Source organism: Tsukamurella sputi (assembly GCF_007858445.1).
Taxonomy (GTDB): Bacteria; Actinomycetota; Actinomycetes; order Mycobacteriales; family Mycobacteriaceae; genus Tsukamurella; species Tsukamurella sputi.
In genome coordinates this window covers 1-455,691 of record NZ_VIGV01000001.1, presented here as the reverse complement: position 1 = coordinate 455,691, position 455,691 = coordinate 1, and the positions used below count along the sequence as shown (strand labels likewise).

432 protein-coding genes, 6 tRNA genes, 1 other RNA gene, 3 pseudogenes and 2 riboswitches (1 of these 444 only partly in view) are annotated in these 455,691 nt (G+C 70.5%); of the genes and pseudogenes, 284 read left to right on the top strand and 158 right to left on the bottom strand.

What is annotated here, in order from left to right; translation table 11 throughout:
• The 8 genes from iolD to FK268_RS02175 form a co-directional block, all read left to right on the top strand.
• Positions 1–1,832, top strand: partial view of a 3D-(3,5/4)-trihydroxycyclohexane-1,2-dione acylhydrolase (decyclizing) gene (gene iolD / locus FK268_RS02210; RefSeq protein ID WP_146430665.1) — the 3' portion only. 118 nt of this gene lie to the left of the window's left edge; 1,832 of the gene's 1,950 nt are visible here — the last part of the coding sequence; its start codon lies beyond the left edge, outside the window; the stop codon is at positions 1,830–1,832.
• 46 nt (positions 1,833–1,878) lie between these two features.
• A complete protein-coding gene (locus tag FK268_RS02205; RefSeq protein WP_146430663.1) occupies positions 1,879–2,823 on the top strand; it encodes a sugar phosphate isomerase/epimerase family protein in 945 nt (314 codons plus the stop codon).
• A gap of 26 nt (positions 2,824–2,849) precedes the next feature.
• Positions 2,850–3,872, top strand: a complete 1,023-nt coding sequence (locus FK268_RS02200; RefSeq protein ID WP_146430661.1) for a Gfo/Idh/MocA family protein — start codon at positions 2,850–2,852, stop codon at positions 3,870–3,872.
• 8 nt (positions 3,873–3,880) lie between these two features.
• Positions 3,881–4,756: a sugar phosphate isomerase/epimerase family protein gene (locus tag FK268_RS02195; protein ID WP_146430659.1), complete on the top strand. Its 876-nt coding sequence runs from the start codon at positions 3,881–3,883 to the stop codon at positions 4,754–4,756.
• A 132-nt stretch (positions 4,757–4,888) separates the two neighbouring features.
• Positions 4,889–6,319 (top strand): glutamate--tRNA ligase, encoded by a 1,431-nt coding sequence (gene gltX / locus FK268_RS02190; RefSeq protein ID WP_231706926.1) that lies wholly within the window; start codon positions 4,889–4,891, stop codon positions 6,317–6,319.
• Positions 6,320–6,411: 92 nt separating this feature from the next.
• A tRNA-Gln gene (locus FK268_RS02185) sits at positions 6,412–6,483 on the top strand.
• Positions 6,484–6,521: 38 nt separating this feature from the next.
• Positions 6,522–6,594 (top strand) — tRNA-Glu (locus FK268_RS02180).
• A gap of 68 nt (positions 6,595–6,662) precedes the next feature.
• Positions 6,663–6,735 (top strand) — tRNA-Glu (locus FK268_RS02175).
• A 48-nt stretch (positions 6,736–6,783) separates the two neighbouring features.
• Here FK268_RS02175 and FK268_RS02170 read toward each other — a convergent pair.
• The gene (locus tag FK268_RS02170; RefSeq protein WP_146430656.1) at positions 6,784–7,830 is read right to left on the bottom strand and encodes a substrate-binding domain-containing protein; all 1,047 of its coding nucleotides are present in this window, start codon (positions 7,828–7,830) and stop codon (positions 6,784–6,786) included.
• A gap of 109 nt (positions 7,831–7,939) precedes the next feature.
• Here FK268_RS02170 and FK268_RS02165 point away from each other — a divergent pair, with 109 nt between their 5' ends.
• The 4 genes from FK268_RS02165 to FK268_RS02150 all read left to right on the top strand — a co-directional run bounded on the left by FK268_RS02165 (position 7,940) and on the right by FK268_RS02150 (position 11,252).
• Positions 7,940–8,320 carry a MarR family transcriptional regulator gene (locus FK268_RS02165; protein ID WP_146430655.1) on the top strand — a complete coding sequence of 127 codons (381 nt, stop codon included), beginning with the start codon at positions 7,940–7,942 and terminating at the stop codon, positions 8,318–8,320.
• A 104-nt stretch (positions 8,321–8,424) separates the two neighbouring features.
• Positions 8,425–9,039 (top strand): AmiS/UreI family transporter, encoded by a 615-nt coding sequence (locus FK268_RS02160; RefSeq protein ID WP_146430653.1) that lies wholly within the window; start codon positions 8,425–8,427, stop codon positions 9,037–9,039.
• A 36-nt stretch (positions 9,040–9,075) separates the two neighbouring features.
• Entirely contained in the window at positions 9,076–10,113 is a 1,038-nt protein-coding gene (locus FK268_RS02155) for an aliphatic amidase (RefSeq protein ID WP_146430651.1), read from the top strand.
• A gap of 2 nt (positions 10,114–10,115) precedes the next feature.
• Positions 10,116–11,252, top strand: a complete 1,137-nt coding sequence (locus tag FK268_RS02150) for an AAA family ATPase (RefSeq protein ID WP_158636016.1) — start codon at positions 10,116–10,118, stop codon at positions 11,250–11,252.
• Between the two features lie 4 nt (positions 11,253–11,256).
• Here FK268_RS02150 and FK268_RS02145 read toward each other — a convergent pair whose 3' ends face one another.
• Positions 11,257–11,979 carry an IclR family transcriptional regulator gene (locus FK268_RS02145; protein ID WP_146430648.1) on the bottom strand — a complete coding sequence of 241 codons (723 nt, stop codon included), beginning with the start codon at positions 11,977–11,979 and terminating at the stop codon, positions 11,257–11,259.
• An 87-nt stretch (positions 11,980–12,066) separates the two neighbouring features.
• Between FK268_RS02145 and leuC the strand changes: the two genes are divergently transcribed.
• The 3 genes from leuC to FK268_RS02130 all read left to right on the top strand — a co-directional run bounded on the left by leuC (position 12,067) and on the right by FK268_RS02130 (position 14,996).
• The gene (gene leuC / locus FK268_RS02140; RefSeq protein WP_146431831.1) at positions 12,067–13,500 is read left to right on the top strand and encodes a 3-isopropylmalate dehydratase large subunit; all 1,434 of its coding nucleotides are present in this window, start codon (positions 12,067–12,069) and stop codon (positions 13,498–13,500) included.
• A 28-nt stretch (positions 13,501–13,528) separates the two neighbouring features.
• The gene (gene leuD / locus FK268_RS02135; RefSeq protein WP_146430646.1) at positions 13,529–14,116 is read left to right on the top strand and encodes a 3-isopropylmalate dehydratase small subunit; all 588 of its coding nucleotides are present in this window, start codon (positions 13,529–13,531) and stop codon (positions 14,114–14,116) included.
• Between the two features lie 169 nt (positions 14,117–14,285).
• Positions 14,286–14,996 (top strand): HU family DNA-binding protein, encoded by a 711-nt coding sequence (locus tag FK268_RS02130; RefSeq protein WP_146430644.1) that lies wholly within the window; start codon positions 14,286–14,288, stop codon positions 14,994–14,996.
• A gap of 37 nt (positions 14,997–15,033) precedes the next feature.
• On the opposite strand, the gene FK268_RS02125 is transcribed toward FK268_RS02130, so the two are convergent.
• Genes FK268_RS02125 through cofC form a run of 3 tightly spaced genes read right to left on the bottom strand, consistent with a single transcriptional unit; the run spans position 15,034 to position 18,868 of the window.
• Positions 15,034–15,981 (bottom strand): NUDIX hydrolase, encoded by a 948-nt coding sequence (locus FK268_RS02125; RefSeq protein ID WP_146430642.1) that lies wholly within the window; start codon positions 15,979–15,981, stop codon positions 15,034–15,036.
• On the bottom strand, positions 15,978–18,170 hold the full coding sequence (locus tag FK268_RS02120; RefSeq protein ID WP_146430641.1) for an RNA degradosome polyphosphate kinase: 2,193 nt from the start codon (positions 18,168–18,170) through the stop codon (positions 15,978–15,980). The genes FK268_RS02125 and FK268_RS02120 overlap by 4 nt, the downstream gene beginning before the upstream one ends.
• A 14-nt stretch (positions 18,171–18,184) precedes the next feature.
• Entirely contained in the window at positions 18,185–18,868 is a 684-nt protein-coding gene (gene cofC / locus FK268_RS02115; protein ID WP_438695955.1) for a 2-phospho-L-lactate guanylyltransferase, read from the bottom strand.
• Between the two features lie 110 nt (positions 18,869–18,978).
• Here cofC and FK268_RS02110 point away from each other — a divergent pair, with 110 nt between their 5' ends.
• Together FK268_RS02110 and FK268_RS02105 are read left to right on the top strand one after the other, a co-directional pair.
• Entirely contained in the window at positions 18,979–20,010 is a 1,032-nt protein-coding gene (locus FK268_RS02110; RefSeq protein ID WP_146430637.1) for an NAD(P)H-dependent glycerol-3-phosphate dehydrogenase, read from the top strand.
• Between the two features lie 53 nt (positions 20,011–20,063).
• Positions 20,064–21,149 carry a D-alanine--D-alanine ligase family protein gene (locus tag FK268_RS02105; RefSeq protein WP_146430636.1) on the top strand — a complete coding sequence of 362 codons (1,086 nt, stop codon included), beginning with the start codon at positions 20,064–20,066 and terminating at the stop codon, positions 21,147–21,149.
• An 11-nt stretch (positions 21,150–21,160) separates the two neighbouring features.
• On the opposite strand, the gene FK268_RS02100 is transcribed toward FK268_RS02105, so the two are convergent.
• Positions 21,161–21,754, bottom strand: coding sequence for a DUF3515 domain-containing protein (locus FK268_RS02100; RefSeq protein WP_158636015.1), 594 nt, complete (start codon positions 21,752–21,754; stop codon positions 21,161–21,163).
• 19 nt (positions 21,755–21,773) lie between these two features.
• Between FK268_RS02100 and FK268_RS02095 the strand changes: the two genes are divergently transcribed.
• Positions 21,774–22,793 (top strand): thiamine-phosphate kinase, encoded by a 1,020-nt coding sequence (locus FK268_RS02095; RefSeq protein ID WP_146430632.1) that lies wholly within the window; start codon positions 21,774–21,776, stop codon positions 22,791–22,793.
• On the top strand, positions 22,790–23,485 hold the full coding sequence (locus FK268_RS02090; RefSeq protein ID WP_146430631.1) for a uracil-DNA glycosylase: 696 nt from the start codon (positions 22,790–22,792) through the stop codon (positions 23,483–23,485). The genes FK268_RS02095 and FK268_RS02090 overlap by 4 nt, the downstream gene beginning before the upstream one ends.
• A gap of 104 nt (positions 23,486–23,589) precedes the next feature.
• Here FK268_RS02090 and rpmB read toward each other — a convergent pair whose 3' ends face one another.
• Positions 23,590–23,781: a 50S ribosomal protein L28 gene (rpmB, locus tag FK268_RS02085; RefSeq protein ID WP_146430629.1), complete on the bottom strand. Its 192-nt coding sequence runs from the start codon at positions 23,779–23,781 to the stop codon at positions 23,590–23,592.
• Between the two features lie 170 nt (positions 23,782–23,951).
• Between rpmB and FK268_RS02080 the strand changes: the two genes are divergently transcribed.
• Both FK268_RS02080 and FK268_RS02075 read left to right on the top strand, forming a co-directional pair.
• Entirely contained in the window at positions 23,952–25,619 is a 1,668-nt protein-coding gene (locus tag FK268_RS02080) for a DAK2 domain-containing protein (protein ID WP_158636014.1), read from the top strand.
• Positions 25,616–27,979, top strand: coding sequence for an ATP-dependent DNA helicase RecG (locus FK268_RS02075; protein WP_146430625.1), 2,364 nt, complete (start codon positions 25,616–25,618; stop codon positions 27,977–27,979). The genes FK268_RS02080 and FK268_RS02075 overlap by 4 nt, the downstream gene beginning before the upstream one ends.
• A gap of 51 nt (positions 27,980–28,030) precedes the next feature.
• Here the strand turns inward: FK268_RS02075 and FK268_RS02070 are convergent, their stop codons facing one another.
• From FK268_RS02070 to FK268_RS02045, 6 genes are read right to left on the bottom strand one after another with little or no spacing between them, the layout of a single operon-like run.
• Positions 28,031–28,420, bottom strand: a complete 390-nt coding sequence (locus FK268_RS02070; protein ID WP_146430624.1) for an acyl-CoA thioesterase — start codon at positions 28,418–28,420, stop codon at positions 28,031–28,033.
• Positions 28,417–29,625: an MFS transporter gene (locus tag FK268_RS02065; protein ID WP_231706880.1), complete on the bottom strand. Its 1,209-nt coding sequence runs from the start codon at positions 29,623–29,625 to the stop codon at positions 28,417–28,419. Before FK268_RS02065 ends, FK268_RS02070 begins: the two co-directional genes overlap by 4 nt.
• Complete coding sequence (locus tag FK268_RS02060; protein ID WP_146430622.1) at positions 29,622–30,866, bottom strand: alpha/beta hydrolase; 1,245 nt, start codon at positions 30,864–30,866, stop codon at positions 29,622–29,624. Before FK268_RS02060 ends, FK268_RS02065 begins: the two co-directional genes overlap by 4 nt.
• On the bottom strand, positions 30,863–31,108 hold the full coding sequence (locus FK268_RS02055) for a hypothetical protein (protein ID WP_146430620.1): 246 nt from the start codon (positions 31,106–31,108) through the stop codon (positions 30,863–30,865). Before FK268_RS02055 ends, FK268_RS02060 begins: the two co-directional genes overlap by 4 nt.
• The gene (locus tag FK268_RS02050; RefSeq protein WP_146430618.1) at positions 31,105–31,770 is read right to left on the bottom strand and encodes a VOC family protein; all 666 of its coding nucleotides are present in this window, start codon (positions 31,768–31,770) and stop codon (positions 31,105–31,107) included. Before FK268_RS02050 ends, FK268_RS02055 begins: the two co-directional genes overlap by 4 nt.
• A 22-nt stretch (positions 31,771–31,792) precedes the next feature.
• Positions 31,793–32,545 carry a maleate cis-trans isomerase family protein gene (locus FK268_RS02045; RefSeq protein WP_146430616.1) on the bottom strand — a complete coding sequence of 251 codons (753 nt, stop codon included), beginning with the start codon at positions 32,543–32,545 and terminating at the stop codon, positions 31,793–31,795.
• A 204-nt stretch (positions 32,546–32,749) separates the two neighbouring features.
• Here FK268_RS02045 and FK268_RS02040 point away from each other — a divergent pair, with 204 nt between their 5' ends.
• The 5 genes and pseudogenes from FK268_RS02040 (at position 32,750) to FK268_RS02020 (ending at position 41,256) form a co-directional block, all read left to right on the top strand.
• Entirely contained in the window at positions 32,750–34,909 is a 2,160-nt protein-coding gene (locus tag FK268_RS02040) for a hydantoinase/oxoprolinase family protein (RefSeq protein WP_146430614.1), read from the top strand.
• Positions 34,910–34,926: 17 nt separating this feature from the next.
• A pseudogene (locus tag FK268_RS02035) lies at positions 34,927–37,247 on the top strand (hydantoinase B/oxoprolinase family protein).
• Between the two features lie 29 nt (positions 37,248–37,276).
• The gene (locus FK268_RS02030; RefSeq protein WP_146430612.1) at positions 37,277–38,962 is read left to right on the top strand and encodes a (2,3-dihydroxybenzoyl)adenylate synthase; all 1,686 of its coding nucleotides are present in this window, start codon (positions 37,277–37,279) and stop codon (positions 38,960–38,962) included.
• Complete coding sequence (locus FK268_RS02025; RefSeq protein ID WP_146430610.1) at positions 38,959–40,485, top strand: FAD-dependent monooxygenase; 1,527 nt, start codon at positions 38,959–38,961, stop codon at positions 40,483–40,485. Before FK268_RS02030 ends, FK268_RS02025 begins: the two co-directional genes overlap by 4 nt.
• Positions 40,486–40,503: 18 nt before the next feature.
• Entirely contained in the window at positions 40,504–41,256 is a 753-nt protein-coding gene (locus tag FK268_RS02020) for a TetR-type transcription factor C-terminal domain-containing protein (RefSeq protein ID WP_146430608.1), read from the top strand.
• 16 nt (positions 41,257–41,272) lie between these two features.
• Here the strand turns inward: FK268_RS02020 and FK268_RS02015 are convergent, their stop codons facing one another.
• The 9 genes from FK268_RS02015 to FK268_RS01975 form a co-directional block, all read right to left on the bottom strand.
• Positions 41,273–41,884 carry a TetR/AcrR family transcriptional regulator gene (locus tag FK268_RS02015; RefSeq protein WP_193560229.1) on the bottom strand — a complete coding sequence of 204 codons (612 nt, stop codon included), beginning with the start codon at positions 41,882–41,884 and terminating at the stop codon, positions 41,273–41,275.
• Positions 41,885–41,894: 10 nt separating this feature from the next.
• Entirely contained in the window at positions 41,895–42,680 is a 786-nt protein-coding gene (locus FK268_RS02010; protein ID WP_146430606.1) for an enoyl-CoA hydratase family protein, read from the bottom strand.
• Between the two features lie 8 nt (positions 42,681–42,688).
• Positions 42,689–43,858 carry an acyl-CoA dehydrogenase family protein gene (locus FK268_RS02005; protein WP_146430605.1) on the bottom strand — a complete coding sequence of 390 codons (1,170 nt, stop codon included), beginning with the start codon at positions 43,856–43,858 and terminating at the stop codon, positions 42,689–42,691.
• 7 nt (positions 43,859–43,865) lie between these two features.
• Entirely contained in the window at positions 43,866–45,821 is a 1,956-nt protein-coding gene (locus tag FK268_RS02000) for an ATP-binding protein (protein WP_146430603.1), read from the bottom strand.
• 7 nt (positions 45,822–45,828) lie between these two features.
• Entirely contained in the window at positions 45,829–47,418 is a 1,590-nt protein-coding gene (locus tag FK268_RS01995; protein WP_146430601.1) for an acyl-CoA carboxylase subunit beta, read from the bottom strand.
• 19 nt (positions 47,419–47,437) lie between these two features.
• A complete protein-coding gene (locus FK268_RS01990; protein ID WP_146430600.1) occupies positions 47,438–48,610 on the bottom strand; it encodes an acyl-CoA dehydrogenase family protein in 1,173 nt (390 codons plus the stop codon).
• A complete protein-coding gene (locus FK268_RS01985) occupies positions 48,607–50,343 on the bottom strand; it encodes an acyclic terpene utilization AtuA family protein (protein WP_146430598.1) in 1,737 nt (578 codons plus the stop codon). The genes FK268_RS01990 and FK268_RS01985 overlap by 4 nt, the downstream gene beginning before the upstream one ends.
• A 12-nt stretch (positions 50,344–50,355) precedes the next feature.
• On the bottom strand, positions 50,356–51,132 hold the full coding sequence (locus tag FK268_RS01980; protein WP_146430597.1) for a TIGR03084 family metal-binding protein: 777 nt from the start codon (positions 51,130–51,132) through the stop codon (positions 50,356–50,358).
• A 96-nt stretch (positions 51,133–51,228) separates the two neighbouring features.
• Positions 51,229–51,933: an HNH endonuclease family protein gene (locus FK268_RS01975; RefSeq protein ID WP_146431823.1), complete on the bottom strand. Its 705-nt coding sequence runs from the start codon at positions 51,931–51,933 to the stop codon at positions 51,229–51,231.
• An 82-nt stretch (positions 51,934–52,015) separates the two neighbouring features.
• Between FK268_RS01975 and FK268_RS01970 the strand changes: the two genes are divergently transcribed.
• The 13 genes from FK268_RS01970 (at position 52,016) to holA (ending at position 63,625) form a co-directional block, all read left to right on the top strand.
• Positions 52,016–53,290 carry a glutamate-5-semialdehyde dehydrogenase gene (locus FK268_RS01970; protein ID WP_146430595.1) on the top strand — a complete coding sequence of 425 codons (1,275 nt, stop codon included), beginning with the start codon at positions 52,016–52,018 and terminating at the stop codon, positions 53,288–53,290.
• Between the two features lie 46 nt (positions 53,291–53,336).
• Positions 53,337–53,783, top strand: a complete 447-nt coding sequence (locus tag FK268_RS01965; protein ID WP_146430594.1) for an SRPBCC family protein — start codon at positions 53,337–53,339, stop codon at positions 53,781–53,783.
• Positions 53,784–53,838: 55 nt separating this feature from the next.
• The gene (locus FK268_RS01960) at positions 53,839–54,291 is read left to right on the top strand and encodes an SRPBCC family protein (RefSeq protein ID WP_146430592.1); all 453 of its coding nucleotides are present in this window, start codon (positions 53,839–53,841) and stop codon (positions 54,289–54,291) included.
• A complete protein-coding gene (locus FK268_RS01955; protein WP_146431820.1) occupies positions 54,288–55,199 on the top strand; it encodes an AAA family ATPase in 912 nt (303 codons plus the stop codon). The genes FK268_RS01960 and FK268_RS01955 overlap by 4 nt, the downstream gene beginning before the upstream one ends.
• Positions 55,200–56,690, top strand: coding sequence for a vWA domain-containing protein (locus FK268_RS01950; protein WP_146430591.1), 1,491 nt, complete (start codon positions 55,200–55,202; stop codon positions 56,688–56,690).
• A gap of 31 nt (positions 56,691–56,721) precedes the next feature.
• A complete protein-coding gene (gene nadD, locus FK268_RS01945) occupies positions 56,722–57,369 on the top strand; it encodes a nicotinate-nucleotide adenylyltransferase (protein ID WP_146430589.1) in 648 nt (215 codons plus the stop codon).
• Entirely contained in the window at positions 57,366–57,782 is a 417-nt protein-coding gene (gene rsfS, locus FK268_RS01940; RefSeq protein WP_146430588.1) for a ribosome silencing factor, read from the top strand. Before nadD ends, rsfS begins: the two co-directional genes overlap by 4 nt.
• Positions 57,782–58,471: a histidine phosphatase family protein gene (locus FK268_RS01935; protein ID WP_146430586.1), complete on the top strand. Its 690-nt coding sequence runs from the start codon at positions 57,782–57,784 to the stop codon at positions 58,469–58,471. Before rsfS ends, FK268_RS01935 begins: the two co-directional genes overlap by 1 nt.
• Entirely contained in the window at positions 58,468–59,196 is a 729-nt protein-coding gene (gene octT / locus FK268_RS01930) for a diglucosylglycerate octanoyltransferase (RefSeq protein WP_146430584.1), read from the top strand. The genes FK268_RS01935 and octT overlap by 4 nt, the downstream gene beginning before the upstream one ends.
• Entirely contained in the window at positions 59,193–60,047 is an 855-nt protein-coding gene (locus FK268_RS01925) for a DegV family protein (protein ID WP_146430582.1), read from the top strand. The genes octT and FK268_RS01925 overlap by 4 nt, the downstream gene beginning before the upstream one ends.
• Positions 60,048–60,173: 126 nt before the next feature.
• Complete coding sequence (locus tag FK268_RS01920; protein WP_146430579.1) at positions 60,174–61,154, top strand: ComEA family DNA-binding protein; 981 nt, start codon at positions 60,174–60,176, stop codon at positions 61,152–61,154.
• 1 nt (position 61,155) lies between these two features.
• Positions 61,156–62,769, top strand: coding sequence for a ComEC/Rec2 family competence protein (locus FK268_RS24905; RefSeq protein ID WP_146430577.1), 1,614 nt, complete (start codon positions 61,156–61,158; stop codon positions 62,767–62,769).
• Positions 62,684–63,625 carry a DNA polymerase III subunit delta gene (holA, locus tag FK268_RS01910; RefSeq protein ID WP_231706879.1) on the top strand — a complete coding sequence of 314 codons (942 nt, stop codon included), beginning with the start codon at positions 62,684–62,686 and terminating at the stop codon, positions 63,623–63,625. Before FK268_RS24905 ends, holA begins: the two co-directional genes overlap by 86 nt.
• A gap of 131 nt (positions 63,626–63,756) precedes the next feature.
• On the opposite strand, the gene rpsT is transcribed toward holA, so the two are convergent.
• Positions 63,757–64,017, bottom strand: a complete 261-nt coding sequence (gene rpsT / locus FK268_RS01905) for a 30S ribosomal protein S20 (protein ID WP_146430574.1) — start codon at positions 64,015–64,017, stop codon at positions 63,757–63,759.
• Between the two features lie 236 nt (positions 64,018–64,253).
• On the opposite strand from rpsT, the gene FK268_RS01900 reads away from it, so the two are divergent.
• The 4 genes from FK268_RS01900 to FK268_RS01885 are packed head-to-tail and all read left to right on the top strand — an operon-like array spanning position 64,254 to position 70,197.
• Positions 64,254–65,858: a circularly permuted type 2 ATP-grasp protein gene (locus FK268_RS01900; RefSeq protein WP_231706924.1), complete on the top strand. Its 1,605-nt coding sequence runs from the start codon at positions 64,254–64,256 to the stop codon at positions 65,856–65,858.
• Positions 65,845–66,828: an alpha-E domain-containing protein gene (locus FK268_RS01895; protein ID WP_146430568.1), complete on the top strand. Its 984-nt coding sequence runs from the start codon at positions 65,845–65,847 to the stop codon at positions 66,826–66,828. The genes FK268_RS01900 and FK268_RS01895 overlap by 14 nt, the downstream gene beginning before the upstream one ends.
• Entirely contained in the window at positions 66,825–67,667 is an 843-nt protein-coding gene (locus FK268_RS01890) for a transglutaminase family protein (protein WP_146430566.1), read from the top strand. Before FK268_RS01895 ends, FK268_RS01890 begins: the two co-directional genes overlap by 4 nt.
• Positions 67,668–67,680: 13 nt before the next feature.
• Positions 67,681–70,197: an excinuclease ABC subunit UvrA gene (locus FK268_RS01885; RefSeq protein WP_146430563.1), complete on the top strand. Its 2,517-nt coding sequence runs from the start codon at positions 67,681–67,683 to the stop codon at positions 70,195–70,197.
• On the opposite strand, the gene FK268_RS01880 is transcribed toward FK268_RS01885, so the two are convergent.
• Positions 70,190–71,503, bottom strand: coding sequence for an MFS transporter (locus FK268_RS01880; RefSeq protein WP_146430561.1), 1,314 nt, complete (start codon positions 71,501–71,503; stop codon positions 70,190–70,192). The genes FK268_RS01885 and FK268_RS01880 overlap by 8 nt on opposite strands.
• The gene (locus FK268_RS01875; protein ID WP_146430560.1) at positions 71,500–73,101 is read right to left on the bottom strand and encodes a class I adenylate-forming enzyme family protein; all 1,602 of its coding nucleotides are present in this window, start codon (positions 73,099–73,101) and stop codon (positions 71,500–71,502) included. Before FK268_RS01875 ends, FK268_RS01880 begins: the two co-directional genes overlap by 4 nt.
• Positions 73,102–73,253: 152 nt before the next feature.
• Between FK268_RS01875 and FK268_RS01870 the strand changes: the two genes are divergently transcribed.
• The gene (locus FK268_RS01870) at positions 73,254–73,865 is read left to right on the top strand and encodes a TetR/AcrR family transcriptional regulator (protein WP_146430558.1); all 612 of its coding nucleotides are present in this window, start codon (positions 73,254–73,256) and stop codon (positions 73,863–73,865) included.
• Between the two features lie 16 nt (positions 73,866–73,881).
• Here the strand turns inward: FK268_RS01870 and FK268_RS01865 are convergent, their stop codons facing one another.
• Both FK268_RS01865 and FK268_RS01860 read right to left on the bottom strand, forming a co-directional pair.
• Positions 73,882–74,988, bottom strand: coding sequence for a saccharopine dehydrogenase family protein (locus FK268_RS01865; protein ID WP_146430557.1), 1,107 nt, complete (start codon positions 74,986–74,988; stop codon positions 73,882–73,884).
• Positions 74,989–75,010: 22 nt separating this feature from the next.
• Positions 75,011–76,591, bottom strand: coding sequence for a succinic semialdehyde dehydrogenase (locus tag FK268_RS01860; protein ID WP_146430555.1), 1,581 nt, complete (start codon positions 76,589–76,591; stop codon positions 75,011–75,013).
• Between the two features lie 200 nt (positions 76,592–76,791).
• On the opposite strand from FK268_RS01860, the gene FK268_RS01855 reads away from it, so the two are divergent.
• Together FK268_RS01855 and FK268_RS01850 are read left to right on the top strand one after the other, a co-directional pair.
• Positions 76,792–77,478, top strand: a complete 687-nt coding sequence (locus FK268_RS01855) for a type 1 glutamine amidotransferase domain-containing protein (protein ID WP_146430553.1) — start codon at positions 76,792–76,794, stop codon at positions 77,476–77,478.
• Positions 77,475–78,242 (top strand): oxygenase MpaB family protein, encoded by a 768-nt coding sequence (locus FK268_RS01850; RefSeq protein WP_146430551.1) that lies wholly within the window; start codon positions 77,475–77,477, stop codon positions 78,240–78,242. Before FK268_RS01855 ends, FK268_RS01850 begins: the two co-directional genes overlap by 4 nt.
• 13 nt (positions 78,243–78,255) lie before the next feature.
• Here the strand turns inward: FK268_RS01850 and FK268_RS01845 are convergent, their stop codons facing one another.
• Positions 78,256–78,870: a type II toxin-antitoxin system PemK/MazF family toxin gene (locus tag FK268_RS01845; protein ID WP_146430550.1), complete on the bottom strand. Its 615-nt coding sequence runs from the start codon at positions 78,868–78,870 to the stop codon at positions 78,256–78,258.
• Positions 78,871–78,974: 104 nt separating this feature from the next.
• On the opposite strand from FK268_RS01845, the gene FK268_RS01840 reads away from it, so the two are divergent.
• Positions 78,975–79,586 (top strand): maleylpyruvate isomerase family mycothiol-dependent enzyme, encoded by a 612-nt coding sequence (locus FK268_RS01840; RefSeq protein ID WP_146430548.1) that lies wholly within the window; start codon positions 78,975–78,977, stop codon positions 79,584–79,586.
• A gap of 13 nt (positions 79,587–79,599) precedes the next feature.
• Positions 79,600–80,541: an RNA polymerase subunit sigma-70 gene (locus tag FK268_RS01835; protein WP_205124446.1), complete on the top strand. Its 942-nt coding sequence runs from the start codon at positions 79,600–79,602 to the stop codon at positions 80,539–80,541.
• Between the two features lie 15 nt (positions 80,542–80,556).
• On the opposite strand, the gene FK268_RS01830 is transcribed toward FK268_RS01835, so the two are convergent.
• From FK268_RS01830 to betT, 3 genes are read right to left on the bottom strand one after another with little or no spacing between them, the layout of a single operon-like run.
• Entirely contained in the window at positions 80,557–82,152 is a 1,596-nt protein-coding gene (locus FK268_RS01830) for a GMC family oxidoreductase (RefSeq protein WP_146430545.1), read from the bottom strand.
• Positions 82,122–83,639 (bottom strand): aldehyde dehydrogenase family protein, encoded by a 1,518-nt coding sequence (locus tag FK268_RS01825; RefSeq protein WP_146430543.1) that lies wholly within the window; start codon positions 83,637–83,639, stop codon positions 82,122–82,124. The genes FK268_RS01830 and FK268_RS01825 overlap by 31 nt, the downstream gene beginning before the upstream one ends.
• Entirely contained in the window at positions 83,636–85,795 is a 2,160-nt protein-coding gene (betT, locus tag FK268_RS01820; protein WP_146430541.1) for a choline BCCT transporter BetT, read from the bottom strand. The genes FK268_RS01825 and betT overlap by 4 nt, the downstream gene beginning before the upstream one ends.
• A 135-nt stretch (positions 85,796–85,930) precedes the next feature.
• On the opposite strand from betT, the gene lepA reads away from it, so the two are divergent.
• Together lepA and FK268_RS01810 are read left to right on the top strand one after the other, a co-directional pair.
• Entirely contained in the window at positions 85,931–87,784 is a 1,854-nt protein-coding gene (gene lepA, locus FK268_RS01815) for a translation elongation factor 4 (RefSeq protein ID WP_166443437.1), read from the top strand.
• 10 nt (positions 87,785–87,794) lie between these two features.
• Positions 87,795–88,721, top strand: a complete 927-nt coding sequence (locus tag FK268_RS01810) for a cation diffusion facilitator family transporter (RefSeq protein WP_146430538.1) — start codon at positions 87,795–87,797, stop codon at positions 88,719–88,721.
• A gap of 4 nt (positions 88,722–88,725) precedes the next feature.
• Here the strand turns inward: FK268_RS01810 and FK268_RS01805 are convergent, their stop codons facing one another.
• The gene (locus FK268_RS01805; protein WP_146430536.1) at positions 88,726–89,844 is read right to left on the bottom strand and encodes a winged helix DNA-binding domain-containing protein; all 1,119 of its coding nucleotides are present in this window, start codon (positions 89,842–89,844) and stop codon (positions 88,726–88,728) included.
• Here FK268_RS01805 and FK268_RS01800 point away from each other — a divergent pair.
• Together FK268_RS01800 and FK268_RS01795 are read left to right on the top strand one after the other, a co-directional pair.
• Positions 89,843–90,847 (top strand): NAD(P)H-dependent flavin oxidoreductase, encoded by a 1,005-nt coding sequence (locus tag FK268_RS01800; protein WP_193560227.1) that lies wholly within the window; start codon positions 89,843–89,845, stop codon positions 90,845–90,847. The genes FK268_RS01805 and FK268_RS01800 overlap by 2 nt on opposite strands.
• Positions 90,847–91,500, top strand: a complete 654-nt coding sequence (locus FK268_RS01795) for a pentapeptide repeat-containing protein (RefSeq protein WP_146430533.1) — start codon at positions 90,847–90,849, stop codon at positions 91,498–91,500. The genes FK268_RS01800 and FK268_RS01795 overlap by 1 nt, the downstream gene beginning before the upstream one ends.
• 4 nt (positions 91,501–91,504) lie before the next feature.
• Here FK268_RS01795 and FK268_RS01790 read toward each other — a convergent pair whose 3' ends face one another.
• Positions 91,505–91,867 (bottom strand): hypothetical protein, encoded by a 363-nt coding sequence (locus FK268_RS01790; RefSeq protein ID WP_146430532.1) that lies wholly within the window; start codon positions 91,865–91,867, stop codon positions 91,505–91,507.
• 117 nt (positions 91,868–91,984) lie between these two features.
• Between FK268_RS01790 and FK268_RS01785 the strand changes: the two genes are divergently transcribed.
• Together FK268_RS01785 and FK268_RS01780 are read left to right on the top strand one after the other, a co-directional pair.
• Positions 91,985–94,018, top strand: coding sequence for a M3 family metallopeptidase (locus tag FK268_RS01785; protein ID WP_146430530.1), 2,034 nt, complete (start codon positions 91,985–91,987; stop codon positions 94,016–94,018).
• A 2-nt stretch (positions 94,019–94,020) separates the two neighbouring features.
• Entirely contained in the window at positions 94,021–94,407 is a 387-nt protein-coding gene (locus tag FK268_RS01780; RefSeq protein WP_146430528.1) for an inorganic pyrophosphatase, read from the top strand.
• Between the two features lie 15 nt (positions 94,408–94,422).
• On the opposite strand, the gene FK268_RS01775 is transcribed toward FK268_RS01780, so the two are convergent.
• The 3 genes from FK268_RS01775 to FK268_RS01765 form a co-directional block, all read right to left on the bottom strand.
• A complete protein-coding gene (locus tag FK268_RS01775; protein WP_146430527.1) occupies positions 94,423–94,602 on the bottom strand; it encodes a hypothetical protein in 180 nt (59 codons plus the stop codon).
• Positions 94,603–94,668: 66 nt separating this feature from the next.
• Entirely contained in the window at positions 94,669–97,716 is a 3,048-nt protein-coding gene (locus tag FK268_RS01770) for an alpha-mannosidase (protein ID WP_146430525.1), read from the bottom strand.
• Positions 97,717–97,733: 17 nt separating this feature from the next.
• The gene (locus FK268_RS01765) at positions 97,734–99,722 is read right to left on the bottom strand and encodes a glycoside hydrolase family 15 protein (RefSeq protein ID WP_438695954.1); all 1,989 of its coding nucleotides are present in this window, start codon (positions 99,720–99,722) and stop codon (positions 97,734–97,736) included.
• Between the two features lie 49 nt (positions 99,723–99,771).
• Between FK268_RS01765 and FK268_RS01760 the strand changes: the two genes are divergently transcribed.
• From FK268_RS01760 to FK268_RS01730, 7 genes are all read left to right on the top strand, one after another.
• Positions 99,772–100,008, top strand: coding sequence for a hypothetical protein (locus FK268_RS01760; RefSeq protein ID WP_146430523.1), 237 nt, complete (start codon positions 99,772–99,774; stop codon positions 100,006–100,008).
• Positions 100,009–100,194: 186 nt separating this feature from the next.
• On the top strand, positions 100,195–101,259 hold the full coding sequence (locus tag FK268_RS01755; RefSeq protein ID WP_231706878.1) for a sulfate ABC transporter substrate-binding protein: 1,065 nt from the start codon (positions 100,195–100,197) through the stop codon (positions 101,257–101,259).
• The gene (gene cysT / locus FK268_RS01750) at positions 101,259–102,053 is read left to right on the top strand and encodes a sulfate ABC transporter permease subunit CysT (RefSeq protein ID WP_146430520.1); all 795 of its coding nucleotides are present in this window, start codon (positions 101,259–101,261) and stop codon (positions 102,051–102,053) included. The genes FK268_RS01755 and cysT overlap by 1 nt, the downstream gene beginning before the upstream one ends.
• Positions 102,050–102,868 (top strand): sulfate ABC transporter permease subunit CysW, encoded by an 819-nt coding sequence (gene cysW / locus FK268_RS01745; RefSeq protein ID WP_146430519.1) that lies wholly within the window; start codon positions 102,050–102,052, stop codon positions 102,866–102,868. The genes cysT and cysW overlap by 4 nt, the downstream gene beginning before the upstream one ends.
• A complete protein-coding gene (locus FK268_RS01740; RefSeq protein ID WP_146430517.1) occupies positions 102,858–103,856 on the top strand; it encodes a sulfate/molybdate ABC transporter ATP-binding protein in 999 nt (332 codons plus the stop codon). The genes cysW and FK268_RS01740 overlap by 11 nt, the downstream gene beginning before the upstream one ends.
• Positions 103,857–103,892: 36 nt before the next feature.
• Entirely contained in the window at positions 103,893–104,738 is an 846-nt protein-coding gene (locus FK268_RS01735) for a DUF1707 SHOCT-like domain-containing protein (protein WP_146430515.1), read from the top strand.
• Positions 104,739–104,771: 33 nt separating this feature from the next.
• Entirely contained in the window at positions 104,772–106,010 is a 1,239-nt protein-coding gene (locus FK268_RS01730; RefSeq protein WP_146430513.1) for a GNAT family N-acetyltransferase, read from the top strand.
• Positions 106,011–106,075: 65 nt separating this feature from the next.
• Here FK268_RS01730 and FK268_RS01725 read toward each other — a convergent pair whose 3' ends face one another.
• From FK268_RS01725 to FK268_RS01710, 4 genes are read right to left on the bottom strand one after another with little or no spacing between them, the layout of a single operon-like run.
• Positions 106,076–107,353: a sulfate adenylyltransferase subunit 1 gene (locus tag FK268_RS01725; protein WP_146430512.1), complete on the bottom strand. Its 1,278-nt coding sequence runs from the start codon at positions 107,351–107,353 to the stop codon at positions 106,076–106,078.
• On the bottom strand, positions 107,353–108,297 hold the full coding sequence (gene cysD, locus FK268_RS01720) for a sulfate adenylyltransferase subunit CysD (RefSeq protein WP_438695953.1): 945 nt from the start codon (positions 108,295–108,297) through the stop codon (positions 107,353–107,355). The genes FK268_RS01725 and cysD overlap by 1 nt, the downstream gene beginning before the upstream one ends.
• Entirely contained in the window at positions 108,276–108,998 is a 723-nt protein-coding gene (locus FK268_RS01715) for a phosphoadenylyl-sulfate reductase (RefSeq protein WP_146430508.1), read from the bottom strand. Before FK268_RS01715 ends, cysD begins: the two co-directional genes overlap by 22 nt.
• Positions 108,995–110,716, bottom strand: a complete 1,722-nt coding sequence (locus tag FK268_RS01710) for a nitrite/sulfite reductase (RefSeq protein ID WP_146430506.1) — start codon at positions 110,714–110,716, stop codon at positions 108,995–108,997. The genes FK268_RS01715 and FK268_RS01710 overlap by 4 nt, the downstream gene beginning before the upstream one ends.
• A gap of 285 nt (positions 110,717–111,001) precedes the next feature.
• On the opposite strand from FK268_RS01710, the gene hemW reads away from it, so the two are divergent.
• Positions 111,002–112,186: a radical SAM family heme chaperone HemW gene (gene hemW, locus FK268_RS01705; protein WP_231706877.1), complete on the top strand. Its 1,185-nt coding sequence runs from the start codon at positions 111,002–111,004 to the stop codon at positions 112,184–112,186.
• A 15-nt stretch (positions 112,187–112,201) separates the two neighbouring features.
• Here hemW and FK268_RS01700 read toward each other — a convergent pair whose 3' ends face one another.
• The 3 genes from FK268_RS01700 to FK268_RS01690 form a co-directional block, all read right to left on the bottom strand.
• A complete protein-coding gene (locus FK268_RS01700) occupies positions 112,202–112,945 on the bottom strand; it encodes an SIMPL domain-containing protein (protein ID WP_146430503.1) in 744 nt (247 codons plus the stop codon).
• Between the two features lie 66 nt (positions 112,946–113,011).
• Complete coding sequence (locus FK268_RS01695; RefSeq protein WP_146430502.1) at positions 113,012–113,644, bottom strand: SIMPL domain-containing protein; 633 nt, start codon at positions 113,642–113,644, stop codon at positions 113,012–113,014.
• Positions 113,645–113,656: 12 nt separating this feature from the next.
• Positions 113,657–114,010 (bottom strand): type II toxin-antitoxin system VapB family antitoxin, encoded by a 354-nt coding sequence (locus tag FK268_RS01690; protein ID WP_146430500.1) that lies wholly within the window; start codon positions 114,008–114,010, stop codon positions 113,657–113,659.
• Between the two features lie 59 nt (positions 114,011–114,069).
• Between FK268_RS01690 and hrcA the strand changes: the two genes are divergently transcribed.
• The 9 genes from hrcA (at position 114,070) to era (ending at position 122,255) form a co-directional block, all read left to right on the top strand.
• Positions 114,070–115,104, top strand: a complete 1,035-nt coding sequence (gene hrcA, locus FK268_RS01685) for a heat-inducible transcriptional repressor HrcA (protein ID WP_146430498.1) — start codon at positions 114,070–114,072, stop codon at positions 115,102–115,104.
• 134 nt (positions 115,105–115,238) lie between these two features.
• Positions 115,239–116,405, top strand: a complete 1,167-nt coding sequence (gene dnaJ, locus FK268_RS01680; protein WP_146430497.1) for a molecular chaperone DnaJ — start codon at positions 115,239–115,241, stop codon at positions 116,403–116,405.
• A 6-nt stretch (positions 116,406–116,411) separates the two neighbouring features.
• Positions 116,412–117,170, top strand: a complete 759-nt coding sequence (locus FK268_RS01675) for a 16S rRNA (uracil(1498)-N(3))-methyltransferase (RefSeq protein WP_146430495.1) — start codon at positions 116,412–116,414, stop codon at positions 117,168–117,170.
• Positions 117,146–117,946, top strand: a complete 801-nt coding sequence (locus FK268_RS01670) for an alpha/beta hydrolase family protein (RefSeq protein WP_146430493.1) — start codon at positions 117,146–117,148, stop codon at positions 117,944–117,946. The genes FK268_RS01675 and FK268_RS01670 overlap by 25 nt, the downstream gene beginning before the upstream one ends.
• Before the next feature lie 112 nt (positions 117,947–118,058).
• On the top strand, positions 118,059–119,117 hold the full coding sequence (locus FK268_RS01665) for a PhoH family protein (RefSeq protein WP_438695952.1): 1,059 nt from the start codon (positions 118,059–118,061) through the stop codon (positions 119,115–119,117).
• On the top strand, positions 119,114–119,653 hold the full coding sequence (ybeY, locus tag FK268_RS01660; RefSeq protein WP_146430490.1) for an rRNA maturation RNase YbeY: 540 nt from the start codon (positions 119,114–119,116) through the stop codon (positions 119,651–119,653). Before FK268_RS01665 ends, ybeY begins: the two co-directional genes overlap by 4 nt.
• A 3-nt stretch (positions 119,654–119,656) precedes the next feature.
• Positions 119,657–120,982 carry a hemolysin family protein gene (locus tag FK268_RS01655; protein ID WP_146430488.1) on the top strand — a complete coding sequence of 442 codons (1,326 nt, stop codon included), beginning with the start codon at positions 119,657–119,659 and terminating at the stop codon, positions 120,980–120,982.
• Positions 120,979–121,302 (top strand): cytidine deaminase-like protein, encoded by a 324-nt coding sequence (locus FK268_RS01650; RefSeq protein ID WP_146430487.1) that lies wholly within the window; start codon positions 120,979–120,981, stop codon positions 121,300–121,302. The genes FK268_RS01655 and FK268_RS01650 overlap by 4 nt, the downstream gene beginning before the upstream one ends.
• Entirely contained in the window at positions 121,299–122,255 is a 957-nt protein-coding gene (gene era, locus FK268_RS01645; protein WP_146430486.1) for a GTPase Era, read from the top strand. Before FK268_RS01650 ends, era begins: the two co-directional genes overlap by 4 nt.
• 10 nt (positions 122,256–122,265) lie before the next feature.
• Here era and FK268_RS01640 read toward each other — a convergent pair whose 3' ends face one another.
• Positions 122,266–122,493, bottom strand: a complete 228-nt coding sequence (locus tag FK268_RS01640) for a hypothetical protein (protein WP_146430484.1) — start codon at positions 122,491–122,493, stop codon at positions 122,266–122,268.
• 50 nt (positions 122,494–122,543) lie between these two features.
• Between FK268_RS01640 and FK268_RS01635 the strand changes: the two genes are divergently transcribed.
• The gene (locus FK268_RS01635) at positions 122,544–122,825 is read left to right on the top strand and encodes a hypothetical protein (RefSeq protein ID WP_146430482.1); all 282 of its coding nucleotides are present in this window, start codon (positions 122,544–122,546) and stop codon (positions 122,823–122,825) included.
• Positions 122,826–122,852: 27 nt separating this feature from the next.
• Here the strand turns inward: FK268_RS01635 and FK268_RS01630 are convergent, their stop codons facing one another.
• The gene (locus tag FK268_RS01630; RefSeq protein ID WP_146430481.1) at positions 122,853–124,430 is read right to left on the bottom strand and encodes a hypothetical protein; all 1,578 of its coding nucleotides are present in this window, start codon (positions 124,428–124,430) and stop codon (positions 122,853–122,855) included.
• A 137-nt stretch (positions 124,431–124,567) separates the two neighbouring features.
• On the opposite strand from FK268_RS01630, the gene recO reads away from it, so the two are divergent.
• From recO to FK268_RS01615, 3 genes are read left to right on the top strand one after another with little or no spacing between them, the layout of a single operon-like run.
• Positions 124,568–125,365: a DNA repair protein RecO gene (gene recO / locus FK268_RS01625; RefSeq protein ID WP_146430479.1), complete on the top strand. Its 798-nt coding sequence runs from the start codon at positions 124,568–124,570 to the stop codon at positions 125,363–125,365.
• Positions 125,343–126,149, top strand: coding sequence for an isoprenyl transferase (locus FK268_RS01620; RefSeq protein ID WP_146430477.1), 807 nt, complete (start codon positions 125,343–125,345; stop codon positions 126,147–126,149). The genes recO and FK268_RS01620 overlap by 23 nt, the downstream gene beginning before the upstream one ends.
• A complete protein-coding gene (locus tag FK268_RS01615; RefSeq protein WP_146430476.1) occupies positions 126,146–126,556 on the top strand; it encodes a hypothetical protein in 411 nt (136 codons plus the stop codon). The genes FK268_RS01620 and FK268_RS01615 overlap by 4 nt, the downstream gene beginning before the upstream one ends.
• 7 nt (positions 126,557–126,563) lie before the next feature.
• Here FK268_RS01615 and FK268_RS01610 read toward each other — a convergent pair whose 3' ends face one another.
• The 3 genes from FK268_RS01610 to FK268_RS01600 are packed head-to-tail and all read right to left on the bottom strand — an operon-like array spanning position 126,564 to position 128,470.
• Positions 126,564–127,559 (bottom strand): zinc-binding dehydrogenase, encoded by a 996-nt coding sequence (locus FK268_RS01610; protein WP_146430474.1) that lies wholly within the window; start codon positions 127,557–127,559, stop codon positions 126,564–126,566.
• 34 nt (positions 127,560–127,593) lie between these two features.
• Complete coding sequence (locus tag FK268_RS01605; RefSeq protein ID WP_146430472.1) at positions 127,594–128,016, bottom strand: organic hydroperoxide resistance protein; 423 nt, start codon at positions 128,014–128,016, stop codon at positions 127,594–127,596.
• A 28-nt stretch (positions 128,017–128,044) separates the two neighbouring features.
• Complete coding sequence (locus FK268_RS01600) at positions 128,045–128,470, bottom strand: MarR family winged helix-turn-helix transcriptional regulator (protein WP_146430471.1); 426 nt, start codon at positions 128,468–128,470, stop codon at positions 128,045–128,047.
• Positions 128,471–128,629: 159 nt separating this feature from the next.
• Between FK268_RS01600 and FK268_RS01595 the strand changes: the two genes are divergently transcribed.
• From FK268_RS01595 to FK268_RS01575, 5 genes are read left to right on the top strand one after another with little or no spacing between them, the layout of a single operon-like run.
• A complete protein-coding gene (locus FK268_RS01595; protein WP_438695951.1) occupies positions 128,630–129,943 on the top strand; it encodes an alkane 1-monooxygenase in 1,314 nt (437 codons plus the stop codon).
• Complete coding sequence (locus tag FK268_RS01590) at positions 129,940–130,101, top strand: rubredoxin (protein WP_146430467.1); 162 nt, start codon at positions 129,940–129,942, stop codon at positions 130,099–130,101. The genes FK268_RS01595 and FK268_RS01590 overlap by 4 nt, the downstream gene beginning before the upstream one ends.
• 33 nt (positions 130,102–130,134) lie before the next feature.
• Entirely contained in the window at positions 130,135–130,323 is a 189-nt protein-coding gene (locus tag FK268_RS01585) for a rubredoxin (RefSeq protein ID WP_068521261.1), read from the top strand.
• Positions 130,320–131,501: an NAD(P)/FAD-dependent oxidoreductase gene (locus FK268_RS01580; RefSeq protein ID WP_146430466.1), complete on the top strand. Its 1,182-nt coding sequence runs from the start codon at positions 130,320–130,322 to the stop codon at positions 131,499–131,501. Before FK268_RS01585 ends, FK268_RS01580 begins: the two co-directional genes overlap by 4 nt.
• The gene (locus tag FK268_RS01575) at positions 131,498–132,103 is read left to right on the top strand and encodes a TetR/AcrR family transcriptional regulator (RefSeq protein WP_146430464.1); all 606 of its coding nucleotides are present in this window, start codon (positions 131,498–131,500) and stop codon (positions 132,101–132,103) included. The genes FK268_RS01580 and FK268_RS01575 overlap by 4 nt, the downstream gene beginning before the upstream one ends.
• Before the next feature lie 27 nt (positions 132,104–132,130).
• Here FK268_RS01575 and FK268_RS01570 read toward each other — a convergent pair whose 3' ends face one another.
• Both FK268_RS01570 and FK268_RS01565 read right to left on the bottom strand, forming a co-directional pair.
• On the bottom strand, positions 132,131–132,541 hold the full coding sequence (locus tag FK268_RS01570) for a Fur family transcriptional regulator (protein ID WP_438695950.1): 411 nt from the start codon (positions 132,539–132,541) through the stop codon (positions 132,131–132,133).
• A 2-nt stretch (positions 132,542–132,543) separates the two neighbouring features.
• Complete coding sequence (locus tag FK268_RS01565) at positions 132,544–132,930, bottom strand: ArsR/SmtB family transcription factor (protein ID WP_146430462.1); 387 nt, start codon at positions 132,928–132,930, stop codon at positions 132,544–132,546.
• 127 nt (positions 132,931–133,057) lie between these two features.
• Between FK268_RS01565 and FK268_RS01560 the strand changes: the two genes are divergently transcribed.
• Entirely contained in the window at positions 133,058–134,461 is a 1,404-nt protein-coding gene (locus tag FK268_RS01560) for a glycine--tRNA ligase (RefSeq protein ID WP_166443436.1), read from the top strand.
• Between the two features lie 57 nt (positions 134,462–134,518).
• On the opposite strand, the gene FK268_RS01555 is transcribed toward FK268_RS01560, so the two are convergent.
• Positions 134,519–134,929 carry a lipoprotein LpqH gene (locus tag FK268_RS01555; protein WP_146430459.1) on the bottom strand — a complete coding sequence of 137 codons (411 nt, stop codon included), beginning with the start codon at positions 134,927–134,929 and terminating at the stop codon, positions 134,519–134,521.
• An 82-nt stretch (positions 134,930–135,011) separates the two neighbouring features.
• Between FK268_RS01555 and FK268_RS01550 the strand changes: the two genes are divergently transcribed.
• From FK268_RS01550 to dnaG, 3 genes are all read left to right on the top strand, one after another.
• On the top strand, positions 135,012–135,488 hold the full coding sequence (locus FK268_RS01550) for a cold-shock protein (protein WP_146430457.1): 477 nt from the start codon (positions 135,012–135,014) through the stop codon (positions 135,486–135,488).
• Positions 135,489–136,811: a deoxyguanosinetriphosphate triphosphohydrolase gene (locus FK268_RS01545; protein ID WP_146430455.1), complete on the top strand. Its 1,323-nt coding sequence runs from the start codon at positions 135,489–135,491 to the stop codon at positions 136,809–136,811.
• Positions 136,812–136,878: 67 nt separating this feature from the next.
• The gene (gene dnaG / locus FK268_RS01540; protein ID WP_146430454.1) at positions 136,879–138,810 is read left to right on the top strand and encodes a DNA primase; all 1,932 of its coding nucleotides are present in this window, start codon (positions 136,879–136,881) and stop codon (positions 138,808–138,810) included.
• 30 nt (positions 138,811–138,840) lie between these two features.
• Here dnaG and FK268_RS01535 read toward each other — a convergent pair whose 3' ends face one another.
• On the bottom strand, positions 138,841–139,083 hold the full coding sequence (locus tag FK268_RS01535; RefSeq protein ID WP_068572888.1) for a hypothetical protein: 243 nt from the start codon (positions 139,081–139,083) through the stop codon (positions 138,841–138,843).
• Positions 139,084–139,146: 63 nt separating this feature from the next.
• On the opposite strand from FK268_RS01535, the gene FK268_RS01530 reads away from it, so the two are divergent.
• Complete coding sequence (locus FK268_RS01530; RefSeq protein WP_146430452.1) at positions 139,147–139,890, top strand: YggS family pyridoxal phosphate-dependent enzyme; 744 nt, start codon at positions 139,147–139,149, stop codon at positions 139,888–139,890.
• A 10-nt stretch (positions 139,891–139,900) separates the two neighbouring features.
• Positions 139,901–140,446 (top strand): Imm51 family immunity protein, encoded by a 546-nt coding sequence (locus FK268_RS24790; RefSeq protein WP_205124442.1) that lies wholly within the window; start codon positions 139,901–139,903, stop codon positions 140,444–140,446.
• Positions 140,447–140,527: 81 nt separating this feature from the next.
• On the opposite strand, the gene FK268_RS01520 is transcribed toward FK268_RS24790, so the two are convergent.
• The 3 genes from FK268_RS01520 to FK268_RS01510 all read right to left on the bottom strand — a co-directional run bounded on the left by FK268_RS01520 (position 140,528) and on the right by FK268_RS01510 (position 143,381).
• On the bottom strand, positions 140,528–142,030 hold the full coding sequence (locus FK268_RS01520) for a glyceraldehyde-3-phosphate dehydrogenase (protein ID WP_269434208.1): 1,503 nt from the start codon (positions 142,028–142,030) through the stop codon (positions 140,528–140,530).
• Positions 142,031–142,157: 127 nt separating this feature from the next.
• Entirely contained in the window at positions 142,158–143,255 is a 1,098-nt protein-coding gene (locus FK268_RS01515) for an AAA family ATPase (RefSeq protein WP_146430449.1), read from the bottom strand.
• 52 nt (positions 143,256–143,307) lie between these two features.
• Positions 143,308–143,381, bottom strand: a tRNA-Ile gene (locus FK268_RS01510).
• A 246-nt stretch (positions 143,382–143,627) separates the two neighbouring features.
• Between FK268_RS01510 and FK268_RS01505 the strand changes: the two genes are divergently transcribed.
• From FK268_RS01505 to FK268_RS01485, 5 genes are all read left to right on the top strand, one after another.
• The gene (locus tag FK268_RS01505) at positions 143,628–145,538 is read left to right on the top strand and encodes a carbohydrate-binding domain-containing protein (protein WP_158636013.1); all 1,911 of its coding nucleotides are present in this window, start codon (positions 143,628–143,630) and stop codon (positions 145,536–145,538) included.
• A gap of 96 nt (positions 145,539–145,634) precedes the next feature.
• A complete protein-coding gene (locus tag FK268_RS01500) occupies positions 145,635–145,832 on the top strand; it encodes a hypothetical protein (RefSeq protein WP_146430446.1) in 198 nt (65 codons plus the stop codon).
• Between the two features lie 30 nt (positions 145,833–145,862).
• Positions 145,863–146,690, top strand: a complete 828-nt coding sequence (locus tag FK268_RS01495) for an adenylate/guanylate cyclase domain-containing protein (protein ID WP_146430444.1) — start codon at positions 145,863–145,865, stop codon at positions 146,688–146,690.
• Positions 146,691–146,836: 146 nt separating this feature from the next.
• Positions 146,837–148,381, top strand: coding sequence for a hypothetical protein (locus FK268_RS24095; protein WP_158636012.1), 1,545 nt, complete (start codon positions 146,837–146,839; stop codon positions 148,379–148,381).
• Positions 148,382–148,565: 184 nt separating this feature from the next.
• A tRNA-Asn gene (locus tag FK268_RS01485) sits at positions 148,566–148,638 on the top strand.
• 48 nt (positions 148,639–148,686) lie between these two features.
• On the opposite strand, the gene FK268_RS01480 is transcribed toward FK268_RS01485, so the two are convergent.
• Positions 148,687–149,103, bottom strand: a complete 417-nt coding sequence (locus tag FK268_RS01480; RefSeq protein WP_146430442.1) for a phosphopantetheine adenylyltransferase — start codon at positions 149,101–149,103, stop codon at positions 148,687–148,689.
• Between the two features lie 48 nt (positions 149,104–149,151).
• Between FK268_RS01480 and FK268_RS01475 the strand changes: the two genes are divergently transcribed.
• Positions 149,152–149,937, top strand: a complete 786-nt coding sequence (locus tag FK268_RS01475; protein WP_146430441.1) for a helix-turn-helix domain-containing protein — start codon at positions 149,152–149,154, stop codon at positions 149,935–149,937.
• Positions 149,938–149,979: 42 nt separating this feature from the next.
• Entirely contained in the window at positions 149,980–150,525 is a 546-nt protein-coding gene (locus FK268_RS01470; RefSeq protein ID WP_146430439.1) for a pyridoxamine 5'-phosphate oxidase family protein, read from the top strand.
• Positions 150,526–150,577: 52 nt separating this feature from the next.
• On the opposite strand, the gene FK268_RS01465 is transcribed toward FK268_RS01470, so the two are convergent.
• Positions 150,578–152,617 (bottom strand): hypothetical protein, encoded by a 2,040-nt coding sequence (locus FK268_RS01465; RefSeq protein ID WP_146430438.1) that lies wholly within the window; start codon positions 152,615–152,617, stop codon positions 150,578–150,580.
• Between the two features lie 204 nt (positions 152,618–152,821).
• Here FK268_RS01465 and FK268_RS01460 point away from each other — a divergent pair, with 204 nt between their 5' ends.
• The 3 genes from FK268_RS01460 (at position 152,822) to FK268_RS01450 (ending at position 154,850) form a co-directional block, all read left to right on the top strand.
• On the top strand, positions 152,822–153,643 hold the full coding sequence (locus FK268_RS01460; RefSeq protein ID WP_146430436.1) for a serine hydrolase domain-containing protein: 822 nt from the start codon (positions 152,822–152,824) through the stop codon (positions 153,641–153,643).
• Between the two features lie 138 nt (positions 153,644–153,781).
• Positions 153,782–154,297 (top strand): DUF3145 domain-containing protein, encoded by a 516-nt coding sequence (locus tag FK268_RS01455; protein WP_146430435.1) that lies wholly within the window; start codon positions 153,782–153,784, stop codon positions 154,295–154,297.
• A gap of 133 nt (positions 154,298–154,430) precedes the next feature.
• Positions 154,431–154,850, top strand: coding sequence for a pyridoxamine 5'-phosphate oxidase family protein (locus FK268_RS01450; protein WP_146430433.1), 420 nt, complete (start codon positions 154,431–154,433; stop codon positions 154,848–154,850).
• 63 nt (positions 154,851–154,913) lie between these two features.
• Here the strand turns inward: FK268_RS01450 and FK268_RS01445 are convergent, their stop codons facing one another.
• The 5 genes from FK268_RS01445 to aceE all read right to left on the bottom strand — a co-directional run bounded on the left by FK268_RS01445 (position 154,914) and on the right by aceE (position 161,797).
• Positions 154,914–156,221, bottom strand: coding sequence for a KasA/KasB family beta-ketoacyl-ACP synthase (locus FK268_RS01445; protein WP_146430431.1), 1,308 nt, complete (start codon positions 156,219–156,221; stop codon positions 154,914–154,916).
• 4 nt (positions 156,222–156,225) lie between these two features.
• A complete protein-coding gene (acpM, locus tag FK268_RS01440; protein WP_068521207.1) occupies positions 156,226–156,531 on the bottom strand; it encodes a meromycolate extension acyl carrier protein AcpM in 306 nt (101 codons plus the stop codon).
• Positions 156,532–156,650: 119 nt separating this feature from the next.
• Positions 156,651–157,553 carry an ACP S-malonyltransferase gene (locus FK268_RS01435; protein ID WP_146430430.1) on the bottom strand — a complete coding sequence of 301 codons (903 nt, stop codon included), beginning with the start codon at positions 157,551–157,553 and terminating at the stop codon, positions 156,651–156,653.
• A gap of 137 nt (positions 157,554–157,690) precedes the next feature.
• Positions 157,691–158,980 carry a PucR family transcriptional regulator gene (locus FK268_RS01430; RefSeq protein WP_146430428.1) on the bottom strand — a complete coding sequence of 430 codons (1,290 nt, stop codon included), beginning with the start codon at positions 158,978–158,980 and terminating at the stop codon, positions 157,691–157,693.
• Between the two features lie 6 nt (positions 158,981–158,986).
• The gene (gene aceE, locus FK268_RS01425; RefSeq protein WP_146430426.1) at positions 158,987–161,797 is read right to left on the bottom strand and encodes a pyruvate dehydrogenase (acetyl-transferring), homodimeric type; all 2,811 of its coding nucleotides are present in this window, start codon (positions 161,795–161,797) and stop codon (positions 158,987–158,989) included.
• Between the two features lie 277 nt (positions 161,798–162,074).
• Here aceE and FK268_RS01420 point away from each other — a divergent pair, with 277 nt between their 5' ends.
• The 7 genes from FK268_RS01420 (at position 162,075) to FK268_RS01390 (ending at position 164,836) form a co-directional block, all read left to right on the top strand.
• Complete coding sequence (locus FK268_RS01420) at positions 162,075–162,461, top strand: DUF3052 domain-containing protein (RefSeq protein ID WP_146431806.1); 387 nt, start codon at positions 162,075–162,077, stop codon at positions 162,459–162,461.
• On the top strand, positions 162,458–162,958 hold the full coding sequence (locus FK268_RS01415) for a peroxiredoxin (protein ID WP_146430425.1): 501 nt from the start codon (positions 162,458–162,460) through the stop codon (positions 162,956–162,958). Before FK268_RS01420 ends, FK268_RS01415 begins: the two co-directional genes overlap by 4 nt.
• Positions 162,949–163,025, top strand: a tRNA-Val gene (locus tag FK268_RS01410). Before FK268_RS01415 ends, FK268_RS01410 begins: the two co-directional genes overlap by 10 nt.
• Before the next feature lie 52 nt (positions 163,026–163,077).
• The gene (locus FK268_RS01405) at positions 163,078–163,272 is read left to right on the top strand and encodes a hypothetical protein (protein WP_146430423.1); all 195 of its coding nucleotides are present in this window, start codon (positions 163,078–163,080) and stop codon (positions 163,270–163,272) included.
• Positions 163,273–163,474: 202 nt separating this feature from the next.
• The gene (locus FK268_RS01400; protein WP_146430421.1) at positions 163,475–163,933 is read left to right on the top strand and encodes a hypothetical protein; all 459 of its coding nucleotides are present in this window, start codon (positions 163,475–163,477) and stop codon (positions 163,931–163,933) included.
• A complete protein-coding gene (gene infA / locus FK268_RS01395; protein WP_146430420.1) occupies positions 163,930–164,154 on the top strand; it encodes a translation initiation factor IF-1 in 225 nt (74 codons plus the stop codon). Before FK268_RS01400 ends, infA begins: the two co-directional genes overlap by 4 nt.
• Positions 164,155–164,218: 64 nt before the next feature.
• Positions 164,219–164,836, top strand: a complete 618-nt coding sequence (locus FK268_RS01390) for a VOC family protein (RefSeq protein ID WP_146430418.1) — start codon at positions 164,219–164,221, stop codon at positions 164,834–164,836.
• Between the two features lie 19 nt (positions 164,837–164,855).
• Here FK268_RS01390 and FK268_RS01385 read toward each other — a convergent pair whose 3' ends face one another.
• Positions 164,856–165,245 (bottom strand): hypothetical protein, encoded by a 390-nt coding sequence (locus FK268_RS01385; RefSeq protein WP_146430417.1) that lies wholly within the window; start codon positions 165,243–165,245, stop codon positions 164,856–164,858.
• A gap of 84 nt (positions 165,246–165,329) precedes the next feature.
• Here FK268_RS01385 and FK268_RS01380 point away from each other — a divergent pair, with 84 nt between their 5' ends.
• Complete coding sequence (locus tag FK268_RS01380; RefSeq protein WP_146430415.1) at positions 165,330–166,262, top strand: cobalamin biosynthesis protein; 933 nt, start codon at positions 165,330–165,332, stop codon at positions 166,260–166,262.
• Here FK268_RS01380 and FK268_RS01375 read toward each other — a convergent pair.
• The 3 genes from FK268_RS01375 to FK268_RS24900 form a co-directional block, all read right to left on the bottom strand.
• Positions 166,201–167,070: an SURF1 family cytochrome oxidase biogenesis protein gene (locus FK268_RS01375; RefSeq protein ID WP_146430414.1), complete on the bottom strand. Its 870-nt coding sequence runs from the start codon at positions 167,068–167,070 to the stop codon at positions 166,201–166,203. The two genes, FK268_RS01380 and FK268_RS01375, sit on opposite strands and share 62 nt — an antisense overlap.
• A complete protein-coding gene (locus FK268_RS01370) occupies positions 167,063–167,533 on the bottom strand; it encodes a low molecular weight protein-tyrosine-phosphatase (RefSeq protein WP_146430412.1) in 471 nt (156 codons plus the stop codon). Before FK268_RS01370 ends, FK268_RS01375 begins: the two co-directional genes overlap by 8 nt.
• Before the next feature lie 147 nt (positions 167,534–167,680).
• Complete coding sequence (locus FK268_RS24900; protein ID WP_231706876.1) at positions 167,681–168,199, bottom strand: hypothetical protein; 519 nt, start codon at positions 168,197–168,199, stop codon at positions 167,681–167,683.
• A gap of 45 nt (positions 168,200–168,244) precedes the next feature.
• Here FK268_RS24900 and FK268_RS01360 point away from each other — a divergent pair, with 45 nt between their 5' ends.
• The 11 genes and pseudogenes from FK268_RS01360 to FK268_RS01310 all read left to right on the top strand — a co-directional run bounded on the left by FK268_RS01360 (position 168,245) and on the right by FK268_RS01310 (position 177,324).
• Entirely contained in the window at positions 168,245–169,360 is a 1,116-nt protein-coding gene (locus FK268_RS01360; protein WP_146430410.1) for a Nif3-like dinuclear metal center hexameric protein, read from the top strand.
• A 10-nt stretch (positions 169,361–169,370) separates the two neighbouring features.
• A complete protein-coding gene (locus FK268_RS01355; RefSeq protein ID WP_146430407.1) occupies positions 169,371–170,129 on the top strand; it encodes a zinc ribbon domain-containing protein in 759 nt (252 codons plus the stop codon).
• A gap of 32 nt (positions 170,130–170,161) precedes the next feature.
• Positions 170,162–170,788 (top strand): annotated as a pseudogene (locus tag FK268_RS01350) (histidine phosphatase family protein); the annotation flags it as partial.
• 34 nt (positions 170,789–170,822) lie between these two features.
• An RNA gene (gene rnpB / locus FK268_RS01345) (RNase P RNA component class A) lies at positions 170,823–171,236 on the top strand.
• 59 nt (positions 171,237–171,295) lie between these two features.
• A complete protein-coding gene (locus tag FK268_RS01340; RefSeq protein ID WP_146430403.1) occupies positions 171,296–172,033 on the top strand; it encodes a DUF2127 domain-containing protein in 738 nt (245 codons plus the stop codon).
• A 9-nt stretch (positions 172,034–172,042) separates the two neighbouring features.
• Complete coding sequence (locus FK268_RS01335; protein WP_205124441.1) at positions 172,043–172,516, top strand: DUF6194 family protein; 474 nt, start codon at positions 172,043–172,045, stop codon at positions 172,514–172,516.
• 32 nt (positions 172,517–172,548) lie between these two features.
• Positions 172,549–173,535, top strand: a complete 987-nt coding sequence (locus FK268_RS01330; protein WP_146430401.1) for an ATP-binding cassette domain-containing protein — start codon at positions 172,549–172,551, stop codon at positions 173,533–173,535.
• Complete coding sequence (locus tag FK268_RS01325; protein ID WP_146430399.1) at positions 173,532–174,371, top strand: ABC transporter permease; 840 nt, start codon at positions 173,532–173,534, stop codon at positions 174,369–174,371. Before FK268_RS01330 ends, FK268_RS01325 begins: the two co-directional genes overlap by 4 nt.
• Before the next feature lie 10 nt (positions 174,372–174,381).
• Complete coding sequence (locus tag FK268_RS01320; RefSeq protein WP_231706875.1) at positions 174,382–175,164, top strand: acyl-[acyl-carrier-protein] thioesterase; 783 nt, start codon at positions 174,382–174,384, stop codon at positions 175,162–175,164.
• 17 nt (positions 175,165–175,181) lie between these two features.
• Positions 175,182–176,588 carry an RNB domain-containing ribonuclease gene (locus FK268_RS01315; RefSeq protein WP_146431799.1) on the top strand — a complete coding sequence of 469 codons (1,407 nt, stop codon included), beginning with the start codon at positions 175,182–175,184 and terminating at the stop codon, positions 176,586–176,588.
• 4 nt (positions 176,589–176,592) lie between these two features.
• Positions 176,593–177,324 carry a cutinase family protein gene (locus FK268_RS01310; protein ID WP_146430396.1) on the top strand — a complete coding sequence of 244 codons (732 nt, stop codon included), beginning with the start codon at positions 176,593–176,595 and terminating at the stop codon, positions 177,322–177,324.
• 36 nt (positions 177,325–177,360) lie between these two features.
• On the opposite strand, the gene FK268_RS01305 is transcribed toward FK268_RS01310, so the two are convergent.
• From FK268_RS01305 to FK268_RS01290, 4 genes are all read right to left on the bottom strand, one after another.
• A complete protein-coding gene (locus FK268_RS01305; protein WP_146430393.1) occupies positions 177,361–178,857 on the bottom strand; it encodes a CYTH and CHAD domain-containing protein in 1,497 nt (498 codons plus the stop codon).
• A gap of 3 nt (positions 178,858–178,860) precedes the next feature.
• On the bottom strand, positions 178,861–179,853 hold the full coding sequence (pip, locus tag FK268_RS01300) for a prolyl aminopeptidase (protein WP_146430391.1): 993 nt from the start codon (positions 179,851–179,853) through the stop codon (positions 178,861–178,863).
• Positions 179,853–180,710, bottom strand: coding sequence for a 3-methyl-2-oxobutanoate hydroxymethyltransferase (panB, locus tag FK268_RS01295; RefSeq protein ID WP_146430388.1), 858 nt, complete (start codon positions 180,708–180,710; stop codon positions 179,853–179,855). Before panB ends, pip begins: the two co-directional genes overlap by 1 nt.
• Positions 180,711–180,788: 78 nt before the next feature.
• Positions 180,789–182,519: an NAD+ synthase gene (locus tag FK268_RS01290; protein WP_146430385.1), complete on the bottom strand. Its 1,731-nt coding sequence runs from the start codon at positions 182,517–182,519 to the stop codon at positions 180,789–180,791.
• A gap of 54 nt (positions 182,520–182,573) precedes the next feature.
• On the opposite strand from FK268_RS01290, the gene FK268_RS01285 reads away from it, so the two are divergent.
• Positions 182,574–184,181, top strand: a complete 1,608-nt coding sequence (locus FK268_RS01285) for an alpha/beta hydrolase (protein WP_231706874.1) — start codon at positions 182,574–182,576, stop codon at positions 184,179–184,181.
• Here the strand turns inward: FK268_RS01285 and FK268_RS01280 are convergent, their stop codons facing one another.
• On the bottom strand, positions 184,182–184,754 hold the full coding sequence (locus tag FK268_RS01280) for an FKBP-type peptidyl-prolyl cis-trans isomerase (protein ID WP_231706873.1): 573 nt from the start codon (positions 184,752–184,754) through the stop codon (positions 184,182–184,184). It abuts the gene before it with no gap.
• A gap of 128 nt (positions 184,755–184,882) precedes the next feature.
• On the opposite strand from FK268_RS01280, the gene FK268_RS01275 reads away from it, so the two are divergent.
• The 3 genes from FK268_RS01275 to FK268_RS01265 are packed head-to-tail and all read left to right on the top strand — an operon-like array spanning position 184,883 to position 190,227.
• On the top strand, positions 184,883–186,223 hold the full coding sequence (locus FK268_RS01275; RefSeq protein ID WP_146430383.1) for a glutamine synthetase family protein: 1,341 nt from the start codon (positions 184,883–184,885) through the stop codon (positions 186,221–186,223).
• Positions 186,224–186,234: 11 nt separating this feature from the next.
• Entirely contained in the window at positions 186,235–189,264 is a 3,030-nt protein-coding gene (locus FK268_RS01270) for a bifunctional [glutamine synthetase] adenylyltransferase/[glutamine synthetase]-adenylyl-L-tyrosine phosphorylase (protein WP_146430382.1), read from the top strand.
• 24 nt (positions 189,265–189,288) lie between these two features.
• Complete coding sequence (locus tag FK268_RS01265; protein ID WP_146430380.1) at positions 189,289–190,227, top strand: endonuclease/exonuclease/phosphatase family protein; 939 nt, start codon at positions 189,289–189,291, stop codon at positions 190,225–190,227.
• 15 nt (positions 190,228–190,242) lie between these two features.
• Here the strand turns inward: FK268_RS01265 and FK268_RS01260 are convergent, their stop codons facing one another.
• Both FK268_RS01260 and FK268_RS01255 read right to left on the bottom strand, forming a co-directional pair.
• Positions 190,243–190,719, bottom strand: a complete 477-nt coding sequence (locus FK268_RS01260; protein ID WP_146430379.1) for a nitroreductase family deazaflavin-dependent oxidoreductase — start codon at positions 190,717–190,719, stop codon at positions 190,243–190,245.
• Between the two features lie 135 nt (positions 190,720–190,854).
• The gene (locus FK268_RS01255; RefSeq protein ID WP_193560226.1) at positions 190,855–191,403 is read right to left on the bottom strand and encodes an FKBP-type peptidyl-prolyl cis-trans isomerase; all 549 of its coding nucleotides are present in this window, start codon (positions 191,401–191,403) and stop codon (positions 190,855–190,857) included.
• An 82-nt stretch (positions 191,404–191,485) separates the two neighbouring features.
• Between FK268_RS01255 and FK268_RS01250 the strand changes: the two genes are divergently transcribed.
• The gene (locus tag FK268_RS01250) at positions 191,486–192,004 is read left to right on the top strand and encodes a P-loop nucleotide/nucleoside kinase family protein (RefSeq protein ID WP_146430377.1); all 519 of its coding nucleotides are present in this window, start codon (positions 191,486–191,488) and stop codon (positions 192,002–192,004) included.
• A gap of 59 nt (positions 192,005–192,063) precedes the next feature.
• Here the strand turns inward: FK268_RS01250 and glnA are convergent, their stop codons facing one another.
• Positions 192,064–193,497 (bottom strand): type I glutamate--ammonia ligase, encoded by a 1,434-nt coding sequence (gene glnA / locus FK268_RS01245; RefSeq protein WP_146430375.1) that lies wholly within the window; start codon positions 193,495–193,497, stop codon positions 192,064–192,066.
• 188 nt (positions 193,498–193,685) lie between these two features.
• Here glnA and FK268_RS01240 point away from each other — a divergent pair, with 188 nt between their 5' ends.
• Positions 193,686–194,168: an RDD family protein gene (locus FK268_RS01240; protein ID WP_146430373.1), complete on the top strand. Its 483-nt coding sequence runs from the start codon at positions 193,686–193,688 to the stop codon at positions 194,166–194,168.
• Between the two features lie 79 nt (positions 194,169–194,247).
• Here the strand turns inward: FK268_RS01240 and FK268_RS01235 are convergent, their stop codons facing one another.
• Positions 194,248–195,012, bottom strand: a complete 765-nt coding sequence (locus tag FK268_RS01235) for a DUF4191 domain-containing protein (RefSeq protein WP_146430372.1) — start codon at positions 195,010–195,012, stop codon at positions 194,248–194,250.
• A gap of 18 nt (positions 195,013–195,030) precedes the next feature.
• Positions 195,031–196,059, bottom strand: a complete 1,029-nt coding sequence (gene lipA / locus FK268_RS01230) for a lipoyl synthase (RefSeq protein ID WP_146430370.1) — start codon at positions 196,057–196,059, stop codon at positions 195,031–195,033.
• Between the two features lie 97 nt (positions 196,060–196,156).
• Here lipA and FK268_RS01225 point away from each other — a divergent pair, with 97 nt between their 5' ends.
• Entirely contained in the window at positions 196,157–197,353 is a 1,197-nt protein-coding gene (locus FK268_RS01225; protein WP_146430368.1) for an MFS transporter, read from the top strand.
• 3 nt (positions 197,354–197,356) lie between these two features.
• Here FK268_RS01225 and FK268_RS01220 read toward each other — a convergent pair whose 3' ends face one another.
• Positions 197,357–200,407: an MMPL family transporter gene (locus FK268_RS01220; RefSeq protein WP_146430366.1), complete on the bottom strand. Its 3,051-nt coding sequence runs from the start codon at positions 200,405–200,407 to the stop codon at positions 197,357–197,359.
• Between the two features lie 184 nt (positions 200,408–200,591).
• Here FK268_RS01220 and FK268_RS01215 point away from each other — a divergent pair, with 184 nt between their 5' ends.
• Positions 200,592–200,978, top strand: coding sequence for a winged helix-turn-helix transcriptional regulator (locus tag FK268_RS01215; protein ID WP_231706872.1), 387 nt, complete (start codon positions 200,592–200,594; stop codon positions 200,976–200,978).
• Between the two features lie 3 nt (positions 200,979–200,981).
• Here the strand turns inward: FK268_RS01215 and lipB are convergent, their stop codons facing one another.
• The 4 genes from lipB to FK268_RS01195 form a co-directional block, all read right to left on the bottom strand.
• Positions 200,982–201,683: a lipoyl(octanoyl) transferase LipB gene (gene lipB / locus FK268_RS01210; RefSeq protein ID WP_146430364.1), complete on the bottom strand. Its 702-nt coding sequence runs from the start codon at positions 201,681–201,683 to the stop codon at positions 200,982–200,984.
• 10 nt (positions 201,684–201,693) lie between these two features.
• On the bottom strand, positions 201,694–202,602 hold the full coding sequence (locus tag FK268_RS01205) for a TIGR01777 family oxidoreductase (protein ID WP_146430362.1): 909 nt from the start codon (positions 202,600–202,602) through the stop codon (positions 201,694–201,696).
• A 13-nt stretch (positions 202,603–202,615) separates the two neighbouring features.
• Positions 202,616–204,466: a 2-oxoglutarate dehydrogenase, E2 component, dihydrolipoamide succinyltransferase gene (sucB, locus tag FK268_RS01200; protein ID WP_146430360.1), complete on the bottom strand. Its 1,851-nt coding sequence runs from the start codon at positions 204,464–204,466 to the stop codon at positions 202,616–202,618.
• A 155-nt stretch (positions 204,467–204,621) separates the two neighbouring features.
• A complete protein-coding gene (locus tag FK268_RS01195; protein WP_146430358.1) occupies positions 204,622–206,154 on the bottom strand; it encodes a leucyl aminopeptidase in 1,533 nt (510 codons plus the stop codon).
• Positions 206,155–206,198: 44 nt separating this feature from the next.
• Here FK268_RS01195 and FK268_RS01190 point away from each other — a divergent pair, with 44 nt between their 5' ends.
• From FK268_RS01190 to FK268_RS01165, 6 genes are all read left to right on the top strand, one after another.
• A complete protein-coding gene (locus tag FK268_RS01190; protein WP_158636011.1) occupies positions 206,199–207,305 on the top strand; it encodes an AraC family transcriptional regulator in 1,107 nt (368 codons plus the stop codon).
• 31 nt (positions 207,306–207,336) lie between these two features.
• Positions 207,337–208,653, top strand: a complete 1,317-nt coding sequence (locus tag FK268_RS01185) for an alanine racemase (protein WP_146430354.1) — start codon at positions 207,337–207,339, stop codon at positions 208,651–208,653.
• Complete coding sequence (locus tag FK268_RS01180; protein ID WP_146430353.1) at positions 208,650–209,987, top strand: D-arabinono-1,4-lactone oxidase; 1,338 nt, start codon at positions 208,650–208,652, stop codon at positions 209,985–209,987. The genes FK268_RS01185 and FK268_RS01180 overlap by 4 nt, the downstream gene beginning before the upstream one ends.
• 36 nt (positions 209,988–210,023) lie before the next feature.
• The gene (locus FK268_RS01175) at positions 210,024–211,280 is read left to right on the top strand and encodes a uracil-xanthine permease family protein (protein ID WP_438695949.1); all 1,257 of its coding nucleotides are present in this window, start codon (positions 210,024–210,026) and stop codon (positions 211,278–211,280) included.
• Positions 211,281–211,290: 10 nt separating this feature from the next.
• Positions 211,291–212,400, top strand: coding sequence for a glycine cleavage system aminomethyltransferase GcvT (gene gcvT, locus FK268_RS01170; RefSeq protein ID WP_146430351.1), 1,110 nt, complete (start codon positions 211,291–211,293; stop codon positions 212,398–212,400).
• An 87-nt stretch (positions 212,401–212,487) separates the two neighbouring features.
• Positions 212,488–213,591, top strand: a complete 1,104-nt coding sequence (locus tag FK268_RS01165; RefSeq protein WP_146430349.1) for a branched-chain amino acid aminotransferase — start codon at positions 212,488–212,490, stop codon at positions 213,589–213,591.
• Positions 213,592–213,749: 158 nt separating this feature from the next.
• Here FK268_RS01165 and FK268_RS01160 read toward each other — a convergent pair whose 3' ends face one another.
• From FK268_RS01160 to FK268_RS01140, 5 genes are all read right to left on the bottom strand, one after another.
• A complete protein-coding gene (locus FK268_RS01160; protein ID WP_231706871.1) occupies positions 213,750–214,964 on the bottom strand; it encodes an oxygenase MpaB family protein in 1,215 nt (404 codons plus the stop codon).
• Between the two features lie 59 nt (positions 214,965–215,023).
• Entirely contained in the window at positions 215,024–215,458 is a 435-nt protein-coding gene (locus FK268_RS01155) for a DUF7832 domain-containing protein (RefSeq protein WP_146430347.1), read from the bottom strand.
• Positions 215,459–215,529: 71 nt separating this feature from the next.
• The gene (locus FK268_RS01150) at positions 215,530–216,285 is read right to left on the bottom strand and encodes an adenosylcobinamide-GDP ribazoletransferase (RefSeq protein ID WP_231706870.1); all 756 of its coding nucleotides are present in this window, start codon (positions 216,283–216,285) and stop codon (positions 215,530–215,532) included.
• On the bottom strand, positions 216,282–217,952 hold the full coding sequence (cobT, locus tag FK268_RS01145) for a nicotinate-nucleotide--dimethylbenzimidazole phosphoribosyltransferase (RefSeq protein ID WP_146430345.1): 1,671 nt from the start codon (positions 217,950–217,952) through the stop codon (positions 216,282–216,284). Before cobT ends, FK268_RS01150 begins: the two co-directional genes overlap by 4 nt.
• A 3-nt stretch (positions 217,953–217,955) precedes the next feature.
• Positions 217,956–218,642 carry a DUF3043 domain-containing protein gene (locus FK268_RS01140; protein ID WP_146430343.1) on the bottom strand — a complete coding sequence of 229 codons (687 nt, stop codon included), beginning with the start codon at positions 218,640–218,642 and terminating at the stop codon, positions 217,956–217,958.
• A gap of 122 nt (positions 218,643–218,764) precedes the next feature.
• Between FK268_RS01140 and FK268_RS01135 the strand changes: the two genes are divergently transcribed.
• The 3 genes from FK268_RS01135 to trhA all read left to right on the top strand — a co-directional run bounded on the left by FK268_RS01135 (position 218,765) and on the right by trhA (position 220,880).
• Positions 218,765–219,112, top strand: a complete 348-nt coding sequence (locus tag FK268_RS01135) for a HesB/IscA family protein (protein WP_146430341.1) — start codon at positions 218,765–218,767, stop codon at positions 219,110–219,112.
• A 77-nt stretch (positions 219,113–219,189) separates the two neighbouring features.
• Positions 219,190–220,176, top strand: coding sequence for a carbohydrate kinase family protein (locus FK268_RS01130; protein ID WP_146430339.1), 987 nt, complete (start codon positions 219,190–219,192; stop codon positions 220,174–220,176).
• Between the two features lie 47 nt (positions 220,177–220,223).
• Positions 220,224–220,880 carry a PAQR family membrane homeostasis protein TrhA gene (gene trhA, locus FK268_RS01125; RefSeq protein WP_146430337.1) on the top strand — a complete coding sequence of 219 codons (657 nt, stop codon included), beginning with the start codon at positions 220,224–220,226 and terminating at the stop codon, positions 220,878–220,880.
• Between the two features lies 1 nt (position 220,881).
• Here trhA and asnB read toward each other — a convergent pair whose 3' ends face one another.
• A complete protein-coding gene (asnB, locus tag FK268_RS01120; protein WP_146430335.1) occupies positions 220,882–222,846 on the bottom strand; it encodes an asparagine synthase (glutamine-hydrolyzing) in 1,965 nt (654 codons plus the stop codon).
• Positions 222,847–223,077: 231 nt separating this feature from the next.
• Between asnB and ctaC the strand changes: the two genes are divergently transcribed.
• The 3 genes from ctaC to FK268_RS01105 all read left to right on the top strand — a co-directional run bounded on the left by ctaC (position 223,078) and on the right by FK268_RS01105 (position 225,493).
• A complete protein-coding gene (gene ctaC, locus FK268_RS01115; RefSeq protein ID WP_231706869.1) occupies positions 223,078–224,208 on the top strand; it encodes an aa3-type cytochrome oxidase subunit II in 1,131 nt (376 codons plus the stop codon).
• 4 nt (positions 224,209–224,212) lie between these two features.
• On the top strand, positions 224,213–224,644 hold the full coding sequence (locus FK268_RS01110) for a cytochrome c oxidase subunit 4 (RefSeq protein ID WP_146430333.1): 432 nt from the start codon (positions 224,213–224,215) through the stop codon (positions 224,642–224,644).
• A gap of 126 nt (positions 224,645–224,770) precedes the next feature.
• Positions 224,771–225,493: a hypothetical protein gene (locus FK268_RS01105; protein ID WP_146430331.1), complete on the top strand. Its 723-nt coding sequence runs from the start codon at positions 224,771–224,773 to the stop codon at positions 225,491–225,493.
• 326 nt (positions 225,494–225,819) lie between these two features.
• On the opposite strand, the gene qcrB is transcribed toward FK268_RS01105, so the two are convergent.
• The 4 genes from qcrB to ctaE are packed head-to-tail and all read right to left on the bottom strand — an operon-like array spanning position 225,820 to position 230,196.
• Complete coding sequence (qcrB, locus tag FK268_RS01100; RefSeq protein WP_146430330.1) at positions 225,820–227,445, bottom strand: cytochrome bc1 complex cytochrome b subunit; 1,626 nt, start codon at positions 227,443–227,445, stop codon at positions 225,820–225,822.
• Positions 227,445–228,626, bottom strand: a complete 1,182-nt coding sequence (gene qcrA, locus FK268_RS01095) for a cytochrome bc1 complex Rieske iron-sulfur subunit (protein WP_231706868.1) — start codon at positions 228,624–228,626, stop codon at positions 227,445–227,447. Before qcrA ends, qcrB begins: the two co-directional genes overlap by 1 nt.
• Entirely contained in the window at positions 228,623–229,543 is a 921-nt protein-coding gene (gene qcrC / locus FK268_RS01090; protein ID WP_146430328.1) for a cytochrome bc1 complex diheme cytochrome c subunit, read from the bottom strand. The genes qcrA and qcrC overlap by 4 nt, the downstream gene beginning before the upstream one ends.
• 38 nt (positions 229,544–229,581) lie before the next feature.
• Positions 229,582–230,196 (bottom strand): aa3-type cytochrome oxidase subunit III, encoded by a 615-nt coding sequence (gene ctaE / locus FK268_RS01085; protein ID WP_146430326.1) that lies wholly within the window; start codon positions 230,194–230,196, stop codon positions 229,582–229,584.
• A 149-nt stretch (positions 230,197–230,345) separates the two neighbouring features.
• Between ctaE and FK268_RS01080 the strand changes: the two genes are divergently transcribed.
• The 5 genes from FK268_RS01080 (at position 230,346) to FK268_RS01060 (ending at position 234,199) form a co-directional block, all read left to right on the top strand.
• On the top strand, positions 230,346–230,804 hold the full coding sequence (locus FK268_RS01080) for a hypothetical protein (protein WP_231706867.1): 459 nt from the start codon (positions 230,346–230,348) through the stop codon (positions 230,802–230,804).
• A 23-nt stretch (positions 230,805–230,827) separates the two neighbouring features.
• Complete coding sequence (gene trpD, locus FK268_RS01075; protein ID WP_146430324.1) at positions 230,828–231,874, top strand: anthranilate phosphoribosyltransferase; 1,047 nt, start codon at positions 230,828–230,830, stop codon at positions 231,872–231,874.
• Positions 231,871–232,338 carry an aminoacyl-tRNA deacylase gene (locus tag FK268_RS01070; RefSeq protein WP_231706866.1) on the top strand — a complete coding sequence of 156 codons (468 nt, stop codon included), beginning with the start codon at positions 231,871–231,873 and terminating at the stop codon, positions 232,336–232,338. The genes trpD and FK268_RS01070 overlap by 4 nt, the downstream gene beginning before the upstream one ends.
• Before the next feature lie 71 nt (positions 232,339–232,409).
• Positions 232,410–233,261 carry an HpcH/HpaI aldolase/citrate lyase family protein gene (locus FK268_RS01065; protein ID WP_146430322.1) on the top strand — a complete coding sequence of 284 codons (852 nt, stop codon included), beginning with the start codon at positions 232,410–232,412 and terminating at the stop codon, positions 233,259–233,261.
• 23 nt (positions 233,262–233,284) lie between these two features.
• Entirely contained in the window at positions 233,285–234,199 is a 915-nt protein-coding gene (locus FK268_RS01060) for a hypothetical protein (RefSeq protein WP_146430320.1), read from the top strand.
• Positions 234,200–234,203: 4 nt separating this feature from the next.
• On the opposite strand, the gene FK268_RS01055 is transcribed toward FK268_RS01060, so the two are convergent.
• Both FK268_RS01055 and FK268_RS01050 read right to left on the bottom strand, forming a co-directional pair.
• Positions 234,204–234,479, bottom strand: a complete 276-nt coding sequence (locus FK268_RS01055) for an Lrp/AsnC family transcriptional regulator (protein ID WP_146430318.1) — start codon at positions 234,477–234,479, stop codon at positions 234,204–234,206.
• Positions 234,480–234,506: 27 nt separating this feature from the next.
• Positions 234,507–236,336: a DEDD exonuclease domain-containing protein gene (locus tag FK268_RS01050; RefSeq protein ID WP_146430316.1), complete on the bottom strand. Its 1,830-nt coding sequence runs from the start codon at positions 236,334–236,336 to the stop codon at positions 234,507–234,509.
• 118 nt (positions 236,337–236,454) lie between these two features.
• Between FK268_RS01050 and FK268_RS01045 the strand changes: the two genes are divergently transcribed.
• The 5 genes from FK268_RS01045 to FK268_RS01025 all read left to right on the top strand — a co-directional run bounded on the left by FK268_RS01045 (position 236,455) and on the right by FK268_RS01025 (position 240,500).
• The gene (locus FK268_RS01045) at positions 236,455–236,709 is read left to right on the top strand and encodes a hypothetical protein (protein WP_146430314.1); all 255 of its coding nucleotides are present in this window, start codon (positions 236,455–236,457) and stop codon (positions 236,707–236,709) included.
• 120 nt (positions 236,710–236,829) lie between these two features.
• Positions 236,830–236,979, top strand: a riboswitch (cyclic di-AMP (ydaO/yuaA leader).
• Between the two features lie 14 nt (positions 236,980–236,993).
• A complete protein-coding gene (locus FK268_RS01040) occupies positions 236,994–237,662 on the top strand; it encodes a C40 family peptidase (protein ID WP_146430312.1) in 669 nt (222 codons plus the stop codon).
• A gap of 61 nt (positions 237,663–237,723) precedes the next feature.
• Positions 237,724–238,767 (top strand): NlpC/P60 family protein, encoded by a 1,044-nt coding sequence (locus FK268_RS01035; protein WP_146430310.1) that lies wholly within the window; start codon positions 237,724–237,726, stop codon positions 238,765–238,767.
• Between the two features lie 15 nt (positions 238,768–238,782).
• Positions 238,783–239,913: a glycosyltransferase family 4 protein gene (locus FK268_RS01030; RefSeq protein WP_146430308.1), complete on the top strand. Its 1,131-nt coding sequence runs from the start codon at positions 238,783–238,785 to the stop codon at positions 239,911–239,913.
• Between the two features lie 77 nt (positions 239,914–239,990).
• The gene (locus tag FK268_RS01025; protein ID WP_146430306.1) at positions 239,991–240,500 is read left to right on the top strand and encodes a hypothetical protein; all 510 of its coding nucleotides are present in this window, start codon (positions 239,991–239,993) and stop codon (positions 240,498–240,500) included.
• 81 nt (positions 240,501–240,581) lie between these two features.
• On the opposite strand, the gene FK268_RS01020 is transcribed toward FK268_RS01025, so the two are convergent.
• Positions 240,582–242,384 (bottom strand): AMP-dependent synthetase/ligase, encoded by a 1,803-nt coding sequence (locus FK268_RS01020; protein ID WP_146430304.1) that lies wholly within the window; start codon positions 242,382–242,384, stop codon positions 240,582–240,584.
• A 121-nt stretch (positions 242,385–242,505) separates the two neighbouring features.
• On the opposite strand from FK268_RS01020, the gene FK268_RS01015 reads away from it, so the two are divergent.
• The 10 genes from FK268_RS01015 to FK268_RS00970 all read left to right on the top strand — a co-directional run bounded on the left by FK268_RS01015 (position 242,506) and on the right by FK268_RS00970 (position 251,383).
• Complete coding sequence (locus tag FK268_RS01015) at positions 242,506–242,898, top strand: hypothetical protein (protein WP_146430302.1); 393 nt, start codon at positions 242,506–242,508, stop codon at positions 242,896–242,898.
• Positions 242,891–243,355: an SRPBCC family protein gene (locus tag FK268_RS01010; RefSeq protein WP_146430300.1), complete on the top strand. Its 465-nt coding sequence runs from the start codon at positions 242,891–242,893 to the stop codon at positions 243,353–243,355. Before FK268_RS01015 ends, FK268_RS01010 begins: the two co-directional genes overlap by 8 nt.
• Positions 243,355–244,581 (top strand): ArsA family ATPase, encoded by a 1,227-nt coding sequence (locus tag FK268_RS01005; RefSeq protein WP_146430298.1) that lies wholly within the window; start codon positions 243,355–243,357, stop codon positions 244,579–244,581. The genes FK268_RS01010 and FK268_RS01005 overlap by 1 nt, the downstream gene beginning before the upstream one ends.
• Positions 244,574–245,062 (top strand): hypothetical protein, encoded by a 489-nt coding sequence (locus FK268_RS01000; RefSeq protein WP_146430296.1) that lies wholly within the window; start codon positions 244,574–244,576, stop codon positions 245,060–245,062. Before FK268_RS01005 ends, FK268_RS01000 begins: the two co-directional genes overlap by 8 nt.
• Positions 245,059–246,009, top strand: coding sequence for an ROK family protein (locus tag FK268_RS00995; RefSeq protein WP_146430294.1), 951 nt, complete (start codon positions 245,059–245,061; stop codon positions 246,007–246,009). The genes FK268_RS01000 and FK268_RS00995 overlap by 4 nt, the downstream gene beginning before the upstream one ends.
• Positions 246,010–246,172: 163 nt before the next feature.
• Positions 246,173–247,879, top strand: a complete 1,707-nt coding sequence (locus FK268_RS00990; RefSeq protein WP_146431779.1) for an ABC transporter substrate-binding protein/permease — start codon at positions 246,173–246,175, stop codon at positions 247,877–247,879.
• A 72-nt stretch (positions 247,880–247,951) separates the two neighbouring features.
• Positions 247,952–248,698 carry an amino acid ABC transporter ATP-binding protein gene (locus FK268_RS00985; protein ID WP_146431777.1) on the top strand — a complete coding sequence of 249 codons (747 nt, stop codon included), beginning with the start codon at positions 247,952–247,954 and terminating at the stop codon, positions 248,696–248,698.
• A gap of 72 nt (positions 248,699–248,770) precedes the next feature.
• Positions 248,771–249,481, top strand: a complete 711-nt coding sequence (locus FK268_RS00980) for a lysophospholipid acyltransferase family protein (protein WP_146430292.1) — start codon at positions 248,771–248,773, stop codon at positions 249,479–249,481.
• 11 nt (positions 249,482–249,492) lie between these two features.
• Positions 249,493–249,969: a polyadenylate-specific 3'-exoribonuclease AS gene (locus FK268_RS00975; protein WP_146430290.1), complete on the top strand. Its 477-nt coding sequence runs from the start codon at positions 249,493–249,495 to the stop codon at positions 249,967–249,969.
• A gap of 16 nt (positions 249,970–249,985) precedes the next feature.
• Entirely contained in the window at positions 249,986–251,383 is a 1,398-nt protein-coding gene (locus FK268_RS00970; RefSeq protein WP_146431775.1) for a class II 3-deoxy-7-phosphoheptulonate synthase, read from the top strand.
• A gap of 15 nt (positions 251,384–251,398) precedes the next feature.
• Here the strand turns inward: FK268_RS00970 and FK268_RS00965 are convergent, their stop codons facing one another.
• Positions 251,399–252,379: a DUF998 domain-containing protein gene (locus FK268_RS00965; protein ID WP_146430288.1), complete on the bottom strand. Its 981-nt coding sequence runs from the start codon at positions 252,377–252,379 to the stop codon at positions 251,399–251,401.
• 135 nt (positions 252,380–252,514) lie between these two features.
• On the opposite strand from FK268_RS00965, the gene FK268_RS00960 reads away from it, so the two are divergent.
• The gene (locus tag FK268_RS00960) at positions 252,515–254,389 is read left to right on the top strand and encodes an acetate--CoA ligase (protein ID WP_146430286.1); all 1,875 of its coding nucleotides are present in this window, start codon (positions 252,515–252,517) and stop codon (positions 254,387–254,389) included.
• A 1-nt stretch (position 254,390) separates the two neighbouring features.
• On the opposite strand, the gene FK268_RS00955 is transcribed toward FK268_RS00960, so the two are convergent.
• Positions 254,391–255,503 carry an ElyC/SanA/YdcF family protein gene (locus FK268_RS00955; RefSeq protein WP_146430284.1) on the bottom strand — a complete coding sequence of 371 codons (1,113 nt, stop codon included), beginning with the start codon at positions 255,501–255,503 and terminating at the stop codon, positions 254,391–254,393.
• Between the two features lie 67 nt (positions 255,504–255,570).
• Positions 255,571–257,760: a Stk1 family PASTA domain-containing Ser/Thr kinase gene (gene pknB, locus FK268_RS00950; RefSeq protein ID WP_146430282.1), complete on the bottom strand. Its 2,190-nt coding sequence runs from the start codon at positions 257,758–257,760 to the stop codon at positions 255,571–255,573.
• Between the two features lie 97 nt (positions 257,761–257,857).
• Between pknB and FK268_RS00945 the strand changes: the two genes are divergently transcribed.
• Positions 257,858–258,238 (top strand): Rv2175c family DNA-binding protein, encoded by a 381-nt coding sequence (locus FK268_RS00945; RefSeq protein WP_146430280.1) that lies wholly within the window; start codon positions 257,858–257,860, stop codon positions 258,236–258,238.
• Positions 258,239–258,244: 6 nt separating this feature from the next.
• Here FK268_RS00945 and FK268_RS00940 read toward each other — a convergent pair whose 3' ends face one another.
• The 7 genes from FK268_RS00940 to FK268_RS00910 form a co-directional block, all read right to left on the bottom strand.
• Entirely contained in the window at positions 258,245–259,756 is a 1,512-nt protein-coding gene (locus tag FK268_RS00940) for an alpha-(1->6)-mannopyranosyltransferase A (RefSeq protein WP_146430278.1), read from the bottom strand.
• A 28-nt stretch (positions 259,757–259,784) separates the two neighbouring features.
• Positions 259,785–260,732 carry a TIGR03564 family F420-dependent LLM class oxidoreductase gene (locus FK268_RS00935; RefSeq protein WP_146430276.1) on the bottom strand — a complete coding sequence of 316 codons (948 nt, stop codon included), beginning with the start codon at positions 260,730–260,732 and terminating at the stop codon, positions 259,785–259,787.
• A gap of 61 nt (positions 260,733–260,793) precedes the next feature.
• Positions 260,794–261,603, bottom strand: a complete 810-nt coding sequence (locus tag FK268_RS00930; RefSeq protein WP_269434203.1) for an iron ABC transporter ATP-binding protein — start codon at positions 261,601–261,603, stop codon at positions 260,794–260,796.
• Positions 261,600–262,628 (bottom strand): iron chelate uptake ABC transporter family permease subunit, encoded by a 1,029-nt coding sequence (locus tag FK268_RS00925; protein WP_193560225.1) that lies wholly within the window; start codon positions 262,626–262,628, stop codon positions 261,600–261,602. Before FK268_RS00925 ends, FK268_RS00930 begins: the two co-directional genes overlap by 4 nt.
• Positions 262,615–263,565 carry an ABC transporter permease gene (locus FK268_RS00920; protein ID WP_438695963.1) on the bottom strand — a complete coding sequence of 317 codons (951 nt, stop codon included), beginning with the start codon at positions 263,563–263,565 and terminating at the stop codon, positions 262,615–262,617. Before FK268_RS00920 ends, FK268_RS00925 begins: the two co-directional genes overlap by 14 nt.
• 68 nt (positions 263,566–263,633) lie before the next feature.
• Positions 263,634–264,641: an ABC transporter substrate-binding protein gene (locus FK268_RS00915; RefSeq protein WP_231706865.1), complete on the bottom strand. Its 1,008-nt coding sequence runs from the start codon at positions 264,639–264,641 to the stop codon at positions 263,634–263,636.
• A 107-nt stretch (positions 264,642–264,748) separates the two neighbouring features.
• Positions 264,749–265,837 (bottom strand): polyprenyl synthetase family protein, encoded by a 1,089-nt coding sequence (locus FK268_RS00910; protein WP_146430274.1) that lies wholly within the window; start codon positions 265,835–265,837, stop codon positions 264,749–264,751.
• 23 nt (positions 265,838–265,860) lie between these two features.
• Between FK268_RS00910 and metF the strand changes: the two genes are divergently transcribed.
• Complete coding sequence (gene metF / locus FK268_RS00905) at positions 265,861–266,793, top strand: methylenetetrahydrofolate reductase [NAD(P)H] (RefSeq protein ID WP_146430272.1); 933 nt, start codon at positions 265,861–265,863, stop codon at positions 266,791–266,793.
• Here metF and FK268_RS00900 read toward each other — a convergent pair.
• From FK268_RS00900 to FK268_RS00885, 4 genes are read right to left on the bottom strand one after another with little or no spacing between them, the layout of a single operon-like run.
• Positions 266,790–267,734, bottom strand: a complete 945-nt coding sequence (locus FK268_RS00900; RefSeq protein ID WP_146430270.1) for an alpha/beta hydrolase — start codon at positions 267,732–267,734, stop codon at positions 266,790–266,792. The genes metF and FK268_RS00900 overlap by 4 nt on opposite strands.
• Before the next feature lie 11 nt (positions 267,735–267,745).
• Positions 267,746–268,456, bottom strand: coding sequence for an LppM family (lipo)protein (locus tag FK268_RS00895; protein WP_146430268.1), 711 nt, complete (start codon positions 268,454–268,456; stop codon positions 267,746–267,748).
• On the bottom strand, positions 268,453–270,030 hold the full coding sequence (locus tag FK268_RS00890; protein ID WP_146430267.1) for a phytoene desaturase family protein: 1,578 nt from the start codon (positions 270,028–270,030) through the stop codon (positions 268,453–268,455). Before FK268_RS00890 ends, FK268_RS00895 begins: the two co-directional genes overlap by 4 nt.
• A gap of 13 nt (positions 270,031–270,043) precedes the next feature.
• Positions 270,044–270,658 (bottom strand): GNAT family N-acetyltransferase, encoded by a 615-nt coding sequence (locus FK268_RS00885; protein WP_146430265.1) that lies wholly within the window; start codon positions 270,656–270,658, stop codon positions 270,044–270,046.
• A gap of 232 nt (positions 270,659–270,890) precedes the next feature.
• On the opposite strand from FK268_RS00885, the gene FK268_RS00880 reads away from it, so the two are divergent.
• The 22 genes from FK268_RS00880 (at position 270,891) to FK268_RS00775 (ending at position 297,217) form a co-directional block, all read left to right on the top strand.
• Entirely contained in the window at positions 270,891–271,304 is a 414-nt protein-coding gene (locus tag FK268_RS00880; protein ID WP_146430263.1) for an SAV_6107 family HEPN domain-containing protein, read from the top strand.
• Positions 271,305–271,410: 106 nt separating this feature from the next.
• Positions 271,411–271,830: an SCO2097 family morphological protein gene (locus FK268_RS00875; protein WP_146430261.1), complete on the top strand. Its 420-nt coding sequence runs from the start codon at positions 271,411–271,413 to the stop codon at positions 271,828–271,830.
• Between the two features lie 587 nt (positions 271,831–272,417).
• Positions 272,418–272,849 carry a division/cell wall cluster transcriptional repressor MraZ gene (gene mraZ / locus FK268_RS00870; protein WP_126197196.1) on the top strand — a complete coding sequence of 144 codons (432 nt, stop codon included), beginning with the start codon at positions 272,418–272,420 and terminating at the stop codon, positions 272,847–272,849.
• A 153-nt stretch (positions 272,850–273,002) separates the two neighbouring features.
• Positions 273,003–274,010 carry a 16S rRNA (cytosine(1402)-N(4))-methyltransferase RsmH gene (gene rsmH / locus FK268_RS00865; RefSeq protein ID WP_146430259.1) on the top strand — a complete coding sequence of 336 codons (1,008 nt, stop codon included), beginning with the start codon at positions 273,003–273,005 and terminating at the stop codon, positions 274,008–274,010.
• Positions 274,007–274,873 carry a cell division protein FtsL gene (gene ftsL, locus FK268_RS00860; RefSeq protein ID WP_146430257.1) on the top strand — a complete coding sequence of 289 codons (867 nt, stop codon included), beginning with the start codon at positions 274,007–274,009 and terminating at the stop codon, positions 274,871–274,873. The genes rsmH and ftsL overlap by 4 nt, the downstream gene beginning before the upstream one ends.
• A gap of 116 nt (positions 274,874–274,989) precedes the next feature.
• Positions 274,990–276,825, top strand: a complete 1,836-nt coding sequence (locus tag FK268_RS00855; protein ID WP_438695962.1) for a peptidoglycan D,D-transpeptidase FtsI family protein — start codon at positions 274,990–274,992, stop codon at positions 276,823–276,825.
• A 24-nt stretch (positions 276,826–276,849) separates the two neighbouring features.
• Positions 276,850–278,406 carry a UDP-N-acetylmuramoyl-L-alanyl-D-glutamate--2,6-diaminopimelate ligase gene (locus FK268_RS00850; protein ID WP_146430254.1) on the top strand — a complete coding sequence of 519 codons (1,557 nt, stop codon included), beginning with the start codon at positions 276,850–276,852 and terminating at the stop codon, positions 278,404–278,406.
• On the top strand, positions 278,403–279,974 hold the full coding sequence (locus FK268_RS00845) for a UDP-N-acetylmuramoyl-tripeptide--D-alanyl-D-alanine ligase (protein ID WP_146430252.1): 1,572 nt from the start codon (positions 278,403–278,405) through the stop codon (positions 279,972–279,974). Before FK268_RS00850 ends, FK268_RS00845 begins: the two co-directional genes overlap by 4 nt.
• Positions 279,971–281,050 (top strand): phospho-N-acetylmuramoyl-pentapeptide-transferase, encoded by a 1,080-nt coding sequence (gene mraY, locus FK268_RS00840; protein WP_146430250.1) that lies wholly within the window; start codon positions 279,971–279,973, stop codon positions 281,048–281,050. Before FK268_RS00845 ends, mraY begins: the two co-directional genes overlap by 4 nt.
• Positions 281,051–282,541, top strand: a complete 1,491-nt coding sequence (murD, locus tag FK268_RS00835) for a UDP-N-acetylmuramoyl-L-alanine--D-glutamate ligase (RefSeq protein ID WP_146430248.1) — start codon at positions 281,051–281,053, stop codon at positions 282,539–282,541.
• Complete coding sequence (gene ftsW, locus FK268_RS00830) at positions 282,538–284,235, top strand: putative lipid II flippase FtsW (protein ID WP_146430246.1); 1,698 nt, start codon at positions 282,538–282,540, stop codon at positions 284,233–284,235. Before murD ends, ftsW begins: the two co-directional genes overlap by 4 nt.
• On the top strand, positions 284,229–285,326 hold the full coding sequence (murG, locus tag FK268_RS00825; RefSeq protein WP_146430244.1) for an undecaprenyldiphospho-muramoylpentapeptide beta-N-acetylglucosaminyltransferase: 1,098 nt from the start codon (positions 284,229–284,231) through the stop codon (positions 285,324–285,326). Before ftsW ends, murG begins: the two co-directional genes overlap by 7 nt.
• A 44-nt stretch (positions 285,327–285,370) precedes the next feature.
• On the top strand, positions 285,371–286,813 hold the full coding sequence (gene murC, locus FK268_RS00820; RefSeq protein WP_231706914.1) for a UDP-N-acetylmuramate--L-alanine ligase: 1,443 nt from the start codon (positions 285,371–285,373) through the stop codon (positions 286,811–286,813).
• Positions 286,810–287,514 (top strand): cell division protein FtsQ/DivIB, encoded by a 705-nt coding sequence (locus tag FK268_RS00815; protein ID WP_146430240.1) that lies wholly within the window; start codon positions 286,810–286,812, stop codon positions 287,512–287,514. Before murC ends, FK268_RS00815 begins: the two co-directional genes overlap by 4 nt.
• A 179-nt stretch (positions 287,515–287,693) precedes the next feature.
• Complete coding sequence (ftsZ, locus tag FK268_RS00810; RefSeq protein WP_146431763.1) at positions 287,694–288,860, top strand: cell division protein FtsZ; 1,167 nt, start codon at positions 287,694–287,696, stop codon at positions 288,858–288,860.
• 60 nt (positions 288,861–288,920) lie between these two features.
• Positions 288,921–289,664, top strand: coding sequence for a peptidoglycan editing factor PgeF (gene pgeF / locus FK268_RS00805; RefSeq protein WP_146430238.1), 744 nt, complete (start codon positions 288,921–288,923; stop codon positions 289,662–289,664).
• A gap of 122 nt (positions 289,665–289,786) precedes the next feature.
• On the top strand, positions 289,787–290,461 hold the full coding sequence (locus tag FK268_RS00800) for a cell division protein SepF (RefSeq protein ID WP_146430236.1): 675 nt from the start codon (positions 289,787–289,789) through the stop codon (positions 290,459–290,461).
• 22 nt (positions 290,462–290,483) lie between these two features.
• Positions 290,484–290,774, top strand: coding sequence for a YggT family protein (locus tag FK268_RS00795; RefSeq protein WP_146430234.1), 291 nt, complete (start codon positions 290,484–290,486; stop codon positions 290,772–290,774).
• A gap of 163 nt (positions 290,775–290,937) precedes the next feature.
• Positions 290,938–291,765, top strand: coding sequence for a DivIVA-like cell division protein Wag31 (gene wag31 / locus FK268_RS00790; RefSeq protein WP_146430233.1), 828 nt, complete (start codon positions 290,938–290,940; stop codon positions 291,763–291,765).
• A 35-nt stretch (positions 291,766–291,800) separates the two neighbouring features.
• A complete protein-coding gene (locus FK268_RS00785; protein WP_146430231.1) occupies positions 291,801–292,412 on the top strand; it encodes a hypothetical protein in 612 nt (203 codons plus the stop codon).
• Between the two features lie 274 nt (positions 292,413–292,686).
• Entirely contained in the window at positions 292,687–295,803 is a 3,117-nt protein-coding gene (gene ileS, locus FK268_RS00780; protein ID WP_231706913.1) for an isoleucine--tRNA ligase, read from the top strand.
• 13 nt (positions 295,804–295,816) lie between these two features.
• The gene (locus FK268_RS00775; RefSeq protein WP_146430228.1) at positions 295,817–297,217 is read left to right on the top strand and encodes a DNA polymerase IV; all 1,401 of its coding nucleotides are present in this window, start codon (positions 295,817–295,819) and stop codon (positions 297,215–297,217) included.
• 5 nt (positions 297,218–297,222) lie between these two features.
• Here FK268_RS00775 and FK268_RS00770 read toward each other — a convergent pair whose 3' ends face one another.
• Positions 297,223–298,440 (bottom strand): DICT sensory domain-containing protein, encoded by a 1,218-nt coding sequence (locus FK268_RS00770; protein WP_231706864.1) that lies wholly within the window; start codon positions 298,438–298,440, stop codon positions 297,223–297,225.
• A gap of 319 nt (positions 298,441–298,759) precedes the next feature.
• On the opposite strand from FK268_RS00770, the gene FK268_RS00765 reads away from it, so the two are divergent.
• Positions 298,760–298,960, top strand: coding sequence for a hypothetical protein (locus tag FK268_RS00765; RefSeq protein WP_146430226.1), 201 nt, complete (start codon positions 298,760–298,762; stop codon positions 298,958–298,960).
• 35 nt (positions 298,961–298,995) lie between these two features.
• Here the strand turns inward: FK268_RS00765 and FK268_RS00760 are convergent, their stop codons facing one another.
• From FK268_RS00760 to FK268_RS00750, 3 genes and pseudogenes are all read right to left on the bottom strand, one after another.
• The gene (locus tag FK268_RS00760) at positions 298,996–300,612 is read right to left on the bottom strand and encodes an HNH endonuclease signature motif containing protein (RefSeq protein WP_146430224.1); all 1,617 of its coding nucleotides are present in this window, start codon (positions 300,610–300,612) and stop codon (positions 298,996–298,998) included.
• Between the two features lie 112 nt (positions 300,613–300,724).
• A pseudogene (locus FK268_RS00755) lies at positions 300,725–301,126 on the bottom strand (SRPBCC family protein).
• Between the two features lie 9 nt (positions 301,127–301,135).
• Positions 301,136–301,771, bottom strand: coding sequence for a hypothetical protein (locus FK268_RS00750; RefSeq protein WP_146430223.1), 636 nt, complete (start codon positions 301,769–301,771; stop codon positions 301,136–301,138).
• A gap of 273 nt (positions 301,772–302,044) precedes the next feature.
• Between FK268_RS00750 and FK268_RS00745 the strand changes: the two genes are divergently transcribed.
• A complete protein-coding gene (locus FK268_RS00745; RefSeq protein ID WP_231706863.1) occupies positions 302,045–303,220 on the top strand; it encodes a CaiB/BaiF CoA transferase family protein in 1,176 nt (391 codons plus the stop codon).
• A 3-nt stretch (positions 303,221–303,223) separates the two neighbouring features.
• On the opposite strand, the gene FK268_RS00740 is transcribed toward FK268_RS00745, so the two are convergent.
• The gene (locus FK268_RS00740; RefSeq protein ID WP_146430221.1) at positions 303,224–304,168 is read right to left on the bottom strand and encodes an asparaginase; all 945 of its coding nucleotides are present in this window, start codon (positions 304,166–304,168) and stop codon (positions 303,224–303,226) included.
• 103 nt (positions 304,169–304,271) lie between these two features.
• On the opposite strand from FK268_RS00740, the gene FK268_RS00735 reads away from it, so the two are divergent.
• Entirely contained in the window at positions 304,272–304,769 is a 498-nt protein-coding gene (locus FK268_RS00735; RefSeq protein WP_146430219.1) for a WKL family lipoprotein, read from the top strand.
• A gap of 12 nt (positions 304,770–304,781) precedes the next feature.
• Here FK268_RS00735 and FK268_RS00730 read toward each other — a convergent pair whose 3' ends face one another.
• Positions 304,782–305,762, bottom strand: a complete 981-nt coding sequence (locus FK268_RS00730) for a hypothetical protein (protein WP_146430217.1) — start codon at positions 305,760–305,762, stop codon at positions 304,782–304,784.
• Positions 305,763–305,789: 27 nt separating this feature from the next.
• Here FK268_RS00730 and lspA point away from each other — a divergent pair, with 27 nt between their 5' ends.
• The 9 genes from lspA (at position 305,790) to dnaE (ending at position 318,752) form a co-directional block, all read left to right on the top strand.
• The gene (gene lspA, locus FK268_RS00725) at positions 305,790–306,380 is read left to right on the top strand and encodes a signal peptidase II (protein ID WP_146430215.1); all 591 of its coding nucleotides are present in this window, start codon (positions 305,790–305,792) and stop codon (positions 306,378–306,380) included.
• Positions 306,373–307,299, top strand: coding sequence for an RluA family pseudouridine synthase (locus FK268_RS00720; protein ID WP_146430213.1), 927 nt, complete (start codon positions 306,373–306,375; stop codon positions 307,297–307,299). Before lspA ends, FK268_RS00720 begins: the two co-directional genes overlap by 8 nt.
• Complete coding sequence (locus FK268_RS00715) at positions 307,296–307,967, top strand: hypothetical protein (protein WP_146430211.1); 672 nt, start codon at positions 307,296–307,298, stop codon at positions 307,965–307,967. The genes FK268_RS00720 and FK268_RS00715 overlap by 4 nt, the downstream gene beginning before the upstream one ends.
• A gap of 91 nt (positions 307,968–308,058) precedes the next feature.
• On the top strand, positions 308,059–309,426 hold the full coding sequence (locus tag FK268_RS00710) for a DUF1731 domain-containing protein (protein WP_146430209.1): 1,368 nt from the start codon (positions 308,059–308,061) through the stop codon (positions 309,424–309,426).
• An 88-nt stretch (positions 309,427–309,514) separates the two neighbouring features.
• Positions 309,515–310,180, top strand: a complete 666-nt coding sequence (locus tag FK268_RS00705; RefSeq protein WP_158636010.1) for a TetR/AcrR family transcriptional regulator — start codon at positions 309,515–309,517, stop codon at positions 310,178–310,180.
• Positions 310,177–311,910: an ABC transporter ATP-binding protein gene (locus tag FK268_RS00700; RefSeq protein WP_231706862.1), complete on the top strand. Its 1,734-nt coding sequence runs from the start codon at positions 310,177–310,179 to the stop codon at positions 311,908–311,910. Before FK268_RS00705 ends, FK268_RS00700 begins: the two co-directional genes overlap by 4 nt.
• Entirely contained in the window at positions 311,907–313,736 is a 1,830-nt protein-coding gene (locus FK268_RS00695; RefSeq protein ID WP_146430204.1) for an ABC transporter ATP-binding protein, read from the top strand. Before FK268_RS00700 ends, FK268_RS00695 begins: the two co-directional genes overlap by 4 nt.
• 94 nt (positions 313,737–313,830) lie before the next feature.
• Positions 313,831–315,126: a serine/threonine-protein kinase gene (locus tag FK268_RS00690; protein WP_146430201.1), complete on the top strand. Its 1,296-nt coding sequence runs from the start codon at positions 313,831–313,833 to the stop codon at positions 315,124–315,126.
• Between the two features lie 80 nt (positions 315,127–315,206).
• Complete coding sequence (gene dnaE / locus FK268_RS00685) at positions 315,207–318,752, top strand: DNA polymerase III subunit alpha (protein ID WP_146430199.1); 3,546 nt, start codon at positions 315,207–315,209, stop codon at positions 318,750–318,752.
• Positions 318,753–318,827: 75 nt separating this feature from the next.
• On the opposite strand, the gene FK268_RS00680 is transcribed toward dnaE, so the two are convergent.
• Entirely contained in the window at positions 318,828–319,079 is a 252-nt protein-coding gene (locus FK268_RS00680; protein WP_146430198.1) for a hypothetical protein, read from the bottom strand.
• 80 nt (positions 319,080–319,159) lie between these two features.
• Between FK268_RS00680 and aroC the strand changes: the two genes are divergently transcribed.
• Genes aroC through aroB form a run of 3 tightly spaced genes read left to right on the top strand, consistent with a single transcriptional unit; the run spans position 319,160 to position 322,089 of the window.
• Complete coding sequence (gene aroC / locus FK268_RS00675) at positions 319,160–320,365, top strand: chorismate synthase (RefSeq protein WP_146430197.1); 1,206 nt, start codon at positions 319,160–319,162, stop codon at positions 320,363–320,365.
• Entirely contained in the window at positions 320,365–320,973 is a 609-nt protein-coding gene (locus FK268_RS00670) for a shikimate kinase (protein ID WP_146430194.1), read from the top strand. The genes aroC and FK268_RS00670 overlap by 1 nt, the downstream gene beginning before the upstream one ends.
• A 3-nt stretch (positions 320,974–320,976) precedes the next feature.
• On the top strand, positions 320,977–322,089 hold the full coding sequence (gene aroB / locus FK268_RS00665) for a 3-dehydroquinate synthase (RefSeq protein ID WP_146430192.1): 1,113 nt from the start codon (positions 320,977–320,979) through the stop codon (positions 322,087–322,089).
• 2 nt (positions 322,090–322,091) lie between these two features.
• On the opposite strand, the gene FK268_RS00660 is transcribed toward aroB, so the two are convergent.
• Entirely contained in the window at positions 322,092–322,757 is a 666-nt protein-coding gene (locus FK268_RS00660) for a TetR/AcrR family transcriptional regulator (protein WP_146430190.1), read from the bottom strand.
• Between the two features lie 109 nt (positions 322,758–322,866).
• On the opposite strand from FK268_RS00660, the gene FK268_RS00655 reads away from it, so the two are divergent.
• The 16 genes from FK268_RS00655 (at position 322,867) to FK268_RS00585 (ending at position 338,799) form a co-directional block, all read left to right on the top strand.
• Positions 322,867–323,322, top strand: a complete 456-nt coding sequence (locus FK268_RS00655) for a nitroreductase/quinone reductase family protein (protein WP_146430188.1) — start codon at positions 322,867–322,869, stop codon at positions 323,320–323,322.
• A gap of 886 nt (positions 323,323–324,208) precedes the next feature.
• The gene (locus FK268_RS00650; protein WP_231706861.1) at positions 324,209–325,573 is read left to right on the top strand and encodes a sugar transferase; all 1,365 of its coding nucleotides are present in this window, start codon (positions 324,209–324,211) and stop codon (positions 325,571–325,573) included.
• A gap of 47 nt (positions 325,574–325,620) precedes the next feature.
• A complete protein-coding gene (gene gmd, locus FK268_RS00645) occupies positions 325,621–326,649 on the top strand; it encodes a GDP-mannose 4,6-dehydratase (RefSeq protein ID WP_146430184.1) in 1,029 nt (342 codons plus the stop codon).
• Positions 326,646–327,614: a GDP-L-fucose synthase family protein gene (locus tag FK268_RS00640; protein ID WP_146430183.1), complete on the top strand. Its 969-nt coding sequence runs from the start codon at positions 326,646–326,648 to the stop codon at positions 327,612–327,614. Before gmd ends, FK268_RS00640 begins: the two co-directional genes overlap by 4 nt.
• Positions 327,615–327,616: 2 nt before the next feature.
• A complete protein-coding gene (locus FK268_RS00635) occupies positions 327,617–328,840 on the top strand; it encodes a glycosyltransferase (protein WP_146430181.1) in 1,224 nt (407 codons plus the stop codon).
• Entirely contained in the window at positions 328,833–330,035 is a 1,203-nt protein-coding gene (locus FK268_RS00630) for a hypothetical protein (RefSeq protein ID WP_146430179.1), read from the top strand. Before FK268_RS00635 ends, FK268_RS00630 begins: the two co-directional genes overlap by 8 nt.
• Positions 330,032–331,162, top strand: coding sequence for a glycosyltransferase (locus FK268_RS00625; RefSeq protein WP_146430177.1), 1,131 nt, complete (start codon positions 330,032–330,034; stop codon positions 331,160–331,162). Before FK268_RS00630 ends, FK268_RS00625 begins: the two co-directional genes overlap by 4 nt.
• Positions 331,159–331,758: a YveK family protein gene (locus tag FK268_RS00620; RefSeq protein ID WP_146430175.1), complete on the top strand. Its 600-nt coding sequence runs from the start codon at positions 331,159–331,161 to the stop codon at positions 331,756–331,758. Before FK268_RS00625 ends, FK268_RS00620 begins: the two co-directional genes overlap by 4 nt.
• Entirely contained in the window at positions 331,739–332,473 is a 735-nt protein-coding gene (locus FK268_RS00615; protein WP_146430173.1) for an LbetaH domain-containing protein, read from the top strand. Before FK268_RS00620 ends, FK268_RS00615 begins: the two co-directional genes overlap by 20 nt.
• 2 nt (positions 332,474–332,475) lie before the next feature.
• The gene (locus tag FK268_RS00610) at positions 332,476–333,807 is read left to right on the top strand and encodes an O-antigen ligase family protein (RefSeq protein WP_146430171.1); all 1,332 of its coding nucleotides are present in this window, start codon (positions 332,476–332,478) and stop codon (positions 333,805–333,807) included.
• Positions 333,804–334,412 (top strand): Wzz/FepE/Etk N-terminal domain-containing protein, encoded by a 609-nt coding sequence (locus tag FK268_RS00605; protein ID WP_158636009.1) that lies wholly within the window; start codon positions 333,804–333,806, stop codon positions 334,410–334,412. Before FK268_RS00610 ends, FK268_RS00605 begins: the two co-directional genes overlap by 4 nt.
• On the top strand, positions 334,409–334,981 hold the full coding sequence (locus tag FK268_RS00600; RefSeq protein ID WP_146430167.1) for an LbetaH domain-containing protein: 573 nt from the start codon (positions 334,409–334,411) through the stop codon (positions 334,979–334,981). Before FK268_RS00605 ends, FK268_RS00600 begins: the two co-directional genes overlap by 4 nt.
• Positions 334,971–335,801 (top strand): glycosyltransferase, encoded by an 831-nt coding sequence (locus FK268_RS00595; RefSeq protein ID WP_146430165.1) that lies wholly within the window; start codon positions 334,971–334,973, stop codon positions 335,799–335,801. The genes FK268_RS00600 and FK268_RS00595 overlap by 11 nt, the downstream gene beginning before the upstream one ends.
• Before the next feature lie 58 nt (positions 335,802–335,859).
• Positions 335,860–337,182, top strand: a complete 1,323-nt coding sequence (locus FK268_RS24090) for a lipopolysaccharide biosynthesis protein (protein ID WP_158636008.1) — start codon at positions 335,860–335,862, stop codon at positions 337,180–337,182.
• Entirely contained in the window at positions 337,175–337,744 is a 570-nt protein-coding gene (locus FK268_RS00590) for an SGNH/GDSL hydrolase family protein (protein ID WP_158636007.1), read from the top strand. The genes FK268_RS24090 and FK268_RS00590 overlap by 8 nt, the downstream gene beginning before the upstream one ends.
• Positions 337,744–338,799: a cellulase family glycosylhydrolase gene (locus FK268_RS00585; protein ID WP_231706860.1), complete on the top strand. Its 1,056-nt coding sequence runs from the start codon at positions 337,744–337,746 to the stop codon at positions 338,797–338,799. The genes FK268_RS00590 and FK268_RS00585 overlap by 1 nt, the downstream gene beginning before the upstream one ends.
• Positions 338,800–338,841: 42 nt before the next feature.
• Here FK268_RS00585 and FK268_RS00580 read toward each other — a convergent pair whose 3' ends face one another.
• The gene (locus FK268_RS00580) at positions 338,842–340,068 is read right to left on the bottom strand and encodes a lipase family protein (protein WP_146430162.1); all 1,227 of its coding nucleotides are present in this window, start codon (positions 340,066–340,068) and stop codon (positions 338,842–338,844) included.
• A 40-nt stretch (positions 340,069–340,108) separates the two neighbouring features.
• On the opposite strand from FK268_RS00580, the gene FK268_RS00575 reads away from it, so the two are divergent.
• From FK268_RS00575 to nusB, 4 genes are read left to right on the top strand one after another with little or no spacing between them, the layout of a single operon-like run.
• Positions 340,109–340,645 (top strand): YceI family protein, encoded by a 537-nt coding sequence (locus tag FK268_RS00575; RefSeq protein ID WP_231706859.1) that lies wholly within the window; start codon positions 340,109–340,111, stop codon positions 340,643–340,645.
• A gap of 5 nt (positions 340,646–340,650) precedes the next feature.
• Complete coding sequence (locus FK268_RS00570) at positions 340,651–341,748, top strand: M24 family metallopeptidase (RefSeq protein ID WP_146430160.1); 1,098 nt, start codon at positions 340,651–340,653, stop codon at positions 341,746–341,748.
• Between the two features lie 15 nt (positions 341,749–341,763).
• Positions 341,764–342,327, top strand: coding sequence for an elongation factor P (gene efp, locus FK268_RS00565; protein ID WP_146430158.1), 564 nt, complete (start codon positions 341,764–341,766; stop codon positions 342,325–342,327).
• On the top strand, positions 342,328–342,825 hold the full coding sequence (gene nusB / locus FK268_RS00560) for a transcription antitermination factor NusB (RefSeq protein ID WP_146430156.1): 498 nt from the start codon (positions 342,328–342,330) through the stop codon (positions 342,823–342,825).
• 4 nt (positions 342,826–342,829) lie between these two features.
• Here the strand turns inward: nusB and FK268_RS00555 are convergent, their stop codons facing one another.
• A complete protein-coding gene (locus FK268_RS00555; RefSeq protein WP_158636006.1) occupies positions 342,830–344,827 on the bottom strand; it encodes an FAD-dependent oxidoreductase in 1,998 nt (665 codons plus the stop codon).
• 69 nt (positions 344,828–344,896) lie between these two features.
• Between FK268_RS00555 and pyrR the strand changes: the two genes are divergently transcribed.
• From pyrR to FK268_RS00480, 15 genes are all read left to right on the top strand, one after another.
• Positions 344,897–345,496, top strand: a complete 600-nt coding sequence (gene pyrR, locus FK268_RS00550; RefSeq protein WP_269434200.1) for a bifunctional pyr operon transcriptional regulator/uracil phosphoribosyltransferase PyrR — start codon at positions 344,897–344,899, stop codon at positions 345,494–345,496.
• Entirely contained in the window at positions 345,493–346,449 is a 957-nt protein-coding gene (locus tag FK268_RS00545) for an aspartate carbamoyltransferase catalytic subunit (RefSeq protein ID WP_146430152.1), read from the top strand. Before pyrR ends, FK268_RS00545 begins: the two co-directional genes overlap by 4 nt.
• The gene (locus FK268_RS00540; RefSeq protein ID WP_146430150.1) at positions 346,446–347,759 is read left to right on the top strand and encodes a dihydroorotase; all 1,314 of its coding nucleotides are present in this window, start codon (positions 346,446–346,448) and stop codon (positions 347,757–347,759) included. Before FK268_RS00545 ends, FK268_RS00540 begins: the two co-directional genes overlap by 4 nt.
• Positions 347,756–348,247 carry a PH-like domain-containing protein gene (locus FK268_RS00535; protein ID WP_146430148.1) on the top strand — a complete coding sequence of 164 codons (492 nt, stop codon included), beginning with the start codon at positions 347,756–347,758 and terminating at the stop codon, positions 348,245–348,247. Before FK268_RS00540 ends, FK268_RS00535 begins: the two co-directional genes overlap by 4 nt.
• Positions 348,248–349,372 (top strand): glutamine-hydrolyzing carbamoyl-phosphate synthase small subunit, encoded by a 1,125-nt coding sequence (gene carA, locus FK268_RS00530; RefSeq protein ID WP_146430146.1) that lies wholly within the window; start codon positions 348,248–348,250, stop codon positions 349,370–349,372.
• Entirely contained in the window at positions 349,372–352,701 is a 3,330-nt protein-coding gene (gene carB / locus FK268_RS00525; protein ID WP_146430144.1) for a carbamoyl-phosphate synthase large subunit, read from the top strand. Before carA ends, carB begins: the two co-directional genes overlap by 1 nt.
• Positions 352,698–353,504: an orotidine-5'-phosphate decarboxylase gene (gene pyrF, locus FK268_RS00520; RefSeq protein WP_146430142.1), complete on the top strand. Its 807-nt coding sequence runs from the start codon at positions 352,698–352,700 to the stop codon at positions 353,502–353,504. Before carB ends, pyrF begins: the two co-directional genes overlap by 4 nt.
• Before the next feature lie 55 nt (positions 353,505–353,559).
• Positions 353,560–354,042 (top strand): cation:proton antiporter regulatory subunit, encoded by a 483-nt coding sequence (locus FK268_RS00515; RefSeq protein ID WP_146430140.1) that lies wholly within the window; start codon positions 353,560–353,562, stop codon positions 354,040–354,042.
• On the top strand, positions 354,039–355,250 hold the full coding sequence (locus FK268_RS00510; RefSeq protein ID WP_146430138.1) for a cation:proton antiporter: 1,212 nt from the start codon (positions 354,039–354,041) through the stop codon (positions 355,248–355,250). The genes FK268_RS00515 and FK268_RS00510 overlap by 4 nt, the downstream gene beginning before the upstream one ends.
• A 319-nt stretch (positions 355,251–355,569) precedes the next feature.
• Positions 355,570–355,884 carry an integration host factor, actinobacterial type gene (mihF, locus tag FK268_RS00505; protein WP_166443435.1) on the top strand — a complete coding sequence of 105 codons (315 nt, stop codon included), beginning with the start codon at positions 355,570–355,572 and terminating at the stop codon, positions 355,882–355,884.
• A 6-nt stretch (positions 355,885–355,890) separates the two neighbouring features.
• Positions 355,891–356,487 carry a guanylate kinase gene (gmk, locus tag FK268_RS00500; protein WP_146430136.1) on the top strand — a complete coding sequence of 199 codons (597 nt, stop codon included), beginning with the start codon at positions 355,891–355,893 and terminating at the stop codon, positions 356,485–356,487.
• Positions 356,488–356,557: 70 nt separating this feature from the next.
• Complete coding sequence (rpoZ, locus tag FK268_RS00495; protein WP_068520856.1) at positions 356,558–356,830, top strand: DNA-directed RNA polymerase subunit omega; 273 nt, start codon at positions 356,558–356,560, stop codon at positions 356,828–356,830.
• A gap of 12 nt (positions 356,831–356,842) precedes the next feature.
• A complete protein-coding gene (gene coaBC, locus FK268_RS00490; RefSeq protein ID WP_146430134.1) occupies positions 356,843–358,081 on the top strand; it encodes a bifunctional phosphopantothenoylcysteine decarboxylase/phosphopantothenate--cysteine ligase CoaBC in 1,239 nt (412 codons plus the stop codon).
• Positions 358,082–358,122: 41 nt separating this feature from the next.
• Positions 358,123–359,346, top strand: coding sequence for a methionine adenosyltransferase (gene metK / locus FK268_RS00485; protein WP_146430132.1), 1,224 nt, complete (start codon positions 358,123–358,125; stop codon positions 359,344–359,346).
• A gap of 17 nt (positions 359,347–359,363) precedes the next feature.
• Entirely contained in the window at positions 359,364–361,355 is a 1,992-nt protein-coding gene (locus tag FK268_RS00480) for a primosomal protein N' (protein WP_231706858.1), read from the top strand.
• 10 nt (positions 361,356–361,365) lie between these two features.
• On the opposite strand, the gene FK268_RS00475 is transcribed toward FK268_RS00480, so the two are convergent.
• Entirely contained in the window at positions 361,366–362,040 is a 675-nt protein-coding gene (locus FK268_RS00475; RefSeq protein WP_231706857.1) for a TetR/AcrR family transcriptional regulator, read from the bottom strand.
• 63 nt (positions 362,041–362,103) lie between these two features.
• Here FK268_RS00475 and FK268_RS00470 point away from each other — a divergent pair, with 63 nt between their 5' ends.
• Positions 362,104–362,673, top strand: a complete 570-nt coding sequence (locus tag FK268_RS00470; protein WP_193560221.1) for an ester cyclase — start codon at positions 362,104–362,106, stop codon at positions 362,671–362,673.
• 46 nt (positions 362,674–362,719) lie between these two features.
• Complete coding sequence (locus FK268_RS00465; RefSeq protein ID WP_146430129.1) at positions 362,720–364,531, top strand: neutral/alkaline non-lysosomal ceramidase N-terminal domain-containing protein; 1,812 nt, start codon at positions 362,720–362,722, stop codon at positions 364,529–364,531.
• 7 nt (positions 364,532–364,538) lie between these two features.
• Here the strand turns inward: FK268_RS00465 and gdhA are convergent, their stop codons facing one another.
• Positions 364,539–365,882, bottom strand: coding sequence for an NADP-specific glutamate dehydrogenase (gdhA, locus tag FK268_RS00460; protein ID WP_146430127.1), 1,344 nt, complete (start codon positions 365,880–365,882; stop codon positions 364,539–364,541).
• Positions 365,883–365,935: 53 nt separating this feature from the next.
• Entirely contained in the window at positions 365,936–366,994 is a 1,059-nt protein-coding gene (locus tag FK268_RS00455; RefSeq protein ID WP_158636005.1) for an alpha/beta hydrolase family protein, read from the bottom strand.
• 144 nt (positions 366,995–367,138) lie between these two features.
• Here FK268_RS00455 and def point away from each other — a divergent pair, with 144 nt between their 5' ends.
• Genes def through FK268_RS00440 form a run of 3 tightly spaced genes read left to right on the top strand, consistent with a single transcriptional unit; the run spans position 367,139 to position 369,968 of the window.
• A complete protein-coding gene (gene def, locus FK268_RS00450; protein ID WP_146430123.1) occupies positions 367,139–367,678 on the top strand; it encodes a peptide deformylase in 540 nt (179 codons plus the stop codon).
• Complete coding sequence (locus tag FK268_RS00445; RefSeq protein ID WP_146430121.1) at positions 367,678–368,613, top strand: methionyl-tRNA formyltransferase; 936 nt, start codon at positions 367,678–367,680, stop codon at positions 368,611–368,613. Before def ends, FK268_RS00445 begins: the two co-directional genes overlap by 1 nt.
• Complete coding sequence (locus tag FK268_RS00440; RefSeq protein ID WP_193560220.1) at positions 368,610–369,968, top strand: RsmB/NOP family class I SAM-dependent RNA methyltransferase; 1,359 nt, start codon at positions 368,610–368,612, stop codon at positions 369,966–369,968. Before FK268_RS00445 ends, FK268_RS00440 begins: the two co-directional genes overlap by 4 nt.
• A gap of 65 nt (positions 369,969–370,033) precedes the next feature.
• Here FK268_RS00440 and FK268_RS00435 read toward each other — a convergent pair whose 3' ends face one another.
• A complete protein-coding gene (locus FK268_RS00435; RefSeq protein ID WP_158636004.1) occupies positions 370,034–370,990 on the bottom strand; it encodes an LGFP repeat-containing protein in 957 nt (318 codons plus the stop codon).
• A 192-nt stretch (positions 370,991–371,182) separates the two neighbouring features.
• Here FK268_RS00435 and rpe point away from each other — a divergent pair, with 192 nt between their 5' ends.
• The 7 genes from rpe (at position 371,183) to FK268_RS00395 (ending at position 376,451) form a co-directional block, all read left to right on the top strand.
• Complete coding sequence (rpe, locus tag FK268_RS00425) at positions 371,183–371,860, top strand: ribulose-phosphate 3-epimerase (protein ID WP_146430117.1); 678 nt, start codon at positions 371,183–371,185, stop codon at positions 371,858–371,860.
• Positions 371,857–372,855, top strand: coding sequence for a bifunctional diaminohydroxyphosphoribosylaminopyrimidine deaminase/5-amino-6-(5-phosphoribosylamino)uracil reductase RibD (gene ribD / locus FK268_RS00420; RefSeq protein ID WP_231706856.1), 999 nt, complete (start codon positions 371,857–371,859; stop codon positions 372,853–372,855). Before rpe ends, ribD begins: the two co-directional genes overlap by 4 nt.
• Positions 372,856–372,930: 75 nt before the next feature.
• Positions 372,931–373,089: riboswitch (FMN riboswitch) on the top strand.
• 55 nt (positions 373,090–373,144) lie between these two features.
• On the top strand, positions 373,145–373,777 hold the full coding sequence (locus tag FK268_RS00415; RefSeq protein ID WP_146430115.1) for a riboflavin synthase: 633 nt from the start codon (positions 373,145–373,147) through the stop codon (positions 373,775–373,777).
• Between the two features lie 2 nt (positions 373,778–373,779).
• Complete coding sequence (locus FK268_RS00410) at positions 373,780–375,027, top strand: bifunctional 3,4-dihydroxy-2-butanone-4-phosphate synthase/GTP cyclohydrolase II (RefSeq protein WP_146430113.1); 1,248 nt, start codon at positions 373,780–373,782, stop codon at positions 375,025–375,027.
• The gene (ribH, locus tag FK268_RS00405) at positions 375,024–375,503 is read left to right on the top strand and encodes a 6,7-dimethyl-8-ribityllumazine synthase (RefSeq protein ID WP_146430112.1); all 480 of its coding nucleotides are present in this window, start codon (positions 375,024–375,026) and stop codon (positions 375,501–375,503) included. Before FK268_RS00410 ends, ribH begins: the two co-directional genes overlap by 4 nt.
• Positions 375,500–375,946: a 6,7-dimethyl-8-ribityllumazine synthase gene (locus FK268_RS00400; protein WP_146430110.1), complete on the top strand. Its 447-nt coding sequence runs from the start codon at positions 375,500–375,502 to the stop codon at positions 375,944–375,946. The genes ribH and FK268_RS00400 overlap by 4 nt, the downstream gene beginning before the upstream one ends.
• A 52-nt stretch (positions 375,947–375,998) precedes the next feature.
• Entirely contained in the window at positions 375,999–376,451 is a 453-nt protein-coding gene (locus tag FK268_RS00395) for a PH domain-containing protein (protein WP_146431741.1), read from the top strand.
• 3 nt (positions 376,452–376,454) lie between these two features.
• Here the strand turns inward: FK268_RS00395 and FK268_RS00390 are convergent, their stop codons facing one another.
• The 4 genes from FK268_RS00390 to FK268_RS00375 form a co-directional block, all read right to left on the bottom strand.
• Complete coding sequence (locus tag FK268_RS00390) at positions 376,455–377,942, bottom strand: aldehyde dehydrogenase family protein (protein ID WP_146430108.1); 1,488 nt, start codon at positions 377,940–377,942, stop codon at positions 376,455–376,457.
• Positions 377,939–379,519, bottom strand: a complete 1,581-nt coding sequence (locus FK268_RS00385) for a GMC family oxidoreductase (RefSeq protein WP_146430107.1) — start codon at positions 379,517–379,519, stop codon at positions 377,939–377,941. The genes FK268_RS00390 and FK268_RS00385 overlap by 4 nt, the downstream gene beginning before the upstream one ends.
• A gap of 100 nt (positions 379,520–379,619) precedes the next feature.
• Complete coding sequence (locus FK268_RS00380) at positions 379,620–381,074, bottom strand: peptide MFS transporter (protein ID WP_146430105.1); 1,455 nt, start codon at positions 381,072–381,074, stop codon at positions 379,620–379,622.
• 40 nt (positions 381,075–381,114) lie between these two features.
• Entirely contained in the window at positions 381,115–382,113 is a 999-nt protein-coding gene (locus FK268_RS00375) for a hypothetical protein (protein WP_146430103.1), read from the bottom strand.
• A gap of 296 nt (positions 382,114–382,409) precedes the next feature.
• Between FK268_RS00375 and FK268_RS00370 the strand changes: the two genes are divergently transcribed.
• Genes FK268_RS00370 through FK268_RS00350 form a run of 5 tightly spaced genes read left to right on the top strand, consistent with a single transcriptional unit; the run spans position 382,410 to position 388,801 of the window.
• Complete coding sequence (locus FK268_RS00370; protein WP_231706855.1) at positions 382,410–384,068, top strand: long-chain fatty acid--CoA ligase; 1,659 nt, start codon at positions 382,410–382,412, stop codon at positions 384,066–384,068.
• A gap of 59 nt (positions 384,069–384,127) precedes the next feature.
• The gene (locus FK268_RS00365; RefSeq protein WP_146430100.1) at positions 384,128–385,357 is read left to right on the top strand and encodes a MucR family transcriptional regulator; all 1,230 of its coding nucleotides are present in this window, start codon (positions 384,128–384,130) and stop codon (positions 385,355–385,357) included.
• Positions 385,354–385,668 carry a hypothetical protein gene (locus FK268_RS00360; RefSeq protein WP_146430098.1) on the top strand — a complete coding sequence of 105 codons (315 nt, stop codon included), beginning with the start codon at positions 385,354–385,356 and terminating at the stop codon, positions 385,666–385,668. Before FK268_RS00365 ends, FK268_RS00360 begins: the two co-directional genes overlap by 4 nt.
• Before the next feature lie 53 nt (positions 385,669–385,721).
• Complete coding sequence (uvrC, locus tag FK268_RS00355; protein WP_146430097.1) at positions 385,722–387,737, top strand: excinuclease ABC subunit UvrC; 2,016 nt, start codon at positions 385,722–385,724, stop codon at positions 387,735–387,737.
• On the top strand, positions 387,734–388,801 hold the full coding sequence (locus FK268_RS00350; RefSeq protein WP_146430095.1) for an SLC13 family permease: 1,068 nt from the start codon (positions 387,734–387,736) through the stop codon (positions 388,799–388,801). The genes uvrC and FK268_RS00350 overlap by 4 nt, the downstream gene beginning before the upstream one ends.
• A gap of 1 nt (position 388,802) precedes the next feature.
• On the opposite strand, the gene FK268_RS00345 is transcribed toward FK268_RS00350, so the two are convergent.
• The 3 genes from FK268_RS00345 to FK268_RS00335 form a co-directional block, all read right to left on the bottom strand.
• Positions 388,803–389,387 (bottom strand): DUF6928 family protein, encoded by a 585-nt coding sequence (locus FK268_RS00345; protein WP_231706854.1) that lies wholly within the window; start codon positions 389,385–389,387, stop codon positions 388,803–388,805.
• Between the two features lie 68 nt (positions 389,388–389,455).
• The gene (locus FK268_RS00340; RefSeq protein WP_146430092.1) at positions 389,456–391,420 is read right to left on the bottom strand and encodes a gamma-glutamyltransferase family protein; all 1,965 of its coding nucleotides are present in this window, start codon (positions 391,418–391,420) and stop codon (positions 389,456–389,458) included.
• A gap of 73 nt (positions 391,421–391,493) precedes the next feature.
• A complete protein-coding gene (locus tag FK268_RS00335; RefSeq protein ID WP_438695948.1) occupies positions 391,494–391,967 on the bottom strand; it encodes a M15 family metallopeptidase in 474 nt (157 codons plus the stop codon).
• Positions 391,968–392,153: 186 nt separating this feature from the next.
• On the opposite strand from FK268_RS00335, the gene rapZ reads away from it, so the two are divergent.
• From rapZ to FK268_RS00290, 9 genes are all read left to right on the top strand, one after another.
• Positions 392,154–393,011: an RNase adapter RapZ gene (gene rapZ / locus FK268_RS00330; protein ID WP_166443444.1), complete on the top strand. Its 858-nt coding sequence runs from the start codon at positions 392,154–392,156 to the stop codon at positions 393,009–393,011.
• On the top strand, positions 393,008–393,970 hold the full coding sequence (locus tag FK268_RS00325) for a gluconeogenesis factor YvcK family protein (protein ID WP_146430089.1): 963 nt from the start codon (positions 393,008–393,010) through the stop codon (positions 393,968–393,970). Before rapZ ends, FK268_RS00325 begins: the two co-directional genes overlap by 4 nt.
• A 63-nt stretch (positions 393,971–394,033) precedes the next feature.
• The gene (whiA, locus tag FK268_RS00320; protein ID WP_193560238.1) at positions 394,034–395,011 is read left to right on the top strand and encodes a DNA-binding protein WhiA; all 978 of its coding nucleotides are present in this window, start codon (positions 394,034–394,036) and stop codon (positions 395,009–395,011) included.
• Positions 395,012–395,150: 139 nt separating this feature from the next.
• Positions 395,151–396,167: a type I glyceraldehyde-3-phosphate dehydrogenase gene (gene gap / locus FK268_RS00315; RefSeq protein ID WP_146430085.1), complete on the top strand. Its 1,017-nt coding sequence runs from the start codon at positions 395,151–395,153 to the stop codon at positions 396,165–396,167.
• Positions 396,167–397,405 (top strand): phosphoglycerate kinase, encoded by a 1,239-nt coding sequence (locus FK268_RS00310; RefSeq protein WP_146430084.1) that lies wholly within the window; start codon positions 396,167–396,169, stop codon positions 397,403–397,405. The genes gap and FK268_RS00310 overlap by 1 nt, the downstream gene beginning before the upstream one ends.
• On the top strand, positions 397,402–398,184 hold the full coding sequence (gene tpiA, locus FK268_RS00305) for a triose-phosphate isomerase (RefSeq protein ID WP_146430082.1): 783 nt from the start codon (positions 397,402–397,404) through the stop codon (positions 398,182–398,184). Before FK268_RS00310 ends, tpiA begins: the two co-directional genes overlap by 4 nt.
• Positions 398,185–398,312: 128 nt before the next feature.
• Complete coding sequence (gene secG, locus FK268_RS00300) at positions 398,313–398,549, top strand: preprotein translocase subunit SecG (protein WP_146431737.1); 237 nt, start codon at positions 398,313–398,315, stop codon at positions 398,547–398,549.
• A gap of 139 nt (positions 398,550–398,688) precedes the next feature.
• The gene (gene ppc / locus FK268_RS00295) at positions 398,689–401,442 is read left to right on the top strand and encodes a phosphoenolpyruvate carboxylase (protein ID WP_146430080.1); all 2,754 of its coding nucleotides are present in this window, start codon (positions 398,689–398,691) and stop codon (positions 401,440–401,442) included.
• Between the two features lie 53 nt (positions 401,443–401,495).
• Positions 401,496–401,939: a limonene-1,2-epoxide hydrolase family protein gene (locus FK268_RS00290; protein ID WP_146430078.1), complete on the top strand. Its 444-nt coding sequence runs from the start codon at positions 401,496–401,498 to the stop codon at positions 401,937–401,939.
• Between the two features lies 1 nt (position 401,940).
• Here FK268_RS00290 and FK268_RS00285 read toward each other — a convergent pair whose 3' ends face one another.
• Positions 401,941–403,605, bottom strand: a complete 1,665-nt coding sequence (locus FK268_RS00285) for a serine/threonine-protein kinase (protein ID WP_158636003.1) — start codon at positions 403,603–403,605, stop codon at positions 401,941–401,943.
• Positions 403,606–403,746: 141 nt separating this feature from the next.
• Complete coding sequence (locus FK268_RS00280; protein ID WP_146430073.1) at positions 403,747–404,895, bottom strand: acyl-CoA dehydrogenase family protein; 1,149 nt, start codon at positions 404,893–404,895, stop codon at positions 403,747–403,749.
• Positions 404,896–405,056: 161 nt separating this feature from the next.
• On the opposite strand from FK268_RS00280, the gene FK268_RS00275 reads away from it, so the two are divergent.
• The 6 genes from FK268_RS00275 (at position 405,057) to FK268_RS00250 (ending at position 408,646) form a co-directional block, all read left to right on the top strand.
• Complete coding sequence (locus tag FK268_RS00275) at positions 405,057–405,833, top strand: hypothetical protein (RefSeq protein ID WP_146430071.1); 777 nt, start codon at positions 405,057–405,059, stop codon at positions 405,831–405,833.
• A gap of 82 nt (positions 405,834–405,915) precedes the next feature.
• Entirely contained in the window at positions 405,916–406,251 is a 336-nt protein-coding gene (locus FK268_RS00270) for a YbaB/EbfC family nucleoid-associated protein (RefSeq protein ID WP_158636002.1), read from the top strand.
• The gene (locus FK268_RS00265; protein ID WP_146430067.1) at positions 406,248–406,556 is read left to right on the top strand and encodes a type VII secretion target; all 309 of its coding nucleotides are present in this window, start codon (positions 406,248–406,250) and stop codon (positions 406,554–406,556) included. Before FK268_RS00270 ends, FK268_RS00265 begins: the two co-directional genes overlap by 4 nt.
• Before the next feature lie 136 nt (positions 406,557–406,692).
• A complete protein-coding gene (locus FK268_RS00260) occupies positions 406,693–407,481 on the top strand; it encodes a WXG100-like domain-containing protein (protein ID WP_146430065.1) in 789 nt (262 codons plus the stop codon).
• Positions 407,482–407,498: 17 nt separating this feature from the next.
• Entirely contained in the window at positions 407,499–408,191 is a 693-nt protein-coding gene (locus FK268_RS00255) for a VOC family protein (RefSeq protein ID WP_146430063.1), read from the top strand.
• Positions 408,188–408,646, top strand: coding sequence for a GNAT family N-acetyltransferase (locus FK268_RS00250; protein ID WP_231706853.1), 459 nt, complete (start codon positions 408,188–408,190; stop codon positions 408,644–408,646). The genes FK268_RS00255 and FK268_RS00250 overlap by 4 nt, the downstream gene beginning before the upstream one ends.
• Positions 408,647–408,657: 11 nt before the next feature.
• On the opposite strand, the gene pgl is transcribed toward FK268_RS00250, so the two are convergent.
• The 5 genes from pgl to tkt are packed head-to-tail and all read right to left on the bottom strand — an operon-like array spanning position 408,658 to position 415,073.
• Positions 408,658–409,422, bottom strand: a complete 765-nt coding sequence (pgl, locus tag FK268_RS00245) for a 6-phosphogluconolactonase (RefSeq protein WP_146430061.1) — start codon at positions 409,420–409,422, stop codon at positions 408,658–408,660.
• A complete protein-coding gene (locus FK268_RS00240; RefSeq protein ID WP_146430060.1) occupies positions 409,422–410,336 on the bottom strand; it encodes a glucose-6-phosphate dehydrogenase assembly protein OpcA in 915 nt (304 codons plus the stop codon). The genes pgl and FK268_RS00240 overlap by 1 nt, the downstream gene beginning before the upstream one ends.
• The gene (gene zwf, locus FK268_RS00235; protein WP_146430058.1) at positions 410,333–411,853 is read right to left on the bottom strand and encodes a glucose-6-phosphate dehydrogenase; all 1,521 of its coding nucleotides are present in this window, start codon (positions 411,851–411,853) and stop codon (positions 410,333–410,335) included. The genes FK268_RS00240 and zwf overlap by 4 nt, the downstream gene beginning before the upstream one ends.
• A 6-nt stretch (positions 411,854–411,859) precedes the next feature.
• Positions 411,860–412,966: a transaldolase gene (gene tal / locus FK268_RS00230; RefSeq protein WP_146430056.1), complete on the bottom strand. Its 1,107-nt coding sequence runs from the start codon at positions 412,964–412,966 to the stop codon at positions 411,860–411,862.
• 7 nt (positions 412,967–412,973) lie between these two features.
• Positions 412,974–415,073, bottom strand: a complete 2,100-nt coding sequence (gene tkt, locus FK268_RS00225; RefSeq protein WP_146430054.1) for a transketolase — start codon at positions 415,071–415,073, stop codon at positions 412,974–412,976.
• 305 nt (positions 415,074–415,378) lie between these two features.
• On the opposite strand from tkt, the gene FK268_RS00220 reads away from it, so the two are divergent.
• A complete protein-coding gene (locus FK268_RS00220; RefSeq protein WP_146430053.1) occupies positions 415,379–416,359 on the top strand; it encodes a heme o synthase in 981 nt (326 codons plus the stop codon).
• 10 nt (positions 416,360–416,369) lie between these two features.
• The gene (locus FK268_RS00215; RefSeq protein WP_146430051.1) at positions 416,370–416,990 is read left to right on the top strand and encodes a maleylpyruvate isomerase family mycothiol-dependent enzyme; all 621 of its coding nucleotides are present in this window, start codon (positions 416,370–416,372) and stop codon (positions 416,988–416,990) included.
• A gap of 13 nt (positions 416,991–417,003) precedes the next feature.
• Here the strand turns inward: FK268_RS00215 and FK268_RS00210 are convergent, their stop codons facing one another.
• Positions 417,004–417,570, bottom strand: coding sequence for a TetR/AcrR family transcriptional regulator (locus FK268_RS00210; protein WP_146430049.1), 567 nt, complete (start codon positions 417,568–417,570; stop codon positions 417,004–417,006).
• Between the two features lie 108 nt (positions 417,571–417,678).
• Between FK268_RS00210 and FK268_RS00205 the strand changes: the two genes are divergently transcribed.
• The gene (locus tag FK268_RS00205; protein WP_146430047.1) at positions 417,679–419,010 is read left to right on the top strand and encodes an NADH:flavin oxidoreductase/NADH oxidase family protein; all 1,332 of its coding nucleotides are present in this window, start codon (positions 417,679–417,681) and stop codon (positions 419,008–419,010) included.
• On the opposite strand, the gene FK268_RS00200 is transcribed toward FK268_RS00205, so the two are convergent.
• Positions 418,999–419,964, bottom strand: coding sequence for a quinone oxidoreductase family protein (locus tag FK268_RS00200; protein WP_146430045.1), 966 nt, complete (start codon positions 419,962–419,964; stop codon positions 418,999–419,001). The two genes, FK268_RS00205 and FK268_RS00200, sit on opposite strands and share 12 nt — an antisense overlap.
• Before the next feature lie 87 nt (positions 419,965–420,051).
• On the opposite strand from FK268_RS00200, the gene FK268_RS00195 reads away from it, so the two are divergent.
• Positions 420,052–420,621, top strand: coding sequence for a dihydrofolate reductase family protein (locus FK268_RS00195; protein ID WP_146430042.1), 570 nt, complete (start codon positions 420,052–420,054; stop codon positions 420,619–420,621).
• A 33-nt stretch (positions 420,622–420,654) separates the two neighbouring features.
• On the opposite strand, the gene FK268_RS00190 is transcribed toward FK268_RS00195, so the two are convergent.
• From FK268_RS00190 to FK268_RS00160, 7 genes are read right to left on the bottom strand one after another with little or no spacing between them, the layout of a single operon-like run.
• Positions 420,655–420,948, bottom strand: a complete 294-nt coding sequence (locus FK268_RS00190) for a hypothetical protein (RefSeq protein WP_231706852.1) — start codon at positions 420,946–420,948, stop codon at positions 420,655–420,657.
• Positions 420,945–421,925 (bottom strand): COX15/CtaA family protein, encoded by a 981-nt coding sequence (locus FK268_RS00185; protein ID WP_146430040.1) that lies wholly within the window; start codon positions 421,923–421,925, stop codon positions 420,945–420,947. The genes FK268_RS00190 and FK268_RS00185 overlap by 4 nt, the downstream gene beginning before the upstream one ends.
• A gap of 39 nt (positions 421,926–421,964) precedes the next feature.
• On the bottom strand, positions 421,965–422,750 hold the full coding sequence (locus FK268_RS00180) for an ABC transporter permease (protein ID WP_231706851.1): 786 nt from the start codon (positions 422,748–422,750) through the stop codon (positions 421,965–421,967).
• 1 nt (position 422,751) lies between these two features.
• Complete coding sequence (locus FK268_RS00175) at positions 422,752–423,669, bottom strand: ABC transporter ATP-binding protein (protein WP_146430039.1); 918 nt, start codon at positions 423,667–423,669, stop codon at positions 422,752–422,754.
• 6 nt (positions 423,670–423,675) lie between these two features.
• On the bottom strand, positions 423,676–425,472 hold the full coding sequence (gene mptB, locus FK268_RS00170) for a polyprenol phosphomannose-dependent alpha 1,6 mannosyltransferase MptB (RefSeq protein WP_146430036.1): 1,797 nt from the start codon (positions 425,470–425,472) through the stop codon (positions 423,676–423,678).
• Positions 425,473–425,527: 55 nt separating this feature from the next.
• A complete protein-coding gene (locus FK268_RS00165; RefSeq protein WP_146430035.1) occupies positions 425,528–426,751 on the bottom strand; it encodes an amidohydrolase in 1,224 nt (407 codons plus the stop codon).
• Between the two features lie 29 nt (positions 426,752–426,780).
• Positions 426,781–428,130, bottom strand: a complete 1,350-nt coding sequence (locus tag FK268_RS00160; RefSeq protein ID WP_166443434.1) for a DUF3100 domain-containing protein — start codon at positions 428,128–428,130, stop codon at positions 426,781–426,783.
• 114 nt (positions 428,131–428,244) lie between these two features.
• Here FK268_RS00160 and FK268_RS00155 point away from each other — a divergent pair, with 114 nt between their 5' ends.
• From FK268_RS00155 to FK268_RS00120, 8 genes are read left to right on the top strand one after another with little or no spacing between them, the layout of a single operon-like run.
• Positions 428,245–429,282 carry an Lrp/AsnC family transcriptional regulator gene (locus FK268_RS00155; RefSeq protein WP_158636001.1) on the top strand — a complete coding sequence of 346 codons (1,038 nt, stop codon included), beginning with the start codon at positions 428,245–428,247 and terminating at the stop codon, positions 429,280–429,282.
• A gap of 46 nt (positions 429,283–429,328) precedes the next feature.
• The gene (locus FK268_RS00150) at positions 429,329–430,018 is read left to right on the top strand and encodes a helix-turn-helix transcriptional regulator (protein WP_146430033.1); all 690 of its coding nucleotides are present in this window, start codon (positions 429,329–429,331) and stop codon (positions 430,016–430,018) included.
• A complete protein-coding gene (gene sufB, locus FK268_RS00145; RefSeq protein ID WP_146430032.1) occupies positions 430,015–431,445 on the top strand; it encodes a Fe-S cluster assembly protein SufB in 1,431 nt (476 codons plus the stop codon). The genes FK268_RS00150 and sufB overlap by 4 nt, the downstream gene beginning before the upstream one ends.
• Positions 431,445–432,620 carry a Fe-S cluster assembly protein SufD gene (gene sufD / locus FK268_RS00140; RefSeq protein WP_146430030.1) on the top strand — a complete coding sequence of 392 codons (1,176 nt, stop codon included), beginning with the start codon at positions 431,445–431,447 and terminating at the stop codon, positions 432,618–432,620. Before sufB ends, sufD begins: the two co-directional genes overlap by 1 nt.
• Before the next feature lie 21 nt (positions 432,621–432,641).
• Positions 432,642–433,412 carry a Fe-S cluster assembly ATPase SufC gene (gene sufC, locus FK268_RS00135; protein ID WP_146430028.1) on the top strand — a complete coding sequence of 257 codons (771 nt, stop codon included), beginning with the start codon at positions 432,642–432,644 and terminating at the stop codon, positions 433,410–433,412.
• Positions 433,409–434,680, top strand: a complete 1,272-nt coding sequence (locus tag FK268_RS00130) for a cysteine desulfurase (protein ID WP_146430025.1) — start codon at positions 433,409–433,411, stop codon at positions 434,678–434,680. The genes sufC and FK268_RS00130 overlap by 4 nt, the downstream gene beginning before the upstream one ends.
• Positions 434,680–435,138, top strand: coding sequence for a Fe-S cluster assembly sulfur transfer protein SufU (gene sufU / locus FK268_RS00125; protein WP_068533895.1), 459 nt, complete (start codon positions 434,680–434,682; stop codon positions 435,136–435,138). The genes FK268_RS00130 and sufU overlap by 1 nt, the downstream gene beginning before the upstream one ends.
• Positions 435,135–435,521, top strand: a complete 387-nt coding sequence (locus FK268_RS00120; RefSeq protein ID WP_146430024.1) for a metal-sulfur cluster assembly factor — start codon at positions 435,135–435,137, stop codon at positions 435,519–435,521. Before sufU ends, FK268_RS00120 begins: the two co-directional genes overlap by 4 nt.
• Positions 435,522–435,636: 115 nt before the next feature.
• Here FK268_RS00120 and FK268_RS00115 read toward each other — a convergent pair whose 3' ends face one another.
• A complete protein-coding gene (locus tag FK268_RS00115) occupies positions 435,637–436,545 on the bottom strand; it encodes a helix-turn-helix transcriptional regulator (protein ID WP_146430022.1) in 909 nt (302 codons plus the stop codon).
• A 186-nt stretch (positions 436,546–436,731) separates the two neighbouring features.
• Between FK268_RS00115 and FK268_RS00110 the strand changes: the two genes are divergently transcribed.
• The 4 genes from FK268_RS00110 to FK268_RS00095 all read left to right on the top strand — a co-directional run bounded on the left by FK268_RS00110 (position 436,732) and on the right by FK268_RS00095 (position 440,488).
• Positions 436,732–437,751: a zinc-dependent alcohol dehydrogenase family protein gene (locus FK268_RS00110; RefSeq protein ID WP_146430020.1), complete on the top strand. Its 1,020-nt coding sequence runs from the start codon at positions 436,732–436,734 to the stop codon at positions 437,749–437,751.
• Positions 437,752–437,819: 68 nt separating this feature from the next.
• The gene (locus FK268_RS00105) at positions 437,820–439,073 is read left to right on the top strand and encodes a multidrug effflux MFS transporter (protein ID WP_146430018.1); all 1,254 of its coding nucleotides are present in this window, start codon (positions 437,820–437,822) and stop codon (positions 439,071–439,073) included.
• 102 nt (positions 439,074–439,175) lie between these two features.
• Positions 439,176–439,712: a DinB family protein gene (locus FK268_RS00100; protein WP_146430016.1), complete on the top strand. Its 537-nt coding sequence runs from the start codon at positions 439,176–439,178 to the stop codon at positions 439,710–439,712.
• Between the two features lie 320 nt (positions 439,713–440,032).
• Positions 440,033–440,488: a hypothetical protein gene (locus tag FK268_RS00095; protein WP_146430013.1), complete on the top strand. Its 456-nt coding sequence runs from the start codon at positions 440,033–440,035 to the stop codon at positions 440,486–440,488.
• 24 nt (positions 440,489–440,512) lie between these two features.
• On the opposite strand, the gene FK268_RS00090 is transcribed toward FK268_RS00095, so the two are convergent.
• From FK268_RS00090 to FK268_RS00060, 7 genes are all read right to left on the bottom strand, one after another.
• A complete protein-coding gene (locus FK268_RS00090; protein WP_146430010.1) occupies positions 440,513–441,532 on the bottom strand; it encodes a hypothetical protein in 1,020 nt (339 codons plus the stop codon).
• Complete coding sequence (locus FK268_RS00085) at positions 441,529–442,155, bottom strand: TetR/AcrR family transcriptional regulator (RefSeq protein ID WP_146430007.1); 627 nt, start codon at positions 442,153–442,155, stop codon at positions 441,529–441,531. Before FK268_RS00085 ends, FK268_RS00090 begins: the two co-directional genes overlap by 4 nt.
• Positions 442,156–442,233: 78 nt before the next feature.
• Positions 442,234–442,929, bottom strand: a complete 696-nt coding sequence (locus tag FK268_RS00080; protein WP_146430004.1) for an MgtC/SapB family protein — start codon at positions 442,927–442,929, stop codon at positions 442,234–442,236.
• Entirely contained in the window at positions 442,926–443,837 is a 912-nt protein-coding gene (locus FK268_RS00075; protein ID WP_146430001.1) for a bifunctional helix-turn-helix transcriptional regulator/GNAT family N-acetyltransferase, read from the bottom strand. The genes FK268_RS00080 and FK268_RS00075 overlap by 4 nt, the downstream gene beginning before the upstream one ends.
• A 38-nt stretch (positions 443,838–443,875) precedes the next feature.
• Entirely contained in the window at positions 443,876–444,730 is an 855-nt protein-coding gene (locus tag FK268_RS00070) for a class I SAM-dependent methyltransferase (protein ID WP_438695947.1), read from the bottom strand.
• Positions 444,700–445,020 (bottom strand): VOC family protein, encoded by a 321-nt coding sequence (locus FK268_RS00065; RefSeq protein ID WP_146429995.1) that lies wholly within the window; start codon positions 445,018–445,020, stop codon positions 444,700–444,702. The genes FK268_RS00070 and FK268_RS00065 overlap by 31 nt, the downstream gene beginning before the upstream one ends.
• A gap of 4 nt (positions 445,021–445,024) precedes the next feature.
• Positions 445,025–445,189, bottom strand: a complete 165-nt coding sequence (locus FK268_RS00060; protein ID WP_146429992.1) for a ribbon-helix-helix domain-containing protein — start codon at positions 445,187–445,189, stop codon at positions 445,025–445,027.
• 93 nt (positions 445,190–445,282) lie between these two features.
• Here FK268_RS00060 and FK268_RS00055 point away from each other — a divergent pair, with 93 nt between their 5' ends.
• Positions 445,283–446,803 carry an AMP-binding protein gene (locus tag FK268_RS00055; RefSeq protein ID WP_146429988.1) on the top strand — a complete coding sequence of 507 codons (1,521 nt, stop codon included), beginning with the start codon at positions 445,283–445,285 and terminating at the stop codon, positions 446,801–446,803.
• A 1-nt stretch (position 446,804) separates the two neighbouring features.
• On the opposite strand, the gene FK268_RS00050 is transcribed toward FK268_RS00055, so the two are convergent.
• Positions 446,805–447,254 (bottom strand): MarR family winged helix-turn-helix transcriptional regulator, encoded by a 450-nt coding sequence (locus tag FK268_RS00050; RefSeq protein WP_146429986.1) that lies wholly within the window; start codon positions 447,252–447,254, stop codon positions 446,805–446,807.
• A gap of 130 nt (positions 447,255–447,384) precedes the next feature.
• Here FK268_RS00050 and FK268_RS00045 point away from each other — a divergent pair, with 130 nt between their 5' ends.
• Complete coding sequence (locus FK268_RS00045; RefSeq protein WP_146429984.1) at positions 447,385–448,608, top strand: acyl-CoA dehydrogenase family protein; 1,224 nt, start codon at positions 447,385–447,387, stop codon at positions 448,606–448,608.
• Between the two features lie 78 nt (positions 448,609–448,686).
• Here FK268_RS00045 and FK268_RS00040 read toward each other — a convergent pair whose 3' ends face one another.
• Positions 448,687–449,250: a LysM peptidoglycan-binding domain-containing protein gene (locus tag FK268_RS00040; RefSeq protein ID WP_146429982.1), complete on the bottom strand. Its 564-nt coding sequence runs from the start codon at positions 449,248–449,250 to the stop codon at positions 448,687–448,689.
• A 130-nt stretch (positions 449,251–449,380) separates the two neighbouring features.
• Between FK268_RS00040 and trxA the strand changes: the two genes are divergently transcribed.
• Positions 449,381–449,749, top strand: coding sequence for a thioredoxin (trxA, locus tag FK268_RS00035; protein WP_146429980.1), 369 nt, complete (start codon positions 449,381–449,383; stop codon positions 449,747–449,749).
• Here the strand turns inward: trxA and FK268_RS00030 are convergent.
• From FK268_RS00030 to FK268_RS00020, 3 genes are read right to left on the bottom strand one after another with little or no spacing between them, the layout of a single operon-like run.
• Positions 449,718–450,782: a lycopene cyclase family protein gene (locus FK268_RS00030; protein ID WP_146429978.1), complete on the bottom strand. Its 1,065-nt coding sequence runs from the start codon at positions 450,780–450,782 to the stop codon at positions 449,718–449,720. The genes trxA and FK268_RS00030 overlap by 32 nt on opposite strands.
• Complete coding sequence (locus tag FK268_RS00025) at positions 450,779–451,405, bottom strand: response regulator (RefSeq protein ID WP_146429976.1); 627 nt, start codon at positions 451,403–451,405, stop codon at positions 450,779–450,781. Before FK268_RS00025 ends, FK268_RS00030 begins: the two co-directional genes overlap by 4 nt.
• A complete protein-coding gene (locus FK268_RS00020) occupies positions 451,402–452,499 on the bottom strand; it encodes a sensor histidine kinase (RefSeq protein WP_146429974.1) in 1,098 nt (365 codons plus the stop codon). Before FK268_RS00020 ends, FK268_RS00025 begins: the two co-directional genes overlap by 4 nt.
• A gap of 109 nt (positions 452,500–452,608) precedes the next feature.
• On the opposite strand from FK268_RS00020, the gene FK268_RS00015 reads away from it, so the two are divergent.
• From FK268_RS00015 to FK268_RS00005, 3 genes are all read left to right on the top strand, one after another.
• Positions 452,609–454,129 (top strand): ArnT family glycosyltransferase, encoded by a 1,521-nt coding sequence (locus tag FK268_RS00015; protein WP_146429972.1) that lies wholly within the window; start codon positions 452,609–452,611, stop codon positions 454,127–454,129.
• Positions 454,130–454,162: 33 nt separating this feature from the next.
• Positions 454,163–455,164 (top strand): prolipoprotein diacylglyceryl transferase, encoded by a 1,002-nt coding sequence (gene lgt / locus FK268_RS00010; protein WP_146429970.1) that lies wholly within the window; start codon positions 454,163–454,165, stop codon positions 455,162–455,164.
• Positions 455,165–455,174: 10 nt separating this feature from the next.
• A partial coding sequence (locus tag FK268_RS00005) for a pyruvate kinase (RefSeq protein ID WP_231706850.1) occupies positions 455,175–455,691 on the top strand: 517 nt, incomplete at its 3' end.

The following is a 455,691-nucleotide window of genomic DNA, read 5'->3' as shown; positions in this document are numbered from 1 at the left end:
TCCCCGCGACCTTCGGCATCTTCGGCCACGGCAACGTCGCCGGCGTGGGCCAGGCCCTCCTGCAGTACGCGACCACCGACGCCGGGCTCATGCCCTACCACCAGGCCCGCAACGAGCAGGCCATGGTGCACCAGGCCGTCGGCTACGCCCGCATGCACCGCCGGCGCGGCACCTACGCGTGCACCGCCTCCGTGGGCCCGGGCGCCGCGAACATGCTGACGGGCGCCGCGCTCGCGACCGCCAACCGCCTTCCCGCCCTGCTCCTGGTCTCCGACACCTTCGCCACCCGCGTCGCCGATCCGGTGCTGCAGCAGCTCGAGCACCCGCACGACATCGGGCTGCAGGTCTCCGACGCCTTCCGTCCGCTGTCGAAGTTCTTCGACCGGGTGCAGCGGCCGGAGCAACTGTTCTCCATCGCCCTCGCCGCGATGCGGGTACTCACGGACCCCGCGGAGACCGGCGCCGTCACCATCGCCCTGCCGGAGGACGTCCAGGCCGAGGCCGTCGACGTGCCCGAGGAGTTCCTCGCCGATCGCGAGTGGCACCTCCGCCGGCCCCTGCCCGAGCGCGGCCCGCTGGCTCGCGCCGTCGCGGCGATCCGGGACGCGAAGCGCCCCCTCATCGTCGCCGGCGGCGGCGTGCTCTACGCGGGTGCGGAGGACGAGCTGCGACGGTTCGCGGAAGCCACGTCGATCCCCGTCGGCACCACGCAGGCCGGCGGAGGTGTGCTGGCCTGGGATCACCCGCTGAACGTCGGCGGGGTCGGTGCCACCGGCAGCGCGGCGGCGAACGCGATCGCCGCGCAGGCGGATGTGATCATCGGGATCGGTACCCGATACAGTGATTTCACCACCGCCAGCCGCACCGCCTTCCAGGACGCCGGCGTGCGCTTCGTCAACCTCAACGTCGCGTCCTTCGACGCCTACAAGCACGGTTCCCAGCTGCCGCTCATCGCCGACGCGCGGGAGGGGCTCGCGGCGCTGCGCGTGGAGCTCGCCGACTACCGCGTGCCGGCGGAATCCGTCGCCGCGGCCGCAGCGGTCAAGGCGGAGTGGGACGCGCTGGTCGACACGGCTCTCGCGCCCACCGGCGCGGACCTGCCGGGCCAGCCCGAGGTGATCGGCGCGGTACACGCGGCGATGGACCCCGCCGACGTGATCGTGCAGGCGGCGGGCTCGCTGCCCGGCGACCTGCAGAAGCTGTGGCGCGTGCGGGATCCGCTCGGCTACCACGTCGAATACGCCTTCTCCTGCATGGGATACGAGATCGCCGGCGGCCTCGGCGCCAAGCGTGGGCTGCTCGCCCTCGGCGACGACCGCGACGTCGTGGTCATGGTCGGCGACGGTTCGTATCTCATGCTCAACAGCGAACTCGTGACCGCCGTCGCGGAGGGGATCAAGCTCATCGTCGTCATCGTCGAGAACCAGGGCTACGCCTCGATCGGCCACCTCTCGGAGACCGTCGGTTCGCAGCGCTTCGGCACCCGCTACCGGACGGCCGACGAGTCCGTTGGCGTCCCCGCACCGGATCTCGAGCGCGGCGAGTTCCTGCCCGTCGACCTGGCGGCCAACGCTCGCAGCTACGGAGCGCGGGTCGTCGACATCGCGCCCGGCCCGGACTCGGTCGCGCAGCTCACCGACGCGGTGCGTGCTGCCAAGGCGGCGTCGTGGCCCACCGTCATCCAGATCCACAACGACCCGCATCTCTACGCCCCCGAGGGCAACGGCTGGTGGGACGTCCCGGTCGCCGCGGTGTCCACGATCGACAGCACCGCCACCGCCCGCGCCGAGTACCTGGACCAGCAGAAGGCGCAGCGGCCCCTGCTGGGCTGAGCCCTCGCCCCATCATCTTCCACGATCCGACCTAAGGACCACCGTCATGACCGACACCCTGGGCACGACCGCCTCCACCGCCGCGCACACCGAAGGCCTCCGCATCGGCACCGCCCCCGATTCGTGGGGCGTCTGGTTCGCCGACCACCCGCGGCAGACGCCCTGGGACCGCTTCCTCGACGAGGTCGCCGAGGCCGGCTACCACTACATCGAACTGGGCCCGTACGGCTACCTGCCCACAGATCCGGAGCGCCTGCGTGACGAGCTCGGCAAGCGCGATCTCGAGCTGTCGGGCGGCACCATCTTCACCGGCTTCCACAAGGGGGCCGACCAGTGGGACCGCGCCTGGCAGCAGGTGAGCGACGTCGCCACCCTCGTCGGAGCCCTGGGAGCGGAGCACATCGTCGTCATCCCCGACCTCTGGCGCTCCGATCTGACGGGGGAGGCACTCGAGGCCCGCACGCTGGACGACGAGCAGTGGAAGGCCCTGGCCGCCGGCCACGATCGGCTCGGCAAGGCCCTGGCGGAGGAATACGGGACCAAGCAGCAGTTCCACTCGCACGCCGACAGCCACGTCGGTACCACCGGCGAGGTGGAGCGGCTCCTCGCCGAGACGGACCCGCGTTACCTCAACCTCTGCCTCGACACCGGTCACTTCGCGTACTACGGCGGTGACAACGTGGCCCTCATGCAGCGCCACCCCGAGCGCATCGGCTACCTGCACCTCAAGCAGATCGATCCGACCTTGATCTGGGAGGTGCTCAAGAACGACACGCCGTTCGCCGACGCGGCCTCCGCCATTATGGTCGAGCCGCCGAACGGGATCCCGGACTTCGCCCCGGTCATCGAGGCGGCGCTGCGGATCAACCCGGACCTGTTCGCGATCGTCGAGCAGGACATGCCCGGCTGCGACATCGACCTCCCCGCGGGCATCGCCACCCGCACCCGGCAGCACATCTTCGGCTGCCACCCGCTCACCCGCACCCGCTGACCCGACCTGCAAGGAGACACCACATCATGACCAACGACCTCCGCGTCGCCGTGGTCGGCGCCGGCAAGATGGGCGCCGACCACGTGGGACGCATCGCCGCCACCATCTCCGGGGCGACGGTCTCCGCGGTGGTGGAGCCCGACGAAGCGCGCCGGACCGCCGCCCTCGGGCTCGCCCCGGGGGCGGCCGGATTCGCGACCCTGGACGAGGCGCTGGGGTCCGGCACCGTCGACGCGGTCCTGATCGCCACCCCGGGACAGTTCCACGAGGAGGCGCTGCTGAAGGTCCTCGCGGCCGGCCTGCCCGTGCTCTGCGAGAAACCGCTCACCCAGGACCCCGAGTCGTCGTGGCGCATCGTCGAGGCCGAGATGGCCGGCGGCCGGAAGCTGATCCAGGTCGGCTTCATGCGCCGCTTCGACCGTGAGTACGAGGAGCTGCGGAAGGTGGTGGCGGCCAAGCCCGCCGGCGAGCTCGTCATGCTGCACGCCCGACACCGCAACGCCTCCGTGCCCGACAGCTACGTGCAGACCATGCTCATCAACGACTCCGTGGTGCACGAGTTCGACGTCGTGCCGTGGCTCGCGGGCGGCGTCGTCACCTCCGTCGAGGTGAAGTACCCGCGCCGCAACTCGCGGAGCCCCGAGCACCTGCGCGAGCCGATCCTGGTACTGATCGAGCTCGACAACGGGGTCCTCGTCGACGTCGAGATGAACGTCTCCATCGAATTCGGCTACCAGGTCGAGACCGAGGCCGTTTTCGAGCGCGGCGTCGCCCGGATCGGCGAGCCCGCGGGCCTGCAGCTGTGGCAGCAGGGCCGGTTCTCGGTCGCCGACCACGTCGACTTCACCACCCGGTTCCGCGAGGCCTACGACCGTCAGGTGCAGGCGTGGGTCGACGCCGCGAAGGCGGGCACCATCGCCGGGCCGTCGGCCTTCGACGGCTACAAGGTGGCGGTGTGCTGCGCCGCCGGAGTGAAGGCCCTGGAGACGGCCGGCCCCGTGCCCGTCGGGCTCCCCGAGATGCCGGCGTTCTACGCCGAGCGCGCCTAGGGGGCACCGTGGTCCGCATCGCTCTCGACCCCACGCCCTACCACTCGACGCACGACTTCGAGGACTTCTTCGACGTGGCCGCCAAGGCCGGCTACGAGTGGATCCAGTTGACACCGCACGCCGACTTCATCCCGTTCTTCGCGCACCCGCGCGTGGACCGGGCCCAGCTCGCGCGGGTGCGCAAGCGCGCCGCGGACGCGGGTGTCGGGATCACGTCCCTGCTTCCCGTGCAACGCATCTCGTGGCCCGACGAGCCGCAGCGCGAGGCCGCGGTGCGGAACTTCCGGCGCATCATCGCCATCGCCGCCGAGCTCGAGGTCCCCGTGATCAACACCGAGTTCAGCGGCCGACCCGAGCGTGCGGAGGAATCCGAGTCGGGCTTCTTCCGGAGCATGGAGGAGCTCGTCCCGCTCCTCGAGCGCGAGGGCGTCACGCTCAACATCGACCCGCACCCCGACGACTTCGTCGAGGACGGGCTCGAGGCCTGGCGGATCATCCGCGGGCTGGACACCGGCGCCGTCGGCTTCGTCTACGTGGGCAGCCACACCTTCCACTACGGCGACCGCGCGGCCTCGCTGATCCCGCAGCTGGGGGACCGGCTCGGCGCCGTCTACGCTGCCGACACCTTCGACCACCACCGGTCCCACGGCCTGCGGTACATCACCAACCCGCCGGGCAACGCCGTCCGCGTGCACCAGCACCTCACGATCGGCGACGGTGACGTCGACTGGGACGAGCTCTTCGGCACGCTCGGCGCCGCGGGCTTCCTCGCCCGCGAGGACGCGATCATCTGCTCCAACGTCTTCGCCGAGGACGAGCGCGCCGACGAGGTCTCCGCGCTCCAGCTCGAGAAGATCCGCGCGCTGGTCGCGGCGCACGCGTGAACGGGTGCGCCGCGCGCGGCGACTACCCTGGACGTCGTGACTGAGTCTTCCGCCGCACCGTCGAACGCCGCCGCCCCCGGGACCGTCCGGGTGCGCTTCTGCCCGTCGCCCACCGGCACGCCGCACGTCGGAATGGTGCGCACCGCGCTGTTCAACTTCGCCCACGCGCGACACACGGGCGGCACCTTCGTCTTCCGCATCGAGGACACGGACGCCGCTCGCGACAGCGAGGAGAGCTACGCCGCGATCCTCGAGTCGCTGCGCTGGCTCGGGCTGGACTGGGACGAGGGTCCCGAGGTGGGCGGCCCGTACGGCCCGTACCGCCAGTCCGAGCGCAAGGGCCTGCACCTGGACGTCGTGCGGCGCCTCGTCGAGGGCGGCTTCGCCTACGAGGCCTTCTCGACGCCCGAGGAGGTCGAGGCGCGCCACATCGCGGCGGGCCGCAACCCGAAGCTGGGCTACGACAACTTCGACCGTGACCTCACCGGCGAGCAGAAGGCCGCGTACCTGGCGGAGGGGCGCAGCCCCGTCGTGCGCCTGCGCATGCCCGATCACGACTTCACCTGGAACGACATGGTGCGCGGCGAGACCACCTTCGCGGCGGGCAGCGTCCCCGACTTCGCACTGACCCGCGCCAACGGCGACCCGCTCTACACCCTGGTCAACCCCGTCGACGACGCCATGATGAAGATCACGCACGTGCTGCGCGGCGAGGACCTGCTCAGCTCCACGCCGCGGCAGATCGCGCTGTACGAGGCACTGGTGGAGATCGGCGTCGCGGAGCGCACCCCCGAGTTCGGGCACCTGCCCTTCGTGATGGGGGAGGGCAACAAGAAGCTCTCCAAGCGCGATCCCGAGTCGAACCTCTTCCATCACCGCGACCGCGGCTTCCTCCCCGAGGGACTGCTCAACTACCTCGCGCTGCTGGGCTGGGGCATCTCGCCCGACAACGACGTCTTCAGCCTCGACGAGATGATCGCGGCCTTCGATGTGCACCGGGTGAACTCGAACCCCGCGCGCTTCGACCAGAAGAAGGCCGATGCCATCAACGCCGAGCACATCCGCCTGCTCACACCGCAGGATTTCGAGGCCCGCCTGCGTGCCTTCCTCGTCGAGCGGGGCTACGTCGACGGTGCCCGGCTGGGCCCGGAGTTCGCGACCGCCGCGGAGCTGGTGCAGACCCGCATCGTCGTGCTCTCGGACGCCTGGGACCTGCTGAAGTTCCTCTACGTCGACGAGGCCGACTTCGTCGTCGATCCGGCGGCCGCGGCCAAGAACATCAAGGCCGACGCCGGGCAGGTGCTCGACGAGAGCATCGCTGTTCTCGGCGGGCTCACGGACTGGACCACCGAGTCCATCGAGGGCGCCCTCAAGGGCCGGCTCATCGACGAGCTGGAGCTCAAGCCGCGCAAGGCCTACGCGCCGATCCGGGTGGGTGTCACGGGCTCGCCGATCAGTCCGCCGCTGTTCGAGTCGCTGGAGCTCCTCGGGCGCGAGCGCACCCTGGCGCGTCTGGCCTCGGCCCGCGCCCTGGTGCCGGTCGACGGTGACGCGCCGCAGTAGGGGATGACCTGGCGATTTGGCGTTCTCAGTGCGGCTGGGTAAGCTGGATCGCGGCTCAAAACGAGGTCGGAAACGTCCTCGGAGAGAGTCATTGGCCTATGGTGTAATTGGCAACACAGCTGATTCTGGTTCAGCCATTCTAGGTTCGAGTCCTGGTAGGCCAGCGTGACAGCGCCCTCCGCGTGCGGAGGGCGCAGTCCTAGCCCCCGTCGTCTAGCGGCCTAGGACGCCGCCCTCTCACGGCGGTAGCGTGGGTTCGAATCCCATCGGGGGTACGTTCCGGTGCAGGTGTGCTACCTTCATCGGACTGCTGCGGCGCTTCGGCGTGGCAGCACCTGTTCTAGCCCCCGTCGTCTAGCGGCCTAGGACGCCGCCCTCTCACGGCGGTAGCGTGGGTTCGAATCCCATCGGGGGTACAACGGAAGGCCCGGATCATGCGATCCGGGCCTTCGTCGTTCGCGGAGTCAGAGCTGGTCGATCACGTCGAAGTCGCAGCCCTCCGCGCGCGCGAGGTACATCCGCTGGCGCGTGTGGCCGTCGCGGAGCGCCATGTCGCCGCGGGCGCCCTCGTAGTGCACGCCGCCCACGCCGGCCATGATGTCGCGCACGTCCGTGCTGCGCACCGTCGACAAGAGGGACTCCAGCAGGAGCATGCCCTCGAAGCAGGATTCGCCCATCGATGTCGGCGTGCATGCGTCCGGGCCGAACCGGCCGAAGTAGCGGGCGCCGAACTCCATCGACTCCGAGGTCACCACGGAGTCGAAGTACCCCGCGGAGGCGAACAGGTCGCGGGTCGCGTCCGGCCCGGAGGCCATGAGCATGTGCTCGTCCATGAGCGGCGAGTAGCGCGTGAAGGTACCGTCGAGCCCCGCTGCGGCGAAGGCCCGGTTGAACTCGACGGCGTCCTGCCCGAGCAGCAGCATCAGCACACCGTCGGCGTCGGAGCGTGCGATGTCGGTGATCACGGACGAGAAGTCCTGGGTGCCGACGGGGACGAAGCGCGCGCCGACGAGGTCGTCGCCGAGGCCCCGCGCGAAGCGGACGCAGGCCTTCGCGCTCGCGCGCGCCCACAGGTAGTCGCTGCCCACGATCCACCACCGGCGCAGTCCGCGCTCACGTCGCAGCCATTCGAGGGCCGGGCGGATCTGGTCCTCGGGCGTCTCGCCCGTGAGGAAGACGCCGGCCGTCGATTCGCCGCCCTCGTACAGGGCCGTGTAGACGTACGGGACCCGCAGATCCAGTCGCGCGGAGAGGGCGCGACGTACGTCCGAGGTGTGCCAGCCGACGATGGCGTCGATCTCGCCGGCGGCCAGGAGGGATTCGACCTCGCGGGTCACGTTCGCCACGCCGGTGGCGGAGTCGATGGGGCGCACCGCCAGCTCGCGGCCCAGGATCCCGCCGCGCGCGTTGATGTCATCGGCGGCGAGCGTCGTGCAACTCAGGCACGACGGGCCGAACAGCCCTGCCGGGCCACGTCGGGGGTACAGCAGCCCAACGGTGTACTCGCTCATGGACGTCCGCTCGTCTGAAGTCCTGCACTACGGACCGGGTGTGCGGCCGAGCTTACGCGGACGGCGCCCGCATCCGTGCCGGAACGCGATACAGTGATCGTGGATTGCGATGACACAGTCGAAGATCGGGGCGGTGATGGACGGGAGCGCGGACCTGCGGGAGGCGCCGGCGCGCACCGCTTTCGCGGCCGTCTGCGAGGCCGACGATCTGGTCATGAACGTCCTCACTCCTGCGCTCGCCGAGCAGGATCTCACCGTCGAGCACTTCCGGGCCCTTCGCCTCCTGGCCGGGGTGGAGGGCGCCACCGTGGGTGAGCTGGCCGCGCGGACCGGCACCACCCCGTCGTCCACCACGCGCCTCGTGGACCGCCTCGTTGAGCGCAATCTCGCGTACCGTCGGCCGGCCCCGGGGGACCGGCGCAGCGTTCTTCTGACGCTGTCCGACACGGGCCGCGAGGTGTGGGAAGCCCTGGTCCTGCGGCTCTCGTAGCGGCTCTCACCAGCACTTTCATCCATTCCGCTGCGCGCACCGGACTGCCCGCGAATACTACCGATCAGAGATAGTGCCGAATCGGTAATAAATCGGGAGTCGCGATGACCACACTCGGATTGTTGTTCGTCGGAGCCGTTCTGTTCGTCAACGGGGCCTGGTTCCTGGGGGCGATCTCGGCCCGGGAGGCGGGTGTCTTCAACCTCTTCGTCGGGGCCATGCAAGTCGTCCTCCCGACCCTCGCGGTGGTCGCGGCCGACGGGAATCTCTCCGGTGTCTTCGGTGCCGGCTCGAGCTACCTGTTCGGTTTCACCTACTTGTTCGTCGGCGTCAACAACCTGATGGGCAACGACGGTCGCGGCCTCGGCTGGTACTCGATCTTCGTGGCCGCCATGGCGATCGTCTTCGGCTCCTTCTCCTTCGCCGCCGACCCCGTCTTCGGTGTCATCTGGTTCGTCTGGGCCGTGATGTGGCTGCTGTTCTTCCTCATCCTGGCCTGCGGCATGACCGCGCTGATGCCCTTCACGGGCTGGCTGATCCTGATCGGCTCGCACCTGACCTGCACGATCCCCGCGCTGCTGTCCTGGCGCGGGAACTGGCCCACCAGCACTTCCGCCGCGCTGTGGGCCGCGGCGATCGCCCTCGCGCTCCTGGTGCTCAGCGCCGTCGCCGCGAAGGCGAAGCCGAAGCTCCCGATGCCCACGCCCGAAGCCGTTTGACCCTGCACCACACGGAAATCAACGAAAGGTTCCATCATGCGTCACGGAGACATCTCCTCCAGTCCGGACACCGTCGGCGTCGCCGTCGTCAACTACAAGATGCCCCGCCTGCACACGCGGGAGGAGGTCATCGAGAACTGCCACAAGATCGCCGAGATGGTCGTCGGTATGAAGGCCGGCCTGCCCGGTATGGACCTCGTCGTCTTCCCCGAGTACTCCACACAGGGCATCATGTACGACCCCGACGAGATGTACGCGACCGCCGCGGCCATCCCCGGCGAGGAGACGAAGATCTTCTCCGACGCGTGCCGCAAGGCGGGTACGTGGGGCGTCTTCTCGATCACCGGCGAGCAGCACGAGGATCATCCGAACAAGCCGCCGTACAACACGCTGATCCTCATCAACGACCAGGGCGAGATCGTGCAGAAGTACCGCAAGATCATCCCGTGGGCGCCGATCGAGGGCTGGTACCCCGGCAGCTCGACGTACGTCGTGGACGGTCCCAAGGGGCTCAAGGTCTCGCTCATCGTCTGCGACGACGGCAACTACCCGGAGATCTGGCGCGACTGCGCGATGAAGGGCGCCGAGCTGGTGGTCCGCTGCCAGGGGTACATGTACCCGGCGAAGGAGCAGCAGGTGCTCATGGCCAAGGCCATGGCGTGGGCCAACAACGTCTACGTCGCGGTCGCGAACGCCGCCGGATTCGACGGTGTCTACTCGTACTTCGGTCACTCGGCGATCATCGGCTTCGACGGCCGCACGCTCGGTGAGACGGGTGAGGAGGAGTACGGCATCCAGTACGCGCAGCTCTCCGTCTCCACGATCCGCGACGCCCGGAAGCACGACCAGTCGCAGAACCACCTTTTCAAGATCCTCCACCGCGGTTACACGGGTATCCACGCCGCGGGCGAGGGCGACAAGGGTGTCGCCGAGTGCCCCTTCGACTTCTACAAGCTGTGGGTGACCGACGCCGAGGCCGCCCGGGAGCAGGTCGAATCGTTCACGCGCGACACCATCGGCGTCGCCGAATGCCCCGTCGGCACCATCCCCACCGAGAAGACCCGCGAGGCGTAACCGTGCCCTTCATCACCGATCGCCTGGCCGCCGAAGGGGTCGACGTCGGCGGCCGGGCGTCCGGCCCCTCGGGATCCCGGCCCACCGACGCCGAGTTCGCCAAGGCCGCCGTCGGGCGGGTCGACGCGGCGCGGATCCTGGCGCAGCTGCGCGCCAACGTCTTCGGTCAGGACCACGCGATCGAGTCGATCTTCAAGACTCTGTCCGTGGTGCAGGCCGGCCTCACCGACAAGACGCGGCCGCTCGCGAGCCATTTGCTGGTGGGGCCCACCGGCACCGGGAAGACGGAGATCGTGCGCCAGCTCGCCTCCGCGCTGCGCACCGGGCCGGACGATTTCTGCCAGGTGGACATGTCGGCCATGGCGCAGGAGCATTACGCCGCCTCCTTCGCGGGAGCGCCGCCCGGCTACTCCGGTTCCAAGGAGGGGCTGAGCGTCTTCGACCGCGACCGGATCGAGGGCACCGTCTCCATGCCGGGGATCGTGCTGTTCGACGAGGTCGAGAAGGCGCACACGACGGTGCTGCGGGCGCTGCTGCACGTGCTCGATCGCGGGCAGCTGACGCTCGCGAACGGCCAGCAGCGCTACGACTTCCGCAACTGCCTGGTGTTCATGACCTCCAACCTCGGCAGCCGCGAGCTGCGGGCCGAACAGGAGCGTCCGTGGCACCGCGCCGGGCGGTCCGTGTCGCGGCTGCTGCCCGCGCCGGCGGGGGAGCGGGTCGACCGCATCCTCGAGGGACGACTGGACCGGATCTCGGAGCAGTCGATCGCCCGGTTCTTCGACCCCGAGTTCCTCAACCGCATCGACGAAGTGACGCTCTTCGAGGAACTCTCGGGGGACACGGCCGTCGAAGTGGCACGGCACGAGCTGGACATGTTCGCGGATCGCGCCCGCAAGCGCGGTGTGGACCTGAGCATCGACGACTCCGTCGCGGTGCACCTGGTCGAGACCGGATTCGACCCGGTCTACGGCGCGCGATCCGTGCGCCGCGCGATCCGGCACGACGTGTGGCCCCTGGTCGCCGAGGCCGTCATCGCCCATCGCGCGGCGCGGATGGCGGACACGGCCAGCCGGGTGTCGGCGGTACTCGCCGTGGACGGCGGTGCGGTGCGGTGCCGGGTGGGTGGCGAGGGCTAGCGCCTCAGATCCGGCGCTGCAGCGCCTCGGCCGCCTGCAGGAGGTCCGCCGCCCAGCGCGCGCCGGGGCGGCGGCCCATGCGGTCGATCGGGCCGGAGACGGAGATGGCGGCGATGACCTCGCCGCGCGGATTGCGGACGGGCGCGGAGACACTGGCCACGCCCGATTCGCGCTCCCCGGCGCTCTGCGCCCAGCCGCGCTTGCGCACCTCGGCCAGGGAGCGGTCGCTGAAGAAGGAGTCCGTCCGCGGCTCGGCCCACGCGGCGAGCACCTTCGCGCCCGATCCCGCCGTCATCGGCAGGCGCGAGCCCACGGGTACCGTGTCCCGCAGGCCCGACGGCGGTTCGGCGGCCGCCACGCACACGCGGTGGTCGCCCTCCCGGCGGTAGAGCTGGACCGATTCGCCCGTGATCTCACGGAGCCGGGGCAGCACCATCGCCGCCGTGTCGACCAGTGCATCGGCCGTGCTGGCGGCGAGCTCCCGCAGTGCCGATCCCGGCCGCCACAGCCCGTCGCCGTCCCGGGTCAGCAGTCCGTGCAGCTCCAGGCCCACGGCCAGACGGTGCGCCGTCGCGCGCGGCAGTCCGGTGCGTCCACACAGGTCGGCCAGCGTGGCTGGCTCCTCCGCGGCGGCGCGCAGCACGGCGACGGACTTGTCGAGCACGCCGATGCCGCTCACCGGGGTGAGACTTTCGGGGGCGTCCGTCGGTGCGGTATCCTTTCCCATAGTTCGATACTAGGCTCTCGCATGGTGGGATTCAACGCGCAGCCCGCGTCCGCCGGCGGAGCGAAGATCATGAAGCAGGTGGGAATCATGCAGCCGCGCACAATGGCCGAGAAGGTCTGGGATCAGCACGTCGTCGTCAAGGGGGAGGGCGAGGGCGCCTCGCGCGAGCCCGACCTCATCTACATCGACCTGCACCTCGTGCACGAGGTGACCAGCCCGCAGGCCTTCGACGGCCTGCGCCTGGCCGGACGGCCGGTGCGCCGCCCCGATCTCACCATCGCCACCGAGGACCACAACGTGCCGACGGACACGTTAGTGCAGCCCATCGCCGATGAGATCTCCCGCACGCAGGTGGAGACGCTGCGCCGCAACTGCGCCGAGTTCGGGGTCCGCCTGCACTCCATGGGCGACGGCGAGCAGGGCATCGTCCACGTCATGGGCCCCCAGCTCGGACTCACCCAGCCGGGCATGACGGTGGTCTGCGGTGACAGTCACACCTCGACCCACGGCGCCTTCGGTGCGATCGCCATGGGCATCGGCACCTCCGAGGTCGAGCACGTGCTGGCCACGCAGACGCTGCCGCTCAAGCCCTTCAAGACCATGGCCATCAACGTCTCGGGCGAACTGCAGCCCGGCGTGACGTCCAAGGATCTGATCCTGGCGATCATCGCGAAGATCGGCACCGGCGGCGGCCAGGGCTACGTCCTGGAGTACCGGGGCAGTGCCATCGAGAAGCTCTCGATGGAGGCGCGGATGACCATCTGCAACATGTCGATCGAGGCGGGCGCGCGCGCCGGCCTGATCGCTCCCGATCAGATCACCTACGACTACCTCGAGGGCCGCGAGCATGCGCCCAAGGGGGCCGAGTGGGATGCGGCGATCCAGGCGTGGGACGCCCTGCGCACCGACGAGGGTGCGGTCTTCGACGCAGAGGTCGACATCGACGGCAGCGCGCTCACCCCGTTCGTCACGTGGGGCACGAACCCCGGCCAGGGCGCCCCGCTGAGCGCCTCGGTGCCCGACCCGGAGTCCTTCGGCTCGGACGGGGATAAGGAGACCGCCGCCAAGGCGCTGCAGTACATGGGACTCGAGGCGGGCACCCCGCTGCGCGACATCGCCGTCGACGCCGTCTTCGTCGGTTCGTGCACCAACGGCCGGATCGAGGACCTGCGCGCCGTCGCCGAGGTACTGCGCGGCCGCAAGGTCGCCGATGGCGTGCGGATGCTCGTCGTCCCCGGATCGATGCGCGTGCGTGCCCAAGCCGAGGAGGAAGGGCTGGGACAGGTCTTCCTCGACGCCGGCGCCGAGTGGCGCCAGGCCGGTTGCTCGATGTGCCTCGGCATGAATCCCGATCAGCTCGCCGCGGGCGAGCGCTCCGCGTCCACCTCGAACCGGAACTTCGAGGGACGGCAGGGCAAGGGCAGCCGTACGCACCTGGTCTCGCCGGCCGTCGCCGCCGCGACGGCCGTGCGTGGCACCCTCTCGGCCCCGGCCGATCTGGACCCCGTCGCCGGCGCGTAGCCGCCACCGCAGCACAAGGAGAGAACAGATGGAAGCCATCGTCACCCACACCGGCATCGGCGTGCCGCTGCGCCGCACCAATGTCGACACCGACCAGATCATCCCCGCCGTCTACCTCAAGCGCGTGACCCGCACCGGTTTCGAGGACGGCCTGTTCGCGGCCTGGCGCACCGATCCGAGCTTCATTCTCAACAACGCTCCCTACGACCGGGGTTCGGTGCTCGTCGCGGGGCCGGACTTCGGGACCGGCAGCTCGCGCGAGCACGCGGTGTGGGCCCTCATGGACTTCGGGTTCCGGGTCGTCATCTCGTCGCGCTTCGCCGACATCTTCCGGGGCAACGCCGGCAAGGCCGGGCTCGTCGCCGCACTCGTCGAGCAGGAGAACGTGGAACTGCTCTGGAAGGCGCTTGAGAACGAGCCCGGACTCGAGATCACCGTTGACCTCGAGGACCGGACGGTGACCGCCGGCGACTTGGTAGTCCCGTTCACGATCGACGATCCGGTCCGACACCGCCTGATGGCGGGTCTGGACGACATCGGCATCACTCTGCAGCAGTCCGATGCGATCGCGGCGTTCGAAAGCCGCAGGCCCGCATACAAACCCGTGACTCTGTAGCGCGAAAAACCACCTGTGGCGGCACCGGATCGAACCGGTGCCGCCACTTGTCATTCCGACACACCTTCGATCAAAACTGGCGTGGCTCTTGGATTGAATGCAATTGTGCGTTTACGGTGTCCCTAGTTGGCTCAGCGGTGAGCCTCCGACCAACAGAGGAAAGTCGTCCATGAACAAGGCAGAACTGATCGAAGCGCTCACCGAGAAGTTGGGCACCGACCGCCGCACCGCCGGCGACGCCGTCGAGGCGATCGTGGACACGATCGTCCGGGCCGTCCACGCCGGTGACTCCGTCACCATCACGGGCTTCGGCGTCTTCGAGCAGCGCAAGCGCGCTGCCCGTGTCGCCCGTAACCCCCGCACCGGCGAGACCGTGAAGGTCAAGCCCACCTCCGTCCCCGCGTTCCGTCCCGGCGCGCAGTTCAAGGCCGTGATCTCGGGTTCGGCGAAGCTGCCGGCCTCGGGTCCCGCGGTGCGCCGCAGCTCGGCCACCACGGCGGCGCCCGCCAAGAAGGCTGCGGCGAAGAAGGCTCCGGCCAAGGCGGCCAAGGCGACCGCCACCAAGGCCGCGGCGAAGAAGGCTCCGGCCAAGGCGACCAAGGCCGCTCCCGCCAAGAAGGCCGCCACGAAGGCGCCCGCGAAGAAGGCCGCGACCAAGGCTCCTGCCAAGAAGGCCGCGACCAAGGCGCCCGCCAAGAAGGCCGCGACCAAGGCTCCTGCCAAGAAGGCCGCGACCAAGGCTCCTGCCAAGAAGGCCGCGACCAAGGCGCCCGCGAAGAAGGCCGCGACCAAGGCTCCTGCCAAGAAGGCCGCCACCAAGGCGCCCGCCAAGAAGGCTCCGGCCAAGAAGGCGCCCGCCAAGAAGGCCGCGAAGAAGTAACCCGTTCCCCGGAGCGGCCCCGCTGCCCCTGGAAGCCTCAGTGCTCCAGGGGCAGCGGGCTGTCGATGTGGTCCATCGTGAGCAGGCGCCCGCCGGCCGTGGTGAGGACCCAGACGCTCGCCTTCCGATTGCGCGCGGGGGGCAGGCGCACGTCGTCGGCCCCGGCCCACCAGGCCGTGAGATCCGGGATCACGCCACCCTGACTGCAGACCACGGGTACCGTGCCCGATTCCTCGCCGGTCCGCGCGATCTCACGGATCCGGCGGTGCGCCGCTGCCGGATCGCGCGCGTACGCCGTCTCCGAGACCGTCGGCTCCTCCACCAGGGGCAGGCCCGTTTCGGCCGCCAGCGGCTCCAGTGTCTGCATGCACCGCACCGGCGGCGCCGACAGTAGGCGGCCGGGCCCGAAGACGCTCAGCAGGTCGACCAGGGCCTCCGCCTGGGCCCGCCCGTTCCGGTCCAGCGGTCGCGCGAGATCGTCGCCCTGGTAGCCCTGCTTGCGTCCGGCCTTGGCGTGCCGGACGATCAGCATCGTCGCAGTGGAGCGCGGTTGCTTCCCGAAGGCACGCAGGATCCGCTTGTCGATCGGATAGGTCAGCAGCGCGACGGCGGCTTCCACCGGCAGCCAGCGGAGTTCGTCGGTCTCCTCGTTCGGAGCGAAGACCCCGGAACCGGCCAGCGCCGACCAGTAGCCGACGCGCTTTCGGACGCTCCCATCGCCGGGTCCGTGACGCTTGCGTCGCGGCACGTCGTAGGACACCTGTCCCACCGCCCGCACGAATCGCGCGGAGAAGCCGGTCTCCTCGACCACCTCGCGCAGACCCGCCACCACGGGATTCTCGTCGGCCTCCACGTGGCCCTTCGGCAGGGACCAGTCGTCGTAGCGCGGTCGGTGCACCACCGCGACCTCCGGGCCGTCCACGGCGGAGCGCCAGAGCACACCGCCGGAGGCGCGGACGACCGCGCCCTCGCCTCCGCCGCTCACCGCTGGCTCGCGCGGTGCGCGCGCATGAGCTCCCGCTGGTGATCCCGGACGGTCTCACCGGGCACGGGGGAGGCGTTCCAGTTCCCGTCGGCGTCGAGCACCCAGCAGCGGGTGGCGGGATCGAGTGCGGAGTCGAACATCTCGCCCAGCTGGCGCGTCAGCCGTCGGTCCTTCACCTGCGCCATCACCTCGACGCGGCGGTCCAGGTTGCGGTGCATCATGTCGGCACTGCCGATCCAGAACTCGTCCGCACCGCGGAAGTGCAGGATCCGCGAGTGCTCGAGGAACTGCCCCAGGATCGAGCGGACCGTGATGTTCTCGCTCACCCCGGGCACACCCGGCCGGAGCGCGCAGATGCCGCGCACCACGACCTCGACCGGCACGCCGGCCTGGCTCGCGCGGTAGAGCGCGTCGATGATCTGCTCGTCCACGACCGCGTTCGCCTTGAGCTGTACGCCCGACGGCTTGCCCGCGCGGTGCAGCTCGATCTCGCGGTCGATCCGCTCGACGATGCCCGACCGGATGCCGTGCGGCGCGACCATCAGGTTGCGGTACTCCTCCTTGCGGGAGTAGCCCGTCAGCCGGTTGAACAGGTCCGTCAGGTCCGCACCCAGATCGGGATCGGCGGTGAACAGACCGACGTCCTCGTACAGGCGCGCAGTCTTCGGGTTGTAGTTGCCCGTGCCGATGTGGCAGTAGCGGCGGATCGTCGAGCCCTCGCGCCGGACCACCAGGCAAGTCTTGCAGTGGGTCTTCAGGCCGACCAGGCCGTAGACCACGTGCACGCCGGCCTGTTCCAGCTTCCGGGCCCACTTGATGTTCGCCTGCTCGTCGAACCGCGCCTTGATCTCGACCAGCGCCACGACCTGCTTGCCGGCCTCCGCCGCATCGATCAGTGCGTCCACGATCGGCGAGTCGCCGGAGGTGCGGTACAGCGTCTGCTTGATCGCCAGCACGTGGGGATCGGCGGCGGCCTGCTCGATGAACCGCTGGACGCTGGTCGAGAAGGAGTCGTACGGATGGTGCACCAGTACGTCGCCCTCGCGCAGCGTGGAGAAGACGCTCTTCGGCGTCTCCCGTTCGCCGAACGCCGGGTGCGTGACCGGGACGAAGGGCTTCTCCTTCAGGTCCGGCCGGTCCACGCCGTACAGCTCGAACATGCAGTTGAGGTCCAGCAGGCCCGGCACCGTGATGACATCGGCGGGGTCCACGTCCATCTCGCGCAGCAGCAGTTCGAGCATGTGCTCCGACATGTCCTCCGCCACTTCGAGGCGCACGGGGGAGCCGAAGCGGCGGCGGGCCAGCTCCCGCTCGAGGGCCTGCAGGAGGTCCTCGTCACGGTCCTCCTCCACCTCGAAATCGGCGTTGCGCGTGATCCGGAAGACGTGGTGCTCGGACACCGTCATCCCGGGGAACAGGACGTCGAGGTGCGCGGAGATCAGGTCCTCGAGGGGGAGTACGGCGTGGTCCATGCGCTCGCTCCGGACGGAGACCATGCGGGCCACGTTGTCCGGCACCTTGACGCGGGCGAAATGCTCGCCGCCCGTGGCGGTGTCGACGACGGCTACGGCCAGGTTCAGCGAGAGGCCGGAGATGTACGGGAACGGGTGCGCCGGATCCACCGCGAGCGGGGTGAGCACGGGGAAGACCTGCGTGTGGAAGTACGCAGTGAGACTCTCGCGCTCCTCCGGGGTGAGATCGGCCCAGCTGACCACCGAGATGCCCTGGGCCGCCAGCTCGGGACGCACCGCGTCGCTGAAGACCAGTGCGTGCTTGTGCGAGAGCTCCTGCGTGCGCTGCGAGATCAGGCGCAACTGCTCACGGGGCGAGAGCCCGTCGGCCGAGCGCACCGACAGGCCCATCTGGTCGCGCCGCTTGAGTCCCGCGACGCGAACCATGAAGAACTCGTCCAGGTTCGAGGCGAAGATCGCCAGGAACTTCGCGCGTTCGAGCAGCGGCAGCGAGGCGTCCTCCGCCATCGCGAGCACGCGGGCGTTGAAGTCGAGCCAGCTGAGTTCGCGGTTCAAGTACCGGTCCGCCGGCAGGTCACTGGTCACCTCGGCGGGTGCGGCGGGCGGTGCGGTCGGGATCGCCGTGGTTCTGCCCGCGGGCGGGACGACGGCGTCGGCGCCCGCGGTGCTCGGTGCGGGCGCAGATTCGGCGGTGGGGGCGTCAGGCTCGGTCGTCACCGCTCCATTCTGGCTTATCGGGCCCGCGGTTTCGACGTGACGGTCCGATCCGCCGCAGCGAGGGCCGCCGCGGTGTGCTCGCCCAACCGTAGCGCCGCCGCGAGGTCCCGCGGAGTGTCCACGTCGGTACGCAGACCCGGCCACGGTCCGGCGTGCCGGGTCGCGCCGCCGGACTGGTGCGCCGCGGCCGAGCCGGGGCCGAATGCGGGCGCCAGCTCGGTGCCCCGGGGCGCGTACAGGGCGGCCGTGCCGGTGCCGCCGTGGTCGGGTACGAATCCCCGTCGGCCGGTCGTGGCGGCGAGGAAGGCTCCGAGCTCGTCGGCGGTGATACCGGGAAGGTCCGCCTGCAGCGCCAGGACCGCGACGGCCGGGCCGTGCTCGGCCCGCGCCGCGCGGGCGCCCGCGGAGAGCGCCGCGTTCAATCCGCCCGGCTCGGGTTCGCCGACGGTCCGCGCCCCGACGGACTCCGCCGCCGCCCGCACCGCGGGATCCGGCGAGACGACGTGGACCGCGATCACACCCGGGGTCGCGGCGGCCGCCGCGAGCGTGTCGAGCAGCATCGCGAGGACCAACCCGGGAACCGCCTCCCGCCGGTCGTCCCCGGGAGCGGCGAACCGCGACTTGGCGGCATCGAGCGACTTCACGGCGGTCACCACGGCGACGGCGGGGGGTGCGGCGTCCCCGTGCGGTGAGCTCATGCGCACCAATGTAGGCGTGCCGAACCGACCCTGCCGCCTCCGGGCGGGCGATAGGCTCACCGGGACGCTCACGGATCCGGTGGGCGAGTGCGATCGAGGGAGGGGACCGGATGGTCGACGTTGCGGTGATGGGGGCGGGGTCGTTCGGTACCGCGATGGCGAAGGTCTTCGCGGAGGCCACCCGCCCGGAACCGCACCGGGTCCGGATGTGGTGCCGCCGCCAGGAGGTCGCGGACCAGATCAACCGGACCCGGATCAACGCGCAGTACCTTCCGGAGGGCGTGCTCCCCGAGAACCTCTCCGCGACACACGATCCGGAGGAGGCCATGCGCGGCGCCGGCCTCGTCGTGCTGGCCGTCCCCTCGCAGTCGCTGCGTGCCAACCTGCGCGACTGGGGCCACCTGATCCCGCCCGACGTCACGGTCGTCAACCTCGCCAAGGGCATCGAGATCGGCACCCTGGACCGGATGAGTGAGGTCGTCGTCGATGCGGCGGGCATCGACCGGGACCGCCTCGCCGTCCTCACCGGGCCCAACTTCGCCAAGGAGATCGCGAAGGGGCAGCCCACCCTCGCCGTCGTCGCGTCCGACAACCCGGACCGCGCTTCGCGCGCCCAGTACCTCGTGCGCACCGACTACTTCCGCCCGTACACCAGCGACGACGTGGTCGGCTGCGAGATCGGTGGCGCCACCAAGAACGTGATCGCCCTGGTCTGCGGCATCGCCTCCGGCATCAACCTGGGAGAGAACTCGCGCGCCGCGATCATCACCCGTGGTCTCGCGGAGACCCTGCGCCTCGGCACCGCCCTCGGTGCCCAGCCCCTGACGCTGGCCGGACTCGCCGGCGTGGGCGACCTCGTCGCCACGTGCAGTTCGCCGCAGTCCCGCAACTTCAGCTTCGGCGCGCGCCTGGGCCAGGGCATGACCGTCGAGCAGGCGCAGGCCGCCGCGCACGGCCAGGTCGCCGAGGGCGCCAAGTCGTGCATCTCCATCGCCGACCTGGCCCGCCGGGTGGGCGTCGAGATGCCGCTCACCGAGGCGGTGCGCGCGGTCTGTTACGACGGGGTGCCCGTCTCGCGCGCCATGGACGACCTGCTCAACCGCGACGTGGGCGGCGAGTGGCGCCCCAAGGACGCCGAGTAGCCGCGCGGTAACCGCGTGGCCCTCCCCACGGCCGCCACGTAAGGTGGGCGACCGTGACGGAGCGAATCAGGGTGGCAGTGGTCTTCGGCGGGCGCAGCAGCGAGCACGCGGTCTCGTGCGTATCGGCGGGCAGCATCCTCGCCCATCTCGATCCGGAGCGCTTCCAGGTCATCCCCGTCGGGATCACCCGGGCCGGCGCATGGGTGCTCTCCGACGGTGACGCCGACGCCCTGCGATTCGCGGACCGCAGCCTGCCCAGCGTCCCCGAGGGACCGACCGACCTCGCCTTCCTCCCGGGCGCCGAACTCGTATCCGTCGACGCCGATGCCGCGGGATCGGTGCTCGGCGCCGTCGACGTCGTCTTCCCCGTGCTGCACGGCCCGTACGGCGAGGACGGCACCCTCCAGGGACTCCTCGAGATGGTCGGCGTGCCCTATGTCGGCGCGGGCGTGCTGGCCTCCGCGGCGGGCATGGACAAGGAGTTCGCGAAGAAGCTGCTCGCCGCCGACGGCCTGCCGGTGGGCGATTTCCACGTGCTCCGCCAGCGCGACACCGAGGTGCCGTCCGACGTGCTGCACCGCCTGGGTCTGCCCCTGTTCGTCAAGCCCGCCCGCGGCGGCTCGTCGATCGGCATCACCCGGGTCACCGACCTCACCGAGCTGCCCGCCGCGATCGCGGAGGCGCGCCGGTGGGACCCCAAGGTCATCATCGAGGCCGCGGTCATCGGCCGCGAGGTGGAGATCGGCGTCCTCGAGCGGCCCGACGGCAGCGTCGCAGCGTCGGCGATCGCCGAGATCGAGATGGCTGCGGACGCGGAGCACTCCTTCTACGACTTCGAGACCAAGTACCTCGACGACCGCGCGCAGTACACGGTGCCCGCGAACCTCACGGAGGACGAGGCGGCCGTGATCCGCGACCTCGCGGTCCGCGCCTTCCACGCCTTTGACTGCCAGGGCCTGTCCCGTGTGGACTTCTTCCAGACCCCCGACGGCCCGGTGATCAACGAGGTCAACACCATGCCGGGCTTCACCTCGACCTCGATGTACCCGCGCATGTGGGCCGAGTCCGGCGTCGACTACGCCGAGCTGCTGACTCTGCTCATCGACACCGCCCTGGCCCGGGGCACCGGGCTCCGCTAGGACGCCGCGGGCTACTTCCCGAGGTCGAGCGAGGCCGCCTGCAGGTGCTCGCGGATCGCGTCGGAGGTGGCCTGCACCGCGGACGTCCCGGCACCGTCGGGAACCCAGAGGGTGACGTACGGGCGGTGGTCGACGGCGGTCCAGTAACTCCCTCCGTCGGGGGCGGGGGCGCCCGACGGGGTGGCCTGCAGCCACTGCACGCCGTTGATGATCTGCAGCTTGGCGGTGGCGGTCAGTTCCGCCGGGCGCTCGGTGCCGCAGCGCACCTCGACCGCGCCGGCCTTGTCGCGGGTCCAGCGCGCGAAACCGGCGGGCTCGGCGTCGCCGGTGCGGCGGTACCCGTCGAGGTCGGCGGGGAGGGCGCCGAGCATCGTGCCGCACGCGGCGTCGCCCGCGGACGGTGCCGCGACGGACTTCAGGTGCCCCGCCGCTGCGGCGTCCCGCGCGTCGCCCTGCTTCTGCTGGGCGAGCACGAGGAAGACGACGAAGCAGGCCAGCACCGCGACCGGCAGCGCCACCGCCGTGGCGAGGAATGCGGGACTGCGGCGTTCCCGGCCGCTCGGCTCGGTGGTGCCGCCGGTGGTCTTGAAGTCTTCATCGCTCACGTCCGATACGGTAGCCGCGATGACATCGTCAGATCCGGAGAGCCCTGCGCGGCCCCGTGTGCGTACCGTGGCGGAGCTGGGGGAGGACGGCGTGATCGCGCTGGCCACCTCGGGCGTGGGGCCGGACCCGCGGGTCCCGGTGGGCCCGGGTGACGACGCGGCCGTGGTCGCGGCGCCCGACGGTCGGATGGTGATCTCCTCCGACGCGATCGTCGAGGGGCGGCACTTCCGGTTCGATCTGACGACGCCCGAGCACGTCGGCCGGCGCGCGATCGCCCAGAACGCCGCGGACATCGCCGCGATGGGCGCCGTGTGCACGGCCTTCACCGTGACTCTCGGCTGCCCGCCGGCGACGGGGGAGGACGTGGTCGCGGCGATCGCGCGCGGCACCACCCGCGGTGCCGCGGAGGCGGGCGGCGCCGTGGCGGGCGGCGACGTGGTGCGCACCGAGCAGGTGCTGCTCGCGGTCACCGTGCTCGGCGACCTGCAGGGCCGGGAACCCGTGCTGCTGTCCGGGGCGCGGCCCGGCGACGTGGTCGCCGTCTGCGGCACGCTCGGGCACTCCGCGGCGGGCCTCGACGTGCTGCTCGCGGGTCTCGACGGCTTCGAACCGCTGGTCGAGATCTACCGGTGTCCCGTCCCGCCGCTCGCGGCCGGGCCGCAGGCCGCCGAGGCGGGTGCCACCGCGCTGACCGACGTCTCCGACGGGCTGCTCCGGGACGCCCGTGCGCTCGCGAAGGCCTCCGGCGTCCGCATCGAGCTCGACGGTGCGCTCCTCGCCCCCGATGCCGACCTGCTCGCGTGCGCAGCCGCGCTCGGCACCGACGCCGAGCGGTGGGTGCGCACGGGCGGTGAGGACCACGCCCTCCTCGCGACCTTTCCCGCCGACGCCGGTCCTCCGGCCGGCTGGCGGGCGATCGGCGCCGTCGTCGCTCCGGGCCCCCTGCCCGCGGGCGCCGTCACCGTCGACGGTGAGGCGGGACCCGCCGCGGGCGGCTGGAACACCTTCACCCAGGACACCGAGGAGACCGGGCGATGACGGCGAGACCACTGACGGACAGCGTCGAGGCGGGGTGGGCGCAGGCCCTGGCCCCGGTCGCCGACGAGATCGCGGCGCTGGGCGACTTCCTCCGCGCCGAGAACGCCTCAGGCGCGGGCTACCTGCCCGCCGGAGCGAACGTGCTGCGCGCCTTCCGGCAGCCGTTCGCCGACGTGCGGGTGTTGATCGTCGGCCAGGATCCGTACCCCACGCCGGGCCACGCCGTGGGACTGTCCTTCTCCGTCGATCCGTCGGTGCGGCCCATCCCGCGGAGTCTGCAGAACATCTACAAGGAGTACTGCGAGGACCTGGGCCTGCCCATGCCGGCGAACGGCGATCTGTCGCCGTGGACCGATCAGGGTGTCCTGCTGCTGAACCGGGTGCTGACGGTGCGCCCCGGCACGACCGCATCGCACCGCGGGAAGGGCTGGGAGAAGGTCACCGAGTGCGCGATCGACGCGCTGGTCGCGCGCGACGCACCGCTCGTCGCGATCCTGTGGGGCCGGGACGCCGCCTCGCTCGGTCCACGCCTGGGCGATACGCCGCGGATCGAGTCGGTGCATCCCTCGCCGCTGTCCGCCTCGCGCGGATTCTTCGGTTCGCGGCCCTTCTCCCGTGCGAACGAGGCGCTGGTGGGGCTCGGTGCGGAGCCGGTGGACTGGCGCCTTCCGCATCTGGCCGCGGCGCTCTGACCTCGAGCGTCGTCGGCATCGGCGGTGGTGCGGGCGAGGCTCGGGTACGCCGAAGGCCCGCGACCTCGGGGAGGTCACGGGCCTTCGGTGAAGCTTCTCGCGTACTAGCCGCGAACGACCTTGCCGGCCTTGATGCACGAGGTGCACGCGTTCAGCCGACGCGTCTGACCGGGCGCGACCTGGGCACGCACGGTCTGGATGTTCGGGTTCCACCGGCGGTTGGTACGCCGGTGCGAGTGCGAGACCGACTTACCGAAGCCGGGGCCCTTGTCGCAGACGTCGCAGACGGCAGCCATAGTCGTGTACTCCTCGTATCGTTGAAATCTGTGCTTCGCCTCGCCGGTCGAGACATGTCCATGACACGCCCGGACGCGAGGCAACCCTGCAAGCATAGCGGAGGCCGCCGACGGAGCCAAACCGCTCCGGGCGCCCTTCCCGCGCGGGCGCTCCCACTAGGCTGGCGGGCGTGACGGGACCGATTGCGGAGGACGGCCGCGTGGTGGTGGCCTGGCTGCGGCGCGCGGTACTCGGACTCGAGCGCGCCGTCGACGAGATCAACACCCTCAACGTCTTCCCGGTGGCCGACGCCGATACCGGCACGAACATGCTGGTCACCCTCCGCGCGGCGGCGCGTTCGGCCGAGGAGGCCGACCGCACCGAAGGACCGCACGCGGTGGCCCGCGCGACCGTCGCGGGTGCGGTGGCCGGGGCGCGCGGCAACTCGGGTGTCATCGTCTCGCAGATCATGCGCGGCGTCGCCGCGCAGCTCGGTCCCGATGCCGATCTCTCCGCCGAGGGCCTCGCGACGGGTCTGCGGAACGCCACGGGCCTCGTGACCACTGCCGTCGCGGATCCCATCGAGGGCACCATCCTGTCCGTGTTACGGGCCGCGGCCGATGGCGCCGGCGCCGCACTCGCGGGCGGCGGCGACCTGGCCGCCTGTGCCCGGGCCTGCGCCGACGCCGCGTTCGACGCCCTGTTGCGCACCCGGGACCAGCTGGCGGACAACGCCGCGGCCGGGGTCGTCGACGCCGGTGGACGCGGCCTGCTGGTCCTCCTGGACGCGCTCGTCGAGGTCACCGCGGGCGGGGCGCCCGAACGCCCCCGGTTCGGGCGGCAGATCGCACCGCACGTGCAGGTCCACGTCGACACCGGGCACGGTCACCCGCACGATCACGCCCACGACGATCCGCCCCGCGGACCCCACGCCGACTACGAGGTCATGTACCTCCTTCCCGACGCCACCGAGGCGGCGGCGACACGGCTGCGCGGCGAGCTGCAGACCTTCGGCGACTCCGTCGTGGTGGTCGCCGCGGCGGACCCGGACCCCGTCGCCACCTGGTCGGTGCACACGCACACCACCGAGCCGGGGCGTGCCATCCAGGCCGGCCTCACGCACGGCAAGCTGCGGAGCATCGCGGTGAACGTCCTGCAGGAGACGGGGCACACCGAGACGCCGCTGCAGGCGCTGCTGGACGCGCCGCGGGCGATCGTGGCGCTGGTCTCCGGCGACGGCGCCGCGGAGCTGTTCGCGAGCGCGGGCGCGGAGGTCATCCGCTGCGATCGCGGAATGACCCACGCCGAACTGCTGGCGGCACTGCACCGGTTCGAGGGGCGCGAGGTGCTGCTCATGCCCAACGGGGCGCTGCCCACCCCGGAGCTGCTGGCGGTGGCCGCACGATCGCGCGAATCGGGCGTGCTGGTGACGCTGCTACCGACCTCGTCGATGGTGCAGGCGATCGCGGCGCTCGCGGTGCACGAGCCGAACGGGCACGCGGCCGACGACACCTACTCGATGGCGGAGGCGGCCGCGGGGGCACGGTGCGGCTCCGTCGTCGCGGTCACCGAGGACGCCCTCACGATCCTCGGCCCGTGCGGTCCGGGGGACTACCTCGGCATGGTCGGCGGTGAGGTCGTGGTCCTCGAGGAGGATCAGTACTCCGCGGGCGAGGCCCTGGCCGAGCTGTTGCTCGCGACGGGCGGCGACATGGTGACGGTGCTGCTGGGGGAGGCCGGCGACAGCGACTTCCCCGACCGGGTCAGTGCCGCCCTGCGACCGGACCGACCGGAGGTCGAGGTCGTCGGCTACATCGGCGGCCAGGCCGCCAGCGTGATGGAGATCGGCGTCGAATGAGCTCTGCGCGCACGCTCACGCTGCAGACCCCACTGGTCGAGGCGGTCGATCCCGAGATCGCCGAGGCGGCGACCGCCGAGCTCGGGCTGGTCACCGTCGGGGACCTGCTGCGGCACTTCCCGTTCCGGTACGAGGGCGGCGCCGTCGAGGACGACGGGACCCGGCGGACCGAGCCCCGCATCGGCGACGACATCGTCGTCATCGGGACCGTCACGGCGATCACGCCCCCGAAGCCGCATCACCGCGGCAAGAAGATGTTCCGGGTTCAGGTGGTCAACAAGGTCCGCGCCTACGAGGTGACCTTCTTCAACTACCTGCCCAAACCGATCCAGCCCGACAGGCAGCTGCTGCTGATCGGCCGGCTCGGCGAGTTCAACGGCAAGCTGCAGCTGACCCACCCCGAGTGGCTGGTCCTGCCCGATACGAGCATCACCTCGGCGGAGGCGCTCGCGGCCAACGAGGCGGGATCGACCAAGGCGGGGTCGAAACGCCTCAAATTCGCGGACCTGAGCCTGCTGATGCAGCCGACGGTGCCGATCTATCACGGCACCAAGAACATGCCGACGTGGCTGATCCTCTCGCTGGTGGACAGCGTCCTCAAACGACTGGCGCCCGTGCCGGAGTCGCTCCCTGCAGGGTTCCTCGCGACGCACGCCCTGATGGGCCTCGACGACGCGGTGCGCGCCGCGCACAAGCCCGACGGTCGGGCGCAGGCCGACCGCGCACGGCGCAGGCTCGCCTTCGACGAGGCCGTGGCCATCGAGAGTGCGCTCGCCCGCCGGGCGCACGACGTCGGCGTCGTGGGCGCCCCGCCCCTGCACGCGCCCGACGGTGCGCTGCAGGCCGGACTCCGGGATCGACTCCCGTTCTCGCTCACCACGGGCCAGGAGGAGGTGCTCGCCGAGATCCTCGGCGACATGGCCCGCGACCACCCGATGACCCGGCTCCTGCAGGGCGAGGTGGGCTCCGGCAAGACCCTCGTCGCGCTGCTGGCGATGCTCGCCGCGGTGGACGCGGGCCACCAGGCGGTTCTCCTGGCCCCGACGGAGGTGCTGGCGACCCAGCACCTGCTGTCGATCACGAAGATGCTCGGCGATCTCGCCGAAGCCGGGCAGCTCGGCGCCGCCGACGCCGCCACCACGGTGACGCTCCTGACCGGCTCGATGACGGTCAAGCAGCGGCGCGCGGCGCTGCTGCGCATCGTCACCGGCGAGGCCGGCATCGTGATCGGAACGCACGCCCTCCTGGAGGACACCGTCGAGTTCTTCCGGCTCGGCCTGGTCGTGGTCGACGAGCAGCACCGCTTCGGCGTGGAGCAGCGCGACCGCCTGCGGCGCAAGGGCACCGGGACCTCTGACGACGACACTCCCGACGAATCCATGCCGCACCTGCTGGTGATGACGGCGACGCCCATCCCGCGCACCGTCGCGCTGGCGCAGTTCGGCGACATGACCACGTCGGTCCTGCGGGAGCTTCCGCGTGGGCGGCAGCCGATCCAGACCTCGGTGGTCCCCGAGGACCGCGAGGCCTGGGTCGCGCGGGCGTGGGCGCGCGTCGACGAGGAGGTCCGCTCGGGCCGGCAGGTGTACGTCGTGTGCCCGAGGATCGGGGACGACGCGACCGGCGAGCAGGCCAAGGCCGGTTTCACCGACGAGGACTACGACTTCGACCGCGTCGCGGAACCCGCGCCGAAGGCCGCGGGGCGGGGCGCGGCCCGCCCCGAGCCCGCCGAGGAGGAGGACGCGAAGCGGAAGACGGTGTCGGCGATCGAGATGTACGACGAGCTCGCCGCGGGCCCGCTCGGCGAGCACCGGATCGCCCTGCTGCACGGCCGCCTGCCCGCCGAGGAGAAGTCCGAGATCATGGCGGCCTTCGCCGCCGGCGAGATCGACGTACTGGTGGCCACCACCGTGATCGAGGTCGGCGTGGACGTCGCGAACGCCACCACCATGGTGGTCCGGGACGCCGACCGCTTCGGCATCAGCCAGCTGCACCAACTGCGCGGCCGCGTCGGCCGCGGCGGGTTGCCCGGCCTGTGCCTGCTGATCACCGCGACCGGCTCGGAACGCACGCTGGAGCGATTGCACAAGGTCGCCGAGACGGTGGACGGCTTCGCGCTCGCCCAGCTCGATCTCGAGTACCGCGGATTCGGCGACATCCTCGGCGTCGACCAGTCCGGTCTCGCCCGGCGCCTGAGCTTCCTGGATCTCGCGCACGACGGCGACGTGCTGCACGCAGCCCGTGACCTCGCCTACGAGATCGTCGGCGAGGACCCGGAACTGGAGCGGCACCCGGCGCTGCGGGCGATGAACGAGGTCGTCCTGGGCGGCGATCGCGGGGACTACCTCGACAAGGCGTAAGTCCTGCCCGAGCCCGGCCTGCGATGATCGCCACCTGTGCGCAGCATCCGATCACGATCGGTCCTGCCTCCCGCCGGAGTAGTCCGACAGAACCCGGGGGACGGAGGCGGGTGCACCGTCGGTCACGGCGACGGCGACGGTGCGCCCGGTGAAGCACGTGGTCCCGTCGCGCACGCCGCACCAGTCGAAGGTCACGGACGTCGTTCCGGTGGCGGCCACCTCGATGCGGACGTCGATCTCGTCGCCGTAGAAGGCCGGCGCGAGGTAGTCGATCTCGACGCGCCGGCGGGGGAACTCCGGCCGCAGACCGAGGGCGCGGAGCAGTCCGTGCTCGGCTCGCTCCGCCCAGAGCTGGATCGTCGCGGCGTGTGCGGCACCGCCCATGTCGGTGTCGGCGTACTCCACGCGAACCCGTTCGGTGTGGTGGTGCGGGGAGCTCACGCGGCCGCCGGCACCGTCGACCGCGCCGCCCGGCTGGTGCCGAGCGAGGCCACCACTACCGCGCCGAGGAGGGCGGGTACCGCGAACGCGGTGATCTGCCAGCCGTATCCGGCGCCCGCACCGATGATCCACGCACCGTACGTCGGTCCGGCGATGGCACCGAGCCTGCCCACCCCGAGTGCGAGCCCGACGCCCGCCGAACGGCACGACGCCGGGTAGTGGGCGGCTACGTAGGCGTTCAACAGGATCTGCGTGCCGGTGGTGCCCGCCCCGGCGACGAGGACCAGCGCGTAGGCGATGGCTGTGGACGGCTGCGCCGCCAGCGCGAGCAGCGCGGCCCCCGCGCCGAGGAAGAACGCCGCGGTCACACCCCGGATGCCGAACCGGTCCGCGAGGGCGCCACCGGCGAGTGTGCCCGCCAGTGCCCCGATGTTGAGGATGAGTAGGAACGAGAGCGCTGCGGCGAGCCCGTAGCCCGCGTTCTGCATCAACTTGGGCAGCCAGGCCGCGACACCGAAGACCAGGAGCAGGCACAGTGCCATCGCGATCCAGAAACCGACGGTGATCCGCACACCGCCCGCGCGGAAGACCTGTGCCGTGCGTGCGACAGGCCCCGCGGGCGCGGTGTCGTCGGACCCGGCCGCGCGTGTGTCCGTCGGGAAGTACCGCCACAGCAGTGGCAGCAGGGCGACGGCGGGGATCGCCCCGGCCCAGAACATCGCCCGGAAGCCGAACGCGGGCACCAACCACAGCGACAGCACCCCGGCGAGGATCCCGCCCACGCATGTTCCGGCGAAGCCGATGGTGACCATCCGGTTGCGGAGCGCCGCGGGCGTCGCCTCGACGATCGCCGCGGCCGCCGTGGGCATGAGCATCCCGGCGCCGAGGCCGATCCCGAACCTGCCCGCCGCGAAGAACTCGTAGCCGGGGGTGAGGGCGCAGGCCAGCATGGCGGCGGAGAACACCGCGACCGCGCCGAGCAGCGTGGTGCGCCGGCCGAGCCGGTCTCCGAATGCCGCCGCCGCGAGCGCGCCGATGAGCATGCCCAGCGGCGCGATCGACCCCAACCAACCGACCTGGGCCGTGTCGAGCCCCCACGGCGCGTACTTCAGCAAGGACGGGACGACGAGCCCGTACATCAGGATGTCGTAGCCCTCGAGAATCAACGCGAACAGGCACAGGCCCGTGACGACCCGCGTCCTCACGCGCCGAACCGTTCCGCGAGCCAGCCGCCGATCTCCGCCGCCGCCAGGCTCGCGCCGGTGGGCGCGCCCTCTCGGATCGGTCCGCCGAAATGCGTTCCGGCCACGCGCCGGTGGCCCACGTCGGAGGTACCGAAGGCAGCGACCATCGCCGTCGCGTCGTCGGGGAAGCACGCGGCGTCCCCGGTGAGTTCGACGAAGAGGGTGGGCGCGTGCACACCCGGGGCGCAGCGCAGGAAATCGGCCTTCGTGGTGTTCGCCGACCACGTGGACAACCACGCCTCGGGGGTCACGAGGCGACAGAATCCGACGAGGCCGTAGTCGGTGAGGTCGGGGCGCCGGCCGAAGAGGGAGCCGTACGGACGCTCGTTGGGGTCGAGCGAGAGATCCATGAACCGCAGGTCGGCATCCGTGCGGTAGACGGTCAGGACGCGCGGGGCCACCGACGCCCGACGGTCCGCCGGATCCTGTGTGGCCGTGAACCGCGCCCGCGCCCCGTCGGCCAGCGCGACCCGGGCGCGGGCCTCGTCGTCGATCCTCGCTATGCGGGCGGCCTGGGCCGCGCGGTAACGCCGGACGAACTCGGGGGAGTAGCTCGACGAGGTTCCCGGCGCCGCGAAACCGTTGGCGGGGGAGAACGGATCGAGCTCCGGGTCCACCGACAGCGGGTCCGACTCGTCCGACACGGACGGATCGATGAGGCGCTGCAGCAGCGCTCCCTGCCCCGGGTGCGGCGCCATGAAGACCGCAGCGTCCGGCACCGGCATGTCCGCCGCGGCCAGGTCCACGGGGCGGCCGGACGGGGTCGTGCGCAGCCTGTCCTCGGGGGCGAGGCCGGCCTGCTCGTGATAGAACGCGAACAATGTGCCGCCACCGGAATGCCCCAGGGTGACCCGGTTCTCGAATCCCTGATCCCGCAGGAAGACCTGGCCCGCCGCGGCGTCCAGCAGGGCCTGCTCATGGATCAGGTTCAGGTCGTTGTTCGTGGACCGTGTGCCCTGCGTCCACACCGCGAACCCACGGGCCAAAAGCTCCGGCACGAGCACGTGGTGGCTCAGGTCCTGCCGGGGATGCATCAGCGAGACGACGGTCCGAGCTCCGGGGAGCCTGCGGAGGATGCCGTACACCTTCGCGCCGTCGGCCGTGGCGAGTTCGTGTGCCGAGGTGATCGTGCCCGTGGGGATCTCCGCCGATTCGATGTACCTTCCCGCACCGAGGCGGGCCTCCGCAGCCGGCGTGCTCATCGCTGCTCCAGACGCATGGCGTCCTTGTCCCACTGCGTGATCCGCGCATCGAGAAGGTCGGCGACAGTGCTGTACCAGACGGCGTGGCGGCAGCCGGTGGCCCGTCGGTCGATGACGATCGCGCCGGGCGCACTGACCTTGAAGTACGGACCGATCTTCTCGACGGAGACGGTCTCGGCGGTGGCCGCGACCTCCACGACGGGTCGGTTCTCGGGGACGTCGAGGACGAGGACGGAGGTCATCGCGCCACCTCCTCGGCACGCTCGGCCTCGACCGCGCCGGCGGGCTGTGCGTCCTGCCAGGACTGTGCCCGTTCGACGATGAGTTCCGCCTTGCGGACGAGCAGGGCGTCCATCGACGGATGCGGACCGGACACCACGTCGACGAGGGCGTCGATGGTGATGTTCGCGTCCAGGTCCTCCTGCGGCGTCACCGGTCGCATCGCGCGGGTGATCTCGATCATGTAGCCGTTGGGGTCGTGCGTGTAGATCGACTCGATGGTCTCGTGCTGGATCTGCATCTCGACGGGCCATTCGCTCGCGTCGAGGCGGCGCCGGTACTCCATGAGGTGCTCCTCGCTCTCGACATGGATCGCGAGGTGACGGCTGCGGATGAACCAGATCGGCACGTCCGCGGCGAACTTCGAGTAGGAATCGCCCTGCGGCCCACCGTCGAACTCCTCCAGGCCGAAGTAGTAGAAGAAGGCGAGCCGGTCCTCGTTGCCGATGTCGAAGAAGAAGTGGATGAAGTCGGGGTGCTGGTCCGGACCCCAGCCCGCGGCGCAGATCGAATGCACCACGGGGAAGCCAAGGGTGTCACGGTAGAACCGCACGGTCCCGGCCGGATCGAAGGTCGGGTAGGCGACGTGGTCGACGCCCTGAACCAGGTGCTGATCCTCGGACATGGTGGTCTCCTCTCGGTACGGGTCAGACGGTGACGGGGAGGTCGGCGCGCAGCAGGCTGCCGGCGCCGTCGATCGCGACAGGGAGGCCCAGGCCGCGCAGGATGCTGTACGCACCGGCGGTGGCTGCGGAGAGTGCAGGCAGGCCGAACTCGTCCTCGGCGGCCTGCACCAGGCTCAGCGACGGCATCTGCACACAGCAGCTGACGACGAGGGCGTCGACGCCGGTGAGGTCGAGCGAGCGGGCGGCCTCCATCACCCGGTCGCCGGGGATGCAGCCGACCTCGTTGTTGTCGGCCACTTCGAGCGCGCGCCAGTCGGTGACCGCGATGCCTTCGGCTTCGATGTACTCCACGACCTGCTGTGCGAGCGGATTCATGTAGGGCATCACGAGCGCGACCCGGGTGGCGTCCAGCGCACGAAGGCCTTCGATGAGGGCACCGGCACTGGAGCGGACGCGTGCCTCCGAGCCGCCGGTGGCGAGCTGCTCGGCGACGGCGGCCTCGACGCGCTGATGCTCGCCCGGTCCGCCGGCCATGATCGCGACGAGGCAGGCGTAGAGGATCACCTCGGGCGAGGCATCGCCGATCTCCAGGACGCAGCGTTCACGCTGCGCGTTCATCGCCGCCAGACCTTCCGGCGAGACGGTGTGCATCCGCATCCGGGTGGAGTGGAACGAGAAATCCGCCTCCGGATGTCGCCGCAGGATGGCCGGCATCTCGGTCTCGACGGTGACGTTGCTGCTCGGTACGACGAGCCCGATCCGGTGAGTGGTCATGGGGGTCCTTTCAGAGGCCTGGATTATCTTGCGCCTATGACGAGTATTCGACTTGAGTGTCGACGCGTCAAGCGCATGTGGGGATTTCGAGTGGTCGGCGACACCCTCTTGACTTTCTCTGCGTCAGCGTCGAATAATCGTCACGACAGTCAGGCGAGTGATCCCGGTCACGCAGAGAGTCAGTCCGAAGGAGAGTAGGAACCCATGGGATACGTAATCGGAGTGGACGTCGGCGGAACGTTCACTGACGCCGTCCTGGACGACGGCAACGGCATGGTCGTCGCGGGTAAGGCACCGTCGACCCCGCCCGACTACTCGGGTGGCGTGATGGACGTGCTCGAGGTGCTCGCGGAGCAGCTGGGGCAGTCGGTCGAGGACATGCTGGCGAACACTCACCACATCGCGCACGGCACGACGTCGTCGCTGAACGCACTCGTGATGAACAAGGTGCCGGACATCGGCTTCCTCACCACCAAGGGCCACCGCGACTCGATCTACATCATGAACGTGGAGGGCCGGTACCTCGGCCGTGCTCCGGAGGAGCTGCAGGATCCCATCGGTCAGAGCAAGTCCCACGGCCTCGTCCGCAAGCGCCACGCGCTCGAAGTGACCGAGCGCGTCGACCGCGACGGTCGCGTCGTGGTGCCGCTGAACGAGGATGAGGTGCGCGCGGCGGTGCGCACCCTGATCGACGACGGCATCACGGCCATCGCGGTCTCGCTGCTGTGGTCCTTCCGCAATCCCGCGCACGAGCAGCGCATCCGCGAGATCGCGCACGAGATCGACCCGACGCTGTTCGTGGCGATCTCTAGCGAGGTCTCGCCCCGCATCCGCGAGTTCGCCCGTAACGCCACGACCATCATGAGCACCCAGATCGGCCCGGGCCTGCGTGACTACCTCGGTGAGCTCGAGGGCAGGCTGCGCGAGAAGAAGCTCGCCGGCCCGCTGCTCGTGATGCAGAGCAACGGTGGCGCCGTCGCTGCGGCCGAGGCGCCGGGCAATGCCATCTCGACCGTCGGCTCGGTCCTCACCGGCGGCGTCGTCGGCGCGGTCTCGCTCGGCGAGCAGCTCGGCCACCGCAACATCATCGCCACCGACGCCGGGGGCACCACCTTCCTGGCCGGCCTCGTCGTCGACGGTGAGCCCGTCCGGTCGTCGACCACCATCATCAACCACCACCCGATCAACGTGCCCACCCTCGAGGTGCATGCGATCGGCTCGGGTGGCGGCGCGATCGCCTGGCTCGACGCGGGGGGCAACCTCCAGATCGGCCCGCACAGCGCCCAGGCCGTCCCCGGACCCGCCTGCTACGGCGCCGGCGGCACCGAACCCACCAACACCGATGCCAACCTGGTGCTCGGGATCATCCCGGAGCGCGGCCTTCTCGGCGGGCGGCGCGCGCTGGACGTGAGCCTCGCCCGCGAGGCGATCCGCACCCGGATCGCCGAGCCTCTGGGCCTGACGGTCGAGGAAGCGGCCGCTGCCATCTACGAGGTGCAGAACGCCCAGACTGGGGACCTGTTGCGCAAGACCGTCGTCGAGGCGGGCCACGACCCCCGCGACTTCATCGTCTACGCCTTCGGCGGTTCCGGCCCCGCGCACTGCGGCCTCTACGCGCAGGAGATCGGCGCCACCGACGTGGTGGTCCCGCTCGGCCAGGTCGCGTCCGCCTTCTCGGCCTACGGCCTGGCGTCCTCGGACATCGTCCTGGCCAAGGAGATGTCTGACCCCGCGGCGCTGCCGCTGGATCCGCAGCGCGTGCAGCGCAACTTCGAGCAGCTCGAGGAGCAGGTCCGGACGATGCTCGACCGCCAGGGGCTGCACTTCTCGTCGGTCGAGATCGAGCGCGAGATCGACATGCGCTACTCGATGCAGCTGGCCGAGGTCGCGACCCCGATCCCGAGCGGCGACCTCACCGCGCAGGACCTCGCCGAGGCGTCGGACAAGTTCGAGGCCAAGTACGCCGATCTCTACGGGGCGGGTTCGGGCTTCCGCGAGGCGGGGATCCAGGCCATCACCTACCGCGTCCGTGGCACCGGTGTACTGCCCTTCTCACCGACCCTGCCGCCCATGGAGGAGGCCGCCTCGGCCGACGCCTCGGAGGCGCTCACCGGCACGCGGAAGGTGTGCCTCGGCGCCAGCCGCGGCTACGTCGACACCGACATCTACGACTACACCAGGCTCCGCGCCGGGCACGTGCTGCGCGGTCCCGCGGTGATCGAGGTCCCGACCACCACAGTGGTCGTGCCGCACGACACCACCGGGACCATCGACAAGCTCGGCAACCTGCACATCGCCGTCGACCGGCCCGAGACCACGGTCGCGCCCGCCGGCTCCATCGACGCTGCCCTCGTGGGCGCCTGAACTCCAGGAGAGAGAACATGACCGCACCGATCCCCGGCTCGGAGATCTTCTCCAGCCGCCCCTCGACCCCGAGGCCCTCGGCCGCGCCGTCGGCGCCCACGTCGAGTTGCACACCGTCACTCAGGAGCAGATCGACGCCGTCGACCCGCTCACCTACGAGGTCATCCGGCACCGTCTCTGGTCCGTCACGGACGAGATGGGGGAGGCGCTCAAGCGCATGTCCGGTTCGCCGATCGTCACCGACGCCAACGACTTCGACTTCGCCGTGAGCGACGAGGTCGGCCAGGAGGTCCAGGTGGGCCTCTACAACACGATGCTCGTGGGCGCCGTCGACCTGGCGATCTACTGGACCCTGCAGAACCGCGCCGACAACCCCGGCATCGCCGATGGCGACATGTTCCTCTGCAACGACCCGTGGGTCGGCGGCGGCCTGCACCAGAGCGACGTGATCGTCTACCAGCCGGTCTTCCACGAGGGCAAGCTCTTCGCGTGGACGAGCGCCATCTGTCACGAGCCCGACCTGGGTGGCTCCGGCCTCGGCTCCTTCGACCCGTCGGCCAAGGACGTCTTCTCCGAGTCACTGCCGACCCCGCCCATCAAGGTGGTCCGCGATCACGTGCTGCAGCGCGACGTGGCCGACGCCTGGACCCGCCGCTCGCGCGTCCCGATGCTCGTCGGGCTCGACCTGCGCGCCAAGATCGGCGCCAACACCGTCGGCCGCAACCGACTGCTGGCCGTGATCGAGCAGTACGGCGCCGATACGGTCAAGGCCGTCATGAAGCGCATGATGAACGACGCCGAGGCACGTCTGCGCACCAAGCTGCAGGGCCTACCGGACGGGACCTGGAAGGCCACCGGCTACCAGGACCAGGCGTCCGCGGGCGACCGTGGCCTGCACAAGATCACGGTGGCGATGACCAAGGCCGACGACAAGCTGGTCTTCGACTTCACCGGCACGGACAAGCAGACCGGCGTCATCAACTGCACCTACGCGGGCATGCGCGGTGGCGTCATGCTGGCGCTGCTGCCGATCCTCGCGGGCGACATCCCGTGGTCCGCGGGCGGTCTGATGCGCTGCTTCGATCTGGTCTCGGAGGAGGGCACGATCAACAACGCGACCTTCCCCGCGGCCGTGAGCCGTGGGCCGATCGGCCCCGCGTGGCTCACCGGCAACCTCATCGCGGAGTGCCTGGCCCAGATGCTGGATCAGAACATCGAACTGGGCAAGAACGTGCAGGCCTCGTGCTGCGGCACCTGGGACACCGCCGTCGTCGCGGGCCTCGACGAGCGCGGCGAGCAGCCGGTGCCCTTCCTCAACATCATGATGGAGCCGATGGCCGGCGGCTACGGCGCCCGTCCGGTGGCCGACGGCATGGACACCGGCGGCCTGTTCTGCATCCCGATGGGCCGCATCCCCGATACGGAGATGACCGAGTTCCTCTACCCGCTGCTGACCCTGTGGCGCCGCGAGGAGCCGGATTCGGGCGGTCCCGGGCGCATGCGCGGCGGCGTGAGCGCCTCGCTCGCGGTCACCCCGTACGGCTCGAGCGTCCCGATGGGACTCGTCTTCGCCTCCGCCGGTAAGGCCGTGGCGCAGAACGGTGGCCTCGCCGGGGGCCTTCCCGGCAACACCGGCCTTGAGATCCTGGCGCGCGACTCGCGCATCCAGGAGCTGCTCGCGGCGGGCGAGCTGCCCGGTGGGCTGGCGGATCTCGGCGGTACCCAGGAGACCGGCGCCTGCTACGCGGAGAGCTACCTCGCGCCGGGCGAGGTGCTCTACATGCACTGGCAGGGCGGCGGCGGTTACGGTGATCCGCTGCGCCGCGAGCCCGCGTCGGTGGCGCGGGACGTGGTGAACGGCAAGGTCACCGACGACGGTGCCCGGGTCAACTACGGCGTCGTGGTCAGCGCGGGCGAGGTCGACGAGGCCGCCACTGCGGAACTGCGGGCCGCGATGTTGACCGAGCGCCGCGAGCGCTCCGAGGTGCCGGAGTCGCAGGACGCCACCGTCGACCTGCGCGCCGCGCGGCGCATCGACGACAACCTGGCCGAGGTCACCATCGGCGAGGCGCGCGTCGTCGCCTGCGCCCACTGCGGCCGCCTGCTGGGCGACACCAAGTCCGGCAAGCTCTCGCTGGCCCGCTACGAGGGCCCGTCGAGCGCGGCGGGGCCGCAGGTCACCTCGGACCCGTCGGAGTACGTCGACGGTGAGGTCGTCTTCCGCCAACAGTGCTGCCCCGGTTGCTGGTCCGCCGTGTACTCGGGCATCGTCCCCGCGGACCACCCCGACCATGTCGGAGAACTGACGGCGCTGCTGCCGGCCGCACCCACCCGCTGAGCGGACGATCGAGAGACGAGGAGACAACGATGACACCGCACGACTGGGACGGGCGGCTGGTCCGCTACCCCGCCGAGCGGGCCGCGGCGTACCGCGCCAGCGGTGCGTGGAGCGCGGAGCCGACGACAGCACGGCTGCACGAATCCGCAGTGGCGCACGCGGACCGGATCGCGCTCATCACCGCGGACGCCGAGTACACCTACCGCGAGCTCGATGAGCGGACCGACCGCATCGCAGCCGGGCTCGCCGCCCTCGGGCTGCGACCCGGAGATCCGGTGATCTTCCAGGTGAACAACCGGGACGCGACGGTCCTCGCCTGGTACGGCGTGCTGAAGGCGGGGCTGATCCCGGTGGCGACGCTCGCGCAGCACCGCCGGCACGAGATCGGTCACATCAGCGAGAAGGTCGGCGCGGCTGCCCACCTCGTCGAGGCGGGGCTGTCGTTCGACCTCGTGGCCTTCGCCCGCGAGATCGCGGACGGTCACCCCACGCTGCGGCACATCCTCACCATTGGAGCGACGGCGGCGGAGCCGGGGACCACGCGCATCGAGGACCTCGGTGCCGAGATCGGCCCCGCCGAGGCGCGCGCTCTGGTCGAGTCGATCGAGGCGGGGATCGATCCGGAGGACGTCGCGGTCTTCCAGCTCTCCGGCGGCACCACCGGTGTGCCGAAGGTGATCCCGCGGATCCACGCCGAGTACTGGAACAACGGCCGGTACTACGCCGGGGTGTTCGGGTGGACCCGGGACAGCCGGATCGCGCACCTGATCCCGGTGATCCACAACGCCGGCATCTCCTGCGCGGTCCACGCCGCGCACTCCGTCGGCGCCACGTTGGTCCTGGGCACACCCGATGCGGTCGCGTCGTTCCCGCTGCTCGAGCGCAGCGGCGTCACCGACGTCCTGATCGGGCACGGCCACTACCAGCCCGCAGGCTCGGCCGCCTTCGACCCGGTCCTGAAGACCGTGCGGCGCACGGTCCTCTCCGGGGCGAAGGTCCCGCCCGAGCTGTTCGCCAAGCTCGACGACGGCGATCGGCACTGGGCCGGGCAGATGTTCGGCATGTCCGAGGGCATGTTCCTCGTCACCCCGCTCGACGCGCCGGCCGCGGCTCGGGCGGCCACCGTCGGCCTGCCCATCGCACCCGAGGACGAGATCCGGATCCTCGATCGGAACGGCGAGACCGAGGTCGAGCCGGGCGCCGTCGGCGAGCTGTGTTGCCGTGGCCCGTACACGATTCCCGGCTACTTCGGAGCGCCCGAGCACAACGCGACCGCCTTCACCTCCGACGGCTTCTACCGGACGGGCGATCTGGCGGCGCGCCGCGAGATCGAGGGCCGGCGCTACGTGGCGATCGAGGGCCGGATCAAGGACCTCATCAACCGCGGCGGCGAGAAGGTCAACGCCGAGGAGGTGGAGCTGCTGCTGCTCCGCCACGAGGGCATCGCCGCCGCCGCAGTGGTGGCCATGCCCGACGAGCGACTCGGGGAGAAGGCCTGTGCCTTCCTCGTCTCCGCGACGGGCGAGGAACTGACGATGGCCGAGGTACAGGCCCATATGGACGGCCTTGGAGTCGCCAAGTTCAAGTGGCCCGAGCGGCTGGTCTGGGTGCCGGCGCTGCCGCAGACCAACGTCGGCAAGGTCAACAAGAAGGTCATGCGCGCGGACATCGTCCAGCTACTGGCGTCCGAGGCGCGAGAAGGAGCCCTGCAATGAATCTCTCCACCATCGCCGTTCTCGGCGGCGGCCCCGGCGGTCTCTACGCCGCGCGGCTGCTCAAGCTCAGTCACCCCGACGCCGAGGTCACGGTGTACGAGCAGGGCGTGCCCGATAAGACCTTCGGCTTCGGCGTGGGGCTCGCGTCGCGAACCCAGCGCAACCTCCGGGAGGCCGACGAGGCGTCGCTCACCGCCATCGTCGACGCCGCGCATCCGCACGAGATGTCGATGCGAGTGGGCGACGATGCGGTGCGCCTGGCGCACGGCGAGCTGCTGGGCATCGGCCGGGCGACGCTCCTGGCGGTGCTGCAACGCTTCGCCCAGGACGCGGGCGTGATCCTGAAATTCGGCGAGAGACGCTCCGCCACGGACCTCGAGGCGGACCTCATCGTTGCAGCGGACGGCATCTCCAGCGCCACTCGCGCCGAACATGAGGATAAGTTCGGGCCGTCGGTCGTCTTCGGTGACGGTCTGTACCTCTGGGCCGGCACCGACTACCGACTCCCCGCGGCGGTCTTCACGCCGGTGGAGACCGAGTACGGGACGTTCGTCGCGCACGCCTACCCGTACGCGGAGGACCGCAGCACCTTCCTCATCGAGACGGACGAGGAGACGTGGAAGCGGGCCGGATTCGACGTCACCACCGAGCAGACGCCGACCACCGAGAACGACGAGGTCTCGCTGAAATTCCTCGAGGAGGCGTTCCGGGACAGCCTCGACGGGCATCGTCTGATCGGCAACCGCACCAGGTGGACGCGGTTCCGTACGGTGCGGTGCGCCTCGTGGCACACCGGCAACGTCGTGCTGCTCGGCGACGCCGCGCATACCGCGCACTACTCCATCGGCTCCGGGACCAAGCTGGCGATGGAGGACGCGATAGCCCTGGACAGGGCGCTGCTCGCGGCCGACGACCTCGAATCGGCACTGGTCGCCTACGAGAAGGAGCGCCGCCCGGCGGTGCACTACCTGCAGACGATCGCGGAGCGTTCCATGGCGTGGTGGGACGCCTTCCCCGAGCGGACGTCGATGCCGGTGCCGCAGCTGCTCATCGCCTACATGACCCGCGCGGGCAAGGTCTCCCTCGAGCGCTTCGCCGCATCCGCCCCGCAGGTCGTTCCGGCGGGCCTCGCGACGTACGCCGGTGTGGCCGTCGAGGACGTTCCCGAGCCGGCCGCGGTGACCGATTGGGTGTTCAGTCGGCCGCTGCCCGAGCTCGGATTCGACCGCCGGGTGGTGGGTCCCGAGGAGCGAACCGCAGACGGGGTCGTTCCGGTCACCGTCGACATCCGGCCGTGGAGCGAGGAGGCGGACCGCCTGCTCGCCGGGCTGCCGGGGGATCGGACGATCTGGCTGTCCGGAGCTGACGACCGTGAGGCGGTCCTCGACCGGCTCGACCTGGGCGAACGGATCCGCCGGGCGACCGGCGCACTCGTCGTCGCGGACGTGCCCGGGGACCTGCGAGACCTCGCCGCCGCGGCGCTCGTCAGCGAGCGTGTCGACCTCGTCGCGATGGCGGACTGAGGGCTAGGGTTGGGTCCCATGGCCACGGAGAAGGCAGCGGAGCCCGCGCCTGAACTGACGTCGGCGCCCGCGCCGGCGAAGCGTCGCGGGCGGCCAAGCGTACGACGCGAACTGGTCGAGCGGGAGATCAAGGAGAACGCCGCCCGCCTGTTCGCGGAGCGCGGCGTCGCCGGTACCACGCTGCAGGACATCGCCGATGCCACGGGGCTCACGCGGCAGGCCGTCTACCACTACGTCGCCAACAAGGACGAGCTCTTCGCCCAGCTGGTGAGCGAGGTCGCCGAGGGACCGGCACAACTGTTGCACGAGATCAACACGATCGTGGAGCTCGACCCGGCGGCGAAGCTCTACCGGATGGCGGAATCACTGGCGCTCAACCAGATGGCCTCGCCCGATCGGTTCCGACTCTTGATCCGCTCCGAGGCCGATCTGCCGGAGAGCCTCGCCGACGGTTACCGCACGAGCCGCCGTCGCGTCCTGCGCGAGCTCACCGCGGTGATCGACGCGGGCATCGCCAGCGGGCAGTTCCGTGACGTCGACGCCCGCACGGCGGCGCTCGGCATCGTCGGCATGCTCAACTGGATCGCCTGGTGGTACCGCGACGGGAACGACGAGGCGGCCACCGCCGCTCAGCTCGCGGACATGGCGGTGCAGGCCGTTCGTGCTGAAGGGGCCGCGCGGCCCGCGGAACCCGGTCCGCTCGGTGCGATCTCCGACCTGCGCCGGGACCTCGATCGGCTCGAACGATTGATGCGGTCCGAGCAGGACTGACGGCGGGCAGTCGGGCTCAGCGCGCGACGACGGCGGCCAGCTGCCGACCCCAGAACTCCACGACCTGCTCGCGGCGCGCCGCATCGTCGGACAGCAGGTCGGCGAGGCCCAGCCCGCGCGCCAGATCCAGCGTGGCCTGGACGGCTCGTCGGGCCTCGTCGTCGTCCCGGTCCACGCCGAGCAGCCGCATGGCCAGGGCGAAGACCTCGCGGGAGTGCTTGTTCTCGAAGGGCAGCATGCGTTCCCGCAGCGCGTCGTCGCTCGCGGCCGCGGTCCAGACGTGCAGCGCGGCCTTGAACAGGTCGTCCGTGTAGTACTCGACGATCAGCCGCGCCACCGCGTACGGGCGGTCAGGCCCCTCGGGGACCGCTGCGCCCGCCTGCGCGACCTGCGCGAGCCGCTGCTCGCCCATGTACTCCAGCGCGGCACTGATCAGGTCCTCCCGCGTGGGGAAGTGGTGCTGCGCGGCGCCGCGCGAGACCCCCGCCTGCCGCGCCACACTGCCCACCGTGGTGGCGGTCCAGCCGCGCGCAGCGAGCGACGCGATGGTGGTCTCCAGCAACCGCTGCCGGGTCTCCCGGCTGCGGGACTGCTGGGGTGCGCGAATGGGCGGGCGGAGGGGAGTCATCGGATGCAGCCTATTCCGCCGGTACCGGTTCAGCCCAGCTCGGCGCGCGCTTCTGCAGGAACGCGGTGATCCCCTCGACGGACTCGGCGGAACCGAACAGCCGCGCCGACTGCTCCCCGAGTGCGTCCGCCCGCTCGTCGAAGGAACGCAGGACGTCGTGCCACAGGATCTGTTTCGTCTCCCGCAGGCCCTGCGGGCTGCACAGCTGCAGCTCGGCGAGCTGCTCGGCGACAGCCGCCGCCGGGTCCGCCACCGCCGCGGTGATCAGGCCGTAGCCGGCGGCCTCGGCACCGTCGAACTTGCGGCCCGTGAGCAGCAGGGTCGACGCGACCCGGGAGGGGAGGTGGGGGAGCAGCACCAGCGAGACCATCGCCGGTGCGACGCCGATCCGCGTCTCCGTGACGGCGAAGGACGCGGCGGGACCGGCGAAGACGAAGTCGCACGAGCCGATCAGCCCGAATCCGCCGGCGCGCACGTGCCCGTCGACCTGGGCGATCACCGGCTTCGGGCACTCGATGATGCCGCGCATCGCGCCGATCATGGCGAGCGTGCGCGACTTCGGGTCCGATCCGGCCCCGTTGGCGGCCGCCTCCTTGAGGTCCGCACCCGCGCAGAAGGTGGTGCCGGTGTGCGTGAGCACCACGGCCCGGGCGGCGTCGTCCGCGGCCGCCCGCTCCAGCCCGGCGCTCAGGTCGGCGAGGAGCCGCTGCGAGATCGCGTTCCGGTTGTGCGGGCTGTCGATCGTGAGATACGCAGCGCCGCCCTTGTTCTCGTACCGGACCAGCGGTTCGGTCATACGGACTCCTAGTAGCTCTTGGGCAGGCCGAGCGAGTGCTCGGAGATGAAGTTGAGCACCATTTCGCGGCTGACCGGCGCGATGCGGAACAGCCGTGAGGCCACCAGCATCTGCGCGAGGCCGTACTCGGTGGTGAGGCCATTGCCGCCGAGCGAGTGGATCGCGCGGTCGACGGCCTTGGCCCCCGCCTCGCCGCCCGCGAACTTCGCCATGTTCGCGGCCTCGGCCGCGGCGAACTCCTGGCCGGCGTCGTAGAGCGTCGCCGCCTTCTGCAGCATGAGCTTCGCCAGCTCCGTCTCGACCTTGAGCTCGGCGAGCGGGTGGGCGATGGCCTGGTGCGCGCCGATCGGGACCTTGAAGACGGTGCGGTCCTTGGCGTACGCCACCGCGCGGTCGATCGCGTAGCGGGCCGAGCCGACCGAGCCGGCGGCGGCCATGATGCGCTCCGGGTTGAGTCCGGCGAAGAGCTGCGCGATGGCGGCGTCGGGCTCGCCGACGAGCGCCTCGGCGGGCAGCCGCACATCGTCGAAGAACAGCGTCCACTGCGACTCCGGCAGCCCCACCTCCATGGGGATCTTGGTCTTCTGCAGGCCGGGCGCATCGGTGGGCATGAGGAAGAGTGCGGGCCGCAGCTTGCCGGTCTTCGCGTCCTCGCTGCGGGAGACCACGAGGATGACGTCGGCGAGCTCGATGCCGGAAATGAAGGTCTTCTGGCCGGAGATGATCCAGTCGTCGCCGTCGCGGCGGGCGGTGGTGGTGATGCGGTGGCTGTTGCTACCCGCGTCGGGCTCGGTGATCGCGAAGGCGGCGATGGTCTCGCCCGAGGCGATGCCGGGCAGCCAGCGCTGCTTCTGCTCCTCCGTGCCGAACTTGGAGATGATGGTGCCGTTGATGGCGGGGGAGACGACCAGCATGAGCAGGGACGAGCCGACCGCTGCGAGCTCCTCGCCGACGATGCCCAGCTCGTACATCCCGGCACCGCCGCCGCCGTACTGCTCGGCGATGTTCACGCCGATCAGGCCGAGATCGCCTGCGGCCTTCCACAGCTCGGTGGGCCCCTCGCCCGCCGCGATCTTCTCGCGCATGTATTCGGGGCCGAACTGCTTACCCAGATCCGAGACCGTCTTGCGGAGCGCCTGGCGCTCCTCGGACTCGATGACGTCCATGGAGATGCTCATGAGATTCCTACTCCGTCTCTTCCAGCACGGCGACGACCGCGCCGGCATCGATGTTCTGGCCCACTTCGACCGGGATGGAGGCGATGACGCCGTCGGCGGGGGCGGAGATGGCGTGTTCCATCTTCATGGCCTCCATCCACAGCACCGGCTGTCCGGCGGTGACGGAATCGCCCGCCTGCGCGCCGATCCGGGTGATGACGCCGGGCATCGGCGCGAGCAGCGAGCCCGCGGCGGCCGCGGCGTCCGCCGAGGGCAGGGGGTCGACGAGCGTCAGCGTGGCGGCGCCGCGCGCGGTCTCGACCTCGATCACGGTCCGGTCGGCGGGGTACGCGGTCACGACGACGGTGCGGCGCAGGCCGTCCCGCTCGACGGCGACCGTGGCCGAGTCACCGTCGTCGTCGATCGACCGGACGATCGCACTGTCCGCGGTGAACTCCTGCTCGTCCGGCGTGCGGAACTCGGGCACGAGGGAGCGCGCTCCGATGTTGCGCCAGCCGGGCGCCACGTGCGGCAGCGGGCTCGCCGCGGCGGCGCGCCGGTCCAGGACGGCGCCAGCGGCGCTCGCCGCCTGCGCCAGATCCGCCTCGTCGAGCAGCGGCGCGGCAAGGCGCTCGAGGCGTTCCCCCGTGAGGAAGTCGGTGGCGAAGTCGCCGGCCTTGAAATCGGCATCGGCGAGGACCCGCACCAGGAGGTCACGGTTCGTGGTCAGGCCGTGGATGACGGCCCTGCGCAGTGCCGCCTCGGTGATCGCGAGGGCCTGCGCGCGGGTCGGGGCGTAGCCGATGACCTTGGCCAGCATCGGGTCGTAGAAGACCTCCACGACGCTGTCGCGGGGCGCCAGCGCGCTGTCGAGCCGGATGCCGGGACGGTCCGGGCCGGAGAACTCGCTGACCACGCCGGGCACCTCGAAGCGGTGCACGGTGCCCGCGGCCGGGCGCCAGTCGTTGGCGGGATCCTCTGCGTATAGGCGGGCCTCGATGGCCCAGCCACGGGTGGCGGGCGGCTCGGCCGACGGCAGCGGAAGGCCCGCGGCCACGTCGAACTGCAGGCCGACCAGGTCGAGGCCGGTGGTGGCCTCGGTGACCGGGTGCTCCACCTGCAGGCGCGTGTTCACCTCGAGGAAAAAGAATTCGCCGTCGTCCGTCGCGAGGAACTCGACGGTGCCCGCGCCGGTGTAGCCGATGGCCTTGGCCGCGTTGGCCGCCGCCTCGTACAGGGCGGTGCGCATCGCCGGGTGGCGCTCCACCAGCGGCGACGGGGCCTCCTCGAGGACCTTCTGGTGGCGGCGCTGGATCGAGCACTCGCGCTCGCCCACCGCCCAGACGGTGCCGTGCGCATCCGCCATGACCTGGACCTCGATGTGTCGGCCGCGCTCGAGGTAGCGCTCGCAGAAGACGGTGCCGTCGCCGAACGCGGACTTGGCCTCCCGCTCGGCGGCCTCCAGGTTCTCCTGCAGCTCGGCGCGCGTGCGCACCACACGCATTCCGCGGCCGCCGCCGCCGGCGGAGGCCTTCACCAGAACCGGGAAGTCGCTGTCGGACACCTGGTCCGGGGTGAGGTTCGTCAGCATCGGGACGCCCGCCTCGGCGAGGCGCGCCTTCGCCGCGACCTTGGAGCCCATCGCGGTGATCGCCTCGGGCTCCGGGCCGATCCACACGATCCCCGCCGCTTGGACCGCGGCGGCGAAATCGGCGTTCTCGGAGAGGAAGCCGTAGCCGGGGTGGATCGCCTGGGCGCCGGTGGCCTTCGCCGCGGCGATGATTTTCTCGCCCTGCAGGTAGGTGTCGGCGGGGGACTCGCCGGGCAGCCGCACGGCCTCGTCGGCCTCCGCGACGTGCGGAGCGTTCGCGTCGGGATCGGAGTAGACGGCCACGGCGCGCAGGCCGCGCGCGTGGGCGGCGGCGATGACGCGGCGGGCGATCTCGCCGCGATTGGCGATGAGAACGGAATCGAATGTCGTCATGGGTTCCTCACATCCGGAAGACGCCGAAGGCGTCGGTGCCGTGGACGGGGCCGTTGTGGATGGCCGAGAGGGCCATGCCCAGCACCGTGCGGGTGTCGCGGGGATCGATGATGCCGTCGTCGTAGAGCATCCCGGACATGAAAGCCGGCAGGGACTCCTTGTCGATCTGGGTCTCGATCGCGGTGCGCATGCCGTCGACGAAGGCGGGGTCCATCGCCTGGCCGCGGGAGGCGGCCGACGCGGCGGCGACCTCGGTGACCACATCGGCGAGCTGCTTGGCTCCCATGACCGCGGAACGTGCACTGGGCCAGGAGAACAGGAACCGCGGGTTGAAAGCGCGGCCGGCCATGCCGTAGTGCCCGGCACCGTAGGAGGCTCCGGCGATCAGCGAGAGGTGCGGCACCTCCGAGTTGGAGACCGCGTTGATCATCATCGAGCCGTGCTTGATCATGCCGCCGCGCTCGTACTCCGCACCCACCATGTAGCCGGTGGTGTTGTGGATGAACAGCAGGGGCGTGTCGTACCGGTTGGCCATCTGGATGAACTGCGTGGCCTTCTGCGCCTCCTCCGAGAACAGCACCCCGCGGGCGTTGGCGAGGATACCGATCGGGTAGCCGTGCAGGCTCGCCCAGCCGGTGGTCAGCGACCCGCCGTACAGCGGCTTGAATTCGTCGTAGTCGGAGTCGTCCACGATGTGCGCGATGATCTCGCGCGGATCGAACGGGATCTTCAGATCGCCGGGCACGATGTCGAGCAGGCCCTCCGCGTCGTAGCGCGGGGGCTTGACCAGAGCCGACGGTGCCGGACCCTGCTTGCGCCAGTTGAGCCGCTTGACGATCGAGCGGGCGATGCGGGCGGCGTCCAGCTCGTCGTTGGCCAGGTAGTCGCCGAGGCCCGAGGTGCGCGAGTGCATCTCGGCGCCGCCGAGGGTCTCGTCGTCGGAGATCTCGCCGGTGGCGGCCTTCACCAGGGGCGGACCGGCGAGGAAGACCTTGGAGCGCTCCTTGATCATCACCACGTGATCGCTCATGCCGGGGATGTACGCGCCGCCGGCCGTGGAGTTGCCGTAGACCACCGAGATGGTGGGGATGCCCGCCTTGGACAGCTGCGTCAGGTTGCGGAACATCGCACCGCCGGGGACGAAGACCTCCTTCTGCGTGGGCAGATCGGCACCGCCGGATTCGACGAGGGAGAGCACCGGGAGCCGGTTCTCCTTGGCGATGTCGTTGAGGCGCAGTGACTTGCGCAGGGTCCACGGGTTCGACGTGCCGCCCTTGACGGTCGGGTCGTTCGCGACGACCATCACCTCGACCCCCTCGACCACGCCGATACCGCCGACGAGGGAGGCGCCCACCTGGAAATCGCTGCCCCACGCGGCGAGCGGCATCAGCTCGAGGAAGGGCGAGGCGGGGTCGAGCACGCTGTCGATGCGTTCACGCGCGGTGAGCTTGCCGCGCCTGCGGTGCCGCTCGACGTACTTCTCGCCGCCGCCGGCGAGGGCCTTGTCGAATTCGGCGGTGAGGTCGGCCAGCTTGCCGAGCATGGTCTCGCGGTAGTCGCCCGCGTCGGGCGAGGGGGTGCTGCGGAGCACCGTCATCGGACGTGTCCTTCCGTCTCTACTTGTAGCCCAGGCGGTTCGCCGCCAGGGTGGTGAGGATCTGGGTGGTGCCGCCGCCGATGCCGAGGATCCGGACGTCGCGGTACTGGCGAGAGACCTCGTACTCGGCCATGTAGCCGTGCCCGCCGAACAGCTGCACGGCTTCGTTCGCGACCCACTCGGCCGTCTCGACGGCGGTGTTCTTCGCGAAGCAGGCCTGGGGCACGTACTCGGCCGCTGCGGCCGGACCGCCCGCCTCCAGGGCCTCCGTGTACAGGTCCGCCACGTGCCGGCTGTAGACGCGGGCCACCTCGGTGCGCCGGCGCATCTCGGTGACCGTGTTCTGCACGGCCTGGCGCTTGATCAGCGGCTGTCCGAAGGTCTCCCGGGTACGGACCCAGTCGAGCGTGAGATCCAGGCAGCGCTGCGCGTGCGAGTACGCCTGCACGGCGAGCGCGAGACGCTCGGTGACGAAGGCCGCACCGATCATGAGGAAGCCGCTGTTCTCGGGACCGATGAGGTTCTCGGCCGGGACGCGGACATCGGTGAAGGACAGTTCGGCCGTGTCCGAGGCGAGCCAGCCCATCTTCTTCAGGGGCGCGCTGACCTCGAATCCCTCGAGGTCCTTGGGGATCACGATGAGGCTGATCCCACCTGCGCCGTCGCCGCCGGTGCGGACCGCGGTGACCACCCAGTCGGCGCGGACGCCCGAGGTGATGAAGGTCTTGGCGCCGTTGACGATGTAGTGGTCGCCGTCGCGGCGGGCCGTGGTCGTCAGGTGGCCGAGGTCCGAGCCGCCGCCGGGCTCGGTGAGGCCGAGCGAGCTGATCTTCTCGCCGGCGAGCACGGGAGCCACCCACTTCGCCTTCTGCTCGTCGGTACCCGCGAGGACGATGTGCGGCACCGAGATGCCGCAGGTGAACAGCGACGCGAACAGGCCTCCGGAGCCGCCCGCCTCGTGCATCGCCTCGCACACGATGAGCGCATCGCGCGGATCTCCGCCGCCGCCGCCGACCGACTCGGGGAAGGAGACGCCCAGCAGGCCCAGATCACCGGCCTTCTTGTGCAACTCGCGGGGGAGCAGCCCCTCGGCCTCCCACTGGTCCTGGTACGGGAGGATCTCGCGTTCGGTGAACGCGGTCACCGTCTTGCGCAGGGCGAGCCGCTCGTCGGACTCCCACAGGCCGGTCATGCGATCTCCTTCGTGGTGGTGTGGCTGGCGGGCAGCAGGTCGACGGGCAGGTCGACGTAGCGGCCGCGGAGCCACTCGCCGACGCCCTTGGCCTGCGGGTCGAACCGGTAGCCGTGCGCGACGCCCTTGCCGAGCAGGTCCTCGATGACGAAGTTGAGGGCCTTGAGGTTGGGCAGTTCATAGCGGCGGACGGGAAGCTCCGCCGCCTCCGGAAGGAGTTCGCGCAGAGCCTGTTCGGTCAGATTACTGCGGAGCCATTCGTAGGCCTCGTCGGACTCCGCCCACACGCCGACGTTCGCGCTGCCGCCCTTGTCGCCGCTGCGGGCGCCGAAGACTGTGCCCAGGGGTACGCGGGCCGTCGGGCCGCCGGGGGCCTGCGGTGCGCCTCCGGGCTGCGACGGGTCGGCCGGAAGGTCCTGCGTGACTGTCGGCGGCGCGATCTCCACGACGGTGCCGTCCGGCCGGTGCGCGCGGTGCGGGACGTCGTCGTTGGGAACGTAGACGGCCTGGTAGACGCCGTAGGGGCCGCCGCTCGACGGCGGCGCCGTCGGGGAGGCGCCGGGGTAGGTGGCGAGCGCGAGCTCGACGGCGGCGGAGCTGAAGGCCCGGCCGACGCGGTTCGGGTCGGCGTCCCACGCGACGGCCGTGAGGCTCGCCGTGGCGGCGGCCTCCGTGGCGGCGTCGGGGTGATCGGTGCGGGCCAGGCGGAACTGCAGGTCCGACGGTGCCGGGTCGAGCCCGTTCCGCAGCTGCGCCTCGAGGAGCGCGGCCTTGCGCTCGATCTCGATCCCCGTGAGCAGGAAGGTGACCTCGTTGCGGAAGCCTCCCAGTGTGGTGGTCGCGACCTTCGTCGTGGTGGGGGGCGCCTCGCCGCGGACCCCGGTGACGGTGACGCGGTCCGGGCCGTCCTGGACCAGTGTCATCGAGTCCAGGCGCAGCGTCACATCGGGATTCGCGTAGCGCTGGCCGGTGACCTCGTACAGGAGCTGTGCGGTGACGGTACCGACCTCGACGACGCCGCCGGTTCCCGGCTGCTTGGTGATGGCGAACGAGCCGTCCGCGGCGACCTCGGCGATGGGGAAGCCGGGGTGCAGGAGCTGTTCGATCGGATGGCGGTCGAAGAAGGCGTAGTTGCCGCCCGTGGCCTGCGTTCCGCACTCGATGATGTGGCCCGCGGCGACGGCGCCGGCGAGGGCGTCGAAGTCGGTGCGCTCCCAGCCGAACTCGGCGATCGCGGGCGCGACGATCACGGAGGCGTCGGTCACCCGGCCGGTGATGACGATGTCGGCCCCGGCGCGCAGGCACTCGGCGATGCCGAAGGCGCCCAGATAGGCGTTGGCGGTCACCGCGTTCGGCACGCCGAGCTCGGCGGATCGCGCGATGAGATCGTCACCATCGACCCAGCCGACTTTGAGGTCGGTACCGGACTCGGCGACCGCCTTCTCGACGGCGGCGGCCAGGCCGCCGGGATTGAGGCCGCCGGCGTTGACGACCACCTTGGTGCCGCGCTCGGCGAGGGTCGTCAGGTGCGGGGTGAGGTGCCGGAGGAAGGTCTTGGCGTAGCCGAGATCGGCGTCCTTGAGCCGGTCTCGACCGAGGATGAGCATGGTGAGCTCGGCCAGGTAGTCGCCGGTGATGTAGTCGACGCGGGGGCCTGCGAGCATCTCGCCGAGAGCTGCGGCGCGGTCGCCGTAGAAGCCGGAGATGTTGGCGATCCGGATCGTGCGGGTCATTGCAGATCTCTCCTAGTTCGAGTGGGGCGCGCGGCCGCTGCCGGGTGCGCCGGCGAAGCACTGGGCGATGGTCAGCCAGTGCGCGGCGTCGGCGCCGGTCGCGACGAGATCGGTGTCGGCGACGTTGATGCGCTGGGTCGCGAGGCGGCAGAAGTCCTCGAGCGAGCCGTTCACGTGCTGGGCGGCGTCACCCGGACCGAAGCAGACCTCGGAGCCGTCGGCGGCGACGAGGAAGACGTCGAAGGGCTCGGCGGGCGGCGTCTCGCCGTTCACCGTGTACGCGAAGTCGCGGGTCTTGTAGGCGATCTTGGCGACGTGGGGGAGCGCGTCAGGGGTGTCGAGTTCCGCCCCCGCGGCGTCCGCGATGTCCAGGCCGTGGGCCCAGGTCTCCATCAGGCGGGCGTTGGCCATCGTGGCGGGGCGCATGGGCGGGCCGAACCAGGGGAGCTGCGTGCCCGGGTCGGCCTCCCGGAGGGCGACGGCGAGCGCTCCGCGGGCGCGATCCCAGCGGGCGCGCAGGTCGGGATCGGCCGCGAGCTCGGCCGCACCGGCGTCGACGAAGCCCATCGGGTCCTTCATCGCCTCCTGCAGGATCGCGGTGAAACCGTCGGGGTCCGTGGCGGCGACCAGCGAGACCTCGTCGGTCCAGGCCAGGTGGGCGACCTGGTGGGCGACGGTCCACCCCTCGGCGGGAGTGGCGATCGACCAGTCGGGGAGCGAATCCGCGAGTGCGGCGACGGCGGCCGAGGTGGACTCGAGCGCGTCGAAGACGGGGACTGAGGTGGTCACGCCCACACTCTGGCAGGCGAGGGACAAAAAAACAAGCAGCAATGCTTGTTTGTCGGGGTCGGAGTGGTCGCCGGGTCCGATGACGGCGCGCGGGCGTCAGTCGCAGGTCTTCACGGCCTGGTCGATCACCGCGGCGGAGGAGCGGTCGACCGACAGGCCGTACTCGCGGGCGATGAAGGAGAACTGGCGCGAGTACTGGCAGTGGAAGCGCTCGTTGGCCGGCATCCACCGGCCCGGCGGAGAGTCCCGCTTGTTCTCGTTGGCCGGACCGTCCACCGCGACCAGGTTGCGCGGATCGTTGGCGAAGGCGGTGCGCTTCGCGTCGTCCCACGACCAGGCGCCCATGTCCCACGCGTAGGCCAGCGCGATCACGTGATCGATCTGGACCTTGGCGGAGGTCTTCGCCCCGCGCTCGAAGCGCATGGTGGTGCCGCTGTACGGGTCGACCAGGGTGCCCGTCGCCACGGCGTTCGGGCAGCCCGACGTGCGGACGTAGGTCTTGTCCCTCAGATCCCGGTCGAGCACGTCGTTGCGGGTGTCGCAGCCGTTGTGGCCGAGCGGTGCCGACTGGTCATCGGTCCACGCCTGGCCGAACGCCGCCCGCCGATAGGGCTGCGGGGCGCGCTCCCGTGCGGCGACGATCCGGACTCCCGCGAGCGGCGCACCGTCGGACGCGGTTCCGGACGGCGCGGCAGGACCGGAGGAGGGCTCCGCGGCCGACCGATCGCGGAGCACTCCGACGGCCACGAAGACCGCGGTCGCGACGACCAGGATCAACGAGATCCACGCCTGCCGGGACAGGCTGCGGGCACTTCTCCGGCGGGACACGAGCGCAACCTAACACCGCGCACTGACGATTCCTGCCGCCCCGTATTCTCGGATCATGAGCACGCCCACCGCCCAGGACGCCGAACTGCAGACCGCGACCACCGCGGTCGAGGAGGCGGCCCGCGCCGCCCGCGCCGCCTCGAAACAGCTGATCACGCTGACCACGGAGCAGAAGAACGCCGCGCTGCACGCCGCCGCTGACGCGCTGCTGGCCGCCAAGGACCGGATCCTCGCCGCCAACAGCGAGGACGTCGAGCGGGCCCGTACCGCCGTCACCGAGGAGTCGCTGATCGACCGGCTCGCCCTCAACGCCGCCCGTATCGACGGCATCGCGTCCGGCCTGCGCCAGGTCGCCGGGCTGCCGGACCCCGTCGGGAACGTGCTACGCGGATCCACGCTGCCCAACGGCCTGGAGCTCCGTCAGGTCGCCGTGCCGCTCGGCGTGGTCGGCATCGTCTACGAGGCGCGGCCGAACGTCACCGTCGACGCGTTCGGCCTGACGCTCAAGTCCGGCAACGCGGTCCTGCTGCGCGGCTCCGGCTCGGCCGCGTCGTCGAACGCGGCACTCGTCGAGATCCTGCGCGAGTCCCTGGCGGCGTCGGGCATCACGCCCGACGCCGTCGCACTGCTCTCCGCCGAGTCCCGCGCCAGCGTCACCGCCCTGATCCGGGCGCGCGGCCTCGTCGACGTCGTCATCCCGCGCGGCGGCGCCGGGCTCATCGCGGCCGTGGTGCGCGATGCGACCGTGCCCACCATCGAGACGGGCACCGGCAACTGCCACGTCTACGTCCACGCCGATGCCGACCTCGACATGGCCGAGCGGATCGTGATCAACGCCAAGACCCGGCGGCCCAGTGTGTGCAACACAGCGGAGACGATCCTCGTCGACGCCGCGCTGCGCGAGAGCTTCCTGCCCAGGCTGCTGAGCACCTTCCAGGCCGAGGGCGTGATCGTGCACGGCGACGAGGCCTCGATGGTGCCTGCGACCGAAGAGGACTGGGCCGACGAGTACCTCAGCCTGGACGTCGCGGTGAAGATCGTCGACGGGATGGACGAGGCGATCGAGCACATCGACCGCTACGGCACCGGGCACACCGAGGCGATCGTCACCGGCGACCTCGCCGCGGCCCGGGCCTTCACCACCCGCGTCGACGCGGCCGCCGTGATGGTCAACGCGTCCACCGCGTTCACCGACGGCGAGCAGTTCGGCTTCGGCGCCGAGATCGGCATCTCCACCCAGAAGCTGCACGCGCGCGGCCCGATGGGGCTGCCGGAACTCACCTCCACCAAGTGGATCGCCTGGGGCGACGGACACGTTCGTCCCCGGTAATCCCGACCCGGCCGGACCGCGGTGCCGTCGGGGGTAGGTTGTCGCCATGGCTATCAACGAGTCCCTCGAATTCGACATCGACGCCCCGGTCACGCTGGTCCTCGACACGCTCGCCGACGTCGAGGCCCTGCCGGATTGGTCGTCGGCGCACAGCAACGTCAAGGTCATCGAGCGCGACGCGAACGGCCGGCCCAGCGTGGTCGACGCCTCCGTCGGGCTCATGATGTTCAGCGACAACCTGACCTTCGACTACGTCTTCACCGACGTCAGCTGCAAGTGGGACACCCGCAACGAGGGCACCGCCGTCCGCAGCCAGGGCGGCATCTACGAGCTCTCGCCCAAGGGCGACGACCAGACGCACGTCAAGGTCACGATGTACCTCGACCCCAAGGTCAAGGCCCCGGGCTTCGTGGTGAAGAAGGGCATCAAGCTCGCCATGGACATCATCAAGAACGGCCTGACCAAAGAGGTCATGAAGCGCAAGAACGCCTGACTTCGGGGACGGGCTCGCCCGTCGGCGGCCGGGAGAGCCCGGCTACATTGTTGCAATGGCAATCAATGAGAAGGTCGAGTTCGAGATCGACGCGCCGGCGGCGCTCGCCTACGCGACGCTGCTGGACGTCGAATCCCTGCCCGCGTGGTCGTCCTCGCACAAGAGCGTGACGGTCGTCGAACGCGACGCCGCGGGCAACCCGAGCGTCGTCGAGGTGGAGGCCGGCATGGTCGGCATCAGCGACAGCATGCGGTTCCGGTACGAGTTCACGCCGGAGACGCGCGTCGCGTGGCAGTCCGACGGTGAGGGCATGGCCGTGCGCTCGCAGGGCGGGTACTACCAGCTCACGCCCCTCGGCGACGACAAGGTGCACGTCCTGTGCGATATGAACATCGACCTCAAGATCAAGCTGCCCGGCTTCGTCGTGAAGAAGGGTGTGAAGATGTCTGCAGAGATCGCGTCGAAGGGCTTCACGAAGGAGGTCCTCAAACGGAAGGCAGCACTCTGAGTACTCTCGCCGCCACCCCGGCTCCCACGGCCCTGTTCACCAGCGTCGACGACGTGGCCGCCGCTCTCCGCGAGACGGGCTACATCCCGTCCGTGGCGACGGCCACCGCCGTCTTCCTCGCCGACAAGCTCGGCAAGCCGCTCCTCGTCGAAGGCCCCGCGGGCGTCGGGAAGACCGAACTGGCCCGCGCGTGTGCGCAGGCCCGCGAGGCGCGGTTCGTGCGCCTGCAGTGCTACGAGGGCATCGACGAGGCGCGCGCACTCTACGAGTGGAACCACGCCAAGCAGATCCTGCGGATCCAGTCCGCAGGCTCCGCCGGTGCGAGTGGGGACTGGGACGAGACCAAGGAGGACGTCTTCTCCGAGGAGTTCCTCCTCCCGCGCCCGCTGCTGCAGGCCGTCCGCGAGGACGGGCCGTCGGTGCTGCTCATCGACGAGGCCGACAAGGCGGACCTCGAGTTCGAGGGGCTGCTGCTCGAGGTGCTGTCCGATTACGCGGTCACGGTGCCGGAGTTGGGGACCATCACCGCCGTGCGCAAGCCGCTGGTCTTCCTCACCTCCAACGCGACTCGAGAGCTGTCGGAGGCCCTCAAGCGCCGCTGCCTCTACCTGCACATCGACTTCCCCGACGCCGAGCTGGAACTGTCGATCATCCGCAGCCGCGTCCCCGACCTGCCGACGGAGGTCGCGCAGCAGCTGCTCCGCGTCATCTCGACACTGCGCGGTCTGGACCTGAAGAAGAAGCCCTCGGTCTCGGAGACGCTCGACTGGTGCCGCACCCTGCTCGCGCTCGGCGTCACCGGCAGCGCCAGCGGTTCCATCGACAAGGCGGCGCTCCGTTCGACGCTCGGCGTGGTGCTCAAGCACCAGATCGACATCGAGACCGCCGCCACGGCGCTGGGCCTGTAGATGACGACCGCCGGCACCCCGCTCGATCAGCATCTGCACGCCTTCGTGCGGACGCTGCGCGAGCGGGGCATGGCCATCGGCCCCGGCGAGGCGATCACCGCCGCCGAGGTGCTGACGGTGCTCGACCTCACCGATCGCAGCCAGCTCCGCGAGGGGCTGGCCGCCGTGCTGCTGCGCGAACAGATGCACCGCAAGACCTTCGACGTCATCTTCGACCTGTACTTCCCCGTCCGCGGGGGCTTCGGTGCCGACGGCGACGCCGGAGGCACCGGCCAAGGCGGACCGGGCGGCTGCTCCGGGGTGCCCGGAGACGCACCGGACCAGGTCGACCCCCTGAAGATGCCCGCGGCCGATACACCGCCCGATCCCGACGCGGTGCGCGAGGCGCTGCGCCAGGAGGCCGTCGCCGCCCTCGTGGCAGGCGGAGACCACGACGGCATCGCCAGCCAGATCGTCGAGCAGCTCGGCGAGTACCAGTCGGCCACCGGCACTGCCTTCTCCTCGTACCAGGCGCTCAAAGCGCTCAACCCGCAGACGCTCATCGCCGCCATCGCGAACGGCCTTCTCGCCGCCGCGGGCGAGGACGGCGCCGCGCCCGGCAGCTTCGAGTACGAGTCCGCCCGCCGCGTCGCGCGGTCCAGGGTCGCGGGGCTCACCGAACGGGTGCAGGAGCTCACCTCCGTCGCCATGGCGGCGCGACGGGGACCCGAGGCCGTCGCGCAGTACGCCGCGCCGCAGCTGCCCGAGAACGTGGCCTTCTTCGCCGCCACCCGCACCGAGCTGCATCGCATGGAGCAGACGGTGCGGCCGCTCGCCCGCCAGCTCTCGACGCGGCTGCTGGTGCGCCGCCGCCGGGCCCGTCGCGGCCCCATCGACCTGCGGCGCACACTGCGCAAGTCGATGTCGACGGGCGGCGTGCCGATCGATCTGGCGCACCGTCGACCCCGGCCCACCAAGCCCGAGCTCGTGCTGCTGTGCGACCTGTCCGGCTCCGTCGCGGGCTTCTCCAACTTCACGCTGCTGCTCACGCACGCGCTCAGCGCCGAGTTCTCCAAGATCCGGGTCTTCGGCTTCGTCGACTCGGTGGACGAGATCACCGACTACATCGACCCGTCGCGCACGTTGACGGTGGACACCGTGGTCGACATGTTCGACCGGGTGATCCGCGAGACCGATGTCGCGCGCTTCGGCGGCTCCGACTACGGCAACGTGCTACGCACCTTCGTCCGCGACTTCCCGGATGCGGTGACCCACCGCGGGACGCTCCTGATCCTCGGCGACGCCCGCTCGAACCACACCGATCCGGCACTGGCGGAGCTCGACGAGCTCGTCGACAAGGCACGCCACGCCTTCTGGCTCAACCCCGAGCGGAGAGCGTCGTGGGGGACGGGCGACTCCGTGGCGGACAAGTACGGGCGGCTCATCGACATGTACGAGTGCCGCACCGCGGGGCAGCTGGCCGAGGTCATCGGGCGCCTGCTGCCCGTCTGACCCGCGGGCGGGGTGCATAGGATGGACCGTTATGCGTGAGTCCAGCACCGCCGGGCGTCGCCGCGTGGGCGTCATGGGTGGGACCTTCGACCCGATCCACCACGGCCACCTCGTGGCCGCGAGTGAGGTCGCGGACCGGTTCGACCTCGACGAGGTGATCTTCGTCCCGACCGGTCGACCCTGGCAGAAGAGCGAAGTCACGCCCGCCGAGGACCGGTACCTGATGACGGTGATCGCGACCGCCTCGAACCCGCGCTTCTCCGTGAGCCGCGTGGACATCGACCGCGGCGGCGACACCTACACCGTGGACACGCTGCGCGATCTGCACCGGCAGAACCCCGACACCGATCTGTACTTCATCACCGGGGCCGATGCGCTCGCGTCGATCCTCAGCTGGCAGGACTGGGAGGAGCTGTTCGGGCTCGCGACCTTCGTCGGCGTCTCCCGCCCCGGCTACCAATTGGGCGCGGATCACCTGACGAACGTGCCGAAGGATAGATTGTTCCTCGTGGAGGTGCCCGCGCTGGCCATCTCGTCGACCGAATGTCGCGCGCGTGCCGACGCCGGACGGCCCGTCTGGTACCTGGTGCCCGACGGCGTGGTGCAGTACATCGCCAAGCGCGCTCTGTACCAGAGCCGCCCGGCACCGGACAAGACCGTGAACCCAGGAGGATCATGACCGCATCCGATCAGGCCCGTACCCTCGCCGCGATCGCGGCCCGTGCGGCCGACGACAAGCTCGCGAGCGACGTGGTCGTGCTCGACGTCTCGGAGCAGCTGGTGCTGACCGAGGCCTTCGTCATCGCCTCGGCGAGCAACGAGCGGCAGGTGAACGCCATCGTCGAGGAGGTCGAGGACCAGCTCCGCGAGGCCGGCGTCAAGCCCACCCGGCGCGAGGGCGCCCGCGAGGGGCGCTGGGCCCTGCTGGACTTCCTCGACATCGTGGTGCACGTCTTCCACGAGGAGGAGCGCGAGTACTACGCCCTCGAGAAGCTGTGGAAGGACTGCCCGCACATCGAGGTCGAGGGCCTCGGCGAGCATGCGCGCAGCGAGGACTCCGAGGGTGCCGACGGGGACCGCGAGGGCGCCTGATGCACGTGGAGGACGGTCTCGACTCGTCGGTCGAGCGCCTGACCCCGACGGTGCGCCGCCTCGTCCTGCTGCGGCACGGCCAGACCGCGTCGAACGCCGAGGGCCGGATGCAGGGGCAGCTCGACACCGACCTCACGGACCTGGGCCGACGGCAGGCCGCCGCGGCCGCCGACGCGCTCGGCGACCGCGATCCCATCGCGATCGTCAGCTCGGACCTGCGCCGCGCTCGTGACACGGCCGAGGCCCTGGCCGCGGTGACCGGCGGCACCGTCGAGACCGACGTCCGGCTGCGCGAGACCATGCTGGGCGACTGGCAGGGGATGACCCACGGCGAGGTGGACGCCTACATGCCCGGCGCGCGGCTGCGCTGGCGCGACGCCCCCGAGTGGGCGCCGCCCGGCGGCGAGGCCCGCGTGGACGTGGCGGCGCGCTCGTACCCGCTGGTCGACGAGCTGATCGAGCGGCTGCCGGAGTGGGGTGAGTCGGAGCGACCCGTCGTGCTCGTGGCGCACGGCGGCCTCGTCGCCGCGCTGACGGCCCGGCTCCTGGACTTGCCCGTCACCTCCTGGCCGATCCTCGGCGGTCTCGGCAACTGCAGCTGGGTGCAGCTCTCCGGGCACGGCGACGTGCCGCGCTGGCGGCTCGACGTCTGGAACGCCTCGTCGGACGTGGCACCCGAGGTCCAGTGAGCGACGGACCGGCCGGCACCCTCCTGGTGCTCAGCGATTCCCTGGGCTTCTACGGGCCCGAGGGGGCACTGCCGACGTCCGATCCGCGGATCTGGCCCAACCTCGTCGCCGCCGAGCTCGGTCTGCGCTGCGAGCAGTTCGCCCGCGTCGGCTGGACCACGCGCGACGGCTGGTGGTGCGTCACGCAGGACCCACGGGTCTGGGCGGCCGTGCCCACCGTCGAGGCCGTCGTGCTGGCGCTCGGGGGCATGGATTCGCTGCCCTCTCCGCTGCCGACGGCGCTGCGTGAGCAGATCCGCTACCTGCGGCCCGCTTCCCTGCGCGCGCGAGTCCGGGACGGCTACGCCGTGATGCAGAAGATGTTCTCGCACGTGGGCTGGCCGATGGCGCTACCGCCGAAGGTCACCGTCGACTATCTCGCGAAGACCTACGACTCTCTCCACTCCCTGCGCCCCGAGGCGCCCGTCGCGGTGCTCGCACCGCCCACGCACCGCGCGCTGGCGTACTCCTTCGCGCACCCCGGGTGGGCTAGTACCGAATCCGCCATGCGGGAGTGGTCCGACGAGGCCGGCGTGCCGATGGTTCCCCTGCGTGACCTGTGCGAGTGGTCGTTCGACCTGGGGATCAATAACATCGACGGGATCCATTGGTCGTTCGAGATGCACGAGCAGGTCGCGCAGCGCGTGCTGCGAGCTCTGCGTGGTGCGGAGGAGGGTGTGCGATGAGCGTCGTTGTCGTGACCGACGCCTCGGCCGCCATCGCGCCCGAACGGGCCGCCGACCTGGGCATCCGCATCCTTCCGCTGCACGTACTGTCGGGCGACGGCGAGTACGTCGACCGTGGCACGGGGTATCAGGCCGACCGCTTCGTCAAGGAGGGCGTCACCACGTCCGGGCCGTCCGTCGGCGAGGTCCGCGAGGTGCTCTCCGCCGCGGCCGCAGAGGCCGACGGCGACGGGGTCGTCGTGATCACGATGAGCTCGCACCTCAGCTCCACGTACTCGACATCGGTCGCGCAGGCGGCCCTGATCGATCCGGGCATCAGGGTGATCGATTCGCGCAGCATCGACATGGCGATGGGCTTCGGCGTGCTCGAGGCGGCCAGGCTCGCCGCCGACGGTGCCACCGCGGACCGGGTCGCCGACGCCGCGCAGCAGGTGCTCGACGGTGCCGAGGGTTTCTTCTGCGTCGCGACGCTCGATCATCTGCGGGCAGGCGGCCGCGTGAGCGCCCTCGCCGCGCTGCTCGGCGGAGCGCTGCAGATCGTGCCGGTGCTGCGTCTGCAGGACGGACGGATCGTCTCCGAGCGCAAGACCCGGACCGTCTCCCGCGCGCGGGATCAGCTCGCGGCGCTTGCTTCCCAGCATCTCGGTGACCGGCCCTCGAGGGTCGCGGTGCATCACGTCGAAGCGCCCGACGCCGCAGCCCACGTGGCGGAGCTGGTGAAGAAGGAGTTCCCGCAGCTTCAGGAGCTCGTGATCGGACCGTTCGGCGGCACCATCGCGGCGCACCTCGGGCCGGGCGCCGTAGGCGTCGCGGTCGCTCCGGCGCTGGTCACGGACGCGGACCAGGCCTAGCACAACCGTCCGACCGAACAGGCCGCTGCTGGGCCTTCCTCCACAGGTCCGGGGTTATCCACAGGCGGCCCGGATCCCCGTTCCGGACGGGCTTTCCGACGGTGCCGTCGACCTAGGGTTCGACGCATGAACGGGGAACGTGAGGCGACGCCCGGGGTCGGTGTCGCGGATGAGCAGATCTTCGCCCGCCCGGCCTGGCTGGAGGACTTCACGCCCGACGACGCCCGCGGCACGCACCCGACCGGTGGGACCGGCGTCGCCCGGGGCGGATGGCGGGCCGACCGGGACGACGGTGCGGACGACGATCCTGCGCCTGGCCGCCGGGTGCGCACGGAGGACGACGACTTCTGGGACGATCCGGAACCCACCGGGTGGCGGTCTACCATCGACCGGGTGCGGACGACGCCCCGCGCCGCCGTCGCCCTGGTCGTGGTGGGCGTGATCGCCGCCGTGGTCGCGGCGGTGGTGGTGTTCGGACCGTCGGGCGAGGGCGGGTCGGGCGCCTATCCGGTGGTCGACTTCGCGGGATCCTCGGCGTCGGTCACGCCGTCGACAGCCGCTGGGGCGTCGGCGGCCGGCGCCTCGCGGTCCGCGGGCGCATCGGCGACGACGGCGCCGTCGGAACTCGTGGTCGCGGTCGTCGGGCTGGTGCGGGCGCCCGGCCTGCATCGGCTGCGGCCGGGCGCCCGCGTCGCCGACGCCTTGACCGCGGCCCGCGGCGCGCTCGGCGGAGCCGACACGGCGAACCTGAACCTGGCGCAGCCCCTCCGCGACGGTGACCAGGTGGTGGTGGGCGCCGTGGACCCGAAGGCGGGGATCACGCTGCGCAGCGGGGTCACGTCGGGGGCCGCGGCGGGGCGTGCGCCGTCCGGTGCGCCCGGGGGAGCCGCGGCCGAGGGAACGGGCGCTGCGTCCGGCGCGGTGAACATCAACACGGCGAGTGCCTCCGAGTTGGATCGGCTGCCCGGGGTCGGCGCGGCCACGGCCGCCGCGATCATCGCGTACCGGGACAAGAACGGCCCCTTCCGCTCGGTCGACGACCTCGGCAAGGTCAGCGGGATCGGCGACGCGAAGCTCGCGAAGATCAAGCCGATGGCCACGGTGTGACGTGCAAGAGCGGCTCGACCTGCGGTTGCTGCCCGCGGCGCTCGTCTGCTGGGCGGCAGCAGCGGTAGCGCTGGTGTCCGCGGCTGCGGCCTGGTGGACGACGGCGATCCTGGCAGCACTGGCCGCCGGTGCCGCGATCCTGCGGCGACGGAACACGCGGCCGCTGGTCCAGACGCTCTGCCTGGTGGCCGTCGCCGCCGCCGGGCTGGGCGCGGGCGTCGCGGCCTCGGTCGCGGTGCGGGTGCACGACAGGGAGCGCGCCGCGATCGCGGACTTCGAGGGCGCCGGCCGGGTCGAGGTGTTGCTGGAGATCGACGAGTGGCCCCGGCAGCGCTCCGGGGATCCCGGCGGGCACCTGGACGCGTCCCAGGTCCTCGTGGCCGCGACTGCGATGGCGGTGCGCACCGACACGGTGATCGCGGCGCGCGGGGGCGTCCTGCTGCTCGGCGCGACGCACGATCTCGGAGGGCTCGTCCCGGGCGAGCGGGTCTCGATCCGCGCGACGGTGCTGCGGAGCACGCGGCCGGGACTGGTGGCCGCTGTCGTCATCGGGTCGGGGGAGCCGACGGTGGTCGGGCGGGCACCGCCGTACTTCCGGGCCGCGGCATCGGTCCGGCGGGCGCTCGGCGCGGTCGCGGCCGATTCGCTCCCCACCCACGCGGCGGGTCTGCTGCCTGCGCTGGTCCTCGGCGACGAGTCCGCGACCCTGCCGACGGTGCGCGCGGACTTCCAGGACTCCGGGCTCACTCACCTCACCGCGGTCAGCGGCGCGAACTTCGCGATCATCGCGCTGTGCGTGCTGGGGCTGTGCTCCGTGGCGGGTCTGCCTCTGGCCGCCCGTGCCGCAGTGACGACCGTGGCGATCGTCGCCTTCGTCGGGCTCGTGGGGCCGACGGGCTCCGTGGTCCGGGCGGCGGTGATGGGCCTGGTCGGAGTGGCGGCGCTGGCGCTGCGGCGCGGGCGACAACCTATGGTCGCGCTGTTCGCGGCGATCGTCGTGCTCATGCTGGTACGTCCGGCGTTGGCCCGTGACATCGGCTTCGCCCTGTCGGTGGTCGCCACCGCCGGACTCGTCCTGTGGTCACCGGTGCTTCGCGATCGGCTGGTACTGGCTCGGGTACCGGATACCCTCGCGAGCCTGCTGGCGGTGACCGTGGTCGCGCAGGTGGTGACGCTGCCGCTGGTCGTGGCGTTCTCGGGGCGGGTGCCCGTGGGCGGGATCGTGGCGAATCTGCTGGCGGGGCCGGTGATCCCGGTGATCACCGTGGTGGGCACGCTCGCCGCGGTGGCCGCGCCGATCGTCGCACCCGTCGCGGCGCTCGCGGCGCGGGCCACCGGACCTGAGCTGTGGTGGGTGATCTCGTGCGCGCGGTGGTGCGCGCGACTCGGTGTGGTCGAGGTACCGGGCGGTGCGGCCACGGGTGTCGTGCTCGTCGTGGCGTGCGTCGTCGTCGGTAGGGTCTGGAAGTATGGGGGTCGTGGTGGACAGCGCGCGCGTACACGTGGTGGTGGGGACCGAGGGCCTCCTGGTGGAGCGGGCGGTCGCGACGATCGTCGAGTCGGCGCGCGCGGCGGCGGGCGACGGCGGCATGGGGTTGCCGGGCGGCGCGGGTGATGCGGTGCCGGTCACCCGGATCCGTGCGGGCGACGTCGACCAGTCGGAGCTCGTCGAGCTGCTGAGTCCGTCGCTGTTCGCGGAGGAGCGGATCGTCGTCCTCGAATCCGCGGGAGAGGCTGGCAAGGCGCCCGTGGACCTCATCGTCGAGGCGGCGAAGAACCCGCCCGACGGCATCACCCTGGTGATCGAGCACAGTGGCGGTGGCCGCGCGAAGTCGATGGTCGCAGCGCTCAAGAAGGCCGGCGCGACCATGGTCGAGGTGCCCACCATCACCTCGGCGCGCGACCGCGCGGACTTCGCGAAGTCCGAGTTCCGGGCGCAGAAGGTGCGCGTCTCCGACGAACTCGTGGATTTGCTCGTGGACTCCGTGGGCAAGGACCTGCGCGAGCTCGCCGCGGCCATCGCGCAGCTGGTGGCCGATACGGGCGGCCGCGTGGACCTCGCCGCTGTGCACCGGTACTACGCGGGCCGCGCCGAGGTCACCGGCTTCGAGATCGCCGACAAGGCCGTCGCGGGGCAGGTCGCCGCCGCGCTCGAGGCCCTGCGATGGGCGCAGCACCGGGGGACCCCGCACGTTCTGATCGCCGACGCCCTCGCGGACGCCGTGCACTCGGTCGCGCGGATCCGTGGTCTGGGCCGCACCCCCGATCAGTACCGGGACGCGGGGGAGCTGGGCATGGCGCCGTGGAAGGTGAAGAAGATGACGCAGGTGGCGCGGCGGTGGCGGGCCGAGAACGTCGCGGGCGCGTTGCAGGCGGTGGCCGCGGCCAACGCCGACGTCAAGGGCCAGGCGGCCGATCCCGATTACGCCTTGGAGATCGCGGTCCGTAAGGTCGCCACACTCGCAGGCTGAGGTCGCCAGCCGCGCGGGCCCATCAGGGACTCCGGGGTGACCCGGATACGCGAAAACCGCGCCGAACCAGTCCCGGCCCGCGTGGTGCCGGTGGGTGGTGCGGCGCGGTGATACGCGCGTCTAGCGGAAGATCAGAGCTTGTTCAGCGCCAGCGAGAGGGCCGACTTCTTGTTGGCGGCCTGGTTGGCGTGGATGACGCCCTTGCTGGCGGCCTTGTCGAGCTGACGGCTGGTGCTCACGAGCAGCTCGCCGGCCTTGGCCTTGTCCCCGGCCTCGATGGCCTCGCGGAAGTGGCGGATGGCGGTACGCAGCGACGACTTCGCCGACTGGTTGCGCAGGCGGTTGCGCTCGTTGGTCTTGATCCGCTTGATCTGGGACTTGATGTTGGCCACGCGTTCAAACTCTCTTGTCTCGATAGGGGCAGCCGGTACTGACTGCCGACGTACCAGGTTACCAGCGGCCCGGATACAACCCAAATCGCGACACCGCCTGCGGGAACGGCGCCTGGCCGACACCTTGCCACGCCGTGAACGAGTCCGCTGCCGAAACCGCGCCGGTGCGGCACGATGGCCGGGTGACCCCGCAGAAACAGGCCAAGTCCGCGACCCGGAAGCAGGCCGCCCCCCGATTGTCCGACGAGGCGCCCCTCTTCGGGGGCTACGACGACGCGCCGTCGTTCGGGCGGGCGTTCGACGAGATGTTCGCCGACGACGGCACCGTCCGCGCCCCGTACAAGCGGATCTTCGGCGCGCTCTCGTCGGCGGACGAATCGGACCTGGCGGCCCGCGTCGATGCGCTCGGCTCGGCGTTCATCGATCAGGGCATCACGTTCTCGCTGGAGGGTCGCGAGCGGCCCTTCCCGCTGGACCTGGTGCCCCGCGTGATCGCGGCCGCCGAGTGGAACCGCCTGGAGAAGGGCATCAAGCAGCGGGTTCAGGCGCTGGAGATGTTCCTGGACGACATCTACTCCGAGCAGGAGATCCTGCGCGACGGCGTGGTCCCCAAGCGGCTGGTCACCTCGTGCGCGCACTTCCACCGCCAGGCCGCGGGCATCCGCCCGCCCAACGGGGTGCGCATCCACGTGGCCGGGATCGACCTGATCCGGGACGCCGAGGGCACCTTCCGCGTTCTGGAGGACAACCTGCGGTCCCCGTCGGGCGTGAGCTACGTGATGGAGAACCGCCGGACCATGGCGCAGGTCTTCCCGGACCTGTTCCAGCGGCATCGCGTGCGCGCCGTCGCCGACTACAGCTCCCACCTGCTGCGTGCGCTGCGGCGCAGCGCGGCGTCGAACGAGGCCGACCCGACGGTGGTGGTTCTCACACCCGGTATGGCGAACTCGGCCTATTTCGAACACTCCCTGCTGGCGCGGCAGATGGGTGTCGAGCTGGTGGAGGGGCGCGACCTGTTCTGTCGCGACAACGTGGTCTACATGCGCACCACGAGCGGCGAGCAGCAGGTGGACGTGATCTACCGCCGCATCGACGACGAGTTCCTCGACCCGATGCAGTTCCTCCCGAACTCGGTGCTGGGGGTCGCGGGCCTGCTCAACGCGGCCCGCGCCGGCAACGTGGTGATCAGCTCCGCGGTGGGCAACGGTGTCGCCGACGACAAGCTGACCTACACCTACGTGCCCGACATCATCGACTACTACCTCGGCGAGAAGCCCCTGCTGCAGAACGTCGACACCCTGCGCTGCTGGCTCGACGAGGAGCGCGAGGAGGTGCTCGACCGGATCGACGAGCTGGTGATCAAGCCCGTCGAGGGATCCGGCGGCTACGGCATCGTCTTCGGTCCCGACGCGAGCGAGAAGGAGCTCGCGACGATGCGCCGCAAGGTCACGGCGGATCCGCGCGGCTGGATAGCGCAGCCCGTCATGCAGCTCTCGACGGTGCCGACGAAGATCGGCGAGCAGGCACGGCCGCGGCACGTCGACCTGCGTCCCTTCGCGGTCAACGACGGCGACGACGTGTGGGTGCTGCCCGGCGGACTGACCCGCGTCGCGCTGCCCGAGGGCTCCCTCGTCGTGAACTCCAGTCAGGGCGGCGGCTCGAAGGACACCTGGGTGCTCGCCGCCCGCTCCTCGGCCGCGGAGGCGGAACTCGAGGGCGTGGAGGTGGTCCCGAGCCGCGACCTGGCCGAACAGCAGCAGGTGGAGCTCGGCCCCGAACTCAGTTCGCAGGACCAACAGCAACAGCAGGCACGTCAGGAGGCGCTCCATGCTCGCCCGTAACGCCGAGGCGCTGTACTGGATCGGCCGTTACGCCGAACGCGCCGACGACACCGCCCGCATGCTCGACGTGACCGTCCACCAGTTCCTGGAGGACGCCACGATCGACGAGGACCGGGCCTCCCGCCAGCTCGTCCGCGTCCTCGGCATCCCCGAGCCGCCCGCCGACCAGCCCCTGGACCTGCGCTCGGTGACCGAGGTCGTGGCCTACAACCGGGATCCGGGCAGCGGCTCGATCGCTGCCAGTGTCGCCTCCGCGCGCGAGAACGCCCGCGGTGCCCGCGAGGTGACGAGCTCCGAGATGTGGGAGTGCCTCAACGCCACCTACAACGGCCTCGCCGAGCGCGAGCGCGCCGCGCGGCGACTGGGGCCCCACGAGTTCCTCAACTACATCAAGAACCGTGCCGCGATGTTCGCCGGCCTCACCGACTCGACCCTCTCGCGCGACGAGGGCTACCAGTTCATGCTGCTGGGCCGCTCGATCGAGCGGATGGACATGGCCGTTCGGCTGCTGCTCTCCCGCGCCGGCGACCGGGCGAACGCCCCGACCTGGGTCACGGTGCTCCGCGCCACGGGGGCCCACGATACCTACCTGCGAACGCACCGCGGCGTGCTCGACGCCACCCGGGTCGTCGAGTTCATCCTGGTCGACCGGCTGTTCCCGCGGTCGGTGATCCACGCGCTCACCACCGCGGAGGACTGCTTGAACGCGATCGAGGGCGGCCGTGAGGGCCGGCTCGGCACCCGCACCGAGGCGCAGCGCCTGCTGGGCCGCGCCCGTGGTGAGCTCGAGTTCCTCGCCCCGGGTGAGCTCCTCGACGACCTGCAGCGGCGCCTGCTCGCGCTGCAGGAACTGGGCCAGGCGGCCGGCGAGGCCATCACCGCCCGGTACTTCCACGTGACTCCCTACGTCGCCTGGACCGACGCCCGCGCCCGCGGCGACATCGACACCATCCTGGAGGGGGAGCTGTGAGCTGGCGTCTTCGAGTCGTGCACTCCACCGGTTTCGGCTACAACGCGCCGGTCACCTCGTCGTACAACGAGGCCCGGTTGACCCCGCGCAGCGACCAGCGGCAGAACGTGATCCTCAACCGCGTCGAGACGGTGCCCGCGACGCGTGCGTACCGGTACACCGACTACTGGGGCACCGCGGTGACCGCGTTCGACCTGCACGCCCCGCACACCGCTCTCGAGGTGACGGGCGCCTCGGTCGTGGAAACGGAGGCCGCCGACGATTCGGGCGAGGTCGTCACCTGGGACGAGCTCGCGACGGACCGCGTGCGGGACCGCTTCGACGAATTGCTCAGCTTCACCGACTACGTGCCCAAGCAGCGCAAGCTCGCCGCGCAGGCCAAGAAGCTGGTCAAGGATCTCGAGCCCGACGAGGCCGTGCTCGCGGTGTGCCGCTGGGTGCACGAGGAGCTCGACTACGTGCCCGGCACCACCGGCGTGCATTCGTCGGCGATCGACGCCTGGGACGAACGCAAGGGCGTCTGCCAGGACTACGCGCACCTGACCCTGCTCCTGCTGCGCAGCGTCGGTGTCCCGGCGCGCTACGTCTCGGGGTACCTGCACCCGCAGCGTGACGCGGAGGTCGGTTCGACGGTGGCGGGGGAGTCGCACGCCTGGATCGAGGCGTGGACGGGCCAGTGGCGCGGGTACGACCCGACGAACGACGTGCCGATCGGCGAGCGGCACGTGTCCGTGGGCGTGGGGCGCGACTACGCCGACGTGCCTCCGCTGCGCGGTGTGATCGCCGGCGGCGGCGCCTCGGATCTCGACGTGGTCGTCGAGATCACCCGCCTCGCATGACCGTTCACCGCGCATGACCGACGACACTCCGCTGCGGATCGCCGTCCGCGGGGCGCGGGTGCACAACCTGCGGTCCCTCGACGTCGACGTGCCCCTGCGTCGGCTGGTAGCGATCGCGGGTGTGTCCGGCAGCGGCAAGTCCTCCCTGGCCATGGGCGTGCTCTACGCCGAGGGATCGCGCCGCTACCTGGAGGCGCTGTCCACGTACACGCGCCGCCGCATGGCGCAGGCGCCGCGGGCCGCCGTCGACTCCGTGCAGCACGTCCCCGCCGCGCTCGCGCTGCGGCAGCGGCCGGGTGTGCCCGGCGTGCGCAGTACCTTCGGCACCAGCACCGAGCTGCTGAACGTGCTGCGGCTCATGTTCTCCCGGCTCGCCTCGCACCGTTGCCCGAACGGCCACTACCTCGACCCGACGATCGACGTGGCCATCGGCCTCGACCTCACCTGCGCCGTGTGCGGGGCCGTCTTCGCCCCGCCCGGCGCGGAGGCCCTCGCCTTCAACTCCGACGGTGCCTGCCCCACCTGCTCGGGGACCGGCACCGTCCGCGAGATCGACGGGGCCGCACTCGTGCCCGACCCTACGAAGACCATCGCCGACGGCGCCGTCGCGTCGTGGTCGATGTTCGGCTTCGCGTTCATGCCGCAGGTCGTCGAGGACCTCGGCGTGCGGATCGACGTGCCCTACGAGGATCTCACCGTCGCCGAACGCGAGATCGTGCTGCACGGCCCCGCCGAGAAGCGCAAGGTTGCGGTCTCCAGCAAGAACGGCAAGCTGTTCGAGGTCAACTTCACCTATCGCAACGCCTATGCCGCGGTGCAGGAGGCGCTGGACAAGGCGACCACCGAGGCGGGACTCGGCCGGATCACCAGGTTCGTGCACGCGGGGGTGTGCCCCGACTGCGGTGGAACGAGATTGAGGCCGCAGGCCCGTGCGCCGCGCATCGGTGATCTCGGCCTCGCCGACGTCTCCGCGATGACGCTCGACGAGGTCGTGGCGTGGGCGCCCGGCACCGTCGACATGCTCCCGTCCGACATGCGGGAGATGGCCGCGATCCTCGTCGACACTCTGGAGTCGATCGCGCGGCGGCTCCTGGAGTTGGGGCTCGGATACCTGGGCCTGGATCGAGCGGGATCCAGTCTCTCGACCGGCGAACGGCAGCGCGTCCAGCTCGCGCGTGCGGTCCGCAATCGCACGACCGGCGTGCTGTACGTGCTCGACGAACCCTCGGTGGGGTTGCACCCCGCGAACGTCGAGGGTCTGCTCGGTGTGGTGCGGGACCTGTTGCGGGACGGCAACTCCGTCGTCCTCGTGGATCACGATCTGGACGTGTTGCGCGAGGCCGAGCATCTCATCGAGATCGGACCCGGCTCGGGGGCCGAGGGCGGCACGCTCATCGCGCAGGGCACCGTCGGCGAGATCGAGGACGATGCCGCATCGGTCCTCGGCCCCTACCTGGCCGGCCGCGAGCCCATCCGCACCCGGCCGCGTACGCCCGACGCGGAGGTCTTCGCGCACGGGCGGATCCACCTGGAGACCGCCCCGATCCACACTGTGCGCGCGCTCGCCGTCGATCTCCCCGTCGGCCGGATGACCGCGGTGACAGGCGTCTCGGGGTCGGGCAAGTCGACACTGGTCCTCGAGGGGCTCGTGCCCGCGCTGGCCGCGGCGGCCGCCGGCGAGATCCTGCCCGCGCACGTCACGGCGCTCGACGCACCGGGCCTCGGCCGCGTGAACCTGGTGGACGCCACGCCCATCGGCGTGAACGTCCGCTCGACCGTCGCGACCTACAGCGGCGTCCTCGACGACCTGCGGCGCGAGTACGCGAAGACCGCAGCGGCGAAGGCAGCGGGGCTGAAGGCCGGCGCGTTCTCGTACAACACGGGCGCCCTGCGCTGCCCGCGGTGCGACGGCACCGGCCAGGTCTCGCTCGACGTGCAGTTCCTGCCCGACGTCGACATCGAATGCCCGGCCTGCCTGGGCCGTCGGTACGCCCCCGAGGCGTCGGCGGTGCGCTGGCCCGAGGGTCCGGACGCTGCGGGGCGCGCGCTCCCGGACCTGTTGGCGCTCAGCGTGCGCGAGGCGGCCGAGGTGGTGCCGGTGCCGCGGATCGCGAAGAAGCTGCGCACCCTCGCCGATCTCGGCCTGGGCTACCTCACCCTCGGCGAAGCCACCCCTGCGCTCTCGGGCGGTGAGGCGCAGCGACTCAAGCTGGCGGGCGAGCTGGGCCGGGATCAGTCCGATGCGGTCTTCGTCCTCGACGAGCCCTCCGTCGGCCTGCATCCGAAGGACATCCGGGTGCTGTTGGAGGTACTGCAGCGGCTCGTCGAGCGGGGCGCCACGGTCGTGGTCGTCGAGCACGACCTGGACATGATCGCGAACGCCGACCACGTCATCGACCTGGGGCCGGGCGGCGGGGCCGCGGGCGGAACCGTCGTCGCGGAGGGCACGCCCGACGATGTGGCAGCGGCACCGGAGAGCGTGACGGGCCGGTACCTGCGCGCCCACCTGCAGGGCATCCGGCTCAGGTGAGCGGGATGCCCTTCGTCTCGGGCATGAGGTACACGGCCGCCGCCGTGGCTCCGCACAGCACCATGATGTAGACGCTGGCCATCCAGCCCACGCCGAGGTTGTTGACCAGCTGGTTGAAGTAGGGTGCCGTGCCGCCGAACACCGCGACGGACACGGAGTAGGCGAATCCGATGCCCTGCGTGCGGATCCGGGTCGGGAAGATCTCGGACATCGTCGAGGACAGAATGGCACCGGGCGCCGCGACGATGACCAGGGCCACCGCGGACGCGGCGAGCAGGGTCCACCCGCTGGAACCGATGAACGCCATGAGCGGGAACTGCAGCACGATCATCGCGCCGGCGAACCCGAGGATGACGGGCCGGCGGCCGATGCGGTCGGACAGCCTGCCCCAGAAGGGGAGCGTGCACAGCGCGATCACCTGGGCCGCGACCGTCGCCCAGTACGCGGCCTGCGGCGCCATGCCCTGCCGGCTGATCGCGTACGTCGAGGCGTACGAGGTCCACGTGTAGTGCGCGGCCGTGATGCCGGAGGTCATCGCGACGACGAGCAGGACGGACTTGACGAGGGTCCTGCGGTCGACGGGTTCGCGGGCCGCGGCGGACGCGTCCTCCTCGAAGACCTCGCTCTCCTCCATGCTGCGGCGCAGCCACAGGGCTGCGACGGCGAGCAGCGCGCCGAGCAGGAACGGGATGCGCCAGCCCCACTCCGCGACATCGCCCTTCGGCAGGACGGTGGTGACGACGCCGCCGACGGTGTACGCCACGACGGAGCCGCCGAAGATCGCGGCGAAGACGACGCTGCCCCAGAGTCCGCGGCGGTCGTTCGGTGCGATCTCCGCGACATAGGTGTTGGCCGTGGCCGATTCGCCGCCGTGCGCGAAGCCCTGGGCGATGCGGCAGAGCAGCAGGCCGAGGGAGGCGCCGACGCCGATGGTGTCGTAGGAGGGCATCAGGCCGATGATCAGACTGCCGGTTGCCATCGTCAGCATCGTGGTGATGAGGACGAACTTACGGCCCTTGCGATCCGCGATGCGGCCGAAGACGATGCCGCCGAGCGGGCGCATGAGGAAGCCGACGGCGAAGACGCCGAGAGTGGAGAGCAGGGCGGAGACGGGATCCGACTTGTCGAACATCGCTGCGGCGATGAACGGCGCGAACACCGCGTAGGCGCTCCACTCGTACCACTCCATGACGTTGCCGACGGAGCTCGCCAGGAGTGATCTGCGCTTGCCCGCGACGCCGGACGGCGCGACGCCGGACGGCGCGGCGGCGTAGGCCGAGCGGGGGAGCACGGGGTCCTGGGTCATCGGTCGCTCCTCGAGGAGTCGCGCAGGTCGGCGCGTCGGATCTTTCCGGTGGGGGTCTTCGGCAGCTGTCGGACGATGTGCACGGCCCGCGGCGCCTTGTAGGCGGCGAGGTGCTCACGGCTGAAGGCGATCAGCTCCTCGCCGCTCGCCTCCCGCCCGTCCTGCAACGCGACGTAGGCGACGACGGTCTCGCCGCGGTACTCGTCGGGTTCGCCCACGACGGCGGCCTCGAGGACCGCGGGGTGGGCGCACAGGGCGTCCTCGACCTCCCGCGGCCAGACCTTGTAGCCGGACGAGTTGATCTGGTCCTTGAGCCGGTCGACGAGGTAGACCCAGCCGTCGGTGTCGATGATCGCCACGTCGCCGGTGCGGAGCCGGCCGTCGGGCATCGTCGACGCCGTCGCGTCCGGGTTGTTCCAGTAGCCCGGAACGATCTGCGGGCCGGACAGCTCCAGTTCGCCCTGCTCACCGGCGGGGAGCGGCGCACCGTCGGTCCCGATGACCCGCGCCGTGACGCCGGGCAGGGCCCGCCCGATGGACAGGGTGCCGCTGGGCCCGTGGACGGGTGCGCGCTCGCCCGGCGGCACTGCGATGACCGCGGAGGTGGTCTCGGTCATGCCGTAGCCGTTGTGGATGTACGGGCCGAAACGCTCTTCGAACCGCGTCACAGTGGCCGGAGGGATCGGGGCACCGCCCGAGTAGAGCCGCTTCGCGCTGCGGAAGTGCTCGGCGGATGCGCCGGGAACCTGCGACATCGCGTTGTAGGCGGTGATGGAGCCGATCGTGTAGGTCACGCCGTGCTCGACGAAGGCGTCGAGAGCGACCGCGGGCTGGAAGCGCCCGGTGAGGGCCAGGACCGTGTCGCTGAGCAGCGCGAGCGCGGCGTTGACGACCGCGCCGGTGATGTGGAAGAGGGGAGCCATCCCGAAGACGACGTCGCCGGGGCCCAGCCCCGCCCATTCCCGGAAGGACGAGGTGACGGCGAGGACGTTGCCGTGGGTGTTCATGGCGCCCTTGGGCGGCCCCGTCGTCCCGGAGGTGTAGGTCAGCAGCGCGAGCTCGTCCGCCGTGATGTCCACGGGCTCGGGCCTGCGTCCCCGGTACCGCCGGACGAGGTCGACCAGGTCACCGTCGGGCGCGGGGACGGCGCGGTCAGCGCTCGGGAAGGCCCGGGGGTCGTTGCGGGTCTGGTAGTCGAGCGCGGACGTGCTCAGGTGCCAGCGCACGCCGCTCCCGGCCAGGTCCTCGCTCATCCCGGCGGCGTCCGAGTCGGCGCACACGACACCGATCGCCCCGGCGTCGTCGATGAGATGCCGCAGCTCGGGGCCGCGGTACATCGGGTTGAGCACCAGCGCCGTCGCGCCGAGTTTCCACAGTGCGAGCAGCAGCACCGCGTACTGGGGGACGTTCTGCAGGTGGATCCCCACCCGGTCGCCGCGGCCCGTGCCCAGGTCGGCGAGCGCGACGGCGAGGGCGTCGGATTCGGCGTCGAGCTCCCGTGCCGTGAGGTGCCCGTCGAAGTACGCGATGGCCGGCGCGTCGGGGTGACGGGCGACGCGCGCCCGCCACGCGGTGACCAAGGACTGTTCGAGGTCCATGCGGTGTGATCCCTCCGTAGAAAAGTATGTCACGCAACCGACCGAGCGATCGCTCGGTGCTATAGTGGCGGGCGTCACATCGGAATGTCAAGCCCGGGCTTGCGGGCGTCGTCGCCCGCCGGGGAAGGGGGTAGGGCATCATCGCGAGTGTTATGACTGATACCGAATCCGGCTGGCGTGCGTTCGCTGTGGATCCCCTGCCCCAGCTGCTGCGGGGCGCGTTGGCGCACTTCGTCGCGCAGGGCTACAACGGCACCACGATCCGGCAGCTCGCGGCGAGCGCCGACCTCTCCGTGCCCGGCCTGTACCACCATTACGCGTCGAAACAGGATCTCCTTGTCGGCATCGTCGACGCGGCCATGGCGGATCTGTGGTGGCGCAGCGAGTCCGCCCTGCGTGAGGCGGGCGACGACCTGCTCCGACGTCTGGACATGCTCATCGAATGCCTCGTGCTGTTCCACGCGAACAGGCGTGAGCTCGCCTTCATCGCGGTCAGCGAGATGCGGAGCCTGGAGCCGGAGGCGTACGCGCGGTACATCGCCAACCGTGACCGTCAGCAAAAGCTCATGGACGACGTCGTCGAGGAGGGGGTGGTGAGCGGCGTCTTCACCACCCCGTTCCCGCACGAGGTGAGTCGGGCCGTGGTCACGATGTGTACCGGTGTGGCGCAGTGGTTCCGGCACTCCGGAGCCCTCACCCCGGAGGAGCTGGCGGAGCGCTACCGCGTGATGGCGCGGATGGCGGTGGGCGCCCCGCTCGGCTGAACAGGGGGCACTGTCCTCACACTCGGGCGAGCCCGACTTCGGCGCACGCCACCGGGAAGGCATCCGCGCCGAGCCCGTCTATCGGACCGACCACTCCGGCTGCGCGCCCCAGTCCCCGGGACAGACGGTCCGCAGCCATCGCCATCAGATCGGCCGTCACGGTGTAGGGCGACGGGCCGTCCACCTCGACCTGCGCGAGTATCTCTCCCGATCGGGACCTCGCGACCGCGACGGCAAGCCCGCGTGTCCGGGCGCGCTCGGCCGCGTCGGGACCGCCCGCGGGACCGACGAACCGGGGCAGGGCCGTGTCCAGAGCCCGCCGGCCGAGCGGGTGACGCGAGAGCGTCGTCGCGACCAGCGACATCGCCTGCATCGGCCGGGCCAGCTCGGGGAACCAACCGTTGAAGACCCGGATCTCGCGCACCTGCGGGTAGGTGAAGGGAAGCTGCAGCACCTCGGTGCCGGTGGCGAGGATCCCCGCGCGTCGACGCCCGCGGACGGGGAAGGAGACCACGTCCTGAGCTGCGCGGCGATCGACGAGGGCGCCGTTGTGGAGCACGGCGACGGGAAGGCTCATGCCGTCGATGACGGTCTTGCGGGTGCCCTGGCTCAATCCGTTGCGCAGGGAGCCGGTGGCGAAGTACCCGATGTCGACCGAGTGGGCGTCCGGCCCCGCCTCGTCCAGCGCAAGCGCACCCGCGAGGACGCCGGGGACGTAGTCGTAGCCGAACGCGGGCAGCATGACCGAGCCGGTGGTGCGGGCCTGCGCATCGTGTCTGCGGTGCAGCTCGCGGACGAAGCCGACCTCGCCGGTGGAGTCCACGTAGTGCGCGCCGACCCGGGCGGCGGCCTCGGCGGCGACCCACCCGACCCGCTCGAAGGGGCCGACGCCGGTCACGAGCACGTCGCCCGCGCCGACGAGGGCGCGCACGCTGTCGGGATCGGAGACGTCCGCCACGTGATAGTCGAGGCCGCCGTGGCTGTCCGCGAGCGCGGCGAGTTTGGCCTCGGACCGGGCGGAGATGATGGGGCGCAACCCGCGCGCGACGAGCGCCTCGACGGCCAGGCCGCCCGCGTAGCCGGTGGCGCCGAAGACGACGATCCTGGGGCGATTCTCACTCACGGCAATACCTTTCCGCTTCGAGTCAGCGTGCGCCGACGGACTTCCAGATGCGGAGCGCCGCGGTGATCGCGGGCGTCCACGCCTTCCACGGAACGCCGGCGGGCGGGTAGAAGCTCAGGCGGGACTGGTGCGCGATGGTCTGCGCCTCGGTGTACTTCAGGAGACCGTCGACGCCGTGGCGGCGTCCGAGGCCCGAATCGCCCATGCCGCCCATCGGGGAGTCGATGCTGCCCCAGGCCGCGGCGAAGGCGTCGTTGATGTTGACGGTGCCGGTGTGCAGCCGGGCTGCGACGGCGCCCGCGCGGCGCGCATCGCGGCCCCACACGCTGCTGTTCAGGCCGTAGACGGTGTCGTTGGCGCGCGCGATCGCCTCCTCGTCATCGGCCACGGTGTAGATCGACACGACGGGGCCGAAGGTCTCGTGGGCGTACAGGGTCATGTCCGGGGTGACGCCGGTGAGGATCGTCGGCTCGTGGAACAGCGGACCGAGGTCGGGGCGCGCGTGGCCACCGGCGAGCACGGTGGCGCCTTTGGCAACTGCGTCGGCGATGTGCTCGGTGACGGTCCGCAGCTGCTTCTCCGTGGTGAGGCTGCCCACGTCCTTGCTGAAGTCGTAGGCCGCGCCGATCTCGAGGTGCTTCGTCCGCTGGACGAACTTCGCGACGAACTCGTCGCGGACCGCCTCGGCGACGTAGATCCGCTCCACCGAGACGCACAGCTGACCGGCGGACGGGAAGGCCGCGGCGACCGCACCTGAGGCGGCGCGGTCCAGGTCGGCATCGTCTAGCACGAGCATGGCGTTCTTCCCGCCCAGCTCCAGCGAGGCCCCGATCAGGCGCTCCCCGGCGTCGCGGGCGATCTGTCGCCCCGTGGCGGTCGAACCCGTGAACATCATGTAGTCCGCGCCCGCCATCAGCGCGTCGCCGATCGAGCTGCCGCGGCCGACGACCATCTGCCAGACGTCGGCGGGGAGCCCTGCCTCACGCATGAGATCCAGGGCCCAGAGGGCCGTGAGGGCTGTTTGCGTATCGGGCTTCTGGACCACCGCGTTGCCGGCCATGAGGGCCGCGATCGCGTCGGTCGCGGCCATCGACAGCGGGTAGTTCCACGGCGAGATGATCGCCACAACGCCCTTGGGGTAGTGCAGCTCGGTGGTGCGGGTGAGCAGGGGGAGCGCGCCGTTGCGGCGGTGCGGTGCGAGTGCCTTCGGTCCGGTGCGGGCGTAGTAGCGGGCAGCGATCGCGGCGTCGGCGATTTCGAGGTAGGCGTCGCGGCGGGTCTTGCCGTTCTCGGCCTGCATGAGGTCGAGGCCGGTCGCCTGGCGCTCAAGCACCAGGTCGTGGAAGCGCAGAAGGACCTTCGCGCGATCGTCCGCGGACGTCGCGGCCCACCCGACCTGGGCTTTCCGGGCGCGGGCGTAGGCGTCCTCGATATCGGCCGGGCCGGCGACGGGCAGCTCGGCCAGTGGCGCTCCAGTGTAGGGGGCGGCGGTGACCGTGCGGGCCGCGTCGGCCGCGGCGCTCACGTGCCCGGCCAGACGGTGCAGCAGGGCGGCGGTCAGGGAGGCCGGCGGGGCGGTGGTTGATGCCGTCGTGACTGTCATGGTTTCCGGCTCCTCGCCGCTCGATGTATGCAATGCTCACATGAGAGTAGGGTCGATATGTAAGCACTGTCAACACGGTGTGGTCTTTTTGTGGGAGCGTTGACGAGGACCGGCCCGTCGCCCTAATGTAAGCAATGTTCACATAGTGAGCGCGGGCTCGCAGAAGCCGAGTTCGGCTACGCCATAAGGAGGCATCGCCCATGTCCAAGCGCATTCTCAACGTCGTCACCAATGTCGGTCACTACGATGATCCGTCGCACAAGACCGGCCTGTGGCTCTCCGAGCTCACCCACGCTTGGCACGTCTTCGAGGACGCCGGCTTCGAACAGGTTCTCGTGAGCCCCTCGGGCGGTGCGTCGCCGCTGGAGCCGCGGTCGCTGAAGTTTCCCAACTACGACAAGACGGCGAAGGCCTGGCACGCCGACCCCGAGCGGATGAAGCTGCTGGAGAACACGCTCGGTCCCGATGAGATCGACTCCGCCGATTTCGACGCGATCTACTTCACCGGCGGCCACGCTGTGATGTACGACTTCCCGGGCAGCGAAGGGCTGCAGAGGATCACGCGCGAGATCTACGAGCGCGGCGACATCGTCTCCTCGGTCTGTCACGGCTACTGCGGGCTGCTCGACACCAGGCTGTCGAACGGCGAGTACCTCATCAAGGGGCGTGCGATGACCGGCTTCGCCTGGCAGGAAGAGGTGCTCGCCCGCGTCGACAAGCTCGTTCCGTACAACGCCGAGGAGCGCTGCAAGGAGCGCGGCGCGCTGTACCGGAAGGGCAAGCTGCCGTTCACGTCCTACACGGTGGTCGACGGGAACCTCATCACCGGCCAGAATCCGGGCTCCGCCAAGGAGACCGCGCAGAAGGTTGCGGCGGCACTGGGATGACCGTCGACCTCACCGACGCTCAGCGGGACACCGTCCGCGGCGCACTCGCGCGATTGGATCTGCGGGCGGGCGGCGCGGTGGCGGACAACCTCTTCTACACGGTCGGTCTCATCCGCATCTGTGGCGGCGTCGAGGACGCCGCGGCGGTCGACCGGGGCGGGGCGGGCAAGGTGCACCGGCACGGACAACGCCGCGCCGAGGCGACGATCGCCCCGTTCCGGCAGTGGATGGTCGACGGTGCCGACAGTGCGGCCACCCGCGCCTCGATCGCGCCGATCGTGACGATGCACGGCCACTACGGCGCCTCCTACGCGATGTCCAATCGCACGTTCGTGCGGGCCACGGCCCTGTTCACGATCCTCTTCGACGAGATCCTCGCGGCCGTAGGGATTCGCGGCTATTTCAGCGACGCGGAGAAGGCGGCGTTCGTCGCTCACTGGCGGTCCATCGGCACGCAGATGGGCGCGAGCGACCTGCCCGAGACCTGGGCGGGGATGCGGGCCGCGAACGCCGCCTACGAGGCGGATCCCACGGTGTTCCGGCTGACGGATTCCTCGGCGCGCTGCGCGGAGGCGCTCACGGACCAGTTCATCGCCCGGTGGCTGCCGCGGCCTTTGTGGCCACTGGGCCGTCTCGTCCTGAACTCGCTCCAGCCCGACCACGTGCTCGCGGCGACCGGGCTGCGCCGCCCGCCGAGGCTCGCCCGCACCGTGGCCCGCACAGCCGTGGGCCTGTTCGTGCGCACGCAGCTGCGAGGGCGCTGAGTCGCCGACTGACTCAGGTCCAGCCGTAGTCGTCTCGCAGACGCTGCGCGACCGACTCGAAACGCCGTCTATCCAGGACGGCGCCCTCGCGGCGGATGCCGTCCTCAGGGACGTCGAGCACCCGGTCGAGCCGCACCCAGGAGGGGCGCTGTTCCGCGTCCCACGGCCCGGAGCCGATGCCGACCCAATTCGGATCGCCCATGTGACGTTCCTGGCTGGACAACATCAACCCCAGCAGGCTGTTCACGGAACGCCCGACGACCAGCACCGGCCGGTCCTTGCCCTGGCCCGCGTTCGGCCCCGTCGTCTCCTCGAACTCCACCCACGTCCACACGACCTCCCCGGGATCGGCCTGGCCGTCGAGCTGGGGCGCGTAGAAGACACCGCGCGCCATCAGCGCGGTGGGCGTGAAGGTGCGGGTCACGGGCCTGCCGGGCGTGAACTCCTTGGGTTCGGGCGGCGCCTCCAGGCCGAGCGCCTGGTTCACCGTCTGCGTCACCACCTGGGTGATCGCCTCGCGGCCCGCCCGGACCGGAGGACTGTTCACGACCTGCGCCGCGAGCCGGGGGCCGTGCTCGCGCGCGAGCTTGGCCGCCACGGCCGCGAAACGGGTGAAGTCGTTCGCCATGGATCCAGGATAGGCCCGCGCCACGACGTGTCGCTCGCGCGACGAATTCCGTCGGCCCCGCTCGTATGTACCTGTGACGACCGACCCGAGCACAGGAGAACACCATGACCACTTCCACCGGTACCGATCTGTACGACGCCACCGTCGCCGAACGCACCCGGATGGCCGCGTTGCTCGACGGCCTGGCACCCGAACAGTGGGCCGCCGATTCCCTGTGCGCGGGCTGGCGCGTCCGCGAGGTGGTCGCCCATCTGAACATGACCGACACCCAGACCCAGGAGCAGTTCGGGGCGGCGCTCGCCGCCGCGGGTGGTGACGTGAACATCGCCGTCGACCGCACCGCACGCGCTGACGCGGCCCGCTACGCCGACGCCGAACTGCTGGCGATCCAGAAGGCTCGCGTGGCGAGCCGCTGGACGCCCGGACCCGGAGCCCTGCAGGGGGCGCTCGCTCACGAGGTCATCCACGGCCTCGACATCACGGTCCCGCTCGGCCTGCCCGGGCCCGCGCCGGAGGTGCTCGCTGCGACGGTCGCCGGATCGACTCCCGAGGGGCTCGCCTTCTTCGGCGTCGACCTCGCCGGGCTGCGGCTCACGGCCGACGACTCCGATCTCGTCCTCGGTGACGGCCCCACAGATGTCCCGCTCCCGACGCTCACCGTCGTGCTGATCGCGACCGGCCGACACCCGGTCCCGCCCCGCACGGTCGTGGGATGATCGCCCGGTGGCGATGATCGACGAGGGAGTCCTCGGTGACCTGCGCCCCGAGCTGGTCCGCTACTGCTACCGGATGATCGGCGACGGTGCCGGCGCCGAGGACGCCGCGCAGGAGGTGCTCCTGCGGCTGTGGCGCGCACGGGACGGCTACGACCCCGCCCGCGCCAGCGTACGGACCTGGGCGTACGCGATCGCGTCGCGCTACTGCATCGATCTTCTCCGCGGCGCCGCGCGCAGGGCGTTGCCCACCGACCTGTCCGAGCGGGGCGGGGCCGGCGAGCAGGCCTTCGCCGAGCTGACGCCGGGGAGTTGGGTGACGCCGCTGCCCGACACCGCGGAATCCGATCCCGCGGCGGCCGCCGAGCGGCACGAGACCATCCGGATGGCCTTCGTCGCGGCGCTGCAGCACCTCACGCCGCCCCAGCGCGCCGTGCTCGTCTTGCGCGACGTGTACCGGCACAGCGCACTCGAGACCGCGTCGATCCTGGGGATCAGCGCGGCGGCTGCGCACTCCTCGCTGCAGCGCGCCCGGAAGGTGCTCGCCGGAGCGGCGCCCGCCTCGTCGGACGTCGCCGCCGGTGCGGTGGACCCACGTCTGCTCGACGGCTTCGTGCGCGCCTTCGAGCGGCACGACGCCGCCGGCCTGGCCGCGCTCTTGGCGGAGGACGTGGTCTTCTCCATGCCGCCCGTCGCCTTCTGGCTCCGCGGCGCGGAGGACTACGCGGCGATGTTCGCCGGAGGCGACGCCTGCGTCGGGCACCGTCTCGTTCCGACGACCGCGAACGGCGCACCCGCGTTCGGCCAGTACGCACCGGGCAACGGCAAGGGGATGGTCCCGTTCGCTCTGGTCGTCGTCGAATCCGACGGTGACCGCATCACCCGGGTGACCACGTGCCTGGACCAGGCGGACCGGTTCGAGGCTTTCGGTCTCCCGGCCCGCCTGGCCGGGCGCTGACCCGGCGCGCAGCGGTCAGCGGCTCGTCGCCACCAGCTCGGCGCAGCGTTCGCCCACGAGCATCACGGTGATGTTCGGGTTCACCGTGGTGTGCTCCGGGAAGACCGACGCATCGGCCACCCGCAGGCCCGCAGTGCCCTTGACCCGCAGCTCCGGATCGAGCGGCGACATCGGGTCGTCGACCGCGCCCATGCGCACCGTGCCCGCCGGGTGGTAGACGGTGTTGTGCGTGCGCCGGATGTAGTCGGCCAGCTCGGCATCGGTCTGTGCGCCGGGGCCCGGGTACAGCTCACGCTCGATCCAGTCCTTCAGCGGGCCCGCCTCGGCGATCTCCCGAGCCTTCCGGATCCCGGCGATCATGACCTTGAGGTCGTGTCCCTCGGGATCGGTGAAATACCTCGGATCGACCTTCGGCTTGTCCCGGAAGTCCCGGGTCCGCAGCCGGACGGTGCCGCGCGAGCGCGCGTGCGTGACGTTCGGCGTGAGGCAGAAGGTGTTCTCGGCCGTGGGGTAGCCCTGCCGCAGCGTGTGCATGTCGAAGGGCACGCTGCCGTAGTGCATCATCAGGTCCGGCCGGTCCAGGCCGTACTCGGTAGGCGTGAAGATCCCGATCTCCCACCACTGCGTGGACTCGCGCACCATCGGCCGTGAGGTCTCGAACCCGATCACGCCCTCCGGGTGGTCCTGCAGGTGCGCACCCACGCCGGGGGAGTCGACGAGCACCTCGACGCCGGTCTCCCGCAGGTGATCCGCGGGGCCGATCCCCGAGAGCATCAGCAGCTTCGGCGAGTCGATCGCACCCGCGCTCACGATCACCTCGCGTCGCGCCTCGACGAAGGTGGTGCGCCCGAAGGCGTTATCGGTGATGTCCACACCGGTGGCCCGCGGCTGATCGCCGGAGGTGTCGAAGACGACCCGCTTGGCCCACGCGCCGGTGCGGATCGTGAGGTTCTCCCGGTCGAGGATCGGGTGGAGGTAGCTCACCGACGAGGAGGAGCGCGTGCCGTCGGCGCGACGGTTGATCTGGAAGAAGTTGGCGCCGTTGATCACCGTGGTCCCGGAGTTGAACTCCGCGCGGGGGATGCCCACCTCCGCACACGCGTCGAGCAGAGCGACGCCGCACGGATCGTTCGGCGGCACGGTCATGATGTGCACCGGCCCGGATCGTCCGTGGTGGTCGCCGGGGGCGTCGTTGGTCTCGATCGTCGGGTACAGGCGATACACCGAATCCGCGCCCCAGCCGGCGGCGCCGTGGTCCTGCTCCCAGGAATCCAGGTCCTCGCGGGGCGCCCAGAACGCGATGCAGCTGTTGTGAGAGCTGCAGCCGCCCAGCACCTTCGCGCGCGCGTGCCGCATGAACGAGTTGCCGTTCTCCTGCGGCTCGATCGGATAGTCCCAGTCGTAGCCCGATTCCAGGAGCTCCATCCAGCGGTCCAGTCGCAGGATGGCCTCGTCGCCCACGTCCGACGGTCCCGCCTCCAGCAGGCAGACAGTCACCGTCGGGTCCTCGGAGAGGCGGGCGGCGACGGCGGCCCCGGCGGACCCGGCGCCCACCACCACGTAATCGAAGGTCTCGTTGGTCACTTCGCGTCCTTCCGCTCGGCGAACCATCCGGTGACGGACGGCCGCAGGTTCTCGTAGACGTGCTTGGCCTCCAGGTACTCGCCGAGGCCCGTGGGCCCGAGCTCTCGCCCGATGCCCGAGGCGCCGAAACCACCCCACTCGGCTTGGGGGAGGTACGGGCCGAAGTCGTTGATCCAGACGGTGCCGTGCCGCAGCCGGCGTGCCACACGCTTGGCCCGTCCGCCGTCGGCGGACCAGACCGCGCCCGCCAGGCCGTATTCGGTGTCGTTGGCGATCGCCACGGCTTCGTCCTCCGTGGTGAAGGTCTCGACGGTGACGGTCGGCCCGAAGGCCTCGTCGTGCACGCACGCCATCGACGGATCGCAGCGGTCCAGCACCGTCGGCAGGTAGAAGTACCCGGCGTCGAGCGATCCCGAACCCTGATCGCCCGTCGCGAAGGCGCCGCCCGTGCGGACGACCGCGCCGTCCTCACGCGCCTTCCCGACGTACGCGTGCACCTTGTCGCGGTGCGCCGCGGAGATGAGGGGCCCGGTCTCGGTGCCCTCGGCGAACGGGAGTCCCTGGCGGATCCCCTCGGCGCGGCGAACCAACTCGTCGACGAAGACGTCGTGCACGGACTCCTCGATCACGAGCCGTGCACCTGCCGAGCACACCTGCCCGGAGTGCAGGAAGGCCGCGTTGAGGGCGTTGTCGACGGCGGCGGCCAGGCCGTCCGGCGTGGCGCACGCGTCGGCGAAGACCACGTTGGGGTTCTTGCCGCCCAGCTCGAGCGCGACCTTCTTGACGGTGCCGGCGGCGTTGCCGGCGATGACACGACCGGTCACGAGGCCCCCGGTGAAGGAGACCAGATCCACGTCCGGGTGGGTGGAGAGCGGCGCGCCCGCCTGCGCGCCGGCGCCGAGCACGAGGTTGGCCACGCCGTCCGGCAGGCCGACCTCCTGGAGCACCTTCATCAGCAGGATCGACGTGTGCGGCGTCAGCTCGGAGGGCTTGAGCACGAAGGTGTCTCCGGCGGCCAACGCCGGCGCGACCTTCCACGCCGCCTGCAGCAGCGGGTAGTTCCAGGGCGTGATCATCCCGCACACGCCCACGGGCTCGTACACGATCTGCGAGGCGACATCGGCCGAGCCGGCGTCGACGATGCGGCCGCTCTCCTGCCCGGCGAGTTTGCCGAAGTAGCGGAAGCAGGCGGCGATGTCGGCCATGTCGAGCTCGGACTCGTACAGGCGCTTGCCGGTGTCGAGCGTCTCCGCGCGGGCGAACTCGTCGCGGCGGCGGTCGATCCCGTCCGCGACGCGCAGCAACAGGTCGCCGCGCTCGGCGGCGGGGACGTGCGGCCACGGGCCGGTGTCGAAGGCGCGGCGTGCCGCGGCGATCGCGGCCTCGGTGTCGGCCGGGGTCGCCTCGTCGACGATGCCGACCTCGGTGCCGTCGGCGGGGCAGACGATGGTGCGGGTGCCGCCGCCCTCGCTGTGGCGCCAGGCGCCGTCGATGAACAGGGTGGGGTCGCTCATGCGGGTGTCCCTTCGGGTTCGGTGGACGCTTCAGGATCGGGATCGGTTCGGGTGCCGGCCGGTTCGTCGTGGCCGTCGTGGTGATCGGAGGCGGCTCGCCGCAGGTGCAGATAGCCGAGGTGCCGCTCGTACTGGTCGAGGATGTCGCCGATGATCTGCTCCCGGGTGTAGCCGTTGAGCGTGTACCCCTGCGAGCCCTCGGCGAGGTAGACCTCGCAGCGGAAGTAGCGGTCGGCGGAGCGCTGCGCCAGGACCGCGTAGCTCGGGGCCGGAGCGGAGACGGGCCAGACGCAGTACTCGAAGTCCGGTTCGCTCGCCAGGTCGACGGTGAGCGTGGGCGATGGCAGGGACTCGCTGCGCCCGGACTCGTCGATCGTGGCTGAGATGCCTTCTGCGGCGAATTCCGCTGCGACGTCGCGCATCGCGGGACCGACCGTGTTCTCCAGGAACTTCAGCGTGGCGTTGCGGCTCGGGTAGTGGACCGTTGCCAGCAGCCGCCTGCGCCAGCTGCCCGGCTCACTGCTGCCGCGTCCGGCGGCCAGGGACTTGGGCAGCGCCGTCCGGTAGCTGTCGAGCTTGAACGACTCGGTGTGCAGGGCGCGCAGGAGTGCGAGGCCGACCAGTGCCAGCACGAAGGAGAAGGGCAGGCCCATGATGATGGTGGCCTTCTGCAGCGTCACGATGGAGCCGTCGTTGCCCGCGAAGAGCATCGCGAGCGTGAGCAGTCCGATCGCGAAGGACCAGAAGATGCGTGTGCTCCGTGCGCAGTCCGCCATCGGATCCTCGAGCTTACTGGTGAAGTTGCCCATCACCAGCGACCCGGAATCGGCACTGGTGACGTAGAACAGCAGGCCCGTGATGGTGGCCACGGCCAACAGCAGTGGCGCACCGGGGTACTTCTCGAGTAGCGAGTAGAAGCCCACCTCGGGCATCGACGCCGTGGCCTCCGCGAAGTCCTTGTCGCCCCGGGCGACCTCGAGCGCACTGTTACCGAACACCGAGATCCACAGCAGGATGAAGCTGAACGGCACCACCAGCACGCCGAAGACGAACTGCCGCAGGGTGCGGCCGCGCGAGATCCTGGCGAGGAACAGGCCGACGAAGGGCGCCCACGCCACCCACCAGGCCCAGAAGAAGAGCGTCCACGAGTCGAGCCAGCCCCGCGGATCGCTGCCGGCGGTCTCCGGATCGATCTGGCCCCACGCGAACGTGTTCATGGTGCGATCGAGGAACGTCGACAGGTAGTCGCCCGTGTTCTGCACCAGGCCGTTGAGGAGGAAGTCGGAGCGACCCGCCACGAGGATGTAGACGAGCAGCGCGATCGCGAGGATCACGTTGAGCTCGCTGAGCCGCCGGATGCCCTTGTCGACGCCGGAGGTCGCCGAGATCGTGGCCACGATCACCGACAGCACGATGAGGCCGATCTGCGCGGCCTTGCCCTGCGGGACGCCGAACAACTCGTGCAGGCCGTAGTTGAGCTGGACGATGCCGATGCCCAGTGACGTGGCGATGCCGAAGATGGTGCCCAGCACGGCGGCCACGTCGACGGCGTCGCCGAGCCGGCCGTGGACGCGCTTGCCCAGGATCGGGTACAGCGCCGCGCGGATGGTGAGCGGGAGGTTGTGGCGGAACGCGAAGTACGCGAGGGCGCCGCCCATCAGGGCGTACATCGCCCACCCGGTGATGCCGTAGTGGAAGACGGTCCAGGTGACGGCCTCACGCGCGGCGTGGTTGTTCTCGCCGGCACCCTCCGGGGGCTTGAGGTAGTGGCTCACGGGCTCGGCGACGGAGAAGAACATCAGGTCGATGCCGATGCCCGCCGCGAACAGCATCGAGGTCCAGGTGAAGAGGCTGTACTCGGGGCGTGACTCCTCGGGGCCGAGGCGGTAGGTGCCGTAGCGACTCAGGCCGATGAAGACCACGACACCGACGATCGCGGTCGCGAGGAGGAAGTACCACCAGCCGAACCAGGTGGTGATGAACGTGACGACGCCGCTGATCACGCTCTCCGCGGTCTCGGGAGAGGCGAGTGCCCAGAGGGCGAAGGCCAGGACCGAGCCTGCGGCGGCGATGAAGACTCGGCGGTTCAAGGAGCTCGTGGGTGTCGATGTGGCTTCTACTGGTTTCGATGTTCGTGAGGATTCAGAATCACTCATGTCGTTCGACGTTACCGTGACAGTGGTCGAACCGGACGAACTCGGTGATCAGCCGTGCCTGCGGAGCAGTGATCCTTCCGGGCATGAGAAACTGAAGGGTGACGTGTGCCGGACCCCCGGCCAGCCGCCCGAGGAGTGAGACCGATTCCCAGCTTCGCCGACACCACCTTCACGGACCCCACGAGGATCCGGAACTTCTGCATCATCGCGCACATCGACCACGGCAAGTCGACCCTGGCCGACCGGATGCTGCAGCTCACGGGTGTGGTCGAGGAGCGTGCCATGCGGGCGCAGTACCTCGACCGCATGGACATCGAGCGCGAGCGCGGCATCACCATCAAGGCGCAGAACGTGCGCCTGCCGTGGAAGGTCGGCGACACCGATTACGTCCTGCACTTGATCGACACGCCCGGCCACGTCGACTTCACCTACGAGGTCTCCCGCGCGCTCGAGGCCTGCGAGGGCGCGGTGCTGCTGGTGGACGCCGCGCAGGGCATCGAGGCGCAGACCCTCGCCAACCTGTACCTGGCGATGGACAAGGACCTGGAGATCATCCCGGTCCTCAACAAGATCGACCTGCCCGCCGCCGACCCGGACCGCTACGCCGAGGAGATCGCCCACATCATCGGCTGCGAGCCGGACGATGTGCTGCGCGTCTCCGGCAAGACCGGCGCGGGTGTCGACGCCCTCCTCGACCGTGTGATCGAGCGGGTCCCGGCCCCCGTCGGCGATGCCGACGCGCCCGCCCGCGCCATGATCTTCGACTCGGTCTACGACACCTACCGCGGCGTCGTGACCTACATCCGCGTGGTGGACGGCAAGATCGTCCCGCGCGAGAAGATCAAGATGATGTCGACCGGCGCGACCCACGAGCTGCTCGAGGTGGGCATCGTCTCGCCCGAGCCGAAGGCCACGAAGGGCCTCGGCGTCGGCGAGGTGGGCTACCTGATCACCGGCGTCAAGGACGTGCGCCAGTCGAAGGTCGGCGACACCGTCACCTCGGCTCGCAACGGTGCCGAGGAGGCCCTCACGGGCTACCAGGAGCCGCGCCCGATGGTCTACTCGGGTCTGTACCCCGTGGACGGCTCGGACTACCCGGCCCTGCGCGAGGCCCTCGACAAGCTGCAGCTCAACGATGCCGCGCTCACCTACGAGCCCGAGACCTCGGTGGCGCTCGGCTTCGGCTTCCGCTGCGGCTTCCTCGGGCTGCTGCACATGGAGATCACCCGCGAGCGACTGCAGCGCGAGTTCGGCCTCGACCTGATCTCCACCTCGCCCAACGTGGTCTACCGCGTCGTCGGCGAGGACGGTAAGGAGCAGACCGTCACCAACCCGTCGGACTGGCCGGACGGGAAGCTGCGCGAGACCTACGAGCCGATCACCAAGACCACGATCATCGCGCCCAGCGAGTTCGTCGGCACCATCATGGAGCTGTGCCAGGCACGGCGCGGCGAGCTCGGGGGCATGGACTACCTGTCCGAGAGCCGCGTGGAGCTGCGCTACACACTGCCGATGGCCGAGATCATCTTCGACTTCTTCGACTCCCTCAAGTCCCGCACCCGTGGCTACGCCTCGCTCGACTACGAGGAGTCGGGCGAGCAGCAGTCCGATCTGGTCAAGGTCGACATCCTGCTGCAGGGCGAGGCCGTGGACGCCTTCAGCGCGATCGTGCACCGCGACGGCGCGCAGGCGTACGGCAACAAGATGACGGTCAAGCTCAAGGAGCTGATCCCGCGCCAGCAGTTCGAGGTGCCGGTGCAGGCCGCGATCGGCTCGAAGATCATCGCCCGCGAGAACATCCGCGCCATCCGCAAGGACGTGCTCGCCAAGTGCTACGGCGGCGACATCAGCCGTAAGCGCAAGCTGCTCGAGAAGCAGAAGGAGGGCAAGAAGCGCATGAAGACGATCGGCCGGGTCGACGTGCCGCAGGAGGCCTTCGTCGCCGCGCTCTCGTCCGACGCCTCGGCGGACAAGCCGAAGGGCAAGTAATGTCCCGACGGTGACCGACGCACCGTCCGGTGGCGCGCCGCGGGTCCGCGAGGACCTGTCGCGCTACGCCCTGCTCTCGATCGTGACCTCGCTGGTCGTGATCGGCCTGAAGATTCTCGCGTGGCGCCTGACGGGCTCCGTCGGCCTGCTCTCCGACGCCGCGGAGTCCTCGGTCAACGTGGTGGCCGCGATCGCCGCGTTCGTCGCGCTCAAGGTGGTCGCGAAGCCGGCCGACCACGACCACAACTTCGGGCACACCAAGGCCGAGTACTTCTCGGCGGTGCTCGAGGGCGTGATGATCGTCGTGGCCGCGGTGGTCATCCTGGTCTCCGCTGTCGATCGACTGTTCAATCCACGGGAACTCGAACAGGTCGGGCTGGGCCTCGCGATCTCGGTCGCGGCAACGGTGCTCAACGGCCTGGTCGGGCTCTACCTGATCCGCGTGGGGCGCCGGCACCGGTCGCTGGCGCTGCAGGCCGACGGTAAGCACCTGCTCACTGATGTGTGGACCACCGTCGGGGTGATCGTGGGCGTGCTGCTGGTGGCGCTCACCGGCTGGTTGCCGCTCGACCCGCTGATCGCCATCGCCGTCGCGGTGAACATCCTGGTCGTGGGGGCGCGCCTGGTGTGGCAGTCGGGCGCCGGCCTGATGGACGCAGCGCTGCCGCCCGACGAGCGGGCGCAGATCGACGCGGTGCTCGACCGCCATCGGGCCCGGGGCATCGACTTCCACGACGTCCGGACCCGCGAGTCCGGGCACGAGAGGTTCCTCCAGCTGCACATGCTGGTGCCGGGGGACTGGACCGTGCAGCGTGCGCACGATGTGACGGAGGAGGTCGAGGTCGATCTCGACACCCTCTTCGAGGACCTGCGGATCACCGTGCACATCGAGCCCATCGACGATCCTCGCGCCTACGAGGATTGGCGTCTGGACTGACTCCTCAGGCGAGTGTCGCCTCCAGCCCGAGGAACCGTCCGTAGGCGCGCGCGGGCCCGGCGAGGCGCTTGCGCGTCGCCACGGTGATCGTGGTGAACGGCTCGAGTTCGACGGTGACCTTCTTCGCCGTCGCCTTCCGGCTCCACGTGCCCACGATCTCGCCGTCGACGACGACCATCGGCTTGAAGACGCCGTTGCGTCCGGGGATGATCCGCGTGAGGTACTCCTCGTCGAGCTGCGGTGCGCGAGAGCCGTATCCGATGATGTACTCGTCGAATCCGGGCAGCAGGAGGGGCGTCGCGAGCGCCTCGTCGACCTGTGCGTCCGTGATGTCGACGGTGCCGGGCGTGACCAGGTACCGGGTGCCCGCGATCGTCTCGGTTCCGACGGACCCGCCCGCGGCTTCGATGCCCTCATCGACCGCGCCCATCGGCAGGTACGCCCACTTGCCGATGTCCTGGCGCGTGACGGGGCCGCGGGCGGCGACGAATCGCGAAACCATCTCGCCCAGAGCGTGGTCCGGCTCGTGGCGGTCGGCGATCCACTCGTCGGCGAGCGCGAAGGCGTCGGTCTTCGAGGTGGGGTCGGCGAAGACGATCGCCATGAGCTCCGTGAGGTCGCGCAAGATGTGGCCGGTCTGCGCGTTGTCCAGCGGGAGGCCGGCATCCGCGCACGCCGCGACCAGCTCGGGGCGAGTCATCGACCGGCCGTCCGCGAGCTGCGCCCGGATCACCTTCTCGGCGTCGGCCATCATCGGCTCCGTGATGCCGAGCCGGGGTCTCCGCTTGGCCGCGTCGGCGCGGGACCGCACGGTGAGTGCCGCGCTGAGCCAGTGCAGATCCTCGGGCGCGGTGATCTGCAGGGTGCCGCGCATGGGGCGGTTGCGGGTGAGGCGTCGCTCCGCGAGATCGGCGAGCACCCGGGCGTCGTCGGGGTGCTCCGACGCGCGCAACGAGAGCGCGAACCGCGCGGCAGCAGCGTCCTGCGCCTGGATCGCGAGCATGCCCCGGGCCGCGTCCTGCGCCGTGCGCCAGTCCTGCACGCCCGGAACCAGGCCCTGCGCGCGGAGGCGGAGTGCGCGGAGGAGGCGGACCTCGGGATCGGCGGATGCGGTGGTGCCCATGGCGGAATCCTGCCACGGGCGTAGCCTCGTCTGTGTGTGGAACACCTGGCTGACGCGCACCCTGGCCATCGATCTGCCGATCCTCGGCGCCCCGATGGGCGGGCGCGCCGGAGGCGAACTCGCAGGGCAGGTGACCGCCGCGGGTGGCCTGGGCATGATCGGTGCCGCGCGGTACGCCACGCCCGAGTGGATCGACGAGCAACTGCGGGTGATCCGTGCCGCCGCGGGGGAAGCCGCACCGCTCGCCTTCGGCCTGCAGACCTGGTCGCTGGCGGACAGTCCTGAACTTCTCGATTCCGTGCTCGCGGCGAAGCCGAAGCTGGTCTCGCTCTCCTTCGGTGATCCGGCGCCCTTCGTGCAGCGGTGCAAGGACGCCGGCGCCGTGGTGATCTCCCAGATCAATTCCGTCGAGGACCTGCGCGAAGTGGAGGCGGCGGGAGTCGATGCCGTGGTCGCCCAGGGCGGCGAGGCGGGCGGGCACACCGGCCGGATCGCGACGCTGCCACTGTTGCAGGAGGTACTGCGCGCCACGGAGCTTCCGGTGCTCGCGGCGGGCGGGATCGGCACCGGTGCCGGCCTCGCCGCAGTCCTCGCCGCGGGAGCTCAGGGCGCGTTGATCGGCACCGCGCTGCTCGCTTCGCCGGAGACCGTGGGCCCCGACTACGCGATCCCGGCATTGCTCAAGGCGCGCAGCGCCGACACCGTGTACACCGACGTCTTCGACAAGGCCCGGCACCAGCCCTGGCCCACCCGGTGGTTCGGCCGGGCGCTCACCAACGACTTCACCGAGCGGTGGCACGACGGCGACGGCGTGGTTTCGTCCACCGGGACGGAGGAGGCGATCAGCGCCGCGTACGACGGTGCGATGCCCGAGATCGGCGTGGTCTACGCGGGCCAGGCGGCGGGCCTGGTCGATGCGGTGCGGCCCGCCCGCGAGGTGGTCGAGTCCATCGCCGCCGAGGCCGCGGCGCGGCTGCGCGCCGTTGCGGGAGTGCTCGACTGATGGCCGGCCTCGTCGCACCGAAGATCCTGCCGTTGCGCCTGAACGACCTGGAGGACGGCGTCACCGACGAGCTCGTGCCCGGGGACGTGCACGATCGGCAGCGGTTCGCCGAGCCGACCGTCAAGGGTCGCGACCTGAGCGGGATCACCTTCAGTGAGTGCGAACTCACGGGCTGGGAGGTGCGCGACGCGGTTTTCACCGATTCGTCGTTCCTCGAGACCCGCATCGCGTCGCTGTTCGCCACGGGCTTCCGCGCATCCCGCTCGACCTTCCGTCAGGTGGAGGTCGACGATGCCCGGATCGGCGCCGTCGAACTCATGGACTCGAAGCTGCGGTCCGTGGTCTTCACCGACGTCCGGCTGGGCTTCGTGAACCTGCGCGGCGCCGGCCTCACGGACGTCATCTTCCGCGGCTGCATGCTCGACGGGATCGACGCCGCCGACGCGACCCTGACGCGGGTCGCGTTCGAGGACTGCCGCGCAGGTGAGCTGGACGTGACTCGCGCGAAGCTGCAGCACGTCGACCTGCGGGGGCTACAGGTCGAGCGGATCCGCGGCGTCGAGGGAATCGCCGGTGCCACCATGTCGCACCTGCAGGTGGTCGGCCTCGCAGAGGTCTTCGCCGCGCACCTGGGCATCAACATCACGGACTGACCGATCACCAGACCGGAGCGGCGAGCCATGCGCCGACCTTCCACCCGACCACGGTGAAGGCGAAACCGACGAACGGCCAGCCGATGGTGGTCCTCCCTTCGTCGAGCGCGCGGCCGTACCCGACGAGTGCGATGAGCACGCCGAGCCCCGCGCTGCCGGTGGCGACGGCGATGCCGACCCGGGGCCACCCCGTCGACGCGCAGTCGCCCCAGGCGCACGGGTCGGACGCCATCGCGAATGCGAGCGAGGCCCACAGGATCGCGATGAGGTCCGCGACGCCCAGTGCGCAGAGGAGAAGCGCACCGAGGATCGGATCGAGGACCGGTCGGTCGGGCCGGTTCACAGTGCTACCACGCGGATCGCTCATGGGATCCAGCTTCGCCGGGCGGCGACCGCGGGAGATCCGTGGAACTACTCAGATCTCGCCCGCAATCTCCCCGTCTTCGCGGGGAAGGCGAGCGGGCGAGGAAGGTAGGTTCGGGGAGTGACCGTCGACGCCGTTCTCGCACCCAGCACCCTGCCCTTCTCCCTGCCCGACTTCGCCGCGTTCGCGGACGTCGACTACGAGCAGGCGTTCGCCGAGGGGTTCGCCCGGCACCGTCGGGAGATTTCGGCGATCGCCGCGAATCCCGAGCCCGCCACGTTCGCGAATACGGTCGAGGCGATGGAGCGCGCCGGACAGGAGCTGGGGCGCGTCGCCGCCGTCTTCTTCTCGCTGACGTCGACGGACCGGACCGATGCGCTCGAGGCGGCGCAGGCCGCGATCTCGCCGCAGTGGTCGGCGCACTTCGACGCGATCCTCATGGACGCAGCGCTGTTCGGGCGGATCGATGCGCTGTACGGCCGACGCGCCGACCTCGGCCTCGATGCCGAGCAGCTGCGGTTGCTCGAGCGCTACCACCTCCGCTTCACGCGCGCAGGTGCCGGGCTCGACGCCGAGGCGCAGGACCGGCTCAAGGCCGTCAACACCGAGCTCGCCGAGCTCACCACCGAGTTCTCCCGGCGCACGCTCGCCGAGACCAATGCCTCGGCGGTGCCCTTCGCGACCGAGTCCGAGCTCGCCGGATTGGACGACGACACCGTCGCGGCCGCTCGTGCCGCCGCCGAGGCCGCGGGACGCAAGGGGTACCTGTTGGCGCTCGGGTACCCGCTCAACCAGCCCAACCTCGCACGACTGACGGACCGGGAGTCGCGGCGGAAGGTGTACGAGGCGTCGTCGGCCCGCAACACCCGCGGCGATGAGAACGACACCCGTGAGCTGATCGCCCGGGTCGCGGGCCTGCGCGCCGAGCGGGCGGCCCTCTTCGGTTATCCGCACCACGCCGCCTATCAGATCGCCGACCAGACCGCCGGCACCGCGGAGGCGGCGTTGGACATGCTGCGCGAGCTGGCCGTACCCGCCGCGCGCAACGCCGCCGCCGAACGTGCCGAGCTGGAAGAGATTGCGGGGCACGAGATCGAGGCCTGGGATTGGCCCTTCTACGCCCGGATCGCCGAGCAACGAGCGCAATCCGTTGAGGACGCTTCCGGACCGGCACTGAACGAGTACCTGGAGCTGGACGCCGTGGTGAACAAGGGCGTCTTCGAGGCGGCTTCCCGCATGTACGGGCTGGGATTCAGCGAGCGGACCGACCTCGCCCTGCACCATCCGGACGCGCGGGCGTGGCAGGTCACGGGCCCCGACGGTGCGCCGCTGGGCCTGTTCATCGGGGACTACTTCGCGCGCCCGAGCAAGCGCGGCGGGGCGTGGATGACGAGCTTCGTCGATCAGTCCGGTCTCCTCGACGCGCAGCCGGTGATCATCAACGTCTGCAACTTCGTGAAGCCGCCTGCGGGGCGTCCCGCGCTGCTGAGCCGCGACGAGGTGACCACCGTCTTCCATGAGTTCGGGCACGCGCTGCACGGCCTGCTCTCGGAGGTGACCTACCCGTACTTCTCGGGCACCAGCGTGCCGCGCGACTTCGTCGAGTTCCCTTCGCAGTTCAACGAGATGTTCGCGGCGTGGCCCACGATCCTCGACGGCTACGCCCGGCACCACCGGACGGGGGAGCCGCTGCCGGCGGGATTGCGGCAGTCGGTGCTCGAGCCCGGCACGCGGGGTGAGGGTTTCGGCACCGTCGAGTACCTGGCGGCGGCTGTGATCGACCTGGCCTGGCACACGATCGCGCCGGGCACCGTCGTCGCGGACGTCGAGGCCTTCGAGGCCGCAGCGCTGGCGGACGTGGGGCTGGACGTGGCCGGCGTGCCGCCGCGGTACCGCGGACCGTTCTTCAACCACATCTTCTCGGGCGGGTACAGCGCCGGCTACTACAGCTACATCTGGTCGGAGGTGCTCGACGCCGACGCCTCGGCGTGGTTCACCGCGCACGACGGTCCGACGCGCGAAAACGGCGAGAAGCTTCGCGCCGCAGTGCTCTCCCGCGGTGGCAGTGTGGACGCGTCCCAGGCCTACCGCGACTTCCGCGGAGCCGATCCCGACATCACGCCGCTGCTGGAGCGGCGGGGGCTCACGGCGTAGCGATGCGGGACGCCGCCTCCGACCGGTACTTCCGCGCCCTCGACGAGATCGTGCGCGACTCGGAGGTGATCATCGACCGCCCGCGTGGTTCCGCGCATCCCCGGCATTCGGAGATCGTCTATCCGTTCGACTACGGATACCTCGCCGGAACCACCGGCGGCGACGGCGAAGGGATCGATGTCTTCGTCGGCTCGGCCACCGGTGCGGGCGTCGTCGCGGTCGCGCTGACCGCTGACCCGCGCAAGGGCGACGCAGAGATCAAGGTGCTGCTGGATTGTGCTGTACGAGAGGTCGAGCGCATCCGGGTGTTTCTCCGGGATGCGCTCGACCTCGGCGGTCACATCGTGACGCGTGCGGCCGAGCACGGGCAGAGCGTCGACGGGACGTGATCGCGACGGTGGGTGTCAGGAGACGATGACGCCCCACTGGTTCGTCCGGCTGTCCCGCTCGGCCTGGGCGCGGTGGACGTCGCGGGCGCGGAAATCCAGGCCGTCCCGGTCGCTGGTCAGCCAGACGAGAAAGACGATGAACGCGATCAATGCCAGCACGCTGAGCATCTCGACCTCCTGAGCTCGAAGAGTCATGGTTGATAGGAACGATCCTTCAATCTATCGCTCTGGATCCGGTGCGTCGAGGTGATTCCGGCCACGCTAGCGGCGGATGCGCAACGTCACGATCTGGAAGGGGCGCAGCGTCAGTCGTACGTCGCCAGCGGGCTCAGGATCGGCGACTGGGCGCTCCAGCAGGTCCGTGCGCACCAGCGACGTGTACTCGAAGTCGGCGTGCAGGGAGGCGGCCGCACGCGTGCCGCGGGACTCGTAGAGGCGCACGATCACATCGCCACTGCCATCCGCCGCCAGCTTGACCGCTTCCACGATCACGCCGGGATGATCGAGCACGACGAGAGGCGCGACGGTGCTCGCGGTGCCGGCCACTGTTCGCGGAGCGAGGTTACGGCGGTAGCCCTCCTCGACGGCATCGCCGATCGTCGCGCCGGGGCGCACCGAGACGGCGAGGCGGTGGAAGCCCTGATCTGTCTCGGGATCGGGGTACCGGGGGGCGCGGAGCAGTGACAGCCGCACGACGGTGCCGGCGCCGGATTCACCGGCGCGGCGGGTGATGTCGTGGCCGTACGTGGAATCGTTCGCGATGGCCACGCCGTAATCGGGCTCGCCGACGTGCACCCAGCGGTGCGCGCAGATCTCGAACTTCGCTGCGTCCCAGGACGTGTTCGCGTGCGTCGGCCGGAAGACGTGGCCGAACTGGGTCTCAGCGGCACTGCGGTCCGCGTGCACGTCGAGGGGGAAGGCCAGCTTGAGCAGCTTCTGCCGCTCGTGCCAGTCGATCTCGTTGACGATGTCGACGGCGGGCGATCCGGCGAGCAGACTGATCCGCTGCGTGATCGTCGAATCGCCGAACCTGCGGCGCACCACCACGGCGTCGTCCTCCACGGACACGGAATCCGCGTCGACCAGGTCGGCCACGTCGCGGCGGTAGAACGAGTCGATGTCCCAGGCCTCCCAGTGATTCGGGATGTCGCGATGCAGCTGGAGCAGATTGCCGGGTGCCGCCAGGGCCTCTCGCCCGGTAGCGGCATCGACCAGGGAGACGAGGAGGCCGCGCGCGTCGATCAGTGCGGAGACGATGCCGTTGTCGAGCCGGAATCCGCCGCCCTCGGCCACCGGGGCGATCGGCGCGCCGGGCTCGATCACGGCCGCGCCCAACGCGGGGACCCCGTCGCGGGCGTGTGGCGCGGCGTTGAAGACGAGTTGCCGGGAAGCAGTGCCCGCGGCGCGCGGTACCGCGTCGGCCGCGCCGCCGATTCCGGCCAGGGCGCTCAGGGCGCCGCCGATGATGCCCTCCAATCGCCGGGCGATCGCCGCGTAGTTCCGTTCGGCGTCCTGGTGCACCCACGCGATGGAGCTACCGGGGAGGATGTCGTGGAACTGCTGGAGCAGCACCAGATGCCAGATCTCCTCGAGCTCCTCGGCCGGGTAGTCGAATCCGGTGCGCACGGCGGCCGTCGCCGCCCACAGCTCGGCCTCGCGCAGCAGGTGCTCGCTGCGGCGATTGCCCTGCTTGGTGTTCGCCTGCGAGGTGTACGTGCCGCGGTGGAACTCCAGATACAGCTCGCCGACCCAGCGCGGTGGCGCGGTGGCGCTTCCGTCCGGCCCGTACTCCGCCCGCGCCGCCTCGAAGAACTCCACGGGCGTGCCGACGGTGACCGTCGGCGAACCGTCCAGCGATGTCGTGCGCGTGGCTGCGGCGAGCATCTCCCGGGTGGGGCCGCCGCCACCGTCGCCCCAGCCGAAGGGGACGAGCGAGCGGGTGCCGATGCCCTGCTCGCGGTAGTTCTTCTGGGCCCGCGCGAGATCCGCGCCCGACAGATCCGAGTTGTACTTGTCGACGGGCGGGAAGTGCGTGAACAACGCCGTGCCGTCGATGCCCTCCCACAGGAAGGAGGAGTGCGGCATCCGGTTGGTCTGGTTCCAGGACAGCTTCTGCGTGAGGAAGTACTGCGATCCCGCGGCGGCGACGATCTGCGGCATCGCCGCGGAGTAGCCGAAGGAATCGGGCAGCCACGCCTCCGGGGTGTCGATCCCGAACTCGTGCAGGAAGAACTGCTTCCCGGCGACGAACTGTCGCGCCATCGCCTCACCGCCCGGCATGTTGGTGTCGGCCTCCACCCACATGCCGCCGACCGGAACGAACCGTCCCGCCGCGACGTGGTCCTTGATCCGCGCGAACAGCTCCGGGTGGCGGTCGCGCACCCAGGCGAACTGCTGCGCCGAGGAGCAGGCGAAACGGAACGACGGATCGCGGTCCATCAGGTCGACGACGTTCGCGAAGGTGCGGGCGCACTTGCGCGCCGTCTCGCGGACCGGCCACAGCCATGCGGAATCGATGTGCGCGTGGCCGACCGCGGTGATCCGGTGCGCCGATGCGGAGGCCGGGGCGGCCAGTGCGGGGGCCAGGGCCGCCCGGCCCGCGCCGGCGGTCGCGGCGATGTCGTGCGGATCCACCGCGTCGAGCATCCGCTCCAGCGCGCGCAGCACCTCGTGGCGCCGAGGCAGGTCGAAGGGCAGTTCGTGCATGAGGCCGTTCAGCGTCCAGATGTCCTGTTGGAGCTCCCACACCGTCAGGTCACGCAGGGCCAGGTCGATCGTCCCCAGCCGGTACAGCGGACCGTCGCCCGCGGTCTCGCGGTCACCCAGGTGCGTGGGGGAGACGAAATCGCCGCCGAGATCGGGGTTCGCGGCGGCCTCGATGTACAGGTCCAGGGGCTCGGCCGGATTCAGGGGTACGTAGGCGTTGAACGGCGAGATCCCCTTCACGACGGTGCCGTCCGCGCGGTACACGAGGCCCTCGGCGTTGAACCCGGGGCCGCCGGTGAAGCCCAGCTCGACCCGCAGCTCCAGGGCGTGCCCGGCACCGTCGGGCCCGGTGAGACCGGACCAGTCCTGCGGGGCCGAGCCAGTGACGTGCAGCCACGTCGTTGACCACGGCGGGCCCCACGGCATGCCGGCGGAGATCGGCTCGAAGTCCTGTGCCACCGCCTCCGCGAAGGGCACGGGTTCACCCGGGGCCGCCCAGGCGGTCACCGTGACCGGCGCGGAATGCGAGTACACCGCCCCGTCCAGGAACTCCCTAGTGAACCTGTCGAGCCGCTCTTCGGTCAGCCGCCGATCGTCGTGCATGACTGCACGCTACGGCCTCAGGGCGTGTGATGTGCGGGGAGGAAGGCGGACGCATCGTGCCCCGATTCCTCGGCGCGGATCACGTGCACCACCGCGTTGATCAGCGCCAGGTGAGTGAAGGCCTGCGGGAAGTTGCCGAGGTGCTTGCCCGACTTCGGGTCGATCTCCTCCGCGTAGAGCTTGAGCGGGGAGGAGTACGCCAGGAGCCGCTCGCACAGCGCCCGCGCGCGGGTCACCTCGCCGATCTCCACCAGCGCCGAGACCAGCCAGAACGAACAGATCGTGAACGTGCCCTCCTCGCCGGAGAGGCCGTCGTCGGTCTCCTCGACGCGGTACCGGAGCACCAGGCCGTCCTCGGTGAGCTCGTCCGCAATGGCGAGCACCGTCGCGCGGACCCGCGGATCGTCCGACGGCAGGAAGCGCAGCAGCGGCACCAGGAGCAAGGAGGCGTCGAGCGCCGGGGCGCCGTAGCGCTGCGTGAAGACGCCGCGCTCGTCGACCCCGTGCTCGAGGATGTCGGCCTTGATCACCTCGGCCTTCTCCGCCCACTCCCGGGCGTAGTCGTCCTCGCCGTGCATCACCGCGAGCTTGGCCCCGCGGTCGAGGGCGACCCAGCACATGACCTTCGAGCTGGTGAAGTGCTGCGGCTCGCCGCGCACCTCCCAGATGCCGCGGTCCGGTTCGCGCCAGTGCTTGAGCGCCTCCTCGACCTGCTCCTTGAGCACCGGCCACAGCGTCTCCGGGATCCTCTCCGAGGACTTGGTGTTCAGGTACACCGAGTCCAGCATGGTGCCCCAGATGTCGTGCTGCCGCTGGTCGAAGGCCCCGTTCCCGATCCGGACGGGCCGCGCACCGTCGTATCCCGAGAGGTGCCCGAGTTCCTCCTCGATGAGCGTGCGTTCCCCGCCGACCCCGTACATGACCTGCAGGGGATGGCGCTCGCCGTTGTTCGCGCCCGAGACGTCGGCGATGAAGGAGAAGAAGTCCTCGGCCTCCCGGTCGAGGCCCAGTGTGTACAGGCCCCACAGCGCGAACGTGGAGTCGCGCACCCATGCGTACCGGTAGTCCCAGTTCCGGACGCCGCCCGGCGTCTCCGGGAGCGACGTGGTGGACGCCGCGAGCAGCGCACCCGTCGGGGAGTAGGTCAGGCCCTTGAGAGTGAGCGCCGACCGCTGCAGGTAGGTGCGCCACGGGTGGTCCGGGAACTGGCCGCGGTTGATCCACTGGCGCCAGGACTCGGCGGTGGCCCACATCTTCTGTGCGGCCTCGGGGAAGGTCTGCGGCACGGGGTGCTTGCTCCATGAGAGCGCGACGAAGACCTCGTCGCCCTCCTTGAGCCGGGTGTGTGCGCGGGCCTCCCGGCCCTCGAGCCCCAGCCGCATGTTCGTCGTGAGCTTCAGCTCGGGGCTCGCCCCGAAATCGGTGCGCGCCGTGGCCACGGCCTCGCCGTAGCCGTCGCCCGAGTACGCCCACTCGGCACCGGCGCGGTTGTAGTCGAAGGCCGGCTCACAGTTGAGCTGCAGTTCCACCGTGCCCGAGACGCAGCGAGCCGTGCGGAGCAGGATGTGCTCCGCGTCCCAGTCCGTCGGGGTCCGACGGTGCGTGCGCGACCGGGTGTGCGTGTCGTGCCAGGGCCCCATCACTAGGGCGTCCCGGACGATCAGCCAGCCGGTCGAGGTCTGCCACGTGGTCTCCAGCATCAGGCTGCCGGGGAGGTAGCGGCGGTCGACGGGGACCCGCACGCCGTAGGGGCCGAGCCGGAAGGAACCGGCACCACGATCGAGGATCGCGCCGAAGACGCTGGGGGAGTCCGGGCGGGGGATGCACATCCACTCGACGCTGCCGTCCCGCGCGATCAGGCAGGTGTTCTCGCAGTCGGAGAGGAAGGCGTAGTCGTGGATCGGCGGGAAGACTCCGTCACCCGCGGACGGGGTGTCCGTGATCAGCGTTTCGGGGCCGGGGGCATCGGAGGCCGGGGCGTCGTTCTTCGATGGCATGCACACCATGATGAAGCACGGCGAGGGGTTCGCGCACGGCGGTCGCTAGGCTGGCCGGGTGCATACGATCGCGCAGTGGTGGGACTCGGTGGAGCTGTGGCTCACGGGTCTGCCCTTCGTTCTGCAGGTCAGCCTGGTGATGGTTGTGCTCGCAGTGATCGCAATGCTGGTGGTGCGCGTACTCAGTGCCCTCATCGATCGCGTCGCCGACGCGCTGGACTCCCGCCTCGCGCGGGCGCACCGCCCCGAAGCCGCAGGTCACGGGGCTGCAGAAGGGAATGACGACAGTGTCTGAAGCAGGCGGCGGGTGGCGTTCGTGGGTGCCCAAGTCGAAAGTGACGCTCGCGTTGATAGCGCTGCTGGTGCTGCTCGTGGTCGCGTGGGCACTGCTGCGCTGATCGCTCTTCGTAGGATTCTCGCCTGACCGAAGTCCCGAGCAGAACGGCGAGATGTGATTCGACCCAGCCCCCGCGGCCGTGCAGTGAGCATCGTCGCGGTCGCCCTGGCCGTGCTGCTCACGGCGTGTGGGGGCGGCTCCACCGACGACCCGCACGGCGTGGACATCTCCAGCGGCGACAAGCGCGTGAACCTGGTCGCCTTCGCGGCGCCCAAGCCCGCTTTCGACGTCGCCATCCCGTTGTTCCGTCAGAGCAACCCCGACGTGGGCTTCTCGCAGTCCTACGGCGCCTCCGGCGACCAGTCCCGCAAGGTCGCGCGGCACGTACCCGCCGATGTGGTGAACATGTCCGTCGCGCCCGATGTGACGCGCATCGTCAAGGCCGGACTCATCGACAAGGACTGGGACAAGGCGTACCCACGCAAGTCGGTGCCGTTCACCTCACTCGTCGCCGTCGTGGTCCGCCCCGGCAACCCCAAGGGCATCCACGACTGGGCCGACCTGCTCAAGCCCGGCGTCGAGGTGGTCACGCCGAACCCGGCCAGCTCCGGATCGGCGAAGTGGAACCTGCTCGCCCCGTACGCCGCGCTGTCGAACGGTGGCCAGGACCCCGCGAAGGGGCTGGCCTTCGTCAAAGAACTCATCCGTGACCACACCACGGTGAGCCCCGGCTCGGGCCGCGACGCCACCTCCGCCTTCGAATCCGGGCAGGGAGACGTGCTGCTCAGCTACGAGAGCGAAGCGGTGCTGCTGCAGCGGCAGAGCGAGAAGGACGGCAAGCGCAAGCCCGAGTACTTCATCCCGCCGCAGTCCTTCCGGATCGACCTGCCCGTGGCCGTCGTGAACACCGCGCAGTCGCCGGAGGCCGCCAAGCGGTTCGTCGGCTTCCTGTTCTCGCCCGAGGCGCAGCGCGCGATCCCGGCCTCCGGTTTCCGTGCCGGCGATCCCGCGATCGCCGAGGAGACCGCGCACCTGTTCCCCGCGCAGCCGCAGCGACTCTGGACGATCGACGAGCTCGGCGCGGTGCTCGGCAAGGGCACGGCCGCGAAGAACAACGGCAAGGACCTCACCGGCTGGGCCGCCGTGGACGCCGCCCTCTTCGGCGACAAGGGATCCATCGCCGCCGCCTACAAGAGTGGGGGCAAGTGATGCGTCGCCTCATCAACCCGCTGCGGATCGGCGTCGCGTGGCTGTGGATCTCGCTGATCGTCCTGCTGCCCATCGCCGCGATCACCACCAAGGCCTTCGACCACGGCTGGTCGGGCTTCTGGGACGCGCTGACCGCGAAGAACGCCGTCTCCACGCTCGTCATCACCGTGTGGGTCTCACTGCTGGTGACCGTGATCAACGTGGTCATGGGCACCGTCATCGCCTGGGTGCTGGTGCGCGACGACTTCCCGGGCAAGGGCATCGTCAACGCTCTGATCGACCTGCCCTTCGCTCTGCCGACCATCGTCGCGTCGATCGTGCTGCTCTCGCTGTACGGCCCGGACAGCCCCATCGGGCTGACGCTCAACGCCACGCAGCCGGCGATCGTCATCGCGCTCGCCTTCGTGACCCTGCCCTTCGTGGTGCGACAGGTGCAGCCTGTGCTCATCGAACTCGACCGCGAGGTCGAGGAGGCCGCGGCGTCGCTGGGCGCGCCGAACCGGGTCATCGTCGCGAAGATCATCATCCCCACGCTGTTGCCGGCCATCCTGTCGGGCGCCGGCCTCGCCTTCACCCGCGCGATCGGCGAGTTCGGCTCGGTCGTGCTCGTCGGCGGCAACATCCCGGGTGAGACCCAGGTGGCCTCGCAGTACATCCAGCAGCAGTTGGAGGTCGACAACCAGGTAGCGGCTTCCGCCGTCTCGGTGGCGCTGCTGGCCATCGCCTTCGTCCTGCTGGCCGTGATGCGGTTCGTCGGGGCGAGGACCGCCAAGCGGGAGGAGAACGCGGAATGAACCTCTCCAAGAAGACGGTGCTGAGCCTGCGATCAGTGGCGCTGCTGTACCTCCTGGTGCTGCTGGTACTGCCGATCGGCGTGATCCTCTACCGCTCGTTCGAGCGCGGCTTCGGCGAGTTCTGGGCCTGGATCACCACCCCGGCGGCCATCTCGGCGCTGCAGCTCTCTGTGCTCATCGTCGCGATCGTCGTGCCGCTGAACGTGATCTTCGGTGTCCTCGTGGCGCTGGCCCTGGCGCGGGGGAGGTTCCGGGGCAAGTCCGCGCTGCAGGCCGCGGTCGATCTGCCCTTCGCCGTCTCACCCGTGGTCGTGGGCGTCGCGCTGATCATGCTGTGGGGCGTCGGCGGCTGGTTCGGCGGCATCGAATCGCTCGGCTTCCGGATCATCTTCGGGCTCCCGGGCATGGTGCTCGCCACGACCTTCGTGACGCTGCCCTTCGTGGTCCGCGAGGTGGAGCCGGTGCTGCACGAGATCGGGCAGGACCAGGAGCAGGCCGCCGCGACCCTCGGCGCGAGCGCTTGGCAGACCTTCTGGCGGATCACGCTGCCCGCCATCCGCTGGGGCCTGACCTACGGCGTGGTGCTCACCATCGCGCGTGCGCTCGGCGAGTACGGCGCCGTGCTCATGGTCTCGTCGAACTTCCCGGGCATCTCGCAGACGCTCACGCTGCTGGTGAGCTCGCGCAACCACGACGACTACAACACCTTCGGGGCGTACGCCGCCGCGACACTGCTCATGCTGCTGGCGCTCGTCGCGCTGGTGGTGATGTCCTTGCTCGAAGCGACCCGCAGGAGGAATCGCGATGACGATTAACGTGGTGGGAGCCAACAAGCGCTACGGCGACTTCGCGGCCCTGGACGATGTCTCCCTGGAGATTCCCGACGGCTCGCTGACCGCGCTGCTCGGGCCCTCCGGTTCGGGCAAGTCGACGCTGCTCCGCTCGATCGCCGGCCTCGACCGGCTCGACTCGGGCCTCGTCGAGATCAACGGTGTCGACGTGACGTACGCGACGCCGCAGCAGCGCGACATCGGCTTCGTCTTCCAGCACTACGCGGCGTTCAAGCACATGACGGTGCGCGAGAACGTCGCCTTCGGGCTGAAGATCCGTAAGCGGCCGGCGGCGGAGGTCAAGGCCAAGGTCGACGATCTGCTCGAGGTCGTCGGGCTCACGGGGTTCCAGACCCGGTACCCGGCGCAGCTGTCGGGCGGCCAGCGGCAGCGCATGGCGCTCGCGCGCGCGCTCGCGGTGGACCCGCAGGTTCTGCTGCTCGACGAGCCCTTCGGCGCGCTCGACGCGAAGGTCCGCGACGAGCTGCGGGCCTGGCTGCGGCGCCTGCACGACGAGGTGCACGTGACCACGGTCATCGTGACCCACGACCAGCAGGAGGCGCTCGACATCGCCGACCGCATCGCCGTGCTCAACAAGGGCCGGATCGAGCAGGTCGGCACTCCCGCGGACGTCTACGACCGGCCCGAGTCCGAGTTCGTCATGTCCTTCCTCGGCTCGGTGGCGAAGCTCAACGGTGTGCTGGTGCGTCCGCACGACATCCGCGTGGGCCGGACCCCCGAGCTGGCCCGGCAGGGGGAGCAGACCTCCGAGGAGGCGGGCGTCCTGCGCGCCGAGGTCGAGCGCGTCGTCTACCTCGGCTTCGAGGTCCGCGTCGAGCTGAAGAACGCCGCGACGGGGGAGCGCTTCCACGCGCAGATCACCCGCGGCGACGCCACTGCGCTGGACCTCGCGGACGGAGATGCCGTCTACGTGCGCGCCACGCACGTCCCGGAGATCGCCGCCGCGAAGTAGCGTCGGGCGGGATCCCGTCGATGTACGGTCGTGAACATGAGGGCGCGGCATGAAGAACCGCGGGAGTCGCACGGTACGGAACTGCGGGCGCGGGACATCGATCGGCTGTGGGCCATGGCCCGTCTCGACGAGGCCTTCACCGATGGCCAGCTGACGGCCGACGAGCACCTCGACCGACTGGCCGCGGCGCGCTCAGCAGTCACAGTGCGGGAATTGGACGTCTCCCTGCACGACCTCCAACTCCCCGTCGTGCAGCCGCGGCGCGGCGTGCACCGAGCGCGGACGGCGGTCGTCGCCGCCGCGCTCCTCGCAGCGATCGCGATCGTGGCTGGGGCGTTCGTGTGGACCTCCGAGCGCGGAAACGACCGGCCGGCGGCCACGGTGCTGTCGCCCGAGACCGACCGCCTCGTCGGTGGGCCCGTCTTCGCCGCGGCGGGTCTCGACGAGGTGGTGTGGGCGATCCGCGCGAAGTTCGGCACCACGGTGATCGAGGGAGTGCACTTCTACCGCGACAAGGCGGTGGTGAGCATTCCCGAGGCCGTGTCCCCGACGGGCTCCGCCCGGTACACCTATTCGCTCGGCGGCGCCTTCCACGAGCGTGAGGTTTACGGCGGCCTGGCGGTCTCGTCGGACCCGAACCTTCGCGTGGACGTGGCGAAGCTCGACACCCGGCGCCTCGCGGCGCTGATCGCCGCGGCCCCGGAGCAGCTCGGGCTCACGTCCGGGACGCTCCCGCGCACCGTTCCCTTCCGGGTCACCGTCGGCGGTGATGACGGCGGGCAGGTGTGGGTCGGCGTGAACAGCAACGGTCTCGATTCCCACCTGGTCGCGGGGCTGGACGGGAAGATCCTCGGCGTGCACCGCTGCGGGTGGGGATGCTGAAATCCGGTTGTGCGCGCCGGTAACGTTGGCGGTATGACCGATTCGAACGGTATCGATTTCCAGCGTGTGCGCACCCCGGAGCAGTACGCGGGATTCCAGGAGTGCGCTTCCATCGGGTTCCAGCACCGGATGGAGAACGCCGATGCGTGGACGGAGGCGATCCTCGCCGATCTCGAGGCACTCGACCACCGTGTCGCCGTCGCGGACCGCCGGACCGTGGGGACCTTCCTGTCCTTCGATCAGCGGATCACCGCGGTCGGTGGTGCGACGGTGCCCGTCCGCGCCGTCTCGGCGGTCACTGTGCTGCCGACCCATCGCCGCCGTGGCATCCTCGGGACGCACATGCGTGAGTGCCTCTCCGACGCGCTCGCCGACGGCGCGGCCGCGGCGACACTGATCGCCGCGGAGTACGCCATCTACGGCCGGTACGGCTTCGGCCAGAGCACCGAGGTCGTCGACTACCGGATATCGGTCGACCGCAGCAACCTGCCGGCGCGACGGTCGGGCGAGCTGCGGTACGTCGCAGGCGAGGACTACCTGGCCGCCGCCGACCGGATCCGCGAGCGCGTGAACATCCCCGGCCGCGTCTCACGTCTCGAGATGAACGGCCGGCAGGCCGCGGGCCTGCTCGGCAAGAGCGACGACAAACAGCGTCTCGTCCTGCGTCGCGACGGGGACGTCGCGGGCGTGCTGACCTACACCGTCGCGAACAAGTGGACCGACTCCCGGCCCGACTCGACCGTGACCATCGTCGAACTGCTCGGCGTGGACGCGGCCGCCGAACGCGAGCTGTGGGCGTTCGCCATGAGCATCGACTGGGTCACCGCCGTCGTCGCGCCGCAGCGCGCGCTCGACGACATCGTGACCACCGTCCCCGACGATCCGCGGATCGTCCAGGTGTCGAACCGCTGTGACATGCTGTGGCTCAGGCCCTTCGACGTACCCGCCCTGTTCGCGTCGCGCACCTACGCCGCCCCGGGCCGCCTCGTCCTCGACGTCACCGACCCCGGGTTCGACGGTGCCGGCCCCGGCCCCGCGCACGGGCGGTTCCTGATCACGTCCGACGGTGGCGCGGGGCAGTGCGTCCCGACGGACGAGCCCGCGGATCTCGCCCTCGACGTCACCGACCTCGGTCGGCTGTGGCTCTCCGACGAGCCCGTCGCGCGTCGGGTGGCCGTCGGTTCGGTGCGCGAGCTGAACGACGGGGCCGCGGCCCGCGCCGACCTCATGCTGTTCAGCCCCCGCCGACCGTGGGGAGTCGAGCACTTCTGACGTAACGACGACGCCGGCCGCACCCCCCGGGGAACGGGAGTGCGGCCGGCGGACCGTCGAACTGTTCAGACCAGGTGCGCCAGGGCGTCCCCGACCAACCCGGCGGCGAGGGTGTTGCCGCCGGCGGGATCGATGAGCAGGAACGAGCCCATCTCGCGGTTCTTGTCGTAGTCGTCGGCGACGATCGGCTCCGCGGTCTGCACGGAGATACGGCCGATCTGGTTCAGCTCCAACGTGGTTCCCTCGCCGACGGTGAGGTTCTGCTCGTCGAACACCGCGTCCAGCCCGCCGACGATGGCCTGCGTGGTCTTCGTGCCGTGCTTGAGCAGCAGGCGGGCGCCGATGCGCAGCGGCTTCTCGGCCAGCCAGCACACCGTCGCCTCGAACTGCTGCCGCGGCTCGGGGGCGTCGGCAGCGGAGACGATGACGTCACCGCGCGAGACGTCCACGTCGTCGGCGAGGATCACCGTGACCGAGCGACCGGTGTGCGCCGAAGCGAGCTCGCCGTCCGGGGTGTCGATGCGCTCGACGCGGCTGCGGGTGCCGGCAGGGAGAACCAGCACCTCGTCGCCCACGTCGACGGTGCCCGCGGCCACCTGCCCGGCGTACCCGCGGTAATCGGGGTACTCGGGCGTGCGCGGCCGGATCACGTACTGCACCGGGAAGCGGAAACCGATCGGCTTCGTGTCCGGGTCGGTCGGGATCGACTCGAGGTGCTCGATGAGCGACGGGCCGTCGTAGTACGGCGTCTTCTCGGATCGCGACGCCACGTTGTCGCCGTGCAGCGCGGACACGGGGATCGCGTGCACGGCGTCGTCGGCCCAGCCCAGCGAGCCGGTGAGCGCCCGGAACTCGGCGGAGATCTCCTGGAAGACCGTTGCGGGATCCTCCACGAGGTCGATCTTGTTCACCGCGAGCACCAGGCGCGGGACGCCCAGCAGCGAGAGCACGGCGGCGTGCCGGCGGGTCTGCTCGATGACGCCCTTGCGCGCGTCGGTCAGCAGGATCACGACCTGGGCCGTGGACGCGCCCGAGACCGTGTTGCGGGTGTACTGCACGTGCCCGGGGGTGTCGGCCAGGATGAACGACCGGTTGGGCGTCGCGAAGTAGCGGTAGGCCACGTCGATGGTGATGCCCTGCTCGCGCTCGGCGCGCAGGCCGTCCACCAGCAGAGACAGGTCGGGCGTGTCGAGCCCCTTGTCGACAGATGCGCGAGTGACGGCGTCGATCTGGTCGGCGAGGACCGACTTGGTGTCGTACAACAGTCGCCCGACGAGAGTGGACTTGCCGTCGTCGACGGAGCCGGCCGTGGCCAGGCGCAGCAGTGCGGGAGCCTGCGACATCAGAAGTAGCCTTCCTTCTTGCGGTCCTCCATGGCGGCCTCCGAGACGCGATCGTCGCCGCGGGTGGCGCCGCGCTCGGTGAGCCGCGACGCCGCGACCTCGGCCATGATCTGCTCGTTCGTCGACGCGGTGGACTCGATCGCGCCCGTGGTGGACCCGTCGCCGACGGTGCGGTAGCGCACCGACAGGGTCCGCACCTCCTCGCCCTCGCGCGGGCCGCCCCACACGCCGGACGTCATGAGCATCCCGTCGCGGTTGTAGACCTCACGCTCGTGGGCGTAGTAGATCGACGCCAGCTCGATGTCCTCGCGGGCGATGTACCGCCAGATGTCCAGCTCGGTGAAGTTGCTGATGGGGAACACGCGGACGTGCTCGCCCGGTGCGTGCCGGCCGTTGTAGAGGTTCCACAGCTCCGGGCGCTGTCGCTTCGGATCCCACTGGCCGAAGGCGTTGCGCAGCGAGAAGATGCGCTCCTTGGCGCGGGCGCGCTCCTCGTCGCGGCGGCCGCCGCCGAAGACGGCGTCGAACCGGTTCTCGGAGATCGCGTCCAGCAGGGGCACCGTCTGCAGCGGGTTGCGGATGCCGTCGGCGCGCTCCTCCAGCCGGCCGTCGGCGAGGTAGTCCTCGACCTTCGCCACGTGCAGGCGGAGGTTGTACTTCTCGACCATCTTGTCGCGGAACTCGAGCACCTCGGGCAGGTTGTGGCCCGTGTCGACGTGCAGCAGCGCGAAGGGCAGCGGCGCCGGCCAGAAGGCCTTCACCGCGAGGTGCAGCAGCACCGTCGAGTCCTTGCCGCCCGAGAAGAGGATGACGGGGCGCTCGAACTCGCCCGCGACTTCGCGGAAGATGTGGACGGCCTCGGACTCGAGGGCGTCGAGCGTGCTGAAATCGCTGGTGGCGGGGGCCGTGGGTTCGATGATGGTCATGAGGCGTGCAATCCGCATTCTGTCTTGGTCGAGCCGGCCCAGCGGCCGCTTCGAGGGTCGGAACCGGGGGCGGGCTTGTTGGTGCAGGGCTGGCAGCCGATCGACGGGTAGCCCTCGTCGACCAGCGGGTTCACGAGGATGCCGTTCTCCTCGATGAACTGCTGCATCTGCTCGTCGGACCAGTCGACGATCGGGTTGACCTTGAGCAGTCCGAAGCCCTCGTCGAAGGAGATGAACGGGGCGTTCGCGCGGGTGGGCGACTCGACGCGGCGGATGCCGGTGACCCATGCGCGGTAGCCCTTGAGCGACTCGCGCAGCGGCACCACCTTGCGCAGGTTGCAGCACTGCGCGGGGTCGCTGGCGAACAGGTCCTTGCCGACGGTCGCGTCCTGCTCGCCGACGCTCTGGGCGGGCGTCACGTTGAGCAGTTCCACCTCGTAGATCGACTCAACGGCGTCGCGCATGCCGATCGTCTCGGGGAAGTGGTAGCCGGTGTCGAGGAAGAGCACCTTCGGGCGGTCCTGGACCTGCTTGGCGAGGTGCACGAGCACCCCGTCCTGCATGTTGGACGCGACGACGAAGTCCTCGCCGAAGGTGTCCAGTGTCCAGCGCAGCAGGGTGAGCGCGTCGGCGCCCTCCAGTTCCTTGGCCGCGTGCTCCGCGAGCGCGCGGAGCTCGTCCGCGTCGCGTCCGGTCAGGGGGTTCGACGGTGCGGTCATCGCAGATCCTCTTCCGCGGCGCGGAGCGTCCACTGCGCGAACCGCTCGTCGGGCTCGCGCTGTGCCACGAAGTTCCGCACCACTCGTTCGATGTAATCCCCGAGCTCCGTCGACAGCACCTTGTGCTGGCGCAGCTTGCGGCCGAACCCGCTGTCGAGACCGAGGCTTCCACCCAGGTGAACCTGGAAGCCCTCGACTTGATTCCCCTCGTGGTCGTCCACGAGCTGGCCCTTGAAGCCGATGTCGGCGATCTGGGAGCGGCCGCACGAGTTGGGGCAGCCGTTGATGTTCACCGTGATCGGCACGTCGAGCTGGGCGTTGATGTCCGCCAGTCGCTGCTCCAGGTCGGGGACGAGCACCTGCGAGCGCTTGCGGGTCTCCACGAAGGAGAGCTTGCAGAACTCGATGCCGCTGCACGCGATGAGGTTGCGGCGCCAGATCGACGGGCGGCCCTGCAGGCCGAGCGGCGCCAACTCGTTGATGAGCGAGTCGACCTGGTCGTCGGGGACGTCGAGGATGATCAGCTTCTGGTACGGCGTGAAGGACGCGCGATCGGTGCCGATCCGCTCCATCGCGTCCGCGACCCCGCTCAGCACCGTGCCCGAGACACGGCCGGCGATCGGGGAGAAGCCGACGGCGTTGAGGCCGTTGCGCAGCTTCTGCACACCGATGTGATCGATGGGGCGCTCGGGCTGCTCGGGGGCGGGTCCGTCGATCAGCGTGCGACCGAGGTACTCGTCCTCGAGCACCTGACGGAACTTCTCGATGCCCCAGTCCTTGACCAGGAACTTCAGCCGCGCCTTCGACCGGAGTCGACGGTACCCGTAGTCGCGGAAGATCGAGACCACGCCCTCCCAGACGTCGGGCACCTCGTCGAGCGGGATCCACGCGCCGACGCGCTGCGCCAGCATCGGGTTCGTCGACAGGCCGCCGCCGACCCACAGGTCCAGGCCCGGGCCGTGCTCGGGGTGCACCACGCCCACGAAGGCCACGTCGTTGATCTCGTGCACCACGTCCTGCTGGCCCGAGATGGCGGTCTTGAACTTGCGCGGCAGGTTCGAGTACTTCGGGTCGCCGATGTAGCGGCGCACGATCTCGTCGATCGCGGGCGACGGGTCCAGGACCTCGCCGAAGGACTCGCCGGCCAGCGGGGAACCGAGCACCACGCGCGGGCAGTCGCCGCACGCCTCGGTGGTCTTGAGGCCGACGGCCTCGAGGCGCTTCCAGATCTCCGGGACGTTCTCGATCTCGATCCAGTGGAACTGAACGTTCTCACGGTCCGAGAGGTCGGCGGTGTCCCGGCCGAACTCGGTGGACAGCTCGCCGAGCGTGCGCATCTGCGCGGCGTCGAGCTTCCCGCCGTCGCACCGCACGCGCATCATGAAGTAGGGAGCCTCGAGCAGGTCGATGTTCTCGTCGCCCGTGTACGTGCCGTCGTAGCCCTGCTCGCGCTGCGTGTACAGACCCCACCAGCGCATCCGGCCGCGCAGATCCGCCTTGTCGATCGACTCGAAGCCCTGCTTGGAGTAGATGTTCTCGATCCGGGCACGCACGTTGAGCGGGTTGTCGTCGCGCTTGGTCTGCTCGTTCGCGTTGAGCGGCGTGCGGTATCCGAGCTTCCACTGGCCCTCCGACTTCCGCTTGACCGGGCGCGTGCGCGCCGGCCGCGTGGCTGCGGCGTCAGGGGAGGGGACAGGGGCGTCGGTGAGCGACGTCATGGAGACTCCTGGGATTCATGGGATGGCGCGCCAGGGCTGGTGGCGCTCAGGGGCGGCGCGGGAGAACGCGCCGAGAATCAGGCCTGACAGCCGCTGCTGCAGACCCGCAGGTAATCGATGTGCCGGCGCGACGCCAGCAGCTCACCCTGTCCATCCATCGAGATCATTGTGCCACCGGATGGGCGCAGAAGTGGAATCGGGTTTCGCTCACCGATGAGCGGAATCGAACGCCCGGAGCCCGGCCGGAGGGCGGGCCCCGGGCTCCACGCCTGCCAAACTGGACGGGTGACCGCCCCGCATCCGGCCGACGCCGTTCCCGCCCTGCCCTCCCTGGAGGGCGCGGCCACGCCGTTCGGTCTCTACCTGCACGTTCCCTTCTGCGCGACGCGCTGCGGGTACTGCGATTTCAACACCTACACCGCGGGCGAGCTCGGCGCGTCCACCTCGCCGCAGGCCTGGGCGGACGCGATCGACGGCGAGCTCGCGCTCGCCCGCCGCGTCGTCGGGGACGTGCCGGTGTCGACGGTCTTCGTCGGGGGCGGCACACCGTCGCTCCTGGGCGGCGACGGGCTCGCGGCCCTGCTGGACACGGCCCGTCGACATTTCCGCTTCGCCGACGACGCGGAGGTGACCACCGAGTCCAACCCCGAGTCCACCTCGCCGGAGTTCTTCGCCCGGCTGCGGGAGGCCGGCTTCACGCGGATCTCGCTGGGCATGCAGTCGGCCGCCGCGCACGTGCTCAAGGTGCTCGACCGCACCCACACGCCGGGACGGGCGGTGGCCGCGGCGAAGGAGGCCCGCGCGGCCGGCTTCGAGCACGTGAACCTGGATCTCATCTACGGCACGCCGGGGGAGTCCGACGACGACCTGACGGCGTCGCTGGACGCGGTGCTCGACGCCGGCGTCGACCACGTCTCGGCCTACGCGCTCATCGTCGAGGACGGCACCGCGCTGGCCCGCCGGATCCGCCGGGGCGAGCTGCCCGACACCGACGACGACGTGCTCGCCCATCGCTACGAGATGCTCGACGGTGCGCTCCGGGCAGCGGGATTCGACTGGTACGAGGTGTCGAACTGGGCCCGGTCGGAGGCCGGACGGTGCCGGCACAACGAGCTGTACTGGGAGGGCGCGAACTGGTGGGGCGCAGGCCCCGGCGCGCACGGCCACGTCGCGGGCACGCGGGTCTGGAACGTCAAGCACCCGGCGCGCTACGCGGAGGCGGTCGCGGGCGGCGCGCTGCCGATCGCGGGCCACGAGGTGCTCACCGCGGAGGACCGGCACGTCGAGGACGTCATGCTGCGCGTGCGCATGCGCTCCGGCATCCCGCTCGCGGTGCTCCGGCCCGACGAGGCGTCCCGGGCCGAGGAGGAGGTCACCGTCGGGAATCTGGAACGGGTGGGTGATGCCTACGCGCTCACCGATGCCGGGCGGCTGCTCGCCGACGGCGTGGTGCGCCGCCTGCTCGCCTGAGTCCGCCCGGTCGGTTCAGGACAGCTTCCAGACCACGGTCACGGTCACCGTCAGCGACTGTTCACCGGTCTCGATCGGGACCGGAGCGGCGGCGACGCCGGGCGCGGAATCCGGGGTGTACTGGCGGGTCGTGGTCGGGCGGACGGGTGCGCCCTCGGTGACCGTCCGGACTTCGCCGAGCCTGCCGCCGGAGAGCTTCGCGTACTGCTCGGCCCGGCTCTTCGCCTCGGCGAAGGCCTTGTCGCGGGCCGTGGCCTTGAGTGCAGAGTCGTTCTCGATGTCGAAGCCGACGGAGCTGATCCGCGTGGCGTCGCCGCCGGCGGTCGCGAGATCGCCGAGCAGCTTCGAGGCGGTGTCCAGCTTGCGGACCTTCACGGAGAGCGATTGCGTGGCCTCGTACCCGGTGATCCTGCGGTCGGTGCCGTAGCGGGGATTGACGCGCACGTTCGCGGTGGCGACGTCCTTCTTGTCGACGCCGTTCGAGCCCGCTGCGTCGATCACCTTCTGCGCGCTCGTCGAGGCGTCGTTGAGCGCGGTGGTGACATCGCCGGCCTGGTGCTGCACGGCGAGCTCGACGGTGAGCACATCAGGTTTGCCGGAGGACTGGCCGGTGCCCACGGCCGTGATCTCGCGCGGCGAATCGTTGTTCGTGCTCGACGACCCGCAGGCGGTCACCGATACCGCGGTCGCGATCACCGCCAGGAGCGCGATGCCCGTCGTGCGCCAGTTCCGTGCTGTGCTGGATGTGGAGTTCGCCATGATCCCAGCGTGGCAGCGGTGCCATCCTGCCGCAGCGGATCGCTCGTTACGGCAACAGAGGGACGGTTACACCAACTCCCATTCGACGGTGACCCGCGCGGTGACCCGCCGCTCCCCGGCCTCCATCGCGGGGCCGGCCGCCGGGGCCGCGGCGAGGCTCTTGGCGGCGAAGTGCACGTCCGCGTGCGGGCTCGCCCCGGGATCGTCGACGATGCTCAGCACGGCGCCGAGCGTGTCCCCGGTCAGGTGCGCGTACTGCTCGGCCTTCGCCTTCGCGTGGGCGAAAGCGGCCTCGCGCGCCGCCGCGGCGGGCGCGTCACCGTCGGACAGGGCGAAGACGACGGACTGGATCCGTGCCGCGTCACCCGCCGCCGTCGCGGCGGCCTGCAGGACCCGTGCCGCGTCGTCGACGTCGCGGATGGTCAGCACGAGCGACTCCGACGCGGCGTAGCCCTCGAGGCGCCGGTCCTCCCACGGACCCGTCTCCACCGCCTGCAGGCCCACGTCCGACGTGGCGACGTCGGCATCCGCGACGCCCGCGGCGCGCACTGCGGCGACGACGGCGCGGGCGGCGTCACCGGAGCCGGCGAAGGCCGTCGCCACGTCGCCCGCGCGGAACTCGACCCCGATCCGGGCGATCACGACGTCGGGCGTCGCAGCGGCGGCGCCGGACCCGGTCTGGCGGATGGTGCGCGTCATGAGGGAGTCCTCTCAGTCCTGGCGGGCGTGCTTGCCGTGCCTCCCCGAGGATGCCGGACGCGGCGGCGTGCCGGGCGGCAGCGCGTGCACCCGGCAGTGCAGCACCTCGCGTCCGCGCAGCGCGGACCGCACGGCGCGGTGCAGGCCGTCCTCGAGGTACAGATCGCCGTTCCACTCGACGGCGTGCGGGAACAGATCGCCGTAGAAGGTCGAATCCTCGGACAGCAGCCGGTCCAGCGCCAGCACGGTGGTGGTGGTGATGATGGAGTTCAGGCGGACCTGCTGCGGTGGGATCCGCGACCAGTCGCGGGCGGTGAGGCCGTGATCCGGGTACGGCTTGCCGTCGAGTACTCCCTTGAAGATCACGGCTCGACTCTATCCCGCGTAAACTGGCGGCCCGAAGATCACGAGCGGAAGGGGGCGCGATGTCGAGCACGGAGGACCGGCGTTTCGAGGTGCTCCGCGCGATCGTGGCCGACTACGTCGAGACGCACGAGCCCGTCGGCTCGAAGGCGCTGGTCGATCGGCACCACCTCGGCGTCTCCAGCGCGACGGTCCGCAACGACATGGCGGTCCTCGAGGCCGAGGGCTACATCACGCAGCAGCACACCAGCTCGGGGCGCATCCCCACGGAGAAGGGCTACCGGCAGTTCGTCGACCGGATCGCGCAGATCAAGCCGTTGTCGGCGGCCGAGCGTCGGGCGATCCTGCAGTTCCTCGAGACCGGCGTGGACCTGGACGACGTACTGCAGCGCTCCGTGCGTCTGTTGGCGCAGCTCACCCGGCAGGTCGCGGTCATCCAGTACCCGGTGATCAGCTCCGCGCGCGTCCGCCACCTCGAGGTCGTCGCGCTGGCGCCCACCCGCCTGCTGCTGGTGGTGATCCTCGATTCGGGCCGCGTCGAGCAGCGGCTTGTGGAGCTCGGCGAGCCGGCGTCCGACGAGGACCTCTCGCGCCTGCGCGAGCTCTTCGGCGCCGCGGTGCACGGCAAACTCATCCCCGATGCGTCGGTGGGTGTCGCCGACCTGGCGCCGCTCGCGCCCCGCGATCTGCGCGATGCGGTGATCCGGGTGTCGACGGTGCTGGTCGAGACGCTCGTCGAGCGTGCCGACGACCGGCTGGTCCTCGGTGGCACCGCGAACCTGACCCGGAACGCGGCGGACTTCGACGCGGTGTCCGGCTCGCTGCGCAGCGTGCTGGAGACGCTGGAGGAGCAGGTGGTGGTGCTCAAGCTGCTCACCGCCCGGCAGCAGCCAGGAACGGTTTCGGTGGCGATCGGCTCGGAGACCCAGGACGAGAACCTGCGCGGCGCGTCGGTGATCTCCACCGGCTACGGCGCGCCCGGCGCGATCTTCGGCGGTGTCGGCGTGCTGGGACCGACCCGGATGGACTACCCCGGCACGATCGCCTCCGTCGCCGCGGTCGCCCGGTACGTCGGCGAGGTGCTGGGAGAGCGCTGATGCCCGTCCGCGCATGATTACCGACGGGTGACCAGCGCGAATGGTCCGAATCGGCCCTGTGGTGGAATCATGGGTTGAGCGCGGTCCGAGCAGGTCCGCTGAATGTCGTCCATACGTGAGGGGGATTCGCCGCAGTGGCACGTGATTACTACCGCATCCTCGGAGTCGATTCGAAGGCTTCCGATCAGGAGATCAAGCGTGCGTATCGCAAGCTGGCCCGCGAGCTGCACCCCGATGTGAACCCGGACGAGGCCGCGCAGGAGAAGTTCCGCGACGTCTCGGACGCGTACGAGGTGCTCAGCGACCCGGAGAAGCGGCGCATCGTCGACATGGGCGGCGATCCGCTCGACAGCTCGCCCGGCGCGGGCTTCGGCGGCGCCGGCGGCTTCGGTGGAGGCTTCTCCGGTGGTCTCGGCGACGTCTTCGAAGCCTTCTTCGGCGGCGGCATGGGCGGCGGTGGCCGCGGCCCGCGCGGCCGTGTGCGCGAGGGCAACGACGCGCTGATCCGCATGGAGCTGGACCTCGACGAGTGCGCGAACGGCGTGAGCCGTGAGCTCACCGTCGACACCGCGATCCTCTGCGACAAGTGCCACGGTTCGGGGACCGAGGGCGACAGCAAGCCGTCGACGTGCCCCACCTGCCGCGGCGCGGGCGAGGTGCAGTCGGTGCAGCGGTCCTTCCTCGGTCAGGTCATGACCTCGCGCCCCTGCCCCACCTGTTCGGGCGTCGGCGAGATCATCGAGAACCCCTGCGGCAAGTGCAGCGGCGACGGTCGCGTGCGCACCCGCCGCAACCTCACCGTGAAGATCCCGGCCGGCGTGGGCGACGGGATGCGCGTGCGCCTGGCCGGCCAGGGCGAGGTCGGCCCCGGCGGCGGCCCCGCCGGTGATCTGTACGTCGAGGTCACCGAGCGGGAGCACGAGTTCCTCACCCGCGACGGCAGCACGCTGCACGTCACGGCGCGTGTGCCGATGTTCGACGCGGCGCTGGGCGCCGAGGTCACCGTGCCCACGGTCATCGACGGTGAGCTGACCGTCGAGGTGGCGCCGGGGACTCAGACAGGCGATACCAAGGTGCTGCGCGGTCACGGCATGCCGCAGGTGAACTCGCAGGTGCGCGGCAACCTCGTCGTGCACTTCGACGTCGCCGTGCCCACCCGTCTGGACAAGAAGCAGGCCGACAAGTTGCGCGAGCTCAAGGCGCTGTTCCCCGGCGAGGGCCCGCACGCGGCGCGACGGGGCGGCCCGGACCAGGGCGGCGGCATCTTCTCCCGCCTGCGCGACACCTTCGCCGGACGGTAGTCGCAGGTGGCGGCCACCGTCTTCCTCGCGGAGTCGCTGCCCGCGCCGGGGGAGGAGTACCTCCTCGCGGGTGACGAGGGTCGGCACGCCGCGGCCGTGCGGCGCGTGCGGACGGGCGAGGAACTCGTCCTGTCCGACGGTGCGGGCGGCTTCGCCCGGTGCTCCGCGGTCGTGGTGGGCAAGGCGGACGTGACCGTGCGGTGCACCGAGACCTGGACGGTGCCGCCGGCCTCGCCGCGGGTGGTGCTGGTGCAGGCGCTGCCCAAGTCCGAGCGCTCCGAGCTGGCGGTGGAACTCGCCACGGAGGCCGGTATCGACGCGATCGTGCCGTGGCAGGCCTCCCGCTGCGTCTCGCGCTGGGACGGGGCGAAGGGCAAGGCCGAGAAGGGCGTCGCGCGGTGGCGTGCTGTGGCGCGATCGGCCGCGAAACAGGCTCGGCGAGCGTATGTTCCGGAGATCCACGATCTGGTGACCACTCGGGAACTCGTTCCATTACTCACCAGTATGGATGCGAATGTAGTTGTCTTGCACGAGGGTTCGGCGGTCCCGCTGGGCGAGGTTGACTTCTCAGTAACCGAAACCATCGTTATCGTGGTGGGGCCGGAGGGCGGAATCAGCCCCGAGGAACTGGAAGCCCTGGTCGGGATGGGTGCGCAGCCCGCGCTCCTCGGCCCGACGGTGCTGCGGACGTCGACCGCCGCCGCCGTCGCGCTGGGCGCTCTGGGAGTAATGACCGACAGATGGTCCGGCACACCGCCGGACTGATGGCCGAACCGGCAGGACGCCGGCTCGGCGGGGTGGCTCAGGAGGGCTCGGACACGATGGCGCGTCGCATCTTCTACGGCAGCGAGGACTCGCAGCACGGCCACTTCTATCCGGGCGATGCGGACAAGCCGCTGATCACCCTGGTGCACGGCGGCTACTGGCGGAACCTGTACTCGATGTCGATGGAGTCGAAGGTCGCCAAGGACCTCAACGATCGCGGCTACCCGGTGTGGAACATCGAGTACCGCCGGGTCGGCGAGCCCGGCGTGGTCTGGCCGATCCTCGGCGACGACGTGCTGGCCGCGATCGACTACGGCACCGCGAAGCTCGCCAAGAACGCCGGGCACATAGTCGCGGCGCACAGCGCCGGCGCCACCCTCGCGGTCTGGGCCGCCGCGCAGCGCCCTGATCTGCTGGGCGTCATCTCCCGCGGCGGCGTGCTGGACCTCATCGAGCGGGGCGACGGCGATCAGTCGATGCGTCTGCTCTTCGACCTCGCGCCCAACGCCAACCAGCGCCTGATCAAGCGCACCTTCGCGCAGGCCAGTCCGGTGGCGGCGATGCCCTTCACGACGCGCGTGCGCGCGCTGCACGGCCGCCTGGACGAGCAGGTGCCCTACCAGCTCTCCGAGTGGTTCCTGTCGCAGGCGCAGGAGAACGGCATGGATGCCACGCTCACGATGATCGAGGGGGAGGGGCACGACGACTTCCTCGAGCCCGGCTCCGAGGGGCACGCGGCCACCGTCGCGGCGATCGAGGAACTCTCCGCGCGGTGACGCCTGCCGCGGCAGGATCCGCCGCCGGCGAAACCCACGGGCCTTCCGGGGGCGAGCGGTACTAAACTGGGCGTATCCGCACCGTCAGGCGCGGTGACCGCCGAGACAAGGATTGACGCACCGCGTGCCAGACCCCACCAGTTCCGACAGCCCCGCTCAGGCAGTGACGCCGGCGCGGTCCACCGTCGAGATCCCCATCGAGCTGACCTTCGGGCTCCTCGGCCCCGCGGACGCCAACCTCCGTGCGCTGGAGGGTGCCCTCGCCGCCGACATCCACGCGCGCGGCAACGTGATCACCCTGTCCGGCAGCCCTGCCGACGTGGCGCTCGCCGAGCGCGTCCTCGCCGAGCTGCTCGCCGCCGTGCGCAGCGGCGTGGCGGTGAGCCCGGAGGAGGTGCGACGCTCCATCGGCATGATGACCGACGGTTCCGGCGAGTCGCCCGCCGAGGTGCTCACGCTGGACATCATCTCGCGCCGCGGCAAGACCGTGCGCCCGAAGACGGTCAACCAGAAGAAGTACGTGGACGCGATCGACGCGCACACCATCGTCTTCGGCATCGGCCCCGCGGGCACCGGCAAGACCTACCTCGCGATGGCCAAGGCCGTGCAGGCGCTGCAGTCCAAGCAGGTCAGCCGCATCATCCTGACCCGTCCCGCCGTCGAGGCGGGGGAGCGGCTGGGCTTCCTGCCGGGCACCCTGAACGAGAAGATCGATCCGTACCTGCGCCCGCTGTACGACGCGCTGCACGACATGATGGACCCCGAGGCGATCCCGAAGTTGATGGAGGCCGGGGTCATCGAGGTCGCGCCGCTCGCGTTCATGCGCGGCCGTACCCTCAACGACGCCTTCGTCATCCTCGACGAGGCGCAGAACACCACCGCCGAGCAGATGAAGATGTTCCTCACCCGGCTCGGCTTCGGCTCGAAGATCGTGGTCACGGGCGACACCTCGCAGGTGGACCTGCCGGGCGGTGCGACCAGCGGTCTGCGCGCCGCGGTGGGCATCCTGCGCGGCATCGACGACATCCACATCGCAGAGCTCACCAGCTCGGACGTGGTCCGGCACCGCCTGGTCGCCGAGATCGTCGACGCCTACTCCCAGTTCGAGGAACAGCTCGAAGCCACCAAGCGCCCGCAGCTGGGCGCGCGACGCATCCCGGGACGCCGATGAGCATCGAATTCGCCAACGAGTCGGGCTTCGACGTCGACGAGGCCGAGATCGTCGCCGTGGCGGGGTTCGCCATCGCCGCGATGGACGTGCACCCGGGCGCCGAGTTGAACATGCTCGCCGTCGACCTCGACACCATGGCCGACCTGCACGTGAAGTGGATGGACCTGCCCGGCCCCACGGACGTGATGAGCTTCCCGATGGACGAGCTCACGCCCGGCGGCCGGCCGGACATGGTGGACGCGGGCCCGGCGACGCTCGGCGACATCGTGCTGTGCCCTCAGTTCGCCGCGGAGCAGGCGGCCGCCGCGGGCCACTCCACCGGACACGAGATGAACGTGCTCACCGTGCACGGCGTGCTGCACCTGCTGGGCTTCGACCACGCCGAGCCGGACGAGGAGCGGGAGATGTTCGCGCTCCAGGAGAGCATCCTCGCGGAGTTCTACGCGCAGCAGCGCGAGCAGGAGCGTCGTGCCCGGCAGGCCGCGCGCGACGACAAGCTGCTCGGCCGCACGGGTTTCCTGGGGCGGCGGGACTGACGCGTGTTCTCGTCGATCCTGCTGGCCGTCGGCGTCGTCGCACTGGTCCTGCTGGGCGGCCTGTTCGCGGCGGTCGACTCGGCCCTGCTCACGGTCTCGCCCGCCCGCGTCGAGGATCTGGTCGAGGAGGGCCGCCCGGGCGCGAAGCGCCTGCAGCGCGTCCTGGTCAACCGTCCTCTCTACGTCAACCTCGTCGTGCTGCTCCGCACCGCGTGCGAGGTGCTGTCGACGGTGCTCGTCTTCGTCGTCCTCGACCGCTACCTGCCCACCGTCTGGACGGCCGTGGTGACCGCTGCCGTCATGACGGTGGTGAGCTACGTGCTGATCGGGGTCGGCCCCCGCACCCTCGGTCGCCAGCACGCCTACACGCTGGGCTGCTCGACCGCGGTCGTGCTGCAGGCGATCGCGCTCCTGATGGGGCCGATCACGCGGTTGCTCATCCTGCTCGGTAACGCGATCACCCCCGGCCGCGGCTACCGCAACGGCCCGTTCGCCACGGAGGTCGAGCTGCGGGAGCTCGTCGATCTCGCGCAGCAGCGCGGCGTGGTGGACGAGGACGAGGGCAAGATGATCCAGTCCGTCTTCGAGCTCGGCGACACCGCCGCCCGCGAGGTCATGGTGCCGCGCCCCGAGATCGTGTGGATCGAGGCCGACAAGTCGGTCTCGCAGGCCACCCGCCTCGCGGTCCGTTCGGGCCACTCCCGCATCCCCGTCATCGGGGAGAACGTCGACGACGTGCGGGGCGTCGTCTACCTCAAGGACCTCGTCGCCCTGCCCGACGGTGCCGACCGGCACGCCATCGAGGTCGGGCGGATGGCGCGTCCCGCCGTCTTCGTGCCCGACTCGAAGCCGGTCGACGCGCTGCTGCGCGAGATGCAGCACACCAACAACCACATGGCGATCCTGGTGAACGAGTACGGCTCGATCGCCGGCCTGGTGACCATCGAGGACGTGTTGGAGGAGATCGTCGGCGAGATCACCGACGAGTACGACGCGGGCGAGATCGCGCCCGTCGAGGAACTCGGCGACGGGCTCTTCCGGGTGTCCGCCCGCCTGGACCTGGAGACGCTCGGCGAGCTGTTCGACAAGGAGATCGAGGAGGACGAGGTCGACACCGTCGGAGGCCTGCTCGGACTGGCGCTCGGCCGGGTTCCGCTTCCGGGCTCGGAGGCGCGCGTGCACGGCCTACTGCTCGAGGCTGAGGGCGCGACGAACCGCCGCGGCCGGGTGCGGATCTCGACGGTCCTCGTGCGCAGCGCGGAGGCCGAGGACGGCGCACCGTCGGAGGACGGCGCCGGAACGTCGAACGATGAGAAGGAGAGCGCGTGACCGAGACCTCCGATGAGGACCGCAAGCTCGTGACGCTGGCGCGGGGCGCGATGGCGCGTGCCGGTGCCGGGCACGGCGCCGCGGTGCGGGACCTGGACGGCCGCACGTACGCGGGCGCTCCTGTCGCTCTGGCGTCCCTGGCGCTGACGGGTCTACAGGTGGCCGTCGCGACGGCTCTGAGTTCCGGCGCGGAGGGCTTCGAGGCCGCCGTCCTGGTGGGTTCCGCCGACGGTGCCGATCCCGGCGTCGCGGCCCTGCACGAGGTGTCGCCGACGGCACCGGTCCTGTTGTTCGACGCACGCGGAGAGGCCCTGACGTGACCGAAGAGACCCAGACGCACGGCCACGACGACGCGGACTTCCGGTCCGGCTTCGTGTGCTTCGTGGGGCGGCCCAACACGGGCAAGTCCACGCTGACCAACGCGCTCGTGGGGACGAAGGTCGCGATCACCAGCTCGCGCCCGCAGACCACGCGTTCGACGATCCGCGGCATCGTCAACCGGCCCGATTGCCAGCTGGTACTGGTGGACACCCCCGGCCTGCACCGCCCCCGCACGCTGCTGGGCCAGCGCCTCAACGATCTGGTGCGCGACACCTACTCCGAGGTCGACTTGATCTGCCTGACGATTCCGGCGGACGAGAAGATCGGTCCCGGCGACAAGTACATCCTCGAGCAGGTGCGGCACATGGCGCCGCGCACGCCGCTGATGGGGGTGGTCACCAAGATCGACAAGGTGGGGCGCGACAAGGTCGCCGAGCAGTTGCTGGCCGTCTCCTCGTTCCTGGGCGAGGGCTGCGATGTGATCCCGGTGTCGGCGGCGTCCGGCGAGCAGGTCGAGGACCTGGTGCGGCTCATCGCGTCGAAGATGAAGCCCGGGCCGGCGTTCTACCCCGACGGCGAGATCACCGACACCGACGACGACACCATGATGGCCGAGCTCATCCGCGAGGCCGCGCTCGAGGGTGTGCGCGACGAGCTGCCGCACTCGCTGGCCGTCGTGATCGAGGAGGTGCTCGAGCGGGAGAAGACGGAGGCGCAGGAGAAATCCGGCAAGCCCGCGATGCTCGAGGTGCACGCCCTGCTCTACGTGGAGCGCCCCTCACAGAAGGCGATCATCATCGGTAAGGGCGGCTCGCGCCTGAAGTCGGTGGGTACCGCGGCGCGCGGGGAGATCGAGAAGCTCCTGGGGCGCAAGGTGTACCTGTCGCTGCACGTGAAGGTCGCGAAGGACTGGCAGCGCGACCCGAAACAGCTGGGACGGCTCGGCTTCTAGAGTTCGGCCGCTACCGGCCCAGCATCCGCTGCCACCAGCTGCGACGCCTGTTCCGGTACTTCTCCGGATCGGGCAGGGGGCCCGGATCGTCGGCCCGGCCCTCGACGAAGTCGATCATCCGTTGGGGCACGGGTTCCTTGAAGTTTCGTAGACCGGTGATGACCACGCGGATGATCGCGCGCTGAATCTCGGGCCTCTGTGGTCGCGGCCCCTGATCGAGGTGCTCGGTGGCAGTCATTGCCAGCCTCCGTCCCATCGTGCTCATGTCCAGTATCGCCTCGGTAGCGCGTGAGCGCCAAGTGCATGGCGATGTTTCGCTCAGTGCTGGTCGCTAGCGCGGAATCGATCAAGTCATCGATCACGGCCCAGCCGTCGCGGCTCTGCTCGATGTCCATCGTGTATGTGGCTCCCAACGCCCTCTCGTACCGCGTCCACCACTCCTTGCGATTGTCCGCCAGCCGCTTCCGGCCGATCGTCACGATCGCGATGATGGCGGCTGCGGTGCCGACGATGATCGTGGCCCATCCCGGTGTCATGACCTCTCCGCCCGAAGAAATCCGATGCTGCTGACATCGTGCAGCGGACCGCTGACAGGTTTCAGGAGTGCTCGTCGACGAGTGCGGCGAGCGGGATCTCCTCCAGTTCGGAATAGCCCGTGCCGCGCCACCGGAACAGGCCGGAGCCGGTCGCGACAAGCAGCTCATCGCCGTGCCGGGCGACGGACACCTGCGTGGAGTGGATCGGTGCGACCGCGACCGGTTCGAGCGTGTCCCCGTCCAGGCGGACCAGCAGCCAGAACTGCTCCTCGCTCCGGTACTCGCACGGTCCTTCGAGCGGCCACCAGCCGTCGTCGCCGGTGCCGTCGGTCGGGTGACAGACGACGAACAGGTCGTCCCCGACCGTCCGCATGCTCCAGCCGCGCCCCGGGGTGCGGGGGCTGCGCGCGACCGTGAGGTCGGGGCGCACGTCGAGAGCCGTCGGGTTGCCGAACATGCCCCCGGTGAAGACACGCGGCGGCCCACCGCCGAACCCGTCCGCGTTGGGACCGACTTCGTCGAGCACGGGCCCGACGGTGACCTCGCCTACTTCGTCCACGCGCACCAGGCGGTGGGTGCGGTTCTCCGGCTCCATCTCGCCGTTGCACGTGAGCAGGAGGAAGCCGAACTCAGTGCCGACACCCCACTCCGGGCCGTCGCCCGTGTAGAGGAGCTCGCCGAGTCCGGCGCCGCCGGCACCGATCCGATACAGCCGCACGATGTTCCGATCCTCGCGTAGGGCGATCAGTGCGGTGTCACCGCCGTCGATGACGGAGGCGACCGGCGAGGTCGATACGCGAGTGACGGCCCCGTCGGCGATGCGGAACACCCCGTCCGACCTGAACGCCCAGCACGCACCCGCGGCGGCCCACATTGTCGGGATCTCGTACTCCTCCTTCGGCGTTACCGCGCCGGGCAGGAGGTGCTCCGTCGGTTCGTCCTCGCCGGAGAGGTCGTACTCCACCACAAGCGGAAGCTCGCGATCGATCACCCACACCCGATCGCCGTCGACCGCAACGGCATCGGGGCACACCCGCGGCCGTGGTGTCGCGGGCGGGACATCCGCGAGATCGAGATCGACGATCGCCGCCCACTCCTCCCTCGCGCCGCCGTCCTCCGCGGTCATCTCCGACGGTCCGCCGAACCATCGCGGGCATTCTTCGACGTCGCGATACCGGTAGGTCCCGGGCACGGCGGCGTACCGCCCGCGCTCCTCGTCGAGGTGCATGAGGACCGATTCGATCTGTACGCGGAGGATCCGACCGCGCACGCGGACCGGTCGCCCGCCGTAGACGTAGTCGGCGTAGACGGTGCCGCGAACGCGCACCGGTCCCGAGGTCGGGCGCGACGCGCCCCAGAACACCTCCCAGCCGATACCGCGCAGCCGCGTCGGCCATCGCATCCGCCTCTCGTCGCCGCGGCCGGTGACGGACGGCGCACCGTCGGGAACCGCGATGCCGGTGAGCTCGCTGACGCCGGCGTCGCTGGCGTCGACGACGTCCTCCTCGCGGAAGGCGATGGCGTAGTCGCCGATCCCGCCCACGACGGGCGGGGGTGGGGATCCGTCGCCCAGCATCCAACTGGCGATGCTCACCCGGAGGGGCAATGCCGCGCTGGGCGCCTCGAACGGGGTGCTCACGCCTGTTCCGGCGTGGCGACCTTTCCCGATGAATCCGTCATAGCTGATCTCCTCGTGACGTTCGGACATCAGTGTGCCAGACGGGCGGCGGCGCGGCGGGGCCGTATCCGTCGGTGCGAAGTGGGATGATGGAGGGTATGAGGTCGTACCGGGACAGCGCTGTGGTGCTGCGGCAGCACAAGCTGGGGGAGGCCGACTACATCCTCACGCTGCTGACCCGGGAGAACGGCCTGGTGCGCGCGGTCGCGAAGGGCGTGCGCAGGCCGCGGTCGCGGTTCGGAGCCCGGCTGGAGCTGTTCGCCCATGTGGACCTGCAGCTGCACCCCGGCCGCAACTTGGACATGGTGACGCAGGTGCACTCGATCGCCGCCTACTCGGGCGATCTGGCGGGCGACTACGGGCGCTACACCACGGCCTGCGCGGTGATCGAGACCGCGGAGCGGCTGGCGGGCGAGGAGCGGGCCCCGGCGATGGAGCTGCACCGGCTCACCGTCGGTGCGCTGCGCGCCATCGCGGCCGGCGTGCGCGACCGCGATCTGGTGCTGATCTCCTTCCTGCTGCGCGCCATGGAGTCGGCGGGCTGGGCGCCCGCCCTGACGATCTGCGCCCGCTGCGGCGACGAGGGGCCGCACCGCGCCTTCCACGTGGCCGCGGGCGGCGCCGTCTGCGTGCACTGCCGCCCGTCGGGCTCGGCGGTGCCGGGGCAGGGCGTACTGGACCTGATGGCGGCTCTCGCCCGGGCCGATTTCGACTTCGCCGAGACCACCGGCGAGCGGGTGCGCAGGCAGGCGAACGGGCTCGCCGCGGCGCACCTACAGTGGCATGTGGGACGGCAGCTGCGCTCGCTGCCCATGATCGAGCGGCACGCGCCGCACAGCCCGGCCCTGGCGGCCGGTGAGAGGGAGGTCGACGGTGCCGGGACTGCGGCGGGGTAGGTCGAAGACGCCACCGGCACCGGTCACGGTCCGGCCGCCGGATCCGCACCCCTCGGGCGCCACGCCCCCGGAGATCCCCGCGGAACTCGTGCCGAACCACGTCGCGCTGGTCATGGACGGCAACGGCCGCTGGGCCAAGGAGCGGGGCATGGCCCGCACCGAGGGCCACAAGCGCGGCGAGGCCGTGCTCATGGACACCGTCTGCGGCTGCATCGAGATCGGCGTGAAGCAGCTCTCCGCGTACGCCTTCTCCACCGAGAACTGGTCGCGCAGCCCGGAGGAGGTGCGCTTCCTCATGGGGTTCAACCGCGACGTGATCCGCCGCCGCCGCGACGAGATGCACGAGATGGGTGTCCGCGTGAAGTGGGCCGGCCGTCGTCCGCGCCTGTGGGCCAGCGTGATCAAGGAGCTCGAGGTCGCCGAGGAACTCACCAAGAACAACACCGTCATGACGCTCACGATGTGCGTGAACTACGGCGGCCGGGCCGAGATCGTCGATGCCGCACGGGAGATCGCGCGCCGGGCCGCGGCGGGGGAGATCAACCCGGACCGCATCACCGAGCAGTCCTTCCAGCAGTACCTGTACCAGCCCGACATGCCGGACGTGGACCTGTTCCTGCGGCCGTCGGGGGAGAAGCGGAGCTCGAACTTCCTGCTCTGGGAGAGCGCCTACGCCGAGTACGTCTACCAGGACACGCTCTTCCCCGACTTCGACCGGCGGAACCTGTGGGAGGCGTGCCTCGAGTACGCCAAGCGCGACCGGCGGTTCGGGGGCGCCGAGTGACCGCGCAGGATCCGCGCTTGGATGCGTTGCGCTCGCGCCTCGAATCCGCGTTGTCCGACGGGGTCGCGCTGCGCCGGGACGCGAACCGGGCGGTGCTGGTCGACTTCGGCGAGACCCCCGCGTCGGTGCAGGTCTTCGAGCTCGCCCAGGACGTCGACGTGTACTCGCTGACCCAGGTGGTCGCGTGGGACCTCCCACTCAGCGAGGATCTCCGCGCGGACGTCCGCGCGGCGGGGGAGGCGGTGCAGTTCGGCTCGCTCCGCCTGATGGAGCGCGAGGTCTCGGCGGATCTGGTGCTGCACTACTCGTTCCCCGCCGGAACCCTGTCCGACCGCGCCCTGCGCGAGTTCGTGCTGTTCGTGCTCGCGCAGGGCGTCGACGCCCGGAGGCGCCTGGTCGCCGAGTAGTTCCGGATCAGGGACGCAGCAGTACCTTGCCGACGCGGCCGGGGCGTCCGCTGGCCGTTGCGGCGGAGGAGATCTCGTCCAGTGGGTAGACACCGTCGACGGGCAGCGCGAGGGTGCCGGCAGCGACGCCGCGCACGACTTCGCCCATCAGCTCGGCGCGCTTGGCCGGAGCCATCTCCTGGCTCACGGTGCGACCCCAGAAGCCCTTGACCACGATCTCCTTGAAGATCGCGACGTTGACCGGGATCTCCAACATCGCGCCCTCGCCCGGGTTGGTGGCGCTCATCGCACCGAAGGAGACGAGGGTGCCGCGCTGGCCGAGGAGCAGCGCCAGCTGGGTGCTCGCCGGGCCACCGATCGAGTCGACGGCGGCCGCGTAGCCGGCCTCGCCCGCGAGCTCCTTGGCGCGGGCGCGCCAGCCCTCGGTGTCGGTGGAGATCACGTTCGTCACGCCGAAGGTCGCGAGCTCGTCGATCGCGGCTGACCGCCGGACCAGGCCCGTGACGTTGATTCCCCGGGCGGTCGCGAGCTGCGCCAGCATGCGCCCGACCATGCCGTTGGCGGTGTTCTGCACGATCCACTGCCCGGGCTGGACGTTCAAGAAATCGAGCAGGCTGATCGCACTGAAGGGCATGGAGAAGAGCTGTGCGGCGGCCTCATCGGAGATCTCCTCCGGAACGGGGAGGAGCCCCGCGGCGCCGGCCACGAAGTACTCCGCCCAGGTGCCGAACGCGGATCCGGTGGCGACGCGCTGGCCGACGGTGAATCCCTCGACCCCCTCGCCCAGGGCGTCGATCACGCCGACGGCCTCGGAGCCGGCCGCGGCGGGCATCGTTGGCTTGTATCCGTAGTCGCCCTTGACGGTCCACAGGTCGTGGTTGTGGATCGGCGAGAGCAGGGTGCGGATGCGGACCTGGCCCGGCCGGGGCTCGGGCAGTGGAACGTCGCGGACGGACAGGACGCTCGCCGGGTCGCCGAACTGATCCTGGATCAGTGCACGCATGGATGTCTCCTTGTCAGTGGGTGTTTCGAGGTGGTCAGTCGTCGGCGACGGTCACGGTGACGTCGATGTTGCCGCGCACGGCGTTCGAGTACGGGCAGACCTGGTGCGCGGCGTCCGCGAGGGCCTGAGCCGCGTCGTGCTCGACCTCGGGGATGACGACCTCGAGTGCGACGGTGAGTCCGAATCCGCCGGAACCGTTGGGGCCGATGCCGACTCGAGCGCCCACGCTCGAGTCGCCGAGTGCGACCTTCTGCGAGCGCGCGACCATCTGCAGAGCCGAGTGGAAGCACGCGGCGTAGCCGGCGGCGAACAGCTGCTCCGGGTTGGCGCCGTCGCCCGAGCCGCCCATTTCCTTCGGGATGGCCAGCTGCAGATCGACGCGTCCGTCGTCGGTGCGGGTGCGGCCGTCACGGCCCGCGCCGGTGGCGATCGCCTCGGCGGTGTACACGGTGCTCATGTGATGCTCCTCCTGGAACGGTGGTGGGTCAGGTGTGCGCTGCACAGAAACGGTTCGCCAGGTCGCGGAGCGCGATCGCGTCCTCGATGGGCAGGTTGAAGCCCTCGTAGACCCGGCGGCGGGCGGCGTCGACGGCGGGCCGCAGCGCGCGCCCGGCGTCGGTGACGTGGACCGTGACCAGGCGTTCGTCGGCCTGGTCACGTCGGCGCTCGAGGAGTCCCGCGCCCTCGAGTCGTCGGATCAACGGCGAGAGGGTGCCGCTGTCGAGGCGGAGTCGCTCGCCCAGCGCGGAGACGGTCACGCCGTCGCGCTCCCACAGTGCGAGCAGGGTGACGTACTGGGTGTACGTGAGTCCCAACGCCGTCAGCTCCTCGCGGTAGGCGTTCGCCGCTACGCGGGCCGCCGAGTACAGGGCGAAGCACAGTTGCTCGTCGAGGGTCTGGTTCGCGTCCACTCCATAAGGGTGGCACGCAACTAGATTGTGCACAACTGAAAAACCTCTGACTGGACGAACAGGTCGGTGCTGTCCACCTGCGGCTTTACATCAGAGCGGAAAGTGTCCAAGAAGCGCTTGACAAATCGAGCGAGTGTGTCAAATACTGATCTAGAGCGTATGACCTCAGTCACAGCCCCTCGCCGGGGCGAACCGATCAAGGAGGGCACTGTGAAGGGCCTGGCTTACATCGACGCGGACGGCAACGACGCCGTCTGGACAGACCATAAGAAGCGGATGTGGTTGTGGGGGCTGTTCGTCCCCACCGCGCTGTTCTTCGCCGTGGGGCTGATGATGCTGCTCGGCATCGGCCGCACGCCACTGATGTACCTGGCTCCGGTCCTGTGGTGGATCGGGCCGCTGCTGTTGTACGTGATCCTTCCGATCGTCGACATCAAGGCCGGCGACGACGGCGAGAACCCGCCGGAGGAGGTGATGGAGGCGCTGGAGAACTCCCGCTACTACAAGTGGCTCACCTACATCTTCCTGCCGTGCCACCTCGCCTCCCTGGTCGCGATGTGCTACTTCATCACCGCCGATGACCTGAGCTGGCTCGGTGGCGTCTACGCCGACGGTGGCGGCCTGAGCCTGATCAGCAAGATCGGTGTCACGTTGAGCCTCGGTGTGGTCACCGGCATCGCCATCAACACGGGCCACGAGCTGGGTCACAAGAAGCCCGAGAACGAGCGCTGGATCGCCAAGATCACCCTCGCGCCGGCCATGTACGGCCACTTCTTCATCGAGCACAACCGCGGGCACCACGTGCGGGTCGCCACCCCTGAGGATCCGGCCAGCGGCCGCTTCGGTGAGACCTTCTGGGAGTTCCTGCCCCGCAGCGTCTGGGGCAGCCTCAAGTCCTCGTGGAATCTGGAGAAGACCCGCCTCGAGCGGCTCGGCAAGAGCCCGTGGACGCTGAAGAACGACGTGCTCAACGCCTGGCTCATGACCGTCGTCCTGTTCGCCGCGCTCACCATCGGCTTCGGCTGGGAGGTCCTGCCCTTCCTGATCATCCAGGGCGTCTACGGCTTCAGCCTGCTGGAGTCGGTGAACTACCTCGAGCACTACGGACTGCTCCGTCAGAAGCTCGCCTCCGGCCGCTACGAGCGCTGCGCGCCCAAGCACTCCTGGAACTCGGACCGCATCGTGACCAACGTCTTCCTGTACCACCTGCAGCGGCACAGCGACCATCACGCCAACCCCACCCGCCGCTACCAGACGCTCCGGTCGTTCGAGGAGGCACCGTCGTTGCCCCAGGGCTACGCCACGCTGATCGGCGTCACCTACTTCCCCTTCGCCTGGCGCCGGCTCATGGACCAGCGCGTCCTCGATCACTACGACGGCGACATCACGAAGGTCAACATCCACCCCCGCGTCCGCGACAAGGTGCTCGCCAAGTACGGCGCGACGACTACCGGAGAGCAGGCCGCAGCATGAGCTCGTACCGGTGCCCCATCTGCGACTACGTCTACGACGAAGCGGTCGGCGCGCCCCGCGAGGGGTGGCCCGCCGGGACCGCCTGGAGCAACATCCCCGACGACTGGAACTGCCCGGACTGCGGCGTCCGCGACAAGATCGACTTCGAGCCGGTCTGACCCCGAAACCCCCACGAACGCAAAGGAATCATCATGAGTGACGCACCCTTCAAGCTGTTCCGCTGTCTGCAGTGCGGCTTCGAGTACGACGAGGCCGAGGGCTGGCCCGAGGACGGCATCGAGCCCGGCACCCGCTGGGACGACATCCCCGACGACTGGTCCTGCCCCGACTGCGGCGCCGCCAAGGCCGATTTCGAGATGGTCGAGGTGTCGCGGGCATGACGAACGGCGTGGTGATCGTCGGCACGGGCGTCGCGGGCGCCACCGCGGCCCTGGCGCTGCGGACCGGCGGATTCGACGGGGACGTCACCCTCATCGGGCGCGACCCCCACCTTCCGTACCGGCGGCCCACGCTGTCGAAGGACGTCCTCCTCAAGGGCACGCCCGTCGAGAAGGCACTCCTCAAGCCGGCGGCGCACTGGGACGACATCGGCGTCACGGTCCGCACCGGGGTCACCGTGACCGGTGGCGAGACCGCGACCCGCACGGTGGAGCTGTCCGACGGTGCCTCCCTCACCTACGGCTCGCTCGTCCTCGCGACCGGCGGCATCGCCCGGGAGCTGCCGGGCCTGCCGCCCGCGCCCCGCGTGAAGTATCTGCGCGACTTCGCCGACGCGACTGGCCTGCGCGACGAGCTCGGCCGGGCGGGCAGCGTGATCGTCCTCGGCGCCGGGCTCATCGGCTCGGAGGTGGCCTCGGCGGCCGCCGAGCTGGGGGCGACGGTCACCGTCGTCGAACCGGCGCCCCTGCCGCTGGTGCGCGTCGTGCCACCGTCCATCGGGCGGCGGCTCGCCGGACTGCAGCGCGATGCCGGCGTCGACCTGCTGCTCGGCGTCCGGCCGGGGCAGATCACCGTCGAGCCCGACCAGGTCTCGGTCGCCGTCCCGGGCGGCGGCGCGCTCGTGGCCGACCTGGTGGTCGTCGCGGTCGGCTCGAGCCCCGACACCGGGCTCGCCGAGCGTCTGGCCCTGCGGGTGGACGACGGTATCCTGGTGGACGAGCAGTACCGCACGTCCGCCGAGGGCGTTCACGCCGTCGGCGACTGCGCACGGGTGCCCCATCCGCTGGAGGGCGGCACCTACCGGGCCGAGAACTGGTCGGCGGCACAGGACCAGGGCGCCGCGGTCGCGCAGGTGCTCCTCGGCGGGACGCCCGCCCCCACTGTCCCGTGGGGTTGGTCGAACCAGTTCGGGGCGGTGCTGCAGTTCGCGGGATGGCCCGCGGCGGACGACGAGCTGGAGGTGGACGGCGCCATGGACGCAGCGAGTAGTGATCCGTTCTTCGCGCGCTGCCACCGCGACGGTTCCCTCACCGGCGCAGTCGCGATGGGCCGGCCCAAGGAGCTGCGCGCTGTCCGCGGCGAGCTGTCCGAGCGGATCTCGGCGGCGGTCGCGCGATGACGGTCCTCGTCGGGCGTGATACCGATGCCGCGCCCAAGCAATCGGTGCGGGATCAGGCGCTCGACGCGGTCAGTGGTTTCCTCCGCGGACGCGAGTGGTCGGCGGTGACGATGGCCGCCGTCGCCCGCGAAGCCGGGGTGAGCCGGCAGACCCTCTACAACGAGTTCGGTTCGCGTAAGGGCATGGCCGTCGCCTACGTGACCCGCTTCGTCGACGGTCTACTCGCCTACGTGCAGGAGCGGATCGACGCCAATCCCGGCCAGATCGATGCGGCGGTCGAGGACGCGATGCGGGGCGTCTTCCAGATCGGTATGGGCGACCCCGTCGTCATCAACATCGTGGGCCCGAACCCGCACCGCGACCTCATGGGGATCGTGACGATCGACGGCACCCCGATCCTGCAGCGCGCCACCGAGGGGCTGGCCGAGATCCTCGCGATGAGCTGGGCGCAGGTGCGCCGCGCGGAGGCGCAGGTCGCGGCGGGAGTGCTGGTGCGACTCGCGTTCAGCCACCTCACCATGCCGATCGAGGGACCCGACGAGGCCGCGCGCGAGGTGGCCGCCGTGCTCTCGCCGTTCCTCACCCGGGCCGTCCGCGCCTGAACCCGCTCAGCCGTCACCGCCGGCCGGTCAGGCGGCGGAACAATCGGCGCAGCGGCCGAAGATCTCCAGCGTGTGGGTCACATCGGTGAAGCCGTGCGCCGCCGCGGTCCGTGCCGACCAGGCCTCCACCGCACGGTCCGTCACCTCGACGGTGCGCCCGCACTCGCGGCAGACCAGGTGGTGATGGTGCTCGTCGGAGCACAGCCGGAACAGGGCCTCGCCACTGTCGGTTCGGAGCGTGTCCACGGCGCCGGCGTCCGCCATCGCCTGCAGGTTCCGGTAGACCGTCGTCAGGCCGATCGATTCGCCGTCCGAGCGCAGCTGCTCGTGCAGTTCCTGCGCCGACTTGAACTCCGACACCGAGCGCAGCGCCTGCGTGATGGCGCCGCGCTGTTTGGTCGCCCGGATGCCGGTGCCCTTCGCCGCATGTGTGGTCACCGTCAGGCCCCCGGACGCTCGGTGGCGTGGGCGACCGCGTCGACCACGATGTGCGCGAGATGATCGTCCACCAGCCGGTAGACGATCTCCCGGCCGTTGCGCTCGCCGCGCACGACCCCTGCCGACTTGAGCACCCGGAGGTGTTGGCTGACCAGCGGCTGGGTCACGCCCAGTGCGTCCACCAGCTGGTGCACGCACAGCTCGGAGTGCATGAGCTCGAGCACGATGGAGATCCGGACCGGCGCCGCGAGGGCGCGCAGCAGGTCTCCCGTCGCTGTCAGCACCTCGGGATCGGGTTGCGTGCGCGGCGGGTCCTCGGGATCGACGGGGCAGTCGGTGACGACGTCGGTGGGAATGGGAGACCTCCTGTTATCAACAATCATTTTCATATGCGGAATCGGCCACGTCAAGTGACCGGGGCGGGAGGCGTCCCATGGCACCGTGCGCCGCGGCGTGAACGGTAGAGTCGGTGCGTACGTTTTTCCTTCTCACAACCCGTCGGAGATGAAGCGCGCCGTGGCCAAAGCAACCAAAGTCGATACCGTCGCCAACCTGTGCAAGCGCAGGGGGCTGGTCTTCCAGTCGGGTGAGATCTACGGCGGCACGAAGTCGGCCTGGGACTACGGGCCTCTGGGCGTGGAGCTCAAGGAGAACATCAAGAAGCAGTGGTGGCGGAACATGATCACCACGCGCGACGATGTGGTGGGCCTGGACAGCGCCATCATCCTCCCGCGCGAGGTGTGGGTGGCCTCGGGGCACGTCTCGGTCTTCAACGATCCGCTGGTCGAGTGCCTGAACTGCCACAAGCGGCACCGTCAGGACCACCTGCAGGAGGCATACGCCGAGAAGCGCGCCGCCAAGGGCGAGGAGATCAACCCCGACGACGTGCCGATGACGGAGATCGTCTGCCCGGACTGCGGCACCAAGGGGCAGTGGACCGAGCCCCGCGACTTCAACATGATGCTCAAGACCTACCTCGGCCCCATCGAGTCGGAGGAGGGCATGCACTACCTGCGGCCCGAGACCGCGCAGGGCATCTTCGTCAACTTCAAGAACGTGATGACGACGGCCCGCAAGAAGCCGCCGTTCGGCATCGGCCAGATCGGTAAGAGCTTCCGCAACGAGATCACGCCGGGCAACTTCATCTTCCGGACCCGCGAGTTCGAGCAGATGGAGATGGAGTTCTTCGTCAAGCCGGGCGAGGACGACGCCTGGCACCAGTACTGGATCGACTACCGCCTCAAGTGGTACACCGATCTGGGCATCGACCCGGAGAACCTGCGCCTGTTCACGCATCCGCAGGAGAAGCTGAGCCACTACTCCAAGGGCACCGTCGACATCGAGTACCGGTTCGAGTTCGCCGGCAGTGAGTGGGGCGAGCTGGAGGGCATCGCCAACCGCACCGACTTCGACCTGGGCACCCACCAGGAGCACTCGCGCCAGTCGCTCGAGTACCTCGACCAGCAGACCGGTGAGAAGTACGTCCCGTACGTGATCGAGCCCGCGGCCGGCCTCACTCGCTCGCTGATGGCCTTCCTCGTGGACGCCTACACCGAGGAGGAGGTGCCGAAGGCGGGCGGCGGCACCGACACCCGCGTGGTGCTCAAGCTGGACCGGCGCCTCGCGCCGGTGAAGGTCGCGGTGCTGCCGCTCTCGCGCGACGAGAAGCTCTCGCCGAAGGCGCGCGAGCTCTCGGCGCAGCTGCGCCAGTTCTGGAACGTGGACTTCGACGACGCCCAGGGCATCGGCAAGCGCTACCGCCGCCAGGACGAGATCGGTACCCCGTTCTGCATCACCGTCGACTTCGACACGCTCGAGGACGAGTCCGTGACCGTCCGTGAGCGCGACACCATGGAGCAGGAGCGGGTTCCGCTGGCCGAGGTCCAGCAGTACCTGGCCGCGCGCCTCGCCGGCTGCTGATCCCCCGAGGACGAGAGAACGCCCATCCCGCGCTCGCGGGGTGGGCGTTCGTCGTTCCTAGCTGCAGGTGATCTCGACGCGGAACTTCTTGGTGCTCATGTCCGCCGCGCGCGCCTCGCCGGTGATGGTGTACCGGTTACCCGCCTTCGACGCCTTGGCTGAACCGACCTGCCCCACAGGCGTGTTCAGCACCGTCATCACGTTGCCGCCGGTCGCGATGAAGAGGCTGTTCACCTTGGGCGGGTTGCCCTCGGTGAGCATCGCGCCGATGCCACGGGCCGTCTGCACGCTGCCCGAGCCCACGGTGATGCCGTCGCCGTTGCGCGAGCATCCGGCGTTGACGTACTCGGCGGCGCTCTCGGCCTTGCCGTCGATCTCGACCACGGTGCTGGAGTCGGTGTTGGGGGAGGTGCACGCCGCGAGTGCCACCAGGGTGCAGCCCGCGAGGGCGACTGCCGCTTTCTTCATGGGCACACCGTACCGGGGGATCGCCGCCGGACGGTGCGCTGCTGTACCCGGTCACGGCGTTCTCCTGTGGGATACTCGACCCATGACGAACGGCAAGGTGGTCCACTTCGACACGCAGCGCGGCTTCGGCTTCCTCGCGCCGGACGCGGGGGGCGAGGACGTCTTCCTCCACGTGAACGACATCGGCTTCGACGAGTCGGCGCTGCGGCCCGGCACGGCGGTGACCTTCGACATCGAGAAGGGCGACAAGGGACTCAAGGCCGTGAACGTGGAGGTCGTGGGTGGCGCGCCCGCGGCATCGTCGGGACCCCGCCGGGACAACCGCGACCACCGGGACAACCGCGGCGACCGGGACAACCGCGGGGACCGGCGCGAGCACGCGCCCCGTCGGGATGCGGCACCGCGCGCGGCGGCGGGCGCCCTCGACATGCAGTCCTTCGTCGACGAGCTCACCGAGCTGCTGCTCGACTCCTCGGATGATCTGACCGCCGGCCAGATCATCGAGATCCGCCAGCGCATCGCGGATTTCGCCTTCTCGCGCGGTTGGGTCACCGAGTAGGTGCCACTGCTGCCCGGGCCCGCCGCCTACCAGGCGGGCGATGTCGAACGCCTCGTCGCCGAGCCGCCCAAGACCGCGGGCCTCGAAGCGGATTCGGAACCCACGCTGTTCTCCGGCCCCCAATGGGAGGCCCTGCGCTGGGAGGGGCACAGCTCCGCCTTCGCGCGGGACCGCGCGCGGGTGCTGCACAGCGCCGCGCTGCGCCGCCTCGCGGACAAGACCCAGGTCGTGGGCCCGCGCGAGGGTGACACCCCGCGCACGCGGCTCACCCATTCGCTGGAGGTCAGCCAGATCGGCCGGGGCATCGCCCTCGGTATCGGGTGCGATCCGGACCTGGTGGATCTCGCGGGGCTGGCGCACGACATCGGGCATCCGCCGTACGGCCACAACGGCGAGCGGGCGCTCGACGAGGTGGCCCGCGACATCGGCGGCTTCGAGGGCAACGCGCAGAACCTGCGCATCCTCACCCGGCTCGAACCGAAGGTGCTGAACGCTGCGGGGGAGTCGGTGGGGCTCAACCTCACTCGCGCAGCGCTCGACGCGGCCACGAAGTACCCGTGGTTGCGCCGCGAGCCCGGCGGCAAGTTCGGCGTCTACGACGACGACGCGCACATCCTCGAATGGATGCGCGGCGGCGAGGACGGTCCGCACGGGACCCGGCAGTGCCTCGAATCGCAGGTCATGGACTGGTCCGACGACGTCGCCTACTCGGTGCACGACGTGGAGGACGGTGTCCTCTCGGGCCGGCTCGACCTCCGTGCGCTCTCCTCGCGGGAGGAGGTGCGCAGCCTCTCCGGATTCGGGGCGAACAGCTTCCGCGGGGCCGAGGCCGCCGAGCTCGAGGAGGCCGGGGCGCGTCTCGCCTCCTTCGAGGTCGTGGCCGCGGCAGCCGAATACGACGGTGGACTCGCCACGTCCGTCGCCCTCAAGCGGATGACGAGCGAGCTGGTGGGGCGGTTCGCCTCCGCAGCGATCGATGCCACCCGCGCGGCCACCGCGAACGAGCCCGTCTGCCGGTACGAAGCCGACGTCGAGGTGCCGCGCTCCGTGCGCGCCGAGGTGATCCTCCTGAAAACGATGGCGCTGCAGTACATCTACTCGAATCAGATGCACCTGGCCATACAGCAGGGGCAGCGCGACCGCATCCTGCGTGTGGCGGACTACCTGATGGGCGCGTCACCGTCGAACATCGACCCGCTGTACTCCCCGGCCTACCTCGCCGCGGACTCCGACGCCGCGCGCCTGCGCGTGGTGGTCGACCAGATCGCGTCGATGACGGAGACACGGTTGGAGCGTTTGGACCAGAAGGTTCTCGAGGGCTGAACGTGCAAGTTGCATACTCGACATGACACCAACAACCTTGCACGCAATGGGCAAGTAGACTCGTCGCGTGGTCGGCAGAATCCCGGAGCGTGACATCGCGGCGATCCGCGACCGTGCGCGCATCGAGGACGTCGTCGGCGAATACGTGGCGCTGCGCCCCGCCGGCGTGGGGTCCATGAAGGGCCTGTGCCCGTTCCACGACGAGAAGACCCCCAGCTTCCACGTGCGGCCCACGCAGGGCTTCTTCCACTGCTTCGGCTGCGGCGAGGGCGGCGACGTCATCTCCTTCCTGCAGAAGATCGAGCACGTCCCCTTCGTCGAAGCGGTCGAACAGCTCGCCGACAAGGTCGGCATCCAGATCACCTACGAGGGCGGCGGCCCGGGCCCGAAGCAGGACCGCGGGACGCGGATGCGTCTCGTGGCCGCGAACGCAGCCGCGCAGAAGTTCTACGCCGAGCAACTCCGCACACCCGAGGCGGAGACGGCCCGCAAGTACCTCACCGATCGCGAGTTCACCGAGGAGGACGCGCAGTTCTACGGCTGTGGGTACGCCCCGTCGGGCTGGGACACGATGACGAAGGCCCTGCTGCGCCAGGGTTTCGACGTCAAAGAGCTCGAGGCCGCAGGCCTGTCGAAGCAGGGGCAGCGCGGCCCGATCGACCGCTTCCACCGGCGGCTGCTGTGGCCCATCAAGAATCTCGGCGGCGACGTGATCGGCTTCGGCGCGCGCAAGCTCTTCGACGACGACAACCTGGGCAAGTACATGAACACGCCCGAGACCCTGCTCTACAAGAAGTCCCAGGTGCTCTTCGGACTCGACCACGCGAAGAAGCACATCGCCAAGGGGCATCAGGTGGTGGTGGTCGAGGGCTACACCGACGTGATGGCGATGCACGCCGCCGGCGTCGAGACCGCCGTGGCCTCGTGCGGTACCGCCTTCGGCGAGGACCACGTCTCGCTGGTGCGCCGGCTGATGATGGACGACAGCTACTTCCGCGGCGAGGTCATCTACACCTTCGACGGTGACGAGGCCGGTCGCGCCGCGGCGATGAAGGCCTTCGACGGCGACCAGAAGATCGCCGGGCAGACCTTCGTCGCCGTCGCGCCCGACGGGATGGACCCGTGCGAGCTGCGGCAGAAGCACGGCGACGAGGCGGTGCGCGACCTCATCGCCCAGCGCGTGCCGATGTTCGAGTTCGCGGTGAAGACGCTGATCACCGAGTTCGACCTGGACACCGCCGAGGGCCGCGTGCACGCCCTGCGCCGGTCGGTGCCCGTCGTCGCGCGGATCAAGGACATGGCGCTGCGGGACGAGTACGCCCGTCAGCTCGCCGGCTGGGTCGGCTGGGACGACGTGACGCAGGTGCTGCGCCGCGTGCGCGAGGAGTCCGCCCGGATCCGGCGCGGCGAGGGACGCCCCGGGCCGGGCGCGCCGGCACCGTCGACCAACAGGTTCCGCGAGCCCGCCCCCGCCGCCCCGGCGCCCGAGCCCAGGCCGACGGGGCCGCAGCGCCCCAACCCGGCCGACCCGGTGCTGTGGGTGCAGCGCGAGGTGCTCAAGGCCGCGCTGCAGGTGCCGTCGCTGGCGGGCATGGTCTTCGACGCGCTCTCCGACGACATGTTCACCGACCCCGCCTACCGCGCGGTGCGGCTCGCGATCGAGTCCGCCGGCGGCATCGCGGCGGGCCTGGGCGGTCCGGAATGGGTCGACACGGTGGTGCGCCACGTCGACGGCCCCGTGCTGGAACCGCTCGTCACCGAGCTGGCGGTGGAGCCCATGCAGGTGGCGGGCGATCCGTCGCCGAGGTACGTGGAATCGGTGATGGCGCGGCTGCAGGAGGTGTGGGTCGGAGCGCAGGTGGCCGACCTGAAGTCGAAGCTGCGCCGCATGTCGCCCAGCGCCGACGACGACTACAACCGTCTGTTCGGCGACCTCGTCGCCCTCGAGAGCTACCGGCAGAGCCTGCTCAAGATGGCCGTGGGCGACTCGGGCTTCTGACCCGGCCCGGAGGCGATCGGTCCGGGGTGATCAGTCCAGGTCGGTCTTGGGGGAGTAGATCACCGTCTGTGCGTCGATCTCGCGCATCGTGCGCATCTTCGGATCGGGGTTGAGCTGCTCGGCGAGCTTGCGCCGCCCGATCTCGACGGCCTTCTTGGTCGCGGGGCTCGTCGCGATGGCCTTCGCGGTGCGGTTGATCTGCTCGTACCGGCGGCGTCCGGCCTTGGTGCCCAGGACGTAGCCCGCACCTGCAGCGATAACCAGTCGGATCATGCCGCCACTGTACCGGCAGCGGCCCCGCTCCGGTGGGCGGTCCCCGGCCGATAGGCTCGGAGCATGAGCTCGTACCCGCCCGCGCAGACGACCGCAGAGTTCGAGGCGAACATCGCCGAGGTGATGCGCCGCATCGACGCCGCGGCCGCCCGGGCGGGGCGGTCACCGTCGGACGTGCGGCTGCTTCCCGTCAGCAAGACGGTGCCGCAGGAGCGGCTGCGTCTCGCCGTCGCCGCCGGGTGCCGCGAGCTGGGGGAGAACAAGGTGCAGGAGGCCAAGCGCAAGAGCGCCGAGATGGCCGATCTGGACGTCTCCTGGGCCGTGATCGGGCACCTGCAGACCAACAAGGCGAAGGACGTCGCGGCCGTCGCTGCGGAGTTCCAGGCGCTCGACAGTGTGCGGGTGGCGGAGGCGCTGGACCGTCGGCTGCAGGCACTGGGGCGCGGGCTGGATGTGTACGTGCAGGTCAACACGTCGGACGAGGAGCAGAAGTACGGTCTGCCGCCCGCCGAGGTGCCCGCCTTCCTCGACGCGCTGCCCGCCTTCTCGTCGCTGCGGGTGCGCGGGTTCATGACGCTCGCGGAGTTCTCCTCCGACGAGGAGCGCGTGCGCGCCTGCTTCCGGCGCCTCCGTGACGTCCGGGACCGGTCGCTGCAGTCCTGGCCCGAGGCGGGGGAGCTGTCGATGGGCATGTCGGGTGATTACGAGGTCGCCGTCGAGGAGGGCTCGACCTGCGTGCGCGTGGGCCAGGCGATCTTCGGCTCGCGCGCGCTGCCCGACAGCCACTACTGGCCCGAGGGGCAGTAATCTTCCCCTCGTGCTCTCCGACGACGAGGATCGCCAGTTCACGCCCGCCGACATCGCGGAGCTGCTCGCCGTCGTCGTGGCTCTCGGCCTGCTGTTCTGGCTGCTCGACTCCGTGAACCCGTGGCTGCGGTATCCCGCCATTCTGGTGGGCTCCGTCGCGGTGCTCGCGTGCTGGCGCGCCGCACGCCGGCGGTTCGACGACCGCAGCGGTCGGCGCGAGCGCAGGATCGAGCCGCTGCGCATCGTGGAGACCTCTCCGGGAGCACGGTCGCTGATCCTGGTCGCGGGCGGAACACCGTCGGACCAGGCGGTACAGGAGCTCGGGCACGAGCCGAACGGCTACTTCTGGCAGGGCGTCGCGGAGCGGATCCTGCCGGACGGCATGACCGAGGTCATCGACTTCGACAGTGAGTCCGGAATGTTCTGCGCCCGCAGCGCCGATCCCGACACCCTCCTGGTGCTCGGGACGGCGATGGCGGCAGTGGTGAACGACCCCGCACGACTGCGTGAGGTGGTGGCGGCAGCCAAGGCCGACGGCTTCGTCTTCGACGACTGAGCCGTCCGACGAGTCCGGGGCGGGAGACGACTCCGCCCCGGCAGGAGCGGACTCCTACCGGGGCGGTGACGGGTTCGGGTTCTAGGCCTCGACGCGGACGTCGGCGCGGGCCGGGATCACCACGGGGTGCACGCCGGACATGCGCTCGAGCACGCGGACCACCTGGCACGAGTAGCCGTACTCGTTGTCGTACCAGACGTAGAGCACGAGGTCCTTGCCGTCGGCGATGGTCGCGAGACCGTCGACGATGCCGGCGCGGTGCGAGCCGACGAAGTCCGTCGAGACCACCTCGGGCGACTCGATGTAGTCGACCTGCTGGCGCAGCTTCGAGTGCAGCGAGACGCGACGCAGGTAGTCGTTGACCTCGTCCTTGCTGGTCGGCTTCTCGAGGGTAATGTTGAGGATCGCCAGCGAGACGTCGGGCGTGGGAACGCGGATCGACGAGCCGGTGAGCTTGCCCTCGAGCTGCGGCAGCGCCTTCGAGACGGCCTTGGCGGCACCGGTCTCGGTGATCACCATGTTCAGCACCGCCGAGCGGCCGCGACGGTCGCCCTTGTGGAGGTTGTCGATCAGGTTCTGATCGTTGGTGAACGAGTGCACGGTCTCGACGTGGCCGCGCTGGATGCCGTAGGCCTCGTCCAGAGCAGCGAGCACCGGGGTGATCGCGTTCGTGGTGCACGACGCGGCCGAGAGGATGGTGTCCTCATCGGTGATGGTGCTGTCGTTGATGCCGTGCACGATGTTCTTCAGGGGCGCCTTGCCGGGCGCGGTGAGCAGCACGCGCGCGGCGCCCTTGCTCTTGAGATGCAGGCCGAGGCCCTCCGCGTCGCGCCACTTGCCGGTGTTGTCGACGATCAGCGCGTCCTTGATGCCGTACGCGGTGTAGTCGATGGTCGACGGGTCGTCCGAGTAGATGACCTGGATGCGCGTGCCGTTGGCGATGATCACGTCGTTCTCGGCGTCGATCGACACCGAGCCGGCGAAGGGGCCGTGCACCGAGTCGCGGGCCAGCAGGCTGGCGCGCTTCTCGAGGTCGTTCTTCACGCTGCGGCGCACGACGATGGCGCGCAGGCGCAGGCCGTGGCCGTTGCCGGCGTGGCTGATCAGGATGCGGGCCAGGAGACGGCCGATACGGCCGAAGCCGTAGAGCACCACGTCGGCGCCGTCACCGTCGGAGACGGGCACGTTGCGCTTGGCGATCTCGGCGCGCAGGAGCTCCTGCACGGCCTCGTCGGACTCGAGGTCCGCGGCGAGGACCGCGAGGCGCGCGATGTCGATCGACGCGGGCTCGGGCTCGATCGCGAGCAGGCCGCGCAGCACCTTCTCCGTCTGCGAGAGCGTGAGGGCCTGGTGGCCGAGCTCCTCGGCGCGCTCGTGCGCCGAGATCACCGCGGATGTGGACAGGTTGATCAGGCGGTGCCCGTGGATCGACGACACCACGCCGTGCTGGCGGTACAGCCGGCCGATCATGGGGATCAGGCGCTCGGCCTGCTCCTCACGGGCGACCCAGGCGTCGCGGTGGCTGTCGTACGCGCCGCGATGCCCATCGGCAGTCGCGGAGTTCGACGGGGACTCGGGCTCCAGCTGTTGCGTCACGTCAGACATTATGCAATGCGCCGGTCGCGTGGTGGGCCACCGGGGCGCAGCTGAGTGCGGGCAACGACTCCGTCGCGAAAGACCTGCTCACGGTGGGCGTTGTCGCGGAACCGGTTCACTCGTGTCGCGCTGTGTTTCGCTCGATCCTTTCGACGACGTCCTCAGGGTTGGTGTCCGCCGTGTCGACCGCGACGGTGTGCCCGCCGTTCCGTCGGAAGCGCTCGGCCTCCCGATGCTCTTGCGCCGCGAGGAGTCGTTGTCGCGCCGGGTTTGCACCGAGGATCTCGTCGCCGGGGAGACGGCCGGTGCTCTCCCGTGATCGCAGGCCGATCCGGGTGCCGAGAGCGTCGGGGGAGGCATCGAGCAGGACCGTGGTCACGCCGTCGAGGTGGGCGTCGAGGATGAGTTCGGGGTCGCGCGTCACGACGATCAGGTCCTCGGCTCCGGCATCCTGGTATCCGCGGGTCAGCGCGACATACGCGGCGGTGTGCACGGTCCGGTCGTATCCGGGACCGTGAAAGCCCAGCTGTCCGACGTCGATGAATGCGGTCGCGCGGCCCGCCGCCCATCGCCGTCGGACCAGTTCCCAGCCGATCGTCGACTTTCCGACAGCGGTGGCGCCGTAGAGCACCGTCGTCGGCAGGGGAGCGGCGCCGGCCGTCGGCTGCACTATCCAGGTGCTAGGGCTGACCGCACAGTGCTGCGCGATCAGGCTCCGGGCGAGCTCGTCGACGCCGAGTTCGGTGGTATCGACGGTGTCCGCCGCACTCCGGTCGTACTGCCGTGCCACCTCTTCGAGATCGTCGAGAGTGTCAGGCGGCGAACCCCGGTCCAGATATCGACGACGGAGCTCGGGCCAGTCGCAGCGCAGCCGGAGGTGCGTCAGGTCGATGGCCGACGGTGCGCCGCCGGATCCGAATCGCGGTGCGCCGGTGTCGGGGTCGACGATCCCCGAGATGATCATCTGGCGGAGTCCGCTCGCGCGGAGCGCGTCGATCAGTCGGTGGGCGTTCTCGGCCTTCACGACGTGGGGTGCGGTGCCGGTGAGCCGGTCGAACGGTCCGAGCAGCCCCAGCTGATCGATGTCGACGTACGCGGCATTGCCACCGGCTTCGGTGAGCAGTTCGAAGACGCGCCATCCTGTGGTGGTCTTGCCCGTGCCGGGTGCGCCGCTGATCCACAGCAGCGGTGTCGCCGAGGGAGTGGTGCTCACTGGCCCAACGTATCCGGCGCTGCAAGCGATTTGTCGCGTCGAGATTGCTCGGTGGGGCAGGTGGGGCTCGAACCCACGACCAGCGGATTATGAGTCCGCGGCTCTAACCGACTGAGCTACTGCCCCGTCGCCGACCGTCTGCGCTGCTCGCGCACGCAGCGCCGATTAACGGCTCTGACCAGCGCGAATACAGTAGCACTAGGCGCCTTCGTCGGAGGCACCGACCCGCCATCCAGGTGTTGCGATCACAGTTGGTACCTAACCTTGTTGTTGCAGGTGTGGTTCAATTGCCTTTGATGGGCGGAAGTGGCTGGAGTGATTCAGGTGCCTCCGACGATGCTTCAAGACAGCGAGCACCTCGAGGAGTCCGCCATGACCAGGAGAAGCTGGTCCGTTCGTAGCACGATCGCCGCTGTCGTCACGGCGCTGACGATGACGGCTTGCGCCGCCATGGCGACCGCCGACACCACCGTCGCTCCCTCCGGGATGACCGTCGTGCCGTCGAATGCCGGAGGGCAGGTCTCGGACTGGCGTGCCGGCACCGTCGTGAAGCTCTGGAGCAACGGAGCGGTGTCGATCCCCGTCGCCACCACGGCCTCCGGGGGCAAGCTCGAGGTCCGTGCGCGCGGGGAGATCTGCCGCGGCGCGCCCGTGATGGCGGTCAAACGCGGAGGCGTCACGCTCGCGACGCTGACTCTGGCGTCGGGGTGGAACACCTACTCGGTCGCACTCGGGCCGCAGGTCGGGGCGATTCCGGTGACTCTCGAATTCATCAACGACTACCGGTGGTGGTTCTGCGACCGGAACCTCTACATCGCCAGCGTCGCGGTGCGCGATGGTGCGTCCACTCCCACGGTCACCCCGACGCCCACGACGACCGTGCCCACGACCGCGGTTCCGACCACTGCCGTGCCGACCACCACGACGGTCCCGACGACGGCGGTCCCGACCACCACGACGATCCCGACTACTGCGGTCCCCACGACGATCCCGACTACCGCGGTCCCGACGACGGCCGTGCCGCCCACCGGTTGTCCGGTGAATCAGTTCCAGGCGCGGTACTTCAACAACACGACTGCGACCGGTACGCCGGTCGCGGTGCAGTGCGAGAACGCGCCCGGCGGTTCGTTCACCGGTTCGCCGCTCGCAGGCGTGAACGCCGACAACTTCTCGGTCGACTACAACGGTGTCATCGAGTTCCCGCAGACCGCGACGTACATCGCGTCCACGAGAGTCGGCAATGTCGGCGCGCGCGTCTGGCTCGACGACGCGCTCGTCTTCGACCAGCCGACCCCGCAGTGGGGGACCACCAACGTTCCGAGGGCGGTCACCGTCGGTCAGCATCGGGTGCGCGCGACGTACGTCAACACGTCGGGGATCGCGCACTTCGGCGTCTCCTTCCCCCGTGCGACGCCGGGCGCACCGTCGGCCAACGGCAACTACTTCGCCGCCGACTCCTTCTGGAACCAGCCCGTGCCGCCGAACGCCACCGTCGACCCGCGCAGCGGCGGGTGGATCTCCGCACTCGACGCCGGCAGCAACGGGATATCCGTCAACAGTCGGGACTGGTCCACGACCGTCTACAACGCGCCCGCCGGTACCCCGACTGCCGAGGTCCTGGTGACGAATGCCGGTCGACGCCTCACGATCCCGTACCAGTCGGCGTACCGGCCCACGCAGGACGGCGACGCGCACCTCGCCGTGATCGACGACGCGACCGGTTGCCTCTACGAATTCCAGGGCTTCAATCCGTTGCTCCGCACGGCGAACGCCGCGGCGAGTTACCGCGTCTCCACCGGGTCGGGCGGGCACGTCGCGGGGCCCGAACACGCGGGCGGCGAGTTCTCCTATCTGGCGGGCATGATCACTCCGCAGGACGTGCAGAAGGGGGTGATCGATCACGCGCTGCGGTACGCGATGCTGGGCAGCTCACCGAATTACGTGTACCCGGGCACGCGATCCGACGGCACCGTACTCGGCGGCGTGCCGCAGGGGATGCGTCTACAACTCGATCCGAATCTCGACCTGTCCGCGTTCGGGCTCACGCCGTTCCAGCTCATGGTCGCCCGCGCCCTCCAGATGTACGGCGGATTCAACGCCGACCACTCCTCGGTATTCACTTTGTACGCGCGCAGTCCGCTCGACGGAACGACGTACGCGCAGCCGATCCAGCCTCTTCCGGACGCGCTGATCCAACACCTCCGATTCCTGGCACCCACGATCTCCTCGACCGAGATCTACCTCGACCGCGCCGACGATCCCGGCTGTTATCAGCAGCGTTGATGCCGGGCCATGCATCTGGTCGGCGCGTCGTGCGCCGAACCGTCTCGCAATTCCAGAACTCGTTCTAACGTGTGATGTGCATCACTCGAATCGGACATGGGGGTAGGGATGCTCGACCACTACGACGTGCGCAGCGGTGAGTTCACGCTGGGTATTCGTCCGCCGGCGGGTCGGCGGGCGAGCCTGGGTATCTGGCGCGTGATCAAGACGCTGCTGAATTCCGCCGCGGAGCTCGATGTCTACGTGTGCGCGGCGCGGCACGGCGCCCACCCGGAACGTTGGGCACCGTCGTAGCGCGGGAGACACCCGGCTAGTCTCGGTCGCATGGCCGACGATGCACGCCAGCTGCCGGACCGCCAGTCGGGCGCCGCCGAACCCCGCAAGGGTCGGAAACTGCTGGCCAAGGGTGCTGAAGCGGCGCATCGCGCGAATCGCAGCCAGGCGATGACCGGCCTCGTGCGCGCCGCGCGTGAGAACCTCCCCGGCGGCCCCAAGAAGGACCTGTTCCAGCCCGACGCGGAATCGACCGAGCGGCTCGCGAGCCTGCTCGACCGGATCGTCGGCGACGAGCCGACCGTGACGCGCGAGCTCGGCAACCTCGCCACCGCCACGTGGCAGGCGATGATCAGCCGTCGCGACCGCGACTACCTCCCGCCGAAGCCGATCACGATCCTCTTCACCGACCTCGTCGCGTTCTCCACCTGGGCGCTCGATCGCACCGACGATGAGATCGTGCGGCTGCTGCACGCCGTCAACCGGACCACCTCCGAGATCGTCGCGCGGCACGGCGGTGTGGTGGTCAAGACGATGGGCGACGGTGCCCTGGTCGCGTTCGACGGCGAGACCGCGATCGAGGCCGCGTGCGAGGTGATCGAGGCCGTCGGAGCGCTCGACGTCGCGGAGGGCTACCGGCCGACGCTCCGCGCGGGCCTGCACACCGGCACCCCGCGACGGGTCAAGGGCGATCTGATCGGCGTCGACGTGAACATCGCCGCCCGCGTGGCGGAGGCGGCGAACGGGGGAGAGGTGCTGGCCTCCGAGACCGTCTTCACAGTCGCCGATAAGCAGCGCTACCAGGTGCGACCCAGGAAGTTCAAAGCCAAGGGGGCGCCGCAGAAGCTCCAGGTCTTCTCCGTGCGCCCGCGGTATTGAACCTCCGGGATTTCCCTGAACTTCTCGAAATACCCGTCCCGGGCTGTAACGAACCGTGGCATGGTCGCTATAGAGCGTGTGACTTGATTCCTAGAGTCCAGCGGTGGCCTTCGTGCCCCGTCTCAATTTCCAAGGATGGGAACCAGATGAATACGAAGAAGATCGGAGCCGCGTCCTTCGCCGTCGTGGCCGCCGCAGGTCTCCTCGCCGGTTGCGGAAAGTCGACCGAGGGTGACAGCCCTGTCGCATTCCAGGCCGTCACCGGCGACCAGTTCACCGCGAACCCGGGTGCCTTCCAGACCGACGGTATCGCCGCTCCGCCGAAGGGCGTGACGATGGTGGGCAACACCGTCGCGGCCCAGGCCGTCGCGAACTCCGGCCTGCCGCAGGGCACCATCACCTCGACGTCGAACAACACGACCGTCTACTACCCGCCGGCTCCGCAGATCCCCGGCGTGCGCGTCGCGCCGCAGCCTGCGCCCCCCGCGCCGATGGTGCGCCCGGCCAACTACCGGCCGTGGGCGTACACGCAGCAGGAGATCGAGATCTACCAGCAGATCTGTGAGACGGGTAGCTGGAAGCAGACGTCGACCACCCCCGGTGGCCGCGTGAGCACCGAGGTCCAGACCCAGACCTGCTACACCCTCTACGGACGCCAGCTCGGCGTGAAGCCGTGGCAGCCCGGCCAGCCGAAGCCGTGGGTTCGCCCCGACTACCCGAAGCCGTGGTTCTCGGCCGACTTCAAGGTCGACGTGCCGGTCTTCTGGGTCTACCCCAAGGACTGGACGCAGCCGAAGCCCCAGCCCATCGTCTCCGTGTCGATCAGCCTCAACCTGGGCAACAACCCCTACCGTCGCGTGAATCCGGCGTGGGACCAGCCGTACTACCCCGTGTGGGCGGTCACCCCGGGTCGCGTGGTCGAGGTCCGTGACCAGGCTCGCGTCGTGGCCCCGATCTACACCACGACCACCACCACGACGACGACCACGACCACCACCACGACGGCGCCCGTCTTCCCGGGCACCGTTCTCGCGCCGCTGCCGACCTCGGCGACGGTGGTCCCCGTGACCGCCGTGCCCGGCGCCAAGGTGACGGGCAACGTCAACCTCGACGCCAACGTGACCGTCCCGACCGCGGCCGCCCTCAAGGGTGCGACCATCCAGGCCGGAACCACCGCGTCGCTGAATGAGGCGATCGGTACGTCGGTCGAGGCGACCGTCGCGAAGCCCAGCTCCGACAACGCCAACCGCGTGACCGTCCAGGGCAACGCCGGCGCGACCGTCACCGGTGGTGCGGGTTCGACGGTGACCGGCGGCGCCGGTGCCAACGTGACCGGCGGTGCCGGTGCCGGTGGCGCGACCGTCTCCGGTGGTGCCGGTGCGACGGTGACCGGCGGTGCCGGTGCGGCGACCTCCACCACCAAGCCGGCGGCGCGTCCGACGGCCCCGGCGGAGGCGACGACCAAGGCCGAGACCACCACGCAGGCGCCTGCTACCAAGCCGGAGCCCACCACGCAGGCCCCGGAGCCGACCACCACGGCGCCGGCCACGACGACCACGACCGCAGCAGCCGCGACCCCGCAGGCCGCGACCCGGACGCAGGCGAAGGAGTCGACGGTGGCCAAGCCGGCGACCAAGCCCACGTGCACCCCTGCCGAGGCCGAGGCGGGTACCTGCTCCACCGGTTCGTAACCGGTCACTGAACACGCCCACGGGGAGGTCCTCGGTGCGCCACTGGCGCTCCGGAGGCCTCCCCGAGGTCGTTCCTCAGGCCGCCGATCCGTGTGCTGACGGTGCCGATGAAAAGGCGCTCTGACCAGGCGATTGGCATCCGTGGGCGCCTATGCGCTAGAGTCTCTTCTCGGTCAAAGTTCAATCCCCCATAGCTCAATTGGCAGAGCATTCGACTGTTAATCGAAGGGTTACTGGTTCGAGTCCAGTTGGGGGAGCAAGTTTTACAGAGGCGGAGTCCACGGACTCCGCCTCTTCTCGTTTCATCACTCCGCGGCGCGACGACGACGCCCCGGTCGCCGCCTGCGGCACAGCGCTGCGACCTCGCCCGCCGACGCGGCAGCGAGAGCGCCAAGGAGGGCGATATCGATTCGCCGGACGCGCTGCAACTCCGCGCTGAGGTCGCCCGCCTGTGCCAGGAGGAGGAACGATCCCACCGATACCGACCCCATAGCGATCGCAGGCTTCCGGTAACGGTCATCGACGGCGCCCGCGAGCAGAGCCGCCCCGAGGAGCCCGAAGAAGGTCGCGCGGTGGCGCAGGAGGAGCTCGGTGTCGTCGTCCGCCACGGTGACGCCGTACGCGCGTTCGACGCCGGTGCGGGAGAAAGCGACGGTGGCAGGGAGCAGGTGCGCGACGCCGACGGCGGCCAGGAGGGCGCGTTCGGGACGGTGCGTGTTCATGGTGGAATCCTTCGACGGTCGGTTCGTGGTCCTTCTAGCATCGGTGGGATGACCTCCCCGGCACTTCCGGAAACGTGCGCAGTTCCGGGCGTCCTGTGGGTCTCGCCCGCGTCGGCGGTGTACCTGGGGCCGGCGCTCGGGCTCGCAGCGCATTCGACGTCCGTGCACTGCCTCGTCGTCGGGGTCGACGGCCCGGTCGAGGTCCACGTCGGAAGCGAACGGCTGACAGCGCGCACAGTGCTCGTGCCACCGCGTACCGTGCACCGCGTGGTGGCGGATCCCGGCACGCGGATCCTCTTCTGTTACAGCGATGCCACCGCCTCTCGCGCGCGCGACCTGGCCGCTCTCATGTCCGGGTCGGGTCCGTTCGGGACGCACCACCGGGCCGAGGCCGAGCTCCTGCGGCTCTGCCAGGACGGTGCGCCCGACGGTGCGCCCGACGGTGCGGCCGTCGTCGCAACGGCGTTCGGCGCGTCCACGCCGCCCGCGCCGCGGATACAGCGCACCATCGAGCGGGTGCGTGCCGACCCCGTGGGCTGCTCTGCGACGACCCTGGCGCGGGCGGAGCACGTCTCGACGCCGTACCTGCTCCGCCTGTTCGGCGGGGAGACCGGGACCAGCTTCCGGCGGTACCGCCTGTGGGTGCGGATGTTGCGCGCCGCCGAATCCGTCGCGGACGGCGCGGGCCTCACCCGCGCGGCGGCGGACGTCGGCTTCGCGTCGTCATCGCACTTCAGTGACTCGTTCCTGGCGATGTTCGGGCTCAGCGCGACCGCGCTCTTCGCCACCGGTGCGAGGCTCGTCATCGCTGATTCGCCCGCTGGGTGGCGCTGAATCTGTTGGGCATACTCCCGGGCCGGCGCGATACTGAGTGTCATGGCGACCCAGTACGAGCACATCACCGAGCGACTGCAGGATTTCATCGCGAGCCAGCAGATGTACTTCGTTGGCACTGCGGCCCCCGACGGGCGGGTCAACGTCTCCCCGAAGGGACTCGACTCACTGCGAGTGCTGGGGGAGAACCGCGTGATCTGGCTGAACGGCACGGGCAGCGGCAACGAAACCGCTGCGCACCTGCTGCGGAATCCTCGCATCACCGTGATGTTCTGCGCCTTCGAGGGGAAACCGCTCATCCTCCGGCTGTACGGCACTGCTCGCGCCGTTCACGAGGGGGATCAGGAGTGGGACGAGCTCATTGCGCACTTCCCGCCAATGCTCGGCGCGCGCAACATCTTCGACGTCGCAGTCGACCTGGTACAGACTTCCTGCGGCTTCGGAGTGCCCCTCTACGAATACGAGGGACAGCGGACGCTGATGGACTCGTGGGCGGAGAACAAGGGGGAGGACGGCCTCCTCCGGTACCACCGTGAGCGCAACACCCTCAGCATCGACGGCTTCCCGACGGGGATGCCCGTGCGGTAGGAATGACGAACGGCCCGGACGGATGCCCGGGCCGTTCGAATCGATGGATCTGTCAGGCCGCCTTGTCTGTGCCTGCGCCCGTAGTTCCGGCGTCACCGGACCCGGTACTGGTACTGGTGGCGGACGGCGTCGACGTGGAGTCGGTCGCCCGCGGCGCCGTGGCGGGTTCCGGCGCGGTCGGTGCGGGTGCGGCGGACTCGGGCGCGGAGGGGTTCGCTGGAACGTCGGGCTTCGACGCCCCGGGGGCGGGCTCGGCCGCCGGAGCGGGTGTCGGCGCCTCGACGACGGGTGCCGGCGCAGTATCGGCCTTCACCGGCGCAGTCTTGTCGCCGCCCTTCGAACCCTGCAGACGAGCCAGCAGATCGGGCAGCGGCTCCCCGCCCTTCTCGAGGCTGTGGTCGCCGGTGGTGTTCTCGGCGATCACGGTCGACGGGGTACCGGTGCTGTCGTCGCCCTGGCTCGGTGTGGAGAACGCAGCGGCTCGTGCGGCGGTGTTCGTCCCGGCGCTCGCCGGTGCGCCGGGCAGGTTGCCGGTCTGTTCGGACAGTGTCTTCGACAGGTCGAGAAGCTGCGACGCGGAGTTGTTGACGAACGGGCCGTACTGGCTCGTGGCGAAGTCGGACAGCGGTTTGAGCGTGACGGCCGAGACTGCCTGGTAGACGGGCCCGAACGCAGTCATCACGGGCTTGATGAAGGCATCGATACCGAGGAGCTGGGTGAGCGAGCTGACGCCGAGCGGCGAGGTGACACCCGTGATGATCTGGCTGAGCGGATCGGTGGGCAGCAGTCCATCGGGAATCAGGCCCGCGCTGGAGTTCGGGCCGGTCTGAGTGCCGAGCTGCAGCAGGTTGTCCGAGAACAGCTTGACCCCGAAGAGTGACGGCGAGGTGAGTCCCACGCCCTCCACGCCGAAGTTGAAGCCGCCCAGACCGTAGAGGATCGGCAGTGGGACCCCCAGCGGGTTCTGCAGCAACAGCAGGTTCTGGCCGTTGTTGACGTTGATTCCGTTCGTGCCGACGTAGTTGCCGGTCGTCACGTTGATGTTGGTGAAACCGACCGGCAGGATCGTGTTGACGTTCGTCATCGTGAGACCGATGGGGGAGTAGACGCCGTTCTGCGTGGGCAGCAGCACGTTCGCGCCGAGGACTCCCGCCTTGGCGAGGCCGAGTGGGAGCTCCACACCGGCCGCACCGATCGGCACTGAGACCACCGTCTCCGAGCCGCCGAGCCAGCCGGGGATCTTCAGTGCGGCAGTGGGAGCCGCGCCCCAGAAGCCCGCCTTGCTGCCGAGGGGGAAGGTGTAGTTGCCGTCGGCCTGCGGGATCCACACCGTCCCTGACGGGAGGCTCCCAGCAGGAAGCAAGGTGAACGGAAGTCCGCCGCCGGGGACCGGTATCGGCAGGCCTCCGATGTTCACCGTCGATGGCAGTGTGATGGTCAGACCATCCGGAGTTGTGATGAAGGTGTTGAGGAAGTTGGTCTGGCCGGCCATTCCTAGCAGCGGCCACGCGTACTTGCTCGTGTACTTGCTCTGGGTCGCTTCGAGTCCAAGGATGATCGAACTCAGCGGGGGGAGGCCCGCCACGGCGTCGCCGACTATCGGTGTCGCCAGAACAGTGTCGATCAGTTCCGCGGCTCCGTTGAATAGGCCACCTCCAGGCATGGACGTGGGGAGGATCTTCGACAGATCGAGCTGCGCCCCGCCGGGCAACACCACATTCGGCACAACGCCGGGTACACCTGTCGGAAGATTCAGGCTTCCCAGGTTCCGCAGCACTGTTGGCAGGTTCGAGATCTTGGTGACGTCGACCTTGCTGTATGACGAGCCGAAGGTCGGGAGGAGCCCGCCAGTGGAACCGGCGATCGGGTTCCACACGCTCCCGGCGCTGTTGGTGACGTTGTTCGAGGCGTTGAGGAAGTTGTCGAGGGCGTGCGAGTAGTCGCTGATCGCCTTGCTGTAGTCGGGCGCACTTGTAGCTGCCTGTGCCGGGGCTCCCATCAGGCTGATGCTGGCGGTGGCGCCGACGGCGCTCGCAGCGATGGCGGTTCGTTTGGCTGCTAGCTTCGACGCCTTGCGATGCTTCGCGCTCATAGTGGGAGGTCCTCTCGGGCAAAATACACACGCGCTGTCCGCGTCCAATCGAGAGACTAGGTCCGTAGTGACCACGATCATGTCGAAATGTGCAGCAGCAAAGATGCGGCGTGTCGGGACGATTGCGGATCGCATGATCAATACCGAGCCTAAATTCAAACCGCATGGCGCGGTAGGCTGTTCGTCGCGATGGAAAGGATGTTCATGAGCCTCGCGGAACTGGCGGAATGGCCCGTCGGAAATGCTGCCGGAGCACTGCTCCGAACGGATGAGGGGCGCACCGTCGACGCGTACGGTGACGTCGATCGCGTGTACGAATTGGCTTCGGTCACTAAGCTTCTCGTCGCCTATGGGGTTCTCGTGGCGATCGAGGAGGAGGCGATCGCGCTGCGGCAGCCGGCCGGGCCGGAGGGCAGCACCGTCGAACACCTGCTGGCGCACGCGTCGGGCGTGGCCTTCGATTCCGCGACTGTGCAAGCCGCGCCGGCCACCCAACGTATATACAGCTCTTACGGTTACGAATTGCTGGCGGATCTGGTGGAGCGCGAGTCCGGGATCGCCTTCCCCGAGTACCTCGACGAGGCGGTCTTCGCTCCGCTCGGCATGACGCGCACGGTGTTGGACGGGCCGGCGGGGCACGGCGCCCGCTCGACGGTGGCGGACCTGTCGCGCTTCGCGGCGGAGGTGGCCGCGCCCACCCTGCTGGACCCCGGCACAGTCGACCGCGCCCGTGCGGTCCACTTCTCCGGCCTGCCGGGGTTCGTGCCCGGCTACGGCAAGTTCGCCAACAACACGTGGGGTCTCGGCTTCGAGGTGAAGGGTGACAAGCGCACGCACTGGACGGGCACGCGGAACTCGCCGCGCACCGTCGGGCACTTCGGCCAAGCGGGGACGTATCTGTGGTTCGACCCGGACCTGCAGCTGGCGGCGGTGGTGCTGACGGACCGCCCGTTCGGGGCGTGGGCGAAGCCGCTGTGGTCGGAGTTCAACGATCGGCTGATTTCTCAGGAACTTCAAGGCGTGTAACTGGCGCAACACGCGCATCATGGTGCACAATGGCTTCATAACTACATCGATGTGATAAAGCAGCAGCTGGTAGCTCCGCTCGTTCTCGACAGGTGGCTTGGGGAAGACGTCCTCGTCGAAACGAAGAAGGTGGCAACCATGCAGCAGCTGAGTCAGTTTGCAGAGGTGACGACGGGAGTCGTCTGGATTCACGCCGCACCTGCTGCTCTGTGCCCGCACGTGGAGTGGGCACTGTCGAGGACCCTCGACGCCCGGGCCACGCTCAAGTGGTCCGCGCAGGAGGCCGTCCCCGGCATGCAGCGTGCCGTCGTCGACTGGGTGGGCCCGGTCGGCAGCGGTGCGCGGATGGCGAACACCCTGAGGGAGTGGAACTCCCTCAGGTTCGAGGTCACCGAGGACCCCTCCGAGGGGGTCGACGGTGAGCGGTTCTGCTATGCCCCGGGGCTGGGGCTGTGGCGCGGCACCATGAGCGCGTCCGGCGACACCCTGCTGGGCGAGGCGCAGCTGCGCTCGATCATGCTCGAACAGGGTCCGGAGGGCATTCAGACGGCCCTCGACTCGCTCCTGGGCAACGCCTGGGACGAGGCGCTCGAGCCCTTCCGCATGGGCGGCCAGGGCGCCGAGGTCACGTGGCTCTCGCAGGCCGTCAGCTGACGCGTCTCGCTTAGACCTGCCTGAAACCCGGCCCTGGCGGGCGAGCGCGGCACCTGTGCGGTGACGGCGCCCCGCCGGGACCGGGATACCCGGACAACGAGAACTCGTCAGACCGATCTGCCACCATCGGGACATGGCACTCACCGCGTCCGAGAAACAGGAATTCTTCGCTCGACCCCACGTCGCCGCGTTCGCCGTCGCCGAACCAGGAAGAGGGCCTTTGACGGTGCCCGTCTGGTACGACTACGAGCCCGGCGGGAAGCCGTGGATCACCATCGCACCCGATTCCCGCAAGGCCACAGTGCTCGCCGCCGCGGGAAGATTCTCGCTGATGGTCGACACTGTCGAGCCGCGCACGATGTACGTCAGCGTGGAAGGCCCGGTCGCCGAGTCGCGACGGTCGACCGACGCGGAGATCCGCGCCATGGCCGCCCGGTATCTTGCGGGCGCCGAGCTCGACAAGTACCTCGAGTTCGCCTTCGGGCAGCTGGGGGAGCACCTCACCGTGGTCCTCGAGCCCGAGCACTGGTTGGGGGCCGACCTGACGATCTAGTCGTCGCGCAACGCGAAACCGGCCGCCGGGGGAATCCCCGACGACCGGCCTCTGGAAAAAACGTCAGTACTTGCCGAACGCCAGCGCCACGTTGTGGCCGCCGAACCCGAAGGAGTTGTTCAGCGCATAGGTGATCTCGCTCGTGCGAGCGGATCCGTGCACCACGTCGAGCTCGATCTCCGGATCCTGATTCTCCAGGTTCAGGGTGGGCGGGATGATCCCGTCCCGGATCGAGAGGACCGTCAGCGCGGCTTCCAGCGCGCCGACGGCACCGATGGAGTGCCCCAGGGCGCCCTTGGGTGCGTAGATCGCCGCGTCGGTGCCGACGACCGCGTTGATGGCCTTCGCCTCCGCGGTGTCGCCGACCGGGGTCGCCGTGGCGTGCGCGTTGATGAAGTCGATGTCGGCGCGGGTCAGGCCCGCGGTCTCCATCGCTCGCTTCATCGCGCGGGCGGCGCCGCCACCCTCCACATCGGGGGAGACCATGTGGTAGCCGTCCGAGGTGATGCCGGCGCCGAGGAGTCGGGCGATCGGCTTCGCGCCGCGCGCCAGTGCGTGCTCCTCGGTCTCGATGATCATGAGTGCCTGGGCCTCGCCGAAGACGAAGCCGTCGCGGTCCTTGTCGAACGGCCGAGAGGCCGCCTGCGGATCGTCGTTGCGGGTCGACAGTGCGCGCATCATCGCGAAGGATGCGATGGGCGGCGAGTCGATCCGGCCTTCGACGCCGCCGCAGACCGCGATGTCGGCATCGCCGAGCACGATCTGGCGCCAGGCGTGCGCGATGGCCTCGTTGCCCGTCGAACAGGCCGAGACGGGCGCGATGGCGCCCGCGCGGGCCCCGATCTCCAGTGCCGAGACCGCGCACGCGCCGTTCGGCATGGACATCTGCACGGCGAACGGCGAGACCTTGCGCACGCCGGAGTCGCGAAGCGCGTCCACGGCCTGCACCATCGTCTCGCCGCCGCCGAGCCCGGTGCCGACGACCGCCGCGAGGCGAGTCGGATCGACATCCGGGCGTCCGGCCTTGTCCCACAGCCGCTTGGTCATCACATGGGAGACCTGCTCGACGTAGGACATGCGCCGCTTCGACACGTGCTGCTTGCTGATGTCCCCGGCGTGCTGGCGGTCGGGCCGCTCCGGCACCTCGTCCGACGGGTCCGACAGCAACTGGCCGCCGAACCGCACCGGAAGATCGGGGATCTTCACGCCGATGAAATCGCCCTCGAGCGGACGGATGCCGCTCTTGCCGGCGAGGAGTCCCTGCCAGGTGGAGTCGGTATCGACACCGATCGACGTGGTCAGCTCGATGGCAGTCACGACGACACTGGGGAACTCACCCCCCAGCGTCGAGAAATTCCTCAGCGATGACAAGGGCTTACTTGCCCTTCTCGGCCTCGTACTTGCCCTTGAGCTCGGCGGCGAGCTCGGTGTTCTCGGCCTCGAGCTTCTGGATGTACGCGACGGCGTCGCCGACGGTCTTCAGGCCCGCGAGGTCCTCGTCCGGCACCTTGACGCCGTACTTGTCCTCGAGCTGCACGGCGATCTCGACCATCGAGAGCGAGTCGATGTCCAGGTCGTCGATGAACGCCTTGTCCAGGGTGACCTCGGAAGGCTCGATGCCGGTGACCTCTTCGATGATCTCGGCGATGGCGGCGACGATTTCGTCCTGGCTGGTGGCCACAGTGGGTCCCTTTCCTTGTGTGACCCGACCCGCGATTTCGCGGAGCCGGGAGTCTATCGGTGCGACGACGGCGTCGCGGGGTGCGACGGTGCCGAGCGGCCCCGTCGGTGGTTCGAAGGCTACTGCGCGGGAGCGAGCAGCTCGGTCAGATCGGCCGGGGTCTTGACGGCGACCTGCGGCACGCCCTTGAGCTCGCGCTTGGCGATGCCCACGAGGGCGCCGGCCGGGGGGAGCTCCACGACCATCGAGACCTCGGCCTCGCGCATCGTGGCGGTGCACAGGTCCCAGCGGACCGGGCGGGTGACCTGCGCGACGATGGCCGCGAGGGCCTCGGCGCCGGAGGTCACGGGCTTGCCGTCGCGGTTCGACAGCAGCGTGAGCTGCGGGTCCCGCGGGACGATGCTCTGCGCGGCGGCCGCGACGGCCTCCTGCGCGGGAGCCATGAACTCGGTGTGGAAGGCGCCGGCCACGGCGAGCGGGCGCAGGCGCGCCTTCTCGGGGGCGTTGTCGGCCAGCTTCGCCAGGTTCTCGACGGTGCCCGCGGCCACGATCTGCCCGGAGGCGTTCATGTTGGCCGGGATCAGGTCGAAGGACTCGAGGGTGGCGAGCACGTCCGCCTCGTCGCCACCGAGCACGGCGGTCATCGAGGTGGGGACGAGCGCGCACGCGGCGGCCATGGCGCGGCCGCGGATGGCGGCCAGGCGCACGGCCTCGTCGGCGGTGATGACACCGGCGACAGCGGCGGCGGCGAGCTCACCGACGGAGTGTCCGGCGACGATGGTGTCGGCGGGCTGCGCACCCATCTGCTCGAAGGCGAGCAGAGCGGCGGCGACCACGAGGGGCTGCGTCACGGCGGTGTCCGTGATCTCGTCGGCCTCGGCGATGGTGCCGAGGCGGACCAGGTCGAGATCGGCGATCTCGGACCATGCGCGGAGGCGCTCCACGGCAGAAGGCTGATCGAGCCATGCGGTCAGCATGCCGGGCTTCTGGGAACCCTGTCCGGGTGCGAGCAGTGCAATCACGTGTTCCAGGAAACACCCCGCGAACCTGAAAAGAAGGTGTTGGAGCCTGAGAACCTGCCCCAGGTAATTTGTGGGGTTTCCACAAAAGTGCTGCTCAGCGAGTCCTGGCTGTTACCAGAGTGTTATGTGTGACTGGATTAGGTCAGAGAGATGTCTGTGATTCGCGTCATAGCGGCGGGGGTGAAGCGGTCCGGATTGGCCGCCGCAAGACGCCCGATGGTGGCTGCTACCCGCAGCACGAAGGCATCCCGCGGGTCCTGCGGATCGCGCCCCGTGATCTCAGCGATCTTCTTCAGGCGGTACCGCACGGTGTTGGGGTGGACGAACAACTCGCGGGCGCACGACTCGACCGCGCCGCCCGAGTCCAGGTAGGCGTCCAGCGTGTCGGACAGAGCCGACCCCGCCTCCTCGAGCGGCTTGACGAGTAGTTCGTAGAGGGTGCGGCCGGCGTGCGTGTCGCCGATCAGCGCACGTTCCGGTAGCAGCTCCCAGCTGTGCACCGGCCGGGGCGCGCCCGGCCAGCCCGCGACGGCGTTGACGCCGGCGATCGCCTCGACCGCGGACGCGTGCGCGTCCTCCAGCGTGGGCGTGGTGTGCCCGATCACGACGGGACCGTCGGAGAAGTGCGGCATGAGCGAGTCCGCGAACGGGTCGCCGGACGTGACGCCGCCGCTGACGATGACCACCAATTTGGTGCCTTGTACAACGGCGAGGGCAGACCGGCCGTGCGAGCGGGCCGTGTCGTGCACCGACCCCGCAACCGAGACGTTCTGGTCCGGCGGGGGATTACCGACGATGACGGTGGCCGACGCCACCGGGTCCCAGTTGAGCGCCGCGGCCCGGGAGAGGAGGTTGGCGCCGGTGTCGCCGCGGACCACCGCGTCGACCACCAGCGCCTCCATCCGCGAGTCCCAGGCACCTCGGGCCTCGGCGGCCGAGGCGTAGATCGACGCGGCGCCGAAACCGATCTCGCGGCCGTAGCGCAGCACCGCCTCGGTGAGCGCGATCAGCTGGTCCTCGTTGCGCGCGAGCAGTGGCAGCCAGCGCTCGAAGAACTCCATCGCGACGCGGACCATCTCCACGGTCTGCAGGAGCGAGACCTTGCGGGCCAGGTCCTGCGGCACCGTCTGGAAGGAGGCGACGGTGTATTCGACGTTGCTCGGGTTCTCGATCCACTCCGCGAAGTTGACCACCGCGGTCTGGACCACCAGCTGGATCGACGCCCGCTGACTGGCCTCCAGGTCCGCGAAGTACGGGAGCTGCTCCTCCATGGAGCGCACCGCCTCCGTCGCGACGCGCCCCGAGTACTGGCGGATCCGGGCGAGGATCGCCTCGGGGAGTACATCGCGAGGCTCGGGGCGCTTCCGATTGAAGCTCCCCTTCCCCGGCTTCCCGGGGAGGGGGAACGAGCCCGTATCAGCGGTCATGGAGTCCTAGGCTACGCCGGGGTCCGAGGTCTGCTTCGGGGCGGCGAGCACGTCGTCGATCCGGTACCGCTTCGCGGCCTCCGCGGGGACCGAGAAATCGACTGCCCCGTCGCGTGCGAGGCCCAGGAGAACGCCCACGACGATCGACTCCGCGTCGACGTTGAAGTACCGCCGCGCCGCCGGACGTGTGTCCGAGAAGCCGAAGCCGTCGGTGCCCAGGGTGATGTACGTACCGGGCACCCACTGGCGGATGAGGTCCTGCGTGCCGCGCATGAAGTCGGACGCAGCGATCGTCGGGCCCTCGGTACCGCCGAGCACCTTGGTCACGTGCGGCGTGCGGAACTCCTCGCCGGGCGCGCGGAGCGCCGCCTTCTCGGACTCGATGCCGTCGCGCGACAGCTCGACCCAGCTGGTCACCGAGAACACCGAGGCGGAGACGCCCCACTCCTCGGCGAGCAGTTCCTGGGCCCGGAGCGCGTCGGGCATCGTGACGCCGGAGGCGAGGATGTTCGCCTTCTTCTCGTGCGCGCTGTCCGCGGGCTTGAACAGGTACATGCCCTTGAGCAGACCCTCGACGTCCAGGTTCTCCGGCTCGGCAGGCTGGTGGATCGGCTCGTTGTAGACGGTGATGTAGTAGTAGATGTTCTCCGGGTTCTCCCCGTACATCCGCCGCAGGCCATCGATCACGATGTGCGCGAGCTCGTACGCGAACGCGGGGTCGTAGGCGACGACCGCCGGGTTGGTCGACGCGAGCACGTGGCTGTGGCCGTCGGCGTGCTGCAGGCCCTCACCGGTCAGGGTGGTGCGGCCGGCGGTGGCGCCGAGCACGAAGCCGCGGGCCATCTGGTCGGCCGCGGCCCACAGGCCGTCGCCCGTGCGCTGGAAGCCGAACATCGAGTAGAAGATGTACAGCGGGATCATCGGGACGTCGTGCGTGGCGTAGGACGTTCCGACCGCGGTGAACGACGCCGTCGAGCCGGCCTCGTTGATGCCCTCGTGCAGGATGACGCCCTGCGGGTTCTCCTTGTAGGCGAGCATCAGCTGCGCGTCGACCGCCGTGTAGGTCTGGCCGAGGCGGTTGTAGATCTTCAGCGTGGGGAACCAGCTGTCCATGCCGAAGGTGCGCGCCTCGTCGGGGATGATCGGCACGATGCGCGGCCCGACCTCCGGATCGCGCAGCAGTTCCTTGAAGATGCGGACGACGGCCTGCGTCGTCGCCACCTGCTGCTTGCCCGAGCCCTTGAGCATCACCTTCACCGCGTCGATGCCGGGAGTCTTGAGCACCTGTGCCTGCGTGCGCCGCGAGGGAACGAAGCCGCCCAGCTGCTTGCGCCGATCCAGCATGTACTGGATCTCCTTCGACTCCGGTCCCGGGTTGTAGTACGGCGGGAGGTAGGGGTCCTTCTCGAGCTCCGCGTCGGAGATCGGGATGCGCAGGTGATCGCGGAAGCCCTTGAGATCGTCCAGCGTGAGCTTCTTCATCTGGTGCGTGGCGTTGCGGCCCTCGAAGTTGTGGCCGAGGCCGAAGCCCTTGACGGTGTGCGCCAGGATGACCGTCGGCTGGCCCTTGTGCTCCATGGCCGACTTGTAGGCCGCGTACAGCTTGCGGTAGTCGTGGCCACCGCGGCGCAGACCCCAGATCTGTTCGTCGGTCATGTCCTTGACCAGCTCCTTGGTCCGCGGGTCGCGGCCGAAGAAGTGCTCGCGGACGAAGGCGCCGTCGTTCGCCTTGAAGGTCTGGTAGTCGCCGTCGGGCGTGGTGTTCATGATGTTCACCAGCGCGCCGTCGCGATCCTTGTGCAGCAGCTCGTCCCACTCGCGACCCCAGATCACCTTGATCACGTTCCAGCCGGCGCCGCGGAAGAAGGACTCGAGCTCCTGGATGATCTTGCCGTTGCCGCGCACCGGCCCGTCGAGGCGCTGCAGGTTGCAGTTGACCACGAAGGTCAGGTTGTCCAGGCCCTCGGTCGCGGCGATCTGGATCTGGCCGCGCGATTCGGGCTCGTCCATCTCGCCGTCGCCGAGGAACGCCCAGACGTGCTGGTCGGAGGTGTCCTTGATGCCGCGGTCGTGCAGGTAGTGGTTGAACCGCGCCTGCTGGATGGCGTTCATCGGGCCGAGGCCCATGGACACCGTCGGGAACTCCCAGAAGTTCGTCAGCAGCCGGGGGTGCGGGTAGGACGGCAGGCCCTTGCCCTTGTCCTCGTGCGACTTCTCCTGGCGGAAGCCGTCCAGGCGCTCCGCGGGGATGCGGCCCTCCAGGAAGGCGCGCGCGTAGATGCCGGGGGAGGCGTGGCCCTGGATGAACACCTGGTCGCCGCCGCCGGGGTGGTCCTTACCGCGGAAGAAGTGGTTGAAGCCCACCTCGTACAGCGATGCCGCGCCCGCGTAGGTGGAGATGTGCCCGCCGACGCCGACCCCGGGGCGCTGCGCCCGGTGCACCATGATCGCCGCGTTCCAACGGATGTAGGCGCGGTAGCGCCGCTCGATCTCCTCGTCGCCCGGGAACCAGGGCTCGAGATCCGTGGGGATGGTGTTGACGTAATCGGTCGAGGTCAGCGACGGGATGGAGACGCGCTTCTCACTGGCGCGCTCGAGCAGGCGCAGCATCAGGTACCGGGCGCGGGCGGGACCGTGCGTGGCGATCAGGTCGTCGAAGGACTCGATCCACTCGCCCGTCTCGTCCGGATCGATGTCCGGGAGGTAGGAGGCCACCCCCTCGCGGATCACGCGGACGCGGTCAGGACGGCCGTCGTTCGACGGTGCGGGGCCCTGTCCTGGGGCGGGTGCCGGGGTGGTGGCGATCGAGTCTGTCACTGGTGCTCCTCACGGGTCGCGAAGGCGGTGCTGGGTATGCCAGGGGTGTGCGGTGTGTCGCAGATCCCATCCTGCCGCATACGAAAGCTACTCGACAGTCGTATTCCGCGTGGTGGAATTCACCAGGTCCGCAGCGCGAGTTCGGCGTACCCTGTTGCGCCGGGGCGCAGGTGCCGTAAGTTGGCACCGAACAGTGGTATGCGGGTGGCATCGGGTCGTCCGCGCGAACGCGAGGAGGCTCCCACCGGTGTCCACGAATGGGTCATTCGCCCAGAAGATGGGCCTGCAGCCCGGCAACATCGTGCAGGAGATCGGTTGGGACGAAGACACCGACGACGATCTGCGGCTGGCCATCGAGGAGCTCATCGGCGCGGAGATGCTCGACGAGGACACCGATGAGGTGGTCGACGTGGTCGTGCTGTGGTGGCGCGACGACGACGGCGATCTCGTCGACACCCTGATGGACGCGATCACCCCGCTGTCCGACGACGGCTACGTGTGGGTGCTCAGCCCCAAGACCGGCCAGCCGGGACACGTGCAGCCCAGCGAGATCGCCGAAGCGGCGCCGACGGCCGGGCTCACGCAGACCTCGTCGACGAACCTCGGATCGTGGATCGGCTCCCGCCTGGTGCAGCCGAAGTCCGGCCGCGTGGCCAAGAGGTGACCTCGGTCCGGCCCGAAGGTCCGCTGCCCGTCGGTGCGGTCGCGCCCGCGTTCACCCTGCGCGACCAGAACAACCGCCCCGTCTCCCTGGAGACGTACCGAGGGCGCAAGAACGTCCTGCTCGTCTTCTTCCCGCTGGCCTTCACCGGTACCTGCGAGAGCGAGCTGGGCGGCATCCGCGATTCGCTGCCGTCCTTCGAGAACGACGATGCCGCCGTCCTCGCCGTGTCCGTCGGGCCGCCGCCCACGCACAAGGTCTGGTCCGGTTCGCAGGGCTATCTGTTCCCGATCCTGTCCGACTTCTGGCCGCACGGCGAGGTGTCGGGCGCGTACGGGGTGCTCAACGAGCGCAACGGCTACCCCAACCGCGGCACCTTCGTGATCGACCGCGAGGGCGTGGTCCGGTTCTCCGAGATGAACGAGCCCGGGGTCCCGCGCGATCAGTCGCTTTGGGAAGACGCCCTCGCTGCGCTATCTTCGACCGGCAAGCGCGTGTAGCTCAGTTGGTTAGAGTTCCGGTCTTACACACCGGCTGTCGGGGGTTCGAGTCCCTCCGCGCGCACCAGGCACAGTACTGAGCGTCGGGCGCACGCCATGCACGATGCTAATGTTCGGCCATGACTGACAAGAAGATGTCGGGTTCGCCCTGGCCGGTTGTGGTGGTCTTCGCTGTCGTCGCCGTTTTCATCCTCGGGCTGAACGCCTGGGGTGCGGGGCGCGAGGCCGGGTTCGGCCTTCTCGTTCTCGCCGGGTGCGTGTTGATCGGCTGCGAGCGCATCGCCGTCGCGATCAGGCAGCGCGACCGCGACTGACCGGAGGTGCGCTGGACGACGGTGCCGGAAAAGGAGATGCGACCGAGTCGCGCAGGGCGATAGGCTGCAGGCAACCGTGACCGGCCGAAGGAGGTGAGACCCGTGAACGTTTCTCGCATGTGGGTGCTCCCTCCGTTCTCACGGTCGACCTAGGTGTCACCACCAGGAGCGCCGCACGCAGGCATTCCTGAAAGGCAACACCATGAACGTTTCTTCTCTCACTCTGCGGAGGTCGGACGACGGCGACTGGCTCGCGGTCGATGCCGACGACCGCATCATCGGACGCGGCGGACCGTCGCGGCGAGCCGGTTTCATCAGCATCGACGCTTGGAGCGCAGCGGCTTTCGATCTACTGGCCGCGACGCTCCTCGCCGAGCTGTCGCCTCCGCTGCGTACGCTCGTGGCGGACGGTGACGGCGACCAGCTCGCGGCGTGGCAGCGCCACGGCTTCGTCCCGCACAAGCGCGAGACGCTGTACCGAATACCGCTCGATCCGCCTCCCGCTGTGACCCCGCCCGGGGCGTGGCGGGTGCGATCCGCGCCCGGCGTCGAGCCCTTCCTCGCGGCTCAGGCGGATCCGGCGGACGGCGCCGCCGTCGCCGTGATCGAGCGGGCCGGCGGCTGTGCGGTCGAGACCACCGTCGAGCTGGTGCGGCCATGACGAAGACGGCGCGCGGCATCGAGGCCGCCGGCACCGTCGTGGAGGGACTCCGGAACGCGACGTTCCGCGTCGAGCTCGACAACGGGCACGTCGTACTCGCGCATATCAGCGGGAAGATCCGGAAGAACTACATCAAGATCGTTCCGCTCGACCGAGTACTCGTGGAGATCAGCCCCTACGACCTGACCCGCGGGCGGATCATCTTCCGCTACCGCGGCTGACGGGCGGCCGGATCGGTCAGGAATCGAGAAGCGCACCGAAAGCGCAGCTCATAGCGTTGCAGGCATGACAACCTCGCTCTCCGCCCCGATCCGGTCCCTCACCCTGGAGGTGGCCGACCCGGCCGCAGCCCGGGATTTCTACGACACCGCCTTCGGCCCCGACCACGGCCTGCGGTTCAGGGCCTCCACGGAACCGTCCACCGGTTTCCGCGGCTTCGTGATCTCGCTGGTCGTGGCCGAGCCGGCCGTGGTCGACTCCTTCGTCGCGCCCGCGATCGCAGCGGGCGCGACGGAGATCAAACCCGCGAAGAAGTCCTTCTGGGGCTACGGCGGCGTCTTCCGTGCGCCCGACGGCACGCTCTGGAAGGTCGCGTCGTCGTCGAAGAAGAACACCGGCGCGCCGCTGCGGACCATCGACGACACGGTGCTGCTGCTCGGGGTCGACGACGTCGCCGCGACCAAAGCCTTCTACGTCGAGCACGGGCTCTCCGTGGCGAAGAGCTTCGGCCGCAAGTACGTCGAGTTCGACGCCGAACCCGGTGCTGTGAAGCTCGCGCTGTACGGGCGTAAGGCCGCCGCGAAGGACGCGGGAGTTCCGCTGGAGGGCAGTGGCTCTCACCGGATCAGGGTCGACGGCGATCTCGGCTCGCTCGTCGATCCCGACGGCTTCGTCTGGCAGTGAGCGCGCGGACGGGCGGGCGCTAGGCCGCCCGGCCGGGTGCCTGCTGGCGGACCGGCGGCACGTACGGGCCCTCGGCGTTGACGACGAAGAACCGATTGTTCGCGTCCACCGTGACGCGGTAGATCAGCGCGGGGCGCGGGTCGTTGATGTAGACGGTCGCGTTCCCGCGTTGCATCACGCGCACTTCGCATTCCACCAGGTACAGCGAACCGCGCTGGCTGATCAGCTTCTCCGACCGACTGTTCCCCACGCCGTTCTCTGCGTGCTGCGCCACGGAGGCGGCGTAGGAGCAGGCCACCGACTTCGCGAGATCGGCGTCTGTCTGCGGTGCGGCGCCGGCGGCGGTGGGAGCGGCGAGGGAGAGGGCGACCGCGGCGGTGGTGGCGGCGAGGAACCGTGTCTTGATCATGCTGCACAGTAACATGCAAAACGCAAAGAATATGCTGATTGCAAACAGGTGTGCGTCTAGGCGAACCGGGTAGCGTCGACATCCGTGAACCGCACCACCGAACTGGCTCTCGGCATCGTCGCCGACGAGGTCTTCGGCGACCCCCGCCGCTACCACCCGGTCGCGGGCTTCGGCACCGTCGCACTCGCGCTCGAGCGACGGATGTACGCCCCGGCGAAGCTGCGCGGCGCGGCGTACACCGCGGTCCTGGTGGGTGGCGCGGCGGCGCTGGGGTATGCGCTGCGGAGGGTGCCCGGCGCTACGGCGGTCGGCACCTGGGCGGTGGTCGGGGGAGCGGGACTGCGGTCGGTCGGATCCACGCTCGGGGCCGACCTGGAGCGCGGGGATCTGACCGCCGCGCGCGCCCTGCTCCCCAGCCTGTGCGGGCGCGACCCGTCGGTGCTCGACGCCGCAGGGCTCGCGCGGGCGGCTACCGAGTCGGTCGCCGAGAACACGTCGGACGCCGCGGTGGCGCCGCTCTTCTGGGGCGCCGTCGCGGGCCTGCCGGGCCTACTGGCGTACCGCGCGGCGAACACGCTGGATGCGATGGTCGGCTACCGGAATGAGCGGTACGGCGAATTCGGCTGGGCATCGGCGCGACTCGACGACGTCCTCAACTACGTCCCGGCCCGGCTCGCGGGTGCGGTCACCGTCGCCCTGGCGCCGACGGTCGGCGGAGCACCGTCGGACGCTCTCCGTGCCTGGCGTGAGGATGCGGCGAAACACCCCAGTCCCAACGCCGGGGTCGCGGAGGCGACCGCCGCGGGAGCGCTCGGCCTGCAGCTGGGTGGGCGCACGCAGTACGCGCATGGCGTGGAGCTGCGCCCGACGCTGGGCCGTGGCCGCGCACCCGAGCCGCGCGATCTGGCGCGGGCCGCGCGCCTGTCGCGCGCCGTGGAACTGGGCGCGCTCGCCGCTACTGTCCTTTGCGTCCGTACCGGTCGGCGAGCCGTGCGGCGCGGGCGGCCTCGGGGCTGACCTCCGGCGCCTCCTCCGTCGCTTGCGGCGTCTGCGGATCCGCGTTGCCCGCGTCGAAGACGGCCTTGTCCTCGCGCCGGCGTCGTACCTCGGACCACACGAAGTAGCCGATCGCGAGGGGCGCCATGATCCCGAAGGCGAGCCACTGCAGGCCGTAGGAGAGATACGGGCCGGCGTCGAGCATCGGCAGCGGGATCGGATCGAGTCCGCCGGGCTGGTCCTCGTCGAGGGTCAGGTAGCCGGGCGCCAGAGTGATCGACTGCGCCGGGCCGATCGCCGACGGGTCTATCGCGAAGACCTGCAGGAATCCGGCCTCGGTCCGCGGCCCACGGGCCGGATCGGTCTTCTCCGGGGCACGCACGCGGGCCTGGAGCGTGACCGTTCCCGACGGCGGCGGCGCGAACTCCGGCACCACGCCGCCGGTGGGCGTCTTCACGAAGCCCCGGTCGACGAGATAGGTTGCGCCGTCGTTCGCCGCGAACGGCACCAGCACCTCGTAGGCCGGCTTGCCGTCCTGATTCCGCAGCCGGGCGAGGGACTGCTTGTCGGTGAGGTACTGCCCGGTGAGCACCACCCGCCGCCACTCGGCGTCCTTCGGCACGTCGGTGCGGCCGCCCAGCAACTGCGCCGCCGGCACCGGCTCGGCGTTCACGGAGTCGGCGATCTGCTGGTTGCGGTGGCTGGTGGACGAGTTCTTCCCCAGCTGCCACGGTGCCAGCACCGACCAGCACAGCGCGGTGAAGGCCAGCGCCGCGATGGCGAGGGCGATCCACCGCGGCTGGAAGATCACCTTGATCCAGCTAGGCAATGTTCTCTCGCGTCCACTCGAGGAGCCCGGGTATCGCGCCCTCGACCTCGGTCAGCGTCGCTCGGAAGTCGTCGTGATCGCCGTAGTACGGGTCGGGCACGCTCTCGTGCGCGGCATCCGGATCGAAGCTGCGCAGCAGCCGGATCCGGTCCGCGGGCACGCCGCGTCGCCGTAGCGGCGCGACGTGTGAGCGGTGCAGCGCGACCACGAGATCGGCCGCGAGGTGATCGTCGGTCAGCTCAGCGGCGGTGTGCGCGGTGGGGTAGCCGGCCTCCGCGAGCACGTCCTGCGCGCGCGAGTCCGCCGGGCTGCCCTCGTGCCAGCCGTCGGTGCCGGCGCTGGTGACGCGCACCGCCTCGGCCAGTCCGGCATCGGCCACGGCCTGCTCGTAGACGATCTTGGCGATCGGCGAACGGCAGATGTTGCCGGTGCACACGAACGTGACATGCAGCGGAGTACTCACCCCTCCATCTTGCCCGACGCTGCTCGACGCTCGAATCGCCACTGGTGCGGCGACGAGTGGATCGGTATGCTGAGGACTACGCCCGAGCTTTCGCTCGTGGACAGCGGCCCCGCAGCCATCCGGACGGTTGGTGAGCGGGGTTTCGTGTCAACGCACAGTGACGTTCGCTTCGACGACCGCAGCGATCCTTCGCGCTGAGTCGCCGCCGCGTGCTATCGACCATGCGATGGCGTCGGGAATCCAGAGCATCGGTTCAGACGCCGGACGCACGTGGAGGTACTCGAGTCCGCTCCGGGTAGCACGGGTTGCGCGAAACAGCGTTCGGCGGTCTGCCGCGACCAGGCTGTCATCCTGTTCGATGATCAACCGAGCGACCGATTGTGCATCGAGATCCGCCACCACCGCACGAAGGGCGCGCTCTCTAGCGGCTCGAGCGTCTCGGATACCGCGAGCATCGAAGGCGGTGGCTGCGACAGGCATCCCGGCGATCGCAGCTGCGATCGAACGCCGCCGCGAGGGCGACTCCTTGGCGAAATGTATGCGTCGTTGACCCCTCATACGAAGAGCGTTGAGCTCCTTGCGGAGCGTCGGCAGCGTGGACGGAGCGACGACCACGACCACCACGATGAGCCCGGACCCCTTCGTCTCGTCCATGAACGCGTGCATGTCGCGTTCATACCGGAGACGTCCGACGGATCTACGCTGGCAGCCATGAAGCTGGCAGAGGTCATCGCAGTGCTCGATCAGGCGTATCCGCCCCGGCTGGCGGAGGGGTGGGACAGCGTCGGGCTGGTATGCGGAGACCCGGCTTCCGAGGTCGCGCGCGTGCTGGTCTGCGTGGACGTCACGACCGATGTGGTCGACGCCGCGCTCGCCCGTGGCGCCCAGCTCGTCATCGCGCACCACCCGCTCCTGCTGCGCGGCGTCGACACCGTCGCGGCGAGCACGCCGAAGGGTGCGCTGATCCACCGGCTCATCCGCGGCGGGTGCGCGCTGTTCACCGCGCACACCAACGCCGATCGCGCTCGGGGCGGCGTCAACGACGCCCTTGCGGCGGCGCTCGGGGTGGAGGTCATCGGGCCCGTCGAGTACCTGGACGCGCCGCTGCAGCTGGACCGGTGGGGCGTGATGGTGCCGCCCGCGCAGGCGGACGAGGTGCTCGCGGCGATGTTCGAGGCGGGCGCGGGGGAGGTCGGGGAGTACTCCGAGTGCGCCTGGCGGGTCGACGGTGTCGGCCAGTTCCGGCCGGGCGATGACGCGAATCCCGCGATCGGCAGCGCCCGCGAGCTCACCACTGTGGACGAGACGCGGATCGAGCTCGTCGCCGCAACCGCCCACCGCGAGCGCGTGGCCCGTGCGCTCCGCCACGCGCATCCCTACGAGGTGCCGGCGCACGACATCGTCGAACTGGTCGGCGGCGAGCGGGAATGGGGCCTGGGCCGCATCGGAACCCTGTCGGAGCCGCTGACGTTGGAGGCGTTCACCGCCCACGTCGCCGACGCCCTCGGCGCGCCGGCGCGCGCGGCCGGGAACCCGGAGGCGATCGTGCGGACCGTCGCGGTCTGCGGGGGAGCGGGGGACTCGCTGCTCGGTGCCGTCGCGCGCCTCGGCGTCGACGCCTATGTCACCGGTGATCTGCGGCATCACCCCGTGGACGAGCACCTGCGCGTCGGCGGGCCCGCCGTCGTGGACGCCGGGCACTGGGGCACCGAGTTCCCCTGGTGCGCCACGGTCGCCGAGCTGCTCTGGCCCTACCTCGACGTCGCGGTCCACGACACCCCCACGGATCCGTTCACGGTGCGGGCCGCTCCGGGGGCGGATGCGTAGAGTGGCGCAGATGAACGCTGATCCGGCTGCTCAACGCATCCTGCTGGACCTCGCCGAGGTCGACGCGGAGATCGCCCGCCTGGCGCACCGCGCCACCCACCTTCCCGAGGACGCCGAGATCGCCGAACTCGAGAAGCGCGCGACCACCGAGCGCGACGAGTCGGTGCGGGTGTCGATCCTGGTGGAGGACCTGGACCGCGACATCACCAAGCTCGAGAAGGAGGTCGAGCAGACCCGCCTCCGCGAGCAGAAGGACCGCGAGCTGCTGGCCTCCGGTGCGGTTCCGGCGAAGCAGCTGACCGAGATCGAACACGAGCTGCGCGGCCTGGAGCGCCGCCAGTCCGTCCTGGAGGACGAGGAGCTCGAACTCATGGAGAAGCGCGAGGCCGTCGCGCTCGACCAGCAGCGCGCCGAGGCCGTCGTGAACGCGACGAGCGAGGAGATCGCCGCGGTGGCGCGCCGACGGGAGGAGGCCGTCAAGGACATCGACGTCGCGAGGGCCCGCACGGCTGCCACGCGCGAGGACACCGTCGGAAAGCTCCCGCAGGACCTGTACGCGGAGTACGAGCGATGCCGGAAGAACTCCGGTACGGGGGCCGGGCTCCTGCAGGCCCGACGGTGCGGAGCCTGCCGCCTCGAGCTCGACCGCGGCTTCCTGGACGGGGTGGCGCGCACGCCGGCAGACGAGGTCGTGCACTGCGACGAGTGCGGCGCGATCCTGGTGCGCACCTTCGAGTCCGGCCTGCCGCAGGGCAAGCCCGAAGAATGACCCGGGCGCAGGGTGGCGCGACGCAGCGCGGCGGCTGGACGACCTCGGAGCACGAACCGACCCGCCTGATCCTGTTGCGGCACGGCCAGACGCCCGCTTCGGTGGAGCGGCTGTACTCGGGCCGTGGTAACCCGTCGCTCACCGATCTGGGGCGCGAGCAGGCGGCGGCCGCCGCGGAACTGCTGCGCGGCACGGAGATCGACGTGATCCTCTCCTCGCCGCTGGATCGTGCCCGGCAGACGGCCGACGCCGTGAACGCCGATCGCGGCCTCACCGTCGCGGTGGAGGACGGCCTGATCGAGACGGATTTCGGCGACTGGGAGGGACTGTCCTTCGGCGAGGCCCGGGCCCGCGATCCCGAGCTCCACGGCCGGTGGCTGGGTGATACCTCCGTCGCCCCGCCGGGCGGCGAGAGCTTCGACGAGGTGCACCTGCGCGTCGCCGCGCTCCTGGACCGGGTCACCACCGAATACGGGGGCCGCACAGTGCTCCTGGTCTCGCACGTCACGCCGATCAAGACGGCCCTGCGCATCGCCCTCGACGTGGGGCCGCAGCTGCTGTACCGGCTGCACCTCGACCTGGCGTCGATCTCGATCGCCGACTTCTACCCCGACGGCGGCGCGTCGGTCCGCCAGGTCAACCGCACGGCCGCACTCTGACCGCCTCGCCACGGGGTATCCTGGTCGGCGCGGACGAGCTGACCGGGCGGCCGCGACGTTGGGAACGGCTGGGTGACCAGTACGCCCGCGTCGAGGAAAGTCCGGACTCCACAGGGCAGGGTGGTTGCTAACGGCAACCCGGGGTGACCCGCGGGACAGTGCCACAGAGAACAGACCGCCCGGGCTCCGGCCCGGGTAAGGGTGAAACGGTGCGGTAAGAGCGCACCAGCGCGGCGGGTGACCGTCGCGGCTCGGTAAACCCCACCCGGAGCAAGGTCGAAGGCGCCACCGTCGTGGTGGCGCTGCGCACGTGCATGAGGGCTGCTCGCCCGAGCGTGCGGGTGGACCGCTCGAGGCACCCGGCGACGGTGTGTCCAGATGGATGGTCGCCACCCCGGCGCAGAGATGCGGCGGGGGACAGGATCCGGCTTACACGTCAGCTCGTCCGCCCCGAATCGCCCGATTCATCAGGGTGCCGCCGCCTCGTACCGGCGCTAGCCTGATCCGATGGATCTGTCCTTGCTCTCCTGCGGCGCCCGCGGGCACGTCACGTACGCGCCCGACGAGGCCGACCTGCGCGAGCGCGTCCACGCCGAGACCCCCGAGGGGCAGGCGTGGCGCTGCCTCCGCTGCGACGACTTCGTCGTCGGCGAACCGCACGGCTCCGGGCCGGCGGCGCACGCACCGTCGGTCCCGCGAGGCCGGGCCCTGCGCGACGAACTGATCATGCGCTTCCTCGCCGTCGAGCGGGTCGTCCGCGGCCTGATCTTCCTCGCCGGCGGCGTGGTGGTGTGGCAGTTCCGGGACTCTCGGGTGCACCTGCGTGAGGTCTTCCAGGAGAAGCTGCCGATCCTCAGTCAACTGGGCTTCAACGTGGGCGATTCGCGGATCGTCAGCACGATCGACAAGGCGCTCGGGCTCTCCGGCACCGCGCTGGCGTGGATCGCCGTCGGCCTGGTTGCGTACGCCGTGATCGAACTCGTCGAGGCCGTCGGGCTGTGGCTCGGCGCCCGGTGGGGAGAGTACTTCGCGGTGATCGCGACCTCGGCGTTCCTGCCCCTCGAGATCTACGAGATCACCGAGAAGGTCACGGTACTGCGCGCGGGCGCGCTCGTCATCAACATCGCCGCGGTGGTCTGGCTGGTCTGGAGCAAGCGCCTGTTCGGCGTCAACGGCGGTGCGAAGGCCTACCGCGCGGAGCGCGAATCGGAGAGCGTCCTGACGGTGCGCCGCGCCGGCGAGTAGTTTGCAGAGGTGACCGAACCGACCGCCCGCGACGCCGTCATCGCCCTCCTGCGGGAGCTACCCGACTCGACCGTCGAGACGATCGCCCCGGGTGCGCTCGCGGCCGACGGGAAGACCCCGGTGCCCGAGATCGCCTGGGGCGATACCTTCGTCTACTTCACGCCCGACGGCGAACCCGGCGTCATGCCCTACCTCACCGTCATCACCAAGAACTACCCCGACGACGAGCGCTCCGACCTGGACCGGCCAGGCGCCTTCCGGCTCAACGCCACTGTGGGGCGCGAGGCCTTCGCCGAGCTGATCGGCTACCCGCCCGCGGAGCACGCGGCCCACGCGGGCGAGTGGGACTACGCCGCCGACGACGCCGTGATCCCGCATCCGCTCTACGCCAAGCTGGGCTGGGTCTCGATGGTGAACCCCGTCGCCGACGGAGACGTGGTCGGGCTGATCGAGCGCGCCCACCGCCACGTGCAAAATTCGTAGAACTTGTCGGTGCACCGCACTACCGTTGCCCCATGACACACGGTGAGAGCGGTGACTGGGCCATCGAGGCGATCGGCCTGGTGAAACGATTCGGCGATTTCACGGCGGTGGACGGCGTCAGTTTCCGCGTCCCCCGGGGCTCGGTCCTCGGGCTCCTCGGGCCCAACGGTGCGGGCAAAACGACCACTGTCCGGATGATGACCACGCTGTCGCCGCCCACGGAGGGCACTGCGCGCATCGCGGGGTACGACGTACGGGAGAACCCCATCGAGGTGCGCCGCAACATGGGGCTCACCGGCCAGGCCGCCACGGTGGATGAGATCCTCACCGGCCGCGAGAACCTGGCCATGATCGGCGGGTTGTACGGCATCCCGCGCGCCGCGCTGAAGCGGCGCAGCGCGGAGCTGCTCGAACAGTTCTCGCTGACCACGGCCGCAGACAAGCAGGTGAAGGCCTATTCGGGCGGCATGCGCCGGCGGCTGGATCTGGCGGTCAGCCTGCTCACCGCGCCGCCGGTGCTCTTCCTCGACGAGCCCACGACCGGTCTGGATCCGCGCGCCCGCTCCGAGCTCTGGGACGTGCTGCGCATGCTCGTGTCCAACGGCACCACGCTGCTCCTCACCACGCAGTACCTTGAGGAGGCGGATCAGCTGGCGGACGAGATCATCGTCATCGACAAGGGGCGGATCATCGCCCAGGGCACTCCGCTCCAGCTCAAGGAGCGCGCCGGCGCGGCCAGCCTCGTGCTCACGGTCTCGGCCGCCGCCGATCTCCCGCGGGCGCGGGACACCCTGGCGCAGCTCGGCAGCGAGGTCTTCGTCGACGAGGGGGCGCGCCAGGTCAGCAGCCCGGCGAACGGCCTGGCCGACCTGAACCGGGCCGTCGAGCTGCTCGCGGAGAGCGGCATCGAGGTCGACGATCTCGGCCTCTCGCGGCCCAGCCTCGACGATGTCTTCCTCTCCCTCACCGGGCGCCGGGCCGAGACCGACGCGACGGACTCCGAGGAGGTCTCCGCATGACCGCCACCACCTCGGCCGTCGGCGTCGGCGGCGTCGAGACGCATCAGACCAGTCTCTGGAAGCAGTCCTGGATCATGGTTCGGCGCAGCATGATCCACACCAAGCGCATGCCGGAGATGCTGTCGGACGTCACCATCCAGCCGATCATGTTCACGGTGCTGTTCGCGTTCGTCTTCGGATCGGCGATCCCCACGGAGGGCGTGTCCTACCGCGAGTACCTGCTCCCCGGCATCCTGGGGCAGACCATGGTCTTCACCTGCTTCGTGGTGGCCGGCGGCCTGACGACCGACCTCGAGAAGGGCGTGATCGACCGCTTCCGTTCGCTGCCGATCAGCCGTGCCTCGGTGCTCATCGGTCGCAGTATCGCGAGCCTCCTGCACTCCTCGATCGGCATCGTCGTCATGTGCCTCACCGGCCTCGCCATCGGCTGGCGGATCCGCACGAACCCGGTGGACGCGGTGCTGGGCTTCCTCGTGCTCCTGATGTTCGGCTTCGCCATGATCTGGTTCGGGATCCTCGTGGGCTGCATGATGCAGTCCATCGAGGCCGTCAACGGATTCATGTTCGCCACGATGTTCCCGATCACCTTCCTCTCCAACGCCTTCGTACCCACCGCGGGGATGGCGCCGTGGCTCCGGGCGGTGGCGGAGTGGAATCCCGTGTCCTCGATGGTCCAGGCGATGCGAGAACTGTGGGGGAACGATCTTCCCCTGCGGGAGGGTGCGCCCTGGTCACTGCAGCATCCGGTGCTCGCCACCGTGCTCTGGTCGGTCGCGCTCACGGCGGTGTTCGCGCCGCTGGCGGTGCGGGCCTTCAACAAGCGCACCGTCGACTAGGCTCGGGCGGGTGATCGGAGAACCCCTGCCCCCGCGCATCACCGAGCCGCAACGTCGCGCCGAACTGCTCGAGTCCGGCGCCATCTACACCGCTCAGCGGTCCGTCCGGGGCGACGCCGTCAGCCCGGACCGTCGTCTCAAGTTCGACGGTGTCGCCCGCTACCTGCAGGACACGGGACAGGACCACCTCCGCCACGTGGACTACGAGGACGTTCACCCGTACTGGGTGGTGCGGCGCACCGTCATCGAGATCCTCGAGGGCGGCGAGCAGCCCGACATCCTCAGCGTCGAGCGGTGGGGGTCGAAGATGGGCTCGCGCTGGTGCAATGTGCGCATCGGCATCGACGGCCAGAAGGGCACTCGGATCGAGACCGAGGCCTTCTGGATCAACTTCAACATCGACACGCTGACCCCGTCGGCGCTGAGCGAGACCTTCCTGAGCACGTTCGGCGCCGCGGCGGAGCCCGGCGTCCTGCGCTGGAAGCAGTGGCTCGATCCCACACCGCACCCGGACGCCGTCGAGGTGCCCTTCCTGCTGCGCGCCGCCGATCTGGACATCATCCAGCACGTCAACAACGCCGTGTACTGGACGGCGCTCGAGGAGGTGCTGGCCACGCAGCCCGATCTGCGCGAGCGGCTCCCGCTGCGCGGCGTCGTCGAGCACAACTCGGCGCTGCAGTTGGAGGACGAGCCGCGGCTGCTGGCCCACCGTGACGGCGACGTGCTGTACGCGTGGCTCGTGGCGGGGGAGCGCACCGCGGCGGCCATGAGCGTCGAGGCGCTGGCGGAGTAGCCGTGACCGGTATCCCGATGCGCGGACCCGTCCCGTCCAGCGCGGTCGACTTCGGGTCGGTCCGCACCGAGTTCGAATTGGTCGAGGACTTCCCGGCCGCCGCCGCGGCCGAGGCGCAGGCGGTTTCCGACCGCTGCGCGCAGGGGCGCGAGGACCGTCGCGACATCGAGTTCGTCACCATCGATCCGCCCGGCGCGAAAGACCTCGACCAGGCCGTGCACATCGCCGCCGAGGGCGCGGGTTATCTGGTGCACTACGCGATCGCCGACGTCGGCGCGCTCGTCGTTCCGGGCGGCGCGCTCGAAGCGGAGACGCGCAAGCGGGGCCAGACGCTCTACCTGCCCGACGGTTCCGTGCCGCTGCATCCGCGTTCCCTGTCCGAGGGCGCCGGATCGCTGCTCCCGGAGCAGGACCGCCCGGCGGCGCTGTGGGAGATCCACCTCGATGCGCGCGGCGAGGTGGTCTCCGCGACGGTGCGCCGCGCCGTCGTCCGCTCCCGTGCTCAGCTGGACTACGAGGGGGTCCAGGCGGACTTCGATGCGGGGCGGGTGCACCCGAGCATCGCTCTGCTGCCGGAGGTCGGGGCGCTGCGGGCCGCCTGGGGCCGTGCGCACGGCGCGATCGACCTGCGCCTGCCCGCTCAGGAGGCCGTCGAGGGGGCCGACGGCTGGACCCTGCGGATCGAGCCGCGCACCGACTTCGACGCCCACAATGCGCAGATCTCACTGCTCACCGGCGTGTGCGCGGCCGCGATCATGCTGAAGGCGGGGATGGGGCTGTTGCGCACGCTGCCCACCGCGCCCGACGGTGCCGTCGCCGACCTGCGGCGTACCGCGGCGGCGCTGGGGCAGGACTGGCCGCAGCAGGTCGGTGTGGGCGACTTCCTCGCCGGCCTCGATGTGAGCACGCCGCAGGGACTGGCCGTCATGAGCGACGCGGCGCGGCTGCTTCGCGGATCCGGCTACGCGGCGTTCGGTACCGCGCAGGCGCCGGAGCCACCTGCGGACCGCGGACACGCGGGGGTAGGCGCACCGTACGCCCACGTCACCGCGCCGCTGCGGCGACTGGCGGACCGCTACGCCACCGAGGTGTGCCTCGCCGCGTGCGCGGGCACCCCGGTGCCGGCCTGGGCGTCGGACGCACTGGACGACGTCGCCGAGACGATGCGCCGCACCAACTCCCTGGCGAACAAGGTCGATCGCGCCTGCATCGACCTCACTGAGGCCGTGATCCTGGCTGACCGGGTGGGCGAGAGTTTCTCGGCCGTCACGATGCGCGCGGATCAGGTCCTGATCGACGAGCCCGCCGTGATCGCGCCCTGCAGCGGAGCGCCACCCGAGGGGCGTTGCGTGACGGTCCGCCTCGAGACCGCCGATGTGACCTCGCGAAAGGTGTCCTTCGTGTACGAGAAGGCGCTAGCGTGAGCACATGAGCCGTCGCCTCGTCCTCATTCCCGCCGCCGTCGCCCTGCTCGCACCGCTCGCCCCTGCTCTCGCGGCGCCGGCAACGGCGGCCCCGGAGTGTGCCGACTACACCTTCATCGGGGCCGCGGGTTCCGGAGAGGGCCGTGAGGCTGGCGGTCTGGGCGCGATGGTCAACACCGCGGCCCAGGCCTTCGCCGGCCGCGTCCGGGCGGCGGGGAAGACGGTCGCCATCCGCCCGATCTACTACCCGGCGGCGCCGGTGCCCACCGGGCTGGACAAGCTCGGCGGCTTCCTCGCCAGCATGAACACCGGCGCAGCGAACACCCAGGGCGATGTCGAGATCGTCGTCAAGGCGTGCCCGTCGACGAAGATCGTGATGGCGGGCTACTCCCAGGGCGCGGCCGCCGTCCACCGCGCGCTGCAGCGGCTGGGCGATCGCCCGCAGTTCACCGCTGCTGCGCTCATCGCCGATCCGGACCGCATCCCGAACGACACCACCCGCTACCTCGGCACCGCGCCGCGCTCGCAGGGGATGGCGCAGGCCTCGGCGCTGGTCAGCGGCGCCAATCCGGCGCCTCTGGCCCCGCGTGTGGGAGGCCGGACCCTGACGATCTGCACCACGGGTGATCCGGTGTGCCACTGGACCGGTGACCTCGGCACCACGGTGGCGAACTCGCACAACTCGTACTCGGGCACGGACATCGGCAATCGCCTGGCGGGCATCGCCGGCTTGTAGGGGCCGGCCGGCCGCGGTACGGGACCTAGCAAGCGATCAGCGCAGCGCGCGGAGCATCCCCGGTAGGGCGGCGCGTGCCTGGCCGGCGCGGATCTCCTCGATCGCGTCGATGCGTCCCAGCCGGAAGGCGATCGCGGGATCAGTCGTCTCGGCCGCGAGATCGGCCACGGCATCGCGGGCGATCGTCGCATCCTGGAACTCGCCGAGTCGCGTCTGCACCTTCGACAGCCCCTTGACCTCGGACCGCAGGTCGCCGCGGACCACCGGGTCCACCACCGCCGAGGCGTAGCGCAGCCGTTTGGCGTGTTTGCGGATCGCGTGCACGTCATCGTCCGTGCACGACGGGTCCGCCAGCAGCACCGTCGACTGTCGGGCGAAGGAGCGGATCCGCTTGTCCAGCAGCGGCGCCAGGCTCTTCAGTGCCGGCTGATCCGCCCGTTCGCGCAGCGGGGGATCGGCGATGAAGGCGTCGATCGCGTCCAGGAGCACGAAGTACCGGTCCGAGTTCAGAGCCAGCTCCACGCGGCCCCAGCCCCGCGCCTCGGCGGCGTGCTGGCGATGCGCGAGAGCGGCGCCCGCGCCGCCGAGTTCGCCGTCCGCATCGAAGTCCTCGAACCGCTGCGCGAGAACCTCGGCGTCGCGAACCGCGCCCAGGATCGACGCCAGCAGCTTGAGCTCCGAGCTCAGCGCGGCGCGCGCGGGTCCCTCGAAGAAACCGGAGAACTCGGTCAGCACGCTGCGCAGCTGTCGCGTGGCGATCCGCATCTGGTGCACCGCATCGTCGCCGCGGGCCCGCACCCGCGGGTCCTCGCGCAGCAGCTTGTCGCGGTAGGCGGCGAGCGCCGCGGTGAGCAGTTGGCCCGCGGTCGCGTGCGAGATCTTCTTGGGTAGGTCGACGGGCGGCCGGGCGGCCTCGGTGTCGATCGCGCGCGCCAGCTTCGACGCCGCGTCCGGTCGCTCGCCGCCCGCCGCCCGCAACACCTTGTCGACGGCGATCGCCGTCTTACGGCCCAGCGAGGTGTCCGGCACCTCGAACTCCCACTCGCGCCAGTTCTTCTCCGGCCCGTCGGGGAGCAGGGACACCGAATGCACGTGATCGTCGACGAACTCGCCGAGGAGCTCCCCGTCGACCGCGTGGCAGTACGTCGTGTGCCGCTCGTTCTCGATGATGGCGATGGGGGCGAGGACGCGCCCGCGCACGAGTGCGCGGACGCGCTCCACCAGCTCTGCCGGCACCTCCGCCGAGGCGCCCTCCGGCGCGTCGGCGTCGTCGCCCAGCGGCACCGTCACCTCGCGGCGGTCGGCACCGTCGGGTAGCTTGAGGTGCCACCCGTCGTCCTTGCCGCCCGTCCGGCGGCGCAGCGTGATCCGGTTGGCGGCGAGGTCCAGGGCGTCGGTGTCGTAGTACACCGCGACCAGGTGGAAGACCTCGTCGGTCGAGACGCGGTCGACGCCGGGAACGCCCACCAGTGAGGGGGCCGCAGTCTCCGGCCCGACCTCGTACTTCGTCTCGATCTCACGCTGCTCGGCCATTGCTCAGTCCTTCGCGAATCGGTCGGTGGCCTCGATGAGCGCCGATCGGATGCCCGGCTCGAACGCCGAGTGGCCCGCGTCGGGGACCATGACCAGCTCCGCCGTGGGCCACGCGCGGTGCAGGTCCCACGCGCTGCGCGCGGGGCACACCACGTCGTAGCGGCCCTGCACGATCACACCGGGGATGTCCGCGATGCGGTCGATGTCCCGCAGGAGCTGCCCCTCGTCGAGGAAGCCGGCGTTGACGAAGTAGTGGTTCTCGATCTGCGCGAAGGGGATCGCGAACCGCGGGTCGTCGGCGTCGGCCGAGCTCTCCGGCGTGTTGATCAGGTGGCTGGTGCTGCGCTCCCACATCGACCAGGCCTTGGCGGCGCGGAGCGCCACCGCCTCGTCGTCGGAGTGCAGGAGACGGTGGTACGCCGCGATCTTGTCGGCCGACGGTGCCCGATCCGCCTCGTCGAGCGGGGCGAGGTAGCCCTCCCAGTTGTCCGGGTAGACGTGCGAGGCGCCGTCGTTGTAGTACCAGTCCAGCTCACTGCGGCGCAGCAGGAAGATGCCGCGCAGCACCAGCTCCGTCACCCGGTCGGGATGGGCCTGCGCGTACGCCAGGCCCAGCGTGGAGCCCCAGGAGCCGCCGAAGACCTGCCATCGATCGATGCCCAGGTGTTCGCGGATCCGCTCGATGTCGGCGATCAGGTGCGCGGTGGTGTTCACCGCCAGCCGGTCGGCGAGCGAATCATTCTCTCCGGTGGACGGATCCGCGATGTGCGGCTTCGACTGCCCGCAGCCGCGCTGATCGAAGACGACGATCCGGTACGCCGCCGGATCGAAGAACCGCCGGCAGTCGGGCGAGGTGCCGCCGCCGGGGCCGCCGTGGATGAAGACCACGGGCTTGCCCTCGGGGTTGCCGCTCTGCTCGAGGTAGACGAGCTGACCATCGCCCACGTCCAGCAGCTCGGTGCTGTAGGCCTCGATCTCAGGGTAGAACTCGCGCATCAGAATCCGTGCTCCGGTCCGGGGAACTCGCCTGAGGCGACCTCCGCCACGTACTCCTGGGCGCCGCGCAGCAGCTCGTCGCCGATGTTCGCGTACTTCTTGACGAACCGTGCGGTCCGGCCCCGGTTGAGGCCGGAGAAGTCCTGCCACACCAGGACCTGGCCGTCACACTGATTGCCCGCGCCGATCCCGATGGTGGGGATCGAGATCTCCTTCGTGACCTGAGCAGCCACGTCGGAGGGAACCATCTCCAGCACTACGGAGAAGGCGCCCGCGGCGTCCACGGCCTTCGCGTCGAGCCGGATCTTGTCCGCCGCCTCGTCGCCGCGGCCCTGGACCCGGTTGCCGCCCAGCGAGTTCACCGATTGCGGCGTGAAACCGATGTGCGCCATCACCGGGATGCCGCGGCGCTGCAGGAACTCGATGGTGGGTGCCATGTGCACGCCGCCCTCCAGCTTCACGGCCTCGGCGCCCGCCTTCATCAGCGTGGCGGCGTTCCGGTACGCCTGCTCGGGTGACTCCTCGTAGGTGGCGAAGGGCATGTCGGCCACCACGAGCGCGTACTTCGTGCCGCGGCGCACCGCGGCCACCATCGCGGCCATCACGTCCAGCTCCATCGGCAGCGTGGAGTCGAACCCGTACACGGTGTTCGCTGCGCTGTCGCCGATCAGCAGGGCGGTCACGCCGGCCTCGTCGAAGATCGAGGCGGTCATGAAGTCGTAGCTGGTGAGCATCGCCCACTTCTCGCCGCGCTCCTTGAGCTCGGCCAAGTGGTGGATGCGCACCTTCTTGCGCGGCGCCTTCTGCGCCGCAGGATCCGGTTCGGATCCGCTTCCGTAGACGGGCGTTTCGCTCATCCTCGTCGCTCCATTCCTTCCGTCCCAGCCGGTCTCTCCGGTCCGGGCAGTCGTGGTGGGATCGGATCCCTCCCGGCGTCAGGCCGGGTCGTGCCAGCGGTTCGTGATCGGCATCCTGCGGTCGCGGCCGAAGGCCTTCGGCGTGATCTTCGGGCCCAGCGGGTACTGGCGCCGCTTGTACTCTGCGCGGTCCACCAGGCGGGCGACCTTGCGGATGAGCTCCGGCTCGTAACCGGCCTCGGCGATCTCCGCGACGCCCTGATCCTGCTCCACGTAGCGGCGCAGGATGTCGTCGAGCACGTCGTAGTCGGGCAGCGAATCGCTGTCCTTCTGCCCGGGCCGCAGCTCGGCCGACGGCTCCTTGGTGATGGAGTTCTCGGGGATCGGCGGCGTCTCGCCGCGTTCGACGGCGACCTCGTTGCGCCACCGCGCCAGCTTCCACACGAGTGACTTCTCGACGTCGCGAATCGGGGCGTAGGCGCCGACGGCATCGCCGTAGATCGTGGAGTAGCCCACGGCCAGTTCGCTCTTGTTGCCCGTCGCGAGCACGAGGTGGCCGTCCAGGTTGGACAGTGACATCAGCGTCATACCGCGGCAGCGGGCCTGGATGTTCTCCTCGGCGAGGCCGGTCAGGTGCAGCTGGCCGACGAAGGACTCCACCATGCGCTCGATCGGCTCGAACCGGAAGTGGATACCCATGCGTCGGGCCTGGTCGGCCGCATCGTCCTTGGAGTGGTCCGAGCTGTACTTCGAGGGCATGCCCACGCCGTAGACGTTGTCGGCGCCCACCGCGTCGGCGGCGATCACCGCGACGAGGGCGGAGTCGATGCCGCCCGACATCCCCAGCCCGACGGTGCGTCCACCCACCTTGTGCACGTAGTCGCGTGTGCCGGTCACCAGTGCCGCCCAGGTCTGGGCGAGGTCGTCGAGCTCGTTCCAGCCGGTCACGATCTGCACCAGGTCGACGGGGCGGGCCGGCAGAGGCACCTCCTCGACCTGCCAGCCCTCGACCGTCGCAGCGCGCGCGTGACCGCGAGGCTCGATGTCCGTGTACTGGGTGGCCTCGACGAACTGGGGACCCATGGCGGGCGCACCGTCGAGCCCGAAGACGAACGAGTCACCGTCGAAGACGAGCTCGTCCTGCCCTCCGACGAGGTTGACGTAGACGATCGGCGCGCCGGCCTCGGCGATGCGGGCGGCCACCACCTCGCGGCGCTGCGCGGGCTTGCCGACCTCGAAGGGGCTGGCGTTGAGGCACAGGACGGCGTCCACGCCGAGTGCGCCCAGGCCGGCTACGGGACCGTCGGGCCACCAGACGTCCTCGCAGATCGCCAGGCCGAGCCGGACCCCGTCGACGTCGAGGACGACCAGCCGGTCGCCCGGGGTGAACCAGCGCTTCTCGTCGAAGACCCCGTAGTTGGGGAGGAAGTGCTTGTCGTACCGCGCGACGAGCCGGCCGCCGTGCAGCACGCCGGCGGCGTTGCGGGCGCCGCCCGTCGGATTCGTACTGGTCTCAGGGGCGTCGGGATCGCGGTCCAGGAAGCCGACGATCACGATCAGGTCGCCGCACCCGGCCGCGTCCAGGGAACGGGCCAGCTCGTCCACGGCCTTGCGGGAGTCGACCGCGAAGGACCGGCGCAGCAGGAGGTCCTCGACCGGGTAGCCGGTGAGGGCCATCTCGCCGAAGACGGCGACCTGTGCGCCGCTCTGCGCGGCGTCCCTGGCTGCTGCGGTGATCCGACTGGCATTCGCGTCCAGATCACCCACGACGGGGTTGATCTGGCACGCCGCGACACGAAGAGGCGTCATGGCTCAACCCTAGCGTCCCGGGAACCGGGCGCGGCGCGTGGCAGGATCGGAAGGATGAAGGCAGGTAAGCCCCTCCTGACCGCGGTCGCGGTCCTGTCCGCGACCGTCCTCACGGGATGCTCGGTCCAGATAGGGGGTACCGCGGAGCCCGCGGGGGTATCCGGCCCGACCGGCACGCGGACGTCGACGACGCAGGCGGCGCCGGGCGTGCCCGCGGCAGTGCAGAAGTACTACGGGCAGCGCCTTTCCTGGGGATCGTGCGCCGAGATGGCGAAGGCCGACGACATCACCGAGTACGACAAGAACAAGCTGCAGTGCGCGCGGCTGACCGTGCCGATCGACTACAACGATCCGAGCGCCGGGGAGACCACCCTCGCCGTCGCACGGGTGAAGGCGACCGGACAGCGGCAGGGCTCGCTCCTGATGAATCCCGGCGGGCCCGGCGGCTCGGGCGTGCAGCAGGTGGCGGGGAAGTCGATGGAGGCCGACAAGGTCGAGATCGCGCGCACCTTCGACCTCGTCGGCTGGGACCCGCGTGGCGTGGGCGCCAGCGCGCCGGCGGTGAAGTGTTTCAGCGACCGGCAGCGCGACGAGAACCGGCTCTCGACGCTGGCCTTCGACAACTCGCCGGCGGGCATCGCCAAGCAGGAGGCGTTCAACAAGTCGCAGGCCGATCTGTGCGCCGAGAAGATGGGCAAGAACTTCCTCGCGCACGTCGGTACGGCCGACACCGTCCGCGACCTGGACGTGCTGCGCGCCGTCCTCGGCGATCAGAAGCTCACCTATCTCGGTTACAGCTACGGCACCTTCATCGGCGCCATCTACGCCGAGACCTTCCCCGAGCGCGTCCGGGCCATGGTCCTCGACGGCGCCGTGGATCCCGCGCTGGACTCGATCACCTCGAACGTGCAGCAGATGGCGGGCTTCCAGACCGTCTTCGACGACTGGGCCAAGGACTGCGCGAAGTACCCGACGTGCCCCGTGGGCACCGATCCGTCGAAGGCGACCGAGCGGTACCAGCAGCTCACCCGGCCGCTCATCGACCGGACGGTGCGCGGCCAGGGCGGGCGACAGCTGAGTTACAACGACGCCACCACCGCCACGATCCAGGCGATGTACGCGCAGCAGCTGTGGGAGCCGTTGCGCCGGGCCCTTGCCAATCTGCAGAAGGGTGACGGCTCGCTCCTGCAGCGGATCGCCGATCTGTACCTCAACCGAGACGAGCAGGGCCGGTACTCGCCGATGATGGATGCGAACACGGCGATCAACTGCGTCGACGGCCCCGCCGTCACCGAGCCCGCGGACCTGTCGCGGCTCGACTCCGAGATCCGCAAGGCCGCTCCCTTCCTCGACGACGGCCGCGGCACCGGGCGCGCCGCCAAGGGCAGCTGCGCCTACTGGGCGGCCGCGCCGACCCTCAAGCCGCACGAGGTACACGCGGTGGGTGCGCCCAAGCTGGTGGTCGTCTCGACCACGCACGATCCGGCGACGCCGTACCAGAACGGCGTGAACCTGGCGAAGCAGCTCGGCGCCTCGCTGATCAGCTTCGAGGGCAGCCAGCACACGATCTCGCTCGAGGGCAACGCCTGCGTCGACGGTGCGGTGACGTCGTACCTGCGTGATCTCACCGACCCGGCCGCGGGCCTGCGCTGCGCGGGCTGATCAGTTCGCTGCGAGCACCCTGATCGCGAAGATCAGGGTGTCGCCGGGCGCCACGCCCGCGCGCGGCTCACCCTTGGGGTAGCCGTCCGCAGCGGTCACCGAGGTCACGACGGAGGCACCGACCCGCTGCCCGACGAGCGCCGTCCGGAATCCGGTCACGACGTCCGGCAGCGCGAGCTCGGCCGAGGTCGCGCGGGCGAAGGCATCGTCGAAGACGGCGCCGGTGCGTCCGTTGACGCCCTGGTAGCAGACGGTGACCACGGACTTCTCCGTGATTGCGGCGCCGGATCCCGCGTGCGCGGTGATCGTCCGGGACGTGTCCACCCGGAACGGAGCGGAGACCGTGATCCGTGGGGCGGTGGCGTCCGTCGCAGCGACCACCTCGGCGCTACCGGTGACGCCGCCGAGAGTGGCGGTCTGCGCGTTCGCGGCGGGCATCGCGGAGGGGCAGACGTCGATCGGCCGGGCCCTGCTACTCGGGGCCGGGCCGTCGGAGCCGACGCCGCACGCCGCGAGGGGCAGGGCGCACGCCGCGGCGGTGGCGACGGTGAGGCGCGCGAACGGAGCATCCACGCCGCGCACGCTACTTCGTCGTCCGATCAGGGGATGCGAAACGGCCGGAACGGAGGGGATGCACGGGACCGCCGTGTCGCCTGCGGGTTGTAACACGCAGTTAACACCTCCTCGCTTAGGGTCGAGCCATGGATCGGCAGCAGGAGTTCGTGCTTCGCACCATCGAGGAACGGGACATCCGCTTCGTGCGGCTGTGGTTCACCGACGTGCTCGGTTTCCTCAAGTCCGTGGCGATCGCCCCCGCGGAGCTGGAGGGTGCCTTCACCGAGGGCATCGGCTTCGACGGCAGCTCGATCGAGGGCTTCTCCCGGGTCTCCGAGGCGGATACCGTCGCGAAGCCCGATCCGTCCACCTTCCAGGTGCTTCCGTGGCTGAGCAACGACGGGGAGATGCACTCGGTCCGCATGTTCTGCGACATCGCCATGCCCGACGGGACGCCGTCGTGGGGCGACAGCCGGCACGTGCTGCGGCGACAGCTCAATCGCGCCGCGGACCTCGGATTCTCCTGCTACGTGCACCCGGAGATCGAGTTCTACCTCCTCAAGAAGGAGATGGGTCCCAGCGGTCTGCCGGTGCCGGCCGACACCGGCGGGTACTTCGATCAGGCCGTGCACGAATCCGCCCCGAACTTCCGGCGCAGCGCGATCGAGGCGCTCGAGGCCATGGGCATCTCCGTCGAGTTCAGCCACCACGAGGCGGGGCCGGGCCAGCAGGAGATCGACCTCCGCTACGCCGACGCCCTGTCGATGGCCGACAACGTGATGACCTTCCGCTACCTCGTCAAGGAGGTGGCGATGTCCGAGGGCGTGAAGGCGTCCTTCATGCCGAAGCCCTTCAGCAGCCACCCGGGTTCCGGCATGCACACCCACATGAGTCTGTTCGAGGGCGATTCCAACGCCTTCCACGACCCGGACGACGAGCTGCAGCTCTCCGCCACCGGCAAGGCCTTCATCGCCGGCATCCTGCACCACGCGCCGGAGATCTCCGCCGTCACCAACCAGTGGGTGAACTCCTACAAGCGCCTGGTGACCGGCGACGAGGCGCCGACCGCGGCCACCTGGGGCGCGGCCAACCGGTCCGCGATGGTCCGCGTGCCGCTGTACACGCCCAACAAGGCGAGCAGCCGGCGCATCGAGGTCCGGTCGCCCGACTCGGCGTGCAACCCGTACCTCGCCTTCGCGGTCCTCTGCGCGGCCGGTCTCGCCGGCATCAAGGGCGGGTACGATCTGCCCGAGGCCGCGGAGGACGACGTGCGGCAGATGACGGCCCGCGAGCGTCGCTCCATGGGCTTCCGCGACCTCCCGTCCGGCCTCGACGACGCGCTGGTGCTCATGGAGAAGAGCGAGCTCGTGGCGGAGACGCTGGGGGAGCACGTCTTCGAGTACTTCCTGCGGAACAAGTGGGCCGAGTGGAACGACTACCGTTCGGTGGTCACCCCGTTCGAGCTCGACCGCTTCCTGTCGCTGTAGGGGGGCCGACGGTGCCGCCGACCAGTCGCGAGGTCCGTCGCCCGAGTGCGGGCCGTTTGGGCCTGCTCGACCCGAACGCCGAGGCGGATCTCGAGTCGTTGGGATGGGCGAACACCGAGTGCGCCGACGTGCTGTGGGCGCTGTCGCGTGCCGCGGACCCGGACTGGACGCTGCGTGCCCTGGTCCGGTTGCGCGAGTCCACCGGAGGCGAGTGGGAGGAGATCGGCCGGCTCATTCGCTCCGACACCACCTTCCGCGGCCGCCTGTTCGGACTCCTCGGAGCGTCGGACGCGCTGGGGGACCACCTCATCAGCCACCCCGCATCGTGGCGGCTGCTGCTGGACACCGCCCCGCTCAAGTCCCGGGACGACCTGATCGCGGCGATGCTCGCCACCGTCGACGCGGTGAAGGTGCCGGGCCGGCGCGACGACGACCTGCTCTTCCGTGCCGCCGTCACCGGTGGTGCGGCGATCGCCGCCCTGCGCGACGGCTATCGCGACCTCGTCATGGTGCTCGCCGCCCGTGACCTCGCCGAACTGGTCGAGAACGAGCCCACGCTGCCCTTCTCGCTCGTCGGCTCCCACCTCGCGGACCTGGCGGACGCGGCGCTCACCGCGGCGCTCGCCGTCGCCGTCGCCACCGTGTACCCGGATAGTGATCCTGAGGGGCGCCTCGCCGTGATCGCGATGGGCAAATGCGGTGCGCGGGAGCTGAACTACGTCTCCGATGTGGACGTGATCTTCGTGGCGGAGCCGGCCGACGGACCGTCGGCGCGACTCGCGGGCGAGATGATGCGGATCGGTTCCGCGGCCTTCTTCGACGTGGACGCGGCGCTGCGCCCCGAGGGCAAGGCCGGCAGCCTCACGCGCACGCTGGAATCCCATGTGGCGTACTACAAGCGGTGGGCCAAGACCTGGGAGTTCCAGGCGCTCCTCAAGGCGCGCCCCCAGACGGGCGACATGGCACTGGGGTACGACTACCTCGCCGCGGTGAGCCCGATGGTGTGGGAGGCGGCGGAGCGCGAGGACTTCGTGCAGGACGTGCAGGAGATGCGCCGCCGCGTGGAGGAGAACATCGCGCCCGAGCTGCGCGAGCGCGAACTCAAGCTGGGGCGGGGCGGCCTGCGCGACGTCGAGTTCGCGGTGCAGCTGCTGCAACTGGTGCACGGTCGCACCGACGAATCGCTGCGGGAGCTGAGCACCGTCGACGCCCTGGAGGCGCTCACCGTGGGCGGCTACGTGGGCCGCGACGACGGGGCCAACTTCACCGCCTCGTACGAGTTCCTCCGCGGCCTGGAACACCGCCTGCAGCTGCGCCGGATGGAACGCACGCATCTGCTGCCGCCGTCGGATCACGAGGAGGCCTGGCGCTGGCTCGCGCGGGCCGCGCACATCCGGCCCGACGGCGACCGTGATGCCGCGGGCGTGCTGCGCGCGGAGCTCAAGCGGCAGTCGGCGCGCGTGCGCCGGTTGCACACCAAGCTGTTCTACCGTCCGCTGCTGGACTCGATCGCGAACCTCGACGCGGACGCGGTCAGCCTGACCGATGACGCGATCGTCGCGCGACTGGGGGCGCTCGGTTTCCACCAGCCGCAGCACGCCCTGGCGCACTTGAAGGCGATGGCGGACTCCTCCCGTCGTGGCCGCATCCAGACGATCCTCCTCCCCACGCTTCTCGAATGGCTCAGCGAGACACCGAACCCCGACGCCGGCCTGCTGAACTACCGCAAGCTGTCCGAGGACCTGCGCGACGTGGAGTGGTATCTGCGCGTGCTGCGCGACGAGTCCGTGGTGGCGCAGCGGCTGATGACGGTGCTCGGTTCCTCGACCTTCGTGGCGGAGCTGCTGGCCCGTTCGCCGGAGGTGATCCGTCTGTACGCCGACGGCGCCGCCGGCCCGAAGCTCACCGAGCCCTCGCCCCGCGAGGTCTACAACGGGATGCTCGCGGCGGTCAGCCGCGCTCACCATCGGGATCGAGCGATCGCGGTGGCGCGGGCCATGCGCCGCAGCGAGATCGCGCGCGTCGCCTCGGCCGACATCCTCGGCATGATGACGGTACCGGAGGTATGCGCGGCGCTGTCCTCCGTGTGGGGCGCCGCGCTCGACGCGGCCCTCGTCTCCGAAGTCGCCACCTCCGTCGTCGAGCGGGAATCCAGCCGCAGTGCGTACCCTCCGGGCGCGCCGGCGCGGATCGCCGTCATCGGCATGGGCCGGCTCGGTGGCCAGGAGATCGGTTACGGTTCCGATGCCGACGTGCTGTTCGTCTGCGTGCCGAACGAGGGCTACGAGGAGTCCGACGCCGTCCGGTGGGCCAACCTGGTCGCGGACGCAGTCCGGACGCGGCTCGGCGCGCCGTCGGTCGATCCCGGTCTGGAGGTCGACACCGGGCTGCGGCCCGAGGGCCGCAACGGTCCCGTGGTGCGCACCCTGGCGGCCTACCGCGCGTACTACCACCAGTGGGCGCAGCCCTGGGAGGTGCAGGCGCTGCTCCGCGCCACGCACGTCGCCGGGGACGAGGACATCGCCCGCGAGTTCCTGCACATGGTGGACGAGATCCGGTACCCCGAGGGCGGCGTCTCGCCCGCGACCGTGAACGAGTTGCGGCGCATCAAGGCCCGTGTGGACTCCGAGCGGTTGCCGCGCGGCGCCGACCCCGCCACGCACACCAAACTGGGCCGTGGCGGGCTCTCCGACGTCGAGTGGACGGTGCAGCTCGAGCAGCTGCGGCACGCCAGCGCCGTCCCGGCTCTGCGCAACACATCCACCCTCGAATCGCTCGACGCCATCGGCTCCGCCGAACTGGAACCGGAGGCCGACGTGGAGCTCCTGCGCGAGGCCTGGCTCACCGCCACGCGCGCCCGCAACGCGCTGTTCCTGGTGCGGGGCAAGCCCGTCGATCAGCTGCCCGGCCCCGGCGCGGTGCTGTCCAACGTCGCCTACGTGGCCGGCTGGCGCGGTGCCTCGCTGGACTTCCTGGAGAACTATCTGCGCACCACGCGACGCGCGCGGGCCGTCGTCGACAGGGTGTTCTGGGGCGAGTAACGGTTCGCCCGGCAGAATGTCGGCATGAGGATCTTCATCCGGACGGCCGCGAGCATCGTCGGCACCGTCGCACTGATCGCGGCGCTGGCGACGATCGGGCTGCATTTCTGGCCCGGCGATCAGAAGGTCACGGTGGCCGCCGCGGCGATGGTGCCCGTGCTCCTGGTCGCCACGGTGGCTATCGCCCTGGTCTGCCTGCTGTACGCGCGGGCCTTCGTGCGACTGGTGCTCGTGATCGCGGTGGCCGCCGCCGGGATCTGGGTGCAGGCGCCCCTGTGGCGGGGCGAGGCCGCGCCCTCCGGCGCCACGCTGACGGTGCTCACGGCCAACATCCAGGTCGGGCGCGGCGACGTCACCGAACTCGCGAAGCTGGTCCGCGACAACGCCGTCGACGTCCTCGCGGTCGAGGAGGTGACGCCGGAGGCCGCCGCACGGATCGCCGCATCCACCATCGCCTCAGACCTGCCGCACTCCTTCGTGCGCCCTGCGCAGCTCGCGTACGGCACGGCCCTCTACAGTCGCCACCCGTTGTCCAGCACGGCCACGGTGCCGGGGTTCGCGCTCGCCACGCTGACCGCCGTCGCGTCCGTGCCCGGCCGGGGTGACGTCCAACTGTTCGCCGTGCACCCCGTGCCGCCGCTCGCGCCGTCGGACTGGGCGGACGAGCTGAAGAAGATCGAGGCCCTGCTCCAGGGCGTCCCCGAGCCGCGGCCCGTGATCGCGCTCGGCGACTACAACGCGACCTACGACCACGTGCAGTTCCGGCGTCTGCTCACGGGTGGCTACCGCGATGCGGGACAGCTCGCCGGTGCGGGGTTCACCCCCACCTATCCCACCGACAAGCCCTATCCCGCGCTGGTGGGCATCGATCACGTCCTGCTCCGCGGCCTCGGCGCCGCTGACGTGACGGCGCACGAGATCCAGGGCGCCGACCACCTCGCGCTTCTCGCCCGCGTGGGTTGACGGCGGTACGGCGGGCTAGGACACGCGCAGTTCCAGGCACTGCTCCACGCCGAACAGTCGCAGTGTGCGCCGCGCGCCCGCGGGGATCTCCTCGAGGATGTCGGCGGTGGCCACGATCCGGGGCTCGGTCGCGGTCAGCGTCGAGCCCTGGCGCAGCAGGTCGACGGTGCCCGCGGCCCGGACGTTGCGGACCCAGTCGGTAACGGGACCGTACGGGAGGGCGATGATCAGGGCGCCGCGGTCGGTGGCGAAGGCGTCGACGGGCGTCTCGTACGCCGTGCCGCTGCGACGGCCCATGTGCCGCACCACCGTGCGCGTCGAATCGGGTGACTCGGCGTCCCGCACGGCGCGCGGATTGGTGAAGTCCCGGTTGATCCGGCGCACGACGTCGAGGATCGGGCGGACCCGGAACCGAATGCCCGCGAGGATCACGGCGATTGCCGCGAGCGGTACGAGCACCACGGCTCCGACGACGACGGACAGTACGCGCATGACGCCTCCTGGTTGTAATGCTCCCAGTCTCGTCACGCGGTGCCGGTGGCGCCTCCGGTGAATCCCTGAAATCCGGTCAGGCGCCGGGCGCACGGATCGGTAGTCCGAGCGCGGGACGGCGCCGATGTCCACGGACTAGTTCGCCGAGAGGATCTTGATGGCGAAGATGAGGGTGTCACCCGGCTGGATGCCGGCCGAGGGTTGTCCCGTGACGTAGCCGTCCATCGGAGCGATCGCCACACCCACCGACGTGCCGACCTTCTGGCCCGCGATGGCCTTCTTGAAGCCGGGGATCACGCCGTCCAGCGAGAAGGAGGCGGGTTTGCCGCGGTCGTACGTGCTGTCGAAGCGCTCGCCCGTGCGGCCGTTCACGCCGAGGTAGCAGACCGAGACGGTCGCGGTATCGGCGACGATGGCACCGTCGCCGGGAGGTGTGAAGGCCTGGACGTGCGTCTGCGCGACCGTGAAGGGCTTCTCGACGGTGATCTGCGGCGAAGCGGTGTCGGTGGGACCGGTGACGACGATCGAGCCGCTCTGGCCCTGGTAGGTCCAGTCGGGGGAGTTCGCCGTGCTGGGCGCTCCCGTGGGGCACGCGGCGGAGGCCTCCGGATTGTTGCAGGCGGTGAGCGATCCCGCCGCGAGGACGACGGAGACGGCGACGAGAGTCGGTCGGAGGGCACGCATGCTCACGAACCTACCGTCTGTCGGCAGGCGGCCGGCACGGCGGCGCCGAGTCGGCCTCGTCCTTCCTGGCTACGTTGGTGGGATGATCATCTGGCTCAACGGTGGGTTCGGTGCCGGGAAGACGACCTTGGCGGCGGAACTGCACCGTCGGATCCCGCAGGCCGTGGTCCTCGACCCCGAGGACGTCGGGGCGATGCTGTGGAAGTGGTTGCCGCGCAATGACGACTTCCAGGATCTGGCCAGTTGGCGTGAACTGGTCGTCGCCAGTGCGGCATCGCTGCGTCGACACCATGCCGCGGTGCTGATCGTGCCGATGACACTGCTGCGGGATGCGTATCGGGAGGAGATCCTCGGCGGACTGGAGGCGGCTGGCGAGCGAGTGCTCCACGTCTTCCTCGACGCCGCGCCGGAGGTCATCCGTGATCGATTGGAAGCACGGGCGGTCAGCCTCGGCTTCGGCCCTGATGCCGCCGACTGGGCTCTGGCTCGGCTGGACCCGGGAGCGGCGTCGAGGCAACCGCCGGGCACCGTCGTCCTGCGTTCGGACCGCAACGGTCCCTCGGCTCTCGCTGACGCCGTCGTGGCGGCGATCCCACACTGAACGAGGAACGGCCCCGCACTTGAGCAGGTGCGGGGCCGAACCGGTCGACGCTCAGTCGATCACACGTCGTAGTAGAGCTCGAACTCGTACGGGTGCGGGCGCAGGTTGACCGGGGCGATCTCGTTCTCGCGCTTGTAGGAGATCCACTCCTCGATCAGGTCCTCGGTGAAGACGCCGCCGGCGGTGAGGTACTCGTGGTCCTCCTCGAGGCGGTTGATGACGTCCGCGAGCTGCGTGGGGGCCTGCGGAATGCCCTTGGCCTCCTCGGGCGGCAGCTCGTAGAGGTCCTTGTCGACCGGGGCGTGCGGCTCGATCTTGTTCTTGATGCCGTCCAGGCCCGCCATCATCATGGCGGCGAAGGCCAGGTACGGGTTGCCCGAGCTGTCGGGGCAACGGAACTCGATGCGCTTGGCCTTGGGGTTGTTGCCCGTGATCGGGATACGCACGCAGGCCGAACGGTTGCGCTGGCTGTACACCAGGTTGATCGGGGCCTCGTAGCCCGGCACCAGGCGCTTGTACGAGTTGATCGTCGGGTTCGTGAAGGCGAGCAGCGACGGGGCGTGGTGCAGGATGCCGCCGATGTACCAGCGCGCCAGGTCCGACAGACCGCCGTAGCCGGCCTCGTCGTAGAACAGCGGCTTGCCGTCCTTCCACAGCGACTGGTGGGCGTGCATGCCCGAGCCGTTGTCACCGAACAGCGGCTTCGGCATGAACGTGACGGTCTTGCCCTCCTGCCACGCGGTGTTCTTCACGATGTACTTGAACAGCTGGACGTCGTCGGCGGCGTGCAGCAGCGTGTCGAACTTGTAGTTGATCTCGGCCTGGCCGCCGGTGCCCACCTCGTGGTGTCCGCGCTCGAGCGTGAAGCCGGCGTTCTGCAGGTTGGTCGAGATCTTGTCGCGCAGGTCCACGTAGTGGTCGTACGGCGCGACGGGGAAGTAGCCGCCCTTGGTCTTGACCTTGTAGCCGCGGTTCGGGGAGCCGTCCTCCTCGACGGGGCGGCCGGTGTTCCACGAGCCCGAGATCGAGTCGACCTCGTAGAAGGAGCCGTTGATCGACGAGTCGTAGGAGACCGAGTCGAAGATGTAGAACTCGGCCTCGGCACCGAAGAAGCAGGTGTCGGCGATACCGGTGCTGAGCAGGTACTCCTCGGCCTTGCGCGCGATGTTGCGCGGGTCGCGCGAGTAGGCCTCACGGGTGAAGGGGTCGTGCACGAAGAACGAGACGTTCATGGTCTTCGCGGCGCGGAAGGGATCGATGCGCGCGGTCGTGACGTCGGGAAGGAGCATCATGTCCGACTCGTCGATCGACTGGAAGCCGCGGATCGACGAGCCGTCGAACGCCAGGCCGTCCTCGAAGACGCTCTCGTCGAACGCCGACGCCGGGATCGAGAAGTGCTGCATCGTGCCCGGGAGATCGCAGAAGCGGATGTCGACGTACTCGACGTTCTCCTTCTTCAGGTAGTCGAGAAGTTCCTCTTTGGTAGTGAACACCTGTTACTTGCTCCTTCGTCGTCCGGCGGTGGACTTCACGGTCGTACCGTTCGCACCACCACCGAGGTTACGAGAATGAACGTTATGGACGAGGTGTTGCCCGAGAACTAACGGAATGTTTCAACGGTGTTACACATCGCGCGCCTCCGCGGAGCAGATCGGACACCGTCCCACGTACCCTGAAGGTCATGCGTCGAGAAACGGGTTCATGGCTGTCCGGTGCCTCTGCGGCTCTGCCGGAGGGCTCCCACGGTGACTACCGGGGCCAGCAGCTGGGCCTGCCGCGCGACGGTGCCGGGTCGGTCGCGAGGTCCGGTCGCCGTGTGATCGGCCTGTTCCTCGACTGGCTGCCGTCCGCGCTGATCGCGGTGGCGATCTCCGGCCCGAGCAAGGTCTTCGCGGGGGAGCCCACGTCCTACGACACGCTGGCCCTGGGCATCTGGTTCGTCGTCGGCGTGCTGTCGGTGACGCTGTTCGGCTTCACTCCGGGGCAGTACTTCGCAGGCATCCGCGTCGCCCGGATCGAGAACCCGCAGATGCGGGTGGGATTCATCCGTGCCCTGGCCCGCAACCTGCTGATCGTCTTCATCGTGCCGCCGCTCATCCAGGACGTGGACGGCCGCGGGATGCAGGACCGCGCCACTGGCACCATCGTCGTGAGGTCCCGCTAGCACCCCGTCGAACCGGCCCGCGCGGGCGACGCGCCAGAACGGACTCGGGGCCCGCAGTGCGCGGGCCCCGAGGCGTTGGTCAGTTCGAACCGGTCTTGCGCCGGACGGTGCGTTGCACGCTCCGCATCTTGGCGCCCTGCGGCAGCGGTCCGCGCGGCATCTGCGCGCCACCACTGCGGTTCGAGAGGGCCGCGAGGCGCCCCTCGAGCTCGTCGATCTTCTTGCCGTTGATGTTCGACGGGAGCTTGTTCAGCGAGCGCTGCAGCTTCCGGAGCGGCACCTGGCCCTCGCCGTTGCCGACGGTGAACTCGTAGATCGGGGTCTGGCCCACGACGCGAGCCGTCTTCTTCTTCTCCTGCGCGAGGAGGCCCTTGATCCGGCCCTCGTTGCCCTCGGCGACGAGGATCACGCCCGGCTTGCCGATGACGCGGTGCACCGCGTCGGCATGGGTCGTGCGCGCGACGGCCTGGGTCACGCGCCACGAGCCGCGCATGTTGTCGAGCGCCCAGCCGGCCGCGCCGACCTGGCCCTCGTTCTTGGTGTACACGCTGCGCTCGAGGCGACGGGTGAAGACGATGAACGCGCCCAGCGCGCCCAGCAACACGCCGAGGATGAGGAACATCCACCACGGCTGCCCGATCAGGACTCCGAGGCCGATCGACAGCACGATCGCGCCGACGAACACCCCGATCATGATCGGTACCAGCGCCTTGTCTTCCTTGCGCTGCATCTGGAACGCCTGCCACATCTGCTTGCGACGTTCCTTCGAAGCGGCCCTGCGTACCCGCTTCGCCTCGGCCTTCTGCGCCTTCAGCTTGTCGGCCGCTGCCTTGTCCTGTGCCATGTCTCCCAGCTTAATGTTCTACTTCGCGGCGGCGGCCATGCGGCTCAGAACCGACGTGGCCTCCTGTGCGGCATCGCCCTCGGCGGTCAGGTGCGCCATGTTCTCCGGGATCGGGCGGCCGTGGTGCGCCATCGCCTTCGCGTAGAGCTTGCCCGCGCGGTACGACGAGCGGACGAGCGGCCCGGCCATGACACCGGCGAAGCCCATCTCCTCGGCGGCGGCGGTGTGCTCGACGAACTCCTCGGGCTTGACCCATCGCTCGACGGGGTGGTGCCGCGGCGAGGGGCGCAGGTACTGCGTGATGGTGATGATGTCGCAGCCCGCGTCGTGCAGGTCGCGCATCGCCTCCGTGACCTCCTCGGGTGTCTCGCCCATACCGAGGATGAGGTTCGACTTGGTGACCAGGCCGAAGTCGCGCGCCTGGCGGATCACGTCGAGCGAACGCTCGTAACGGAAGGCGGGGCGGATGCGCTTGAAGATGCGCGGCACCGTCTCCAGGTTGTGCGCCAGCACCTCGGGGCGCGACTCGAAGACCTCGGCCAGCAGCTCCGGCTTGGCGTGGAAGTCGGGGATCAGGTTCTCGACGCCCGTGTTCGGGTTCAGTGCGTGGATCTGGCGCACCGTCTCGGCGTACAGCCACACGCCCTCGTCGGGCAGGTCATCCCTGGCGACACCGGTGATGGTGGAGTAACGCAGGCCCATCGCCTGGACCGACTCGGCGACGCGCCGCGGCTCGTCACGGTCGAGCTCCGCGGGCTTGCCCGTGTCGATCTGGCAGAAGTCGCACCGGCGGGTGCACTGCTCGCCGCCGATGAGGAAGGTGGCCTCGCGGTCCTCCCAGCACTCGTAGATGTTGGGACAGCCCGCCTCCTCGCACACCGTGTGGAGGCCCTCACGCTTGACGAGGCCCTTGAGCTCGGTGAATTCAGGGCCCATCTTCGCGCGCGTGCGGATCCAGTTCGGCTTGCGCTCGATCGGGGTCTGTGCGTTACGGACCTCGAGGCGGAGTAGCTTGCGGGGGTTCTCCGGGGTACTCACCCCGTTCATGCTACGCCCGCTGCCGAGGCCCGACGGTGTCGCGGGTCACGCCTGCTCGCCCGCGATTGTTCGACCATCTAACCTGAGCCCGGTAGGAGGTGCGGGCATGACGCAGGGGAGGACCCCGTGGGGCACCTTCGTCGTGCTCTACCTCGTCTTCTTCCTCATGGGCGCCGAGATGAACCTCGTCGCGCCGCTCCTTCCCGACATCGCGCGCTCCTTCGGTGCGTCGACCGGCGCTGCCGGCAACGTGGTGACCGCCTACGTCCTCTGCTACGCGGTGACCGGTCCGCTCTTCGGCCGGATCTCGGACCGGCTTCCGCGCCGGTACGCGATCGCCGCCGGCATGGCGGTGTTCGCCGTGGCGGACCTCCTCAGTTACGTCGCGCCGTCGCTCGGGCTACTCGTCGCGGCGCGTGCCCTGTCCGGGCTCGGTGCGGCCCTCGGCGCGCCGTCGATCTGGGCGTACCTCGCGGAACGCGCCGTGCCCGCGCAGCGAGGTCGGGCCGTCTCGCTGGGTGCCGCCGCGTACGCGGGCGGGCAGGTGCTGGGCGTCCCGCTGGGTGCGCTGCTCGCCACCGGCCTCGGGTGGCGCGCGCCGTATCTGCTGATCGGAGTACCCATGGTCGCGGTCGCCGCGGTGATGGCCGTGCGCCTGCCGTCCGGTGACCCCGCCGATTCCGGCGCAGAGCGGGGAGGCCTGTTCGCACCCTGGCGTGATCGGCGGATAGCGCTCGCTTTCACGTCGTCTCTGCTCCTGCAGGCGGGCCGGTTGGGCGCGTACACCTACGTCGGCGTTCTGCTCTCGCAACGCTTCGGCTACGGCCTGACCGCGTTGGGCCTCGTCGGACTGGTGGTGGGAATCGGGTCGATGGCCGGTTCGGTGGGGACCGGCATCGTCGTCGATCGTTCGGCCCGCCGGGGCGTGCATCCGGCCTGGGTGCCCGCGTGCGCGGCGCTCGTCGTCGCCGCCGGAGTCGCTGTGGCCACGACGGCCACGGTCCCCGCTGTCACGATCGCCGCCATCGCGGTGTGGTGCGCCGGCGGCGGAGCGTTCTTCTCCGCGCAGCAGACCTACCTCTCCGCTGCGGACCCCGGCAACCGCGCCGCCGTGCTCGGCTGGAACAACGCCTCCACCAATGCCGGGATCGCGACGGGCACCTCGGTGCTCGGCGCGCTCGGGGTCGGCGGCCCGTGGTTCGCCGTCACGGCGACCGGGTTCGCCTTCGGTGCGGCGCTCCTGTGCCTCGCCTCCGTCCGACTCGGGGGCGCGGCCACCCCGCGCCGGCCCGCTCCGAACTGACCGTCAGGGCTTCGACGGCCACCACACGCGGTCGCCGAGGGCGGTGATCGCAGCGGGCACGAAGACGGTGCGCACCACCACGATGTCGATCAGCAGGCCGATGCCGATCGTCGAACCGATCTGGAGCAGGTTGATCACGCTGCCACTCATGAGCGCGAACATGGTGATCGCGAAGACCAGTCCGGCGGTGGTGATCACGCTGCCCGTGGTGCCGAAGGCGCGGAGCACACCCCGCACTGTCGAATCGCCCGCGGCCTCCTCGCGGATCCGGTCGGCGAACAGCATGCTGTAGTCCGCGCCCACGGCGACCAGTGCCATGAACGCGATCGGCAGCACCGACCAGTCGACGGGGATGCCGAGGCCGTGCTGCCAGAGCAGCACCGAGGCACCCGCGGCCGCCGCGAAGGAGAGCACCACCGTGGCGACCATGAGCAGCGGCGCGATCACCGATCGGAGCAGCACCAGCAGCACGAGGAAGACGCCGATCACCGCGACCAGGCCGAACAGCAGGAAGTCACGCAGCACCTGGTCGCGCATCTGTGCCGAGATCGACGCCAGGCCGAAGCCGTCCATCGTCGCGTCCTTGAGGACCGTTCCCTGCGCCGCAGCCCGGGCCGCGGCCGGGATCGACGCTGCGGTGTTGAGCGCCTCATCGGAGTACGGATTGATGTTCCAGACCACGAGCATCCGGGCCGACTTGCCGTCGGGCGACATCAGGACCCGCGAGCCGTCGACGAACCGGTCCGACTGCAGGCCCTGCGTCGGCAGGTAGAAGCCGCGGCCCGGGCCGTCGGCGGTACCGGCGCTGAGGCCCGTGAGGTAGTCGGTGGCGGTACCCAGCCCGGCCTGCAAGCGGCCCGTCATCTCGACGACCTGGTCGGTACCGGTCTTGACCTGGCCCAGGCCCGTGCTCAGCTGCGCGAGCCCGGTGCTGAGCTGGGAGACACCGGAATTGAGCTCGGCCAGCTGCGCTTTGACCTGCTCCGGGCTGAGCCCGCCGAGACCCTTGAGGAGCCCCTGCAGCCGGGCCAGGGCATCGTCGGCCTGCGCGAGCGCGGTGCTCGCCCGGTCGGTCGTCCCCGCCGGCAGCGGGACCGCGGCGGTCGCCGCCCGGACCGCCGTGGACGCGGCGCCGCCCGTCGTCCGGTCGAGCTGGGCGAAGGCCTCGTGCGATGCGCGGCAGTTCGCGTCGGCGGAGCACGCGGGGGAGATCGGTCCCACCAGTGGCCCGAGAACGGTGCTGATCCCGGAGGTCGCGGCCGATTGCTGTTGCTGTGCGGTGCGGACGGCGTCCGCCGCGACGGTCAGGGTGGTGACGGCACTGCGGAGCAGGCGGGTCGCGCCGTCCACGTCGACGGTGCCGCCGCTCGCGGTGGCGAGGGCCTGTTGCGCCGCGGTGAGCGCGTCGAGGACGCCGGACACGAGACCGGTCACCCGTTGCGTGCCCGCGACGAGCTCCGGCACCCGGCGTGACGCCTCGCCGGCCCCGGCGTTGAGCTGGTCCACGCCGGAGGCGAGGGCCTTGAGCTGCGGGGAGGCGTCCTTGAGCTGGCGGTTCGCATCGCCGAGGCCGTTCGCCACCTGCTGCGTCTGGTAGCCGACCGCCGACTCCGGGATGGGCTTGCCGTCGGGCCGGGTGATCGAGCGGACGTACGCGACCTGCGGCAGATTGCCCACACCGATCGCGATGGCTTCGAGCGCAGCGAGGTCGTGGGTGTTGCGCATGTCGTGATCGGCGCGGATCAGGAGGAACTCGGGGACCGCCTCGTTGACGCCCCAGTGCCGCATCACGGTCTCGTAGCCGTTGCGGGAGTCGGTGGCCCGCAGCTGCATCCGGTTCTCGTCGAAGCCGATCACCATGCTGGGCAGCGCCGCCGCGGCGGCGAGCAGCACCACGAGCGCGGCCGCCGAGAGTGGCACGGCGCGGCGCATCACCTTCGCACCGGTGCGCCGCCAGCGCTTCTCGGTGCCGGGCCGGGGTTCGACCCAGCCGCGGGCGCCGAGGTAGCGCAGCAGCGCCGGCGGGAGCGTCAGCGCGATCAGACATGTGACGACGATCGAGATCGTCGTGGGCAGGCCGGCGGTGACGAAGATGCCGACCTTGCAGAAGATCATGGCGCCGCTCGCCACGGCGATGGTCAGGGCGGAGGCCACGATGATCCGGCCGACGCGGGTCGACGCGGCGACCGCGGCCTCGTCGGACGGGGCCCCGGCGCGGCGCGCCTCGTGGAACCCGGCGACGGCGAAGATCGCGTAGTCGGTGGCGGCGCCCAGCGCCATCGCGGTCATGATCGCGATGGAGAAGTTGGACACGGGGATCACCTCGTGCTCGCCGAGGAGCGAGACGATGGGCCGGGCGACGGCGAGCGAGAGCCCGATGGTCAGCAGCGGTACGAGCGCGGCGCCGACGGAGCGGTAGGTCACGAGCAGCAGCGCCATGATGAGCGCCACCGAGACCGCCGTGATGACCAGGAGGGAGGAGTCGATCGCGGTGAACAGGTCCGAGAGCGTGGGCGCGGTGCCCGTGAATTCGACGGTGGTGCCGGTGGGCGCGGGGATCGAGCGGATCGTCTCCCGGATCGCCTCCGTGCTCGACTGCGCGCGCGTGGAGCCGATGTCGCCGACCTCGGCGACGAGCAGATTGATGGCCTTGCCGTCGGGACTGAGGCCCACCTCGCGGGCCGCGGGTCTGCCGAAGGTGTCGATGACGTAGGCGACGTGCTCCTTATCGGCCTGAAGCGCCGTCGTGAGGGCCCGGTAGTACTCCTCCTGCGCCGGGCCGATCCGGTCCTGCGCGGCGACGATGACATTGCCCTGGGCGGTGGACGACGGGGTGCCGAACTCCTGCGCCATGGCGCGCAGGCCGTCGACGCCGGGCAGGTCGCCCGGGATGAAGGGCGCAGAGTGCTTGTGCACGGTCTGCTCGAGCTGGGGGACCGCCACGGTGAGGACGCCTGCGAGCGCGAGCCAGAACAGCAGGACCCACGCGGCGTGCCGGACGCACCAGCGCCCGAGGCGCGTGGTGAACGAGGTTCTCGAGGGCTGATCGGACATGGCTTGCCTCTCCCGACGGAGTCCTTCGAAGATCGGACCCGGTGAGAGAAATGTCTCGGGATGCAGCCGGGACTTGGTCCAAATTTCGAACTAGACTTGGTTGCTGAGGACGCTAACCCAACGGGGTGTGAGGGACAACGGGGTAGCGTCCGTGACGTTCGACGGATTCCGGGGGAGGTGTGATGTGAGTCACGATGAGGCGATCGGCGACGACGCCACCGAACCGCTGCCCGGCCGACGGGTCCGCGGATCGGAGACGGGGCGTCCGATGATGGCCGCGCTCGACCTGTTCGGCCGCCGCTACGCGGTGCGGATCGTCTGGGAGCTGCGGTTCGGCAGGTCGCGCTTCTCGGACCTGCGCAACGACATCCAGGGGATCTCGTCGAGCACGCTCTCGCAGCGGCTCTCCGAGCTGCTGGCGGCGAAGATCGTCGCGCAGGCCTCCGACGGGTCGTACCGGCTCACCAATCAGGGGCGTGCGCTCCTGCTGGCCCTCGGGCCGCTGGAGCTGTGGGCGCAGACCTGGGCCCGCGCTGTGGGGGAGGACAGGACCGGCGACGACCGGTCCTGACGATCAGGCGTGTTCGGCGGCGTGCAGGGTCGCGTCGGTGACGGGCAGGTCACCGTCGAGCGCGCGCTGCACGGCGTCCACGACCGCCTCGCGCACCTCACCGACGGTGACATCGCGGCCCAGCTCGGAGCTCAGCGTGGTCACGCCCGCGTCGGGGATGCCGCAGGGGATGATCGCGTCGAAGCCGCCGAGGGTGTTGTCGCAGTTGAGCGCGAAGCCGTGGAGGGTGACGCCGCGGGCCACGCGGATGCCGATCGCGGCGACCTTGCGCTCGGGGCGCACACCGTCGGCGGGGAACCAGACGCCCGAGCGTCCGTCGACCCGGCCGACCGACAGACCGAGCCCCCGGCAGACCTCGATGAGGGCCTGCTCGATCCGGCGCACGTAGTCCACCACGTCCATCGCCGAGCCGAGCTTGATGATCGGGTAGCCGACGAGCTGGCCCGGGCCGTGCCAGGTGATCTTGCCGCCGCGATCGACGTCGATGACGGTGCTGCCGTCCTTCGGTAGGTCCTGCGGCTCGGTGCGCTTGCCCGCGGTGAACGTGGGCGGGTGCTCGAGGAGGAGCAGGCGGTCGCCGATGGTGCCGTCGGCGCGCTGGTTCGCGAGGTCGTGCTGGAGGTCGAAGGCCTCCTGGTAACCGACGGTGCCGAGGTCCTCGACGACGATCGGAGCGGAGTCTGCGCGGGCGGAGCGAGCGGGCATGGTCTCGACGCTACGCCTCGTCGGCCATGGCCGTGGCGAGTGCCGCGGGAAGTGTGGTGTGCGCGAACCGGAATCCGCTCTCGCGGAGCACCACGGGCACGGCGCGCTGCGAGGTGAGCAGGCCCTCGTCGGCGATCTCCCCGACGGCCGCGCGCAGCGCGAACCGCGGCACCACCCACCGGGCGGGGCGGCTCACCTCCCGTCCCAGCGCCTCGCTGAAGGCCTGCTGTCGCACCGGCGTGGGCGCGACGATGTTGACCGGCCCGGCGATCGTGCCGTCGAAGGCCCCGTCCAGCACGTGCAGCACCGCGCGAGCGGCGTCGTCGCGGGAGATCCAGGACATCCACTGGTGGCCACTGCCGAGACGCCCACCCAGGCCCAGCCGGTACACCCGGCGCAGCACCGGCAGCAGGCCTCCCGCGGCGGAGAGGACGTGACCGAAGCGCAGGTGGGCGACGGCGGCATCGGCGGCCGCCGCTGGGGCGGCGGCGGCCTCCCACTCCGTGCACAGGCTCGCAAGGAAGCCGGACCCCGCCGGAGTGCTGGACGGGCCGTCGACGCACTCGGTCTCGCCCGCATCGCCGTACACGCCGATCGCGCTCGCTCCGAGGAAGACGGGCACGCCGCCGCGCGCGGCGGCGTCGGCGAGCGCGGCAGTGGGTTCGATCCGGGAGTCGCGCAGTTCCTGCTTCACGGCGCCCGTCCACCGGCGTCCCGCGATGGGAGATCCGTTGAGGACGATGACCGCATCGAAACCGGTGAGGTCGGGGACGTCACCGCGGGCGGGATCCCAGGGCAGGCCGGGACCGGAATCCCCCCGAACGAGCGGAACGACGGTGTCGCCCCGCCGGGTCAGGGCTCGTGACAGCGCGCTGCCGATGAGCCCGGACGATCCGGCCAGGGCGACCCGTCGTTCCATGTCCGTGCGGTGGCTACAGGCCGAGATCGGCCTCGAACGCACCCTCCTCGAGGCGGTGCTTGACCGTCGTGAGGAAGCGGCCCGCGTCGGCACCGTCGATGAGGCGGTGGTCGTAGGTCAGGGGCAGGAAGGCCATCGGGTGGATGCCGATGGACTCGGTGCCCGCGGCGTCCTTGACCACGACGGGGCGCTTGACGATCGCGCCCGTGCCCAGCATCGCCGCCTGCGGCGGGACCAGGATCGGGGTGTCGAAGAGCGCGCCCTCGCTACCGATGTTGGTGATGGTGAAGGTGCCGCCGGACAGCTCGTCGGGCTTGAGGCCGCTGTTACGGGTGCGCTCCGCCAGGTCGACGATGGCGCGGGCCAGGCCTGCCAGCGACAGGTCGTCGGCGTTCTTGATCACCGGCGAGAGCAGACCCTGCGGGGTGTCGACCGCGATGCCCAGGTTCACGCCACCGTGGTAGGTGATCTCCTTGAAGTCGTCGCTGATCGAGGCGTTGACGTTCGGGTGCACCTTGAGCGCCTCGATGACCGCCTTCGCGATGAAGGGCAGGTACGTGAGGTTGACGCCCTCGTTGGCCTTGAACGAGGCCTTCGCCTGCGCGCGGAGCGCCACGATCTTGCTGAAGTCGACCTCGAAGACCTGGGTGAGCTGCGCCGAACCCTGCAGCGACTCCCGGGTGACCTTCGCCGTGATCTGGCGGATGCGGTTCGTCTTCTGCGAGGTGCCGCGGAGCGCGGCCAGCTCGGGCCGGGCGCCCTTGGGGGCCGACGGTGCCGCCGGCGCGGCGGCCGCGGGGGCGGCAGCGGCCGGAGCCGCAGCGGCGGGTGCCTTGGCGGCCTCGGCCGCGGCGAGCACGTCCTGCTTGCGGATGCGGCCACCGACGCCGGTGCCCTTGACCGAGTTCAGGTCGACGTTGTTCTCCGCGGCCAGCTTGCGCACCAGCGGGGTCACGTACGGGGTCGAGTCCGACGACGACGCGGCCGGTGCAGCGGGAGCAGCAGGGGCCGGGGCAGGTGCGGCAGGGGCTGCGGCGGCCGGAGCCGGGGTCGGCTCGGGAGCCGGGGCCGCCGGCGCGGCGGGGGCCGGGGTCGGCTCGGGAGCCGCGGCGGGCTCGGGAGCCGCGGCGGGCTCGGGAGCCGCGGCGGGCTCGGGAGCCGCGGCGGGCTCGGGAGCCGCGGCGGGCTCGGGAGCCGCGGCGGGCTCGGGAGCGGGAGCCGGAGCCGCGGGGGCGGCGGCAGCGGGAGCGCCGGAACCGACGATGGCGAGCACACCGCCGACCGCGATCACATCGTCCTCGTCGGCCTTGATCTCCAGCAGGGTCCCGGCGACCGGCGACGGGATCTCGGTGTCGACCTTGTCGGTCGAGACCTCGAGCAGCGGCTCGTCGACGGCGATCTCGTCGCCGACGCTCTTGAGCCAGCGGGTGACGGTGCCCTCGGTGACCGACTCGCCGAGTTCGGGCATCTTCACCTCGGTGCCCGAGGCGGGAGCCGACGGTGCGGCGGGTGCAGCGGGCTCCGCCGGAGCAGCGGGCTCCGCCGGGGCGGCGGCGGGGGCCGGCTCGGGCTCGGGGGCGGCTTCGGCGGCGGGGGCGGGAGTCGAAGCGGCAGGGGCGGACTCGCCCGCCTCACCGATGGTGGCGAGGTCGCCACCGACCTCGACCACGTCGTCCTCCTGGGCCAGGATCTTCAGCAGCACGCCCGATGCCGGAGCGGGAATCTCGGTGTCGACCTTGTCGGTGGAGACCTCGAGCAAGGGCTCGTCGACGGTGACGGTGTCGCCCTCCTGCTTGAGCCACCGGGTGACGGTGCCTTCGGTGACGCTCTCGCCGAGTGCCGGCATCTGGACGGAGAAGGCCATTTCCTCTGACTCCTCAGGTTCGGTTATCTGCTGTGATACGAGCTGAACGCGGGCTTCGGCTGGTGGCCTCCACCGACACCTGACCCTACCCTCAGGGCTCGGGTCCGCGCGGCGGTTGGGGGCTTACTCGCCGGTAACTCCCAGCGGGCGGGACGTCAGCCGCGCTGCGCGATGTCGCGGAGGACCGCGAGCATCGTGCGAACCGGCACGCCCGTGCCACCCTTGGTGATGTATCCGAAGGGCCCGCCGGTGTTGAACGCCGGACCCGCCACGTCGATGTGGGCCCACTGCACCCCGTCGGCCACGAACTCCTTGAGGTACACGCCGGCGGTGAGCATGCCGCCCCATCGGTGCGGACTCACGTTGGCCAGATCCGCGACGCGCGAATTGATGTCGGCGCGCAGCTCCTCCGGGAAGGGCATGGCCCAGCCGTTCTCGCCGATCGACTGCGAGAGCTCCGCGACGCGATCGCGGAAGGCGTCCGTGCCCATCACGCCCGGAGTGCGGGTGCCGAGGGCCACCATCTGCGCGCCGGTGAGCGTCGCGGTGTCGATCAGGTAGTCCGGCCGGTCCTCGCAGGCGCGGACGATGGCGTCGGCGAGGATCAGCCGACCCTCGGCGTCGGTGTTGATCACCTCGACGGTGATGCCGCCCTTCTCCGCGCCGGGGTACTGGGTGAGCACGTCGCCCGGGCGCTGCGCGGTGTGCGAGGGCATGTTCTCCGCCATCGGCACGGTCGCGGTCACGTCGACGGGCAGGCCCAGCTGTGCGGCCAGGATCACGGTCGCGATGACCGCCGCGGCCCCGCCCATGTCCGAGGTCATCTGCTCCATGCCCGCGGCCGGCTTGATGGAGATGCCGCCGGTGTCGAAGGTGATGCCCTTGCCGACCAGCGCGATGTGCTTGGCCCCGTCGACCCCGGAGACGTGCCGCAGGCGCACGAGGCGCGGCGGGCGCGAGCTGCCCTTGCCGACCCCGACGATGCCGCCGTAGCCGTTCGCCTCCAGGTACCCCTCGTCGAAGACCTCCACCTCCAGGCCCGCGGCGGTGCCCAGGCGCTGCGCGCGATCGGCGAACTCGCCGGGGGAGAGGACGTTCGGCGGGGTGTTGACGAAGTCGCGGGCGAGCGCGACCGCCGCGGCGGTCAGCCGGGCCTGCTCGACGGTGCCGCGCGCCTCGTCGGCGAGGGCCTCCGAGGCGGGCGCGGACAGCAGCGCCAGGGCGCCCAGCGTCTCCTTCTTCGGGGCGGAGGTGGTGCGGAACTCCGCGTACCGGTAGGCGCCGAGGAAGGCGCCCTCGACGGTGGCCGCCAGGTCGATCGACGACAGGGTGGTGGCCGCCGTCGCTGTGCCCTCGAGCGCCCGTGCCGCGACACCGGCGGCCCGCCGGACCGCCTCCGCCGTCACCTTCTCCTCGGCGCCCAGGCCGACGCCGAGCACCGTCGCCGCACCCACGCCCGTCCCGGCGGGGGTGGCGATGCGGACGGCCTCGCCCGCCTTGCCCTCAGCCCCCAGCAGGGTGAGGGCTTCGACGATCGGGCCGCGCGCCGCATCGGGGACGCCGCCGTCGAGCGCGATCGCCGGCCCGTCCTCCGCCGCGGAGGAGAAGACGCCCACGATCAGCGCGTCGGTCGCGGCCCCGAGGTCGTCGGTCAGCGTGAAGGCGGGTCCGGTGAACGGCGTGCTCAAGGGGTTTCCTCTCGTCGGGGCGGCGGATGTGCTTGCCTGTACGGATGTTACGCCTGGGACAGCAGGGCGCGCCGCCGCCCGGGGCCGCAGGGTACGCCGCGGTGATGCCCGCCCCCGTCGTCGTCCACTTGATGGAGACCCTCGCGCGGGAGGGCTTCCCCGTGGCGGAGTGGGCCGAGCGGTCCGGCATCCGGCGTGCCGTCCCGGCCGCCGACCTCGAACTCGCCTTCCCCCAGGTGGTGCGCTTCCTCCTGGAGGCGGTCCGGGCGCTGCCCGGGCGGCCCCTCGGGCTGGAGGCGGGCGCGCGCCCACTGCTGCAGTCCTTCGGCATGCTCGGCGTCGCGGTGCAGACGGCCGACGACGTCGAAGGCGCCGTGGCCGCCGGGCTGCAGTACCACCAGGCCGCGGGCAGCCTCGTGGACTTCGCGATCGACGCGGACGACGACAGTGTCCGGCTCACCGTCGTCCCCCGGACGGCCGACGCGGAGATCCTTCCCTTCCTGTGCGAGGAGACCCTGCTGAGCGCCACGACCCTGCTGCGCTCGGCGCTCGGCGACGAGCACTGGGCGCCGTCGGCGGTCGCGGTGCCGTACCCCGCTCCGCCGTACGCCGACGCGTACGGCGCGCGGTTCGGGTGCCCCGTGCGCTTCGACGCCGACGTCGGCGCGATGACGGTGCCGCGCGACCTGCTGACGAGGCCCCTGCCGCGGCGCGAGCCCGCGGTGCACGCGGCCGCACTCGCCGCGTGCCGGGCGATCGGCGGCGCGGCGGAGGCGCGCGACCTCGACCACGTCTGGGCCGTCGAGCAGCTGCTGCTGGCGGACCTCCGCCGTCCACTCTCGATGGCGGGCGTCGCCCGCCAACTGAACACCGGCGAGCGGACCCTGCGCCGCCAGCTCGCGGAGGCGGGCGAATCCTTCCGCTCCATCCACGCGCGGGTGCGGCGCGAGCGCGCCGAACACCTGCTCCGGGCCACCGAGACGCCGCTGCGGACCGTCGCGGAGGCGGTCGGATTCGCCGACGTCCGAGACTTCCGGCGTGCCTTCGTGCACTGGACGGGCCGGACCCCGGGGGAGGTGCGGGCGGATTCCGCAGCGCGGGGCGGGGCGATCCCGGCCGCGGACGGGGGATCTGCGGTCACGCCGCGCTGAACCGGTCCCGCCGCACGTACGATCGATGCTCATGACGGGGAACGGCACGGGCGAGACCACGACCGGAGCGGGCGAGCTGGATCTGGCGGCGGCGCCGTCGTCGTCCGACCGCGACTGGGAGATCGACCCGGCCGGGTACTGGGCGACCATCGACGCCGCCACGCACGGCCTGGACGCGCCGATCCTCGCCGCCGACCTCACCGCCCTGCGCTACAACGTCGCCGACATGCTGCGCCGCGCCGCGGGCAAGCCCATCCGCGTGGCCTCGAAGTCGATCCGATCGCGGCCCGTGCTGGACGCGCTGCTGCGCGTGCCGGGGTACGCGGGCGTCCTCGCCTACGACGTCGCGGAGGCGCACTGGCTCGCCGCGGACGGCGTCGACCACACCGGTACCGCCCGCCCCGGATGCACCGACGTGGTGGTGGCGTACCCGAGCGCGGACCTCGGCGCGATCGCCGCGCTCGCGGCCGACCCCGCGGCGGCGATGCGCGTGACGCTGATGATCGACGACGCCGAACAACTCGACATCATCGACGCCGCGGTTCCGCCGAGCCGGCGCCCGGAGCTGCGCGTCTGCATCGACGTCGACGCCTCGTACCACGCGCCCGCCGTCGGGGCGATCGGTGCGCGCCGCTCGCCCGTCCGCACGCGGGCGGAGGCCTCGGTGCTCGCCGCGACGGTGGCCGGCCGCAAGGGATTCCGGCTGGTCGGGGTCATGACCTACGACGCCCAGATCGCCGGCGTGGGCGACCTCAGCATCCGCCGGCCCGGCGCGGGCGCGCTGCTGCGCACGATGCAGCGCGCGTCCTGGGACGAGCTCGTGAGCCGCCGTCTCGAGATCCTCACGGACCTGCGCCGCATCGCCGATCTGGAGTTCGTCAACGGCGGCGGCACCGGCTCCTTGGAGCGCAACGCCGAGGATCCCAACGTCACCGACATCGCGGCGGGCAGCGGCCTCTACGGCCCGCACCTGTTCGACGGCTACTCGCATTTCCGCCCGGCACCCGCGATGGGCTTCGGCCTCGCCGTGGTGCGCCGCCCCGACGAGAAGACCGTGACCTGCCACGGGGGCGGCTGGATAGCTTCCGGCGCCGCGGGATCCGACCGCCTGCCGCTGCCGGTCTGGCCGGAGGGCATGAAGCTGACCGGGCGCGAGGGCGCCGGCGAGGTGCAGACCCCGGTGACGGGGGAGCACGCCGGGCGGATCTCCCTGGGCGACCGGGTCTGGTTCCGGCACACCAAGGCCGGGGAGCCGGCCGAGCACGCCGACGACCTGGTGATCGTTTCCGACGGTGCCGTGCACGCCACGGTCCCGACCTACCGCGGCGAGGGGAAGTGCTTCCTGTGAACAAGTGGATCCCGGGGCTCGATCAGCTGACCGGCTCGGTGGGCGAGTGGCGGAACTGGGGGCGCACCGCGTCGGCCTTCCCGTCCTACGTCTCGCGGCCGGGGAGCATCGAGGACGTGGTGCGCACCGTCGAACGCGCCCGCGAGCGCGGCGGCACCGTCAAGGCCGTGGGAGCCGGGCACTCCTTCACGCCGATCGCGGCACCGCGCGATGTCGCGCTCGCCCCCGACCACCAGGGCGGGCTCGTCACCGTCGACGTCGACGCGAAGCGCGTGACGCTGCGCGCCGGGACGCACCTGTACGAGGTCCCGGCGCTGCTCGAGCCCTACGGACTCGCCATGGCGAACCTGGGCGACATCGACCGGCAGACCATCGCCGGAGCCATCTCGACGGGCACGCACGGCACGGGCCTCGGCTTCGGCGGCATCGCCACCCAGGTGGTCGGCGCGACCCTGGTCTCCGGGACCGGAGAGGTCGTCACCGTCGGCGAGAAGGACCCGCGGCTGAAGGCCGTCGCCCTGGGACTCGGCGCTCTCGGGATCCTGGTCGAGGTGACGCTGCAGTGCGTCGACCGTTTCGTCCTCGAAGCCACCGAGGCGCCGCTGTCGCTGGCGGGGACGGTGGACGGTTTCGTCGAGCGCGTGCGCGGCGTGGACCATTTCGAGTTCTTCTGGTTCCCCGGAACCGACGGCACCCTCACCAAGACGCAGACGCGGCGGCCGGGTGACCACAAGCGCAAGCCGATCAGCGCGGTGCAGAGGTTCGTCGACGACAAGGTCGTGGGTACCGGCGCGCTGCTCGCCGTGTGCGAGGCGGGACGCGCGATCCCGTCGCTGACGCCGCGGCTGGTCTCGCTCGCCACGTCGATGCTCTCGGAGCACACGGAGATCGACTACTCGACCAACGTGCTCACGACCGACCGGGCCGTGCGCTTCCGCGAGACCGAATGGGCGGTGCCGCTGGAGAACACCATGGCCGCCTTCGCCGAGCTCAAGGCCGCGACCGAGAAGCACGACTGGAACCTCACCTTCCCGATCGAGGTACGGGTCGCCGCGGCCGATGACCTGATGCTCTCGACCGCGTCCGGGCGGCAGTCGGGGTACATCGCCGCGCACCGGTACGTGCGCGACAAGCCCAGCGACTACTTCGCCGAGGTCGAACGGATCATGATCGAACACGGCGGCCGGCCGCACTGGGGCAAGATGCACACCCGCACCGCCGAGTTCTTCCGCGGCGCGTACCCGCGGTTCGACGACTTCCTGGCCGTGCGCGACGAACTCGACCCGGACCGCGTCTTCGCCAACGACCACCTGGACGCGGTGCTGGGGCGGTAGCGGACACCGTCGGGCCCGCCTGCCAGGATGTCGCGCATGACGATGCGCGAGCGGTTCACCTGGACCGAGGTGGACGGGACCGACGTGGTGGGGCCGGGCGAGCGGCTGAGCATGCCCAAGACGCTCGGCATCGGTGTGCAGCACGTGGTGGCGATGTTCGGCTCCACCTTTCTGGTGCCCGTGCTCACCGGGTTCCCGCCGGCCACCACCTTGCTCTTCTCGGGCATCGGGACGCTGCTGTTCCTGGTGGTCACCGGGAACCGGCTGCCCAGCTACCTGGGATCGAGCTTCGCGGTGATCGCTCCGATCACCGCGGCCACCGCGTCGCAGGGCATGGGCTCCGCGCTGGGCGGCATCGTCGCCGTGGGCGTGCTGCTGATGCTGATCGGCGGCGTGGTGCACCTTGTCGGGACGGCGTGGATCGAGAAGCTGATGCCGCCGGTAGTGACGGGCGCGATCGTCGCGCTGATCGGTCTCAACCTGGCGCCGGCCGCGAAGGCGAACTACGAGAAGGCCGCTGTCACAGCGACCATCACGCTGGTCTGCCTGATCGCCTCGCTCGCGCTGTTCAAGGGGATGCTGGGGCGGCTCGCGATCTTCACCTCGGTGCTGATCGGCTACGCGGTCGCGTCGATCCGGGGTGAGGTGGATACGTCGCGCATCGCCGCCGCGTCGTGGGTGGGCCTGCCGGAGTTCCACGCCCCGTCGTTCTCCTGGGCGGTACTGCCGATGTTCCTGCCCGTCGTGCTGGTGCTCGTCGCCGAGAACGTGGGGCACGTCCGGTCCGTCGCGCAGATGACGGGGGAGGACTACGACCCGGTGATGGGCCGGGCGCTGTTCGCCGACGGGCTGGCGACGACGCTCGCCGGCGCCGGCGGCGGCTCGGCGACGACCACCTACGCCGAGAACATCGGCGTGATGGCGGCTACCCGCGTCTACTCGACGGCCGCGTACTGGGTGGCCGGTGTCGCCGCGATCCTGCTCGGCATGTCGCCGAAGGTGGGCGCGGTGATCGCCTCGATCCCGCCGGGCGTGCTGGGCGGCATCACGACGGCCCTGTACGGCCTCGTCGGCATCCTGGGCGTGCGGATCTGGGTGCAGGCCCGCGTCGACTTCTCTCAGCCCATCAATCAGCTCACGGCGGCCGTGCCCCTCATCATCGGCATCGCCGATTTCACCTGGTCGGTCGGGGACGTGACCTTCACCGGCATCGCGCTCGGGTCGGTCGCCGCGATCGTGATCTATCAGGGGATGCGCCTGTTGGGCCGATCGGGGAGTGCGGCCCTGGACTAGAGTGCCGGGCATGAGCGAGACGTTGATCGAGGGACCCCTGAACGCCGTGCACACCGAGCTGGGGGCGGCGTTCGCTCCGTTCGGTGGCTGGTCGATGCCCGTCAAGTACGCGGGCACCGTGGGCGAGCACACCGCCGTGCGCGAGGCCGTGGGCATCTTCGACGTCAGCCACCTCGGCAAGGCCACCGTGGCGGGGCCCGGCGCTGCGGACTTCGTCAACCGCGTGCTCTCGGCCGACCTCGGTAAGATCCATCCCGGCAAGGCGCAGTACACGCTGTGCACCAACGAGTCCGGCGGCGTCATCGACGATCTCATCGTCTACTACGTCTCCGACGACGAGCTCTTCCTGGTGCCCAACGCCGCGAACACCGCCGCCGTCGTGGCGCACCTCGTGGCGCGCGCACCCGAGGGGATCACGGTGACCGATCAGCACCGCGACTACGCCGTGCTCGCGGTGCAGGGGCCGAAGTCGGCCGAGGTGCTGCAGGCCGTCGGGCTGCCCACCGACATGGAGTACATGGCCTACGAGGACGCAGTGCTTTCCGGGCCGGCCGGAGTTCCTGTGCGTGTGTGCCGCACCGGCTACACCGGCGAGCACGGCTACGAGCTCATCCCCGCGTGGGCCGATGCCGAGACCGTCTTCCGCGCCCTGCTGCCCGAGATCACCTCCCGCGGTGGCCAGCCCGCCGGCCTCGGCGCCCGCGACACCCTGCGCACCGAGATGGGCTACCCCCTGCACGGGCACGAGCTCACTGTCGACATCACCCCCGTGCAGGCGCGCGCGGGCTGGGCCGTCGGCTGGAAGAAGCCGGAGTTCGTGGGCCGCGAGGCGCTGCTGGCCGAGAAGGAGGCCGGTCCCGCCCGGCGGCTCTGGGGGCTCAAGGCGACCGGCAAGGGCGTGCTGCGCGCCGATCTGACGGTCCTCTCCGCCGACGGTGCGCCGATCGGCACCACCACGTCGGGCACCTTCAGCCCCACGTTGAAAACGGGAATCGCCCTGGCACTCATCGATTCCGCCGCGGGCGTGGAGAAGGGCACCGTCGTCACCGTGGACGTGCGCGGGCGCGCGATCGAGTGCGAGGTCGTGCTGCCGCCCTTCGTCGAGGCGAACACGAAGTAGCTCTGCAGGCGTCCCGGAAAAATACTCGGGGTTCCTACTGATTGGTACGGCCCGCGCGGGTGGGCGCGGGTCGTAGAATCATCTCCCATGACAACTGGCACGGCCTTCACCCTCACCCGCAACGACCACCCCCGCTCTGCGGCTGAGCGCTCCGAGATCCTGGCGAACCCGGGATTCGGCAGGTACTTCACCGACCACATGGTCTCGCTCCGCTGGAACGAGGCGAACGGCTGGCACGCCCCGGAGGTGCTGCCCTACGGGCCCATTCCGATGGAGCCGTCCGCGTCGGTGCTGCACTACGCGCAGGAGATCTTCGAGGGCCTCAAGGCCTACCGCCAGCCCGACGGTTCCATCGCCACGTTCCGGCCCGAGGCCAACGCCGCGCGCTTCCAGCGCTCCGCCGAGCGTCTCGCGATCCCGCCGCTGCCCGAGGACGTCTTCGTGGACTCGCTCAAGGAGCTCGTGGCCGTGGACGGCGAGTGGGTGCCCGCCGCCGGTGGTGAAGAGGCTCTGTACTTCCGGCCCTTCATCTTCGCGGACGAGGAGACCCTCGGGGTCAAGCCGTCGAACAGCTACCGCTTCCTGGTGATCGCCTCGCCCGCCGGCGCCTACTTCGCGGGCGGCGTGAAGCCGGTCTCGGTGTGGCTCTCCCGCGAGTACGTGCGTGCGGCTCCCGGCGGCACGGGATTCGCGAAGTGCGGCGGCAACTACGCGGCTTCCCTCGTCGCGCAGGCCCAGGCCGCGCAGCAGGGCTGCGATCAGGTCGTGTGGCTCGACGCCCTCGAGCACGAGGCGATCGAGGAGATGGGCGGCATGAACCTGTTCTTCGTGCTCGGCTCCGGCTCCTCGGCGCGCATCGTCACGCCCGAGCTGACGGGTTCGCTGCTGCCCGGCGTGACCCGTGACTCGCTGCTACAGCTGGCGCGCGACGCCGGTTTCGAGACCGAGGCCCGCCGGTTCACCGTCACCGAGCTGAAGGAGGGCGTCGCGTCCGGCGCCATCACCGAGGTCTTCGCGTGCGGCACCGCCGCCGTGATCACGCCCGTCGGCCGGGTCAAGGGTGCGTCGGAGGACTTCACGATCGGCGACGGCCAGCCCGGCGAGATCACCATGGCGCTGCGCGAGACGCTCACCGGTATCCAGCGCGGCACCGTGCCGGACACCCACGGCTGGATGGAGACGCTGGGCTGAGTCCCAGACCTCACGCGAGCGGCCCGCACCGGATCCGGTGCGGGCCGCTCGCGTTCGACACGGCGGTGCGCTCCACGCATCCCCTGTGACACATCTTTCGAAGCGTTCTGCGACGGAATCGGTGGCGGCTGTCGCAGAACGCTTGGAAAGATGTTGGGCTATGCGGTGACGTGCTGGGCCGAGTGGCCGATGGCGGCCTCCTCGTTCAGCATGCGCATGAACTTCGCCTGGCTGGCGTCGCCGCGGCGGGCGGCGCGTTCGCGGCCGCCGGTCAGCTGGATGAACAGCGACTCGGCGAGGTGGTACGGGATGCGCAGGGCCGGGTACCAGGGGAGGGTCGACGGGACGCCCAGCTCCTTCATCGCGGCCCTGCCCAGGTAGGCGGTGGCGATCGACAGGTGCTGTGAGCGGGCGATCCGGCGCCGCAGTCCGCGCAGGTGGCGGTAGTTCCAGATCATCGGGTCGTCGGCCATGGGCTGGGCGAGCGCCCGGCTGGTCTCGTCGGGCGTCGAGAGGGCGCGCGAGGTCTGGAACAGGATGCGCAGGCTGTCGCGGAAGCTGTGCGGCAGGAAGTCGTCGTGCACGCCCATCAGGCGGCCGACGTATCGCGTCAGGTGCGCTGCCGCCTCGTACTCCCGGGGGCTCGCGACCATGCCGATCCCGGTCCCCGTGGCAACGGGCGCGATCAGTGCGCCGACGAGCGTCGCCGCCATGTCGGTCTGGTTGATCGGCAGGCCGTAGGTCTCCGCGTCCCAGTCGGGAAGTGCTGTCACGTGCCGGCGCACCATCGAGTGGATGAACCGGACGTGCAGCGTGGAGCGGTACCCCGCGCCGCCCGGCCGCAGACCGTCCGGCACGATCACGTCGAGCGCCCACTGCGAGGTCTCCGCGAACCGCTTGTTCGAGCCCTTCTCGAGCGCACCGGTGCGCAACAGCGTCTGATTGAAGCCCGAGAAGAGGTAGCCGCCCATCAGGGCCACATCGCGCGCGATGGAGAAGCCGTCGGCGCCGCCGCTGCGCATGAGCTGCCCGCCCAGGAGGATCTGGTCCCAGTCCACCCAATCCGGGGCGGTCTCCATGTCCTCGAAGAACTCCCGGAGCTGCGACGGTGCCTCGGGTACCGACGCGATGCCCTCGTTCAGGGCCCGGTCGAACATCGGCTTGCGGATGTCCCGGTCCTCGTAGATCCAGTCGACGAGCTCGTCCATCGGAGCGTCCCCGACGGTGAGCAGCTCGCCGAACCGGCGGAACTCGGCCTCGGTGGGCTCCGGGAGGCGCAGGGCCATGCTCACCATCCGGATGCCCGGCGGCACTCTGCGCGGGCGTGCGGGGTGCCGCGCGGGGATCGATCGCGGGGAATCGAGAGTGGTCACACCACTGTTCCTACCCCCGACAACGCCCGTTGTCGAGTCCCTGGTGGCACCTGTTTCGGCTAGCGGCGAGCCCGCCACAGCGCGTCCAACTCGTCGAGCACCGGCTCGACCGCGTTGTAGAGCAACCAGGTGTCGGGCGCGGCGTACATGTTCGCGGCCGATGCGACCGCGGGGATCCGCCCGTAGGCGCCCAGGTAGGCCTCGTACGCGGAGTCGGTGAACGCCTGGCCCTCCGGCGTGAAGGCGCTCACGTCCAGCTGACCTGCGAGGTGTGTTTCCGCGTAGGCGCCCGGCGTCATGGCGCGCTCGTCGAGCAGGTGCAGCGTGCCGTCGGGCACCTGGCCGTCGACGCCGTGCTCCAGATGCGTTCCGGTGACCAGTTCCCGGGCCCGCGCCCAGGCGTAATACATCCCGATGTGCGTGCTCCCCGCCTCCTCGGGCAGGTCCGACTCGGCGATGGTGTCGGAGTGCCATTCGGCATCGTCGTAGGTCATGCGGCGAGTCTGCGAGAGCGACCTTGGCGGGCGCTTGGGCCGCGGTAGTCGCAGGACGTCCGGAGCAGGATTCAGGAGACGCAGACGCCGATCAGGGCGACGACGGTGGAGATCTCGATGCCGAAGCCCAGGACGTCGCCGCTCACCCCGCCGAATCGGCGCACGCAGTGGCGCATCGTCAGGGTGGCGAGGAGGAGCGCGACGGCGACCGCCAGCGGGCCCTGCCAGGGGAGCCCGGGTACGGCCGGAACCGCCACGGCGAGCGAGAGTATCGCCCACACGGCCTGCGGGATCGGTCCCTGGGTGCCGGCCGTCAGCGCGCCGAAGCCGTCGGGGTTCGACGGTGACCAGCCCCGTCGGCACCCGAGGACGGCCGCCACCCGGGACGCGCCCACCGCGAGCCCGATCGCGAGCCACGCACCGCGGTCCGCGAGACCGCCGATGGCCGCGGACTCCGCGATGAGCAGGAGTACGAGCGCGGCCGCGCCGAACGGACCGACGGTGCCCTGGCGCATGATCTCCCGCGCGCGCTCGGGCGGCCCGTAGCTACCGAGGCCGTCCACGCAGTCCGCGAAGCCGTCCAGGTGCATGCCGCGCGTCAGCAGCGCCGCGGCACCGACGGCGAGCGCGCCGACGAGCACCGTCGGTAATCCTGCGGCGTGCGCCGACCACGCCACCGCGCCGACCAGTGCGCCGACGAGCGCGCCTGCGAGGGGCACGAGGGCGATGATGCGCGCACCGTCGGCCCGGGTGACCGGGCTCGGCTGCAGTGAGCCGGGCACGGGCAGCACCGTCATCCAGGCGACGGTCGCGACCAGGTGCTTCACACCTGCGACACCCCGGCGGATTCGAACGTGGCCATCTCGCCGAGCACGGCGACGGCCGACCGGACCAGCGGGAGCGCGAGGGCGGCGCCGCTGCCCTCGCCGAGACGCAGGCCCAGGTCCAACAGCGGCTCGAGGTCGAGGCGCCTCAGCGCGAGGGAGTGGGCGGGCTCCGGACTGCGGTGCCCGGCGACCCACCAGCCGACCGCACCCGGGGCGAGGTCGTTGGCCACCAGGGCCGCGGCCGTCACGACGACGCCGTCGAGGATCACCGGCGTGCGCCGCACCGCGGCCTGCGCCAGGAAGCCGGCCATCGCCGCCAGGTCGGCCCCGGCGACGGTGCGCAAGAGCGCCTTCGGGTTGCCGGTGTGCGGGCGCGCCCGATACATGGCGTCACGGACGGCGGCCGCCTTGCGCATCCAGGCGTTGTCGTCGATACCGGTGCCGCGGCCCACCACGAGCACCGGCTCGGTCTCCGTGAGCGCGCCGACCAGGACGGCCGCGGGGGTGGTGTTGCCGATGCCCATGTCGCCGACGATGAGCAGGTCCGCGCCGGAGTCGACCTCCTCGTCGGCGATGCGGCGGCCGGCCGCGATCGCGGCGATCGTCTCCTCGTCGGACATCGCGTCGGTGGTCGCGATGTCGCCCGACGAACGGCGGATCTTGTTGCGGCTCAGCTCCTCGCGGGTGTCACCCGCGACGGCGATGTCCTCGATGCGGACCGACGCCCCGGCCTGCGCGGCCAGCACGTTGATCGCTGCGCCCCCGGCCGCGAAGTTCGCGACCATCTGCGCCGTGACCTCCGGGGGGTACGCCGAGACGCCGCCCGATGCGACGCCGTGGTCACCGGCGAAGACGACGATCCGCGCACGCTCGAACTGCCGCGGAGGACACACGCCCTGGCACGCCGCGACCCACTCGCCGAGCTGCTCCATCCGGCCCAGCGAGCCGGCCGGCTTGGTCAGCTCGAGCTGTCGGTCGCGGGCCGCGCGGGCGACGAAGGGGTCGGGTGGGGAGAGCTGCGGGAAGGCCAGCGGGTCGGCGCCCGGCTCGAACGGCGGGAGCACGATCGGGGGTGCCGGGGGAACGTCGGGCACCTCCTTGACCAGGCTCGCCGGGGCGGAAGCGGGGGCGGCCGTGCCCGGGAGGGGCGCACCGTCGAGCAGGACGGGGATCCCCGCGACGACGAGCTCGACCCGGTCCGCGATCGCCGCGAGCCGTGCGTTGAGCGAGCCCAACAGGTCCTGGAAGACGCGGCCCGCGTGCGTCGCGGGAACGATCGACAGGCCCACCTCCGGGCTGACGAGCACGAGCTCGCCCGCGTAGGCGGCCGCCGCGGCGACGAGACCGTCGAGGTCGGGGGTCACGCTCTCGGGGGTCTCCCACCCCGCCGCGTCCAGACGGGCGGCGAGCCAGCCGCCGAGGTCGTCGACCAACGTCGGGGCCGAGCCCTCGGACAGGACCGCGCGCAGATCCTGCGTCTCGACGGTCGACCACGACGTGGGGCGGCGATCGCGATGCGCGGCGACGCGCGCGGCGAGGTCGGGGTCGCCGTCGGGCCGGGGTGCCGTGGCGACGTACCGGACCAGGGGGCCGGCACCGGCGATCAGCTGTTCCGCGCGGGCGGACTTCCCGGAGCGGACCCCGCCCAGAACGAGGGTGAGCGCCACGGGCTAGACCGCGTCGCCGGGCTTGACCCGCGGCCGCGGGATCCGCATGCGGCGCAGCTGGGTGGTGCGCATGAAGGCGTACCAGCCGAGGCGGAAGCCGGTCTCGGTGGTGTCGGGCCAGCGCTCGCGGACGCGGTTGTTGACGCGGCGGCCGGTGAGGATCCCCTCGATCGCCATCACGGCGATCATGACCAGCAGGAGCAGCATGGGTACGCCCGCCAGCTGCGGCATGTTGACGGTGACGAACATGAACACCATCACCGCGACGGCGAGCGGAATGAACATGGTGGAGACGTGGCGCTTCGCATCGACCAGGTCGCGCACGTAGGCCTTCACCGGGCCCTGGTCACGGGCGGGAAGGTAGCGCTCGTCGCCCTGCATCATGAGCTCGCGGCGCTCGTTCGCCTGCGTGCGCCGTTCGGCGGCGGCCGCCTTGCGCTCCTCCTTGCTCATGGAGTTGCGCAGTTCCTTCTTGCGGGCGCGCGCCTCGGCCCGCGTCATCGGAGCGGGGGTGACGGGGCCGCGCTTGCGGCCCTGGGCCTCGCGACGGCTGGGCGTGGGCCGGCCCTTGCCCGGGGTCTGCGTGGGCTTCGCGAGCGACGTCGTCGCGGCCTCGTCGGCGGTATCGGCGGCCGTGGAGTCCGGCGCATCGGAGGTCGAATCGTCGGCCTTCTGCCAGGGGAGTTTCACGTCGTCCAGGGTATTCGATCGCGCCGGGTGCGCGACGACGCGGGTGGACCGGGACTCCCGGGAATGCGCGACGGGGGAGTACCGTTGAAGCAGACACCGACGCGCGTGTGTGAGGAGAACCTATGACTACTGCTGAGACCGAGACCACCGGTGTGGTGCTGACCGATGCGGCCGCCTCGAAGGCGAAGGCGCTGCTGGAGCAGGAGGGTCGCGACGACCTGTCGCTGCGCATCGAGGTGCAGCCGGGCGGATGTGCCGGCCTGCGGTACCAGCTCTACTTCGACGATCGCACTCTCGACGGTGACGTCGTCTCCGAGTTCGGTGGCGTGAACCTGTCCGTCGACCGTATGAGCGTTCCGTTCCTGATCGGCGCGAAGATCGACTTCGTCGACACGATCGAGAAGCAGGGTTTCACCATCGATAACCCCAATGCCACGGGCTCCTGCGCCTGCGGCGACTCGTTCAACTGACGCCCTGAGCGTCGCGCAGAACCCTCTCGCGGGTAGGCTGACCAGGAAGGTTTGCCGCACCACGAGGGGGTTCTGCCGTGTCGATCGCCGTTTCCGGCTCCATCGCCACTGATCATCTGATGCGTTTCGAGGGGAAGTTCTCCGAGCAGCTGCTCGCCGAGCACCTCGAGCACGTGTCGTTGAGCTTCCTCGTCGAGGAGCTCGTGCTGCAGCGCGGTGGTGTGGGCGCGAACATCAGCTTCGGCATGGCGCGGCTCGGCCGCCGGCCCGTGCTCGTGGGCGCCGTGGGCAAGGACTTCGACGAGGGCTACCGGTCCTGGCTCGAGGACGCCGGGGTCGACACCCGCGCGGTCCGCGTCTCGCAGACCGCGCACACCGCGCGCTTCCAGTGCACCACCGACTCGGAGATGGCGCAGATCGCCTCGTTCTACTCCGGAGCGATGGCCGAGTCGCGGGAGATCGCGATCGCAGACGTCGTCGGCACCGTCGGGGACCTGGAGCTCGTCGTGATCGGCGCGAACGATCCCGCCGCGATGGCGCTGCACAGCAGCCAGTGCCGGGAGGCCGGCATCCCGTTCGCCGCCGATCCGTCGCAGCAGCTCGCCCGCCTGAACGGCGAGGAGGCCCGCGCACTGGTGGAGGGTGCCAAGTTCCTCTTCACCAACGAGTACGAGTGGGGTCTGCTGCAGCAGAAGACGGGCGTCAGTGCCGACCGGCTCACCGCGATGGTCGAGGTGCGGGTGACCACGCTCGCCGAGAAGGGGGCCGAGATCGTCGTCAACGGCGCGGACGGCACCGTCGAGCGGATCCACGTGGACGTCGTGCCCGATCGCGGGCGCGTCGACCCCACCGGCGTCGGTGACGCCTTCCGGGCGGGCTTCCTGGTCGGCCTCGATGCGGGCCTGTCCTACGAGCGTGCCGGTCAGCTCGGTTCCTACGTGGCGGTCAAGGTGCTCGAGACCGTCGGGCCGCAGGCGTGGGACTACGACGCCGACGATGCGCGGGAACGTCTCACCGAGGCCTACGGCGTCGACGCGGCCGGCGAGATCCTCGCCGCGCTGTAGGTCACATTCCTGATTACCGACGAGTAACCTACGGTATCGTAGGTTGCATGACGGTCGCCGGGGTTCCTGAGGTCAAGCCGCGACTGCGGGGCGTGATCCACCAGTTCGGAGCGCTCGGCGCGGTGCTGCTGGGCATCCCGCTCGTGGTGGCGGGCTTGCTGCACTCCGCGGCCGCGGGGTTCGCGCTGCTGGTGTACGCGGTCACCGTGTTCGGCGTCTTCGGCGTCAGTGCCGCCTATCACCGCGGTCGGTGGACCGATGCGCAGCGGATCTGGATGAAACGTGCCGATCACTGCATGATCTTCGTCTTCATCGCGGGCAGCTACACGCCGATCGCGGTGATCGCACTTCCCTCGTCGGTCGCGCGATGGGTGCTCGCCGTCGTCTGGGGCGGGGCGCTGGCCGGTGTCGCGCTCAAGCTGCTGTGGCCGCACGCACCCCGCTGGGTGGGCGTCCCCCTCTACATCGCGCTCGGCTGGGTGGTCGTCGCGGTCGCCGGTGATCTGGTGCACGGCGCCGGCGTCGCCGCCGCGATCCTGCTCGCGATCGGAGGCGTGCTGTACAGCGGGGGAGCGGTGCTCTACGCCACCCGCTGGCCGAACCCCTGGCCGGGCGTCTTCGGGCACCACGAGTTCTTCCACGCCGCCACCGTGATCGCGGCGCTGTGTCACTACGCCGCGATGTGGATCATCCTGTTGCGCTGAGCTACAGGCGCACCGGGTAGACGGGCTCCTCGATGGCGGGGTGGATGCGGTCCTCGACGAAGATGCCGTGCCAGACCATGAACACCAGGACGGTCCAGATCCGTCGGGAATGATCGGTGCCGCCCGGCCAGCCCTCGGGGGCCTTCGCCTTGTGCTGGTCGAGCATGGCGAGCACCGCGCGCCGGTCGATCCACTCGTCGGTCTGCGACTGCTCGATGGTCTGCCGTGCCCAGTCGTAGAGCTCCGGGCCGGCCAGCCAGTGGCGCAGCGGCACGGGGAAGCCGAGCTTCTTCCGGTGCAGCACGTGCGGCGGGATGATCTCCTCGAGCGCGCGTCGCAGCGCGTACTTCGAGGTTCCCCCGGCCAGCTTCAGCGAGGCGGGGATGCTCTCCGCCACGCGGAAGACCTCCTTGTCGAGGAAGGGCACGCGCAGCTCGAGCGAATTGGCCATCGTCATCTTGTCGGCCTTGACCAGGATGTCGCCGCGGAGCCAGGTGAACTGGTCCAGATGCTGCATCCGCTCGACGGGGCCCCAGCCCTGCGTCTTCGCGTAGATCGGCGCGGTGACGTCGGTGTGCGTCCAGTCCTCGCGGAAGCCGGGCAGCACCGAGCGCAGCTGCGCGTCGTTGAACGAGCGGGCGTTGCCGTAGTAGCGCTCCTCGAGCGGCAGCGAGCCGCGCTGCAGCAGGGACTTGCCACGCTTGCCCTCGGGCATGCGGTCGCCGACCTTCCCGGCGGTGCGCCGGGCCCAGGCGGGCAGCCTGTCGAAGGGCGCGAGCGAGAGCGGCTCCTTGTAGATGGTGTAGCCACCGAACAGCTCGTCCGCGCCCTCGCCCGACAGCACCACCTTGACGTGCTTGCGGGCCTCCTTGGCCAGGTAGTACAGGGGGACGAGCGACGGATCGGCCACCGGATCGTCCAGGTACCAGACGATGGCCGGGATCGCGTCGCGGAACTCCTCGGGGGAGACCGTCTTGATGACGTGGCGCGCGCCGATCGCCTCGGCCGACTCCGCGGCCACGTCGACCTCGCTGTAGCCCTCGCGCTGGAATCCGGTGGTGATGGTGATCAGATCCGGGTTGTGCTGGATGGCGAGCGCCGCGACGGCCGTCGAGTCGATGCCGCCCGAGAGGAAGGATCCGACGGTGACGTCCGCGCGCATGTGCATCTTCACGGAATCACGCAGGGCGTCCGCGATGTCCCGGTAGATCGCCTTCGCTTCCGCGGACTCCAGGCCACCGGTCACCTGCTTCACCGGGAAGCGGGGCTCGAAGTAGCGCTTGCCGACGACCTGGTCGCCGGGGGAGAGGGTGGCGTAGCAACCCGACTCGAGCCGGCGGATGCCCAGGTGCAGGGATTCGGGCTCGGGCACGTACTGGAGCACCGTGTAGTGCTGCACGGCGCGGGCGTCCAGACCCGGCTGCAGTCCGGCCTCGTCGGCCAGCGCGAGCACGGACTTCTTCTCACTGGAGAAGACGGTGCCCCGGGAACCGGTCGCCACGTAGAGGGGCTTGATGCCGAACGGATCGCGGGCCAGGGTCAGCTCGCGCTTCTCCGTGTCCCACAGCGCGAAGGCGAACATGCCGCGCAACTGCGCGAGCACACCGTCGATGCCCCAGTGGTGGAACCCGGCGACGATCGGCTCGCCGTCGCCCTCGGTGCGGAACTCGACGCCGAACTCCTCGGTGAGGCGCGTGCGCAGCTCGAGGTAGTTGTAGATCTCGCCGTTGAAGGTGAGCGCGTACCGGTCCGGGTTCTCCGGCGGCCCCCAGCGCAGCGGCTGATGGGCGTGCTCGATGTCGATGAAGGCGAGGCGGTTGAAGCTGAGCGCCAGGTCCTCGTCGTGCCAGGAGCGGCCGAACTCGTCCGGGCCGCGGTGCCGCATGCACCGGCCGGCGGCGGTCACCGCGTCGACGACGTCGCCCGCGCGCTGATCTGAAGACAGGAATCCCAGGAGGCCACACACGGTTGACCAGTATGCCGGAACGAGCGCCTTCACCTGGAACGGCGCAGGCCCGTGCCCCGGGCATGCGAAACGACGCGCCATTTGCCGACCCCGCAGCGTGTACCCCGCCCCGTTGGTCTACGCTGCGTAGTACAAGGGGAACGCGCAGCCCCGGCCGTGAGTTCCCGGACGGGGAGACGGTCCGGAGCGGGCCCCGTAGCACTGACCGTGTTTCAGCAGGAAGGCGCGACATTGGCACCCGGAAGTAACGCCCACGGTGGGGCCGCGTCCTGGCGTAAGCGCCTGGTTCTGGCCGCCGGGCTCGTCGCTGGCATGTTCGCTCTGGCGGGCTGCTCGGCCGACGAGGTGATGCGTTTCGGTTGGCCCGAGGGTGTGACCCCCGAGGCCCGTGACATGACCCAGCTGTGGAGCTGGTCCGTCGTGGCCGCCCTGATCATGGGCGTCCTGGTGTGGGCCCTCACGTTCTGGACCATCACGTTCCACCGGAAGAAGGCGGACTCGCCCGATTTCCCGCGGCAGACCGCGTACAACGTGCCGCTCGAGCTGCTCTACACCGCGGTTCCGTTCCTCATCATCGCCGTGCTCTTCTACTTCACCGTGGTCGTGCAGACCAAGGTCGAGAAGCTCGAGGACAACCCTGCCGTCACCGTCGACGTGACCGCCTTCCAGTGGAACTGGCGCTTCGCCTACCGCGAGGTCACGCTGGCCGACGGCAGCAAGCTCAAGCTCGAGCGGGAGAACCCGTACGGCAAGCAGCCCGACATCGCGAAGCTCAATGAAGAGGCCGCGAAGATGAAGGAGGAGGGCGAGGTTCACAAGCAGGCCGAGCGCGGCCCGAACCACGGCCGCTTCCAGGAGATCCGCGACTACCTGAAGTTCAGCACCGTCGAGGTGCAGGGCTCCTCGGCCGAGATCCCCGTGCTCGTGCTGCCGTCCGGCAAGGACGCGAAGGGCAACGACATCCGGATCCAGTTCGATCTGGCCTCCGCCGACGTCGTGCACTCGTTCTACGTCCCGCAGTTCGCCTTCAAGCGCGACGTGATGCCGAACCCCGTGCAGAACCACACGCAGAACAAGTTCCAGGTCTCCAGCATCGACCGTGAGGGCGCCTTCGTCGGCCGTTGTGCCGAGATGTGCGGCGACTACCACTCGATGATGAACTTCGAGATCCGCGCGGTCTCGATGGACAAGTTCACCAAGTACATCCAGGCCCGTCAGGCCGGTAAGGACAACGCCGCCGCGCTCGAGTCGATCGGTGAGGTGGGCGTCTCCACGAGCACCTTCCCGTTCGACACCCGCCGTACCGGTCGCGCCCCGTCGGGCGAGAGCACCAAGCCCGTCAACGCAGAAGGGGTGAAGTAACCCAATGAAGGTCGAAGCGAAACTCTTCGAGTTCCTCACCGCGTTCTTCTTCCTCGCCGGCATCCTCTACACGGTGGTCACCGCCATCTGGGGTCCGGGCTACGGCTACGGCGCCGTGGAGTGGGTCGGCGTCGTCGGCATGTTCCTGACCGGCGGCCTGACGCTGATCATCGGCACGTACTTCCGGTTCGTCTCGAACCGTGTGGACACCCGCCCCGAGGACTACGAGGACGCCGAGGTCTCCGACGGTGCCGGTGAGCTGGGCTTCTTCAGCCCGCACTCCTGGTGGCCCATCCTGCTCTCGGCGTCGGTCGCCGTCGTCGGCATCTCCGTCGCCCTGCAGCTGTACTGGCTGTGGTTCTTCGGCGGCCTGCTCGTCGTGGGCGCCGCGTGGGGTCTCGTCTTCGAGTACCACAAGGGTCCCGAGAAGCACTGACAATCGTCTCACAGCGACGCCCGCCCCGGTTCTGAGAAACTCAGTTCACCGGGGCGGGCGTCGCTCTTTCGTCGGTGTTCACCACGACGCCTCCAGCCGGACGTCCGGGCCTGGTTACATGCACCCATGACGCAGGCCAGAGCGGGGCTGTCCGTACGCAAGCTCACCGCCGACGAGGTGCGTGGCCGGGGCGGCACCGTCACCACGCCCAAGGCCAAGTTCGACTTCACCGCGGCCGAGCCGGACGCCTACGGCGGCGGTGACTACGGCACCGTCGGCCACATCGGCGTCGTCGACGTGCCTGAGCGCGCCTACCTCGCCGTCGATACGCACGGCAGCCCTCGCACCTCCGACGACTTCCGGGCGGCTGCAGAGGCCCTGTACGCGGCCGCGTACGGCGTCAAGGTGCGCAACAAGGCACTGTCACGGCGCGGTACTCCGGGAACGGACGACGCGGTGCGCAGCGACTTCAGCATGCCCCCGCTCGAGCGGCTCCGCGGCGACGTGACGCCGCACGACACCGACGGTGCCCGGTGGACCCTGCTGCTGCGCCGGCCCGCCTGGATCGACGACGCCGAGGTCGGTGACGTCCTCGAGCAGCTCGAGGTCAGTAGGGGAGTGAGTCTCGCCCGGGTGCGCTGCGTGGAGCTGCCGGCCTCGTCGTACCTGCAGACGCGCGTCGACGGTCGCTGGTCGGCCGCCCTGACGCCCACCGCGAAGGCATTCGACGTCCAGCTGCGCGAGCGCGGGCTGAGTGCCGTCGACGGGGCCTGGCACGAGGTCTGCCTCGGTGAGCCCGGTGCGCCCGTCGGGCAGAGCAGCTACCTGATGCGCCTGCGCCTCGCCTGACCCGGGCACGGCACTCGGTGCCGCCGCTTCGCCCGGTTCGACGGTGTCCGTCACCCCTGACCCGTAGTCACGCACACGTGCCGTCCACTCGCGCGTGGCGTCCACTCGCGCGTGGCGTACGCGCACGTGGCGCGCCCGTGCGGACGTGGGGCGTGCGCACAGGCGCGTAGCTTCCGCGGATACCTGCGGGGCGTGCGCACTCCCGCGTGGTGTGCGCAGACCGGGCGTGACCGCCCAGGCGCGTCGACGGCGGACCGTCGGACCCGGAAACGACTGCGGCCCCTCCCCGGGGTAGGGGAGGGGCCGCAGTGGCGTTGCGTCAGGAGCTAGTCGACGTCGATCTTGCCGCCGTTGTCCTGGACCTTCTTGAGGGCCTCGAGCGCCTTGAGCTCGCCGGCGTGATCGCGCTCGGCGTTCCCGCGCTGCTCGTCGGCCGGGTCGGCCCGGAGGAACGAACCCGTGCCGGGCTTGCCGGCAGCACCGAGCTGGTTGGCCTTGGTCGGCACCGCGGCGCCCTCGTACTCGAGGGGGACGGCGTGACCGTGCTCGTCGACCGGGCCGAGCGGCTGATGGAGCTCGATGAACTCACCGTTCGGGCGCCGGACGATGACGCCGGTCTCGATGCCGTGCTCCAGCACCGCGCGATCGGCGCGCTGCAGGCCGATGCAGAAGCGGTAGGTCAGCCAGTAGGCGACCGGGGGCGCCACCACGAGACCGATGCGGAAGAGCCACGTGGTCGCGTTCAGCGAGATGTGGAACTTCAGCGCGATGATGTCGTTCACGCAGGCCAGCGTCAGCAGGATGTAGAACGTCAGCGCCATGGCACCGATCGCGGTCCGCACCGGCACGTCACGGGGACGCTGCAGGATGTTGTGGTGCGCGTCGTCGCCGGTCAGCTTCTTCTCGAGCCACGGGTAGATGAACATCATCGTGATGATGAGGCCGACGATCAGCGCGACGAAGGCGGCACCGGGGACCGTGTGGCCCCAGAAGTACAGCTCCCACGCGGGCCACAGTCGGGCCAGGCCGTCCGTCCACATCATGTAGATGTCGGGCTGCGAACCCGCCGAGACCTTCGCCGGATCGTACGGGCCGATCACCCACACCGGGTTGATCGTGAAGATGCCGGCCATCAGGGCGATGATGCCGAAGGTGGCGGCGAAGTACGAGCCGGCCTTCACTGCGAAGACGGGGAGGATGCGCACACCCACCACGTTCTCCTCGGTACGGCCGGGGCCGGCGAACTGGGTGTGCTTCTGGTACCAGACCAGCGCCAGGTGACCCGCGATGAGCGCGAGGATGATGCCGGGGAAGAGCAGGATGTGCAGCACGTACAGGCGGGGGATGAGCAGCTCGCCGGGGAAGTCCCCGCCGAACAGCGCCCAGTGCACCCAGGTGCCCACGACCGGCAGGCCGACCACGATGCCGGACATCGCGGCGCGGACGCCGGTGCCGGAGAGCAGGTCGTCCGGGATCGAGTATCCGAAGAAGCCCTCGAACATCGCCAGCAGCAGCAGGGCGCAGCCGATGACCCAGTTGGCCTCGCGCGGGCGCCGGAACGCACCGGTGAAGAAGATGCGGGCCATGTGGATGATGATCGACGCGGCGAACATCAGTGCCGCCCAGTGGTGGATCTGGCGGACGAACAGGCCGCCGCGCACCTCGAACGAGATGTCCAGGGTGGTGGCGTAGGCGCGCGACATGGCGACGCCGTGCAGCGGCTCGTACGCGCCCTCGTAGTGGACCTCCGCCATCGACGGGTCGAAGAACAGAGTGAGGTAGACACCCGACAGCAGGAGGATCACGAAGCTGTAGAGCGCGACCTCGCCCAGCATGAACGACCAGTGCGTGGGGAAGACCTTGTTGATCTGGCGGCGGATTCCGGCAGCGAGGTGGTAACGCGAGTCCACCTCGTTGGCCTGCTGTCCGACGCGCTCGCCGAGTGTCGTCATCAGTGCGTCGCCTCCCAGAAGGCCGGTCCGACCTGTTCGATGAAGTCGCCGGCGGCGACCATGTAGCCCTGCTCGTTGACCGAGATCGGCAGCTGCGCGAGCGCGCGGGCGGCGGGGCCGAAGATCGGCTTGCCGTACTCGAGCGCGTTGAACTGCGACTGGTGGCAGGGGCAGAGGATGCGGTTGGTCTGCTGCTCGTACAGCGACGTGGGGCAGCCGAAGTGGCTGCAGACCTTGGTGTAGGCCCAGTAATCGCCGTAGTTGAAGCTCTCCTGGCCCTGCCGCTTGATGGCGCGGACGCCGTCCTCCGGGCGCAGGCGGATCAGCATGACGGGGTTGCGGATGCCCTTGAGGCCGTGGAGCAGCTTGAGGCGCGACTCCTCGGTCTCGCCGAAGCCGTCCGAGGCACGCCACGGGAAGACCGTCATCATGCCGCCGGCGTCGAGATCCTCGGCCTTGACGAGCTTGACCTTGTACGGGTCACCCACGTCGCTGCGCAGGAAGACGGGCTCGTGGTTGAGCTCGTTGGAGAAATCGTTCTCGAGCGAGTTCCAGTACGGCGACCAGCCGGTGTGCCAGAGAGGCGAGGCCTCACGCTTGGCCCACGGGTTCTTGACCAGGCCGCCGATGAAGCCCGCGGCCGCGCCCAGACCGAGCACGCCCACGCCGAACCCGGCGGACGCCAGGATCATCTTGCGGCGGGGGAGGGTGGAGGACTCCAGCGCGTCCTTGAACTGCGCCGCGGTGGTCATCTTGTCCAGCTTGGACGAGCCGCCCGCGTCGTGCCGCTGCTGGACGGCGATCTCCTCGGGGATGAACTTCTTCGTGTACTGCACGACGCCGGCGAAGACGCAGAGCAGCGCGAAGCCGAAGGTGATGCCGAGCATCGGGGTGTACAGCGTGTACCACCAGTAGTGCTCGTCATCGATGCCCTGGTACTTCCACGGCCAGAACAGGAAGACGCCGAGCAGGGCGGCGCCGAACAGGCCGGCGAGCACGAACCACAGTGCGACGGTGCGCTCGGCGCGCTTCTCCGCGCGGGTGCCCGGCACGGGGAAGCGGGGCTCGCGGTAGACCAGCTCGACACCGTCGAGGTTGGTTCCGAGCTTGACCAGTTCGTCCTGCGAGAGGTTGTCCAGTTCGTCGTCCGACGGGACGTTGTTCAACGGCTTGGCGCTCAATTCCTACTCCCAACCCACATCGCGGCGCCGACGACGGCGACGATCCCGACGAACCACATCACCATGCCCTCGGCCGCGGGGCCGAACCCGCCGAGGCCGTTGCCACCGGGCGACTGCGTCTCGCCGGCGTTCTTGATGAAGCCGATGATGTTCTTCTTCTCCTCGGGCGACAGTGCGCGGTCCGAGAACTTGGGCATGTTCTGCGGGCCGGTCAGCATCGCGGCGTAGATCTCCTGCTCGTTGGCGGGATCCAGCGGCGGCGCGAACTTACCGCCGGACAGGGCGCCGCCCCGGCCGGTGAAGTTGTGGCACGAGGCGCAGTTCAGGCGGAAGAGCTCGGCGCCGGCGCCGAGGTTCTTGCCGCGCAGCGAGGCCTGCGCGATCACGCGATCGCCGTTCTCGTTCCGCTTGATCGAGCCATCGGCGTTGTACTCCCACACGATCGACGGTCCGCCGCCGATCGACTGGATGTACGCGCCCATGGCGTCGATCTGCTTCGCGTCGAACTTGGCGGGCTTGCGCACGATCTGCGACGAGTTGATGGTCGCGGGCATGCGGCCCGAATGCACCTGGAAGTACACCGCGGAGTCACCGACGCCGACGAGGCTGGGACCGCGGTCCTTGACGCCCTCGAGGCTGGCGCCGTGGCAGCTGATGCACGAGGTCTCGTACAGGCGCTTGCCGGTCTGCACCTGCGCGGCGTCGAAGTCGTCCGCGATGGCGACCTGCGGGGTGGGGCTGGCGATGGTGGCGACACCACCGGCTGCGAGCAGGCCTCCGACCAGCAGTGCGGCACTCGCGAACTTGCGGCGGAGCTTGCGCTGCTTCCGGGCCTTCTGGGCCGAGACGACGGGCGCGCGCCCGGCACCGTCGGGCTCGCCTCCCTCGCCGGCGGGCTCAAAGTTGGCTGAACTCATCTGCTATCCCTCTGTGATGGCGACTGAGATAAACGTCTTTAGCGAATGATGTAAATGACGGCGAAGAGGCCGATCCACACCACGTCGACGAAGTGCCAGTAGTAGCTGACGACGATCGCCGAGGTCGCCTGGGCGGGCGTGAACTTCGAGGCGCGGCTGCGGGCCAGGATGAAGATGAAGGCCACGAGGCCACCCATCACGTGCAGGCCGTGGAAGCCGGTGGCCATGTAGAAGACCGAGCCGTACACCGACGAGCTGAGGGTCAGGCCCTCGCCGATCAGCGTGTAGTACTCATGCAGCTGGCCGGCGATGAACGCGGCGCCCATGATCAGCGAGATCAAGTACCAGATGCGGAACTTGAAGACGTCGCCCTTCTCGGCGGCGAACACGCCCAGCTGGCAGGTGACCGACGAGGCGATCAGCACGATGGTCGGCGGCAGGGCCGCGGCCAGGCTGATGTTCACATCGGCGGGGGGCCATCCGTTCTCCCCAGCACCGGCTCGCGCCACGAAGTACATGGCGAAGAGCCCGGCGAAGAACATGAGCTCGCTCGACAGCCAGACGATGGTCCCGACGCTGACCATGTTGGGCCGGTTGAGTGAGTGCACGCGCTGGGTGATGGCTGTAGCTGAGGTCGGTGCGGCGCTAGTCACCTCGCAAGTATGACCGGTCGTAGTATCGAATGCCTACCCGGGTCGCAGATTGGGCGCGTCGAATATCGCGGGCGGGCCGAAGGCCTCCCGCGGGAAGGATCGAAACACCACGTCAACGACCTGATCGGCATCGGCAGATAAGGCGGACCTTGCCCTACGACCTCAACGGCAGACCCGAGCAGCGGACCCGTCTGGGCCGTCTGCTGAACCGCCTCTCCGCACGCACCGTCGAAGAGTTAACGCCCGGGCACCCCGATTTGGTTCCCGTGGCCCAATCCGCCGACGACGCGGCCGCGTCGTCGGCGGTCCTGGACGCGTCCGCGAGCTTCGACCCCGAGGCGCAGAGCGTGCTGCTGCACGTGCTCGAGGTGCCGCCCGGCGAAGTCGACGAGGTGCTGCGGCTCGTCGCGCAGGACAGGTACGAGCGGATGCCCGACGGTGCCGCGCCCGCCGGCGGGCCCGCGGAGGGGCTGGAGACGGTGGTCGTGGCGCGCGTGCAGCAGGTCGACGCGCTGCACGTCTCGCAGGAGCGTTCACGGATGGCGGGCGTCACCGCCCGGCACGGCGGCCGGGCCGTGTTGTGGCAGGTGCTGCAGATTTCTCCTTGACCGTCCCGATTACAGTGGCGGCCATGGATTGGCCGACGGTTCTCACCGAGCTCACCTCCCAGCGCGATCTGAGCGCGGAGCAGGCGCGGTGGGCGATGTCAGAGATCATGAGCGACGCGGCCACCCCGTCGCAGATCTCGGCGTTCGGCGTGGCCATGAAGATGAAGGGACCGTCGCCGGTCGAGGTCCGGGCGCTGGCCGATGTGATGCTGTCGCTGACGACCCGCGTGCCCTTCGACGCCCGCGCCGTGGACATCGTCGGCACGGGCGGCGACCGGTCGCACTCGGTGAACATCTCGACCATGAGCTCGATCGTCGTCGCGGCGGCGGGCGTCCCCGTGCTCAAACACGGCAATCGGGCGGCGTCGTCGAAGTCGGGCGGTGCGGACTGCCTCGAGGCGCTCGGGGTGGCCATCGGCCTGAACGCCGACGGCGTCGCGCGCACCACCACCGAGTTGGGCATCGGCTTCTGCCTCGCCTCCGTCTTCCACTCGGGCCTGCGCTTCGCCGGCGCCACCCGCAAGGAGATCGGCATCCCGACGGTCTTCAACGTGCTCGGACCGCTGACCAACCCGGGGCGGCCGACGGCCGGCCTCATCGGCTGCGCCTTCGCGGACCTCGCCCCGGTCGTCGCGCAGGCCTTCGCCGATCGCGGCGGCCAGGACCACGTGATCGTCGTCCGCGGAGACGACGGTCTCGACGAGCTCACCACCACCTCGACGTCGACGGTCTGGCGCGTCCAGGAGGACGGGGTGGGTGTCGAATCCGTCGATCCGCGCGAGCTCGGACTCGCGCGCGTCGCGCTCGAGGATCTGCGGGGCGGCGACGCGACGGTCAACGCCGCGATCGCCCGCGCCTTCCTGGCCGGCGAGTCCGGTCCGGTCCGTGATGCGGTGCTGCTGAACTCGGCCGGCGCCGTCGCGGCGTACGAGGGCCTGGTGGCGGGGGAGACGGTGCAGGACGCGCTCGCCGCGCACCTGCCGCGGGTCGCGGAGGCTGTGGACTCGGGTGCCGCGGCGGGGCTGCTCGACCGGTGGGTCGCGCTGTCGCAGGAGATCGCGGGATCGTGAGCGACGCGGGGCTCGAGCGGATGCGCGCCGACGCCGCAGCCCGCGGCCTGACGGTGACCGTGCGCGCGCGTCCCGCCGCCCGCAGTCTCGAGGAGGCCGCGGCGCTGATGGAACTGCCACCGTCGCAGCTGGTGAAGTCCCTGGTCGTGCGCCGGGGCGAGGGCGATTACCTGTTCGCGCTGGTGCCGGGTGACCGGTCGATCGCCTGGCCGAAACTGCGGGCGGTCGTCGGCGTGAACCGGCTCGCGATGCCGCCGGCCGATGAGGCGCTCGAGGCGACGGGCTACGAGCGGGGCACGATCACGCCCGTCGGGGCGCTCGGCGACTGGCCGGTGTACGCCGACGAGCGGATCGTCGGAGCGAGGGTGGCCCTGGGTTCCGGCGCGCACGGGTACAGCGCGATCGTCGACGCGGACGCGCTGATCGCGGCGTACGGCGCGACCGTCGCCGACATCTCCGACTGAGTGCCCGCGAACACAACGCACAAAATTCCATTCCGCGGAATTCCGTGTTCCACGGGCCTAACCTGGACGGCGTGAGTAAGCGCACCGTCTCCCCGCAGATCGCTCGTTCCTGGCTCCTCGTGCCGGCCTCCCATCCCGAGTCCTTCGCCGTGGCGCAGGCCAGTGAGGCCGACGCCGTGATCATCGACCTCGAGGACGCCGTCGCCGCCAAGGACAAGGAACAGGCGCGGGCGGACACCGTCGAATGGTTGTCGACGGGCCATCGCGCCTGGGTGCGCATCAACGACGCGGCGAGCGAGTACTGGAGCGCCGACTGCGCCGCGCTCAAGCAGTGCGCCGGGCTCGAGGGCGTGATGCTGGCGAAGTCCGAGGGATCGAGCCATCTCGACGACACCGCGGACCGGTTGCCCGACGGGACGCGGATCCTCGCGCTCGTCGAAACGGCCCGCGGCATGCAGAACGTGGAGCGGATCGCGTCGGCACCGTCGACCTTCCGGATCGCCTTCGGTACCGGTGACTTCAAGCGCGACACCGCCGTCGGTGAGGACCCGATCGCCCTGGCCTACGCGCGCTCGCAGCTGGTCATCGCCTCGCGGGCGGCCCGATTGCCCGCGCCCATCGACGGCCCGACGCTGAACATCGCCCACCTGCCCACCGGTACCTCCCTGGCCAAGGAGATGGGCATGTCCGGCAAGCTGTGCCTGACTCCCGAGCACGCCGGTGTCATCAACGCCGGTCTCAGCCCCAGCGAGTCGGAGGTGGCCTGGGCACACGGCTTCATCGACGCCTTCGAGAAGTCCGGCGGCAAGATCACCGACGGTTCGGACCTGCCGCGCCTGGCCCGCGCCCAGAAGATCGTGCAGCAGGCCGTCGACTTCGGTATCGAGGTCGAGGCCGCGGAGGTCAGCCACAGCGGCTACTGAGATTCGCGCCTACTCTCGACGGCATGGGCCTGTTCGGGAGGAAGAAGTCGGTCGAGGACCAGCCGGATCCGTACCTGGACCTGCTGACGATCCGCGACGCCGATCGGTTGCGGTCGCTCACCCGGACGGTGCTGGCCGAGAAGGGGTTCGAGGCGCAGGTCCTCGGCGATCACCTCCGGACGGCCGACGGGTGCACGCTGGGTCTCGACAACCTGATGCGGAAGGTCCGCGGGGTCGACGGTGCGCAGTGGGACCCGGTGGTGCGGGAGCATCTGGCGGCGCTGCTGCGGCCCGGCGACGGCGAGCCGACCGACGAGGAGCTGCGTGCGCGCGTGATCGCGCGGCTGCTCGACGTGACCGCAGGTGACCCGCGCTTGACCTTCGACTACGCGCCGCAGTGGCAGCCCGGGGTGGCGGAGGTGCTCGCCGTCGACTACCCGGACCGGGTCAGCATGCTGGGCGACGGTTCCGTTCGGAACCTGGCGCCGCTCGGTCCCTGGTACGACCGGGCGCGTGGGAACCTGTTCCGCGAACTCACCGAGACCGCCGCGGTGCGCATCGAGACCGTGGAGCACGACGGGCACCGGATCCGGTGCGCCCTCAGCGAATCCGTCTACACGGCCAGCGGCGCTCTACTGCTGTCCGAGCTGCTGCCGCGATGGGTGCCGGGCATCGACCTGCGCGGTGGCGTGCTGTTCGGCGTGCCCTTCCGCAATCAGCTGGCCTTCGCGGCCTGCTCGGACGCGGCGAGTGCTCTGGGCGGCCTCATGCTGCTGCCGGTGTTCACCGCCAACGGCTACTCCGACGGGGTGGGCCCGGTGTCGCCGAACGTCTACTACTGGCGCGACGGCGCTGTGACGCAGATCAGCAGCATCGCCGACGACGCGCTGAACGTCACCCCGCCGCCGGAGCTGCTGGAGATCATCAACCGCGAGTAGGCGCTCAGTTCCCGATGTCGAAACCCGCGTCGACGTCCGCCGAGGCGTACTCGCGGAAGGCGATGTGGGTGGAGGTGTTCACCACCCCGTCGAGGCGGTTGATCTTCTCGGTGACGACCTCGGCGATCTGATCGTGCTCGCGCACCCGCACCTTGGCGACCAGGTCGATGTCACCCGCGCAGGAGTACACCTCGGTCACGCCTTCGATGTTCGCGACGGCCTGCGCGGTCTCGGGGATGCGGTGCACGTCGGCGCTGATGAGGACGATCGCAGTGATCACGTACGCGGCCTTTCGGTTGCCTTCCGCTCACGCGGCATGCGTGGCCTCCTCACTGTATTGCCTCGTGGCCCCGCGCGGATGCGCTGCCGCCGCTCGGGCGTCGCGACCCGCTTCGGACGCGCGCTCGGCCCACTCGGACCACCGCCCCGCGCCGTGGAGCGGCTCGCCCCACGTGCCCTGGACGTCCACGATGCGGGTTCCCGGGCGCAGCGCCCAGCGGCGGAGCAACGCCGCCTCCTCGGGGCTGGCCCCGTGCAGCGAGTCGGCCGGGAAGAGGGTGTCGGGGACGTCGGGCGCCGCCAGCGGATCTCCGCCGGCCTCGTACACCGATTCCGCGGCCGAGCGCAGGCGGTCGAAGACCGGCATCGGCGGCACCCCACGCGGCGCGACGCCCGCGGCTGCGAGACGACCGTGCCGCACGATCGACAGCTCCCAGCCCCCGCGGCCGTCGGGGTGCGCGATCGACAACTCCGGTACCTCCGCGAAGGCGACCAGTGCGTGCGAGCGGGCCACCGCGTCCACCAGTCGGGCGGTCCGGTCGCGCAGCCGCGCCGCGGACTCGAAGAACTCGCGTTCCGCGAGCGCCGCGAGCCGGGATTCCAGTGCGTCGAAGACCTCCGAGGAGCGGCCGGTGAGGGCGGCCGCCGTCAGCTCGGCGCGCGGGCGGTACAGCGCGGCGGGTTCGGGTGCGGCGACAGAGGCGTGGCACCCGCCGAGGGGACGCGCACCGTCGGGCCCCAGGGCGCACGTGTGGACCGCCCCGGCCCGGAGGCGGGTGGTGCACGTGCGCAGCCCGCACGCCTCGGCGAGCAGATCGGCCAGATCCGCGGCATCGGTCCGCGAACGCACCGGTCCGATGCAGGGCGCGCCCGGCGGCGCCGCGCGGCGCACCGCGAGTCGGGGAAAGGCCTCCGTCGTCAGGTGGATCCACCAGCCGCGCTTGGGGTACTTCGATCGACGGTTGTACGGGGGAGTGTGCGCCGCGATGAGCCGCAGCTCCCGCGCCGCGGCCTCCAACGCGTGCGCGCACTCGACGTGGTCCACCCGCTCCGCGAGCCCCACCATCTCTTTGATGCGGCCCCGCGTCTCCCCGGAGGTGAAGTAGTTGCGCACCCGGCGGCGCAGGTTGCCCGACGTGCCCACGTAGAGGACCTCGTTCCCCGGACCGCGGAAGAGGTAGACGCCCGGCCGCTCCGGTAGCGGATCCGCGAGAGAACGTTTGGCGCGCTGCTGCGGTGTGACCGAGGGCAGGTGGCCGCGCAGCTCGCCCAGGGTGTGGATGCCCTGGTTGCCCACCCGCGCGATCAACCCGTGCAGCACTTCGACGGTGGCCCGGGCGTCGTCGAGTGCCCGGTGGTTGGGCGTGGTCTCGGTGCGGAACAGCCGTGCGAGCTCGCTGAGCTTCACCGACGGGGCCTCGTCCCGGGTGAGGACCCGCCGTGCCAGCTGGACGGTGCACAGCGATGCGGGCTTGGGCCAGGGAGTGCCGGTCTGTGCGGAGGCTGCCTTGAGGAAGCCCAGGTCGAACCGGGCGTTGTGCGCCACCAGGACGGCGCCGTGCGCGAACTCGAGGAACGAGGGGAGCACCGACTCGATCCGGGGTGCGCCGGTGACCATTGCGGTGGTGATGCCGGTGAGGTGGGTGATGTGCGGCGAGATCCCGCAGCCGGGATCGACCAGCGTGGCGAACTCGCCGAGGACCTCCCCGCCGCGCACCTTCACGGCGCCGATCTCGGTGATCGCGTCACCGCCTTTGGGGGAGCCCCCGGTGGTCTCCAGGTCGACCACGACGAAGGTCACCTCTCGCAGGGGCGGATCGACGGTGCCCGTCTCACAATCGTCCAGGCTGAGCTGCATGGCGCGACCGTAGAACACCCCACCGACAGGTTTCCGCCGTCCGAACGGGCGCGCGAAACTTGTCGGTCGTCACACCTAGCGTCGCCGGTATCGAGACCGACAACGAAGGGATGCCGCCATGGCACTGCACGTCGATTGCTCCACCTGCCCCGCCAAGCCCCGCGCCTGTGGCGACTGCTCCGTGGGCTTCCTTCTCGGCCCGGTGGTCGTCGCCGCGCCCGCGCCCGCTGATGCACCGACGCCGGCAGGGGTCACGGGTGACTCGATGGTCACGGCGGATCCGGGCCTGAGTGACGCGATCGCGGCATTCGCGAACGAAGGAATGTTGCCTCGCCTGCGCGTAGTCTCTGACCAGGCGAAACGAGCGGGCTGAACGGGCCTGGCCGCAGGTTCTCGCCTCGACACCGGCGCGTCCGGCTAGACAGGCGCGTTTCCGTTTCGTAATCTTTCTGAGACCTTGCGGAGGTGCCCGGGGCGAAAGCCGCCCCGTCTCCCTCGGTCACCGCCTAAGAGGCCGCGAGGCCTCACCGGGGACCCACACGCGTTATCCGGGGTGAATCGCCGGAGGCTCAGGCCTCCGGGGTAGGGCATCTTCCTCGCCCGAACCCGTCAGCTAACTCGGTCGGCGGTCGGGAAGAAAACTAGGAGAATCGCTTCGTGGCGAAACACCGAATTCAGCCGCAGCCCAGCCGGGGTGCCACCGCCGCTCGTGGTGCCCTCGCAGCAGGCGCCGTGACCATCGGTACCCTCGCGGTCCCCGCCGCCGCTTTCGCAGCGCCTGCCCCCGCTGCGCCGGCGCCTGTCTCGCCGCAGGCGAAGCCCGCCCCTGCGCCCGCCGCGAACCCCGCGGTGAAGGCCGATCCGGCGGCGAAGCCCGCGCAGACGATCGCCTCTCGCAACACCACCGCGCGCCCGAACGTCGTGAGCGACGTCGCCATCGCCCCGAAGCCGGGCGTCACCTCCGTCGCCGGCGTGCAGCCCGGCGGTGCGAAGGCGAAGGTCGTGCAGGCCGCCCTGTCGCGTACCGGCCTGCCCTACTCGTACGGCTCGGCCGGCCCGAACTCGTTCGACTGCTCCGGCCTCGTGTACTGGTCCATGAAGCAGGCGGGCATCTCCGTGCCGCGCGACAGCTACGGCCAGCTCGGCGGAGGCCGCTCGGTCCCGATCTCCGACCTGCAGCCGGGCGACATCGTGATCTACAACGGTGGCAGCCACGCCGCGCTGTACATCGGCAACGGCAAGGTCGTCCACTCGGTGAACTACGGCATCCCCGTCAAGGTGAGCCCGCTCAACGAGATGTCGGTGTACTCCGCCCGTCGTTACTGACGTAACCTGGCAACGGTTGCGTTCGCAATCGTGCTCCAGCTTCGGAAGGACCCGCTCGGCCGTGTCATCGACCTTCTCCCATCGATCCCTCGCGCACCGCGCCACCGCAGCGTCGGCCGCGCTGGCTCTCGTCGCAGGGCTGACCGTGGCCGGCAGCGCCACCGCGGATCCCGACACGGCCGATGCCGCACTGAAGCAGTACCAGGCGCTGTCCGAGCAGGCCTCCGGCACCAATGAGGCGGCCAAGGCGGCACAGGAGGAGGCCGAGAAGGCCACGGCCGCCAAGCGCGCCGCTGATGCGACGCTCGTGGCCGCGAAGCGCGAGGTCGCCGCCGTGCAGGCGCGGAAGGCGGCGCTGCAGCCGCAGATCGACGCCGTGGTGGTCGCGAACTACAAGGGATCGCGCACCAACCGCACCTACGCGTTGCTCGTGAGCGACTCGCCGCAGCAGATGCTCGACCAGATGTCGACGCTCGACTTCATCAACCGCGATGTCGTCGCCACCGTCGACGCCTACAAGAAGTCGAAGGCCGCCGCCGATTCGGCCGCCACCAGGGCCTCGGACGCCGCCAAGTCCGCGGAGACGACGCGGACCGAGGCGGAGCGTAAAGCGGCGGAGCTCAAGGAGAAGAAGTCGCGTCTCGCTCAGGAGATCGCGCGCATCAAGTCCATCTACGACCGGCTCACCGGGGCGCAGCGCCAGACGCTCATCGGCCCGCCCACGCCGTTCGACCCGAGCAAGGTGCCCGCGGGCAGCACGGCCGAACTCGCCGCGGTGCGCGCAGCGCTCACTCGTGTCGGCAGCCCGTACGCGTGGGGCGGTACCGGCCCCGGCCAGTTCGACTGCTCCGGCCTCATGGTCTGGGCGTACCAGCAGTCCGGTAAGTCCCTGCCGCGCACCTCGCAGGCCCAGCTCAGCGGCGGGCGCCCCGTCTCCCGCGGCGAGCTCCAGCCGGGCGACCTCATCGTCTACTACTCGGCCGCCACGCACGTCGGCATGTACGTGGGCGACGGGAAGGTCGTGCACGCCTCCACCTTCGGCGTTCCCGTGCAGGTCGTGCCGATCGACGCGGCGGGCCCGTACAACTCGGCGGTCCGCTACTAGCTAGGCTTGGGCACCATGCCGCGCACGCTGCTGGTCACCAACGACTTCCCGCCCCGTCCCGGCGGCATCCAGACCTATCTCCAAGCGTTCGTGCGGCAGCTGCCCGCCGATGAGCTCGTCGTCTACGCATCACGCTGGCGCGGCAGCGACGAGTACGACGCCGCGCAGCCCTTCGAGGTGGTCCGACACCCGACGACGTTGCTGCTGCCCACCCCCGACGCACTGTCCCGCGCTCGGGACCTGGTGCGCTCCCGCGACATCGAGACCGTCTGGTTCGGCGCCGCCGCGCCGCTCGCTCTGCTCGGTGCCCCGCTCAAGGATGCGGGCGCGGTGCGCACCGTCGCTTCCACCCACGGTCACGAGGTGGGATGGTCCATGCTGCCGCCCTCGCGTGCCTGCCTGCGCCGCATCGGCGAGACCACGGACGTGACCACCTACGTCAGCAAGTACACCCGGGGCAGGTTCGCGGCGGCGTTCGGCCCGCGCGCCGCGCTGGAGCACCTTCCGCCCGGCGTCGACACCGACGTCTTCAAGCCCGACGAGGCCGCACGTGCCGAGCTGCGGGCGCGGTACGGACTCGGCGCCGACGAACCCGTCGTGCTGTGCCTCTCGCGGCTGGTGCCGCGGAAGGGGCAGGACATGCTGATCCGCGCTCTGCCGCGGATCCGCGCGCGGGTGCCGGGGGCGAAGCTGGTGATCGTGGGCGGTGGTCCCTACGCCGAGACACTGCACAAACTGGTGCGGCAGGTCGGTGTCGAGGATCAGGTGAACTTCACCGGGACCGTTCCGTTCGACGAGCTCGCGGCGCACCACAACCTGGGCGATGTCTTCGCCATGCCCTGCCGTACTCGTGGCGCGGGCCTGGACGTGGAAGGGCTCGGCATCGTCTTCCTCGAGGCTTCGGCGACCGGCAAGCCCGTGGTGGCCGGTGACTCCGGAGGTGCGCCCGAGACGGTCTGGGAGGGGGAATCGGGGCACGTCGTGCCCGGACGCGATGTGGAGGCGATCGCGGATGCCGTGGCCGGTGTGCTGGCGGATCCCGATCGTGCCGCGGCGATGGGTGCCCGCGGACGTGAGCTCGTGGCCGAGCACTTCGACTGGCGCCGTCTCGGCCATCGCCTCCAGACCCTCCTCAGCCCGTACTGAGCGGAAAGCACCGCCCGATCGTGTAGTCGCCGAGCATGGGCGAAGACCTGTTATTCAGTATGGCGTATGTTCAATGTATGAAACGGGCATTGCGTTCGGGAGTAGTGGTGCTCGCCGCGGTCGCGGCGGTGAGTTGCTCCGGAGATCGTGAGCCGTCGATCGTGGTCGAAGCGGTGACCCGTGCGGAGTCGACGTGCGCGAGGTCGGAGGTGCCGATCGCCGCGTACGGCAATGGCGCGTACGGCAGCAGCCGCCACACGTGGACGAGCGGGGTCACTTCGGTGCAGGTGCGGCAGGCCTTCGTCGAGGCGGCAGGGGAGGCACGGATCGCTGTTCCCGGCGCTGAAGAACTCGACAAGGTGACGCTGAGGATCAGCGATGCGGTGCTCGACACGCTCCCGCAACGTACGTCCACGCTCGCGATCACATCCTCCTTCGGAGAGGAGATCTTTGCGTACGTCGTGCGCTGCGAGTACCGCGTGGGTATGCGGCGGGGCGACACCCGGTTCACACTCACGATCAAGGGGGCAGCGGGCCGGTGGGAGTTCCGCTCGTTTCCCATCGACGAGTCCGGACGGCCGAAGTAGGCGGCCCAGCGGCGCCGTCGGGGGGGCGGAAGAACAGAACCGCCGCACCGGAAGTCCGGTGCGGCGGTTCGATGTCCGGGCCTACTGGGCGTAGATCTCGGCGATGTCGTCCGCGTACTTCTTCGAGACGACGTTGCGCTTGACCTTCATCGTGGGCGTCATCTCGCCGGTCTCCTCGGAGAAGTCCTCCGGCAGGATGCGCACCTTCTTGATGGCTTCGGCCTTGGAGACGGTGTCGTTGGCGGCGGCGACGGCCTTGTTGATCTCGGCGACCAGGTCGGGATCGTTGCGCAGGTCGGCGACGGTGGCGGACTCGGGCTTGCCGTTCGCCGCCTTCCACTGCGGGAAGGCCTCCGGATCGATGGTGACGAGCGCGGCGATGAAGGGCTGCGCGTCGCCGACGACCATGGCCTGCGAGATCAGCGGGTTGCTGCGCAGCGCGTCCTCCAGGCCGGCGGGGGAGACGTTCTTGCCACCGGCGGTGACGATGAGCTCCTTCTTGCGGCCGGTGATCGACAGGAAGCCGTCATCGTCGATCGAGCCCAGGTCGCCGGTGTGGAACCAGCCGTCCTCGATCGCGCTCTTCGTGGCCTCCTCGTTGCCCCAGTAACCGCGGAAGACCACGGAGCCCTTGAGCAGGATCTCGCCGTCCTCGGCGATCTTCGCGGCCTGCCCGGCCAGGGGCCGCCCGACGGTACCGATCTTCTGCGCGCCCGCCACGTTCACGGTGATGGCCGCGGTGGTCTCGGTGAGGCCGTAGCCCTCCATGACCGTGACGCCGACGCCGCGGAAGAAGTGGCCGAGGCGCGCGCCCAGGGGAGCGCCGCCCGAGATCGCGACCTTGCAGTTCCCGCCCAGGGCCGCCTTGAGCTTGCCGTAGACGAGCTTGTCGAACAGCGTGTGCTTGGCCTTGAGGATGAGGCCGGCGCCGCCGGTGTCCTGCGCCTGGCTGTACTCGATGGCGGTCTGCACGGCCGCGTCGAAGATCTTGCCCTTGCCGCCGTCCACGGCGCTCTGCTGTGCGGAGGCGAAGACCTTCTCGAAGACGCGCGGCACCGACAGGATCAGCGTCGGCTGGAAGACGGAGAACTGGGGCACCAGGTTCTTGGTGTCGTTGAAGTGACCGACCACGGCGCCGCCCTTGAAGCAGGCGATGTTGACGGCGCGGGCCAGCACGTGCGCCAGCGGCAGGAACATCACGTTGGAGCCGCCGCGGATGGCGTCGCCGAAGGGCGAAGCGAGGATCGCCTCGGCCTCGCTCATGAGGTTCGAGTGCATGAGCTCGCAGCCCTTGGGCCGGCCCGTGGTACCCGAGGTGTAGATCAGCGTGGCGAGGTCGTCGGCCTTGACGCCGGCGCGGCCCGCGTGCACCTGCTCGTCGGTCACGTCGGCGCCCTCGGCGGTGAGCGTCTCGACGGCGCCCTTCTCGCCCTCCTTCGCCTCGATCTGCAGGACCCGCTGCACCTTGTGGAGGCTCGTGAGCTCGGCGACCTCGGCGGCCTGCTTCGGCCCTTCGATGATCATCAGCACGGCGTCGGAGTCCTCGAGGATCCAGTCGATCTGCCCGGCGGAGCTGGTCTCGTAGACCGGCACGGTGACGGCGCCGACCGCCCAGATGGCGAAGTCGATGACGGGCCACTCGTAGCGCGTCGAGGACACCAGCGCGACGCGGTCACCCGGCTGCACTCCCTGCGCGATGAGCCCCTTGGCGACCCCGAGGATCTCCTGCTCGTACTGCTTGGAGGTCACCGGCTCCCAGGTTCCCGCGACCAGGCGCTTGACCCGGACGCTGTCCGGGTCCGTGCGAGCCACGTCGAAGACGACGTCGACCGTCGAGGCCGAGGGGTCGATGGTGTAGTTGGCGGGAACACTGATCTCGCGCACGAATCCTCCGGGTCGCAAACGACGGTTTTGTGGTGAACCTTACACCGCTGCACACGGCCCCTTCCGGCCCGAACCGACCCGGCACCGTCCGCCCCGCGACCGGATGTGTGAAGCTTAGGAGGTGAGCACCATCCAAGTGGCCGACGTCGCCTTCGTCGCCGCCCACCCGAGTGCCGTGGCCGCCGCGATGGCGGGCGCGCAGCGGTGGCGCGGTTGGTTCCCCGACCTGCGCCTGACCGTCACCGAGGACCGGGGTGAGCTCGGCATCCGGTGGAAGGTCGACGGTGCCGCGACCGGGACCTCGGAGTTCTGGATCGAGCCGCACCTCGACGGCAGCCTGCTGCACTACTTCCTGCACGCGGAACCGGCGCGGCCGATGACGCCCGAGCAGATCGTCGCGGACGTGCGCGAGCGCCGGGTCCGCGGCCACGACGTGATGTTCGACGTGAAGTTCACCGCCGAGGCCGGCCGGATCCTGGGCGGCCCCGCCGCCGGGGAGGTGGAGCGTGTCTGACGCGGACCGCACCCGCGAATCGATCGTCATCGCGGCGCCGCCGGAGGCGATCATGGCGGCGATCTCCGGCTTCGACCGCTACCCCGAATGGGTGTCCGCCGCGCGTGAGGTCACCGTCCTGGAGACCACACCCGACGGGATGCCGCGCCGGGTGCGCTTCGTCCTGGAGGAGGGCTTCCTCCGCGACACCTACGAGCTCGAGTACCGCTGGGCGCCCGGCGGCCGGTCCGTGGAGTGGGACCTCGCGGCGAGCACGTTGCAGAGCACGCAGCACGGCCGCTACGACCTGACCCCGTCGGCGGACGGATCCGGGACCACCGTCACCTACACGCTCGAGGTCACCCTGCAGATCCCGATGCTCGGGATGCTCCGCCGCAAGGCGGAGAAGGCGATCACCGACACCGCCCTCAAGGAGCTCAAGCGCCACGTCGAGGGCGAGTCGGCGGCCGAATCCTGATGTCCGGGGAAGGCTCCGCGACCCGCCTCCTGCTGGTCTCGGGAGCCGGGGGATCGGGCCGCACCACCGTGGCCACGGCGCTCGCGTCGCGCGCGGCGGAGCGCGGGCGCGCGCTGCTGGTCACCGTCGGGCGGACCGTCGACCCGCTACTGGCGGACGGCACCGGGGCCTTCGACCACGTCCACTTCAACCCGGTCGAACTGCTCGCGCAGTGGTGGGGGAGCCTGTCTGCGACGGTGCGCGCCGGGCGCGGTCTCGGGGGCGAGAGCGGCGACACCGCGGGCGGTTTCGATCCCTTCGCCCTCGAACCGCCCGAGCTGACCGGCCTCGCCGACGCGGAGCACATCCTCGTTCTCCGCGCGGTGCGCGGACACGTCGAGTCGGGGGAGTACCGCACCGTCGTCGTCGACGGCCCCGCGTTCGACGGGCTCCTCTCGCTGCTGACGGCGCCCGCATCGCTCGCGGCGTACCTCGAGCGGGTCTGGCCGCGGCACGTGCGGCTGTCGGGCCCCGCGTCCGGTCCGGCCGCAGGCGCGCTGGCCGCGCTGCTCCTGGCCGAGCCGCTCGCCGGGCTCGCGGATCAGCTCGCGGCCTTCGTCGCCGATCGGACCGTCCTCGAACTGGTCCACGTCGCGACGGGGGACGCCGGGCGCCCGGCCCTCGCCCGCGCGGAACTCGCCGCGCTCGAGGTGCTCGGCCTACGGCCCGTGGCGCTGGTCCTCAACCGGATGATCGACGTCGACGACCGCTTCGCACTCGACCTGCCGCATCCGGCGGTCCGCCTGGTGCGGGCGCGGGTCGCGGCGCAGGACGACGCCCGCGAGGCCCTCGCGGAGGTGGCGACGGTGCTCGACCGCCCCGTCATCGAGGCCGCCGAGGCGGCCGAGCCGATCCGCACCCCCGCCGCCGCAGCCGCACTGACCTGGGACGCCGCTGCGATCCTCGACGCAGCCCCCGTGGCGGTGCCGGTTCCCGCCGTCCGGTCGACGGGCGGGGCTGGACTCGATGCGCGGTACGAATGGTCGATCACGCTGCCGCTGGTGGATCCCTCCACGATCGGTCTCGGCCGCGTCGAGGAGGACGTCGTCGTCGAAGCGCAGGGTGTTCGACGCCGGATGCGGCTACCGTCGGTGCTGCGCCGCTGCGTCGTTGCGGGCGCCACGTACGAGGATGGGGAGTTGCGCGTGAGTTTCGTCCCCGACCCGGAGGTGTGGCCCCGTGGCTGATCCCACCCCCGATCCCTCCGAGGAGTTCCTCGCGTCCGCGGCCCGGCTGTTCGAGACGGCCCGCCCGTGGATCGCCGCCGCGCTGGCCGAGCACTCCGCGCACCCCGACGGTGACCCCGGCGCCTGCCGCCTGTGCGCCCTCGGCGGCGCCGTCGCGCGGCACATCGAGCCCTTCGCCGCGGAGGCGTCGAAGTCCTTCGGGCACTTCGCCGACGAGGTTCTCGCCGACGTGCTCCGGCTCGCCGAGGAACTGCTCGGCAGCGCCCGGATCGCCGCGGCGGCCGTCGCGGCCGACTACCTCTCGACCGTGGGAGCAACCCCGCCCGAGGAGCCGGATACGGCCGGTCCCGACGAGCCCGCGCAGCCCGCGTCCTCGTCGCAGGCCGCCGGCTACGAGCGCATCGACATCCGCCTGGGCGGCACCGATTCCGGCGCCGGGGGCGGAGCCGACGGGCCGCACGAGGAGGATCCGTACGCATGACGCTGACGATCGGCATCGACATCGGCGGCACCTCGGTCCGCGCCGGCGTCGTGACCGCGGACGGGACCGTGATCGACACGGCGCGAGCGGAGACGCCCCGCAGCGCCGCGGCCCTCGAACGGTGCCTGGACCGGGTGGTACAGGAGCTGCGGGTCGAACACGACGTGCGCGCCGTCGGCCTGGCCGTCGCGGGCTTCCTGGACCCGTCACGGCAGGTCGTCGCCTTCGCGCCGCACCTCCCGTGGCGCGAGGCCAAGGTCCCGTCGGAGATGGCCGCGCGCATCGGGCTGCCGGTGGTGATGGAGCACGACGCGAACTCGGCGGCGTGGGCGGAGTTCGTGCACGGCGCCGCCCGGCAGGCGCACGTCACCTGCGTCGTCGCACTCGGTACCGGGATCGGGGCGGGGCTGCTCATCGACGGCGCGCTCTACCGCGGCGCCTTCGGGGTCGCGCCGGAGCTCGGCCACCTGCAGGTCGTGCCCGACGGTCGGCCGTGCGAGTGCGGGAAGGCGGGCTGCTGGGAGCGCTACTGCAGCGGGACGGCTCTGGTGGAGACCGCCATCGACCTGATGGGCGGTTCCGGTTCGCGCGGCGTGCAACTCGCGCGGGAGCTCGCCGACGATCCGGGATCGCTGACGGGCCGCAAGGTGGCCGCGGCCGCGGAGGCCGGCGATCCGGTGGCGCAGGAAGCGGTGGGGGAGCTGGCCCGGTGGCTCGGCGTCGGCCTGGCGATGGTATGCGATGTCTTCGATCCCGACCTGATCGTGCTGTCCGGCGGGGTCGGCGCGTCGTCGCGCCTGTTCCTCGACGATGCCCGCGAGCACTACGCGCGGCAGCTGACCGGCGGGAAGTACCGGCGCAAGGCCCGGATCCGGGCCACGGAGCTCGGCGAGCGTGCCGGCATGCTCGGGGCCGCCGCGCTCGCGCGGGACGCCGTCAGCCGGTGACGACGGACGGGCATTGCGATCACGGACGATCCTAAATCTCGTCTTCCGATCGATGACACCGTAGGGTTCACGCGTGACTGCACCCAGAACGGCCCGGAGCCTGCGGCTTCTCGCCGTGATTCCGCTGCTCGGCCTCCTCCTCGCGCTCGTGTCCCCGGTGGGCATGGCCGCCGCCGCGCCCGATGCCGGCAAGTGCGCCCCTCCCGGTGAGGCTTCCGCGTCGGCCGCGCCCCTCAACCTCGCCGCGGCGGGCAACCAGGACGTCGACAAGTACACGACGCCGGGCGTGGTGCCGCTCGAGTCGATCAACCGCGACGCGCTCGGGCTGATCAAGCCGGGCACGATCACCGTCGGGACCCTGGGTGACGCGCCGCCGAGCATCTGCCTGAACCAGGCGACGGGCCAGTACACCGGCTTCGACAACGAGCTGCTCAAGGCGATCGCGCAGAAGCTCGGCCTGAAGATCGAGTTCTCGGGCACCGAGTTCTCCGGCCTGCTCTCGGCCGTGGCCACCAAGCGCTACGACGTGGGCTCGTCGTCGATCACCACGACGGACGCGCGCCGCCAGACGGTGGCCTTCACCAACGGCTACGACTTCGGCTACTTCTCGCTGGTGGTCAAGTCCGGCTCGCCGATCAAGGGCTTCGACAACCTCACCGCCGGCAACCGCATCGGCGTGGTGCAGGGCACGGTCCAGGACGAGTACGTCAAGAACGTGCTGAAGCTGGAGCCGGTCAAGTACCCGGACTACGCCACCGCCTACGCGAACCTGCGCTCGGGGCAGATCGACGCGTGGATCGCACCGTCGGCCCAGGCGGACGGGCAGGTCAAGCCCAGCGACGGCACGGCCATCGTCGAGAACACCTTCTCGGTCAACAACTACGTGGGCTGGGCCGTGGCGAAGGGCAACCAGCCGCTGGTCGACGCCCTCAACACCGGCCTCGACGCGATCATCGCCGACGGCACCTACGCCAAGCTCTACACGGACTGGGCGCCGCGCGAGATGCCGAAGGGCTGGAAGCCGGGGTCGAAGGCGGCTCCCGAGCCGCAGCTGCCCGACTTCGCGGCGATCGCCAAGGCGAATGCGAAGGACAAGCCCGCGCAGGGCGCCGCGGAGCAGAAGGGCGCCCTCGCCCAGCTGAGCGACACCTTCTTCAACTGGAGCCTGTACCGCGAGGCCTTCCCGTACCTGCTCAAGACGGGTCTGCCGAACACACTGATCCTGGCGATCGTCTCGGGCCTGATCGGCACTGTGATCGGTCTGCTGCTGGCCGTGGCGGGCATCTCCCGCACGCGCTGGCTGCGCTGGCCCGCCCGGGTGTACACCGACGTCTTCCGCGGCCTGCCCGCGGTGGTCGTGATCCTGCTCTTCGGCCTCGGAATCGGGCCGATCGTCAAGGACATCACCGGCAACAACCCGTACTGGCTCGGCGCGATCGCCCTCGGCCTGCTGGCCGCGGCGTACATCGGCGAGATCTTCCGCTCCGGCATCCAGTCCGTCGAGGCGGGGCAGATGGAGGCCTCGCGCGCGATCGGCTTCAGCTACCGCCAGTCCATGTCGCTGGTGATCATCCCGCAGGGCGTGCGCCGGGTGCTCCCGGCGCTGATGAACCAGTTCATCTCGCTGATCAAGGACAGCTCGCTGATCTACTTCCTCGGCCTGCTGGCGTCGCAGCGCGAGCTGTTCGCCGTCGGTCGTGACCTCAACGCCAACACTGGCAACCTCTCGCCGCTCGTGGCCGCGGGCCTGTTCTACCTGGTCCTGACGGTGCCGCTGACCCACCTCGTGAACTACATCGACACGCGCCTGCGCTCGGGAAAGCGGGAGCAGACCCCCGTCGAACTCGACCTCGCCGCGGAGAAGGGCTGACCCACAGTGACTGAGAACTCCACTCCCTCCGAGCCCCAGGCCGAGGCGGGGACGACCACGACCAAGCCCGCCGTGCCCGGGAAGACGCCGATCGTGCCCGTCTCGCTCGAGGGCAAGGGCCTGCACCTCGCGTTCGGCTCCAACCACGTGCTGCGGGGCGTCGACATCGATGTTCCCGCCGGCACCACGACGACGGTGATCGGCCCCTCCGGGTCCGGTAAGTCGACGCTGCTGCGCGTGCTGAACCGGCTGCACGAGCCCCAGTCGGGCGACATCCTGCTCGACGGCCGGTCCGTCCTGAAGGACGACCCGGACGAGCTGCGCCGCCGCATCGGCATGGTCTTCCAGCAGTTCAACCTGTTCCCGCACAAGACGGTGGCGGAGAACGTCGCGCTGGGTCCGCGCAAGCTCCGGGGCCTGAGCGCCGACGAGGCGCGTGAGCTCGCGCTCGCCGAGCTCGAGGTCGTCGGCCTGCGGGAGAAGGCCGATGCGCGACCGTCGAGCCTGTCCGGCGGCCAGCAGCAGCGCGTCGCCATCGCGCGAGCCTTGGCCATGCGCCCGCAGGTGATGTTCTTCGACGAGGCCACGTCCGCTCTCGACCCGGAGCTCGTCAAGGGCATCCTCGCCCTCATGACCGAGTGCTCGGCCGAGGGGATGACGATGGTGGTGGTGACCCACGAGATGGGCTACGCCCGCACCGTCTCCGACGCCGTCGTCTTCATGGACGCCGGCAAGGTGGTCGAGGCCGGCAAGCCGGAGAAGCTGTTCGAGGACGCCGAGAGCGACCGCCTGCGCACCTTCCTCTCGCAGGTGCTCTGACCCGCGCCCGGCGGGCATCGTCGGTAGAGTGTGATGCAGCACGACGGGCTTCGTAAGTGAGAGCTGGGCGACATGTGGTGGATGGTCTTCAAGTGGGTCCTGATCGGACCGGTGTTGCGACTGTTGGGGCGGCCGCGGGTCGTCGGCGTGGAGAACCTGCCCGAGGACGGGCCGGCGATCCTGGCGAGCAACCACCTGGCGGTGATGGACTCGTTCTTCCTGCCGCTCATGGTGCCGCGGCCCATCAAGTTCCTGGCGAAGAGCGAGTACTTCACCGGTAGGGGTGCCAAGGGCGCCTTCAAGAAGTGGTTCTTCTCGTCCGTGGGCTGCATCCCCATCGTCCGGGGCAGCGCGAGCGCGGCGCAGGACGCGCTCAACGCCGGTGTCGGCGCGCTCAACGACGGCCAGCTCCTGGGGCTCTACCCCGAGGGCACCCGCAGCCCCGACGGGCGTCTGTACAAGGGCAAGACGGGCATGGCCAGGATGGCGCTGGAGACCGGCGCGCCGATCATCCCCGTCGCGATGGTCGACACCGAGAAGTTCAACCCGCCCGGCTCCACCCTGCCGCACCCGACGAAGGTGCAGATCCGCATCGGGAAGCCGCTGGACTTCTCCCGGTTCGAGGGGATGTCCGGCAACCGGTTCATCGAGCGCGCCATCACCGACGAGGTGATGTACGAGCTGATGAAGCTCTCCGGCCAGGCGTACGTGGACGTCTACGCGCAGGACGTGAAGGACGGCGTGGTCGTGCCGGGCGAGGAGCGCGAGGCCGGCGCCGCGTAACCTGACTGCCCATGCGCTATTTCTATGACCTGGAATTCATCGAGGACGGCAGAGTCATAGATCTGGTCTCCATCGGCATCGTAGGGGAGGACGGGCGCGAGTTCTACGCGGTCTCCACCGAGTTCGATCCGGAGCGGGCTGGGCCGTGGGTGCGCGCCAACGTGCTGCCCAAGCTTCCGCCGCCCGCGAGCAAGGCGTGGCAGTCCCGGGCCTCGATCCGCGACGGTGTGCTCGATTTCCTCACCGCCGGCCCCGGCGACATCGAGCTGTGGGCGTGGGTGGCGGCCTACGATCACGTGGCGCTGTGCCAGCTCTGGGGCCCGATGACGGCGCTGCCACGATCCATGCCGCGGTTCACCCGCGAGCTCAAGCAGCTGTGGGACGAGCGCGGGCGCCCGTACCTGCCCGCGGCCCCCGCGGACGCCCACGACGCCCTCGCGGACGCCCGGCACAACCTCGCGAAGTACCGGGCGATCATGACCGCGTAATCTTGCTCACGTGGCAGTGAACTGGACCGTCGACGTCCCCATCGATACCCTCCCCAAGCTCCCGGCCCTGCCGGGTGACCTGCGTGAGCGCCTCGACGACGCGCTGGCCAAGCCGGCGTTGCAGCAGCCGAGCTGGCCCCGGGAGCAGGCGGACGCGATGCGCACCGTCCTGGAGTCGGTGCCGCCGATCACCGTGGCCCCCGAGATCCAGTCGCTGCAGGAGCAGCTGGCCGAGGTCGCACTGGGCCGCGCCTTCCTGCTGCAGGGCGGCGACTGCGCCGAGACCTTCGTCGACAACACCGAGCCGCACATCGCCGCGAACATCCGCACCCTGCTGCAGATGGCCGTCGCCCTGACCTACGGCGCATCGATGCCGGTGGTCAAGGTCGCACGCATCGCCGGCCAGTACGCCAAGCCGCGCTCCTCGGACACCGACGCCCTGGGCCTGACCAGCTACCGCGGCGACATGGTCAACGGCTTCCCGCCGGAGGAGGCCGTCCGCAAGCACGATCCGTCGCGCCTGATCCGTGCCTACGCCAATGCGAGCGCCGCCATGAACCTGGTGCGCGCGGTGACCGGCTCCGGCATGGCCGACCTGCACAAGGTGCACGAGTGGAACCGCGAGTTCGTCGCGAATTCGCCCGCGGGCGCCCGGTACGAGGCGCTCGCGGCCGAGATCGACGGCGGCCTGCGGTTCATGGCCGCGTGCGGTGTGGAGGACCGGAACCTCAAGTCCGCCACCATCTACTCCAGCCACGAGGCGCTGGTGCTCGACTACGAGCGCGGTCTCCTGCGGCTGGCCGACAACCCGGACGACCCCGAGGCGCAGCAGGTGCTCTACAACCTGTCGGCGCATTTCCTCTGGATCGGGGAGCGCACCCGCCAGCTCGACGGCGCGCACATCGCCTTCATGGAGCTGATCAACAACCCGATCGGCGTCAAGATCGGCCCGACGACCACGCCCGAGCAGGCGGTGGAGTACGTCGAGCGGCTGGACCCGCACAACAAGCCGGGCCGCCTGACCCTGATCTCGCGCATGGGCAACGGCAACGTGCGCACCGCCCTGCCGCCGATCGTCGAGGCCGTCGAGGCCACGGGCCACAAGGTGATCTGGCAGTGCGACCCGATGCACGGCAATACGCACGAGTCCTCGACGGGCTACAAGACCCGCCACTTCGACCGCATCGTCGACGAGGTCCAGGGCTTCTTCGAGGTGCACCGCGCCATCGGCTCGCACCCCGGTGGCGTGCACGTGGAGCTCACCGGTGAGAACGTCACCGAGTGCCTCGGCGGCGCGCAGGACATCTCCGACGCCGACCTCGCCGGCCGCTACGAGACCGCGTGCGATCCGCGCCTGAACACGCAGCAGAGCCTCGAGCTGGCCTTCCTGGTCGCGGAGATGCTGCGCGGCTGACGATTCCGTTGCCGGCTACACGGTGTAGCGGATCTCCGTGACACCGGGATCGGTGGCCGCCGCAGCGTCGGGGGACGCCGTGCTCTCCGGCGATGCGCACGGCGCGACGCGCAGCGTCTCACCCTTCGCGACCGCCATCCGGATGTCGGAGACCTCGCGCTGTGACCACGGCTCGCGCCGGAAGAACATGTCGTCGAGGCCCTTGACGAACCATGACGCCGAGAAGGCGAGGATTCCCACCACCTCAGCCACCCACAGCGGGCCGAGGTGCAGCGGGAGGACCGCACGCGTCGCCGAGGCGAGCGCGCACAGTCCGCTGACGACGACGATCGTCACCGCGCACCCCAGGTGCACGCGCCAGTCGGCGCCGTTGGACACCCGGGCCAGCAGTCGACGCCACGCGCTGCTCCCGGGGCCGGCCACCGCGGGCCGCAGGAACGGATTCCGGCGGTCGTGCAGCGCCGTTGTGACGCACATCAGCACGAACATCGCGAAGACCACGAGGGCGGAGACCGTATGGACCAGGGCCGTCCGGTCTTCGCCGAGTGCGTTCTGGAGTGCGGTGAGCACCGGAGGCGCCGCGCCGGCGCCGCACTCGCCGACGGGGATCGGACCCGGCAGGCGGGTGGGGAAGGCGGCCACACCGATCGCCGCGATGCCAGCGATAGAGCTCATCACGTTCGCGGCGGACCGTCGATCGCGTTTGTAGGAGATCAAGAGGAATCCGACGATGCCGAGGCCGATCACGAAGATGTCCCGCGCGCCCGAGTGGTAATAGGCGCTGAGCGAATCCCGTACGCGGACGCAGTACTCGCCGGACGTCGCGAAGTCCACCACGATGAGCGCGACCGGGAGCAGCATGCCCACGGCGCCGCCGTTGAATCGGATGGTCAGCAGCGAGCGCACCGAGTTCGATTCCTCGATCGCGCGCCGGTCCTCGGCGGGCATGGTGTCGAGCGCGCACCGTGGGCGTGCTCCCGGGTTCATCTGTGCCATAGCGCGTCCATCCGGCTGGTCGGGTTGCGTGGAGGCTAACAAGGCCCGGTGACAGGTGGCGGTCCTTCCGGTGACGCGCGGCGCAATCCCGGCATTCCCCGGACCCGGCACGGGAGCCCTGGGACGATGCTGTGCATGGGTGCCTACGCAGACGAGTACCGCCGCAGCATGACCGATCCCGAGGGTTTCTGGGCCGAGCAGGCCGCCGCGATCGACTGGATCGTGCCGCCGTCGCAGATCCTCGACGAATCGGACGCCCCGCTCTACCGCTGGTTCCCCGGTGCGGAGCTCAACACCTGCGCCAACGCGGTCGACCGGCACGTGGCGGCGGGCCGAGGGAATCAGCCGGCGGTGATCCACGACTCCGCGATCACGGGTGAGGTGCACACGCTCACCTACGCGCAGCTGCTGGAGCGGGTCGCGAACTTCGCCGGCGTGCTGGCGGCCCTCGGCGTGACCAAGGGCGACCGCGTGGTGGTCTACCTGCCGATGATCACCGAGGCCGTGGTCGCGATGCTGGCGTGCGCGAGGATCGGGGCGGTGCACTCGGTGGTCTTCGGCGGCTTCGCGGCGCCGGAACTCGCGGCGCGCCTGGACGACGCACGGCCGAAGGTCATCGTCACCGCGTCGTGCGGGCTCGAGGGCGCCAAGGTGCTGCCGTACCTGCCGATCGTCCACGCCGCCGTGGACGCCGCGACGGCGAAACCCGACGCCGTCGTGGTGTGGCAGCGGCCCCAGCTCACAGCGGAACTCGGCCCGCTCGATCACGACTGGGCCGCGGCGGAAGCCGCAGCGCGGCCGGCGGATCCGGTCGCGGTCGCGGCCACCGACCCGCTGTACATCCTCTACACGTCCGGCACCACGGGGAAGCCGAAGGGCGTGGTGCGCGACAACGGCGGTCACGCCGTCGCCCTGAGCTACTCGATGCGCGCGATCTACGACGCGCACCCGGGAGAGGTGTGGTGGACGGCGTCCGACGTCGGGTGGGTCGTCGGCCACAGCTACATCGTCTACGCGCCGCTGCTGATCGGCGCCACCACCGTCGTCTACGAGGGCAAGCCCGTCGGCACCCCCGACGCCGGCGCCTTCTGGCGCGTGATCGAACGCCACGGCGTGCGCAATCTCTTCACCGCGCCGACGGCGTTGCGCGCGATCCGCAAGGAGGACCCGGACGCCGAGTTCCTCACGCGCTCCGACGTCTCCGGCCTGCGTACCCTGTTCATGGCGGGGGAGCGGCTGGATCCCGACACCTACGAGTGGGCGTCCGCGAAGCTGGGTGTACCGGTGATCGACCACTGGTGGCAGACCGAGACCGGCTGGCCCATCGCGGCGAACCTGCGCGGCGTCGAGCCGATGCCGGTCAAGCCCGGCAGCGCCACCGTCCCGGTGCCCGGCTACGGGGTGCGCATCGTCGACGACGCCGGGCGGGACGTGCCCTCGGGTACCGAAGGCGCGGTGGTGATCTCGCTGCCGCTGCCGCCCGGCACACTGCCCACGCTGTGGGGCGACGACCAGCGGTACATCGACTCCTACCTGTCGGCGTTCGCCGGCAACTACCTCACGGGCGACGGCGGCTACCTCGACGAAGGCGGCTACCTGTTCGTCATGGGGCGCACGGACGACGTGATCAACGTCGCGGGCCACCGGCTCTCGACCGGCGCGCTGGAGGCCGCGATCGCCGGACACCCCGCCGTCGCCGAGTGCGCCGTGATCGGCGTGGCGGATCAGCTCAAGGGACAGCTGCCGCGCGCGCTGGTGGCGCTCAAGGCCGGCGTCGACTGGGACCACGACATCGTGCGCGCGGAGATCGTGCAGCGGGTGCGTGAGAACATCGGCGCCGTCGCAGCGCTCAAGGAGGTCGCGATCGTCGCGGCCCTGCCGAAGACCCGCTCCGGCAAGATCCTCCGGCGCAGCATGCGCGCCATCGCCGAGGGGCGCGACGAGGCGGTCCCGTCGACCATCGAGAACCCGGCGGTCCTCGACGACCTGCGCGGCGTGCTGCGCGGCTGAGTCAGCGCTGCAGCATCGGGGCGCTGCGGTAGCTCCACAGGCCGATCGTGCTGAGCGCGTCACGGTAGATGCTGCGCAGCTCGTCGGCCGACGGGACGGCCAGGTCGGCGAGCGGCTTGTCCACGGCCGCCACGGAACTCACGGTGAAGGTCGCGGGCAGGTTCTCCCGCGCGGCCAGCGTCAGGTCGACGGTGCCGCGCCGCACGTGGCTCGCGGAGCTGATCAGGATCGCGTGATCGACCCGCTTCGTGGCCAGTACGTAGGAGCTGTACAGCGCGTTCTCGACGGTGGTGCGGGCGAAGTTCTCGTCCGTGATCCGTGCCGCGTCCACGCCGCGCTGGACGAGCCAGTTCTTCATCAGCGCGCCCTCGGTGTTGCCTGCCTGCTCGACGCCGCCGGTCACGACGATCGGCGCGTCCGGCAGGGCCCGGGCCACCTCGAGGGTCTTCTCCAGGCGCTGGACGAGCGGTGCGTCCATCGTGCCGTCCTTCTTCAACGCGTAGCCGAGCACCACGACGCCCGTGTTCGGCGGCGCGGTCTGCGGTGACGAGTCCGTGAGGGTGGATCCGACCGCCTGATCGACGGCGGCGAACAGGGCCTTCACCTCGGGCACGCGGTCGGGCGCGCTCCGGCGCAGCTGCTCGACCTCGGCGGCGGATCCGGCGGCGTCGCCGAGGAAGCGGTTCCAGACCGCGAGGTAGGTGTGCGCATCGTCGTCGTCCGGCGCGACGTCGAGCACCTTGCGGTACAGCTCCAGCGCACCGGGAACGTTCTTCTGCGCGATCCGCGCCGATGCCGCGCTGAAGAGCAGGTCGGCGCGGTACGGGGCGAGGGCGGAGGCCGCCAGGAGCTTCTGCTCGACCACCGCCATGTTGTCGACGGTCTTGTCCGTGTTGCCCGCGGTGGAGACGCGGGTGGGTGAGTCGAAGGCCTGCTTCGCCTCCGCGAGCAGCGACGCCACCTGGCCGGCGACGCCGCGGGCCGCGGCCGACGAGGATGGCGCCGACGACGGCGGTGCGCCGTCGGAGGAGGAGTTCGCGGTGCAGCCCGCGAGGGTGATCGTGCCGATCGCGGCGAGGGCGGCGACGCGGTTCCAGGCGGAGGTCCGGTTCATGCGGCACAGGCTATCCCGCAGGACGACGGTGCGCCGGGGGATCAGTGCTTCGACGGCCCCGAGGGGATCACGGCAGTGCTGTGACGGTCACCGTCGAGCCGGCCTGGACGCGCGAGCCGCCGCCCGGGTCCTGCCAGATGACCTGCGATTTGTCCGAGGCGAAGATGCCGTTGACCTTGACCTGCAGGCCGGCGTCGCGGAGCACGGAACGCGCCTGGCCGACGTTCATCCCGGTCACCGACGGCACCGTCACCCGCGAGGCCATCGTGACCGTGACCCGGGTGTTCGCGGGGTCCACGCGGCCTCCCGGCGACGGACTGGTCGAGGTGACCACCGATCCCGAGCCGGTCTCGCCCGTGAGCTCGGCGACGAGCCCCGCGCGCTGCAGCTGCTGCTGTGCCTCGGCGGAGGTCTTCCCGATGACGTCGGGCACCGTCAGCGCGTTGGATACCAGGAGCGTGACACTGCCGCCCTTGTTCACCTGGCCCGATGGGTCGGTGCCGAAGACCTTCCCGGCCTCGGTTCCGGCGTCGAACTGCTGCTTGGTCTCCTTCACCGTGAGGCCCGCCGAGCGCAGCAGCGTCGTCGCCTCGTCGGGGGACTTGCCGCGGACGTCGGGGATGTCGACGGGCTGATTGCCGGCGGAGGCGACCACCGTCACCGTCGAACCGACGGCGACGCGCGTACCCGGGGTGGGGGAGAGCCCGATGACGCCGCCCTGCGCGATGTCACGGCTGAACTGCGCGGGGCCGCGCTTGGGCTGCAGGCCGCTTTCGCGCAGGAGCTTCTCGACGTTCTCCGGGCTGTCGCCGGGACGGAACTGGGGCACCGTCGGCCGCCCACGCGAGTACTTGATGGTGACGGTGCCGAACCTGCTGATCCGGCTGCCCGCCGCCGGGTCCAGGCCGGTGATCGTGTCCTCGGTGACGTCGTTGCTGTACGTGCCGTCCAGCGCCACGTCGAGGCCCGCGTCCTTGATCGTCTTCTCCGCGGCGGCGCGGTCCATCCCCGTGACATTGGGCACCGAGGTGTACTGGCCCGACGCCAGCCACCAGCCGCCGAAGGCCAGGAGCAGGGAGATCGCCGCGATGATCGCGACGATGATCCAGGACCTGGCCCGGTTCTTCTTCGGGGGGATCCACTGCGGCTCCGCGCCCTCCGAGGGCAGCGGCTCGTGCATGGTCTCGGCGCGGGTGTGCTGCAGCCCGGTCGGGGGCGGCGCGGGCTGCGCGAGTGTGGGCGCGGGCGCGACCGGCGCCACAGGGGGGACGCCGGGCACGGGCTGTCCGGGCATGAGCGCGCCCGTGGGCTCGGCCGCGGCCGGGATCAGTGGCTCGCCGCGCTGCGCGTACATCGCCGCGGCCGCGCGCTGCTCCGCGCTGGACTGCGGCGCGGGGACCGTGAACGGGGGGAGGTCGAGCTCGTCGGCCATCGCGCTGAGCGCCTCCGCCATGGCGAAGCCGTCGGCGTAGCGCTGCGCCGGGTCGCGGTGCGTGGCGCGGGCGACGAACTCGTCGAACTCCGGCGGCACCCCGGCGATCGCCGCGCTCGGCGGCGGGACGTCGTTGTGCAGGCGCTGGTAGGCCAGCGAGATCGCGGTGTCGCCGGTGAAGGGCACCTGGCCCGTCAGCAGCTCGTAGACCAGGATGCCGCTCGAGTAGACGTCGGAGCGGGGGTCGGCGTTGCCGGACTCGACCTGCTCGGGGGAGAGGTACGCCGCCGTGCCGAGGATCACCGACGAACTCGTCACGGACGCCGCCGCGATCGCGCGGACGAGACCGAAGTCGGCGACCTTGACCTCGCCACCGTCGGAGATGAGCACGTTCTCGGGCTTCACGTCGCGATGCACGAGGCCGGCGCGGTGGGCGGTGCCCAGAGCGGTGAGGACGGGGCCCATCACCGCGGCGACGGCGTGCGGCGGCATCGGGCCGCGCTCGCCCAGCAGTTCGCGCAGCGTGCCGCCCGTGACCAGCTCCATGACGAGGAAGGCCAGCTCACCGTCGACGCCCTGGTCGTAGACGGCGACGAGGCCGGGGTCCTTGAGCTTGGCGACGGCGCGGGCTTCGAACTCGAACCGGGAGACGAACTGCGCATCGGCGGCGTACTTCGGGTCCATCACCTTGATGGCGATGGGCCGGTCGAGTCGCAGGTCGAGGCCCATGTAGACGGTGGACATGCCGCCACGCGCGATCACCGCATCGATGCGGTAGCGGCCCTCGATGCGGGCACCGATCAGCCGGTCACGCGGGGTGTTCACCTTCTCCGGGTCCTCTCGATGTGGGCGGTGTCGACAGTTCAGCCTAGCGACCCCGGGGGTGGAAGGGCCGAATCCGCACGCTGGGTACAGTGTGACGGTGAGCTCCGTCCCGCATCTCAGCGACGATCTGCTGCCCGAAGGCACCGCTACGTACAACCTCGCGACCGTGTCCAAGGGACTCGGCGTGTCGCAGTCGAAGGTCCTGCAACTGCTGCGCGACCGTCAACTGCTCGCGGTGCGGCGCGGTGGCGAGCTGCACATCCCGCGGCTGTTCTTCGGGGAGGTCGACGGGCGCTTCTCCATCGCCAAGCACTTCACCGGCCTGCTCGTGGTGCTGCACGACGGCGGCTTCCACGACGACGAGATCCTGCGCTGGCTGTTCGCGCCGCAGGAGGACCTGGACGGCTGCCCCGCCGAGCTGCTGCACACCGATTCCGCGCGCGAGATGATCCGCCGCGCGCAGTCGATGGCGTTCTAGGCGCGCTCAGACCGGGGCGGGCTCCAGGCCGAGTCTCGGCCGCACCTTCAGCGGGTCCGGGCTGAGCAGCGACCATCCGGCCAGCGCGCCCAGCGCCACGGCCAAGGCGACGTTCCACAGCGAATAGAGGCCGATCGAGCCCGTGGGCATGAAGACGATCATGAGCCACACGGACAGCCCCGCGATGATCGCCAGCGTGCGTCGCGACCAGGTGAACGCGCCCGCGACGGCCAGTGGCCACGTGTAGTACCAGGGCAGCGACGCGGGGGAGAGCACGCACACCGCGAGCAAGCTGAACATGATCCCCATGACGTTGCGCCGCTCGTCCTGCCGGAACCGCCACCACAGCGCGACCAGCGTGAGCACGAGTACGGCGATGCCCAGGGCGCGCGTTACGACGAGGATCGGTGCCAGGTGCAGGTCGGTGAAGGGGGAGACGACGAGCGCGATGATCTGGGCCGTCGCCGTCGGTAGTGAGATGTAGTTGATGATCTTCAGCGAGCCCGCCAGCGCGCTGAGCCATCCGAGGCCGACACCAGCGATGAGCGAGAAGGCACCCGCGAGGGCCACGAAGATCGCGACGGCGGACGATCCCACCTTCACGAAGGCCAGCGGTGCCGATTCGGCCGGGTGGGCGGAGCGCCGCTGATGGAACCAGATCCAGACCGCGAAGGGCAGCGCGAGCGCGGCCGTGCTCTTCACAGCGAAGCCGATGACGATGACGATGACGCCGATCGCGGGTCGGCGATCCAGCACCAGCGCGATCCCGGTCACCATTAGCCCGACCATGAGCGCCTCGTTGTGCACGCCGCCCACCAGGTGCACGATCACCAGCGGGTTGAGCACCGCGAACCACAGCGAGACCGCCGGCTTCGCGCCGAAGTGCCGGGCCAGCTTCGTCACGCCCCACACCGACAGTGCGATGCCCGGCAGCATGGCCAGGCGCAGCGCGATGACGCCGGCGAGGACGTTGTCGCCGCACAGCTGGGTGATCCACTTCGCGATGAGGATGAACAGCGGACCGTAGGGCGCGGTGGTCGTGGTCCAGATGCCGCTCACGTCGTCGAGGAGCCCGTTCGGATTGACGACGGGGCCGTCGACGTAGGGATCGAAGCCGTCGCGCAGCAGGGCGCCCTGGGCGAGGTACGAGTACGCGTCGCGCGAGTACAGGGGCACGGCCACCAGCAGCGGCGCGATCCACAGGGCGACGGTGCCCGCGACCTGCGGGACCTCGAGCCGCCCGGCGAGCGCGCCGCGCCCCAGCCGGACCCACGCGATCACGAGCAGCGCGATCCCCGTCCAGAACAGGATCGAGCTGAGCACCAGCCCGTGCCCGAAGCGCAGCCACGACAGGTGGGTCGCCTCGAGGGTGGTGTCGTGCACGCGGATCGCGCCCGCGCCGAAACTGCCCAGCGTGGTCAGGGCGGCGCCGAGCAGCCCGAGCAGGGCGGGGCGCCCCTCGGGTGAGCGCAGGAACGTGCTGTAGCCGCGCAGCGCGGACTGAACTGATCCGGACATCCCCGCCAGTCTAGTGAAGCCCTCGGCGTCATCCCGCGCTTCGGTCGCGGGTCAGCGCGCCCAGCAGATCCCACGTGCGTCGCTGGTCCTCCGGGCCGCCGAGATCGGTCTGGGTGGCGTAGAGCTCGGTCGCGCCCGCGTCGACGTAGCGGCGCAGCCCCCGCGTGACGGTCTCCTCGTCGCCGATGAGGGCGAGCTCGAGCGGATGCGCGATGCCCTCCGCCGCGAACACCGACCGGTAGGACGGCACCGTCGTGTAGAAGTCGAGCGCCGGGCGTACGGCTTCGCGCACCCGGTCGGCGTCGTCGGTGACCACGACCACGACGCCCGCTACCACCCGGCGGGGCGCACCGCCCGAGCCCTGCAGGAGGCCGGGGACGACGCGCTCCGCGATCGTCCGCGGGCCCGTGAGGAAGGGGATCGACCCGTCCGCGAGCTCGCCCGCTGCGCGGAGCGCCTGCTCGCCGAGTGCGGCCACCAGCAGGCCGAAGCCGCCCCCGCCCGCGATCGCCGACGGTGCCGCCGTCCGTGCGGTCAGCTGGTCGCCGGCGTGGTCGACGACGCCCGTCGTCCGGTAGTCGTCCAGGACGGCGAGCGCCTCCCGGAGGTGACCGATCGGCCGTTCGGCACTCACGCCGAAGGTGCGCCGGTCCCGATCCGGTCCCGCGACCCCGACACCGAGCGTGAACCGGCCGCCGCTCGCGGCGTTCGCGGTCTGCGCCTGGGCGCCGAGCACGAGCGGGTGCCGCGGCCCGAGCGGTACCACCGAGGTGCCCACCCGCAGCCCGGGGACCTGCGCCCCGACGACGGCCGCGAGCGTCGTCGCGTCGTGGTCCTGGCGCTGCCCGAACCACACCGCGGGGACGCCGAGCCCGTGCACGGTGCGCGCCTGATCGACGATGTCGGCGACGTGGTTGTCGGCCCGCGGGCGCTGCCACAGCGCGACGCCGACGTCGACGGGGAGCCTGGAGACCATGCCCGAAGCGTGCTCCCCGTGGGCGACCGGCGCCAGGGTTGCGCCCTCGGTGATCGTGGCTCTACAGCCCCGCGTACACCGCCACCGGCCCGCCCTCGAGGACGTGCACGGCGACGGGGGTCTCGAAGATCTCGGTGAGCAGCTCGCCGGTCATGATCTCCGACGGTGCGCCCGACGCCGCGATGGTGCCGTTCTTCAGCGCCACGATGCGGTCCGCGTAGGCGGCCGCGAAGTTGAGGTCGTGCACCACCAGGATGATCGTCTTGCCCAGCTCGTCGGCGGCGCGGCGCAGGCGGCGCATCATGCCCACCTGGTGCCGCATGTCGAGGTTGTTGAGGGGCTCGTCGAGCAGGATCACGTCGGTGTCCTGGGCCAGTGTCATCGCGACGTAGGCGCGCTGCCGCTGCCCGCCCGAGAGTTCGTCGAGGAATCGGTCGGACAGCTCCGTCAGGCCCAGGAAGCCCAGGGCTTCGTCGACGTGCCGCTCGTCGTCCGCGGTCATCCGCCCCCGGCTGTGCGGGAACCGGCCGAAGGCGACGAGGTCGCGCACCGTCAAGCGGGCGTTGACGCCGTTCTCCTGCCGGAGGATCGCGAGCTTGCGGGCCACCTCGGTGGGCTTCATCGTGCCGATGTCGGTGCCCTCGAGCAGCGCCGTGCCGGAGTCCGGGGTGAGCAGCCGGCCCAGGATGGTGAGCAGCGTGGACTTGCCGGCGCCGTTCGGGCCGACGAGCGCCGTGACGCCGCCCCGGGAGAACTCCCCGGAGACGGGGCCCAGAACGACGGTCTCGGCGTACTTCTTCGTCAGATCCGTGAAGGCGAGCGCGGAGACGGTGTCCGTCGAGGCGGTGACGTCTTTCAGGCTGTTGTTCACATGGTCCCCTTCCGGCGGAACAGCATGGCGAGGAACAGGATTCCGCCGACGAACTCGATGATCACCGTGAGCATCCCGTTGGCGTAGAAGATGTTGTGCAGGATGAACTGCCCGCCGGCGAGCATGATCACGCCGATCAGGAAGGCCATCGGCAATGTCGCGCGGTGCCGCCAGTCGCCCGCCAGCTGGTAGGCCAGCGTGGCGATGATGAAGCCGAAGAACATCATCGGACCCACCAGGGCGGTGCTCACCGAGACCAGGACGGCGATGAGCACCAGGGCCAGCGTCAGCTCGTACCGGTGCCGTACGCCGAGTGCCACCGCGGGATCGCGGCCGAGCAGCAGCACGTCGAGCACGCGGCGCCGCTGCCAGACGATCACGCCGACGATCACGCAGGCGGCTCCGGCGATCGGCAGCAGATCCGCGTTCACCGCCGTCAGGCGGCCGTACAGCTTGATCGAGAGCGCGTCGAAATCGGTGGGGGAGAGCAGGCGCTGCAGGAACTCGGAGATCGACCGGAAGGCGAGGCCCAGCACCACGCCCGCGAGGAGGAGCAGGAACATGCTCCCGAACCGGCCGGAGAAGAGCCAGCCGTACAGCACCGCGGCGAAGAGCACCATGGTCACGGTCTGGGCCAGGAACTGCGGCACCGAATCCCCGTTGTCCACGAATCGGCTGCCCACCACGGAGACGCCCACCGTCTGGATCAGTACGTACAGCCAGTTGAGGCCGATGATCTCCGGCGTCAAGATCCGGTTGTGCGTCACGGTGTGGAAGAGCACCGTCGAGATCGCCCCGGCGAACGCGGCGATGAGGATCGCGGTGGCGGTGCGGACACGCCGCTCGAAGGACAGGCCGAACTGGAAGTCCCAGCGCAGGACGTCGTCCGCGCCGGTGCGCATCAGCAGGTAGAGCGCAAGGCTCACGGCCGCGAGCGTTCCCGCGATGGCGAGTCGGGCGCGCCAGCCCACGCGCGTAGTGCGGCCGTCGATGGACGGCGCCGAGGCCATTTCAGAGAGCGACACGGTTCCTCCTCGAGAGCACGATGGTGAGGAAGGTGATGGTGCCGATCACGCCCATGATCACCGAGACGGGGATCTCCATGGGCCGCACCACCACCCGGCCGATCAGATCGCAGCCCACGATGAGCACGGTGGCCAGCACCGCGACCCACGGCAGTCCGCTGCGCACGTCGTCGCCGCGCAGCGCGCTGATCAGGTTCGGCACCACCAGGCCGAGGAACGGGATGAATCCGACGACCACGCTGGTGACACCGGTCGCCAGGGCGACCATGGTGACGCCGACGCCCATCGTCAGGCCGTAGCGCAGGCCCAGCGAGGTCGCGACGTCCTTGCCCAATCCGGCGATGGTGAAGTAGTTCGCGAACACGTAGGTGGCCACCGCGATGATCGCGACCGCCCACAGCGGCTCGTAGAAGCCACGCACGATGTGCGCGAAACCGCCCGAACGCCAGGAGGTCACGGCCTGCAGCAGGTTGGCGCCGATCGCCAGGTAGGTGGTGATGGCGCTGACCACGGCGCCCAGCATGAGGCCCACCAGGGGCACGATGGCCGAGCGGCGGGCGCGGATCCGGGAGAGGAATCCGAGGAAGATCATGGTGCCCACGAAGGCGGTCGCGGTGGCGAACAGCATCCGCACCAACGGCGAGGCGCCGGGCAGGTAGAGCATGCACAGCAGCACGCCCAGCCCTGCCCATTCGGCGGTCCCGGCCGTCGTCGGCTCCACGAACCGGTTCTGGGTCAATCGCTGCATGATGACGCCGGAGAAGCTCATCGCGAGGCCGGCGAAGACCAGTGCGGCCGTGCGGGGCACGCGGGAGATGAAGAACATGCGCCACATCTCGTCGTCGCCGGACAAGAGGCCCGCGAGTGTGATGCGGTACTCGCCGGTCAGCAGCGAGGCGCACAGCAGGGCCACGCAGGCGACGGCGAGGAGGGGCAGAGCGACGCGACCCAGGCGGGTCCCCTTCCGGGAACCCGCCCGGGCGGGAGCGTCAGTGGCGGTGGCCGTCACTTCTTGGCGGCGATGGCCTCAGCGAGCTTGGCGTAGTTCTCGCCGTAGTCCTGGATGCCCTCGCGGATGTAGAAGTCGTTGTCCAGGTAGAAGATGCGGTCCTTCTGCTGGAACTCGACTCCTGCGAAGGCCTGCTGCGCCTTGAAGGTCTCGGCGGCGGTCTGCGGCTTGCTGCCGTCGGTCGGCGGGACCGCGGCGTCGCGGTCCATCACGATGACCCACTGCGGGTTGGCCTGGGCGATCGCCTCGGGCGTGAGGCCCGAGTTCTGGTGGTGATCGCCCGCGCTGCCCGCGAAGACGTCCTTGAGGTTCAGCGGGGCGACGAAGGGCTGCATGCGCTTGGCGCCGTTGTCGATCTTGCCGCCATTGACGATCGACAGGAAGACGGTCTGGCCGGTGGCCTGGGCCTTGGCCGCGTCGAGCTTCTTGTCGAAGTCGGCGACGATCTGCTTGGCCTGCTCGTCCTTGCCGAAGATCTTGCCCAGCGTGATCGTGGAATCGCGCATGGTCTCGACACGGCCCTTGGGCGCGCTGTCCTCGGCGGCGATGTCGATGAAGGCGGCGCCGGTCTTCTCGGCGATCTTCTTGATGTCGCCCTCGGCCTTGGCGAAGCGGTAGCCGCCGATGATCAGGTCGGGCTTGACGTCCTCGAGCACGTCCAGCTTCGGCTCCGCGTGGGTACCCGTGTCCTTGATGTCCGCGTTGTTGATCCAGTCACCCAGGACGCTCTTGGCGAACAGGCCCTTGGGGATCGCGACGGGGGTGACGCCCATGGCCTTGACGGTCTCGGCGCTGGTGTTGTCGAGCACCACGACCCGCTTCGGGTTCTTGGGGACCTGGACCTCGCCCTTGTTGGTGCTGACGGTGATCTTCTCGCCGGCGGCGGGCTTGTCCTCGTCGGAGCCGGTGGTCGAGCAGCCGGCGAAGACGAGGCCGGTCGCCATCAGCGCCGCCGCGACGGGAGCGGCCTTGCGGAAGCGGGTGAACATGCGGGGTGACTCCATTCTCGTTCTTGCTTCAAGACGGACACCGTAAGCCAACAGTAAAGAGGCTTAGGTAAACGGAACCATACCCAGAAGTGGCTAGGTTTGCCTAACTCAGGCGATCGCGATCACGCCGAGCGGTCGACCAGGACCGCCGCGAGCCGTGCCAGGACGGGCCGCGCACCGTCGGCGATGGGCGCCTCGGCGATGGCGGATGTGGCCCGGGCCGTCAGCTCCTCCACCCGCGCCTGCATGGCCGACGGTGCCCCGGTGGTGCGGAGAGCGGCGCGGGCGCGCTCGACGCCGGCGTCGTCGAGATCGGTGCCGACCAGCGCGCGCAGCTCGTCCGCGGCATCGCCGCCGGTCGCGAGGGCGTGCGCCAGCATGGGCGTGTGCTTGCCGGAGCGCAGGTCGTCGCCCGACGGCTTGCCCGTGATCGCGGGATCGCCGAAGGCGCCCAGGAGGTCGTCGCGCAGTTGGAAGGCCACGCCGAGGTCCACCCCGATGCCGCGCAGGGCGGCGATCGCCTCGTCGGACGCCCCGGCCAGCGCCGCGCCCACGTGCAGCGGCCGCTCGACGGTGTAGCCGGCCGTCTTGAAACGGACGACGCGCTCCGCCGCCGCCTCGGACTCATCGCGCGAGGCCTCGCTCACGATGTCGAGCAGCTGGCCGCCCAGGACCTCGGTGCGCATCGCGGCCCAGGCGCGTGCGGCGCGCAGGTAGCGCTCCGGTGCCAGCCCGGCGCCGAGGAACATGTCGTCGGCCCAGGCCAGGGCGAGGTCGCCGAGGAGGATCGCCGTCGCCTCGCCGAACTTCTCCGACGAGCCCGACCAGCCCCGCTCCGCGTGCAGCTGCGCGAATTCGCGGTGCGTGGTGGGGAAGCCGCGACGGGTCAGCGAGGCGTCGATGATGTCGTCGTGGATCAGCGCGCACGCCTGGACGAACTCGAGCGAGGAACAGGCCCGCAGGGCGGCCCGGGCGACGTCCCCGTCGGCCTCGCCGCCGCCCGCCAGCCACCCCGTCCACGCGAACGCCGGCCTAATACGCTTACCGCCGCGCAAAATGAAGCGCTCCAGTCCCGCAGTGGCCTCGGAGAACACCGGGCCGACGGGTTCGACCAGGTCACGGCGCTCCTCGAGGAAGGATTCGAGCGCCGGTTGCACGGCCGCCGCGATGTCCGTGAGGGAGGTCTGGGGCGGGGCGACGGGCAGCGTCATACCGGCAAACCTATTCTGAAAGCGTGACCGAACAAAGCCGGACCGTACTCGACCGCCTCGACGCCGTGCGCGCGAGCGGCCGAATGCCGTTCTCGGTGGAGTTCATGCCGCCGCGCGACGCCGACGGCGAGGCCCGGCTGTGGCGCGCGGTGCGCACCTTCGAGCGGATGGACCCGGCCTTCGTCTCGATGACCTACGGCGCGGGCGGCTCGACCCGCGATCGCACCGTCCGCGTCACGGGCGAGATCGCCGCGTCGACCACCCTGCTGCCGGTGGCGCACCTGACCGCGGTGAACCACAGCATCTCGGAGCTGCGCGCGCTCATGGGTGCGTACGCCGACCAGGACGTGCGCAACGTGCTCGTGCTGCGCGGCGATCCGCCCGGCGATCCGCTGGGCCGCTGGGTGCGCCATCCCCAGGGGCTCAAGTACGCCTGTGAGGTCGTCGAGCTGGTGCGCGAGCTGGGCGACTTCCACGTGGGCGTCGCGTCCTTCCCCGAGGGCCACCACCGCTCGCCGAACCGCGAATCCGACATCCGCTACTTCGCGAACAAGCTGCGGGCCGGCGCGGACTACTCCATCACGCAGATGTTCTTCGACGTCGACGACTACCTGCGCCTGCGCGACGACGTCGCCGCGTTCGACCCGGAGCAGGGCGCCAAGCCGCTGATCCCGGGCATCATGCCGATCACCTCGCTGAAGTCGGTCTCGCGCATGGCGGAGCTGTCGAACGCGAAGATCCCCGACGCGATGCGCAACGAGCTGCGCGCCGCCGCCGGCGACGGCCCGGAGGAGGACCGCGCGGCCGTGCGCGCCGTCGGCATCGAGATCGCGACCCGGATGGGGGAGCGGCTCATCGCCGAGGGCGCCCCGGCGCTGCACTTCTGCACCCTGAACTTCGCCAAGGCGACGTCCGAGGTGCTCGAGAACCTCGGGATGCTGCCGGTCGGCGTCTAGCCCGGGGCGCGTCCCGCCGCGAAGGCCGCGATCGTCTCGACCATCGTGTCCAGGCCCGGCTGTTCGAGTGGGTAATGGCCCGCGTTCTCGAGCAGCACCGTCGTCACGGGGACGCGGTTGATCCGGTCCAGGAAGGGCGCCGAGAGCTCGAGCGGCGTCCACCTGTCCGCGGCCGGCTGCGTGAGGAGGACCGGGCAGGTGTCGAAGTCCTCGGGCGCGACCGCGGGCCGGAAGTTCAGGTAGGAATCGAGGAAGGCCACCGTCACGCTGTTACCGGCCGAGGTGCGGTCGGCGTAGCAGGCGCGTTTGGCCGCCGGGTCGTTGACCAGGGCCCGCATCTTGCTGACCAGCCTCATCGGCACCTTGGCGGTCCGCAGCGGCGTGCGGGCGAGCGCCTTCATCACGGGCGCTCCGAGGCTGCCGGTGACGGGGTCGAAGGCCGTCTCGCGTCGCACCGCCGGGGACTGCTGGTCCAGGAAGGTCATCCCGACGATCCCGCTGACCCGGCGATTGATGGACGCGACGTGGTAGGTCTCCATGCCACCCGCCGACAGTCCGTAGAGGACCACGGGCCGGTCGTCCTTCGCGAGTTCGGCGTCCACGAGGTCGGAGCCGATGCGCACCCAGTCGTCGTAGACGACCGGGGCACCGGGCGCGACCTCGGTGAGGCCGTAGCCGGGCATGTCGATCGCCACGGTCTCGAAGCCGCGTTCCGCGAGCGGCCGGCCGAGGATCGTCGACATCTGGCGGCCGTTGGTGCCCACGCCGTGGAGCAGGATCACCTTCACCGCTGCAGCGGGGTTCCGGTAGACGTCGAGGTGGATGCGATGGCCGCGGTGCTCCCACCACTGTTCGTCGGGCTCGGTGTCCGGCGTCAGCCGGTACGACGCGGGGAGGAACTCCTGGATGGTCCGCCACGCGGACTGTTCGGCGTAGTTCACGGACGTCCCGTCTATCGGTTCAGCTTCTGGCGCAACCACTGCGGCAGTTCGACGAGCGACTCCGGCTCGGCGCTCTCCTGGCCGGGCTTCGGGCTGCGGTCGCGCCGTACGTAGGCGATCCCGGTCACGACGGCGGCGGCCAGGAGCGAGACCAGCGCCGTGATCCACGCCCAGGTCGTGAACGAGGCGATCGACGGATCCGCGTACTCGGCCTCAGCGGTGAGCGCCGCGGAGGTGCCGGCGTTGAGCGTCCACGTCACGAGGTCGTCGGCCTCCTGCTGGCCGTTGGTGGCGGTCACCGGGCCGGGGAACTGCAGCGAGACCACGATCACGGCCGAGTTCGGCGACAGGGCGGAGAGGTCTGCGGTGCCGGAGAGGACCACCGTTCCGCCGGTGCGCTGCACCCGCATCTTGATCGACGCCGCCGAGGTGTCGAAGGCCTGGGAGACCACGTCGCCGACCTGATTGAACTGGCCGAAGGTGATCGTCTCGAAGATCATCTGCGTGCCGACTTTGCCGTTCGAGTCGTACGCCTTGACCTCCGCGAGGCCCTTCAGCTCGCCGGGTGCCGCGATCTGCGGTCCCTGCGGGTTCGACGCGGGTGTCTGGGCCGCCACGATCTTGCCGGACATGCGGTCGCCGGCGCCGGGACCCGAGCACGCCGCGGGGGCGGCGACCAGCAGCAGGACCGCCAACGCCGCGAGCATCCTTCGGAGAGTCACGGTCGCCATCGTGCCAGGTGTCCCAGGTCGCGGGCGAGCAGCCGCGCCGCGATCCGCCCGCTCGATCCGTTCACGCCGCCGCCCGGGTGCATCGACGCGCCCGCCAGCGCGAGTCCGGGCGCACCCGGGACCCGCCCGCCCGCGAGCTCGGGGACCGGCCTGAAGAGCAGCATGTTGTGCAGCGCCATCTCGACGTGCATGACGTTCCCGCCGAGCAGGCCCAGTTCGGATTCCAACGTCGCCGGGGTCTGTACGAAGCGATGCTCGATCGACTCCGCGAAGCCGGGCGCCCAGAGCCCCGTCTCCGCGACGATCCGGTCCGCCTCCCGCTCCGCGGCATCCGCCCACGCGCCCTCCGCGAGCGCGTACGGGTACCACTGCGCCCACAGGGTCGTGGTGTGCCGGCCGGGCGGCGCGATCGACGGGTCCAGGCCGGAGAAGGTCATCGCCAGCACGGCGGGCCGGCGGGGCGCGTCCCCGGCCAGCATGTCGCCGCGGGCGCGCGCGAGGTGGCCGCGGTCCGCCGTGAGCAGGCCGAGTCCGGCCTGCTCGGCCAGGGGCACCCCGTCGAAGGCCGGCGGGGCCGTGGTGCCCAGCCGCAGCACCATGCCCACACCCGGCCCGACCTGGATGCTCCGGCGCCAGCCGGACAGGCGCGCGGCGTCGTAGCCACCGCGTTCCAGGAGGTCCAGCGTGGTCAGGACGTGGCATCCGGCGAGCACGGTGCGGGCCCGGACGGTGCGGTCACCGTCGGGCGCGGCGACGGTGACCTCCCACCCTCGGCCGGACCGGCGCAGGGCCGTCACGGGCGTCTCCAGCTCGACAGTGCCCCCGTCGGCCGTCAGGCGGCCGATCAGGGCGCGGGTGAGCGCGCCGCTGCCGCCGACGGCGCGGCCGGGCGGGAGCGTGTGCATGAGGGCGGCGAAGCCGATCATGGGTGCGGTGCCGGGTTCGCTCATCGCGGGGCCCGACTGCGCGCCGAACCAGGCCAGGGCGGCCTTGAGGCGTTCGTCGTCGAAGTACTCGTCGAGCAGCTGATCACCCGAGGCGAGGTAGGTGCGCGACATCTGCGTGATGCTCGCGCGCCCTTTGGTGGGCCAGAAGGCGCGGCCGAGCCGCGGTGCGCTGGGGGAGGAGCCGAACGCGGCCATGGTGGCCCGCGCGCGGGGCGTCCAGTCCGCCACGAAGCGACGGTACGCCGCCGCCTCCCGCGGCCCGCAGGCCGCGGCGATGGATTCCGCAGTGGCGTCCAGGTCCTGCCGGAAGACGATCGGCGGTGCGGTGGTGCCCGGCGGGCCGGGCGCGAAGGCCCAGGGATCGCAGTCCAGGTAGCGCAGGCCGTGCGCCGCGAGGTCGAGCTCCTCGGCGATGCCGGTGTGCCGGAACATCAGGTGCGCCGACGAGCCGCGATCGATCCGGTAGCCCGGGAACCGTTCGACGGTGCTCACCGCCCCGCCCGGCACGGTGTCGGCCTCGAAGACCGCCACGGAGCGGCCTTGGGCCGTCAGGTACGCCGCGCCGACCAGCGCGTTGTGGCCCGAGCCGACGACGGCCACGTCGACCTCGGTGATCACGGCGCGATCCGGTTCACGGCGCCGGCGGGGCGAAGGGGAGGTCGCGGCCGAGGACGGCGAACGGGCGCGGATCGCCGGAGAAGCGGAAGTCGCGCAGCACGTCGTAGAAGCCGGTGCGGCGGTACAGGCGCCAGGCCCGGTTCTGTTCGGCGGCGACCTCCGGCGTGGAGAGCAGCACGCGCGGCTCGGGGCGGCCCGCCAGGAGAGCGCCCAGGAGGGCCGAACCCACGCCGTGCCCCTGGGCCGCGGGATGCACGTGCAACTCGGTGAGCTCGAAGTAGTCGGCGGCCACCGCGTCGATCTCCGGCTGGGAGAGCCCGCGCCGGCCCAGCCCCACGCGCAGTTGCCGGTTCCACCACTGATCGCCTGCGCCGCTGTAGCCGTAGGCGATGCCCACCAGGTGGTCGACCATCCGGCCGTCCTCGGTGGGCAGCGCCTGCACGGCGCCGAAGGCGGCGTAGCCGGGCCGGTTGAGGTGCTCGCGCCACATCGGCAGCCGGTGCGACTCCGTACCCGCGGGGTAGTCCATGGCGGCCACGTAGATCTGCAGGGCGGCGGGCAGCCACAGGGTGGCGTCCTGCGGGGACAGGACGTGGATCCGCGGTTGCTGCGCGGGCACTGCGGTCACGGACTTCCTCTCCCTTGACGTCTCGGACACTCACGCTATATTAGAAGTGATCGAATGATTGTTCGATCGCGGACCATCGGATTGGTGCACACGTTCTGGCGCCGGGGCTTCGGTCGCCGATCCCGGTCCGGCGGGCGGGACTGCCGCGGAACGAGGGAAGCGTTACGTGTCAGTCCCGTCCGATACAACACGGAGTAACAGCGCAGAAGTTCCACGGAGCAGGAGGAAGGTCATGGTCGAATCGAAGGCACGGATCGATCACGTCGGTTCCCGTCGTCGCATGGGCGAGTCGGGCGCGGCGCGCATCCTCGACCGTGCGGATCAGTTCCTGGCCCGTGCCGGCGGTTCGCCCGCCCCGGCCGATCAGTACCGCGAGATCTATCACGCCGCCCTGCGCGGTGCGGCCGCGCTGCTCGCCGAGCGGGAGACCGGCGTGCGTCGCCCCACGCGCAACGCCTGGCTGCGGCTCGCGAAGGCCGCGCCGGGGTACGCGGAATGGGTCGCGTACTTCACCGCGGTGTCCGGCGTGGTGGCCGCGCTGGAGACCACGGCCCGCACCGTCGGGGCGGACGAGGTCGAGGTCCTGCACTCGCGCGTGCAGACCTTCCTGAATTCCGTCGAGTCGGACCTGAGCCGCGCCGCCTGATTTCTCACAGCGAACGCTCATTCTTCGGTGGATGGTGGTCGTCGGGTCGTGAGCCTCGTATCATGAAGGGAGGAGTTGGACCCCATGAGTGCTGAAGGAGGGGAACGTGCCACTCTCCGAGCACGAGCAGCGCATGCTCGATCAGATCGAGAGCGCGCTCTACGCCGAGGATCCGAAGTTCGCGTCGAACGTGCGCGGCGGCCGGTTCGCCGGTGCGACGGGTAGGCGTCGCGTCATCGCCGCGATCGGCTTCGCGGTCGGATTGATGCTGCTCATCGCAGGAATGTTGCTGGGTAAGGTCGAGTACACCGTGATCGTCGGCCTCATCGGTTTCCTGCTGATGTTCGGGTCCGTGGTCTACGCACTGTGGTCGGGGCCCACGGCCAAGGGTCCGCGTGGCACCGTCGAGGATGACGGGTCGGTCCGCGCCCCGTCGGGTCGCCGGCGGTCCGCCGGCGACGTCCGTGCCTCCGGACAGTCCTTCGTCGCCCGTATGGAGGAGCGCTTCCGCCGCCGCTTCCCGTGAACCTGAGCGCCTGAAAGAGCCGCCGACCTGATGGTCGGCGGCTCTTTTCGTTGCGCTGTGAGCGAAATCGCCGGGGTCTCGCGACCTCGCCCGCTGTGAATCCACGGCTCAACTGAACAGGAGGTCAGATGTGGCCTCGTGTGCGTCTCAGCCGTGGATTCGCAGCGGCCTGCGCGAGGTGCTCGCTGCGAGCCGGCCGCCTACCCGCAGCGCGTGATACCTGCTGCGTCCCACCGCTGCGACCACGCCGTTTCCCGGGCTCCCCACTTCACCCCACTGAGATTCCCCACATCTCCCCACCGTGTGCCCAGCTGGTGTCAATCCAGTCCCAGTCGTCACCCCAGTCGCGCTGATCGCGACGCTTGACCGCGGGTGTGACGAAGTTCGCCACGCCGGTGCGTTTCGCGCCCCCCACTTCGCACCACGCGTTTGACCTGCCACAACTCTGAGAAAACGCCGCGAAACGCGCGGCGATGTGGTTGAAAGTGGAGAACAGTGGGGTAATGTGGGGCGCACTGGAGAAAGACGCGATAGTCTGAAGTCTCGATCCAGTGACAACCCCTCGGGGTAGGCGGGAGGTGACCGTGATGTTCACGGGTACCTACACGCCGAAGCTCGACGACAAGGGACGGCTCACCCTCCCCGCGAAGTACCGCGAGGAACTGGCGGGTGGGCTGACGATCACGAAAGGACAGGATCGAAGCCTCACGGTGTACCCGAAGGCGGAGTTCGAGCGCATCGCCGAGAAGGCGGATGCCATCGAATGGACCGACCCAGCGGGACGCGCCTTCTACCGCAACTTCTTCGCCAGCTCGGACGATCAGCGGCCCGATTCTCAAGGTCGGATCTCGCTCTCGGCCGATCACCGGCGCTACGCAGGCCTGACCAAGGAGTGCGTCGTCGTCGGATCGCGGAGGTTCCTGGAGATCTGGGACGCGGAGGCGTGGGACGCCTACCAGGCACAGCACGAAGACGACTACGCACAGCCGCAGTCCGAATCGCTCAAGGCGATCTTCTGACAACCGCGCTCTCGCGCGGCCCGGTCGAGGTGGACCGAGGCCTGCGCCCGAACCGGCCCTGACGTACTTCCCCAACGCCAGGTACGGGTCGGGCGGGGACCCCGTTCCATCCGCCAGAACCCACCGAACGCCACCGTGTGCCCTGGAGGAGCCATGTCCGACGAGTTCTTCGGCCACGTGCCGGTCCTCGCGACCCGCGTGCGCGAGCTCCTCGCCCCGGCCCTGCAGCACGACGGCGCCGTCTACGTGGACGCCACGCTCGGCGCGGGCGGGCACTCCGAGCTCATCCTCGAATCCTTTCCGCAGGCCCGTGTCGTCGGCCTCGATCGCGACACCGATGCGCACGAGATCGCCGGCGCGCGACTGGCCCGTTTCGGTGACCGCTTCATCCCCGTCCACACCCGCTACGACGGCATGGCCGACGCCCTCGACGAGCTGGGCCTCTCGCGGGCGGCCGGGGGGCCGGGCGTCGACGCGATCCTGTTCGACCTCGGGGTCTCGTCCATGCAGCTCGACCGGCCCGAGCGCGGCTTCGCCTACTCCGTCGACGCGCCGCTCGACATGCGGATGAACGCCGAGGACCCGCTGACCGCGGCCGACGTGCTCAACACCTACTCCCACGGCGATCTCGCACGGATCCTGCAGCGTTACGGCGACGAGCGCTTCGCCGGCAAGATCGCCTCGGCGGTCCTCAAGGAGCGCGAGAAGGAGCCCTTCACCACCAGCGGGCGACTCGTGGAACTCCTCTACGCGACGATCCCCGCGCCGGCCCGGCGCACGGGAGGGCATCCCGCCAAGCGCACCTTCCAGGCCCTGCGCATCGAGGTCAACGCCGAGCTTGCCTCGCTGGAGGCCGCGGTCCCGCAGGGACTCGATGCGCTCGCCCCCGACGGCCGGATCGTCTTCCTGAGCTATCAGTCGCTCGAGGACCGCATCGTCAAGGCCGCGCTCACCGAGCGCACGCGGTCGACCACGCCCGCCGGGCTCCCCGTCGAACTGCCCGGCACCGGCGCGACCTTCGAACTGCTCACCCGCGGTGCCGAGCGCGCCACCGACGACGAGATCGCGGAGAACCAGCGGGCGGCCCCCGTGCGCATGCGCGCGGCACGTCGTCTCGAGAACCCCACCGACCGGACCCGCAGCACGAGGAGCGCGCGATGACCGCACCGAACGTGACCCAGGCACCGTCGACTCCGGACACCCGGACCCGGCGGGCTCCGGCGCGCCGCGACGACCGCGACACCTCGCGGCCCCGGTCGAGCTCCGCGCAGCGCGCCCTGGAACGCCGGCAGAAGCGCCTGGAGCAGCAGCGTGCCGTCCTCGACGCGGGCGGCACCCTGCGGGAGACCCCGGCCGAGCGCGCGCTGCGGCGCCACCGCGACGCCGCAGAATCCACCGGGATCCTGTCCCGGTTGCCCCGGCCCGCGGGCGTGGTGCGCCGCGTTCCCTTCGTGCTGGCCCTGATCGCGCTGGTCTGCGCGGGCCTGGGCCTGACCCTGTGGCTGTCCACCGGGAGCGCCGAGAACTCCTACGACCTCCGCAAGCGGGAGGCCGTGAACACCTCCCTCTCCGAGCAGAAGGCGGCGCTCGAGCGCGACGTGAAGTCGGGGGAGAGCGCACCCGGCCTCGCCGAGCGCGCGACGGCCCTCGGCATGATCCCGGCCGGCACGGTCCCGGTGCTCGTCGGCAAGGAGGGCGGCGCGGTGGTCGTCGTCGGCAAGCCCGCACCCGCGACCGGCGCCGCCAAGCCCCCGCTGAATCCGCCGGCCCAGCGCACGAGTGATCCGAGCGGCGCCACGTCCAACGGATCCGGCACGCCGGTCGCCGGGAATCCCGGGCCCGCGCCTGCGGGCGGGGAACAATTGGTCACCATGAACCCCGGCAGCCCGACCGTCGTGAACGCGCCGACGACCGTACCGTCGCCGGCCGCTCAGAGCCCCGCCCCGAGCCCGGCGCAGAACCCGGCCGCGGCACCGACCCCGAGCCCGGCGCCGCAGGCACCGGTGCAGGGGACGCCCCGGTGACCCGCGCCCAGCGCCAGCCGACGAAGACCCGGCCGACCGCGCGCTCCGGCTCGGCCCGCACGGCCGCACCGAAGCCCGGACCGCAGTCGGCCCGCGCCCGCGTCAAGGGCGGACGGGTGCCGGAGGTGTCCACCGCCTTCACCGGCCGCGCCCGGCTCGGCGGCTGGGTGATCGTGGCGGTCTTCGCCGTCATCGCGATGTGGCTCGGCGTGGTCCAGTTCGTGCAGGCGCCGTCGCTCTCCGCGAAGGCCGAGAGCCAGCGCCAGGTCAAGGAGGTGTTGCCGGCCGTGCGCGGATCGATCACCGACCGCTCCGGGCAGCCGATCGCCTTCACCATGGAGGCGAAGTCGCTGACCATGCAGCCCGTGATCGTGCGCAAGCAGATCCAGGAGAAGTACGACAAGGCGGTCGAGGCGAAGAAGGAGAACCCGAAGTCCGACGATCCCGTCACCGTCGACGACCGGCTGCAGCAGATCGCCAAGAAGATCGTCTCCGTCCTCGGAGACTCCGTGAACGAGCAGAAGCTGCTCGAGCAGATGCGCGGCAACGACACCTTCGTCTACCTGGCCCGGGGAGTGGACCCCGCCAAGGCGTCCGCGATCACCGACGAGTACGAGGAGGTCGGCGCCGAGCGACAGTCGATCCGCAACTACCCGGGCGGCTCGCTCGCGGCGAACATCGTGGGTACCACCGGCTTCGAGGGACAGGGCCTCATCGGTCTCGAGTCCTCCCTCGATTCGATCCTCGCCGGCACCGACGGCTCGCGGACCTACGACCGCGGCTCCGACAACGCCGTCATCCCCGGCAGCACCCGCGATGTCCATCCCGCCGCGAACGGTGCGCGCATCGTGCTGACCCTCGACAACGACGTCCAGTTCTTCGTGCAGCAGGCCGTCGCGCAGGCGAAGGCCAAGTCCGGCGCGAAGAGCGTGCAGGCGGTGGTGCTCGATTCCAAGACCGGCCAGGTGCTCGCGATGGGCGTGGACAACACCTTCAACCCGTCGCTCGGGATGAACAATCAGGCGGCCTCGGCGCGCACCGGCAACCTCGCCGTGACCACGCCCTTCGAGCCCGGCTCGGTGAACAAGCTGATCACCGCCGTGGCCGCGATCGACGGCGGGAAGACCAAGCCCGACGAGGTGCTGCAGGTCCCCGGCCAGATCCGGATGGCGGGCGTCACCGTCAAGGACGCGTGGGCGCACGGCACCGAGCCGTACACCACCACCGGCGTCTTCGGTAAGTCGTCCAACGTCGGCACCCTGATGCTCGCGCAGCGCGTCGGTGAGGACGCCTTCGCCGACTACGTGAACCGCTTCGGTCTCGGCCAGGCGACCGGCGTCGGCCTGCCCGGCGAATCCGGGGGCGCGGTCCCCGCGCGCAACCAGTGGTCCGGCGGCACGTTCGCCAATCTGCCGATCGGCCAGGGCCTGTCGATGACGGTGCTCCAGATGGCGGGGATGTACCAGGCGCTCGCCAACGACGGGGTGCGGATCCCGCCGCGCATCATCAAGGAGGTCGACGGTGCCGCCGACCCCGCCTCCGGCGCCGAGCCGGTCCGGGTGATGAGCCCCGAGACCGCCCGCACCGTGCTGGACATGTTCCGCGCCGCGCTGCAGAAGGACCCCATGGGCTACCAGCAGGGCACCGGCGCGCCCGGTGCGGTCGAGGGCTACCAGATCAGCGGTAAGACCGGCACCGCGCAGCAGGTCGATCCGGTGACGAAGGCGTACTCGAACTCGCTGTACAACATCACCTTCGCGGGCGTCGCCCCGACGAACGACCCGCGCTTCGTGATCGGCCTGATGATGGACGCGCCCACCCGGAGCTCCGACGGCACCGGCGGGCAGTCCGCGGCGCCGCTGTTCCACGACATCGCCTCGTTCCTGCTGCAGAAGTACGGCGTCCCGCTCTCGCCGCCCGCGCAACCGTTGACGCTGGTGGCCGGGAAGTAGTTAACCGACGGGTAGGATCTACCGGTGCCCGAATCGACTCTCACACGTCCAGCTCATTCCCGCGGAGCCACGCCGGCCGAGGTCGTAGCGCAGGTCGCGGGCGTCACCCTCGCCGGCGCGGACGCCGCCGGCGTCCTGCTGACGGGGGCGACGGTGCGCGCTCAGGACGCGCGCCCGGGCGACCTCTTCTGCGCCGTCCCCGGCACCGCCACGCACGGCGCACGCTTCGCCGCCGGCGCGATCGAGGCGGGGGCCGTGGCGGTCCTCACCGACGCCGACGGTGCCGCGCTCCTCGCCGAGGACGGCCTCGACGTCCCCGTCCTGCTGCACGCCGACCCGCGCTCGGTCCTCGGCCCCGTCGCTGCCGTCGTCTACGGCGCACCGTCGACGCGGATGACGCTCGTCGGCATCACCGGCACGTCCGGCAAGACCACCACCAGCTACCTGGTCGAGGCGGCGCTCGCGGCGGGCGGCAACCCGACGGGGTTGATCGGCACCGTCGGGACCCGGATCGCGGGGGTGGACGTCCCGAGCTCGCTCACCACGCCCGAGGGCACCGCGCTGCAGGGGCTGTTCGCGTCCATGGTGGAGCGCGGCGTGACCGCGACGGTCATGGAGGTCAGCTCGCACGCCCTGTCGCAGAACCGCGCGGGCGGCAGCCGGTTCGCGGTGGGCGCGTTCACCAATCTCAGCCAGGACCACCTGGACTACCACCCCACGATGGAGGACTACTTCGCTGCGAAGTCGTTGCTCTTCATCGGGCCGGAGGCCTGTGAGCGCGCGGTGATCTGCGTCGACGACGAGTGGGGCCACCGCATGGCCGAGCTGCGTCGCGCAGCCGGGCTGCCGCTGGTCACCGTCGCCACCACGGGGCCGGCCGACTGGACCGCCGGCGAGGTCGCGGCGCACTCCGACGGCACCCAGCGGTTCACCCTCAGCGGCCCGGACGGGCAGAGCTACTCCGCCGTCGTCGGCCTGCCCGGCGCCTACAACGTCGCCAACGCCGCGCTGGCGCTGGTCATCGCCCAGGAGGCCGGCGTGCCGCTGGCCGACGCGATCCGCGGGATCGGCGCCGTCGCCGTGCCCGGCCGGGTGCAGCGCATCGACCGCGGCCAGGACTTCCTCGCCGTCGTGGACTACGCGCACAAGCCCGCCGCGCTCGACGCCGTGATCGCGACGCTGCGCGGGCAGACCGCCGGCCGCATCGTCGTCGTCGTGGGCGCGGGTGGCGACCGCGACCGCGGCAAGCGGCCGCTCATGGGCGAGGCCGCGGCGCGCGCCGCCGAGCTGGTGATCGTCACCGACGACAACCCGCGCACCGAGGATCCGGCCGCGATCCGCGCCGCCGTGCTCGCGGGTGCGCGCGCCGTCGTCGGCGGCGGCGAGGTGCGCGAGGTGGGCGACCGGCGCGCCGCCATCGTCGAGGCCGTGAATTGGGCCCGCACCGGCGACGTGGTGCTCGTCGCCGGCAAGGGGCACGAGGCCGGCCAGGAGATCGACGGCGTCAAGCACCCCTTCGACGATCGTGACGAGGTGGCGGCCGCGCTCGAGGCGCGTGCCGCGGGGGAGGCCCGCGCATGATCGAACTCACTCTGCGCGAGGTCGCCGCCGTCGTCGGCGGCACCCTGCACGACGTGCCGGACCCGGAGGTGAAGGTCACCGGCACCGTCGAATTCGACTCCCGCGAGATCGGCCCCGGCGGCCTGTTCCTCGCGCTGCCCGGCGCCCGCGTCGACGGGCACGACTTCGCAGCGACGGCGATCGAGAAGGGTGCGGTCGCGGTGCTCGGCGCCCGGCCCGTCGGTGTCCCGGCGATCGTCGTCCCCGTCTCCGGTGAGACGGACAACCGCGTGATGGCCCTCGAGAACGACACCGACGGCGCGGGCGCCGCGGTGCTGAAGGCGCTCGGCGACCTGGCCGCGCACTGCACGAAGGCCCTCGCCGCCGCCGGGCTGACGGTCGTCGGCGTCACGGGCTCCGCGGGGAAGACGTCGACCAAGGACCTCATCGCCGCCGTGCTGCGGCCGCTCGGCGAGACCGTGGCGCCGCCCGGCTCCTTCAACAACGAGATCGGCCACCCCTGGACCGCGCTGCGCGCCACCGCGTCGACGAAGTTCCTGGTGCTGGAGATGTCGGCCCGCGGCGAGGGGCACATCGCCGCGCTGGCGAAGGTCGCGCCGCCCCGGATCGGCGTGGAGCTCAACGTCGGTACCGCCCACCTCGGCGAGTTCGGCTCCCGCGAGGCCATCGCCCGCGCGAAGGGAGAGCTGGTCGAGGCGCTGCCGGCGGACGGGCTCGCGATCCTCAACGCGGACGACGCGGCCGTGGCCGCCATGGCGTCGAGGACCGCGGCGCGGGTGGTCTTCTACGGCACGGGCGGCACGGGCGGCGAATCCGGTGCCGCAGGGGCCGAGGTGGCCGCGGTCGACGTGCGCATCGACGGGCAGGCCCGCGCCTCCTTCACCCTGCGCACCCCGTCGGGCGAGGCGCCCGTCGCGCTCAAGGTGCACGGCGAACACCAGGTGCACAACGCGTTGGCCGCAGCGGCCGTCGGCCTGGAATGCGGCGCGAGCGTCGCCCAGGTGGCCGAGGCGCTGTCGGCCGCGGGGGCCGCGTCCCCGCGCAGGATGGACGTGTTCACCACCGACGGCGGGGTCACCGTCGTCAACGACACCTACAACGCCAACCCCGACGCGATGCGCGCCGCGCTCCGCAGCCTGGTGCTCATGTCCGAGCACGACGAGGCGGGGGAGCGCCTACCCGGCCGTGAGCGCCGGCGGACCTTCGCGGTACTGGGCGAGATGGGCGAGCTCGGCGACGACTCGATCCTCGAACACGACCGGCTCGGCCGCTTCCTCGTGCGGCTCGACATCACCTCGACCATCTGCGTCGGCACCTCGCGCGCGGTGCACGCGCTCTGGCAGGGCGCCGTGATGGAGGGCTCGTGGGGCAGTGAGGCCGTGCGGGTGGACACGCGCGAGGAGGCCGTCGAGCGGCTGCGCGCCGAGCTGGCGCCGGGCGACCTCGTTTTGGTCAAGGCGTCGAAGTCCGAGAAGATGTGGGAGGTCGCCGAGCACCTGGGCACGGCCGGCCCGCGCACCGATGAACACCGAGTCGATGAACACGAGAACGGGGAGTCACCGAAGTGATCCAGATCCTGTTCGCGGGCGGCATCTCGCTGGCCGTGGCGATCCTGCTCACACCCGTCCTGATCCGGGTCTTCTCCCGGCAGGGCTTCGGTCAGGAGATCCGCGTCGAGGGGCCGCAGAGCCACCAGAAGAAGCGCGGCACCCCGTCGATGGGCGGCGTCGCGATCGTCGTGGCGCTGTGGGCGGGTTACCTGGGCGCGCACCTGCTCGGCTGGAACTCCGGCCCGGGACCCAGCGCCTCGGGCCTGCTGGTCCTCGGCCTCGCGACCTCGCTGGCGATCGTCGGCTTCCTCGACGACTTCATCAAGGTGCGCAAGCAGCGCAACCTGGGCCTGAACAAGACCGCGAAGACCGTCGGGCAGACGATCGCGGCGGTGATCTTCGGCGTGCTGGTGCTGCAGTTCCCCAACGCGAACGGCGTGCGCCCGGCCAGCCAGTTCCTCAGCTACACGCGCGACATCAACACGCTGTGGATGTACTCCTTCGTCTTCGTGATCTTCTGCTGGTTCGTCGTCTCCGCCTGGTCGAACGCCGTGAACTTCACCGACGGCCTCGACGGCCTCGCGGCCGGCTCCATGGCGATGGTCCTCGGCAGCTACGTGCTCATCAGCTTCTGGCAGTTCCGCTACGCCTGCGAGACGAAGCAGGTCGCCGGCTGCTACGACGTGCGCGATCCGCTCGACCTCGCGCTCATCGCGGTCGCCGCGGGCGGCGCCTGCCTCGGCTTCCTGTGGTCGAACGCCGCGCCCGCCAAGATCTTCATGGGTGACACCGGTTCGCTGATGCTGGGCGGCCTGCTCGCCGGCCTGTCGATCACCACCCGCACCGAGCTGCTCGCCGTCGTGCTGGGCGCCCTGTTCGTGGCCGAGATGGTCTCGGTGGTCGTCCAGATCGCGGTCTTCCGCTCGACGGGACGCCGCGTCTTCCGGATGGCGCCCTTCCACCACCACTTCGAGCTCTCCGGGTGGGCGGAGACCACGGTCATCATCCGGTTCTGGCTGCTCACCGCCATCGCCTGCGGCCTGGGCCTCGTGCTCTTCTACGCCGAGTTCCTCGGCTCCGGCGCGGTCGGCTAGATGGCGACGATCCCCGGCCCCGGCGCGCACGTCCTCGTCGCGGGCGGGGGTGTGACCGGTCCCGCCGTCGCCCGGGCCCTGCTCCGGCTCGGGGCCACCGTCACCGTCGCCGACGGGAAGCCCGCCGCTCGGGAGAAGATCGCGGGCGAGATGCCGGGCATCGTCGTCGCCGATCTCGACGGGCACGACCCGTCCGGCTACGACCTGGTCGTCGTCGCCCCGGGCTTCCGGCCCACCGCCCCGGTCGTGGTCGCGGCGCAGGCCGCGGGCGTCGAGGTGATCGGCGACGTCGAGCTGGCCTGGCGGATCGACCGCGCCGGCGCCTTCGGGGCGCCGCGCGACTGGCTCGTGGTGACCGGCACCAACGGCAAGACCACGACCACGCAGATGCTCGAATCCATCCTGCTCCGGGCCGGAGCGCGGGCTGTGGCCTGCGGCAACATCGGCCGCCCGGTGATCGACGCGATCGGCGACGACGCCGACCCGCGCGTGCTCGCCGTCGAGATGTCCTCTTTCCAGCTGCACTGGGCCCCGTCGGTCCGGCCGCGCGCCGGCGTCGTGCTCAACGTCGCGGAGGACCACCTCGACTGGCACGGCTCGATGGCCGCGTACACGGCCGACAAGGCGCGGGCGCTGTCCGGTGAACTCGCCGTGATCGGCCTCGACGATCCGGTGGCGTCGGGCCTGCGAGGGGCCATCACCGTCGGCTTCACCGCCGGGGAGCCCGGCGCGGGGGAGTACGGCGTGCGCGAGGGCATCCTCGTCGACGCGGCGGGGGCCCCGATCCTGCCCGCCGACCGGGTCTCGCCGCGCGGACCGGCCGGGATCGCGGACGCCCTCGCGGCGACCGCCCTGGCGCAGGCCGTCGGCGTGACGGCGGCGCAAGCAGGCGAGGCGCTCGCCGCGTTCCGGGTGGGCGCGCACCGCGCGGAGCCGGTCGCGCAGGTCCGTGGCGTCACCTACATCGACGATTCCAAGGCCACCAACCCGCACGCGGCACTGAACTCGATCGAGGCGCACGAGCGGGTGGTGTGGGTCGCGGGCGGTCAGCTCAAGGGCGCTGACGTCGACCCGCTGGTGCAGCGCGTGGCGTCCCGGCTCGTGGGCGCGGTGCTGTTGGGCGTGGACCGGGACGAAATCGCGGGTTCACTCGCGCGACACGCGCCCGATGTCCCCGTGGTTCGGGTGTCTTCGGGCGACGATGTTCCTGTGTCTCCTGTGACTAATGATGCAAGCCGTTCTGTAGGGACGTCTGGTGCAGTCGATGTTCGAGTGTCCGGCGATGCGGATGCGGTGATGGCGACGGTCGTCGGCGAAGCCGCCCGCCTCGCCGACGCCGCGCTCCCGGCCACCCCGTCCGCATCGGGCCCGGTCCCGGCGCCCGTCGTGCTGCTGGCGCCCGCGGCGGCCTCGCTCGACATGTTCCGCTCGTACGGTCACCGCGGCGATGCCTTCGCCGCCTCCGCCCGCGCCCTCGGGGACGCATCGTGAGCCGCGCCGGCAAGGCCGCCACCAGCTCCGACACCGACACCGACATCGCACCCGGCGGTATCAACGCCCCCGAGAGCACCGAGTTCGACGCGCAGCCCCAGGACACCGGCGCATCGACCGGCGGTGCCGGCGTGGGATCCCGCGGGGCGGCCGCCGCCTCCGCGGCGCGCTCGGGCGCCGACGTCGCCCGGAGCGGCGCCTCCCTGCTGCGGAACGCCGCCGTGGGGCTCGTGACGGCGCTGCGCCGGCCGCTCGCCTCCTTCCACCTGGTGCTCGGGCTGACCGCCGTACTCACGGTCATGGGCCTGATCATGGTGCTCTCGGCGTCCTCGGTGGAGGACATCAGCGCCACGGGATCGCCCTACGACAAGTTCACCAGCCAGCTGATCTACGTCGGCCTCGGTGTGGTCGCCTTCATCGTCGCCCTGTACCTGCGGCCCGCGCTGCTGCGCCGGGTCGCCCTCGGCGGCGTGCTCGTCTCGATCGCGCTGCTCGCCGCGGTGCTCGTGCCCGGCGTCGGGTCGAAGGTCGGCGGCGCGCGCCGCTGGATCGACCTGGGCGGCTTCACCCTGCAGCCCTCGGAGATCGCCAAGGTCGCGCTGATCCTCTGGGGTGCGCACCTGCTGGCGGACCGTGGCCGCAGGGGCAACCTCAAGGAACTGCTGCTGCCGCTCGGTCCGGTGGTCGTGCTCATGGCCGCGCTGGTCGTCGCCGAGCCGAACCAGTCGACCGCCATGATCATCGTCGCGATCGGCGCCATGCTCCTGTACTACGCGGGGCTGTCGTCGAAGCTGATCGCCTCGCTCATCGTGGTCTTCACCCTGCTCGGCGTCTTCTTCGCGCTGGCGGAGGGCTACCGCTCGGCGCGCGTGCAGGCGTGGCTCGGCCGCACCGACGACGCCCTGGGCGCCAACTACCAGTCGAACCAGGCGCGGTACTCGCTCGCCGACGGTGGGCTGTTCGGTGTCGGCCTGGGCAACTCCACCGCCAAGTGGAGCTACCTGCCCAACGCGCACAACGACTTCATCTTCGCCATCATCGGCGAGGAGCTGGGCTACCTCGGGGCGGGCGTCGTCATCCTCATGTTCGGCATCCTGACCTGGGTGGGCATGCGGATCGCGGGCCGGGTGGCCGATCCCTTCCTGCGGCTCATGGCGGCCACCATCACGACCCTGATCGCGCTGCAGGCGATCATCAACATGGGCTACGTCGTGGGCCTGCTGCCCGTCACGGGCATTCAGCTGCCGTTGCTCTCCGCCGGCGGCAACTCCGTCATCCTCGTGCTGTTCATGATGGGGCTGCTCGCGAACGCCGCCCGGCACGAGCCCGAGGCCATCGCCGCGCTCGCCGGCGGCCGGGAGAGCCGGGCCGGGCGACTGCTGCGCCTGCCGAAGCCCCTGCCGTACGTCCCGCCGCGCCCCGACCGCCCGTCGGGCCGCGGAGCCGCGCCGCGCCAGCCCCGCCCGATGCCCGCGCGACGTGGGCCTTCGCGGCCGGCGGCCCCGTCACCGTACGATCGACACCCGTACGGTGACGAGAATCTGACCCGGCGCCAGGCACCGCGGCGCGAGCTCCCGCCGATGCGCTCGCAGGGGCGCACGTCGGAGCCGTGGCGGGGCCAGCGCGCCGGATCGCAGCGGACCGCGCCGCAGCAGCGGCGCCGAGGACAGGAAAAGGGCAGACGGGCGTGGTGAGTTCCTCTCGATCGGTTTCGGTGGTGGTGGCCGGTGGCGGCACCGCAGGACACATCGAACCCGCGCTCGCGGTGGCCGACGCCGTCCGGGCACTGCAGCCCGACGCCGCGGTCACCGCTCTCGGCACGCCGAAGGGCCTCGAGGGCCGCCTGGTGCCCGAGCGCGGCTACCCGCTCGAGATGATCCCGCCGGTACCGCTGCCGCGGAAGCCCGGCAAGGATCTCGCGAAGCTGCCCTTCACTCTCACCGGCGCGGTGCGCCGGACCCGGAAGGTGCTCCGGGAGACCGGTGCGGACGTGGTCGTCGGCTTCGGCGGCTACGTCGCGCTGCCCGCCTACCTCGCGGCCCGGAGCATGGGCCTGCCCATCGTGATCCACGAGGCCAACGCCAGTGCAGGAGTCGCCAACAAGGTCGGCGCCAAGCTGGCCACGAAGGTCTTCGCCGCCGTCCCGGGCTCGGGCGTCGCCGCTGAGGTGGTCGGCATCCCCGTGCGCGGCGCGATCACCGGGCTCGACCGCGCGGCCCTGCGCGCCGAGGCCCGGGCGCACTTCGGGCTCCCGGCCGACGGGCCCGTCGTCCTCGTCTTCGGCGGCAGCCAGGGCGCGGTCCGCCTCAACGACGGTGTCGTCGGCGCCGCCCGGGACTTCGCCGACGCCGGCATCGGCGTGCTGCACGCCTACGGACCCAAGAACTCCGTGCACGTCGACGTGCCCGGATACGTCGCAGTGCCCTACCTGTCGCGGATGGACCTCGCGTACGCGGCCGCCGACCTGGCCGTCTGCCGCTCCGGCGCGATGACGGTGGCCGAGGTCGCGGCCGTCGGGCTGCCCGCGGTCTACGTTCCCCTGGCGCACGGCAACGGCGAGCAGGCGCTCAACGCGCGGCCGGTCGTCGCCGCGGGTGGCGGACTCCTCGTCGACGACGCCGACTTCACGGCGGACCTGGTGCGCGAGAGCGTGATCCCGCTCGCGACCGACGCGGAGCGGCTCGCCGCGATGAGCGCCGCGGCCGGCGGCACCGGGCACCGCGACGCGGCGGGCACCGTCGCCGCCGCGGCCCTCGCACTGGCACAGGAGAGGCGGAAGTCGTGACCGACTCGACCGGAGCGCTGCCCGAACGGCTGCAGCGCGTCCACATGGTGGGCATCGGGGGTGCCGGCATGTCGGGCATCGCGCGGATCCTGCTCTCTCGCGGCGGCCAGGTGTCGGGCTCCGACGCCAAGGAGTCCCGCGGCGTCATCGCCCTGCGCGCCCGCGGCGCCCAGGTGCAGGTCGGTCACAGCCCCGAGGCGCTCGACCTGCTGCCCGGTGGCCCGACGGTGGTCGTGACCACCCACGCGGCGATCCCCAAGGACAATCCCGAGCTGGTCGAGGCGCAGCGCCGGGGGATCCCCGTGATCCTGCGGCCCGAGGTGCTGGCCGATCTCATGGACGGCTACCGGACCCTGCTCGTCAGCGGCACCCACGGCAAGACCTCCACCACGTCGATGGCGGTCGTGGGCCTGCAGCACTGCGGCGCCAATCCCTCCTTCGCGGTGGGCGGCGAGCTCAACGAGTCGGGCACCAACGCCTTCCACGGCACGGGTGAGGTCTTCGTCGCGGAGGCCGACGAGTCCGACGGCTCGCTGCTGCAGTACTCGCCCGATGTCGTCGTCGTGACCAACGTCGAGGCGGACCACCTGGACTTCTTCGGATCCGAGGAGAAGTACGTCGCGGTCTTCGACGCCTTCACCGAGCGGATCCGGCCCGGCGGGACGCTCGTCGTCTGCGTCGACGATCCCGGCTCGGCCGCACTCGCGCAGCGCACCTGGGCGACGCTGCGGGACCGTGGTGTCCGCGTCCTCGGTTACGGCGAGGGCGGCCGCCGCGACGACCTCGCGCCCGACGTGCCCCTGACGGCGCAGCTGATCGACTACAAGCCCCGCGCCACGGGCGGCATGCTCAAGGTGCGCTTCACCGACGAGGAGGGCGTCGCCACCGAGCGCGCGCTGATGCTCTCGGTCCCGGGCAAGCACATGGCGCTCAACGCGGTGGCGGCGACGCTCGCGGTGGCGGCGACGGGCTTCCCGATCGCGAAGGCGATCGCGGGCATCGAGGCCTTCGGCGGGGTGCACCGCCGGTTCCAGCTGCGCGGTACGGAGCAGGGCGTGCGCGTCTTCGACGATTACGCGCACCACCCGACCGAGGTGCGCGCCGTGCTCACCGCCGCCGCCGAGATGGTGACCAAGCAGGCCGAACCGGGGCGCGTGATCGTCGCCTTCCAGCCCCACCTGTACTCGCGCACCGAGCAGTTCGCCGCCGAGTTCGCGGAGGCCCTGAGCCTGGCCGACGAGGTGGTGGTGCTCGACGTCTACGGTGCGCGCGAGGATCCGCTGCCCGGCATCACGGGGGAGCGGATCGCCGAGAAGGTGACCGCGTCGAGCCGCTACGTGCCCGTGCAGTCCGAGGTGGCGGGGGTCGTCGCCGGCCTCGCGCGGCCGGGCGACGTCGTGATCACGATGGGCGCCGGCGATGTGACGATGCAGGCGCCCACGATCCTCGACGCACTGGCGCAGCGGGGCGCCGAGGCGGGCGCGTGAGTGCTCCCGCGACGCGTAGGCGTGTCCCGGGTCTGCGGCGCCTGCTGCTGATCCTGCTCGCGCTGATCGTCGTGGGCGGGCTCGCCGTCGGCGCGTACTTCTCGCCGGTGCTCTCGGCGCGCGACGTCTCCGTGACCGGCGCGACGAACGCTCCGGCCGACGAGGTCGCGAAGGTGGTGGAACCGCTCAAGGGGCGGCCGCTGCTGCAGATCACGTCGGCGCAGCGCGATTCCTACGCGGCGAGGGTGATCACGGTGAGTCCGTGGATCGATCGCGCCACCGTGACGGTGAAGTACCCGTCGACGCTCGTCGTGCAGGTCGTCGAGCGCGAGGTGGTGGCGTACGCGCAGCGGCCCGCGGGCATCGTCCTGGTCGACGCCAAGGGCGTGCCGTTCATCAAGGTGGGGGAGCCGCCGATCCTCACGCCCAAGCTCGTGGTCAACGACCCGAAGCCGGACGATCCGTCGACGACTGCGTCGATCGCGGTGCTCAAGTCCCTTCCGCCGGACCTGCACGGGCAGATCGTCGAGATCGGCGCCGATTCCCCGGCCAACGTGCGGTTCGTCCTGCGCGACAAGCGCGTCGTCTACTGGGGCGACGACTCCCGGGCCGAGGCCAAGACCGCGGCGCTGCGGATGGTGCTCACCCGTCCCGGCAAGGAGTTCACCGTCATCAATCCGGACATGCCGACCACCCGCTGAGTGTGGTCTTCCGCTCACCGAGAACGTTTTTCCCCGACACGCCCACGTGGTTACGAGTCAAGTGCCGTACGGCCCTCTACCTTGGTTTCAGACCAGCTACTTGACATAACTTTAAGCCTTCTGTTGAGGTTTAGGGTTCGTCTCGAAGCACAGACTTCACATCCATGGGAAGGCGAAACATGACCGCCGCGCACAACTACCTCGCCGTCATCAAGGTCGTCGGCATCGGCGGCGGCGGCGTCAACGCCGTCAACCGCATGATCGAACAGGGGCTCAAGGGCGTCGAGTTCATCGCGATCAACACCGACGCGCAAGCGCTCATCATGAGCGACGCCGACGTCAAGCTCGATGTGGGTCGTGACTCCACGCGCGGCCTCGGAGCCGGCGCCGATCCCGAGGTCGGCCGCAAGGCCGCCGAGGACGCGAAGGACGAGATCGAAGAGCTCCTCAAGGGTGCCGACATGGTCTTCGTCACCGCGGGCGAGGGCGGTGGCACCGGTACCGGTGGCGCCCCCGTCGTCGCGAGCATCGCCCGCAAGCTCGGCGCCCTCACCGTGGGCGTGGTGACCCGCCCGTTCACGTTCGAGGGTGCTCGCCGCGGTAAGCAGGCCGAGCAGGGCATCACGTCGCTGCGCGAGTCCTGCGACACGCTCATCGTGATCCCGAACGACCGCCTGCTGCAGCTGGGCGACGTGAGCGTCTCCGCGCTCGACGCCTTCAAGAGCGCCGATGAGGTCCTCCTCAACGGCGTGCAGGGCATCACGGACCTGATCACCACTCCGGGCCTGATCAACGTCGACTTCGCCGACGTCAAGAGCGTGATGTCCGGCGCCGGCAGCGCCCTCATGGGCATCGGCTCGGCGCGCGGTGAGGGGCGCGCGCTCAAGGCGGCCGAGGCCGCGGTGAACTCGCCGCTGCTGGAGACCTCGATGGAGGGCGCGCACGGCGTGCTCATGTCGATCGCGGGCGGCAGCGACCTGGGCCTGTTCGAGATCAACGAGGCCGCTTCGCTGGTGCAGGGCGCCTCGCACGAGGACGCGAACATCATCTTCGGCACCGTGATCGACGACAACCTCGGCGACGAGGTGCGGATCACCGTCATCGCCGCGGGCTTCGACGGCGGCGCGCCGGCGCGCCGCCCCGTCACCCGGATCGGCGGCCAGCACACCGCCCCCGAGCCCGCGGCCGCCGCCGCGGAGCCGGAGGACGCCCGCCGCGGCAACCCCTTCGGCGCCCGCCCCGCGCGCGCCAACGATCCGTTCTCGGCGGGTCCTGCGGGCCGCGAGACCCGGTCGGACGACGACTTCGACCTCGACGTCCCGTCCTTCCTGCAGAACCGCCGCTGACGATTGCTACGACGACGGCGCTCCCGGCTCTGCCGGGGGCGCCGTCAGTAGTCTTGTGACATGACTGAACCCGCGAACGCTCCTGTCTCTGCGGCCCGTGTCCGGCGGGTGACCACCACCCGCGCGGGCGGCGCCTCGCAGGCCCCGTACGACTCCTTCAACCTCGGCGACCACGTCGGCGACGATCCCGCTGCCGTCGCGGCGAACCGGGAGCGCCTCGAGCGCGAGATCGGCGTCGAGCCCGGCCATGTGGTCTGGATGGAGCAGATCCACAGCCGCAACGTCACCGTCGTCGACGGTCCGCGTGCGGAGCCCGTGGAGGCCACCGACGCCCTCGTGACCGCCGTGCCGGGCCTCGCGCTCGCGGTGCTCACCGCGGACTGCGTCCCGATCCTGCTCTCCGACGACGAGGCGGGCGTGCTCGCCGCCGTGCACGCGGGCCGGGTGGGGGCGCGGATCGGGATCGTGCCTGCCGTGATCGACACCATGCGCGAGCTGGGCGCGCGTCCCGAGCGCATCGGCGCCTTCCTCGGCCCCGCGGCGAGCGGCGCCAAGTACGAGGTGCCCGCCGCGATGGCCGCCGACGTCGAGCAGCACCTGCCCGGCAGCCGGTGCCGGACGGAGAAGGGGACCGACGGGCTCGACCTGCGCGCGGGCATCCGGCGCCAGCTGCAGGATCTGGGTGTCGCGGCCGTCGCGCAGGACCCGCGGTGCACGATCAGCGACGCCACGTTGTTCTCCCATCGCCGGGGTGCGCCGACGGGCCGGCTCGCCTCCGTGATCTGGATCGACACGACGAAATGACATCGATGGGATTCGTGCGCGTGTCGGAACCACGATTCGCGGGTGCAGCCCACTAATCTCACTTCCATAACGACAGTCACAACCGTCACACCAGCCCATGCAGGCGCCGAGGAAGGGCAAAGATGAGCACTCTGCACAAGGTCAAGGCGTACTTCGGGATGGTTCCGCTGGATGCCTACGACGACGGATACGTCGACGAGGGCACCCCGCAGCCGCGCGGCCGCCGCAGCCTCGACGACGATTTCGACGACTACCGCTCCGACTACCGTGGCGACCGCGGCTACGCGTACGACGGCCGGCGCGCCGACGAGTACGACTCGTACCAGCCCGCCTACGAGGACGGCTACGCCGCCCGTGGCGTCGGCTACGACGACCGCTACGAGCGCGACTACCGCGAGCCCGCTCGGACCTCGCTGCCGCGCCTGGAGCCGCTGCGGGACGCCTCGCGCCCCGTCGCACCGTCCACCCGTGGTGCGCTGGCGATGGACACCCGCGCCGACGTGCTGAGCCAGGAGAACCCGATGTCGCGCATCACCACCCTGCGTCCCACCTCGTACGAGGAGGCGCGCACGATCGGTGAGCGGTTCCGCGAGGGCATCCCGGTGATCATGGACCTGACCGCGATGGACAACGCGGACGCCAAGCGTCTCGTCGACTTCGCCGCCGGCCTGACCTTCGCGCTGCACGGCTCCTTCGATCGCATCACCACGAAGGTCTTCATGCTGGCCACGGCCGATATCGACGTGACCGAGGAGGACCGCGCCCGCATCGCGGAGACCGGTTTCTACAACCGCTGACGGATTCGGGCAGACTGTACCGGTGCAAGCATTCTGGCTCGTCGTCTACGTCCTCCTCTCGATCTTCTGGTTCCTCCTGATCGTCCGGCTCGTGGTCGAGGTCGTGAAGTCCTTCGCGCGGGAGTGGTTCCCGAAGGGGATCGTCGCGATCCTCCTCGAAGGAGTGTTCACCGTCACGGATCCGCCGTTGAAGGCGCTCCGGAAGATCATTCCGACGGTGCCGCTCGGACCGGTCCGGCTCGATCTCGCGTTCATCGTGCTGTTCCTGCTGGTAGCGGTCGCGCAGTCGGTCGTGAGCCGTCTCGCCGTGTAACGCCGGGCGGGGTTCCGAACGAGTCATCAATCGGACATTTCATTGCGTGATTGTTGGGTGATGAGGAACAAACGGGTCTGGTGTGACAGGATGTGCACTAGTTACAGTGTTGGTCCGAGTGACTTGAGATCTGTCGAGCAGCCGAATTGAGGGGAAACGACCTATGAAGCTGACACCCGCCGACGTGCGGAACGTGGCGTTCAGCAAGCCGCCTATCGGAAAGCGCGGCTACAACGAGGACGAGGTGGATCAGTTCCTCGATCTGGTCGAGACCGAGCTCGCTCGGCTGATCGACGAGAACAACGATCTGCAGCAGCGCAACACCGAGCTGGAGCGCGAGCTCAGCGAGGCCCGCGCCGGCGGCGGCGAGCAGCCGTCCGCCGACAGCACCGTCGCCTTCGCGTCGCCGACGCCGAACGCGCCGGCCCTGGCCGAGACAGCGGCTCCGGCCGCCGCCGCGGCGCCGGCGACCACCGAGGAGGCGCACGTGCGCGCCGCCAAGGTCCTCGGCCTCGCGCAGGAGACCGCCGACCGCCTGACGAACAACTCGCGTTCCGAGGCCGAGAAGCTGGTCTCCGACGCTCGCGCCCAGTCGGAGGCCATGGTCGCCGACGCGCGCCAGAAGGCCGACGCCATGCTGGCCGACGCCCGTCAGCGCTCCGACGCGCTGCTGGCCGACGCCCAGACCCGGTCGGAGAACCAGCTCCGCCAGGCGCAGGAGCGCTCCGACGCGCTGCAGGCCGAGGCCGAGTCGAAGCACACCGAGATCATGACCACCATCAACCAGCAGCGCACCGTGCTGGAGGGTCGGATCGAGCAGCTCAAGACCTACGAGCGCGAGTACCGCACCCGCCTCAAGACCTACCTCGAGGGTCAGCTCGAGGAGCTGCAGTCGCTGCGCAGCGCCGCCCCGGTCGATCACGGCCAGGGTCGCGGTGGCGACTTCAACGATCCCGGCAACGCCGCCGGCGGCAACCAGCAGTACAAGTAGCCGCTGGTACCGGCTGGTACTAGGGCGGAGTTCTCATGCTGTTAGCGGCACTGGGGGCGACGGTCATCGGGTTCATCCTGCTGATCGTCGCCCTCGTCACGGCCAATCTGTGGCTCGCGATCGCCTGCGTGGTGGTCTCGGTGGTGGGCGTCGGTCTCCTGCTGGGCGACGTCCTCACCTACCGGCGCGGCGAGCGCGACAAGGCCGACGGTGACCGCGCCGCCGCGTGGAGTCCGGGGGACCGGTCGGACGACGAGTCCGACGAGGACGACGCCCCGGCCGCGAAGACGGCGGCGGCCACGGCCTCGGAGGGTGAGCCCGCCGAGGCCGCCTCGGAGTCGCCGGACGACGACGCGGCCCGGGAGGCCGGCACCGTCGGGCACGAGGAGTTCGGGCGTCACGACTCTCCGGACGACGACGCCCGTCCGACGACCCAGTTCGCGATGGGCCCGCTCGGCGGCCCGACGGGGTGGGAGCACGAGTCGCCCGCGGACACGGACGACGAGGCCACCCGCGGGCTGTTCGCGCCCGGGAAGTACGACCCGGACATGACCGACCAGATCCCGCAGATCCGGATCGATCAGGCGTGGGGTGCGGAGTGGACCCCGCCGAAGCCGCCCGAGTCGGACGATCCCGACCAGAAATGACCTTGCACTGAGCGCTATCCTTGGGACAGCACTGCGTTGATCCGGCCATCACCGGGGAGCATCCGGAAGAACGGGCCCGCCTGCGGGTCCCAGTAGAACCGGACGGGTGGGCCCGTCACAGCCCGGTTCAAGTGGCGTCGCCCCGGGACACCGGGAGGCGCAAGCGGGGTGGTACCGCGGAGTCCGGCTACAGGGCCGGGCGTCGTCCCCGTGCTGGTAGTAGACGGCACGAGGAGTCACCGTGAGTGAGAAGCGCCCCTATCCGCTGGTCGATATGACCCGCGACGACGACGGCCCCGCCCGGACGGGCGCACCGTCGTTCCCCGATCTCGAGGAACGCGTGCTCGCGTACTGGGCCGAGAACGACACCTTCCGCAGGTCGATCGCGAACCGCTCCCAGTCGGAGGAGTTCGTCTTCTACGACGGCCCGCCCTTCGCCAACGGCCTGCCGCACTACGGCCACCTCCTGACCGGCTACGTCAAGGACCTGGTCCCGCGCTACCAGACGATGCGCGGCAAGAAGGTCGACCGCCGCTTCGGCTGGGACACCCACGGCCTGCCCGCCGAGCTCGAGGCCGAGCGCCAGCTGGGGATCAAGGACAAGTCCGAGATCGAGACCATGGGCGTGGAGAAGTTCAACGACTACTGCCGCTCCTCCGTGCTGCGCTACACCGAGGAGTGGCGCCAGTACGTCACCCGCCAGGCGCGTTGGGTGGACTTCGACAACGACTACAAGACGCTCGACCTGGACTTCATGGAGTCCGTCATGTGGGCGTTCAAGACCCTCCACGAGAAGGGCCTGATCTACCAGGGCTACCGCGTGCTGCCGTACTCCTGGTACGAGCAGACGCCGCTGTCGAACCAGGAGAGCAAGCTCGACGACGCCTACAAGATGCGGCAGGACCCGGCGGTCACCGTCGGGATGCCACTCAAGACCAAGGGCACCCCGCTGGAGGCGCTCGACGGTGTCGAGGCTCTCATCTGGACCACCACGCCCTGGACGCTGCCCTCGAACCTCGCGATCGCGGTGCACCCCGACCTGGACTACGTGCACGTGGTGGGTCAGGACGGGAAGGAGTACCTGCTGGCCGAGGCGCGCCTGGGCCAGTACGCCCGCGAGCTGGGCGAGTCGCCGGAGGTCAAGGGTCGGTACAAGGGCCGCGACCTGGAGTTCGCCGCCTACGAGCCGCCCTTCGACTTCTTCGCCGGCCACCCGAAGTCGCACGTCACGCTGCTCGCCGACTACGTGACCACCGATTCCGGTACCGGCGTGGTGCACCTCGCGCCCGCCTTCGGTGAGGAGGACATGGACCTCGCCACGGGCAAGTACGGCATCGAGGTCGTGCAGCCGCTCGATCCGGGCGGCAAGTTCACCTCGGCGGTCCCGCCGTACGAGGGCCTGCAGGTTTTCGACGCCAACCCCGTCATCGCCAAGGACCTCAAGGCCAAGGGCCGGCTGCTGCGGCACGAGACGATCGAGCACAGCTACCCGCACTCGTGGCGTTCGGGCCAGCCGCTGATCTACATGGCCGTGCCCTCGTGGTTCGTCGAGGTCACCAAGATCATCCCGCGCATGCTGGAGCTCAACCAGGACATCACCTGGAACCCGGCGCACATCCGCGACGGCCAGTTCGGCAAGTGGGTCGAGGGCGCGCGCGACTGGAACATCAGCCGCAACCGCTACTGGGGCGCCCCCATCCCGGTGTGGGTCTCCGACGATCCCGCGTACCCGCGCGTCGACGTGTACGGCTCGCTGGACGAGCTCGAGCGCGATTTCGGCGTGCGCCCGACCAACCTGCACCGCCCGTACATCGACGAGCTGACCCGGCCGAACCCCGATGACCCGACCGGGCAGTCGACCATGCGCCGCGTTCCCGAGGTGCTGGACTGCTGGTTCGAATCGGGCTCCATGCCCTTCGCGCAGGTCCACTACCCGTTCGAGAACCAGGAGTGGTTCGACAGCCACTTCCCGGGCGACTTCATCGTCGAGTACAACGGGCAGACCAAGGGCTGGTTCTACAACCTGCACGTGCTGGCGACGGCGCTGTTCGATTCCGCCGCCTTCCGCACCGTCGCGGCGCACGGCATCGTGCTGGGCCACGACGGCCTCAAGATGTCCAAGTCCAAGCGGAACTACCCGGACGTCAACGAGGTCTTCAACCGCGACGGATCCGATGCCATGCGCTGGTTCCTCATGGCCTCGCCCATCCTGCGCGGCGGCAACCTCGTGGTGACCGAGCAGGGCATCCGCGACGGCGTGCGGCAGACGCTGCTGCCTCTGTGGAACGCCTACTCCTTCCTGCAGCTGTACGCGGAGAAGCCGGCGACTTGGCGCACCGACTCGCAGGACGTGCTGGACCGGTACATCCTCGCGAAGCTCGCACAGACGCGGGATGCGATGACCGAGGCGCTCGACACCTGCAACATCGCCGATGCCTGCGAGGAGCTGCGGCTCTTCGTCGACGCGCTGACCAACTGGTACGTGCGTCGCTCGCGCGCGCGCTTCTGGGACGGCTCCGACGCGGGTGCCTTCGACACTCTCTACACGGTGCTGGAGACCACCTGCCGGCTCGCGGCGCCGTTGCTCCCGATGGCCACCGAGGCCATGTGGCGCGGCCTCACGGGCGGGGAGTCGGTGCACCTGACCGACTGGCCGTCGGCGTCCGAACTCCCCGCCGATCCCGAGCTCGTGGCGACGATGGACGAGGTCCGCGACGTCTGCTCGGTGGCGTCCTCGGTCCGCAAGGCGAACAAGCTGCGCGTGCGGCTGCCGCTGCACACGCTCACCGTCGCCGGACCGGGTGCGGAGAAGCTCGCGCCGTTCGCGTCGATCATCGCCGACGAGGTGAACGTCAAGGACGTGCAGGTCTCGCCGGATGCGGATCGGTACGGCAAGGTCGAGATCGCGGTCAACGCCCGCGCCGCCGGCCCGCGCCTCGGCAAGGACGTGCAGACCGTGATCAAGGCGGTGAAGTCCGGGGATTACGAGGTCGTCGACGGTGCCGTCGTCGCCGCCGGTATCGCCCTGCAGGACGGCGAGTACACCCGCAAGCTGGTGGCCGCGGCGCCGGACTCCACCGCGGAGCTGCCCGACGGTGCCGGACTCGTCGTGCTCGACCTCACCGTGGACGCCGAGCTCGAGGCCGAGGGCTGGGCCAAGGACCGCATCCGCGAGATCCAGGAGGCACGGCGCGCTGCCGGGCTCGACGTGAGTGACCGGATCGCGCTGGTTCTGGACGTGCCGGCGGAGCACCTCGCGGCCGCGCAGGCGCACAAGGATCTGATCGCGGGCGAGGTGCTCGCCACCTCGCTGGAGTTCGCCCCGCTCGTCGGGGACGCCGACGCGGTCGACCTGGGTGACGGCGTCCGGGCCCGCCTGACGCGCGCCTGAGCGTTGTCGCGCCGTGGCTGAAGCGGGGCCGAGCGCGGCGGAGCGGAGCGCACGCTGGGTGCTCCACTTCGACATGGACGCGTTCTTCGCGTCCTGTGAGCAGTTGACCCGGCCCACCCTGCGCGGGCGCCCCGTGCTGGTAGGTGGGCTCGGCGGCCGCGGCGTGGTCGCCGGCTGCTCGTACGAGGCGCGGGTCTTCGGCGCGCGCTCGGCGATGCCGATGCACCAGGCGCGCCGCCTCGTGGGCGCCTCGGCGGTGGTGCTGCCGCCGCGCGGGGCGCTGTACGGCACTGTCAGCCGACGGGTCTTCGCGACGGTGCGCGGACTCATCCCCGTCGTCGAGACGCTGTCCTTCGACGAGGCCTTCGGCGAGCCCGCCGAGCTCGCCGGGGCGTCGTCGACGGAGGTGGTGGCCTTCGCGGAGGAGCTGCGCGCACGGATCATGGCGGAGACGGGGCTCGTCGCCTCCGTCGGCGCGGGGGCGGGCAAGCAGGCCGCGAAGATCGCCTCCGGCCTCGCCAAGCCCGACGGGGTGTCCGTCATCCCGCCGGCGGCGCAGGAGTCGATGCTGTACCCGCTGCCCGTCCGGAAGCTGTGGGGCATCGGCCCGGTGGCGGGGGAGCGGCTGTCCCGCTTGGGGATCGATACCATCGGGCAGTTCGCGGCGATGAGCGAGGTCGAGGTGGTCTCCGTCCTCGGCGTCACGCTGGGGCCGGCGCTGCACCGGCTCGCACGGGGCGAGGACGACCGGCCGGTGGCGGTGAACGGCGAGGCGAAGTCGATCAGCGCCGAGCACACCCTCGAGACCGACGTGACCACGATGAACGCGCTGCGCCGCGAGATCGACCGCAGTGCCGAGCACGCGCTGCGGCGGCTGCGCCGGGACGGGCGTGGTGCGCGCACCGTGGTGCTCAAGCTCAAGCGGTCCGACATGTCCCTGCTCACCCGGTCCGCGACGCTCCCGTCCGCCACCACCGACGGTGCCGTGCTCACCGCGACCGCGCAGCGCCTCGCGCTCGATCCGATGGAGATCGGCGGCCTGCGACTCGTCGGCGTGGGCTTCTCCGGGCTGAGCAGCGTGGAGCAGTTCACCCTGTTCGGTGAGGAGCCCGCGGTGGCTCCCGAAGCCGACGTCTCCGAGAGCGAGGCCGCCGCCGCGTCGGCCGAGGTCGAGGTGCCCGCCGTGGGCTGGCGTCCGGGCATGGACGTGCGGCACCCCGAGTTCGGGCACGGCTGGGTGCAGGGAGCGGGGCACGGCGTGCTCAGCGTGCGTTTCGAGACCCGCACGTCCGGTCCGGGGCGCATGCGCAGCTTCAAGGCCGACGATCCGGATCTGCGCGAGGCCGACCCCCTCGACTCCCTCGACTGGCCCGCCGAGCACCTGCGGTCCGGCGAGGACGACGAGGACGACTGACGGGTTCAGCCGAAGCGGTGGAGCACGCTCCGCACGGCCTGGACAGTGGTGGTCCGGTCGAAGGTCTGCACGAAGTCGAACGTTCGCTCCAGATCCGGTCCGTTGTCGTGGCGGTCCCTGGCCGCGATGAGCGCACTGAAGTGCGGCCCCACGACGGCGACGGTCCACTCGTCGACCAGCGGGTCGCCGGGAGCCAAGGGTGCCCGATGCACGTTGCCCTCGCTGGCGGCCACGATCTCGGTCCCGTACACCCCTGCGAAGCCCGTCACCTCGGACAATGCGTTCCACCGCGCCGCGGTGGACTGCGTGAAGTGTCGCGAGTGCTGGAAGGTGCCGATCGCGACCATCGGCCATGCCATGCCGGTGGCCTGCGCTTCGAGGGCCTTGCTCATCTCGATCAGCAACGACTTGGTGCCGCGCCGCGGTGCCGTGTCGCGCGTCGCGAGCGCGAACGGTGTCGTCTCTTCGACGTCGGGCGTGGTCCAGACGGGTGCGGCGGGCAGCGGGACGAGATCCTCGGCGAGCAGCGTCTCCGCCGGCAGTGCGGGGTACAACTCGCCGATGCCGAAGGTGGCGCCGATCGTCTCCGCGGTGGCGCGGGTGGCCTCGTCGTTCACGCCCTCGGCGATGATCGTGCAGTGGGAGCGCTCCGCGTGCGCGGCCAACGCGTGCACGATGCGTGCCGTCTCGGCGGACGTCGGCGCGTGGAGGAGCGTCGGTGTGACCACGATGACGTCGGGTTCGATGAGGGCCAGGAAGGCCAGCGCGTGATCGGCGTCGTCGCCGATCTCGAGACAGATGGTGTTGCCGCGTTCCCGCGCGGTGCCGAGCGCTCGGAGCATTCCGTGCGGCGCCTCCCCGAACAGGTGCGCGGACACCGAGGCGAGGATCCGGGTACTCGGGGCGGGCGGGAGAGTGGATCCGGTGTCCGTGAGGTAGGGCGCGTCGAAGGCGGCCATCACGGGTAGCTCCCCGACGAGCGCGCGGAGCTGCGGATCGGTGATGCAGTCGGCCTTGATGCGGTCGAGATCGTGCTTCTCGTCCATGAGGCGCGCGACGCGGCGGAGCTCCTGTGCGGAATGCAGGGCTCCCGCATTCGCTGCGCGCAGCTGGAGTTCGACGGCGGCGAGTGCGCCGTCGGTGAGGCGGCGGACCGGGGCGAGCGTCACGTCAAGCTCGATTCCGGCGACCGGCCGGGCGGGCCGCTGGAGGATGCTCGTCATTAGAGGAGTTAATCACATGTTTCGGGCAAATGTGGAGGCGAGTGAGCACGACCATCATGGTGGCCCGAATTCGTGGATGTTCCAAGCCTGCGCGGGGGTGGTTATGAAATTGGTACCTGAATAACGAAAAGGTAACAGCGTCATGGGAGGTGATGTTGAAGTCTTTGGGGTGCATAGGTATTGGCCAAAGTACGGTATGTGGTGCAATTGCATATCAATCCGGTTCCGCTGGATTCTTCGGATTTTCGACGATGCACGGGTGGCGGGATGTGTGTCCGGACGCCTAGCGTTCGATTCACTGTCGACCTGAGGAGCCGGTATGGAAACCGATCAGCTTTTTGCGCACTGGCTCGAGGGGCCCGAGGCTCGGAGGATCTCTGCTCAGCTCGAGGGGTGCGGGATCGGTGAGCGGCTGTGGGCCTTCGCGGAGGCGTACCGCCGGTCGCGCCCCGAGGTGCAGTGGTCCGTCCCCGAGGCGGACCGGGGCGTTCGTGAGGGGCAGCGCGTCGCCGCGATGTGACCGGTGAGCCCGTACCGGTACTGCGGCCGCAGCAATCAGGCCGCGGCGCGCAGGTCGGTGGGCATCTGGAGGTTCCACGGCTCGTCGGCATCGTGTTCGGAGAGAAGGTCTTCGAGGATCGGTGGGCCGTGGGGACCATCGAGGATCGCGGCGATGTCGTCGTGGATGGAGTCGACGCACTCGCCGTACCGCACACGGAGTTCCTCGCCGCGCCAGAGGTTCTGGAGCTCGGCACAGCGCACGCGCCACCGTTCGAGTGCGTGCCGGTAGAGCTCGTCTGCGTGGTGCTGGTGATTGACGCGGTGCTGCTGTGACGGGTCGGCTGTGCGACGCCACCCGGTGCGGCCCGCATAGTCGCCGACGCGGACGGTGATGGTGTCCCAACCGCGACGGGCGTCCTCGGTCCGCGGCGTGACCTTGCCGTGGTGGGCGTCGCACGCGAGCGTGAGGCAGGTGATGTCGGTGGCGCCGCCGTCGGCCCACTCTGTGATGTGGTGCACCTGGCAGCGGGTGGCGGGCGCCTCGCACCCCGGCGCGGTGCACCCCTTCTCGGAGCCGTACAGCGCGATCCGCTGGTCCGCGGAAGCGAGCCGTTTCTCCCGGCCCAGGAACAGCGGCCGCGACTGGAGATCCAGGACGAGCACGTACCGCGGGTTCGCGCCCATCATGCGGAGGGCGTCCTCCACGGGCATGCGCCCGCCGGTGGCCGTGGTCGCGATTCCGGTCTCGGACTCCAGCTGATCGATGGTGAGAGTGATGATGGGGACGCAGGTGACACCCCGTTGCTGCCCGAGGGCGCCGGAGTTGATCGCCGCCGCCAGTGCTGTGACCAGCGCGTCGTGGTTGCGTTGGGCGGTGGTCCGCCGGTCGCGTTTCGCGGCGGCCCGGACCGCGTCCTGATCGGTGAGGTCAACGGGATCGTCCGCGTCGGCGGGATTGTTCACACCCGGACGTGCGAGCTTCTCGAGGATCGTGTCCAGCAGTGCACGTCCCTCGGGGGACAGGTCACCGCCGAACGGCGTCATCAGATCGTCGTCCTGCCGCCCCACGCTGAGTCCGCGAGCGCGGGCGATCACGTCGGAATCCGGTTCGGCCCCATCGGGATCGAGGTGGGCGAGCGCGCGAGCGCCGATGACGGCCAGGTCCTCGGGTGTGACATCCGCCGCGGCTGTGACCAGAACATCCTCGAGGACCGCGGCCTGGTCGGGACGGATCGTCCTGCGGCACTTCGCGAAGACGCGCTCGATCGTGAGGGCGTGCCTATCCGAGATCACCCCGTCCCGCTGCGCCTCGGCGACGAGCGCGTACCGCGGCTCGGGGCACACCCCGTGCCCGTGTTGCGGAACACGGTCGCGAGCGCCGTGGATCCGGTCGCGTGCCTCGCCGCTCGCGAGGCGCAGGCGCTGCACCAGTAACTCCTTCATGCCGGTGTAGCCGAGCTGCCCCGGCAGCCCCTGCTCCGTGGCGACCTGGGCGAGGAGGTGCCGGCTGAACGGAAGCCTCCGCGACGCGGTCTCCAGTCGCTCCAGAGAGGCGAGAACGTCCTGGGGATCCAGCATCACCGGATCCACCTGCGCGAGCCGTTCGGCCGCCTGTTCGAACGCGGTGAGCGCGTCGAGATACTCGACCGCTGTGCAGGTAGTCGTGCTCATCGCGCCCCTCCTTCTGTCTCGATTCTACGCGCTCCTGCTGCGATCGCAAGATCGATTCGAAGAAATGTTCTACCTTTGAGGGGTGGTGGAGCGGGGTGCCTGCCGACGCGGGTCATCCCCTGTCGTCGGTCAGCAACTCGCGCAGTCGCTCGAGATCGGCGCGCACCGTCGCGCAGTCCCGCTCGAAGTCGGCCTCGGTCGCGCCGAGTCGCCGGACGGTGAACAGGATCTCAGCCCCGTCGGGATGCACGAGGACGCGCAACGGATTGTTCACGACGGTGCCGTCGGGAAGTGTCACATCGTGATCGAGTACGCCTAACGGATTGTCCGGGGCGAACCGCACCCGGACTTCACCCATCGGCGAGTCGGTGAGCAGATCGTCGCCGTCGGTCCGTACCCCGGTCGCGAGCCCCGCCGCCTAGCGGACGAGGTTGCGAGGATCGCGTGCGAACGCGTACACCTCTGCCGCGGGGCGGGGGATCACGACGCTGATGTGGCGGGACTCCTCGGTCATGGCGCCACGTTACCGAGGTGCGGCGTCGTATTCCGCGAACACGGTGCGCAGTAGACCGAGCGCAGTCTCCTTCTCGCCGGGCTCCTGGTAATAGCCGTTGGCGACCTGCTCGGCGATCAGTGACTCCGGCGTGAACTCCTGTCCGAATCGGTATGCGGCGAGCGCGTAGTCGAAGCCGACGTCGAAGGCGAAGCCGTCGCTCGTGAAGAGGGGGATGTCGTGGGTGGTGCAATATTCGATCAGGCCCGGCGCGACATGCCATTGCGCACCGTCGAACCAGAAGACGCCGCTGGCGTGGGGAAGTGACGCTCCCTCGTTGTCGCTGACGTTGAGGAACTCGTAGTTCTCCGGCTGATTCGCGACCATGGCGACGAGGTCCTCGGGGACGCCGCCGAACACGGCGCGTTGTTCTGCGAAGTCGCCGTCATAGAAGTTGAGGGTGCTCTCGTGCTCGTAGGTGAGCAGGAGTACGCGACCGTCGGCGGCGAAGAACCAGCCGGCCGCTTGCCCCCCGCCGTCGTTCCAGGCGAAGCGTTTCCCGCCGGGCACCTCGACCGGCTCGATGTCGTTCCAGGTGTCGACGATCGCCGCCCGCCGGCGGACCTCGGTGATCGACGTGCGCTGCAGTTCCTCCCACGTGCTCATGGTGTCATCGTGCCACATGTAGAGGAACGGCAACTTCTGCTGCAACAGCGTGTATCGATGGGGAATCGGTTCGCACAGCGCGGGGCACGGGCACCAGGATCCGGTTCGTCGAGATGGACCGGCGCAGGCCGCTTGCGGAGGTCGACGACGTGCCCGACGCCTCTGGAGGCGCCGAACCGCGACGACTGGGTTGCGGTTTCCGGTTCTGATCGATGTGCGCCGCGATGGGGCGGTGCACGGCGCGTCGGAACGTCGGGGGCACAATCCGAAGCGATGACGCACGCGGAGGGCGACGACGGGAGAACACCGATGGCGGCGGCACTCGACGGGATCGTGGTCGCGGACTTCAGCAGGGTTCTCGCCGGCCCGCTCGCCACGGTGATGCTGGCGGACCTCGGCGCGGACGTGATCAAGGTGGAGCGACCCGGCGCGGGTGACGACACGCGCCGCTGGGGGCCGCCGTGGACGGCCGCGACGAGCGCCTACTTCGAGGCGGCGAACCGGTCCAAACGCAGCATCGAACTCGACCTCGACGACCCCGGCGACCGCGGAGTCGCACGGGATCTGATCCGCCGCGCCGACGTCCTGGTCGAGAACTTCCGCACCGGCACCCTCGACGCGAAGGGCTTCGGCCCCGACGACCTGGCCGCGCTCAATCCGCGGCTGATCCACTGCTCCGTCACGGGATTCGGTTCCGGGGAGGGCGCCGCGCTGCCCGGCTACGACTTCCTCGTCCAGGCGGTCGGCGGGCTCATGAGCATCACCGGCGCCGCGGACGGCGACCCCATGAAGGCGGGAGTCGCCCTGGTCGACGTGCTCACTGCCAAGGACGCGGTGTCCGGCATCCTCGCCGCGCTCTACGAGCGCGAGCGATCCGGGCGCGGGCAGCGCGTCGAGGTGAATCTGCTTTCGTCGCTGCTGGGTTCGCTCGCGAACCAGGGCGCGAACTTCCTCGCGACGGGGGAGTCGCCGTCGAGGCAGGGCAACACGCATCCGTCGATCGCGCCGTACGAGACGCTGCGCTGCCGGGACGGGCTGCTCGCCGTCGCGTGCGGCAACGACGGGCAGTTCGCGCGCCTCGCCGCCACCGTCGGGCTGCCCGGGCTGGACGAGGATCCGCGTTTCGCGACCAACCCCGAGCGGGTCCGGCACCGCCCCGAGCTGGTCCGCCTCCTGGAGGAGGCTCTCGCCACGGAGACGGCGCGGACGTGGGTCGACAGGCTCACCGAGGCCGGCGTGCCCGCCGGCACCGTCGGCGACATCGGCTCGGGTTTCGCGCTCGCGGAGCGGCTCGGTCTCGATCCGCGGGTCCCGGTCGGCGACGGGGCGATCGACCAGGTGCGCAACCCGATCCGCTTCTCCCGCACCCCGGTGACCGACTATCGGCGGCCACCCGCGCTCGGCGAGCACAACGACGCCGTGCGTGCCGATCTCGCCGCCGAGGACTGAGGGCTACCGCCCCAGGTAAGCCCCGATCCACCGCGGCCCGACGCCGGCGGCCAGGAGTGCCAGCAGCACGATCCTCGCCTGCCCCGGCCGCAGTCGCCGCGACAGCAGCGCCCCGGCGGCGACGAGGTCGGCCGCGCCGCCGCCTCCGCCGTACGCGGCGTCCACCGCGCCGGAGGCGATCCGGGTGGACACGACGACCACCACGCCCGCATCCAGGGCGCGGCGCACCGCGTCCGCGAGGGCGACGGTGGTGTTGCCGCTGCCCGTGCCCGCGAGCACGATCCCGCGCGCCCCGGCCGCGACGGCGGCGTCGACCAGGGCACCATCGGCCCCGGGGTAGGAGGCCACGACGTCGACCCGGACGCCGGCGATCGGCGCGGGCTTGGTGAGCAGCCGGTGCGGCGCCGTACCTCGCAGCTCGGCGACCGGGATGCCGCCCGTGAAGGGCTGCGGCGCGGTGGTCGACACCTTCGCGAGCCCGCGCACCGTCTGCAACTCGCCGGCGAAGGACAGCAGTACACCGAGCCCTCGGTGCGCCGGATCGGCCGCGGCCGCGATCGCCTCGGCGAGGTTCGACGGCCCGTCGGTGACGGGCGAGTCGGCGGGGTGCTGAGCGCCGGTGAAGACCACCGGCCGGGGATCCGCGTGCGTGAGGTCGACGAGGAGGGAGGTCTCCTCCATCGTGTCCGTGCCGTGGGTCACCACCACGCCGGCCACGTCGGGAGAGGCGAGGGCGTCGGCGACGGCGTCGCGGATCAGATCCAGCTGATCGAGGGTCAGGGCGGAGGAGTCCACGGCGGTCACATCGCGCACCGTCACCCGGACCCCGGGGACGCCGCCCGCGGCGTCGACCAGGTCGGCGCCGGCGTCGGCGGGGACCGCGGCACCGGCGTCGTCGTGACGGCTGGCGATGGTGCCGCCGGTCGCGAGCACGATCACTTCAGGCATGCGAGCAGCATCGCACGCCGGGCGCGGGTTGCGGTGGCGCACGGTGCCACGTTTGGCATAGTGGAGGCGGCGGAGCAGGGGCCGGACGGAGGTGGATTTGTCGATGCGCGCACGGGTACTCATGGCCCCTGCGGTCGTGCTCGTGGGCCTGGCCTGCGGCGCGTGCAGCGGCCAGGACGCCGCATCGCCTTCCGGCGAACCCTCGGCCGCCTCGGTCCAGGTGACGGAGGCCCCGTCGTCCACGCCGGACCGCGCGCCCTCGACGCAGCAGCTCGAGGAGATGCTGAACCGGGCGGTCGATCCGCGGGTACCGCTCGAGGAGAAGGTCAGGCTGGTCCAGGGGGCGACCCCGGCCGACGGTCCGCTGTTCGACGAGCTGGTGAAGCTGCGTAAGGACAATCCGCAGGTCAGCTGGCACATCGGCCGGCCGGTACTGGAGCAGCCGGGGCTCGCGAAGGCCCAGTTCTCGGTCCTCATGGGCGGAACCAACCAGCTGGCCTACGCCTCGCTGGCCTTCGACGAGGGCAGCTGGAAGCTGCAGAAGTCGTACGCCTGCCAGATGATCATCCAGGTCGGGCGCGACTCGCCCTCCTGCCACTGACGCCCGTCGCCGCTACGCCGGGCCGAAGCGGTAGATACTGCCCGTCTTCTGCGTGAGCTTGCGGGCGGGATCGTCGCCCACCAGGGTGCGGCCGCCCTCCAGCTGCACCCCGCCCATCCCGAAGGCGCGTGCCGGATCGACCTCGATGGTCCCGTTGCCCTCGGAGGTGTAGCTCTCGATCGTCAGGGTGGTGTCGCTCCCGGGCACGCGGAAGACGGAGTCGTCGGGCGACTCGTCGACCTTCGCCGTGAGTTCGGGCCGCTCGACGCTGCCGCCCAGCGTGACCCGCATCGTCTGGGTGAGAGCGCTGTCGGCGCGGATCGCGCGGGTCACCGTCCAGGTGGCCCCGGTGCCGACCGGTTCGGCGGGGAGGGGGACCAGCCGCAGGAAGGTCTGCAGGAGCGCCTGCTCGAACGTGCTCTGCGCCTCGGTGGACACGCCGGGAGGCGCCGCCAGGGTGAAGGAGCGCACCTCGCCGCCGGCGGTCAGACGCACCCGCGCGACCGACCCCTCCTCGACCGTCAGCGCCTGGGTCGTCGCGGGATCGGTCGACCGCGGCGCCCCGAAGTACAGGTACACGTCGAGCGGATCGGCGCACGCGGGCTGCGCCGTGAGCGGCAGCGTCACATCGCGGTTGCCGCCCGAGGGCTGATCGCCCGCGACCTGGGAGACCTGGAGCGAGTTCGTGAACAGCGCGTACTCGGCCACCGCTGTGGGCCGGACCGTCACCGCTCGCGTCGGTCCGGACCCGGGATCGTCGAGCACGACCTTCGCCTGCGGCACGTCGACGGTGACCGCGTGGCCGGGCAGCGCAGGCGGCGTGACGAGGCAGCCGGCCGTCGCGGCCGGCGCCGCCACCGACTGCCGGGCGGTTGCCGATCCCGACGCCCCGGCGTTGGTGGAGTCACCGCCGCCGCACCCCGCGAGGGTCGCGCCGAGCGCCACCGTCGACACCGCCACCACCGGGACCAGCCGCAACCGCTTGCCATGCACACCGCCACCGTAGTGGATGATGGAGTCATGGATTCCCCCGCAAGCGCACGGCCGACCTGGTATCGGAGCCCGCGCATTCTCCTGGCGGTGGTCGCGATCGCGGTCTTCCTCATCGACCTGGCGGCCAAGACCACGGTGGTCCGGCACATGAGCCTGGGCGAGAGGATCCACGTGCTCGGCCCGTTCAGCCTGTACTTCGTGAAGAACCCCGGCGCGGCCTTCTCCATGGCCACCGGATACACGTGGGTTCTCACGCTGATCGCGGTGGGCGTCGTGGTGTGGATCTTCCGGATGGGGTCCAAGCTCACCTCGCTGCCCTGGGCACTCGGGCTCGGCCTGGTGCTCGGCGGCGCGCTCGGCAACCTCGCCGACCGCCTCTTCCGTGCGCCCGGCGTCTTCCGCGGGCACGTCATCGACTTCCTCTCCGTCGGCGACTGGTTCCCCGTCTTCAACACGGCTGACTCCGCGATCACCGTCGCCGCCGTGCTGCTGGTCGCACTCACGCTGTTCGGCCGCGACCCGTACGAGGGCTTCGGCGACAAGCGCACGCGAACCACCTCGGGGGCGTCCGGTGCCGCCGGCCGCACGACCACCGGATCGGAGGCCACCGATGCGTGAGTCGCGCACGATGCCCGTCCCCGACGGGCTCGACGGCCTGCGGGTCGACGCGGGCGTCGCCCGCCTGCTGGGGCTGTCCCGCACCGTCGTCTCCGAGTTGGCGGCCGAGGGATCCGTGACGCTGGACGGGGTCGCGGTCGGCAAGTCCGACAAGCTGCAGGCCGGGGCGTTGCTCGATGTGACGCTGCCCGAGCCCGCGCGCCCGCTGGAGATCGTCGCCGAGCCGGTGCCGGGGATGAACGTCCTCTACTCCGACGACGACATCGTCGTCGTCGACAAGCCCGTCGGCGTCGCCGCGCACGCCTCCGTCGGCTGGACCGGCCCGACGGTGATCGGCGGCCTCGCCGCCGCCGGCTTCCGCATCTCCACCTCGGGGGCGCCCGAGCGGCAGGGCATCGTGCACCGCCTCGACGTGGGCACCTCCGGCGTCATGGCCGTCGCCGTCTCGGAGCGCGCCTACACGGTGCTCAAGCGGGCGTTCAAGCAGCGCACCGTCGACAAGCGGTACCACGCGCTTGTGCAGGGCCACCCGGACCCGATGTCGGGCACCATCGACGCGCCGATCGGGCGGCACCGCAGCTCCGACTGGAAGTTCGCGGTCACCAAGGACGGAAAGCCGTCGATCACGCACTACGACACGATCGAGGCCTTCCAGGCCGCGACGCTGCTGGACGTGCACCTGGAGACCGGTCGTACGCACCAGATCCGTGTCCACTTCGCGGCGCTGCACCACCCGTGCTGCGGAGACCAGACCTACGGCAGTGATCCGGTGCTCGCGAAGCGGCTCGGCCTCGACCGTCAGTGGCTGCACGCCCGGACGCTCGGCTTCACGCACCCCACGAAGGGGGAGTACGTGGAGTTCACCTCGCCCTACCCCGACGACCTGCAGCACGCCCTGGACGTCCTGCGCGACGCGTGAGCCGCACGGGGACCGCCCGCGGGGCAGCGGGCTGGGGCGCGCTGCTCGTCGTCGCTCTGGGCCTGGCCTTCTGGCTCGGATCCGCGACACCGACCCCGTCGGTGCGGCCCGACGGTGACCGCCTCGGCCCCCAGTCCGGCCAGGCCGTCGCGGAGTACCTCGGGCAGGCCCGGGCGTCCCTGGCCGCCGCTCCCGCGGGCGAGCGGCGATGGGCCCTGATCTCCCCGGCCGCGGAGTGGACGCCCGACGAGGTGTGGGCACGGGCCGCCGGACTCGACCGGGTGGGCCGGGTGCTGGTGCGGGTGCGCATCCCCGGAGTCGCGACCCCGACGGCGACGGTGCCCCCCGGCCAGAGCGCGGAGGGCGTCCGGGCCGTGAACGAGCTCGCCGCGCTGGCGATGCCGGGCCTCGTCGCGCCTGGCGCGCGGGGTGAAGCGATTGCGCGGGTCACGGCATCGCGGCTGCGCGCCGCCGGGGTTCCGGCGGTGGTCGGCGTCGTGGTGTGGGGCACGGGCGACGCACTGCGCGCCGTCGCCGGGCGCCCCGGCGTCCGGTCCGTCCAGGTCCTCCCGCGCGACGGCGCCCGCTTCGGCGTCTCCGCGCTGCTCCCGTCCTACACCGAGACCGCGACCCCCGACCCCGATGACCGGCCGGTTCCAGCCCGATAGATTGCCCCGAGCCGAGAGGTATCTCACGATGTGAGAAACCTCTCCGGGATCGCGGAGTGATTACGCGCCATCGCGAACTAGCGTCGATGGCATGGGAACCGTGCATCGCAGCAGTGGATTCATCGCCCTTCCGGCGCAGGTGTTGTGGGACGCGCTGGTCGATCTCGAGCGGTTGCCGCGCTGGCAGCCCTTCGTGGTCTCGGCGGTGCTGCGCGACCCCGTCGCCCTCGGCGCTCGCCTCGACTGGACGCCGGAACTGCGCGCGTCGTGGATCCACCGCCGTTTCGCGCCGCCGGCCACCGTCGTGGAGTTCGAGCCGGAGCGCGCGCTCGCGATCGCGCAGGAGGAGCCGGCGGGGAACACCACGCTGCGCTGGACCCTCCGCCCGGTCGACCGCGGCACCGTCGTCGAGCAGGCCGTGACGGCCGACGGTCCGTCGGCGCCGCTCTTCGACCGCATGGTCGCCCGGCGGTTCGCCGCCGACGCCGATACGGCTCTGGCGCGACTGGCGATGCTGGCGGGCCCGCCGCGCGCCGCCGAACCGCTGAACGTCGTGATCGCCGGCGGCACCGGTGCGCTCGGTCGCCGTGTAGCGGCGGACCTCGTCCGGCGCGGGCACGACGTCACGATCCTGACGCGATCGATCCGTGCCGACGTCCCGTATCCGCAGGTCACCTGGGACGGCCGCACCGTCGGGGCGTGGTCGGCGGTGCTCGACGGGCCGAACACGGCGGTGATCAACCTCGCGGGCAAGCTGGTCGACTGCCGCCCGACCGCGGCGAACATCGCCGCGCTCACCTCCAGCCGCGTGGACGCCACACGCGCACTCGTCGAGGCGGCGCGCGGCCGCGGCGTCCGCCGCTGGGTACAGGCGAGCACCACAGCGATCTGGAGCGATGCGGGGGAGCGGTGGTGCACCGAGGACACCCCGCTCCCGGACCCGGGCCTCCCACAGATGACCGGCGTCGCTCGCCCCTGGGAGGAGGCCTCGGCCGACGCCGAGACCGCGCACCGCACGGTCCTGCGCACGTCGATCGTGCTCGACACCGACTCACCCGCGATGGCGAAGATGGTCGGCGTCACCCGGGCCTTCCTGGGCGGCAGCCTGGGCGACGGTCGCCAGTGGTTCAGCTGGATCCACCGCGACGACTGGCTCGCGGTGGTCCGGGCCGGCCTCGGCATCGAACCCGGCGTCGACCTGCCCGACGGGGTGGTCGTGGCCGCCGCGCCGAGCCCTGTCCGCAACGCCGACCTGATGGCGGCGCTGCGTCGCCACCTGCATCGTCCGTTCGCCCCGCCGACGCCCGCACCCGTGCTCGCACTCGGCGCGATCGGCATGCGGAGCGATCCCGCGCTCGGCCTCACGGGGCGGCATGCCACGTCGACGGTGCTGCCCGCCGCGGGCTTCCGGTTCGCGCACCCGACCCTGGACGGCGCGCTGGCCGACCTCCTCGGCTGATCCGGTCCGCGTCCGCAATCGACCGATTCGCGCGAGGCGAACGGAAAACCGATTGTGAGTGCGCACTCACTTCTGTAGTCTCAACATCGTGCCCGCGGCTAACGAAACCCGATCCCGCGCGCCGCACCTGCCACCCGACGAGCGGCGCGCGGCGCTGATCGCCGCTACCCGGGACGCGCTGCTGGAGTACGGCGCCGTGCCCACCACCAAGCAGATCGCGCAGCACGCGGGGGTCGCCGAGGGCACGATCTTCCGGGTCTTCGACTCCAAGGAGGATCTGCTCGACGCGGTGATGCTCGAGTCCTTCGATCCGGACGAACTTCTCGCCGAGATCGACGCCATCGACCCGGCTCTACCGCTGCGGACACGCCTCTACCGGTTCACCGAACTCGTCCAGGGGCGGTTCCAGCGGATCTTCGGCCTCATGGACGCCCTCGGGCTCGTCGCCCCGCCGCACGTGCGGGACCGGGACGCGCACCGTCGGGCGAAGGACGGCGGACCGGCGATCATGGCCCGGCTCCGCGGCGTGATCGGCGACGACGCCGATCAGCTGCGGGTCCCGCCGGAGGAGGCGATCCACCTCCTGCGGCTGCTCACCTTCTCGGGCAGCCACCCGCACATCAGCGAGGGCGCGATCCTCGCGCCCGAGCGCATCGTCGACGTTCTGCTCGACGGCATCGCCGCCCCGCACAGCGGCCCCGCCTCCGGCTCCGTCGGCCCAGCCCCCTCCGAGCGAAGGACCAGCCCCCAGTGACCCTGCTCAGACTCGTCGCCGCGCACCTGCGGTCCTATCGTCCCTGGCTGTGGGCCGTCGCGGCCTTCCAGCTGGTCAGCGTCGTCGCCAACCTCGTGCTGCCGAGCATCAACGCCAAGATCATCGACCTCGGTGTCACACCGGGGGACACCGGCTACATCTGGCGGATGGGCGGCATCATGCTCGTGATCACGCTGTTCCAGGTGATCGCCGCCGGCGGCGCGACGTACTTCGCGGCGCGCAGCGCCATGGCCTTCGGCCGCGACACCCGCCGCTCCCTCTTCGGGCGGGTCCGCACGTTCTCCGGCCGTGAGGTGTCCGGCTTCGGTGCCGCCTCGCTCATCACCCGCACCACCAACGACGTGCAGCAGGTGCAGCTCCTCGTGCTCATGACCTTGTCGATGATGATCCAGGCGCCGTTCATGGCCGTCGGCGGCGTCTTCATGGCGCTGCGCGAGGAGCCCGGCCTCGCCTGGCTCATGGTGGTCGCGGTCCCGGTCCTGGGCGCCGTGCTCGGTGCGGTGATCGCCAAGATGATCCCGGGCTTCCGGGCGGTGCAGACCCGGCTGGACTCGGTCAACAAGGTGCTGCGCGAACAACTCACGGGCGTCCGCGTGATCCGCGCCTTCGTCCGCGAGCCGGTCGAGCGCGAGCGGTTCGACGGCGCCAACACGGCCCTCACCGACGCCTCCGTCCGTGTGATGCGGCTGATGGCCGTCATGTTCCCGTGGGTGATGCTGGTGCTCAACCTCTCCACCGTCGCGGTGTGGTGGTTCGGCGCGCACCTGATCGCCGCCGGCACGGCGCAGATCGGCTCGGTCACCGCCTACATGCAGTACATGATGCAGATCCTCATGTCGGTCATGATGGCCACCTTCATGGTGATGATGATCCCGCGCGCCTCCGTGGCCGCCGAGCGCATCAGTGACGTGCTCGCCACCACCTCCACCGTCGCGCCGCCCGTGGACCCGGATCCGTTGCCCGCCATCACCGGTGTCGTCGAACTGGACGACGTCACCATGTGTTACCCGGGCGCGGCGAAGCCGGTGCTGCAGAACGTGAACCTGTCGGCGCGGCCCGGGCAGACGATCGCGATCATCGGATCCACGGGATCCGGGAAGTCGACGCTGATCAACCTCCTGGCGCGCCTGTTCGACGCCACCGGCGGGGCCGTGCGGTACGACGGTGTCGACGTGAAGGACCTGCGCGCCGACGCGCTGTGGGGCCACATCGGACTGGTGCCGCAGCGCGGATACCTGTTCAGCGGCACCGTCGCCGGCAATCTGCGCTTCGGCAATCCCGACGCTACCGACGAGGAGCTCGCCGAGGCGTTGCGCATCGCGCAGGCCGCGGACTTCGTCGCCGAGCTCGGCGGCCTCGACGCGCCGATCGCGCAGGGCGGCACCAACGTCTCCGGCGGGCAGCGCCAGCGGCTCGCGATCGCCCGGGCGCTCGTCGCCAAGCCCGCGGTCTACCTGTTCGACGACAGCTTCTCCGCGCTGGATCTCGCGACCGACGCGAAGCTGCGCGCCGCCCTGCGGCCCTACACCCGGGAGGCCACCGTCTTCATCGTCGGCCAGCGCATCTCGACGATCGCGAGCGCCGATCAGATCCTGGTTCTCGAGGACGGCGAGGTGGTCGGCCACGGCACCCACACCGAGCTGCTCGAGACCTGTCCCACCTATCAGGAGATCGCCGGCAGCCAGGCGACGGCGGGGAGCGCAGCATGACCGGACCCGGAGCACGCGCCGCCGCCGCGGCGACGGCGGGTTCGCCCGCCCAGAAGCCGATGACCTTCTGGCCCTCGCTGAAACGGCTGCTGGGCCGGCTGCGGGAACAGCGCTCGGCGATGACGGCGGCGGTGCTGCTGTCGATCGGCTCGGTCACGGCCGCGGTGATCGCGCCGAAGGTCGTGGGCTCCGCGGTCGACGCGATCTACGACGGCTTCCGCTCGCAGCTGCAGCACGGCCCCGGCATCGACTTCCACCGGGTGGGCACCATTCTCACCTGGGTGATCGCGCTCTTCGTCGCCAGCGGTGTGTTGCAGTACGCGCAGGGCTTCTTGCTCAACGGTGCGGTGCAGCGGGTCATGTACTCCCTGCGCCGCGAGGTCGAGGAGAAGCTGAATCGCCTTCCTCTGAGTTACTTCGACAAGCAGCCCCGCGGCGAACTGCTCTCCCGTGTGACCAACGACATCGACAACCTCGGCCAGTCGCTGACGCAGGCGCTGAGTCAGCTGATCGTCTCCGCGTTCACCGTGATCGGCGTGCTCGTCATGATGCTCGTCGTCTCGCCGCTGCTCACGGCCGTCGCGGTCGTCGTGATCCCGCTCATCGTGATCTTCGCGGGCCAGATCATGAAGCGCAGCCAGAAGCACTTCGTCGCGCAGTGGAAGTCGACGGGCGCGCTCAACGCGCAGGTCGAGGAAGCGTTCACCGGGCATGATCTGGTGACCGTCTACGGCCGGGGCGATGCGCTGCAGGAGCGCTTCGGCGCGGAGAACGACGCGCTCATGGAGGCGAGCTACAAGGCGCAGTTCCTCTCGGGTCTCGTGATGCCGATCAGCATGTTCGTCGGCAACCTCCAGTACGTGGCGGTGTGCGTGGTGGGCGGCCTGCGCGTCGCGGCGGGCGGCATGAGCCTGGGCGATGTGATCGCCTTCATCCAGTACTCGCGCCAGTTCACCCAGCCCGTCACGCAGATGGCGTCGATGGTGAACATGCTGCAGTCGGGTGTCGCCTCCGCTGAGCGCGTCTTCGCGATCCTCGACGCGGACGAGCAGTCGCAGGACCGGCCCGGCGCGCTGCCGGAGCCGACCCGGGGCCGTGTCGCCTTCGAGGACGTCTCCTTCGGCTACACGAGCGACGAGCCGCTCATCGAGGGCCTGAACCTCGTGGCCGAGCCGGGCCGCACCGTCGCGGTCGTGGGGCACACCGGTGCGGGCAAGACCACCCTGGTCAACCTGATCATGCGGTTCTACGAGCTCTCCGGCGGCCGGATCACGATCGACGGTGTCGACATCGCCGGCGTCGAGCGAGCCGACCTGCGCCGGCGCATGGGCATGGTGCTGCAGGACACGTGGCTCTTCGAGGGCACCATCATGGAGAACATCCGGTACGGGCGCCTCGACGCGACCGACGAGGAGGTCTACGCCGCCGCGCGCGCGACCTTCGTCGACCGTTTCGCGCACTCCCTGCCGGACGGCTACGACACCGTGCTCGACGACGAGTCCGGCAGCGTTTCGGCGGGCGAGCGGCAGCTCATCACCATCGCCCGGGCGTTCCTCGCCGAACCCGCGATCCTCATCCTCGACGAGGCCACCAGCTCGGTGGACACGCGCACCGAGGTGCTGCTGCAGCGCGCGATGCACGCCCTGCGGGCCGATCGCACCAGCTTCGTCATCGCGCACCGGCTGTCGACCATCCGCGATGCCGACGTCATCGTGGTGATGGATCACGGCCGGATCGTCGAGCAGGGGTCGCACGAGGAGTTGCTCGCGGCGGGTGGTCACTACGCCGGCCTGTACCGGGCGCAGTTCGAGGGCGTGGAGATCTGACGGGTCGACGACGGGCTCGTCGCCGGGATCGCGGCCGGGGGCGGGTTACGCTGGTGCTCGACGGACCGAACGGTGAGGGGCAGAAGCAGCGGACATGAGTGACGAACTCGCACCCGGGACGGTGATCGGCGGTTATCGGATCGAGCGGCGCCTGGGATCCGGGGGCATGGGGTCGGTCTACCTCGCCAAGCACCCGGAGCTTCCCCGGTACGACGCGCTCAAGGTCCTGGGCGCCGGGTACTCGGGCGACGAGGCCTTCCGCAAGCGCTTCCTGCGCGAGGCGGAACTGGCCGCGCGGCTCGATCACCCGAACGTCGTCACGATCTACAACCGCGGTACCGAGGGGCAGCGGTTGTGGATCGCCATGCAGTACGTCCAGGGCGACGACTGCGCGGTGCTGCTCAAGCGCAGCCCGTCGGGCCTGGAGCCGGCCACGGCCGTCGAGATCATCTCCCAGATCGGTCGCGGATTGGACCGCGCGCACCGCGCCGGCCTGTTGCACCGCGACATCAAGCCGGCCAACATCCTGGTGTCGGCGGGCGACGACGGCGACGATGCGGACGAGCGTCGTGCGCTGCTCACCGACTTCGGCGTCGCGAAGGGCGGCGAGGACACGTCCCAGCTCACCGCCGTCGGGACCGTTCTCGCGACGCTGGCGTACGCCTCGCCGGAGCAGCTGTGCGGTGAGGAGCTGGACTCGCGCTCCGACCAGTACTCGCTCGCGGCGACGTTCTTCCACCTGGTCACGGGGAAGGTGCCGTACACCGGTGCCAGCACCGATGCGGTGATCGACGCCCACTTCAACGCGCCCCCGCCGCGGATCTCGCAGATCCGGGAGGGCGTGCCGCCCGCCGTCGACGCGGTGGTGGCACGCGGACTCGCGAAGACCCCGGCGGAGCGCTTCGCGACCTGCAAGGAGTTCGCGATCGCGCTCAAATCGGCGATGGAGGCCCCGGTGTCGCGGCCCGCGCCGCGGCCGGTACCGCGCCCTGCGCCGCCCGGCTACGCACCGGGCCCGGGACACCCGTCCGGGCCCCAGCGCCCCGCGGCAGGTGCACACCCCGCAGCCGGCCCCCGCCCGTCCACGCCGATGCAGCGGTCCGTCGCGCCGGGCATCCGGGGGCAGGCGAACCGGCCCCCGTACCCGGCGTCGCGGCCGCAGCGGCCGGTCTCACCGCAGCCGTTGTACGGGGCGAGTACGGGAGCCCGGTCCGGTGCGATGCCGGCGCCGCCGGCCGTGCCGTCCGGTGCGATGCCGCGGCCGTCCGCCGGGCGGACCGAGCCCGCGAAGGCCCCCGCGGAGAGCGGGATGGGGCCACTCGTGCTGGTGCTCGTGGGAGTGGCGGTGGTCGCGTTACTGGTGTTGATCCTGGCCATCGCCTTCGGCTGACGATCGGCCGGACGTGTCGGTGGCAGCGCCTACACTGCGTAATGACAGCGATGAGATTCTTCACCGGAGGTGAGTAGCGCGTGAGCGGCTCGTTCGTGCATCTGCACAATCACACCGAGTACTCGATGCTCGACGGTGCCGCCAAGGTGGATCCGCTGTTCGCCGAGGCCAAGCGCCTGGGCATGACGGCGGTGGGCATGTCCGACCACGGCAACATGTTCGGCGCGTCGGACTTCTACAACACGGCGAAGAAGTACGACATCACCCCGATCATCGGGATCGAGGCGTACATCGCGCCGGAGTCGCGGTTCAACACCAAGCGGGTCCGGTGGGGCGACCCCTCGCAGAAGGGCGACGACGTCTCGGGTTCCGGCGCGTACACCCACATGACGATGGTGGCGGAGAACGCCACCGGACTGCGGAACCTGTTCAAGCTCAGCTCGCTGGCGTCGATCGAGGGCCAGCTGGGCAAGTGGTCCCGCATGGACGCGGAGATCATCGCGGAGCACGCCGAGGGCATCATCGCCACCACGGGCTGTCCGTCGGGCGAGGTGCAGACCCGCCTGCGGCTCGGGCACGAGCGGGAGGCGCTGGAGGCCGCCGCGAAGTGGCAGGAGATCTTCGGCAAGGAGAACTTCTACCTCGAGCTCATGGACCACGGCATCGATATCGAGCGCCGCGTCCGCGAGGGGCTGCTCACCATCGGCCGCCAGCTCGGGATCAAGCCGCTGGCCACGAACGACTGCCACTACGTCACCAAGGACAAGGCGGAGTCGCACGGCGCGCTCCTGTGCATCCAGACCGGCAAGACGCTGTCGGACCCCACGCGTTTCCAGTTCGACGGTGACGGCTACTACCTCAAGTCCGCGCAGGAGATGCGGGAGCTCTGGGACTCTCAGGTGCCCGGCGCGTGCGATTCCACGGTGGAGATCGGGGAGCGCGTCCAGTCCTACGCCGAGGTCTGGGAGCACAAGGACCGCATGCCCCGGTTCCCCGTGCCGGAGAACCACACGCAGGAGTCCTTCCTCGAGTCCGAGGTGATGGACGGCCTGAACCGCCGGTTCCCCGACGGTCCGCCCGCGGACTACGTCGAGCGGGCGAAGTACGAGCTCTCGGTGATCAACGAGATGGGCTTCCCGGCGTACTTCCTCGTCGTCGGTGACCTGATCGCGCACGCACACGAGGTCGGCATCCGCGTGGGGCCCGGCCGTGGTTCCGCGGCCGGCTCGCTCGTGGCCTGGGCGCTGGGCATCACCAACATCGATCCGATCCCGCACGGTCTGCTGTTCGAGCGGTTCCTCAACCCCGAGCGCGTCTCGATGCCCGATATCGACATCGACTTCGATGATCGTCGCCGCGGCGAGATGATCACGTACGCCTCGGAGAAGTGGGGCTCGGACAAGGTGGCCCAGGTCATCACGTTCGGCACCATCAAGACGAAGGCCGCCATCAAGGACTCGGCCCGCGTCATCTACGGCCAGCCCGGCTACTCCATCGCGGACCGGATCACCAAGGCGCTGCCGCCGCCCATCATGGCCAAGGACATCTCGGTCAAGGGAATCACCGATCCGGAGCACGAGCGGTACAAGGAGGCCGTCGAGGTCCGGCAGCTGATCGAGACGGATCCGGACGTCAAGAAGATCTACGACATGGCGCTCGGGCTCGAGGGCCTGATCCGCAACGCCGGCGTGCACGCCTGCGCGGTGATCATGTCCTGTGATCCGCTCACCGACGCGATCCCGGTGTGGAAGCGCGCACAGGATGGCGCGATCATCACCGGCTGGGACTACCCGTCGTGCGAGGCCATCGGCCTGCTGAAGATGGACTTCCTGGGCCTGCGCAACCTCACGGTCATCGGTGACGCGCTGGGCAACATCAAGCACAACCGCGGCATCGAGCTGGACATGGACCAGCTCCCGCTCGATGACGAGACCACCTACGAGCTGCTGCAGCGCGGCAACACGCTCGGCGTCTTCCAGCTCGACGGTGGCCCCATGCGCGATCTGCTGCGGCGCATGCAGCCCACCAAGTTCGAGGACATCGTGGCCGTCGGCGCGCTGTACCGGCCCGGCCCGATGGGCATGAACGCCCACAACGACTACGCGGATCGCAAGAACGGCCGGCAGCAGGTCAAGCCGATCCACCCGGAGCTCGAGGAGCCGCTGAAGGACATCCTCGCGGACACGTTCGGCCTGATCGTGTTCCAGGAGCAGATCATGCAGATCGCGCAGAAGGTCGCCGGGTACAGCCTCGGCCAGGCCGACATTCTGCGGCGCGCGATGGGTAAGAAGAAGAAAGAGGTCCTCGACGAGGCCTACGGCGGCTTCCAGCAGGGCATGCTCGACAACGGCTTCTCCCAGGCCGCGATCACCGCACTGTGGGAGACGGTTCTGCCCTTCGCCGGCTACGCGTTCAACAAGTCGCACGCCGCCGCGTACGGTCTCGTCTCGTACTGGACGGCCTACCTCAAGGCGAACTACCCGGCCGAGTACATGGCCGCGCTGCTCACCTCGGTCGGTGACGACAAGGACAAGGCCGCCATCTACCTCGGCGACTGCCGGCGCCTCGGCATCACCGTCCTTCCGCCGGACGTCAACGAGTCCTTCCACGCCTTCACCTCGGTCGGCGAGGACATCCGCTTCGGCTTGGGGTCGGTGCGCAACGTGGGCGAGGGCGTGGTCGCGTCCATCGTGAGCACGCGCGAGGAGAAGGGGAACTTCACGTCCTTCTCGGACTACCTCGCCAAGATCGAGGTCGCGGCATGCTCCAAGAAGGTCACCGAATCCCTCATCAAGGCGGGCGGTTTCGACTCGCTCGACCACCCGCGCAAGGGCCTGTTGCTGGTGCACGCCGACGCGATCGAGTCGGTGCTGTCCACCAAGAAGGCCGAAGCCGTTGGCCAGTTCGACCTCTTCGGCTCCATGGGCGAGGAGGAGGGCGCGGCCGGGCCGATCGACGACGTCTTCACCATCAAGGTCCCCGAGGAGGAGTGGGACGGCAAGCACAAGCTCGCCCTCGAGCGGGAGATGCTGGGCCTGTACGTCTCGGCGCACCCGCTCGACGGTGTCGAGCACGTGATCGCCGCGCAGACCGACACGGCGATCCCGGCCATCGTGGAGGGTGACGTCAAGGACGGCACCCAGGTCACCGTCGGCGGCATCCTGCAGTCGGTGAACCGTCGCGTGAACAAGAACGGCGCCCCCTTCGCGTCGGCGCAGATCGAGGACCTCTCCGGTGGTATCGAGGTGTTCTTCTTCCCGCAGGCCTACGCGGCGTACGGCGCCGAGGTCGTCGAGGACGCGGTGGTGCTGATCAAGGCCCGCGTGAACTTCCGGGACGACAAGGTCACGCTGATCGCGAACGACATCGCGCCCATCGACCTGTCCCAGATCGGCGTCGCGAAGCCGCTGTCGCTCACGATGCAGACCCGGGTGTGCACACAGGACAAGGTCTCCGCGCTCAAGCAGGTTCTGCAGCGTCACCCCGGTGTCTCGGACGTGCACGTCAAGCTCGTCAGCGGCGACAAGGCCACCACACTGCGGCTCGACGACACCCTCCGGGTGAACCCGTCGTCGTCGCTGATGGGGGATTTGAAGGCCCTGCTCGGCCCGAACTGCCTCGCGTGAGCGGGGCGGCCTCCGGGCCGTCGACGAAAACGCGCCGCTGAGGAGGTCCTCAGCGGCGCGTTCTCGTTCGTGCGATCAGGTGCGCGAGTGCACCGCACGGGCCGCCCACCAAACGGTGACGCCGACGCCGGCGGCGATGAGCACCGCGGGGGCGAGCGAGGCGCCGCCCGTCGCGAGAGTGAGCAGGACGCCGAGGGCCAGGACCACCAACGCGGCGACCAGGGCTTCCGCCTTGTAGCGGGGCCACGCGACACCGAAGACGTCGACGGTGGACCGCCGCGCTGCGGCGCGGTTGGCGGAAGTCGAAGATCCGGTGATGGTGGTCATGGTCTTCACCATAGCCTGTGACAAATGTTTCGGCTACCCGAACTCACGCTCGGGCTGGTCGGTCTGGGATGATGGGACGCGTGTTGCGCTGGATAACCGCTGGAGAATCGCACGGCCCCGCCCTCGTGGCCCTCGTGGAGGGCATGGTCGCGGGCGTCGAGGTCACGTCGTCGGACATCGCCGCCCAGTTGGCGCGTCGGCGCCTGGGGTACGGCCGTGGTGCGCGCATGAAGTTCGAGGCCGACAAGGTGACCATCCTGGGCGGTGTCCGGCACGGGCGTACCCAGGCCGGTCCGGTGGCCATCGAGATCGGCAACACCGAGTGGCCCAAGTGGGAGCAGGTCATGTCGGCCGATCCCGTCGATCAGGACCTGCTCGACGGGATGGCGCGCAATGCGCCGCTCACGCGCCCGCGACCCGGCCACGCGGATTACTCGGGCATGCTCAAGTACGGCTTCGACGACGCCCGGCCCGTCCTCGAGCGCGCGAGCGCCCGCGAGACCGCGGCGCGCGTCGCGGCCGGCACCGTCGCCCGCAACTTCCTGCGGCAGGCCTTCGGTGCCGAGGTCGTCAGCCACGTCATCTCCATCGGTGCGTCGGAGCCGTACGTGGGCCCGACCCCGTCGGGTGCGGACCTGGAGCGGATCGACTCCTCTCCGGTGCGCGCCTTCGACGAGGCCGCCGAGAAGTCGATGATCGCCGAGATCGAGGCCGCCAAGAAGGACGGCGACACCCTCGGCGGCGTCGTCGAGGTCGTCGTCACGGGTCTGCCCGTGGGCATCGGTTCGGTGGCCTCGGGCGAGAGCCGCCTGGACGCGCGCCTCGCGTCAGCCCTGATGGGGATCCAGGCGATCAAGGGCGTCGAGGTGGGCGACGGCTTCGAGACGGCCCGGCGCCGCGGCAGCGCCGCGCACGACGAGATGCTGCCCGACAAGGGCGGCGTACTCCGCTCGACGAACCGCGCGGGCGGCGTCGAGGGGGGCATGACCAACGGTGAGGAACTGCGCGTGCGTGCGGCGATGAAGCCGATCTCGACGGTCCCGCGCGCGCTGCGCACCATCGACATGCAGACCGGCACCGAGGCCGTCGCGATCCACCAGCGCAGCGACGTCTGCGCAGTGCCCGCCGCGGGTGTGGTGGCCGAGGCGATGGTGGCGCTCGTCGTCGCGCAGGCGGCACTCGAGAAGTTCGGCGGCGACAGCCTCGCCGAGACCCGCAGCAACATTGAGCGGTACTCCGAGCAGGTGGCGGCGCGGTTGCAGCGGGTGACGCCCGAGGCGATCTGATGGCCGTCGCGCCCGGCCGGGAGCCGGGGCCCGCGGCGATCCTGATCGGCCCGCCCGGGGCGGGGAAGACGACCATCGGTCGGCGCTTGGCCCGGGCCCTGCGCGTCGATTTCCTCGACGTCGACGAGGAGATCGAGCGCCGCGAGGGGCGGTCCATCCCGCAGATCTTCGCCGGCGACGGCGAGCCCGCCTTCCGGGCGATCGAGGAGGAGGTCGTCGCGGACGTGGTCGCGCACCATCCGGGCGTCGTCTCGCTCGGCGGCGGCGCGGTGCTCTCGGAGACCACCCGGACACTGCTGCGCCGGCACCAGGTCGTCTACCTCGAGCTGACCGAGGAGGAGGGGATCCGCCGCACGGTCGGCTCGTCGCGTCCGCTCCTCAAGGGCGACGATCCGGCGGCCGCGTACCGTGCGCTCATGGCGCGACGCACGCCGATCTACCGCGAACTCGCGACGATCCGCGTCTCCACCGTGGGGCGCGCTCCCTCGTCCGTCGTCCGACAGGTGCAGCGCCGCCTGAAGGACACCGCTCCCGGCCGGGAGCGCCGCGGTCCCTGGCCGAAGCTGCCCGCCGTCCTGCGTACGTCCACCAAGAATCGATCGGAGTAGTAGATGAGCGAGAACCCGGTGAAGGTCCGCGTCAACGCCGCGGACCCCTACGACGTGGTGATCGGCCGCGGACTGCTCGACGAGACCGTCGCGGCGGCGGGGGAGGCCACCAAGGCCGCGATCTTCTACCAGCCGACTCTCGGCGAGACCGCCGAGGCGCTCCGGCAAGCGCTGGCCGACAAGGGGATCGACGCGCACCGCATCGAGCTACCCGACGCCGAGGCCGGTAAGGATCTGCAGGTCGCCGGGTTCTGCTGGGAGGTGCTCGGCCGCATCGGCCTGAGCCGCCAGGACGTGATCTACAGTCTGGGCGGAGGCGCCGCGACCGACGTCACCGGCTTCGTGGCCGCCACGTGGATGCGCGGCGTGCCGGTCGTGCACATCCCCACCACGCTGCTCGCGATGGTCGACGCGGCCGTGGGCGGCAAGACCGGCATCAACACCGACGCAGGCAAGAACCTGGTGGGTTCCTTCCACGAGCCGCGCGCCGTGATCGTCGATCTCGTGACGCTGGAGACGGTGCCGCGCAACGAGATCGTGGCCGGGATGGCCGAGGTCATCAAGACCGGCTTCATCGCCGATCCGGTGATCCTCGAGCTGATCGAGAAGGATCCCCAGGCCGCGCTCGATCCGACCGGCGACGTGTTGCCCGAGCTGGTGCGCCGCTCCATCGAGGTCAAGGCGAAGGTCGTCTCCGCCGATCTCAAGGAGTCGTCACTGCGCGAGATCCTCAACTACGGCCACACGTTGGCCCACGCGCTCGAGCGCCGCGAGCGCTACCGCTGGCGCCACGGCGCCGCCGTCTCCGTCGGCCTGATCTACGCCGCCGAGCTCGGCCGCCTCGCCGGGCGCCTCGACGACGACACCGCCGATCGGCACCGTCGGGTCCTCGAGTCCGTGGGGCTTCCCACGAGCTACGACGCCGACGCCTTCGGGCAGCTCCTCGAGTACATGGGTAAGGACAAGAAGAACCGCGCAGGGATGTTGCGATTCGTGGTGCTCGACGGTCTGGCGCGCCCCGGCCGGCTCGAAGCGCCGGACCCCTCGCTGCTGGTGGCCGCCTACTCCGCCGTCGCCAAGGAGGGCACGCAGCCCACGGGTTCCGTGCTCCTGTAGGCCTACAGTCCGAGCAGGTCGGCGATGCGGTCGAGGGTGTAGTCGAACATCGCGTCCGCGGGCTCGAGCGTGTTCGCGAACTGGCCGAACAGCTCGAAGCTCACGGCGCCGAAGAGCTGGGTCCAGGCCAGGAGACCGAGCGCGAGCTGCGCGGGCTCGGCGTCCGGTGCCACCGCCTCGGCGACGGCGCGGAGCTGCTCCGCGTACACCCCCGACGGTGCGGGCGCATCGCCGCGCCCGCATGCGGCGATCCGGGCCAGCACGCCCGACGTACGGATCGCGGCGGCGGTCGTCTCCGCGGGGGCGTGGTAGCCGGGCACGGGCGACCCGTAGAGCAGCGTGTACTCGTGCGGGTTCGCTCGCGCCCAGTCACGGACCGCGTGTCCTGCCGCGCGCCACCGTTCCCGAGGGCCGCCGGCCGCCGCATCGGCGGCCTCCACCGCGTCGCCGAGCGCGGAGTAGGCGTCCGTGATCAGCGCGGTGAGCAGGGCGTCGCGGCTGGGGAAGTATCGGTACACCGCGGATGACGCGAGGCCGAGGTCGCGCGCCACAGCGCGGAGGGAGAGCGCCGCCGCGCCGACCTCGCGGAGCTGGTCCCGGGCGCTGCGGGTGATCTCGGCGGTCAGTTCGGCGCGCGCACGTTCTCGGGCGGTCAGAGAGGCGTTCATCGGTCGATCATCGCACCGATCCGAAACGAGAGCACTGCTCTTGACAATCGCGTGTCGTGAGGTTAGCATGGATCTGAAACAAGAGCACTGCTCACACTCGGAGGATCTCATGACCGCAGCCGCCGCCGACCGCGTCCGTCCCGGCCGCACCGCCACCGCGTTCAACAACACCGTCGCATGGCTCGCCCGCCGTGGCGTCTCCGTCTACGGCAGCCGCGAGCTCGCGGTGCGCGGGCGTACGTCGGGGGAGTGGCGCACCGTCCCCGTCAACGTCCTCGTGGTCGACGGTGCCGAGTACCTCGTCGCCGCGCGCGGTGTCACCCAGTGGGTCCGGAACATGCGCGCCGCCGGCGGGGGTGAGCTGCGGCTCGGTCGCGCCGTCGAGTCGTTCAGCGCGACCGAGGTGATCGATCCGGGTGCGAAGGTTCCGGTGCTCCGCGCCTATCTGCGGAAGTGGGCCTGGGAGGTCGGCGCCTTCTTCCCGGGGCTCAGTGCTGAGAGCTCGGACGCCGAGCTCGCGGCCGCGGCGACCCGCTACCCGGTGTTCACGGTCGAGCGGCGCTGACCTGCCGGCCTCGATCCCGCCCGCTCGGTGGTCGCGTGGAACGAGGCGGTCGAACGTGCGGCGGAAGCGGGCGACCGCACCGGGGCCGTCGACGGCCGTTGTGGTGTGCCGTGACACGGCCGGCTGCATCCCGGGTCCGAGCGGGACCGGCGCCGTGGTGAGCGCGCCATGACGATGCCGTTCCTCGGCGGAACACGCGGCCTTCCCCTGTCTTTCGAAACACGTTCGGAACCCACCGGTAGCAACGTCCATGGTCGCCCGATCGTCGGCCCCGCCTCCCGCCCATCGGTGAGGGGCGGGGCCGGCGTCGTTCTCGGAGTCGACGGGGTTGCACTCGGAGCGAGTCGGTGACTGAATGCGATTCAAAGAATCGAGCGAATCGACATTCGATGTGACCGTCATCTAACAATGTATCAGTGTACGGAATTGGTCCGAATTTTCGTTGTGCAACCTCGAGGAATGTGCAATCGCAGAGTTCTGTGCGCAGAATGGCTTTGTTGGAGCCTCGAATGGCTGCGGTGGCCGATTGTTGATGCGATCGCGAAGCCATGACTGGACAGGATTGCGAGCTTGATGCCTGTCATAGGGATCGCAACCGGCGTCCGAGTTAGCCGCCGAGCGGCGCACAATCGAACGAAGGATTCGGTTGAGCCGCCTAGGAATTCGTCTGAGAATGGTTGTAACGTTGCCGCGTCACCGCGAGATACGTCGGCTGAGTCAATTCGAATTCGAGTCTCCAGTTCTTCAGGAAGCGGGGAAGTTGGTGGTGATTCTTCGTCGCCGCGTCGGTGTCGGCTCGCCGCAACCGGCGACCGGCTCTGCGGCATTGGTACGACCGGTCGCGCATCAGGCGCGGCATATTCACCGCGTTCGGCTCGCCGACACCGTGGTCATCACGGCCGCCGTTCTACTGGCCCAGGTGCTCCGCTTCGGGGGAGATCTGTTCGCGCAATTCGAGCAGACGCCGGTGCCGATCGTCGTCTTCTCCGCAGGACTCGTCCTGCTCTGGAAGATCGCGTTGCACCTGTCGCAGGCGGACGACGAGCGCGTCATCGGTTCCGCTGTGGCCGAGTACAACAGCGTGCTGACAGGCAGTCTCGGTCTGGTCGGCTGCCTCGCGCTCGTGGGCATGGTCACCAACTTCGTCTTCGCCCGCGGATTCTGGGCCCTGGCTTTCGGACTGGGAGTCGTGGGTCTGCTCGCGTCCCGGACGGTGTGGCGGCGCAGGGTGTGCGCCGAGCGCCGCTCCGGGCGCCTCGTCACGTCCCTGCTGGTTCTCGGCGACACGGCCTCCGCGCGGAGGTTTCTCGCCTCGGTGCGGGCGAATCCCGATCGCGGATACCGCGTGGAGGGCGTGGTCCTCTCGGATGCCGTCGACCGCGCGCCCTACCGGGACGACATGCCGGTCGTCTTCCCCGACCTCGAGGCCGGACTGGCGGCGCTGCGCGGTCGGGAGCAACGGGCAGTGGCGCTGACTGCGATCGACGCGCTCGAAGTCGCCGCGATGCGCGAGTTGACGTGGCGGCTCGACGAATTGCAGATCGACCTCATGGTGGCGCCGGGGCTGCTGACGATCGCTGGACCACGCGTCACCTTCCGCTCCGACACCGGTCTGCCGCTGATGCACATCGAGCGCCCGCGGTACGTGCGCGCGACGACCGCGATGAAGCGCTCGTTCGACCTCCTGGTCGGCGCCGGTCTGCTCGTCGCCTTCGCGCCGGTGCTCATAGCGGTGGCCCTGGCCATCAAGATCGGTGACGGTGGACCCGTCTTCTACCGGGCGGAACGGATGGGGCTGGCGGACAGGCCGTTCGGCATGTGGAAGTTCCGCACCATGGTGGTCGGTGCGGACCGGATGCTCGCCGAGCTCGCCGACCGCAACGAGGCGGCGGGCGTGCTGTTCAAGATTCGCGATGATCCGCGCGTCACGCGGGTGGGGAGAATGCTGCGCCGCTACAGCATCGATGAACTGCCGCAGTTGTTCAACGTCCTCGGCGGCACGATGAGCCTGGTCGGGCCTCGCCCGCCGCTGCTCTCGGAGGTCGCAGCCTACGACGCCATCACCACGAAACGGATGCTGGTGCGACCCGGGATGACGGGCCTGTGGCAGGTCTCGGGACGTAGCAACCTCTCCTGGGAGGAGACCGTGCACCTCGACCTGAGCTACGTCGAGAACTGGTCCCTCGCAGCCGATCTCCAGATCCTCTGGCGCACGTTCCGCGCCGTTCGCGACCACCACGGCGCCTACTGATCGCCACCCCCTTCCACCTCCGCTTCCCGAGTAAGGACCACAATCCCATGGCGAAGACCGCTCTCATCACCGGCATCACAGGCCAGGACGGCTCGTACCTGGCCGAGCTCCTGCTCGCGAAGGGCTACGAGGTGCACGGAATCATCCGCCGCGCATCCACGTTCAACACCGCCCGGATCGATCACCTCTACGAGGACTCGCACGAGAAGGACGCTCGGATGTTCCTGCACTACGGGGACCTGAGCGACGGCGCCCGACTGGTGACGCTGCTCTCCGACGTGGCTCCGAGCGAGGTGTACAACCTGGCCGCGCAGTCGCACGTGCGGGTCAGCTTCGACGAGCCGGAGCACACCGGCGACACCACCGGGATCGGCTCGACCCGTCTGCTCGAGGCGGTCCGCATGTCGAAGATCGACTGCCGCTACTACCAGGCCTCCACGTCCGAGATGTTCGGTGCCACACCGCCCCCGCAGAACGAGGAGACCGTGTTCTACCCGCGATCGCCCTATGGTGCCGCCAAGGTCTACTCGTACTGGATGACCCGGAACTACCGCGAGGCCTACGACATGTTCGCGGTCAACGGGATTCTGTTCAACCACGAGTCCCCGCGGCGCGGAGAGACCTTCGTGACGCGCAAGATCACCCGCGCGGTCGCTCGCATCAAGGCGGGACTCGAGGAGCACCTGTACATGGGCAACCTCGACGCGATCCGGGACTGGGGCTACGCACCCGAGTACGTGGAGGGGATGTGGCGGATGCTGCAGGTGGATGAGCCGAACGATTTCGTCCTCGCGACCGGTGTCAAGTGCACGGTCCGTCAGTTCCTCGAGACCGCCTTCGAGCACGCGGGTCTCGACTGGGAGCGCCACGTCCGCTTCGACGAGCGCTACCTCCGCCCCACCGAGGTCGACGCGCTGATCGGCGACGCCTCCCGGGCCGCGGAACTCCTCGACTGGAAGGCGCAGGTGCACGCGCAGGAGCTCGCCAGGATCATGGTCGACGCCGACATCGCAGCGCTCGAGTGCGCCGGCCGCCCGTGGATCGACCGACCCGTCGTCTCGGGGGCCTCCGCATGACCGGCGGGTTCGTTCCCGGGCCGCTTGATCGGGACGCGCTCGTGTACGTCGCCGGACATCGGGGACTGGTCGGATCGTCGATCGTCCGCGCACTCGTCCGTGCCGGTCACACCAATGTCGTCGGGTACACGAGCACGCAACTGGATCTGCGTGACCGGAACGCCACGATGGACTTCCTGGCGGATGCACGGCCGCAGACGGTCATCCTCGCAGCGGCTCGTGTCGGAGGTATCGCCGCGAACAACGCCGAGCCCGTGGAATTCCTGTCCGACAACCTGCGCATCCAGACCAACGTCATGGACGGAGCCCTCGCGGCACGAGTGCCGCGCCTGCTGTTCCTCGGATCGTCGTGCATCTACCCCAAGTTCGCCGAGCAGCCGATCCGGGAGGACTCGCTTCTCACAGGGACGCTCGAACCCACCAATGACGCCTACGCCATCGCCAAGATCGCCGGCATCATCGGCGTGCAGTCGGTCCGACGGGAGTACGGCCTTCCCTGGATCTCGGCGATGCCGACGAACCTCTACGGACCCGGCGACAACTTCGACCCACAGGGCAGCCATCTGCTCCCCGCACTGATCCGCAGGTACCGCGAGGCCGTCGAGACCGGAGCGGACCACGTCGTGAACTGGGGGAGTGGTACCCCGCGCCGGGAGCTGCTGCACGTCGACGACATGGCGGCCGCCTGCTTGCACCTCCTCGCGAACTACGACGGCGCCGCCCAGGTCAACGTCGGCACCGGCGTCGACCACACGATCGCCGAGATCGCAGCGATGGTGGCGCGAGCGACGGGATACACGGGGTCCACGCGGTGGGACTCCACCAAGCCGGACGGTACGCCGCGGAAGCTGCTCGATGTCCGCTCGCTGGCAGCCCTGGGATGGCGGAGCAGCATCTCGCTGCGGAGCGGTATCGACGAGACCGTCGCGTGGTACGTCGCCAACCGGAAACTGGCGCGGGCCTGACCATGCGGATCACCATCATCGGGCTGAACTTCGCCCCCGAAGTCACGGGAATCGCGCCTTATACGACTGCGATCGCGGAGGGGCTCGCCGCCCGGGGACACGAGGTCGAGGTGCTCGCGGGCCTGCCGCACTACCCCGGGTGGCGGGAGGTCCCCGGGTACCGGGGCCGACCCGTCGAGCGTCTCGGTCGTGCCACGGTCCGGCGCATCGAGCACTACGTCCCGCACGGGCATGCGATGCGCACCAGACTTCGGATGGAACTGAGCTTCGCTCGTCTGGTGGCGGCGCGGCGGTGGGACTCTCCGGACGTCGTGCTCACAGTCAGCCCGTCGCTCCTGGCCGCGGGAGCGGTGGTCGCCGCGGCCCGCGTGCGGGGCGTTCCGAGCGTTGTCGTGGTGCAGGACCTGTACGGCAAGGGCGCGGACGAGACCGGTGCCCTGAGCGCGGCGGCCGGAGCACTCACCCGGCTGGAGGGGAGGATCCTCTCGGCGGCGTCGCGGGTGGTCGTGATCCACGACCGGTTCGCGTCGACGGTGGGCGCCCTCGGGATCCCGGCCCATCGGATCAGCACGATTCGCAACTGGACGCATGTTCCCGACGTGGGCCGGGTCGACGTCGCCTCGATCCGCGCCCGACTGGGCTGGAGCGCAGAGGAGATCGTCGTCCTGCACACGGGGAACATGGGATTGAAGCAGGGGCTGGAGAACGTCGTCGAGGCGGCTCGGATCGCGGACGCCCGGGGCCTACGGGTGCGGTTCAGCCTTGTCGGCGGAGGGAATCAACACGATCGACTGGTAGCGGCAGCAACGGGTGTCGCGGCGATAGAGTTCCGGGACCCGTTGCCGCCGAACGATTTCCTGTGCGCACTGCGAGCCGCCGATGTGCTCCTCGTCAACGAACGCCCGGGCATCGCGGAGATGGCGGTCCCCAGCAAGTTAACCTCGTACTTCGCCAGTGGGCGCCCGGTCGTGGCGGCAACCGATGCCGGCAGCACGACGGCGGCGGAGATGCACGAGGCGGGTGCGGGAACGGTCGTCCCGCCCGGGCAGCCGCAAACCCTCCTCGACGCGTGCCTGGCGTTGGCGTCGGACGTCGACCGCGCAGCGGCGTGCGGTGCGGCGGCCAGGGAGTTCGCAGCGCAGCGACTGGGCTCCGCGCGTGCGATCGCCGAGTACGAGGACGTCTGCCGATCGGTGATCGGGGCTCGGAGGTCCGTCCATGCCTGAAACCGTTCGCGTCGGCGAGTTGGACCGCCGGTTCGCCGGTGCGCCCATCGTGTGCGTCGTCGGACCGGTGCTCGGCACGGAATCGATGCTGTTGCCCCGTCTGACCGCCATGTACGGGTCGGGTCCGCAGACTCGGGTCGGAGTGCTTCCGGACCGCTCTCGACGGCGCTGGCTCCGTGTCGAACCCGACCGGTCGTGGATCATCCGGGATCCCGACTTCGACCCCGAGGAGATCGGTGCGGCGGTGCGGCGGCTGCACGCGCGGGCCGACGCTCCGCCCATCCAGGTCGGGATCGCGCGCGAGCACCTCCTGATCCGCGTCGATCACGGAGTCGGAGACATGGGGCTCGTGTTCGAGATCGTGGCGGCGCTCTCACAGGCGGGCGGCCCGACGGACACCGGCTTCGTGGACCCGGCTCCGCGTTTCGGTCTCCGCGGGGCCCTCCCGCGCATCGTCTCCCGGCAGATCCTTCGAGATCCGGTGGGTACCGTTCGCTCCGTCGGCGCTCTCCTCGGCGAGCGACGCCGCCGGCCTGGGACCGCCGACGTATCCGGCCCGCTCCCGAGCGACGTCGTCGCGGCGCATTCCGTGTTCCTGCGGTCGGACGCCGGTTACCTCGACGCACTCGCCGGTGCACGCGGAACCCGTGCGAGGACCGTGTCAGTGAGTGCCCTGCTCGCGCAGGCGTTCGCGGAGGAGATGGCGGCACTCGCACCGGGACTCGCCGATGTTCACGTCGTCGTCAGCCTCCGGAACCGCCTCGCCGGTGATCGCGCCACGGCGGGCAACTTCACCGCGGTCGTGACCGTGCCCGTCCACCCGCCGACCGGATTCGCGGCTCGCTTCGACGCGATGGTGCGTTCGGCGGAGGTCCCGCTCAAGCTTGCCCTGTCGATCCTGTCGCACTCCGTCACCCGCCGCGACGAGACCGCGACCGCCCTGCGCCCCTCGGTCTCGGTGTCGAACCTGACCAGGGCGGCGACGGCGGCCCGGATCGGATGGGCGGGTGCGCCCGCTGAGCGGACCTGCGCCGTGGGAGCGCCGCTCAGCGATCGGCGATCGCTCGCCGTCGTACTCACGCAGGTGGGTGCGCAGGTTGCGGCCACGGCCCATTTCGACGCGACCGTGTACGAGCCGATCCTCGTCGAGCGGGCGGTCGCGCGCGCGTTGTCCGCAGAGCGGTGGGGCCGATGAGAATCCTCCAGATCGCGACCCTCTTCAGTCCCGACGGCGCGTACGGCGGGCCCACGAGGGTGGCCGTCAACCAGTGCCGAGCGCTTCGCGCGCGCGGCCACGACGTGATCCTTGCCGGTGGCGCGGAGGGGTACGCCACGCGCCCCACGGATGTCGACGGCGTGCCGGCTCGGCTGTACCCCGCCCGGCGAGTACTTCCCGGTGCAGGTTTCGCGGGCCTCGCGGCGCCGGGGATCCTCCGACTGCTGGCACGTGCGCGTGCGGAGTTCGACGTGGTGCACGTGCACCTCGCGCGAGACCTGATCACCCTGCCGGCTCTGCGTCTGGCACAGGTCACGGGCATGCCGACCGTCGCGCAGACGCACGGCATGATCGATCGGAGCGAGAATCCGCTCGCAGCGCCCCTCGACCGAACGCTCACCGGGCCGGCGCTCCGGGCGGCGGGCGCGGTCCTGCATCTGACCGATACGGAACGCCGCGACCTGGCCGCCGCGATCCCGGGCGAGCTGGCGTTCTTGGAGATGCCGAACGGGGTGCCGGAGCCCCGTACCGGTGTCCGTGCCGCGATGCCGCCCGAGGTCCTGTTCCTCGCGCGCCTGCACGAGCGCAAGCGCCCCGAACTCTTCGTAGACATCGCTCGGGAGCTGGCAGCTACTGGTGCGGACGCGGTGTTCACGGTGGCGGGGCCCGACGGCGGCCGGCGATCCGCGGTCGTCGCCGCCGCCGGATCCGTGGTTCGCGTCGAGGGCGCCGTCGATCCGCAAGAGGTCTCGGATCGACTCGCTCGTGCGTCCGTCTACGTGTTGCCGTCCGTCGACGAGCCGTACCCGATGGCCGTGCTCGAGGCGATGGCCGTCGGCCGTCCCGTCGTGATCACCGAGAGTTGTGGCCTGGCCCCGGTCGTCCGTGCCGGCGGTTGCGGCATCGTCGTGGACGAGTCGAGGGAAGGACTGCGCGCGGGCGTCACGGCCATGCTCCGCGATCCCGCCGTGGCCACGGCCATGGGTGCCAGGGGCGCGATCATCGCCCGCGAGCGCTTCGGCATGGTGACGATCGCCGAGCGTCTGGAGGCGATCTACGACCGGGTCCGCGACGCGCAGACGGACGAGTCGGTGGTACGACGATGAAGCCGCCTTCGGTCCTTGTGTGCCTCGTGATCGCCGTCGGGGTTCTCCTCGGCGCGTCGGCCGGCGTGGCCGTCGATCGATTCGGCACGCGGGAGTACGAGGCCACCGCCTACGTCGTCACCTCTGCGAATGACGTGACCTCCGATCCGAGTTCGGTGTTCCAGAGCTCGTACGGCGTGTGGCGGATCCCCGAGTACGACGCGATCGTGCGCTCGAAGAGCTTCCTCACCCGCGTGGTCGCCGACAAACACCTCGGTGTCTCGCCCGACGAACTCGCCGCGCGCATCCATACGGGCACCGCCGCGAAGAAGACCGCGGTGCTGACCATCAGTGCGGTCGACGGTTCCGCATTGATCGCCGCGGCGCTGGCGAACTCCGTCGCGGAGTCGCTCGCCGAAGTGATCGGAGAACGAGAACACGGCGTGGACGTGCGCGCCACCGTCGCGGCCGCCGCCGTACCGCCCGAGCGCCCGGACGCCTTGCCCCCGTCGCTCACCGTGGCGCAGTACACCCTCGCCGGAGCGGTCATCGCCTGGGCACTGGGACTTCCGATCATCCGAACAAGGAGGACACATCGTGGCACTCGTACTTCGTAAGCCCGAGGACCGGTCGGGGTTGGTGGCCCTGATCGTATGGCTGCTGCCCGGCTCGCGACTGAAGACCCGACTGCTCAATGCGCTCGGCAACGACATCCACGCCGATGTGACGATCGGTCCTAACGTCGTCGTCGCGTGCGGTCCGCTCCGCGTGGCGCAGGGGGCTCGAGTGGGTTCCTTGAACACGTTCCGCAACATGGCAGAGGTGCGGGTCGGAGCCGGATGCTTCTTCGGGAACCTCAACTCCGTGACCGCGCATCCGGACTTCCAGCAGGATCACCCGTGGGCCGGAAGGCTCATCCTCGATCCCGAATCGGGAGTGACCAGTAGGCACTACCTCGATTGCTCCGGCGAGATCCGGATCCACCGGATGGGCGCGATCGGTGGCGTGCAGTCGATCCTGCAGTCGCACGAGATCGACCTGCGCCGCAACGAGCCGAGCATCGGGCGGATCTCCATCGGCGAGTACGGATTGACGGCGACCCGAGCGCTGGTGCTCAAGGACGCGCACGTCCCCCCACGATCCGTACTCGCCGCGGGTGGGGTGCTGATGCGCGGTGACACCGGAGGAAAGGAAGGGGTGTATGCGGGCAATCCCGCGCGATTCGTCAAGGAATTGCGGGATGCGAAGTGGATGAGCCGCACTGAGTTGGACACGCCCGTACGCCGGGCGGCAGCGGCCCGGTCGGACGCGACCGCCGAGGTGGCGGACTGAGCATGGTCCTCCTCCTCGCGGCCGCGGCGGCGCTCCTCCTCGTAGGAGCGCTTCTGCCGTGGTCCACCCTGTGGCTTCCGCCCGGCGCGCAACGCCGGGCGGCGGTGATGACGGTGCTCCTCACCGCGTGGCCCGTGTCGTGGACCTTCCTGTTCGGTCCACTGCTCTTCGGCGGTGCGGCACCGTCCTACTACCCCGTGATCTGGTACGGCCCGGCCATGGCGGCGGGGGTGACGATACTGGTGCAGAATCTGAACTCGCCGCACGCGCGCCCTGTTCGGGCGTCGGTCCTGATGGCCGCCGTCAGCGTGCTCACCCTGCTGTCGGTCGTGCTCGCTCCGAAGAACTCCAGCGACATCATCCGGTGGGGCATGGCCGCCGTGCTCCTGTCGGCCGCATTGATATCGGCCGAGCGCGTTCCGGCGCAGGCGATCATGGTCGGATGCCGGATCGCCCTGGTGTGGACGGCGGTGTCCGTACTGGTGGCCGTCGTGGTGAACCCGGCCGTGATCAGCGAATGCCGAGCGGACAAGTGCGGTATCGCCGGGCGCGTCCTCACTTCGCCGTTCGCCGGGAACGGGAACATCCTGGGCCTGTACGCCGCCATGCTCCTACCGTTCGCGCTGCACCGCGCAGGTGTCGTCCGCGCCGTTCTCACTGTGGTCGGCGTCCTGAGCATCTGCGAGCTCGCCGGATCCCGCTCCGCGTTGATCGGCGTCGCGGTGGCCACAGCCGGGTACGTCGCGCTCGCGGCGAGTGCTTCGCAGCGCACCCGGTCGGCGATCGTGGGGGTGGGCCTCCTCGGTTGTCTCGCAGGGTCACTGGTGCCCGCGCTGATGGTGTACGGGAACGAGGCGTTCACGTTCCGCGGAACGCTGTGGAATCGAGCGAAGGAGTTCATCGTCGATCACCCGGTCTTCGGATCCGGACCGACGGCGTGGGAGAAGTTCGGACTGACCTCGGTCGATGACGCGAACTACTCGCCACACAACATCTGGCTGGACACGACGGTGTCGGTCGGGCTCTGGGGGGTCGCCGTGATGGCCGCCGCGATGGTGCTGCACCTGTGGCGCAGCGACGCCGACGATCGTGCTGCGATCGGCCTGTACCTCTGCACATTGCTGGGGATCGGTGCACTGGAGTCGCTGTTCGTCCCCTACTTCCTCGGGATCGCGCCGTTCGTCGCGGTGCTGCCTCTGCTCGTCGGCGGCGGTCCGGTCCCGGCTCATGGCCCCGCTCCACCGATCGGGGAACCCTCCGATCGCGACATCGAACGACTGATACCGGCAGCCACGACCGTGGCGGCCACGACACCGGGAGACCCATGGACATGATGATCAACCTCGTCCGCCGCAGGATCGTGTTGATCCTGCTCTGCGCCGTGATCGGCGCGGCGGTCGCGGCTGCACTCGCACTCACCGGCGAGCAGTCCTACCGGGCGACCGCGAGGCTCTTCGTCGCCACGTCCGCACAGGACGTTGCCACCGCGAGTCAGGGCGACCTGGCGGCCAAGTCGCGAGTGCGCACGTACGCCGCTCTGGCCACCAGTGAGGACGTCCTGCGCCAGGCCGCGAAACGGGTCACGACCGGCACCACCGCCTCGGACCTCGGTTCGGCGGTCGTGGTGTCCAACCCACCGGACACCGTGCTACTCGACATCTCCGCAACCGCGGGCGATCCGGCCGTGGCGGCGGCGAAGGCGCAGGCCCTCGCCGATCAGATGGTCGCCACGGCGACTCTCGTCGAGAAGCCCATCAGATCCGGTCCGCCGTCGATCGGACTCGTGCTGCTCCAGCCTGCGGCGAGCGGGGTCACGACGGTGCCGAAGTTCGATCCGGTGACCTTCGGTCTCTACGCCGGAGGCGGTCTCCTCGGCGGGTTGGTCCTCGCTCTCCTGATCCCCGAACGATTCCGACTCCCGCGGCGGAAGCGGCGATGAGTGGCCCCGAGGCCGGTCCCCGCCGGCCCGACGTGTTCCGAGATCTGGCGAGCTTCGACGGATCCGGGATCGATCGCGGCCGCTCGGTGATGGTGCGGTGCCTGTGGCTCGCGGTGTCGGGAACCGTACTCATGCGCTGGTGGTTCCCCAATCGGGCACGGATAGCGGTCCTCCGCGCGTTCGGTGCCGTGATCGGCGACGGATGCATCGTGCGGCACCGGGTCCGGATCGAACTCCCGTGGTTCCTCGAACTCGGTGATCACACCTGGGTCGGCGAAGGCGTCTGGATCATCGACAAGGCTCCCGTCCGGATCGGATCGCACGTGTGCATCTCCCAGGGGGCGGTGCTCTGCGCGGCGAGTCACGATCCACGGCGTCCCGACTTCCCCGAGGTCGATCGCCCCGTGACGATCGGCGACGGTGCGTGGGTCGCGCTGGGTGCCACCGTCCTCTCCGGCGTCACCGTCGGTACCAATGCCGTGGTCAGGGCCGGTGAGGTCGCGGCTCGGGACATCCCTGCCGTCCGTCCCGCGGCGACTCGCATGAAAGGTGAAGACGATGACCGATGAGGAAGGCCGGACGGCTCCGACGATCTCGGTACTCATGCCCGCGTACAACCCCGGACGCTTCCTCGAGGCGGCGATCCGGAGCGCCGTGGACCAGCTGGGTCCCCACGACGAGCTCGTCGTGCAGGATGCGAACTCGGATGACGGCTCCGTCGCGGTGTTCGCCGCATGGGCCGCCGCCGACCCCCGCGTCCGGGTGGTCCACGAGAAGGACGATGGGCAGAGCGATGCGCTCAACCGGTGCCTGGCGCGGGCACGGGGACAGTGGTGCGTGTGGCTCAACGCCGATGATGTCCTCGTCGGGGGAGCGCTCGACGCCGTGCGCGCAGCCGTCTCGAACCGGCAGGAACTCGACCTGGTGGTCGGGGCGAATCAGATACTCCGTGCCGAGGGCGACGTGGTCGACGACTATCCAGGCCATGAGCTGACCCGGTCGCACCTGGTCGGCAAGGGGTGCGCCGCGTTCTCCGGGTCGATCGCGATGCGTACGGAATTCCTGCGACAGGTGGGCGGATTCGACGCCCGGTTGAACACGATGATGGACCTGGAACTGCAACTGCGGATGGCCGACGCTCACCCGCGGCAGGTCGTGCTCGACCGGGTCATCGGAGCGCTGCGATTCCACGAGGTGTCGAAGTCGGCGAATCTGTGGCGGGAGTTCGTGTCGGAGAGCCACGAGGTGCGTATGGCGCACGCCGATACGCCGACGCTCAAAGCGTCCGCCCTGTTGTGCACGGGGATGCATCTGGCGGCGGTCCCGATCTTCCGCCTGCGGCTCTCTCCGGCATATCGCGCGGTGCGCAAGTCGGTGGTTCGGCGCTGACGTGGGACGACATTCGGCGCCGCCGAAGCGGAGCGTGTTGGGGTCGGCGATCGGGAGGGTGACTGCGCGATTCCTGAGTTCGCTCGCCCTCGGTGCCTGCCTCATCCTCCTCGCGCGCGGCACCGATCCGCACTCGCTCGGGATATTCATGACCGCCTACGCGGTCGCGTTGATCGTGGGCGTCGCCGTCGGATTCGGCGCGCCGACCAGAGTTCTCCGTGCGCCCGTGGAGGTGCACGGCACGGCGGCTGCGCTCTATCGTGTGCACACCGGCGTGGTGTGCGTCGTCCTCGGTGCGGGCTCGATCGGAGCCCTCGCGATCTCCGGGATCGCCGCCGCGGGAGTGGTCTTCGCCTGGGGCGACACGCTCCTGAACTACGCGCAGGCGCACCTCGTCGCGATGGGCCGGGATCTCGCTGGGAACCTGCTGATCCTGGTGCATCGGCTCGTACCGCTGCTCGTCGCCGCGGTGTGCCTGCTGGCGTGGGGACGCGTGCCGTTCGTCGTGTTCGGTACGGCATCGCTGATCCCGGTCCTCCTCGGGGTCGTCGTGCCCCGCAAGCGCTCCGAACGGTCGCCCGGCGTCGGAAGCAGGGCGGTGTTCGGTCGAGGGTGGACCGGCTACCTCGGCTTCACGGGCGCGGCCATGATCAGCCAGCTCCAGGTGCCGGTGCTCGGTGCTGCCGGTGGTCCCGCGATGACCGCACCGTTCGCCCTCGCGGCCCGCGTCACCGGACCGATCACGCTCGTCACCGCGTCGCTCACGCAGGTGCTGGTCCCGGAACTGGCACGCAGCTGCGCTGATCCGGTGCGATTCCGGCGCATCTTCCGAACGATCGTGATCGGCTGCGCGATCTACCTCGTCGTCATCGTGTCGTTGTGCTGGCCCGCCGCCCGGGTCGTCACGGCGTTGGCGGGGCCCCAGTACCGCGACGCGACGGTTCTCGTGGCCGCGTGCATCGTCGCGGCGGGATTGAGCGCCAACAGTCAGGGCTTGAACGTCAAATTGCTCGCTCTCGGCCGGCCGCACCGGGCGACCGTCGCGATCCTGGTCGGCAACGTGGTCGGACTGGTGGTGCTCTACGCCACCGGAAGGACTGCAGAACTGCGATCGGTCGCATGGGCGCCGATCGTCACGGAAGTCGTGGTGCTGGCGTTGATGTCGCTGGCGGTCACGCAGGCAATGCCGGACCCGATCAGGGCCGGCGGAGGAGAGGAACCGCCGAATGTACAGCGTATGGAGGCTCGTGCGAACGACCTCGGTCGTACTGATGGTCACGTTGATGAGCGGATGCGCGACGCAGTTCGTCGACCCGGTGTCGTCGGTGCCGGTGTCCGCGGCGCCGGCGTGGCAGGGGGTCCGAGTCGCCATCGTGGGTGACAGCTTCACGGCGGGCACTCAGTTCGGTGGGCAGGGGGAGTCGAACTGGGTCGCGCGGACCAGGTCACGACTGCAGCGCGAGAACGCCGCGATCGACCTCGCCGTGTCCGCGTACGGGGGACAGGGCTATCTCGCACGTGGGGAGGGCGGCCACACCTTCGGTGACAGTGAGAAGGCCGTCGTCGACGCCGACACGGTCGCGATGGTCGTCTTCGGGGGCTCGAACGACATCAATGCCAAGGGCGACTTGACCAAGGCGGTCCAGGAGCTGTGCGCGACCGCGAAATCGACCGCGCGTGACATCAAGATCCTGCTCGTCACGCCCGCATGGCCGAGTTCGGCCGCCGGGGTCGTGGCGGTGGCCGACAACGCCGCAGCGCTCAAGAACGCGGCACGCGGTTGCCCTGCGGAGGTGTTCGATCCCGTCGCCGAGAAGTGGTTCCCCGAATTGGACAAGCGGCGCAAGGACTTCATCGGGACCGACGGGATCCACCCGACCGACGCCGCGCACGAGGTCTTCGCGGATCGGATCTACCCGTGGATCAAGAAGTTCGGGAAGTAATGAAGACCTCGAAGCAGGAGAAGGGAATAATGACCATGATGATCATCGCTCGATTGATCGCGGCCGTCATCCTGGTCGTCACCGGGATGTCGGCGAGTCCTGTGCCGGCTCGTGCGGCCGTGTGGATCCCGGTGGGTGTGGCCACCGTCTGCACTCTGCAGCCCGGATGCAATCCTTACGACGAGGCGAACAAGACGGCGGCCGTCGGCGGCAGACTGACGAGGATCCCGGTCCCGTGGAATCTCGTCCAGCCGTACTCGGCGGCGTCGTACGACTGGAGTCGCGTCGATGCCGCGGTGTCCGGCGCTCGGAACGCCGGACTGATGGTCCTCCTGGTCCTGTACGGACCCGCGCCGGTGTGGGCGCAGGCTCCCGGCGTGAATCCGGCGGGAACCGGGAATCCACCCGCCGACCCGCGGACCTTCGGAACCTTCGCCCAGGCGACCGCGCAGAGGTATGCGCCGCAGGTGAGCGCCTTCGAGGTGTGGAACGAGCCGAACCTCCCGCACTACCTGCAGCCACCCACGGCCGCGACGTACGTGCCCCTCCTCAAGGCGGCCTACGAAGGAATCCGTGCGGCGGGTGCCCAGCAGCCCGTCGTCTCCGGCGGCACGTCGAGCTCGCAGGACGGTACTCCGGATGTCACCTTCCTGCGTGACGTCTACGCGGCGGGTGGGAAGCCGTACTTCGACGCAGTGGGTGTGCACCCGTACACCTTTCCCAACCCGATCACGAGCAGCGGATCGGGCGTCCTGATCAACGGATACCAGATCATGCAGGCGAACGGTGATGCCGCGAAGAAGATGTGGATCACCGAGTACGGCCAACCGACGGGCAGCAGCGCGGTAGCCGTGCCGGAGCAGCAGCAGGCCCAGATCATCGTCGATGCGATTCAGCGGACCCAACAGCTGAGCTGGGTCGGCGTCTTCGTCGTCTTCAACACCCGCGACCTGAGTGCCGACCCGTCCGTGATGGATGCCAACTTCGGACTGTTCCGCTACGACGGGAGCCCGAAGCAGTCCGCTTTCGCCCTGCGGTCCCTCCTGGTGGGCTGAATCGCGCGTCCCGGAGCCTTCGCACGCCCGGTGCGGGCCGCATCAGCCCGCAGGGCGGGCACCGGTCGGACAGGTCGATCGCGGTGCGCGATTCGACATCCGTTCGAAGAGCCACGCGGTCAGGTCGTCCAGATCCGTCGGCGCGTAGTGCCCGCCGGCGCGCTCACGGTGCTCGACCGGGACGCCCGCGGCGCACAGCCGGGAAACGGCGGCCGAGGTCCAGCGCGGTGAGATCAGCTCGTCGCCCGTGCCGTTGATGACGAGGGTCGGAATCGACGGGTTCGGGCGCTGTGGCAACTCGTTGTCGCGCAGATACTGCAGGAAGCGCTCGCTCGCCCGCACGCTCTCAGCGGTCCCATCGGGTCGCACGTCGGCGGGGCCGATCGACGGTCCCGATGGATCGATCCAGGGCTTCGGTGCTGTTCCGGCGCACCCCTTGGTGAACTCGTCGGCGTGCGCGAGAAGGGTGCCGTGCAGCACGTCCGAGGTCTTCATGTCGGGGTAGGAGGCCTGCGCGCCGGAGACGAGTTGCGGCAGGATCGAGTACTGCGCGCCGTTGAGAGTGCCGTCGGCGATCAGCGGCGCGAACTGCAGCGACAGAGCCGGAACGGCCATCGCGTTCGCGACGATCCGCAGCTCCGGTGCCGCGGTGGGGGCGAGCTCCGCAGCCGCCTCGGTCGCGCGGCCGCCCTGCGAGATGCCCAGCAGGAGAGTCCGATCCGAGAGCGGCGCTCCCGTTCGCCGAGCCGCACGTACCGCGCCGAGTAGGTCGTTCCCGTGGCTGCGTGCGTTCAGGTACGGGTGACGTCCCGCTGAGCCCAGCCCGAGGTAGTCCGGCATCACCACCGCGGCACGCAGTTCCTTCAACGCCGCCAGGACGACGGGGAGGTTCTGGAACATCCCCTCGTCGAGCGTCGGTGCGCACTGGGGGCGAACGCCCGTGGTGCCGTGTCCGAAGGCGACGACCGGCCATCCACCGGCGGGGGGAGTGCCGGTGGGCAGATACACGCCGCCCGTTGCGGCGACCGGCGCACCGTCGGGCCCGATCGTCGTGTACGTGATGTCCGTCGCGGAGGAGGTGGCCTCCCGGAGGCTCTTGCTCGCGTGCGCGGCCGGCCGAGCGTCCACGAGACTTCCCAGCGCCTGCTGATCGGCGCCGAGCGCGACGGATGGAAAGCTCCGGTCGGGGGTGGGGCCGCTCGGATCGCTGCACGACAGGGAGACCGCCGCCACCAGAACGCAGATCGAACCGCGGAGAATGCGTTGCACACCATCAGAGTAGGGACTGGGAGGCGGTAGCGTCGAAGCCGTGGACGAGACACGGAACTACGACCAGGATTCGGCGGTGCTGCAGGTGCGGACCGGCGTCGCGGGTCGCTCGGCGCGCCTGGGGCATCGGTTGACGCTGCGGGCCGGGGCGTGGAAGGCCGTCGCGACGGTCGAGGACGGCGTACCGACCGGTCTGACGGTCACCGTCGAGGCGGCATCGCTCGACGTCGTATCGGGGGAGGGTGGCCTCACGCCGCTCAGCGCACCGGAGCGGGTCGTGGCGCGCAGCAACGCGCACAAGTCGCTCAAGGTTGCGAAGTTCCCGACGATCGACTTCCGCTCGACGTCGATCGAACCCACTGCGGACGGGTTCTCCGTGCGTGGCGAGCTCACGATCTGCGGGACCTCGGCACCCTGCCACTTCGCGCTCACCTACGACGACGGCGATCCCGCGCCGGGGCTGACGGCGGTCGTCCCCGTGCGGCAGACCGATTTCGGCATCAAACCCTTCTCGCTGATGATGGGCACACTGCAGGTCGCGGACGAGGTCACCGTCGAGGCGCACGCGATACCGTGAGGGTCATGCCCACCGCAGTGAACGACCACGCCCGCCGCCGTGACACCCTCCGCGCCGCGCTCGCGAGCCACGATCCCGCGCTGGACGCGCTCCTGGTCACCGACCTCGACAACGTGCGCTACCTCGCGGGCTTCACGGGGTCCAACGGGGCCGTGCTCGTCGCGGCCGACCCGGCTCACGACGCCATCGCCACCGACGGCCGCTACCTCACCCAGGTCGCCGAGCAGTCGAGCGACCTGCCCGCGGTGATCGAGCGCGACGTCGCCAAGGCGCTGCTCACCCGTGCCGGGGAGTCGGGGATCGGCACCGTCGGCTTCGAGGCCGTAGCGCTCAGCTACGCCGACCACGCCCGGCTGACCGGGACGGGGCCCGCCCTGGTGCCCACCACCCGCGCCGTGGAGGCGCTGCGCGAGGTGAAGGACGAGGGCGAGATCGCGCTGCTGCGTCGCGCCTGTGCGATCAGCGACGAGGCCCTCGCCGCCCTGGTGGCGGAGGGCGCCGTCCGGCCCGGCGCCACCGAGTCGCAGGTCGCCCGCCGCCTCGAGAACCTGATGTACGAGTTCGGTGCCGAGGCGGTCGCCTTCGAGACCATCGTCGCGGCCGGTGCGAACTCGGCGATCCCGCACCACCGGCCCACCGGCACCGTCCTGGCGGCCGGCGACTTCGTCAAGATCGATTTCGGGGCGCGCTATCGCGGCTACCACGCGGATGAGACCCGCACGTTCGTCCTCGGCGAGCCGGCCGCCTGGCAGCGGGAGATCTACGACGTGGTGCGCGCCGCCCAGACCGCCGGCCGGGAGGCTCTCGTACCCGGCCGGGACGTGCGGGACATCGACGCTGCGGCCCGCGCGGTGATCGAGGCCGCGGGGTACGGCGAGCAGTTCCTGCACGGGCTCGGGCACGGCGTCGGCGTGCAGATCCACGAAGCCCCGACGCTGGGCAAACTCGGCAGCGGTACACTGTCCGACGGTGCTGTGGTCACCGTGGAGCCGGGTGTGTACCTCCCGGGTCGTGGTGGAGTCCGCATCGAGGACACCCTCGTGGTCCGTGCGGACGGGCCGGAACTGCTGACGCGCACCACCAAAGACTTGATCGCACTCTAGGAGAATCGACACACCGTGGCATCGACTGCTGATTTCAAGAACGGCCTGGTCCTCAACCAGGAGGGCCAGTTGTGGCAGATCATCGAGTTCCAGCACGTGAAGCCGGGCAAGGGCCCCGCCTTCGTGCGCACGAAGCTCAAGAACGTCGTCTCCGGCAAGACGGTCGACAAGACCTTCAACGCCGGCGTCAAGGTCGAGGTCGCCACCGTCGACCGCCGTGACTTCAGCTACCTGTACCACGACGGTTCCGACTACGTCTTCATGGACGGCGAGACCTACGACCAGATCAACCTGGACGAGGCCAAGGTCGGCGACGGCGCGAAGTTCCTGCTCGAGAACATGCAGGTCCAGGTCTCGATGCACGAGGGGGAGGCGCTCTTCGTCGAGCTCCCCATCTCGGCCGAGTACGTGGTCCAGCACACCGATCCGGGCCTGCAGGGCGACCGCTCGACCGGCGGCACCAAGCCCGCCACGCTGGAGACCGGCGCCGAGATCAACGTTCCGCTGTTCATCAACACCGGGGACAAGCTCAAGGTCGACACCCGTGACGGCAGCTACCTGGGGCGCGTGAACTCCTAAGTGCCCGAGCAGTCTGACAACCGGCGCCCGAAGAAGTCGGGCGCCCGACACCGGGCGCGCAAGCGCGCCGTCGACCTGCTGTTCGAGGCGGAGGCGCGCGGCGTCACCGATCTCGACGGCCTATTGGCGGAGCGCCGGCAGCTCGCCGCCGACGACGCGGCGGTCGCGCCCGTCTCCGAGTACACCGCGACGCTGGTCACCGGCGTCGGCCTCGACGGCGACCAGATCGATTCCGTGATCTCCTCGCACCTGACCGGCTGGACGCTCACGCGCCTGCCGGCGGTCGATCGCGCGATCATGCGCATCGCGGTCTGGGAGCTGTTCAACGCTGTCGACGTGCCCCCGGCGGTCGTGGTCGACGAGGCCGTCGAGCTCGCCAAGGAACTCTCGACCGACGAGTCGCCGACGTACCTCAACGGCGTGCTGGGCAAGGTCGCCACGCTGGCGCCGCAGGTCCGGGCCGCCGCGGCGGCGCAGCCCGCCGAGCGCCCGGAGTAGCCGCTCAGCTCTTCAGGCGCTCCGCCAGGGCGCGGGCGTTGCGCAGCGCGAGCGCCTGCACCACACCGATGGGGTGCACGCCGCTCGCGGTCGGCAGCATCGAGGCGTCGGCGATCACCACGTTCGGCACGTCCCACAGCGCGCCCTCGGGGTTCGCCGCCCCGCGGCGTTCGGACGAGGCCATGCGCGCGGTGCTCATCGGCTCCTGCGAGCCCAGTGCGATCTCGCCGACGCCGTAGCCGGCCGCGTGCGAGCGTTCGAGGAACCGCTCGACGGAGCGGTCGCCCGGCACGTGGTCGCCGCCCCGCTGCTGGCCGGTGAAGATCCGCCGGGCCCCCGCCGCCTCGAGGATGCGGACGGCGGTGTCCACACCGGTGCGCAGGTGCGCCCGGTCGGCCTCCGCCAGGTCGTAACGCACCGAGGGCTCGCCGGAGGCGTCCATGACGACCTCCCCGGCGCCGCGATCGCGCAGCACCGCACGCACGATCGACAGGTGCGGGAACTGCCGCATCACGTTGAGGTGTTCCACGGGGTTGCGCCACGGCACGAAGCTGGACGCCAGCGCGGGCGTCAACGGGACGGTCTCGTAGCGCACGCCGAAGCCCTTGCCGTCCAGGTTCGCGTGCGCCTCGCAGAGCCGGGTCGACGGCGCGCCCTGCCACGGTTCGACCGACTCGGCGAACAGACCGACCGCCGTCGCCGAAGGGTGCAGGTGCAGGTGCTTGCCGACGTGCGGGCCGCCGATGCCCGAACGGGCCAGCAGGGCCGGCGTCTGGAAACCGCCGGCCGCGACCACGACGGCGCTGCAGCGCACCGTCAACCACGAGCCGCCGGACGTGCGCGCGATGACCGTCCGGGCGCGGCCGCCCTGCGTCTCGATGGACCGGGCCTGCGCGCCCGTCACGATCCGCGCGCCCTTCTTCTCGGCGTCGCGCAGCCAGGTTCGGCCGGCGTTCTGCTTCGCGGCGACGCGGCTCGCAGGCCCCCAACGGCCCTCGGTCTCGACGTCGTCCGCCAGGCCGACGGCGCTCACGGGCAGGTCGAGCGCGCGGCACCCCGTCTCGAGGATCACGTCGCGCGCCGACGGGACGCCGGCCCCGTCGGAGACGCCCGAGCGCTGCCACACCTCGGCCAGCGCGGCGTCCAGGTCGGGGCCGGTCTCGATACCGCGCGCGGCCCAATCCGCGCGCACCTCCTCGGGCGGTACGAAGTAGCCGCCGTGCGAGACGGCCGTTCCGCCGCCGAGGCACCGTGCCGTCAGCAGGTAGGACTGCGCGTTCTCGGTCCAGAACGGACCGGGCGAGTACAACTGCGCGAGGTTGTCGAGATCGGAATCGCCCACCTCGGAGGGGACGAGATGGTCGCCGTGCTCCAGGACGAGGACATCGAGGCCCGCTTCGGCCAGTGCCGCCGCGGCGACCGACCCGCCCGCGCCGGAGCCGATCACCACGACGTCGCACGCCGTCGAGGCGTCGATCTCGTAGCGGGTGGGGGACAGCGGACGCTGCGCGCGCAGGGCCCGGGCACGCGGCCTCTTGAGCGGCGTCTGGCGCGGGTAGCCGATCGCCGCCATCAGTTCGGCGCCCGGGCCGTGCTCGCCGTCGGCACCTCCCGCGGCGTAGTAGGCGAGCAGCGCGATGTTGCGCAGGCGTTTGAAGAGCATCCGCTTCTGGACGAACCGCGAGCGCGAGAGGTCCACCAGGACGCGCTCCCGGTCGGCGATCGGGAGATCGGCGAACCGCTGGCCGCGGGTGCCCAGCACGGTGGTGCAGAAGACGCGGTTGTCGAAGAGCGACAGGGACTGCGACAGGGTCACGCCGTCGCTGTCGCGCGGACTCCGATCGGCATAGGAAACGGCGAGGTCACCGGCCCGGAGATCGCTCGCGGACGGGATCGCCACACCGTCTCCGGGGGCGAAGGCGTCGACGATGGCGGACAGCGTGGTGCGTTGCCTGGTCGACAATTCCATGACCTGAACGTACTGGTATGCTTCGTGCTGCATCAAGGCATCCTTTTCAGTCCGTCCAGAGAGGCGGAGCGAGCCGTCCGGAGAGGCGGAGAAGGAGGTCACGTGGCTCGGGAACTCATGTCCGCGGCCGATGTCACCCGTACGGTGGCGCGGATCGCGCATCAGATCATCGAGAAGACGGCCTTAGACACCGTGCCGGCGGGTGACGGAGCGGATCCCGCTCATCCCCGCGTCGTCATCTTCGGCATTCCCACGCGCGGAGCGGTTCTCGCCGCCCGGCTGGCCGCCGACATCGAGGAGTTCTCCGGCGTCGCTGTGCCCGTCGGCCACCTCGACATCACGCTCTACCGCGACGATCTGCGGCACAAGCCCCACCGGCCCCTCGAGCGCACCACGGTGCCGCCGCAGGGCGTCGACGGTGCGCTGGTCATCCTCGTCGACGACGTCCTGTACTCGGGGCGGACGGTGCGCGCCGCCCTCGACTCGCTCCGCGACATCGGCCGGCCCGCCGCGGTGCAGCTCGCGGTCCTCGTGGACCGCGGCCACCGCCAGTTGCCGATCCGCGCCGACTACGTGGGCAAGAACATCCCGACCTCCCGCCAGGAGGACGTGCAGGTCCGGCTGCAGGAGAAGGACGGCGAGGACGCCGTGGTGATCTCCGAGCTGCCGGCCCCCGATTCGACGAAGGGCGGCGACCAGTGACCCGGCACCTGCTCTCCGCCGCGGACCTGAGCCGCGCCGAGGCCGAGGAGATCCTCGACGAGGCGGACCGGCTCCAGCAGGCGCTGCTCGGCCGCGAGGTCAAGAAGCTGCCCACTCTCCGCGGCCGCACCGTGATGACCGTCTTCTACGAGAACTCCACCCGCACCCGCGTCTCCTTCGAGGTGGCGGGCAAGTGGATGAGCGCCGACGTGATCAACGTCTCCGCGTCCGGCAGCTCCGTCGCCAAGGGCGAGTCGCTGCGCGACACCGCGCTCACGCTGCACGCCGCCGGAGCCGACGCGCTGATCGTCCGGCACCCGGCGTCCGGCGCGGCGCAGCAGATCGCCGCGTGGACCAACTCCGCGGCGGCGCTCGGCGGCCTGCCCGGCCCCGTCGTGATCAACGCCGGCGACGGCATGCACGAGCACCCCACCCAAGCGCTGCTCGACGCGCTCACCCTGCGCCAGCGGCTCGGCGGAATCGAGGGCCGGCGGGTCGTCATCGTCGGCGACGTGCTGCACAGCCGGGTCGCCCGGTCGAACGCGCTGCTGCTGTCGACGCTCGGCGCCGAGGTCGTCCTCGTCGCTCCGCGCACGTTGCTGCCGGTGGGCGTCGAGACCTGGCCGGTCACCGTCTCCGATTCGCTCGAGGCCGAGCTGCCCGGCGCCGACGCGGTGATGATGCTGCGCGTGCAGGCCGAGCGCATGAACGGCGGCTTCTTCCCGAGCGAGCGCGAGTACTCGGTGCGCTTCGGCCTGGGGCCCCAGCGCGCCGCCCTGCTGCCGGACCACGCCGTCGTGCTGCACCCCGGACCGATGCTGCGCGGCATGGAGATCGGCTACTCGGTGGCCGACTCCGCACAGGCCGCGATCCTCCAGCAGGTCAACAACGGCGTGCACGTCCGCATGGCGGTGCTCTTTCACCTCCTCGCGAAGGAAGGAAGCCCCGAATGAGCTTGCTGCTGAAGAACGTCCGTCCCTACGGCGAGGGCGAACCGGTCGATGTCGCGACGGCCGGCGGCGAGATCACCGCCATCGGAGCGGACCTCGTCCCGGCCGAGGGTGCGGAGGTGATCGACGGTGGCGGCAGGGTTCTGCTGCCCGGCTTCGTCGACCTGCACACGCACCTGCGCGAACCGGGGCGTGAGGACACCGAGACCATCGAGTCGGGTTCCGCCGCGGCGGCACTCGGCGGGTACACCGCGGTCTTCGCGATGGCCAACACCAGCCCGGTGGCCGACTCCGCCGTCGTCACCGACCACGTCCACCGGCGCGGCCAGGAGGTCGGCCTCGTCGACGTGCACCCCGTCGGAGCCGTCACCGTGGGCCTCAAGGGTGAGAAGCTCGCGGAGATGGGCATGATGGCCGCCGGCACGGGCCGGGTGCGCGTGTTCTCCGACGACGGGGTCTGCGTGGCCGACCCGCTGCTCATGCGCCGCGCGCTCGAGTACTCCGCCTCGCTGGGCGTGGTCATCGCGCAGCACGCGGAGGAGCCGAGGCTGACGAAGGGCGCCGTGGCGCACGAGGGCCCCGAGGCCGCGCGCCTGGGCCTCACGGGATGGCCGCGCGCCGCCGAGGAGGCGATCGTCGCCCGCGACGCCCTGCTCGCCCGCGATGCCGGCGCTCGCGTGCACATCTGCCACGCCTCGACGGCGGGCACCGTCGAACTGCTCACGTGGGCCAAGGGCCAGGGCATCGCGATCACCGCCGAGGTGACCCCGCACCACCTGCTGCTCGACGACTCGCGGCTGCAGACCTACGACGCCGTGAACCGGGTGAACCCGCCGCTGCGCGAGGCGTCCGACGTGGCCGCGCTGCGGAAGGCGCTGCGGGACGGTGTGATCGACTGTGTCGCCACCGACCACGCCCCGCACGCGGACCAGGACAAGTGCTGCGAATTCGCCGCGGCCCGGCCCGGCATGCTCGGGCTGGAGACGGCGCTGGCGATCGTCGCGCGGGTCTCGGTCGAGACGGGTGACATGACCTGGCGCGATGTCGCCCGGGTGATGAGCGAGAAGCCCGCGCAGATCGCCCGGCTCGACGATCAGGGCCGACCGATCGGCGTGGGCGAGCCCGCGAACCTGACGCTGATCGACCCCGACCTGGGCTGGACCGTGCGCGCCGACGAGCTCGCGAGCCGCTCGCGCAACACGCCCTTCGCCGAGCTCGACTTCCGGGCCAAGCCGGTGCTGACGGTGCTCCGCGGGCGTGTGACCGCCCGCGACGGTGTCGCCTCCGAGCCGGGGACCGGGGGGCGGGCGTGAGCGTCAGCGACTTCGCCACGCTCCTGCTGGTGCTCGTGGTGCTCGCCGGCCTGTTCTCTCTCATGGCGCTCGGCTGGCGCCGCCGCGGGCAGCGCCAGGCCGCCTCGGTGGGGGAGATCCCCAGTACGCCCGAGCAACTCAGCGAGCTGGTCTTCGGCCCGGTGTCCGGCGTCTACGTCGGCAGCACCGTGGCTCCGCACTGGCAGGACCGGGTGGCAGTGGGGGACTGGGGCTACCGGGCCACGGTGAACCTGAGCCGCTATGCGGACGGCTACCTGATGGAGCGCGGGCGCGGTAACCCGATGTGGATCGCCGACGAGCACCTCGTCGAGGTGCGCCGGGCCTCCAAACTGGCGGGCAAGGTGATGCCCGGTGACGGACTGCTGGTGCTCCGCTGGGAGCTGCCCACCGGCACCGTCGTGGACACGGGATTCCGGGCCGACGACAAGACGACGTATCGAAAACTGATGGACGTGAGGGAAAGTTAGATGGCTGCCGACAACAAAGCACTGCTGGTTCTCGAGGACGGAACCGTGCACCGCGGGGTCGAGTTCGGCGCCGTCGGGCAGACCCTCGGCGAGGCGGTCTTCTGCACCGCGATGACCGGGTACCAGGAGACGCTCACCGACCCGTCGTACGCGCGGCAGATCGTGGTGGCGACGGCCCCGCAGATCGGCAACACCGGCTGGAACGACGAGGACGACGAGAGCCGCGGCGACAAGATCTGGGTCGCCGGCTACGCCGTGCGCAACCCCACCCGGCGGGTGAGCAACTGGCGCGCCAAGGGATCGCTGGAGGGTGAGCTCGTGGAGCAGGACGTCGTCGGCATCGCCGGCATCGACACCCGCGCGCTGGTGCGTCGCCTGCGCGACCACGGCTCCATGCGCGCCGGCGTCTTCTCCGGCGAGGCGCTCGCGCCCGAGACCGAGCTCCTGGACCGCGTGCGCGCGCAACCGTCGATGAAGGGGCAGAACCTGATCGGCGAGGTCTCGACGACCGAGTCCTACACCATCGAGCCCCAGGGTGAGCCGCGCTTCACCGTGGTCGCCGTCGACCTCGGCATCAAGACCAACACCCCGCGCATGTTCGCCGAGCGCGGCATGCGGGTGCACGTCGTGCCCTCGACCATCACCCTCGACGAGGTGCGCTCGTTCAACCCGGACGGCTTCTTCCTCTCCAACGGCCCGGGCGACCCGGCCACCGCCGAGCACGAAGTGGAGTTGACCCGTGGTGTGCTCGACGCCGGGCTGCCCCTGTTCGGCATCTGCCTCGGTAACCAGCTGCTGGGCCGCGCTTTCGGCCTGCAGACCTACAAGATGAAGTTCGGCCACCGTGGCATCAACATCCCGGTCGTGGAGCACACCACCGGCCGGATCTCGATCACCGCGCAGAACCACGGCTTCGCGCTCGAGGGCGAGCGCGGCGCCGAGTTCGACACGCCCTTCGGCCGCGGCCGGGTCAGCCACGTCTGCGCCAACGACGGAGTGGTGGAGGGGGTCGAGCTGCTCGACGGCCGCGCCTTCTCCGTCCAGTACCACCCGGAGGCCGCGGCGGGACCGCACGACGCCGCCTACCTCTTCGACAAGTTCGCGACTGTTATGGGAGACAAGTAATGCCACGGCGCACCGATATCCAGCACGTCCTGGTGATCGGCTCGGGCCCGATCGTGATCGGCCAGGCCTGCGAGTTCGACTACTCCGGCACCCAGGCCTGCCGCGTGCTCCGCGCCGAGGGCCTGCGCGTCTCGCTGGTGAACTCCAACCCGGCGACGATCATGACCGACCCCGAGTTCGCGGACGCCACCTACATCGAGCCCATCACCCCGGAGTACATCGAGAAGGTCATCGTCGCCGAGCGTGACAAGGGCTTCCCGATCGACGCCGTGCTCGCGACCCTGGGTGGCCAGACGGCCCTCAACGCGGCCGTCGGCCTGCACGAGCAGGGCATCCTGGACAAGTACGGCATCAGCCTGATCGGTGCCGATTTCGACGCCATCCAGCGCGGCGAGGACCGGCAGAAGTTCAAGGACATCGTCGCCAAGATCGGCGGCGAATCGGCCCGCTCCAAGGTCTGTTTCACCCTGGACGAGTGCAAGGAGACCGTCGCCGACCTCGGTTACCCCGTCGTGGTGCGGCCCTCCTTCACCATGGGCGGCCTCGGCTCCGGCATGGCCTACGACGAGACCGACCTGATCCGCATCGCCGGTGCCGGCCTGGCCGCCTCACCGACGGCGAACGTGCTCATCGAGGAGTCGATCCTCGGCTGGAAGGAGTACGAGCTCGAGCTGATGCGCGACGGCCGGGACAACGTGGTGGTCGTCTGCTCCATCGAGAACGTCGACCCGGTCGGCGTGCACACGGGTGATTCGGTCACCGTCGCGCCCGCGATGACCCTCACCGACCGCGAGTACCAGGTCATGCGCGACCAGTCGATCGCCATCCTCCGCGAGGTCGGCGTGGACACCGGCGGCTGCAACATCCAGTTCGCGCAGAACCCCCGTGACGGCCGCCTCGTCACCATCGAGATGAACCCGCGCGTCTCGCGCTCGTCGGCGCTCGCTTCCAAGGCGACCGGCTTCCCGATCGCCAAGATCGCCGCGAAGCTCGCCGTGGGCTACACCCTCGACGAGATCCTCAACGACATCACGGGCGAGACCCCGGCGTGCTTCGAGCCGACGCTCGACTACGTCGTGGTCAAGGCCCCGCGCTTCGCCTTCGAGAAGTTCCCCGGTGCCGATGACACCCTCACCACCACGATGAAGTCGGTGGGCGAGGCGATGAGCCTCGGCCGCAGTTTCGCCGAGGCCTTCGGCAAGGTGATGCGCTCGCTCGAGACCAAGCGCCACGGCTTCTGGACGGGCGCGCCCGTCGAGGGCACGCTCCAGGAGCTGCTCGAGGAGATCAAAGTTCCCAAGGACGGCCGCTTCTACCTGATCGGCCGCGCCTTCGAGTTGGGCGCCACGGTCGAGCAGGTCTTCGACTCGACCGCGATCGACCCCTGGTTCCTGGAGGAGATCAAGGCCGTCATCGACCTGGGGACGCGCGTCCGCGACGCGGATCTGACGCCGGACCTGGTGCGGTTGGCCAAGACCCACGGCTTCTCCGACCTGCAGATCGCCGAGCTGCGCGGTATCGGTGAGGACGAGGTCCGCGCCTACCGGCACGAGCACGACGTCCGGCCCGTGTACAAGACCGTCGACACCTGCGCCGCCGAGTTCGAGGCGAAGACCCCGTACCACTACAGCAGCTACGAGCTGGACCCGTCGGCCACCAGCGAGGTCGCCCCGCAGACCGAGCGGCCCAAGGTGCTCATCCTCGGCTCGGGCCCCAACCGCATCGGCCAGGGCATCGAGTTCGACTACTCGTGCGTCCACGCCGCGCTCACGCTGAGCGAGGCGGGCTACGAGACGGTGATGATCAACTGCAACCCGGAGACGGTCTCGACCGACTACGACACCGCCGACCGGCTCTACTTCGAGCCCCTGACCTTCGAGGACGTCCTCGAGGTCTACCACTCGGAGCAGCGCTCCGGCGAGGGCGGTCCGGGCGTCGTCGGCGTCATCGTGCAGCTCGGCGGGCAGACCCCGCTGGGCCTGGCCGCGCGGCTCAAGGCGGCGGGCCTGCCCATCGTCGGCACGTCGCCCGAGGCCATCGACCTGGCCGAGGACCGCGGCGAGTTCGGTCGCGTGCTCACCGAGGCGGGGCTCCCGGCACCGAAGTTCGGGACCGCCACCACGGCCGACGGTGCGCGCGAGGTCGCCTCCGGCATCGGCTACCCGGTGCTCGTGCGCCCCTCGTACGTGCTCGGCGGCCGCGGCATGGAGATCGTCTACGACGAGCGGGCCCTGCTCGACTACATCTCCCGCGCCACGGAGCTCGCGCCGGACCGCCCGGTCCTGGTGGACCGCTTCCTCGAGGACGCGGTGGAGATCGACGTGGACGCCCTGTGCGACGCCACCGGCGAGGTCTTCATCGGCGGCATCATGGAGCACATCGAGGAGGCCGGTATCCACTCCGGCGATTCGGCGTGCACGCTGCCGCCCACCACGCTCGGCCGCGCCGACATCGACGCGGTGCGCACCGCCACCGAGGCGCTCGCCCGCGGCATCGGCGTCCACGGCCTGATGAACGTGCAGTACGCGCTCAAGGACGACGTGCTCTACGTCCTCGAGGCGAACCCCCGCGCCTCGCGCACCGTGCCCTTCGTCTCGAAGGCCACCGCGGTGCAGCTCGCGAAGGCCTGCGCCCGGGTCATGCTGGGGCAGACCATCGCCGAGCTGCGCGAGCAGCAGATCCTGCCCGCCGAGGGCGACGGCTCGCAGATGCCGATCGACGCACCGGTATCGGTGAAGGAGGCGGTGCTGCCCTTCAATCGGTTCCGCCGCGCGGACGGCACCGGCGTCGACTCGCTGCTCTCGCCCGAGATGAAGTCGACCGGCGAGGTGATGGGCGTCGACCGCGACTTCGGCACGGCCTTCGCCAAGTCGCAGACCGCGATCAGCGGCTCGCTGCCGGCCACCGGCAAGGTCTTCGTCTCGGTCGCCAACAAGGACAAGCGCGCCCTGATCTTCCCGGTCAAGCGCCTCGCCGATCTCGGTTTCACCATCGTGGCGACGGAGGGCACGGCGGACGTGCTGCGGCGCAACGGCGTCCAGGCCGAGACCGTGCTCAAGCACTCCGACGTGATCCCCGAGGGTGAGCAGTCCATCGTCGAGAAGATCAAGGCGGGCGAGATCGGCCTGATCATCAACACCCCGTACGGCAACGCCGGTCCGCGTGTGGACGGCTACGAGATCCGCACCGCCGCGGTCCAGGCCTCCGTGCCGTGCGTGACCACGGTGCAGGGCGCCTCGGCCGCGGTGCAGGGCATCGAGGCCGCGCTCCGGGGCGGCATCGGGGTCAAGAGCCTGCAGGACATGCACGCGGCGCTGGTGAACCGGTGACCCTCGCGGGCACCTTCGGCCGGAGGGTCACCGATGCCGTCGCGGCGCGCGGCCGGCTGGTCGTGGGCATCGACCCGCACCCGCCGTTGCTCGCCGCCTGGGGGCTGTCCGACGACGCCGCCGGCGTCCGGGAGTTCGGCCTGCGGTGCGCCGAGGCCTTCGCGGGTGAGATCGGATTCATCAAGCCGCAGGTGGCCTTCTTCGAGCAGTTCGGCTCGGCGGGGCTGGCCGCGCTCGAAGAGGTGCAGGCGGCGTGCCGCGACGCCGGCGCCGTGGTGATCGCCGACGCCAAGCGCGGCGACATCGGTTCCACGATGGCGGGCTACGCCCGCGCCTGGCTGGGTGATTCCGCACTGGCGGCCGACGCGGTCACCCTGTCGCCGTACCTGGGCTACGGCTCACTGTGGCCCGCCATCGACGCGGCCCGTGCCGCCGGGCGCGGCGTCTTCGTCCTCGCCCGCACCTCCAACCCCGAGGGCGCGCAGGTGCAGGCCGACGGGGTCGGGCAGCGCATCGTCGACGACGCCCGGGCGGACAACGCCGACGGGACCGGCACCGTCGGCCTCGTGGTGGGTGCCACGCGCGAGCACGGGCTGGACCTGGACGGCTTGAACGGGCCGATCCTGGCACCGGGGCTCGGGGCGCAGGGCGCCACCCCGTCGGACCTCGCCGCGATCTTCGGCACCGGCGCGACCGTGCTGCCCAACTCCTCGCGACAGGTGCTCGGTGCGGGCCCGGATGCGGGCGCGCTGCGGTCCGCGGCGCTGTCCGTGCGGGACGAGGTCGAGCGCGCGCTCGGCTGATCCGTCCTCGGCGGATCCCGTCCTGGCTCGGACCGGCGGCGCTATCGTCGATGGCGTGAACGTCGATGTGACACCGCTGCCCGGCATCGGAGTACGGAAGGACTTCGAGCTCGTCACCGGTAGGCGCGTGGGGGTCGTGGCGCACCGCGACGGCACCGTCGAACTGTTCCTCTCGGAACGCGACGACCCCGACGCGTGCGCCGCGCAGGTACCCCTCTCCAGTGAGGAGGCGGGCGTGCTCGCCAACCTCCTGGGCGCGCCGCAGCTGGTCAACCAGCTCCGCGCCGAACAGCGCGAGCTCGAGGGCATCAACACCCGGCAACTGCCGATCGTCGCGGGCTCGCCGTACGACGGGCGCACCCTGGGGGAGACGCAGATGCGCACGCGGACCAAGGTCTCGCTGGTCGCGGTCATGCGAGCGGGCGAGGTGCAGCCCTCGCCCGGCCCCGAATTCGTCTTCACCGCGGGCGACCTCCTGGTGGTCGTCGGTACCGCCCAGGGCATCGAGGCCGCCGCGCAGATCCTGTCGAACGGGTGACGCTCCACCTCGACGAGAACACCGTCGCGCTGATCGAGCTCGGCGCCGTCTTCTTCGTCCTGGGCTTCCTCGGCCGCGCCGCGAGCCGGTTCGGCATCTCGCCGATCCCGCTCTACCTCATCGGCGGTCTCGCCTTCGGCGTCGGCGGGGTGATCCCGCTCGGTGAGGCGTCCGACTTCAGCCACACCGCCGGGGAGATCGGCGTCGTCCTGCTGCTGCTCATGCTGGGTCTCGAGTACACCGCCACCGAGCTCATCACGGGACTGCGGCAGTCCTGGCTGGCCGGTGTGCTCGACATCGTGCTCAACGCCACCCCCGGCGTCGTGGTGGCGCTGATCCTGGGCTGGGGGCCGACGGGGGCGCTGGTGCTCGCGGGTGTCACCTACATCTCCTCGTCGGGCATCGCGGCGAAAGTACTCAGCGATCTCGGGCGCCTCGGTAACCGCGAGACGCCCGTCGTGCTGTCGGTGCTGGTCTTCGAGGACCTCGCGATGGCGGTCTACCTCCCGATCCTGACCGCCATCCTCGCGGGCCTGGGCCTCGCCGGTGAGGTCTCGGCGGTGACCATCGCGGTGGTGGTCGTCAGCGTCGTGCTGATCTCGGCAGTGAAGTACGGGCACCGCGTCTCCGCGCTCGTCTACAGCGACGACCGCGAGGTCTTCCTGCTCAAGCTGATCGGGGCGGCGCTGCTGGTCGCCGGCGTGGCGTCCGCGCTGCAGGTGTCGGCGGCGGTGGGGGCCTTCCTCCTGGGCATCGCGATCTCGGGCTCGATCGCGCACGAGGCGACGCGGCTGCTCGAGCCCCTGCGCGACCTCTTCGCCGCCCTGTTCTTCGTGGTCTTCGGGCTGAACACGGACCCGCGCGCGATCCCGCCCGTGCTCGGGTGGGCGGTCGTGCTCGCGGTCGTGACGACGGTGACCAAGCTCGCCACGGGCTGGTGGGCCGCGCGCCGCGTGGGCGTCAAGCGGATGGGCCGGGCGCGCGCCGGAGCGGCACTGGTGGCGCGTGGTGAGTTCTCGATCGTCATCGCCGGGCTGGCCGTGACGGCGGGCGCCGTGGACGGGCGGGTGGCCGCGCTGGCGACCACGTACGTGCTGATCATGGCCGTCCTCGGACCGATCATCGCCCGCGTCGTGGAACCCGCCGTGCGGGCGGGGGAACGCGCGGTCCGCAGCGTACGGACCGGAGCGGACGCGTCGGTGGGATGAGTGCGCCGGGACGCCCGACACGCCCGGACGCGATCGCGGGTCCAGGTATTTTCCCAGGTCACATGAGTTTCACCCGTCACATCGCGGGATCCCGTCCGGTTCGGTCCTACCTATCTGAAAGCATTGTGGTGCAACGGTTCTCGATTGCAACATGAGTGTCGGAACGGGCGCTCGACCGGGGTGCCCCGCCGTCGCCTACATCACCGCCAAACCGCAGGTGAGAGGGGGGTGGGGTTCCCATCCCGAGCGAAACGTGGGTACCGTCGCAGGAGTCGCACGTTCGCGGCAAAGACCTAAGAACATCGAAGACGGAGGAATCGTGGCCCTTCCCCAGTTGACCGACGAGCAGCGTGCCGCTGCTCTGGAGAAGGCAGCTGCCGCTCGCCGCGCCCGCGCTGAACTGAAGAACCGACTCAAGGGTGGCACCACCACCCTGCAGCAGGTGCTGAAGGACGCGGAGTCCGACGAGGTCATCGGCAAGATGAAGGTCTCGGCGCTGCTCGAGGCCCTGCCCAAGGTTGGCAAGGTCAAGGCTCAGGAGCTGATGACCGAGCTGGAGATCGCCCCCACCCGCCGCGTGCGTGGTCTGGGCGACCGGCAGCGCAAGGCGCTGCTCGAGAAGTTCTCCGCCTGACACTCAGTGTCCGGAGAAGTTCCCGCGGGCCGGAGGGGCCGACTGGTTGTACTGGTCGGCCCCTCCGCCGTCGGTAAGTCATCAGTGGTCGGCCGGCTCCGCTCGGAGGTGCCCGACCTGTTCTTCTCGGTCTCCGCCACCACGCGCGATCCGCGCCCCGGTGAGGTGGACGGCCGGGACTACCACTTCGTCGGCGAGAGCGGATTCGACCGTCTCATCGCCGACGGCGACCTGCTCGAATGGGCCGAGATTCACGGCGGGCTGCAGCGATCCGGCACGCCGGCGCGCCCCGTCTTCGAGGCGCTCGAAGCCGGGCGCCCGGTCCTGGTGGAGGTCGACCTGGCCGGTGCCGCCAGCGTGAAGGCGGCGCTGCCGGAGGCCGTGACGGTCTTCCTCAGCCCGCCGAGCTGGGACGAGCTGGAGCGCAGGCTCCGCGGCCGCGGCACGGAGAGCGCGGAGAAGATCGAGCGCCGGCTCGAGACCGCGCGGGCCGAAATGGCGACCCGGGACGACTACGACGCGGTGATCGTCAACGACGACTTGGACCGCGCGGTGTCGGACTTGGTATCCTTGCTGGTCGGCGCCGGCGACCAGCGGGCGTAGTCCGGTCCCGCACCGCGCGTAGACTGGGCACAAGAGCGAATTTCGTGAAGTTCGATAACGTAGGAGACGCGTGAGCACCACCACTGAGACCGTGTACGACCAGCCGCTCGGCATCACCAACCCGCCGATCGACGAGCTGCTCGAGCGCACCTCCTCGAAGTACGCCCTCGTGATCTACGCGGCCAAGCGCGCGCGTCAGATCAACGACTACTACAACAGCCTCTCGGACGGCATCCTCGAGTACGTGGGCCCGCTGGTCGAGCCCGGCCTGCACGAGAAGCCGCTGTCGATCGCGATGCGCGAGATCCACGAGGATCTCCTGGAGCACACCGAGGGCGAGTGAGCTGACAGCCCCATGATCATCGTCGGCGTCGGCGGCGGCATCGCCGCCTACAAGGCGTGCGCACTGGTCCGGCATTTCACTGAGCGCGGGTACGAGGTGCGGGTCATCCCCACCGAGTCCGCGCTCAAGTTCGTGGGCGCGGCCACGTTCGAGGCGCTGTCCGGCAACCCCGTGCAGACGGGGGTGTTCGAATCGGTTCCCGAGGTGCCGCACGTGCGCCTGGGGCAGAACGCCGACCTCGTGGTGATCGCACCCGCCACCGCTGATCTCATGGCGCGAGCAGCACAGGGTCGCGCGGACGATCTGCTGACGGGCACACTCCTCACCGCACGCTGCCCGGTGGTCTTCGCGCCGGCCATGCACACCGAGATGTGGGAGCACCCGGCCACCCGCGCCAATGTCGCCACCCTGCGCGAGCGCGGCGCCGTCGTCATCGAGCCGGCGTCCGGCCGGCTCACCGGCAAGGACACCGGGGCTGGTCGCCTCCCCGAGCCCGACGAGATCGGCGCCCTCGCCGACGTCCTGCTCGAACACCCGGGGGCGTTGAACCGCGACCTCGAGGGCCGGAAGGTCGTCGTCTCCGCGGGCGGCACCAAGGAGGCCCTGGATCCGGTCCGCTACCTCACCAACCGCAGCTCGGGGAAGCAGGGCTACGCCCTGGCCCGGCTCGCCGCGCAGCGCGGCGCCGATGTCACGCTCGTGGCGGGGAACACCGTCGGCCTCGCCGATCCCTCGGCGGTCGACGTGGTGCGCATCGCCTCCGCCCTGGATCTGCAGGCGGCCATGACCGAGCACGCCGCCGACGCCGACCTGGTCATCATGGCCGCGGCGGTGGCCGATTACCGGCCCGCCGACGTGGCCACCACCAAGCTCAAGAAGGGCACGGACGGTCGGAGCGAGGCGCTGGAATCGATCACCATGATCGAAAACCCCGATGTGCTCGCCGGCCTCGTCGCCGCGCGTCGGGCCGGTGCCCTGCGCGCGGACGCGGTGATCGTCGGTTTCGCCGCCGAGACGGGGGACGAGGGCGGTTCCGTCCTCGACTACGGACGGGCCAAGCTGCGTCGCAAGGGATGTGACCTGCTGGTCCTCAACGCCGTCGGCGACGGCCGCGCCTTCGAGGTGGACGAGAACTCCGGCTGGCTGCTCGGGGCGGACGGCGGCGAGACCGCCCTGCCCCTCGGCTCGAAGTCGGCCATGGCGGCGCGCATACTGGATGCCGCTGCCACTCGGGTGCACGCCGCCCGCTAGCTTTTCCTAGTTCGCCATTGCAAAACGAGAGGACGTCCGAAGTGGTTTCCGGTTTCGCCAGTTCCGCCCATCGCCTGTTCACCAGCGAGTCGGTCACCGAGGGCCACCCGGACAAGATCTGTGACGCGATCTCGGACTCGATCCTCGATGCGCTGCTCGCGGAGGACCCGACGTCGCGCGTCGCCGTGGAGACGCTGGTCACCACGGGGCAGGTGCACGTCGCGGGCGAGGTGACCACCTCCGCCTACGCGGACATCCCGCACATCGTGCGCGACAAGGTCCTTGAGATCGGCTACGACAGCTCGGCCAAGGGCTTCGACGGCAACTCCTGCGGCGTGAACATCGCGATCGGAGCGCAGAGCCCCGAGATCGCGCAGGGCGTGGACCGCGCCTACGAGCACCGCGTCGACGGCGGCGAGGACGAGATCGACGCGCAGGGCGCGGGCGATCAGGGCTTGATGTTCGGCTACGCCTGCTCGGACACGCCCGAGCTGATGCCGCTGCCCATCTCGCTGGCGCACCGCCTCTCGCGCCGCCTGACCGAGGTCCGTAAGAACGGCACGCTGCCCTACCTGCGTCCGGACGGCAAGACGCAGGTGACCATCGAGTACGCGGGGGAGCAGCCCGTCCGGCTCGACACCGTGGTCATCTCCAGCCAGCACGCCGCCGACATCGACATCGACGGCATGCTCGCTCCGGACCTGCGCGCGCACGTGCTGGACACCGTGATCACCGACCTGAACCTGCCCAGCCTCGACACCTCCGACGTGCGGCTGCTGGTGAACCCCACCGGCAAGTTCGTGCTCGGTGGGCCGATGGGCGACGCGGGCCTCACGGGCCGCAAGATCATCGTCGACACCTACGGCGGCATGGCCCGCCACGGCGGCGGCGCGTTCTCCGGCAAGGACCCGTCGAAGGTGGACCGCTCGGCCGCGTACGCGATGCGCTGGGTGGCGAAGAACGCCGTCGCCGCGGGCCTCGCGGAACGGATCGAGGTCCAGGTGGCCTACGCGATCGGCAAGGCGGCCCCCGTCGGCCTGTTCGTCGAGACCTTCGGCACCGAGCAGCTCGATCCGATCAAGATCCAGCAGGCCATCGCCCAGGTCTTCGACCTGCGGCCGCGCGCGATCATCAACGATCTGGACCTGTTGCGCCCGATCTACGCGCCCACCGCCGCGTACGGCCACTTCGGCCGCACCGACATCGACCTGCCGTGGGAGCGCACCGACCGCGTGGACGCCCTGCGCTCCGCGGCCGGCCTCTGACAGCCGTCTCCACCGGTGTGACCGCACCCGGCCCCGCCGAGGCCGCGCAAGCCGACGTCGAACTCCCGATCGCCAGGATCCTGCCGCTGTTGCAGGTCAGCCACCTCGATCGGGAGTTCGACTATCTCGTGCCGCCCGAGCTGGCCGAGCAGGCGCAGCCGGGCGTGCGGGTCCGCGTCCGGTTCTCGGGCCGGCTCGTGGACGGCTACCTGCTCGAGCGGCTCCCGCGCACCGAACACGAGGGGAAGCTCGCGCCCCTGCAGCGGGTCGTCTCCGCGCTCCCCGTCCTCACCGAACCCGTCCTCCGGCTGGTCACCGAGGTCGCCGCGAGGTACGCCGGAACCCGCGCCGACGTGCTGCGGCTCGCCATCCCACCGCGGCACGCCCGCGTCGAGAAGGCCCTGCTGGAACAGGAGGCCGGCGCCGCCGAGCCCCCGGAGGCGCCCGCCGCGGCCCTCGCCGAGTACACCCACGGCGCGCAGTTCGCCGCCGCCGCGGTCGCGGGCCGGGCGCCGCGGGCCGTGTGGCAGGCGCTCCCCGGCGAGGACTGGGCCGCCCGCCTCGCGGAGCTGGCGGGCACCGTCGTCGCGGCGGGCCGTACGGCACTGCTCATCGTCCCGGACCAGAGCGACCTCGACCGGCTCGCGGCGGCCTGCGCGCACCTCGACCCCGCGGTCCTGGCCGCGGGGCTCGGGCCGTCGGCGCGCTACCGGCGGTGGCTCCTGGCGCTGCTCGGCCGTACGCGCGTGGTGATCGGCACTCGCAGCGCCGCCTTCGCGCCGCTCCCCGATCTGGGCCTCATCGCCCTCTGGGACGACGGGGACGAGTCGCTCGTCGAGCCCCGTGCGCCGTACCCGCACACGCGGGAGGTGCTCGCGTTACGGGCGCACCAGGAGGGCGCGGCGCTGGTCATCGGCGGCTTCGCCCGCACGCCCGAGTCGCAGGCGCTCGTCGAGGCGGGATGGGCCGCGGAGATCACGGCTCCCCGAGATCTGGTGCGCAGCCGCTCACCCCGGATCGCCGGCACCGCGGATTCGGACGTGGCCCTGGCCCGCGACCCACTGGCCCGCTCCGCGCGCCTGCCGGCGGCGGCCTTCGCGGCGGCGCGGGCGGCCCTCGACGCCGACCGTCCCGTGCTGGTGCAGGTCCCGCGCCGCGGCTACGCGCCGGCCCTGTCCTGCGAGCGCTGCCGCACCCCCGCGCGCTGCCGGCGCTGCCACGGCCCGCTCGAGCAGGCCGACGGCGGCGTACTGCGGTGCCGCTGGTGCGCTCACACCGATGCCGGGTACCGGTGCCCCGCCTGCGGCGGGACCACGATGCGTGCCGTGATCATCGGCGCGATGCGCACCGCCGAGGAGCTCGGCCGGGCCTTCCCGGGGGCCGCCGTTACGGTTTCCGGGGGTTCGACGGTGCTCACCGAGGCACCCGGCGGCCGGCGCATCGTGGTCGCGACGCCGGGCGCGGAGCCCGTGGTGGTGGGCGGTTACGGCGCGGCCCTGCTGCTCGACGGATGGCTGTTGCTGGGCCGGGCCGATCTGCGGGCGGCGGAGGAGACGCTGCGCCGCTGGATGAACGCGACCGCGCTGGTCGCCGCCGACGGGACCGTCGTCTGCGGCGCGGACGCGGGGATCCGCGCGGTGCAGGCGCTGATCAGGTGGGACGCCGCCGGATTCGCCGCCGCCGAACTCGCCGAACGGGCCGAGGTCGGATTCCCGCCGGCCACGCACCTCGCGGCGCTCGACGGCGCGGACACGGACATCCGTGCGGTCGCGGACGCCGCGGACCTACCCGGTGGGGCCGAGGTCCTCGGCCCCGTCGACCTGCCGCCCGGGGTGCGGATCCCGGGCGCGCCCGATACGGGGCCGCCTCCGCAGCGGCTGCTGGTGCGGGTCGCGCGGCGCGACGGGCGAGCGCTCGCGCAGGCCCTGTTCCACGCGCAGGTGGGCAGGAGCCTGCGGCGGGAGGGCGATCCCGTGCGGATCCAGATCGATCCGCTGCGGATCGGATAGCGCCGGTCGGCTACCGCGCGCTGAGGCGGGCCTCCACCGCGCTGATCGACAGGGCGAGCATGTACTCGAACTCCGCGTCCGCGTCGAACCGCGCGAGCTCGGGAGCCACCGCCTGCACCGAGGGGAGACCGCAGGCGGCGAGGGAGGCCTCGCGCCGCGCGATCGCCTCGGCATCCGTCATCCCGAAGGTGGGCGCCGCTTCGAACTCGCGCAGCAGTGTGCCGATCAGCGCTGCGAGTTGCGATCGCATCAGGTGCACGGCCTCGCTCGGCGCGAATCCGGCCGTCAGCAGGACGTCGAGGATCGACTGCGTCGGCGCCAGCGCGGCGACCGACTGCACCTGGCGGGTCAGCACGAGCGTCGCCGCGCGGGGGTGGGCCTGCGCGGCGGTGCGGAAGGCCCGGGCGACGCCGGCGAGGTCGGCCCGGAGATCGCCGGTGGGCACGTGCACGTCGATGGACCGGAGCAGGTGCTCCGTGACCGCGTCGAGCAGATCGTCCTTGTCCTGGACGTGGTTGTACAGGCTCTTCGCGTCGACGGACAGGTGGCGGGCGATGGACCGCATGCTGACCTCGGCGACCCCGTCCCGGTCGATCAGCGCGAGCGCCGCCTCCACGACCGCGGCGCGGGTCAGCTTGGGCGCGCCCAGAGCGGGGCGGCCGCGTCGGGGGCGCGGAGTGGTCATGAACCCCATCATCCCCTACCTTCGGCACCGGAAATTATCCACAATGTGGGTATGCTGGGCGGCATGATCGCCCACGACTCCCGGTTCGTGATGCCGCCCGAGTCCGTCCTGCGCGCCCGTGAGCGGCTCGTCCTCGACCACTTCCGGGACGAGGTGCGCCAGAACTGGGACGCGACGCTGTCGACCTTCCCGCACCCGCACTACGAGCTCATCGCGCAGATGACCGTGCACGACGGGGACGGCGAGGTACGGGACTACTACACGGACACGCGCACGGCCTTCCCGGACCAGGACCACGAGTTGATCGCCCTGCGGCACAGCGCGGACGCCGTCATCGTCGAGTTCTGGCTGCTCGGGACTCAGCGCGGTCCGCTCGGATCCATCCCGCCCACCGGTGGGCGGCACCGCACGCGGATGACCGCCTACTTCGTCTTCGACGAGCAGGAGAACCTGATCGCGGAGCGGATCTACTTCGACCAGCTGACCATCCTCCGGCAGCTCATCGCCGGCCTGAACCCGCGCAGTCCGAAGGGGCTCCTCACCCTGGGGCGGGTCCTCGTCGGCGCGCTCCGCATGTCGGGCCGTGAGCCGGACCCCCGACTCACGGCGACGTCACCGCCCGACCTCGACTGACGACTCCGGCCCGGGCAGCCTCCGGCGCCGGTTCTACCCTCGACGCATGACTGCGACGGGGTGGCGGGCCGGCTGGGCCAAGACGGACATCACGGGGGAGCCGTGGGGTGTGGGGCTCATGGGCTACGGCATGCCGGGCCAGCGCGGCCGAGGGCTGCTCACGCGCCAGTGGGCCCGGGCGTTCGTCATCGCCGCCGGTGCCGAGCGGATCGCCTTCGTGGTGGCCGACATCGGGATGTTCTTCCAGGCCTCCGTGGACGAGATCACCGACCGGCTCTCCGTGGCCACCGGCGGCCGCCTCTGCGCCGAGAACGTCGTGCTCACCGCGACGCACACCCACTGCGGACCGGGTGGCCACGGCCGGCACGCGCTGTACAACATCACGACGCTCGGCCGGCACCGGCGCACCTTCGACCGGCTCGTCGACGGGGTGGTGCGCGCCGTGCTCGACGCCGAGGCGGCCCTCGCGCCCGCGGACCTCTCGCTCGCGCGCGGTGAGCTGCACGACGCTTCCGTCAACCGCAGCGCGAGCTCCTTCGACCGCAACGCCGACCGGGACAGGCTGCCGGGGCGCATCGACCCCGCCGTGACCGTCCTCCGGTTCGAGCGCGACGGGGAGTTGCGGGCGGCGATCGACTGGTTCGCCGTGCACTGCACCTCGATGGGCAACGGCAACCGCCTGATCAGTTCCGACAACAAGGGCTGGGCCGCCGCCGCGTGGGAGCGCGCGCAGCCGCCGGGATTTGTCGGCGCCTTCGCGCAGACCAACTCGGGGGACATGTCGCCCAATCTGGGCGGCAGCGCCGGCCACGGCCCCACCGACGACGAGCGGGACAACACCGCCGAGATCGGCCGGCGCCAGCTCACGCAGGCGCGGCGTTTGGCCGCCGCGCCGGGCCGCGCCCTGGCGCCGACCGTCGCACACCGGCTCACCTACCTCGATCTCGGGGCGGCGCAGACACCGTCGGGCCCCACAGGGCGGGCCGTGCTCGGCGCCGCCTTCGCGGCGGGTACCTCCGACGGGCTCGGTTCACCGGCGTTCCACCAGGGCCTCGGCAACCGGGTCGGGGCGATCAGCCGGTTCCTGTACCGACGCCGGCCGGTGCTGGCCGCGCAGCACGCGCCCAAGGAGATGCTGTTGCCCGCGGGCGCGATGGGCTGGGTGCAGGAACGGCTCCCGGTGCAGCTGGTGCGGATCGGTGCGCTGCACCTGCTCTGCCTGCCCGTGGAGGTCACCGTCACCGCCGGCGCCCGGCTGCGCGATGCCGTGGCGGACGCGGCCGGTATCGACGCCGCGGACGTGCTGGTCCAGGGCTACGCCAACGGCTACGCCCACTACCTGACCACACCGGAGGAGTACGACGCGCAGCGGTACGAGGCCGGGAGCACCGTCTTCGGCCGCAACGAGCTCGCGGCCTTCACCGAGACGGCGCGCCGCCTCGCCGCGGACCTCGCCGCCGGCCGGCCGACGGAGCGCGGCACGCCCCCGCCGCGGCAGCGGCCCGGGCGGTTCGGGTCACCGTCGGGCTCGACGGTGCTGAGCCGTCCCCGCCCGGTCCGCGTGGCGACGGTGCGCACCGCCGGGCCGGACGGAGCGGTCGTCGTCGGATTCGAGTGCCCGCACCCGAACCGCGTGATCCCGGACAGTTACGTGCGGGTGGAGCGGCGCGACGGCGACGCGTGGCTCCTCGTGGCCGACGACGATGCGCCGTCGACCGAACTCTCCTGGGAGCGGCGCCGCGGGGCCTTCACGGCCACCGTCGCGGTGCGCGACCTGCCCGTGGGGACGTACCGCGTGGGCTACGCACAGGAGCGGCCCGGCCACTACGCGTGGACCGGGCCGCTCCTGGTGCGGTGACGGGGTTCTAGACGACGCCCAGGGCCAGCATCGCGTTGGCGACACGGATGAAGCCCGCGATGTTCGCGCCGGTCACGTAGTCGCCGGGGCTGCCGTACTCGTCGGCGGTCTCCAGGCAGCGGTCGTGGATGCCGCGCATGATGTCGGCCAGACGGTCCTCGGTGTAGTCGAAGGACCACGAATCACGCGAGGCGTTCTGCTGCATCTCCAGGGCGCTGGTGGCGACGCCGCCGGCGTTCGCGGCCTTGCCCGGGGCGAAGGCGACCTTCGCCTCGGCGAAGAGCTTCACGGCGTCCGGGGTGCACGGCATGTTCGCGCCCTCGGCGACGTAGGTCGTGCCGTTCTTGATGAGCCGGTCGGCGGCGTCGCCGTCGAGCTCGTTCTGCGTCGCGCAGGGGAGCGCGATGTCGCACGGCACGTCCCAGACGGATCCGCCGGGCACGAAGATCGCGCCGCGCTCGGCGGCGTAGACGTCGATCCGCTCGCGGCGGCGCTCCTTGACGTCCTTGAGCAGCTCCAGGTCGATGCCCTTCTCGTCCACCACGTAGCCCGAGGAGTCGGAACAGGCCACGACGGTGCCGCCGAGCTGCTCGACCTTCTCCGTCGCGTACACGGCGACGTTGCCCGAGCCGGAGACCACGACGCGCTTGCCGTCGAAGGACTGGCCCTGCGTCTTGAGCATCTCGTTCAGGAAGAAGACCGCGCCGTAGCCCGTGGCCTCGGTGCGAACCTGCGAGCCGCCCCAGGTCAGGCCCTTGCCGGTGAGCACGCCGGACTCGTAGCGGTTGGTGATGCGCTTGTACTGGCCGAACAGGTAGCCGATCTCGCGGCCGCCCACGCCGATGTCGCCCGCGGGGACGTCGGTGTACTCGCCGATGTGGCGGTAGAGCTCCGTCATGAAGGACTGGCAGAAGCGCATGATCTCGCCGTCGCTGCGCCCCTTGGGGTCGAAGTCCGAGCCGCCCTTGCCGCCGCCGATGGGCAGGCCGGTGAGCGAGTTCTTGAAGATCTGCTCGAAGCCCAGGAACTTGACGATGCCCAGGTACACCGACGGGTGGAATCGCAGGCCGCCCTTGAACGGGCCGAGGGCCGAGTTGAACTCGACGCGGAAGCCGCGGTTGAGCTGGACGTTGCCGTTGTCGTCCTGCCACGGCACGCGGAAGATGATCTGGCGCTCCGGCTCGCAGAGCCGGCGGATCACGGCCGCATCGACGTACTCGGGGTGCTTGGTGACCACCGGGGCGAGGCACTCGAGCACCTCCTTCGCCGCCTGGTGGAACTCGGTCTCACCCGGATTGCGGTGCAGCACTTCACTGTACAGCCCGTCCAAGGTGGTTTCTGCGTGCGCCATCACACGATCCCTTCCGTCCGGCCCTACCATCCGCCTCGTCGTCGAGGAACGGATCACCGCCCCCCGCGTGGCCGGAACTCGTCGATGTAACCCAGGATCGCCTTCTGGACCACGGGCCAGTAGCGGTTCTGGGACTGCGAGGGGAGGTAGATGTTGTGGCCCGCGCCGGGCAGCAGCACGGTCTCGCCCCGGCCGCCCTTGGCCTGCAGGGCGGCGACGAAGGCCTCGCATCCGGTGGGCCGGACGATGCGGTCCGCCGTGCCGTTGAAGCACGTGACCGGGACCTTCGGGTTGATGTTCTGGATGGGATCGGCGACCGCGAACTGCTGCGGGAACTCGTCGGGCAGGCCCAGGAACAGCCGGGTGTTGACGTTGCCGTCGGCCACCGCGCGGCGCATGTCCAGCACGCCGCCCATGGAGACGACGGCCGCCGGGGTCACGGCGGGGACGCTGCCCATGGCGCCGGGCGTCAGTATCGACCGGGCGGAGGCCCACACCGCGAGCTGGCCACCCGCCGAGTGTCCGGCGACGACGACGTCGTTCAGGTCCAGGTTCGGCGCGTACTGCGCCTTCACGGTCTGCAGGAAGTCGATCGCGGCGGCGGTGTCGGTGAGGGTGGTCGGGTAGCCGCCGCCCGCGCCGATCCGCCGGTACTCGACGTTCCAGACCGCGACGCCGTGGGAGACCAGCGACCGCGCCATCTCCGACATCGACGACGCCGCCGACGGTGTGCGCCAGCCGCCCCCGTGCAGCAGCACCACGACGGGGATCTGCGCGGGCAGCTCGATCGTGGTGCGGGCGCTGAGCGGGCCGCCCGAGGGGTTCTGCTGGAGCGCCGGGTTGGCCGGCAGGTACAGCTCGCCGTAGTTCTGCTCGGGATCGGGGAAACCGTCCGGAACGGCGTAGACGATGCGCCGTGGCTCCGTGACCGGGAACTTGCCCACGAGCGAGGCGGGATTGACCGGCGGGTAGGACGCGGACGGCGCCGCGGGTGCCGACGACGAGGGAGCACCCGACCCACCCTGCGCGGTGGTGGTGCACGCCGTGCCGAAGAGCACGGAAAGGCATACGGCGGCGCCGATCAGCGGCCGCCGGGCGCGCGCGAGCTGCACGTCGACCCTCTCTCGCCCGGCGGGGCGGTTTATGGCGTTTCCGTCGGAATCCTAAGGCAACCCTGGGTCGAACTCCTAGCGCGGGCGCGCGGTTGTGACCGGAGCGCCTGCCGCCGCGACCGGTCGGGGCTGGATAATGGGGGAATGAGCGTGCTCCCCATTCGCATCTATCCCGACCCCGTCCTGCGCACTCCTGCGGACGAGGTGACGGTCTTCGACGCCGACCTCGCGCGGCTGGTCGACGACATGATCGACACGATGCACCACCACAACGGCGCGGGGCTGGCCGCGCCGCAGGTCGGCGTGAGCAAGCGGGTCTTCGTCTACGGCTGCGGCGGCCAGGAGGGGCACATCGTCAACCCGGTGTGGCGCGCCGTCGGCGAGGAGATGCAGACGGGCGCCGAGGGCTGCCTGTCCATCCCCGAGGTCCGCGGGCAGTGCACACGGCACATGAACGTGGTCGCGGAGGGCGTGGACGTCACCGGCGCGCCGGTCGTCGTCGAGGGCACCGAGATCCTCGCCCGCTGCATCCAGCACGAGACCGATCACCTGGACGGCGTGCTGTACCTGAGTCGCCTCGACCCCGAGGAGCGCAAGGCGGTGATGCGCGCGATCCGCAGCTCGCCGTGGTTCACCGATCCGGCGGCCACGCTGGGCGCGGGGGCGGCCGGGGGCCGCGGCTGATGCGGCTGCTGTTCGCGGGGACACCCGAGCCCGCCGTGCCGGCGCTGCGCGCGCTGCTGGACTCCGAGCACGAGGTGGTCGGCGTGCTCACCCGGCCCGACGCCCGCTCCGGTCGCGGCCGCGGCGTCCGGCGCTCGCCGGTCGGCCTCATCGCGGACGAGGCGGGGATCCCGGTGCTCACGCCCGCGACGCTGCGCGACCCCGAGGCCCGGGCCGCGATCGTCGATCTGGCGCCCGATTGCTGCCCGGTGGTCGCGTACGGCGGGATGATCCCGCCCGATCTCCTCGACGTCCCGGCGCACGGCTGGATCAATGTGCACTTCTCCCTGCTGCCCGCGTGGCGCGGCGCCGCGCCGGTCCAGGCCGCGCTGGCTGCCGGGGACGAGGTGACCGGCGCGTCGACGTTCCGCATCGAGGAGGGCCTCGACACGGGCCCGGTGTTCGGGGTGCTCACCGAGCGGATCCGGCCCGACGACACCGCGACGGCGCTCCTCGCGCGGCTCGCCGAGCACGGCGCGGAGCTGCTCACGCGCACCGTCGACGGAGTGGCGGCCGGCGCGCTGCAGGCTCGGCCCCAGTCGCCGGACGGGGTCTCGCACGCCGCCAAGGTCACCGTCGACGGTGCCCGGGTGCGGTTCGACCGTCCGGCCGGTGCGGTGGACCGGCACATCCGCGCGATGACCGATGCGCCCGGCGCGTGGGTGCCGTTCGGTGCGGCGCGGCTCAAGCTCGGCCCCGCCGTGGTCGATGCGGAGGCGGAGGCCCTCGCGCCCGGTGAGCTGCGGGTGAGCAAGCGCGCGGTCCACGTGGGCACCGCCACGGCGCCCCTGCGGCTCGGCACCGTGCAGCCGCCCGGCAAGAAACCCATGCCCGCCGCCGACTGGGCGCGCGGCGCCCGTGTCGAATCCGGCGCGATTCTCGGAGGCGACCAGTGACCGACCCCGCCCGCAGCGCCGCGCTGCAGACCCTCGCCGCCGTACGTGAGCGCGGCGCGTACGCGAACCTCGTGCTTCCCGGCCTGCTGCGGGACAAGCGGCTCAAGGGGCGCGACGCCGCCTTCGCGACCGAACTCACCTACGGTGCCTGCCGGGCGCAGGGCCTGCTCGACGCGGTGATCGAGGACGCCTCGGGGCGGCCGGTCGCCGAGATCGACGGTCCCGTGCTGGACGCGCTGCGGCTCGGCGTCTACCAGTTGCTCCGCACCCGGGTGGGCGCGCACGCCGCCGTCTCCGAGACGGTGGACGCGGTGAAGGAGACCTCGGGTCGCGGCGCGTCCGGGTTCGCCAACGCGGTGCTGCGCAAGGTCTCGCGGGACGACGAGGACACCTGGGTCGCCCGGGTCGCGCCGTCGGCCGCCGACGACCTGCTCGGACACCTCGCGATGCAGTACGCGCATCCGCGCTGGATCGCCGAGGCCTTCTGGGAGTCCCTCCGCGCCAACGGCATCAACTCGATGGGGCAGCTGCAGGCTCTGCTCGCCTCCGACGACGCCCGGCCGCCGGTGCACCTCGTCGCGCGGCCGGGGGAGATCTCGGCGGACGAGCTGGCGCTCATCGTGGAGGGCGAGACCGGCCGGCTCTCGCCCTACGCGGTGTACCTGCCCAGCGGCGATCCCGGTGCGCTCGAACCCGTCCGCGACGGCCTCGCGGGCGTGCAGGACGAGGGCAGCCAACTCGTCGCACGGGCCGCAGCGGTCGCGCCGCTCGAGGGCGACGACGCCGGCCGGTGGCTCGACCTGTGTGCCGGTCCGGGTGGCAAGGCGGCCCTGCTGGGCTCGCTCGCCGCGATCGACGGTGCCCGCGTCGACGCCGTGGAGCCGGCCGAGCACCGCGCCGAGCTGGTCCGGAAGGCTGTCAAGGGGCTGCCCGTGGACGTGCACGTCGCGGACGGCCGCCGGTCCGGGCTGGAGCCGGGCTACGACCGCGTGCTGGTGGACGCGCCGTGCTCGGGTATCGGAGCGCTGCGCCGCCGGCCCGAGGCGCGCTGGCGCAAGCAGCCGTCCGATGTCACCGAGCTCGCGGTGCTGCAGCGGGAACTGCTGACCGCGGCCGCCGCGCTCACGCGTCCCGGTGGCGTGGTGCTCTACGCGACCTGTTCGCCGCACGTCGCGGAGACGGTGGGCATCGTCGGCGATGACGAGCTGCTGGCGGGCGCCGGGCTGGAGCAGATCGACACCCGCCCCCTGGTCCCGGAAACGGAGCTGCCGCTGGGGGACGGGCCGCACGTGCAGCTGTGGCCGCACCTGCACGGCACCGACGGGATGTTCTTCCAGGCGCTCCGCAAGAGCTGAGACGACGAAACGGCCCGCCTCCGAGTGCCGGAGGCGGGCCGTTCGCGTGTGCCGCGGTGAGGGCGTCAGCCCTTGAGGACGCCGCCCTTCGTGAACTCCTGGGTGAGGACGCCGCCGGGGCCCGGCTTGGCGTCGCCCTTCGGGTATCCCATCCCGAAGGCGCCGCCGCCCTTGACCCACTGGTCCTTGATCTTGCCGGAGACGACGTGCGCGCCGGCCTCGGGCGACCAGACGATCGAGCCGTTCTGGAAGTCGTTGTAGGCGCCCGCGACCGAGCCTGCGGTGGGGCCCCCGACGGAGAGCTCGCTCATGAGCGGGAAGCCGAGCTTGCCGGTCGGGCCGCCCTCCTTGAGGTACAGGTCACGGATGGCGCCGGTGACGCCGGCCGCCTTGCCGCCGTTGACCTTGGGGTTCCAGTAGATGGTGCCCTTGGTGAACTCCTGCACCTTGGAGCCGCCCGCCACATCCTTCTCGACGCCGAGGGGCTGGCCGTACTTCTTCTGGCCGCCGTCCTTGGTGAAGGTGTCGTTGATCGCGCCGGTGACGGCGAACTTCAGCGGCTCGTCCGGGGTGCTGTCGGCGGCCGCGGGGGCCGCGGCGGCGCTCTGCCCGGCGAGGAGCTGTCCGAGCAGCTTCTGCGCGCTCGGGTCGCTGCCGAACATCTTGACCAGCGTCGCCACGTCGGTGGTGGGCAGCTGGCCGGTCGCGAGGATCTGCTGCACGCCGGGGATCTTCGCCAGCTCGGTCAGGGCGGGCTGCGCCGAGGCCGGCACCGCGTTCGCGGTGGAGACGAGCGGGGTGCTCGCCGCGGCGGGGACGGCGGCGGGATCGGCGGCAGCAGCGGCGGGGGCTGCGGCCGCGGGAGCAGCGGCCGCAGGAGCAGCGGCGGCGGGTGCGGCCGGTGCCGGGGGAGCGACGGGGACCGCCGGCACGGCGGGGTCGGCCAGGGCGGGGCCTGCGGCGAAGACGGTGGCCGCGGCGACCGCCACGAACGTGGTCACGGTGGTGCGTGCGATCCGCATGACGACCTCTCAACAATCGACGGCACGAGTGTTACCCGTGTGATTAATGAGGCTCATGTTACAAGAGTGACAAATGAAACACAACGACGTCGCGGTGCGCGTGTGTGAATCCGCGGCCGCACCCGATCGGCGAAGCGGTTCCGGCTCCTCTGCCCGCGATCCCGCGCAGTCACGGGACGTAGAATCCGTCGCATGCCTTCGCCGATGATCGCGCCGTCCATCCTCTCCGCCGACTTCGCCCGGCTCGGGGCCGAAGTCGAGGCCGTGGGTGGGCCGGAGGGCGCCGATTGGGTGCACGTCGACGTGATGGACAACCACTTCGTGCCGAACCTCACCCTGGGCCTGCCCGTCGTGCAGAGCCTGCTGAAGGCCACGGCCATCCCGCTCGACTGCCACCTCATGATCGACGACCCCGCGCGTTGGGCTCCGCCCTACGCGGAGGCCGGCGCGTACAACGTGACCTTCCACGCCGAGGCGTCGGACGATCCGGTCGCCGTCGCGAAGGACATCCGCGCCGCGGGCGGCAAGGCGGGCCTCGCGATCAAGCCCGGCACCGCCTTCGAGCCCTACATCGAGATCCTCAAGAGCTTCGACACCCTGCTGGTGATGAGCGTCGAGCCGGGCTTCGGCGGCCAGTCCTTCATCGCCGATGTGCTGGACAAGGCGCGGCAGGCGCGCCGCCTCGTCGATTCCGGTGAGCTGCGGCTGCTGGTCGAGATCGACGGCGGCATCAATGCGGACACCATCGAGCAGGCGGCCGCCGCGGGCGTCGACTGCTTCGTCGCCGGATCCGCCGTCTACAACGCCGCCGACCCCGCCGACGCCCTGCGCAAGCTCCGCGCTCAGGCGGCGGCCACCGCACGGGTGTGAACCTGCCCGTGGACATCGACGCCGCGCTCGCGCTGGCCGTCGAGGAATCGGTCGCGGCACGCGGGGTGAGCACCCCGAACCCGCCGGTGGGCGCCGTGATCCTGGGCGCCGACGGCACCGTCGTCGGGCGGGGCCGCACCGCGCCCGCGGGCGGCCCGCACGCCGAGGTCGTGGCCTTGGCGCAGGCCGGGGAGGCAGCGCGCGGGGGCACCGCCGTCGTCACCCTCGAGCCGTGCGACCACACCGGGCGCACCGGACCGTGCACACAGGCGCTGATCGCCGCCGGTATCGCCCGGGTCGCGTACGCGGCCGCAGACCCGAACCCGCTCGCCGCGGGCGGCGCGCACACCCTGCGCACGGCCGGTGTCCAGGTGGAGCACCTCGACACCGAGCCGTGGCCGCTCACGGAGTGGCTGTTCCGGCAACGCCACGGCCGCCCGATGGTCACCGTCAAGATCGCGGCCACCGTCGACGGCCGGATCGCCGCCCCCGACGGCACGAGCCAGTGGATCACCGGCCCCGCGGCGCGCCAGCGCGCGCACGCCGAGCGAGGCCAGCTCGACGCGATCATCGTGGGCACGGGCACCGTGGTCGCCGACGATCCCGCCCTCACCGCCCGCCGCCCCGACGGCTCCCTCCATCCGCACCAGCCGACGCGGATCGTCCTGGGGGACAGGTCGATTCCTGCCCGGGCCGCGGTGCTCACCGGCCCGGGCGAAGCGATCCACGTGCGCTCGCACCGCCCCGAGGACGCCCTCGCGGCTGCGGGGGACGCGGTCAACGTGCAGGTCGAGGGCGGCTCGCGCGTGATCGGCGCCTTCCTCGCCGCCGGCCTCGTCGACCGGGTGCAGGCCTACATCGCGCCGGTCCTCCTCGGCGCCGGACTCTCCGCGCTCACCGTCCCCGGTGTCGGCACGCTCGGCGACGCGCTCCGGCTGCGGATCGACACCGTCGAACGCCTCGGCGACGACGTCCTGCTCACGCTGCTGCGCTGACCCGCGGACCTTGCCTTCCGTTCGGCGTGAACCCAACACTTGGGGCCGCGGCGAACGAGTGCTACCTTCGGAAGCGGAAGTTCTCAGGGCGGGGTGCGATTCCCCACCGGCGGTGATGGACTCCGGGCGATCCCGGCGTTCGAGCCCGCGAGCGCCCCACCGCGAGGTGGGGGTCAGCAGATTCCGGTGCGATCCCGGAGCCGACGGTCATAGTCCGGATGAAAGAGAACTACGCGGGTCGTTCCCGCGTCGTCGTGCCGCCCTGAGGCCGAAGTGGCAGGAGCGGCGGATGTTCACCGGCATCGTCGAAGAGCTGGGCGTGATCACCGCCCGCGAGGACCTCCCGGATGCGGCCCGATTCACGGTCCAGGGCGATCTCGTCACCTCCGATGCGAAACACGGCGATTCGATCGCGGTCAACGGCGTCTGCCTCACGGTCGTCACGGTCGAGGGCCGTGCCTTCACCGCCGACGTCATGGAGGAATCGCTCCGGCGCAGCTCGCTGAGCAAGCTCGGCCCGGGTGACCGCGTCAACCTCGAGCGGGCCGCCGCCGTCAACTCCCGCCTCGGCGGGCACATCGTCCAGGGCCACGTCGACGGTACCGGCCACGTCCTGAGCCTCAGCCCGTCCGAGCACTGGACAGTCGTGCGCCTCGCCCTGCCGGATCAGCTGGCCCGGTACGTCGTGGAGAAGGGCTCCATCACCATCGACGGGGTCTCGCTCACCGTCTCCGCGCTCGGGCAGGGGGTGACCGGCGACGACGCGCAGCACTGGTTCGAGGTCTCGCTCATCCCCACCACCCTCGACCTCACCAACCTGGGCGGGGCCGAGCCCGGCACCGTCGTCAACCTCGAAGTGGACATCGTCGCCAAGTACGTCGAGCGCCTGACCGGATTCGCCGGGCGCGAGGAGGAGAAGTAGCCATGACCAGGTTCGATTCGATCGAGCGTGCGATCGAGGACATCGCGGCCGGTAAGGCCGTCGTCGTGGTCGACGACGAGGACCGCGAGAACGAGGGTGACCTCATCTTCGCCGCCGAGAAGGCGACGCCCGAGCTGGTGGCGTTCATGGTGCGCTACACCTCGGGCTACCTGTGCGTGCCGCTCGACGGCGCCACCTGCGACAAGCTCGGCCTCCCGCCGATGTACTCGACCAACCAGGACAAGCACGGCACGGCCTACACCGTGACCGTCGACGCCAAGGCGGGCGTGGGCACCGGGATCTCCGCCGCCGACCGCGCGACCACCATGCTCAAGCTGGCCGATCCGTCCTCCACCGTCGACGACTTCACCCGCCCCGGCCACGTCGTGCCGCTGCGGGCCAAGGAGGGCGGCGTCCTGCGCCGTCCCGGCCACACCGAGGCCGCCGTCGACCTCGCCACCATGGCCGGGCTGGCCCCGGCCGGCGTGATCTGCGAGATCGTCTCGGAGAAGGATCCGGGCGGGATGGCCAAGTCCGACGAGCTGCGGGTCTTCGCCGACGATCACGGGCTCGCGATGATCTCCATCGCCGACATGATCGCGTGGCGCCGCAAGCACGAGAAGCACGTCGTGCAGGTCGCCTCCGCGCGGATCCCCACCCGCTACGGCGACTTCCAGGCCGTCGGTTACACCTCGGTCCACGACGACGTCGAGCACGTGGCGCTGGTCAAGGGCGACATCACCGCCGACGGCGGCGCCGACGTCCTGGTCCGCGTGCACAGCGAGTGCCTCACGGGCGACGTCTTCGGCTCGCTGCGCTGCGATTGCGGCCCGCAGCTCGACGCCGCGATGGAGATGGTGGCGCAGGAGGGGCGCGGCGTCGTGCTCTACATGCGCGGCCACGAGGGCCGCGGCATCGGGCTCATGCACAAGCTGCAGGCCTACCAGCTGCAGGACGGGGGAGCCGACACCGTCGACGCGAACCTCCAGCTCGGCCTGCCCGCGGACGCCCGCGACTACGGCCTCGGCGCGCAGATCCTCGTCGACCTCGGCATCACCTCGATGCGGCTGCTCACCAACAACCCGGCCAAGCGCGTCGGGCTCGACGGCTACGGCCTGCAGATCACCGAGCGGGTGCCCATGCCGCTGCGCGCGAACGCCGAGAACATCCACTACCTGCGCACCAAGCGCGACCGCATGGGTCACGACCTGCGCGACCTCGACCACTTCGACCAGGGAGGTACCGCGTGAGCGGCGCTGGAATCCCCGACATCACCCTCGACGGCGCCGCCGACCTGAAGCTGGCCATCGTCGCGTCGCGCTGGCACGACACCGTCTGCGAGGCGCTCCTCGCCGGTGCCGTCCGCACCGCCGAGGCGGCGGGCGTCACGCACGTGACGATCGAGAGGGTGGCGGGCGCCGTCGAACTGCCCGTCGTGGCGCAGGAGCTCACCCGCAGCCACGACGCCGTCGTCGCGCTGGGTGTCGTGATCCGCGGCGGCACCCCGCACTTCGAGTACGTCTGTGATGCGCTGACCGCGGGCCTGCTGCGCGTCTCGCTCGACGCGGGGGTGCCCGTCGGCAACGGCGTGCTGACCACGAACACCGAGGCGGAGGCCCTCGATCGTGCGGGCCTGCCCGGCTCGGCGGAGGACAAGGGCGAACAGGCCGCGTCCGCGGCCCTCGACACCGCGCTCACGCTGCGCAAGCTCCGGGCCGCCCGATGAGCCGCGTCGCCCTCGTGCAGGCCACCTGGCACCGGAACATCGTGGACCGGGCCCGTGACGGCTTCGTCGACGAGTGGCGGAACCTGGGCCACGACGGCGCGGAGGTCGATCTCTTCGAGGTGCCCGGCGCGTACGAGATCCCGCTGACGGCCAAGCGGCTCGCGACCAGCGGGCGGTACGCCGCGATCGTCGCCGCGGGGCTGGTCGTCGACGGCGGCATCTACCGCCACGAGTTCGTCGCGACCGCCGTCATCGACGGCCTGATGCGCGTGCAGCTCGACACCGACGTCCCCGTGTTCTCCGTCGTCCTCACCCCGCACCACTTCCACGAGCACGACGACCACGTCGCCTACTTCGAGCGACACTTCGTGGGCAAGGGTGCCGAGGCCGCCCGCGCCGTCGACGCCACGCTCGCGGTGCACGCCGCGCTCCCGACCGCCTAGCCGCGGACGTGCACGGCGACCCGCGGTCCGGTTTCCGTAGAATGGCCGCGTGATGACCGACGCCACCACGCAGCCCGTGCTCGAAGTGACCCCGCGCAAGATCAAGATCTACGCCTGGTCGCTGGCGGTGGTGCTGGTCCTCGGCCACGTCTTCGTCGCCTGGCTGCTCAAGGCCGGCGGTGACTCCGGGATCGCCTTCAAGACCGGTGATCAGGCGGGCATGGTGGCGATCGGCGTGATCCTGGCGTGCGGCGCCCTGCTCTTCACGCGCCCGCGACTGCGCGTCGGCCCCGACGGGGTGACGGTGCGCAACCTCCTGAACGAGAACACCTACCCGTGGGACATCGTCGAGGGCTTCTCGTTCCCCGAGGGCGCGCAGTTCGCGCATCTCGAACTCCCGCGCGACGAGTTCGTCGCGATCTGGGCGATCCAGGCCCGCGACGGCGAACTCGCGGTGCAGTCCTTGGACCGTGCCCGCGAGATCGCCGCCGCGTACCAGGGCTGAGCGCTACTTGATCGTGCCGCCCCGGCCGTGGAGCAGGGTCATCAGCTGGGTGAGCTGACCCTCCTGCGCCGCGGTCCGCGCGAAGCTGGTCAGGTTCAGTAGCGGGGTGAAACGCTTGCGGGCGATGCCCTTCGCGTAGGTGAACTCGCGGAGGCCGTCGGGCCCGTGGATGCGGCCGAAGCCGGACTCGCCGACGCCGCCGAAGGGGAGGTTCGGCACGCCCGCGAAGGTGATGATGCCGTTCACCGCGGCCATGCCGGACCGGATCCTGTCGGCCAGCTCCATGCCGCGGGCCTTGGAGAAGACGGTCGCGGCCAAGCCGTACTTGGTGGCGTTCGCCAGCTCGACGGCCTCGTCCATGGTGTCCACCTTGGCGACGGTGACCGTGGGGCCGAAGGTCTCCTGCGTCACCGCGATCGAGTCCTCCGGGACGTCGACGAGCACCGTCGGCTGGACGAAGCGATCGCCGACCGCGTCGATGCCGCCCACCAGAGCGCGGCCGCCGCGGGCGAGGGCGTCCTCGATGTGCGCCTTGATGATCGGCAGCTGGCTCGGCATGGTGATGGGGCCGATCTTGGAGTCGTCCGAGTCGTTCGCGGTGACCTCACGGGCCTTGGCGACGAGCTTCTCCAGGAACGGGTCGTAGACGTCCTTGTGCACGTAGACGCGCTCCACGCCCACGCAGGTCTGGCCGGCGTTGGCGAAGGCGCCCCAGGCGGCGGCGTCGGCGGCGGCGTCCAGATCGGCATCGCGGTCCACGAGGAAGGCGTCCTTGCCGCCGGCCTCGATCACCACGGGGGTCAGCGTCTCGGCGCACGCGGCCATGACCTTCTTGCCGGTGTTCGTCGAGCCGGTGAACGCGACCTTGTTCACGCCCGAGGTGCACAGCGCGTTGCCGGTCTCGCCGAGACCGGTGACCGTCTGCAGCACGGGGCGGCCGACGGCCTCCTCGAAGGTGCGGGCCAGCCACACGCCCACGCCCGGGGTGTACTCCGAGGGCTTGAAGACCACGGCGTTGCCGGCCGCCAGCGCGTAGGCGATCGAGCCCATCGGGGTGAAGACGGGGTAGTTCCACGGACCGATGACGCCGACCACGCCGAGCGGGTGGTAGCGCACCGTCGCCGACTGGTTCGCCATGACCAGGCCCGAGCCGACCCGGCGGGGCCCGAGGACCTTCTTCGCGTGCGAGGCGGCGTACGAGAGGTGATCGATGCCGAGCGCGGCCTCGAGCAGCGCATCGCCGTGCGGCTTGCCCGTCTCGTCGTGCACGATCTGCGCCAGCTGGTTGATGCGGCGCGTGATCACGCCCTTCCACGTGTTCAACGCCTGCTTACGCCCCTCGAAGCCGATCTCCTGCCACCAGTCGGCCTGCTCGCGGGCGCGCGCGACGACGGCGTGCACGTGGTCGGCGGAGTGGATCGGGTAGGTCTCGACGACGTCGCCGGTGCGCGGGTCGAGGGAATCGAAGGTCTTCTGCTGTGCTGCGGTCATGCTGACTTCCTGATCTCGTCGGCCGCCTTCTCGGCGATCATGATGGTGGGGGCGTTCGTGTTGCCGCGGGTGATCATCGGCATGACCGATGCATCGACGACGCGCAGGCCCTCCGTGCCGCGGACGCGCAGCTGCGGGTCCACCACGGAGTCCTCGCCGGAGCCCATCGCGCAGGTGCCGACGGGGTGGAACAGGGTCTGGGCGTACGCGCGGATCAGCGCCAGAAAGTCGTCGTCCGACGGATCCTCGGGCACGTGCCAGGGCTTGCCCAGGTTGCGCGCGAGGGGACCCTGGCGGCAGAGCTCGAAACCGGCCCGGGTGCCGGCGAGCAGCGCGTCGAGGTCCGCCGACTGATCGAAGTAGTTCGGCTCCAGGGACGGATGCCAGTCGGGATTCGCCGAGCGCAGCCGCACCTGGCCGCGGCTGGCGACGTTGACCAGGGTGGGCCCGCAGATGAAGCCGCGCTTCGTGGGCTCGTGCAACATGTTGTCGTAGAAGCCCGACCCCATGACGTGGTACTGCAGGTCCGGGTGCTCGAGATCGTCGCGGGAGCGGAAGAAGCCGCCCGCCTCGCCGCCGTTCGACGCCAGCGGACCGTTGCCGAAGATCTTCCAACGCAGGAGGTTCTGCAGGTTCTGCGCCTCCATGAGGTCGCTGACGCCGTGAGTGTCGAAGATGATCGGCACGATCGGGTGATCGTGCAGGTTGGCACCCACACCGGCGAGGGACACCCGGGTGTCGATGCCGAACTCGGCCAGGTGCTCGGCCGGGCCGATCCCGGAGAGCATCAGGAGCTGCGGCGAGTTGATCGCGCCCCCGGAGAGGATCACCTCGCGGCGGGCCTTCACGGTGTGCTCCGCGCCCTGCTGCTTGAAGGTCACGCCCGCGGCGCGGTCACCGTCGAATTCGATCCGCCGGGCGGCGGCGCCCACCGCCACCGTGAGGTTCGCCCGCGATCGCGCCGGTTCGATGTAGGCCTTGTCGGTGGACCAACGCCGGCCGCCCTTGCAGGTGACCTGGTACAGGCCGGCGCCGTCCTGGACCGCGCCGTTGAAGTCGTCGTTCCGCTTCAGGCCCGAGCTGACCGCGCTCTCCACCCAGGCGTTGACCAGGGGGTGCGTGTACACCCGGTCCTCGACGTTGAGCGGGCCGCGCGTGCCGTGGAACTCGTCGCGGCGGGCGGTGTTGCCCTCGGCCTTGATGAAGTACGGGAGCACGTCGTCGTAGGACCACCCCTGCGCGCCGTACTCGGACTCCCAGGCGTCGAAATCCGCGCGGTTGCCGCGGATGTAGATCATCGCGTTCATCGACGAGCAGCCGCCGAGCGCCTTCATCCTCGGCCAGTACGTGGGGCGATCGTCCAGGTGCTTCTGCGGGGTCGTGGTGTAGTTCCAGTCCCATTTCGTCTTGAACAGTGCGGAGAAGGCGAGCGGGATGTGGATCTCGTCCGCGTCCGCCTCACCGCCCGCCTCGAGGAGCAGGACGTTCACGCCCGGATCCTCCGACAGTCGCGCCGCCATGACGGCGCCCGCGCTGCCGGCTCCCACCACGATGTAGTCGTACTCGTCCGCCGGCAATGCCGCTCCTCGCGTCGTTCCAGTGCTTGGACACGAAGTTACTCGGAAGTCTCGTGATCGTGAAGGGATTCGGCAGGTTCGACGGGGCCGATCGCGACCGTTAGGCGACCGCGGGTGCGAGGCGCTTGATCAACGGCGTCAGGGCGACCACGACGAAGCCGATGCCGATCGCCGTTCCGCCGAGGACCAGGAAGTACGGCGCCTCGTCGTTCTGGTCGTAGAACGTGGCGAGGCGCCCGGCGAGGGCGCTGCCGAGGCTGATCGAGAGGTAGTTCAGTGCCACCATCTGCGTGGAGAAGGCCCTGGGCGCGAGCTTGGTCGAGACGCTGAGGCCGACGGGGGAGATGCAGAGCTCCGCCAGCGCGAACATCAGCATGATGCCGAGCAGCCCGACCAGCGGTGCGGTGTTCGTCCCGGCGGGCATCAGGAGGAAGGCCAGGAAGGCGACGCCGATCCCGACGGTGCCGATCGCGAACTTGATCGGGGTGCTGGGCTGGCGCGGGCCGAGCTTGGTCCAGAGTGCCGCGAAGACGGGCGCGAAGATCAGGATGAACACCGGATCGACGGACTGGATCCACGAGGCGGGGAACTGCCAGCCTCCGAGGGATCGGTCGAGGCGCTCGTCGGCGTAGACGGCGACGAACGTGAACATCTGCTGGAACAGCGCCCAGAACGCGGCCTGGGAGAGGAACAGCGGGATGAAGGCCTTCACGCCGTTGCGCTCGGTACCGTCGACTCGGCTGCTGCGGAGGAGGAAGACGAAGTAGGCCAGAGAGATCACGGCGACGGTGATGATCACCGCGTCGACGAGGTTCGCAGCGGTGATCACCCCGGCCAGGATCAGGGCGACGACGATGCCGAGTGCGACCACGCCACCCGCGACGACGCGTTGGATGTCTCCCCGCGACGCCGGGTTCGGTACTTCCTGGCTGATCCGTGGCAGCATGTTTCTCGTCAGCGTGTACTGGATGAGGCCGAGCGCCATCCCGACCGCCGCGAGGCCGAATCCCCAATGGAATCCCGCGTGGTCCTGCAGGTAGCCGGTCAGCAGCGGTCCGACGAAGGCCCCCAGATTGACGCCCATGTAGTAGACGGAGAAACCGGCGTCGCGCCGGGTGTCGCCGGCCGGATACAGATCCCCGACCACCTTGGTGGCGTTGCCCTTCACTCCGCCGGAGCCGACGGCCACGAGCACGAGGCCGATCGCCACCCCGGCCGCACCGGGGATCGCGGCGAGGGCGATGTGCCCGGCCATCACCAGGCAGGCGGAGTAGAAGAGCGTGCGCTCCGCGCCGAGGAGCCGGTCGGAGACCCACGCCCCGGCGATCGTCGAGAGGTAGACGAAGCCGCCGTATGCGCCCACGATCCCGAGCGAGGTGGACTTGTCGAAGCCCAGGCCGCCGTCGGAGACCGAGTAGTACAGGTAGTAGGCGAGGATCGCCTGCATGCCGTAGAAGGAGAACCGCTCCCACATCTCGACGCCGAAGAGGTTCACCAGCGGCAGCGGGTGCCCGAAGAAGCGGGTGTCGGGTTTGTAACCGGGGGTGGTGGTCATTCGTTGATGTAACCACGTGCGGGCCGCCCGGCACGACAGCTCAGCGCAGCAGGTTGGTCCTGGCCACTTGTTCGCGCAGGAAGTGGAACTGCGTGTCGAGGCTCGCCTGCAGGTCGCGCAGCTCGTCCGCGTGGTGCTGCAGGCGGAGCGCGTCCGCCTCGTTGCCGACGGCATCGCGGTACAGCTGATCCAGCAGTTCACGATGCGCGCCTGTGCTGGTGCGGTCCAGGAGGTTCAGGTCGTGCAGCAGACGCTCGACGGGGCGGAGCTCACCGAGGTACTCGGCCAGCGCGGCCACGTGGTCGCGGAGCGCGTTCTCGGCCATCCGGGCGGCGTGCGTGTACTCGTCGATGTGTTCCGCAAGAGCCTGCGTGACCGGGGATTCGCCCGACGGCCGCGGAGTATCGGTGCGCATGCGCCACACCCGGTAGGCGCGGTGGCTGATGTCCTGCAGGGTGGCGTCGAGGTTGATGCGGACGCGATGCTGATCGAGGATCGGGTTGTTCCACGCGGGGGAGCGCCGGATCTCCTCGGTGACCAGCACCGCGAGGCCCAACAGCCGGGCCTCGACCCGGGTGGCGCCCGGTTCGGCGTCCGGGTTCCATGCGGGTGTGCGCTCGGCCTGGAAGGGCCACGGGTTCGCGGCGAGGCGGGCCTGTTCGCGCGCGGCGAGCTGCTTCTTGTGTCGTGTCAGCTGCCAGGCGCGGAAGCCCGCGAGGCCGCCGCCGACGAGAAGCAGGGCGATCAGGCCTGCGCCGATCGCCGCCTGCCCCGTGACGAAGACCGCGATCACGCCGAAGATCCACACCCACGCGGGAACGCCCCAGGCGGCGCGACGCTGAGGGATCGACGCAAGGTACGCCGGGTTGTTGCTCGCGGTGTAGCGGCGGAAGGCATCGTCGACGGTGCTCGGCCGCAGGCCCTGCAGGTACGACGATGCGTCGCGTGCCGCGATCTGGGCCTGCTCCCGCCCCACCGGTACCAGCTCTGCGGAGTGCACCACTCGCGCCGCGATCTCCTGAGGAACTGTTTCCGCCATCGTGAACCCCCTCGTGCTAGCTCCGAATGTACCGCCGTTGCCGGCGTTCGTGCCGCCGCGTGCTGCCATGAGCCCGTGAGTCCGGCGCGGTCCAACCGGGCCAACGCTCCGGGCTCGCCGGCATCCCTTGCACGCATCGAGTCGGTGCTCCGGCCACCGGTGAAACCGGTGGCTCGAACACCGGTCGTTTCGCGGTCAGCGAGCGCTTCGACGCGGAGATCGACCTCGCCGTCCCGCCTGTCGGAAGTCCGACGAAAGTGGACCGCGCACCGTCGGACATGCGGTACGCATGCCCTATGACCGAGCGGATCCTGCCCCTGATGTCCACGATGCAAGACGAGCACCTGTCGCTGGCGACGCTGCTCCGCCATGCCACGACCTGGTACGCGGACGCTGCCGAGGTGGCCACCTGGACGCCCGAGAAGACCACCCGGATGAGCTTCGGCGAGATGGGACGCGAAGCCGCCCGTCTCGCCAACGCGCTCAAGGACCTCGGCGTGGTCCCGGGCGACCGCGTGGGCACGTTCCAGTGGAACAACAACGAGCACATGATCGCCTACGTCGCGATCCCGGCGATGGGCAGCGTGCTGCACACGATCAACATCCGGCTCTTCCCGGACCAGATCACCTACATCGCCAACCACGCCGCCGACCGCGTGATCATCACCGACGGCAGCCTGATTCCGCAGCTCAATGCAGCGATCGGTGGCATGACCACGATCGAGCACGTCATCGTGGTGGACGGGAACAAGGACGAGGTGGAAGCACCGTCGGGCGTGCGGTTGCACGACTACCGCGACCTGCTGGACGCGCAGAGCGACGAGTACGACTGGCCGGAGATCGACGAGAGGGCTGCCGCCGCTGCCTGCTACACGTCCGGCACCACGGGTGACCCCAAGGGCGTCATGTACAGCCACCGCAGCATCTGGCTGCACTCGACCGCCGTCTGCGCGAGCTACGGCCTCGGGATGGGGCCGAACGACACCGTGCTGCCGATCGTGCCGATGTTCCACGCCATGAGCTGGGGCACGCCCTTCGGTGCCCTGATGTCCGGCGCCTCCCTGATCCTCCCGGACCGCTACCTGCAGCCCGAGCCGATGGTCCGGCTCCTCGCGGAGGAGAAGCCGACCATCTCCGCCGCCGTGCCGGCCGTGTGGATCGGCATCGTCAACCACCTGGAAAAGCACCCGCAGGACATCACCCACCTGCGGCACATCGCGTGCGGCGGCTCCGCGGTCCCGCTGAGCCTGGCGAAGGCGCTGGACCGCCACGGCGTGCAGATCGTGCAGGCGTGGGGAATGACGGAGACCTCTCCGCTCGCCAGCATCGCGTGGCCGCCCCGCGGCGTCACGGGCGAGGACGCGTGGGCCTACCGGAACACGCAGGGGAGGTTCCTCCCGGGCGTGCAGGGGCGCCTCGTCGACGACCTCGGCCAGGTGGTGCCGGCCGATGGCGAGACACAGGGCGAGGTGCAGGTCCGCGGCCCCTGGGTGACCGGCAGCTACTACAGTCCGGAGGGGGCCGAGCCCGTCGGAGCCGACAAGTTCGGGGGCGGCTGGCTCCGGACCGGGGACATCGGCAAACTGACCGCCGACGGCTACGTCACCCTCGTGGACCGCTCGAAGGACGTGATCAAGTCGGGCGGCGAGTGGATCAGTTCCGTCGAGCTCGAGAACGAGGTCATGGCGCACCCGGCGGTGCTCGAGGCGGTGGCGATCGGCGTGCCAGATCCGAAATGGGACGAGCGTCCCCTGGTCGCGGTCGTGCTGCAGCCGGGCGCCGAGGTCACCGTCGCTCAACTGCGCGAACACCTCGCAGGGAAGTTCGCGAAGTGGCAGATCCCCGACAACTGGGCGTTCATCGCGGAGGTCCCGAAGACGTCCGTGGGCAAGTTCGACAAGAAGGTTCTCCGCGCTCAGCACGCCGCGGGTGACCTGTCCGTCGTGAACGAATAGAGACTCGCACGGGCGTGTCAGAACACCGTGGGTTGACACGATGATGCATTCTGAAAGGCATGCCTGAGCAGTCGCACGATCCGCGCTGGGTCGACGCTGCCAATTGGGCGGCGGCCGGCGGCTTCGGCGTGGGCGCGATCGCCGAGCGCGAGGGCGTGACGCGGATCGACGCGATGCTGGCGATCGCCGACGAGTGGAACCGGGCGCCGCACCTGTTCACCGCGCCTCCCGCAGCCGCGCCGCCGGTGGGCGTCGAGCAGTGTCCGGACTGCGGCATCTGGTTCTCGGACGTCGAGGCGCACCGGGGCGTGCACCGTCGGGGGCGGCAGCGGCGGGAGGCGGCGACACGGGAGCACGCGCCCCGCCGTCGACGCGAAGCGGTCCGGACGGTCGGTCGACCGGCACGCCCCCGCGCCGCGCGCAGGGACGCGGACGGGCCGCAGGAGCCGTTGTCATCGGGCCGCGGGGTACCGCTGACCGAACTCCCGGCCGGCGCGCCGTGGGGCACGTGGGCCGAAGCCGCCAACTGGGCCGCGGCGAACGGCTACGGCCCGAGCCGCCTGGCCGACCGGGTGGGGACCGACGCCGCGTCGGTCACGGTCGCGATCATCGACGCCTGGAGTCACGATCCCGCCTCGTTCACCGTGCCCGCCGCCGTCCGAGCGCCGGGCGGCGCGCTGAAGCAGTGCCCCGCGTGCGGGCTGTGGTTCGCGAGCGTCGACAACCACGTCGCAGCGCACGGCCGGATCAGTGGCCGGCGGCGCGGGGCCTCCCGCGCGCAGTCGCGCTGGGGCGCCCGGTCGGAACACGACGGGCACGCGGCGCCCCGTACGGCCTTCGAGCACGCCATGGAGAGCGAGGGCCTACTCGACCACTACCTGGAGCTGCGCCGGTGCGTCCTCGAGCATCTCAGCCCGCCGCAGTTCCGCACCCGGATCGACGGCACCGCGCAGCGGGTCGCGGAGATCCTGGAGCGGGTGTCGGCGCACGCGGAGTACATCGACGCCCTGGGGGATCTGGTGCTCTCGCGTTACGGGCTGCTCCACGACGACGGCGACCGCGTGCAGTGCCACCTCTGCGGTCTCTGGATGGCAATGATCTCGCCCCACCTCGGTGTCCATGGGCTGGTGCCCGCCGAGTACCGCCTCGCGTTCGGTCTCGCGGTCGACGATCCCCTCGTCTCGCGCAGCATCAAGGACGCGGCGCACAGCGAGGGACCCGAACCGACAGGAGACCTCCAGGTGGAGGCATGCCGGCTTCCAGCCGGCACTGCGAGGGTCGGTTCATGACCACAATGAAGAAGTTGATCGGAACAGCACTCCTCGGCGCCGCGGTGATCGGCGGCGTCGGCTCCGTCGGGGCGGGCATCGCCTCGGCCGACCCGGCGCGTCCCGCCGTCGGTCAGAACGACCACCGCTCCGACGACCGGGACCGCGGTCGCCGGGCCGACGTCACCCGGACAGCGCGGACCCAGGGCGAGGACCCGAACTGGCGACCGGGCCCCGTCCTCCATCAGGGCGGCTGGCATCAGCCCGTGTGGGACGCGGGCCGGCACCACTGGGGCTTCTGGCTCGGCCCCGTCTGGATCCCCGTCGGCTGACCCGGAACCGTCCCACCACCGAACATGTCGGCCACCCGTCCTAATCTGGACGGGTGGCCGATCCGCAGAGTTACCGTCCCGCGCCGGGCAGCATCCCCACGCAGCCCGGCGTGTACAAGTTCCGGGACAAGCACGGCCGGGTCATCTACGTCGGTAAGGCCAAGTCGCTGCGCAGCCGGCTGAACTCCTACTTCGCCGATGTCTACGGCCTGCACCCCCGCACCTACCAGATGGTCACCACTGCGGCGTCCGTCGAGTGGACGGTGGTCGGCACCGAGGTGGAGGCGCTGCAGCTCGAGTACAACTGGATCAAGGAGTTCGATCCGCAGTTCAACGTCCGCTACCGGGACGACAAGACCTACCCGATGCTCGCGGTCACGCTGAACGAGGAGTACCCGCGGCTGTACGTCTACCGCGGGCCGCGGCGCAAGGGCGTGCGCTACTTCGGCCCGTACAGCCACGCGTGGGCCATCCGCGAGACACTCGACCTGCTCCTGCGTGTCTTCCCCGCGCGGACGTGCTCGGCCGGGGTGTTCAAGCGGCACAACCAGATGGGCCGCCCGTGCCTGCTCGGCTACATCGACAAATGCTCGGCGCCGTGCGTCGGGAAGGTCACCGCGGAGCAGCACCGCGACATCGTGCTCGACTTCTGCGACTTCCTCGCCGGCAAGACCGACAACCTCATCAAACAGCTCGAGACCGACATGCTCGCCGCCAGCGAGGAATTGGACTTCGAGCGCGCCGCCCGGCTGCGGGACGACGTCTCGGCGCTGCGCAAGGCCGTCGAGAAGCAGGCCGTGGTGCTCGGCGACGGAACGGACGCGGACGTCATCGCGTTCACCTCCGACGATCTCGAGGCGGCCGTCCAGATCTTCCACGTCCGGGGCGGGCGCGTGCGCGGCCAGCGCGGCTGGGTCGTCGAGAAGCCGGGCGACGCGGAGGGCAGCGAGAACGCCGACTTCATCGAGCAGTTCCTCACCCAGTTCTACGGCGAGGAGGCCGAACGCGCGAAGCAGTCGGGCGAGGGGGCCGTGAACCCGGTACCGCGCGAGGTGCTCGTCCCCGTGCTGCCCGACGACGCCGACGAGGTGCAGGACTGGCTCGAGGAGCTCCGCGGCGGCAAGGTCTCGCTGCGCGTACCGCAGCGCGGCGACAAGCGGACCCTCATGGAGACCGTGGAGCGGAACGCCGCGGACGCGCTGCACCAGCACAAGCTCAAGCGCTCCGGCGACCTCACGGCGCGGTCCGCGGCCCTCCAGGGCCTGCAGGACGCGCTGGATCTCGACGAGGCGCCGCTGCGCATCGAGTGCGTCGACATCAGCCACATCCAGGGCTCCGACGTGGTGGCCTCGCTCGTCGTCTTCGAGGACGGGCTGGCGAAGAAGTCCGACTACCGCCACTACGGGATCAAGGAGGCCGCCGGCGACGGGCACAGCGACGACGTCGCGTCGATCGCCGAGGTCACCCGCCGGCGCTTCCTGCGGCACAGGGCCGATGCGCGCCAGGACGTCGTGGTCGAGGAGGCCTCGGCCGGCGGCGGGGCGGACGTCGCCGCCGCGGACAACGGGGGAGACCTCGCCCCGGAGGCCGCCATCGATCCGCAGACGGGTCGTCCCCGCCGGTTCGCGTACCCGCCCAACCTCTACGTCGTCGACGGTGGCGCGCCGCAGGCCGCGGCCGCCCAGGAGGTGCTCGACGAGCTCGGCGTGACCGACGTGGCCGTGATCGGCCTCGCCAAACGGCTCGAGGAGGTGTGGGTCCCCGGCGACGAGGATCCCGTGATCCTGCCGCGCAATTCGGACGCGCTCTTCCTGCTGCAGCGGGTCCGCGACGAGGCGCACCGGTTCGCCATCTCCTTCCACCGGAGCAAGCGCTCGAAGCGGATGACCGCCAGTGCCCTGGACGCGATCCCCGGTCTCGGGGACACGCGGAAGGCGGCGCTGCTGCAGCACTTCGGCTCGGTCGCGAAGCTGCGCGGCGCCAGCCTGGAGGAGATCGTCGAGGTCCCCGGGATCGGCCTGACCACCGCCCGCACCGTGCTCGACGGCCTGCGTACCGACGGCGCGTGAACGCGGCGGACGTGGTGGCGCAGGTCGCCCCGGTACTGGTCTTCCTGCTCGCTATCACCGTCGTCGCCGAGATCGCCCAGCTGTCCGGGGTGTTCGACGCGATGGGCGTGCTCGCGGCCCGGCTGGGCCGCGGCAGCGTCGTCCTGATGTGGCTGGGCGTCGTGGCCCTCGCCTGCGCGGCGACGATCGTCCTCAGCCTGGACACCACCGCGGTGCTCCTAACGCCCGTGGTACTCGCGGCGGCCTCGCGACTGGGACTGGCCCCCTTGCCCTTCGCGATGACCACGGTGTGGCTGGCGAACACCGCGTCGCTGCTGCTGCCGGTCTCCAACTTGACCAACCTGCTCGCCGTCTACCACCTCGACGGTGGAGTCCGTGCCTACCTCGCCCTGTCCTGGCGGCCCGCGTTGGTCGCGATCGCGGTGACGGTCGTGGTGCTGTGGCTCCTGCATCGCAAGGATCTGCGCGGACGGTACGCGGTGCCGGAGTTCGCGCCCGCGGCGGACCGCGTCCTGTTCGCAGTGGCGACGATCGTCTGCCTAGCACTGGGCCCGGCCTTCGCGGTCGGCGTTCCGCCCGCCGTCGCCGCGACCGTCGCCGCGGTCGTTCTGGGGGTCGCCGTCGCGGTCCGTGCGCCGCACCGGCTCAGGGAGATCGAGGTGCCGTGGCGCATGGTCCTGATCCTCACGGTGGTCTTCGCCGCGGTGCAGGTGGCCTTGGCAGCCGGCCTCGAGGGGGTGCTGCGGGACGTCGCGGGGGCGGGAATGGCACCGTCGGACCTGGTGCGGCTCGCGGGAATCGGCGCGCTCGCCGCGAACGGCGTCAACAACCTGCCCGCCTATCTGGCGCTCGAACCCGTCGCCGCCGGCGAGCCGGTCCGGCTCATGGCGCTGCTGATCGGCGTGGGAGTGGCCCCGATCGTGACGCTGTGGGCATCGCTCGCGACGCTGCTCTGGCGGGAGCGATGCCTGCGCGGGGGCGTGCGGATCGATGTCCGGCGGTTCGCCGCGCACGGCCTGATCCTGGCGATCCCGGCAACCGTGGCAGCGGTGCTGGTGCTGTGAGTCAGCGGTACACGAGCAGCGGCACCGATGATGGATCGACGTTGTCGGTTGAGGACGGACCTTCGTAGCAGAATCCGAGCCGATCCAGGATGGCGTGCTCGGTGACCCAGCCGAACCCGTCCTCCTCGGGATCGAGGCCTCGCTCGAACGGGAGCGGATCGCCCTCGTCGACGATGGCCTCACCGTCGACGCCGCCGTACGACCGGACCACCTCGTCGTCGCGCCAGAACGCGAACACGCCCATGTTCACCACGGAGTGCAGGATGAACGCGTCCACGTCGTGGGTCCTGAGGATCGGGTAGCCCCAGTCGGGGACGGCCTCCATGACCCACTCGGTGGACACGTCGTCGTACGCGGCGATGATCAGGTCGCCGTACACGGCGACGGCGATCTCACCGTCGCGCGGATAGACCTCCCTCGACAGATCGCCGGTGCGGTGGAAACGGCGCCGCCTACCCCAGGATCGCGTGCCGAGGATCTGCGTCGCCAGCGCGTCGGATGCCGCGACGTCCAGCGGCGGCAGGTCCCGCAGCAGTGCCGCCGGGTCTGTCCCCGCCGGGCACCCCACGATGAAATTGCACTTCATTCCCATACGCCCGACGGTAGGCGGGTGTCCTTGGCCGAAGCTTGGCGCCGGCTGTCCGGCCGCCGGGATCAGCTGCCGCCCAGCACCACTCCCTCGCGGCGCGGATCGACGCCGCCGGCGTAGACGTCGCCCTGTTTGACGATCGCGGACAGTCCCGAGACCTGCGGTGCGAGGTTCAGCTGATGTCCCAGTGCCCGGAGGTCCTCGACGACCTTGCGCCCCTCGTCGGTGCTCAACACGGGGTGCGCGCTGTCGACGTTCGTCTTCGGGGAGTTCGCCGCACCGAAGTTCGCCATCCCGACCGCCTGCTGCGGGTTCAACTTCCAGTCGGTCAGGCCGACGATGGTCTTGATGACGAACTGGATGATGACAGCGCCGCCGGGGGAGCCGAGCGCGCCGATCGCGTCACCGCGCGCGCCGTCGGATCCCCGTGCGAACAGGATCGTGGGCGACATCGAGCTGCGGGGCCGCTTGCCCGGCTGCACGCGGTTCGCCACCGGGAGACCCGCGGAATCGGCGGGCTCGGCGGAGAAGTCGGTGAGCTGGTTGTTGAGCAGGAAACCGTCCACCATGTGGTAGGAGCCGAAGGCGGACTCCACGGTGGTGGTCATCGACGCGACGTTGCCGTGCTTGTCGAGGATCGTGATGTGGCTCGTACCGTGCTCGGGCGGCGTGGTCACGCCCGGTGTGGCGGTGGGGAACTCACCCGGCTTCGCGGTGCCCATCGACTTGCCCCTGTCGATCAGCTTCGCCCGGCCCGCGAGGTATGCGGGATCCACGAGCGCTGCGGGGGAGCCGCCGGGAAGAGGGATGAAATCGGGGTCGGCGATGTACTTGTCCCGGTCGGCGTAGGCGAGCCGCTCCGCCTCGGAGATCAGGTGGATCGCCTCGGCCGTCGGGATTCCCCCGTCGGGCCCAGCATCGCCGCCGTGCACCGCGTCCGGGCCCAGCTTCGACAGATCGAAGGAGTTCAGGATGCCGAGCGCCTGCGCCACGGTGATGCCGCCCGAGGACGGCGCGGGCATACCGCACAGCTCTCGGTCGCGGTACGGCGTGCACACGGCCTCACGGGTCTTGACGGAGTACTTCGCGAGATCCTCGACGGTCATGGTGCCCGCCGTACGACCGCCGGTGGTGTCGCGGACCGAGGCGACGATCGCCTCGGCGATCGGGCCGGTGTAGAAGGCCTTCGCGCCCTCGGAGGCGATGGCGCCCAGTGTTTTCGCGTACGCGGGGTTGGTCAGCTTGACGCCCGCCTTCTTCGGCGCACCGTCGGGCTCGAGGAAGTAGCCCTTGAGATCGGCGTCGTTGGCGAAGTTCTTGGCCTCGTCGGCGATGGCCCCGGCGAGCCGCGGGCTGATCGCGAAGCCGTCGTCGGCGATCTTCACCGCGGGGTCGAAGAGCTCGCGCCAGGTCTTGCCTCCGTGCTCGCCGTGGACGGCCTCGAGCAGTCGCAGCGCGCCGGGCACGCCGACGGCGCGGCCGGAGGAGCGGGCGTCGGGCTTGGGCGCCGTGCGGTCCTCGGGCGAGATCCAGCGCAGGTAGTTCTCGTCGGCGCTCGCGGGCGCCGTCTCCCGGCCGTCGTAGGCCTGCACCTTCTTCGACTTCGCGTCGTAGTACAACAGGAAGGCGCCGCCGGCGATGCCCGAGGATTGCGGCTCGACGAGTCCGAGCACGGTCTGCGCGGCGACGAGCGCATCGGCGGCCGTACCGCCCTGGGCGAGGACCTCACACGCGGCCTTCGTGGCGATCGGGTTCGCGGTCGCCGCGGCGTAGTCCTTGGTGTGCGTGACGGGCAGGCCGGAGCGGTATCCGGACGCACCCTCGGGGTTCGTGCTGATGTCGCGCGGCCCCGACGGCGACGCGGAGGACGAAGGCGTGAACATGGTGCCGGTGGGGCTGGTCGCGTCGCAGCCGCCGGCCGCCACGTTCACCGTCGACGACGGCCCGCCGCTGTTGCCCGACGTCCCGCACCCCGCGAGGGCGAGGGGGATCACGAATGCGGCCGCGGCCGCCGACCTGATACGGAACATGTGGTCCTCCACGTCGATCGGATCATCGAAACCTAACACCGGCCCGTGAGCCGCGCGAAGGGTTCGGCCGACCTCAGCGGAACGAGGCGTCGGGCACCGTCGGCGGGCACGCGCCGCCCGGAGCGGTGACCAACTCGAAGTGCCACCACTCGTTGTCGAACGTGCGGCAGAGGCCCCAGCGGTTGCCGTTGGCCTGCAGCCAGGCCGCGCCCTGCCACGGGCCGACGTCGACCGCCGCGCCGCTGACGTGGGTGGATTCGGCGGGTGGTAGTACCCACCGTCGCGCCGCCGCGGGGGAGCCGTACCGCGCGATCCCGTCCTCCCACAGCCACTGCTGCTCGGACCACGAGCGCTTGCCGGACGTGATGCTGAGCACCACCCCGTTCGCGGCGGCGGCCCGGTACGCCGACGAGTACGCCTCCGCCAGGGCCGGTTCGAGCCCGGCGGTGCCCGGCGCCGTCTCCGCCGAGGCCGCCGGGGCGACCAGCGCGGACGCGGCGACGGCGAGGGTTGCAGCGGTCAGGACGACGGTGCGGGGAACGGACACACCGGACGACTCTAGGCGGTGCTCGGATGCTGCGGGGCGCCCTGCCCAGAGCCCCGCGGGAACCGTCGGCGATGGCTACCCTGAAGCGGTACCGACGAGCGAGGAGGAGGGGCCGTGCGCCCGACCGGGAATCCGGACAGCGGAGCCGACGAACGGACCGTCGGCGAACACCGCAGCGACGGTCCGATGGACGTGCTCCTCGTGACCGGCCTGTCCGGCGCGGGGCGCGGCACCGCGGCCAAGGTGCTCGAGGATCTCGGCTGGTACGTCGCCGACAATCTGCCGCCCGCCCTCATCAGCAACATGGTGGACATCTCGCTCGCCGACGAGTCGCGGATCCACCGCCTGTGCATCGTGACCGACGTGCGCAGCCGCACCTTCACCGGTGACTTCGCGAACATCCGCCGGGAGCTGGCGGAGAAGGACATCGAGCCGCGGGTGCTCTTCCTCGACGCCTCCGACGAGACGCTGATCCGCCGGTTCGAACAGGTGCGGCGCAAACATCCGTTGCAGGGCAGCGGCACGCTCGCCGAGGGCATCGCCGCTGAACGCCGGATCCTGCAGCCCATCCGCTCGACCGCGGACCTGGTGCTGGACACCTCGGCGCTCTCGGTCGCGCGGCTGCGCGAGACGATCGAGAACTCCTTCCGCACTCTGCGATCCGGCACGATCACCGTGACCGTGGAGTCCTTCGGCTTCAAGAACGGGATCCTGCTCGACGCCGACATGGTGCTCGACGTGCGCTTCCTCCCGAACCCCTTCTGGGTGCCGGAACTCCGGCCGCTCAACGGCCTCACCGCGGAGGTCTCCGGGTACGTGCTGGGGCAGCCGGGCGCGTCGGACTTCCTCGACACCTACGCGCAACTGCTGGACCCGCTCCTCGCGGGCTACCGGCGCGAGGGTAAGACGTACCTCACCGTCGGGATCGGTTGCACGGGCGGCAAGCACCGCAGCGTCGCCATGACCGAGGAGCTGGTGCGCCGGCTCGAGGGTCGGCCGGGCATCGAAGTCCGTGCCGCGCATCGGGATCTGGGGCTCGAATGAGGCGGTTGAAGCTCGCCTCGCTCGGAGGCGGCCACGGGTTGTTCGCGACGCTGCGCGCCGGACGCGCCCTGGAGGCGGAGATCACGGCCATCGTCACCGTCGCCGATGACGGCGGCTCGTCGGGCCGGTTGCGCAACGAACTCGGCATCATCCCGCCGGGGGACCTGCGCATGGCGCTCGCCGCCCTCATGCCCGACGACGATCGCGGCGAGTTCTGGGCGGGAATCCTGCAGCACCGCTTCGGTGGTGGCGGTGCGATGGCGGGGCATCCCGTCGGGAATCTGCTGCTGGCCGGCCTGTGCGAGGTGCTCGGGGACCCCGTCGACGCGCTCGATGCGATCGTCGACCGGTTCGGCGTGCAGGGCCGCGTGCTGCCGATGGTGCCGGGGCCCTTGCGGATCGAGGCCGACGTGACCGGGCTCGAGGACGATCCCCGGCTCTCCCGGGTGATCCGCGGTCAGGTCGCCGTGGCGGTCACGCCGGGGCAGGTGCGTCGGGTCCGGTTGCTTCCCGCCCATCCTCGCGCCTGCGTGGACGCGGTCGAGGCGATCATGAACGCCGACGTGGTGACCCTGGGGCCGGGGTCGTGGTTCAGCTCCGTCATCCCGCACGTGCTGGTGCCCGAGCAGGTGGATGCGCTGCGCCGCACTCCCGCGCGGCGGGTCCTGATCCTCAACCTCGCACCGGAGCCGGAGGAGACGGGTGGGTACTCGCCCGAGCGGCACCTGCACGTGCTCGCCGCGCACGCCGACGGACTCCGCTTCGATGATGTCATCGTCGACGCCCGGACCGTGCCGCCCGGCACCGAGCGCGAGCACCTCGTCCGCGCTACCGCGCTCCTGGGTGCGACGCCCCATTTCGTGGATGTCGGCGTGCCCGGCACCCACCAGCACGACCCCGAGGCACTGGCAGCCGCGATCGAGAAAGTGGCCTACAGTGAACTCTCGGACCGCGAATAGGCAACCTTTCCCGTTTCCCGCCCGATGTAGTCGATGTATCCCTAGGAGGGGCCCGCTGTGGCGCTGACATCCCAGGTCAAGGACGAGCTGAGCAGGCTCTCCATCACCCAGGTGAGCGCTCGCCGCGCCGAGGTCGCCTCATTGCTCCGGTTCGCCGGCGGGCTGCACATCCAGGGCGGGCGCGTGATCGTGGAGGCCGAGGTCGACACGGGTATCACGGCCCGGCGGCTTCGCAAGGAGATCCTCGACCTGTACGGCTACAACTCGGACGTGCACGTGCTCAGTGCGGGCGGGCTGCGCAAGGCCGCCCGGTACATCGTCCGCGTGGTCAAGGACGGCGAGGCGCTGGCGCGCCAGACGGGCCTGCTCGACATGCGCGGCCGCCCGGTCGTCGGGCTGCCCTCGCAGATCGTCGGCGGCTCGGTGCACGACGCGGAGGCGGCGTGGCGCGGAGCCTTCCTGGCGCACGGCTCGCTCACCGAACCCGGACGTTCCAGCGCGCTCGAGGTCTCCTGCCCGGGGCCGGAGGTGGCCCTCGCGCTCGTCGGGTGCGCGCGCAGGCTCGGTGTCACCGCGAAGGCGCGCGAGGTCCGCGGGGCGGATCGCGTGGTCGTCCGCGACGGAGAGGCGATCGGCGCGTTGCTGACCCGCATGGGCGCCAACGACACCCGTCTCGTCTGGGAGGAGCGCCGCATGCGGCGCGAGGTCCGGGCCACTGCGAACCGTCTGGCCAACTTCGACGACGCCAACCTCCGCCGCTCCGCGCGAGCCGCGGTCGCGGCCGCCGCGCGCGTCGAGCGGGCGCTCGAGATCCTCGGCCCCGACGTCCCCGATCACCTGGCTCAGGCGGGCTCGCTGCGAGTGCAGCACCGTCAGGCCTCGCTCGAGGAACTCGGCCAGCTCGCCGACCCGCCCATGACCAAGGACGCGGTCGCCGGCCGGATCCGGCGCCTGCTCTCCATGGCGGACAAGCGTGCCGCCGCCGACGGTGTCCCGGACACCGAGTCCGCCGTCACCGCGGACATGCTCGACGAGGGCTGACGAGCGCCCGCGCTGCACGCGAAAGCCGAGTAACCGGGCATGATCGGCGGCACATGCAGAACTGGTCATAACCAAGCGGACGGGGTGTTCCGGAGCTACCGTTGACGGGCAGGCATTCCTGACTCGAAGGAGCACTACTGTGACTGTTCGCGTAGGTGTCAACGGATTCGGTCGGATCGGCCGCAACTTCTTCCGGGCGGTGGCGGCCCAGAAAGCGCTCGGCACCACCGATGTCGAGATCGTCGCGGTCAACGACCTGACCGATAACGCGACGTTGGCCCACCTCCTCAAGTTCGACTCCATCCTGGGACGCCTCGACGAGGACGTGGTCGCCGACGGCGACACCATCCGCGTGGGCGATCAGGTGATCAAGGCTCTGGAGGTCCGCGAGGGCCCCTCGGCCCTGCCGTGGGGCGACCTCGGCGTGGACGTCGTCATCGAATCGACGGGCATCTTCACGGCTCGTGACAAGGCGCAGGGGCACCTCGATTCGGGAGCCAAGAAGGTCATCGTCTCGGCGCCCGCGTCCGGTGCCGATCTCACCGTCGTGATGGGCGTGAACGACGACAAGTACGACGGCAGCCAGCACGTCATCTCCAACGCCTCGTGCACCACGAACTGTCTCGGTCCGCTGGCGAAGGTCGTCAACGACGAGTTCGGCATCGTCAAGGGCTTGATGACCACGGTCCACGCGTACACGCAGGACCAGAACCTGCAGGACGGTCCGCACAAGGATCCGCGCCGGGCGCGCGCCGCCGCGATCAACGTGGTGCCCACGTCGACGGGTGCGGCCAAGGCCATCGGCCTGGTACTGCCCGAGTTGGACGGCAAGCTCGACGGCTACGCGCTGCGGGTGCCGATCCCCACGGGTTCGGTCACCGACCTCACGGTGCAGCTCGCGAAGAAGGCCACCGTCGACGAGATCAACGCCGCGATGAAGGCCGCCGCCGAGGGCGGGCTGAAGGGCATCCTCAAGTACTACGACGCCCCGATCGTCTCGTCCGACATCGTGACCGACCCGCACAGCTCGCTCTTCGACGCCGGACTGACCAAGGTGATCGACGATCAGGCTAAGGTCGTGTCCTGGTATGACAACGAATGGGGCTACAGCAACCGCCTCGTCGACGTGACTGATCTGGTAGGTAAATCGCTCTGATGACCGTTTCCACTCTTTCCGACCTGCTGTCCGAGGGCGTCGAGGGACGCACCGTCCTGGTCCGCAGCGACCTGAACGTGCCGCTCGACGATGCCGGCGTCATCACCGACGCCGGTCGCATCATCGCCTCGGTGCCCACGCTCAAGGCTCTCGCCGAAGCCGGCGCCAAGGTGATCGTGGCCGCGCACCTCGGCCGCCCGAAGGGCGAGCCCGACCCGAAGTTCTCGCTCGCGCCCGTCGCGAAGGAGCTGAGGGAGCGCCTGGGCCGCAACGTCCAGCTCGCGGGCGACGTCGTGGGCCAGGACGCCCTCGCGCGCGCCGAGGGCCTCACCGACGGTGACGTCCTGCTCCTCGAGAACGTCCGCTTCGACGCCCGCGAGACCAGCAAGGACGACGCCGAGCGTGAGGCGCTCGCCCGCGACCTCGCCGAGCTCGTCGACGTCTCCTCGCACGTCGGTGAGGGCGCCTTCGTCTCCGACGGTTTCGGCGTCGTGCACCGCAAGCAGGCGTCGGTCTTCGATGTGGCGAAGCTGCTCCCGGCCTACGCCGGCGGCCTCGTCGACGCGGAGGTGCGGGTGCTCGCGCAGCTGACCGAGAACCCGTCGCGGCCCTACGCCGTGGTTCTCGGCGGCTCGAAGGTCTCCGACAAGCTGGGCGTGATCCGCGCGCTGGCGCCGAAGGTCGACACGCTCGTCATCGGCGGCGGTATGGCCTTCACCTTCCTCGCGGCGCAGGGCTACTCGGTGGGCACCTCGCTGCTGCAGGAGGATCAGATCGAGACCTGCAAGCAGTTGCTCGAGGAGTTCGGCGACGTGCTGCACCTGCCCGTCGACGTGGTGGTCGCGGACGCCTTCGCCGCCGATGCCGCGTCGAAGACGGTCGCGGCCGACGCCATCGAGGACGGCTGGATGGGCCTCGACATCGGTCCCGAGTCGGCGCAGCGCTTCGGTGCCGTGCTCACGCAGGCCAAGACGGTGTTCTGGAACGGCCCCATGGGTGTCTTCGAGTTCCCGGCCTTCGCCGCGGGCACCAAGGCCGTCGCCGAGTCCGTCATCAAGGCCACGTCGAACGGGGCTTTCACCGTGGTCGGCGGCGGCGACTCGGCCGCGGCTGTGCGCACGCTGGGCCTCGACGAGGACGGTTTCAGCCACATCTCCACGGGCGGCGGGGCATCCTTGGAGTACCTCGAGGGCAAGGAGCTCCCGGGCCTGAAGGTGCTCGAAAGGGGTGACGCATGAGCCGTAAGCCGCTCATCGCCGGCAACTGGAAGATGAACCTCAACCACCTCGAGGCGATCGCGGTGGTGCAGAAGCTGGCCTTCGCACTGCCGGACAAGTACTTCGCGCACGTCGATGTCACGGTGATCCCGCCGTTCACCGACCTGCGGTCGGTGCAGACGGCCGTCGACGGTGACGACCTCAAGATCACCTACGGCGCGCAGGACCTCTCGCCGCACGACTCCGGCGCCTACACCGGCGACATCTCGGGCGCCTTCCTCGCCAAGCTGGGCTGCACCTTCGTGGTGGTCGGGCACAGCGAACGCCGCACGATCCACGGTGAGACGAACGAGACCGTGCTCGCCAAGACCAAGGCGGCGCTGCGGCACGGCCTGACGCCGATCGTCTGCATCGGCGAGGGACTCGACATCCGGGAGCAGGGCACCCAGGTCGAGTACAACGTCGAGCAGCTCAAGGGCTCGCTGTCCGGGCTCAGCGCCGAGGACCTGTCCAAGACGGTCATCGCCTACGAGCCCGTGTGGGCCATCGGCACCGGCAAGGTGGCCACCCCGCAGGACGCGCAGGAGGTGTGCGCCGCGGTGCGCGCCACCATCGCGGAGCTCGGGGGTGCCGAGGTCGCGGCGGGGATCCGGGTGCTGTACGGCGGCTCGGTGTCCAGTAAGAACGTGGGCGAGCTCGTCGCGCAGCCCGATGTCGACGGTGGTCTCGTGGGCGGCGCGTCGCTCAAGCCCGACGAGTTCGCCGCGCTCAGCGCGATCGCGGCCGGCGGGCCGCTGTAAGAACGGAGTGGCCGGCCGGGCCGCTGTAGGAACGGAGTGGCCGGCCGGGCCGCTGTAGGTACGGCGCGCCCGAACGCCCTTGAACGACCGACGTCGACCGGAAGGTACACTGGATCCTCGTGGAAACATTGCAGCTGGTGCTGAAGATCGCCATCCTCGTGCTGAGCCTGCTGCTGGTGGTGCTCGTGCTGCTCCACCGCGGTAAGGGCGGCGGCCTGTCGTCGCTGTTCGGCGGTGGCGTGCAGTCGTCGCTCTCGGGTTCGTCGGTGGTGGAGAAGAACCTCGACCGGGTGACGATCTTCGTCGGCATCATCTGGGCGGTGTGCATCATCGGCGTGACGCTCAGCATCAAGCTGACGTCCTAGACGTCGCTCTCAGACGCAACGAGGCGCCTCGAACCCACAGGGTTCGGGGCGCCTTCGTCGTTGCCGGGGACCGCCGGTCAAACGCCCATATGAGCGGCGACCTCGAAATCTGAGCAGGGGGCAGGGGATACTGCCCAGCATGACCAGTGAGCCAGCGCGCGCCGCCACCGAACCCCTCCGCGACGACATTCGGCTGCTCGGCGGGATCCTCGGCGACACCGTCCGCGAACAGGCGGGACCGCAGATCTTCGACCTCGTCGAACGGGCCAGGCAGGAGTCCTTCGCCGTCCGCCGCTCCGAACTCGACCGCGAGCAACTCGCGGCGCTCTTCGCCGATGTGCCCACCGCGGAGGCGATCCCCGTGATCCGCGCCTTCTCGCACTTCGCCCTGCTCGCGAATCTCGCCGAGGACCTGCACCGCGAGCGCCGCCGAGCGATCCACATCCGGGCCGGTGAACCGCCCCAGGCGTCGTCGCTGGCCCACACGTACGAGCTGTTGGAGGGCGCGGAGCTCGACGGTGCCGACGTGGCCGCCGCCCTGCGCCACGCGCTGGTCGTGCCGGTGATCACCGCCCATCCGACCGAGACCCGCCGGCGCACCGTCTTCGACACCCAGCACCGGATCACCGAGCTCATGCGCTACCGCGACCGCACCCAGCTCGACGCGCGCGAGGAGGAACAGGTGCAGGTCGCGCTCCGGCGCCAGATCCTGACGCTGTGGGACACGGCTCTGGTGCGGCTCGAGCGGCTGCGCATCCAGGACGAGATCGAGAACGGCCTGCGCTACTTCGACGCCGCCTTCCTGCGGGTGATGCCCGCGATCAACCGCGAGACCCGGACCCGGCTCCGCGCGCTGTACCCGGGCACCCCGTTGCTGCCCGAGCCGATCGTCCGGCCGGGCTCGTGGATCGGCGGCGACCGGGACGGCAATCCGTACGTCACCGCCGACGTGGTCACCATGGCCACCCGCCGCGCGGCGGCCACCGCGCTCGGGCACTACCTCGACGAGCTCCTGCAGCTCGAGCGGGAACTCGCCCTGAGTTCCCGCCTCACCACGGTCTCCGACGATCTGCTCGCGCTCGCCGCGTGGGACGACTCGCCCAAGCGGGCCGACGAGCCCTACCGGCGCGCCCTCCACGGCATCCGGGGCCGCCTCACCGCGACCGCCGACGCCCTGCTCGACGAGCCTCTGGACGCGCGCACGGACATCGGGGCGCGGGCCTACGGCGCACCGTCGGAACTGCTGGCGGATCTCGGCGTGGTGGACGCCTCGCTGCGCGCGGGCGGCGACGGCCTGATCGCCGACGACCGGCTCCAGGATCTGCGCGAGGCCGTGAACACCTTCGGGTTCCACCTCTCCGGGCTCGACATGCGGCAGAACTCCGACGTGCACGAGGAGACGATCGCGGAGCTCTTCGCGTGGGCCGGCGTGCATCCCGCCTACGCCTCGCTCGACGAGGACGAGCGCGTGCGCCTCCTGAGCGACGAACTGCGGCTGCGCCGCCCGCTCGTCGGACCGGGCGCCGACTTCTCCGAACAGACCACCAAGGAACTCGGCGTCGTCCGCGCCGCGGCGCACGCGGTGCAGTCACTGGGCGCCGGGGCGATCCCGAACTACATCATCTCCATGTGCACGTCGGTCTCGGACCTGCTCGAGGCGGCGGTGCTGCTCAAGGAGGCGGGCCTGCTGCGGCCGGACACCGACGGCGCGGCGCAGTGCCCGGTGAACATCGTGCCGCTCTTCGAGACCATCGAGGACCTCCAGCAGGGCGCGGCCACCATGCGCGCCGCGCTGGCGGTGCCGGTCTACCGCTCGTTGGTGGACGGCAAGGGCGGCCTGCAGGAGATCATGCTGGGCTACAGCGACTCCAACAAGGACGGCGGCTATCTCGCCGCCAACTGGGCGCTGTACCGGGCGGAACTCGATCTGGTCGCGATGGCGCGTGAGGCGGGAATCACCCTGCGGCTCTTCCACGGTCGCGGCGGCACCGTGGGTCGCGGCGGCGGGCCCAGCTACGACGCGATCCTCGCGCAGCCGCCGGGAGCGGTCCGAGGCTCGCTCCGGCTCACCGAACAGGGCGAGATCATCGCGGCGAAGTACGCCGAGCCGGCGCTGGCCGTCCGCAACCTGGAATCGCTCGTAGCGGCGACGCTGGAATCCTCGTTGCTCGACGTCGAGGGCCTCGGCGACGACGCCGACGAGGCCTACGCCGTGCTCGACGAGCTGGCGGCGCTCGCCCGTGAGGCGTACGGCGACCTCGTGCACCGCACCGACGGATTCGTCGAGTACTTCACCACCTCCACCCCGGTGGCGGAGATCGGCGCGCTGAACATCGGTTCGCGGCCCAGCTCCCGCAAGCAGACGGCGAAGATCTCCGATCTGCGGGCCATCCCGTGGGTCATGGCGTGGTCGCTCTCGAGGGTCATGCTGCCCGGCTTCTACGGCACGGGTTCGGCCGTCGAGACGTGGATCGGGGGAGACCCGGCCCGGCTGCAGCAGCTCCGTGAGCTGTACCGGCGCTGGCCCTTCTTCCGCAGCGTGCTCTCCAACATGGCTCAGGTGCTGGCCAAATCGGATCTGGGACTGGCCGCGCGATACGCGGACCTCGTCCCGGACCCGGCGCTGCGGGAGCGCGTCTTCGGGAAGATCGCGGACGAGCACCGGCGGACGACCGAGATGTACTTCGCGATCACCGAGACCGACGACCTGCTGGCCGACAACCACGCGCTCAAGCGCTCGGTGTTCAACCGGTTCCCGTACCTCGAGCCGCTCAATCACCTGCAGGTGGAGCTGCTGCGCAGATACCGATCCGGCGACGAGGATCCGCTGGTGCAGCGCGGCATCCTGTTGACGATGAACGGCCTCGCCACGGCGCTGCGCAACTCCGGCTAGTTTCCGCCCCAGGGCGGAGGACGTGGCGGGCGCGCAGCGGTAACGTCGGCCGCATGACTGACACGGTGGTGCGGGACGAACAGGCGACGGTGTTGACCTTCCTCGCGGACATGGCCGACGGTCGCGCCGAGGAGGCCGTGGCCGCCTTCGACGAGAACGTGGTCTACACGAACGTGGGACTTCCGACCCTGCGCGGGAAGAGGCGCGCCGGTAGCGTGATCCGGCTGCTCGCGCGGCCCGGCCTCGGTTTCGGCGTCGAGGTCACCTCGATCGCCTCCGACGGCGCCCTCGTCCTCACCGAGCGCATCGACGAGCTGCGGGTGGGCCCGCTGCACGTGCGGTTCTGGGTGTGCGGCCGGTTCGACGTGCGCGACGGCCGGATCGTGCTCTGGCGCGACTACTTCGACAACGTCGACGTCTTCAAGGGGATCGTGCGCGGCGTGCTGGCGCTCGCCGTCCCCACCGCACAGCGGACGATGACGCCGCTGCAGCGCTGACTCACGGGTTGTAGGCGTTGCTCCCCGAGACGGCGTGGGTGTCGGAGATCAGCTTGGCGGCGCAGTGGTCGCGGTCGAAGTTCTGCGCCAGACACCAGGCGAGTGCCGGCGCCGCATCGTCCCAGCTCGTCCCGGCGTAGACCGCGATCCAGTACTGCCGGTTGTGATCGTAGACGGACCAGTCGGCGCTCGACAGCACTCGGACGTTGCCGAACCGCTGGTCGAAGTACGAGATCTCGCCGAGGATGTCGGCCTCGTACCAGGTCCTTCCGAGATCGGGCACCCCTGACCATTTCGACGAGAGCTGCGCCACCCAGCGGTTGTTGAGCGTCGCGAGGACCACGGGCCGATCCGCCGCGGCGCGGGCCTGCAGCGCTGCGAGGGGGTTCGGGGCGGCGGTGGTCGTCGTGGTCGGCGGCGCGTCCGTGCTGCTCTGCGCGGTCGCCGGTGCGGTCACGGTGGCCGTAGCAGTGGCGGTGGACGCTCCGGTCTGCGCGGCGGGGGCGGTCTTCCGGTCGGAGAGGGCGACGTACCCGAGCACGGCCGTCGCGCCCACGAGCAGGGCCGCCACCACCGACAGGATCGGGACCGCCCGACTCCTCCCCGGCGGCGGCGCTTGCTGGTAGGCGGGGGCCGGCGGATACGACGGCGCGGCGGGGTACGACGGTGCCGACGGGTACGAGCCCTGCGCCGGCGCGGGGTGCGAGGGCTGCGAGACGACGGTGGGGTGGGAATCCGCCGGGGGCTGCGGCTGCGAGATCACGGTGGGGTCCGACGGCTCGGCGAGCGGCCGGATCAGGGTCTGGTCGTACGCCGGGGAGGGCAACGGCACGTCGACGCTGTGGCCGCTGAGCGCCTCCCGCGCCGCGTGGGCCAACTCGCCGCAGCTGCTGAACCTGTCCGCCGGGTCCTTCGCCATGCCACGCGCCACCACGGTGTCCATCGCAGCCGGGACCGGTGCCTCGGCGCTCGGCCGGGGGATGGCGGCGGTGAGGTGCTGCTTGAGCATCGCGCCCAGGCTCTCGCCGCGGTACGGGGCGTGCCCGGTCAGCGCCTCGAACAGGACGCAGGTCAGCGAGTAGACGTCGCTCGCGACGGTGGCCGAGTCACCGTCGAACCGCTCGGGCGCCGCGTAGGCCTGCGAGCCCACGAACAGCCCGGCCGAGGTCATGCGGGACTGGGTGTCCGCGACCGCCAGTCCGAAGTCGAGCAGGTACGGGAACCCGGACTCGGTGAGTTCGATGTTGGCGGGTTTGACGTCCCGGTGCACGAGACCCTTCGCGTGCGCCGCGTCCAGCGCGCCCGCCACTTGCTCGACGACGGTGACCGCCCGCTCGGGCGGCAGCGGACCGTCGTGCAGGACCTCCGCGAGATTGCGCCCCTCGACCAGGCGCATGTCGATGAACAGCACGCCGTCGATCTCGCCGAAGTCGTGGATGGGGATGACGTGCGGGTCCGCGAGCCGCGCCACCGTCTGCGATTCGCGGGCGAAGCGCTCCCGGAACTGCGGATCCTCCGCGGCCGACGTGTGCAGCAGCTTCAGCGCGACGTCGCGGTCGCGCTGCGCGTCGTGCGCCAGGTACACCTCGCCCATCCCGCCGCGGCCGAGCAGACGCCCGATCTCGTACGGTCCCAGCGTGGAACCGCTGCGTGTGCCCTCCGTCATGAGCGTCCTCCCGCTGGGTGCTGCGCTGATCGTAGCGGGGTGGACCGACGGAAACGGCCATGATGAAGTAGTCTGCGGAAGACGACGGCGCCCGGGTGACATCCGAACGGATGTCACCCGGGCACCGGGGATCTCACGCGCTCAGAGAGTGCGCGCGATGATCTCCTTCATGATCTCGTTGGTGCCGGCGTAGATCATCTGGACGCGGTTGTCGACCCAGAAGCGCGCCGCCGGGTACTCGGCCATGTAGCCGTAGCCGCCGAACAGCTGCAGGCACTCGGACGCGACCTCCTGGGCGCGATCCGAGGTCCACCACTTCGCCATGGCGACGGTCGGGATGTCGAGCTCGCCCTTGACGTGCTTCTCGATGCAGTCGTCGACGAAGACCCGCGCGATGGTGGTCTCGGTCAGCGCCTCGGCGAGCTTGAACTTGGTGTTCTGGAATCCGAAGATGGGGCGGCCGAAGGCCTCGCGCTCCTTCGTGTAGCGCAAGGTCTCCTCGAAGATGACCTCCATGCCGGCGACGCAGGCCTGGCCGATGATGAGGCGCTCCTGCGGCAGCTGCTGCATGAGCTGGTAGAAGCCCTGCCCCTCCTGCGTGCCCAGCAGGTTCTCGACCGGGACGTGGACGTCGTCGAAGAAGAGCTCCGAGGTGTCCTGGCCCTTCTGGCCGATCTTGTTGAGGATGTTGCCCTTGCGGAAGCCCTCGCGGTCGGCCTCGACCAGGATCAGCGAGATGCCGGAGGCGCCCTCGTCGGGGTTGGTCTTGCAGACCAGGACCACGATGTCGGCCTGCTGGCCGTTGGTGATGAAGGTCTTGCTGCCGTTGATGACGTACTCGTCGCCGGTCTTGATGGCGCGCGTCTTGACGTTCTGCAGGTCCGAGCCGGTGCCGGGCTCCGTCATCGCGATGGCGCCGACGGCCTCGCCGGAGGCCATCTTGGGCAGCCAGGTCTTCTTCTGCTCCTCGGTGCCGTAGGCGAGGATGTAGTGCGCGACGATGCCGTTGTGCAGCGAGACGCCCCAGCTGGTGTCGAAGGCCTGCGCCTGCGCGGCGATGAGCACCGACTCGTGGCGGAAGTCGCCGCCACCGCCGCCGTACTCCTCGGGGATCGACAGGCACAGCAGGCCCAGCTCGCCGGCCTTGTTCCACAGATCGCGATCGACGTGGTGCTGCTCGGCGAACTTCTCGATGTTGGGGGTGAGCTCCTTGGCCAGGAACTTGTCCGCGAGGTCGCGGAGGGCGTCGAGCTCCTCGTTCATCCAGCTCGAGCGGCGGCGTGCGGCCATGGGGTGACCACCTTTCTGCAGGGGTTCTGCGGGCTTGTTGAGCACCACTTAATCAGAACCGTCTCGACGAAAACAAGCACGCATGACTGATTACTCGTTAACGTGCTGGTCAGCGCCGACCATCGGCGCGGCATCGGCGTGCCCTCACTATCATCGGAATCGTGCAGACGATCGCGCGGACGGGTGGGGCCGTGCGTCGGGTTGCGCGGTACGAGGCGCGGGTGCTGCGGCGGATCATGATCGGGCTCGTCCTGAACCTCGTGTTGGCCGTGGCGTGGCTGGTCGTCGACCCGCTCGAGTACACGGACCGGTCCGAGGTCCCCGTGATCGTGGTGTACTTCGTGACCTTCATCCTCGCCGACTCGGTCACGACGAACATGCTGAGCGACCAGGTCGCGCCAGGATCCGTCGGTGCCGGAGACCGGGCCGCGCCGACCGGCTTCCGGGAGGGGCTGGCGGTCCTCGTCGCGCGGAACCTCACCCTGCTCCTCGCGCTGGGCGGCCCGGTCTTCCTGGTGACCGCGGTGCTGGTCCCGATCAGCGGGCACGCGGGTGCGACACCGGCGGCGATCGCCTCCGAGATCCTGCAGATCTGCGTGTGGCTCGGGCTCAGCTCGATCGTCGCCGCGCTCTTCCCCGTCGTCATCGCGAGCCCGTTGACATGGTGGCGGGAGCGGCGTGACCTCCGTGCCACGGCCTGGAGGCTGTTCTCGGTCGCGGTGCCCTACATGCTGCTCTGGGTGCTCGTTCCGGCGCAGGGGCGGCGCAGCCACCTGCCGGGCGTCGGGTCGGTGCACCGGCGGGCGCCCGGAGTACAGCCCTTCGCGCACGTGCACCAGGCCGTCGGGGCGGTCGCGACGGGCGTGGTCGTCTGGGCCGTGTGCATGGTGATCGGCGCCGCGGTGGTGAACCGGCGTCAATGGCGCCCGCGGGCCTGACAGGTCTTCTGAGCTGCGAGGACAGATTGTCGGAACCGAACGCCCCGCCGGTGCGTCTACCAACAACGATCGGGGGACGAAGTTGGAGACGACACCGCAGTTCTGGTCGGACGCCGCGGGGGCGGAGAAGACGTTCGAGCAGGCACACGAGGTCCGTGAGCGATTGGCCCGAGTATCGGGCACGGGGACGGCCGCACGTGGGGACGTGCGGGTCACCGTCGGAATGGGGGGACGGCTCACGGGGGTGGTGATCGCAGGACGCGCTGAGGAGCTCTCGGGGGAGGCTCTGAGCGCGGAGATCATGACGGCGGCCTCCCTGGCCGACAAGGCCGCGGCCAGGGAGGTCCACTCGATCGCCACCGAGTTCTATCCGGATCTGGACTTCTGGGAGCAGTACACCGGGGGAGGCGCACCGTGATCGACGATCTGAGTCTGGATCCGGTCGCGATGGAGGCGCACGCGGCGAGGCTCGATCGCATCGCGAGCCGTGTGAATGCGGTGGCGAGCGCGGCGTCGCTGCGCGTGGGGGACGGCGACTACGGTGCGGCGTTCGGGTGGTTCGCGTCGGTCGTCAACGACATGCTGGCCGCGACCGAGGAATCGATCAAGACGCACAGCACGGACATCGCGAAGAACGTGTCCGGGTGTCGTAAGACGATCGACGCGTACCAGGTGACGGACGGTGCGGGTGCGACCGGCGTGAACCGGGCGGGCGGCGCATGAGCGGCGACGGTCCGCTCTCGATGATCGGAAGCGCGGTCGCCGGCGTCCCGATCGCCGAGCAGGGGGGGACCTCGTTACCGCGGCCGCGGACGCCCTCGACGGTGAAGCGAGCGGGGGCAGCGTCCTCGCCGCGATCGTGGGAGGCGCCTCGGAAGTCGCCGCGGTCGTGGAGGACCCGATCGGCTACTTCGCCGCGTCGGGCGTCGGATGGGTGATCGAGCACGTCCCTTTCCTGAAGGACGCCCTGGATGCGGTCTCGGGGAATCCGGAAGAGATCGAGCGAGTCGGCGAGGAATGGAAGTCGAAGGTCGGCGAGGCGCTCGTCTCCGTCGGTGAGGACGTGCGCAGCGCCGCCTCCGTCACCACCGACAGCTGGGAGTCGAGTGCGGGCGACGCGTACCGCAAGGCCACGGAGTCGCTCTCCACGATCAGCGACGCCCTGAGCGCGGCCGCGGCGAAGAGCGCGGGCGGGCTCGCCGCGGCGGGGTCCTTCGTTCTGGAGGTGCGCAACACGATCCGCGACGAATTGTCCAAGCTCTGCGTCTGGGTCGTCGCCACGGTGGCCGCGGGCGCGGCGGCGTCGGTGCCCACGGCGGGCGCGTCGGTCGTCACCGCGACGAACACCGTCCTGTACCGCGCGGCGATGACGGCGCAGAAGTTCTCGCGGCTTCTCCAGAAACTGGGCGCCAAGCTCAAGACCGTCGCGACCAAGATGTCCGACCTCACGTCCGCGACACGGTCGCTGCGCGCGGCGACGAACGGCGTGAATTGGCAGCCGGCCGTGAACGCGGCCACATCGATCGCCGGCGGATCGCCGGTCACGACATCCGCGCGGGAGTGGGCGGTCACGGGAATCGGCAGTGGGCTGAAGATCGCCGGCGACGGCTGGGCCGCCGGTGCCGCGGCGACACCGACGTCGGCCTGATACGGCAGGATGGCGGGGTGGGCACCGCTGAAGCACGTGATCTGGTCATCCTCGACGTTCCCGCCGAGGCGCGGGACGCGCATGCGCGGCTCCTCGGCACGGAAGCCGCGGCGCGGTACACCGCGGGCGGGATCGATGTGGCCGTCGGCGCACCGTCGTGGGCCGAGGGGCCGGGGCTGCTCGTGGCCGCGGACGACGCCGCCGCGGCGGCGACGCTCGTCGAACGACGCGGCCTGCCCCTTACCGCGGTCGAGGCCGGGTTCGTCGGTGCGGCGGCCGGACTCGCGCTGGGATTCGCCGCACCGGCGGAACCCGGTACCGAGCCCCGCGCGGAGATCACCGGCGTGGACCACGTGGTGCTGACCTCGCCGAACCGCGACCGGATCATCGCGACCCTCAGTGGCCGCCTCGACTTCGACCTCCGGCTGGACCGCGTGCAGTCCTGGGGCGTGCACCAGCTCTTCTTCCGGCGTGGCGATCTCCTCGTCGAGGTGATCCTGCAGGAGGGCGACGGTGTCGACCCCACCGGCCCGGACGCGCTGTGGGGTCTCGCCTGGCGCACGGTCGACGCGGATGCGACGCACGCCCGCCTGACCGACCACGGGATCACGATGGGCGACGTGCGGCGCGGCGCCAAGCCGGGTACCCGCGTCGCGACGGTCAAGGACCCCGCACTGGGGGTCCCGACGATCGTGATCGAGCAGCGATGACGCTCGTCGTGCGGCGACTCGTGCGCTCGGACTGGACCTGGATCGAGGAATGGTTCCGAGACGCCGAGCTGAACGCGGAACTCGGCCCCCTCGACCTGGAGTGGCTCGACCACGTGCTCAGCGAGCACGATGGCGTCGAGCTCGTGGTCGAGGAGTCGGGCAGCCCCGTGGCGTTGGTCGGGTGTGTCTGGGGCGATGACGAGAACGATCACGCCATCACCGATTTCGCCGTCGATCCCCGACGCCGCCGAACGGGCCTCGGTGCGAGCGCGCTGTCCGCGGTCCTGGCGTGGAAAGGGCACCCCGCCGCTCGCGACGGTGGCCGGTGGACGACCTACGTGATGGAGGACAATCGTCGCGCGCACGCCTTCTTCACCGCGCAGGGGTGGACGGATCGCGGCGTCGACGAGGGCATGCACGTCTTCGTCGCCCCGTCCCCTGACCGGGTGCGGTGAGCCCCGGACCGTTACGGCAGCTGCGAGGCGGCGGCACCATCGAGGTACCAGACGGTCTCCTGCGCGCCGTGCGCGCCGGCACAGGGCCAGTCCTCCGGCGAGGCGCCGCCGACGCCGGCCGCGACGGCCTCCGCCTTGTCGGCACCCGAGACGAGGAACCAGACCCGCCGCGCAGCGGCGACCGCCGGCAGCGTGAGCGTCAGACGCCGCGGCGGCGGCTTGGGGGAGTTCTGCACCGAGACCACGGTGGCGTCCAGCTCGCGGACCGCGTCGGTGTGCGGGAACAGCGAGTTGATGTGGCCCTCGCCGCCCATGCCCAGCAGGTGCACGTCGAACCGGGGCACGGTGCCCACGCCGGCCGTCACCGCATTGCCGCGGGCGGCGGCGTTGTCCGCGAGGCGCTTCGCGTAGACCCGGGCCGCCAGCTCGCCATCGCCGCTGAACTCGTCGGAGGCGGGGTAGCGGTAGACGTTCGCGTCGGGGATCGGCACGTGGGAGAGCAGGGCGTCCTCCGCCTGCAGCACGTTGCGGTCGGGGTCGTCGCCGGCGACGAACCGCTCGTCGCCGAAGAAGACGTCGACCCGCGACCAGTCGATCACCTTCTCGCGCAGGGCCGCCGACAGTGCGTTGCCGTTGGTGCCGCCGGTCAGGACGATCGAGGCGAAGCCCCGTTCCGCCTGCGCCTGCTCGATGACCGCGACCACGTCGTCCGCGGCCGCCGCGACCAGGGCAGCGGCATCGTCGAACCGGCGGACGGTCGGATTGGGTGCGGTCATCAGGGCATCTCCGATCGGTCCACGTCGGACACGCCGCCCAACGCCGTGTAGTAGATGTCGTCGTCGTCGAGCCGGCGCAGTTCCTCCGCCAGGCAGTCGGCCACGTCCCGTCGGCGGATCGCCACGCGGCCGTCGGGCTGGCCCGGCCGCACCAGGACGGCCGTCGAGTTCTGGTCGAACTCCAGGCGCAGCGGCCCGCTCGCGCGATCGAGCTGCACCTCGAAGCTGCCGGCGCGGCGCCGCACGGGCACGTCGAGCTGCGCGCGCAGCCAGCCGGCGAGCAGGTCGATGCCGGGACTGTTCGACGGTCCCGTCACCACCGCGGAGGTGATCGCCTCGAACGGCGGCTGGTCGAGCGCGGACGCCAGGAGCGCCCGCCACGGGGTGATCCGCGACCACGCGAGATCCGAATCACCCGGTGCGAAACCGTCGCGGCGACGTGCCAGCACCGACACCGAATCGTCGGTGGCGGTCGCGTCGGTGATCCGTCGGGACGCCAGTGCGCCCACCTTGTCGGCGGACGGCACCGCGGGCGCCGCGCCGGGCCACCAGGCGACGACCGGGGTGTCCGGCAGCAGGAAGGGCACGATCACCGAGGCGCCGTGATCGGCCAGCTCGCCGAACAGGCGCAACACGACGACCTCGGACGCGCCCGCATCGCCGCCCACGCGGATCTGCGCGTCGAGGCGGGTACGCTCGGCGCGAGGACCGCGCGCCACCACGATCACGCGGCACGGGTGCTCGCGCGACGCGGCGTTGGTCGCCTCGATCGCGCTCTCGGTGGGCTCGCCCTCCTCGGCCGAGATGATGAGGGTCAGGACGCGGCCCAGGGTGACGGCGCCGCCCGACTCGCGCAGGCGGACCAGTTGCTTCGAGACGTCCTGCGTGGAGGTGTCCGGCAGATCGAGAATCATGGTCGGCGCCACGTCCTTCCGGTCCGTTCCAGCATCGCGTCGGCCGATGCCGGACCCCACGACCCGGACTCGTACTCCTCGGGCCTGCCGCCCTCGGCCCACAGGGCGAGCACGGGGTCGAGGATCTTCCAGGACAGCTCGACCTCGGCGTTCACGGGGAACAGTGAGGGCTCGCCGAGCAGCACGTCGAGGATCAGCCGCTCGTACGCCTCGGGTGAGCTCACCGTGAAGGCCTCGCCGTAGCTGAAGTCCATGTTGACGTCGCGGACCTCCATGGAGCTGCCCGGCACCTTGGAGCCGAACCGGAGCGTCACGCCCTCGTCGGGCTGCACCCGGATGACCAGCGCGTTCTGGCCCAGTTCCTCGGTCATGGTGTCGTCGAAGGGCAGGTGCGGGGCGCGCTTGAACATCAGCGCGATCTCCGTGACGCGCCGGCCGAGCCGCTTGCCGGTGCGCAGGTAGAAGGGCACGCCGGCCCACCGCCGCGAGGCGATCTCGACGGTGATCGCGGCGTAGGTCTCCGTCGTGGAGGTCTCGCTGAAGCCCTCCTCCTGGAGCAGGCCCACGACTTTCTCGCTGCCCTGCCAGCCCGGACCGTACTGGCCGCGCGCCGAGGTCTCGGCGAGCGGCTCGACGGGGGAGGTCGCCGAGAGCACCTTGATCTTCTCGGCCTGCAGCTCCGCCGGATGGAAGCTCGTCGGCTCCTCCATCGCGATCAGCGCCATGAGCTGGAGCAGGTGGTTCTGGATCACGTCGCGGGCGGCACCGATGCCGTCGTAGTAGCCGGCGCGGCCGCCGAGGCCGATGTCCTCGGCCATCGTGATCTGCACGCTGTCCACGTAGTGGCTGTTCCACGTCGGCTCGAAGAGCTGGTTCGCGAAGCGCAGCGCGAGGATGTTCTGCACCGTCTCCTTGCCGAGGTAGTGGTCGATCCGGAAGACCGACTGCTCGGGGAAGACGTCGTTCACGACGGCGTTGAGCTTCTGCGCCGACTCGAGATCGTGCCCGAAGGGCTTCTCGATCACCACGCGCCGCCAGCCCTGGGACTGGTCCGCGAGGCCCGAGCGCTTGAGCTGCTCGCACACCGTCGGGAAGGCGTCCGGCGGGATCGACAGGTAGAAGGCGGTGTTCCCGCCCGTCCCGCGAGCGCGATCGAGCTCCTCGAGCGCGGCGGAGAGCCGATCGAAGGAGTCGTCGTCGTCGAAGGCGCCCTGCACGAACCGGATGCCCTCCGCGAGGCGCGCCCAGACGTCCTCACGGAACTCGGTGCGCGAGTGCGCCTTCGCAGCCTCTCGCACCGTCGCCGCGAAGTCCTCATCGGTCCACGGACGACGGCCGAAGCCCACCAGCGAGAAGCCGGGCGGGAGCAGCCCGCGGTTGGCCAGGTCGTACACGGCGGGCATCAGCTTGCGCCGCGAGAGGTCGCCGGTGACGCCGAAGATCACCAGGGACGAGGGCCCCGCGATCCTCGGAAGCCGACGATCGCGGGGATCCCTGAGCGGGTTCGTCCAGGTCACCGGGAGTTAGGCCTCGGCCGCGAGCTGCTCGGCCGTCGCGTCGAGCAGCTTCTGCCAGGCCTGCTCGAACTTCTCCACACCCTCGGTCTCGAGCAGCTCGAAGACCTGGGCGAGGTCGACGCCCACGCCCTGCAGGTCACCGAAGACCTGCGCCGAGTCCTCGGCGCGGCCGAGGATCGTGCCGTCGACGACCTCGCCGTGGTCGGCGAACGCCTCCATGGTGGCGCCCGGCATCGTGTTGACCGTGTTCGGCGCGATGAGGCCGGCGACGTACAGAGTGTCCGGGTAGTCGGGGTTCTTCACGCCCGTCGACGCCCACAGCGGCCGCTGGACGTTGGCGCCCTCGATCGCGGCGAAGCGGGCGGCGCCGAAGATCTCCTCGTAGGCCGCGTAGGCCAGGCGCGCGTTCGCCAGGCCCGCCTTGCCCCGCAGCGCGAGCGCCGCGTCGGTGCCGATGGCCTCGAGCCGCTTGTCGATCTCGGTGTCCACGCGGGAGACGAAGAACGACGCCACCGAGTAGATGTCCGCCACGTTCTTCCCGGCCGCGACCGCCGCCTCGATGCCCTCGAGGTAGGCGTCCATGACCTGCCGGTGCCGCTCGACCGAGAAGATCAGCGTCACGTTCACCGAGATGCCCTCGGCGATGACGCGGGTGATCGCGGGGAGGCCCGCCAGGGTCGCGGGGATCTTTATCAGCACGTTCGGGCGGTCGACGATGCGGTGCAGCTCGATCGCCTGGGCGACAGTGCCGTCCGTGTCGTGCGCGAGGCGGGGATCGACCTCGATCGAGACGCGTCCGTCGACGCCGCCCGTCTTCTCGAAGACGGGGGCGAGCACGTCGCACGCCGCGCGTACGTCGTCGGTGGTGACGGTGCGGATCGTCTCATCCACGTCGGCGCCGCGGGCCTTGAGCTCGGCCACCTGGGGCGCGTACTCGGTGCCCTTGGACAGGGCGGCCTGGAAGATCGCCGGATTGGTGGTGACGCCGGTGACGGAATCGGTCTCGGTGAGCTCCTTGAGCCTGCCGGACGCGATCAGGCCGCGCGACAGATCGTCGAGCCAGACGGAGACGCCGGCTTCGTACAGGGCTGCGAGATTCGGGTTCTGAGCCATGGTGTGGTTATCCCTTCAGGTTGGCGAGGGACTGTTCGGCCTTCTGGGCCACGTTCTCGCCGGTGAATCCGTACTTGGCGAACAGGACCTTGTCGGAGGCGGACTCGCCGAAGTGCTCGAGCGAGACGACCTCGCCGAAGCCGCCGACGATGCGCCACCACGACTGGGCGATGCCCGCCTCGACCGCGACGCGCGCCTTCACGGAGGGCGGCAGCACGCTGTCCTGGTACGCCTGGTCCTGGGCGTGGAACCACTCGACCGAGGGCATGGAGACGACGCGCGCCTTGATGCCCTTCGCGGCGAGGAGTCCCGCGGCCTGCACCGCGAGCTGGACCTCCGAGCCGGTGCCGATGAGGAGCACGTCGGGGGAGCCACCGTCGGCCTCCTGCAGGACGTAACCGCCGCGGGCGACGCCCTCCGACGACGTGCCCTCGAGGATCGGCACGCCCTGGCGGGTGAGGATCAGGCCGGTGGGGCCGTTGCCGCCCGTGCGCTCGAGCGTCGCCTTCCACGCCGCCACGGTCTCGTTGGCGTCCGCGGGGCGCACGACGTTGAGGCCGGGGATGGCGCGCAGCGCCGCGAGGTGCTCGACGGGCTGGTGCGTGGGGCCGTCCTCGCCGAGCCCGATCGAGTCGTGCGTCCAGACGTAGATCGGGTCGATGTCCATAAGGGCCGCGAGGCGGACGGCGGGGCGCATGTAGTCCGCGAACTGCAGGAACGTGCCCGCGTAGGGGCGGGTCTTGCCGTGCAGCACGATGCCGTTGAGGATCGAGCCCATGGCGTGCTCGCGGATGCCGAAGTGCAGCGTCCGGCCGTAGGGCTGCGCGTTCCAGTCGTCGGTCGAGATCGACGTCGGGCCGAAGGAGTCCGCGCCCTTGATCGTGGTGTTGTTCGAGCCGGCGAGGTCGGCGGAGCCGCCCCACAGCTCGGGCAGCGTCTGGCCGGCAGCCGCGAGGAAGGCGCCCGACGCGGCGCGGGTCGCGATCGCCTTGTCCTCGACGCTCCAGGTGGGCAGTTCGGCGTCCCAGCCCGCGGGCAGCGCCCCGGCCTCGAGCCGGTCCAGCAGCGCCTTGCGCTCGGGGTTCGCGGCGGCCCAGGCGTCGAAGCGCGCGTTCCAGGCCTCGTGCTCGGCGCCGCCGCGCTTGATCAGCTCACGCGAGTGGGCGATCACCTCGGGAGCCACGTCGAAGTCCTTCGCGGGGTCGAAGCCCAGGATCTCCTTGACGGCGGCGACCTCGTCGGCGCCCAGAGCGGAGCCGTGTACGCCGCCCGTGTTCATCTTGTTCGGGGCGGGGAAGCCGATGACGGTGCGCAGGATGATGATCGACGGCTTGTCGGTCACGGCCTTGGCCGCCGCGACGGCCTCCTCGATCCCGGTGACGTTCTCGCCGCCCTCGACGTACTGCACGTGCCAGCCGTAGGCCTCGTAGCGCTTGGCCACGTCCTCGGACAGCGCGATGTCGGTGTTGTGCTCGATCGAGATCTTGTTGTCGTCGTAGAAGACGACGAGGTTGCCCAGCTGCTGCGTCCCGGCGAGCGAGCTCGCCTCGGACGTGACGCCCTCCTCGATGTCGCCGTCGGAGGCGATGACGTAGACGAAGTGGTCGAACGGACTCGTGCCCGGTGCGGCCTCGGGATCGAACAGGCCGCGCTCGTAGCGCGAGGCCATCGCCATGCCCACGGCCGACGCGAGGCCCTGGCCCAGCGGGCCGGTGGTGATCTCGACGCCCTTGGTGTGGCCGTACTCCGGATGGCCCGGGGTCAGCGAGCCCTCGGTGCGCAGGGCCTCGATGTCCTTGAGCTCCAGGCCGAAGCCGCCCAAGTACAGCTGCAGGTACAGGGTGAGGCTGGAGTGACCGCAGGACAGCACGAAACGGTCGCGGCCGATCCAGTGCGTGTCCGACGGGTCGTGGACCATGACCTTCTGGAACAGCGTGTAGGCCAGGGGAGCGAGGCTCATGGCGGTGCCGGGGTGGCCGTTGCCGACCTTCTGCACCGCGTCGGCCGCCAGCACCCGGGCGGTGTCCACCGCGCGCGTGTCGAGATCGGTCCAGTCTGCGGGATGGTGCGGCGTGGTGAGGGCGTGGATCTCGGCGGTGCTGGTCACGGCTGGCGGACTCTCCTGGTCGTGGGGGCGTGCGTGCTCAAGTGTGAACCCTACTCGGCGCCGATGCACGGTCTGCGGAAACTACCGGGTAGGTCTCCGGGCGGGCGGCGCGCAGATTCGCGGTGACGAACCCGATTCGGCGACGCGGAGCCGGAGGACTACCATGGGTCGTAGTAGAAGGGGTCGGCGCCGGTCGCGGACCCGCGGCGGGGCGCGAGTCCCGGCGCCCGCGGTCGGTCAGCCCCGGCCGCGGAGAAGATGAGTCCGGCTGCGCCCGGACCCGTGAAGAAGAGAGTGCGGCACAGATGGTTTTCAAGGGCGGGCACGGGACGAACACCCCAGACGCTCGCTCGGCAGCCGCACCGGTGCCCGCCACGTTCGCGGGTCGCGTGCTGCAGACCGTGCTCGCGTACATCGCTCTCACCAAGCCCAAGGTGATCGAGCTGCTGCTCGTCGCGACCATTCCTGTGATGCTGCTCGCGGACCGCGGTCACGTGAACCTCCCGCTCATCCTGTCGACGCTGTTCGGCGGCTGGCTGGGGGCCGCATCGGCGAACACGCTGAACATGGTCGCGGACGCCGACATCGACCAGAAGATGAAGCGCACCGAGCGGCGCCCGCTCGCGCGGCACGCGGTGCCCGTCCGGCACGCCCTGATTTTCGGCATCGTCCTGGCCGTGGCGTCCTTCGCCTGGCTGTGGTGGCGCGCCAACCTGCTGTCCGCGGTGCTGGTGCTGGTCACGATCGCGTTCTACCTGTTCGTCTACACGATGCTGCTCAAGCGCCGCACCTCGCAGAACGTCGTGTGGGGCGGCGCGGCGGGGTGCATGCCCACGCTCGTCGGCTGGGCGGCCGCCACGGGCACCGTCGAGTGGCCGGCGATCGTGCTGTTCCTCGTGATCTTCTTCTGGACTCCTCCGCACACGTGGGCGCTCGCGATGCGCTACAAGGAGGACTACAAGGCCGCCGGCGTGCCGATGCTGCCCGTCGTCGCGCCCGAGACCGTCGTCGCGCGACAGATGGTCTGGTACACCTGGGCCACCGTGATCACCACGCTGGTGCTGATCCCGGCCGCGGGCCTGGTCTACGCCATCGCCGCTGTGCTGTGCGGCGGCTGGTTCCTCTACGCGGTGCACAAGCTGTACACGCAGACCAAGGCCGGCCAGGAGATCAAGCCGCTGAAGGTCTTCCTGCAGTCGAACAACTACCTGGCGCTGCTGTTCTGCGCGCTGTCGGTGGACTCGATCCTCAACTACAGCACCGTCTGGCAGCTGCTCGGACACTAGCCTGATCGGCATGGACGCGCGCCTCTGGGAACTGATCTTCGCCGAACGCGCGGCGCTCGCCGACGATCTGGTCGACTTCACCGAGGAACAGTGGCGCGCCCCGTCGCTCTGCGAGGGCCTGACGGTGCGCGAGGTGCTGGCACACCTGACCGCGGGCGCCTCGGACAATCCCGTCGTCTGGTTCGCGGGAGTGCTCCGCAACCGGTTCGACTTCGACGCCAACGTGGCCCAGCGTCTGGCCAAGCGCCTCGGCGAGGATGCGGCCGATACCCTGCGGCGTTTCCGCGCGGTCGAGACCAGCAGGACGAAGGCGCCGGTGCCGGTCGTGGCGATGCTCGGCGAGTCCGTTGTCCACGCCGAGGACATCCGTCGGCCGACGGGCCTGCGTCGCGACTACCCCGTCGAGGCGCTCACACGGCTCGCGCGCTACTACTCGGGATCCGATCTGATGGTGCCGTCCGCGTCGCGCGCCCGCGGGTTGCGGCTCCGCGCGACCGACGGTGACTTCACGACGGGTTCCGGCCCCGAGGTCGCGGGGTCCACGCTGGCGCTGGTCATGGCGCTGACCGGGAGGGATGCGTACGTGCCGGAGCTGTCCGGCGACGGCCTCGCGGAGTTCGCGGCCCGCTGATCGCCGCGGACCGTCAGGCGATGTGCAGTGCCGCTTCGACGGTCGCGCGCACACGCCGATGCACCTCGTCGGTGGACGAGGCGTCGAACTTCCCGTCGAGGTGCAGGAAGGCGAGACCGTGGACCAGCGCCCACACGGCGGTGGCGGTGTCCTCGGACTCGGCGTCGGGCAGCGTGCTGCGGATCAGGGCCGTCAGATAGGCCTTGATCGCCTCGACGGCCTCGACCCGATCCGGGTCGGTGCCGCAGGGCTCGGCGAACATGGCCCGGAACAGTCCGGTCCGCTGCAGCGCGAAGTCGACGTAGGCGATCGCGATGTCGGCGAGGTCCTCGGGGCCCGACGGTGCCGGCGCGGCAGCAGTCAGTGCGGCGGCGAGATCGCGGTAGCCGACGGCGGCGACCGCGGAGATCAGCGCGCCTCGGTCGGGGAAGTGCCGGTAGGGGGCGGCGGTGGAGACGCCCGCCCGCCGGGCCACGGCGCGCAGCGACAGGTCGTTGGCGCCGCCCTCCTCGTCGAGGATCTCGACGGCGGCGCTGACCAGGGCGCCGGGCAGGTCGCCGTGGTGGTAGGTCGTGGTCATGGGTTCACTCTACAACATCGTGTTGACACCGCTTACATGTCTGGCTAGTGTGAGCGCTGTTCACATGATGTGAGCGCCGCTCACATCGCGTCTTCGGAAGGCTACGCCATGCCCGACCTGTTCTCACCACTCACGCTCCGCTCCGGTGCGGTGCTACCCAACCGCGTCGCGAAGGCGGCGATGGAGGAGGGGATCGCCGGCGCCGAGCAGGCACCCGACGGTCGCACCGTCGAGCTGTACCGGCGTTGGGGCGCGGGCGGAACGGGCCTGCTCATCACCGGCAACGTGATGGTGCACGCCGAAGCGCTCACCGGCCCCGGCGCGATCGTGCTCGACGCGCGCTCGCCGCTGCAGCCCTTCCGGGCGTGGGCCGACGCCGCCAAGGAGAACGGCGCGAGCGTCTGGATGCAGATCAGCCACCCGGGCCGGCAGATCCAGAAGGACATGCCCGGTGTCGTGTGGGCGCCGTCCGCCAAGCCCGTCGACCTGGGCAGTGCCCTGTCGAACCGGTTCGCGACCCCCGTCGCCATGACCGTCCCGCAGATCCGCGCCACCATCGCCCGCTTCGCGACCACCGCCCGCCGCGCCGAGGAAGCCGGATTCGACGGTGTCGAGGTGCACGCCGCCCACGGCTACCTGCTCTCCCAGTTTCTCTCGCCGCTGGTCAACACCCGCACCGACGAGTGGGGCGGCAGCCTCGAGAACCGCGCGCGCCTGCTCCTCGAGATCGTCCGCGCGATCCGCGCCGAGGTCGCGCCCGATTTCGCAGTGGCGGTCAAGCTCAACTCCGCCGACTTCCAGCGCGGTGGCTTCGACGCCACCGACGCCCAGGCCGTGATCGCGATGCTGGCCCCGCTCGGTGTCGACCTCGTGGAGGTCTCCGGCGGCAGCTACGAGAGCCCGGCGATGACCGGCCGCGCCACGGGACAGGCCGACGCGGGCGCCACGCGGCCCGCGGCCGACGGCCGCCCGGGCGACGCCCGCAGCGTGGCCCGCGAGGCCTACTTCCTCGAGCTCGCCGCCGACCTCGCCGTTTCCAGCGAGATCCCGCTCATGCTGACGGGCGGCATCACCCGGCGCGAGACCGCCGAGGCGGTGCTCGCGGAGAACGTCGCCGTCGTGGGCATCGGCACCGCGCTCTCCGTCACCCCCGACCTGCCGGCCCGCTGGCGGGCGGGGAACGGCACCGTCGGGGCATTGCGGCCCGTGACCTGGAAGAACAAGCCCCTCGCGTCGATGACCTCCATGGCGCAGGTGCGCTACCAGTTGCGGCGCATGGCCGTGGGGAAGGAGCCGCGCCCCGGTGTGCTTCCCGCGCTCGCACTGGTGCGCGACCTGGTCGTCGTGCGCCGCGCCCTGGGCCGCTACCGCCGCTGGCTCGCGGACCGCCCGGCCGACGGGGCCGCACTCACGGCGGTCGGCGTCGCGTCAGGGGAGTAGCGCCACCGAGCCCGTGGTGCGGCGGGCCTGCAGGTCCGTGTGGGCGCGCCCGGCCTCGGCCAGCGGGTAGGTCGCGCCGACGGTGAATCGCAGCGAGCCGTCCCGCAGGCCGTCGAGCACCGCGGTGCTGCGCCGGGCGAAGTCCTCGGGCGTCGCGACGTGGTGCGCCAGCGTGGGACGCTGAACGAACAGCGAGCCGAGCGGGTTGAGTCGCTGCAGGTCGAAGGGCGGCACCGGGCCCGACGCTGCGCCGAAGAGCACGACGATGCCCTTGTGCCGGGTCGCGAGCAGCGAGGCCTCGAAGGTGTCCTTACCGACGCCGTCGTACACGGCGGCCACGCCGACGCCGTCGGTCAGCTCCCGCACGCGGGCCGCGATTTCCTCGTCGTAGCGCAGGATCTGCCAGGCTCCGGCCTCTCGCGAGAGCCGCTCCTTCTCGTCGGTCGAGACCGTGGTGATGACGCGCGCGCCGAGGGCCGTCGCCATCTGGGTCAGCAGCAGGCCGGTGCCGCCCGCGCCGGCGTGGACGAGCACGGTGTCGCCCGGGCGCACAGGGTGCGAGTCGTGTGTGAGGTAGTGGGCGGTCATGCCCTGCAGCAGGACGGACGCCGCGACCTCGGGCGCGACACCGTCGGGCACGAGGACGGTGCGGTCCGCCGGGACTGCGACGAGCTCGGCGTACGACCCGGGGCCGTCGCACCAGGCCACCACGTCGCCGACCGCGCGGTCCGTGACGCCCTCGCCGAGTGCGACGACCGTGCCGGAGCCCTCGCTGCCCGGGATGTACGGCAGCGCAGTGGGATACATGCCCTCGCGGAAGTACGTGTCGATGAAGTTCACGCCGACCGCGGAGGTTCGCACCAGCACCTGGCCGGGCCCCGGCGCCGGGTCGGGGGCCTCGCCGTAGACGAGGACGTCGGGGCCGCCGTGTTCGGTCACTGTGATCGCGCGCATGATTCATCTCTACCCCACGCGGTGTGGCAGGGTCGACGTCGGCCGCGCATTCCGGCCGTCCGTCCCCAGCACCGAGGAGTCCCATCCGTGCGTTCGCTCGTGTACTACGTCGCCGTCTCGCTGGACGGCCGGATCGCCGGCCCGCAGGGCCAGTACGACTTCTACCCCGTCGACGAGGAGTACTCGCGGCAGATGAACGAGGAGTGGGGCGACGGCCTGCCCACCGGGCTGCACGAGGCCCTGGGCATCACGCCCCCGCTCACCAAGTGGGACACCGTCGTCATGGGCACCACCACCTACCGCATCGGCGCCGACGTGGGCGTGAAGGATCCCTACTCGCACCTGCGAACCATCGTCTACTCGCGGTCGCTGCAGCCCGGGGACTTCCCGGAGGTCGAGATCGTCGCCGACGATCCCGTCGAGCACGTGCGCGCCCTCAAGCAGGAGGAGGGCGGCGACATCTGGCTGTGCGGTGGCGGTGCGCTCGCCGCGACGCTCGCGCCCGAAGTCGACAAGCTGGCGCTGAAGATCAATCCGGTGACCGCGGGCGACGGGGTGCCGCTCTTCGCCGGCGGCTTCGCACCGCAGCAGTGGAAGCTGGTCTCGCACCGCGCGTTCGACATCGGCGTGATCCTGGCGCAGTACGAGCGCGCCTGAGCCGCGCCCGCGGGCGGGAGTGGCGAGGGTGGACTACCGGGACGACGCCCGGTAGCCCGCCATCCGCTCGTGGTGGCCGGGCGCCGTGGTGGCCTTGCTGACCAGCTCGCGGTCCCACTCGGAGGTGTCCAGACCGGCCTTCTCGGCCGCGTCCTTGGCCTGTGCGGGGTTCGCGACGATCTGATCGCCCATCACGCCGTCGCCGCCGACGAGGGTGATGCGCACGCCCTCCTCGCCCATGTTCTGCAGCACGGCGGTCGCACCGTCGTGCTTGGCGGCGAAGCCCTTCAGGCGGGAGACGACGTTGCCGGGTGCCTGATCAGTCATGCCGCCAGCTTATCCGGCGCGACGTCCGAGCCGCGCAGCACCCGCGCGGACATCAGGCGGTAGAGGATCGCGGTCTCGGCTATCACCGACATCGCGCCCGCGACGTGCAGCACCACGAGCAGCGCGGGCACGCCGGTGAAGTACTGGACCACGCCGATGAGCGACTGCGCCGCGACCACGACGAACAGGATCCGCAGCCGGCGCCGGACCGCCTCGCTCGACGGACCGCGGGCGATGAGCACGGCCGCCGCCACCAGGATCGCGACGTAGGCCGCCACCAGCAGGCCGTGGGTCAGCGACAGCGCGGGGATCGACACGTCGAGCCGATCGATGGCCTTCGGGTTGGTGCGATCGCCCGCGTGCGGCCCCGCAGCGGTCACGACCACGCCGGCCGCGAGCACGAAGGACATGACCACGGCGGACACGGCGACGAGCCGCCGCGCACCGGCGGGCGCCGAATCGACCTCGACGCCGTCGTCGGGCTCGCCGACCTTCGCGTACAGCGTCGCGGCGATCCAGACCATGGCGCAGGAGACCAGCATGTGGGCGCCGACGACCCACCAGCGCAGGCCCGTGAGCACGGTGATGCCGCCCAGGATGCCCTGCGCGAAGGTGGAGAAGGGCAGGATCCAGGCGTAGACCAGGATCTCGCGGCGACGCCGCGCCCGGGTCACGGCGAGGACGATCGCGATCGACGTGGTGACCACGATCCACACCGCGATCTGCCGGTTGCCGAACTCGATGGCCTGATGCCACCACGGGACCTCGTCCTGCGGGATCGGCAGCAGCGAATCGTCGAAGCACTTGGGCCAGGTGGGGCACCCGAGACCGGAGCCGGTCACCCGCACCACAGATCCCGTGACGGCGATCAGCGCCTGGGAGAGCAGCGCGGCCAGCGCGAACCGCTGCTGCGCCTTCACGCTGGGGAGCGGCAGGCGGTCGACGAGGCGCAGGAAGAGCTGGTACACGCCGATCATCGTACGTGGGGCGCCAGCGGCTACTACGAGCTGTAGTGGCTAACCGGTGAAACGGAACAGCCGCACGGCCGCGGCGGAGCCGACGACCCCCCACGCGGCGAGCACCGCCAGGCCGAGCCAGTCGACGGCGCCGGAGGCCGCTGCACGGGTCAGCGCCTCGGTCAGCGCGCCCGACGGGGACAGTCGCGCGATCACCAGCACGGCGTCCGGCACGTGCTCGCGGACCACGACGAGCGAGGCGATCGCGCCCATGACGAACCACAACAGGTTCGCCAGCGCGAGCACGACCTCGGCCTTGAGCGTGCCGCCGAGCAGCAGGCCGAGCGAGGCGAAGGCGAAGACCCCGAGCGCGAGGATCGGCGCCCACAGCACCAGCCCGACGGGGTCCGGACGCCAGCCCAGGGCGAGCCCGATACCGCCGATGATCACGGCCTGCAGGATCACCACCAGCACCACGGCGAGGGTCTTGCCGCCGATGACGCCCCAGCGGGGCAGCGGGGTCGCGCCGAGCCGCTTGAGCGCGCCGTACCGCCGGTCGAAGCCGACGGCGATCGCCTGGCCGGTGAACGCCGTCGACATCACGGCCACTGCCATGACGGCCGGGACGAGGGCGTCGATCCGTGTCGCATCGCCGCCGATGGGCAGGAGGGCGAAGCCGATGAGCAGGGCGACCGGGATGAACATGGTGAGCAGCAGTTGCTCGCCGTTGCGCAGCAGGAGGGTGAGCTCCATCCGGGTCTGCGCCGTCAGCATCGCCGAGGGGCGGGCCGCCTCGGGGTTCGGCAGGAAGGTGCCGGGGGCGAATCGGGGCTCGGTTCGGGTCACGTCATCCCCTCAGGTCGCGGCCGGTCAGATCGAGGAAGACGTCCTGCAGGGTCCGCGTCCCCACCCGCAGGTCGGTGATCTGCGCATCGGCGTCGGCGCAGAACGCGGCCACGTCGGCCACCATGCGCGGCGTGACCTCCGCTCCGCGGATCAGGTAGCCACCGTCGGTCACCGAGACCGTGTGCGCCGTCCCCAGCCGGACGGCGAGGGCCTCGGTGTCCAGGCCCGACGGTGCCGTCAGGCGCAGTTCGTGCTCCGCGCCGCGGCGAGTGAGTTCCTCCGGCGTGCCGGTGGCCACCGCACGGCCCCGGTCGACGATGACGACCTGGTCGGCGAGCGCCTCGGCCTCGTCGAGCAGGTGCGTGGTGAGCAGGACGGTGACGCCGTCGCGGCGCAGCGCGGCGACGAGATCCCAGACCAGCAGGCGCGCCTGCGCGTCGAGACCCGCTGTCGGCTCGTCGAGGAAGACCAGTTCGGGGCGGCCGACCAGCGCGCACGCCAACGAGAGGCGCTGCTGCTGGCCGCCGGACAGGCGGCGGTAGCCGACGTTCACGACGTCGGTGAGGCCGAGAGTGGAGAGCAGCCAGTCGGGGTCGAGCGGGTTCGCGGCGTAGGCGGCCACGAGCCGCAGCATCTCGCCGGTCTTCGCGCCCGGGTAAGCCCCGCCGCCCTGCAGCATGACGCCGATCCGCGGCTTGAGGCGCGTGGCATCGGCCACCGGATCCAGTCCCAGGACCTCGATGGTCCCGGAGTCGGGGGAGTCGAAGCCCTCGCACAGTTCGACGGTGGTCGTCTTGCCGGCGCCGTTCGGGCCGAGCAGGGCGAGAACGCTGCCGTGCTCGACGGTGAGATCGAGTCCGTCGACGGCGACGACGTCGCCGAATCGCTTGGTGACGGAGGTCGCGGACAGTGCGGGCACGGGAAGTCAGACTACTCGGCCGCTGCGACGGCGCCGTTCGCGGTGGCGGGGGAGTTCGAAGGCCAGGTAGACGGCCAGCGCGACGATGACCACCGTCGACATCCCGGCCTTGGCGATCACGTAGGGCTCGATCTCGCCGCCGTTGGGCATGAGCATCACGGAGATCACGCTCGAGACGATCACGGCTGCCAGGCGGAATCCGGGGGCGGTGGCCCACGCCGCGAGCGGGACGATGGCCCAGAGCAGGTACCAGGGCTGGACGACGGGGAACAGCAGCACCAGCGCCGCCAACGAGATGCCCAGCGAGCCCACGGGGTGGATCCGGCCGGAGAGGGTCGCGATGAGCATGCGCAGCACGATCACCGCAGCGAGCGCGGCGGCGATGGGACGGGTGATCGCGAGGATCGCCGTCGTGTGGTCGCCGAGTCCGAGTAGCACGCCCACCTGGCCGGCCCCCAGGCCCAGCACCGTCGGGATGGACAGCCACGAGCGGACCTTGTTGGCCGTGCCCAGGGTGCCCGCGTCGAGCCAGCCGTAGCCGAGGCCGGTCGTCTGGCAGACCGCGACCACCACGATCACCAGGACTATCACCAGGAATCCCGCGGAGGTCGCCAGCGCGACCATGGTGCGGCCGGCGTTCGGCCTCCATTCGGCGAGCGCCGTCCGCCAGTCCTTCAGCCGTCCGCCGATGTTGGGGAAGCTCCCGCCGAGGCGGCGCGCGAGGGCCATGCCGATGAAGCCCAGGGCCAGGACCGAGGTGATCTTGATCAGTCCCGACAGGGCGATCATCGCGGCGCCCGCGGTGAGGAGGCCGCCCGCCCGCGTAGGTGTGAAACCGCGCAGGAAGGGCAGGCCGGAGTCGATCGCGCGCAGCGCCCACTCCATGCCCACCAGCATCATGCCGAGCATCAGGGCCTCGTTGTGGATGCCCGCGATGAGATGGAAGATCACCAGCGGATTCGCTGCGCCGAGCCAGAGCGCGGCCACCTCGTTGACGCCGCAGCGGCGGGCCAGCCGGGGGAGCGCCCACACGATCATCGCTACGCCGACGAGGGCGAGCACTCGGTGCAGGACCACGCCCGCGACCACGTTCTCGCCGGTGAGCCAGGTGATACCGCGACCCATGTAGAGGAACAGCGGCCCGTACGGGGCCGGGGTGTCGCGCCAGATGTTGGGCACCGAGCGGGTGAAGACGTGGTCGATGCCCAGCGCCGCGGCGGGCCCGATCTTGTACGGGTCCAGGCCGCGCGCCGTGATCTCCGACTGCGCCAGGTACGAGTAGACGTCCTTGCTGAACATCGGCGGCGCGAACAGGAAGGGCAGCACCCACAACGCGAGGATCCGGTCGAAGCCGCGGCGCGTGAGCCGGCGCGGCGGCGCGGGCTCGGCGTGCGCGTTCGGGTTGAGGTAGCCGATGGTGTACCGGCGCAGCAGCACCCACGCGATCATCAGCATCGCGGTGCCGACCATGGTCACCGTGAGCGCCGTGGACTGCATCCGGAACATCAGCCCGATCAGCCGGCGTCCGGCGATGGGGTTCTGCACCACGGGGAACGAGCCCACGCCCAGCGCACCGAAGGCGATGAGCACGGCGCCGACGCCGCCGAAGGTCGCGATCCTCCGGACGGTCCGCTTCTCCTGCGGGTTCAGGTCCGGGTACTGCTGCTCGTCGGTGTGCAGGCGGTTCACGGTGCCGCCAGGGCCCTCCGTGGAGGTGTTCGACGGTGCGCCCCCGGGCCTGGTCAGGCCCAGGTAGTCCGCGAACGTGCGCACGGGGGCGGGGACGGAGGGGGTAGCGCGCACGTCCGCAAGCGTAGACGGTGCGTCTCGCGATGACGCCCCGGTCCGGGGTCCGGCGTCAGTCCGCGTTCTGGTCGATCATCGTCGAGCCCGGCGTGCGCGCGGCCTGGCGGCGCAGGAGCTCCGCGCGGGTCCCGGTGTCCGTCGCGGCGTCGACGACCGTCTGCGCGAGCGCCGTCGCGGCGTCCAGGACCGCGGCGTCGGCGGACGGCGTCCGTGCGCCTGCGGCGAACTCGATCGTGTGCGGGGGACCGGCGGCGTCCGGGATGGTGATGATCGGGTGGATGCTGGGCACCACGCGGCTCACGTTGCCCATGTCCGTCGATCCGCCCTGGCCGTGCGCGGGCGGCGCGATCGTGCGCCCGAGCGCCGTGATGTTCGCGTTCCAGGCCTTCGCGAGCGGGAGATCGGGCGTGATCGAGAGGTACCGGGGTTCGGCGCGGCGCTGCTCCCACCCGCAGCCGGTCGCGATCGCGGCGCCCTCGAAGCACGCCAGCATGCGGCGCTTGACGTCCAGCATCTGTTCCAGGTCGGCCGAGCGGACCTCGGCGGACAGGACGGCCTCGGCGGGCACGATGTTGGTGACCCGGCCCGCGGCATTGCTCACGACCGACAGGCGCATGCCGTCCGGGACGTGCTGCCGCAACAAGGCGACGGCGGTCTGGGCCAGCACGGCGGCGGACTCGGCGTTGATCGCCTCGCCGGGAGCGGCGGCCGCGTGCGCGGCGCGGCCGCGGAAGACCACGTCGAACCGGTCGACGCACTGCATGGTGACGGCCTCCGCGGGGACCTCGGTGTCGCCGTTGATCGGGTGCACCATCGCCGAGAGGGTCGCGGATTCGAAGGCGCCGGCGCGCAGGAGCTCGACCTTGCCGCCGCCGTGCTCCTCGGCGGGGGTGCCGAGCACCGTGAGCGTGATGTCGAGAGCGTCGGTGAGCGGCGCGAGAGCCAGCGCGGCACCGGTCGTGATCGCGGCGATCACATTGTGTCCGCACGCGTGGCCGAGCCCGGGCAGCGCGTCGTACTCCGCGCACAGCACGGCGTTGACGGGCCCGGTGCCCACCACCGCGGTGAAGGCCGTCTCGATGCCGTACGCACCCCGCTCGACGGCGAATCCGCGGCCCTCGAAGAGGTCGGCGAGGACGCCGGCCGATCGGGTCTCCTCGAAGGAGAGCTCGGGGTGGTCGTGGAGGTCGTGCGAGAGGTCGATCAGGGTGCTGCGCTCGGCGGCCACGGTGTCCGCTGCGGCCGCGCGGAGGTCGGCTCCGGTGGTGATCGTCATGGGGAGTGGTCCTTTCGGGCGTGTCCGGGTCAGTGCCACAGGCCGAGAGCGAACTCGGCGATGACGGTGGCGAGGAGGAAGGAGGCGATGATGGCGACGGTGCCGACGGGGACGATCCGCCAGCCGATCCGGCGCAGCGCGGGGAGGTTCTGCGCCATCGCGAGGCCGCCGAAGGTCAGTACGACGCAGCACAGCGAGAGAAAGCTGATCGACGCACCGGCCCGTACGACGATCTGTTGGACCGGCGACCACGGGCTGGACAACGCGGTGCCGATCAGGCTGGCCCAGATGATCATCGGGATCCGGTCGCGTGCGGCCCTGCCCAGTCCGATCGCCGCCATCGTGACGACGGCGACCAGCGTGTAACCGAGCAGGATCTGCGGGTCGAATCGGTTCGCCGCGACGGTGGCGGTGACAATGCCGAGGACGAGGATGATCGGCATCGCGACCTTGAGCGGGACGTTCACGGCGACGTCGGTCGATTCGGCCTGGATGGGGGCACCAGCCTCGCGGGCGGCGGCCACCTCGGCGGCGACCTTCGCCGCGTGGTCGGGGCGCTTGCGGGTCAGGAGGCGGTAGACCTTGTCGGCCAGCGGGAGGGCGATCCACACGCCGACGTAGGTGCCCAGGATCATCGTGATCATGTTCGACGTGGTGGCGAGCGCCTTGACCTGATCGGCCATCTCGGGATGCGCGGAGGTGATCGCGGCGAGGCCGGCGGCCATCATCGAGGTGGAGCCCACGCCGACTCCCATGGCCAGGGCCTGCGGGTCGAAGACGTTCAACGAGGTCACCGTCGATGCCGCGAGCGCGACGACGACGGCGCCGAACATCGTCCCGAAGACGTACATCGACATCACGCCCCGGTACTCCTCCGAATCCGTCCCGTACTTGCCGCCGACGATCGCGAAGCTCGCCTCGCGGTCGATCGCGAAGGTGGCGCCGACGGTCGCCCGGCCCATGCGCAGCAGCACCGCGATCGGCAGCGCCAGGGCGATGGTGCCGAACAGGTGCCCGACTTCCTGCAGCAGCAGGGCGGGGCCGGCCTTCGCCAGTGTGGGGAGGTTCGGTCCGATGGTGAAGCCCAACAGCGTGACCAGCATCGCGACGGCGGTGGCCATCAGACGGTCGGAGACCTTCCACATCCGGGGCGTGAACGGGGCGAGTCGCTGCGCGGAGACGAGCGCGCCCGCGATCAGGCCCCACACCATGGGATAGACGGTCATCTTCGCGAATCCGAGGCTGATGGTCCACGGCCCGATGAACTGGAAGACCGCAGTGATGATTAGGGCCGCGAGGGTGGGGAGCCACAGGTCCCGCGCGGTGAACCCGGTGCGCGGCTCGGACGGGATCGTGGTGCTCGGCTGTGCCTGTGCCATGGATGTTCTTTCAGGTGGGGCTGAAGGGTGGAGACGATGTTCCGGGGTTCGGACGAATCCGATCCATGTACGCAGGAAAGCCGTGAAAATAGGCTTATGAACGCAGGTTCACCGGTGGTCGGTCCGATTTCGAGCGCGGAAGTGATCCAGGGCACGGTCCCGGATCGCGACGGCCTGAGCACCGAGGACCTGCGCCTTGTCCACGCGCTCCAGGTCGTTCCCCGTGCCCCGTGGTCGCGGATCGGTGCGGTCCTGGGGTGCGATCCGGTCACCGCGGCGCGGCGTTGGGCGCGCCTGCGCGAGGACGGGTACGCGTGGGTCACGGCGTACCGCTTCACCCGTCGCACGGTGGTCGCGCTGGTCGAGTTGTCGTGTGCGCCCGGCCGGACCCTCGAAGTCGCGCGCGACCTGGCGGGCGACGTCGAGGCGATCACGATCGACGTCACGGCGGGCGGGCGTGACTTGGTGATCACGGTCGCGGTCGAGGGGGACGACCGTCTGGGCGAGTACCTCCTCGATCGTCTCGGTGCCGTGCAGGGCGTGATGAGCTCGCGCACCCACGTCGTCACGTCGATCGCCTCCGATGCCAGGTCGTGGCGGCTACGGATGCTCGGTGAGCCGGAGCTGGCCGCGCTGGAGGCGATACCGCGTCCGTCGGGCCGACAGCGGGCGGCGCTGTCGGGGGAGGAGTTCGACGGGGTGCTCGCGGCGCTCGCCGCCGACGGCCGGATCCGCGCCACCGACCTCGCCGCGCGTGCCGGGATCGGCGTCGACCGGGCGCGCGCGTCGCTCAATACCGTCCTGGCTGCGGAGGGGATCGTGGTCCGCACGGAGGTGGCGCGGCGCTACTCGGAACGTCCGGTCTACGCGTGGTTCTTCCTGCGCTCGCCGGCGCGGTCGACCGACCGCGTGCTGCGCCGGCTCGCGACGCTGCGGGACGTGCGGCTCCTCGCAACGTCGATCGGGACGTCCAACATCGTGCTTGCCATGTGGCTGGCGGGCCTCGACGACGTCGCGCGGGTCGAGGCCGTGATCGAACAGTCGGACGCCGACGTAGCGATCGTCGACCGATCGCTGGTCCTGCGCACCATCAAGCACCTCGGACGACGGCTCACGCCCGACGGTCGATCGGTCGGCGAGGGCTCAGCTTAGCCTGACCTTGCTGGAAGTGCCGGGCGAATTAAGAAACAATCGTGTTGTGAAAAACGAGCAGCACGAAGCGCAGCGTGACGGGGACACCCGTGACGCCGTGGTCGGGCTGCTCATGAACCGGGGCCAGGCCACCGCGGCCGATATCGGCGAGGCCCTGGGGATCACGACCACCGCCGTCCGCCGCCACCTCGACAATCTGCTCGAGGCGGGCGACGTGACGGTGGCGCCACCGTCGGGCCTGGGCGGCCGTGGGCGGGGACGTCCCGCGAAGAAGTTCCTGCTCACGCCCTCCGGGCGGCGCCGCCTCGGCCAGGGGTACGACGCCCTGGCGGTCGACGCACTGCGTGCCCTGCGCGAGGTCGGCGGCGAGGAGGCGGTGCGCACCTTCGCGCGGCGCCGGGCCGAGCAGGCCATCGGTGCGGTCACCGTCGACCCCGAGTCCACGGACCCGGTGAACGGTGCCCGTAGGATCGCGGCGGCCCTCTCGGACGCCGGATTCTCCGCCGATGCCCGGGAAGTGGGCAACGGCGTCCAGATCTGCCAGCACCACTGCCCGGTGTCGGAGGTCGCAGCCGAGTTCCCCGAACTGTGCGAGGCCGAAATTTCGGCGATCGAGCAGGCGTTGGGAACTCATGTACAGCGTCTGGCCACCATCGCCAATGGTGACCGCGCATGCACCACCCACGTGCCCCTCGAGCGCGTGGTCCGCAAGCAACCCGCTAAGGAGCTTCGATGACAACGGTCGAGAACGGCCCGCTGTCCCAGGAGGAGACCATTGCGTCCCTGGGAACCTACGGCTACGGCTGGCACGATTCCGACGCCGCCGGCGCCTCGGCGCAGCGCGGCCTCTCCGAGGCCGTGGTCGCCGACATCTCCGCGAAGAAGAACGAGTCGGAGTGGATGCTGAACCAGCGCCTCAAGGCTCTGAGCATCTTCGAGAAGAAGCCGATGCCCTCCTGGGGCAGTGACCTCGACGGCATCGACTTCGACAACATCAAGTACTTCGTGCGCTCCTCGGAGAAGCAGGCCGAGTCCTGGGAGGACCTGCCCGAGGACATCAAGAACACCTACGACAAGCTCGGCATCCCCGAGGCGGAGAAGCAGCGCCTCGTCGCCGGCGTGGCCGCGCAGTACGAGTCCGAGGTCGTCTACCACTCGATCCGCGCCGACCTGGAGGAGAAGGGTGTCATCTTCATGGACACCGACACCGGTCTGCGTGAGCACCCGGAGCTCTTCGAGGAGTACTTCGGCTCGGTGATCCCCGCGGGCGACAACAAGTTCTCCGCGCTGAACACGGCCGTGTGGTCGGGCGGCTCGTTCATCTACGTGCCCAAGGGCGTCCACGTGGACATCCCGCTGCAGGCCTACTTCCGGATCAACACCGAGAACATGGGCCAGTTCGAGCGCACGCTGATCATCGTCGACGAGGACGCCTACGTGCACTACGTCGAGGGCTGCACCGCGCCGATCTACAAGTCGGACTCGCTGCACTCCGCGGTCGTCGAGATCATCGTCAAGAAGGGCGGCCGGTGCCGCTACACGACCATCCAGAACTGGTCGAACAACGTCTACAACCTGGTCACCAAGCGCGCCAAGGCCGAGGCCGGCGCCACCATGGAGTGGATCGACGGCAACATCGGCTCCAAGGTCACCATGAAGTACCCGGCCGTGTGGATGATGGGCGAGCACGCCAAGGGCGAGGTGCTCTCCGTGGCCTTCGCCGGCGAGGGCCAGCACCAGGACACGGGCTCGAAGATGGTGCACTTCGCGCCGAACACCTCGAGCAACATCGTCAGCAAGTCGGTCGCCCGCGGCGGCGGCCGGGCCAGCTACCGCGGCCTGATCCAGATCAACAAGGGCGCGCACGGCAGCAAGTCCACCGTCAAGTGCGATGCGCTGCTGGTCGACACCATCTCCCGCTCGGACACGTACCCGTACGTGGACATCCGTGAGGACGACGTGACGATGGGCCACGAGGCCACCGTCTCCAAGGTCTCGGACGATCAGCTCTTCTACCTGATGAGCCGCGGCCTCACGGAGGACGAGGCCATGGCCATGGTGGTGCGCGGCTTCGTCGAGCCCATCGCCAAGGAGCTGCCGATGGAGTACGCGCTCGAGCTGAACCGCCTGATCGAGCTTCAGATGGAAGGGTCCGTGGGCTAGTGAGCAACACTCTCAACGAGGCGGTCGAGGCACACCCGGTCGCCAACAAGGGCGAGCTGTTCACGTCCTTCGACGCGGCGGCCTTCGAGATCCCCAGCCACCGCGACGAGGCGTGGCGGTTCACCCCGCTGCGGCGCCTGCGGGGCCTGCACGACGGGTCCGCGCAGGCCGACGGTGCCGTGACCGCCACCGTCGACGCGACGCCGAGCGGCGTGTCCTTCGAGACCGTCGCCAAGGGCGACGAGCGTCTCGGCCAGGGCGGCGTCCCGTTCGACCGGGTCGCGGCGCAGGCTTTCACCTCGATGACCGAGGCCGCGGTGGTGACCGTCGCCAAGGAGGCCGAGGTCGCCGAGCCGATCTTCGTCCGCATCGCCGGGCCGGGCGAGGGGAAGACCGCGTTCTCGCACGTCCAGGTCCGCCTCGAGCGGCACGCCCGCGCCGTGGTCGTCCTCGACCACACCGGCTCGGGCACCGTCGCCGAGAACGTCGAGGTCATCCTGGGCGACGGTGCGTCGCTGCAGATCATCGACGCGCAGGACTTCGCCGACGACGCGGTCTGGGTCACCCAGCACCACGTCCGGGTCGGGCGCGACGCACACGTCCGGCACTTCGCCGTGCAGCTCGGCGGCGAGCTGGTCCGCATGACCCCGCGCGTGCAGTTCGACGCCCCCGGCGGCAACGCCGAGCTCTTCGGCCTGTACTTCGCCGACGCCGGGCAGCACCTCGAGCAGCGCCTGCTGGTCGATCACTCGGTGCCCAACTGCAAGTCCAACGTGATCTACAAGGGCGCGCTGCAGGGCGACCCGTCCTCGAAGCTGCCCGATGCGCACACCGTGTGGGTGGGCGACGTGCTGATCCGCGCCGAGGCCGAGGGCACCGACACCTTCGAGCTCAACCGCAACCTGGTGCTCACCGACGGTGCCCGCGCCGACTCGGTGCCCAACCTGGAGATCGAGACCGGCGAGATCGAGGGCGCGGGCCACGCCAGCGCCACCGGCCGGTTCGACGACGAGCAGCTGTTCTACCTGCGCTCGCGCGGCATCCCCGAGGACGAGGCCCGCCGCCTGGTCGTGCGCGGCTTCTTCCAGGAGCTGATCGACCGGATCTCCGTCCCCGAGCTGCGCGAGCGGCTCGCCGCGGCCATCGAACACGAACTCGCCACCGCCGGCGTCTGATACCCGAAGAAGGAACTCAAGTTGTCTACTCTGGAAATCCGCGATCTGCACGTCAACGTCGTGCAGGCGGACGAGAACGCCGAGCCGATCCAGATCCTCAAGGGCGTCGACCTGACGATCAAGTCGGGCGAGACCCACGCGATCATGGGTCCCAACGGCTCCGGCAAGTCCACGCTGAGCTACGCCATCGCAGGCCACCCCAAGTACGAGGTGACCCAGGGCTCGATCACCCTCGACGGCGAGGACGTTCTCGCGATGACCGTCGATGAGCGCGCCCGCGCCGGCCTGTTCCTGGCCATGCAGTACCCCGTCGAGGTGCCCGGCGTCTCCATGTCGAACTTCCTGCGCTCGGCCGCCACCGCGGTCCGCGGTGAGGCCCCCAAGCTGCGGCACTGGGTCAAGGAGGTCAAGGAGGCGATGGGCGAGCTGTCCATCGACGCGCAGTTCGGCGAGCGCTCGGTCAACGAGGGCTTCTCGGGCGGCGAGAAGAAGCGCCACGAGATCCTGCAGCTGGGCCTGCTCAAGCCGAAGTTCGCCATCCTCGACGAGACCGACTCCGGCCTCGACGTCGACGCGCTGCGCGTCGTCTCCGAGGGCGTCAACCGCTACGCCGAGCGTGAGCACGGCGGCGTTCTGCTCATCACGCACTACACCCGCATCCTGCGCTACATCCACCCCGAGTTCGTGCACGTCTTCGTGAACGGCCGGATCGTGGAGTCGGGCGGCTCCGAGCTGGCCGACGAGCTGGAGGAGAACGGCTACGTGAAGTTCACCGAGGCCGTCGGAGCATGACCGCCTCGGTGAAGTCCGCCCTGGACATCGACGCGATCCGCGCCGACTTCCCGATCCTGTCCCGCACGGTCCGTGACGACAAGCCGCTGGTCTACCTGGATTCCGGCGCCACGTCCCAGCGGCCGCGCCCGGTGCTCGACGCGGAGTGGGAGTTCCTCACCACGCACAACGCCGCCGTGCACCGCGGCGCGCACCAGCTGGCCGAGGAGGCGACCGACGCCTACGAGGACGCGCGCGCCGCGATCGCCGAGTTCGTGCGGGTCTCGCCCGACGAGCTGGTGTTCACCAAGAACGCCACTGAATCGCTGAACCTGGTGTCCTACACCCTCGGCGACGACCGCTCGGCCGGAGTCCTCGGCGGGCACCGCCTGCGCGAAGGCGACACCGTCGTCGTCACCGAGCTCGAGCACCACGCGAACCTCGTGCCCTGGCAGGAGCTCTGCCGGCGTACCGGCGCCACGCTCAAGTGGTACGGCGTCACCGACGAGGGACGGATCGATCTCGACTCGCTCGAGCTCGACGACTCGGTGAAGATCGTCGCCTTCACGCACGCCTCCAACGTGACCGGTGCGATCGCGCCGGTGCCGGAGCTGGTCGCGCGCGCCCGTGCGGTCGGCGCCCTGGTCGTACTCGACGCGTGCCAGTCCGTGCCGCACAGCCCCGTCGACTTCGCCGATCTCGACGTGGACTTCGCGGCCTTCTCGGGCCACAAGATGTACGGCCCGTCCGGCGTCGGCGTGCTCTACGGCAAGCGCGAGCTGCTCGCGCAGCTGCCGCCGTTCATCACCGGCGGCTCGATGATCGAGACCGTCACGCTGGAGGGCTCGACGTACGCCGCGCCGCCGCAGCGCTTCGAGGCGGGCGTCCCGATGACCTCGCAGGTCGTGGGGCTCGGCGCGGCCGTGAAGTACCTGGGCGGGCTCGGCATGGCCGACGTCGCGGCGCACGAGCACGCGCTCGTCGGTGCGGCGCTGGACCGGCTCGACGCCATCGACGGCCTGCGCATCGTCGGCCCGACCGAGAACCGGGATCGGGGGAGTGCCGTGTCCTTCGTGGTCGACGGGATCCATGCCCACGACCTCGGACAGGTGCTCGACGATGAGGGCGTCGCCATCCGCGTCGGCCACCACTGCGCGTGGCCGCTGCACCGCCGGTTCGGCGTCGCCGCGACGGCGCGCGCCTCCTTCGGCGTCTACAACACGTTCGCCGAGGTGGATGCGCTCGCCGCGGCGATCGTCAAGGCCCAGAAGTTCTTCGGGGTGATCTGATGCGCATGGAGCAGATGTACCAGGACGTGATCCTGGATCACTACAAGCACCCGCACGGCCGTGGGCTGCGCGAGCCCTTCGAGGCGGAGGTGCACCACGTCAATCCGACGTGCGGCGACGAGGTGACCCTGCGGGTGCACCTGTCCGACGATCACGAGACCGTCGTGGACGTCTCGTACGACGGTCAGGGCTGCTCCATCTCCCAGGCGTCGACCTCGGTGCTCACCGACCAGGTGATCGGTGAGCCCGTCGGCGAGGCCCTGAAGATGCTGCAGTCGTACACCGAAATGCTGCAGTCACGGGGGCAGGTCGAGGGCGACGAGGACCTCATCGGCGACGGCATCGCCTTCGCCGGTGTCTCGAAGTACCCCGCGCGTGTGAAGTGCGCGCTGCTCGGCTGGATGGCGTTCAAGGACGCGCTGTCCCAGATCATCGACTCGGAGGAGAAGACGGCATGAGCGAGAACACTGCTGAGGCCGCCGGCACCGCGGCCGACCCGGCGCAGGCCGGCGACAACCCGCTGAACCTGCCCACCCTGTTCGACGTCGAGGAGGCCATGCGTGACGTGGTCGACCCCGAGCTGGGCATCAACGTGGTCGACCTCGGCCTGGTCTACGACCTGAAGGTCGAGGACGACGCCTCGGTGCTCATCGACATGACCCTCACGTCGGCGGCCTGCCCGCTGCAGGACGTCATCGAGGATCAGACCCGGGCGGCACTCGTCTCGTCGGGCCTGGCGACCGACGCCAAGATCAACTGGGTCTGGCTCCCGCCGTGGGGCCCGGACAAGATCACCGACGACGGTCGCGAGCAGTTGCGTGCCCTGGGCTTCACAGTCTGACAGATTCGGCTGGCCGCCTGAGCTGCTTCATCGCAGTTCAGGCGGCTTTTCGTTGTGCGGTCGACGTAGTGATGCAGGGCTGCCAGCGAGTCCGGCTGACCGATGACCAGGGCGCTCAGCGTTCGGACTTCTCCTCGTCGCGCGCCGGCTCCTGGGCCGTTCCGTACTCGCTCGCGGCCCAGGAGGCGAGCAGCTGCATGCGTTCTGCGGACGGCGAGCTCGGTTCGGCGGCGTAGACCGTGATCGACAGGCCGGGTTCGGATTCCATCTCCATGCCCTCGTAGGAGAGCGTCATCTCTCCGACGACGTCGTGGTGGAAGGTCTTGAACCCGGTGCCGTGGTGGCGGACGTTGTGCGAGCCCCAGCGGGCGCGGAAGTCTGTGCTGCGGGTGGACAACTCGCCGATGAGGTCGTGGAGTTCCTTGTTGTGCGGGTCGCGGCCGGCCTCGGTGCGCAGGATCGCGACGGTGACGCCGGCGAACATGTCCCAGTCGGGATAGAAGTCGTGGGCGCGCTCGTCGAGGAATGTGAACCGGGCGATGTTCGGCGGCTGGCCCTGGATCCCGCCGGGCATGTCGTAGACGTCCTTGTAGAACGCCCGCGCCAGCGTGTTGGCCGCGAGGATGTCCATCCGCCCGTTGCGCACGAACGCCGGGCCGCCGGTGACGGCGTCGAGCATCCATTGCAGGCTCTGGTGGGGCTTCCAGCTCTTCGGGTTCCGCCGCCGCGGCGGCCGGGCGACGGGGCTGGCGGCGTGGGCGAGGTCGAACAGGTGCGCCCGCTCGGCGTCGTCCAGGCGCAGCGCCTTCGAGATCGCGTCGAGGATCTCCGGGGACGCGCCGCTGATCGCGCCGCGCTCGAGCTTGGTGTAGTACTCGACGCTGACCCCGGCCAGGGTGGCGACTTCGGTGCGGCGCAGGCCGGCGACCCGCCGGTTGGTGCCGGCGGGCAGGCCCACCTGGTCGGGCGTGACCCGGGCGCGTCGCGAGGTGAGGAACTCGCGCACCTCTGCTCGGTTGTCCATGCCACAACCGTAGGCCGCGGTACGTGGGTAAGGGAGACCCTCGCGGTACCCCTATCGAGCGGGGCTCCCGCCCGCGCGAGAACCGGGCGAGCATGGGTGCACGTCGGCGGGGGAGCCCGCCGCGAACGGCCCGACCGGATCCCGGTCACCTGCCGGCCCCAGAACCCGTTGAAGGAGAGACCGCCCATGCGTGGTGTCGTCATGCACGCCCCCGGAGACGTCCGCGTCCAGGATCGCCCGGACCCCATCATCGAACAGCCCACCGACGCGGTCATCCGCGTCACCGCCTCCTGCATCTGCGGCTCCGACCTGTGGCCCTACCGCGGCGCGGAGCCGGTGCACGACGCCCCGATGGGCCACGAGTACATCGGCGTCGTCGAGCAGGTCGGCGGGGACGTCAAGGACATCCAGGTCGGCGACTACGTCGTCGGCTCGTTCGTCGCCTCCGACAACACCTGCGAGATCTGCCGGGCCGGGTTCCAGTCCCGCTGCGTCCACCAGGTGATGATGGGCGCGATCGGCACCCAGGCCGAGAAGGCCCGCATCCCGCTGGCCGACGGCACCCTGGTCAAGGTCCCGGGCGAACCCACCGAAGCCCAGGCGCGCAGCCTGCTCGCCGCCTCCGACGTGCTCGGCACCGGCTGGTTCGCCGCCGTTGCCGCCGAGGCCGGACCGGGCAAGACCGTCGCCGTCGTCGGCGACGGAGCCGTCGGCCTGCTCGGGATCCTCGCCGCCAAGCGCCTCGGCGCGGAGCGGATCATCGCCATGTCCCGCCACGCCGAGCGCCAGACGCTCGCCCGCACGTTCGGCGCGACCGACGTCGTCGAGGAGCGCGGAGAAGCCGGGATCGCGAAGATCAAGGAGCTGACCGACGGCTACGGCGCGCACTCCACGATCGAAGCCGTCGGCACCCAGGAATCCATGACCCAGGCGATCGGCGCGACTCGCCCCGGCGGCCACGTCGGCTACGTCGGCGTCTCTCACGGTGTCGAGCTCGACGGACTCGACCTGTTCTTCGCCACGGTCAACCTGCTCGGCGGCCCCGCACCCGTGCGCCGCTTCCTGCCGGAGCTCATCGACCTGATCATGCGCGACCAGATCGACCCGGGCGTCGTCTTCGACCTCGAGCTGCCCCTCGAGGACGCGGCCGAGGGCTACAAGGCGATGGACGAGCGCCGCGCCACCAAGGTGCTCCTCACCGTCTGACGTGCACCCGAGCACCCCGCCGGCCGCGTTCCGGGGCGCTCACCCATGACCACGAACGAAAGACCGCCGTGACTTCCACAGACACCGCCCGCAAGGCAGGACCCGCCCTCGCGACGCTGCTCCTGCTGCTGACCGTCTTCGGTCCCATCTCGATGGACCTGTATCTCCCCGTACTCCCGGCGCTGACCTCAGAGCTCAGCTCGACGACCTCGGCCGCCCAGTTCACCCTCACCGCCTGCCTCATCGGCCTGGCCGCCGGGCAGATGATCGCCGGACCCTTGTCCGACCGGTTCGGCCGCAAGCTCCCGCTGATGGTGGGCCTCGTCGCTTACATCGCGGCCTCTGTGCTGTGCGCGATCAGCCCGTCGATCGAGACGCTCATCATCGCCCGTCTCGTCCAGGGCCTGGCCGGAGCGGTCGGCATCGTCATCTCCCAGGCCGCAGGCCGCGACGTGTACTCCGGTAGCGCGCTCATCCGCTTCTACGGCAAGGTCACCGTCCTCGGCGGCCTCGCCGCGATCATCGGCCCCTTCCTCGGCGGCCAGCTCGCCCGCTTCACCGACTGGCGCGGAATCTTCCTCTTCCTCGCCGGCCTCGGCGCGCTGATAATGGCCGCCACCCTCGCGATCTACCGGGAGACCCTCCCGAAGGAGATGCGCACCAGCGGTGGCATGAAGCAGTCCGGGCGCGACTTCCGCAAGCTCTTCTCCGACAAGCTCTTCGTCGGCGCGGTGCTGATCTGCGGGCTCACGCACGCGGCGCTGTTCGCCTACTTGTCCGGGGCGACCTACATCCTCCAGGACGGCTACGGGCTGTCCCCGCAGGGCTACGCGATGGCCTTCGGCGCGAACTCCGCCGGGTACATGATCTTCGGCTGGATCGGAGGCCGCACCGCCGACCGCTGGTCCGAGCGCGGCACCCTCGGCCTCGGCGTCCTCATCACCGGCCTCGGATCCCTCGGCCTGCTCTATACCGGCCTGGTGGGCGCGCCGCTCGTCGTCGTTCTGGTCTCGCTGTTCGTCCTCGCCTCCGGCGTCGCATTCGCCGCACCGCCGGCGGCATCCTTGGCGCTGGCCGGCTACCCCGAGCTGGCCGGCACCGCCTCCTCGGTCCTGGGCTGCGCCCGCTTCGGCCTCGGCGGCATCGCCGCGCCCCTGGTGGGCCTGGGCGGCGCGACCGCCGTGCTCCCGCTGGGCATCGTCACCGTCTCCTGCGTCTTCCTCTCGCTGCTCGCACTGGTAGTACTCGTCGGACACCCGTCAGTGCACCGGTCGGCGGTGACCGACGCCCCAGACCTCGCCGAGGTCTCAACCCAGGTCTGATCTGCGGGACGGAGGGCGTCGGTCGCGCTGAGGTGCCGGCCGGCGGAAGCGGTCCCGCGAATTCAGTTGTCGACGGTGGAAGCCGACGTCAACATCGGGACTATGACAATCGACTGGAACGCAGAGATCCGTGCCCAAATCGAGGACCATTGGACCAGGCAGCTGCGGCCCCACTTAGCCGGCCTGACCGACGACGAGTACCTCTGGGAACCCGTCGAGGGCATGTGGACAGTCCGGCCCGCTGACGGCGGGTTCGTCGCCGACTTCGCCATCCCGCCGCCGGAGCCGGCGCCTGTCACCACTATCGGGTGGAGGTTGGGACACCTGATCTTCCTCCTCGACAGCGGCCTGGAGCGTTTCGGGCATCCAGCGGTCGATTTCGCCACGTACCGATACCCCGAGACCGCGGAACGAGCACTGCATCGGCTTGACGATGCCTACCGGGCATGGAGCCACGGTGTCGAAGAGTTGAGCGTCGACGATCTCGCAGCTGCTGCCGGCACGCCGGGCGACGCCCTCGCCGATTGGTCGACGCTCTCGATCGTTTTGCACACCCAACGGGAACTGATCCACCACGGTGCCGAGATCACGCTTCTGCGCGATTTGTTCCGCGCTCGGCCACTGGGTGATTGCCCGTGATGATGACCGCTCGGGGCGCGGCCCAGAATCCTCAGTGTGCCACTGGACGGTTGGCGCTGAGACCGGATCGGGAGGGTCTGCCTCCGGTGGATGGACCCGCGGGCGTGGGTTCGTCGGATCGAGTCAGTAACGCGATAGACGTAGTGTTCGACACTAAGGATAGTGGTAGCGATCACGCCGCGAACACCGCGACGACTACCGCGCTCGTCCGAGGGGCGGGAGGCCTTCGGACCCGATGACCGGACCGGATCTGTAGAGCCGTGGATCTCGCTCCGAACGCACTGTCCGCAGACACCACCCGCTCACGCGAGGAGTTCGCCATGTCCTTGTTCCGTTCCGCCAAACACGCTCTGACCGCTGTCGCGGCGGGTTCCGCCGTCGTCGCCACGACCTTCTCGCTCTCCGCCGGCGTCGTTCACGCCGCCGGCGGGGACGCATTGGTGTGTACCAGTGAAGGTGTCTCGGTCAATGCTTCCGACCGTGACGGCCGCAACGGGGGATATCCGGTCGCGGGCCACACCTGGCTGTCGACCACCGCTGATGCATCGCGGTACAACGCCGGAATCTTCACGGTGATGCCGAAGACCTCGGGGACCCTCACCTGGCAGAACCTGAGGAGCGGCGCACACGGGACCCTGACCAGTGGTGACGGGTGGTTCTCGAACATCGACACCGGCTCGGGACCCGTCCGTGTGACCGCCGATACGACGGTCAAGTGGGGCTGGGGGTACCTGAACACGGCGCACGCGAGTTGCACCGGTACCTACAACCGGTAGCGCCCGCGCGAAGGGGCGCAGTGCCTAGTAGGCGTGTTCGCGTGTCGCACTCGTTCGTCGGCTCCGGACACGCCGGGCCAAGAGCGCGAGTGCTCCGATCTCCAGCACAACGGTGATCGCGCCTGCGGTGATCGTGGTGGGGGTCAGCCTGGCTGTCATGAACAGGGTGTGGGCCACGCCGATGCCTCCGGCGAGCCAGATCCGGTGCAGATCGTCGAACCCGGGGTCAGCTGCGAAGCGAAGGAGGAGCGCCGCGGCGACCACGGCGACGAACGCGGCGAGTGCCAGCAGGATCGGATGGGGGAGCAGGCCGCTGAGTGCTGGTCCGGTGTCTTTGCGGAGTCCGGGTGGCATGAGCAGGAACAGGAATGCGGCGCACGCGATCCCGGAGACGAGACCCACTCGGGCGCAGGTTGCGGGCAGCGGCGTGACAGCGGGGAGCGCAACTCGGGGAAGCACTGCGAGAGCGACGGCGGCGAGGGCGGCGACGGCCACGGTGAAGACGATCACCGTGCCGACGGAGGAGTTGTAGCCGGGATCCTCTTGTACGGAGATGGTGAGGCGCACCACCGCCACGCCGAGGATCGCGGTGATCCCGACGCCGATCATGCCGCCGGTCCTGAGGAACGGCCGAGCTCGGTGCTGCGGGAAGATGACACCGACGAGCATGATCGGCACAAGCACGCTGAAGACGGTGTGCACGCCGACCTGGGCCTCCCAGTAGGTGAGGTTGAGGCCTCCTACTCGCCAGCCCCACTCGCCGGCTCCGTACATGGTGGGGCTGGTCAGGGCCTGGAGTCCGAGGCCGTCTTCGGCGAGCTCGTAGGCGAGGCCGAGGGTGATCAGGCTCGGCCAGCCGCCGCCGACGCGCACCACCGCCTCGCGGATGAGCAGGACCCCGGCTCCATAGATCAGGACGAGTATCGGTAGCGCCAGCCATGTCGCCGGAACGGCGACGGCGGTGAACGTGAGTTCCGCGCACAACGGTGCGAGAAGAGCGAGTGTCCAGGCTGCTTTCAGACGTCCCTGCCCGGCGAGGTTCATGGTGCCTCCCTTGCGGTCGTGGTGGTCGTGGCGGCATCGAACAAGGTCTGCAGCTCCGACTTGTACGGTTCTGCTTCTCCGCTCTGAGCGACGTGGCTGAGCGCGGCGTCGAGTGCCCCCCTGATCGCGCGGGCCATCACGGCCACGTCGAAGTCGCGGAACTGGCCTTGCGCTTGACCGTCTTCGAGTAGGCGGGCGAGATCGCGCATCTCGAGTCCGTGGCGTTCGTGCCTCGCTCGTTGAACGCCTTCGTCGCCCGCAGCTGCGCCGAATATCGCCGTCAGCGCGGCCATCTCCATCGAATGGGTGAGATAGAGGTCGACGCTGCCACCGATGAACTCCCGCAGCGCTTCCCGGGGGGTCGCGGCCTGGGCGATGCGGGGCAGCAGCATCGTGCCTGCGAGGTCGTACACGTGATTGATGACCTCGTCGATCAGCTCGGCCCGGCTCGTGAAGTGGTACGTGAGGACCCCCCGGCTCACGCCCGCGCGTTCGGCGATGCGCACCGTCGAAGCGCGTGCCAGTCCCTCCTCGGCGATCACCTCGATCGCGCACGCCACGAGTTGTGCTCGACGCGCGGTCTGGATGAACGAGGCTGCCTCATGGCGGTTGGTATCTGACATGGTGGCACAGAAGTTAACAGCCCTGTTTAAAAATGTCGAGGTCTGCTCATCGGACGCCGCACCGGGTGGGGTCGACGCTCAGCGGGCCGCGGTCCAGCGTGCCGCGGTGACACCGGGGACCAGGCCGAGCGCGTCGACGGCCTCGGTGAACCGGGCGTCCGTCCCTCCGCGCACGGTCACGTCGACGGAGATCCGGGCCCCGGTCGCATCGTCCGTGGTCCGCACCGCACTGACGGCGAACCGCCGGTCGCGGAACTCCTCGAACAGGCGGTCGCGGACCGCGCTCTCCTCGCGGAGCGAACAGTCCACCTCGACCAGGTACTCGGAGGCGACGCCGAGGGGGTTGGCGCCGCGCCGCCCGATCGCCCGGCTCAGCCAACGCAACGAGATGTTGCAGCTGACCACGGCCACGGTCCCCAGGACCGCCACCGCGAACATGCCCGCCGCGCAGAGGCAGCCGATGGCCGCGGACGACCAGAGCGTCGCCGCCGTGTTGAGTCCGAGGACGGTGGCGCCCTGCTTGAGGATCACTCCGCCGCAGAGGAATCCGATGCCGGTGACGACCTGCGCCGCCACACGCCGAGGGTCGCCCGAGGATCCGGCGAAGCTCATCGCGCCGAACACGACGAACAGGGCGGATCCGAGGGAGACGAGCGCGTTGGTCTGGAGTTCCGCGTTGAACGCCGCCCACTGGCGCTCGACACCGATCGCGATGCCGAAGAGGAGCGCGGCGACCAGCCGGAGCAGTATCTCGGCCAGGGAAATGTCGGTCATGCGGAGATGATAGGGCCGATCGTCGCCACGTCCTTCGCGAACCAGTGGTGGGCGTAGGGATTGTCGTTGTACCGCTCCACCTCGCGGTACCCGAGCTTCCGGTACAGGCCGATCGCCTCGGTGAGGTTGCCGTTCGTGTCGAGCCGCAGGGTCCGCACGCCCGCGGCCCGTGCGCGCTCTTCCAACTCGGACATGATCCGCCGCCCGAGCCCCAATCCGCGCACCGACGGTGCGGCCCAGACGCGCTTGACCTCGGCGTGGCCGTCCTCCTGGTAGGTGAGTGCGCCGCATCCGACCGTCTCGCCGCGCAGCGTCGCCACGAGCAGGAGTCCGGCCGGAGGGGTGATCGACGGATCGGCGACGGCGCCGCCGATGTCGGGATCGAAACCGTCGGGGAACCGGTCCGCGAGTTCGGCGTAGTAGGCGAGGGCGGCGAACCGCGCCTCGGGCGAGTCGGGGCGGGCATCGTCGATCCGCACCAGCGAGGCGAGCAGCAGTCGCTCCACCTCCTGCATCGCCGTGACGAGCCGTGCTCGTTGCCCCTCCGACAGCGGGTCCAGCAGGGCGCGGGCGGCGTCCTCGGAGCGTGCCTCCAGCTCGTCGTACTCCGCGGCGCCCTCGGAGGTGACCCGCGCGGTCCGGACCCGACCGTCACCGTCGGCCCCGACGACGGTGACCAGCCCGTCGGACTCCAATGCGCGGAGCAGGCGGCTGAGGTAGCCCGAATCGAGATCCATGCGCTCCCGCAGGTCGCGGACGTCGACGCCGCCGGGTGACCGCCCGATCTCCCAGAGCAGTCGCGCCTGCCCGAGGGGCCGGTCCCGCGCGAGGTAGCGGTCCTGCAGCACGCCGAGCCGCTGCGTGACCGCCCGGTTGAAACGCCGGACGCCGCTTACCTGCTCCTTCATATCTCTGACTTTAGTCAGAGGAATGCGCGGCGGCAACGTCAGACCGTGGCCATCAGCATCTCCTCGCCGTGGGCCGGGGCGAGCCCGTCGGTCCGGCCGGAGAAATACCTGTCGGTGGCGTTCTCGGTGGAGACCGTCTCCACGGTGGAGAAGCCCGCGGCTCGGGCGAGATCCGCTGCTTCGCGGGCGGTGTAGAAGGACAGGAACGGAGTGCCGTTGCGCTCGGCGCCGGCCATGCTGACCTCGCGGGCGCGGCGGTCCGCGCCGGACAGCGATTCCGTGGGCGGCTGATAGGTCAGCGCGAATACGGTGCCGGGTGCGAGTCCGACGACGGTGTCGAGAGTGGCGGAGGTCGCCGCGCGGGTCAGGTACATCGACACCCCGAGGGAGGAGACGACGGCGGGGCGGAGGTCGTCGAACCCCAGCGCGCGGAGGCGGGTGAGCCAGTCCCCGTCGGACTCGAAGTCGACGGGGACGAATCGCTGCCGGTCCGCGAGCAGGCCGAGTGTCGCGAGACGAGTGCGCTTCCACTGCTGAGGGCCCGGCTCGTCGACCTCGAAGACGGTGGCTGCCGAGTCCGGGTGGCGCTGGGCGAAGGTGTCCAGGCCGGCGCCGAGCAGCACGTACTGACCGACACCACTGCTCAGGACGAGGTCCTCGACGATCCGCGAGCGGGTCGCCACCCAGGCGCGCATCCCGCGCGTGAAGTCGGGGTCCATGTCGCCGCGGTCGCGCCAGTCCGGTGCCGGCGCGAGGAGGTCGAGGCCGATCGTGTCGGTGAGGACGGGGGAGCGATCGAGCTCGGCGTGCAGAGCACGCCACAGTGCGGTGCGGGCGGCGGTGTCCTCGGGGGCGATGGTGTTCATCGCGGTCCCGGCGCTTGGACCACCCACGTGCGGCCGTCCGGATCGCGGAGCGTCGCCTCGCGGGCCCCGTAGTGGGTGTCGGCGAAGGGTGCGTCGAATCCGGCCTCGTCGTCGATGCGCACCACCGGGGAGATCTCCGTCGGTTCGGACGCGGGGACCTCGGCGACGAAGATCGACGGTCCCTCCGGGGCGGTGAGCTGGCCCGAGTTGTGATCGGTCTCGAAGTCGATGGTGAAGCCGAGACCGGTCAGGAACTTGGCGGTGGCACCCCAGTTGTGGGTGGTGATGTAGAAGGCGTCGACGCCGGATGTGGACATGTCGCTACTCCTCGGTGGCGGGATCGGGGGAATGGGCGGCGAGGTACTCGGTCAGAGCGGCGGCCGACAGTGCCGACAGCGACTGCTCGGTCTCCAACGCGTGCAACTTGATCCGCTTGATCAATGCGGCCGGCAGGTACACGTTGAACTGCTTCACCTCGTCTCCCATGGCTAGCATGCTAGCAAGCTAGCCGGAGTGGCGCCAGGGTCTGTTTGCCGGACTCGCCGCGCAAGGGTGTGCGACGGCAATAGCCTGGGCCGCATGTTCGTGAATCTGGGTGTGCTCGACTTCCTGAACCGTGCCGAGATCGTCTATCCCGACCGCGTCGGCATGGTCGACGAGCCGGATCAGCCGGCACTGTCGTGGGGCGAGAAGACCTACGCCGAGATGGCGGCCCTCGCCCGCGGGCAGGCCGCCCGGCTCGACGAGCTCGGCGTCCCCGTCGGCGGACGCGTCGCGATCGTCTCGCAGAACGCCGCGCGGCTGCTGACCTCGTTCTTCGGCGTCTCCGGCTGGGGCCGGATCCTGGTGCCGATCAACTTCCGCCTCGCGCCCGCCGAGGTCGAGTACATCGTCGAGGATTCCGGCGCCGAGGTGCTGCTGCTCGATCCGGAGGTCGAGCACCTCGCCGAGACCGTCCGCGCGAAGCGCGTCTTCGTGCTCGGCCGCGACGACGAGCGGATCTTCGGCAGCGCGGCCGCGCCCGTGCCGTGGGCCGGTGACGAGAACGCCACCGCCACCATCAACTACACCTCGGGCACCACCGCGCGGCCCAAGGGCGTGCAGCTCACGCACCGGAACCTGTGGCTCAACGCCACGGTGTTCGGCCTGCACGTGGCCCTCACCGACAACGACGTCCTGCTGCACACCCTGCCGATGTTCCATGCCAACGGCTGGGGGATGCCGTTCGCCGCCACCGGGATCGGGATCAAGCACGTGGTCCTGCGCAAGGTCGACGGTGCCGAGATCCTCCGCCGCGTCCGCGACCACGGTGTGACGATCATGTGTGCCGCGCCCGCGGTGGTGACCGCGGCGCTCGACGCCGCGGCCGAGTGGGACGGGCCGATCCCGGGCAGTGGCACGGTGCGCGTCATCTGCGCGGGCGCCCCGCCGCCCACGCGGGTGATCCACCGCGTGCGGTTCGAGCTGGGCTGGGAGTTCATCCAGATCTACGGCCTCACCGAGACCTCGCCGCTGCTCACCGTGAACCGTGAGCGTGCCGAGTGGGCCGGCGACGACCCGATGGAGGTCGCCCGCAGGCTCGGCCGCGCGGGCACCCCGGCCCTCGGCGTGGAGCTCGCGATCGACGAGGACGGCGAGATCCTCACCCGCACCAATCATGCGCTCACCGCGTACTGGAACAAGCCCGTCGAGACCGCCGCGGCCCTCGAGGGCGACTGGTTCCACACCGGCGATCGCGGCACGTTCGACGACGGTTACCTGACGATCGCCGACCGTAAGAAGGACGTGATCATCTCCGGTGGTGAGAACGTCACGTCGATCGAGGTCGAGGACGCGCTGGCGCTGCATCCCGCCGTCCGCGAGGTGGCCGTCATCGGTATCCCCGACGAGAAGTGGGGAGAGCTGGTCACCGCGATCGTCGTGGCCGACGGTGTGACCGCCGAGGAGCTGATCGCCCACACCCGCGAGCACCTCGCCGGCTACAAGTGCCCCAAGCGGATCGACTTCGTCGACTCCCTGCCCCGCACCGCGACCGGCAAGATCCAGAAGTTCGTGCTGCGCGCCCCGTTCTGGGACGCCTTGGAGCGCAAGGTGAACTGATTCAGGCGTGCCAGGCCGCCGCGCCGACGTTGTCGATCATCCGCTGCAACGACCGGACTGTGGTGATGAACTCCTCGTCGCTGAGGCCGTCCCGGATCTTCGCGAGGGCGGCACGGACGTCGGGCCAGGTCTCGTCGCGCCGCTGCTGCCCGGCCGCGCTGACGGTGAGGACATCGCCGGTCTCCTCGAGCAGTCCGGTCGCGACGAGGCGGGTCACGTCGGGTCGTAGCGCGTCATCGGTGTCGACGAAGCCGCGGTGGAACTCGACCACCTCGTCGAGCGGCACACCGTCGGGCCGGGCGGCGATGTAGTTCAACGCCCACCACTGCGGCTGGGTGAGGCCGTGCCGTTCGAGGGTGGCGCGGATGTGGGTCACCACGGCGCGCCCGGCCATGCTGGCCCAGTAGCCGATCGGTTGGGTGAGGATGCGGTCGTCCGTATAGGTCTCCATGGGCTCGACGCTAATTCCTCGATCATGGTTGAGGTCAAGGCTTTCGTCGGGGGTTCGCGCACCGTCGGACCGCGCGGGTGGGAGGATGGACCCCAGTATGTAGAACATGTTCTATTGGTGGAGGTTGCCGGTGTTCGAGTGGTCCGACGAAGACCTGATGGTGCGCGACGCCCTGCGGGCGTTCATCGACAAGGAGGTCCGGCCGCACGTCGACGAGCTGGAGTCGGGCGCGCTCCCGCCCTACGACATCACCCGCAAGATGCTGCAGACCTTCGGTATCGACCAGGTCAACCGCGAGAACCTCGAGGCGGAGCTGGCGGCGGAGGAGGCCGGCGAGAAGCCGAAGGGGGGCGGGTCGAGCACGCTCAGCTCGTCGATGTTCCTCATCCTCAACGTCGAGATGGCGGGCGTGAGCCTGGGCCTCATCGGCTCGATGGGCGTGAGCATGGGGCTGACGGTCTCCACCATCAAGTCCCGCGGCACCCTCGCGCAGAAGAAGCGCTGGCTGCCCGAGCTGGTCACGATGGAGAAGGTCGGCGCGTGGGCGATCACCGAGCCCGACAGCGGCTCGGACGCCCTCGGTGGCATGAAGACGACGGTCCGTCGCGACGGCGCCGGCGGTTACATCCTCAAGGGGCAGAAGACCTTCATCACCAACGGCCCGCACGCCGACACGATCGTGGTCTTCGCCAAGCTCGACGAGGGCGACGGTACGCCGATCCGCGACCGCAAGGTGCTCACCTTCGTGCTCGACACCGGCATGGAGGGGCTGACCCAGGGCAAGGCCTTCAAGAAGATGGGCATGATGAGCTCGCCCACCGGCGAGCTCTTCTTCGACGACGTGCGCGTCGGCGCGGACCGGCTCCTCGGCGAGACGGAGGAGACCCCCGGTGGCGGTGGCGCCTCCGCCAAGGCCGGCTTCACGGCCGAGCGCATCGGGATCGCGGCGCTCGCGCTCGGCATCATCAACGAGGCGCAGCGGCTGTCGATCGACTACGCCCGCTCGCGCACGCTGTGGGGCCAGGAGATCGGAAAGTTCCAGCTCATCCAGCTCAAGCTCGCCGAGATGGAGGTGGCGCGGATCAACGTGCAGAACATGCTGTTCACCGCGATCGAGGCGTCGCGCGCCGGTAAGCCGCCCACGCTGGCGCAGGCCTCGGCGATGAAGCTCTACAGCTCGCGCGCTGCGACGGAGGTGGCGATGGAGGCCGTCCAGCTCTTCGGAGGCAACGGCTACATGGCCGAGTACCGCGTGGAGCAACTCGCCCGCGATGCGAAGTCGCTGATGATCTATGCGGGCAGCAACGAGATCCAGGTGACCCACGTCGCGAAGGGACTGCTCCGCGGCGAATAGCCACCGAACGACCGCGACACGGAACCGGCCGGCCTCCCGCGGGGGAGGCCGGCCGGTTCGCGTATCCGCGTCGGACGATCAGGGGATGGTGATGACCTGGCCGACGTTGATGAGATCGGGGTTCTCGATGTTGTTCAGCTGCGCGATCTCGGTGTAGCGGTTGCCGTCGCCCAGGTACTGCTCGGCGATGGCCCACAGGGTGTCGCCCGAAGCAACGGTGTGGGTGCGCGGCGCGGGAGCGGCCGGCGCCTCGGCGGCGACGGGCTCGGGCTCCGGGGCGGCCTGACGGGCCGGCGCCGGCGCGTCGGTGGCGGTGTTGGAGGCCCACTTGTCGGCGTCGCCCGCGTACACGACGAGGTTGCGGTCGTCCTGCAGGACGATGCGGTCGGCACCGGTGCCCTCGGTGTTGGTCGACCAGACGCCCTCGCCGGCGCCGTTGTAGAGCACGAAGTTGCCGTCGGTCTGGAAGTTGGCCCGCTCGACGCCCTTGCCGTCGGTGCCGCTGGCCCACACCACGGTGCCGGCGCCCTCGGTGAGCACGAGGTTGCCATCGCTCTGCAGGGTCAGCGTGTAGCCGCCGTTGAGGGAGTCGAGAGTCTCTCCGAGGCCGAGCTGGTTACCTGCGCGAAGCACGTCGGTCATGTGTATCCCCTTAGTAGATGTACTCGGTGTACATGTGGCGCGCGGATGCACGCCCGAGTAGACAATAGCGATCCCATCCGACATTTTGGCGAATGGGAATCATGGAGTCGGCAAATTCGTTGGGGAGGGTATGGCGACAGTTGAATTGACCGCAGACAAGTTCGATCAGACCGTGACCGGCAACGATATCGTGCTGGTGGACTTCTGGGCCTCCTGGTGCGGGCCCTGCCGGGCCTTCGCGCCGACCTTTGAGAAGGCATCGGACGCACACCCCGACGTGGTTTTCGCGAAGGTGGACACCGAGGCCGAGCAGAGCCTCGCCGCCGCGGCCAACATCCGCTCGATCCCCACGCTGATGGTCTTCAAGAAGGGCAACCTCGTCTACAACGAGGCCGGGGCGCTGCCGCCGGCGGCCCTGGAGGACCTCATCGGCCAGGCCCGCTCGCTCGAGATCGAGCAGGCCGACTTCAGCGCCGCGGGCGAGAACCCGGCGGAGTAACAGCACGCGCCAGGCGCCGGCGCAGCCCCCACGGCGCCGCCGCGAACGCCGCAGCCATCGCTGCGGCGTTCGTCGTCGTCGTGGGCCGACCGGAGAGGAAGGCGCGTATGTGCCGATCGGGGAGCCCGAAGAAGACCTCGAAGAACGCGCGTTGTTCGTGTGCGGACATTCCCAACAGCGCGCGCAGCGCGGCCGCCCGGAGGCGGTGCGCCGCGACCGCGTCGGGCCCGACGGGGTTGCGGCCCGCGTGCAGCGCCGCCACCGCGTCGTCGGCGAAGGCCAGCGATCCCGCCACGGAGTAGCCCGTCGCCGGATGGAGCGTGGTGCCGCGCACGCCCAGCCCGCACCAGCCGCGCCCGCGGCGGGGACCGGGGGACAGCAGTGGGAAGTCGACCTGCTCATACAGTGCACCGGCCGCGATGCCGCGGTCGGCCAGCCGGGCGCGGAGCCGCGCCTGCAATTCGTCGACGGCCGGCGCGGGCGCGCCCGCGAGGCAGGTCTCCTCGAGCAGCAGGGCGTCCTCGGAGACCCGAACGGCGTAGAGGAACGACGCCGGCGCCGAGTCCGGCACGCCCGGCGCCGGTCGCCAGTCCATCCACAGCTCGTCGTGCGAACCCACGGGGACCAGCACCCCGGCCGCCGTCTGCCGGGGCGCGCCGCTCGAGGCCGACGGTCCGCGCGCGTCGACGACGAACGCGTCGTCGTGCCCGTCTCGCCCCGCCCGTTCCGCCCGGACGTCCACCCCGTCGAGGGGCAGCGCGTCCTGCAGCGCGTCCACGTCGAGCACCGCGTAGTCGCGGCGCAGCGCGTGCCGGGTCCGCGCGATCACCGCCGGCGACGAGACCGCGGCGACGACCCCGTCGGAGAGCCAATCCGGCAGCTCGTCGGCCCAGAGCCCGAGTGTGCGCCGCCACCGCGCGTCGGGCGCGGGATCGAAGGCCCGCACGGTCAGGCCCGCGGCGGCCGCCCGGTGCGCGAGCGCACGCCCCGCCGGGCCGAGCCCGAGAACGACGAGATCCGGACCGCCGCTCATAGGGCTGCCCCGAGCAGCGCGAGCTGGGTGCGGTTCGCGCAGTCCAGCCGCGTCATCAGCGCGGAGACGTAGCCCTTCACCGTGGACTCGGCGAGGAACAGTCGCGCCGCGATCTCCGCGTTCGAGGCGCCCGTCGCCAGCTCCCGCAGGACGTCGCGGTCGCGCTCGCTCAGGTCGTCGATCCTGGGATCGCGGCGCGGGCGGTCGTCGGCGAGGCGCACGAGTCGGGCCAGTGCATCGGGGGAGAGCAGCGACCCCCCGGCGGCCGCGGTCCGCACGGCGGACGCCAGCAGCCCCGGTTCGGCCGTCTTCACCACGAAGCCCGCGGCACCCGCCGCCAGGCCGTCGACCAGGACCGCATCGGTATCCAGGGTGGTGATCAGAACGACCGCGACCGGCGGTTCCAGCTCGCGCAACGCGCGGGTCGCAACGATCCCGTCGACGCCGGGCATCCGCACATCGAGCAGCGCGACCTGTGGCGCGTGCGCGATGCCGGCCTCGACCGCCGCGGCCCCGTCGGCGGCGGTCGCCACCACGTCGAGGTCGACTTCGGCGGACAGCACCGACCGCAGGTACTCCCGTACGAGCGGGTCGTCGTCGGCCACCAGCACGCGCACCGTCATCGGGCGGCCGCCGGGAAGTCGGCCTGCAGGGTCCAGCCACCGTCGGGCGAGGGACCGTGCCGCAGCGTCCCGCCGACGAGCTCGGTGCGTGCCGCCAGGCCCCGCAGGCCCGTGCCGCTACCGGTCGACGCCAGGTCGGCATCGGCGTGCGACGACGGATTGTGCACGCGGACGCCGCGCGCGGTCACCTCGACGTCGACCGGCGCCCCCGCGGCGTGCTTGCGCGCGTTCGCCAGGCCCTCTTCGAGCACCCGCGCAAGGCAATCCGCCGTCGCGCGGGGGAGCGGCTCCGCGACCGCGCCCGACAGGTCGACGCGCTGCCCGGCGTCGCGGGCCCGGCCGACCGCCGCACCGAGGGTCCCGGCGACCTCGGAGGCCGTGACGAGCCCGCCGAGGTCCAACGGCGCCGACGGCGCGTCGGCGGTCTGCAGTCCGACCACCACGCGCCGCAGGTCGGCGAGCGCGGCCTGTGCGTCCTCCTCGATGCCGGGCTGCCCGGAGGTGCGCGCGGCGAGCACGATCCGCGTGAGCCGAGCGGTGGCCAGATCGTGGAGCTCGGCGGCCAACGCCAGCCGTTCGTCGGCCCTCGCCTGGCGCGCGGCGAACGCCCGGCGCTCCCGCTGGGCCGCACGCAGCCGCAGCGCCAGTCCGAACGTGGTGCCGCCGAGCACCGGCGCCAGCGAGCCGAGTGCGCCCCACACGGAATGCGAGGACGCGGCGACGGCCGCGGCGAAGACGGCGAACGGGAGGAAGGCGATCACGGCCTCGCGGCGGTCCCGCACCGTCTGCGCGGCCGCGGAGGAGACGAGCGAGGCGGCGACCGCGACCCAGATCGCGGCGCCCGAAGAGGTGGCCTCGGACCACGGGCCGAGGACGAGGACGCAGCCGGTCGCCGCGACGACCGGGGCCGCGAGGACCGGGCGCAACACCCCGACGGCGACGGACGCGACGAACATCGCCGCCGCCCCCGACCACAGGCCCGCGCCGCGCAGGGCCGGGAAGAGGGCGATCACCAGCGCGACGGTGCCGGCCGCGGTCACCCCGAGAAGCGCGGCCTGGGCGGCGCGCGTGCGGGGTCCGGGGTCGAGGGGCATGGACTCATCGTAAGGACGGCCCCGACGGTGCCGATACCTCCTTTCGTCGGTCGACGTGCCGCCGAACGGCGCTACCGCGCGGGCGGCGGTGTGCGCGAGGGTCGACGGCATGACATCGCAGGTCACCCCCGAAACCCGAGCCGAAGCCGTCACGGCCGGCGGCCCACCGCCCGTCGCGCGGCTGCCGCTGGCCCTGATCGGCACCGTCGTGCTCGCCGTGATGCTGATCGGTAGCCGCAACTACGGCCATTTCTTCGACGAGGCCTACTTCGTCGTCGCCGGACGGGACCACCCGGCCGCGGGCTACTTCGACCAGCCGCCCTTGGTGCCGCTGCTCGCCGCGGGCCTCGACCGGATCGCGCACGGGAACCTCGTGGTGCTGCGGCTTCCCGCGACGCTCGCCGTCGTCGCGATCACCCTGCTCGCCGGACTGATCGCCCGCGAGCTCGGCGGGCGGGCGTGGGCGCAGGCCTTCGCCGCCGCGGCCGTCGCGATGTCGTTGGTGAGCGCCGTCGGCCACTGGCTCGCGACGTACTCGCTCGACCCGCTGTGGTGGACCGTCATCGTCTATCTACTGGTCCGGTGGGTGCGCACCCGCGATGACCGGCTCCTGCTCCTCGCCGGGGTCGTGACCGCGCTGTCCCTCCTGACGAAGTTCCTGGTGCCCGCGTTGTGGATCGCCGTGGTGGTCGCTGCCCTCGCGTGCGGGCCCCGTCGGCTGCTCACCCGGCCGGCACTGTGGGCCGGAGGCGCGGTCGCGGTGGCCGCGATCGTCCCCACGCTGTGGTGGCAGGCCGGCCACGACTGGGCGTACACCCGGATGGGCGCCGTGGTCCGCGCGGAATGGCCGGGCGGCGCGGGCTTCGCGCTGGTCGGGCTGTTCGGGGCGGGACTCCTCCTCGGCCTGCCCCTGCTGCTCGCCGGTGTCGTGGCGCTGCTGCGCACGCGGGACCTGCGTCCGTACCGCTTCCTCGGTGTCGCACTGGTGCTGGTCGTCGTCACGATCGTCGTGACCCACGGTCGCGCCTACTACCTGGCCTCGGTCTACGCGCTCCCGATGGCGGCGGGCGCCGTCGTCGTCGAGCGGTGGGTCGCGCGGCGCGGACGGCGTGCGCACGGGATCCTCCGGGCGGTCGCCGTCCTGGCCCTCCTCGGGTCGGCGGCGAGCTGGGTCGCGAGCGCGCCCGTGTGGTCGCCGGCGATGGCGGAACGGATCGGCACGCCGCCGCTGCGCGCGCCGGCGACGATGCTCATCGACGGCGACACCCTGCTCCAGCGGCTGTCGGACACCGTCGTCGCCGCGTACCGGACCCTCCCGCCGGCCCAACTCGACGGCGCCGTCATCGTCGCCGAGAGCTATCCGTTCGCCGCCGCCGTCGACTACTTCGGCCGCGACGAGGGGCTGCCCCGCGCGTACAGCGGTCACCGGGCGTACTACTACTTCGGACGCCCGCCGGACGACGCCCGCTCGGTGGTGTGGATCGGCGAGCCGTCCCCGGTGCTCGACGCTGCCTTCGCGCACCGTCGCGCGGTGCCCGCACCCGGCGACCACGGCGATCCGGTGGTGCAGTTCTACACCGGGCGCACCGTCGCCTGGCCCGAGCTGTGGGAGCGGCTGCGCTCGCAGTGACGTCCCGTCCGCCCTGTCAGTAGGGTGACGGGCGTGATCCTCGCGAGCATTCCGAGCCCCGCCCAGGGCGTGTGGCACCTCGGGCCCATCCCGATCCGCGCGTACGCGCTGTGCATCATCGTCGGCATCATCGTCGCCTGCTGGTGGGGCGACCGTCGCTGGGTGGCGCGCGGCGGCAAGCCCGGCCAGGTCGTCGACGTGGCCGTGTGGGCCGTGCCCTTCGGCCTCATCGGTGGCCGGCTGTACCACGTGATGACCGATTTCAGCACCTACTTCGGCCCCGGCGGCGGCGGCATCGGCGCGGTCTTCCGCATCTGGGACGGCGGTCTCGGCATCTGGGGTGCGGTCGCTCTCGGCGGCGTCGGAGCGGCGATCGGATGCCGGCAGATGGGCATCAAGCTGGGGCCCTTCGCCGACGCGATCGCGCCCGCGATCATCGTCGCGCAGGCGATCGGCCGGCTCGGCAACTGGTTCAACCAGGAGCTCTACGGCGGCCCGACGACGCTGCCCTGGGGCCTAGAGATCTTCGAGCGCGCCAACGACGTGGGCCAGCGCGGGCCCGACGTGCTCGACGGGCACAGCACGGGCGTCGTGCTCGCCGTGGTGCAGCCGACCTTCCTGTACGAACTGATCTGGAACCTGCTGGTCGCGGGCTTCCTCGTGATCGTCGACCGGCGGTTCCGCATCGGCCACGGCCGCCTGTTCGCGCTGTACGTGGCGGGCTACTGCCTGGGCCGCTTCTTCATCGAGCTGATGCGCGACGACCACGCGACGCTGATCTTCGGCGTGCGCATCAACGTCTTCACCGCGGCGCTCGTCTTCGCCGGCGCCGTGGCGTACTTCCTCCTCGCCCCGAAGGGACGGGAGGACTCGGTCCTGCTCGACCAGCCGGAGCCGGCGCCGTCGAAAGCAGCCGCCGAGCAGGACGGATCGACCGAGTCCGCCGAGTCCGACGGTGACGCGGAGGCTGATGTTCGTCAGATGGATACCGGCGGGTTGCCGGGAGACTCCACATCGCGGAATAAGGAGGACTAACGTGGACACCGTGACTCGTCGAACCAAGATCGTCTGCACCCTGGGCCCTGCTGTCGGAACCGATGAGAAGGTCCTTGCTCTCGTGGAGGAGGGCATGGATGTTGCGCGCCTGAATTTCAGCCACGGCGAGCACGCCGATCATGCGGTGAATTACAGCCGCGTCCGTGCCGCCTCGGATAGGACTGGTCGGGCGGTGGGCATCCTCGCGGACTTGCAGGGCCCGAAGATCCGTCTGGGCCGTTTCGCGGGCGATGGCCGCACCGTGTGGGAGACGGGGGAGACGGTGCGGATCACCGTCGAGGACGTGGTCGGTACCCATGATCGTGTGTCGACCACGTACAAGGAGTTGGCGCAGGACGCTCGCCCGGGTGATCGGCTGTTGGTCGACGACGGCAAGGTCGGCCTGCGGGTCGTTTCGGTGGACGGCGATGACGTGGTCTGCGAGGTCACTGAGGGCGGTCCGGTCTCGAACAACAAGGGTGTTTCGTTGCCGGGGATGAATGTCTCGGTGCCGGCGTTGTCGGAGA

What these genes read in the sequence shown, in the direction of transcription:
- FK268_RS02205 (WP_146430663.1), top strand. Translation starts at nt 1,879, where the DNA reads ATGACCGACACCCTGGGCACGACCGCCTCCACCGCCGCGCACACCGAA.
- FK268_RS02200 (WP_146430661.1), top strand. Translation starts at nt 2,850, where the DNA reads ATGACCAACGACCTCCGCGTCGCCGTGGTCGGCGCCGGCAAGATGGGC.
- gltX (WP_231706926.1), top strand. Translation starts at nt 4,889, where the DNA reads ATGGTGCGCACCGCGCTGTTCAACTTCGCCCACGCGCGACACACGGGC.
- FK268_RS02170 (WP_146430656.1), bottom strand. Translation starts at nt 7,830, where the DNA reads ATGAGCGAGTACACCGTTGGGCTGCTGTACCCCCGACGTGGCCCGGCA.
- FK268_RS02165 (WP_146430655.1), top strand. Translation starts at nt 7,940, where the DNA reads ATGACACAGTCGAAGATCGGGGCGGTGATGGACGGGAGCGCGGACCTG.
- FK268_RS02160 (WP_146430653.1), top strand. Translation starts at nt 8,425, where the DNA reads ATGACCACACTCGGATTGTTGTTCGTCGGAGCCGTTCTGTTCGTCAAC.
- FK268_RS02155 (WP_146430651.1), top strand. Translation starts at nt 9,076, where the DNA reads ATGCGTCACGGAGACATCTCCTCCAGTCCGGACACCGTCGGCGTCGCC.
- FK268_RS02145 (WP_146430648.1), bottom strand. Translation starts at nt 11,979, where the DNA reads ATGGGAAAGGATACCGCACCGACGGACGCCCCCGAAAGTCTCACCCCG.
- leuC (WP_146431831.1), top strand. Translation starts at nt 12,067, where the DNA reads ATGCAGCCGCGCACAATGGCCGAGAAGGTCTGGGATCAGCACGTCGTC.
- leuD (WP_146430646.1), top strand. Translation starts at nt 13,529, where the DNA reads ATGGAAGCCATCGTCACCCACACCGGCATCGGCGTGCCGCTGCGCCGC.
- FK268_RS02130 (WP_146430644.1), top strand. Translation starts at nt 14,286, where the DNA reads ATGAACAAGGCAGAACTGATCGAAGCGCTCACCGAGAAGTTGGGCACC.
- cofC (WP_438695955.1), bottom strand. Translation starts at nt 18,868, where the DNA reads ATGAGCTCACCGCACGGGGACGCCGCACCCCCCGCCGTCGCCGTGGTG.
- FK268_RS02110 (WP_146430637.1), top strand. Translation starts at nt 18,979, where the DNA reads ATGGTCGACGTTGCGGTGATGGGGGCGGGGTCGTTCGGTACCGCGATG.
- FK268_RS02095 (WP_146430632.1), top strand. Translation starts at nt 21,774, where the DNA reads ATGACATCGTCAGATCCGGAGAGCCCTGCGCGGCCCCGTGTGCGTACC.
- FK268_RS02090 (WP_146430631.1), top strand. Translation starts at nt 22,790, where the DNA reads ATGACGGCGAGACCACTGACGGACAGCGTCGAGGCGGGGTGGGCGCAG.
- rpmB (WP_146430629.1), bottom strand. Translation starts at nt 23,781, where the DNA reads ATGGCTGCCGTCTGCGACGTCTGCGACAAGGGCCCCGGCTTCGGTAAG.
- FK268_RS02075 (WP_146430625.1), top strand. Translation starts at nt 25,616, where the DNA reads ATGAGCTCTGCGCGCACGCTCACGCTGCAGACCCCACTGGTCGAGGCG.
- FK268_RS02060 (WP_146430622.1), bottom strand. Translation starts at nt 30,866, where the DNA reads ATGAGCACGCCGGCTGCGGAGGCCCGCCTCGGTGCGGGAAGGTACATC.
- FK268_RS02055 (WP_146430620.1), bottom strand. Translation starts at nt 31,108, where the DNA reads ATGACCTCCGTCCTCGTCCTCGACGTCCCCGAGAACCGACCCGTCGTG.
- FK268_RS02050 (WP_146430618.1), bottom strand. Translation starts at nt 31,770, where the DNA reads ATGTCCGAGGATCAGCACCTGGTTCAGGGCGTCGACCACGTCGCCTAC.
- FK268_RS02045 (WP_146430616.1), bottom strand. Translation starts at nt 32,545, where the DNA reads ATGACCACTCACCGGATCGGGCTCGTCGTACCGAGCAGCAACGTCACC.
- FK268_RS02040 (WP_146430614.1), top strand. Translation starts at nt 32,750, where the DNA reads ATGGGATACGTAATCGGAGTGGACGTCGGCGGAACGTTCACTGACGCC.
- FK268_RS02030 (WP_146430612.1), top strand. Translation starts at nt 37,277, where the DNA reads ATGACACCGCACGACTGGGACGGGCGGCTGGTCCGCTACCCCGCCGAG.
- FK268_RS02025 (WP_146430610.1), top strand. Translation starts at nt 38,959, where the DNA reads ATGAATCTCTCCACCATCGCCGTTCTCGGCGGCGGCCCCGGCGGTCTC.
- FK268_RS02020 (WP_146430608.1), top strand. Translation starts at nt 40,504, where the DNA reads ATGGCCACGGAGAAGGCAGCGGAGCCCGCGCCTGAACTGACGTCGGCG.
- FK268_RS02015 (WP_193560229.1), bottom strand. Translation starts at nt 41,884, where the DNA reads ATGACTCCCCTCCGCCCGCCCATTCGCGCACCCCAGCAGTCCCGCAGC.
- FK268_RS02010 (WP_146430606.1), bottom strand. Translation starts at nt 42,680, where the DNA reads ATGACCGAACCGCTGGTCCGGTACGAGAACAAGGGCGGCGCTGCGTAT.
- FK268_RS02005 (WP_146430605.1), bottom strand. Translation starts at nt 43,858, where the DNA reads ATGAGCATCTCCATGGACGTCATCGAGTCCGAGGAGCGCCAGGCGCTC.
- FK268_RS02000 (WP_146430603.1), bottom strand. Translation starts at nt 45,821, where the DNA reads ATGACGACATTCGATTCCGTTCTCATCGCCAATCGCGGCGAGATCGCC.
- FK268_RS01995 (WP_146430601.1), bottom strand. Translation starts at nt 47,418, where the DNA reads ATGACGGTGCTCCGCAGCACCCCCTCGCCCGACGCGGGCGACTACCGC.
- FK268_RS01990 (WP_146430600.1), bottom strand. Translation starts at nt 48,610, where the DNA reads ATGACCGGCCTGTGGGAGTCCGACGAGCGGCTCGCCCTGCGCAAGACG.
- FK268_RS01985 (WP_146430598.1), bottom strand. Translation starts at nt 50,343, where the DNA reads ATGACCCGCACGATCCGGATCGCCAACATCTCCGGCTTCTACGGCGAC.
- FK268_RS01970 (WP_146430595.1), top strand. Translation starts at nt 52,016, where the DNA reads ATGAGCACGCCCACCGCCCAGGACGCCGAACTGCAGACCGCGACCACC.
- FK268_RS01965 (WP_146430594.1), top strand. Translation starts at nt 53,337, where the DNA reads ATGGCTATCAACGAGTCCCTCGAATTCGACATCGACGCCCCGGTCACG.
- FK268_RS01960 (WP_146430592.1), top strand. Translation starts at nt 53,839, where the DNA reads ATGGCAATCAATGAGAAGGTCGAGTTCGAGATCGACGCGCCGGCGGCG.
- FK268_RS01950 (WP_146430591.1), top strand. Translation starts at nt 55,200, where the DNA reads ATGACGACCGCCGGCACCCCGCTCGATCAGCATCTGCACGCCTTCGTG.
- nadD (WP_146430589.1), top strand. Translation starts at nt 56,722, where the DNA reads ATGCGTGAGTCCAGCACCGCCGGGCGTCGCCGCGTGGGCGTCATGGGT.
- rsfS (WP_146430588.1), top strand. Translation starts at nt 57,366, where the DNA reads ATGACCGCATCCGATCAGGCCCGTACCCTCGCCGCGATCGCGGCCCGT.
- FK268_RS01935 (WP_146430586.1), top strand. Translation starts at nt 57,782, where the DNA reads ATGCACGTGGAGGACGGTCTCGACTCGTCGGTCGAGCGCCTGACCCCG.
- FK268_RS01925 (WP_146430582.1), top strand. Translation starts at nt 59,193, where the DNA reads ATGAGCGTCGTTGTCGTGACCGACGCCTCGGCCGCCATCGCGCCCGAA.
- FK268_RS01920 (WP_146430579.1), top strand. Translation starts at nt 60,174, where the DNA reads ATGAACGGGGAACGTGAGGCGACGCCCGGGGTCGGTGTCGCGGATGAG.
- FK268_RS01895 (WP_146430568.1), top strand. Translation starts at nt 65,845, where the DNA reads ATGCTCGCCCGTAACGCCGAGGCGCTGTACTGGATCGGCCGTTACGCC.
- FK268_RS01885 (WP_146430563.1), top strand. Translation starts at nt 67,681, where the DNA reads ATGACCGACGACACTCCGCTGCGGATCGCCGTCCGCGGGGCGCGGGTG.
- FK268_RS01880 (WP_146430561.1), bottom strand. Translation starts at nt 71,503, where the DNA reads ATGACCCAGGACCCCGTGCTCCCCCGCTCGGCCTACGCCGCCGCGCCG.
- FK268_RS01875 (WP_146430560.1), bottom strand. Translation starts at nt 73,101, where the DNA reads ATGGACCTCGAACAGTCCTTGGTCACCGCGTGGCGGGCGCGCGTCGCC.
- FK268_RS01870 (WP_146430558.1), top strand. Translation starts at nt 73,254, where the DNA reads ATGACTGATACCGAATCCGGCTGGCGTGCGTTCGCTGTGGATCCCCTG.
- FK268_RS01860 (WP_146430555.1), bottom strand. Translation starts at nt 76,591, where the DNA reads ATGACAGTCACGACGGCATCAACCACCGCCCCGCCGGCCTCCCTGACC.
- FK268_RS01855 (WP_146430553.1), top strand. Translation starts at nt 76,792, where the DNA reads ATGTCCAAGCGCATTCTCAACGTCGTCACCAATGTCGGTCACTACGAT.
- FK268_RS01850 (WP_146430551.1), top strand. Translation starts at nt 77,475, where the DNA reads ATGACCGTCGACCTCACCGACGCTCAGCGGGACACCGTCCGCGGCGCA.
- FK268_RS01845 (WP_146430550.1), bottom strand. Translation starts at nt 78,870, where the DNA reads ATGGCGAACGACTTCACCCGTTTCGCGGCCGTGGCGGCCAAGCTCGCG.
- FK268_RS01840 (WP_146430548.1), top strand. Translation starts at nt 78,975, where the DNA reads ATGACCACTTCCACCGGTACCGATCTGTACGACGCCACCGTCGCCGAA.
- FK268_RS01835 (WP_205124446.1), top strand. Translation starts at nt 79,600, where the DNA reads ATGATCGACGAGGGAGTCCTCGGTGACCTGCGCCCCGAGCTGGTCCGC.
- FK268_RS01830 (WP_146430545.1), bottom strand. Translation starts at nt 82,152, where the DNA reads ATGGTTCGCCGAGCGGAAGGACGCGAAGTGACCAACGAGACCTTCGAT.
- FK268_RS01825 (WP_146430543.1), bottom strand. Translation starts at nt 83,639, where the DNA reads ATGAGCGACCCCACCCTGTTCATCGACGGCGCCTGGCGCCACAGCGAG.
- betT (WP_146430541.1), bottom strand. Translation starts at nt 85,795, where the DNA reads ATGAGTGATTCTGAATCCTCACGAACATCGAAACCAGTAGAAGCCACA.
- FK268_RS01800 (WP_193560227.1), top strand. Translation starts at nt 89,843, where the DNA reads ATGGCGGAATCCTGCCACGGGCGTAGCCTCGTCTGTGTGTGGAACACC.
- FK268_RS01805 (WP_146430536.1), bottom strand. Translation starts at nt 89,844, where the DNA reads ATGGGCACCACCGCATCCGCCGATCCCGAGGTCCGCCTCCTCCGCGCA.
- FK268_RS01795 (WP_146430533.1), top strand. Translation starts at nt 90,847, where the DNA reads ATGGCCGGCCTCGTCGCACCGAAGATCCTGCCGTTGCGCCTGAACGAC.
- FK268_RS01790 (WP_146430532.1), bottom strand. Translation starts at nt 91,867, where the DNA reads ATGAGCGATCCGCGTGGTAGCACTGTGAACCGGCCCGACCGACCGGTC.
- FK268_RS01780 (WP_146430528.1), top strand. Translation starts at nt 94,021, where the DNA reads ATGCGGGACGCCGCCTCCGACCGGTACTTCCGCGCCCTCGACGAGATC.
- FK268_RS01775 (WP_146430527.1), bottom strand. Translation starts at nt 94,602, where the DNA reads ATGACTCTTCGAGCTCAGGAGGTCGAGATGCTCAGCGTGCTGGCATTG.
- FK268_RS01770 (WP_146430525.1), bottom strand. Translation starts at nt 97,716, where the DNA reads ATGCACGACGATCGGCGGCTGACCGAAGAGCGGCTCGACAGGTTCACT.
- FK268_RS01765 (WP_438695954.1), bottom strand. Translation starts at nt 99,722, where the DNA reads ATGGTGTGCATGCCATCGAAGAACGACGCCCCGGCCTCCGATGCCCCC.
- cysT (WP_146430520.1), top strand. Translation starts at nt 101,259, where the DNA reads ATGCGTCGCCTCATCAACCCGCTGCGGATCGGCGTCGCGTGGCTGTGG.
- cysW (WP_146430519.1), top strand. Translation starts at nt 102,050, where the DNA reads ATGAACCTCTCCAAGAAGACGGTGCTGAGCCTGCGATCAGTGGCGCTG.
- FK268_RS01740 (WP_146430517.1), top strand. Translation starts at nt 102,858, where the DNA reads ATGACGATTAACGTGGTGGGAGCCAACAAGCGCTACGGCGACTTCGCG.
- FK268_RS01735 (WP_146430515.1), top strand. Translation starts at nt 103,893, where the DNA reads ATGAGGGCGCGGCATGAAGAACCGCGGGAGTCGCACGGTACGGAACTG.
- FK268_RS01730 (WP_146430513.1), top strand. Translation starts at nt 104,772, where the DNA reads ATGACCGATTCGAACGGTATCGATTTCCAGCGTGTGCGCACCCCGGAG.
- FK268_RS01725 (WP_146430512.1), bottom strand. Translation starts at nt 107,353, where the DNA reads ATGTCGCAGGCTCCCGCACTGCTGCGCCTGGCCACGGCCGGCTCCGTC.
- cysD (WP_438695953.1), bottom strand. Translation starts at nt 108,297, where the DNA reads ATGCGGATTGCACGCCTCATGACCATCATCGAACCCACGGCCCCCGCC.
- FK268_RS01715 (WP_146430508.1), bottom strand. Translation starts at nt 108,998, where the DNA reads ATGACCGCACCGTCGAACCCCCTGACCGGACGCGACGCGGACGAGCTC.
- FK268_RS01710 (WP_146430506.1), bottom strand. Translation starts at nt 110,716, where the DNA reads ATGACGTCGCTCACCGACGCCCCTGTCCCCTCCCCTGACGCCGCAGCC.
- FK268_RS01700 (WP_146430503.1), bottom strand. Translation starts at nt 112,945, where the DNA reads ATGGCGAACTCCACATCCAGCACAGCACGGAACTGGCGCACGACGGGC.
- FK268_RS01695 (WP_146430502.1), bottom strand. Translation starts at nt 113,644, where the DNA reads ATGACGCGCACCATCCGCCAGACCGGGTCCGGCGCCGCCGCTGCGACG.
- hrcA (WP_146430498.1), top strand. Translation starts at nt 114,070, where the DNA reads ATGTCGAGCACGGAGGACCGGCGTTTCGAGGTGCTCCGCGCGATCGTG.
- FK268_RS01670 (WP_146430493.1), top strand. Translation starts at nt 117,146, where the DNA reads ATGGTCCGGCACACCGCCGGACTGATGGCCGAACCGGCAGGACGCCGG.
- ybeY (WP_146430490.1), top strand. Translation starts at nt 119,114, where the DNA reads ATGAGCATCGAATTCGCCAACGAGTCGGGCTTCGACGTCGACGAGGCC.
- FK268_RS01640 (WP_146430484.1), bottom strand. Translation starts at nt 122,493, where the DNA reads ATGACTGCCACCGAGCACCTCGATCAGGGGCCGCGACCACAGAGGCCC.
- recO (WP_146430479.1), top strand. Translation starts at nt 124,568, where the DNA reads ATGAGGTCGTACCGGGACAGCGCTGTGGTGCTGCGGCAGCACAAGCTG.
- FK268_RS01610 (WP_146430474.1), bottom strand. Translation starts at nt 127,559, where the DNA reads ATGCGTGCACTGATCCAGGATCAGTTCGGCGACCCGGCGAGCGTCCTG.
- FK268_RS01605 (WP_146430472.1), bottom strand. Translation starts at nt 128,016, where the DNA reads ATGAGCACCGTGTACACCGCCGAGGCGATCGCCACCGGCGCGGGCCGT.
- FK268_RS01595 (WP_438695951.1), top strand. Translation starts at nt 128,630, where the DNA reads ATGACCTCAGTCACAGCCCCTCGCCGGGGCGAACCGATCAAGGAGGGC.
- FK268_RS01590 (WP_146430467.1), top strand. Translation starts at nt 129,940, where the DNA reads ATGAGCTCGTACCGGTGCCCCATCTGCGACTACGTCTACGACGAAGCG.
- FK268_RS01585 (WP_068521261.1), top strand. Translation starts at nt 130,135, where the DNA reads ATGAGTGACGCACCCTTCAAGCTGTTCCGCTGTCTGCAGTGCGGCTTC.
- FK268_RS01580 (WP_146430466.1), top strand. Translation starts at nt 130,320, where the DNA reads ATGACGAACGGCGTGGTGATCGTCGGCACGGGCGTCGCGGGCGCCACC.
- FK268_RS01575 (WP_146430464.1), top strand. Translation starts at nt 131,498, where the DNA reads ATGACGGTCCTCGTCGGGCGTGATACCGATGCCGCGCCCAAGCAATCG.
- FK268_RS01565 (WP_146430462.1), bottom strand. Translation starts at nt 132,930, where the DNA reads ATGAAAATGATTGTTGATAACAGGAGGTCTCCCATTCCCACCGACGTC.
- FK268_RS01555 (WP_146430459.1), bottom strand. Translation starts at nt 134,929, where the DNA reads ATGAAGAAAGCGGCAGTCGCCCTCGCGGGCTGCACCCTGGTGGCACTC.
- FK268_RS01550 (WP_146430457.1), top strand. Translation starts at nt 135,012, where the DNA reads ATGACGAACGGCAAGGTGGTCCACTTCGACACGCAGCGCGGCTTCGGC.
- FK268_RS01535 (WP_068572888.1), bottom strand. Translation starts at nt 139,083, where the DNA reads ATGATCCGACTGGTTATCGCTGCAGGTGCGGGCTACGTCCTGGGCACC.
- FK268_RS01530 (WP_146430452.1), top strand. Translation starts at nt 139,147, where the DNA reads ATGAGCTCGTACCCGCCCGCGCAGACGACCGCAGAGTTCGAGGCGAAC.
- FK268_RS01505 (WP_158636013.1), top strand. Translation starts at nt 143,628, where the DNA reads ATGACCAGGAGAAGCTGGTCCGTTCGTAGCACGATCGCCGCTGTCGTC.
- FK268_RS01500 (WP_146430446.1), top strand. Translation starts at nt 145,635, where the DNA reads ATGGGGGTAGGGATGCTCGACCACTACGACGTGCGCAGCGGTGAGTTC.
- FK268_RS01495 (WP_146430444.1), top strand. Translation starts at nt 145,863, where the DNA reads ATGGCCGACGATGCACGCCAGCTGCCGGACCGCCAGTCGGGCGCCGCC.
- FK268_RS24095 (WP_158636012.1), top strand. Translation starts at nt 146,837, where the DNA reads ATGAATACGAAGAAGATCGGAGCCGCGTCCTTCGCCGTCGTGGCCGCC.
- FK268_RS01480 (WP_146430442.1), bottom strand. Translation starts at nt 149,103, where the DNA reads ATGAACACGCACCGTCCCGAACGCGCCCTCCTGGCCGCCGTCGGCGTC.
- FK268_RS01475 (WP_146430441.1), top strand. Translation starts at nt 149,152, where the DNA reads ATGACCTCCCCGGCACTTCCGGAAACGTGCGCAGTTCCGGGCGTCCTG.
- FK268_RS01470 (WP_146430439.1), top strand. Translation starts at nt 149,980, where the DNA reads ATGGCGACCCAGTACGAGCACATCACCGAGCGACTGCAGGATTTCATC.
- FK268_RS01465 (WP_146430438.1), bottom strand. Translation starts at nt 152,617, where the DNA reads ATGAGCGCGAAGCATCGCAAGGCGTCGAAGCTAGCAGCCAAACGAACC.
- FK268_RS01460 (WP_146430436.1), top strand. Translation starts at nt 152,822, where the DNA reads ATGAGCCTCGCGGAACTGGCGGAATGGCCCGTCGGAAATGCTGCCGGA.
- FK268_RS01455 (WP_146430435.1), top strand. Translation starts at nt 153,782, where the DNA reads ATGCAGCAGCTGAGTCAGTTTGCAGAGGTGACGACGGGAGTCGTCTGG.
- FK268_RS01450 (WP_146430433.1), top strand. Translation starts at nt 154,431, where the DNA reads ATGGCACTCACCGCGTCCGAGAAACAGGAATTCTTCGCTCGACCCCAC.
- FK268_RS01430 (WP_146430428.1), bottom strand. Translation starts at nt 158,980, where the DNA reads ATGACCGCTGATACGGGCTCGTTCCCCCTCCCCGGGAAGCCGGGGAAG.
- FK268_RS01420 (WP_146431806.1), top strand. Translation starts at nt 162,075, where the DNA reads ATGGGCCTGCAGCCCGGCAACATCGTGCAGGAGATCGGTTGGGACGAA.
- FK268_RS01405 (WP_146430423.1), top strand. Translation starts at nt 163,078, where the DNA reads ATGACTGACAAGAAGATGTCGGGTTCGCCCTGGCCGGTTGTGGTGGTC.
- FK268_RS01400 (WP_146430421.1), top strand. Translation starts at nt 163,475, where the DNA reads ATGAACGTTTCTTCTCTCACTCTGCGGAGGTCGGACGACGGCGACTGG.
- infA (WP_146430420.1), top strand. Translation starts at nt 163,930, where the DNA reads ATGACGAAGACGGCGCGCGGCATCGAGGCCGCCGGCACCGTCGTGGAG.
- FK268_RS01390 (WP_146430418.1), top strand. Translation starts at nt 164,219, where the DNA reads ATGACAACCTCGCTCTCCGCCCCGATCCGGTCCCTCACCCTGGAGGTG.
- FK268_RS01385 (WP_146430417.1), bottom strand. Translation starts at nt 165,245, where the DNA reads ATGATCAAGACACGGTTCCTCGCCGCCACCACCGCCGCGGTCGCCCTC.
- FK268_RS24900 (WP_231706876.1), bottom strand. Translation starts at nt 168,199, where the DNA reads ATGCACGCGTTCATGGACGAGACGAAGGGGTCCGGGCTCATCGTGGTG.
- FK268_RS01360 (WP_146430410.1), top strand. Translation starts at nt 168,245, where the DNA reads ATGAAGCTGGCAGAGGTCATCGCAGTGCTCGATCAGGCGTATCCGCCC.
- FK268_RS01355 (WP_146430407.1), top strand. Translation starts at nt 169,371, where the DNA reads ATGAACGCTGATCCGGCTGCTCAACGCATCCTGCTGGACCTCGCCGAG.
- FK268_RS01340 (WP_146430403.1), top strand. Translation starts at nt 171,296, where the DNA reads ATGGATCTGTCCTTGCTCTCCTGCGGCGCCCGCGGGCACGTCACGTAC.
- FK268_RS01330 (WP_146430401.1), top strand. Translation starts at nt 172,549, where the DNA reads ATGACACACGGTGAGAGCGGTGACTGGGCCATCGAGGCGATCGGCCTG.
- FK268_RS01325 (WP_146430399.1), top strand. Translation starts at nt 173,532, where the DNA reads ATGACCGCCACCACCTCGGCCGTCGGCGTCGGCGGCGTCGAGACGCAT.
- FK268_RS01315 (WP_146431799.1), top strand. Translation starts at nt 175,182, where the DNA reads ATGCGCGGACCCGTCCCGTCCAGCGCGGTCGACTTCGGGTCGGTCCGC.
- FK268_RS01310 (WP_146430396.1), top strand. Translation starts at nt 176,593, where the DNA reads ATGAGCCGTCGCCTCGTCCTCATTCCCGCCGCCGTCGCCCTGCTCGCA.
- FK268_RS01305 (WP_146430393.1), bottom strand. Translation starts at nt 178,857, where the DNA reads ATGGCCGAGCAGCGTGAGATCGAGACGAAGTACGAGGTCGGGCCGGAG.
- pip (WP_146430391.1), bottom strand. Translation starts at nt 179,853, where the DNA reads ATGCGCGAGTTCTACCCTGAGATCGAGGCCTACAGCACCGAGCTGCTG.
- panB (WP_146430388.1), bottom strand. Translation starts at nt 180,710, where the DNA reads ATGAGCGAAACGCCCGTCTACGGAAGCGGATCCGAACCGGATCCTGCG.
- FK268_RS01290 (WP_146430385.1), bottom strand. Translation starts at nt 182,519, where the DNA reads ATGACGCCTCTTCGTGTCGCGGCGTGCCAGATCAACCCCGTCGTGGGT.
- FK268_RS01285 (WP_231706874.1), top strand. Translation starts at nt 182,574, where the DNA reads ATGAAGGCAGGTAAGCCCCTCCTGACCGCGGTCGCGGTCCTGTCCGCG.
- FK268_RS01275 (WP_146430383.1), top strand. Translation starts at nt 184,883, where the DNA reads ATGGATCGGCAGCAGGAGTTCGTGCTTCGCACCATCGAGGAACGGGAC.
- FK268_RS01265 (WP_146430380.1), top strand. Translation starts at nt 189,289, where the DNA reads ATGAGGATCTTCATCCGGACGGCCGCGAGCATCGTCGGCACCGTCGCA.
- FK268_RS01260 (WP_146430379.1), bottom strand. Translation starts at nt 190,719, where the DNA reads ATGCGCGTACTGTCCGTCGTCGTCGGAGCCGTGGTGCTCGTACCGCTC.
- FK268_RS01255 (WP_193560226.1), bottom strand. Translation starts at nt 191,403, where the DNA reads ATGCGTGCCCTCCGACCGACTCTCGTCGCCGTCTCCGTCGTCCTCGCG.
- FK268_RS01250 (WP_146430377.1), top strand. Translation starts at nt 191,486, where the DNA reads ATGATCATCTGGCTCAACGGTGGGTTCGGTGCCGGGAAGACGACCTTG.
- FK268_RS01240 (WP_146430373.1), top strand. Translation starts at nt 193,686, where the DNA reads ATGCGTCGAGAAACGGGTTCATGGCTGTCCGGTGCCTCTGCGGCTCTG.
- FK268_RS01235 (WP_146430372.1), bottom strand. Translation starts at nt 195,012, where the DNA reads ATGGCACAGGACAAGGCAGCGGCCGACAAGCTGAAGGCGCAGAAGGCC.
- lipA (WP_146430370.1), bottom strand. Translation starts at nt 196,059, where the DNA reads ATGAACGGGGTGAGTACCCCGGAGAACCCCCGCAAGCTACTCCGCCTC.
- FK268_RS01225 (WP_146430368.1), top strand. Translation starts at nt 196,157, where the DNA reads ATGACGCAGGGGAGGACCCCGTGGGGCACCTTCGTCGTGCTCTACCTC.
- FK268_RS01220 (WP_146430366.1), bottom strand. Translation starts at nt 200,407, where the DNA reads ATGTCCGATCAGCCCTCGAGAACCTCGTTCACCACGCGCCTCGGGCGC.
- lipB (WP_146430364.1), bottom strand. Translation starts at nt 201,683, where the DNA reads ATGCCCGCTCGCTCCGCCCGCGCAGACTCCGCTCCGATCGTCGTCGAG.
- FK268_RS01205 (WP_146430362.1), bottom strand. Translation starts at nt 202,602, where the DNA reads ATGGAACGACGGGTCGCCCTGGCCGGATCGTCCGGGCTCATCGGCAGC.
- sucB (WP_146430360.1), bottom strand. Translation starts at nt 204,466, where the DNA reads ATGGCCTTCTCCGTCCAGATGCCGGCACTCGGCGAGAGCGTCACCGAA.
- FK268_RS01190 (WP_158636011.1), top strand. Translation starts at nt 206,199, where the DNA reads ATGTTACGCCTGGGACAGCAGGGCGCGCCGCCGCCCGGGGCCGCAGGG.
- FK268_RS01185 (WP_146430354.1), top strand. Translation starts at nt 207,337, where the DNA reads ATGACGGGGAACGGCACGGGCGAGACCACGACCGGAGCGGGCGAGCTG.
- FK268_RS01175 (WP_438695949.1), top strand. Translation starts at nt 210,024, where the DNA reads ATGACGATGCGCGAGCGGTTCACCTGGACCGAGGTGGACGGGACCGAC.
- gcvT (WP_146430351.1), top strand. Translation starts at nt 211,291, where the DNA reads ATGAGCGAGACGTTGATCGAGGGACCCCTGAACGCCGTGCACACCGAG.
- FK268_RS01165 (WP_146430349.1), top strand. Translation starts at nt 212,488, where the DNA reads ATGACAACTGGCACGGCCTTCACCCTCACCCGCAACGACCACCCCCGC.
- FK268_RS01155 (WP_146430347.1), bottom strand. Translation starts at nt 215,458, where the DNA reads ATGACCTACGACGATGCCGAATGGCACTCCGACACCATCGCCGAGTCG.
- FK268_RS01135 (WP_146430341.1), top strand. Translation starts at nt 218,765, where the DNA reads ATGACTACTGCTGAGACCGAGACCACCGGTGTGGTGCTGACCGATGCG.
- trhA (WP_146430337.1), top strand. Translation starts at nt 220,224, where the DNA reads ATGACGGTCGCCGGGGTTCCTGAGGTCAAGCCGCGACTGCGGGGCGTG.
- FK268_RS01110 (WP_146430333.1), top strand. Translation starts at nt 224,213, where the DNA reads ATGAAGGTCGAAGCGAAACTCTTCGAGTTCCTCACCGCGTTCTTCTTC.
- FK268_RS01105 (WP_146430331.1), top strand. Translation starts at nt 224,771, where the DNA reads ATGACGCAGGCCAGAGCGGGGCTGTCCGTACGCAAGCTCACCGCCGAC.
- qcrB (WP_146430330.1), bottom strand. Translation starts at nt 227,445, where the DNA reads ATGACGACACTCGGCGAGCGCGTCGGACAGCAGGCCAACGAGGTGGAC.
- qcrC (WP_146430328.1), bottom strand. Translation starts at nt 229,543, where the DNA reads ATGAGTTCAGCCAACTTTGAGCCCGCCGGCGAGGGAGGCGAGCCCGAC.
- trpD (WP_146430324.1), top strand. Translation starts at nt 230,828, where the DNA reads ATGGATTGGCCGACGGTTCTCACCGAGCTCACCTCCCAGCGCGATCTG.
- FK268_RS01060 (WP_146430320.1), top strand. Translation starts at nt 233,285, where the DNA reads ATGGGCCTGTTCGGGAGGAAGAAGTCGGTCGAGGACCAGCCGGATCCG.
- FK268_RS01050 (WP_146430316.1), bottom strand. Translation starts at nt 236,336, where the DNA reads ATGCAGCTCAGCCTGGACGATTGTGAGACGGGCACCGTCGATCCGCCC.
- FK268_RS01045 (WP_146430314.1), top strand. Translation starts at nt 236,455, where the DNA reads ATGGCACTGCACGTCGATTGCTCCACCTGCCCCGCCAAGCCCCGCGCC.
- FK268_RS01030 (WP_146430308.1), top strand. Translation starts at nt 238,783, where the DNA reads ATGCCGCGCACGCTGCTGGTCACCAACGACTTCCCGCCCCGTCCCGGC.
- FK268_RS01025 (WP_146430306.1), top strand. Translation starts at nt 239,991, where the DNA reads ATGAAACGGGCATTGCGTTCGGGAGTAGTGGTGCTCGCCGCGGTCGCG.
- FK268_RS01005 (WP_146430298.1), top strand. Translation starts at nt 243,355, where the DNA reads ATGTCCGGGGAAGGCTCCGCGACCCGCCTCCTGCTGGTCTCGGGAGCC.
- FK268_RS00995 (WP_146430294.1), top strand. Translation starts at nt 245,059, where the DNA reads ATGACGCTGACGATCGGCATCGACATCGGCGGCACCTCGGTCCGCGCC.
- FK268_RS00990 (WP_146431779.1), top strand. Translation starts at nt 246,173, where the DNA reads ATGGCCGCCGCCGCGCCCGATGCCGGCAAGTGCGCCCCTCCCGGTGAG.
- FK268_RS00980 (WP_146430292.1), top strand. Translation starts at nt 248,771, where the DNA reads ATGTGGTGGATGGTCTTCAAGTGGGTCCTGATCGGACCGGTGTTGCGA.
- FK268_RS00975 (WP_146430290.1), top strand. Translation starts at nt 249,493, where the DNA reads ATGCGCTATTTCTATGACCTGGAATTCATCGAGGACGGCAGAGTCATA.
- FK268_RS00965 (WP_146430288.1), bottom strand. Translation starts at nt 252,379, where the DNA reads ATGGCACAGATGAACCCGGGAGCACGCCCACGGTGCGCGCTCGACACC.
- FK268_RS00960 (WP_146430286.1), top strand. Translation starts at nt 252,515, where the DNA reads ATGGGTGCCTACGCAGACGAGTACCGCCGCAGCATGACCGATCCCGAG.
- FK268_RS00955 (WP_146430284.1), bottom strand. Translation starts at nt 255,503, where the DNA reads ATGAACCGGACCTCCGCCTGGAACCGCGTCGCCGCCCTCGCCGCGATC.
- FK268_RS00940 (WP_146430278.1), bottom strand. Translation starts at nt 259,756, where the DNA reads ATGTCCGGATCAGTTCAGTCCGCGCTGCGCGGCTACAGCACGTTCCTG.
- FK268_RS00935 (WP_146430276.1), bottom strand. Translation starts at nt 260,732, where the DNA reads ATGGTCTCCAGGCTCCCCGTCGACGTCGGCGTCGCGCTGTGGCAGCGC.
- FK268_RS00915 (WP_231706865.1), bottom strand. Translation starts at nt 264,641, where the DNA reads ATGGAGTCACCCCGCATGTTCACCCGCTTCCGCAAGGCCGCTCCCGTC.
- FK268_RS00910 (WP_146430274.1), bottom strand. Translation starts at nt 265,837, where the DNA reads ATGACGCTGCCCGTCGCCCCGCCCCAGACCTCCCTCACGGACATCGCG.
- FK268_RS00880 (WP_146430263.1), top strand. Translation starts at nt 270,891, where the DNA reads ATGGTCGAATCGAAGGCACGGATCGATCACGTCGGTTCCCGTCGTCGC.
- mraZ (WP_126197196.1), top strand. Translation starts at nt 272,418, where the DNA reads ATGTTCACGGGTACCTACACGCCGAAGCTCGACGACAAGGGACGGCTC.
- rsmH (WP_146430259.1), top strand. Translation starts at nt 273,003, where the DNA reads ATGTCCGACGAGTTCTTCGGCCACGTGCCGGTCCTCGCGACCCGCGTG.
- ftsL (WP_146430257.1), top strand. Translation starts at nt 274,007, where the DNA reads ATGACCGCACCGAACGTGACCCAGGCACCGTCGACTCCGGACACCCGG.
- FK268_RS00845 (WP_146430252.1), top strand. Translation starts at nt 278,403, where the DNA reads ATGATCGAACTCACTCTGCGCGAGGTCGCCGCCGTCGTCGGCGGCACC.
- murD (WP_146430248.1), top strand. Translation starts at nt 281,051, where the DNA reads ATGGCGACGATCCCCGGCCCCGGCGCGCACGTCCTCGTCGCGGGCGGG.
- murC (WP_231706914.1), top strand. Translation starts at nt 285,371, where the DNA reads ATGGTGGGCATCGGGGGTGCCGGCATGTCGGGCATCGCGCGGATCCTG.
- ftsZ (WP_146431763.1), top strand. Translation starts at nt 287,694, where the DNA reads ATGACCGCCGCGCACAACTACCTCGCCGTCATCAAGGTCGTCGGCATC.
- pgeF (WP_146430238.1), top strand. Translation starts at nt 288,921, where the DNA reads ATGACTGAACCCGCGAACGCTCCTGTCTCTGCGGCCCGTGTCCGGCGG.
- FK268_RS00800 (WP_146430236.1), top strand. Translation starts at nt 289,787, where the DNA reads ATGAGCACTCTGCACAAGGTCAAGGCGTACTTCGGGATGGTTCCGCTG.
- wag31 (WP_146430233.1), top strand. Translation starts at nt 290,938, where the DNA reads ATGAAGCTGACACCCGCCGACGTGCGGAACGTGGCGTTCAGCAAGCCG.
- FK268_RS00785 (WP_146430231.1), top strand. Translation starts at nt 291,801, where the DNA reads ATGCTGTTAGCGGCACTGGGGGCGACGGTCATCGGGTTCATCCTGCTG.
- ileS (WP_231706913.1), top strand. Translation starts at nt 292,687, where the DNA reads ATGACCCGCGACGACGACGGCCCCGCCCGGACGGGCGCACCGTCGTTC.
- FK268_RS00770 (WP_231706864.1), bottom strand. Translation starts at nt 298,440, where the DNA reads ATGACGAGCATCCTCCAGCGGCCCGCCCGGCCGGTCGCCGGAATCGAG.
- FK268_RS00765 (WP_146430226.1), top strand. Translation starts at nt 298,760, where the DNA reads ATGGAAACCGATCAGCTTTTTGCGCACTGGCTCGAGGGGCCCGAGGCT.
- FK268_RS00760 (WP_146430224.1), bottom strand. Translation starts at nt 300,612, where the DNA reads ATGAGCACGACTACCTGCACAGCGGTCGAGTATCTCGACGCGCTCACC.
- FK268_RS00750 (WP_146430223.1), bottom strand. Translation starts at nt 301,771, where the DNA reads ATGAGCACGTGGGAGGAACTGCAGCGCACGTCGATCACCGAGGTCCGC.
- FK268_RS00745 (WP_231706863.1), top strand. Translation starts at nt 302,045, where the DNA reads ATGACGCACGCGGAGGGCGACGACGGGAGAACACCGATGGCGGCGGCA.
- FK268_RS00740 (WP_146430221.1), bottom strand. Translation starts at nt 304,168, where the DNA reads ATGCCTGAAGTGATCGTGCTCGCGACCGGCGGCACCATCGCCAGCCGT.
- FK268_RS00735 (WP_146430219.1), top strand. Translation starts at nt 304,272, where the DNA reads ATGCGCGCACGGGTACTCATGGCCCCTGCGGTCGTGCTCGTGGGCCTG.
- lspA (WP_146430215.1), top strand. Translation starts at nt 305,790, where the DNA reads ATGGATTCCCCCGCAAGCGCACGGCCGACCTGGTATCGGAGCCCGCGC.
- FK268_RS00720 (WP_146430213.1), top strand. Translation starts at nt 306,373, where the DNA reads ATGCGTGAGTCGCGCACGATGCCCGTCCCCGACGGGCTCGACGGCCTG.
- FK268_RS00710 (WP_146430209.1), top strand. Translation starts at nt 308,059, where the DNA reads ATGGGAACCGTGCATCGCAGCAGTGGATTCATCGCCCTTCCGGCGCAG.
- FK268_RS00695 (WP_146430204.1), top strand. Translation starts at nt 311,907, where the DNA reads ATGACCGGACCCGGAGCACGCGCCGCCGCCGCGGCGACGGCGGGTTCG.
- FK268_RS00690 (WP_146430201.1), top strand. Translation starts at nt 313,831, where the DNA reads ATGAGTGACGAACTCGCACCCGGGACGGTGATCGGCGGTTATCGGATC.
- FK268_RS00680 (WP_146430198.1), bottom strand. Translation starts at nt 319,079, where the DNA reads ATGACCACCATCACCGGATCTTCGACTTCCGCCAACCGCGCCGCAGCG.
- FK268_RS00670 (WP_146430194.1), top strand. Translation starts at nt 320,365, where the DNA reads ATGGCCGTCGCGCCCGGCCGGGAGCCGGGGCCCGCGGCGATCCTGATC.
- aroB (WP_146430192.1), top strand. Translation starts at nt 320,977, where the DNA reads ATGAGCGAGAACCCGGTGAAGGTCCGCGTCAACGCCGCGGACCCCTAC.
- FK268_RS00660 (WP_146430190.1), bottom strand. Translation starts at nt 322,757, where the DNA reads ATGAACGCCTCTCTGACCGCCCGAGAACGTGCGCGCGCCGAACTGACC.
- FK268_RS00655 (WP_146430188.1), top strand. Translation starts at nt 322,867, where the DNA reads ATGACCGCAGCCGCCGCCGACCGCGTCCGTCCCGGCCGCACCGCCACC.
- gmd (WP_146430184.1), top strand. Translation starts at nt 325,621, where the DNA reads ATGGCGAAGACCGCTCTCATCACCGGCATCACAGGCCAGGACGGCTCG.
- FK268_RS00640 (WP_146430183.1), top strand. Translation starts at nt 326,646, where the DNA reads ATGACCGGCGGGTTCGTTCCCGGGCCGCTTGATCGGGACGCGCTCGTG.
- FK268_RS00635 (WP_146430181.1), top strand. Translation starts at nt 327,617, where the DNA reads ATGCGGATCACCATCATCGGGCTGAACTTCGCCCCCGAAGTCACGGGA.
- FK268_RS00630 (WP_146430179.1), top strand. Translation starts at nt 328,833, where the DNA reads ATGCCTGAAACCGTTCGCGTCGGCGAGTTGGACCGCCGGTTCGCCGGT.
- FK268_RS00625 (WP_146430177.1), top strand. Translation starts at nt 330,032, where the DNA reads ATGAGAATCCTCCAGATCGCGACCCTCTTCAGTCCCGACGGCGCGTAC.
- FK268_RS00620 (WP_146430175.1), top strand. Translation starts at nt 331,159, where the DNA reads ATGAAGCCGCCTTCGGTCCTTGTGTGCCTCGTGATCGCCGTCGGGGTT.
- FK268_RS00610 (WP_146430171.1), top strand. Translation starts at nt 332,476, where the DNA reads ATGGTCCTCCTCCTCGCGGCCGCGGCGGCGCTCCTCCTCGTAGGAGCG.
- FK268_RS00605 (WP_158636009.1), top strand. Translation starts at nt 333,804, where the DNA reads ATGATGATCAACCTCGTCCGCCGCAGGATCGTGTTGATCCTGCTCTGC.
- FK268_RS00600 (WP_146430167.1), top strand. Translation starts at nt 334,409, where the DNA reads ATGAGTGGCCCCGAGGCCGGTCCCCGCCGGCCCGACGTGTTCCGAGAT.
- FK268_RS00595 (WP_146430165.1), top strand. Translation starts at nt 334,971, where the DNA reads ATGACCGATGAGGAAGGCCGGACGGCTCCGACGATCTCGGTACTCATG.
- FK268_RS00585 (WP_231706860.1), top strand. Translation starts at nt 337,744, where the DNA reads ATGAAGACCTCGAAGCAGGAGAAGGGAATAATGACCATGATGATCATC.
- FK268_RS00570 (WP_146430160.1), top strand. Translation starts at nt 340,651, where the DNA reads ATGCCCACCGCAGTGAACGACCACGCCCGCCGCCGTGACACCCTCCGC.
- FK268_RS00555 (WP_158636006.1), bottom strand. Translation starts at nt 344,827, where the DNA reads ATGCAGCACGAAGCATACCAGTACGTTCAGGTCATGGAATTGTCGACC.
- FK268_RS00540 (WP_146430150.1), top strand. Translation starts at nt 346,446, where the DNA reads ATGAGCTTGCTGCTGAAGAACGTCCGTCCCTACGGCGAGGGCGAACCG.
- carA (WP_146430146.1), top strand. Translation starts at nt 348,248, where the DNA reads ATGGCTGCCGACAACAAAGCACTGCTGGTTCTCGAGGACGGAACCGTG.
- carB (WP_146430144.1), top strand. Translation starts at nt 349,372, where the DNA reads ATGCCACGGCGCACCGATATCCAGCACGTCCTGGTGATCGGCTCGGGC.
- coaBC (WP_146430134.1), top strand. Translation starts at nt 356,843, where the DNA reads ATGATCATCGTCGGCGTCGGCGGCGGCATCGCCGCCTACAAGGCGTGC.
- FK268_RS00475 (WP_231706857.1), bottom strand. Translation starts at nt 362,040, where the DNA reads ATGACCACTCCGCGCCCCCGACGCGGCCGCCCCGCTCTGGGCGCGCCC.
- FK268_RS00470 (WP_193560221.1), top strand. Translation starts at nt 362,104, where the DNA reads ATGATCGCCCACGACTCCCGGTTCGTGATGCCGCCCGAGTCCGTCCTG.
- FK268_RS00465 (WP_146430129.1), top strand. Translation starts at nt 362,720, where the DNA reads ATGACTGCGACGGGGTGGCGGGCCGGCTGGGCCAAGACGGACATCACG.
- gdhA (WP_146430127.1), bottom strand. Translation starts at nt 365,882, where the DNA reads ATGGCGCACGCAGAAACCACCTTGGACGGGCTGTACAGTGAAGTGCTG.
- def (WP_146430123.1), top strand. Translation starts at nt 367,139, where the DNA reads ATGAGCGTGCTCCCCATTCGCATCTATCCCGACCCCGTCCTGCGCACT.
- FK268_RS00445 (WP_146430121.1), top strand. Translation starts at nt 367,678, where the DNA reads ATGCGGCTGCTGTTCGCGGGGACACCCGAGCCCGCCGTGCCGGCGCTG.
- FK268_RS00435 (WP_158636004.1), bottom strand. Translation starts at nt 370,990, where the DNA reads ATGCGGATCGCACGCACCACCGTGACCACGTTCGTGGCGGTCGCCGCG.
- rpe (WP_146430117.1), top strand. Translation starts at nt 371,183, where the DNA reads ATGCCTTCGCCGATGATCGCGCCGTCCATCCTCTCCGCCGACTTCGCC.
- FK268_RS00415 (WP_146430115.1), top strand. Translation starts at nt 373,145, where the DNA reads ATGTTCACCGGCATCGTCGAAGAGCTGGGCGTGATCACCGCCCGCGAG.
- FK268_RS00410 (WP_146430113.1), top strand. Translation starts at nt 373,780, where the DNA reads ATGACCAGGTTCGATTCGATCGAGCGTGCGATCGAGGACATCGCGGCC.
- FK268_RS00400 (WP_146430110.1), top strand. Translation starts at nt 375,500, where the DNA reads ATGAGCCGCGTCGCCCTCGTGCAGGCCACCTGGCACCGGAACATCGTG.
- FK268_RS00395 (WP_146431741.1), top strand. Translation starts at nt 375,999, where the DNA reads ATGACCGACGCCACCACGCAGCCCGTGCTCGAAGTGACCCCGCGCAAG.
- FK268_RS00390 (WP_146430108.1), bottom strand. Translation starts at nt 377,942, where the DNA reads ATGACCGCAGCACAGCAGAAGACCTTCGATTCCCTCGACCCGCGCACC.
- FK268_RS00380 (WP_146430105.1), bottom strand. Translation starts at nt 381,074, where the DNA reads ATGACCACCACCCCCGGTTACAAACCCGACACCCGCTTCTTCGGGCAC.
- FK268_RS00375 (WP_146430103.1), bottom strand. Translation starts at nt 382,113, where the DNA reads ATGGCGGAAACAGTTCCTCAGGAGATCGCGGCGCGAGTGGTGCACTCC.
- FK268_RS00370 (WP_231706855.1), top strand. Translation starts at nt 382,410, where the DNA reads ATGACCGAGCGGATCCTGCCCCTGATGTCCACGATGCAAGACGAGCAC.
- FK268_RS00365 (WP_146430100.1), top strand. Translation starts at nt 384,128, where the DNA reads ATGCCTGAGCAGTCGCACGATCCGCGCTGGGTCGACGCTGCCAATTGG.
- FK268_RS00360 (WP_146430098.1), top strand. Translation starts at nt 385,354, where the DNA reads ATGACCACAATGAAGAAGTTGATCGGAACAGCACTCCTCGGCGCCGCG.
- FK268_RS00345 (WP_231706854.1), bottom strand. Translation starts at nt 389,387, where the DNA reads ATGAAGTGCAATTTCATCGTGGGGTGCCCGGCGGGGACAGACCCGGCG.
- FK268_RS00340 (WP_146430092.1), bottom strand. Translation starts at nt 391,420, where the DNA reads ATGTTCCGTATCAGGTCGGCGGCCGCGGCCGCATTCGTGATCCCCCTC.
- rapZ (WP_166443444.1), top strand. Translation starts at nt 392,154, where the DNA reads ATGGACGTGCTCCTCGTGACCGGCCTGTCCGGCGCGGGGCGCGGCACC.
- FK268_RS00325 (WP_146430089.1), top strand. Translation starts at nt 393,008, where the DNA reads ATGAGGCGGTTGAAGCTCGCCTCGCTCGGAGGCGGCCACGGGTTGTTC.
- FK268_RS00310 (WP_146430084.1), top strand. Translation starts at nt 396,167, where the DNA reads ATGACCGTTTCCACTCTTTCCGACCTGCTGTCCGAGGGCGTCGAGGGA.
- tpiA (WP_146430082.1), top strand. Translation starts at nt 397,402, where the DNA reads ATGAGCCGTAAGCCGCTCATCGCCGGCAACTGGAAGATGAACCTCAAC.
- ppc (WP_146430080.1), top strand. Translation starts at nt 398,689, where the DNA reads ATGACCAGTGAGCCAGCGCGCGCCGCCACCGAACCCCTCCGCGACGAC.
- FK268_RS00290 (WP_146430078.1), top strand. Translation starts at nt 401,496, where the DNA reads ATGACTGACACGGTGGTGCGGGACGAACAGGCGACGGTGTTGACCTTC.
- FK268_RS00285 (WP_158636003.1), bottom strand. Translation starts at nt 403,605, where the DNA reads ATGACGGAGGGCACACGCAGCGGTTCCACGCTGGGACCGTACGAGATC.
- FK268_RS00280 (WP_146430073.1), bottom strand. Translation starts at nt 404,895, where the DNA reads ATGGCCGCACGCCGCCGCTCGAGCTGGATGAACGAGGAGCTCGACGCC.
- FK268_RS00250 (WP_231706853.1), top strand. Translation starts at nt 408,188, where the DNA reads ATGACGCTCGTCGTGCGGCGACTCGTGCGCTCGGACTGGACCTGGATC.
- pgl (WP_146430061.1), bottom strand. Translation starts at nt 409,422, where the DNA reads ATGACCGCACCCAATCCGACCGTCCGCCGGTTCGACGATGCCGCTGCC.
- FK268_RS00240 (WP_146430060.1), bottom strand. Translation starts at nt 410,336, where the DNA reads ATGATTCTCGATCTGCCGGACACCTCCACGCAGGACGTCTCGAAGCAA.
- tal (WP_146430056.1), bottom strand. Translation starts at nt 412,966, where the DNA reads ATGGCTCAGAACCCGAATCTCGCAGCCCTGTACGAAGCCGGCGTCTCC.
- FK268_RS00220 (WP_146430053.1), top strand. Translation starts at nt 415,379, where the DNA reads ATGGTTTTCAAGGGCGGGCACGGGACGAACACCCCAGACGCTCGCTCG.
- FK268_RS00215 (WP_146430051.1), top strand. Translation starts at nt 416,370, where the DNA reads ATGGACGCGCGCCTCTGGGAACTGATCTTCGCCGAACGCGCGGCGCTC.
- FK268_RS00210 (WP_146430049.1), bottom strand. Translation starts at nt 417,570, where the DNA reads ATGACCACGACCTACCACCACGGCGACCTGCCCGGCGCCCTGGTCAGC.
- FK268_RS00205 (WP_146430047.1), top strand. Translation starts at nt 417,679, where the DNA reads ATGCCCGACCTGTTCTCACCACTCACGCTCCGCTCCGGTGCGGTGCTA.
- FK268_RS00200 (WP_146430045.1), bottom strand. Translation starts at nt 419,964, where the DNA reads ATGCGCGCGATCACAGTGACCGAACACGGCGGCCCCGACGTCCTCGTC.
- FK268_RS00190 (WP_231706852.1), bottom strand. Translation starts at nt 420,948, where the DNA reads ATGACTGATCAGGCACCCGGCAACGTCGTCTCCCGCCTGAAGGGCTTC.
- FK268_RS00185 (WP_146430040.1), bottom strand. Translation starts at nt 421,925, where the DNA reads ATGATCGGCGTGTACCAGCTCTTCCTGCGCCTCGTCGACCGCCTGCCG.
- FK268_RS00165 (WP_146430035.1), bottom strand. Translation starts at nt 426,751, where the DNA reads ATGACGATCACCACCGGAGCCGACCTCCGCGCGGCCGCAGCGGACACC.
- FK268_RS00160 (WP_166443434.1), bottom strand. Translation starts at nt 428,130, where the DNA reads ATGGCACAGGCACAGCCGAGCACCACGATCCCGTCCGAGCCGCGCACC.
- sufB (WP_146430032.1), top strand. Translation starts at nt 430,015, where the DNA reads ATGACAACGGTCGAGAACGGCCCGCTGTCCCAGGAGGAGACCATTGCG.
- FK268_RS00130 (WP_146430025.1), top strand. Translation starts at nt 433,409, where the DNA reads ATGACCGCCTCGGTGAAGTCCGCCCTGGACATCGACGCGATCCGCGCC.
- sufU (WP_068533895.1), top strand. Translation starts at nt 434,680, where the DNA reads ATGCGCATGGAGCAGATGTACCAGGACGTGATCCTGGATCACTACAAG.
- FK268_RS00120 (WP_146430024.1), top strand. Translation starts at nt 435,135, where the DNA reads ATGAGCGAGAACACTGCTGAGGCCGCCGGCACCGCGGCCGACCCGGCG.
- FK268_RS00115 (WP_146430022.1), bottom strand. Translation starts at nt 436,545, where the DNA reads ATGGACAACCGAGCAGAGGTGCGCGAGTTCCTCACCTCGCGACGCGCC.
- FK268_RS00110 (WP_146430020.1), top strand. Translation starts at nt 436,732, where the DNA reads ATGCGTGGTGTCGTCATGCACGCCCCCGGAGACGTCCGCGTCCAGGAT.
- FK268_RS00100 (WP_146430016.1), top strand. Translation starts at nt 439,176, where the DNA reads ATGACAATCGACTGGAACGCAGAGATCCGTGCCCAAATCGAGGACCAT.
- FK268_RS00095 (WP_146430013.1), top strand. Translation starts at nt 440,033, where the DNA reads ATGTCCTTGTTCCGTTCCGCCAAACACGCTCTGACCGCTGTCGCGGCG.
- FK268_RS00090 (WP_146430010.1), bottom strand. Translation starts at nt 441,532, where the DNA reads ATGAACCTCGCCGGGCAGGGACGTCTGAAAGCAGCCTGGACACTCGCT.
- FK268_RS00085 (WP_146430007.1), bottom strand. Translation starts at nt 442,155, where the DNA reads ATGTCAGATACCAACCGCCATGAGGCAGCCTCGTTCATCCAGACCGCG.
- FK268_RS00080 (WP_146430004.1), bottom strand. Translation starts at nt 442,929, where the DNA reads ATGACCGACATTTCCCTGGCCGAGATACTGCTCCGGCTGGTCGCCGCG.
- FK268_RS00075 (WP_146430001.1), bottom strand. Translation starts at nt 443,837, where the DNA reads ATGAAGGAGCAGGTAAGCGGCGTCCGGCGTTTCAACCGGGCGGTCACG.
- FK268_RS00065 (WP_146429995.1), bottom strand. Translation starts at nt 445,020, where the DNA reads ATGTCCACATCCGGCGTCGACGCCTTCTACATCACCACCCACAACTGG.
- FK268_RS00060 (WP_146429992.1), bottom strand. Translation starts at nt 445,189, where the DNA reads ATGGGAGACGAGGTGAAGCAGTTCAACGTGTACCTGCCGGCCGCATTG.
- FK268_RS00055 (WP_146429988.1), top strand. Translation starts at nt 445,283, where the DNA reads ATGTTCGTGAATCTGGGTGTGCTCGACTTCCTGAACCGTGCCGAGATC.
- FK268_RS00050 (WP_146429986.1), bottom strand. Translation starts at nt 447,254, where the DNA reads ATGGAGACCTATACGGACGACCGCATCCTCACCCAACCGATCGGCTAC.
- FK268_RS00040 (WP_146429982.1), bottom strand. Translation starts at nt 449,250, where the DNA reads ATGACCGACGTGCTTCGCGCAGGTAACCAGCTCGGCCTCGGAGAGACT.
- trxA (WP_146429980.1), top strand. Translation starts at nt 449,381, where the DNA reads ATGGCGACAGTTGAATTGACCGCAGACAAGTTCGATCAGACCGTGACC.
- FK268_RS00030 (WP_146429978.1), bottom strand. Translation starts at nt 450,782, where the DNA reads ATGAGCGGCGGTCCGGATCTCGTCGTTCTCGGGCTCGGCCCGGCGGGG.
- FK268_RS00025 (WP_146429976.1), bottom strand. Translation starts at nt 451,405, where the DNA reads ATGACGGTGCGCGTGCTGGTGGCCGACGACGACCCGCTCGTACGGGAG.
- FK268_RS00020 (WP_146429974.1), bottom strand. Translation starts at nt 452,499, where the DNA reads ATGCCCCTCGACCCCGGACCCCGCACGCGCGCCGCCCAGGCCGCGCTT.
- FK268_RS00015 (WP_146429972.1), top strand. Translation starts at nt 452,609, where the DNA reads ATGACATCGCAGGTCACCCCCGAAACCCGAGCCGAAGCCGTCACGGCC.